The sequence below is a fragment of the Bartonella bacilliformis KC583 genome (assembly GCF_000015445.1).
Taxonomy (GTDB): Bacteria; Pseudomonadota; Alphaproteobacteria; order Rhizobiales; family Rhizobiaceae; genus Bartonella; species Bartonella bacilliformis.
This window is the reverse complement of sequence record NC_008783.1, coordinates 312,672-774,044: the sequence shown is the minus strand read 5'-3', so window position 1 is coordinate 774,044 and position 461,373 is coordinate 312,672. Positions and strand designations below refer to the sequence as shown.

Genomic DNA, 461,373 nt, shown 5'->3' with positions numbered 1-461,373 from the left:
CAATTGTACTGGAGAAGGAGATCATAGAAGAGGCACTAGAGGACTTCCAAGAACCTCTCTCATTAATCAATGTGGTAGTGGTAGGTGTGCAATTCAATGAAAATTGTAAATAATGAAAGAAGTTTAGTAAAGAAACATTGAGCCACCAATGTTACTAAACTTTTTCAATGAACATAATACATAGCCTTTTAAATTCTTTGCAAACCATTGCTTAATGAGTGCAAGCCCTTCCTTGGATATTTTTGCATATGTCTTCTCCCCATAAAAAATCCTATCATTTATCCTGAACGCTATAAAACCTTGTCCTTCAGGAAAAGGAAAATGTCAATCTGAACGCCACAAAATATTGCTCTTCAGAGTGATGAAGATGTAAAAATACACATGGCATGCATTCATTGCGATACATTGATATTTCTGTTATTCCAACGCTAACGATCAACAAAATTGATGGACAAATGGAATACAGCCATTTAAAATGTAAGTAAGCGTTCAGTTATGATACAAAAAACAGTTCCAGAATATATTATTCAGGTTGCAAAAGAAATTGCTGGTCGACCAGGCCATACTGATTTTCCCTTTTTTCTTTTTGATGCCGACAATGCTTTGGCAAAAGCAAAAACATTAATTTCAGCCAGCAAAAAGTATTTTACTGATAGCAACATTGCTGTTGCTATTAAATCTTGTTCACTTGGAATCTTTTGCAAATTATTGGCGGAGGAAGGACTAAACGCGAAAGTTTGTTCTGCTGATGAATTCCAGATCGCTTTATTCGCAGGATTTCCTAATGATCGCATCATTTTAGGTGGTCCCTTAAAAACCTCTGAAGATTTGTCTTTTGCGTTGGAAAAAGACGCTCTCATCTACGTGGATAGCGTTAGCGAACTTCGTAAGCTCAATACATTGGCCGTTAATAAAAACAGACGCTATGGTGTAGGCATCAGACTCTCTCATTTTTATCGTAATGGTAAATACTCCCGATTTGGAATAACAAAAGAAGAGTATATCAATGATATTTTACCTATATTGTCGAACACTGATCATCTTTATCTGCAGGGCTTCCATCTTTATGTTGGCTCTAATCCAGAAAATTATCCCAAAATCACAGATACCTTACATCACTGGCTTCCCTTTCTTGTTGAACATATGCCATCATCAGGGCACCTTGATATAAGCACCGATTTTCTCACTAACCCAGAACCTGAAAATTATGATCCAGAAACTATTTTCCGGAGCATTCATGATGTATTGAACAGCTATGATCCAAATCTATCTAAAAGATGGAAGCTGATTTTTGAACTGGATCACTACTTGAACAAAGATAGTAGCTATGTAATAGGAAAAGCACTGGGTTATAAGAATCATTATGATGCCAAAATTATACAAACTAATCTAAGCATCAACTGGATCACGTCCATACATAATTGGCATCATTCCCTAACACTTTTAAACGATGGGGATAAAGATTCAACTCAAGATAAACAGATTTTGGCTGGCTTTAATTGTTTTGAAGATGATTCCCTGTCTCCACAAGGCTATTATGGTTTGACAGAAGGTCAACATTTTTTAATAAGAAGCTGCAGTAATTATAATATGCAAGCTTCTAACGAATGGACACGTAAAAAACCACCAGTGTACATTTGGCTAAGAGGCAGTGTGCTAATTGCAAAGATATCATCCTCTTTCACTTCCAGAGATTTATTTCATAAGGAAGAACGTATATGTTTGGATGAAAATATACGGTTAGAAGCACCTTCAAGAAAATTTTCCTCTGCGCTATATAAAGTCATTCAGTTCAACAAAGAATATTTCAGTATGTTTATGGCATGGCCGCCTTCTGTTAATCATGAGTGTGATACAGCCGATTATCTTGACTCTTGTTTTCTTGCACATCAACATGACAAGGAAAAAACACATATTATTTTATTTAATGAAAATCCGGTTGGTTTAGTTTCTCTCCACACTATCGATCACGTGAATAAAAGCGGATATATTGGATATTGGCTTGACAAAAGAGTTCAAGGTAATGGTATCATTACGCGAGCAGTGAACGCTCTTGTTAAGCATTATTCTTCACGTCGTTTTCTTCATCGCTTTGTCATCAGATGCACTACTGTTAACCAAAGAAGCAATGCAGTTGCAAAGCGTTGCGGTTTTGTACACGAAGCAACATTTAGAGAAGCTGAATACTTAAATGGAGTTTTTCACGACCAAAATATTTATAGCTGGATCCCCTCTGATGCTCGATGCAATTCTTAGTTCACACTTCACCCTCTTGGTTTTTACCCAATGACCAAATTAAAAATGAAATAACTCGTCTTGTCTATTGAAGATTTATCCCCAAAAAGCTCTTAAAAACACTAGAAAAAACAAAAAGAGCACGCTAAATTTTCTTATGTGCTTAAACCTCATTAATCCTCTTTTATCCTCTATTCGTACTTTACCTGGAATTACCCCCAAGATATGTGCCTTATTGGCTAAGGTTTTAAACATTGATCTTGCACAACGTGAACCCCAACTTATTGATTTGCTTCAGTTGATGCCCCATTCGGTTATAGACCGTAGAATGCAACCCAGCATTGCTTGTGCACAAGAAGGTCAAATTGTTACCCTAAAAATCACTATCGACCAGCATCAACCCCCACCAACCAACCTCAAATCATTACCTTATCGTGTCATTGGTCACGACGAAACAGGTCAAATAAATTTGGTATTTTTTCATGCCCGAAGCTCTTGGCTGAAAACACAGCTCCCAGAGGGAAAAACAGTCATTGTATCAGGTAAAATTGAACGGTTTAATAAACAGCTTTCAATGGTTCATCCCGATCATATAGCATTTAGTGAGGAATTTAATCAGATACCATTAATCGAACCTATTTATCCCTCTACCGCTGGACTATCAGCAAAAACATTACGACGTGTCGTGCAAAATGCTCTTGAGCATGTTCCTTTTTTACCAGAATGGATAGATGAAAGTGTAAAAAAACAACAAAATTTTTCTTCTTTTTCTGTTGCTCTACGTTGTATCCATGATCCTATAGATCCCTGTCATTTATCCTTGGAAAGTACCGCACGTAAACGTCTTGCCTATGATGAATTGCTTGCTTGTCAATTAGCTCTTGGTCTTGTGCGATTACAAACTAAATCTCTTACAGGAGTCTCTCGTTTATCAACAGGAACCTATACTGAAAAACTGCTTAAATCCTTACCCTTCCAACTAACCAATGGACAAAAAAAAACGATAAAGGAAATTGCGAATGACTTAGCTTCACCTGAACCCATGTTAAGGCTTCTTCAAGGCGATGTGGGAACAGGAAAAACCGTCGTTGCACTAATGGCAATAGCGCAAATTGCTGAAAATTTAGGACAATCAGCCTTAATGGCACCAACAGAAGTTTTGGCCCGACAGCATTTTTCTACAATTGCTCCTCTTGCTGAAAAAATTGGTTTACAAACAACTCTCTTAACTGGACGAGAAAAAGGAAAAACGCGCACAAATATCCTAAATGACATTTCATCAGGACACGCCTCTATTATCATCGGCACTCACGCTTTGATACAAGAAAACGTTACTTACCATAATCTTTCTTTAGCCATTATTGATGAGCAGCACCGCTTTGGTGTACACCAACGCCTTGCTCTTACGGCAAAAGGACATAAGCCCGACATGCTGGTTATGACTGCAACTCCTATACCACGTACTCTGGTATTAACAACTTTTGGTGACATGGATGTATCAAAAATTACAGAAAAGCCAATTGGGCGCCAACCAATCACAACGGCAACGCTTCCCTTAGAACGGATCAATGAACTGATAGAGCGCATTGCATCAGCATTAGAAAAAGGAGAAAAACTTTATTGGATCTGTCCTTTGGTAGAGGAATCTACAACCCTTCAACTGACCTCGATTGAAAACCGTTTTGCTACTCTATATGAACAATTCGGAGACTGTGTAGGTATGATACATGGGAAAATGTCTACGAATGAAAAAGATGCGGCAATGGCTTCCTTTAAATGCGGAAAAACACGTATCTTGGTTGCAACCACAGTCATTGAAGTAGGAGTGGATATTCCTGATGCTTCGATTATCGTTATCGAACATGCAGAACATTTTGGTCTTTCACAGTTGCACCAATTACGCGGACGCGTTGGAAGAGGAGAAAAAAAATCATCTTGTATTCTGCTATATAAAGGTCCACTAACAAAAACAGCGGCAGCACGTCTTAATATCATGCGCAGTACAGAAGATGGTTTTATAATTGCTGAAGAAGACCTGCGTTTGCGGGGTGAAGGCGAGCTCTTGGGAACCCGACAATCCGGTATGCCTGAGTTTCATATAGCAAATCTTGCAGTGCATAGCGATCTTTTATCGATGGCAAGAAAAGATGCACGTTTATTCTTACAACGTGATGCTACTCTTTCCTCAGAACGAGGAAAGGCCCTACGTTTACTCCTTTATCTTTTTAAAAGAGATTATGCTATTCAACTCTTACGTGCAGGCTAATAAAAAAAAGAATTTTTTTTGAAAATAATCAGATAGGCTTTGACTATTCTAAAATAGAATGCACTATCATGAGTGATTTTTCTTTCTGCTAAACATGCAAAATACACTCAACTGTTACTGGCGACATGTTTTAAATAGCCTAAGTAAAATAAATAAAGAGCTTTATCTTCATTGATAAAGACCTCCTTCATCTTTTAATAATCTCCAAAGATGAAAATGATTTTTACTCAACAGTTACTGATTTTGCCAAATTACGCGGCTGATCCACATCTGTTCCTAATAAAACAGCCGTATGATAAGCAATTAACTGAATAGGTAAAGCATAAACAATCGGAGCAATAAATTCTGGAACGTCTGGCAAAATAACTGTCGACACAGAATCAAGACATGCCGCCGCTGCTCCTTTTTCATCCGTTATTAAAATAATACGGCCATTACGTGCCACGACTTCTTGCATATTAGAAAAAGTTTTTTCAAACCATTTATCATAAGGTGCAACAACAATAACTGGCATTTTATCATCAACTAACGCAATCGGACCGTGTTTCAACTCACCCGCTGCATAACCTTCAGCATGAATATAAGATAATTCCTTTAGCTTAAGTGCACCCTCCAAAGCAATTGGATAAGAAGTACCACGCCCAAGATAAAGAACGCTTTTTACATTTACTAAATCATGACAAAGTTTCTTAATTTTATCATCTAACTTTAAAACTTTATTTAAAATATGTGGCACTTCTGCCAACTGCCGAACTAGCTGTTGCTCTGTAGTTTCTGAAAGATGTCCACGCTGCTTAGCTGCACTAAGTGCCATAGAAGCAAGTGTTGATAATTGGCAAATAAAAGCTTTTGTTGAAGCAACACCAATTTCTGTACCTGCGAATATTGGCATAACAAAATCAGCTTCCCTTGCCATTGTCGATGGCTCAACATTAACAACTGCTGCTGTTTTTACACCACGATCTCGACAATAACGCAAGGATGCCAGTGTGTCCGCTGTTTCACCAGACTGAGAAACAAACACTGATAAGACATCAGTTGCTAGAGGAGGCTCCCGATAACGAAATTCAGAAGCCACATCATTATCAACACTCAAAGAAGCAAAATTTTCAAACCAATAGCGTGCAACTAAAGTTGAATAATACGCAGTTCCACAACTTGAAAATGATAATCGGTTAATATTTCTCCAATCAATAAAATTTTCAAGTGGGCGAACTGTATAACTTCCAAAATCAAAATAACGCGCTAAATTATGGGAAATAATTTCAGGTTGTTCAAATATTTCCTTACGCATAAAATGAGGGTAATTACCTTTAGAGACTGATAAATCTCCATCCAATAACGCTGTAATAGGGCGTTCTACCAGTTGATTATCTGCATCGTAAATTGTCACTCCCTCACGCGTAAGAACAGCTAAATCACCATCTTCCATATAGCTTATGTGATTTACAAATGAAGATAAAGCAATTGCATCTGATGCTACAAAAAATTCACCTTTGTTATAGCCAATTGCTAAAGGTGGACCGGAGCGAACAGCAATCATAAGATTGTCTTCACCTTTAAAAATAAGAGCAATAGAAAAAGAACCTCGTAGTCTTTTCCAGCTTGCGCGTGTCGCTTCCTGCGGAGAAAGACCGTTTTTTAATTCATGCGTAATTAAATGAGCAATAACCTCAGTATCAGTTTCTGTTTCAAAAATATAACCCTTTTCAATAAGTTCTCTTTTTAATTCTAAAAAATTTTCAATAATACCATTATGAACAATCGCAAGCCGTTCTGTCATATGAGGATGAGCATTCCGCTCTACAGCAACTCCATGCGTAGCCCAACGCGTGTGCCCAATCCCTACATTCCCTTTCAAAGACGTTATTTTCAGTTTTTCTTCTAAATTAACTAACTTACCTTCGGCTCGAATGCAGTGAAGATTACTATTATGCACTGTTGCTAAACCGGATGAATCATACCCCCTATATTCAAGACGCTTTAAACCATTAATGAGGTAGGAGGCAACAGGCCTATTTCCAAAAATTCCGATAATTCCGCACATTAAAAGGCTCCAATCCACATACCAGATTTATGGTGGTAATCTCGTAACATAATAAACTAACTTCATTCAAGATTTGAAATTACTATATAAACTGAACATAGTATGGTAAATCTAAGAATAAATCTCCGCACAATTATTATTAAATTAGTGTGAAGCTCCCAAATAGACTAAAAACAATTACTTATTTCGTTTATTTTTTGACAAATGTGCACGTAATTTTATTGCACGATCCTCTTTTATTACCTGCCGTGCTCGCCCAAAAACCATACTATTTATAGGAACATCTTCAGTAATAACGCTTCCTGAAGCAATATAGGATCCCTTCCCTATACTTAATGGAGCCACAAGCACCGAGTTAGAACCGATGAAAACATCATCATCAATCACAGTCTTATGTTTATTGAAACCATCATAATTACACGTAATTGCACCAGCCCCAATATTGGTATTTGTACCAATTTCTGTATCACCAATATAACTCAAGTGGTTGATTTTAGAAAATTCTCCTACTTTTGCTTGCTTAATTTCACAAAAATTCCCAACTTTAACCGACCGTTCTAACTCCGTTCCAAAACGTAAACGTGCATAAGGACCAATTTGCGCATCTCTGCCAACAACAGCCCCTTCTAAATAACTAAATGCACGAATGACTGCACCCGATTGTATTTTTACTCCTGGCCCAAAATAAACATTTGGCTCAATCAAAACACCTGGTTCAATTTCTGTATCATAAGAAAAATAAACACTTTCTGGTTTTAATATTGTAACACCAGATAACATAAGATCGCGCGCTTTACGCTTTTGCCACAAAGCATCAGCTTCAAAAAGCTCAAAACAATTATTAATACCGATAACATTATCAAAAGGAATTTCAACAACTTGAATGTTTAAATTTTGGCGCGATGCAATAGAAACAACATCTGTTAAATAATATTCCTGCTGCATGTTATTATTATCAATCTTATTTAAAAGAGAAAGTGCATATTTCCCATTAAGAGCCATTATTCCACCATTACAAAGGGAAACTTTCTTCTCTTCATCACTTGCATCTTTTTCTTCTACAATGGTAATAAGCTTACCATTTTTCTTAATAAGACGACCATAACCTGTTGGATCAGAAGCATAAAAACCAGCTACAACAACATCCGCTCCATCAGCAAGAAATGCACGAATACGTACCAATGAACTATGTTCTATTAAGGGAGTATCACCAAAAACAATGAGAATATCATCAACTTCTTCTTGCAAAGCTAACCGAGCAGATAAAACAGCGTGCGCCGTACCTAAACGCTCTTTTTGTTCAAAAATCATTGCATTTTTTGTAAATGATTGAACAACTTTAGTGATATCTTCAGCACCGGATCCTACAACTACAGCCAATTGTAAAGAACCTGCTAATTCTATTTGTTTTATTACGTGACATACAAGTGGTAGCCCAGCTATTTTGTGAAGAACCTTGGGAAGAGGCGACTTCATACGCGTCCCTTCACCTGCTGCAAGAACAATAGAAAGACAATTCCTAACCATAAAAACACACAAAATTAATAAAAAAAATCAGATATATTCGTAGCATCATGTCAACTGATAGCCTCAACATCACTTAACAAAGGAAAATTTGTTAAAAGCCAAAATGAAAAATCATGGATAGATCCTGTCAAAAACAAAATACCCGTAATGATGAGAAAAATGCCAATAGCCTTTTCAATTTTTCCTAAATGAATACGAAAAGATTCTAAAAATCTCATAAAAATTCCTGAAAAGAAAGCTGCTAACACGAAAGGCACTGCAAGACCTAAAGAATAGATTCCTAAAAGCATAGCACCTTCCCCTACAGTTTCTTTTGTTCCTGCAAGCGTTATAACAGGCCCCAAAATTGGGCCAATACAGGGCGTCCAACCAAATGCAAAAGCTAAACCAATAATATAAGACCCTAAAGGTCCAGTAGGTATTTTGCGCATTTGAATACGTACTTCACGAGATAAAAAATTAATCTTTAAAATACCCAAAAAATTCAAACCAAAAATGATAATGATAATTCCAGAAAAAATAACTAACCAATCACGATAATAGCCTATAAATTTGCCAATTGTGCTCGCACTTGCACCCAATGCGACAAAAACAGTCGTAAAACCAAATATAAAAGCAATAGAAGAAAATAAAAGTGCTAAACGTACAGATACTTTTTCACTTCGGTTTTCTGAACGAAAATCGTCAATACTAACACCTGCCATATAGCATAAATAAGGTGGTACTAATGGCAAAACACACGGTGATAAAAATGACAATGCACCAGCAAAAAACACACTAAATATTGAAAAGCCTGTTAGCAAAATTCTGTGCTCACCTTTAATAATTATGATTTACATTCACAAATGATGATCAATCTTCTGTTTCATTGAATTTTTGCATAATGTCTGTGTCTGCTATCACACTCACATCCTTGTCGTAACCAGAGATGACTGAAAAAACCTTTTGATAAATTTGATCTTTATTTTTAGCAATCGCAATATAATCTCCTTCGACTAACACAAGTGGAACATAAGCACCAACTGTTTCATAAATAATATCACCAGAATCATTGGTAATAGACCAACTCGTATCTGCTAGCGCCTCTCCTCCTTCTTGACGCACCAACTTTAGTAAGATTTGAGCGGCTTGATGCTCGAGGCTTACTTCAGTAATTTTACCTTCATCTACTTGGATATCAGCACTTATAATAGCGTTAATTGAACCATAATAAGAAACAACGTGATAATAACCAGCTTTTAAACGTACAAGTGACTGAGGTTTTACATTTGACAGAATGACACCAGTATCATCAGTCTCCTTTGCATCTTCATATATAGTGAAATTCAATTCTTTTTCATTGATTATACCATTAAGCACTGTGCTGTTTAAAATAACACCACCAGCTTCAAGATTAAAATTTTTGACAAGCTGTTGTCCTTTTTCTAAGCTGACACGATGCACTGCGCTTGCATGGCCAAACGAAACATGCACAAGATAGCTCCCCGCTTCTAGGTCAAAATGTGCGCTACCACCTTCAAAAGTTGCAATCAACGGCAATTTATCCCCCATTAAGACAGGGGCATAAATTCGCCACACCAATCCTTTCGTGATATTTTCGCTGTTGTTCATTAATCGAGCGTGCACTATTAGTGTAGCCTGAGATAAAGTTTCTTCTTCATTATTTTGAGAATGTATAATGGAATCTGTTAACCGTTCTTGTTGCAGATTTTTAACTCTTTCCTCCTTAGAAAAGGCACTATAACTCCCAACTGACAAGATAAATATTGCGACTAGCCAAAAAATCTGATGTAATATTTTTGTTAAGGCATTCATTTTTATATTGTTGACTAAAGTGACAATGTTTTCAAGCAACAATATTACAAAATAAAAATTCTAAATTGAAAAACTAACACCGCAACCACATGACGAAACAGCATTGGGATTATGAATTTGAAACGATTGCTCCATAAGATCGTCTACAAAGTCAATTTGAGCTCCTTTCATAAAAGAAAGAGAGATTGAATCAATGAATATAACCGCCCCACCTTTTTGAATAACGAAATCATCCTCTTTACGTGTAGAAACTAAATCATATTTATAAGAAAAACCTGAGCATCCACCACCCTCAACAGAAATACGTAATGCTATCTTATTAGGTTCGTTTGATAGTATTTTTGCAATCCGTTCAGCAGCAAAATCTGATACACTCACAGTCATTTTTATATATCCTTGCATTAAGCTAGTGAGAGAGAATATCCTAAACAGGTAAAAGCTGTTAATAATAAGCTAACACTAAGTTTAAAATGAGAATAAATAATTTGCAATGAATATCAGCAATATCCATTATCAATCTCGAGCGATATACAGCACAAACCCACAAACAAGCCGTGGAAGACTATTTTGTGAAACTCTAAGCACAACACGCACTCCTTTTCAAAGGGATCGGGATCGCATTATTCATTCTAATGCATTTCGACGGCTTAAACATAAAACCCAGGTATTCATTGCTGATGAAAGCGACCATTATCGTACCCGTCTTACCCATTCAATTGAAGTGTCTCAAATTGCACGTACATTAGCCCGTGCGCTACATCTTGATGAAGATCTGGCTGAAGCCATCGCTCTTGTTCATGATTTTGGACACCCCCCTTTCGGCCATGCCGGAGAAGAAGCCCTTGATGAATCAATGGCTCCCTATGGTGGCTTTGATCATAACGCACAAACATTACGCATTGTTACGAAACTTGAACAGCGTTACGCAAATTTTGACGGACTTAACCTCACGTGGGAAACACTAGAAGGACTTGTAAAACATAACGGTCCTCTTGCAGGTCCTCATTCTAGTAATAAAAATATTCCAATTGATATTCTGCAATATAATGAGCAACAAGATCTTGAGCTTGATCGCTTTGCAGGATTAGAAGCACAGTGTGCTGCTATTGCTGATGATATTGCTTATAATGCTCATGATGTTGATGATGGTTTGCGTTCGTATTATTTAACATTAAGTCAGTTCGAAAAAATTCCTCTTACAGCTTCACTGTTAAATGACATTGAACAAACATATCCACAGCTTGATCAAGCTCGACGTGGTTATGAATTAGTGCGAAGACAAATAACAATCATGGTCGAAGATGTTATTCAACAATCAGAAAAAAACTTAGCACTCATCAAACCCCAAAATACAAATGATGTTCACCAAGCGGGACAGATGATTGTTACCTTTTCTCCTGCAATGGCCATGCAAGAAAAACAGCTAAAAGATTTTCTTTTCAAAAATCTCTACTACCATGATCAAGTCATCAAGCGTCGAAATACAGCACAGTATATCATACAAAAATTATTTAATTGTTATAGTAACAATCCAAATCTTATGCCTGAAAATTGGTACAATAAAACAACTCACTTAACAGACCAAGAATTAGCACGTGTCATTTCTGACTTCCTATCAGGCATGACTGATCACTATGCCTTACGTGAATACCAACGATTGTTTGACCAAAAAGTCGATTTTGTTTAACTGGTTTTAAATACAATATGGAATTTGAATATGAACGTCTTTAAAAATTTCGAGCAAAAAATTAAAAAATCGCTCAAAGAATCTGATATAAAAGGAAAAAATGGAGAAAATTTGGATTTATCAAAAATCACTGTTGATCCTCCACGAGATTCCTTACATGGTGATTTATCAACCAATGCTTCTATGGTTCTTGCAAAATCCGTTGGACTTAATCCGCGTACACTCGCAGAAAAAATTATAGCACTTCTAAAAGATGATCCATCCATTGATCATCTTGAGGTTGCTGGATCTGGATTTATAAATATCAAGCTTACCAAATCATTTTGGCACGATGTACTGAAATTAATGATTACATCGGGGACAGATTATGGCCGTACTCAAATAGGACAAGGAAAACAGGTCAATGTTGAATACGTATCCGCAAATCCAACAGGTCCAATGCATGTTGGACATTGTCGAGGTGCTGTTGTTGGAGATGTTCTTGCTAATTTGCTTCAGTTCGCTGGCTATAACGTTACTAAAGAATACTACATTAATGATGCTGGTAAACAAATTGAAATTCTTGCTGCTTCTGTATTGTTGCGCTACCGTGAAGCACTTGGAGAAACAATTAATAAAATTCCAGAAGGACTTTACCCTGGTGAATACCTAATACCATTGGGACAATCACTTGTTCAAGAGTTTGGTGACAAATTACTCACTATGGATAATGAGAAGGCCTTATCTATAGTAAAAGAGCGCTCAATCGATGCAATGATGACCATGATTCGCCAAGATCTGGCGACTTTGAATATTCATCATGATGTCTTTTTTTCAGAACGAATGCTTTATATGAATAATGCGCAAGCTATTCGGAATACAATTAATGACCTTACTTTAAATGGGTATGTCTATAAAGGTAAGTTATCACCACCTAAAGGGCAAACTTTAGAAGATTGGGAACCACACGAGCAAACATTATTCCGCTCAACCGATGTTGGTGATGATCAGGATCGTGTTTTAATTAAATCTGATGGCTCTTATACTTATTTTGCTGCTGATGTTGCTTATTTTCGTGATAAGTTTCACCGTCATTTTGATGAAATGATCTATGTTCTAGGAGCAGATCATGCTGGCTATGTGAAACGACTTGAAGCAGTAGCAAAAGCAATTTCTGGAAACAAAGCCAAATTAACAGCCTTCTTGTGTCAATTGGTTAAGCTTTTTCGTAATGGTCATCCCGTACGCATGTCTAAAAGAGAGGGATCATTTATCACCCTTCGTGATGTTGTAAAAGAAGTCGGCCGTGATCCAGTGCGCTTTATGATGCTTTATCGTAAATGTGAAGCACCTCTTGATTTTGACTTAGAAAAAGTAACAGAACAATCAAAAGACAACCCTATTTTCTATGTACAATATGCACATGCGCGTTGTCATTCTGTGTTTCGTCAAGCGCAAGAGAATCTTCAGATTGAGAATCCTTCAAACGACTTAATGATTGCCCATCTTGATCAATTAACAAATGACAGTGAAATATCATTGATACACAAACTTGCCCAATATCCACGCATTATTGAACAAGCCATAGTGTATAAAGAGCCACATCGCTTAGCATTTTATCTCTATGATCTTGCCTCAAATTTCCACGGACATTGGAATAAAGGGAATGATAATCCTGAGTTACGTTTTATTAAGCCTAACAATAAAAAATTATCATTAGCTAGATTAGGATTGGTTCAAGCATTTATTAATGTTCTGTCATCAGGACTTAAAATTGTAGAAGTAAAAGCACCTACAGAAATGCGTTGAAAAAATTGTATAAATATATAAGATTTATAATTTGCTAAATATATTTTGATGTTCTTTTTTTGAAAAAGCTGATATTTTAAAATAGTATTTAGAATTAATAATGCATTCAGTGCAGATCATTATGTGAGAAAATTTATGAGGGAAAAGGATCACAAATATCAGCAAGAAGAGAAGCAAGATCATGAGCATTATGATCCTTTAGAGAGATTCACGCAATTTTTAAACCGTAAAAATGAAAATCAAGGCTCTCAGCATACTCAAGCTTCATCACAATCTGATCATTTAATCCCTCAATCTCCTAAAACTCATTTCCAAAATGATGATTTTGATCTGCCTTTCTTGGATGAGGAATTTGCAAATAATTTAACTGATCAATTTTCATTTGACGAGAAAGATAAACCAGCAGATTTGCCATTTCACGTCAATAACCAAGAAACAGTAAACACTCCTTCTTCAACTGTTTCCTCTGTTTCTCCTGAAGAAAATGATTTTTTATCTGAGATAATGCACTCTTCTTCCCTTAACAATGCTGAAGAGAAAATTTTAAACACACTATCCCCATTACCCATTCAAAAAAATCAAATACTACGAAACAAACAAACAGCAACACATATTGATCCTTTTTTCGCAGAGGATCATTTTAATGAAAAATTAGAGGATTTTCCTCTTAATGCAGATATAAATGATAGAACTTCAACTACTAAAACAGCACATAAAAACGCTGTACCTTTTTCACAAACTAAAGCAAATCATTCAGATATTATTGGCACACAATCAGCCCCCTATAATAGTGAAAACTCCTATTATAAACCGTCAAACTCTTCACATGGGATGCCTACTGATCAACAAACTTTAGAAAAAGACCAGTATAGCGGTATACAAAGATCTTCCTCTTCTTCATCTCTTAAGACGACGCAGAATAGAGATAACGCTTCAATGAGTAACATAACAAGTGCTGTCTCATCTTTTTTAAATTCGCCACAAACCAATAAACCGCTTGATTTAGAAGATCTCTCACAAGAAGAGCATATTATTGATTATCCCAAATCTCACAAAAGAGAGCCCTTACAACAGGAAGTTGATATAAAAAAAGCTCAATATAATCAGGATAACTTAAATTATATGAGCTTAAAGACTACACAAAAAGGCAATTCTTTTGCACATAACTCCACTCACCACGACAATCCTCCTCCAGATGTTGATACTTACAAATTTATAGAGGAAATTGTAGAAAAAACTGAACCAGTCATGGTTTCAGAAATTCCGTATGAAAAACCTAAAGAAGATAGGCCTACTGATGGACTTAAAAAAGAGTTTTCTGACGTATTTAATGTGGGAAATATTTCAGAAAACGATTTTTCGCAAAAACAAAGTAAATTTTTTAACGAACTTTTTCATACCCCTGAGAAAAACCCAAAGGCGGATTTACACATAAATACTCAGCAAAAAAATGCCAATTATCATCTCTTTGAAAAAAAAGGATATTCTTCCTCTTTTCCAGAGAATTTACAATATAGATTCACAAATGAAAAATCAGCACATAAATTAACAACGCCTATTTGGAAAAATTTTATTATTAGTAAGGGTCTTATCGGAAGTGCTGTTTTTTTAATCGCGATAGTCATTGCTTTTATAAACTATCTTCACTTTTTTATGTCATCAAATGAAAGCGAAAATTCACCTATAATTCATTCTGATAATGTACCTTTTAAAGTTAAACCGGAAACAACTGACACTGAAAATAACATTATACATAATTTAAATATTTATAATCAAATAACTGAGAGAGATGAAAAGAAAGAAAATACGCAAAAATTTCTTATTGACGCTTCTGAACAGCCTGAACTTTTAACAGAACTAAATGAATTAGCGTCTGCAAACACCGCATCATCTTCTCCTGAAATGTACGACAATGTTGAAGATACAATCACAGAAGCTCTGAATCATACTATGCCAACACAGGAAGTTCAGACTGTTATTGTAAAGCCAGATGGCACAAGAGCTTTGACTTCAATAAATAATGAAAATGTAGAAGATCCTAATCATGCTACTCCAACACAAGAAGTTCAAACAGTTATCGTGAGACCAGATGGTACAAGATCATTAACTTCAAATCGCTATGTACAAAAAACCACCGTATATCAGCCTGAAGTCGTTGAAAAATCTCAAGTTACATCTGAAATATCTTCACACTCCTCTGATATCAGCGAACAGGAAAGTTATTCTAAAGAAAATATTGATACAATCATTGCAGGAAATACTTCTACCCATAATATCATGGGAAAAAGTGATGCTTTATTTATACCGGTACCTTCATTGACTAAGCCAAGTTTACATGCACAAACGCAGGTCGTTTCCCGCTCAAATCCATCAACACAAACAACGGCGCAAAATTTAGGAAATTACTATGTTCAACTTGCATCCCAACCAACACTAAAGTTAGCTGAAGATTCTTTGAGAAATCTAAAATCTAAATTTAGATCTCTTATTGGTACTCATGTGTTAAATATTTACCCCACAAGCATACCAGAAAAAGGGCTTTACTATCGTGTTCGTATTCAAACTCAAAATCGTGATGAAGCTATAAGCCTTTGTGAAGATATTAAAAGTTCTGGAGGAAGTTGTTTCATTACAGCTAAATAAGCTACTAAAACTACCGCTATATTATATTGAGTTTATTACTGCTCAAATTGTTAATTATTCTTAGGAAGTCTTATCTTAGATATTATTATATCAGTTGTTGTAAATTTTCTTCCTCAGTTATATTTTATTAAATTTATTCATTTAAAGAATTTTATTTATAAATGATGGAAGGTATTACGATTTTGAGCCTATTAAAAAACGCCGTGTTAAAATCTCTTCTTGAACATATTACTACCTGGTGACTTCTTAAAAGCCTTAACATTACAAATACTTACTTTCAAATAAAATCAATCAGTTATAAGGAATTACAAATAATTTGATAACGATTTAAAGTATAATCAAAAGAATAGCTGCAAAATGGCTAGTTCAATTTAAATTCTGAAATAGTGTATTGATATAAAGAATTTCTTATCACAATAACTGATATTGAAGAACTTCTTATCATAATGCCATACTGAAAATATTTCAGTATTTTCTCAGTAAAAAAATATACAAAAATAAAACATTCTCTAAGAAAGTTTAGTTCATGGATTCTCTCTTATCATCACTTCCATTTAAAATAGAAAGACATCCATCACCTTTATCCGATGAAAAACGTGAAAAAATTTTAAAAAATCCTGGTTTTGGTCAGTTTTTTACAGACCATATGGGCGTTATTCAATGGACTGAAAAAAAAGGGTGGCATAATGCTACTATTTCTCAATACAAACCTTTAGAAATTAATCCAGCAAGTACTATATTACATTATGCACAAGGAGTTTTTGAAGGTTTAAAAGCATACCGTGCAAAAGATGGACGTATTTTATTATTCCGTCCTGATGTCAATGCTCAGCGTTTTGTGGAATCAGCAAAACGGTTAGCGATGCCTGAATTACCCCAAAACATCTTTTTAGATACAATTAATCGACTAGTAAAAATTGATCAAAAATGGGTTTCCGATCATCCAAATGCTAGCCTTTATTTACGTCCATTTATGTTTGGAAATGAAGGCTTTTTAGGAATTCGTCCTTCTCGAGAATATATTTTCTGTATCATAGCATCTCCAGTTGAGTTGTACTTCACAGGAAAAGAAAAACCGATCTGTGTATGGATTGAAACAGACTATAGTCGCACTGGTCCAGGCGGTACAGGAACTTCTAAATGTGGAGGCAACTATGCAGCAAGTTTACTCGCACAAAAAAATGCAATCCAAAATAATTGTAATCAAGTGCTCTTCCTTGATACAACTGAACGTCAATGGATTGAAGAACTCGGAGGTATGAATATTTGCTTTGTTATGGCAGATAATACTCTTGTTACACCTGCTCTTAATGGTAATATTCTTGCAGGGATAACCCGTAATTCAATTTTGAAGTTAGCACAACAAATGGGTTTAACAGTACAAGAGCGCCCTTATGCTTTTGAAGCTCTTAAAAAAGATGTACAAAACAATCAGCTCAAAGAAGCTTTTGCCTGTGGTACTGCTGCTGCTATCACATCGATTGGTCGTTTCAAATATAAAGGTGGAGAATTTATAATTGGTAATGAAATGATTGGTGAAACCACAGCAAAGCTCCGCACACAACTGATTGATATCCAAAAAGGAAATATAGAAGATAGAAACGGCTGGGTGCACTCCATTCAATTACTGTAATTAACGAAGCAACATTTTAATTCATCTTGAAACTTTATAGCAGTATAATTTCGTTAAACATACGTATCATCGTTTAAAGCGATAACCAGAAAAGCGCATCAGCTAAATTTTGATCGATCTTTATGCTGTGCCTTAATATTACGAATTGTACCAGTATGTGAACGCATCACGATTGTTTCTGTCTGGATATAATCACGAGTAAATTTAACACCAGAAAGCATATTACCATCTGTTACCCCTGTTGCAGCAAACAAAATATCTCCCTTTGCCATCTCTTCTATTGTATAAACTTTATTAGGATCAGTAATTCCCATTTTAGAAGCACGCGTAATTTTTTCTTGTGTATCAAGCTGTAAACGCGCTTGTATCTGCCCACCAATACAGCGTAAAGCTGCTGCAGCTAATACACCTTCTGGCGCACCACCAATACCTATATACATATCAATGCCCGTTTCATCTGGATCAGTTGTGTGAATAACACCAGCAATATCCCCATCACCAATCAAACGGATTGATGCACCCGTTGCACGCACTTCACTGATCAGTTCTGCATGGCGAGGCCGGTCCATAATACAAACAGTAATCTGATTAACAGCTACCCCTTTGGCCTTGGCAAGAGCAAAAATATTGTCCTCAGGCTTAGCATCTATATCAACCAACCCTTCAGGATAACCGGGACCAATTGCAATTTTTTGCATATAAACATCAGGAGCGTAGAGTAAATTACCTTTTTCAGCAATCGCAATCACTGAAAGCGAATTGGCAAGATTTTTAGCACAAATTGTAGTTCCCTCAAGCGGATCAAGCGCAATATCAACGGCCAGTCCATTCCTTAACCCTACCTTTTCTCCAATATAAAGCATAGGAGCTTCATCACGTTCACCTTCACCAATTACTACTGTACCATCAATAGGTAAACGATTAAGCTCCTGACGCATTGCATCTACAGCAGCCTGATCAGCTGCTTTTTCATTACCATGCCCCCGCAAACTTGCAGCCGCAACAGCTGCACGTTCAGTCACACGTACCAATTCAAGCGTTAGAATACGATCAAGTCCATTCGAGACATTCTGAATTGCTTTGGGCATATAATAAAATCCTATTAAAATTAGTGTTAGTAAAAAATGTTGGCGTTTATTACCAAATACTGATTAATTTTTTTTGCAAAGATGAAAGCTTTCTACAATAGAAAAAAAACAGACTTCTACATAACTTCATGTTATTTATACGTCTTATAAAAACAAATTAAGATTTTTCAATGAGATGATCATCTTCTAATAAATACGTCCTTCACCATAACGTATTTGTTTTTCAATAAATAGCTCTAAAAAATTTTCAATGGTAAAAACCATTTATTTTCTATTTTCATTTTTTTCCTAAAATTGAAAACAATATCGTCGATTATTATCATACTCACATTTCAAATTTTTTATTAACCTTTATCACTTTAATTTATATATTACCTTTTCTAGATTCTCCCCCAAAAGCTATCTGCATTGTATCAACATGCATAAACACCCAAAAATTATTCAATAAAATGCGTTTTTTTTTAAAAAATCACTTATAGGACTTGCGAAGTAAAAAGATCCTCTCTATAAAGCCTCATCACTGGTTTGCGCCCATCGTCTAGCGGTTAGGACATCGCCCTTTCACGGCGGAAACAGGGGTTCGATTCCCCTTGGGCGTACCAGTTTTCTATAACAGGCGCATTAGTGCCTAATCACGTTATTAAACTAGAGTCGGCTTTTTTATTATTTGTTCCTAAAAATCATTAGCATTGTTACAAATATATACAGCTCATAATTTGTAATCTGTATAACAAGTTAATGGTCACTTTATTCCATGAAAAAATTAAAAAGACCAACTCAGTACCAGCAAACCCCAATTGATATTAAAGTCCACCTTATGTTCTCTACGATAAATATTATGCAAATTCTTCTGAAGATTTGGGAATAGAATCTTATTCATCAATTCATGTACAGGGTGCAATCTTTCAAAGATCTGGTCATCAAATTTAATTTTTTATAAAATTTATCAAATGATTAAAGAAAATATTTAATAAATAATAGAAAATCGAATAGATCCTATAGCTCCAGTAAATATCTGCTTACTTTCTTGCTGAAACTGTTGAATTGATTCCTCATCAATCATACGACGATCCCATATCGCGCTAGATATATTGCTTTGTTTCCAACTAGTCAACTTTTTAGCGAAATTTTCTACATCTGATTGATTATATACTTTAGCAGAATCATTTTCTGTAATGTCCAATAAAACTTGTGTTCCGTTAGACAATTTCTCTTCTTTATCTAAGGAATTCAGAAAAATCTTCAATTGATCATCATTTACTGTTACGGGAACATAAATCTGAAAATATTTCTTTGGAGTACCATCGTAATCTTGAAATGGTGAAACACCATCATCAGCTAGCTCTCCTAACCAATCAACAAAATTAGCAACACTGTGCAAATGAGAAGAAGAGTCTGTAACTCGCGCTTTATTATTAGAAGATTCTTGAATATACAGCAATGCGTCATACACAGTTGAACGAAAAACATCTCTAGTATTAATATACACAAGTGAGGCTTGAAGAGTATCTTGAACTATTTCATTAAAACCCTGTCTCACATGTGAACTATTATTCTTCTGATATTCCTCAGTCCTTATATGTGACCGAAATGAATTGATAAAAACCATTATCCCCCCTCCATTCAAGATAACGTAAACGATATCTGAAACGGAATTATGTAACACAATAAATAAAACTCAAAAATAAAAAAGAAAAAATAAATAATAAAAATTAAATTTTATTTATAAATATTTTTATATTTTTCAAAATATAATACAGTAGCTTATTGTTATATTATTCTATTTCTTTATAAAATTGAATTTTTTCTATTGTGCTTGTTTTTACTTTTCATCATAGAACTGAAAATGCTATAGTAATTTATATTGCTGACAAGAAAAAGGGACCTTTAATGGAAAAGATCAAAGTGGACAATCCCGTTGTCGAAATCGACGGAGATGAAATGACGCGTGTTATCTGGAAATATATTAAAGACAAATTGATCCATCCCTATCTCAATATTGATCTTAAATATTATGATCTCTCCATTACCAATCGAGATGCCACTAACGATCAAGTAACGATTGATTCTGCTCATGCTATCAAACAATATGGAGTTGGCATAAAATGTGCAACTATCACTCCTGATGAATTACGTGTTAAAGAATTTAACTTGAAAAAAATGTGGAAGTCACCCAATGGCACAATCCGCAATATTTTGGGAGGAGTCATTTTTCGTGAACCTATTATCTGCAAAAATGTTCCACGTCTTGTTCCCAATTGGACAAAACCAATTATTATTGGGCGTCATGCTTTTGGTGATCAGTATAAAGCAACTGATTTTAAATTCCCTGGCAAAGGAAAATTAAGCATCAAATTTGTTGGTGATGACGGTCAAGTTATTGAGCATGATGTCTTTGATGCCCCGAGTGCAGGTGTTTCCATGGCTATGTATAACCTTGATGAGTCAATCCGTGATTTTGCACGCGCATCTTTCAATTATGGCCTACAACGGAATGTTCCTGTTTATCTTTCGACAAAAAATACCATTCTGAAAGCTTATGACGGCCGTTTTAAAGATATTTTTCAAGAAATATTTGATACGGAATTTAAAGATGAATTTGAAAACCGTGAACTAAATTACGAACACCGTCTAATTGATGACATGGTTGCTTCTGCACTCAAATGGTCAGGTGGTTACGTTTGGGCGTGTAAAAATTATGATGGTGATGTTCAATCAGATATCGTGGCTCAAGGTTTTGGTTCACTTGGTCTCATGACCTCTGTTCTCATGACTCCGGACGGAAAAGTTGTTGAAGCAGAAGCTGCACATGGTACAGTCACGCGCCATTACCGTCAGCATCAAAAGAATGAAGAAACATCAACAAATTCTATTGCTTCTATTTTTGCATGGACACGCGGATTAGCGCATCGTGCTAAACTTGATAACAATGAGAAATTAAAAAACTTTGCTGCTATATTGGAAATGGTCTGCATTAATACTGTTGAAGAAGGTTTCATGACAAAAGATCTTGCGATTTTGATTGGTCCTAAACAATCATGGCTCTCCACGGTGGGTTTCCTTGATAAGATTGACCAAAATCTTAAAAAAGCAATGGCTAATTGAGACATTATTGAAAACTTCAAAATTTTACGAGAGGAAGGCTTTGAACCCTTTCTAGAAAAATCAGAAAACTGAACTATAATTTAACTTGGGGAAAAAAAGATTATTTTTAATATATAAATGGTTAAAGAACACAGTTGGTCTGAACTCTTATCTGGTAAAAACGGTCTTTACTCTCTAACCCTTTCGGGTGGAGTTATTCTGCACGCCGTCAATGTTTACATCGTTATTACTATTTTGCCTTCCATTGTAAATGATATTGGTGGTGAACAATATTATTCTTGGGCATCCGCTATTTTTGTTATAGCTTCACTGATTGGAGCTTCGCTTGTAACAAAAATGCTAGGAAAAATGGGGCCCCATAAAATCTATGCTATTTCTGCGCTCATTTTTGCAACGGGTACCTTTATCTGCAGCATTGCTAGCAATATGCCATTATTTTTAATAGGACGCCTTATCCAAGGTTTTGGTGGTGGTTTTTTGTTATCTTTATCCTATTCTGTGGTACGCATTATTTTTAGTCCTCATTTATGGTCATACGCATTAAGCATTATCTCTGGAATGTGGGGCGTCTCAACATTGCTAGGACCAGCCATTGGTGGTATTTTTGCACAATATAACTTATGGAGAGCATCCTTCTGGATTGTTGGGTTTTTAGCAATAATTTTCTCACTCATAGCATATAAGTTTTTGCCAAAAGAAAATAAAACTCATATTCCAACACTCCCTTTTCCTCTTGTCCAACTCCTTACCCTCACCTTATTAATTTTTATTATCTCTATTGGCAGTGTTATCGATACAACAATTGCAACAGCTTGTGGTTTAACGATTGGGATTGGCCTTCTTTTCGTTTTAGCAAAGTTTGAATCATCAACTCCTCATCCTATGCTGCCACATAAAACCTTCTCTTTTTCATCTGAATTTTTTCCTATTTATTCGCTGATACTCATCATGAGTACAGTAGCTTACGGTATGGAACTTTATCTACCACTTTTTCTTCAAGAACTTCATGGTAAAGATCCACTGACTACAGGTTATATGACTGCATTAATCAGCCTTGGTTGGACGTGTGGTTCTTTATTAACTGCTAGTGCATCAACAAAAAAAATTCGCCGCATCATAGTATATTCTCCTATATTAACACTTTTAAATATGGGGATACTTTTATGGCTTATTCCAACAGAAGTAACTATTTTTGAATATATTTTCATTATTGGCTTAGCATTATTTGCTATCGGAATTAGTAACGGTATAGCATGGCCACATCTGTTAACACGAATATTACAATGTGCTAGTGATGAAGATGCTCTGCGTGCAAGTGAATCCCTCACGTCAGTACAATTATTCCCAATAGCGTTAAGTGCAGCATTAGCAGGAACAATTACTAAGCTCGCTGGTCTATTTAATCCTGGAGGAATAGAGGGAATGATTTTTGCAGCAAAAGCTCTTTTTACAACATTTATCGGTATTTTATTCTTTCTTGGTATTCCATTTGCATTACGCGTTTCGTACAGAATATTTAAAAATCCAACCGGACAAAATTGACCCATTAAATGAGAAATGCGTGAGTCATCATTTTTATCAATACTCAAGAATAAAAAGTTGATCACTGAATAATAAAAATCACTCAGAATAATTTATGATATCTTTCCATCACTGTCTGGAGCAATTTAACAAGCTCTATCTCATAAGCTCTGCAAAACTTACCAATAAAAATTCAAGTGCATCAATAATTTAGATTTTTTAAAACCAGTTAATTATAAAAATCATAATTTTTTTCTATTGATCATAATTTATATGAAACCAGAAATTTTTTATAAAGGAAATGCTGCAATAATCATTACCAAATGAATATTTTATTATTCATTTGGTAATGATATCAAAATACGTTGCTATATCATGAAAATCTCTAGAATAATCTTTTACGTTTTACAAAGTTAAAATAGACATCATCATACTACATTGAGCTATTTTCTTTTAAACTGCGTATCACATACAGTTGGTATGGTGCTTTTATCTAAATTTTTATAATTAATTCTTACAAAATTTGATAGAAAACGCAATTTTTACACTTATTTAAGAAATCACTAACCTGTAATTAACATTATTGATCTAAACAGTTTTTTCCGGATCATGTATTGCGTATCGGAGAACAGTTGTCTCTACCGGATATTTTATATATCATAGAGAAAACATCTATCAATAAAACTGCGCTATTCTAGAAATGGATGCGCAGTTTTATCTTTTTTAAGAGAAATACTCCAGCAGTTTATAGTGTTAAGGAAAACAAAAAAATCTTTCTATAAAACAATGAATTCAATAATATGAGCAATACTCAAAAAATCAGACACTAATTTTCCAATATCTTATCACCTTGCATCCATGCAGAAGTTGTTTCAGCACAAAAGTCTGCATAACATCCTGCTTCAATAGCATCACGAATACCCTGCATAAGTTGTTGATAATAAGAAAGATTATTCCAAGTTAACAACATACCACCAAGAGATTCACCCGATTTTATTAAATGATGCAAATAAGCACAGCTATAATCACGTGCAGCAGGACATGGTGATTGTGGATCCAGAGGACACGAATCTTCTGCATAACGCGCATTACGTAAATTAATCCTGCCAAAACGAGTAAAAGCTAAACCATGACGCCCTGCACGGGTTGGCATCACACAATCAAACATATCAATACCTCGAGCAACACTTTTTAAAATATCATCCGGCGTCCCGACCCCCATGAGATAACGTGGCTTATCCTCTGGCAAAAGCGGACAAGTGGCATCTAATACAGTTATCATAACATCCTGGGGTTCTCCAACTGCGAGCCCTCCGATCGCATAGCCTTTCAAATCCATCTCTTTCAATGCTAAAGCAGAGCGTTCACGTAATTTCATATTATCCCCACCCTGAACAATACCAAACATAGCTTTCTCAGGTTGATGACCAAACGCTGTTTTACAACGCTGTGCCCAACGTAATGAAAGTTCCATAGCCGCTTCTATTTCTCTCTCCTTCGCAGGCAATGCAATACATTGATCAAGCTGCATTTGAATATCGGAATCAAGTAGCCCTTGGATTTCGATAGAACGCTCTGGGCTCATTTCATATTGCGCTCCATTAAGATAAGAGCGAAAAATTACGCTTTGCTCTGTAACTTTACAAATTCCTGCGAGCGACATAACCTGAAAACCACCTGAATCCGTTAAAATAGGCTCAGGCCAACGTGCAAATTCATGTAAGCCGCCCAAACGCGCAACACGTTCAGCTCCTGGACGCAACATCAAATGATACGTATTACCCAAAATGATATCCGTACCAAGATCACGTAGCTGATCCATATACATAGCCTTAACGGTTGCTGCTGTCCCAACTGGCATGAATGCAGGTGTACGAATACGCCCTCGGCCTGTTATAATCTCGCCCCGGCGTGCACACCCATCTTGAGCAATTTTTCTATAGTGAAATGTCTTTATCATCATTCTTGCTTTTTCAATTTAATATATTCTATCGCCTATATTTCTGTAAGCGATAACTCTTTCTAATTGAATGATCATAAAGGTTACAAACATTATGATGATTTTTAATCATCTCAACACTGAAGCGACGTAAAAAATACAATGAGACGAAGAAAATATAAATTACTATAGCAAATAAATAACTTCAGTAGAGCTATTTACTGAAAATGAAAAAAGTTAATTGCATAGCAAAAATAGCTCACTCAAAATCTAATGAAATTCACAATAAATCATAATAATAGCTATATACAACATTCCTGATTATTTTGTAATTTCAGCAATCGTAGCCTTGATAATAGCATCAGGATCCATAGCAGGCTCACCACGCTTAATCTTATCAACATTCTCTATACCTTCAATAACCTGTCCCCACACAGAATATTGACGATCAAGCCAAGGAGCATCTGCAAAACAAATGAAAAATTGCGAATTACCAGAATTTGGATTCTGGCTGCGTGCCATAGAAACCGTACCACGTTTATGAGCAATATTTGAAAACTCCGCAGTCAAATCAGGCTTATTTGACCCTCCTATACCTGCACGTGACAAATCAAATGTTGTGCTATCTTTTTTTCCAAACTGTACATCACCAGTTTGTGCCATAAAACCATCGATAACACGATGGAAAACAACATTATCATAGGCTCCTTCATTCACTAGCTCTTTGATACGTGCAACATGACCAGGCGCTAAATCGGCGAATAGTTCAATAACCACTTTTCCTTTTGTTGTTTCAAGAATTAAGATATTTTCTGGATCTTTAATATCAACCATGGGATTCCCCTTTCACTTATTTACTAGCTTGCAAATGAACAGACTTAATAACATCAGGATCTTTTACAGATCCATTATTGGCTATAGTGCCTTTTTTAATTCTATCGACAACATCCATGCCTTCTATAACTTCTCCAACAGCAGTATATTGGGCATTTAAAAAAGTAGCATCATCAAAACAAATAAAGAATTGAGAATTTGCCGAATTAGGATCCTGTGAACGCGCCATACCAACGGTACCACGCTTAAATGGCTGCTTTGAAAACTCTGCAGGAAGATCAGGATAACTTGAACCACCCATTCCAACGCGTTTAAGATCAAAATCAGCGCTACCCTTTTTTCCAAATTTCACATCGCCAGTCTGAGCCATAAAACCAGGAATAACGCGGTGAAACACTACATGATCATATGCTCCTTCTTTTGCTAACTTTTTGATTTGGGTAACATGCTTTGGTGCAAGATCAGAACGAAGGCGTATAATTACATCACCATTTTTCAGAGATAAAACAAGGATATTATGATCATCTGCTGCTGCACTAAATGAAAAAAGGCAAAAAATGCACACCAAAATAGAAAAAAATCTAGAATACACACTCTTTCCCCTTTTTAAAACTTAAACTTTAAGCGCAAAGCTTGTGCGACATTTTGAGGAACAAAATGTGTAACATCTCCTCCCATAGCAGCAATTTGATGGACCAATGTAGAAGTTATCACACGACCAGAAATACTTGCTGGCAAAAACACAGTTTGCAACTCAGGAGCCATTATCCCATTCATCCCTGCCATTTGCATTTCATAATCAAAATCTGTACCATCACGCAGCCCACGAACAAGAAATGACGCACCAATTTCACGTGCTGTATCAATCAAAAGATTGTTAAATGAAATAACCTGCAATCGATCAGGACCTACATTCAATAAATCCCTTCCCACTTGCGTAATTAAATCAACACGCTCTTCAAAACTAAAGAGAGACTGTTTTTGAGCCTGCACACCTATAGCTACAACAACTTTATCAGCCAGCAGTAAACTGCCTCGCAAAACATCAAGATGACCGTTTGTAATAGGATCAAAGGAGCCTGCATAAAAAGCAATTGTCATAGCTAATTCCGACATTTTCAGAGTTTTTTCTCTTCACTCATGCTAACTGTTCCGGAATGTTCCTCACTTTCAATATCTAACTGATTAGTATCATTTTCAGATTCAGAAATACGCTCAACCGATACAACTTTTTCACCTTTTGCTGTATTAAAGACTGTGACCCCTTTAGTTGAACGACCCGCTATACGAATACAGTTGACGGGAACACGAATAAGCTGTCCTCCATCCGAAACTAACATAATTTGATCTCGTTCTCCTACTGGAAAGGCTGCTACTAACTTACCAATTTCAGCCGCCTTTGATAGATCAGTTGCGCGTATCCCTTTTCCACCGCGTCCTGAAATACGGAAATCATAAGAAGAAGAGCGTTTTCCATAACCAAATTCACTAACTGTTAAAAGCATTTGCTCATGAGCGCTAAGTTCTGCATAACGTTCATCTGTTAATTCAACCTCAGTTTCCTCTCCATCTTCATCAACAGTTAAAATATCTTCATCATCTGAACCTGCAACACGACGCTCATTGATTGCACGTTTAATATAAGCAGAACGTTCGACTGATGTCGCTTCAACATGCTCTAAAATAGTCATTGAAATGACCTTATCACCCTCAACCATATTGATACCGCGTACCCCCATCGAATTACGACCAGAAAATACACGAATATCAGTAACTGGAAAACGAATACACTGCCCGTTTGCTGTAATAAGAACAACGTCATCATGTTCTGTACAGGTCTCTACAGAAAGGATCTCATCTCCCTCTTCATCAAGTTTCATTGCTATTTTACCATTGCGATTAACTTGAATAAAGTCTGATAATTTATTACGGCGCACAGTTCCACGCGTTGTTGCAAACATAATATCCAGTTTACCCCAACTTGCCTCATCCTCCGGCAATGGCATAATTGTTGTAATGCGCTCGCCTTGTTGCAAAGGCAACATATTAATTAAAGCTCTACCGCGTGATTGCGGCGTACCAACAGGTAAACGCCAAACCTTCTCTTTATAAACAATCCCACGTGATGAAAAGAAAAGAACTGGTGTATGTGTATTGGCCACGAATAAGCGAGTAACAAAATCCTGATCCTTTGTTGCCATACCAGAACGTCCCTTACCACCACGACGCTGCGCACGGTATGTATTTAGAGGCACACGCTTAATATAGCCACTATGGCTCACTGTCACCACCATATCTTCTGGAACAATCAGATCTTCGCAGTCCATCTCGGCACTACCAAAACCAAATACAGTACGCCGTGGTGTTGCAAATGTTTCACGCAAAGCGCTGAGCTCACTTTTAACAATGTCCATGATCCGTGAGCGTGATGCTAAAATACCAAGATAGTCAGCAATATCTTCTCCAATTGCATTGAGTTCATCAGCAATTTCATTACGACCAAGCGCTGTTAATCTTTGCAAACGCAATTCTAAAATAGCACGCGCTTGTTCTTCAGACAAATTGTACGTATTATCCTCATGAATAATATGACGAGGATCATCTATAAGCTTAATCAAAGCTGCTACCTCAGAAGCCGGCCAACGCCGTTCCATTAACTGTGTACGCGCTGTCTGTGGATCATGAGCTTTGCGAATTAATTCTATAATCTCATCAATATTAGCAACAGCGATAGCAAGACCAACTAAAACATGCGCACGCTCACGTGCTTTACGCAAAAGATATTTTGTGCGCCGGCTTACCACTTCTTCGCGGAAGGAAACAAATGCACGAAGCATGTCAAGCAACGTCATTTGTTCAGGCTTTCCTCCATTCAACGCAACCATATTGCAACCAAATGAGGCTTGCAACGGTGTATAACGATAAAGCTGATTCAAAACAACGTCTGCAACAGCTTCTCTTTTTAGCTCAATGACAACTCGATACCCATCACGATCAGATTCATCACGCAAATCGGAGATTCCTTCGATACGTTTATCACGCACCAATTCGGCCATCTTCTCAACCATTGTTGCTTTATTAACTTGATAAGGTATTTCGCTTACGATAATTGCCTGCCGCTGATTGCGAATTTCCTCGATCTCAACCTTAGCACGCATAATAATTGAACCACGCCCTGTTTCATAAGCAGAACGGACACCAGAATGGCCAAGAATAATACCACCTGTAGGAAAATCAGGCCCCGGAATAATTGCTAACATCTCATCTATAGTTATGTTAGGATTATCGATCAAAGCAACACATCCATCAATAACCTCACCTAGATTATGTGGAGGAATATTGGTTGCCATACCTACAGCAATACCACCCGATCCATTTACTAACAGGTTAGGGAAACGTGCAGGCAAAACTATAGGTTCATGCTCACGCCCATCATAATTATCTTGAAAATCAACAGTATCTTTATCAATATCAGCTAAAAGTTCTTCTGCAACTTTTTCTAAACGACATTCCGTGTAACGCATCGCTGCGGGTGGATCACCGTCAACAGAGCCAAAATTTCCCTGTCCATCAATCAGAGGATTTCGTAAAGAAAAATCCTGTGCCATACGCACCAAGGCATCATAAATTGAAGCATCACCATGAGGATGAAACTTTCCCATCACTTCACCAACAACACCCGCTGACTTACGATAAGGCTTATTGAACAAAAGTCCCATTTCATTCATCGCATGAAGAATGCGCCGATGGACAGGCTTAAGCCCATCACGGACATCAGGCAGTGCGCGCGACACAATTACGCTCATCGCATAATCTAGATAAGAGCACTGCATTTCTTCAATGATACTGACTGGTTCAATACCGGTCGACACATCATGTTCTGGTAGTCGAGTAAGATCGGTCACAGTTCCAATACTTTCAAAAAAGAATCATCATTGATATTTTATATCGAAAAATACCTTAAAATGCTAATTTTCCTCTCGGCAATGAAGGAGGAATTTAACAAAAATTTGAAACATTGCATTTCTTTATATCAAAAATTATGTATGAAATAAACAATCGTAAAAACGCACTAGTTATTCCTTCCAGTGCTACTTAAGTGATAATCTGAATGAAAATTCATTAAGACTTTCAGGGAAATAATTGCTCCCTCTCTCCAAATAGTAAAAATGACTTATAATCCATTATATTTTTATAATGTTAGTGCACCTAATGAACTAGGCTTTGAGTATACTACACCGAGTCCTGTCAAACCTTTATATATACTCCACCTTATTTTTTGATCATGAAATTTTTAAATTACCTCTATCACTTCTAGTATCCAAACTAAAAACTCCCCTTTTCTTTTCTAAGATGAAAGCAATCATTACAGCATCTGCTATAGATCATTAAAAAGGCACATCGTCATCTAATTGGTGTGAAAAACTTCCTCCTGATTGGTTATTATTTTGGCCAAAACTGTCTTTCTTATTTGAACTCCTGTTACCAAAAGAATCACCTTTATAACCAGCATTACTATAGTCCTCACCTGACTGACTTGCGTCTTGTATTTCCTCCCTACTATCTGCTCCACGGCTGTTAAGCATTTGTAATTCACCACGGTATTTCTGTAGAACGATCTCTGTTGTAAAATGGTCATTATTATTTTGATCTTGCCATTTACGTGTTTGCAATTGACCTTCAATATAAATTTTGCTGCCTTTTCTTAAATATTGCTCCGCAACTTTGATAAGGTTTTCATTAAAAATAACAACACTGTGCCACTCAGTACGCTCTTTACGTTCATTCGTATTCCGATCACGCCAACTTTCTGAGGTAGCAATACGCAAATTTGCCACTTGATCACCAGAATTCAAACGGCGAATTTCAGGATCTGCACCAAGATTACCAATCAAAATAACTTTATTAAGGCTTCCAGCCATCGCATACACTCCGAAATTTAAAATCTCATTATAACAAAAATAACAACAATGTGTAGTTTACTAAGCTATATTAAAGTAAAAAGATTCTCTTTTTGCCCCTCTTTCCACGTTGAAGTAATTGAATAGATTGTAATTTCAAAAAAACAACTTTATTCACACTCAATATAAATTTTTTTCACATATGCGAAGGATAAATTCATGCCTCATCAAAAATATATCTCCATTCGCGGTGCATGTGAACACAACCTTAAAAATGTTGATCTTGACCTTCCCCGCGACAAATTGATCGTCATAACAGGACCTTCTGGCTCAGGTAAATCATCCTTAGCTTTTGATACAATTTATGCCGAAGGTCAACGCCGTTATGTTGAAAGCCTCTCTGCTTACGCGCGTCAATTCTTGGAAATGATGCGAAAACCAAATGTAGACCGAATAGACGGCCTTTCTCCTGCTATATCAATTGAGCAAAAAACTACCAGCCGTAATCCCCGTTCAACAGTTGGTACTATAACTGAAATTTATGATTATATGCGCCTCCTTTTTGCTCGTATCGGTATTCCTCACTCACCTGTTACGGGCCTTCCCATCGAAAGCCAGACAGTCAGCCAAATGGTTGACCAAATTATGGCTTTACCAGAAGGGACACGCATTTTTATTATGGCACCTTTAGTGCGAGGGAGAAAAGGTGAATACAAAAAAGAGCTAACAGAACTTCTAAAAAAGGGGTTTCAACGCGCCAAAATTGATGGTCATTTCTATGAAATCCATGATATTCCCCCTCTTAATAAAAAATATAAACATGATATAGATGTCGTGGTAGATCGTATTGTTATACGCAATGACATTGCCTCTCGCGTGACGGATAGTATAGAAACATGCCTACAGCTAGCCAATGGACTTGCGATTGCTGAAATAGCAAATCAACCTTTGACAACAAAAGAATCTGCCCATAAATCAAAAAATGAAACCCACAAACGACTTATTTTTTCAGAAAAGTTTGCTTGCCCTATATCTGGTTTCTCAATTCCTGAAATTGAACCACGCCTTTTTTCATTTAATAATCCTTTTGGTGCTTGTCCTACTTGTGATGGGCTTGGAACTCAAAAAGCAATCGACCCAAAAAGAATTGTGCCCAATGAAAATCTTACTTTAAAAGCTGGAGCCATTGCCCCTTGGTCAAAATCCTCTTCACTTTATTATACCCAAATTTTAGAGGCATTAGGAAATGTCTATGAATTTAAACTCACCAATAAATGGTGCACACTTTCAGATGAAGCACAAAAAGCTATTTTATATGGTACAAAAACAAAAGAAATCTCCTTTATTTATAAGAATGGTGAGCGCTTTTATGACACCCCTCAATGCTTTGAAGGTATCATCCCCAATATGGAACGGCAATGGAAACAAGCTGATTCAACTTGGTCACGTGAAGAAATTGAACGTTACATGTCCTCTTCTCCCTGCCCAACATGTCATGGTTATCGTTTAAAATTTGAAGCCCTTTCTGTCAAAATCCATGGAATGCATATTGGACAGATATCAGAACTTTCTATTTTAAAAGCAAATGATTGGTTCACTAAGATTGATCAATATTTAAACGAAAAACAACGGAATATCGCAGCACGTATTTTAAAAGAAATTCGTAATCGCTTAACATTTTTAAATCACGTAGGACTTGAATATCTCACCTTATCTCGCAATTCAGGAACACTTTCAGGAGGAGAAAGTCAACGTATTCGATTAGCGTCGCAGATTGGCTCTGGCCTGACAGGAGTTCTTTATGTTTTAGATGAACCCTCTATCGGCTTACATCAACGTGATAATGAACGCCTTCTAGAAATGTTGCGCCATTTACGTGATCTCGGCAATACGGTTATTGTTGTTGAGCACGATGAAGATGCTATCCTCACTGCAGATCATGTTGTTGATATTGGCCCTGCCGCAGGTGTTCATGGTGGAGAAATCATAGCTCAAGGCACACCACAGGAAATTATGAGTAGCCCATCTTCACTCACAGGCCAGTATCTCTCAGGAAAAATGGCAATTACCACTCCTCCCCAGCGCCGTAAAATATCACAATCAAACACACTGAAAGTGATTGGTGCTCAAGGAAATAATCTTAAAAATATTAATGTCGATATTCCTCTTGGAACCTTTGTTTGCATAACGGGTGTTTCAGGTGGAGGAAAATCAACATTCCTTATTGAAACCCTCTTTAAAGCTGCATCACACCACATCATGAAAAGCCATCAAAACCCAGCAAATTATGATAAAATAGAAGGACTAGAGCTTATTGATAAGGTTATCGATATTAACCAATTGCCCATTGGACGCACTCCACGCTCCAATCCAGCAACCTACACTGGCGCTTTTACACCAATTCGCGATTGGTTTGCTGAACTTCCAGAATCAAAAGTCAGAGGGTACAAAGCAGGACGCTTTTCATTCAATGTGAAAGGAGGGCGTTGTGAAGCATGTCAAGGAGACGGTGTTATCAAAATTGAAATGCACTTTTTGCCTGATGTCTATGTTACTTGCGATGTATGTCAAGGCAAGCGCTACAATCGAGAAACACTGGAAGTAAAATTTAAAGGAAAATCCATCGCAGATATTCTTGATATGACTGTCGAAAAAGCAGAAGAATTTTTCCAAGCTGTTCCTGCAATCCACCATAAAATGAAAACTCTTGTACGAACAGGCCTTGGCTACATCAAAGTCGGACAGCAAGCCACAACGCTTTCTGGTGGAGAAGCTCAACGTGTAAAACTCGCTAAAGAACTTTCACGCAAAACAACAGGTCGCACGCTTTACATTTTAGATGAGCCAACAACTGGGCTACATTTTCACGATATTTCTAAACTTCTTGAAGTTTTGCATGAACTCGTCGATCAAGGCAACACAGTTGCAGTTATTGAACATAATCTCGAAGTCATTAAAACAGCTGATTGGATTATCGATTTAGGGCCAGAAGGTGGAGATGGTGGTGGTAAAATTGTTGCAGTCGGTCGCCCTGAGGACATTATTAATGTTCCGGCCTCCTACACTGGAAAATTTCTCAAAGAAGTTTTATTGCGCCGTCCCTTTACACAGTAAAGACTCTTAAAAAGGCAAGGAAATAATTAAACGCACAATAAAAAATCGTGAAATCATTTTTATTTTATCTTTTATAAAATTTTATTGCCTTCTACCCCTATTAAGTAGCACTTTATTTTATTTCATTATAGATTTTTTCTGAAGAATATAACATATGCATTGTCTTTTTCATGAAAAAAGTATTTGTCGACATATCTCATCGTTGTCCATATAATACGTAATAGACTGAAATAATAAAATGATGTTGGAGATGATTTCGGTATGAAAACAACTGAAGCCATTATAAAGTCTTTCAAGTTTGATGAAATAAAAAAAACGCTTCAAAAAATTGTTTTATATAAAATCACTGTAACAAGAGCAAAAGATTTTGGTCGTCAAAAAAAGCATACGGAACTTTACAGTATTAGATATATTGTTGATTTTTTGTTAAAAATAAAAATTAACGCTTTTGTTGCTCATAAAAATCTAAAGAAAACTATTGAGGTAATACTTAAAGCAGCTCAAATAAAACATATCCGCGATGGAAGAATATCTATTTCATCCATTGATGATGTTATTCATGTAAGGTACCAGTGAATCTAGTATCGATGCTCTTTAACATTCAAAAAATTTTTCATCTTTTTTTCTATTCACCTCAGCCCAATAAGGAAATTGAATATGCTAACAGCATCAGATATTCTTAAACAGATTGTAGACGATAATATACGTTTCGTCGATTTGCGCTTTACCGACCTGCGAGGCAAATTACACCACGTCACAATGGATATTGCCGAAATCAAAGAAAATACATTCACTGATGGCATTATGTTTGATGGATCTTCAATTGCCGGATGGAAAGCAATTAATGAATCCGACATGTTATTGATGCCAGACCCAGAAACAGCCCATGTTGATCCCTTTTTTGCTCAATCTACTTTGGTAATACTTTGTGATGTTCTTGATCCTATTTCAAGAGAAATGTACAATAGAGATCCGCGTTCTATCGCCAAAAGAGCTGAAGCTTATATAAAAGCTTTAGGGATTGGTGATGTAGTCAATATAGGTCCGGAAGCTGAATTTTTTATTTTTGATGACGTGCGCTATAAAACTGATCCTTACAATACAGGGTTTAAGCTTAATTCAAGTGAATTACCATCAAATGATGACACTGAATATGAAATGGGCAACCTTGGTCATCGCCCACGTACGAAAGGCGGTTATTTTCCGGTTCCTCCCGTAGATTCTTGCCAAGATATGCGCTCTGAAATGCTTGCTGCCTTGACAGATATGGGCGTACGCGTTGAAAAACACCATCATGAAGTCGCAGCAGCTCAACATGAACTAGGTATTCGATTTGATACATTGGTTCGAGAAGCTGATAAAATGCAGATCTTTAAATATGTTGTGCATCAAACTGCTAACAGTTACGGAAAAACAGCAACTTTCATGCCTAAACCAGTTTTTGGTGATAATGGCTCAGGCATGCATGTTCATATATCAATTTGGAAAGATAACAAACCAATCTTCGCAGGAGATCAATATGCCGGCCTATCGGAAACTTGCTTATTTTTCATTGGTGGTATCATTAAACATGCAAAAGCAATTAATGCCTTCACAAATCCATCCACCAATTCCTATAAGCGTTTAGTTCCTGGTTATGAAGCCCCTGTCTTGCTTGCTTATTCTGCACGAAACCGTTCTGCATCTTGCCGTATTCCTTTTGGCTCCTCACCTCATTCAAAACGTGTAGAAGTTCGTTTTCCAGATCTAACAGCAAACCCGTATCTAGCATTCTCAGCGATTTTAATGGCAGGCCTTGATGGGATAAAAAACAAAATTCATCCTGGAGAAGCTATGGACAAAGATCTTTATAGCCTGTCTCAAAAAGAACTTGAAGGAATCCCCACAGTTTCAAGAAGTTTACGTGAAGCACTTGAATCTCTTAATAAAGATCGCGACTTCTTGAAAACTGGAGGTGTTTTTGATGATGACCAGATTAATTCTTTTATTGAATTAAAAATGCAAGAAGTTTTGCGCTATGAAATGACTCCACATCCTGTCGAATTTGATATGTATTATTCTGTTTAAAAAATAATCATTTTATTCAAAATAAAAATGGAGATGAAAATTTCCGTTTTTATACTTTATTCTTATACTTAAAAATATACCTACATTTTTTTTGGTATGTTTTTCTTTTATAAATATAACTGATCTTGTTCGAATCAATTATTAAGGTTTTTAATGCTGCGAATTTGCCGATTTTTACCTATTTTTTTGGGCTTTATCCTTATTATATCAACAATACCAGGATATACACTAACTAATGAAGCAACAATAAACTTAGAAACAGCTCTCTCTGCTTACAGTAAAGCACTTCAAGAATCTGATACAGATACTATTTTAAATGCTATCCCTCCTCAAATTATTGACAGCTTAGCTACTAAAAGAAATCTCAATAAATTGCAATTTCAACGAGTTATGAAAAGTCAAATAGAACATTTGGCCAGCAATTATAAAATTGAAAGCATCAATATTAACCAAACTGAGAGACGGGCAGGAAAACTTAACGATAACATCCCTTATTTTATCATCCCAATGCACTTTACAATTACAAAGATTAATGGAAAAAAGTGCCATATTCAAACTGAGATTATTGCTTTATTCGAAAATAATCAGTGGTATTTCATTCGTGGTAGCGATAAAGCAACCCTTCATATGGTCAATAAAGCATTTCCTGGATTTGAAACAATAAAAATCAATCCAACAAAAATTACAAAAATACCATAGTCAACAGTTGAACACTTATGCGTAAATAACTAGCTATGTGCAGCGGTCATCATTGTGACTGCAGCATCAAATTCAACTTTTTTATAGGCTCGACGGATCATTGCTTCTTCATCAACCTTCCACTGTTCTATTGTCCAGTCTTCATCCAAATGTGCAATAGACCAAGCATGATCCAGATCGATTTTTTTCTCAGCGACAGCAAAAGCAATAAGAGCTGATCCCGTTAGTGTTGTCATTGTATGGAGTGCAGCCAGCACATAAGGGGACTCTATTTTGCGTAAATAATTGCTCACTGCGTGAATAGACTCCCACGGTTGTTCAATATGCATAACTCCTTCAGCTATATTAAAACGCGCACCAATCTTCTCTTCTGCCCAATCAAGTAAAAAATCCCAATGCTCACATTGTCGTTTTGCTAACTCTTTCGGCGTCTGTGCACGATAAAAAATCATATCACATGCAACAAAACGTAATAAATCTTCAAAAATAACCTGCATATTGTCCGCTATACCATCAATAACAGTATTAATAAGACGCGTAATTGGCATTTTTGCTGGATCAATAACCTTTTCCTGGATTTTAAATTCTTGAGCCACTAATGCAGCAAGTGCTTCTGTTGGCACGAAGATATGACGTTTGGCAGGTGTTGTAATTGGACGTCCATCCAATAATATAGAAACCCCTCTTTCTTCACGCACAATACTCACATCTTTATAAAATCGTTTCATCAATAACTGATGTGAGAGTTTTAAAACCTTAGAAGTATGGTTATCTTCATTTAATGATTGATCAAAATGATCTAAAATTTCACGCATATCATTCTGTCTCTTATTTTCAACAAATCTACCGAATTTTTTTATAATAGAATCTACACTTACTTTTTGCATAATGAACACATTATGACAGCCCTTAAGAGACTATCAATTGCCATTACATTAACTGATTGCGCTACCTATATTAATATATTAAATATTCATTATTTCAATAAGATAAAACATTCTTTTAAACTTTTATATTAAAATTTACATTATATTTGAACACCATATCAGAAGAAAATTTAGCTATTTATCAAAGATAACTGAAAACTCTTTTTCTCTAAATAAAATTGATTGTTGAAATGTTTTTTCATGCCATGATGATGCCATGATGAAAGACACTATCAATCAATAGTTCTCACCATATAAAATAATTACATAGATCCTATTATTTTGCGTCGCCATCGCTTTCATTAAAAGCTAAAAGATTAAAACTTTGTACCATGTGAGGTGGTAAAGGCGCAGTAATATCTAATATGCCTCCTGAAGGATGAGGAATACGAATACGGCGTGCATGAAGATGAAGACGATTTTGCATTCCGCCTGGTAACTCCCAGTTACTATCAGAAAAAAAATATTTTGAATCGCCAATAATCGGATGCCCTATATGAGAAGCATGAACACGTAATTGGTGTGTCCTGCCAGTATAGGGCTCCATTTCAAGCCAAGAAAGCGCGCGCGCCCGTGTATCTAAAATACGATAATAAGAAACTGCATGATTAGCATCGAGTTCCCCATGTTCACAAACACGCATTTTATCGCCCTGTGCTGTTGTTTCTTTTGCCATCCATGTCGAAATTTTTTCCTGCTTTTTTCTGGGAACTCCTCTTACTAATGCCCAATAAATCTTTTTCATTTCTCGTGTTCTAAAAGCAGCAGTCAAAGCCTGCGCAGCACTTCTTGACCGAGCAACAACAAGTAAACCTGATGTTTCACGATCAAGACGATGAACCAGCCGCGGTTTTTCACCTTTTTTATTGCGCCATGCCTCAAGCATACCGTCAACATGGCGCGTTAAACCAGAACCACCTTGTACAGCTAAACCAGCAGGTTTATTAAAAACAAAAATTTTTGGATCTTCATAGAGAAGCATTTTTTTCAAAAGATCCCCATCATCCTGCTGACTGATAACCTTGCTCGTTATAGAAATATTTCTCTTACTCTCAATAAAAAAAGATGGCACACGAATAGATTGCCCGGTGACAAGACGCATATTAGCTTTAACACGCCCACCGTCAACCCGTACCTGACCAGAACGCAAGATCTTTTGTAGATATCCGAATCCAAGGCCTGGATAATGAACCTTAAACCAGCGATCTAAACGCATACCGTTTTCATCTTCTTCAACATTTTTTATTTTTATGTTCACCATAACGGTTACCGTATTACCAAGATATTTTACTAATAGTTTCGTCTTATTGTCTTTAATAAGTACAAAACTACATTTCTTTAAATAAACATTATCACGTTACATTACAGTCAGTATTCAAAATTGCATTCCCCTACTGCATAAATTCCATTAGCTCAGATATATATTCTGCCCTTGTGCAATTTGGAGACTATTATCCCGTGTCGTTATTTAGAACTTATGTTCGTGTTCTTTCATATCTGAATCAAGAAAAAAATGCATTTCTTCTCATTTGCACCGCTAATATTACATTAGCTATTATTACAATTGCAGAACCTATTTTATTTGGACACGTTATTGATACCATCGCAGATAAATCAGATACTCTTGTGACTCTCGCAGTCTGGATGTGTTTTGGTATTTCTAACATTATTGCTTACGTCCTCGTAGCTCGCGGTGCTGATCGCTTAGCACACAGATGCCGTTTAACTGTTTTAGAAAAGTCTTTTGCACGTATTATCAGTATGCCCCTTATTTGGCATCAACAACGTGGTACATCTCATGCCCTTCACACACTACTGCGCGCTACAGATTCCATGTCTTCTATATGGCTTGAATTTATGCGACAACACCTCTCAACCTTCGTCGCACTCTTTGTTCTCGTTCCAGTAACCTTTAAAATGAACTGGCGTCTTTCAATCGTTTTAATGGTTCTTGCCATCCTCTATATTTTAATTGCACGTTTGGTAATGCAAAAAACAAAAAACGGGCAAGCCGCTGTCGAACACTATCACCATAACCTTTTTAAACATATCACTGATTCAATCTCTAATGTTTCCATTGTACAAAGTTATAACCGAATAACCGAAGAAACTTCAGCACTTCATCAGCATACCAACAACCTTCTTAGTGCACAAACCCCTGTCTTAAATTGGTGGGCACTTGCAAGTGGTTTAAACCGAATGGCTTCAACTATTTCAATAGTTTGTGTACTTCTTCTTGGTGCTTTTTTCGTGATAAAAGGCCAATTAAGTGTAGGAGAAGTTGTTACTTTTGTTGGATTTTCTCAATTAATGATTGGTCGTCTTGATCAAATTAGTGGTTTCATCAATTTAGCTGTATCTTCGCAAGCAAAGCTACAAGAATTTTTTGATATGGAGGATTCAACTTTTCAAACCAATGAACCTGCAAATCTTCCTTCTCTCCCAAACGTTAAAGGCGCGATCCAATTTCATCATGTTACCTATGAATTTCCAAATTCTTCCCAAGGTGTCTTTGATATTTCATTTGAGGTTAAAGCAGGACAAACTGTTGCTATTGTAGGACCAACAGGTGCTGGAAAAACAACATTAATTAATTTATTACAACGTGTATATGACCCTACTGTTGGATATATCAGCATTGATGGAATAAATATAAATTCTATCAATCGGGAATCGTTACGCAAAGCTTTAGCAACAGTATTTCAAGATGCAGGTCTTTTTGACCGTACTATTCGCGATAATATTTCTATAGGAAAAACAGGGGCAACAGATGAAGAACTTTATGAGGCTACAAAAACGGCTTCTGCTCATGACTTTATTCTAAAAAAGAGCAAGAATTATGATACATTGGTTGGTGAACGAGGTTCGCAATTATCAGGCGGAGAAAGGCAACGATTAGCAATTGCACGCGCTATTTTGAAAAATGCTCCTATTCTCATTTTGGATGAAGCAACCAGTGCTCTTGATGTTGAAACAGAAATCCGTGTTAAAAATGCGATCGATTGCATAAGCCAGAATCGTACCACATTTATTATAGCCCATCGCCTTTCAACAATCCGTAATGCTGATCTTGTACTCTTTTTAGATCAGGGTCGCTTAATTGAAAAAGGTAGCTTTCAAGAATTAATCAATAAAGATGGCCACTTCTATAAATTGCTGAAAGCTGGCGGTTTAACAATCAATCAACCCGCAACAAAAGAAAAAGATGACAATATAATTCCATTGCGCAAAGCAATGGCATTATAAATCAATTTTGCTTGCATATTGAAATAAAAATTAAAACTGAATTACAGTTTTTTCCCTGAGAAACTGAAACGTAACCGTATAGATCAAACAGTTGCAATTATCCTTTAAGAGAATCTTTTAATGCTACAAGAGCTTCATCAGCCTTGCCCCCCTCAGAACCACCAGCCTGCGCCATATCACGACGCCCACCACCACCTTGCCCCCCAAGAGTGACTGAAATAATTCGCACTAAATCAACAGCATTCAGCGTATCAGTCAAATCATCGGTAACACCAACAACAGCACTTCCTTTGCCATCCTCAGAAACACTGATGAAAGCAACAACACCAGATCCAATCTTCTTCTTTCCAGAATCTACTAATGCCTTAAGATCCTTTGGTAGAATATTACTAACAACACCCCCCATAAAAGAAATTCCATTGATCGTTTGAATATCTCCCTGGCTATTAACAGATCCACCATTAAGAGCAATTTTCTTGCGTGAATCGTTCAACTCTTTTTCAAGCTTGCGACGCTCATCAAGCAAAGTTTGAACACGTTCTTGTACATCAGCAGGAGAAGTCTTTAAAAGACCAGCAATTTCATAAACCCGTCTATCTTGACCATGAAGGTAAAGGCGCGCTGCTGTAGCTGTTAACGCTTCAATACGACGAACGCCAGCTGCTACAGAAGTTTCAGAAATGATATGGATCAAACCAATATCACCTGTCCTTTGAACATGTGTGCCTCCACAAAGTTCAATAGACCACCATTTTTTTGATCCTGTCTGTTCAAGATTATTCCCCATAGAAATAACACGAACTTCATCACCGTACTTTTCACCAAACAGTGCCATAGCTCCTTCAGCAATTGCATCATCTATTGCCATAAGACGTGTTGTTACCTTGCTATTTTGCAAGACTATATCATTCGCCAAATCTTCTATTTTCTTTAGTTCCTCTGATGAAATCGATTTTGGATGGGAAAAATCGAAACGCAACCGATCAGGTGATACAAAAGAACCTTTCTGAACAACATGAGATCCCAATGTTTGACGCAAAGATTCATGTAATAAATGAGTAGCAGAATGGTTTGCACGAATTTTTCGACGACGAGCAGAATCAACAATTAATTCGACGCAATCATGTTTTTTTGCCTGACCAGTTTTAATTTCACCAATATGAATGAAGACATTATCGCCTTTTTTTTGTGTATCATGCACTTCAAAAATAAAATTTGCGCCAGAAATTATACCACTATCTCCAACCTGCCCTCCAGATTCTCCATAAAAAGGTGTTTGATTAACTACAATCATAGCCTTTTGGCCTAAATCAATATGGTCAACAACCTCACCATCACGTATAAGCGCTGTAATAATACCTTCAGCTTTTTCTGTTTCATAACCCAAAAATTCTGTAGCCCCAACTTGATCACGAATAGAAAACCAGACTGTTTCTGTTACACAATCACCAGAACCCGACCAATTGGCACGCGCTTCTGCTTTTTGACGTTTCATGGCCTTGTCAAACGCATCAACATCAACAGATATTCCACGACGCCGAAGAGCATCTTGCGTCAAATCAAGTGGAAATCCATATGTGTCATAAAGTTTAAAAGCAACTTCACCATTAAAATAATCACCCTCTTCAAGATGAGTGCTTGCTTCATTCAACAAACCAAGGCCTCGCTCAAGAGTTTTACGAAAACGAGTTTCCTCCAATTTTAAAATTTCTGAAATCAAAGATTCAGCACGCACTAATTCAGGATAAGCTTGTCCCATTTCGCTTATCAAAACAGGCACAAGACGCCACATCAACAAATCTTTTGAACCTAATAAATGAGCGTGACGCATAGCACGACGCATAATACGGCGTAAAACATATCCACGACCTTCATTAGAAGGCATAATACCATCAGCAATTAAAAATGCAGATGAACGCAAATGGTCAGCAATAACGCGATGACTAGCGAAAAAATCACCAGTTGCCTTAACCCCTATAATCTCTTGTGAAGCATGAATTAACGTGCGAAAAAGATCAATATCATAATTATCATGAACACCTTGTAAAACAGCAGCAATACGCTCTAATCCCATCCCCGTATCAATGGAAGGTTGAGGCAATTCAATCCGCTTCTCTTTACTCAACTGCTCATATTGCATAAAGACAAGGTTCCAAATTTCAATGAAACGATCACCATCTTCATCAGCACTTCCAGGAGGACCACCCCAAATTTTATCGCCATGATCATAAAAAATCTCTGAACAAGGACCACAAGGTCCTGTGTCACCCATCATCCAAAAATTATCATTTGTTGCAATGCGGATAATTTTCTCTTCTGAAAGACCTGAAATCTTACGCCATAACCCCGCTGCTACATCATCATCATGATAAACTGTAACTAACAATTTATCTTTAGAAAGACAAAATTCCTTTGTTAAAAGGTTCCATGCATAAAAAATTGCTTCTTCTTTGAAATAATTACTAAAAGAAAAATTACCAAGCATTTCAAAAAAAGTATGATGACGCGCCGTATAACCGACATTATCAAGATCATTATGCTTTCCACCTGCACGAACACATTTTTGTGCAGTTGTAGCCCGATTATAAGAATGTTTTTCAAGTCCAGTAAAAACATTTTTAAACTGTACCATTCCTGCGTTTGTAAACATTAATGTGGGATCATTGCGAGGCACAAGTGGACTAGAAGAAAGAACTTCATGCCCATTACGATGAAAATAATCCAGAAAAGTAGATCGGATATTATTAACGCTATTCATATTGACACCTGCAAAGAACAGTACAAAATCGAAAAGATAAGATCTATTTTTAATGTAATAGTCTTTTTACCAATTTAAAAATAAATCATTACAATAGAAATATTTTCTCAGAAAAAATTAAAATAAAAGATTTTATATTTAAAAATCCTGGTAAATAAAAAAGAAAAAACTATATTGAAATCAATATTTCATTAAATTTCTTCATCATTTTCTATATTGTCTGCTCCTACATTCTCCAATAATTCAATTGCGAGCAAACCAGCATTTTGGCGCAGAGCCGTTTCGATTTCTGCTGCTATTTCTGCATGTTCACGCAAAAACTGCTTTGCATTTTCGCGCCCCTGCCCTAAACGCTGAGAATTATAAGAGAACCACGCACCAGATTTCTCAACAATGCCAACTTTGACACCCAGATCAATCAATTCCCCTAACTTGGAAATTCCCTCACCATAAATAATATCAAACTCAACCTGTTTAAATGGAGGCGCCAATTTATTTTTAACTACTTTAACGCGAGTCTGATTACCAACCACCAGCTCCTTATCCTTAATAGATCCAATGCGACGAATATCCAAACGAACAGAAGCATAAAACTTTAATGCATTCCCACCCGTTGTCGTTTCAGGAGAACCAAACATCACTCCAATTTTCATACGAATTTGATTGATAAAGATAACCATACAGTTAGAGCGAAAAATTGATGCTGTTAATTTCCGCAATGCTTTACTCATCAACCGAGCCTGTAATCCAGGCAGAGAATCGCTCATTTCACCATCAATTTCTGCACGTGGTGTTAAAGCTGCTACTGAATCAACCACAAGCACATCAACTGCACCAGAACGAACAAGTGTTTCTGTAATCTCTAAAGCTTGTTCACCAGTATCTGGTTGAGAAACAAATAAATTTTCTAAATCAACGCCAAGTTTACGCGCATAAATAGGATCAAGAGCATGCTCTGCATCAACAAAAGCGCAAACACCACCATTTTTTTGTGCTTCAGCAATAGCATGAAGAGCTAATGTCGTTTTACCTGAGCTTTCTGGCCCATAAATCTCAATAATACGCCCTTTTGGTAACCCGCCGACACCTAAGGCAATATCCAAAGATAATGACCCGGTTGAGATTGTTTCAATTTCAACAACCCCTTCCTTCTGCCCGAGACGCATAATTGAGCCTTTACCGAAAGAACGTTCAATTTGTGATAGAGCAGCATCTAGCGCTTTTTTTTTATCCACAATCGTATCCTTAGCAAATCATAGAAATTCCTATGTAATATACACTGTCCTATTACCTGAATTAAAGTCTCGAGTCTAGATTCTTACAATCTATTTCCTCTCTACTCTCGCATTGTATTGATAATGTTCAATTTAAAAAATCATATTATTTTCATCAACACAAAACATATCGCAAAGACAGCTATCAATACGAAAGAAAATAACTTACACACTGAATATTTATATTTTCGATATACCTTCTTTAAAGAGAAGAAAGCTAAATTTCAACACTGTGTTTGTGCATATCTTTCTAAATTGATACAATTAAGAATTCAGGATAATGCCCAGTCTATTACAGAACTCCCCAACATCATTTCAGAACAAGATCTTATGTATAGTGCTACGTACAATTTAAGCTATCAAGTTGCACTCGCAAAGCACATTAATAAAATTCTCAAAATTCCGTTTGAAAAAATCTTATTTACTGTGGTTTCGCTTTTGTCGTAATTTTTTCCACCACTCAAGACGCTTTGCGATCTCACGTTCAAAACCACGTTCTTGTGGCTGATAATAAATCTGACGTCCAAGTTTTTCAGGAAAATATTCCTGTCCTGAAAAGGCATCTGGTTCATCATGGTCATAACGATAACCATCCCCATAGCCCTCTTCTTTCATGAATTTTGTAGGTGCATTAAGAATATGTTTAGGAGGAGGTAAAGAACCATTTTTACGTGCACAATGCATCGCCGTCTTATAAGCAAGATAAGTTGCATTCGACTTTGGCGCAGTTGCAAGATAAAGACATGCTTGAGCTAAAGCTAATTCTCCCTCAGGAGATCCTAAATAATCGTAAGCGTCCTTTGCTGCATTACAAATAACGAGAGCTTGCGGATCTGCTAAACCAATATCTTCAACGGCGATACGTACCAATCTTCTCCCTATATACAGAGGATCTTCACCCGCATCAAACATACGTGCAAGATAATAAAGAGCCGCATCAGGATCAGATCCACGAACTGATTTATGCAATGCTGAAATGAGATTATAGTGGCTATCCCGCCCTTTATCATAAATCGGTGCTCGACGCTGAACAACTTCTTGTAAAGCTTCAGCATTCAATATCTCTCCTGATCGCGTAATACACCAGATTTCCTCAACCAACGTTAACATGGCTCGTGCATCACCATCAGATATTCTTATTAAAACATCTTTAGCATGATCATCCAAAGGAAGAGTCTTTCTTTCTAACTCCTCAGCACGTTTTAACAGCCTACGCAAACTTTCGTCATCATGTGTATGAAATGTCAAAACACGTGCACGCGAAAGAAGAGCAGCATTAAGTGCAAATGAAGGATTTTCAGTTGTTGCACCCACAAGAACAACTGTGCCATCTTCCATAAAAGGAAGAAAAATATCCTGCTGAGCGCGATTAAATCGATGAATTTCATCAACAAACAAAAGCGTTTTAGCTCCAGACATAAAACGGGCTCGAGCCACCTCAAAAACCTTTTTTAGCTCTGTAATGCCAGTAAAAATAGCAGAAACTTGTTCAAAAGCGAAATTAGTCTCAAGCGCTAATAGACGTGCGACTGTTGTTTTTCCTGTCCCTGGAGCTCCCCAGAAAATCATCGAACCTAATGAACCAGCTGCTACCATGCGGGAAAGAAAACCCTCTGCTCCAATCAAATGGCTCTGTCCTACCACTTCACTAAGAGAGCAAGGACGCATCTTTTCTGCAAGAGGACGACTTTGATTAGCACAAAGATCAAAAGGTATTGTAAAAAAATCTTTATTCAAAAAAAACCTTTAGCGAACAAATTGGCGAATACGGATACCATTACGCTCATATTCTAGCTGCCAAATACGTGGACGAATTTGCATAAGAATCTTTTTTAACTGATCTACAGTTTCAATTTTATGACCATTAACAGAGCGCAAAATATCTCCTGAATGAAAAATCCCTGCAGCATTGCTCATTTTATCAACATTGGTAATAATAACACCCTTTGCAGTCATAGGAGGACGAAAAGTTTGACTATTTTGTGGTGTTAAATCTAACACTTCAGCACCAGAGAGAGGACTTTCATCAATAATTTTTTCAGATTGTACAAATGTAGAAATAGGTGTTGATGATATAGTTATTTCTGTTTCAAAAATTTTTCCATCCCGTAAATATTTTAAAATGAGTTTTTGCCCAATATCCGCTGTCATCAAACGATACCCAAGGCTATCTGGGCTATCAATTTGTACATCTTGTAAATTTAAAATAACATCTCCTACCTTCAAACCAGCTTTCGCAGTGGGACTACCTTCAATAACCTCAACAATAAGAGCTCCATAAGGGCGCTTTAAACCCAAACTAACTGCAACATCAGGCGTAACACTTTGAAAGGATGCTCCAATATAAGGTGGTATAAAAAAATTTTCGCCACGTTTAACTGCATCAAGCATTACTTTAACAAGATTTGCTGGAATCGCAAAACCAATGCCTACAGAACCACCTGAACGCGAATAAATAGCCGTATTAATTCCAATTAATTGCCCTTTCATATTAATCAAAGCCCCACCAGAATTGCCTGGATTGATAGCCGCATCTGTTTGAATGAAAAAATCAAAATCAGAAATACCAACACGCGTACGCGCTTGAGCTGAAATAATACCACTTGTAACGGTTTGACCAACACCAAAAGGATTACCAATTGCAAGAACAAGATCACCAACTTCAACAGCATCAGAATCCCCAAAAGAAAGAATAGGAAATTGAGCTCCCTTTGAATTAATTTCAAGAACTGCAATATCAGTTGCTTCATCCTTTAAAACGATTTTACTTTCAAATTCCTGTCCATCAGAAAGAGAAACTTTAATTTCATTAGCGTCCTTAATGACATGGTAATTAGTAACGACTAAACCACGTTCATCAACAATAACTCCAGATCCTAATGATGACTGAGTACGTAAAGGTTGATTACCTCTATAACGACTAAAAAATTGCTCAAAAAACGGATCACCCTCAAAAGGTGAACGCACTCTAACTTGTCGGGCTGCATAAATATTCACAACAGATGGAATCGTCTTTTTAACTAAAGGAGAAAATGACACTATAATTTCTGATTGTGTCTGAGGAACTTGAGCATTCACAGAATGAAACGATGCCATTACCATCATCACAAAAAAAAGCCTTACTAAAATAGAACGCTTCATGCTCATTCCTTCATAAAACAAAAATCAACTTATCTGCACAATAAGTAATACATAAACTCAATAATTCGTATATTGTTATTCCTTTTCATTACTATTATAGAACGATAACTTATTCTAAAGTATCAACAAAAAAACCGCCTTTAAAAGACGGTTTCCTTCAATTCAATGAAAAATTTTCTATCAAGAATCTTCTTTTTCGGTTACCTTTGCCACCTTGCGCTCATGATCAGTAGCACCCTTCGCATTAACATCACGATCAACAAATTCCACGACAGCCATGGGTGCATTGTCTCCAGTACGAAAACCTGCTTTCATAATACGTAAATAACCACCATGGCGCGATTCATAACGCGGTGCAAGTGCACTAAATAACTTTGCAACTTTTTCAGTATCACGAATAGCCGCTATTGCTTGCCGACGTGCATGCAAATCTCCACGTTTACCAAGTGTAACTAACTTTTCAACAATAGGGCGAATTTCCTTAGCTTTTGGAAGCGTTGTCACAATCTGTTCATGCTCAATAAGCGAAGCTGCCATATTAGCAAACATTGCTTTACGATGACTAGTAGTTCGATTTAGCTTACGGCCTGATTTACCATGGCGCATGAGCTCTCTCCTTAAATCTTAATTTTAATACTGATCTTCATAATGCTTAGCAAGATCATCAATGTTTTCGGGTGGCCATGCAGAAATTTCCATACCAAGATGGAGTCCCATACATGCAAGAACTTCTTTAATCTCATTTAATGACTTTCGTCCAAAATTTGGTGTCCGAAGCATTTCAGATTCCGTTTTTTGAATCAGATCGCCAATATAGACAATATTATCATTTTTCAGACAATTTGCTGAACGAACTGAAAGCTCTAACTCATCCACTTTTTTAAGCAATGCAGGATTAAAAGAAAGCTCAGAAGTTTGTTCTTCAACAAGTTCTTTTTGTGGTTCTTTGAAATTAACAAATACTGACAGCTGATCCTGAAGAATACGCGCCGCAAAAGCAACAGCATCCTTACCATTAACAGCACCATTCGTTTCAATTGTTAAAGTCAACTTATCATAATCAAGAACCTGCCCTTCACGTGTATTTTCCACTTTGTAAGACACTTTATTAATTGGCGAATAAAGGCTATCGATTGGAATCAGACCAATTGGAGCATCGTCAAAACAGTTACGATCTGATGGAACATAACCCTTCCCTGTATTAACAATAAACTCCATGCGGATTTCAGCACCTTCATCAAGTGTACAAATAACATGTTCTGGATTAAGGATTTCCATATCTCCGACAGTGCGTATATCCCCAGCTTTTACAATACCAGGACCCTCTTTACATACAACGATACGCTTAGGACCCTCTTCTTCCATACGGATCGCAATTTCTTTGATATTTAAAATAATATCTGCAACATCTTCACGAACACCTGGAATGGATGAGAATTCATGTAACACCCCTTCAACTTGTACTGCAGTAATAGCAGCTCCACGAAGTGACGATAATAGTATACGACGAAGTGCATTGCCTAATGTTAAACCAAAACCACGCTCAAGCGGCTCGGCAACTACACTCAAAACATTCGGATTACTATGTGCATGAAACTCAATTTTATTGGGTTTAATTAATTCCTGCCAGTTTTTCTGGATCATATTTTTACTCCTGCCCTTTAGTTCCGCTACCATTCAACCGCAACGGCCAATGTGAACACCGGAGACCCCCCGACGATGAAACACCCCCCATCAAACACGCCGCCTTTTTCGTGGACGACATCCATTATGAGGGATCGGTGTTACATCACGAATGGAAGTTATTATAAACCCCGCAGACTGCAATGCACGCAAAGCAGATTCACGACCCGATCCAGGACCACACACTTCGACTTCCAATGAGCGCACCCCATGCTCTTCTGCCTTTTTAGCACAATCCGCTGCTGCAACCTGTGCAGCAAAAGGCGTAGACTTACGGGAGCCCTTAAATCCCTGAGCTCCAGCAGATGACCATGCTATCGTATCTCCTTGAGAATCAGTAATAGTAATCATCGTATTATTAAATGTCGAATTGATATGCACGACACTTGACGAAATATTTTTACGTTCGCTACGACGAACACGCTTGGCTTCCTTGGCCATAACTTTCCTTTCAACGACCTCTTCACTGCCGTAGTAATAGCAGCTCCACCTTATTTGCCCTTATTAATAATTTTAATAAAAAACAGAATGTTAAAATAAAATCTTTAAAACAAAAGATATTATTATTTTTTCTTACCGGCAATTGCTCTAGCTGGCCCTTTACGCGTTCGCGCATTTGTATGTGTACGCTGCCCACGAACGGGTAAAGAACGACGATGACGCAATCCACGATAACAACCGAGATCCATCAAACGCTTAACACTCATAGCAACTTCACGACGAAGGTCCCCTTCAACTTGATAATCCCGATCTATCGTTTCACGGATCTGCAAAATCTCTGAATCTGAAAGCTCATGAACACGACGCTCTGCTGGAATCCCAACCTTTTCGATAATTTTGTGAGCAAACTTCTCCCCAATCCCATGTATATATTGAAGCGCTATAACCAAGCGCTTATTTGTCGGGATATTGACGCCAGCAATACGAGCCACGCCTACTCTCCTTTATTACGTTAAAAAACAAAATATAAAGCACTTAAAGCACCTTATACAAACAAAAAGCGGATCGGGTTTACATACACCCCGAATCCTATTATTTTCTCTAAAGCAAATCAAAGGATATTTCTGATAGATTTTACCGCAAAAGTCAACTCTTTTCATTTACTTCTAAAAAATTCCTTATTCAAGGATAGCATTAATTGCACGCGATACATCAGCAATGTCGGCCATCCCATCAACTGTCTTTAACAACCCTATATTTGAATAAAATTTTGATAAAGGAACTGTCTTTTCACGATATTCTAACAATCGCTTTGCAAAAGAATCAGGATTATCATCTGAACGAATTTTCCCACCAACGGCTACTACTTCTTCAACACGTTTTTTTATTCGTTCAATTAGCGCATCTTCATCAACAATCAGCTCAATGACAGCATTAAGTTGCATATTTTTCGATTGCAAAATACGTTGTAATGCTTCTGCTTGACCTACAGTGCGCGGATATCCATCCAATATAAAACCGCTCACACAATCACCCTCACCAATACGATCTGATACAATTTGATTAACGACGAAATCAGGTACCAAAGCACCTGACTCTATAAAAATCTTAGCTTGTTTACCAATTTCTGTTTCTTTTTCGATAGCCTCACGGAGCATATCCCCTGTTGAAAGTTGAGAAATATTATACCTCTCCATCAACATCCTTGCCTGTGTTCCTTTACCAGCTCCAGGAGGTCCCAAAAGAATAATTCTCATCGATTCATTCTACCTTTACGGAGTTTTGATTTTTTAATTAATCCCTCATATTGATGAGCAACGAGATGCCCTTGAATTTGAGCAACTGTATCAAGTGTAACATTAACAACAATGAGTAACGATGTACCACCAAGATAAAATGGAACATGCAGCGCTGAAATCATAAACTCAGGCAACAAACAAACCAAAATAATATAGATCGCTCCAATAACAGTAATACGCGTCAAAACATAATCAATATATTCAGCTGTACGTTTGCCTGGGCGAATCCCAGGAATAAAGCCAGAATGCTTTTTTAACTGATCAGCTGTGTCATTCGGATTAAAAACAATAGCTGTATAAAAAAAGCAAAAAAATGCTATTAAAGCCGCATAAATAATCATATAAAGTGGTTGTCCATGACTAAGAGAAAAAGAAACAGACTGAATCCATTCTGGCATTTGATCAGAAAAATTATTAATAGTTGCAGGTAACAATAACAAAGATGAAGCAAAAATGGGTGGAATAACACCAGCAGTATTCAGCTTTAAAGGAAGATGCGACACATCGCCTTGGAACATTTGATTACCAACTTGACGCTTTGGATATTGAATAAGAATTCGCCGCTGTGCACGCTCTACAAAAACAATAATACCAACAACAGAAACGGCAATAATAATAATCCCTATTAATAAAAAAGTTGATAAATCAGCTTGACTATGAGCCGTCAAAAGCTGGGCAAAAGTAGAAGGAAAATTAGCTACAATACCTGTAAAAATAATAAGAGAAATCCCGTTACCAACACCACGTGATGTAATCTGTTCACCAAGCCACATCAAAAACATTGTTCCGCCAACAAGCGTAATAACAGCAGAAAAACGAAACATAAGACCCGGCTCTACAACAATTTGAAGCCCTGTTCCTATACCAGTTTCAAGAGCAACCGCAACACCAAAAGCTTGTACAAGCGCTAATATCACTGTAACATAACGTGTATACTGATTGATGATCTTACGACCTAACTCACCTTCTTTTTTAAGAGATTCCAATGAGGGAACAATCGAAGTTAATAACTGCACAATAATCGACGCTGATATATATGGCATAATACCCAGAGCAAAAATTGCCATACGACCAACAGCTCCTCCAGCAAACATATTGACTAATCCAAGCATACCAGAGGCATGATGTTCAAACGTTTGCCGTAAAGTATCAATATTAACACCAGGAATAGAAATATAAGTACCAAAACGATAAACAAGAAGCGCAGCTAGAGTAAACCAAATGCGTTTCTTTAATTCAGTCGCACGTGAAAAAGTACTGAAATTTATGTTGGAAGCAAGTTGCTCTGCAGCTGATGCCATAGAATTTCTCCAGTTTATACCCCAATTCCCTACCTATATGAGCATAACCCTAAAATTCGCACTGTCATAAACGAACCAATGCAAAACACACCCTTTAGACTAAAATCCATAACAGCATTTAAAAATTATCAAATAGATTCAGGAACATTAATCTGACCACCTACCTTTTCAATCTTAGTACGAGCAACCTTAGAAGCACCAGAAATATTAAATACAATTTTGGACTTTAATTCACCATCGGAGAGAAGACGAACGCCATTTTTAAAACGGCGAATAATACCTGCATCTTTTAGCGCAGCAACATCAACTGATTTTTCAATATTCAATTTTCCTGCATCAACCGCCAATTGAATACGACCTAATGAAACTTCATTATAAGTCTTAGCAAATAAATTTTTAAATCCACGCTTTGGCAAACGACGATAAATAGGCATTTGCCCACCTTCAAACCCATTCAGAGATACACCTGAACGCGATTTTTGCCCTTTAACACCACAACCGCCAGTTTTACCAGTACCTGAACCAATGCCACGTCCAATACGCTTGCGATTTTTTGTTGCCCCTTCATGATCACGCAGTTCATTGAGCTTCATATCCTACACTCCTGCAATCTTTAATTTTTAATTTTCACTTACAACATGAACAAGATGCCGAACTTTAGCAATCATACCCCGTACACAAAGCGTATCCTCTAAAACACGACGATGATGCATTTTATTCAACCCAAGCCCCTTCAACGCTAAACGCTGAATCTTCGGTTTCCGAATTGGACTTCCAATCTGTTCTACCGTTATAATTTTGCTAACTTGAGACTTTTTTTGAACCATTTTTCAATTCCTCTTCTAATCAGCCTCAAAAATTACTCTTCCATACCAACTATATACTGACGACGTGCTTGCAAAGTAGAATATTTAATACCACGCTGTGCGGCAATATCCCTAGGATGCATCTGACGCTTCAATGCATCAAAAGTCGCACGCACCATATTATAAGGATTCGATGATCCTAATGATTTTGCAACAACATCTTGCATACCAAGAGTTTCAAAAATAGCACGCATTGAACCACCTGCAATAATACCCGTACCTGCAGAAGCTGAACGCAATAAGACACGACCAGCTCCATGACGACCTTCAACATCATGATGCAATGTACGCCCAGACCGAAGTGGAACATAAATCATTTCACGCTTTGCAGATTCTGTAGCTTTACGAATTGCCTCAGGAACTTCACGGGCTTTACCATGACCAAAGCCAACACGCCCTTTTTGGTCTCCAACAACAACAAGAGCAGCAAAACCAAAACGTCGACCACCTTTCACAACCTTGGCAACACGATTAATGTGAACAAGCTTATCAATAAATTCACCGCCGCTTTCATTTCGACGTTCATCGCTATCATTGTGATCACTGCGTTCTTTCTGTGCCATTCCTCATTCCTTCTTTTTTTCCGGAAGCACGCCAACAAAGTTCCAATAAAAACTAGAGGAACTCACACGAAATACCCCAAATATCTCCTTACCTAGAGCTCTAAGAATACCCTAAAAACTCAAACCGCCTTCACGAGCAGCTTCAGCCAAAGCTTTCACCCTACCATGGTAAACATAAGCCCCACGGTCGAAAACAACTTCATTAATACCAGATTTTTTTGCGCGCTCAGCAATTAATTTACCAACAGCGAAAGCAGCCTTTTTATCAGAACCACTTCTTAAAGATTTTTTCATTCCCTCTTCAAGAGTACATGCAGAAGCAAGTGTACACCCACGCACATCGTCAATAATTTGAGCATAAATATTCTGATTCGAACGGTAAACACTAAGCCGCGGACGACCATTAGCAGCGGCTTTAATTTGACGACGAACGCGCTTTGCACGATGCTGAATAATCTCTTTAGATGAAACCATAATGCGAAATCCCTATTTCTTTTTACCTTCTTTACGGACTAAACTCTCATCCACATATTTAATACCTTTTCCTTTATAAGGCTCAGGCCCGCGATATCCACGAATTTCCGCTGCAATTTGCCCAACTTTCTGCTTATCAATTCCAGAAACGACAATTTCTGTTGGTTTAGGAACTGCCACAGACACATCAGACGGTACTTTATAAACAACATCGTGAGAGAAACCTAGAGACAACTGAATATTCTTACCCTGCAAAGCAGCACGATAACCAACACCGCTTATTTCAAGCTTCTTTTCAAATCCATCTTTCACACCACAAAAAATATTTCTAATCATTGAGTGTGACATACCCCATTTAGAACGAGCATCTTTTGATTGATCACGCGGTGTAACCGATACAATATTATCCTCAAGTTTAACCAAAACCTCATCATTCACGATGTAGCTCAGTTCACCTTTGGGACCTTTTGCCTTAATGAGCTGACCCTCAATAGAAGCAGTGACTCCAGAAGGAACCGGAATGGGCTTTTTTCCAATACGAGACATTGTTTTAACCTGCTTTTCTTCTGTTTTTTTACAATCGATCAGAAAACACGACAGAGAAGCTCTCCACCAACATTCTGCTCACGCGCTTCATGATCCGTCATCACTCCTTTAGGAGTCGACAAAATCGAAATACCAAGACCATTTGCTACTTGAAGAATAGACTTAGTAGAGACATATACACGACGACCAGGCTTCGAAATACGTGAAATTGTACGAATAACAGAAGAATTTTCAAAATATTTTAACTCAATTTCAAATTCAAATTTTCCGTTACCAGAATCAATCTGATTATAGCCGCAGATGTAACCTTCTAACTTAAGAACATCAAGAACCCGAGCACGAAGCTTAGAAGCAGGAGTAACCACCTTGCTCTTTTTTCGACTAATAGCATTACGAATACGTGTTAACATATCACCAAGAGGATCTGACATAGACATTTTGTAACTTCCTCTTACCAACTAGACTTAACAACACCGGGAATATGCCCCAGAGAACCAAGTTCACGCAATGCAATACGTGACATTTGTAATTTACGATAATAAGCCCGTGGACGACCAGTAACCTCACAACGATTACGAACACGAACCCTTGCAGAATTACGTGGCAATTCCGCCAATTGAATAGAAGCTTTAAATCGCTCTTCAAGCGAAACCTTCTGATCCATCACAATCGCTTTCAAACGCGCACGACGCGCAGCATAACGCTTCGCCATCATTTCGCGACGCTTATTCTTCTCAACGGCACTTACTTTAGCCATAACTTTACCTCGCTACATTTGCCGTTACGAACGAAACGGAAAATTAAATGCACGCAATAATTCACGCGCCTCATCATCCGTCTTTGCTGTCGTACAAACGATAATATCCATGCCCCAAATTTGATCAACTTTATCATAGTTAATCTCTGGAAATACAATGTGCTCTTTAATACCCATAGCAAAATTGCCACGACCATCAAAGCTTTTTGGATTTAGACCACGAAAATCACGAACCCGTGGAAGTGCAATCGTGACAAGACGATCCAAAAACTCAAACATACGATCCTTACGTAAGGTAACTTTAGCTCCAAGTGGCATTCCTTCACGAACTTTAAAGCCTGCAATAGAGCTACTTGCATAAGTCACAACAGCCTTTTGACCTGTTATTAATGACAAATCTCCAGCTGCAATAGATGGTTTTTTGGAATCGGAAGTTGCCTCACCAATTCCCATGTTGATCACAATTTTATCAACGCGCGGAATCTGCATTTCATTTTTATAATGAAATTTCTCCTGAAGTATTTTACGAATGACTCCAACATAATGCACTTTCATGCGCGGCTTTTGTTTTTCTTCAGCCATCAATCAATTCTCCTGAACGCTTGGCAAAACGAACCTTACCACCATCTGCATTCATACGAAAGCCCACACGTGTAGGCTTACCATCTTTAGGATCAGCAATCGCCAAATTAGATAAATGAATAGGAGCTTCTTTAGAAATAATTCCAGCTTCTTGCTTTTGTGTTTGGCGCTGATGACGTTTAACCATATTAATTCCACGAACAAGAGCTTTACTCTCTCCTGGATTCACTTTTATAACCTCACCGCTACGCCCTTTATCATTACCAGATAAAATAACAACTCTATCACCTTTTCGAATCTTCTTCATGATATTCGCCTCCTATAATACTTCAGGAGCGAGTGAAACGATCTTCATATGGTTTTTACCACGGAGTTCGCGAGGAACTGGTCCAAAGATACGTGTACCGATCGGCTCTTTTTTGTTATCAACTAGAACAGCAGCATTCCTATCAAAACGAATCACACTACCATCTGCGCGACGAATATCTTTAGCGGTACGAACCACCACAGCCTTCATCACGTCACCCTTTTTTACGCGGCCACGAGGAATAACATCTTTAACCGAAACGACAATAATGTCGCCGACCGAAGCATATTTCCGCTTTGAACCGCCTAGCACCTTGATGCACATGACACGACGCGCACCAGAATTATCTGCAACGTCGAGGTTTGTTTGCATCTGAATCATAACTGGCCACCTCTTCTTAATATCCACATCCAGTCATGCTGTTAACATACCTGGATTTGCCCGCCAAATGACAGCGTAGTTATTGCTAGAAAAATTTACCAATAGAAATAAAATCAATGATAAATTTTAAACCAATTAAACAGTTTATTTAACACACTACACTGTCTTTAACAACAATCCAACGCTTATCTTTCGAAATTGGCCTAGATTCCTGAATAGAAACCTGATCTCCAATTTTGAATTGATTGTTCTCATCATGCGCCTTGTACTTCTTAGACTGCCGAACTGTCTTCTGAAGGAGCGGATGAGAATAACGGCGCTCCACCTTAACAATAATAGTCTTATCACTTTTGTCGCTAACGACAACGCCTTGCAAAATGCGTTTAGGCATCTCTTATTTCCTTAAGCTTTGCTTTCATCCATCTTTTGACGAAAAAAAGTTTTAATACGTGCAATATCACGGCGAACTTGCTTAACACGTGCAGTTTTTTCTAACTGCCCTGTTGCCTTTTGAAATCGCAGATTAAACTGCTCTTTCTTTAAGCTAGCCAATCCATCCTTTATTTGATCGAGCGTTTGTGCTCGTAATTCTTTGGCTTTCATCGTTTAACCTCTTTACTCAACAATACGCTGAATGAAACGAGTCTTAATAGGTAGCTTTGCAGCACCCAACCTAAGAGCTTCACGCGCAACATCTTCAGGAACACCATCAAGCTCAAACATAATACGCCCAGGCGCAACACGTGCTGCCCAATAGTCAACACTTCCCTTACCTTTACCCATACGAACTTCAGTTGGTTTAGATGTAACGGGAAGATCTGGGAAAACACGTATCCATACACGACCAGAACGCTTCATGTAACGTGTAATTGCACGACGAGCTGCTTCAATTTGACGCGCAGTAATACGCTCTGGCTCGACAACCTTCAGGCCGTAAGCACCAAAATTCAAATCCGTACCACCTTTCGAAGCACCGTGAATACGACCTTTGAATTGCTTACGGAACTTTGTGCGCTTTGGCTGCAACATTGCTCTTTACTCCAAATCCTTTTTTAATCATAAAAATTAAACACTTTCACGGCGGCGGTTCAATGAAGAACTTGAATTATCATTCCTCGTAGCACGATGCTCCGAAGCCATTGGATCATGCTCAAGGATTTCACCCTTAAAGACCCAAACTTTAACACCACAAACACCATAAGCAGTCCTAGCCTCTGCTGTGCTGTAATCAACATCAGCACGCAAAGTATGAAGTGGTACACGACCTTCGCGGTACCATTCCATACGAGCAATTTCAGCACCACCAAGACGACCAGAACAGTTAATACGAATACCTTCGGCTCCAAGACGCATAGCTGATTGAACAGCACGCTTCATAGCACGTCGGAAAGCAACACGGCGTTCAAGCTGCTGAGCAACTGATTGCGCAATGATTGTCGCATCAATTTCTGGTTTACGAATTTCAACGATATTGAGCGAAGTTTCAGCATTTGTCATTTCCGAAAGCTGATGACGGAGCTTCTCAATATCAGCACCCTTTTTACCAATGATAAGACCAGGACGCGCAGAATGAATAGTTACACGACACTTCTTATGAGGGCGTTCAATAATAACCTTAGAAATAGCTGCCTGTTTCAATTCTTCCATTACGTATGAACGAATTTTTAAATCTTCATGCAAGAGACGCCCATATTCACCACTATCGGCATACCAGCGTGAACTCCAAGTCTGATTAACTCCGAGACGAAGCCCTATTGGATTAATTTTCTGACCCATTATGCAGCCTCCCCTTTTTCAATAACTTCACGAACAATAACAGTAAGATGCGAGAATGGACGTTCAATTCGACTAGCACGCCCACGACCACGAACATGAAAACGCTTCATCACAATTGATTTACCAACATGTGCTTCTGAAACGATTAACGAATCAATATCGAGATCATGATTATTTTCTGCATTTGCAATCGCTGACTCAAGAGTTTTCTTGACTGTTTGTGCAATACGCTTACGCGAAAACATCAAATCAGCTAGCGCTACATCAACTTTCTTACCACGAATCATTGCAGCGACCAAATTGAGCTTTTGCGGACTAACACGAATCATCCGAGTAACAGCTTTCGCTTCATTATCTTTAAGCTGGCGCAGAACCTTAGCTTTACCCATTATTACTTCCTCTTCGCCTTTTTATCTGCACCATGTCCATAATAGGTCCGAGTAGGAGCAAACTCACCAAATTTATGCCCAACCATTTCTTCAGAAACAAAAACAGGAATATGCTTATTGCCGTTGTGGACGCCAAAAGTCAAACCAACAAATTGCGGCAAAATAGTAGAGCGACGACTCCAAATTTTAATAACTTCGTTACGCCCACTTGCACGGACCTTCTCTGCTTTTCCAAGAAGATAGCCGTCAACAAACGGACCTTTCCAAACTGAGCGAACCACTTTAGACTACCTCTCTTATTTTTTGCGCTGATGACGCGAGCGCATAATAAACTTATCAGTGGCTTTATTGGAGCGTGTACGCTTACCTTTCGTAGGCTTACCCCAAGGAGACACTGGATGACGACCACCCGACGTACGACCTTCACCACCACCATGTGGATGATCAACCGGGTTCATAGCAACACCACGAACATGTGGACGCTTCCCACGCCAACGTGAACGACCAGCCTTGCCATCATTAATATTTCCATGATCAGGATTTGAAACAGCACCAACAGTCGCAAAACAATTACTAGAAACTAAACGCTGTTCTCCAGAATTGAGCCGAAGAATAGCCATTCCTTGATCTCGTCCAACTAATTGTGCATAAGCCCCTGCTGAACGCGCAATCTGACCACCTTTTCCAGGTTTCATTTCAACATTGTGAACTATTGCACCTACCGGCATATTACCAAGAGGCATCGCATTACCAGGCTTAACATCAACACTTAAACCAGCAACAACAGTATCACCAACATCAAGACGTTGCGGCGCGAGAATATAACTCAATTGTCCATCTTCATAACGAATTAATGCAATGAACGCTGTACGATTTGGATCATATTCCAAACGCTCAACCTTTGCAGATACATCAAGTTTGAGACGCTTAAAATCAATAAATCGATAACTACGCTTATGTCTCCCCCCTTGAAAACGAGCAGTAATTTTACCGGAATTATTACGCCCACCTTTTGATAACAAACCTTCTGTCAGCGTTTTTACAGGTTTACCCTTATAGAGACCAGAGCGATCCACAATTACAAGTTGTCGCTGCCCAGACGTAGTTGGATTAAAGTGCTTAAGTGCCATGTTTCCGAGTCTCCCTAAAGACCTGTAGAAAGATCAATTAATTGACCTTTAACTAGCGTCACAATCGCCTTTTTTATATTACTTTGCCGACCAACAATGCCTTTAAAGCGCTTCATTTTACCTTTACGAGTTATCGTATTAACCGCTTTGACTTTAACACCAAAAAGCGCTTCAATAGCAGCCTTAATCTGCGGTTTTGTCGCTTTTAATGCAACATTAAAGACAACCTGATCATATTCAGAAATCATAGTTGATTTTTCACTGATAACTGGACTGACAATTACATCATAATGGCGAAGATTCGTCATTTGAAACGCTCCTCAAGGGCTTCAACAGCTTTTTTTGATAAAACAAGCTTGCTGCGACGTAGAATATCATAAACATTAATTCCTTGAATAGGCAAAACATCAATATTAGGAATATTAGATGCTGCGCGAAAGAAATTCACATCAATCTCTTTGCCACCAATCAATAAGGCATTATTAAAACCAAGTTTAGAAAAATTCGTAGCAAGTACTTTTGTTTTAGGATCTTGGAGATTAAACTCATCAATTACAATTAAGTCATTTGCCTTAAACTTCGCTGACAGAGCTAAACGTAACCCAAGTGCACGACTTTTTTTAGGAAGGCCATGAGCATGACTACGTATTACTGGACCATGTGCCTTACCACCACCTCGAAACTGTGGAGCACGAGCAGATGAATGCCGAGCACGCCCTGTTCCTTTTTGCTTATACATTTTTGCCCCAGTTCGGGATATATCAGAACGCCCCTGTACCTTATGCGTTCCCTTTTGACGACGTGCAAGCTGCCAACGAACAACACGCTGCAAAATATCTTCTCGCGGAACAAGACCGAAAACATGCTCGGAAACACTTAGTTCACCAGTTTTTTTACCATCAAGAGTTTTAATTATAAGATCCATTATTCGACTCCCTCAGCTACAGAGACTTCTGCTATTGGAGTCGCCGGCTTCACTTTCACATTAGCAGGACTGCGAACACCAGCAGGTCTTGGAGCATTATCAGGAAGACGCTTTTTTACGGCATCCCGAACTAAAACCCAAGCCCCCTTAGAACCAGAAACAGCACCACGCACCAAAATTAAACCGCGATCAACATCTATAGAAACAACTTCAACATTTTGTGTTGTTACACGCACCTGCCCCATATGGCCAGCCATTTTTTTACCTTTAAACACCTTACCTGGATCCTGACACTGACCTGTCGAACCATGAGCACGATGTGTAATTGAATTACCATGTGAAGCACGATGCCCACCAAAATTATGCCGTTTCATAACGCCGGCAAAACCCTTACCTATACTCGTTCCTGTTACATCGACTCTTTGCCCAGGAACAAAATGCTCTACCGTAATCTCAGTACCGACATCAAGAAGATTATCGGAACTAACACGGAATTCCACTATTTTAGCCTTAGGTTCAACTAAAGCCTTAGAAAAGTGCCCACGAAGAGCTTTTGAGGTTTTTTCAAATTTTGCAAGCCCTACACCTAATTGAACAGCAGTATAACCATTCTTTTCAACTGTACGCTGAGCAATAACCTGACAATTCTCTAAACGAAGCACTGTTACGGGCACTCTTTCACCAGTGTCATTATAGATACTGGTCATGCCCAACTTCTGTGTTATTACACCTGAACGCATCGGGTTTGTTCCTTCTGTTCTCAAACCTCAGAGCTTGATTTCAACATTTACACCAGCAGAAAGATCGAGCTTCATTAGTGCATCTACCGTTTGCGGCGTTGGATCAATGATATCAAGAAGACGCTTATGAGTGCGCATCTCAAATTGCTCACGACTCTTCTTATCAATATGTGGCCCACGATTGACCGTAAACTTCTCAATCCGCGTTGGAAGCGGAATAGGACCACGGACATTGGCGCCAGTACGCTTGGCGGTCGACACAATCTCTTGTGTTGACACGTCAAGAATCCGATGATCAAACGCTTCTAAGCGAATGCGGATATTCTGACCATTCATGCTCTTCATTTCCCTGTTATGCGAAATGCCTTAAAAAAAATAAAGGCGCTCCTAAACAATTATTCTAATTACTCGATGATTTTAGAAACGATACCAGCCCCAACAGTACGCCCCCCTTCACGGATCGCAAAACGAAGCTTCTCTTCCATGGCAATAGGAACAATCAAAGATACATCCATCGCAACATTATCACCAGGCATAACCATTTCTGTTCCTTCAGGAAGCGTAACAATCCCTGTCACATCTGTCGTACGAAAATAAAACTGAGGACGATAATTCGTAAAAAACGGCGTATGACGTCCCCCTTCGTCTTTCGTCAAAATATAAGCTTCCGCTTTAAATTTGGTATGCGGAGTCACGGAACCAGGTTTCGCTAAAACCTGACCACGCTCAATCCCCTCACGGTCAATACCACGAAGCAATGCACCAATATTATCACCGGCTTGACCTTGATCCAAAAGCTTGCGAAACATCTCAACACCAGTAACCGTCGTCTTAGACGTTGGACGTATCCCTACAATCTCAATTTCTTCACCAACTTTAACAACTCCACGCTCAACACGACCGGTTACAACCGTTCCACGCCCTGAAATCGAAAACACATCCTCTATCGGCATCAAAAATGATTGATCAACTGGACGCTCAGGGGTCGGTATATATCTATCAACCTCACTCATTAAAAGACGAACAGCATCCTCTCCTATGCTTTTATCCGAATCTTCAAGAGCAGCTAATGCTGACCCCTTAACAATCGGTATATCATCCCCTGGAAAATCATATTTTGAAAGAAGCTCCCGAACCTCAAGCTCAACAAGTTCCAAAAGCTCAGCATCATCAACCTGATCAACTTTATTCAAAAAAACAACAATCGCAGGAACACCAACCTGACGCGCTAACAAAATATGCTCACGGGTCTGAGGCATTGGACCATCTGCCGCAGAAACCACCAGAATAGCACCATCCATTTGCGCTGCCCCTGTGATCATATTCTTCACATAGTCTGCATGCCCAGGACAATCAACATGCGCATAGTGACGCTGATCTGTTTCATATTCAACATGTGCAGTAGAAATGGTAATCCCACGCGCCCGCTCTTCAGGGGCCGCATCAATTTGGTCATAGGCTTTAAATTCACCAAAATACTTCGTAATCGCTGCTGTCAATGACGTCTTACCATGGTCAACGTGACCAATCGTGCCAATATTAACATGCGGCTTCGTACGTTCAAATTTGCTCTTTGCCATTTGAGCTCTCCATATTTTTATCCCAACCAAGGACTAAGTTTAAAGTTAATGCGCAACCCAAAAATCACGCGTATTTCTTTTGAATCTCCTGAGCTACAACCGAAGGAACAGGTTCATAGTGACTAAACTGCATTGTATATTGAGCACGCCCCTGACTCATTGAGCGAAGCGTATTTACATAACCGAACATATTTGCCAAAGGAACCATTGCATTCACTACTGTAGCAATACCACGAGCTTCAGTACCAGAAATCTGTCCCCGACGAGAGTTCAAATCACCAATCACATCACCAACATAATCTTCAGGCGTAACAACCTCTACCTTCATAATTGGCTCAAGAAGCTGTGCACCAGCTTTTTTTGCTCCTTCTCGAAATGCTGCACGTGCAGCAATTTCAAAAGCCAAAACAGAAGAATCAACATCATGATAGCCACCATCAATAAGAGTAGCTTTTACACCAAGCATAGGGAAGCCTGCAAGAGGACCTGATCCCATAACGCTTTCAATTCCCTTTTGAACACCTGGAATATACTCTTTAGGAACAGCACCACCAACAATCTTTGACTCAAACACAAAATCATCACCATCATGAGGTTCAAAAACAATCTTCACACGAGCAAACTGTCCAGAACCACCAGATTGCTTTTTGTGAGTATAGTCAATTTCAGCAACTTTCGTAATCGATTCACGATAAGCAACTTGAGGCTGCCCCACATTAGCTTCAACTTTAAATTCACGCCGCATACGATCGACAATAATATCAAGATGAAGCTCACCCATTCCAGCAATGATCGTTTGACCAGATTCTTCATCTGACTTAACACGAAATGAGGGATCTTCTGCCGCCAACCGATTAAGCGCAATACCCATTTTTTCTTGGTCTGCCTTTGTTTTTGGCTCAATTGCAATTTCTATAACAGGTTCCGGAAACTCCATTCGTTCTAAAATAACAGGTTTCAACGGATCACAAAGAGTGTCACCTGTTGTCGTTTCCTTAAGCCCAGCAAGAGCAACAATGTCACCTGCAAACGCTTCTTCAATATCTTCACGAGAATTTGAATGCATTTGAAGCATACGCCCCAAACGCTCTCTTTTTCCTTTTACAGTATTTTCAAGAGAAATACCTTTTTGAACTTTACCAGAATAAATGCGACAAAAAGTCAACGAACCAACAAATGGATCATTCATAATTTTGAAAGCAAGCATAGAAAGTGGAGCATTATCCGAAGATTCACGCACTGTCTCAGCTTCAGTCTTAACATCAATACCACCAATAGCTGGAATATCAACTGGTGAAGGAAGATAAGAAACAACAGCATCCAAAAGTGGCTGAACCCCTTTGTTTTTAAAAGCCGTACCACAAAGAACTGGATGAAATTGAACTTCTATCGTTCCCTTACGAATAAGAGCCTCAAGCTGCTCATTGGTTGGCATAATACCTTCTAAATAAGCCTCTGTCGCAGCCTCATCAACTTCAACCGCCATCTCAATCAGCTTTTCACGATATTCTTCTGCTTTTTCTTTTAATTCAGCTGGAATTTCAGATACTATTGCCGATGCACCAATGGAGCCATCCCAGGTTAACGCCTTCATTTCAACAAGATCAATAACACCCTGAAAATCATTTTCGGAACCAATCGGCAACTGCACAACAAGCGCCTTAGCACCCAATCGCGAACCAACCATTTCTACACTACGATAGAAATCAGCTCCAATTTTATCCATCTTATTAACAAAAACCATGCGCGGCACATGATATTTTTCAGCCTGCCGCCAAACAGTTTCCGTTTGAGGTTCCACACCAGCGTTAGCATCTAACAACGCTATTGCACCATCAAGAACACGCAAAGAACGCTCAACCTCAATTGTAAAATCAACGTGCCCAGGCGTATCAATAATATTAAAACGCCGCTTTCGACCATCACGCCCCTTCCAAAAGGTTGTCGTTGCAGCAGATGTAATCGTGATACCACGCTCCTGCTCTTGCTCCATCCAATCCATCGTAGAAGCACCATCATGCGTCTCACCGATTTTATGATTTTTACCCGTATAGAACAAAATGCGCTCAGTCATTGTGGTTTTACCAGCATCAATATGCGCCATAATACCAAAATTACGGTAGTCTTCGATTTTATATTCGCGAGCCATTCTATCTGCCTTAGATCTTTAAAATACACCTACCAACGATAATGCGAAAATGCACGATTAGCTTCAGCCATACGGTGAACATCTTCACGCTTCTTCACTGCAGTACCACGATTATTCGCTGCATCCACCAATTCACCAGAAAGACGATCAATCATCGCCGTCTCATTGCGCCCACGCGCTGCTTTAATTAACCAACGGATAGCAAGTGCCTGACGACGATCCGGACGAACATCTACCGGAACCTGATAAGTAGCACCACCAACACGACGTGAACGAACCTCAATATGAGGAGCAACATTTTCTAACGCCTGATGAAACAACGCTACTGGATCCGTTTTCACTTTCCCTTCCACCACATCAAGTGCACCGTAAACAATACGTTCAGCAACCGACTTTTTACCATCAAACATAATGGCATTCATAAATTTTGTAATAACCACATCACCAAATTTAGGATCCGGATTAATTTCACGCTTTTCTGCTCTATGACGACGGGACATTGGTTCTATCTCTCAGGCTCTATCTCTCAATTTATTTCGGACGCTTTGCGCCATACTTCGAACGGCGCTGTTTACGATTTTTAACACCTTGCGTATCAAGCAAACCACGAATAATGTGATAACGGACCCCTGGCAAATCCTTCACACGACCACCACGAATCACCACAACAGAGTGCTCTTGAAGGTTATGTCCCTCACCAGGAATATAACCAATCACCTCAAATCCGTTTGTTAAACGAACTTTAGCAACTTTACGAAGGGCAGAATTCGGCTTCTTCGGTGTTGTCGTATATACACGGGTGCAAACACCACGTTTCTGTGGATTTGCCTGAAGGGCAGGAACCTTATTACGCTTAACCGGAACTACACGCGGTTTGCGAATTAACTGGTTTACGGTAGGCATACAACCTTCCTTTTTACAATCTTCATTCGTCTCGCCCAACTTGGGCCTCTTCACGTCCAATTCACCCCAGCACAACTGGAATAAATGCTTAACCGATGCAAAAAATCGGGTAGGACTGATTAACAGCTCACCCGATCACAGGCAGAGGAGGCAAAAGCCTCTTACACTAGCATTTTTCTAAACTTTCATAAACCTCATCTGAGGCGAATTTAAAACTAATGCTTAAACATTAGTGACTCTCACATCGGTTATGACGGTTTCTAATAGCGAGAACATATACATCCGTCAAGTGCCAAACAATAGAAAGTTTATTAAAATAAAAATAAAGTGATATTGCAACATATATAAATTTAGCTTTTAAGCCGCTACCATCGGCTGTAATAATTCTGTATACGAAGAACAGCTACAATATGTTGGGAGTGATTGTATCACTTCTACATAATACTTGCCAATTGCACACATGACGCTTAAAGCTAATATTATGAGAATTGCAACATGGAATATTGCTGGAATAAAAGCACGACATGAAACACTTTGTAAGTGGCTACAGCAAAATCAACCCGATATAGTCTGCTTACAAGAAACTAAAACGATTGATGAAAATTTTCCACGCGATACAATTGAAAGCCTTGGTTATCACATAGAAACACACGGTCAAAAAAAATTCAATGGCGTCGCAATTCTTTCTAAAAAAAGACCTGATGAAATTATCACTCATTTGCCAGGCAATAATAATGATGAACAAGCGCGTTATATTGAAGCTGTTTACTCAACAAACAAAGGAGCTATCCGTATAGCTTCTGTTTATCTTCCAAATGGAAACCCCATCAATAGTGAAAAATATCTTTATAAAATGGAATGGATGGAAAGACTATATACACATGCAAAATCATTACTTACATACGAAGAGCCTCTCATTTTAGCAGGTGATTATAACGTTATTCCAACTTTATCAGACGCAAAAAATCCTCAAGAATGGAAACATGATGCTTTATTTCTTCTTCAAACAAGACAAGCATTTCAACGCATCATTCATTTAGGTTTTTATGATGCTTTACGCAGTGTTACAGAGGATCCCTCTTTCAGTTTCTGGAATTTTCAAGCTGGTGCATGGTTTAAAAATAATGGCATTCGTATTGATCACTTCTTATTATCATCAGAAGCTATTGATCAGCTTATCTGCGCTTACAGCCAAACAGAGGTGAGAGGCTATAAAAACCCCTCAGATCACACGCCTGTTTGGATCGAACTCGATTATAACTTACAGATGTAATGTTTGTTTCACGGGAATAAGTAAAAAAATATCCCACCTCAAATAAAAACATGCTACATAGCGTGCGAAAGAATATCATAAAGGCAATAGCAAAAAATAAAATAACCGGAGGAAGTAATGAGGAGATCACTATCAGTATTGATTACAACAGCCATCATTGGGTTGATAGTGAGTGTCGCGCACGCTCAAAATGATACACTTGAGAGAATTAAACAAACAGGAAGAATCACTTTAGGTGTTCGCGAATCTTCCGGTTTAGCTTATGCACTTGGTAATGGTAGATATACAGGATTTCATACAGAAATGGCAGAAAACATTATTAATGACATTTCAAAAAAAATTGGAAAACCAATCAGAATTCGTTATCTTCCTATCACATCACAAAATCGAATTCCTCTGTTGCAAAATAATACTTATGATTTTGAGTGTGGTTCTACAACAAACGATACTGCCCGTGGGAGATCTGTAGCATTTGCTTATACAACTTATGTTGAAGAAGTTCGAATTGCTGTTAAAAAAGACTCTGGCATTAAATCTATCCAAGATTTAAATGGAAAAACAATCGCTACGACCACCGGAACAACAGCTGTTCAGCTTATTCGTCAAAATGGACGTGCAAAAAACATTAACTTCAGAGTCATTAATGGCAGAGATCATGCAGATAGCTTTTTGTTATTAGAATCCGGCCGTGCTGACGCGTTTATTATGGACTCTTCAATTCTTGCTGGAAGTATCTCTAGATCAAGAAATCCATCTGATTATATGATTCTTGATGCTGTACTTTCAGTTGAACCTATTGCTTGTATGCTCCGATTAGAGGATAAAAATTTTGAACAAGCAATCAATGATAGTATCGTAAGCCAAATTAAAGACGGTTCACTTGAAAAGTTATACAACAAATGGTTTATGGAACCAATCCCTCCTACAAATACTGTTGTAGGTCTTCCTTTATCAGAATCAATAAGACATGCTTGGGAAAATCCCAACAATAAACCTAAAGAAGATTATACAGAAAACAGCCTATAAAATTTAAAAGAACAACCACATTCTCTGAGATTTAAGTGTGGTTGTTTCTGCGTTAATTTTTCAACACGTTTAGCATATGTAAATATGATTAATTTTTTCATCCTAATTCAAGCGATGACTGACTAACTTTAGGAAATATCGATTAATGGACTTTTCTTTCCTTTGCTTAGATGATCTTACTCAAATGCCAGTAGCTGGATGTCTTGGGACATCTGGTATAAGTCATACCTATTTGGATACACTTCTTGATGGCTTCAAAAATACAGCTGTACTCTCTATTTCTTCATTAATATTAGCTGTATTTGTCGGTGTTGTTATAGGAACAGTGCGTACTCTGCCTAATACTTCCGTAATCAATAACACATTTCGCGCTATAGGCGGAATCTGGGTAGAAATTATGCGTAACATTCCTTTGCTGGTACAAGTATTTTTATGGTACTTTGTCGTCCCTAAAATTTATCCACCAGCAATGAATTTTTCACCAATTATATTAATAACCTGTGCTTTAGGTTTTTTTACATCCGCACGTATCGCAGAACAGGTTCGCTCAGGAATTGAATCTATCCCTTCTGGACAACGTTATGCAGCCATGGCAATAGGATTTACTACTTATCAAAGTTATCGCTATATTATGATACCGCGTGCTATTCGTACTATCTTGCCACCCCTTACCTCAGAAGCAATGGGTATAGTAAAAAATTCATCTATAGCATTCGCCGTTTCTATTCATGAACTAATGCAATTTCAATATCAAACGATTGAGGAAGTAAGTCATGTTTATGAAAATTACATGTTAGTTACAATTCTCTATATTATCATATCATTGTTCATATTTGTTATGATGGCAATAATGGAGAAAATGCTTAAAATTCCTAATTTAAAGACACAGGAGCGTTGATATGATAGATTTCATGAGCTCTAATTTTTGGTCTTATTTTCCTTTTGAGTTTTCAAGCTTTGATTTTTCATTTTTTACTTTTGAAATATTCCGTTCTTATATTCTTTCAGGTCTGCTTTTTAGTGTTTTTCTAACATTTGTAGCAACAATATTTGGACTTATCTTCGGCGTATTATTGGCAATGATGCGACTTTCTTCTATTAAACCTTTCTCCTGGTTTGCTGCAATTTACATAACTGCCATGCGCTCAATACCTCTTGTCATGGTTATTTTATGGTTTTTTGTGCTTTTGCCTTTCTTGATCGGCACATCAATCGGTGCCAATAATTCAGCAATCATTACCTTTACTGCATTTGAAGCTGCTTATTTTGCAGAAATTATGCGCGCCGGCATACACTCAATTTCGCAAGGGCAAAAACAAGCAGGACACGCACTTGGAATGACATATTGGCAAAATATGTATATTGTGATTCTTCCCCAAGCTTTTAGAAATATGCTTCCAGTCTTTTTAACACAGGTTATTATCCTTTTTCAGGATACAACTCTTGTCTATGCAATCAGTGGTAATAGTCTCTTAAATGGCTTTGATCTTGTTTCTAACAATTTTGGTGTGAAACCAGAAGCCTATATTTTAGCAGCCGTTTTTTACTTCGGCATTTGCTTTACATTATCGCAGATAGTTTTGTATCTACAGAAAAAAATATCCATTATCCGCTAACAGGAAAAAAAATGTCTACTCATATGATCCAAATTAAAAATGTTTCCAACTGGTACGGCGAAGTTAATATTCTTAAAAACTGCACCACCAATATCGATAAGGGAGAGGTTGTAGTTGTTTGCGGACCATCGGGATCAGGTAAATCAACCTTTATTAAAACTATTAACGCTCTGGTACCTTTTCAAAAAGGTGAAATCTGGATTAATGGAATACCAGTGCACTCAAAAGAAACAAATTTACCTAAACTACGTAGTCATGTAGGGATGGTTTTTCAACATTTTGAACTTTTTCCACATTTATCCGTCACAGAAAATTTAACAATTGCACAAATTAAGGTTTTAAAGCGTAGCAAAAAAGAAGCACTTGAGCGCGGCTTGTTATATCTTGAACGTGTTGGGCTTATTGAACATAAAGATAAATACCCTGGTCAACTTTCTGGAGGTCAACAACAGCGCGTTGCTATTGCTCGTGCTTTAACCATGGATCCGCTTGTTATGCTTTTTGATGAGCCAACTTCTGCTTTAGATCCTGAAATGGTAAGTGAAGTATTAGACGTCATGACGGGCTTAGCAGAGGAAGGCATGACAATGATTTGTGTAACTCATGAAATGAGTTTTGCACAGAAAGTATCGAAGCGAATAATTTTTATGGATCAAGGGGCGATTCTCGAAGATTGTTCATCTGAAGAGTTTTTCTCTAACCCACAGAATAGAACTCCGCGTGCGCAAGAGTTTTTATCAAAAATTCTCAGTCATTAAATTGCGATGTTGTGTTTGGGCTATCTCTATATTACAGACCCTATAAATAAAAGGCTAAATTTCTACGCCCAAATACACAACTAACAAGCTGCTTTCTTATAATCAGTTATCCAACAACTTTTGCCACGCATTCTATTTTAAGTTTGCCATCAATAGCAAAAATTTACCTTTCATAGATAGAATGAAACTAATTTTTGTCTCCTGTACTGGCTTTATTGTAAATTGAAATTAATTTTCTGAACAACGAGCTATTTTTTTAGTACCATATTTCCAGGCATAGTCTGAGCAAGAAATTTTTTTTCTTGGTTGCAGGCGAATATCACTGCATTACCTGCTCAAGATTTTTTTCATCCCCTTCCTTTAAAACATTTTTTAAGAAAAACCCTCACAGCTATTGTTCACTTATAGCATCCATTATTTTTATTATCAAAATACCTGACTTCATCTCACTGTCACGTGCTAATCATGAATTTTTGCATACACATTTGAAATGTTTTCCAACGATAAAAATAAAGCATTAAAAATCTCAAATTTGTTACGATAATATAATAATGAATCAGAAAATAACTAAGCCAGCCGCTCTAAAGCAACAGAAGCCTTTTCTCTTGCAGCATGCAATTCTAGGATTCTTTTACGTTCACTTTCAACAATTTCTAGTTTTGCATTTTCTACAAATTTTGGATTGTTTAATTTAATTGATATTTTTTCAATATCTTGCTCGATTTTACTGATATCTTTTATCAAGCGTGCACGTTCAGCATCTAAATCAATCAACTGCCCCAACAATAAACAAAAAGTTTCCTTTCCTAGAATAATTTGGGCTGATACTTCTGGAATTTTATTAGAAAAACAAATTGTCTCAACGCGTGCTAGCCTCTTAAGAATAGCCTCATAACGTTGTACACGTTCCTGTATTTCCTCCCCGCCTTCTGTGATGATAACAAGAGGCGCAAGTGCAGCTGCTGGAATATTCATCTCAGAGCGAATAGAGCGAATACCACTAATAACATCAATAAGCCAATTAACATCAGCTGCAGCTTCTTCATCTGAAAAGATTATCTGTGGCCACTGTGTTAATGCCAACATATCTTCACGCTTCGTACCTGGCATTGCTGTAAGCGACCACAACTCTTCTGTTATATGGGGCATGAAAGGATGGAGAAGCTTATAAACCTCATCTAGCACCCAAGCAGTACATGCTTGTGCTTCTTTCTTAGAATCTTCATCTCCTCCCTGAAATATAGGTTTAAGAAATTCAAGATACCAATCACATAATGCATTCCAAATAAATCGGTAAAGTGCGCTAGCAGCTTCATTAAATTTATAATTTTCAATACTAGAAGTTACTATCGAAACCGTTTTAGATAATTCTGTTAAAATCCAACGGTTAAATGCAAGTTTTGTTTGTTCTGGCTTAAACGCTAAATCATGCTTAACGTTATTAATTTCTGCAAATCGAGCCGCATTCCACAATTTTGTAGCAAAATTGCGGTAACCCGCAATACGGGAAGGATCAAGTTTTACATCACGACCTTGCGCTGCCATAATCGCTAAGGTAAAACGCAACGCATCTGCACTATATTGATCAATGAGCTCTAATGGATCAACAATGTTTCCTTTAGACTTTGACATCTTCGCGCCATGCGCATCCCGTACAAGAGCGTGAACATAAACGATTGGAAAAGGCACCTCACCCATAAAGTGAATACCCATCATCATCATACGAGCAACCCAGAAAAAAATAATATCAAATCCGGTAACCGATAAAGATGTTGGGTAAAATGTCGTTAATTCATTAGTTTTATGAGGCCAACCTAAAGTCGAAAAAGGCCAAAGAGCTGATGAGAACCAAGTATCCAAAACATCCTGATCACGAGTTAATTTAACTTCTGTGCCATAATAAGACAAAGCTGAAGCTAATGCCTCTTCTTCATTTTTTTCAACAAAAATCGTACCATCAGGACCATACCAAGCAGGAATCTGATGTCCCCACCATAATTGGCGAGAAATACACCACGGTTGAATATTTTCCATCCAATTGAAATAGGTCTTTTTCCAACTATCTGGAACAAAATGCATCTTTCCCTGATGAACAGCCTCTATCGCTGGCTTCGCTAATTCCGCAGCATTGACATACCATTGATCTGTTAGAAGCGGTTCAATGGGAACCCCACTTCGATCACCATGAGGAACAGTATGCAAATGATCATCAACTGTTACCAAATACCCTCCTTCTTCCATAAGAGAAACAATTCTATCTCGCGCAACAAAACGATCAGATTGATCTACATTCTTTACCAACTCTTTTAATTGATCCGACACAACCAAACCATCAAAGAATGCTTCATTATCACGCAAAAAGATTTTAGCTCTCTGCGTAAAAATATTGATCAAAGGTAAATTATTCTTTTTCCCAATTTCAAAATCATTAAAATCGTGTGCCGGCGTGATTTTTACAGCACCGCTTCCCTCTTCAGGGTCAGCATAATCATCACCAACAATCAACAATTTACGACCCACAAATGGTAAAATAGCATTTTTACCTATGAGATCTTTATAACGATGATCTCTAGGATTAACTGCGATTCCTGTATCACCAAGCATTGTTTCAGGACGTGTTGTTGCAATTGTTATAAAAGTTGTAGGATCATCTTGATCAAAAATTTTACCTTCAAGCGGATACCTAAAATGCCATAAATGACCTTGAATTTCTTTTGACTCAACTTCAAGATCCGAGATAGCTGTTAATAATTTTGGATCCCAATTAACCAGACGCTTGTCCTTATATATTAACCCTTGCTTATAAAGCCTAACAAAAACCTCACGAACAGCCTCTGACAAACCTTCATCCATTGTAAAGCGCTCACGCGACCAATCACACGAAACACCAAGACGCCGCAGTTGACTAGAAATGACATTACCAGCCTCATGGCGCCATTTCCAAACACGCTCAATAAATTTTTCTCGCCCCATTTCTTGACGAGTTGGTTCCTGACGCTCTGCAAGTTGACGCTCAACCACCATTTGCGTTGCAATCCCTGCGTGATCCATGCCAGGCTGCCATAACACATTTTTGCCATGCATCCGCTGAAAACGCACCATAATATCTTGAATTGTTGCATTTAATGCATGCCCCATATGCAATGAGCCCGTTACATTTGGTGGCGGAAGCATAACACAGAAAGCTTCTGTGCATGATTTTGAACCTGCTCCTGCTTTAAAAGCACCACGCGTTTCCCACTGCTTCGCAATACGTGACTCTACAGCAGCAGCGTTATAGGTTTTTTCTAGCATTTTTCTATCCACCTGTTACAGCGCGCCCCAAAAGTACAACTTATAACTGAATACTTAATCACATGATTTATAAGTTACCTACTTAAAACAGCTTGCAAAACTGAAAAATCGCTTTTCATGGTAAATAAAATTCAGACCGCTAAAAATAATAACTACCTAGCATTTAAGGTAATTTTTTAATTATCTTAACGATCTCTTCACGCAAAATTCTCTCAAGAACAACGGGTAATTCACGCTGTAACCATTCCGCTATAGCTGGACGTAATATATCTTCCGCAATCTTCTCCGCAGAAGAAACAAAACGCGCAGACGATCCTACATAATCAGAAATCGTATCCCCTTGCTGAGATCCACGGGTATCGTCCTGTCCTGTTTTATGAACAGACATCTGTTCTTCAGAGGAAAATTTCATCTTTTGCATATCCAAACCAACTGTACCATATTTTGTATTATTTTCTACTTCCGCATTATTTTTCATATGCGCAAAAGATAAATCCTCATCATCAGAGGAAATACCAATACGATCCGCTAAAGTTTTTATTGCATCATCAACAGATAAAGCTGCCTCATCAAGCCCTTCTAGTGGTACTGTTGAGCTCTTTTCAGAAGAAGAATTGGTCACAACGACTTTATTTGAAATCTGATCAGCCTGAATTGCATTTTCTTCGATTATTTCACGAATAGATGTTAAAATTTCATCCATACTTGGCTCACGCAATGCACTCGAACTTTGTACCATATCTAAACACCTCTCAAAAATGCAAAAACAAAAACCATTATATCAGTTTAACAAAATAATTACACAATTAACACATCTCTTCATACTGAAGATAAACCACACACAACTTTTATTTACCTCGATAACAGAAAATAGCATTCCAAGATTACTTAAACACAAAAAAACGCTTCTTTCTTATGTTTTTAGTGAGTATCTTGAGTAGCCTTCAATCCTAAATAACTTGCCGTTAGTCTACCAATAGAAGATTGAACAGTATAACTCGCAATAATAGCATTTCGTTCTGCAGTTACTAGTGAAATCTGAGCATTAATCAACTCAGTGCGGGACTTTAAAACATCCAACGTCGTTGCCTGCCCTAAACGGTTCTCTTGCATACGACCTTTGAGAGCAATTTCTGCAGCACGTACACTCTCGCGATAAGCTACAACAGATGCGCGCGTGCCCTCCAATTGAAACCAGGCAGAAGCGAGTGCCTGTTTTACATCACTTTGAGCCAAATCAAACTGAAGACGAGCCTGTTCAAATTGTTCCCTCGATTGGCGAACCTGTGCAGAAGTGCGCCCACCCTCAAAAATCGGAACACTTAATGAAAGCCCTACTGATTGAGAAACACTATCTCCTCCAGGAATACCATAAGCCCGATTATAGGACATGGATGCAGAGAGATCAAGCTTAGGAAACATTGCTCCCTCTTTTGCTTTTACATTGTATGAACTAGCATCAACCAAATATTTTGCGTAAAGAATTGCTGGATGCGTAACAACAGCAATTTGATAACCAATATCAAGACTCTCCGGCAATTCTTTTGCCCCTGAAGGAGACTCCAACTTTGCGGGATAATCTCCTACAACTTGCTGATAAATTGCTTCCGCTGATTTTGCTTCAGAACGTGCAAGACTATACTCAGAGACAGCGAAAGAGCGCGCTGCTTGTGCCTGAGCAAATAAATTTTCTCGACGAAGCTCAGCAATACGACGCGTTTGATATACGTTAGCATACGCTTTTATAACATCTAGAAACAAATTTTGTTCAGCATTACGAAAAGATTCACGCTGTGCTTGCATTTTAACTTGAGCTGATAAAAACACATTTTGTGTAACAAAATCAAACAATCTTTGATTTATTCTTAGTTCTATGGAACCAGAATTCTTATAAGAACCTGTAGCATTATTTCGATTATAGTTCCCAATCCCATCAATTTGCGGTAGAAAACCAGCACGCGCAATCGTTACATCATCATTTGCTATACGCGTAGCTGCGCGCTCGTAGTTTAATTTAGCATTATATACATAAGCTTTAGCTAAAGCATTTTCTAATGTATCGGCGTAAGCTGATCCTGAGACAAAAGTTCCTAATGTAAGTAACAAACATACCTGAAATTTCTTGCTTATTTTAAACACGATATAAATCCCAAATTAATCATCTATTTTCTATTCACTAGGTGCTGCAAATACTAAAACACAAAGTCAGGTATTCTTAAAAATTCGGAAAGCGGCTTTACAGAAAGGTTAAAACCACGACGAGCCGAAATACTCCCCTCTTCCTTTATATAGATTTGCGCAATACCAGCATTACCATGCCCTTCAACCACAAGAAGGCGCCCCCCTTCTTTCATTTGATCAAAGATACCATCAGGAATAAAATCAACAGCACCTTCAATAAAAATTAAATCATAGGGCCCCTTAACAGCACACCCCTTCTCCAATAATCCATGCACAACAACCACATTATCACACTGATAGCGTTCTAAAAGTTCAGCAGCTTGTTTCGAAAGCGCCTTATTGCTTTCCAACGCAATAATAGATTTAGCAAGCTTTGAAAGCAAGGCTGCACAATAACCACTATTTGCACCAATGTCTAATACACTATCCGATGGTTTTACGGCTGCAAGCTGTAACAGCTTTGCTAAAGACGCAGGTTTCATCAAATAACTCGCAGGGATATCACCTTGTGGTGGAAAAATAAGAATATCAGTATCAAGGTAACTTAAATCTTTAACATCTTCTGGTACAAAATCTTCACGTGGCACCGTTAAAAATGCTTCAAGAATCGATAAATTCGTTACATCCACAGTACGAATCTGATTATCAACCATTTTGCGGCGAAGCTCTGTGAAATTTGCAACCATAACTAGCTCTTCCCTCCTACCTACACCTACCTACGACAAGCACCACAACAAATTGGAATAGCTAAGACACAAATTATCTCTTACTTTGAGTGTGACAAAAAAGCATGCTCCCGTCAATAACAAGACTCCAATTGCAACAAAATTCCGGTTAGGTCTAATTCACAGAAAAGTGTTCTTATTGAAAAAAAGAAAACCGTTTATTTGAAAGCACTAATCAAATAGATCAAAATAAATTGGAGGCCTCGCCCGGAATCGAACCGGGATACAAGGATTTGCAGTCCTCTGCGTAACCATTCCGCCACAAGGCCTCATCAATAAATGTGAAAATTTTCAATAAGGGAAGAGAACATATTCGTCAAGTGACAGACAGCTTCTTCAACCTTTTTTCCTCTTTCTATGGAATTTCTGATATTTTTTTTAAAAAAGAAATTTTTTTCTTTGCAAATCAATACTGCTTCGCTATAGTCTCGTTCATTATTAGAAACTGAGTATTGTTCCTCGGTAGCTCAGCGGTAGAGCAACCGGCTGTTAACCGGTTGGTCGCTGGTTCGAATCCGGCCCGGGGAGCCATTTTTTATTTTTTATGTAACATTTCACTTTGGTTCTTTAAGAATAAGAAGTAATATAGCAAGGTGATAGAATAGAATTTTCCAGCTTTTCTCATAGCTTTCTTTTTTGTCTTTTAATTTTCTAAAATTATTTCTTCAAATGTATGCAGACAATATTGTGTATTATTTTTAAAGCACTCAAAATCAGAAATTAACAGGCTTTGTTCCATTGCGTTAAGCAAGACATCATTTCACCCTATAGTAGGAGGATTTACTATCTTCTGAAAAAGTTTTTCTCCGATTTTTCTTGTGATCTTAATCAAGATTCTACCTCAATTAACGTGAACGCAATATTTTCAACTTTAGATATCTTCATTAATCAAATTTTATAAACTATATTCTTTTAACTTTCAGAACAAAGCATATACCAGTTATATAAATCGGCTAAGGTTTAACATGTCTGACAAATTTTATGGATAGCTCTTTAATCCTAATTGTAGCTCTTAGTGAGAATAGGATCACTAACATAAGAAAATGTGTCAACTATTACATAATCAGTGCTCTGCTGTTGATTTATTGATATCTAAGTATGTTTGTCACGAAAGCAAACAATATAAATCATCATAAAATTTAATAAGCACACTATAAACTGTTCTTTGAGGAAGGTCTAAAGCATAACTTTCTAATTAACTTACCAGCATCATAGTGGGAGGGAGGTCACAAAGGAAACAAAAAAATGAAACTGAAACCGTTTTTATTTTTCTTTAGCCTGTTAATGACTATTCATACCTCTTCTGCAGCTCCTGTGCCACAAAAAAAACCTGACGATCCTCATGATAAATCTATTCACGTTAAGGTCCATACAGGAGGAGAATATTGCTATGCCCCAGCATTTGTGAATGGGGAAAGTTATGTTTACATCACCTATTGCTCTTCTGCCAGCGTTAAATTTGCTCGATATGACCTCTTTAAAAGAGTCGCTTGGAATGTCAATAATGTTTGGTTATGCATGACTGCTCCTAGCTCCGTTACAGGGATTGGTGGACAATCTACAGAGGATTGGGATTATCTCCTATTAAGACCTTGTGTGATCAATGATCCCAACCAACAATGGATCATTGAAGGCAATGCATTTTATACAGCTGATAAAAAATTTCGCGTTAAAGACTATAAATGGTACGCTTACATCTCAAAAAACAAAAATGATTACTATGATCATACCCTGAGTATGATGGATTCATGGGCAAAGATTATTGCTACTCCGGTCAATAGTAATATCAAAACTTTCATCGGATGGAAATTTGTAAGCGGCTCTAGCTTCTCTACCTACTATATTACAGACTATGGATCTAGATCAGATGTTTTTGATCTATATTACAATCCAGACAATGGCCATATTTTCAGATATTTTCCTTCCACGGGAGTACTATCTTGCATGACTTCCCAACAATCCACTTCAGATAATTGGAATTGGGTAGGATGGAAATTTTGTGATGATACTGTTTCTCAAACCAAAGACATTGGTTTCTGGGATATTTCTCAATTATACGGACGCGAAGGGCCACTCCTAGATCATCAGGGTAATTTTTTACGCGTTACCCAATATGGTATTAGTTGGGGGTCTCCTTACACAGTTAAACCTGATTACCTGAAACAAGATACTCAAAATTCTCCTAAATCTGAGTTTCTTTTTGCTTATGATTTTGATCGTTGGGGTCGCTATGTCAATGGAAATTTAGGGGATACACTTGTCTATTGCCCTGCTCCGGGAAAAAAGGAAAATGTCGTACAGACTTCTACTTCAAAGACACGAAGTAAACGGTCTTTACCTCCTGATTTTACTCTCACTGATGCATGGATACAAAGACTATATGACATTGCTAGAAGTTCTACTGTTGCAGGTCAAGAACATATTGCTTTTTGTGGCCCTTGTATGCTGCATACTCTGCAAATGCTTGCTGAATTGCAGGAAGATAATATAGGTGGACCTCGTCAAAGTGGAGGATACTTCTTTGATACGCATCCAGATAGGGATCCATTTATCTCCTTTCGTCAAAGATTTCCTGAACTTGCAGAAAGACTGCAAACTACAGAAAATTACGTTAATTTACCTTGGCATGTAGGTGAAGATAGTTATACACGAACGAGCAGAGTAACTCGCTCAGCCGCATTAATGTTGTTACCTCAGTATAATTGGCGGCCTTCAACTATGGCAAGAACAGAGGAAGAAATGAGGAGTAGACTTCAAGACCTGTTAACTGCTCCTCCTGGAACAGCTTGGTATGTTTCAATTGTCAGATCAGATAGAGGTGGTTCAAACATAATAGGTCATGTCCAACCTATTTTAAGAACAAACCAAGGGCTTGTATTAATCCCTACAAACATACTACACATTTTGACTTTGGACCAATTTAGATTGGCGCTTACCCCAACGACAAATATAGACGCATTAATACATTATCTTTCAATTGGGAGGACTCAAATACTTCACTCACTCATAACTTATCAAATGGCCCAACTTGATGAAATTCCTCTAAGTGTTTACATATCTCAAAGAAATTGCACTGGAGAAGGAGAAAATAGAAGAGGCAATAGGCAATTGCCAAGAACTTCTCTTCTTAATCAGTGTGATAGTGGCAGATGTGCGGTTCAATGAAAATTAAAGAGTACTGCAACAATGAAAGAACTTGGTAAAAACAATAAAAATCCAGTGAATATAAATTGTTTTAAACAAATAAAAAGTACCAAATTCTTTCAATTTCAATGAAGATTAAAACCCATTTAAATGATATTTATCCTATGAGCCTTTCTTCTATTAGGAAAACTACTATTCGCCTTGCCCTCAAAAATAACCCTGTTAGAAAAAGTTTGATAATTAGTCGAATAGTTTTTGTGCTTTAAATACTTAATTAGTAAAGTATTTTATTTTTTATTTTAACTTTGATCTCTTTTTCAAAGAGATGTGGGTTTTCAACAGAAAGTTGTTCTCGTGCTTTTTGTAATCGTTTGATAATTTCATCAATTTTGGACTGAGAACAAGAAGATTTTTGATCATAGAGAAAACGCTGCTTTTCTTCACCTTTACAAGAGCATTGTGTCTGAAATTGAAGCGTTCTAATTTCTTGTAGCAAAAGATGACCAGTTTCTTTAAAATCGTTATTAAGTAAAAAAAGTTGATCAGAAATTGACACTAAAATCTGTTTTAAAAAACGTTCATTTTCTTGATGCTGACGATATTCCATGATAAGAACACGCCCCATCTCACCTAATTGCTTCTCGGTTGCATCAATTCGGCGCAATAAATCCGGGGACCTATCCTTGTTATTCTTTTTGATCTTCAACAGTATAGTATGAATATCGGATAATCTAGCTGCATAATGAGACAAATAATCAACTAATGTAGATGTATTAGTATAGTGTTTTTGCATAACCATCACAAACTCACTTAATGACTGGTTTTATATTACCCCACTATCTATTTTACTCTACAAAACTATTCTAAAGAAATTGCTAAAATTAGCTTTAATTCATTTATATTTATTTTTTTATCTGCTTCCTATATACTTTTAAGGATCAAAATCAACCACAGAGAACAAATGAATAGGCGCATAAAAAGTAAAGTTTGTTGTTTCTTTTAAGACATTGCTACTGTCAGCAAGCATTGCTTGACTAGATGAAAATTCTGTACCTTGCATAATTGTCGAGGATAAAGAACCTTCTCGAGACAGAGTCATTAATGTTGGTGAAGAGGCAAATACATTATGGGCTCCACCATCAACGTTAGAGACATCAAGTACAGCTATTCCATTTTTCCGTAACATTTCAATACTTAAACCATCTCCTAAACGAGAATGTCCCCCTGTAAGACGCCCTGAAACAGCAAGAGCTTTATCCTTACGAGATACCAAAACAGCTGTTGGATTCGGTAGCTTTTTAATATCATTCAATTGACGCTCAAACACATCAATATCAATATCTGGTGCAGCCATTAAAAAACTTGTAATACGGCGAATTGGCTTATACTTTCTTTGCAAAGCTAAAGTTCTGAATGCTTCCATTATAACAAAATTGCCCATTGAATGTGCGATAACAGAAATTTGATCAGCATTCGTTTCACTTTGGATTTAGACCACGAAAATCACGAACCCGTGGAAGTGCAATCGTGACAAGACGATCCAAAAACTCAAACATACGATCCTTACGTAAGGTAACTTTAGCTCCAAGTGGCATTCCTTCACGAACTTTAAAGCCTGCAATAGAGCTACTTGCATAAGTCACAACAGCCTTTTGACCTGTTATTAATGACAAATCTCCAGCTGCAATAGATGGTTTTTTGGAATCGGAAGTTGCCTCACCAATTCCCATGTTGATCACAATTTTATCAACGCGCGGAATCTGCATTTCATTTTTATAATGAAATTTCTCCTGAAGTATTTTACGAATGACTCCAACATAATGCACTTTCATGCGCGGCTTTTGTTTTTCTTCAGCCATCAATCAATTCTCCTGAACGCTTGGCAAAACGAACCTTACCACCATCTGCATTCATACGAAAGCCCACACGTGTAGGCTTACCATCTTTAGGATCAGCAATCGCCAAATTAGATAAATGAATAGGAGCTTCTTTAGAAATAATTCCAGCTTCTTGCTTTTGTGTTTGGCGCTGATGACGTTTAACCATATTAATTCCACGAACAAGAGCTTTACTCTCTCCTGGATTCACTTTTATAACCTCACCGCTACGCCCTTTATCATTACCAGATAAAATAACAACTCTATCACCTTTTCGAATCTTCTTCATGATATTCGCCTCCTATAATACTTCAGGAGCGAGTGAAACGATCTTCATATGGTTTTTACCACGGAGTTCGCGAGGAACTGGTCCAAAGATACGTGTACCGATCGGCTCTTTTTTGTTATCAACTAGAACAGCAGCATTCCTATCAAAACGAATCACACTACCATCTGCGCGACGAATATCTTTAGCGGTACGAACCACCACAGCCTTCATCACGTCACCCTTTTTTACGCGGCCACGAGGAATAACATCTTTAACCGAAACGACAATAATGTCGCCGACCGAAGCATATTTCCGCTTTGAACCGCCTAGCACCTTGATGCACATGACACGACGCGCACCAGAATTATCTGCAACGTCGAGGTTTGTTTGCATCTGAATCATAACTGGCCACCTCTTCTTAATATCCACATCCAGTCATGCTGTTAACATACCTGGATTTGCCCGCCAAATGACAGCGTAGTTATTGCTAGAAAAATTTACCAATAGAAATAAAATCAATGATAAATTTTAAACCAATTAAACAGTTTATTTAACACACTACACTGTCTTTAACAACAATCCAACGCTTATCTTTCGAAATTGGCCTAGATTCCTGAATAGAAACCTGATCTCCAATTTTGAATTGATTGTTCTCATCATGCGCCTTGTACTTCTTAGACTGCCGAACTGTCTTCTGAAGGAGCGGATGAGAATAACGGCGCTCCACCTTAACAATAATAGTCTTATCACTTTTGTCGCTAACGACAACGCCTTGCAAAATGCGTTTAGGCATCTCTTATTTCCTTAAGCTTTGCTTTCATCCATCTTTTGACGAAAAAAAGTTTTAATACGTGCAATATCACGGCGAACTTGCTTAACACGTGCAGTTTTTTCTAACTGCCCTGTTGCCTTTTGAAATCGCAGATTAAACTGCTCTTTCTTTAAGCTAGCCAATCCATCCTTTATTTGATCGAGCGTTTGTGCTCGTAATTCTTTGGCTTTCATCGTTTAACCTCTTTACTCAACAATACGCTGAATGAAACGAGTCTTAATAGGTAGCTTTGCAGCACCCAACCTAAGAGCTTCACGCGCAACATCTTCAGGAACACCATCAAGCTCAAACATAATACGCCCAGGCGCAACACGTGCTGCCCAATAGTCAACACTTCCCTTACCTTTACCCATACGAACTTCAGTTGGTTTAGATGTAACGGGAAGATCTGGGAAAACACGTATCCATACACGACCAGAACGCTTCATGTAACGTGTAATTGCACGACGAGCTGCTTCAATTTGACGCGCAGTAATACGCTCTGGCTCGACAACCTTCAGGCCGTAAGCACCAAAATTCAAATCCGTACCACCTTTCGAAGCACCGTGAATACGACCTTTGAATTGCTTACGGAACTTTGTGCGCTTTGGCTGCAACATTGCTCTTTACTCCAAATCCTTTTTTAATCATAAAAATTAAACACTTTCACGGCGGCGGTTCAATGAAGAACTTGAATTATCATTCCTCGTAGCACGATGCTCCGAAGCCATTGGATCATGCTCAAGGATTTCACCCTTAAAGACCCAAACTTTAACACCACAAACACCATAAGCAGTCCTAGCCTCTGCTGTGCTGTAATCAACATCAGCACGCAAAGTATGAAGTGGTACACGACCTTCGCGGTACCATTCCATACGAGCAATTTCAGCACCACCAAGACGACCAGAACAGTTAATACGAATACCTTCGGCTCCAAGACGCATAGCTGATTGAACAGCACGCTTCATAGCACGTCGGAAAGCAACACGGCGTTCAAGCTGCTGAGCAACTGATTGCGCAATGATTGTCGCATCAATTTCTGGTTTACGAATTTCAACGATATTGAGCGAAGTTTCAGCATTTGTCATTTCCGAAAGCTGATGACGGAGCTTCTCAATATCAGCACCCTTTTTACCAATGATAAGACCAGGACGCGCAGAATGAATAGTTACACGACACTTCTTATGAGGGCGTTCAATAATAACCTTAGAAATAGCTGCCTGTTTCAATTCTTCCATTACGTATGAACGAATTTTTAAATCTTCATGCAAGAGACGCCCATATTCACCACTATCGGCATACCAGCGTGAACTCCAAGTCTGATTAACTCCGAGACGAAGCCCTATTGGATTAATTTTCTGACCCATTATGCAGCCTCCCCTTTTTCAATAACTTCACGAACAATAACAGTAAGATGCGAGAATGGACGTTCAATTCGACTAGCACGCCCACGACCACGAACATGAAAACGCTTCATCACAATTGATTTACCAACATGTGCTTCTGAAACGATTAACGAATCAATATCGAGATCATGATTATTTTCTGCATTTGCAATCGCTGACTCAAGAGTTTTCTTGACTGTTTGTGCAATACGCTTACGCGAAAACATCAAATCAGCTAGCGCTACATCAACTTTCTTACCACGAATCATTGCAGCGACCAAATTGAGCTTTTGCGGACTAACACGAATCATCCGAGTAACAGCTTTCGCTTCATTATCTTTAAGCTGGCGCAGAACCTTAGCTTTACCCATTATTACTTCCTCTTCGCCTTTTTATCTGCACCATGTCCATAATAGGTCCGAGTAGGAGCAAACTCACCAAATTTATGCCCAACCATTTCTTCAGAAACAAAAACAGGAATATGCTTATTGCCGTTGTGGACGCCAAAAGTCAAACCAACAAATTGCGGCAAAATAGTAGAGCGACGACTCCAAATTTTAATAACTTCGTTACGCCCACTTGCACGGACCTTCTCTGCTTTTCCAAGAAGATAGCCGTCAACAAACGGACCTTTCCAAACTGAGCGAACCACTTTAGACTACCTCTCTTATTTTTTGCGCTGATGACGCGAGCGCATAATAAACTTATCAGTGGCTTTATTGGAGCGTGTACGCTTACCTTTCGTAGGCTTACCCCAAGGAGACACTGGATGACGACCACCCGACGTACGACCTTCACCACCACCATGTGGATGATCAACCGGGTTCATAGCAACACCACGAACATGTGGACGCTTCCCACGCCAACGTGAACGACCAGCCTTGCCATCATTAATATTTCCATGATCAGGATTTGAAACAGCACCAACAGTCGCAAAACAATTACTAGAAACTAAACGCTGTTCTCCAGAATTGAGCCGAAGAATAGCCATTCCTTGATCTCGTCCAACTAATTGTGCATAAGCCCCTGCTGAACGCGCAATCTGACCACCTTTTCCAGGTTTCATTTCAACATTGTGAACTATTGCACCTACCGGCATATTACCAAGAGGCATCGCATTACCAGGCTTAACATCAACACTTAAACCAGCAACAACAGTATCACCAACATCAAGACGTTGCGGCGCGAGAATATAACTCAATTGTCCATCTTCATAACGAATTAATGCAATGAACGCTGTACGATTTGGATCATATTCCAAACGCTCAACCTTTGCAGATACATCAAGTTTGAGACGCTTAAAATCAATAAATCGATAACTACGCTTATGTCTCCCCCCTTGAAAACGAGCAGTAATTTTACCGGAATTATTACGCCCACCTTTTGATAACAAACCTTCTGTCAGCGTTTTTACAGGTTTACCCTTATAGAGACCAGAGCGATCCACAATTACAAGTTGTCGCTGCCCAGACGTAGTTGGATTAAAGTGCTTAAGTGCCATGTTTCCGAGTCTCCCTAAAGACCTGTAGAAAGATCAATTAATTGACCTTTAACTAGCGTCACAATCGCCTTTTTTATATTACTTTGCCGACCAACAATGCCTTTAAAGCGCTTCATTTTACCTTTACGAGTTATCGTATTAACCGCTTTGACTTTAACACCAAAAAGCGCTTCAATAGCAGCCTTAATCTGCGGTTTTGTCGCTTTTAATGCAACATTAAAGACAACCTGATCATATTCAGAAATCATAGTTGATTTTTCACTGATAACTGGACTGACAATTACATCATAATGGCGAAGATTCGTCATTTGAAACGCTCCTCAAGGGCTTCAACAGCTTTTTTTGATAAAACAAGCTTGCTGCGACGTAGAATATCATAAACATTAATTCCTTGAATAGGCAAAACATCAATATTAGGAATATTAGATGCTGCGCGAAAGAAATTCACATCAATCTCTTTGCCACCAATCAATAAGGCATTATTAAAACCAAGTTTAGAAAAATTCGTAGCAAGTACTTTTGTTTTAGGATCTTGGAGATTAAACTCATCAATTACAATTAAGTCATTTGCCTTAAACTTCGCTGACAGAGCTAAACGTAACCCAAGTGCACGACTTTTTTTAGGAAGGCCATGAGCATGACTACGTATTACTGGACCATGTGCCTTACCACCACCTCGAAACTGTGGAGCACGAGCAGATGAATGCCGAGCACGCCCTGTTCCTTTTTGCTTATACATTTTTGCCCCAGTTCGGGATATATCAGAACGCCCCTGTACCTTATGCGTTCCCTTTTGACGACGTGCAAGCTGCCAACGAACAACACGCTGCAAAATATCTTCTCGCGGAACAAGACCGAAAACATGCTCGGAAACACTTAGTTCACCAGTTTTTTTACCATCAAGAGTTTTAATTATAAGATCCATTATTCGACTCCCTCAGCTACAGAGACTTCTGCTATTGGAGTCGCCGGCTTCACTTTCACATTAGCAGGACTGCGAACACCAGCAGGTCTTGGAGCATTATCAGGAAGACGCTTTTTTACGGCATCCCGAACTAAAACCCAAGCCCCCTTAGAACCAGAAACAGCACCACGCACCAAAATTAAACCGCGATCAACATCTATAGAAACAACTTCAACATTTTGTGTTGTTACACGCACCTGCCCCATATGGCCAGCCATTTTTTTACCTTTAAACACCTTACCTGGATCCTGACACTGACCTGTCGAACCATGAGCACGATGTGTAATTGAATTACCATGTGAAGCACGATGCCCACCAAAATTATGCCGTTTCATAACGCCGGCAAAACCCTTACCTATACTCGTTCCTGTTACATCGACTCTTTGCCCAGGAACAAAATGCTCTACCGTAATCTCAGTACCGACATCAAGAAGATTATCGGAACTAACACGGAATTCCACTATTTTAGCCTTAGGTTCAACTAAAGCCTTAGAAAAGTGCCCACGAAGAGCTTTTGAGGTTTTTTCAAATTTTGCAAGCCCTACACCTAATTGAACAGCAGTATAACCATTCTTTTCAACTGTACGCTGAGCAATAACCTGACAATTCTCTAAACGAAGCACTGTTACGGGCACTCTTTCACCAGTGTCATTATAGATACTGGTCATGCCCAACTTCTGTGTTATTACACCTGAACGCATCGGGTTTGTTCCTTCTGTTCTCAAACCTCAGAGCTTGATTTCAACATTTACACCAGCAGAAAGATCGAGCTTCATTAGTGCATCTACCGTTTGCGGCGTTGGATCAATGATATCAAGAAGACGCTTATGAGTGCGCATCTCAAATTGCTCACGACTCTTCTTATCAATATGTGGCCCACGATTGACCGTAAACTTCTCAATCCGCGTTGGAAGCGGAATAGGACCACGGACATTGGCGCCAGTACGCTTGGCGGTCGACACAATCTCTTGTGTTGACACGTCAAGAATCCGATGATCAAACGCTTCTAAGCGAATGCGGATATTCTGACCATTCATGCTCTTCATTTCCCTGTTATGCGAAATGCCTTAAAAAAAATAAAGGCGCTCCTAAACAATTATTCTAATTACTCGATGATTTTAGAAACGATACCAGCCCCAACAGTACGCCCCCCTTCACGGATCGCAAAACGAAGCTTCTCTTCCATGGCAATAGGAACAATCAAAGATACATCCATCGCAACATTATCACCAGGCATAACCATTTCTGTTCCTTCAGGAAGCGTAACAATCCCTGTCACATCTGTCGTACGAAAATAAAACTGAGGACGATAATTCGTAAAAAACGGCGTATGACGTCCCCCTTCGTCTTTCGTCAAAATATAAGCTTCCGCTTTAAATTTGGTATGCGGAGTCACGGAACCAGGTTTCGCTAAAACCTGACCACGCTCAATCCCCTCACGGTCAATACCACGAAGCAATGCACCAATATTATCACCGGCTTGACCTTGATCCAAAAGCTTGCGAAACATCTCAACACCAGTAACCGTCGTCTTAGACGTTGGACGTATCCCTACAATCTCAATTTCTTCACCAACTTTAACAACTCCACGCTCAACACGACCGGTTACAACCGTTCCACGCCCTGAAATCGAAAACACATCCTCTATCGGCATCAAAAATGATTGATCAACTGGACGCTCAGGGGTCGGTATATATCTATCAACCTCACTCATTAAAAGACGAACAGCATCCTCTCCTATGCTTTTATCCGAATCTTCAAGAGCAGCTAATGCTGACCCCTTAACAATCGGTATATCATCCCCTGGAAAATCATATTTTGAAAGAAGCTCCCGAACCTCAAGCTCAACAAGTTCCAAAAGCTCAGCATCATCAACCTGATCAACTTTATTCAAAAAAACAACAATCGCAGGAACACCAACCTGACGCGCTAACAAAATATGCTCACGGGTCTGAGGCATTGGACCATCTGCCGCAGAAACCACCAGAATAGCACCATCCATTTGCGCTGCCCCTGTGATCATATTCTTCACATAGTCTGCATGCCCAGGACAATCAACATGCGCATAGTGACGCTGATCTGTTTCATATTCAACATGTGCAGTAGAAATGGTAATCCCACGCGCCCGCTCTTCAGGGGCCGCATCAATTTGGTCATAGGCTTTAAATTCACCAAAATACTTCGTAATCGCTGCTGTCAATGACGTCTTACCATGGTCAACGTGACCAATCGTGCCAATATTAACATGCGGCTTCGTACGTTCAAATTTGCTCTTTGCCATTTGAGCTCTCCATATTTTTATCCCAACCAAGGACTAAGTTTAAAGTTAATGCGCAACCCAAAAATCACGCGTATTTCTTTTGAATCTCCTGAGCTACAACCGAAGGAACAGGTTCATAGTGACTAAACTGCATTGTATATTGAGCACGCCCCTGACTCATTGAGCGAAGCGTATTTACATAACCGAACATATTTGCCAAAGGAACCATTGCATTCACTACTGTAGCAATACCACGAGCTTCAGTACCAGAAATCTGTCCCCGACGAGAGTTCAAATCACCAATCACATCACCAACATAATCTTCAGGCGTAACAACCTCTACCTTCATAATTGGCTCAAGAAGCTGTGCACCAGCTTTTTTTGCTCCTTCTCGAAATGCTGCACGTGCAGCAATTTCAAAAGCCAAAACAGAAGAATCAACATCATGATAGCCACCATCAATAAGAGTAGCTTTTACACCAAGCATAGGGAAGCCTGCAAGAGGACCTGATCCCATAACGCTTTCAATTCCCTTTTGAACACCTGGAATATACTCTTTAGGAACAGCACCACCAACAATCTTTGACTCAAACACAAAATCATCACCATCATGAGGTTCAAAAACAATCTTCACACGAGCAAACTGTCCAGAACCACCAGATTGCTTTTTGTGAGTATAGTCAATTTCAGCAACTTTCGTAATCGATTCACGATAAGCAACTTGAGGCTGCCCCACATTAGCTTCAACTTTAAATTCACGCCGCATACGATCGACAATAATATCAAGATGAAGCTCACCCATTCCAGCAATGATCGTTTGACCAGATTCTTCATCTGACTTAACACGAAATGAGGGATCTTCTGCCGCCAACCGATTAAGCGCAATACCCATTTTTTCTTGGTCTGCCTTTGTTTTTGGCTCAATTGCAATTTCTATAACAGGTTCCGGAAACTCCATTCGTTCTAAAATAACAGGTTTCAACGGATCACAAAGAGTGTCACCTGTTGTCGTTTCCTTAAGCCCAGCAAGAGCAACAATGTCACCTGCAAACGCTTCTTCAATATCTTCACGAGAATTTGAATGCATTTGAAGCATACGCCCCAAACGCTCTCTTTTTCCTTTTACAGTATTTTCAAGAGAAATACCTTTTTGAACTTTACCAGAATAAATGCGACAAAAAGTCAACGAACCAACAAATGGATCATTCATAATTTTGAAAGCAAGCATAGAAAGTGGAGCATTATCCGAAGATTCACGCACTGTCTCAGCTTCAGTCTTAACATCAATACCACCAATAGCTGGAATATCAACTGGTGAAGGAAGATAAGAAACAACAGCATCCAAAAGTGGCTGAACCCCTTTGTTTTTAAAAGCCGTACCACAAAGAACTGGATGAAATTGAACTTCTATCGTTCCCTTACGAATAAGAGCCTCAAGCTGCTCATTGGTTGGCATAATACCTTCTAAATAAGCCTCTGTCGCAGCCTCATCAACTTCAACCGCCATCTCAATCAGCTTTTCACGATATTCTTCTGCTTTTTCTTTTAATTCAGCTGGAATTTCAGATACTATTGCCGATGCACCAATGGAGCCATCCCAGGTTAACGCCTTCATTTCAACAAGATCAATAACACCCTGAAAATCATTTTCGGAACCAATCGGCAACTGCACAACAAGCGCCTTAGCACCCAATCGCGAACCAACCATTTCTACACTACGATAGAAATCAGCTCCAATTTTATCCATCTTATTAACAAAAACCATGCGCGGCACATGATATTTTTCAGCCTGCCGCCAAACAGTTTCCGTTTGAGGTTCCACACCAGCGTTAGCATCTAACAACGCTATTGCACCATCAAGAACACGCAAAGAACGCTCAACCTCAATTGTAAAATCAACGTGCCCAGGCGTATCAATAATATTAAAACGCCGCTTTCGACCATCACGCCCCTTCCAAAAGGTTGTCGTTGCAGCAGATGTAATCGTGATACCACGCTCCTGCTCTTGCTCCATCCAATCCATCGTAGAAGCACCATCATGCGTCTCACCGATTTTATGATTTTTACCCGTATAGAACAAAATGCGCTCAGTCATTGTGGTTTTACCAGCATCAATATGCGCCATAATACCAAAATTACGGTAGTCTTCGATTTTATATTCGCGAGCCATTCTATCTGCCTTAGATCTTTAAAATACACCTACCAACGATAATGCGAAAATGCACGATTAGCTTCAGCCATACGGTGAACATCTTCACGCTTCTTCACTGCAGTACCACGATTATTCGCTGCATCCACCAATTCACCAGAAAGACGATCAATCATCGCCGTCTCATTGCGCCCACGCGCTGCTTTAATTAACCAACGGATAGCAAGTGCCTGACGACGATCCGGACGAACATCTACCGGAACCTGATAAGTAGCACCACCAACACGACGTGAACGAACCTCAATATGAGGAGCAACATTTTCTAACGCCTGATGAAACAACGCTACTGGATCCGTTTTCACTTTCCCTTCCACCACATCAAGTGCACCGTAAACAATACGTTCAGCAACCGACTTTTTACCATCAAACATAATGGCATTCATAAATTTTGTAATAACCACATCACCAAATTTAGGATCCGGATTAATTTCACGCTTTTCTGCTCTATGACGACGGGACATTGGTTCTATCTCTCAGGCTCTATCTCTCAATTTATTTCGGACGCTTTGCGCCATACTTCGAACGGCGCTGTTTACGATTTTTAACACCTTGCGTATCAAGCAAACCACGAATAATGTGATAACGGACCCCTGGCAAATCCTTCACACGACCACCACGAATCACCACAACAGAGTGCTCTTGAAGGTTATGTCCCTCACCAGGAATATAACCAATCACCTCAAATCCGTTTGTTAAACGAACTTTAGCAACTTTACGAAGGGCAGAATTCGGCTTCTTCGGTGTTGTCGTATATACACGGGTGCAAACACCACGTTTCTGTGGATTTGCCTGAAGGGCAGGAACCTTATTACGCTTAACCGGAACTACACGCGGTTTGCGAATTAACTGGTTTACGGTAGGCATACAACCTTCCTTTTTACAATCTTCATTCGTCTCGCCCAACTTGGGCCTCTTCACGTCCAATTCACCCCAGCACAACTGGAATAAATGCTTAACCGATGCAAAAAATCGGGTAGGACTGATTAACAGCTCACCCGATCACAGGCAGAGGAGGCAAAAGCCTCTTACACTAGCATTTTTCTAAACTTTCATAAACCTCATCTGAGGCGAATTTAAAACTAATGCTTAAACATTAGTGACTCTCACATCGGTTATGACGGTTTCTAATAGCGAGAACATATACATCCGTCAAGTGCCAAACAATAGAAAGTTTATTAAAATAAAAATAAAGTGATATTGCAACATATATAAATTTAGCTTTTAAGCCGCTACCATCGGCTGTAATAATTCTGTATACGAAGAACAGCTACAATATGTTGGGAGTGATTGTATCACTTCTACATAATACTTGCCAATTGCACACATGACGCTTAAAGCTAATATTATGAGAATTGCAACATGGAATATTGCTGGAATAAAAGCACGACATGAAACACTTTGTAAGTGGCTACAGCAAAATCAACCCGATATAGTCTGCTTACAAGAAACTAAAACGATTGATGAAAATTTTCCACGCGATACAATTGAAAGCCTTGGTTATCACATAGAAACACACGGTCAAAAAAAATTCAATGGCGTCGCAATTCTTTCTAAAAAAAGACCTGATGAAATTATCACTCATTTGCCAGGCAATAATAATGATGAACAAGCGCGTTATATTGAAGCTGTTTACTCAACAAACAAAGGAGCTATCCGTATAGCTTCTGTTTATCTTCCAAATGGAAACCCCATCAATAGTGAAAAATATCTTTATAAAATGGAATGGATGGAAAGACTATATACACATGCAAAATCATTACTTACATACGAAGAGCCTCTCATTTTAGCAGGTGATTATAACGTTATTCCAACTTTATCAGACGCAAAAAATCCTCAAGAATGGAAACATGATGCTTTATTTCTTCTTCAAACAAGACAAGCATTTCAACGCATCATTCATTTAGGTTTTTATGATGCTTTACGCAGTGTTACAGAGGATCCCTCTTTCAGTTTCTGGAATTTTCAAGCTGGTGCATGGTTTAAAAATAATGGCATTCGTATTGATCACTTCTTATTATCATCAGAAGCTATTGATCAGCTTATCTGCGCTTACAGCCAAACAGAGGTGAGAGGCTATAAAAACCCCTCAGATCACACGCCTGTTTGGATCGAACTCGATTATAACTTACAGATGTAATGTTTGTTTCACGGGAATAAGTAAAAAAATATCCCACCTCAAATAAAAACATGCTACATAGCGTGCGAAAGAATATCATAAAGGCAATAGCAAAAAATAAAATAACCGGAGGAAGTAATGAGGAGATCACTATCAGTATTGATTACAACAGCCATCATTGGGTTGATAGTGAGTGTCGCGCACGCTCAAAATGATACACTTGAGAGAATTAAACAAACAGGAAGAATCACTTTAGGTGTTCGCGAATCTTCCGGTTTAGCTTATGCACTTGGTAATGGTAGATATACAGGATTTCATACAGAAATGGCAGAAAACATTATTAATGACATTTCAAAAAAAATTGGAAAACCAATCAGAATTCGTTATCTTCCTATCACATCACAAAATCGAATTCCTCTGTTGCAAAATAATACTTATGATTTTGAGTGTGGTTCTACAACAAACGATACTGCCCGTGGGAGATCTGTAGCATTTGCTTATACAACTTATGTTGAAGAAGTTCGAATTGCTGTTAAAAAAGACTCTGGCATTAAATCTATCCAAGATTTAAATGGAAAAACAATCGCTACGACCACCGGAACAACAGCTGTTCAGCTTATTCGTCAAAATGGACGTGCAAAAAACATTAACTTCAGAGTCATTAATGGCAGAGATCATGCAGATAGCTTTTTGTTATTAGAATCCGGCCGTGCTGACGCGTTTATTATGGACTCTTCAATTCTTGCTGGAAGTATCTCTAGATCAAGAAATCCATCTGATTATATGATTCTTGATGCTGTACTTTCAGTTGAACCTATTGCTTGTATGCTCCGATTAGAGGATAAAAATTTTGAACAAGCAATCAATGATAGTATCGTAAGCCAAATTAAAGACGGTTCACTTGAAAAGTTATACAACAAATGGTTTATGGAACCAATCCCTCCTACAAATACTGTTGTAGGTCTTCCTTTATCAGAATCAATAAGACATGCTTGGGAAAATCCCAACAATAAACCTAAAGAAGATTATACAGAAAACAGCCTATAAAATTTAAAAGAACAACCACATTCTCTGAGATTTAAGTGTGGTTGTTTCTGCGTTAATTTTTCAACACGTTTAGCATATGTAAATATGATTAATTTTTTCATCCTAATTCAAGCGATGACTGACTAACTTTAGGAAATATCGATTAATGGACTTTTCTTTCCTTTGCTTAGATGATCTTACTCAAATGCCAGTAGCTGGATGTCTTGGGACATCTGGTATAAGTCATACCTATTTGGATACACTTCTTGATGGCTTCAAAAATACAGCTGTACTCTCTATTTCTTCATTAATATTAGCTGTATTTGTCGGTGTTGTTATAGGAACAGTGCGTACTCTGCCTAATACTTCCGTAATCAATAACACATTTCGCGCTATAGGCGGAATCTGGGTAGAAATTATGCGTAACATTCCTTTGCTGGTACAAGTATTTTTATGGTACTTTGTCGTCCCTAAAATTTATCCACCAGCAATGAATTTTTCACCAATTATATTAATAACCTGTGCTTTAGGTTTTTTTACATCCGCACGTATCGCAGAACAGGTTCGCTCAGGAATTGAATCTATCCCTTCTGGACAACGTTATGCAGCCATGGCAATAGGATTTACTACTTATCAAAGTTATCGCTATATTATGATACCGCGTGCTATTCGTACTATCTTGCCACCCCTTACGAGTGTCGCGCACGCTCAAAATGATACACTTGAGAGAATTAAACAAACAGGAAGAATCACTTTAGGTGTTCGCGAATCTTCCGGTTTAGCTTATGCACTTGGTAATGGTAGATATACAGGATTTCATACAGAAATGGCAGAAAACATTATTAATGACATTTCAAAAAAAATTGGAAAACCAATCAGAATTCGTTATCTTCCTATCACATCACAAAATCGAATTCCTCTGTTGCAAAATAATACTTATGATTTTGAGTGTGGTTCTACAACAAACGATACTGCCCGTGGGAGATCTGTAGCATTTGCTTATACAACTTATGTTGAAGAAGTTCGAATTGCTGTTAAAAAAGACTCTGGCATTAAATCTATCCAAGATTTAAATGGAAAAACAATCGCTACGACCACCGGAACAACAGCTGTTCAGCTTATTCGTCAAAATGGACGTGCAAAAAACATTAACTTCAGAGTCATTAATGGCAGAGATCATGCAGATAGCTTTTTGTTATTAGAATCCGGCCGTGCTGACGCGTTTATTATGGACTCTTCAATTCTTGCTGGAAGTATCTCTAGATCAAGAAATCCATCTGATTATATGATTCTTGATGCTGTACTTTCAGTTGAACCTATTGCTTGTATGCTCCGATTAGAGGATAAAAATTTTGAACAAGCAATCAATGATAGTATCGTAAGCCAAATTAAAGACGGTTCACTTGAAAAGTTATACAACAAATGGTTTATGGAACCAATCCCTCCTACAAATACTGTTGTAGGTCTTCCTTTATCAGAATCAATAAGACATGCTTGGGAAAATCCCAACAATAAACCTAAAGAAGATTATACAGAAAACAGCCTATAAAATTTAAAAGAACAACCACATTCTCTGAGATTTAAGTGTGGTTGTTTCTGCGTTAATTTTTCAACACGTTTAGCATATGTAAATATGATTAATTTTTTCATCCTAATTCAAGCGATGACTGACTAACTTTAGGAAATATCGATTAATGGACTTTTCTTTCCTTTGCTTAGATGATCTTACTCAAATGCCAGTAGCTGGATGTCTTGGGACATCTGGTATAAGTCATACCTATTTGGATACACTTCTTGATGGCTTCAAAAATACAGCTGTACTCTCTATTTCTTCATTAATATTAGCTGTATTTGTCGGTGTTGTTATAGGAACAGTGCGTACTCTGCCTAATACTTCCGTAATCAATAACACATTTCGCGCTATAGGCGGAATCTGGGTAGAAATTATGCGTAACATTCCTTTGCTGGTACAAGTATTTTTATGGTACTTTGTCGTCCCTAAAATTTATCCACCAGCAATGAATTTTTCACCAATTATATTAATAACCTGTGCTTTAGGTTTTTTTACATCCGCACGTATCGCAGAACAGGTTCGCTCAGGAATTGAATCTATCCCTTCTGGACAACGTTATGCAGCCATGGCAATAGGATTTACTACTTATCAAAGTTATCGCTATATTATGATACCGCGTGCTATTCGTACTATCTTGCCACCCCTTACCTCAGAAGCAATGGGTATAGTAAAAAATTCATCTATAGCATTCGCCGTTTCTATTCATGAACTAATGCAATTTCAATATCAAACGATTGAGGAAGTAAGTCATGTTTATGAAAATTACATGTTAGTTACAATTCTCTATATTATCATATCATTGTTCATATTTGTTATGATGGCAATAATGGAGAAAATGCTTAAAATTCCTAATTTAAAGACACAGGAGCGTTGATATGATAGATTTCATGAGCTCTAATTTTTGGTCTTATTTTCCTTTTGAGTTTTCAAGCTTTGATTTTTCATTTTTTACTTTTGAAATATTCCGTTCTTATATTCTTTCAGGTCTGCTTTTTAGTGTTTTTCTAACATTTGTAGCAACAATATTTGGACTTATCTTCGGCGTATTATTGGCAATGATGCGACTTTCTTCTATTAAACCTTTCTCCTGGTTTGCTGCAATTTACATAACTGCCATGCGCTCAATACCTCTTGTCATGGTTATTTTATGGTTTTTTGTGCTTTTGCCTTTCTTGATCGGCACATCAATCGGTGCCAATAATTCAGCAATCATTACCTTTACTGCATTTGAAGCTGCTTATTTTGCAGAAATTATGCGCGCCGGCATACACTCAATTTCGCAAGGGCAAAAACAAGCAGGACACGCACTTGGAATGACATATTGGCAAAATATGTATATTGTGATTCTTCCCCAAGCTTTTAGAAATATGCTTCCAGTCTTTTTAACACAGGTTATTATCCTTTTTCAGGATACAACTCTTGTCTATGCAATCAGTGGTAATAGTCTCTTAAATGGCTTTGATCTTGTTTCTAACAATTTTGGTGTGAAACCAGAAGCCTATATTTTAGCAGCCGTTTTTTACTTCGGCATTTGCTTTACATTATCGCAGATAGTTTTGTATCTACAGAAAAAAATATCCATTATCCGCTAACAGGAAAAAAAATGTCTACTCATATGATCCAAATTAAAAATGTTTCCAACTGGTACGGCGAAGTTAATATTCTTAAAAACTGCACCACCAATATCGATAAGGGAGAGGTTGTAGTTGTTTGCGGACCATCGGGATCAGGTAAATCAACCTTTATTAAAACTATTAACGCTCTGGTACCTTTTCAAAAAGGTGAAATCTGGATTAATGGAATACCAGTGCACTCAAAAGAAACAAATTTACCTAAACTACGTAGTCATGTAGGGATGGTTTTTCAACATTTTGAACTTTTTCCACATTTATCCGTCACAGAAAATTTAACAATTGCACAAATTAAGGTTTTAAAGCGTAGCAAAAAAGAAGCACTTGAGCGCGGCTTGTTATATCTTGAACGTGTTGGGCTTATTGAACATAAAGATAAATACCCTGGTCAACTTTCTGGAGGTCAACAACAGCGCGTTGCTATTGCTCGTGCTTTAACCATGGATCCGCTTGTTATGCTTTTTGATGAGCCAACTTCTGCTTTAGATCCTGAAATGGTAAGTGAAGTATTAGACGTCATGACGGGCTTAGCAGAGGAAGGCATGACAATGATTTGTGTAACTCATGAAATGAGTTTTGCACAGAAAGTATCGAAGCGAATAATTTTTATGGATCAAGGGGCGATTCTCGAAGATTGTTCATCTGAAGAGTTTTTCTCTAACCCACAGAATAGAACTCCGCGTGCGCAAGAGTTTTTATCAAAAATTCTCAGTCATTAAATTGCGATGTTGTGTTTGGGCTATCTCTATATTACAGACCCTATAAATAAAAGGCTAAATTTCTACGCCCAAATACACAACTAACAAGCTGCTTTCTTATAATCAGTTATCCAACAACTTTTGCCACGCATTCTATTTTAAGTTTGCCATCAATAGCAAAAATTTACCTTTCATAGATAGAATGAAACTAATTTTTGTCTCCTGTACTGGCTTTATTGTAAATTGAAATTAATTTTCTGAACAACGAGCTATTTTTTTAGTACCATATTTCCAGGCATAGTCTGAGCAAGAAATTTTTTTTCTTGGTTGCAGGCGAATATCACTGCATTACCTGCTCAAGATTTTTTTCATCCCCTTCCTTTAAAACATTTTTTAAGAAAAACCCTCACAGCTATTGTTCACTTATAGCATCCATTATTTTTATTATCAAAATACCTGACTTCATCTCACTGTCACGTGCTAATCATGAATTTTTGCATACACATTTGAAATGTTTTCCAACGATAAAAATAAAGCATTAAAAATCTCAAATTTGTTACGATAATATAATAATGAATCAGAAAATAACTAAGCCAGCCGCTCTAAAGCAACAGAAGCCTTTTCTCTTGCAGCATGCAATTCTAGGATTCTTTTACGTTCACTTTCAACAATTTCTAGTTTTGCATTTTCTACAAATTTTGGATTGTTTAATTTAATTGATATTTTTTCAATATCTTGCTCGATTTTACTGATATCTTTTATCAAGCGTGCACGTTCAGCATCTAAATCAATCAACTGCCCCAACAATAAACAAAAAGTTTCCTTTCCTAGAATAATTTGGGCTGATACTTCTGGAATTTTATTAGAAAAACAAATTGTCTCAACGCGTGCTAGCCTCTTAAGAATAGCCTCATAACGTTGTACACGTTCCTGTATTTCCTCCCCGCCTTCTGTGATGATAACAAGAGGCGCAAGTGCAGCTGCTGGAATATTCATCTCAGAGCGAATAGAGCGAATACCACTAATAACATCAATAAGCCAATTAACATCAGCTGCAGCTTCTTCATCTGAAAAGATTATCTGTGGCCACTGTGTTAATGCCAACATATCTTCACGCTTCGTACCTGGCATTGCTGTAAGCGACCACAACTCTTCTGTTATATGGGGCATGAAAGGATGGAGAAGCTTATAAACCTCATCTAGCACCCAAGCAGTACATGCTTGTGCTTCTTTCTTAGAATCTTCATCTCCTCCCTGAAATATAGGTTTAAGAAATTCAAGATACCAATCACATAATGCATTCCAAATAAATCGGTAAAGTGCGCTAGCAGCTTCATTAAATTTATAATTTTCAATACTAGAAGTTACTATCGAAACCGTTTTAGATAATTCTGTTAAAATCCAACGGTTAAATGCAAGTTTTGTTTGTTCTGGCTTAAACGCTAAATCATGCTTAACGTTATTAATTTCTGCAAATCGAGCCGCATTCCACAATTTTGTAGCAAAATTGCGGTAACCCGCAATACGGGAAGGATCAAGTTTTACATCACGACCTTGCGCTGCCATAATCGCTAAGGTAAAACGCAACGCATCTGCACTATATTGATCAATGAGCTCTAATGGATCAACAATGTTTCCTTTAGACTTTGACATCTTCGCGCCATGCGCATCCCGTACAAGAGCGTGAACATAAACGATTGGAAAAGGCACCTCACCCATAAAGTGAATACCCATCATCATCATACGAGCAACCCAGAAAAAAATAATATCAAATCCGGTAACCGATAAAGATGTTGGGTAAAATGTCGTTAATTCATTAGTTTTATGAGGCCAACCTAAAGTCGAAAAAGGCCAAAGAGCTGATGAGAACCAAGTATCCAAAACATCCTGATCACGAGTTAATTTAACTTCTGTGCCATAATAAGACAAAGCTGAAGCTAATGCCTCTTCTTCATTTTTTTCAACAAAAATCGTACCATCAGGACCATACCAAGCAGGAATCTGATGTCCCCACCATAATTGGCGAGAAATACACCACGGTTGAATATTTTCCATCCAATTGAAATAGGTCTTTTTCCAACTATCTGGAACAAAATGCATCTTTCCCTGATGAACAGCCTCTATCGCTGGCTTCGCTAATTCCGCAGCATTGACATACCATTGATCTGTTAGAAGCGGTTCAATGGGAACCCCACTTCGATCACCATGAGGAACAGTATGCAAATGATCATCAACTGTTACCAAATACCCTCCTTCTTCCATAAGAGAAACAATTCTATCTCGCGCAACAAAACGATCAGATTGATCTACATTCTTTACCAACTCTTTTAATTGATCCGACACAACCAAACCATCAAAGAATGCTTCATTATCACGCAAAAAGATTTTAGCTCTCTGCGTAAAAATATTGATCAAAGGTAAATTATTCTTTTTCCCAATTTCAAAATCATTAAAATCGTGTGCCGGCGTGATTTTTACAGCACCGCTTCCCTCTTCAGGGTCAGCATAATCATCACCAACAATCAACAATTTACGACCCACAAATGGTAAAATAGCATTTTTACCTATGAGATCTTTATAACGATGATCTCTAGGATTAACTGCGATTCCTGTATCACCAAGCATTGTTTCAGGACGTGTTGTTGCAATTGTTATAAAAGTTGTAGGATCATCTTGATCAAAAATTTTACCTTCAAGCGGATACCTAAAATGCCATAAATGACCTTGAATTTCTTTTGACTCAACTTCAAGATCCGAGATAGCTGTTAATAATTTTGGATCCCAATTAACCAGACGCTTGTCCTTATATATTAACCCTTGCTTATAAAGCCTAACAAAAACCTCACGAACAGCCTCTGACAAACCTTCATCCATTGTAAAGCGCTCACGCGACCAATCACACGAAACACCAAGACGCCGCAGTTGACTAGAAATGACATTACCAGCCTCATGGCGCCATTTCCAAACACGCTCAATAAATTTTTCTCGCCCCATTTCTTGACGAGTTGGTTCCTGACGCTCTGCAAGTTGACGCTCAACCACCATTTGCGTTGCAATCCCTGCGTGATCCATGCCAGGCTGCCATAACACATTTTTGCCATGCATCCGCTGAAAACGCACCATAATATCTTGAATTGTTGCATTTAATGCATGCCCCATATGCAATGAGCCCGTTACATTTGGTGGCGGAAGCATAACACAGAAAGCTTCTGTGCATGATTTTGAACCTGCTCCTGCTTTAAAAGCACCACGCGTTTCCCACTGCTTCGCAATACGTGACTCTACAGCAGCAGCGTTATAGGTTTTTTCTAGCATTTTTCTATCCACCTGTTACAGCGCGCCCCAAAAGTACAACTTATAACTGAATACTTAATCACATGATTTATAAGTTACCTACTTAAAACAGCTTGCAAAACTGAAAAATCGCTTTTCATGGTAAATAAAATTCAGACCGCTAAAAATAATAACTACCTAGCATTTAAGGTAATTTTTTAATTATCTTAACGATCTCTTCACGCAAAATTCTCTCAAGAACAACGGGTAATTCACGCTGTAACCATTCCGCTATAGCTGGACGTAATATATCTTCCGCAATCTTCTCCGCAGAAGAAACAAAACGCGCAGACGATCCTACATAATCAGAAATCGTATCCCCTTGCTGAGATCCACGGGTATCGTCCTGTCCTGTTTTATGAACAGACATCTGTTCTTCAGAGGAAAATTTCATCTTTTGCATATCCAAACCAACTGTACCATATTTTGTATTATTTTCTACTTCCGCATTATTTTTCATATGCGCAAAAGATAAATCCTCATCATCAGAGGAAATACCAATACGATCCGCTAAAGTTTTTATTGCATCATCAACAGATAAAGCTGCCTCATCAAGCCCTTCTAGTGGTACTGTTGAGCTCTTTTCAGAAGAAGAATTGGTCACAACGACTTTATTTGAAATCTGATCAGCCTGAATTGCATTTTCTTCGATTATTTCACGAATAGATGTTAAAATTTCATCCATACTTGGCTCACGCAATGCACTCGAACTTTGTACCATATCTAAACACCTCTCAAAAATGCAAAAACAAAAACCATTATATCAGTTTAACAAAATAATTACACAATTAACACATCTCTTCATACTGAAGATAAACCACACACAACTTTTATTTACCTCGATAACAGAAAATAGCATTCCAAGATTACTTAAACACAAAAAAACGCTTCTTTCTTATGTTTTTAGTGAGTATCTTGAGTAGCCTTCAATCCTAAATAACTTGCCGTTAGTCTACCAATAGAAGATTGAACAGTATAACTCGCAATAATAGCATTTCGTTCTGCAGTTACTAGTGAAATCTGAGCATTAATCAACTCAGTGCGGGACTTTAAAACATCCAACGTCGTTGCCTGCCCTAAACGGTTCTCTTGCATACGACCTTTGAGAGCAATTTCTGCAGCACGTACACTCTCGCGATAAGCTACAACAGATGCGCGCGTGCCCTCCAATTGAAACCAGGCAGAAGCGAGTGCCTGTTTTACATCACTTTGAGCCAAATCAAACTGAAGACGAGCCTGTTCAAATTGTTCCCTCGATTGGCGAACCTGTGCAGAAGTGCGCCCACCCTCAAAAATCGGAACACTTAATGAAAGCCCTACTGATTGAGAAACACTATCTCCTCCAGGAATACCATAAGCCCGATTATAGGACATGGATGCAGAGAGATCAAGCTTAGGAAACATTGCTCCCTCTTTTGCTTTTACATTGTATGAACTAGCATCAACCAAATATTTTGCGTAAAGAATTGCTGGATGCGTAACAACAGCAATTTGATAACCAATATCAAGACTCTCCGGCAATTCTTTTGCCCCTGAAGGAGACTCCAACTTTGCGGGATAATCTCCTACAACTTGCTGATAAATTGCTTCCGCTGATTTTGCTTCAGAACGTGCAAGACTATACTCAGAGACAGCGAAAGAGCGCGCTGCTTGTGCCTGAGCAAAATCAACTTGAGCTACTTCCCCTACATCAAGCTTTGCTTGATTTGAACGAACTAATTCTTCAAGAGCCGCTAAATTTTCTCGACGAAGCTCAGCAATACGACGCGTTTGATATACGTTAGCATACGCTTTTATAACATCTAGAAACAAATTTTGTTCAGCATTACGAAAAGATTCACGCTGTGCTTGCATTTTAACTTGAGCTGATAAAAACACATTTTGTGTAACAAAATCAAACAATCTTTGATTTATTCTTAGTTCTATGGAACCAGAATTCTTATAAGAACCTGTAGCATTATTTCGATTATAGTTCCCAATCCCATCAATTTGCGGTAGAAAACCAGCACGCGCAATCGTTACATCATCATTTGCTATACGCGTAGCTGCGCGCTCGTAGTTTAATTTAGCATTATATACATAAGCTTTAGCTAAAGCATTTTCTAATGTATCGGCGTAAGCTGATCCTGAGACAAAAGTTCCTAATGTAAGTAACAAACATACCTGAAATTTCTTGCTTATTTTAAACACGATATAAATCCCAAATTAATCATCTATTTTCTATTCACTAGGTGCTGCAAATACTAAAACACAAAGTCAGGTATTCTTAAAAATTCGGAAAGCGGCTTTACAGAAAGGTTAAAACCACGACGAGCCGAAATACTCCCCTCTTCCTTTATATAGATTTGCGCAATACCAGCATTACCATGCCCTTCAACCACAAGAAGGCGCCCCCCTTCTTTCATTTGATCAAAGATACCATCAGGAATAAAATCAACAGCACCTTCAATAAAAATTAAATCATAGGGCCCCTTAACAGCACACCCCTTCTCCAATAATCCATGCACAACAACCACATTATCACACTGATAGCGTTCTAAAAGTTCAGCAGCTTGTTTCGAAAGCGCCTTATTGCTTTCCAACGCAATAATAGATTTAGCAAGCTTTGAAAGCAAGGCTGCACAATAACCACTATTTGCACCAATGTCTAATACACTATCCGATGGTTTTACGGCTGCAAGCTGTAACAGCTTTGCTAAAGACGCAGGTTTCATCAAATAACTCGCAGGGATATCACCTTGTGGTGGAAAAATAAGAATATCAGTATCAAGGTAACTTAAATCTTTAACATCTTCTGGTACAAAATCTTCACGTGGCACCGTTAAAAATGCTTCAAGAATCGATAAATTCGTTACATCCACAGTACGAATCTGATTATCAACCATTTTGCGGCGAAGCTCTGTGAAATTTGCAACCATAACTAGCTCTTCCCTCCTACCTACACCTACCTACGACAAGCACCACAACAAATTGGAATAGCTAAGACACAAATTATCTCTTACTTTGAGTGTGACAAAAAAGCATGCTCCCGTCAATAACAAGACTCCAATTGCAACAAAATTCCGGTTAGGTCTAATTCACAGAAAAGTGTTCTTATTGAAAAAAAGAAAACCGTTTATTTGAAAGCACTAATCAAATAGATCAAAATAAATTGGAGGCCTCGCCCGGAATCGAACCGGGATACAAGGATTTGCAGTCCTCTGCGTAACCATTCCGCCACAAGGCCTCATCAATAAATGTGAAAATTTTCAATAAGGGAAGAGAACATATTCGTCAAGTGACAGACAGCTTCTTCAACCTTTTTTCCTCTTTCTATGGAATTTCTGATATTTTTTTTAAAAAAGAAATTTTTTTCTTTGCAAATCAATACTGCTTCGCTATAGTCTCGTTCATTATTAGAAACTGAGTATTGTTCCTCGGTAGCTCAGCGGTAGAGCAACCGGCTGTTAACCGGTTGGTCGCTGGTTCGAATCCGGCCCGGGGAGCCATTTTTTATTTTTTATGTAACATTTCACTTTGGTTCTTTAAGAATAAGAAGTAATATAGCAAGGTGATAGAATAGAATTTTCCAGCTTTTCTCATAGCTTTCTTTTTTGTCTTTTAATTTTCTAAAATTATTTCTTCAAATGTATGCAGACAATATTGTGTATTATTTTTAAAGCACTCAAAATCAGAAATTAACAGGCTTTGTTCCATTGCGTTAAGCAAGACATCATTTCACCCTATAGTAGGAGGATTTACTATCTTCTGAAAAAGTTTTTCTCCGATTTTTCTTGTGATCTTAATCAAGATTCTACCTCAATTAACGTGAACGCAATATTTTCAACTTTAGATATCTTCATTAATCAAATTTTATAAACTATATTCTTTTAACTTTCAGAACAAAGCATATACCAGTTATATAAATCGGCTAAGGTTTAACATGTCTGACAAATTTTATGGATAGCTCTTTAATCCTAATTGTAGCTCTTAGTGAGAATAGGATCACTAACATAAGAAAATGTGTCAACTATTACATAATCAGTGCTCTGCTGTTGATTTATTGATATCTAAGTATGTTTGTCACGAAAGCAAACAATATAAATCATCATAAAATTTAATAAGCACACTATAAACTGTTCTTTGAGGAAGGTCTAAAGCATAACTTTCTAATTAACTTACCAGCATCATAGTGGGAGGGAGGTCACAAAGGAAACAAAAAAATGAAACTGAAACCGTTTTTATTTTTCTTTAGCCTGTTAATGACTATTCATACCTCTTCTGCAGCTCCTGTGCCACAAAAAAAACCTGACGATCCTCATGATAAATCTATTCACGTTAAGGTCCATACAGGAGGAGAATATTGCTATGCCCCAGCATTTGTGAATGGGGAAAGTTATGTTTACATCACCTATTGCTCTTCTGCCAGCGTTAAATTTACTCGATATGACCTCTTTAAAAGAGTCGCTTGGAATGTCAATAATGTTTGGTTATGCATGACTGCTCCTAGCTCCGTTACAGGGATTGGTGGACAATCTACAGAGGATTGGGATTATCTCCTATTAAGACCTTGTGTGATCAATGATCCCAACCAACAATGGATCATTGAAGGCAATGCATTTTATACAGCTGATAAAAAATTTCGCGTTAAAGACTATAAATGGTACGCTTACATCTCAAAAAACAAAAATGATTACTATGATCATACCCTGAGTATGATGGATTCATGGGCAAAGATTATTGCTACTCCGGTCAATAGTAATATCAAAACTTTCATCGGATGGAAATTTGTAAGCGGCTCTAGCTTCTCTACCTACTATATTACAGACTATGGATCTAGATCAGATGTTTTTGATCTATATTACAATCCAGACAATGGCCATATTTTCAGATATTTTCCTTCCACGGGAGTACTATCTTGCATGACTTCCCAACAATCCACTTCAGATAATTGGAATTGGGTAGGATGGAAATTTTGTGATGATACTGTTTCTCAAACCAAAGACATTGGTTTCTGGGATATTTCTCAATTATACGGACGCGAAGGGCCACTCCTAGATCATCAGGGTAATTTTTTACGCGTTACCCAATATGGTATTAGTTGGGGGTCTCCTTACACAGTTAAACCTGATTACCTGAAACAAGATACTCAAAATTCTCCTAAATCTGAGTTTCTTTTTGCTTATGATTTTGATCGTTGGGGTCGCTATGTCAATGGAAATTTAGGGGATACACTTGTCTATTGCCCTGCTCCGGGAAAAAAGGAAAATGTCGTACAGACTTCTACTTCAAAGACACGAAGTAAACGGTCTTTACCTCCTGATTTTACTCTCACTGATGCATGGATACAAAGACTATATGACATTGCTAGAAGTTCTACTGTTGCAGGTCAAGAACATATTGCTTTTTGTGGCCCTTGTATGCTGCATACTCTGCAAATGCTTGCTGAATTGCAGGAAGATAATATAGGTGGACCTCGTCAAAGTGGAGGATACTTCTTTGATACGCATCCAGATAGGGATCCATTTATCTCCTTTCGTCAAAGATTTCCTGAACTTGCAGAAAGACTGCAAACTACAGAAAATTACGTTAATTTACCTTGGCATGTAGGTGAAGATAGTTATACACGAACGAGCAGAGTAACTCGCTCAGCCGCATTAATGTTGTTACCTCAGTATAATTGGCGGCCTTCAACTATGGCAAGAACAGAGGAAGAAATGAGGAGTAGACTTCAAGACCTGTTAACTGCTCCTCCTGGAACAGCTTGGTATGTTTCAATTGTCAGATCAGATAGAGGTGGTTCAAACATAATAGGTCATGTCCAACCTATTTTAAGAACAAACCAAGGGCTTGTATTAATCCCTACAAACATACTACACATTTTGACTTTGGACCAATTTAGATTGGCGCTTACCCCAACGACAAATATAGACGCATTAATACATTATCTTTCAATTGGGAGGACTCAAATACTTCACTCACTCATAACTTATCAAATGGCCCAACTTGATGAAATTCCTCTAAGTGTTTACATATCTCAAAGAAATTGCACTGGAGAAGGAGAAAATAGAAGAGGCAATAGGCAATTGCCAAGAACTTCTCTTCTTAATCAGTGTGATAGTGGCAGATGTGCGGTTCAATGAAAATTAAAGAGTACTGCAACAATGAAAGAACTTGGTAAAAACAATAAAAATCCAGTGAATATAAATTGTTTTAAACAAATAAAAAGTACCAAATTCTTTCAATTTCAATGAAGATTAAAACCCATTTAAATGATATTTATCCTATGAGCCTTTCTTCTATTAGGAAAACTACTATTCGCCTTGCCCTCAAAAATAACCCTGTTAGAAAAAGTTTGATAATTAGTCGAATAGTTTTTGTGCTTTAAATACTTAATTAGTAAAGTATTTTATTTTTTATTTTAACTTTGATCTCTTTTTCAAAGAGATGTGGGTTTTCAACAGAAAGTTGTTCTCGTGCTTTTTGTAATCGTTTGATAATTTCATCAATTTTGGACTGAGAACAAGAAGATTTTTGATCATAGAGAAAACGCTGCTTTTCTTCACCTTTACAAGAGCATTGTGTCTGAAATTGAAGCGTTCTAATTTCTTGTAGCAAAAGATGACCAGTTTCTTTAAAATCGTTATTAAGTAAAAAAAGTTGATCAGAAATTGACACTAAAATCTGTTTTAAAAAACGTTCATTTTCTTGATGCTGACGATATTCCATGATAAGAACACGCCCCATCTCACCTAATTGCTTCTCGGTTGCATCAATTCGGCGCAATAAATCCGGGGACCTATCCTTGTTATTCTTTTTGATCTTCAACAGTATAGTATGAATATCGGATAATCTAGCTGCATAATGAGACAAATAATCAACTAATGTAGATGTATTAGTATAGTGTTTTTGCATAACCATCACAAACTCACTTAATGACTGGTTTTATATTACCCCACTATCTATTTTACTCTACAAAACTATTCTAAAGAAATTGCTAAAATTAGCTTTAATTCATTTATATTTATTTTTTTATCTGCTTCCTATATACTTTTAAGGATCAAAATCAACCACAGAGAACAAATGAATAGGCGCATAAAAAGTAAAGTTTGTTGTTTCTTTTAAGACATTGCTACTGTCAGCAAGCATTGCTTGACTAGATGAAAATTCTGTACCTTGCATAATTGTCGAGGATAAAGAACCTTCTCGAGACAGAGTCATTAATGTTGGTGAAGAGGCAAATACATTATGGGCTCCACCATCAACGTTAGAGACATCAAGTACAGCTATTCCATTTTTCCGTAACATTTCAATACTTAAACCATCTCCTAAACGAGAATGTCCCCCTGTAAGACGCCCTGAAACAGCAAGAGCTTTATCCTTACGAGATACCAAAACAGCTGTTGGATTCGGTAGCTTTTTAATATCATTCAATTGACGCTCAAACACATCAATATCAATATCTGGTGCAGCCATTAAAAAACTTGTAATACGGCGAATTGGCTTATACTTTCTTTGCAAAGCTAAAGTTCTGAATGCTTCCATTATAACAAAATTGCCCATTGAATGTGCGATAACAGAAATTTGATCAGCATTCGTTTCACTAATAACTGTTAAAAGCTCTATTAGTCCATCACGTGCAAAATTAGCACTATCACGATCATATACATAAAGAGGTATCGCCCCAGCGGAAGGCCATGAATAATGCACAGTCACCACATCTAAAGAATAATCATACGCAAATTGAGCTGCACGAAATGTACCATCAGCAAAATTATTATTATAACCGTGAATGAAAAGGAAAATTTCTCTTTTTCCTTTTTTCTTTTTCGCTAACTCAGCATTTAATTTCTGCTTAAAATGTTTCTTGTCAATATACTTCTGTAAAGCGGCAGCCGCAAAATATTTATCATGAGTGGGTTTATATGTGTTTGTTTCAACCTTACCTTTCACATGTTGTTGCGGAATTCCTACATCAACACGATTATAGTACACTTGATTTGACCGCTCTGATCCATAAGGTTGAGAATAATTATTTTGCATCTTACGACTTGTTGCAACATACACTGGAACAATAGCTTTTGGAAGAACTGGCCCGCCTTCAACTTCTCTTTGCACCGCAATCATAGAGGGTGTTGCATTTATTCCATGCCAAAGAACAGCACGTTTATTACCACATGCTGCAAGCAGAGCAATACAAATAAAAAATACGGAATATTTTAAAAATGTTATATATTTCACCGTAACACCATCAAATCTTACCATAATAAAAATTCGTGTTTTGAAATTATACTAAAAGGATAATTCCTAATGATTTGAAACAGAATTACTACCAAAAATAAATTATGATAATAAAAAATTTTATGCTCATTTAAAATTGTAGACTTATCTACATTTGTTAAGCGATAATGGAGAGTGTAAATGGTGCGGTCGAGAAGACTCGAACTTCCACGAGTTGCCCCACAGCGACCTCAACGCTGCGCGTCTACCAATTCCGCCACGACCGCACACAGCAAAAAGCTAAAATATATAACTTTTTGGCATTTAACAAATCATACAGCAAGGTACAAGTCTATTCTTAGGTTTTTATGATTTATTTTAATTTAATCACTGAAATACCCTTTCAATAAATTACTGAATTGTATACTTTAACGTATCCCACGGGTTATTGTCATGAAATTGGCCTGTGCAACTTGATCTTTTTTATAATAACCATGAAAGCTTGTTGTTATTGTTGCTGCTCCTTGCTTTTGTACACCTCTCATAGCCATGCACATATGTTCAGCCTCAATCAACACCGCAAGACCGCGAGGTTTTAGATATTTTTTCAAACTATTAGCCACTTGAGCTGTCATAGTTTCTTGTGTTTGCAAACGATGAGCAAAAACATCTACGACGCGCGCAATTTTTGAAAGACCAACAATTTTTTTATCAGGAAGATATGCTACATGAGCTTTACCAATTATCGGAATCATATGATGCTCACAATGTGAATAAAAGAAGATATCTTTTACGATTACCGGCTCATCATATCCTGCAACTTCTTCAAAAACTACGCCTAAAATTTCATCAACGGATTCACCATAACCAGAAAATAATTCCTTATAGACTTTAGCAATACGCTTTGGAGTCTCTAAAAGTCCTTCTCGATCTGGGTTCTCCCCTACCCATAACAATAGTGTGCGAATCGCCTTTTCTACTTCTTCCAAGCTAAGATTCTCCCTAGATAAAGACAGGTCTTCAGCCACTTTTTCCACAGCACTATGCATTTAAAAACTCCAGATTCTTCTGTACAAAACATTATGTACATACTCATTTTATACTCTATAGTAATCCTTATGTAGGTAAATGAAAAGCTTGAACAATGAAAACTTTTAAAATTTTAGACAAAAGCCCATGATTGACAATATTTATAGTTATACAATCCTCAAACATGCTGCCTGTATAAGCAAAATTGGGCGTCTTAATAACCCTGATGCAACGTCAAAAAAACATGCCCATCTTTGTGGCTCAACGGTTCTTGTAGATCTCAAAATAGATAATAATATTGTTACAGATTTTTCTCATGAAGTGAATGCATGCGTGCTCGGACAAGCCTCATCTTCGATTTTGGCTCATCATATCATTGGTAAAAAAACACAAGATATCAAAATGTTACATAAAATTATCCAATATATGTTAATAAAAGATGGACCTCCCCCTTCCGCTCCATTTGAAGCATTTTCTTGTTTACAACCTATTAAAGATTATAAAGAACGCCACGCATCAACAATGCTCACCTTTAACGCAGTTATAGATTGTATTGAACAAATTGAAGAAAAAACAAATGATTGAACAACATCCAAAACAAGGAAAAATACAAACCAGAAATTATGCAGGTCCCTGGCGCAAAACACCTGGGCGATTACTTGGCACAGGGTTAATACGCCTTTATCAAATAACACTTTCCAATTTTATAGGAAATCAGTGCCGCTATATGCCAACATGTTCAGAATATACCTATGAAGCGATCGCGCGCCATGGTTTGTGGGCTGGTGCCTGGATGGGTCTTTTTCGTATCGTATGTTGTAATCCTTTTGGAACACATGGCTTTGATCCAGTGCCTACCTCCCTTGGTTCTTCTTATTATTTTTATAAACCTTGGTGCTATCGGAAAATTTCTACCAAACACAATAAATAATTTCTTTTCTTTTTGTTCTTTTATGCATATTGTCACGGAACTAATTTGTTATCTTTACTTAATCACTAAGTTTTCACTAAACCATCCGCAATCGTTGGCGGAACTGGATTAAAGGGGTGCTATAATGTCTTTCTCTATTTCTCTTTCTTTTCCTGACGGCTCACAACGTGACTTTCCTGCTGAAATAACAGGTTTAGAGTTAGCCGAGTCTATTTCTAAATCACTCGCAAAAAAAGCAATTGCTTATAGCCTTAACGGTGTCATTAGAGATCTTTTAGATCCATTAGAGCAATCTGGTCAGGTAGAAATTATCACCCGTGATGATCCACGTGCACTTCAATTGATACGCCATAGTTGCGCACATGTTCTTGCCGAAGCAGTACAGGAACTGTTTCCAGAAACGCAAGTTACAATCGGGCCAGTTATTGAAAATGGTTTTTATTATGACTTTGCACGTCAACAACCTTTTACGCTAGAAGATCTTAACACCATTGAAAAGAAAATGCGTGAAATTATTCAACGCAATAAATTTTTTAAGAAGGAAATTTGGTCTCGTGAAAAAGCAAAAAAGATTTTTTCTGACAAAGGTGAGCTTTATAAAGTTGAACTTATTGATGCCATCCCTGAAGATCAAGATCTGAAAATCTATTATCAAGGTGATTGGTTTGATCTTTGTCGTGGTCCGCATGTGCCATCTACTGGTCAAATTGGCAATGCTTTTAAATTGATGAAAGTCGCAGGTGCTTATTGGCGTGGTGATGCGAATAACCCTATGTTGACAAGAATCTATGGTACAGCATTTTCCAACGAAAATGCTTTAAAAGCCTATCTTAATATGCTGGAAGAAGCTGAAAAACGTGATCACCGTCGTTTAGGACGCGAAATGGATCTATTTCATTTTCAAGAAGAAGGCCCGGGCATGATCTTCTGGCATCCAAAGGGTTGGAAAATGTTTCAAAATTTGGTTAGCTATATGCGTAGACGCCTTGATGAACACAAGTACGACGAAGTTAATGCACCTCAAGTTCTTGATAAATCACTTTGGGAAACATCTGGTCATTGGGGGTGGTACCAAGAGAATATGTTTAAAACAATCCCTGCTACTAATGATTGGAATGATGAACATGTTTACGCCCTTAAACCAATGAACTGCCCTGGTCATGTGCAAATTTTTAAACATGGTTTAAAATCTTATCGTGATTTGCCCATAAGACTTGCTGAATTCGGTCTCCTTCACCGTTACGAACCCTCAGGTTCTTTGCACGGTCTCATGCGTGTACGCAGTTTTACACAAGATGATGCGCATGTTTTTTGTACAGATGAGCAATTAGCTGATGAATGCCTCAAGATTAATGACCTTATTTTGTCAACTTATGCTGATTTTGGTTTTGAAGAAATTATTCTCAAACTCTCAACGCGCCCAGAAAAACGCGTCGGTTCTGATGAATTATGGGATCACGCCGAAAATATTATGATGTCTGTTCTCAAAACCATTGAAAAAGAAGCAAAAGGACGCATAAAAACAAGCATTCTTCAAGGAGAAGGTGCTTTTTATGGACCAAAATTTGAATATACATTAAAAGATGCTATCGGCCGTGAATGGCAATGCGGAACAACACAAGTAGATTTTAATCTGCCTGAACGCTTTGAAGTATTCTATATCAATAGAGATTCAGAAAAATGCCAGCCTGTGATGATCCATCGAGCTATTTTTGGATCAATGGAACGATTTTTAGGTATATTAATCGAGAACTTTGCCGGACATATGCCACTTTGGCTTGCTCCCCAACAAATCGTTGTTACAACAATTACATCTGAAGCAAATGAATATGCCGAAAAAATAACGGCAAAACTCAAAGCTTCTGGCCTTTCAGCCGTGTCAGACCTTCGTAGTGAGAAAATTAACTACAAAATACGTGAACACTCTTTACAAAAAGTCCCTGTAATCCTCGTATGCGGTAAACGCGAATCTGAAACAAACAGTGTAAATATGCGCCGTTTAGGAAGCATGAATCAAATTTCTTTGCCGATAGACCAGGCAATTAAACAACTTACAAATGAAGCAATTCCACCAGATCTACGCCGGTTTATGAATAGCTAATGAAGTTATGTAATCCAAACAATTTCATCACTATTGTATTCTGTCAAGTACACGCTTACATTCAATTAATTCAAAGAGTGCTTCCTGCAATAACGCCTTATCAGTTTTGTTTTGGTGACTATTAACAGCACCGACAGGTTCTTCTTCCTCACCCTTCATAAACTCAAAAAGTCCAAATGCTGACTTCTTTTTTGATTGAGTTTGGATAGACTCAGGGAATTTCTCTGCATGTTTTTTTTCTATCAAAACATTCATGGCATCAAGATCACCACTGCCTATTGCAATAACAAAAGCAGTACCATTTTCTTTCAAAAGACGCTGAACTCCCTTTATAGTGTAACCCTGACCATAAAGTAACTGTTTAATACCATTGAGAAAATCTATATCAACAGGGCGATAATAGCGCCTTCCACCTCCACGCTTTAGTGGCTTGATTTGAGGAAAGCGTGTTTCCCAAAATCTCAATACATGCTGTGGCAATCCTAATAATTCAGCTACTTCGCTAATTGTACGAAAAGCATCAGGACTCTTGTCCATTTCATAATACCTTACCTAAAATTATATCAAATGATTTTATAATAATTAACCAAATTCAATTTTTTTTACCAAGTTTAGCTAAAAATAAGAGCCGCACTTCAATAAAAATCCTTCAACAAAAGCAAATCCATCTGATAAAGTTCTTAATAAGCTCAGGCAATCCAATACTATGATTTATGTAAAATTATTTTTGTTTCGCGCAATGCACATCTAAAATTCTTTGCTTAAGTATATTTGCAGCTTTAAATGTTACAACACGCCGTGGTGGAATCGGCGCTTCAATACCAGTTTTTGGATTACGCCCAATCCGTCTACTTTTACTGCGAACTTGAAAAGTCGCAAAACAAGATAATTTAACCATTTCACCTTTCACAAGTGAATCGCTAATTTCACTTAAAATCAACTCAACCAACGCAGCTGATTCAGTGTATGATAGGCCTACTTTTCTGCAAACCGCACTCGCTAAATCTGCACGCGTCACCGTCCTACCTGTCATCATATTCACCTATCAACTGTTTCAAATTATAAAGTAATTTATAAGTCTTATTCAATTCTAGTCAAGTTACTAAATTTTACCAACGAATAAGAACTGCTCCCCATGTAAATCCACCTCCCATGGCTTCCAACAGGACTAAATCTCCTTCTTTAATTCTTCCATCTTGCACAGCAGTTGCTAAAGCTAGCGGTACAGATGCTGCAGACGTATTACCATGTTGATCAACAGTAATTACAACCTTATCTGTTTTGATTCCTAGCTTTTTAGCTGATGCTTCAATAATGCGCTTATTGGCTTGATGGGGTACAAACCAATCTAATTGAGAGGGATTCATACCGACAGCAGCAAAACAATCATCAATCACATCGGTTACTATACCAACTGCATGCTTAAAAACTTCTTGCCCTTTCATGCGTAAATAGCCTATTGTTTGCGTTGTTGAAGGACCACCATCAGCATACAACTTATCTATATGCGCACCATTAGAGCGCAATTTTGTAGACAATATTCCGCGATCGATAGCAACATTACCTTCAACTTCTCGTGCTTCTAAAATAGCTGCCCCTGCACCATCACCAAACAAAACACACGTTGTACGGTCTTTCCAATCTAAAATTCGAGAAAATGTTTCAGATCCAATAACTAGAACTCTTTTGGCTTCTCCACTACGTAAATAAACATCTCCTATTGTCAACGCAAAAATAAAGCCGGAACAAACAGCTTGAACATCAAAAGAAAAACCGTGGCTCATTCCCAAAGCGTGTTGAATTTCAACAGCAGAAGAAGGAAAAGTACGGTTAGGTGTTGAAGTCGCCAAAATAATACAATCAATATCTTTGATTGTCATTCCAGCATTGGTAAGTGCCACCTGTGCAGCTTCTATGCCTAAAGAAACGGTTGTTTCATTTTCACTAGCAATGTAACGCTGATGAATACCTGTACGCTGAACAATCCATGAATCAGATGTTTCAACAAACTTCGCAATCTCATCATTCGACAATTTTTTTTTAGGTAAGGCGCTTCCTACACCACACATAACCGATCGAATCATTCGGCCCTAACTCTCTTTCTGATTTTTTTATCTGCACTAGAAATGCTAATCATATGGTTTCCTTATCAATCACAGATTCACCTTTATTATTCAAAAATATCGCTTTTTTTTCATGAAAGCATTGCAAATCTGTAATTATCTTTTTCAAAAGCTCGTTGTTGACCATCTCATAACCGATACGAATAGCAGAAGAAAAATCACTAGCACTGGCACTACCATGACTTTTTACAACAATACCATTCAAACCTAGAAGCACGCCACCATTAACTCGATCAAGATCTATCTTTTGTTTTAGTTTACGAAAGGCACTTTGCGACAATAAATAACCAAAGCGTGAAAAAATAGAACTACGCATAGCACTCTTTAAAAGCTCGGAGATTTGTTGCGCAGTTCCTTCTGCAACTTTTAAAGCAATATTACCAGAAAAACCTTCAGTTACAACAACGTCAACCATCCCTTTTCCAATATCATTACCTTCAATAAACCCTTTATACTCTAATCCTTCAAATTGCACCTTACTTAATATTATTCCAGCTTTTTTGATTTCATCAAGACCTTTAACTTCTTCAACACCTACATTTAAAAGTCCAATAGTTGTTTTCTCTACATTATACAAAGAACGAAACATACTAGCGCCCATAACCGCAAAATCAACTAATTGATTAGCCGATGCACCAATCGTTGCTCCAATATCTAAAACAATACTATCATTACGAAGAGTTGGCCAAATACCAGCAATCCCAGGACGCTCAGTTTCCGCTATCATTTTTAAACAAAAATAGGACATTGCCATAAGCGCACCAGTATTACCAGCAGAAACACAGGAATCAGCTTCACCATTCTTCACAGCCTCAATCGCATGCCACATCGATGATTTACCGCGTCCAACGCGAAGCGCTTGACTTGGTTTCTCATCCATGCGTGTATAGCTCTCTGTAGCGTAAAAATGAGATACTGAAAGCAAATCAGGGTATTTCTTTAAAACTGGCTCAACAGCTTCATCTATCCCATAAAACAAAAAATGAACCTTTGGCAAATGTTTCTGCGCAATTGCTGCTCCTGCAATTGTAACTTCTGGGCCATAATCACCACCCATGACATCCACAGAAATTCTAATCACGCTTGTCATCTCCTATCTCTTAAACTTTACCTTACAATTTTTTGCCATTTATAATATAATCACTATTGTTACAATCACTTTGCAGAAATACTGTTTTTATACCAATAGCATACGATAGTAGAATAGGTAATTTTAAGTATTTACAATTATCTCCATTCTTTTAAAATAGAAAATGGTGATGATTTTTCTTCAATATCTTCTGAATTTTCAAGAATATTCATAGATATATTTTCTTTGCGTGGATAACGATCAATGGATAATTCAAAAAATTCTTCCACAATTGCACCAATATCAATCTTATCACCATAAAAAATTTCTGGTGCATCTGGCCCTTCTGCATCTAAAAACAATTCACCTGTATCCTCTAACATTTCAGGTTTTAATAAATTTGATCCTTCAGGAACAAATACAACTTCAATATTTTCATGGATATTATTTTCCAAAGGTTCCAACGTAACAACACATGATTGTATTATGTTCGCTCTTAATAAACCTTTTATGTAAACTCCACGTTTTTTCCATGGTAGAATCTGAAATTCCCCTTCACAAAATTTTACTTCAAGTAAATCATGATTCTTAGCTAAATGAGCACATTCTTGCTGATTTGCACAAATATGAACTTTTATACCTTTAACAGGTAATGAGCTTACTGAAACTGGATAAGAAAAAACAAACGTCATCTGAGAAACATTTTGAATATTCATTCACAACTCCACACTATGAAAGACTGTAATACACTAACTTTCGTTTAGCTAGATTATATTTTATGAACTATTTTCTTTATATTTAAGTAAAATAATTTATTCTGTAATAGAAAAGCCCTGTGGTTCAACTATTGCGGATTATATTAAATTAAGTTAGAGGTAGGAAACGACTTAAAATCACCTTCTTACTTGTATATTTTAAATGTAAAATAGAGATGTCATTATTTCAGACGCCCAATATAGCAGCTAAATGTAAATTATTGATTGCTCCACTCATAGCAAGCCTAGTAGTACTTTCTGGTTGTAGTTATTCAAATTCCCTGAACTTGAGCCAAGTTTATAAGGAAGGTTATATTCTTGATCAAAGTGCTCTTGATTCCATCTCTATTGGATCAAGTCAGGAGCAGGTTCTTCTATCTCTAGGATCTCCCTCCTTAAAAGCAAAATATGATAATGAGGTTTTTTATTATATTTCACAAATTCGATACCGTAGAATGCAATTCATGAAAACTAAAATCGTTGATCGTAAGGTTTTGGCTATTTACTTTGATAACAATAATCAAGTTGAAAGAATAGCTAATTATGGCTTACAAGACGGTCGGGTATTTGATTTCATCACACAAACAACGCCAACCAGTAGTAAAGATCAGTCTTTTTTGATGCAATTTATCAGAGGTTTTTAAAATACACCGGTTAACTAATGATCTGTTTTTAATTGATTCTATAAGTCTTAGTTATATCGCGATCGTGTTACGTTTTTTATGCACGACTGTTTTTTGCTGTATTGTCAAGAACTGCATTCACAAGTTTTGGTTCACCATCTTCAAAAAATGCTTTTGCTATATCAACATATTCATTTATGATAACTGCAACAGGGACCTCTTTACGGTTTATCAACTCCCACAAGCCTGCACGCAAAATTGCTCGTAATATTGAATCCAATCGTGAAAGTGACCACTCTTCAGAAAGCTGTTGATGAAGCATAGGATCAAGTTTCTTTTGATCTCGTACAACACCAGCAATAATAGCTCGAAACCATTGAAAATCAGCATCAAGATACTGATCACCATCAATCTCTTTTCCTAAACGATAAGCTTCATACTCAGCTGCTGTTTCCATAACACCAGTGCCAACTATATCCATTTGATAAAGAGCCTGCACCGCAGCAAGCCTTGCTGCTCCACGTTTATTAACCAAACATGGAGAATATTTTATATTAGTCATAACTTAACGATTATCTCCAAATCGCTTCTTTAAAGCGATCATACATAAAGCGGCCTCTGCAGCAAAGTCACCTTTATTTTTTTCACCTTGTTTTGCACGTGCCCATGCTTGTTTTTCATTCTCGACGGTTAAAATACCATTTCCAATAGCCAATTGTTGATGAACAGTTAAATCCATCAAGGCGCGACAAGAGTTATCCGCAACAATTTCAAAATGATATGTTTCACCTCTAATAACACAACCAAGTGCTACATAACCATCATAAAATACTGTCTTATCTTTTTCAGCAAAAGCTATTGCAGCAGGAATTTCTAATGCTCCTGGAACTGTTATAATATCATAACTTACTCCAGATTTTTGCAAAACACTCACTGCACCGGCAAGAAGCTCATCAGAAATCTCATTATAAAAGCGTGCTTCAACAATCAACAAGTGCGGATTTATATGTAATTTTTGAGTCATAAAAAACTTTCATGAAAAAAAATGAATAAAAAATATTTGAAATGACGCAATATCAAATCCAAAACAGTATGATAATTTTTGAGATCACTCATCTTTTATTTTAAAATTAAAAAGTCTAGCAGCATAACGAGCAAACTGATCAACTTCTAAATTCACTTGATCTCCAACTTTAGCTTGCCCCCACGTCGTCATTTCAAGTGTATGACGAATAATAAGAACATCAAAAACATTATCTTCAACATAATTAATGGTCAAAGATGTACCGTTAAGTGCAACAGAACCTTTTTGTGCAATAAAAGGCGCTAACTGTTCTGGAACTTGTAAACGAAAATAAACCATATCCCTTTCATTTTTCTGATCAATGATCTCGGCTAAACCATCCACATGACCAGAAACCAGATGCCCACCCATTTCATCACCAAGCCGTAATGAACGTTCTAGATTAACAAAAGTCCCCTTTTTCCACTGTGAAAGATTTGTCAAACGCAATGTTTCTTCCCAGGCTTCTACAGCAAACCAATGAGAATTCTTTTGTGTTGATGCACATTCAACAACTGTCAAACAAATACCTGAACATGCAACTGATGCACCAACTTTTAAATTTTCTAGGTCATAATGAGTCGAAATATTTAAACGCACTCCTTGTGCCAAAGGTTGAATTTCTTCAACACAACCGATATCCGTTACAATCCCTGTGAACATAATATCTTACGCCTCCATCTACGCAAACGGTCGTTTTCTAACATTTTCGTCTCAATTTCATTAAATTCCGAAAGGTAAGTTTCAAAATAAGGAGCCTTAATACGATTTTCACCTAAAATAACTGACGCATAAAAACATATTAAATGATCTACACAACCAGCATTTAAAAATTTTTCTCCTGTCTCTGCTCCTCCTTCAAGCAAAACGCTATTAATTCCAAGCTGACAAAGAAGTTGTAAAATAGCAAGAGGTTGCATAAAATTATTGCTTATTTCTATCGAATGCACACATACACCATATTGCTCTAATTTCATTTTTTTGCTTTGATTTGAAAGAGTGGCATCACAAATAACCCACGTAGGAACTTGTGTTGCTGTCTGAATAACTTTTGCATCCATTGGAATACGTAAATCTTTGTCTAAAATAACACGTATAGGCGAACGCATTTCAAGCCCTTGCAAACGGCAAGTTAATTGCGGATCATCTGCTAATATAGTGCGAATACCAACCATTATAGCATTATGTTGAGCACGCAAAATATGTGTATATGTATGAGAAGTCGCTCCACTAATTTTTACCCCTCCCTGCCCTTTTTTTCCTACACCATTATCTGCAGAGATTGCCATCTTTAAAGTTACTTCACAACGTTTCAACTTCTTGGTACATAAATAAGCACTTAACATTTCAGAGGATTCTTTTTCTAAAACCCCTTTAACAACTTCAATATCAGCAGCTTGTAAAAGAGCAATACTACGACCACAAACTCGCTCATCTGGGTCAATTAGAGCAATAACAACCCGTGCAATACCTGCATCAATAAGTGAATCAACACATGGTGAAGTTTTTCCATAATGCACGCAAGGCTCTAGGGTAATATAAGCAGTAGCCCCTTTAGACAATGGCCCCGCCATCTGCAAAGCCTGCACTTCAGCATGGGGTCTTCCACGAAGAGCTGTTACGCCATAGCCAACAATAAATGGTCCTGTACTATCATTTCGCACAATTAAAGCACCAACAGAAGGATTTTCGTTAGTAAGGCCGACATGACGCTCTGCCAAACGAATAGCTGCGGCCATAAATCGACAGTCTTGTGCTTTTTTATTCATCAAAACAAGATTCTATATCCGCTACATCTTTTGACAATTCATCGATAATGTCATGAAAATCACTTGCATTACGAAAATCGCGATATACCGAAGCAAAGCGAATATAAGCAATATCATCGATTCTCTTTAAAGATTCCATAACAAGATACCCAATTTTCTCTGAAGCTATCTCAGGTTCTCCGAGACTTTCAAGGCGGCGCACAATACCAGAAATCGCTCGTTCAATACGATCAGGATCAATATTGCGTTTACGCATTGCTAAATCAACCGATTTCATTAATTTATCACGATTAAACAGCTCACGTCGACCACTCTTCTTCAAAACCAAAAGCTCACGTAATTGAACACGCTCAAAAGTCGTAAAACGACCACCACAAACAGAACACACACGCCGACGACGAATTACCGCTCCTTCTTCTGCAGGGCGTGAATCCTTAACCTGTGTATCCTCACATTGACAGTAAGGGCAACGCATCTTTTATGCCTCAATAAGTACAAAGTTAAGAGTAAAAAGGGAAATTATCTGTTATATTTTTTACCTTTTTCTTAACAGCTGCTTCAACTAAAAAATTTTCATCATCATTTTTTGCTATTGTTAGGCCATCAAGAACTTCTGAAATTAAATCACTAATTTGAATAAATTCATTTTCTGCAAAACCACGTGTTGTCGCAGCAGGTGTACCCAAACGAATACCTGAAGTTATAGATGGTAACTGAGGATCAAAAGGAATATTATTTTTGTTGCAGATAATACTAGCACGCTCCAAAGCTAACTCTGCGTGTTTTCCTGTTAGGCTTTTGTTACGTAAATCAACTAACAATAAATGATTATCTGTACCACCAGAAACAATCGTAAAACCATTATTTTGTAGGTTCTCTGCTAAAATTTTAGCATTAGCAACAACTTTGGCAGCATAGTCTTTGAAAGCAGGTTGTAAAGCTTCCCCTAATGCAACAGCCTTAGCAGCAATCACATGCATTAAAGGACCACCTTGAAGACCAGGAAAAACTGCTGAATTAATTTTCTTGGCTAAAACTTCATCATTCGTCAATATCATACCACCACGAGGACCACGGAGTGATTTATGCGTTGTAGTGGTAACAATATGTGCATGTGGTATAGGTGATGGGTGAACACCACCAGCAACTAAACCTGCAATATGAGCCATATCAACGACTAAATAAGCCCCAACTTCATCTGAAATTTCCCGGAAGCGTTTCCAATCCCATATACGTGAATAAGCTGTGCCACCTGCAAAAATAAGTTTTGGCTTATGCTCTTTTGCAAGACGCTCAACGGACTCTATATCAAGTAATTGATCCTCTTGACGCAAACCATAAGCAATACGATTAAACCACTTTCCTGACATATTAACGGGTGAGCCATGGGTAAGATGACCACCAGAACTCAAATCTAACCCCATAAATGTATCACCAGGCTGAAGAAGAGCTAAAAACACAGCCTGATTCATCTGGCTCCCAGAATTAGGCTGAACATTAGCAAACGCAGCACCAAAAAGATTCTTTGCTCTTTCAATAGCTAGCTCTTCAATGCGATCAACAAAATGACAGCCACCATAATAACGCTTTCCTGGATAACCCTCCGCGTATTTATTGGTCAAAACAGATCCTTGTGCTTCAAGCACTGCTCTTGAAACAATATTTCCTGATGCAATCAACTCAATTTCATCACATTGACGTCGAAGCTCACCACTAACTGCATCAAAAACTGCAGCATCAACGGTCTGCAAGGTATCATTAAAAAAGCACTGTTGTAGGTCATTTTCTCTCTTAATCATAAACATATCCTAACACTAAAGAAATAGAGTAATTGGACAGTAACACAGCACACTACACAAGCCAAATATCTTGAGTCACATTTTCACTCCCAAATTATAAACACAGCAAGATGGTTGTCTTATGTCATGTAAATGCTAATTTCAGCGTAACAAAAATAAATGATGCAAAACAATTGCTGAATCTTTGTTGCAACATTTTTTATGCAAACGAAGTAAATTCATAGTATTCAAATCTTTAATCATGTAAATTAAATGCAGTGCTGTAAGCTAAATTTGATAGCGAAGAGATTGATTCAAGGCAGATGTAATGGCAACAAAAATTTTTATTGATGGTGAGCATGGAACAACCGGGCTTCAAATACAAAAGAGACTAGCAGCGCGTTCTGATTTAGAATTACTCTCAATTCCTCATGTAGATCGGCATAACATTGATCTGCGATATGATTATTTTAATCAAGCAGATATTGCTATCTTATGTCTTCCAGATGATGCTGCACGCGAAACAATAAAATTGCTTAAAAATAATAAAAAAATTAGAATTATTGACAGTTCAACAGCACACCGTACTGCAACAGATTGGGTTTATGGTTTTCCTGAAATGACAGCAGAACAAAAAAAATGTATTCAAGCAGCCCGTTATGTTGCCAATCCTGGGTGTTACGCTACTGGTGCAATCAGCTTGCTTCGACCATTACGCGAAGCAGGTCTTCTAGACGCTCACTACCCAATATCCATTAATGCTGTCTCTGGCTACACGGGTGGCGGTAAACTATTGATTGCACAAATAGAAAACCAATCTCAACAAGATTCTCTGCAAAGCAATTATTTTGTTTATGGCCTTAATCTCAAACATAAACACCTGTCAGAAATTAAAATCCATGGGTGGATCAATAAAACACCTATTTTTGTGCCAAGTGTCGGTCGTTTCCCGCAAGGAATGATTGTAAATCTTCCCCTACATCGTCATTTATTTACAAAATCAGCTAACTGCTCTAATTTGCGTGAAATTTTCAAGGCTCATTATGAGGGGCAAAATATCGTATCAATTGCATCACAAGAAGAAACTGAAACATTAACTAGATTAGACCCAGAATGCTTAGCTCATAAAGACAATATGAAAATTTTTGTTTTCGGTGATGAACGTGAAGGGATTTTCAATCTGTGTGCTGTGTTAGATAATCTAGGAAAAGGCGCATCTGCAGCAGCTGTTCAAAATCTTAACTTAATGCTTTTAGATAGCTGAATTTTTCTTAAGACAAATTCCTATTCAACAACACGGTAAGCTCCTTTTGTTGCCCGCCAATGCATCACAGAGAAGCACAAGACAACTAATGCACCCCCCTGATGAATAAGCCCCAAACTGATTGGCACTTCATGTAATAATGTTATGATGCCTAAAAATGCTTGCATAACAATCATTATGCATAAAAAAATTGCACGATGAGCATGAGCTGAATGCGGTACACTTTTCTGTACATATAGAGCATGAATAACCGCTGTAATAAATAAAAAATAAGAAAAACAACGATGAACAAATTGAACAGTTAAAGGATTTTCAAAAAAATTTAGCCAAACTGGATCATAATTCAATAATCCATCTGGTAAAATTTGTCCATCCATCAATGGCCATGTATTATAGACCTTACCCGCGTGAAGACCTGCTACTAGAGCACCAAAATAGATTTCAACTAAAATAAGAAATACAAGCCAACCTGCAAAATGTTGAACCCCTTGATTTGCTGGTTTTTCTGAATATTCTGCTAAACCTCGGGATAAATATGTGACAAAAATAATCACAAGACATGCAGCTATAAGATGAATGGCTAAACGGTACTGACTAACGCTTGTCAGATTGCTTTGACCAAGGCCTGATGCAACCATCCACCAACCGATAATACCTTGCATGGCAATTAGAATTGGCACAGTAAGAAGCTGAAGAAAAATATTTTTCTCAATACGCTTGGTAACCCAAAACAAAACTAAGCCTAATAAAGCTACAAGACCAACAAAACGTCCAAGAACACGATGTCCCCACTCCCACCAAAAAATGACCTTAAACGCATTTAAGGTCATATCACGATTAAGCACCTTATATTGGGCTATTTGTTGATACTTTAAAAATTCTTCCTGCCATTGATTGATACTAATTGGCGGGATCACACCATGAATCGGCTTCCATTCAGTAATTGATAACCCAGAACCCGTTAAACGCGTAGCGCCTCCTACTAAAACGATTGCGAAGCAAAGCAATAAAATAGTATAGAGCCACACCTGAATCTTTTTCCTATTTTGTTTTTGTAGTGGCGTTAAAGTGATATTATTTAATTTCTTTATTGCCATTTGTTATTGCCTCCAATTTATCCCCTACTGGCAAATACTTTTCAGCTCTAAATACTAAATTTTAACTTTTTCAATAATGTGAACGATCCTTCGTGAAAAATCAAATATCTTTGCTATAATATATAATCATCATTTTCATTGTGTAATATTTAAGATGGAATTACGCGATAAATATTCCCTGGAAATCTAGATGCCATCTGTATCATCCAGTCATATTCATTAAGAGCAACACCACAAATATAATACTCTGTTGACCGCGCAATTTGCTCAAAGCCATATTTAGGTTCGTTACCTATTTCCAAAATGATCAATCGTAATCTTTTTAAAATCCTTCAAGTATGCTACTAAGAATTTCATGCGAAAAATCTTGCGCACGGATAGCACTTGCTAGCCCCCGTGGAAGTATATCAACCTCTGCATCGTAATCACGATAAATAACGTCTTGCAATTGCGTATTACCTATTAAAATATCGCTTAATCCCCTGTGTGGTTCAATTACTTTCTCTATTTTCTGACCTGAGATATCTACCAACAAAACTGTTTTTCTATCTTCTATAAGATGAAGAGATAATTTTGCTGCTATTCGCGCAGCTTCTGGTTCAATTATTGAAATAACCGCTGAAGAGTGAGATTTTAAAAATAATACAATCACATCAAAAATATAAATAACCCTGCTGATAAGAGAATAACTAAAATATTCCGTGGTACTATACATACCAACAATCCCTTATCGCACTTAAGATTCATCTTTATTGTAACCGAAAAAATACTTCATATTTCTTTATTAAAAGAAAGAAGTAATCATCCTCTTAATTTAAAGTTGTATTATTTTCTTGATTAGAAAAAATCTAAAAATTACAACGATCTCATTTAATAAGACTTCAGATGAGATTTTGACGTATAATTTCTTTTGATACGATCAAACCGTTTTTTTGCTTCACAGGTTAAAACTGCTTTAATAGTAATAGAGCCATCATCATGGCTTTCCTGTTCTATTTTTCCAGAATTTTTATAAAACCAATCAATCAATGACATTGACTCAGGTCTTAAAACAAACTCAATATTTTGCATCTCTCCGGAAATCAATTTTTCAATAGTTATTAATAATTGCTTTAATCCTTCTCCTGTAAGAGCAGACACCATTAATGCAGGATTTAACAATGTTTTTGTATTCATTTGCAAAGCATTCAATACATGCTGATCCAATATATCAATTTTATTCCAAACTTCTATAATACGCCCCTTATCGTTAATATCTATACCAAGACTCGAAAGTATTTCTAAGACATCCTGAGCATGAAATTGATGATCAGGATCTGATATATCTCTTACATGAATAATTAAATCAGCTTCAATTACTTCTTCAAGAGTTGCTCTAAAAGCTGCAATCAGATGAGTTGGTAAATTAGAAATAAAACCTACAGTATCAGATAAGAGAACAGTTTTTCCATAAGGAAGAGTGATTTTGCGTAAAGTTGGATCAAGTGTTGCAAATAGCATATCTTTTGTTAATATATTTGCACCACTTAAACGATTAAAAAGCGTTGATTTTCCTGCATTGGTATATCCTACCAAAGCTATAACAGGATGACACGTTTTTTTTCTATTCGCTCTATGAAGAGCACGCGTTTTAATAACTGTTTTTAATTCGCGGCGAACACGAACAATTTTATCTTGTAAAATACGCCTATCCGCTTCAATCTGCGTTTCACCAGGACCACCCAAAAAACCATGACCACCACGCTGCCTTTCCAAATGTGTCCAACTACGAACAAGCCTGCCTTTTTGATAAGATAAATACGCTAATTCAACTTGCAGCACTCCCTCTTTCGTCTGTGCACGATCGCCAAAAATTTCAAGAATAAGAGCGGTTCTGTCAATAACTTTACAGTTCCACAATTTTTCTAAATTACACTGCTGGACTGGTGTCAGAGAATAGTCCACGATTAAAACAGCAATACGAGGCTCGTTAAAATGCGATAATACTTGTTTAAATTCCTCTACCTTACCTGATCCAAATAAAGTCGAAGGATGTGGTGTGGTGATATTAACAATTTCATGATGAACAACATCAAGCCCTATAGCGCGTGCTAATCCTAATGCCTCTTTTACTCGGGAAGATACTGAACGCTCATTTGCAATTTTTTCATTTTTGTTTCCATGATAAACTGGTACAAAAATAACAGTGCGCCCTCGTTTTAAGACCTGTGAAATAAATCTTCCACATCCCTCATTTACATCCATCATGATAGCTGAAATAGTAATTTTAAAAAGAATGAAAAATCTATAAAAACAGGCTGTTTATTCACACCCCTCACCTTCAAATATTTTTATAGGCTGACCCGGCATAATTGTAGAAATAGCGTGCTTATAAACCAATTGCGCATGTCCATCACGACGCAAAAGAATACAAAAATTATCAAATGACGTTACAATACCCGTTAATTTAACGCCATTCACGAGAAAAATTGTAAGAGAAATTTCTTGCTTGCGAACAGTCTTTAAAAATACATCCTGAAGGTGTTGTGATCGTTCTACCATTGCCCTTACACCCTTATTGCGAATTGCATAAAAACATTCGTTAAATGCATATCGACTGAAAAATCTTCAATTGTCAATCTATTAGCGTAAAAAAAATCTAACAAAATCCTACTTATCATAAGGAAATATGTGTAATTTATGTACACTAAACATCATGGTCAGGAAAATATCAAAAAATTCTAAAGGCTTTCTTCTTACAAAATGTTGAATCTAAATGATTTTTTTTGTAAAATAGATATATTAATGAGCTCATTAATTAATTATTTAAAATTTTCTCCACTATTTCCTGTTTAAAGCAAAATAAAATTTATAAGGTACATAGGATAAATTAACCTTCCCCCGTGTGCTAAGAATATGCACCCTATTCTGAAACCAAGGTATTCATTTTACAAATTCTGTTTAACTATGTAAGAATGAGTGTATTATTCTTACCATAATTGAAATATCTGGATAAAGTGCTCAAAAAATCCTTTTATTTAGCGACCACTTCTTCCTCTCCCCAATTCCATTTTTAATCCCTATGTTTAAAAATAGAATTAAGAAGCCATAAATTTCTTCATTTTAAAATTATGTTTATTCTATTATTTAAGTTCATAATAATAATTATGAAACAAAATCTCTGCATCAAACCAGTATCCTCTTTTAAGTTATGAACACTATTTTACCATAATTATGATTGCATATTACACTGTATTAATGAACTGTACGGCTATTTTAAAATGAGAAATGAGAACGATATTAACTTTATCTTCATAAACTTTAAAACTTTGCTTTGAATATATTTCTTTCTGCAGAATAAACAGTTAATATATTATAAAATGTGTCTGGAAGATGTATCTCTTTTCAATCTGTAGAGTATGAGGCAAATATGACAAGCAGAACTAAGCTGCAAACATTTGAAGTTAAGGTTGAAGAAGCTCTCGAAAAAGCAATGAACTATGACTTTGATGGTGTAGAAATTGAGAAAATGTCACCAGATGACTCCACAGATCCTACCAGGATAGACGATTTAATTGAGAGAATAGCGACAGCAGAAGAAGAAATTATTACCGAAAACGGTACCTCAATTCTTGCTTCGAATATTCATGATAGCGCCGTTATTGATGGATCTGTTGTTGAACAGCTTTTTGGCCCAAAACCTACAGATGGGCTCTCGGGTGGAACTGTGCACAATACGTTATTATCTTCGCACCCCCTTCCCGCTAATGATGATATAACAACACCTTTAAATTCTATATCACTAAAGAATAATTCTACCTCTCGTATCTATTGGAATACTACAGCACTCAGTGCCTTATGGGCAACAGGAGGTGCTTTTATCGCTCAGCATTTAGCCCCTGAGGGACTAAATTCTTTAGAAAATATTATCACCTTTATTACATCACCTACTGGACTTGCTGTAGCAGCAGGAACCGCAATTCCTATCTTTATGTCTTGGGGCTTTGCCCAATTGACAAAACGCTCAAACGAATTGCGTAATATTGCTATTCTTATCACAAATGCTGCACAGCATCTTAATAATGACTCTCAGAATTTATCTGAGAAGCAGGCCATTGTTATAGGACAAACGATTCGCAAAGAAGTGGCTGCAATGAACGAGGAAATTGAGCATATTCTCGGGCGTGCAATTGAATTTGAAGCTATTATACAAGGTGAAGTTCGTAGTCTTGAACATGCTTACTCTGAAAATGAATCGCGTATTCACACGTTGATTAAAGAATTGAGTAACGAACGTACAGCAATTTTGAATCATGCTAATCGTGTACAATCAACAATTAAAGGAACACAAGAACAACTCAGTGATGAATTTAGTTTGGTGACATCCCAAATTGCAACCAATGTTGAAAGTCTTGCGCGAACCCTTTCTCAAACTTTGCAACAACAGGGAGAAGACTTGATTGCAAAACTTTCACATATAGGTAATGGTGTAACAAGTCAGCTTGTTGAAAAATTTAACGCAACAACTGAACAAATGCAGCAGAGAAATGAAGATTTTTTTCATGCATTAGGAAGAAACCTTGATAGTTTTTCAGAGCATTTTAATGATAATGAAAAGCAATTAGAAAAAACATTTAATGAAACAGCCGTTAGAGCTGAAATGCATATTGCTGAAATTGCAACGCATATACAAACTGCAACAGATCAAACTTTATCTAGAATCGACGATAAATTTAAAATATTAGATCAAGCAATTATTGATCGCCATAACGAGTCATTGCAGGATTTTGATGAAAAAATCATACAGCTTGACAAACAGGCTAATAAAATTTCTTCTCAATTTGATAATATAACTTCAGAGGCAATTGAAGCCTTTGAAAACCGTTTAGCAAAAGTTGATTTATCTCTTAGAGAACACAGTAATTCTATTATCGACGCTTTCATTTGCCGCAGTCAAGCCATAGAAGATAATGCTGAAAAGCTTGAGTTATTTTTGGAAGCTCATACTTCGCAAATTAATGCAAATCTTGAAGAAACAACAGCTAACATTGCAAGTACATTTACACGCGGACATGATGATATTCTTCTTGCTGTTGATGAAAGTAAAAAGCTGCTAAGAGAAGAAATCGCACATATTGATAATATGATTGTTGATGTTATAAAAGAGCGTTCGCAGGAATTCAAAGTACAATTTGCTGACCAAAGAGATATGATGTCTGAAATGCTCAGCAGTGAAAAAGATAAAATCGCTAATACATTGCAAGATAAGATTGAGACATTAACACAGAGTGTTTCAAATATTGAAAAGACTTTAATTGATAATGTTCAAACTATTGATCTTCATGCTGAAAATCATGTAACAAATGTAATCCATTGCATAGATAAACTACAAGAAACTATTACGCAAAGTTGCGAGACTACTAAAGATGCTTTAGAAACCCACACCAGAAATATTGATATACGTGCTGATGCTTTGCGTGACTCTTTAGCTATTAATAGCTTTTCTCTTAACGAAATTCTTGCAGATCAAGTAAATGCGCTTGAAGAACGTATGGAAGGGCTCCATAATATCATCGCCAAAAGTGATATACATGTTAATGTCGCTTTAAAGCAGCAAATGGATTTAGTTGAAAGCGCAATTGTTGATAATAATAAGGCTATTACTGAAACTGTTCAAAATCACATCAAAAACCTTGAGGATCATACCGAAATTCTAAGAGATACTCTCTCTCATTCGAACGGAGTTCTCTTTGAATCTCTTGAAATGCGTATGGGATCATTCGATGAAGATTTAGAAAATCGTGCACGTCAAATTTTTGAACATGCAAGTATGTTAGAAGAAACATTATCCCAAAAATTGAGCCAAGTATGTGAGACTATTCAGTTACAAACATCTGTGCTTGAAGAGAACTCTGATAGCTTAAAAACATCTATCATGCTCAATAATGAGTACCAAAAAGACGTCCAAAATGCATTAGACGCTAGCGTCGATCATATGCGTGTTACGTTAGAAAATTCCGTTAATACGGTCACAGACAGCTTACAAGATAAGATTATACAAGCATCTGATATTATTTCTTCTACGGGTGAACAAATGCTTTCATCACTACATGATGAAACAGATAAAGTACAAGAAAAGCTTTCCAATTTTTCTCATGAGTTAGCATCAATCATAGCTGATCAGGTAGAAAAATCAGAAAACTCTATCCTTTCTACTGGACATAAATTTATTTCATCTGTTTCTGATGTTGCTGAAAAAGCAGAAAATATGATCTTAGAATCTGGTAATCGTGTTGTATTAAATATTGAACAAACAATTCAGGATACTAGCCAAAATGCACAAACATTGTTTAGTGAAGTTGTAAACACTTCAACAACAGCAATTGAACAATTATTGGCTGAACGTTCCGGCATTCTTTATAATTCTATACAGGAACTTGAAAATAATTTAGAGTATCGACTTACTAATATTAGCAACAGTTTAGAAGCAACAAACAACCAAACAGCTGCTCAAATTTCAGGACATGTTGAGCAATTGGCAGAGTTAACAGATCATTTAAATCAGGTTGTGCAACATACAGCTGAATCACTCAATAATTTAACACAGCACGTTGGTGAACAACTTTCCCTCTCAGCAGAAGAGTCTGAAAAGAGAATTTTTGCGCAAAATCAATCTTTAGTGAACATTATAACGGAGACAGGCTCTGAAACTATTCAGACCATGACTGCTGTGAAAGAAGACCTTATTAATAATATTTCATCGATCCTTAAACAATTAAATCTATCGATTTGCAATATTCACGAAAATAGTGATGTTTTAATATCAACAGTTCAAAATATTGATGGTCAATTTAATGAAACTGCAAATAATTTCTTTCAGAATACCAACCAAGTAGCTGAATATTTGTCAGATGCAAATCAAGAACTCAGCAATAATATGGAAATTCTGCAAAAGTTTGTACGCAACACATTTGAAAAAATTAGTGATGTAACAAATAACTTTGGTGAACATGCTAAGACACTTTCTGAAGTCATTAACAATCTCGAAAAATCAGAAAATATGCTCGATGGAACACTTACAAAAAGACAAAATGCGCTATCTACATTAAGCAATAGCCTTATTGCAAAATCTGATGAAGTTAATCAGCTGATTGAGCATTATGAAAATGTTCTTAACCTGGCATTTGAGCGAACTGATGAAAATACGCGCAATTCTACACAATTATTACAACAAACGTTAAATCAGATCATTAATGAGGCTACGACGTGTTTCTCAGGAGCTGCAGAAGATATACGCCGCTCAGCCAATGAAATTCGATTAGAACTTTCTAAAGTCAATAATGATGTAAATGAAACTATTCAAAAGCTTCCGGAAAAAGTCAAAGGAACAACAAATACAATCCGCTATGCTCTAGATGAAGAAGTTACAAAGTTAAAGGATTTAGCAAATGTTGTACAAAGTGATAATAAAAAGAAAAAAGAAAATCGATTAACGCCAAAACCTCTTACATCGTTGACGTCTAATAAAGATAATGGTACCTCCTCTAACCTTATAAAGAAAATAGTACCATCAACGTCTAATTTACAAAAAGACCAAAATAAAATAAACAAAAATAAGTGGGTGTCAAATCTCCTAGCAAGAGCTTCGTCTGCAGAAACATCACGCGAAGAAATGGATGATAACTCGACTCTTTCACAAGTGAAGACAGAAGCTCGTTTAATGAATAAGTCTCTTCATTCATTAGCGGCTAGTGTTATAAAATCTATTAATCACGATGCTATCGTCGAGTTGTGGAATCATTATAAGCGTGGACAAAATAACATTGTGACAGAACGCCTTTACACTAAAAGTGGGCAAATTATATTTGAAAAAATTAAGCAAAAATATATGAATGATCCTCATTTTAAATATGCAGTCAATCAATATATTATCGACTTTGAAAAATTATTACGCGATGTATCTCGGGATACTAAGGATATGAACTCAGCTCGGCACTATCTGGTATCAGATAGTGGAAAGGTCTACACTATACTTGCCCATGCAAGCGGACGCATTAAATGAGAAAAGAAGAAGAGCAATCCCTTTTGCTCTCTTTAATTTATACGTAAATCACAAATCTTTTGTAAAAGATTTTTTTACGCTAAATTGAAAGACAGAGAAATATTTGTAACTGTTTCCAAAAAATCTTTGACGTAGAAGAATCAAAATAATTTTAATAATTGAGCAAGCAATCATATCAGACTATTTACACAATAATTTTTTATTTTTAATACCCACTTTAGAAGACTTAACTGATATTTTCTAATAAAGTCCCTTATTTTGAATAATACTCATTAAGAGTTGTTAACATATTCACTATCTTTTCACTAAGTATTTGATTTTATGTTTTTAAACACATTTTACAAAATTTAATACAGCCTTAACTATAAGGCAATTATTTTCACTTTGATCAATCAAAAACGAGCAAATCGCCTTTATCACTCAAGTTGCTTGCTCTCCATTTTAAATATACTAGTAATAAAAAGAGTGTAAATATATGTTTACCCTTATACTAGCATCGCTTATATAAAAGTACATTAATTTGGATATAATAAAATGTCTAAAAAACAAAATAGTAACGGCAGCTTACAAGAAGATGAATTCAACAGCGCAGCGCTTTTTTATCACCAATATCCAGAACCTGGAAAATTAAAAATACAAGCGACAAAACCTCTTGGTAATCAACGTGATTTGGCACTTGCTTATTCTCCGGGTGTTGCCGCGCCATGTCTTGCAATTCATAATGATCCAAAACTTGCAGCTCAGTATACTTCTCGTTCCAATTTAGTAGCCGTTATATCAAATGGAACCGCTGTTCTTGGATTAGGAAATATTGGTCCGCTTGCTTCTAAGCCAGTTATGGAAGGAAAAGCTGTTTTATTCAAAAAATTTGCAAATATTGATGTTTTTGATATTGAACTCGATGCGCCAAATATTGAACAAATGGTAGAAATCGTATCCTCATTGGAACCAACATTTGGTGGTATTAATCTCGAAGATATCAAAGCGCCTGAATGTTTTGAAATTGAAGAAAAACTTCGCGCTAAAATGAATATCCCTGTTTTCCATGATGACCAACACGGAACTGCCATTATTGTTTCTGCTGCTGTACTTAATGGACTAAATTTTTCTGGGAAAAAAATTGAAGATGCAAAAATAGTTACCTCAGGTGCAGGTGCTGCAGCCTTGGCTTGTCTTAATCTTTTAGTTCACCTAGGAGCAAAAGTTGAAAATATTTGGCTTAGCGACTTGGAGGGTGTTGTTTATGAAGGCCGTAAAACACTTATGGATCGCTGGAAAGTCAAGTATGCGCAAAAAACTGATGCACGAACCTTATCCGAAATCATTGAAAATGCGGACATTTTTTTAGGTCTTTCTGCAGGCCACGTTTTAAAACCTGAATATCTGAAAAAAATGGCTTCGAATCCTTTAATTCTAGCACTTGCCAATCCAACGCCAGAAATCATGCCAGAGGAAGCACGTGCGGTTCGACCAGATGCAATGATCTGCACAGGACGTTCTGATTACCCAAATCAGGTCAATAATGTCCTCTGTTTTCCTTATATCTTCCGTGGTGCACTAGATGTCGGTGCTATCGCAATTAATGAAGAAATGAAAGTAGCAGCAGTTCATGCTATTGCTAACCTTGCCCGCGAAGAATCCTCAGATGTTGTAGCACGTGCTTATTCAAAAGAAGCGCCCAGTTTTGGCCCAGATTATCTTATCCCTTCACCTTTTGATCCACGTTTAATATTGCGCATTGCTCCTGCTGTTGCTGAAGCAGCAATAAAAACGAATGTAGCTGTTCGACCAATTAAAGATATTTCTGCTTATCACGACACCCTTAAACGTTTTGTTTTTCGTTCCGGTCTCACGATGAAGCCTGTTTTTGCAGCAGCAAAAGCAGCAAAACGCAAACGCGTAATCTATGCTGATGGTGAGGATGAACGCGTACTTCGTGCAGCACAGATTGTTCTTGAAGAACAAACCGCTATTCCTCTTCTCATTGGCCGCCCACATGTGATAGAAGCGAGATTAAAACGTTTTGGTTTAAAAATTCTTCCTGGCATAGATTTTGAGCTCATAAATCCAGAAAATGATCCACGTTTCCGTGATTATGTCAATTTATTCCTTCAGTATACCGCTAGATGTGGCGTTTCACCTGAAGTTGCAAAAACAATTGTAAGGACATCAACAACAGCTATTGCAGCTATTGCAGTTATGCGCGAAGAAGCTGATGCCATGATCTGCGGTTTAGAAGGACATTTTGAACGTAATTTTCAGTTAATCGAACAAATTATTGGACTTGATTCAAATATCAGTCATTTTTCTTCTGTTAGTCTGCTTATTTCTCCAGACAGAGTTCTTTTTCTAACAGATACTTATGTTAACGAAAATCCTTCTGCAGAGGAAATAGCAGAAATGACTGTGTTAGCAGCACAAGAAGTTGAAGCGTTTGGTATAACACCAAAAGCAGCATTATTATCGCATTCAAATTTTGGCTCTAAAGATACAGAAAGTGCACGTAAAATGCGTCGTGCTACCGAAATTCTTGCTAAATTGTACCCAGATTTGGAAGCAGATGGAGAAATGCAAGGCGATGCGGCACTATCGAAAATTTTTCGTGATCGCATTTTCCCTGATTCACGCCTCAAAAGCGAGGCTAATCTTCTCGTTTTCCCAACACTTGATGCAGCTAATATCACGCTCAATATTGTTAAACATCTAACCGATTCACTTCATGTGGGTCCTATTTTAATTGGTGCAGCACGTCCTGTCCACATACTAACACCTTCAGTAACCTCACGAGGAGTCGTCAATATGACAGCACTTGCAGTGCTTGCTGCAAATAGAAAAAAATTTCATAATAAAATAAATAAAGATAAGTGATCCTTATTAAAGTAAAATTTAAGAATTTTTTTTTAGACATTTTAGCTACAATAGCCTATTCACTGAAAGCCTACCTTCAATCAAAAAGACAATTGTATTTCTGATTAAGTCTTTTTTTCAAAAAAACAGAAGCTAGATAACGTAGTATCGAAGTTTTTCTGTAAAATTATAAACCATAATAAGGAATTGCATATTGTCTTCTACTTTTAACAAAGTTGCTGATATTATTTCAGAAATCAGTGAAATTGATCGTAGTGTTATCACACCTAAAAGTCATACAATCGATGATTTAGGAATTGATAGCCTCGATTTCCTTGATATTGTTTTTGCTATTGATAAAGCTTTTGGAATTAAAGTTCCTCTCGAACAATGGACTCAGGAAGTTAATGAAGGTTCCGTTGCAACCGAAAAATACTTTGTTCTTAAGAACCTTTGCGAAAAAATTGATGAACTCGTTATTTTAAAGCGGGCTAATTAATTTTTTTATTATGCAAAATCAAGCTGTATTTATTACTGGTATAGGATTGATAAGCTCTTTGGGTGAAGGAGTTGATCATCATTGGAATAAATTGAATGATCCTACGGTTACACCAAATCTCGATTGTATAAATTTTTCACCTTACACTGTTCATAAGTTAACCAGCGTTGATTGGAATCAGCAAATTCCAAAACGAAGCGATCAACGACAAACGGATCAAACAAACAGAAAAAAGAAACCACTCAAAGATACAATTTCTAAAATGCTAAAAATGATGAAGGCTCAATCTTCTTTTGCAATTTCAGCTGCTTCAGGATTTAATGAAATTACAAAAATAGAACAAAATATACTCGATGATGCCAATATATCTTACCGTGGTGTTACAACATTGTTTGGTTATCTACGGGAAGCGCAATTTCCTCTAGCACTTGCATTGGCTGCTATTGCTGTCAAAAAAAAGAGTAGCTTTCCAACACTAAGCACTCATGAAAAGTCATTTTTAAAAGAAGTTCATGAAGTATTTGTCACAACAATTGGTATAAAAAGAGCTGAAGGTATGGCACGCCTCACCGCTGTTTAAAGAGAGAGTATCTCTATGATGAAGTATAACGACCATCTCGGACGCCCACTGGTAGCAATAACCGGAGCGGGAGTTATAACATCGCTAGGGCAAGGAAAGCAGGAAAATTGGCAAAAATTAATCAATGGCGTTAGCGGTATCCATAAAATAACGCGTTTTCCTGTTGAAGGATTAAATACACATATTGCAGGCACAATTGATTTTCTTAAAGAAAGTACAATTGGTGCTGCAGCTCTCTCTGAAAAATTAGCTTATCTTTCAGCAGAAGAGGCTTTAGAACAATCAGGTCTCGACAAGAAAAATTTTGATGGACCATTGTTTTTAGCTGCACCTCCTGTTGAACTTGAATGGAAAGCACGTTTCGCTCTTGACCAATTAGAAACCTTTAACATTGAACCTTCCTATGCGCATCTTCTTGAAATTTGTAGTCGTAATCCCCAGAAAGAACTTTTTGAAACTACTCAATTTGGAGCAATTGCAGAAAATCTTCAAGAAAAATTTGGCACAAAAAAACTCCCCATTACACTCTCAACTGCCTGTGCATCTGGAGCAACAGCAATTCAATTAGGTGTTGAAGCTATTCGACGGGGCGAAACAGATCGTGCACTAACAATTGCTACAGATGGTTCAGTTTCAGCAGAATCCCTTATTCGCTTTTCTTTATTATCAGCTCTTTCAACCCACAATGATCCCCCAGAAAAAGCCGCAAAACCTTTTAGCCATGATCGAAATGGCTTTGTCATGGCAGAAGGATCAGGTACTCTTGTTCTTGAATCTCTAGAAAGTGCTTTAAATCGTAAAGCAAAAATTTTAGGCATTTTAGCTGGCTGTGGAGAAACAGCAGATGATTTTCACCGTACTCGTTCAAAACCTGATGCATCACCAGCAACTGAAGCAGTGCGAAAAGCCTTAGCTGACGCAAAAATGACCATCAATGAAATTGATTACATCAACGCACATGGCACCTCAACACCCGAGAATGAAAAAATGGAATATCTGGCATTATCAGCAATATTTGGTGATATTTTAAAACATATTCCTGTCTCTTCGAATAAATCAATGATTGGGCACACATTAACTGCTGCAGGCGCTATAGAAGCTGTCTTTTCGCTTTTAACCATCCAATCAGGAATTCTCCCTCCTACAATCAATTACGATGATCCTGATCCTGCTATCCCTTTAGATGTTGTTCCCAACTACAGCCGTAACACTCGTGTGAATGCGATTTTGTCCAATTCATTTGGTTTTGGTGGTCAAAATAGTAGTCTTGTCATCACCGCCTATAAAGAAAAATTTTTTCATAAAAAAAATTAATTTTTTATCATATAAAAGGGGATGATAATGCGTGCACTGCAATTATTTAATGAGCGCCAAGTTGGAATAACCCATATCGCCTTACCACCCCCTCCTAGCCCTGGTGAAGTAACAGTGCGTATAAAAGCTGTTGCTCTTAACCATATCGATGTGTGGGGATGGCGTGGTATGGCCTTTGCTAAAAGGAAAATGCCTCTCACTATAGGTGCAGAAGCTTCAGGTGAAATTATTCAGCTGGGAAATGGTGTTGATAATTTGCAACTTGGACAGCTCGTCTCAATTTATGGTGCTCACACCTGTGGTCTGTGTCAAGCTTGTCATAAAGGGCATGACAATCTCTGCAGTCATGTAAAAGGTGTACATGGTTTTCACCTAGATGGATTTGCCTGTGAACTCATTAATCTTCCAGCACGTCTGCTCGTGCCAGCACCTTCAGAATGTGATGAAATACAAGCAGCTGTTGCTCCAGTTACCTTTGGTACCGTAGAACATATGCTTTTTGACAATGCAAAATTACAAATTGGAGAAACAATTCTTATACATGCTGGTGGTTCTGGTATTGGCTCAGCTGCTATTCAGATCGCAAAATCTATGAAATGTACAATTATTACAACTGTGGGCTCCGATAACAAGATTGCAAAAGCACAATCCCTTGGAGCAAATTATGTTATTAATTACCGTAAAGACCGCTTTGAAGGTGTAGTCCGTAAATTAACTCAAAAAAAAGGTGTTGACGTTGTTTTTGAACATGTCGGTGCTGATACATGGGCAGGTTCTATGTTGTGCATGAAACAAGGAGCACGTTTGGTGACTTGTGGTTCTACTTCTGGTGTTTCCGCTCCTATGAATTTAATGCAACTGTTTCAGCAACAACTTAAAATATTTGGTTCATTTGGCTGTCGTATGGAAAATATGGCAAATGCTATGCAAAAAATGGCACAAGGAATTATACATCCTATTATTGATACAATTGTTCATTTTGATGACATTGATGTTGCTTTAAAAAGAATGGAAAAGCGTGATGTTTTTGGTAAAATTATTCTCAAAATCGATTAAATTATGATAAAGTTTTATATTAAACTTTTTATGTATCATATTAAAATAATTATAAAAAAATCTTTTGATTTATTATGGTCATACCTACTAATCGGTTTTTTAGCGGTTCTACGATATCTTCCTGCAAAAGTTGGGTTATCTTTTTTTTCTTGGTTAGCAACAATACTCGGTCCTCTTGTTTCTCGTCATCAAATTGCACTTGCAAACCTTAAAGCTGCATACCCAGAAAAAACAGAACAAGAACTCCATAAAATAGCTATAGAAATGTGGAAAAATATGGGGAGGCTTCTAGCTGAATATGTTTTTCTTGATAAAATTTTTGATTTTGATCCCAAAGCCGACCAACTAAGTGTAGTTGAAGTCGTTGGCGCTGAGATATTCCAACGATTAAAAGATGAAAAAAAACCACATATTTTCTTCACAGCTCATACTGGAAATTTTGAACTTCTTCCTGTATGTGCACAGAGTTTCGATCTTAATATCACAGTATTATTTAGACCACCTAATAACCCCTATATTGCAAAACGAGTTCTTAAAGCTCGACAAACTTCCATGGGGCATCTTGTACCATCCCAAGCCGGTGCAGCTTTGGCATTAGCAGAACAATTAGCACAAGAAAAAAATGTTGGTATGCTTATTGATCAAAAATTCCGTCGAGGTATTTCTGGAACATTTTTTGATCGCCCTGTTAAAACCAATCCTCTAATTATAAAACTTGCTCGGCAATATGAATGTGACATTTATCCTGCACGTTGTATTCGCTTAGCTGGAGGACGCTATCGTTTAGAATTATATGAACGTATAGAACTTCCACTTAATGAGAAAAACGAAGTTGATATAAATGCTTCTGTGCAAAAACTAAATGATATCGTCGAATCTTGGGTGTGTGAATACCCTGAACAATGGATGTGGTTTCATAAACGTTGGGACGAATAACTTACGCTTAGCAATTACAGAAAAAGCAAAATATTGATACCAAAAAATATTTTGCAAAAGCGAAGCTTCTCTCAAACTTAATGAGCTTCATTTAACTGTTTTGTGAAATAGGACGAATTTCTACTGATTCACCACACCCGCATGCTGAAATTTGATTAGGATTATTAAATATAAAGCCAGAACGCAACGCTGTCTCTTCATAATCAAGCTGCGTTCCTAATAAAAATAATACCGCATCGCGTGCGATAAAAACGCGAGCACCATTAATTTCAACAATATCCGCACTCGTATCACGTACCTCTTCTTTTACAAGGGTAATTGTATATTCCATCCCTGCGCACCCCCCCTTTTTAACACCGATAAGAATACCATGAGCATCTTTTGTCTCCATAATATTTTTGACTCGATTTATTGCGGCTTCTGTCAAACTTATTACTAAACAACGGCTCATCATTCCTCTTCTCTTGCAAAATAAACATTCTCAATGAATTTGTAACGAGATTCCATTCATTCTCTACATTAAAAATAAAATAACAAGTATAAATCGAATATTTTTATTTTTCCTTTTATAAAACACGAATATATTGGATTATAGAAATGCATTAATTACAGATTTTTACAGCATATTCTCATCACTATATTGACAATACAAGTCTATTCTTTAAAAAATCATCGATAAATGAATAAAAATATTTTATTTTTCTTTATGTTATCAATATAATAGTAAAATTAATTAATCTAAAATTACAAAATTTAAATAATTAATAAAAATATAAAATTTATGCAATTAACAATCGCTTGAGATTAAAATTTGACTAACTTACCTTAATTCAATCAAAAAAGACTAAAATACAAATCCTTTTTTGTTTTTCAAAAATAGAAAAGAAAATATTTTAGCGATTTTATTCGATTTATTTTTCTCTTGCCTTTAAAGAAACAGTCGTTTAGTCGTTCTGAACTATTCGGAGCGTAGCGCAGCCTGGTAGCGCACTTGACTGGGGGTCAAGGGGTCGTGGGTTCGAATCCCGCCGTTCCGACCATTTTTCTTAAATTATTACATCAAACTATAGAAAATAAACCGATCGTTAAATATTTTATTATTTTCAGGCTATCCTCTCCTGATTACCACAAAACAGTTTATAGCTATTTTTTACGTAAATAATTTTCTTTCAATGAGAAATATTAAAAAACGCGAGACTTTTGCCCCGCGTATTAAAAATCTTAGAAAGAGACAATTATTCAGTAATTCCAATTTTTAAACTGTTTTATCTAAACTGTTTTTAGCAATAGAGGATGATGCCTGTATAGCGATCTTCTTTGGTTTTAATTCAGCTGGCATTTCTCTTTTGAGTTGAATATGCAAAAGCCCATCGCTTAATTCCGCTCCAATGACTTTAACATGATCAGCCAAATGAAAACGCCGTTCAAAAGCACGTGAAGCAATGCCTCGATAAAGAAATTCTCGTCCATCATCTTCATTTTCAAGCATTTTTTCACCTTTAATGGTTAGCTGATTACAATGTATTTCAATATCTATTTCATTTAAAGAAAAACCAGCAACAGCCATAGAAATCCGATATGAATCCTCACTTAAACGCTCAATATTATACGGTGGATAAGAAGAAACATCATTTGGCTGTACTCTGGAATCAAACCAATTAAAAAGATGATCAAATCCTACAGTTGAACGATAAAAGGGTGAAAAATCTACTTGGCGCATAATATTGCCCTCCTTTAGAGCAGCTATAATCTATAATCGATCTACGCAGCCTCCGAATGGCAGGCCTGCTTAGAAAACTAACGGTCCCATCATGGCAACCGTAGTATTTATCTGGTAATTAATCTTTCCTATTTCAACTCTTTTTTGTATTTTAATATATAAGAAAATATAAAATAAGAGGTTTGTTTCCTAATCCTTGATCACTTTTATGATGAATATAAGTTCTTTTTTGAGATTGAACTAACTTGTAAAATATACGTCAGAGATATTAATTATAGATATCTCTTCACTCTAAAGACGAAATTCTTCTCTTCTAAATGTTCATAGCAGCGAATTTTAATAGCCACCAATCACAAAATTCCTTTTGCGATGATACATCTTTATTGAAAATAATTTTTAGACTGCATTTAATTATTCATAGTCAAATAATATAAAATCTTTTAACAAATCCACAATTTAATCACATGATAAAAACTTAAAACTTTTTCAAATTTGGAATGACAAAAAAGCTCAAAATATTCAATTCTGATCCCTATTTTCAAAGCATTACGCACATCTTTATTGAACTCAATTACGAAAATAATATTCGTATATTTGCATAGATGTGAGAATTAACCATTTTTCTACTCATTTTCATTATAAGTATTTTATAATTTTTTTTTATAAATACATCTATGATGTATAACGTTAATATATAAAAAAACTCTGATATACGGAGCAATTGGATATAGTCATGAAACGAATTTTGCTAGCGGAAGATGATAACGATATGCGCCGCTTTCTAGTAAAAGCGTTGGAACGTGCAGGCTATGAAGTTGTTGATTTCGATAATGGTGCTAGTGCATATGAATGTTTACAAGAAAAGCCATTTTCTCTTTTGCTGACTGATATTGTAATGCCAGAAATGGATGGAATTGAGCTTGCACGACGTGCTACCGAAATTGACCCTGATTTGCGTGTTATGTTTATTACAGGCTTTGCAGCAGTTGCATTAAATTCAAATAATGATACTCTTCCTGATGCTAAAGTGCTTTCTAAACCATTTCATTTACGCGAATTAGTTAATGAAATTGGGAAAATACTTATAGCTGCTTAAAGTGAGCCTATTAAATTATCCATACTTGATCAAATAAAAAATGAAATCAGGCATTGACCTTTAGAATTCTATATGCTGTATGCACATCATTGATGGGCGTGTAGCTCAGCGGGAGAGCACTACGTTGACATCGTAGAGGTCACAGGTTCAATCCCTGTCACGCCCACCATTCGATTTTTGTAATACTTGATATTTTTTGATCTTTCTTAAGATAAAGAGCAGCATGATCAAGGAAAAGGATATAATTTTCTAACTTGACCTTCGCGAGTTTTTTAAGATTTATTTGAAATATGTTCGCTCTTTACCTGAATCCTCCCAGTTTATTACTCATATCTCGTAAGGCAGTTTATTAAAATCTTCTTCGAGCAACCATAGAAACTTTTCGTCTTTTTAAATATCTTAATAAAGGAGCTAAAATACTAAGAGAACGCCATAGACAAAGTGATTCTTTAAAATGTTAAAGACCTGAATTATTGCTGATTTTTTTTTACAAAAGGTAAAAATAGTTCTCTAAATATCGTCTATATAAAAATAAATTGAAAATTTGGTGCACCCGACAGAATTCGAATCTGTGACCTCTGCCTTCGGAGGGCAGCGCTCTATCCAGCTGAGCTACGGGTGCTTAAAATTATGATTAAATCAGCTTTAGACTTTTTATTAACTGATCATGCTCCCAGCTTCAATGATGAATTGTCATTCTGACCAAAAATTGTAAAAGGAATACTTGTTCATACAATTATGAACTCTTTTTAACCAAAATACTTTTTCTTTAAACAGATTAATTTATAAAATTCTTCTTTTTGAAAAAATAGCCCTTATATAAAGCTTTTAAATTTTTAAAATAGGTCGTGAATATCAGGATAATTTTTAATGACTCCATTACCCAGTCGCTTTCATTTCATTTCTTCTGAAACTGAAGAGGCTATCAAAGCCACTAATAAATTAATTTCTATCTATGGTCACTCTTCTCTTGAAGAAACTGATATAATTGTTGCAATTGGTGGCGATGGAACAATGTTACAAACAGTGAGAAATGTTATGAATACCCAAAAACCTATTTATGGTATGAATCGAGGTTCAGTAGGGTTTCTTATGAATAAGTTTCATGAAAAAAAATTGCCAAATCGTATTGCTGCAGCACATAAAAAAAACATTCATCCCCTACGCATGATTGCAAAATCAGAATGTAAAGAGCATATTGAAGCACTTGCAATTAACGAAGTATCCTTATTCCGTCAGTCCTATCAAGCTGCTAAAATTCGTATCAGTGTTGATGATAAAGTACGCATTGAACAATTAAGTTGTGATGGCATCCTTGTTGCTACACCAGCAGGATCCACTGCATACAATTTATCAGTACAAGGTCCTATTTTACCTCTCATGGCTCCTCTTATGGCGCTTACCCCTGTCAGCCCTTTTCGTCCACGATACTGGCGTGGCGCATTACTCCCTGATACAGCGACAGTACGCTTTGATATGCTCGAATTTGATAAACGCCCTGTGAATGCTGCTGCTGACAATGTTGAAGTCAAATCTGTTCACTCAGTTACTATTTCATCTGCTACAGACATAACAGTCTCTATACTTTTTGATCCTAACCATTCATGGGATGAGCGCATTTTATCAGAACAATTTCGCTATTAATTATTTTTATCATTCTATCTATATATAGATAAAACAGTTATAGTTGACTTTTTTATCAATCCACCTTACCCCATCCTCGATGATATGAAATGGTTGAGCTTTGTTGTATTAGCTAATGAAACTAAAATTCAGAAGAGTAATCGATAGAAGAAATGACACCACCTTTAAACAATTTTGACAATTTAGGCCTCTCTGCAAAGGTTATTAAAGCTGTTCAATTAGCAGGATATACGGCTCCAACCCCTATTCAGAGCGAGACGATTCCTCATGTGCTTCAACACAAAGACGTTTTAGGAATTGCTCAAACAGGTACTGGTAAAACCGCTTCATTTGTTCTTCCTATGCTTACATTACTTGAAAAAGGCCGTGCAAAAGCTAGAATGCCCCGTACTCTCATACTAGAACCAACACGAGAGCTTGCGGCTCAAGTTAAGGAAAATTTTGATAAATACGGCATAAATCACCGTTTAAATGTCGCTCTTTTAATTGGTGGTGTTTCTTTTGACCATCAAGACCGCAAACTTGAACGAGGCGCTGATGTTCTTATCGCTACACCAGGGCGGCTTCTTGACCATTTTGAGCGTGGCACATTACTCTTAATGGGTGTTGAAATTCTTGTTATCGACGAAGCTGATCGTATGTTGGATATGGGCTTTATCCCTGATATTGAACGTATCTGTAAATTGACGCCCTTTACGCGCCAGACATTGTTCTTCTCAGCAACAATGGCACCAGAAATTATAAAATTAACAGAGCAATTTTTACATTCACCTGTATGTGTTGAAATTACCAAAGAATCCTCAACTGCTAGAACAATTACGCAGCGGCTTGTTAAATCAGGAAGTAAAGCGTGGCATAAGAGAGCTGTTTTACGAAAACTTATCCACGATGAAAACAAAGAGCTTAAAAATGCTATTGTTTTTTGCAACCGGAAAAAAGATATTTCTGAACTTTTCAGGTCACTCGTCAAATATAATTTTAGTGTAGGTGTACTTCATGGTGATATGGATCAACATTCACGTATGAATACACTGGCTGATTTTAAAGAAAATAAACTCACGCTTCTAGTTGCTTCTGATGTTGCCGCCCGCGGGCTTGATATTCCGGATGTAAGCCATGTCTTCAATTATGACGTCCCTACACATGCTGAAGACTATATTCACCGAATTGGTCGCACAGGACGTGCAAAACGTAGTGGCAAAGCTTTTACAATTGTTACAAAAAATGACCAGAAATATATTAGTGCTATTGAAAAAATAAGCAAAGAAAACATTGAATGGCTTGATGGAGATCTATCTACTTTGATCAATGATGAAGTAAATGACATCAGCTTAAAAACCAAGTCAACAAAATCACCAAAGAAAAATATTCAAAAAAATGCTATCAAAATGCCAAAAGACAATGCAGAAATTTGCGTGAAAAAGACTAACAATAAAGCGACTTCTTCTGATAAACACCATTCTCAAAAAGAAAAAACTTCTCCTATTCTTGCATTTGGCGCTGATATTCCAGCATTTATGCTCGTAAAAACTCGTTCTTGAACAAAAGAGCCATTTGAAATAAAAAAAATCAACAAAATACTTTGTTGTGTTGATGGATTTTAAAGTTTTTTCGCATCAAATGGTCAATCTATTGATTATCTTTTCGCGCCCTAAGAGCGGTAAAAGCTTTCCCATTTCAGGACCATGTTGCCTTCCAGTTAAGGCCAAACGCAATGACATAAACAAAGCCTTTCCCTTACGATCTGTTTTTTCTTTTAATGCCGTTGTCCAAATTTTCCAGCTTTCATCATTTAAACTCCCCTCAGGTAACAGATCAACAGACTGTTGTAAAAATGCGCGATCTTCAAATGAAACAGCATCAAAGCTCTGATCACTATGAATAATTTCCCACCATAAAGCTGCGTCATTTACCTTATCAATATTATCTCTTATCGTATTCCAAAAATATTCTGCCTTTTCTCCACAAATAGAAAGTTTTTCAAGTCTTGTTTTCACTTCCTCATAGGTCAATTCATGAACAAAATGACTATTCAAAGAAATTAGATCAGTGATATCAAATTTTGCAGCTGATTTTGACGTATTCTGAAGACTAAAATGCTCTAAAAGTGCTTTTTGATCACGGTGAGCTTCTATATTCTTCGATGTTCCAGTTAAAACAGAAAGACACCGAACAGCCATAGATTCAAATCCTTCTTCCCTTAAAGAGCAAATAGAAAGATCACTGTTACGTTTTGAAAGCCCTTGCCCTGAAACCGTAGTTAATAAATTAATGTGGCCAAAGGCTGGTAATTTTGCATTCAGAGCTTCAAAAATAGTAATTTGTGCACCTGTGTTAGTAATGTGGTCCTCGCCACGAATGATATGTGTAATGGCCATATCTATATCATCAATCACAGAAGGTAGCGTATAAAGGTAGCTTCCATCTTCACGAATTAAAACAGGATCCGAAATAGAAGCCAGATCTATTGTTTGCTTTCCTTTTACAATATCATCCCAAGAAATTTCTGTTCTCTTAATTTGAAATGGATTACTTTCAAAATTAGGTAAAAGAAAACGCCAATGAGGTTTACGGCCTTGAGATTCCAATAATCTCTTATCTTCTTTTGTTAATTTTAGCGCCCTACGGTCATATACAGGAGGTAATTTGCGTGAAAGTTGAATCTTGCGGTGTCTACCTAATTCTTCTACCGTTTCATAACAAGGATAAAGAAGACCACGTTCCTTTAGTGTTTCCGCAACCTTATCATATCGACTAAACCGTTTAGATTGATGATGAATTTCATCCGGTTTAATATCAAGCCACTCAAGATCGGTCATAATACCGTCGATATATTCTTGTTTGGAGCGTTCAAGATCTGTATCATCATAGCGCAAAATAAATGTCCCATTATTTGCCTGTGCATAAAGCCAATTAAATAATGCAATACGAGTATTCCCAATATGAATATAACCTGTTGGAGATGGGGCAAAACGAACTTTTATCATAGAATAATGCTCAACTTTTATCACGAAAATAATTTGTAATAGGGTAACGACGGTCGCGTCCGAAATTTTTAGAACTGATTTTGATACCAGGTGCAGACTGTCGCCTTTTATGCTCAGCTACATAAAGAAGGTGTTCTACTTTCTCAACAGTTTCTCGTAAATGACCACATTTAACGATCTCATCAACACTCATGTCATTTTCTACGAGAGACTGCAAAATATCATCTAAAATAGGATAAGGGGGAAGAGAATCTTCATCCTTTTGATTTTCTCGCAACTCTGCAGAAGGCGCTTTCTTTATAATATTTGGAGGGATAACAACCCCTTCTGCTCCTAAAAAATTTAGCAAGTGATTTTTATTGCGCCACTCAGCTAATGCATAAACTTGCATTTTATAAATATCTTTAATGGGATTAAAACCACCATTCATATCGCCATAAAGTGTTGCATATCCAACTGCCATTTCTGACTTATTTCCTGTTGTAATAACCATTGAACCGAATTTATTTGAAAGAGCCATTAAAATAGTGCCACGTACACGACTTTGCAGATTTTCTTCTGTAACATCAGAAGGCAGCCCTGAAAAAATAGGTGCGATTATACTTAAAAAATTTTCGACAGGTTGAACAATTGGTATTATTTCATAATGACAATTTAAAAAATGTGCACAATCTTTAGCATCTTTCAGTGACTCCTCTGATGTATAATGGTAAGGCATCATTATAGCGCGAACCCTTTCCGCTCCAAGAGCATCTGTTGCTATTGCTGCACAAAGCGCTGAATCAATTCCTCCTGAAAGACCAAGAATTACATCTTTAAAACCGTTCTTATTGACGTAATCTCTTAAACCTAAAACACAAGCATGGTAATCGGCAGCTAACCCACCTAAAAGTTTTTCATTTGGACCAGAAACACATTGCCATCCAATCGATTTTCTTTGCCAATGACTTACAGCGATATGGCTTTCAAAATGTTTCATTTGAAATGCCACCGTGCCTTGCTCATTCAGTGCAAAAGAACCTCCATCAAAAATTAATTCATCCTGACCGCCAACTTGATTAGCATAAATAACCGGCACACCAGCTTGAATAGCTCGCGCACGAACAATACTCATACGTTTTAATATTTTATTATGACAGTAAGGAGACCCGTTAGAAACGAGAATGAATTCAGCTCCTTTATTACGAAACTCCGTACAAATCGAGGAATCGTTCCAAATATCCTCACAAACAACAATTCCCAATGTTATCCCACGATAAACAATAGGCTCAGGACTCGGACCAGGAGAAAATACTCTTTTTTCATCAAATTCAAGATAATTAGGCAAATCAAACTTTAAGTATTCAGCAATGACCTGCCCATTATCGAGCAGTACAACACCATTATAAATAGCATCACCACGCTTTATCGGAGCACCAATAATAATACCTGGTCCTTCCTTTGTAACCTTTGCTAATTTCTTAATTGCATTTTCACAGGCTTTTGTGAAAGCAGGCTTAAGTACAAGATCTTCTGGCGGATAAGCGCTTATAAAAAGCTCAGTCAATAAAACAAGATCAGCACCCTGTTGTTGAGCTTTCTGATGTGCCATTTTAGCAAGAACAAAATTCCCCTCAATATCACCTACAATGGGATTTAATTGAGCAACTGCAATCCGAAAGTCATCTTTTATCAACTCTTTTGCCATCATCATCAACTTAGCGTAGTCGTAAGCTCAATTTCAATCATTTCTTTTCTTTAAAAGCACTTAATCCTATAAATACCTAAAATAGATAATGTTGTATGATTTTTCTTAAAATATTTGCTATATCAATTGATTAGTATCACGATTTTTTTTGATAAGTTCAGCAACAAGAAAAGATAATTCTAATGCCTGATTGGCGTTTAATCGTGGATCACAATAAGTCTGATAACGATCAAAAAGATCGTCTATTGAAATGGCCTGTGCACCACCTATACACTCAGTTACATGACGACCTGTCATCTCGATATGAATACCTCCTGGATACGTTCCTTCTTCCCAATGTATTGAAAAAAAATTCTCAATTTCCTTGAAAATATGATCAAAAAAACGAGTTTTATAACCATTGGCAATGATTGTATTGCCATGCATTGGATCACAAGACCATACAACTTTACGCTTTTCACGCTCAACAATACGAATCAATTGAGGAAGATAGGTTTCTACTTTATCATGCCCTAAACGAATGATGAGAGTAAGCCGACCTGATTCATTCTCAGGATTAAGAATATCAATTAATTTCAAAAGCTCATCAGGATTAAGTGAAGGACCACACTTCAATCCAACAGGATTTTTAATACCACGACAATATTCAACATGCGCATGATCAAGTTGGCGTGTACGATCACCAATCCACAACATATGACCAGATGTCGCGTACCAATCCCCAGAAGTGGGATCAATCCGAGTTAAAGCCTCTTCATAACCAAGTAAAAGTGCTTCATGACTTGTATAAAGAGGTGTTTGGCATAACGCATCATTCATTTTTTCTGAAATATTTATTGAATGCATAAAATCGATTGATTCAAAAACACGTTTTGCCAATAATTCATAACGCTCACTTTGTAGATTATTAGCAATAAAATTCACGATCCATTTATGAATATTTTCTAAATTAGCATAGCCATTTTGTACAAAAGCTCGTAACAAATTAAGCGTTACCATCGACTGATGGTAGACGATAGACATTCGTCGGGGATCAGGCGTACGAGAAGATTTACTAAATTCAATATCATTAATAATATCACCCTGATAAGCAGGAAGCTCATCGTTTTCCTTTTTTTCCATATCAGAGGAGCGTGGTTTTGCAAATTGACCAGCAATACGACCAGTTTTAATAACTCGCTTAGAACTTCCAAAAGTTAAAACTAAAGCCATCTGCAAAAATACACGAAAAAAATCACGAATACGACCAGCTTCATGCTCCGCAAAGCTCTCTGCACAATCCCCCCCTTGCAATAAAAAAGCTTTTCCTTCTGCAACAGCTGCTAATTCATTTTTTAAATCACGGACTTCATTCACAAAAACCAAAGGGGGATATCCACATAGCTTTTTTTCAATATTCGCTAATAAAAACTTATCTGGATAAGTTGGAACTTGCTTAATTGGCTTTGTTCTCCAAGACTCAGGTGTCCATTTCTCTCTCATGGTATTCTCTCTAAAGCTTACCCATGCAATTTATATAGCATGAAAGCCTTATTATTCACTACAAGCACCTTCCTCTAATTTTCCAATTTTTTTCCGTTTTCGTATACATAGCTTGGTTCATACATTGTTACCAATTCTTCTGCTGCGGTTGGATGCAATGCCATAGTCTCATCGAATACATCTTTTGTCAGTTTTCCTTTGAGAGATATTCCTATAAGCTGTATCATTTCACTAGCACCTGCTCCCAAAATATGCGCACCAACAACAATACGACTTTCACCATCAACAACAAGTTTCATAAACATCTTTTCCGAATTACCGGAAAGAATATTACGCATAGGACGAAACAATGTGCGATAAATTTCAACACGCTTATAACAGCGTATTGCATTTTCTTCTGAAAGGCCAACTGTTCCAATCTCTGGCTGTGAAAAAACAGCTACCGAAATTAAATCATAATCAGGCACAGTTGGAGTATTCTTAAATGTAGTATTAATGAAACACATTGCTTCATGAATAGCAACAGGCGTTAATTGCAGATGGCCTGTTACATCGCCAATAGCCCAGATATGAGGGACATTTGTCATCATTTTTTCATCAACAATAACCGCACCAGCACTATTAAGCTTAACCCCTGCTTGTTCAAGTCCTAAACCTTTTGTATTAGGCACACGCCCTGTAGCCCACATAACCTGATCAGCAGTGATCGTTTGTCCATTCGCCAAAGTAACATTATAGGATTTAGATTCAACTTTAACCTGAGAAACTGCCGCACCATAGACAACAGAAATCCCCTTTTGAATCATTGCATCACTTAACAAATGCCGTAAATCATAATCAAAGCCACTTAGAATTAAATCACCACGATGAAGCAATGTTGTTTGCACTCCTAATTCATGAAAAATATTGGAAAATTCCACACCAATATAACCACCGCCAATGATTATTATTGATTTAGGTAATTTTTTAAGATCAAAAATCTCATTAGAAGTAAGACATAAATCGCTACCTACAACTGTATTTGGCGCAACTTTTGCTCCTGTTGCAATTAAGATCTTTTTTGCTCTTATCCGCTCACCTGTTGCAGTAAGCTCTAACGTGTGTTCGTCAATAAAGACAACGCGACTTTCATAAATATGAACATTATTATTTTTTAATATCTTGCGATAAAGTTCTTCTAACCTTGATATTTCTTTATCTTTGGCTGCAACCAACTTTTGCCAGTCAAAAATTGGATCTGCACATTTCCAGCCAAAACCAGCACTGTCACTAAATTCTTGTGCATATTGTGATGCATAAACGAATAGTTTTTTGGGAACACAACCGCGAATAACACAAGTTCCCCCTATGCGATATTCTTCTGCTATAGCAACGCGCTTACCTAGTGCTCCCGCAAGACGGGCAGCACGCACCCCACCAGACCCGCCTCCAATAACGAATAAATCAAAATCAAAAGACATCACAAATTATCCCTCTCCTGTGCGTCTAGATTGTTAAACTATCGACTATTTATCAGCAAATAAAATTCCTTATTTTTTTCGCATAAACAGCTTAAATACTCAAAAATGTCTGTTCCATTAAAACGATAATTTTACTACCGTTTATTTAATGAAAGAAGACTTTTACTAAAAATAAAATTGATGAACCTACTTAGTACCTACCTAAAGAGGTAATTTCATAGGAGTAGCAGACTTATCTAAATTAAGTGTTTTAGACATTTCACCTTCAACATTTTTCATAAGATCTTTTACGATAGAGGAACGCCACATATCGAACACAGCATAAGAATCACGCGCAATACTCGGAACTTCCTTTAAAAATTTTTTACCAGCATCAGAATTATAAAATATTGTGATCTTATCAAGTTCTTCTTGACTAAAATGCTTTACATAGACATGAGCAATTTCTTTCTCTAAATCAGCGCGCCGTTTAGCTAAAGCAAGTGCCTGCTTATCAACAATATCAGAAATAGTTGTTGCTAAATGTGGATCATTTCCTATCAATTCATTTTTGAGATCACGTGCAGCAATTGGTAAAAAACTATCAAACTGATCAGTTGCATGAACGGCTTTAATCATTTTTTTAGCGGCATCTAAGTGCTGATCACTGACATCTCGTGCATGAACCAGCCCAATATTGACAACCAAGATAGCAATTGCACCAAACGATGTGACAAAGTGCTGGAGAGAAAATATATTTTTCATTCAATGATTACTCCATAATTATTAATTATTGTAACTCATATTTGTTACTTTATTAAAATTCTCAACATTTTTTCTCTAAAATTTTTATTTGACCATCTGCCATCGCTATAATTGAACGCGACGCTAATCCCACAAAAAGTCCGTGTTCAATAACACCAGGGATCTCAAATAGTGCATTTGATAAAAGTTTTGGTTGAACAATATGCCCCCAAGATGCATCAAAAATAAAATGGCCATCATCCGTCTTAAAAGGATTATCCCCATTCATTCTTAACGTCACTTTTCCTGAAAGACCTAAACCTTTAGCCATTTTTTCGATAGCACTGCGTGTAACACTCAGACCAAACTGATTGACTGCAATTGGTAGTGCAAAAGCACCAAGTGTTTTGACTACTTTTGTTTCGTCAGCAATAATAAGCATTTCATGAGATGCTGCAGCAACAATTTTTTCACGTAGCAACGCCCCACCACCCCCTTTAATTAAGGTCATATTAGGACCAATCTCATCTGCCCCATCAATATCAAGATCAAGCTCAGGAATTTGTTCTAAAGTAGTGACAGGTACCCCAACTTGACGACATAATTGTTCGGAATAATGTGAAGTAGCAACGCCGATAACATGCAAACCATTTGCAACACGTTCACCAAGAAGGCGAATAAATTCATTAGCTGTAGAACCCGACCCTATACCGAGACGCATACCATCTTGAACAAACTCAAGTGCTTTAGCAGCCGCCACCTTTTTCAATTCTTGGGCATTCATGAATCATTCTTTCTTTTATAAATCATCCATATTCGTTACGAATTGATAATAAAAAAATCTATTACCTTATTAATTTTTCATAAACTTATTTAACCCTCTGGCTCAAAAATATTAGCTACCATAGAAATATATTAATAATAAAATGCAGTATTTTTGAACCTGTTTGCGTTTACACAATTTGATAGACAGTTTAAATTTAGATCTTATTTTCGAAATTTATCATTTTATTGTAGGGTCATGATTTTTGTAAATTTATAAACCAGTTATCAAAAATATTGCAATTAATTATCTGTAATCTTTAGTAAATTTCATAAATTAAGTGAAAAAATTATAGCTATATTAGCTTGATACAATCAATTTATAGATTTTGTAATTTTTGTCTATGGACATTCCATGGTCGATGAAAAGCTGTATAATACCAGATAATATCTTTGTTTTTCATCATCATAACACTACCTCGTGATAAAAGTTGCTGAGGCGTAAATACTATTCCTGCAACATCATTGCATGTTTTATCGTGCATTATAGATGTCTGAATTATAACATCTGATTTGATACATTGATCCGTTTCTTTATATAACACAACAACTTTTAATCCATTTTCTAATAAGGCTGTACAAATATTATCATCACAAACAAATTGTCCGTTCAGCGCAGGACCAATTTTTGTTGGTTTAATGGTTTCGTTTATATAGAATGATTTTTCCCATACAGATTTCGTAAATTTGGAAACACGTGAACGATCAGCATACAATATTTTCTCATTTATAATACCAACAAGGTTCATATTATCTGCTATGATTAATTGCACAGGTGAACGCATTACGTAAACCCAAATACCTATAAAAATAAAAATAATAAAAAAGAATCTCAGAGATGTTTTGAAAAAAGTCAGTCCAACTAAACCTAAACTTAATAAAATCAACGTAGATAATGGTATAAATCCAGGATTAATAACTGGAGAAATAGCTGTGATAGAATAAGCAATTTTTGTTACAAGACTGATACCAAAACCCATAATTTGTAATGGCAACCATTCAAATTCCAAAAGCATCGCAAATGCTGCTATCAATCCAAAAGGCATCACCAAAATTGATACAATAGGTAGAGCCAAAGCATTACTTATAATACTGAAAGGTGCTACATTTGTAAAATGATAAGCAGCATAAATTCCACTAGCAAGCCCTGCTATAAGAGAAGATGAACAAGTTGAAGAAAATGATAAGAAAGCAAAACGAACTATCTTTCCTCCAACATGAGATGGTGTTATTTTTCTCCTGTCAGAAGAGTGCCTTTTGCTCCACCACTCAAAAGCAGCAATTAAAGCTATAGTTGCTGAAAATGACATCTGAAAACTGGGGCCTAATATTTCATGCGGAACAACAACCACAATGGCCAAACCAGCAATAGCAAAATTACGCATTGTCACACCAGAACGGTTGCATAATACAGCAATCAACATCACTGCAACCATCACAAAACTTCTTTGTGCTGCGACAGCTGCGCCAGACAAAATCAAATAAAAAGCTGTAATTATTAACGCAACGATAACAGAAAATTTCTTAGTCGAATAATAGGATGAAAAGACTGGAAATAACGCAAAAAAACTACGAATAACAATAATAACCATGCCGCTAAGTAGAGCCATATGTAAACCTGATATTGACAAGATATGGGCTAATCCAGACATACGCAATGCTTCATTAGTATCACTCGAAATAGCCCCCCGTTGTCCTGTTATTAAAGCAGCAGCAACACTACCTTCTTCTCCACTAATTTTTGTACGAATTCTTTGCGTCATCTTCATTCGCAGATTTTCAATTTTCTGTGATGCCATACCCAATATAGTATCAGGTTGAGAAACTGATATTTTGATCGGTTTCCCGAAATAAGTTCCTTGAGCACCAATTCTATTAAAATAATTATGAAAACTAAAATCATAACTTCCTGGACGTACAGGTCCGGATAAAGCACGAAGTCTTACTTTACCGTACAAGCCATCACCGGGAACTGATCCATCAGGCAAATGTCTTGCAACTAAACGAACACGATCAGGCCCATAATGTAAAGTTGGATTTTTTGTTTTTAAAACATCTACAATTAAACGAAATTCCCCTTTTTCCATCGTTTCAATAGAAACAATGCGCCCAGTTAATGTAGTGGAAACATTATTGCTCAACATTGGCGTAGACATACGCCATGTTTCTATTTTTGCCGCTAAAGCACCTAATAAAACACAAAATAAAAACCCAACGACAAGCCATATTCCCCTATAACAACGTAAAATATATAATATTCCAAGAAATGAAATGATCAATACAACGAATTGCTCCCAATTTGGCTCTTGGTCTAAACTGAAATAAAAGATAACACCTGTAGTAGAGAACACTAAAATCAATAAAAAGAGCAGACCAAAAGAAATTTCTTTTTTTATGCACTCTATCAGCCACTGCCAAACAAGAATTATGAAGTCTCTTAAAATATTGAATAAAGAAAGTTTTTTCTCGTTATAAGTAGCATTATTGGAACCATCAATAATAGAAGGATAACCTCGTTGCGATAGGATAAAATTTCCCTTTTTTGAGAAATTTCCTATTGATAGATCATCATTAATTTTATTTGGATCGAGCATTCGCAAATCCCCACCTTAACCTGCAATGCTACTATTGCACATCTTATCAGCTATGCTAACATAATTCCCTGATACAAGTTCTATAAATAACAATCTTAGTGTAGAGGATAATATCCGTGTCTGTCATTACCCGTTTTGCACCATCACCCACAGGCTTTCTTCATATTGGTGGAGCCCGCACTGCTCTCTTTAATTGGCTTTATGCAAAACATCATGGTGGAAAAATGCTTTTACGCATTGAAGATACAGACCGAGAACGCTCGACAGATGCCGCTGTTAAAGCAATCATAAATGGCTTGCATTGGATAGGACTTAGCTATGATGGAGATCCTATTTCGCAATTTGAGCGAACAGAACGTCATCGTGAAGTTGCAGAACAATTAGTCAAAGATGGTAAAGCTTATTATTGTTATGCATCACCTGAAGAATTAGCTGAAATGCGAGAAAGTGCACGTGCAGAAGGTCGCCCACCACATTATGATGGACATTGGCGTGATCGTGATATTTCTGAAGCTCCTAAAGGTATAAAACCTGTCATTCGCATCAAAGCACCCAAAGAGGGAGCAACAATTGTGCGCGATCGCGTTCAAGGTGATGTTCTTTTTCCGAATAAAGACTTAGATGATTTTATTATTTTACGTTCCGATGGTACTCCAACCTACATGCTTGCTGTTGTTGTTGACGATCATGATATGGGAATCACGCATATCATTCGTGGTGATGATCATCTCACAAATGCAGCACGCCAAACAATTATCTTTAATGCAATGGGGTGGAAAATCCCTGTTATGGCACATATTCCACTTATCCATGGTGAAGATGGTGCAAAATTGTCAAAGCGACATGGAGCACTAGGTGTCGATGCTTACCGAGCAATGGGATATCTTCCTGCTGCTTTGCGCAATTATCTTGTTCGCTTAGGTTGGAGCCATGGTAATGATGAAATCATCTCAACCGAAGATATGATTTCTTGGTTTGATATTGATGATATTAATAAAGGTGCTGCTCGTCTTGATTTCAAAAAATTGAATGCCATCAATGGACACTATATACGTATGAGCACTGATCAGGATCTTTTTGATTCCACTTTGAGCATTTTACCAGAAATTGAAAGCGGTTTAGAAATAATAGACAAGCTTGATAAAAAACACCGTGCCCAATTTCTAGCCGCAATACCCCATATAAAAGAACGTTCTAAAACACTTCTTGAACTTATTGACGGTGCATCCTTTATCTTTACAAAACAACCGTTATTACTTGATGAAAAAGCAAAAATGCTCTTAAATGAAGATGGTCAAGCCATCCTAAAAAGCATCTACCCTATTCTTGAATCTTGCTCATATTGGGATACAAATACACTCGATGAAGCTTTACGACATTATGCGCAAAAACAAGAACTTAAATTCGGAACCATTGCTCAACCTCTTCGAGCAGCGCTTACAGGACGCGCAACATCACCAGGTGTTTTTGACGTTCTTGTTTTGTTAGGACGAAATGAATCTCTCAACCGTATTAATCAGCAAATCAATACAACCAAGTGCTCATAAACTGCGCAGCGAATTATAAATTACAGATACCTAAAAGTAAATCAAGATTTGTTTTTGTCTTTAAAAAAACTAAAGATATTTTTTGTAAAACTGAAAAAATACCTTTAAATTACATAAACTAACTTTTATGGTTGATTTAATCTAAACATAATTAAGAAAAGCTTCAACTATACACCTCCCTATCTGATAAACCCGATATCTTAATAATTTAAAAGATAAAGGATAAAGGATCTGAAAGGAACATCTCATGCCTGAGAATAAAGCATATATTATCATCAATGATAAAAAAATAGAATTGCCAGTACGTAAAGGAACTATTGGTCCTGATGTCATTGAGATTGCTTCTCTCTATAAAGAAACTGACACTTTCACTTATGATCCTGGCTTTACTTCAACAGCTTCTTGTGAATCGAAAATTACTTATATCGATGGAGATGAAGGCGTACTGCTTTACCACGGCTATTCTATTGATCAGCTAGCTGAAAACGGAGATTTTCTTGAAACATGCTATCTTTTGCTTTATGGTGAGCTCCCAAACAAACAACAAAAAATAGATTTTGATCGCTGTATTATGCAGCATACAATGGTGCATGAACAATTTGCACGCTTCTTCCACGGATTTCGTCGCGATTCTCATCCTATGGCTGTTATGGTCGCTTGTCTTGGTGCTATGTCTGCATTCTATCATGACTCTATTAATATTACAGATCCTCAACAGAGAATGATTGCCTCCATTCGTCTTATCTCAAAGGTTCCAACTCTTGCTGCTATGGCATATAAATACAGTATTGGGCAACCTTTTGTTTATCCACGTAATGACCTTAATTACGCTACAAATTTCCTTCATATGTGCTTCTCTGTTCCTTGTGAAGAATACAAAATTAGCCCTGTTATTGCTCGAGCTATGGATCGAATTTTTACTCTTCATGCAGATCATGAACAAAATGCATCTACATCAACAGTACGCCTTGCAGGTTCATCAGGAGCTAATCCGTTTGCATGTATTGCAGCAGGTGTTGCATGCCTTTGGGGGCCAGCTCATGGTGGAGCTAATGAAGCATGTCTAAAAATGCTACAAGAGATAGGCTCTGTTAAAAAAATTCCTCAATTTATTGCGCGTGCAAAAGATAAAAATGATCCTTTTCGTCTTATGGGCTTCGGCCACAGAGTCTACAAAAATTATGATCCACGTGCAAAGATTATGCAGAAAACCTGCCATGAAGTTTTAAAAGAGCTCAACATTCAAGATAACCCACTTTTTGATATAGCGATGGAGCTTGAGCACATCGCTCTGAATGATGAATATTTCATTAACAAAAAGCTCTATCCTAATGTCGACTTCTATTCTGGTATTACATTAAAAGCTTTAGGATTCCCTACGGAAATGTTTACTGTTCTCTTCGCATTAGCACGCAGTGTTGGTTGGGTTGCACAATGGAAAGAAATGATTGAAGATCCAGAGCAAAAAATTGGCCGACCACGCCAACTTTACACAGGTCCTACTGCACGTGAATATATCTCTATAGATAATCGCCTATAAAGTAACAAACAATAAAGCCCCAATTTATTATGACTTTATTTCTTGTTATTGGGGCTTTATTGTTTGAATATTTTAAAATTGGTCGAATAGCATGAACATAAAAATATTTCAAAAAGCTTTGATTCAAGAAATTTTCTTACAAAAACAATATTTTCATGAATAAATTTTTGTAAAAAATAGTAGACATTAATATCTTTAATAAATTATTTACATTATAATAATCAGTAATATATTTATCCATAACTTGTTTTATCATGCTTAATACTGATGGAAACGATGGAAGATTTTGTGTTTTTTCACTGCTCTTAACAAATCTTCTAAATTATAAGGACATTCGGATATTTTTCTGTATATCCTGTAGGAGAATATAATGAAATCATTGGTAATAGCTCTCATAGCAAGTGTAGCGTTGTTTACCCAATGGGCTAATGCCGAGACACTGAAAATTGCCAGCGAAGGCTCTTACCCTCCTTTTAGTTATATTGACTCAAACAATAAACTCCATGGTTTTGATATTGATATATCTTATGCACTTTGCGAGAAAATGAAAGTTGAATGCGTTATTATCGCCCAGGACTTTGATGGAATTATTCCTGGTCTCCTTGCTAAAAAATATGACGCTATCATAGCATCATTGAATCCTACACAAGAGCGGCTAAAAAAAATAGATTTCACAAATGCTTATTATAGTACGGAATTAGCAGTCATTGTTACTAAAGATTCAAACATCGAAAAAATTTCAACAGAGGCATTTAAAGGAAAAAACCTTGGTGTACAGTCAAATACTGTACAAGCTATATATGCAGAAGATAATTATGCTTCTAAAGGAGCGAACATTAAACTCTATCCCACAGCAATAGAAGTCAATCGCGATCTTATAAGTCATCGCCTTGATGTAAGTATTACTGATAAGTTACAAATATTAAACTGGCTTAAAAATGAAGGAGAAGAATGCTGTAAATTTTTAGGAGTCATTGAGAATACAAAACTCCCTGTTGCAATTGCTATACGAAAAAAAAATGAAAATCTTAAAAATAAGTTTAATCAAGCTATAGAAGAAATTCATGCAGATGGAACATATGAAAAAATTATAAAAAAATATTTTAAATCAGATAGTTATAATATTGACATGAATTGAAAAATGAAAAAATCATATTTTCAGCGAGTAATTATTAAATCTTTATATGAGTTTGCAGATGATTGAAAATTTAGCATTGCTATCCTTTAGCAATGGGGGATGGGGTGTAGTTATACTATTAAGTGCAGGAATGACATTATCATTGGCTGTGTGTTGTGTTCTTTTAGGGCTTCCTTTAGGACTTCTCAATGCCATGATGACTCAATCTAATATTAGGATAGCAAAAATTATAGCGACTTCATTTTCAGCAATATTCCGTGGTCTTCCAGAACTTTTAATCCTATTTCTTGTTTATCATGGCTTGCAAAGCCTTATTCAAACTGTACTTGATTATTTAAAGATTGAAATGACATTCAGTATTAATGCTTTTATTGCCAGTGTTCTTGCATTGAGTATGGTTTTCGCAGCTTTTTCTTGTGAAATATGGATTAGTGCACTTAAAGTCTTTAATAAAGGCCAATATGAAGCAGCTAAGGCTCTAGGCTTTTCAAGCTCTACAACATTTTTTAGAATTGTCTTTCCTCAATTGATCCGTAATGCTTTACCAGGACTTTCTAATAATTGGCTCACATTACTCAAAGATACATCTCTTGTTTCAACAATTTCACTTGTTGATCTTATGCGACAAACAAATTTAGCAGTTTCTGCAACCGGTAAACCTATGCTGTTTTATCTTGTAGCGTGCTTACTTTATCTATTATTTTCAGCATTTTCTTCTTTAATTTTACGCTATTTAGAAATATATACTCAAGAAAATTGTCAAAAGGTATCTTCCCTATGATTCCTGAATGGCTTTATTTTCTTTTCAATCCTGAACTTTTAGATAGTTATGGCCTAAAATTTCTTGATGGCCTTATTGTCACTCTTGAACTCGTTTCTATTTCTTTTTTCATTGGCTTTTTGCTAAGCATACCCATTACGCTTGGCCATTTATCAAAAAATGAGCTTTTAAAATATTCAGCACAGACTTACACTTATTTTTTCCGTAGCTCTCCCCTATTAGCGCAACTATTTCTCTTTTACTATGGCCTCGGGTCAATAAGAGATTTTTGGGAAAAAATTGGATTATGGTGGTTTTTTCAAAATGCGTGGTATTGCTGTATTTTTATTTTTGCACTTAATTCTGCAGCCTATCAAACTATAATCTTTATAGGAAGTTTTTCATCGGTAAAAATTGGACAACATGAAGCATCAAAGGCTTTAGGGCTACATAGTTCTACAAAATTTTTTAAAGTTATTCTTCCGCAAGCGATGATTTTAGCATTACGCCCTTTAGGCAATGAGTTTACTTTAATTATGAAATCTAGTGCTATTGCTTCACTCATAACTATCTATGATTTAATGGGCATTGCTAAACTACTTTATGCGCGCACGCTTGATTTTCAAGTTTATATTTGGGCAGCTATTATTTACCTTATTATCGTTGAGCTCATTCATCGTTTCATTATTCTTATTGAACGTCGCCTAACGCGATATTTACAATAAATAAGAATAATCACAAAAACTTTTCACTAAGCTAAAGCACTAAATTAATAACTAAATCCCTCAATGAGAAAACGAAAAAATGAATCCGGAAAATAAAAATAATAACTCCTTCGATATAGATAAAAGTCCGGTTATTTCTATTCGAAATCTTAATAAATGGTATGGAAATTTTCAGGTATTGCATAGTATCAATTTAGACATAAAAGCTGGTGAGCGGATAGTCATTTGTGGCCCTTCTGGATCAGGAAAATCAACTTTAATTCGTTGCATTAATCAATTAGAACAGGCACAAACAGGATCAATCTACATCTACGATGTAGATATTGCTGCAGCCTCCATACAACAGCAAAAAAATGTTCTACGCAAAGTAGGAATGGTTTTTCAAAACTTTAATTTATTCCCTCATATGACTGTTATGCAAAATTGCATTTTAGCACCCATGACAGTCCACGGACTTTCTAAAGAACAAGCAAAAAAACAAGCAATCTATTATCTTACGCATGTTGGTATTGAAAAATATTGTGAACAATATCCTTCACAACTCTCTGGTGGACAACAGCAACGTGTTGCTATCGCACGTGCACTTTGCATGGAGCCTGAAGTATTGCTTTTTGATGAACCAACATCAGCTCTTGATCCAGAAAATGTTAGGGAAATTTTAGAGGTTATGGCTCAGCTGACCAATACAGGAATAACTATGCTTTGCGTTACCCACGAAATGAATTTTGCTCGTGAAATCTCAGAAAGAATACTTTTTTTAGAAAGTGGAAAAATTATTGAAGATACGACATCTGATATATTTTTTACTAATCCTAAAACCCAGCGTGCTCGTGATTTTCTTGCTAAAATTAAGTACTAACTATAAACACTTCTATATCTCCATAATCAATTTATAATCCCAAGTGTCTTGACTTGTTTTTAAGAATATTTATCACTGTCTGAGAAGCAATGACACCTGACGACAACTCAGTCTGCATTTTCTTTTTCATCACATCAAAAGCATCCAATTGCACCTGTCGCAATGAATGATTATGTAAAAGTTGTTCAACCTGTCTTGCTAACATACCAGGACGCAAAAATTCATTAAAATACTCTGGAATAGCAGGTTTATCAGCAATAATGTTTGGAAGAGCGGCACTCCATAATGTTGTCTTTGGAAAAAGAAAAAATTTAAATAAACAATCCAGTTTATAACAAAGGACCATTGGAATTTTTGCTAATGCTAATTCAAGTGATACCGTCCCAAGTGCTGCAAGAGCAACGTCAGCATCTGTAAAGGCATGCCATTTTGCATCTTCACCAACAACAATCTCGACCTCATTTTTCCAGTTTTGTGCAAAATAACGAACTTCATCTATTAAATGTGGTAGAGTTGGTAAAATAACGCGTAAGTTAGGAATACGTTGTTTAGCTATTGCTACCGTTTCTCCGAAAACTGGCATCAGATAACGAACTTCCAAACTACGTGATCCTGGCAAAACAACCATCGTGAATGTTTCTCGCTGAGTATCCAAGCATTCTTTTTGGGATTGAATCTTTAACAGTGGAGGATACGCTAAAAGACGATGTCCGACGTAAGTAAGAGGCGGTCCTCCTAAATTCTTCATAATTTTTTCTTCAAAAGGGAAAACCGCTAAAATGTGATCAACAAATTTGCGCATAGCCTTAGCACGCTCTGGCCGCCATGCCCAAACAGTTGGTGCAACATACTTAATGATTGGAATAGAAGGTTCTAAAATTCGCACTTTTTTTGCAACACGGTGCGTAAAATCAGGACTATCGATAATGATCAAACAATCAGGTTTTTCTCGTGCAATAAATCTAGATACATTACGAATATGCATTAACAACAGTAGCAGTTTTTTTAATACCGCCCATAAACCTATTAAAGAAATATCATCAGAATTAAAAATACTTTTTAAACCCAATGCTTCTAAATGCTTACCGCCGACACCAATTAAATGAATCTTGCATCCTGTCTGATGGGACAAAGAAGAAATCAAATCTGCTCCAAGTAAATCACCAGATTCTTCACCCGCAATAACAGCAATTTTCAAAGAACAATTATCTGTCATCAGATGTCCTAAATGTTTCCACAAACAACGAATGTTTATTGGCCTCTTCTATTGTTCGTTTACAAGATAATATTAAACTTTTACCTGCCTCTACCGCAACACCAACCAATCCACTTTTTGCAGCATTAACGATTGTTGTCGGCCCAATTGATGGTAAATCTGCCCGATGATCTTGCTGTGGTTTTGCACATTTTACCAGAACACCCCCTTTAGATGGTATTTGCTTTTTTTTCCGCATCTCCTGGACCCGCTTCAGCATATCATCAGTCCCTTCTGCTCCTTCTACTGCAACCACCCGGTTATTAATAACCACAACGGCTTGACCAATATCTAAGTGACCTAACAACTTTGCAGCCTTAGCTGCTAATAGAATACTATTTTTTTCCTTTTGACTAGCACGCCGCGATGTTAAACTAAAATCCATGGGAGCTAATAAATCTGGTACCACTTCATGAGCACCAACAACACAAAAGCCACGTGCTTCAATAAGCTGTATAAAGCTTTTTAATAGTATATCATCTCCACTCCCCAATATCTTAAGTAACTTAGGTAAAGCTAACAAAGTTGTCCAATCAAAATGTAACTTGAAAAAATCAGGCCGCTTTCTTATCCCCCCCGCTAAAATGATATTGCAAATCTCTTTTTCTTTCAAAATTTTAAATAGTCGCGCTAATTCTACAATTGATAATTCACAATGCTCATAGTTATAAAGTGCAGACTCTGCTTCACCATGCAAAAGGATAAGAAAAGGCTTTTGCCCACATTCTTCAAGAGCTTGAGCAACAGCAATAGGTAAAACACCATTTCCTGCTATAATAGCAGTCCGGCTGGAAAGAAAACTTCTAACATTTGAGGAAGACATTTTTAATCCTTATTTGAGCACATTGTGTCATTTTCAAATCTAGGCGTACAATAAAAACGTTTTCCTTTTTCTTGAATAAAATTAACAATATCAACCACAGATTGAGAAGTAGAATAGAAAGAAAAGACATCGTATACACGTTCTCTCAGCGGCTTGCTGTGATCAAAAAGCATACTCACTGCGTGACGTAATGAACGAATTTCTTTCCGCTCAAGACCAGCACGTTTCATACCAATAATATTTAATCCCGCAAGTTTTGCTTGTACACCAACAGCCATTCCATAGGGAATTAAATCGCCAACTAATGCAGATACCCCCCCAATAAACGCATGATGCCCAATACGAACGAACTGATGAACAGCGGAACCACCACCAATAATAACATAATCACCAACTGTAACGTGACCACCAATCATAGCATTATTGGCAAATGTTACATGATGCCCCACATGGCAATCATGCGCAACATGTGCATAAGAAAAGAATTGACAATTATCACCAATAACCGTCTTCCCTGCACATGTATCAGACCCTCTATGCATTGTAACACCTTCGCGAATTATACAATTTTTACCAATAAAGAGACTTGTATGACCTCCCTTATGTTTATTATTCTGTGGATCTCCACCTAAAATTGCATGGGGAAATATCTTGCTATTAGCACCTAATATTGTATTCCCCATAATCACAACATGACTCATCAAACAACATCCATCACCAATTACAGCTTGTGGGCCAATATGACAAAATGGCCCAATAGATACATTTTCACCAAGCTGTGCTCCCTCCTCCACAAAGGCAGTTGGATGAATTTTCGTCCCAGACATTTCTAAATTCCTATTTTATTATTTGCTATGATTTGACAACCATCGCAGAAATTTCTGCTTCAGAAACGCGGGTGCCCTCTACTTCTGCAATACACAAGAAACGTCTAACCTCAGACCGTTTCTTTAATAATTGAACATGGATCCTCATCTGATCACCAGGAACAACAGGTTTACGAAATTTTGCATTATCAATAGTCATAAGATAGACTAAATCCTCTTTTCCTCTACCTAATGCTAAAAGTGAAATAGCTCCTGCTGTTTGCGCCATTGCCTCTAAAATTAAAACGCCAGGCATAACTGGATTTTCAGGGAAATGTCCTACAAAATGTGGTTCATTAACCGTTACATTTTTAATACCGATAGCCTTCCGATCACCATCAATTTCAATAATACGATCAATTAATAAAAATGGATAACGATGCGGTAACACAGATAGTAATTTAACAATATCTATAGCCTCTAGATTTTTAATTTCTCCTGTATTAACCATATTAGCGTTTCTCCCTTTTAACCTGGCCGATATTGCGCAATGCCACCATTTCACGAAACCATTTTTTAAATGGCTGAGCTGGACTTCCACCCCATTTTTCGCCGTCGGGAATATCACTCATAACACCACTACCAGCAGCAATCTGAACTCCTTCACCTATTGTAACATGGTCTACAACCCCAACGCTCCCACCAAGTCGAGACATATCACCTATAGATGTACTTCCAGCAATGCCACATTGAGCAGCAATAAGGCAATAACGACCTATCTTCACATTATGAGCGATCTGTACTAAATTATCGATTTTGCTACCCTCACCAATAATTGTATCTTCAAATGTTCCACGATCAACTGTTGTATTTGCGCCAATTTCCACACCATCCTGGATGATAACACGACCAAGTTGTGGAATTTTTTCAATGCCAAAAGCACCACTAACATAGCCAAAACCATCCTGTCCAATACAAACACCAGGATGAAGTCGAACTTTATCACCTATCAAAGAATACTGGATCGTTACCCTGGGAGCAATATAACATTCACGCCCAATACGACAATTTTCACCAATAACAGCAGTTGATGAAACAAGAGTTCCTGCACCAATTTCAACATTTTTACCAATAATCGCCCCTGCTTCAATACAGACATCATGCTCAATTTTGGCACTTGGGTGGATATGCGCATGTGGTGAAATTTCCTTTTGGCCAAACCAAGGCATTGGCTTAACGGAATCAGGAAATAAAATGCGCCCAATTTGAGCAAAGTCGCGTTGTGGCGTTTGTGTTACTAAAGCTGCGATCGATTCAGGAATTTTAACAACGACATCACTCCTACAGAAAACTGCGGCTGCAAAACTGCCTAATAAAGAATCTGAAAATTTCTGATTTTCTAAAAACACAAGAGAACCCTCTCGAGCGTTTTCAACAGAAGAAAGAGTTTTTATAACTATATTGGAAAATTTTGGATCACGAAGCTTTGCACCCGTCAGCTCAACAATATCAGCAACCGTCAATCGCCGAGACGGCATAAAAAAAAATGTATCTGCCATCAAAACAATTTCTCTCCTAGCCTAATTCATTTCCTTTAGAAGCCTCCTCCTCCCCAGAGAAAATCTAAATTAAAACTTAGTAGAAATACCAAAATTCAAATTCTGCACTTGGTCACCGTTTTGCTTAGTTATTGGCCAAGCATAATCAACACGAAGTGGACCAAACGGTGACTCCCACATTAAACTAACACCTGCAGATGTACGCCATGCACTGCCACGATCTGTAACTGGCTTTTCATTTTGTAAAACAGGTTTATAATTATTACCATAAAGTGTTGCAGCATCTGCAAATACAGCACCACGAAAACCTAAACTATCAGGAATAAGAGGAATAGGAAACTGTGCTTCAGCAGTTGCATTCATATATGTTGTACCCCCTAAGAAAGACACCTCACCCGTATTAGAAATCTGACGCGGGCCTATTCCATTATATCTAAATCCTCGAATTATATCAGTATTGCTTTTAAACATATCAAAGATACGAACACCATCTTTGCCTATTTCATGCATATAGCCAGCACCAATAGAAAGCAAACCAACGAGATCCATTTCATCAGACAATGTTTTATACATTATCGCTTTACCTGTCGTTTTTAAGAATTTTGCGTTTCCACCAAGTCCTGCATATTCTTGCAAAGCATGAATATACAAACCGTCATGCGGATTTCTCATATTATCAACAGAGTTATAAGTCAGACCAAAAATGACTGACGAGCGCCTCCAAGGACTATTCTTTGCAGCCTGAACAATCGCACCAGAATATTTATCATATAGCTCTTCTATAACTGCATCATCGGTTAAATCATAATTGCTACCAAAATTATATTCTTCCTGCACATAAGAATAAGCTAAACTTGCAGAAATTTCCTCATTAATTGATACCCCAAATCGAAGAGAACCACCTGTTTGCTGCGAATCATATGCTTTATCAACACGAGAGGTACTACGGAAAATATCAACACCTGAAGACAAACGATAACCTAAGAAATAAGGCTCAACAAATGAGAAATTGTAATTACGAGAATTTCCCTGACCAGCACCTAAACCTAAACGGGCATACTGACCATAGCCTCCAAGATTGCGTTCAGTCACAGATGCTTCAAGCGACATACCTGGACTATTACCACCTGTGGTATAACCACCAGAGAAAGAAAAATCTCCTGTTGGCGTTTCTACTACATCTATAACTAAGGTAACCTGATCAGACTCACTAGTCGGTACCATCGAAATATTAACTGCTTTGAAAAAACCCAAACTTTCTAATCGACGTTGTGCTCGTCGCACTAATGTTTGATTATATGCATCACCCTCGTTCAAATCAATTTCACGACGGATAACATTATCACGAGTTTTTTCATTACCACGTATATCAATCCTTTGAATATAAACCCGTGGCCCTTGCTCGATATTATAAAGAATAGAAATTGTGTGATTTTGAAAATCACGATTTCCCCGGGGATCAACTTTGGCGAAAGCATATCCAGAATCAGCAACTTTATCATTGATAATCGCAACAGACCGCTCAATACGCTCTGCACTATAAACATCACCCGGACGGGTTTTAAGCATATTTGTCATGGATTTAGTATCAATTCCATCAATATCGCTTTCAACGCCTACATTACCAATTTTATAGCGCGCTCCTTCATCAAGAACGAAGTAAATCTCATAGCTATTACTAATTTCATCAAACAATGCTTTAGATGAAACAACACGGAAATCGGCATAACCACGATTATAATAAAAAAGACGCAGCGCTTGCTCATCTGCAGCCAAACGTTCTTCAGTATAAACATCACCCCTCATCAATAAAGAGAAGATCCCCGAAGATTTTGTTGAAATAACATCATGTAAACGACGATTTCCAAACGCCTTATTCCCTTCAAATACGATATTCTTAATCTTTGTTCTCTGACCTTCAACAATCGTGAAAATAACATTCACACGCCCTTTTCCTAAATTAATAGTTTGGGCTGAAACAGAAATATTACTACGACCAACAGTGCGATAAGCATCTTTAATCGTCTTTATATCAGCTGATAGCTTAGCAGCACTAAAAGTCGTATTCGGTTTCAAAGTAATGAACCGTTTAAGATCAGGTTCTTTGAGTGCTCTGTTTCCCTGAAACAATACTTGATTGATGATCTCATATTCTTTAACTGTCACAATCAGTTTATTATCTACCTGATTTATTTTAACATCATAAAATAAACCTAATCCAAAAAGCTGCTTCACGGCAGCGTTAATATCACTACTTTCAAAAGTCTTCCCAGCTTTGATACTTATATTATCCTGAATCGTCTTAGCATCTACAAGACTATTACCATGAATTTCAATAGACTGAACAACAGATGCCTGCGCATTTCCAATAATCGAAACTGGTATAGCAGCGATTATTGGAACAGCTGTAACCTTAGCTAATACCAACATAGATGCTGCGTTAAAAAATTTTGAATTCGTGGCCATTGGCTTCTTCACCTTATATTTTATTCCCTGAACATACATTACAAAAAGCTCTTCTGGTATCTTATCTACTTAATTTCTAATATAGTTATGATACGTAACACTTTGCGAATACAGCAAACAGCTCTTACCCCCTACTTCCTTAATTTTTAACACTAACTAATTTGCAAAATATTTTCTATAACTTAATAGCTAAACCAACAAAAATAATCGTTAAAGAGCGCAAAAATCATAAATGCGCAAACAATAAACAGACCTATATGGAAAATAATTTCCTGAATTTTGCTGGTACTGGCTTTCCAACGATAACTTCAATAATATAAGGTAATAAGTGTTCGCCATCAAGCAGTGGAATCAGAAAAAGGTTAATGAGACCAATACTAACCGAAATAAAAGCTGCAAAATTCAGAAAAGAAACAAAACCTTCTTCACTAATTTGCCAAACAATTTTAATAGTCTTTGAAGGACCACTTAATTGACAAAGATCGCCTTGTCCTTTTATTAAACCGCTAATAAAAAACGTTTCCGTGACAATCAGTGTCGTACGCTCTAATGCTTCTTCCATTGTTTCTAAGAAATTATAGTGAATATATTTCTTATAAGTTTGATCTAAATGCGTGGAATTACCTGGATAAACAGGTGCGCCTACACCAATCATGCCAACCCGAACTTGATTGCCAAACCCATCATCCCTTTCTGTTACTATCGGTGTAATCACCGTACTAAACACTCTTCCCATGCGCTCCATTTTAAATTTTATGTGATCTCCACTATGAAAAGTTACATACGCCACTAAATCTTCAAAACTTTCAACTCTTTTACCATTCATTTCAACAAAACGATCGCCTAATATTAAACCTGCTCGAACAGCGGGAGAATCTTTTTCCAAAGAACCAATTACAGGCTCAATGGCTAAACGCCCATCAGAAAAGAAAAAAACGTTAAAATAACAATACTAAAAAAGGACCAGCAAAAACGGTAGCTGCTCTTTTCCAAGCACGAGCACCAGAAAATAAACCCTGCATCACAACGACGATGATTCTGATGACAGCATACTGGTCCCATCTTTATCACCGATAAATTTTACATATCCTCCCAAAAAAATTAATCCTACACATCACCGTGTGCCATGTTTGTCTACATAATTCAGTATAGATGGTCCGAATCCAAATGAGAAAACCGATGTTTTAATACCGCACCATCGTCCAACAAGATAACGCCCCATCTCGTGAACAAAGATAATAACCATAATGATAAAGACAATACCAAAGCCTCTCCAAAATGCCTCAACTCCATTAAGGATATGATTAAAAAAATTCCAAAATATTGCCCCCACTAAATCATATAAAAAAAATTAAAAGGTGTATTCAGATTAGACATAAAGGAACTGATTAAATAAAGTACAAAAGCAGCGCCAACTAACCCATCCATACGATCCATGAACCCACCATGTCCAGGTAACAAATAACCAGAATCTTTAACAGAAAATCGCCTCTTTAACCATGATTGGCCTAAATCACTGATTTGCGAAATAATTGATATAATTAAAGCAAGTAATGGTACGACAATAGTTATTTGGCCCATGTTAAAAACAAAAAAAGCAACAAATACACCACTAGAAACTCCAACTAGGGTGCCACCTATAGCTCCGGACCATGTTTTATTAGGAGAAAATTTTGGTGCTAATTTAGGGCCACCAAACGCGCGACCAATAAAATACGCGGCAATATCTGTTCCCCATACTATTACAAATAAAAAAATAACCATCCGAAGCCCTAATATCTCATAACCTCTCAGAAAAGACAGAGATACAACAGGAAAAGATGCGTAAAGAAAACCACACAAAACCCAACCAATATTTTTGAAGAGTCCAACACTACCCAAAAATACTGCTAACGCTATCAAAATACCAAAAATTAATGGAGAAGATGTTCCTAATAATAAGAATATACAAAAAATAAAATAGAAAACACCTGCTAATATTCTTTGTAAAAGGCTCCATTTATCTTTAGTGATTGTAATCCATTCATATAGGATAAAACCTCCAATTCCCCATATAAATAAGAAAAATAAAGCTCCTCCAAACCATGTTAAGCATAAAGTAATAGTGCCAAAAACAAGAGCTGTAAGAATGCGCAAAAAAAGGTTAGACAAGATTATCTCCAAACATAACCAAAAAAGCAAAAACTAATTGCAAGCACAAAATCTGGTATACACTGTTTTTACAGTTATACCTCTGTAACTTTATTTAGACTTGTCATAACAATCCAATAATTAATTATTGTTACTCCAAAGATTTACTTAATCAAAATGTAACTCAAAACAGTATGAAATATAATAATCAGACTATGCAGCTTACTATAAAAGTAAGCCCAAAATGCTATTTACCATTTATATTAACAATGCAATCAAGATTTAGCATTTTTATATCTAAATATCTTTTGTTACCTAAACCTACCCGCAATTATTCAGAAGATAAAAAATCATTACACGAAGCAAAAGCTACTCAACTGGTAATTATACCCTCTATAATTAAATAAAATGATAAGTTAAAGTGCCATTACAATGTATCATATCCCTACATCCACTAACGCTGCTGAAATAGCTTCGGAATACCTGATTGAGCCAATAGAATAAATATGAATTTTCTTACTGTATAGCTTTAACAAGAAACTTTAAAAATCTTTTTAGTTAACTAAATTTCACTAAATATTTTTTTTAAAGGAAAAAGTAAAGGTTACTGATCAATCCAAATTAGTCTTTCCCGTATGATACACAGTATAATGCAAAACACTTAATATACCTTATATTAATAAAGAAACCATACACCAAATGGCACGGTCCTAATTCATAATCAGATGAGACAACACAGATACAACATCTTTTTTAAGGATAAAAAATCTTAAACCTGCATAATTTCAGTTTCTTTCATAATCAGAATTTTATCAATGTCAGCAATGGCGTCATCTGTGAGTTTTTGAACTTTTTCAGATAAACTACGAGCCTCATCTTGGCTAATTTCGCCTTCTTTTTCTAATTTTTTTAAATTATCCATACCATCACGACGAACATGGCGGATGGCAACACGAGCCTGTTCTGCATATTGATGCGCGATTTTTACCAATTCTTTACGGCGTTCTTCATTCAATTCAGGCAAAGGAATACGTAAATTCATACCATCAACAATGGGATTCAAACCAAAACCACAATCACGAATAGCGCGCTCCACCGCTCCTACCATCGTTTTATCCCATACAGAAACTGAAAGCATCCGTGGCTCTAGAACAGAAATATTTGCAACCTGTTTTATAGGAACAACAGAACCATAAGCCTCAACAGTCAATGGCTCTAACAAGCTCGCCGATGCTCGCCCAGTCCGCAAACCACTTAACTCGTGTTTAAAAGCTGAAATAGCACCATCCATCCGACGTTTCAGATCATCCATAATTGATGTAACACTCATAGTACTGCCTCCTTTAATTATGTTCTGAAATTATTTTCATTCCGATACTACTGTAAACCGCCCTGTCCCATTTAACACCTTAGTCAGACCACCTTTTTCATGAATAGAATATACAATAATCGGTATGTTATTTTCACGTGCTAAAGTTACTGCTGTCGTATCCATAATAGACAATCCTAATCGTAAAATTTCAACATGCGTTAGCTGATCAAAACGTTTAGCGGTAGAATTTATCTTTGGATCAGCAGAATAAATACCGTCTACTTGTGTTCCTTTCAATAAAACATCTGCACCAATTTCTGCTGCTCGTAAAGTAGCAGCAGAATCAGTAGTAAAAAATGGATTACCTGTACCACCTGCAAAAATAACAACTTTTCCTTGATTCATATAGCTCATTGCCTTACGCTGAGAAAAACTTTCGCATATTTGTGGCATGGTAATTGCAGAGAGTACAACCGTTTCAACACCTAGCTTCGTCAATGATGTTCGCAACGCCAGAGAATTGATAGCTGTTGCAAGCATTCCCATATGATCACCAGTTACACGGTCACCACCATGCGAAGCAACAGCAACCCCACGAAAAATATTACCACCACCTATTACAATAGCGACTTCCACACCCATTTTTCGCACTTCAGCAATATCAGAAGCAATACGGTCCGCAACTGAAACATCAATTCCAAAACTTTGTTCTCCCATAAGTGCTTCACCAGATACTTTTAACAAAACACGTTTATATCGAAGAGCTAATGTCATATATAATCTCCAAAAGAGCACATTACTTTTTGTTTTCGATACACTAAGGGCACCACATTGTCACGTGATGCCCTTCAGATAATTATATTTTTTATTTAGAATGCAGTTTTAAATTTCTGCTAAATGATCGAAAAAACTATTAACCCTTTGCGGCAGCTGCAACTTCTGCAGCAAAATCAACCTCTTCCTTTTCTACGCCTTCACCCAACGCAAAGCGAACAAAACCTGTAATTTTTGCTGGAGCTCCAATCATTTTTTCTGCATCCTTCAAAGAAGCTTCAACAGTGACATCAGGATTCATAACAAAAGCCTGAGAAAGCAGAACAACCTCTTCGTAGAATTTACGTATGCGCCCTTCTACCATCTTCTCAATAATATTTTCAGGCTTTCCTGACTGACGCGCCTGATCTGAAAAAATTGCTTTTTCACGCTCGACAATACTGGCATCAACATCTGCTACTGTTAAAGCTAATGGATTAGTTGCAGCAATATGCATCGCAACTTTGCGAGCAAAATCAACCGCAACTTCCTTATCTCCTGTCGTTTCAATACCAACTAAAACTCCAAGCTTTCCAAGACCATCAGCAACACTATTATGAATATAAGTAGCAACAGCACCATTTTGAACAGATAACTTAGCTGAGCGACGAAATGCCATATTCTCGCCAATTGTACCAATTGCATCCTTAATTGCTTCTTCTACTGTTTTCTCAGAACCTGGATAAATAGATGCAGAAACAGATTCAACGCTACCTTCTGTATCTAAAGCAGCGGTTGCCACATTTCGTACAATTGTTTGAAATGCATCGTTGCGCGCAACAAAATCTGTTTCAGAATTAACTTCAACCACAACAGCACTTAAACCTTTAGATGCAATACCGATTAATCCCTCAGCTGCTGTACGTCCAGCCTTTTTATCTGCCTTGGCCATGCCTTTTTTGCGAAGCCAGTCAACCGCAGTCTCTATATCACCATTGGTTTCCATTAGAGCTGCTTTGCAATCCATCATACCAGCGCCCGATAATTCTCGAAGTTCTTTTACTTGTGCAGCAGTAATGCTCATATTTTCCTCTTTAATCCTATAACAGAGAAAACGTGCATAGAAAAACTCTTATGCACATTCACATTTTTTCTTTAGAAAATTATGCCTCAAAAGGCACTTTTAAATTATTTATAAATTACTTAGTTAGAAACTGGAGTCGTATCTTCTGAAATAAGATCCGCAGCAGATGTATCAACTGCAACATCTTCCAAAACGGGTTCTATAGGAGCATAAGCCTGAGCGCCTAAATCAACTCCCATTGCACCTTGCTGACGCGCAATACCATCAAGAGCTGCACGTGCAAAAAGATCACAATAAAGAGAAATCGCGCGCGAAGCATCGTCATTACCCGGGATCGGATAATCAATACCATCAGGATCACAATTAGTATCAATAATAGCTACGACTGGAATACCTAGGCGTTTTGCTTCTTGGATAGCAATATTCTCTTTATTTGTATCAATAACAAACATAAGATCTGGAATAGATCCCATATCTTTAATACCACCAAGTGCACGATTCAATTTTTCGCGATCACGCTCAAGATTTAAGCGCTCTTTTTTGGTAAAACCCCGTGCTTCAGCAGCAAGAATTTTATCAAGTTTACGTAAACGGTGTATCGAATTAGAAATTGTTTTCCAATTCGTTAGCATACCACCCAACCAACGTGCATTAACGTGATATTGTGCTGAACGGCTAGCTGCGTCAGCAATAATATCAGATGCCTGTCGCTTAGTACCAACAAATAGAACACGGCCACCACGCACAACTGTATCTGAAACAAGTTTAAGCGCTTGATACAAAAGTGGAACAGTTTGAGAAAGATCAATAATATGAACGTTGTTGCGCTGGCCATAAATATAACGCGCCATCTTCGGATTCCAGCGCTGTGTCTGATGGCCAAAATGTACACCTGCCTCTAAAAGCTGGCGCATAGTAAAATCTGGTAATGCCACTATCTTATCCTTTCCGGTTTAACCTCCGCGAAAAAAGTAAGAAACCCTACTACCGGCGGATATTACCTAATATTGCAGTAAGTACCCAAATTTCGCGTGCGAGATTAAAGTACTGTACTAATATTTGATTTTTTTTCAAGTCATTTTCTACGTATCACTCAATGTTTGCAACTCTCCGAATCTTTTTCATCATCGAGCAACTCAAAACTTACCAAATCTGCATGCATTGAAAATTCTCCATAATTTATAGATAAATCGCGCATGATACCAGTTTCACTTAAAAGAAAGCTCATATGATAGGTAGGTAAACCACCTTTATTTTTTTCATCATCATAATACGAAATCTGCACAGGCCAATGGTCTTCTTGATCTAATTTTTCCATCTTAGAATCAGATGGCAGCACCTGCTTTTCTCCAATAATCACGCTTCTTTCTATGATTTTATTTGCATTACCTGTTCCATCAAATACAGTTGCTTGATATAGGTGGTGGTTTGCTTTTGCTTGCCGAATAATGTTTTTGAGATACATGGTTGGAAAATCAGCTAATGGAAGCTTATAAACATCTTCTTTTGGTTTTTTCAGTTTAACCACGATTCCGTCATCAGTACGCTCAGCTACCCCTTGAATATTATGTTTAACCTCTTGTCCTACGTTATCATTAACCTCAAAATGAAACTTACGACCATCACTTGTTTCATAGCTAACTATTTGCTGATCTGTTATACGTTCTTGCACATTTTCAGTATGTGTACGACTTATGAATCGAGAACTTACCTTATAACCCTTACATTCTGAACCTATTAATTCATGAACTAACCTCCCAGACATCCCCAATGCTTTCATTTCACTGGGAGTATCACCAAGTTTGAAATCATAAATAACTCGGTGAGGTGTCAAAGCAACAGCCTCTTCAGCTCTCGCAGAAAATAAAAAAGCAACATGTAAACCTAGAATAAATAACAATCTAACCATTTTAAACTCCAGCTGTTTTATCGTGTGTAATCGTATAAAAAGATAAAAATGCATATCCTGGAATAACGACACATTTCCTTAAATCAGAAAATAGATTATGAAAAAGTGCATCATAGAATAACTATGGAGTTAAAATATGACGAACTCATCAATTGAGAGCCGTCTAAAAAAATTCGGCATCATCATTCCTGAAGCAATGTCATCCATTGCAAATTACACAACAGTATCACAGAGTGGTAAACAGCTTTTTGTCTCTGGCCAGCTACCACTTATCAACGGGAAGCCTATAGCGATTGGAAAAGTTGGCGCAACTGTTAGTGTTGAACAAGCAAAAAAATCAGCTGAAGTATGCGCTCTTAATATCCTCGCACAAATAAAATTATTCCTTGGTGACTTAAATAAAATAGAACATATAGTGAAAATTACCGTTTTTGTTGCCGTAGATCATAATTTTACTGACGTTCCTCTTGTTGCTAATGGGGCTTCTGATTTATTAATTAAAGTCCTTGGTGAAGCTGGTAAACATGCACGTTCTGCTATTGGTGTTACTTCTCTTCCTATGGGAGCTCCAGTAGAAGTAGAAGCCATTATAGAGATATAATTTTTCATAAAAACACCTACATAACGCGAATACTGAATGTTAAAAGTATCGTTTTGAAAAAGTACTGTTTAGAAGGAGCGGTTCTATGAAACAAGTTTATGACAACAACAATATCTTCGCTAAATTAATTCGCAATGAAATCCCTTCTGTTCGTGTCTATGAAGATGATGACGCTATTGCATTTATGGATATCATGCCTCAAGCACCAGGCCACACGCTGGTGATTCCTAGAAAAGGCTCCAGGAATTTATTAGATGCAGACACTGAAGCATTATCCTCCGTTATTAAAGTCGTTCAAAAAGTCGCCAACGCTGTCAAAAAAGCCTTTCAAGCAGATGGCGTAACGATTATGCAATATAATGAAGCGGCTAGTCAACAAACCGTCTATCATCTCCATTTCCATGTTATACCACGTATGGAAGGAGTAGAGCTCAAATCCCATAATAACGTTATAACTCCTACGGAAATACTCGAAGAGCAAGCACAAAAAATCCGAACAGCTTTTTAGGATATTTTATATTGCAGAGCTTTTTTGCTTATACGTTGTTTTATAGCCCCTAATGAAGTTTTAATGGCTTTGCGACTTTTTTTTGAGCATATAGAAGGTAAAATTTCTAGCTGCAGTGTCTCTCTCCCTTCATTTATCTTGTTTGTGAATATACGAACCATGCCACCATTGCGCAATTTTCCGAATAAAATTTCATCAGCTAATGGCTTCTTAATATGCTCTTGTATGACACGACTCAATGGACGTGCGCCCATTTGAGCGTTGTACCCTTTATTAGCAAGCCACATCATCGCAGAAGTACTGAGTTCAAAGGTAACCCCTCGATCAACCAATTGCGCCTCAAGTTGAAAAATAAACTTCTGCACAATTTGATTAATGACTAACTGAGATAGAGGTGTAAACGGAATAACTGCGTCCAACCGATTACGAAATTCTGGCGTAAATAATCGATTAATAGCCTCTATATCATCACCATCGCGATGCACCGAACCAAACCCAATCGCTGATTTTTCCATATCCGCAGCGCCAGCATTGGTTGTCATAATCAAAATGATATTGCGAAAATCAATTTTTTTTCCGTTATTGTCTGTTAATTTTCCGTAATCCATCACTTGCAATAAAATACTAAATAACTCTGGATGAGCTTTTTCAATTTCATCTAACAACACAACGGCATGAGGCTTTTGATCAACCGCATCTGTAAGAAGACCACCTTGATCAAATCCTACATAACCTGGAGGAGCTCCTATCAAACGTGCAACCGTATGCCTCTCCATATATTCTGACATATCAAAACGTAAAAGTTCAATACCTAAAGAAGATGCGAGTTGCTTTGCAACTTCAGTTTTTCCAACACCTGTTGGACCTGAAAATAAGTAATTCCCTATTGGCTTTTCTGGTTCACGCAATCCTGCTCGTGCTAATTTAATTGATGATACTAATGCTGTAATTGCTTGATCCTGTCCATAAATGACATGTTTCAGCTCTTTTTCAAGATTACTAAGCAATTTCCTCTCATCTCTAGAAACTGTTTTTGATGGAACTCTTGCTATAGCCGCAATGATAGATTCAATTTCTTTGACGCCTATACTCTTTTTTCTCTGCTTCTTCGGTAAAAGCATCTGTGCCGCACCACTTTCATCGACAACATCAATCGCTTTATCTGGTAACCGACGATCCGCTATATAACGTGAGGATAATTCTACGGATGCCCTCATCGCCTCATCAGTATATTTAATTTGATGAAAATCCTCAAAATAAGGTTTCAATCCTTGCAAAATCTTAATTGCATCAGCAACAGATGGCTCATTAACATCAATTTTCTGAAAACGACGTTCCAAAGCTCGATCTTGTTCAAAAATTTTACGATATTCCCTATAAGTCGTTGATCCAATACACCGAATATTACCTGAAGATAACCCAGGTTTTAAAAGATTTGCTGCATCCATATTGCCCCCTGATGTAGCCCCTGCTCCAATCAATGTATGAATTTCATCAATAAATAAAACAGCGTCTGGATATTGTTCAAGCTCTCGAACAACTTGCTTCAACCGCTCTTCAAAATCACCACGATAGCGTGTTCCAGAAAGCAACCCTCCTATATCAAGAGAAAATATTGTTGCATTTGACAAAACTTCAGGAACTTGTCCATCAACAATACGTTTAGCCAGCCCTTCAACGATAGCCGTTTTTCCAACACCAGGGTCACCAACCAAAAGCGGATTATTTTTTGATCTCCGACACAAAATTTGAATCATTCGTGAAACTTCTGTGTCACGGCCAATTAATGAGTCAATGTTCCCACTGCGTGCTTTGCAATTCAAATTTACGCAATAAGTAGAAAGTACGCTTGGTACTTTTTCGTTATTTTCTAAATCCTGTTGGTCTAGATGTTCTTCAAGATCTTCAAGCAGAAGAGACAACCCATCATCACGAACAATACCATGTGAAATAAAACGTACAGCATCATAACGTGTCATGCCTATCTCTTGAAGAAAATACGCTGCATGACTTTCACGTTCAGAAAAAATTGCAACAAGAACATTTGCTCCTGAAACTTCATCTTTTCCTGCTGATTGCGCATGAATCACTGCACGTTGAATAACACGCTGAAAAAACACCGTTGGTTTTGTATCCTGGTCTGCTCTAATTTGTGCATCTAATTCTGACTGAATATAACTGATCAAGCGCTCCCGTAATTCTTCTACATTTACCTGACAAGCGCAAATAACTGAACTTGCATCAGCATCATCCAACAAAGCAAGTAGAAGATGTTCTAATGTAGCATATTCATGCTGCGCTTGAGTAGCAATCGTTAATGCACGATGTAAAACCTCTTCAAGACTGGGTGTAAAAGACGGCATAACCCCTCACTTTGCTTCTATTACACATTGTAATGGGTGCTCATTTTGACGTGCACACTCCATAACTTGCACAATTTTCATTTCAGCCACTTCATAGGTATAAGTACCACATTCACCTATTCCATTGTGATGAATATTTAACATAATACGTGTTGCCTCTTCGAAATTTTTTTTAAAAAAATTCTTTAAAATAAACACAACAAAATCCATGGGGGTGTAATCATCGTCCAGCAATAAAACGCGATATAATTTAGGCTTTTGAAGTTTTTGTCTAACTTGAGGCATAATAATGAAGCCCTGCTTCCCCTTGTTCCTACTTTTGTTTTTTCATGATGCATTGGCATAGGGCATAAAATTCACAGTTAATATCATCATGATTTTCCGTAGAGTATAACCTGACTCATTAATTTTAAATCCTTTTATAACCATTATAATAGCTGATTTGTATAATAGGATGAAAAATTTTTCCTTATGGGACATATTAATTCTAATGTAGCAACTAAAGAATATTCTTATAAACAAATAAACAAATTAGTAACCCCATTCATCTAAGATGCATCCCAATAAGCTGTCATAAGAAAAATCTTAATAAAAATTTTGAGGCGAGTAACGTGTATATAAACAATAAAAAAATTGCGCAATTCTATAAAAAAACAGCAATTTTTCTTGTTATTTTTGTGGCTTCTTACTCTTGGGTAGAAGCTGCTCCTAAAGGCGTTCACGCCGATAAATATGCAGCTATCGTTATAGATGCAAATACAGGGAAAACCTTGTTTCAAGCCAATGCAACTATGAGAAGATATCCGGCTTCCCTAACAAAAATGATGACATTGTACATGCTCTTTGAAGCCATGCAAGTACGCCGCGTAGCACCAAACACGCCTATCCCTATATCAGCTTATGCATCAACACGACCACCAACAAAAATTGGCTTAAAAACGGGCCAAACAATTCCTGTAGAAGCAGCTGCTAAAGCCCTTATTACAAAATCAGCTAATGATGTCGCAGCAGCTATTGGTGAATATCTTGGAGGAAGCGAACAAAAATTCGCTCAAATGATGACAGTTAAAGCTCGCCAATTAGGCATGATAAACACTAATTTTGCAAATGCTTCAGGCCTCCCGGATACGCGTAACTACTCCACAGCTCAGGATTTAGCTATTTTATCATTAGCTTTGCGCGAACATTTTCCGCAACAATATAAACTTTTTAAAATAAAAAGTTTCGTTTTTCACGGAAAAATAATTAATAGCCATAATAAATTAGTCCAAACAATGAAAGGTGTTGATGGCATTAAAACAGGATATACACAAATGTCAGGTTCTAATTTAGCAACATCGATGCGCTTAGGAGGACGTTCCATCGTTGCCGTCGTGATGGGAGGGAAATCATCCGTCGAACGTGATATCCATATGGCTAACTTATTAAATAAATACCTACCAAAAGCGAGTCCTGTAAAAACTGACAAACGCTTGGTAGCGGCTGCTACATACCATAACTTACCGACTGGTGCAAAAGCTCCTATACCTGTTGCGAAAGCGAATTCAAGAAATTTGGAAGACGATATTTCTTCTCTTTTGACAGCGCTTGCAGCAGAGCCTAATCACTTCAATACAGCGATAACTGCTGTTAATCAAGCAATTATACCAACCCCAAATCCTCACAAAGACACATCTATTAAAAAAGTCATAACAGCTTCTTTATCAACAAACAGTGGATGGGCTATTCAAATTGGTGCTCTTCCTAGTAAAGAACAAGCAAACTCTATGCTTATAAAAGCGAAAAATGCCACTCCTGAAAATTTACGAAATGCATCCTCACATATGCAATTATTTGAAAAAAATGGAAAGCGTTATTATCGTGCACGATTTGTTGGTTTTCAATCAAAAAAAGCTGCACTTGATACTTGTTCTGCTTTAAAGAGAGAAAAATTTAATTGTTATACCGTAGCATATTAAAAATTCTAAAATCCACGTGAGGGGACAACACTATGAAATATAATACTCACTCTATATCTTTAAAAAAAGAAAAACTGTTAAAGCAATCGTCACTCCTTTCTTTACACCTTCTTCGTGATGCTGCAACTAAACTTGCGCATTTAAAATACACCCCAACTATGCTTAGTACATATTCTCTTGTTAACCTTCTGATTTGTCAAATAAATCGGAACTATCGCTCAGCTATCCCTCCCGTACGTATCCATTTACGAGTTGCAAGCCGAACAGGTAATGTACCTGTTAAACTTCGTTTAGGAGCAACAAATAGCTGATCCTCAGCATAAGAAAGCATTCTATTCATAAAATATCTGCTTATTCCCCATTATTTTAAAGAAACTTTAATACGTAAATAAATTTTCTCATCTTAAATCTGCAAGGATTACTTTATCATAGGTTCGTTCAACAGATACCGTTAACATTTCAATCTTACTATTCTTAAGGGATATCTAAGAAATATTGAATATCTCTTTGAAATTTTAGACTATCTGTTGAAAGCTTTTTTGCCATTACTGTTAATGCTTAAAAAGCCTCTTGCCTTCGTATAATTTGCCATCCCATTGAACAGCCACACTGCATAATATAGTCTATATGTTGTATCATGTTGTTGTTGGACACCTTCATTAAGCCTATGCTTCTCAAGCGTACAAATAATTCCCCTTATCTAGGAGCTAAATATACAATCTTCAGGTTAAATGTTTACTATCATATAACTCAACAAGAAATAGCGTTGAGTGCAAGACCACTCTGGCTTGTTTCTTTATAGCGCTCACTCATATCACGCCCCGTTTGACGCATCGTCTCAACACAAACATCAAGAAAAACAAAATGAGCCCCATGACCATGCAAAGCGAGCGATGAAGCCGTTACAGCCCTAACAGCTCCCATAGCGTTCGATCAACACAAGGGACCTGTACAAGACCTGCAACGGGATCACATGTCATTCCCAAATGATGCTCAAGAGCAATCTCAGCAGCATTTTCAATTTGATCTGGTGTTCTCCCTAATGCTGCAATCAATCCTGCGGCTGCCATTGAAGACGCTGCCCCAACTTCATCTTGACGACCAACTTCCGCACCAAAGATAGAAGCGTTATGTTTAATGATGCCACCAATAGCCGCTGCCGTTAGTAAAAAATATATATCCCTTCTCGATCTGAATTATCATTAAATTGCAAGTAAAGTAATAACGTAAAACAGCAGGAATAACACCAGCTGTACCATTTGTTGGCGCAGTTACAATACGACCACTCGCAGCATTTTCTTCATTAACCGCCAAGCATATACAGAAAGCCAATCATTTGTCCAAAATGGATAGTGGTGATTTTTTTTCTGATCCTCTAAAAGCTTATCGTGCAGCTTTTTAGCGCGTCTTGGAATATGTAATTCACCTGGTAACTCACCTTCTCGTGAAAGCCCTCTATCAATACAATCCGTCATAGCTGAAAAATCTTATCAAGTGCAGTATTAAAAGCAACACGATCCATTTTAGTCTCTTCATTTATACGCTTCATTGCAGCAATTGAAAGACCTGAATTTTCTGCCATCAATAACATTTGACTTGCTGAATCAAAAGGATATAGCACCTTAGATGTTTCAAGTTTTGTATTACAACTTAGATCACCCAATTCATCTTCAGCTATAACAAAATCACCACCAATAGAATAATAACCCCGCCTAAGAGAACATTGTTATCAACATCAAGCCCTTCAAAGGCAATGCCATTAGTATGCCCAGGTAAAACTGTTTTTTGTTCAAAAATAAGATCATTTTGCCAATCAAAGTGATAAGAAGGATGACCTTCTGGCTGCACTTTTTTCATATTTAACTTTTTTTATCATCAAATCTATATGAACAAGATCAACTGTTGAAGCTTCCTCTCCTAACAGCCCTGGTACAATAGCTCTATCTGTAGAATGACCGATTCCTGTGAAAGCTAGAACCATGAAGATAAACACGCATACGAGAAATTTTAACATGCAATGGCCAAGAAGACACTACAGAAGTGATTTCCTGCAAAAACATGTTTGTAGCCTTGGCCCCATTGTATGTGAGCTGGAAAAACCAACACCAACTTTAAAAAGATCAAAAACAGACAAAAAGATCAGCTCCCCCTACCTCCAAGTCAAAGATGGATCCTAAGCAATTTTATTATTTTTGTTCTACTTAAAATCAAATTGTAAGATAAACTAAAAAAATAACAGCAACAAATACCAGTGTTGCACGCCTTGCTACTACCCAACAGTTTTTCTCTATAGTATCTTCCATGCTCAATTGAGAAACCAACTCATTGCTTAAAATAATTACTATCTCGATATGATAAATTTAGTAAAATAAGTGTTAACATGCAACATCAAAATAAAATGAACACAATAAACTCTCACACTGAAATATTCTTACAATTCTCAAGCTTTTAAAAGCTATGCTTTAATGCGCTCAAATGCTCTATTAGCATGATTGAACAAAACGAGCAAAATTCTCAATTGGCTCACGTTCAGTTTCGAAATTGTTTTCTGGAGCACTCGTATCACGATAACCAAGTGCCATACCACAGATAATCTGGCGTTCAGGAGGCACAGATAAAATCATATGAATTTTCTGATGGTAATCAGCAAAAGAGGCCTGAGGACATGTATCCAATCCAAATCCTCGTGCTGCTAACATAACTGTCTGCATAAACATACCCAGATCAAGCCAGCTCCCCATTTCCATATCTCGATCCATAGTAAACAAAAGCCCAACAGGTGCACCAAAAAATGAAAAATTCCGCGCTTGTTGACGAAGCATTTTTTCATTTTCATTTTTTTGGATTCCGAGACTCTTATAAAGATCTAAACCAATCTTCCTACGTCGAGAAAGATAAGGTTCTCGCCACTGACGTGGATAATAATGATATTCACGCTCTCCTTTTACACCTGATAGTGCAAGTTGTGAAAGCTCTTGTCCTAACTGTTGCAATGCCTCTCCTACCACAACAATTACTTGCCAAGGCTGAAGATTCGTTCCTGATGGTGCTCGTGCTGCAAGTTTTAAAATTTTCTCAACTATTTCCTGTTCAACAGGTCGATCAGTAAAAGCTCGAATTGACTTTCGTGACAAGATAGATTGGAAAATATCAGTGGTACAATTCATCATTTTTTGCTGTCTCCTTACAAAACAATAAACTTCAATGCTATTTACTCGAGTAAAGAAAATTTGCTGTAATCAATAATTGTAAGAGAGAACCCAATATAACTATTAAAACAAACTACCCTCAATCCAAAAATTTTATCTTGTACGTATTATGTAGCTCCAATCAATTTTGGATATCTACCATTTCGATAAACCTCATGAATATAATCAACAACAAGAATTCTTTTAAATTATAATCACCTTATAATTTTTATAATCATATTTATTTATGAAAAAACTTCTATTTATTCCCGCATTCTAAAGCATAAAAAACGCCTGAATTTCATTCAGGCGTTTTCACATTTTTTCTAACATCTATTAAAATTATTCAGCGGCCGCATTTGCTGTCATATCTGTTAACATAGCTTTAGATATTCCATCATTGCTAGATTTGCGCTGTTCATCTACAATCAAATCATCACGAACAGTAGCAATACGACGAATTTGAGCGATTGTACCACCCGTACCTGCAGGAATAAGCCTACCGACGATGACATTTTCCTTAAGCCCTTGTAAAGTATCAATTTTGCCAGAAACCGCTGCTTCAGTAAGAACCCGAGTTGTCTCCTGAAATGATGCTGCCGAAATGAAGGACGGTGTCTGAAGAGATGCTTTCGTAATTCCAAGAAGTATAGGAGTACCAGAAGCAGGTTTTTTACCTTCTGCAATCAAATGATCATTAATTTCGTCTAATTCAATGCGGTCAACATTGTCACCTGGAATATAATCAGAATCTCCTGATTCAGTAATTTCAACCTTTTGCAACATCTGACGAACAATGACTTCAATATGTTTATCATTAATCAAAACACCCTGCAAACGATAAACTTCCTGAATTTCATTAACCAGATAAGATGCCAAAGCTTCAACACCTTTAATCGCCAAAATATCATGAGGTGCTGGATTACCATCTAAGATATAATCACCTTTTTCAATTTTATCACCCTCTTGCAGATGGAACAACTTACCCTTTGGGATCAAATATTCTACTGGTTCAAGTGTCTCATCATTAGGCTCAATAATAATACGACGCTTATTCTTGTAACCACGACCAAACCGAACCGTACCACTAATTTCAGCAATGATAGCATGATCCTTTGGACGCCGTGCTTCAAAAAGCTCAGCTACACGCGGCAAACCACCTGTAATATCTTTTGTCTTGGCGCTTTCCATTGGTAAGCGTGCGATAACATCGCCTGCCTTAACATGCGAACCAGGTTCAACAGAAAGAATAGTTTCCACTGACATCACATAACGGGCTTCTCCTCCTTTGTGCAATTTAGCAATATTCTTACCTTGTTTATCTGAGTGAATAATCATTGCTGGTTTTAGATCAGCACCACGTGGGTTAACACGCCAATCAATCACCTGACGTTTTGTAATTCCTGTCGATTCATCAGTTGTTTCAGTAACTGATAAACCATCAACCATATCTTCAAACCCCACATAACCATCAACTTCAGTTAGAATCGGACGAGTGTAAGGATCCCACTCAGCTATACGCTGACCACGTTTAATAATATCACCATCATCAACAAAGAGACGCGCACCATAGCTAATACGATGAACAGCACGCTCTTTACCGTTTTCATCTTTGATAAGAACAGCCATATTGCGTCCCATCACAACCAAATGCCCTTCAGAATTGCGAACAACATTGCGATTACGAAGTTCTACTATACCTTCATAAGAGGATTCAAAATAAGATGAGTCAACAACCTGCGCTGTTCCACCTAAGTGGAAAGTACGCATAGTAAGCTGTGTTCCTGGTTCACCAATCGATTGAGCTGCAATAACACCAACCGCTTCACCCTGATTAACCGGTGTTCCACGTGCCAAATCACGACCATAGCATTTAGCGCAAACACCAAGACGCGTCTCACATGTCAAAGCAGAACGGATCTGAACTGATTGAATTCTAGCCTCTTCAATTTTAAGAACATCAGCTTCCTCAATCATTGTCCCTCCCTCAATAATGACTTCACCAGAAACTGGATGCAAAATATCAAGAAGTGCTGTACGACCAAGAATTCTTTGACCAAGTGATGCAACAATTTGTCCTGCATCAATAATTGGCTGCATGGTAAGCCCCTTAATAGTACCACAATCAACTGCTGAAATAATAGCATCCTGGGCAACGTCAACAAGACGCCGTGTTAAATAACCTGAGTTAGCAGTTTTCAACGCAGTGTCAGCAAGCCCCTTACGCGCACCATGCGTTGAGTTAAAATACTCATTAACAGTCAGACCTTCCTTAAAATTGGAAATGATTGGTGTTTCAATAATTTCACCTGATGGCTTTGCCATCAATCCACGCATACCAGCTAACTGTCTCATCTGATTAGCAGAACCACGTGCACCAGAATGCGACATCATATAAATCGAATTCATTCTCTGCTGACGACCTGTTTTAGGATCAAATTTAACAGCTTGAATCCCCTTCATCATTTCATCTGCAATACGATCAGTGCACTTACCCCACGCATCAACAACCTTATTATACTTTTCACCTTGTGTAATTAAACCGTCATCATATTGCTGTTCATATTCTTTAACCAAAGCTTCCGTTTCTGCAACCAGACGTGACTTACTCTCAGGAATAACCATATCGTCTTTACCAAATGAAATCCCAGCACGACATGCATGAGAAAAACCAAGTTGCATAATACGATCACAGAAAACAACTGTCTCTTTTTGCCCACAATGCCGATAAACTTGATCAATCATCTTAGAAAGATTCTTTTTGGTCATTTCCTGATTGACGATATCAAACGAAATATTTGGATTTTTTGGCAACAATTCACCAATAATTAAACGACCAGGCGTCGTATCGTAGAGTTGAGCAACTTCTTTTCCATCTTTATCAATATTTTTAAAACGACCTTTAATTTTCGTATGAAGAGTTACGACTTTATTCTCCAAAGCGTGATGTAGCTCACCCATATCAGCGAAAGCCATCCCCTCTCCTGGTTCTTTTTCAGAAACAATCGAAAGATAGTAAAGACCAAGAACCATGTCTTGCGATGGAACAATAATTGGCGCACCATTGGCTGGATGAAGAATATTATTAGTCGACATCATCAAAACACGAGCTTCCAGCTGTGCTTCAAGCGAAAGCGGAACGTGAACCGCCATCTGATCACCATCAAAATCTGCATTAAAAGCAGTACAAACGAGTGGATGAAGTTGTATTGCTTTCCCCTCAATCAACACGGGCTCAAAGGCCTGAATCCCCAAACGGTGAAGTGTCGGCGCACGATTAAGCAAAACAGGATGTTCACGAATAACTTCATCCAAAATATCCCAAACTTCTGGATGTTCTTTTTCAACAAGCTTCTTTGCCTGCTTCACAGTGGATGAATAGCCCTTTGCATCAAGCCGCGCATAAATAAATGGCTTGAACAACTCAAGAGCCATCTTTTTCGGAAGACCGCATTGATGCAACTTCAATTCAGGTCCCGTCACGATAACAGAACGACCTGAATAATCAACACGCTTCCCAAGTAAATTTTGACGGAAACGTCCCTGTTTACCCTTCAGCATATCTGAAAGTGACTTTAATGGACGCTTATTTGCCCCTGTAATCACACGGCCACGGCGGCCATTATCAAATAACGCATCAACAGCTTCCTGCACCATACGTTTTTCATTACGCACAATAATTCCAGGAGCACGCAATTCAATAAGCCGCTTCAAACGATTATTACGATTTATAACACGCCGGTAGAGATCATTTAAATCCGATGTTGCAAAACGTCCACCATCAAGCGGAACCAGCGGACGTAAATCCGGTGGAATAACCGGAATTGTTTTCATAATCATCCATTCTGGTTTATTACCAGATTCAAGAAAATTTTCAACAATTTTAAGCCGCTTAATGAGCTTTTTTTGCTTTAACTCTGAAGTCGTTTCTGCTAATTCAGCATGCAAATCGTTCGCAATTTTATCTAACTCCATCCCAGCGAGAAGATCATAAATAGCCTCAGCACCAATCATCGCCGTGAATTGATCTTCTCCAAACTTATCAATAGCAAGCATATATTCTTCTTCAGAAAGAAGCTGGTGTAGCTTAAGAGATGTTAACCCGGGTTCTGTTACAATATAACTTTCAAAATACAGAATCCTTTCAATATCCTTCAAAGTTAAATCTAAAAGAGTAGATATGCGGCCTGGTAGTGATTTAAGAAACCAAATATGAGCAACTGGCGCTGCAAGCTCAATATGCCCCATGCGCTCACGGCGTACTCGCGAAAGGGTAACTTCTACACCACATTTTTCACAAATAATGCCTTTGTATTTCATACGTTTATATTTGCCACAAAGACATTCATAGTCTTTAATAGGGCCAAATATACGCGCACAAAAAAGACCATCGCGCTCTGGTTTAAACGTACGGTAATTAATAGTTTCTGGCTTTTTGATCTCACCGTACGACCAGGATAGAATATTTTCAGGACTCGCAATCGATATACGAATAGAGTCAAATATCTGTGCTAGCGCTTGAGGATTGAAAAGATTCATAACCTCGTGGTTCATTCCGTTCTCCTTTGAAGATTCTTAAGCTCTTCCTTCTATCACAGCTTTACTAGAAATTCATTTCTACTGCAAAAATCGTCTGTATTATTATCTTTTAAAAACTTCTTTATTAGAGTTTTTAAGGAAAATCAGAGCGCACAATTCTCAGTGCGCTCTTACAACTAATTTTCTACCACTTCAGGTAATGCTTGCTGCGCCATAAATTCACGTGCATCGCCAAGCTTTACATTCAAACCAAGTGAACGCATTTCTTTGATCAGAACGTTAAAGCTTTCAGGTATACTTGCTTCAAAAGTATCATCACCACGAACAATTGCTTCATAAACTTTTGTACGACCCGCTACGTCATCTGATTTAACTGTCAGCATCTCTTGCAAAGTATACGCAGCACCGTAAGCCTCAAGAGCCCAAACTTCCATTTCACCAAAACGCTGACCACCAAATTGCGCTTTACCACCTAATGGCTGTTGTGTAACAAGTGAATAAGGTCCTATTGAACGAGCATGAATCTTATCATCAACAAGATGATGCAATTTAAGCATATAGATATAACCTACTGTCACCTGACGATCAAAAGGCTCTCCAGTACGACCATCATAAAGTGTAACCTGTCCAGAACTATCTAAACCTGCATCTTCTAGCATCGCATTAATATCAGCTTCATGCGCTCCATCAAAAACAGGCGTTGCAATTGAAACACCCTTTCTCATCTGATGCGCCAATTTAACAAGACTTTCATCATCATACTGACGTACTGGCTCATTACGATCATTATCAGGAATGAGATTTTCAATACGCTGACGCAGAGGAAGTATATCTCCAGTTTCTTGATAAAAGTCTACCAAATCTCCAATCTTTTTTCCCATACCTGCGCATGCCCAACCAAGATGTGTTTCAAGAATTTGACCAACATTCATACGGCTAGGAACACCTAATGGATTCAATACAATATCAGCATGGGTTCCATCTTCAAGAAATGGCATATCTTCCACCGGAAGAATACGCGATACAACTCCCTTATTACCGTGACGTCCTGCCATTTTATCACCAGGTTGAATTTTGCGCTTCACAGCCACAAAAACTTTTACCATTTTCATGACGCCAGGAGGCATCTCATCGCCCCGTTGAACTTTTTCGACCTTATCCATAAAGCGACGTTGTAACGCCTCTTTCGACTCATCATATTGATTGCACAAAGCTTCAATTTTATTTTGAACCTTTTCATCATCAACAGCAAATTGCCACCATTGTGACCGTGGATAATTATTCAGTACTGTGCTATCAATTTTCTGGCCTTTTTCAAACCCTTTTGGACCTCTTATTGCACTCTTGTCTTTTAACATACCTGCAAGACGCGCATAAACATTCCTATCAAGAATCGACTGTTCATCATCTCTATCTTTAGCTAAACGCTCAATTTCTTCACGCTCAATCTCCATTGCGCGTTCATCTTTTTCTACACCATGACGGTTAAAAACACGAACCTCTACAACAGTCCCAAAAGTTCCTGGAGGCATTCGCATAGAAGTATCACGAACATCTGAGGCCTTTTCACCAAAAATTGCACGCAAAAGCTTTTCTTCTGGTGTCATTGGGCTTTCGCCTTTTGGGGTAATTTTACCAACCAAAATATCACCAGGTTGAACTTCAGCACCAATATAGACAATACCAGCTTCATCAAGATTCCTTAATGCCTCTTCTGCAACATTAGGAATATCACGAGTAATCTCTTCCGGCCCAAGTTTCATATCACGTGCAGCAACTTCAAATTCTTCAATATGAATCGAAGTAAATACATCATCAGCAACGATACGCTCAGAAAGCAAAATAGAGTCTTCGTAATTGTACCCATTCCAAGGCATAAATGCTACAAGAACATTCCGCCCAAGAGCTAAATCACCAAGATCAGTTGATGGACCATCAGCAATGATATCACCCTTTTCTATCCGGTCACCAACATGTACAAGAGGACGCTGATTAATACATGTAGATTGATTGGAACGCTGAAATTTTTGCAAGCGATAAATATCAACACCAGATTTTGAAGGATCTAAATCTTCTGTTGCACGAATAACAATACGTGTTGCATCAACTTGATCAACAATACCACCACGTTTTGCACTAATAGCAGCACCTGAATCACGAGCCACTATTGCCTCCATACCTGTACCAACAAATGGTGCTTCAGAACGGATCAATGGAACTGCTTGACGTTGCATGTTTGATCCCATTAACGCACGATTCGCATCATCATTTTCCAAAAATGGAATAAGAGAAGCAGCTACAGAAACCAACTGTTTTGGTGAAACATCCATTAAATCTATGTGATCACGTGGCACCATCAAAACTTCACCTGCATGACGACAAACTACAAACTCTTCTGTGAAACGTCCTTCTGAATCTAGTGAAGAATTGGCTTGAGCTACATAATGTTTTGCTTCTTCCATAGCAGAAAGATAAACAACCTCAGTCGTCACTTTACCATCGGTAATTTTGCGATATGGACTCTCAATGAAACCATATTTATTAACTCGCGCAAAAGTCGCTAAAGAATTAATCAATCCAATATTTGGACCTTCAGGCGTTTCAATCGGACAAATACGACCATAATGCGTAGGATGCACATCGCGCACTTCAAAACCTGCACGCTCACGAGTTAAACCACCTGGCCCAAGAGCAGAAAGACGACGTTTATGAGTAATTTCTGATAATGGATTAGTTTGATCCATAAACTGCGATAATTGCGAAGACCCAAAAAACTCGCGAACAGCTGCCGCAGCTGGTTTCGCATTAATCAAATCTTGTGGCATAACAGTATCAATTTCAACTGAAGACATGCGTTCCTTTATCGCACGCTCCATACGAAGCAAACCAACCCGATATTGATTTTCCATCAATTCCCCAACTGATCGAACACGACGATTACCAAGATTGTCGATATCATCAATTTCACCACGGCCATCGCGCAATTCAACCAGCATCTTAACAACACCAATAATATCTTCTTGACGCAAAACACGAACCGTATCAGGGCAATCAAGCCCCATACGCAAATTCATCTTAACACGACCAACAGCCGAAAGATCATAACGCTCAGAATCAAAAAACAACGAGTGGAACATAGCTTCCGCTGTATCTATTGTTGGTGGTTCTCCTGGACGCATCACCCGATAAATATCAAATAACGCATCTTGCCGACTTTCATTTTTATCTACTTTTAAAGTATTGCGGATATATGCTCCAACACTCATGTGATCAATATCAAGAATATTGATTTGATTAGCACCAACATCAAATAAAACTTTTAATACTTTTTCATCAATTTCATCACCAGCTTCAAGATAAATCTCACCTGTTTCATAATTAACGATATCATCCGCTAAATAAGACCCTAATAATTCATCTTCACTGACTCTAATCGCCTTTAGACCCTTTTCTACTAAAAGCTTTGCAGTGCGAGCTGTTAGCTTTTTACCAGCCTCAGCAACAACCTCTCCACTCTCTGCATCAACAAGATCAGAAACCAATTTTACTCCCTTAAAGCGATCCACTGAATAAGGAATACGCCACCCACTTTCAACCCGCTCATAAGTAACTTTATTATAAAAGGTTGACAAAATATCCGATGCATCCATACCCAATGCCATCAGAAAGCTAGTAACCGGAATCTTTCGTCTCCGATCAATGCGAGCATAAACGATATCTTTCGCATCAAATTCAATATCTAACCAAGAACCACGATAGGGAATTACACGGGCTGCAAAAAGAACCTTTCCTGACGAATGAGATTTTCCTTTATCATGATCAAAAAACACACCGGGAGAACGATGCATCTGCGAAACAATAACACGCTCTGTACCGTTAATGATAAAAGTACCATTACTCGTCATTAAAGGCATATCGCCCATATAGACACCCTGCTCTTTGATATCCTTAATATCTTTAGAACCGGTATCTTCATCAATATCAAATACGATTAAGCGTAATATCACCTTTAATGGTGCTGCATAAGTTAGATCGCGCTGACGACATTCTTCAACATCAAACTTTGGTGCATCAAATTCGTAACGCACAAATTCGAGCATAGCTGTACCGGAAAAATCCGAAATAGGAAATACCGATTTAAAAACAGCTTGCAGACCTTCATCTGGACGCCCACCTTTCGGCTCTTTAATCATGAGAAATTGATCATATGACGCTTTCTGAACCTCAATAAGATTCGGCATCTCTGCGACTTCAGGAATCTTACCAAAAAATTTGCGCACGCGCTTACGACCATTGAATTGAGACATCATTGCTAGAGTCTGAGCCATCGTCGCTCCTCGATTTTCACTATTCAAAGTAGACTAAACCTTGAAAGCTTTACGTCATTAGTCTGCACATACAGACCCGTTTATTTAATACCCTGTCAAATAGGCACTATTTTTATTCTATACACCTTAACCAATTTTAACTTGGTTTAATTGTTAAATTCTCACAAATACAACTCACTTCCCTACAGCTATAAACTGTTAGGAAATGGCTGAAACAATTAAACTCCTTTAACGAAAAGGAGAAATCAGCAGACATAAGAAATACATGTCTGCTGATAAAAAATTATTTAAGTTCAATTTTAGCACCAGCCGCTTCAAGTTGAGCTTTAATTTTTTCTGCTTCATCTTTAGAAACACCCTCTTTAATCGGCTTAGGTGCTCCTTCAACTAAGTCTTTTGCTTCTTTAAGACCAAGACCAGTAAGAGCTCGAACTTCTTTAATGACATTTATCTTCTGAGCACCGCCATCAACAAGAACGACATCAAACTCTGTCTTTTCTTCAGCAGCTGGAGCAGCAGCACTACCAACAGCAGCAACTGCTACAGGAGCAGCAGCAGATACTCCCCATTTTTCTTCAAGTAATTTTGAAAGCTCAGCAGCTTCCAAAACGGTAAGGTTAGAAAGGTCTTCTACGATCTTTGCTAGATCAGCCATGTTTTAAATTCCTTAAATTAAAAGATTTGAATTATTATTTAAACTTATCCAAAAAAACAGAAAAGTCCCAAAGCCATTTCGTAAAATAAATTACGAACACAGGCTTCAAGCAGCCTCCCCCTTTTGAGCATAGGCACCAATTACACGTGCAACCTGACCAGCGGGTGCTTTGATAACTTGAGCAACACGGGTCGCAGGTGTAGAAATCATACCCACAAGCTTTGCCCGCAATTCGTTCAGTGAAGGCAATGAAGCCAAAGACTTCACAGCATCAACACTCAAACTTACTGCTCCCATCGAACCACCGAGGATAACCAATTTATCATTGGCTTTTGCAAAATCAACAGCAACCTTCGGTGCTACAATTGGATCTTCTGAATAAGCAATAAGTGTTTGCCCGGTGAATAAATTTGCCATCGACTCAGATTTCGTACCCTGAAGAGCAATTTTAGCAAGAGTGTTTTTGGCAACTTTAACAGCACCACCAGCTTCACCTATTTTTGAACGAAGATCACTCATCTGTGAAACTGTCAAACCAGAATAATGCGCAACAACGACAGAACCAGACTCTTGAAAAATCTTGTTAAGCCATGTGACAAATTCACGTTTTTCCGCTCTATTCACTGTCTTTCTCCATTTAACAAGTTTACTTAAAAAAAAACCTGTTCATTACCTTTAATAGCATAAAGTTTTATGCCATCGACGAGAATCCTGTCCCCTTCTTCACGCACAAACGATCAAAGGTAACCTTAACTCAAATCCCTTTAGTTTCTTAACCCTAAAGTTCTTATCTCAATCTCATGTAGGCTTTCTTTCGATTAAGATACCCAAAGTATCACCTACAATCTCGGACAGGACATTCCGAAATTTCTTTCGGCATGACCCGAGCTTAATAAAGCTCAGATAAGTGGATGTCAGAAAAACCAACACCCCAAATACAATTTAAATATAATCCGAAATAAGATCATATTTTTTAAAATTCACTCTGAACGAATCGTTACAAGATCAACTTTAATCCCAATACCCATCGTTGAAGAAACTGCAACCCGCTTAATATATTCACTTTTTGCACCTTGTGGCTTAGCCTTAATAACCGCACTAACAAAAGTTTTAATATTCTCTATGAGCTGCTCAGCTCCAAAAGAAGCCTTACCAACACCAGCGTGCACAATTCCAGCCTTCTCAACACGAAATTCAACAGCCCCTCCTTTAGAGGCTTTAACAGCACCAGCAATATCCGTTGTCACAGTTCCAACTTTCGGATTTGGCATTAAACTTCTTGGACCAAGAACCTTACCGAGACGACCAACAAGAGGCATCATATCTGGTGTTGCAATACAACGATCAAAATTTATCGTCCCACCGTTAACTGTCTCAAACAAATCTTCGGCACCAACAATATCAGCACCAGCAGCTTTAGCCTCTTCAGCTTTATCACCACGCGCGAAAACAGCAACACGAATATTTTTTCCTGTCCCATTAGGAAGATGAGCAACACCACGCACCATTTGATCTGCATGACGAGGATCGACACCCAAATTCATCGAAATCTCTATTGTTTCGTCAAACTTAGCCACTGCACGCTCTTTAACCATCGAAACAGCATCTGTTAAAGTATAAAGTTCATTAAAATTAATGCCTTCACGAATTTTCTTTATTCTTTTCACTATTTTTACCATAACATTAGCCTACCACTTCTAAACCCATAGAGCGAGCAGAACCTTCAATCATGCGCATCGCTGCTTCAATGTTATTTGCGTTAAGATCTTTCATTTTCGCTTCTGCGATTGAACAAATCTTGTCACGAGAGATAGTCCCTACAAACACCTTACCAGGCTCTTTTGAACCAGATTTCAAATTTGCTTCCTTTTTCAAAAAAAAGGACACAGGAGGCGTCTTTAAAGAAAATGTGAAAGACTTATCTTGATAATAAGTAATAACTACTGGAATTGGTGCTCCCTTTTCCATCTCTTGCGTAGCTGCATTAAACGCCTTACAAAACTCCATGATATTAATACCACGCTGCCCAAGAGCAGGACCTATTGGCGGAGAAGGGGTAGCTGCCCCTGCTGGAACTTGCAATTTTAGCTGACCTGCATTTTTTTTTGCCATAATAATCTGCCTTTACTTAACATCGATAAACTGGCACTTCATTATGCCAAATACCCACTGCAGTTGGGTGGTCCGGATCATTAAGCTGGCAAAAACCATAAATTCACCTTCCACCTATCATTTAAAGTGATCAAAAATCACTTCAATTTCAATCAAAGTTTTTCAACTTGACCAAATTCTAAATCAACAGGCGTAGGACGCCCAAAAATTAGTACCTCAACTTTAAGACGAGAACGATCCTCTTCAACTTCCTGAACAACACCATTAAATGAAATAAAAGGCCCATCAGCTACTCGTACCTGCTCACCAACTTCAAATGTAACAGAGGATTTCGGAGACTCAACGCCTTCCTGAACCTGTTGCAGAATTTGCTCAGCCTCTCTATCAGAAATAGGAACAGGTCGTGCATCTGAACCCAAAAAACCAGTTACTTTAGGAGTATTCTTAATAAGGTGATAAACATCATCCGTCAATTCAGCACAAACAAGAACATAACCAGGAAAAAATTTGCGCTCAGAATCAACTTTACGCCCCCGACGAACTTCAACAACGCGCTCTATTGGAACAAAGATCTTTTTAAACAAATGATCAAGCCCTTTTTGCTTTGCCTCTTTACTAATGGCCTCTGCCACTTTTTTTTCAAAGTTCGAATATGCTTGAACAATATACCAACGAGCAACCACTGCCACACTTCCTTATAGGATCAACCAAAAATATACTTTAAGAGATCAATACCCTGCCACACACTAAAATTTATAACCTGGTCTACAATAAAAAAGAAAGCTGAAGCAACTGCCGTCACTACCAGCACCATAACAGTAGAAATAACCGTCTCACGACGTGTAGGCCACTTTATTTTCGTGATTTCTGCACGAACCTGTTTTAAGAAGGCAATTGGATTGGTCATGATATCATCAGTTACACTATATTCTTCCCAATTTTATTACAAATCATGCAATAAATAAATGATATAAAAATAAAAAAAATCTCTCCTCCTTTTTATGAGATCTTTTCATTTTCTATTCAATACCGATTCATATACAAAAAAACAAGTCTTATACAAAAAAAGTAAAAAAAGAAGTTAACCTTCTTCTTTCTTTTCACTCAGCAATACAACTAAAACAGCAATTAACACGGCAGGGGCAGCAGGATTTGAACCCGCGACCTACGGTTTTGGAGACCGCCGCTCTACCAACTGAGCTATACCCCTAACTCTTAGAAGGAAAACACCCCCAATATATCCCTAAACAATTATTCTAATTACTCGATGATTTTAGAAACGATACCAGCCCCAACAGTACGCCCCCCTTCACGGATCGCAAAACGAAGCTTCTCTTCCATGGCAATAGGAACAATCAAAGATACATCCATCGCAACATTATCACCAGGCATAACCATTTCTGTTCCTTCAGGAAGCGTAACAATCCCTGTCACATCTGTCGTACGAAAATAAAACTGAGGACGATAATTCGTAAAAAACGGCGTATGACGTCCCCCTTCGTCTTTCGTCAAAATATAAGCTTCCGCTTTAAATTTGGTATGCGGAGTCACGGAACCAGGTTTCGCTAAAACCTGACCACGCTCAATCCCCTCACGGTCAATACCACGAAGCAATGCACCAATATTATCACCGGCTTGACCTTGATCCAAAAGCTTGCGAAACATCTCAACACCAGTAACCGTCGTCTTAGACGTTGGACGTATCCCTACAATCTCAATTTCTTCACCAACTTTAACAACTCCACGCTCAACACGACCGGTTACAACCGTTCCACGCCCTGAAATCGAAAACACATCCTCTATCGGCATCAAAAATGATTGATCAACTGGACGCTCAGGGGTCGGTATATATCTATCAACCTCACTCATTAAAAGACGAACAGCATCCTCTCCTATGCTTTTATCCGAATCTTCAAGAGCAGCTAATGCTGACCCCTTAACAATCGGTATATCATCCCCTGGAAAATCATATTTTGAAAGAAGCTCCCGAACCTCAAGCTCAACAAGTTCCAAAAGCTCAGCATCATCAACCTGATCAACTTTATTCAAAAAAACAACAATCGCAGGAACACCAACCTGACGCGCTAACAAAATATGCTCACGGGTCTGAGGCATTGGACCATCTGCCGCAGAAACCACCAGAATAGCACCATCCATTTGCGCTGCCCCTGTGATCATATTCTTCACATAGTCTGCATGCCCAGGACAATCAACATGCGCATAGTGACGCTGATCTGTTTCATATTCAACATGTGCAGTAGAAATGGTAATCCCACGCGCCCGCTCTTCAGGGGCCGCATCAATTTGGTCATAGGCTTTAAATTCACCAAAATACTTCGTAATCGCTGCTGTCAATGACGTCTTACCATGGTCAACGTGACCAATCGTGCCAATATTAACATGCAGCTTCGTACGTTCAAATTTGCTCTTTGCCATCGTTGTCGATCTCTTGTCTCTTAGCACCTGTGAAACAGGCCTTCAGAACCAAACTCTACCGGGCTGATTACCAGTCCGACTATTACACCAAAAGACGAAAAAAGTCCGCCTCATTCACGATAGAAAAAAATTCTACCACGATTTTGCTTAATCCCCAAATATCTGGAGCGGGTAGCGGGAATCGAACCCGCATATTCAGCTTGGAAGGCTGCTGCTCTACCATTGAGCTATACCCGCATCCTAACTCGCTATCTGATAAATGGTGGAGGGGGTTGGATTCGAACCAACGTAGCATACGCAACGGATTTACAGTCCGCCCCCTTTAACCACTCGGGCACCCCTCCATTAAATCAGTAGAGTTTTGCGAAAACCATCACCATTTAATAACAATTTTTCTAAAATTCAACCGGTCGCGGAGCGGTTATGACGATTAGTCTTGTATCTGTCAACAAAATAAATACAGTTTTATACAAATTTCCTGATAATAATCTTTAAATTTATCTTTTTTTTATCGATATTTTCGATTAACGGATTATAAGAAAAATATGATAGAAAAAGCACGTAGAAATTCTTATTTTGCAAGCCTTCGTCGCCAATATCGTGACACAAAAGGTTTTATTTCCTCACCTTCAGCACGTTTCAAATACGGCCCTTCTCCATTAACAGCAGAAAAAATCCGTCTTTACGGTATCCATGCGGTTAATGCAGCTCTTCAAAATCCTAATAGGGTCTTAGAATGTCTCTATGCCACACCAAACGCCTTAAAACGGCTGAATATAGTCGAATCAAATCCACCTTGTCTTCTAGAATTGTGCTCGCCTAAAAAATTGGATACCCTTATTGGAAGTGACGCAGTGCATCAAGGTGTTGTCTTAGAAACTAAACCTCTCAAATCACGCCATTTATCCGAACTTACTCATACTGATCTTGTTGTTGTAATGGATCAAATTACCGACCCCCATAATGTTGGTGCCATTATGCGTTCTGCAGTTGCATTTAAAGCTGGAGCACTCATTACCACTCATCGCCACTCACCGCAAGAAAGCGGTGTACTTGCCAAAGCAGCTTCTGGAGCTTTGGAAATGATCGATTATATTACTGTACGCAACCTCGCTGAAGCACTTAAAGAACTCCATAAAGCTGATTTTATCAGCTTCGGACTTGATTCAGAGGGCGGAAAACCACTAGAGATCGCATTAACAGGTCAAAAAATTGCCCTAATCTTAGGAGCAGAAGGAAAAGGTTTGCGCAAAAAAACACGCGAAACTGTTTGTGCATTGGCACGCCTTGATATGCCTGGAAATATTAAATCATTAAATGTTTCAAATGCAGCAACAATTGCTCTTTACGCAACTCATAAATATCTTAGACCGTAATTTTTGATTTTCTCCATGGAATGTTAAAAAAACTAATCAATAAAAATCCTGAAATCAGACCACCAACATGAGCTTCCCATGCTATTGAAACATTATCTTCTTCGCTAAAATGTGGAAATATGCCTGTGATAAAATTAATCATAAACCACACACCAATATAAATAAGCACAGTCCTTGAATGGAGAGATTCCCTGATCGACAATATAGGTCCCTCAAATTTTCCATCTCTTGTACTAGAATTAGAACAAGTAGAAAAAAAGTAACGTGCAGCAGCGCCCATCATTCCAGAAATCGCGCCTGATGCTCCAATAAGCGGTATCTCACTGTTTTGATGAAAAATAAAATAAGTTAATACAGATGCAACCGCTGTTAAGACCCAAAAAATTAAAAAACGTAAATTGCCTAAATGCCTTACCAAAGGAGACCCAAAAACCAAAAGCCAAATCATATTAAGCGCAATATGTCCTAAACTACCGTGCATAAATGAATAACTAACAACAGTATGAGAAAAGCCTACAGGATCAGCCTTAAAAAAAGCCGGTATAAATGCAAACAACACAAGAATTCTAGCATGAAGCTGATCAGAAACAAAATAAATGAAAAAACAAAATGCTATCAAAAAAATTATAATAAAAGGAACATTCAATAACGGTTCTTTAGGTCGATTTGGCGACAATAAAGCATCATCATATTGAGAATGAGTAATTTTCATTTTACATACAATCTCCACTATAAAAAATCTCAGTATACCAACTGCAATAATAATGAAAAAATCGTCAATTCTAGATTTTTCTAGTGTGCACTTCTCAATATCGGATATCACTTGCGTGGTAAAACTTGCATCTTATACAAAACACGCCGAAAAGCACGTGCATCAAGAAAACCATCTACAGAATTACCACGTCCTATCAATTGAAATTTAAAGCCCGTACGTGCATATGTATGAAATTCATCTTCAGGGATAAATAAGCGTCCCTTTTCAGACACTGTACAACCAATAACACACATAATTACTAATTTCTCGCCTGGAATATAACGATAATTGCGATTTTGAGACCATGCTAAAGTTAAATTAAGATCACCTGAATTAGTCGAAGTTGTTGTTATGTCAAGAACATAACCTTGATTACTAACCCACTTCGCTTGCATCTCAAGCAAAATTAAAGGATTATGGGTGTAATAAAAATTTCCTGAGCTTACTTCTGTGACCTGTATGTCATAACTATGCTTTATAGTTGGTTCATTTGACAATTGGCACCCTACTAGGGTTATCATAAGTGCAGCAGCCAACAATTTTTTTGTTAAATGTAACGGTGCGCACATCATTGATGCCTATCAAGTTTAAAAAGCGACCATTACAGTTTAAAAAACTATCCTTGTGTCAAGCTTACATAAAAGCAATAACACTCTAAAAAAATTAAAAATTTTTCCTTGCATGCAGTTTTATTCTAGGAATGACTACTTTGAAAATCATTCAGCGGGAAAACTAACGATATTTTATTTGCAATCTTTTAACCATACATCATAAATAGGATGCTCGACTGCATTCAAACCAGGACTATCTGCAAATATCCATCCCGTAAAAATACGCTGCGTTTTTTTATCCAATGTTACTTCATTGACTTCAATAAAACTAGCTGGACGAGCGGGCTCATCCTCAGAACTTGTATAACATATTCGTGGCGTTACTTGCAAAGCACCAAATTGATAAACTCTATCAATAGGAACCTCAAAACGAGTAGTTCGACCAGTAATCTTATCGAGGCCAGAAAAAACAGCAATCGTATTGCTAACACGTTTTGCTTGCATATTCCCTACCCACAACAAGACTCCCACCATTCCCATTAAAAAAACGCAAGAAAAATGCCTGAATTTTGATACTAAACAAAACTTCATAAACACCACATCAATTAATTTAAATAATAACTTCGACTCTAAATATGGCCAGTTAAGGAAACAAAATAACACATCAATTAAAACACTCTATTTTTTAGGAAACCATGCATCATAATCTTTACGCGCAGAAAGATGCTCAGCACTATAAGCGATAGACCCTTTTGGTCGATAAGCTTCTTTTGTTCCTGTCATGTTTTCACTATGAGGTTTTTCCCACTCATGTGCTTTATAATTCTCTTCTGTAGGTGGCATATCACAACGATGATGAATCCAGCCATGCCAACCTGGAGGAATAGTGGAAGCCTCAGAAAAATCTTTATAAATTACCCAACGGCGCGGATAACCATCTTTATGATGACCGCCTTCATAATAAATATTGCCAAACTGATCTTCTCCTATACGCCTCCCTTTACGCCACGTAAAAAAGCGCGTATTAATGGTATTACCATTCCACCACGTAAAAGTTTGTTTTAAAAAACCGGCCATTTTCTCTATCTCACTTCTCTAGTGTATACATGAGCTTAATCATCGAAGTAAACTCATATCACTCTTAAAATCACCAAAGGCAAGAAAACTCTTATGAAATACCATCAAAAACTCTTTCGAACAACAAATTTTCAATTTTTATTGTTCTCACTCTGAGAAAATATCATATTAGAAATATTTTCTACTTTACGAGATTAATCTATTTCAAGTTTCATTTTAACTAGTTTATTAACAGTTTGAGGATTAGCTTTGCCTCCTGTTTCCTTCATAACTTGCCCAACAAACCAACCAACTAAAGCAGGTTTTTCTTTTGCCTGAGAAACTTTATCCGGGTTATTAGCCATAATTTCATCAACAGCGCTTTGAATAGCCCCTGTATCTGTCACCTGCTTCATACCACGTTCTTCCACAATTTGACGTAGATCCCCCCCTTCATGCCAAATAATCTCAAATAAATCCTTGGCAATTTTTCCAGAAATAATCCCTTCTTCTATCAGATCAATAATTGCTCCTAATTGGTCTGGTTTAACTGGCGTATCTTCAATTTTACAATTATTTTTGTTCAAAGCGCCTAAAAGATCATTGATCACCCAATTAGCAACCATTTTTCCATCACGCCCACGTGCTACTTTTTGAAAATAATCAGCAATTTCTTTTTCTGTTATGAGAATAGAAGCATCATAAACAGTCAATCCCATGTCATTGATAAAACGCGCTTTTATATCATCCGGAAGCTCCGGCAATTCTGAAGCTAAAGCATCAACAAACGCTTGATCAAATTCCAACGGCAACAGATCAGGATCAGGAAAATAACGATAGTCATGAGCCTCTTCCTTTAAACGTATAGACCGCGTTTCACATTTAGCTGCATCAAAGAGCCGAGTCTCTGGATCTATTACACCGCCATCTTCTAGCACTGCAATCTGACGACGTGCTTCATACTCTATCGCTTGACCAATAAAACGAATAGAATTAACATTCTTAATTTCACAACGAGTTCCCAAAGGCTCCCCAGGACGGCGAACTGATACGTTGACATCTGCACGTATAGAGCCTTCATCCATATTGCCATCACAAGTACCCAAATAGCGAAGAATCATCCGCAATTTTGTTATATAAGCTTTAGCTTCTTCTGATGAACGCATATCAGGCTTGGAAACAATTTCCATTAAGGCTACACCAGAACGATTAAGATCTACAAAAGACATTGTTGGATGCTGATCATGTATTGATTTTCCAGCATCTTGCTCAAGATGAAGCCTCTCAATTCCAATTTCAACATCCTCAAATTGACCATTTGAATCTGGCCCGATTGATATAGTGACTTTTCCTTCACCGACAATCGGATAATGAAACTGTGAAATCTGATATCCCTGTGGTAAATCTGGATAAAAATAATTCTTACGATCAAAAACAGACTTCAAATTAATTTGAGCCTTTAGCCCTAAACCAGTTCGAATAGCTTGGCGAATACATTCTTGATTAACAACAGGCAACATACCAGGCATAGCTGCATCAATAAGCGACACATGATTATTTGGTTCAGCACCAAATTTGGTCGATGCACCCGAAAAAAGTTTCGAATCCGACACAATCTGTGCATGAACCTCCATGCCAATAACAACCTCCCAATCACCTGTAGATCCAGAAATAAAATGCCTAGGATCAGGTGGACGAATATCAATCATTTGCATTGGTTAATCCACTATCAATATTTTAAACACATCCAATGGCTAATCTAGAATGGCCATTAGTGCAAACCTAGCATAAAAAACTAATAAAAGGCTCAGTTTTATTAGATTCATTCATCAGTTCACAAATTACACTTTTAAGTGTTTTCTTTTTGGCTACACTTTCCTATTCTTTTACACTTTTTTCATTGTAGATTTTTTCTTAATTTCGTTAGATTTTTTGTTATCTGAAGCAGTTTTTTTCTTAACTAAGCTTTTCTCGATTGCATCTGATTCATCAAATTCTTTCATCAATTCTTCAACTGTCACTTTTTTATCTTTAATTTTTATATGTGTCAGTAAATAATCAATAACTTTTTCTTCAAAAATAGGTGCACGTAAATTCGCGATAGCTTCTGGCGTGCGACGAAAAAAATTCATAATCTCTTTTTCTTGCCCAGGATATTGGCGAACCTGCTCAAAAATTGCTGTTTGTAACTCACTTTCACTGACTTGAATATTAGCTTTCATCCCAATTTCAGAAAGCACTAAACCAAGACGAACACGACGCTGCGCAAGCATATGATATTCTTCCCGCGCTTTCTCCTCTGTAGTGTTTTCATCTTCAAAGCTTCTACCCGATTTTTGTAGATCGCTATTAACTTGAGCCCATATATTATTAAATTCAATTTCTACAAGACGCTCAGGAATCTCGAAATTATAATCAGCATCTAATGAATCAAGAATTTGACGTTTAATTTTTTGACGCGTCATTAAGCCATATTGATTTTCAATCTGCCCTTGAACAACTTCACGCAGACGGTCGAGAGATTCTAAACCAAGCTTTTTAGCTGCTTCATCATCAATTTTTAGTTCATCTGGTTTGGATACAGTCTTAACAGTGATGTTAAAAACTGCATCTTTACCAGCTAAATGCGCGACACCATAATTATCAGGGAACTTAACAGAAATCGCTTTTGTATCACCAGCCTTTACACCAACTAACTGTTCCTCAAAGCCAGGAATAAATTGGTTCGAGCCAAGAACCAATTGCACATCATGACCTGTTCCACCATCAAATGGGACATCATCAATTTTTCCGAGATAATCGATTGTAACGCGATCACCCTCTTCAGAAGGAGCATCCCCTTCCGAATAACTACGCGTAGAAGAAAGAATTTTTTTTACTTCCTCATCAATTTCCTGTTCAGAAACATCAGCAATTTCACGAGTGATTTCTATATCTTTAAAATCTTTAATTTCAAATTCTGGCAAAACTTCATATTTTAAATTGAAAATAAAATCAGCCTCGCCATCTAGAACTTTTTGATCTTCATTGATGTCAATTTGTGGTTGCACTGCTGAACGCTCATTACGATCAACCAAAATAGAACGAGGAGCATCATTAATGATTTCATTCAGAACTTCAGCCATAAAAGATTTACCGTACATTTTTCGTAAATAACTAGAAGGCACTTTACCAGGGCGAAAACCATTCAACTTGATTTTCCCTTTAGTATCATCCAATCGTTCGTTTAACTTCGCTTCCAAATCTTTCATTGGAACCATGACTTGAATTTCGCGTTTCAGTCCTTCATTAAGTGTCTCGGTAACCTGCATCGAACAACCTTCATTTCTTTGAGGAGGCGTATAACCTCACTCCGGGAACAACGATATCCAACACTATGTGCCAGACCAACATGCTAACACTTGAATGTCCAGTTTACATGAAATGGATTTTCAAAATATTCAGAAATCCGTAGCATTCAAAGCAATCGCCTTGGTGCGGGTGGAGGGACTCGAACCCCCACGGTCTCCCGCCAGAACCTAAATCTGATGCGTCTACCAATTTCGCCACACCCGCTTAAACCTGTAAACCAATAATCTCATACAAGCGGTGTCTCTATACCATTCAATTTCAACCAATTAAAGAAAAAAAGCTAGAAAATATATTTTAATACTCTAACAAATGTTGTTTTCACAAATTTATAGATAAAAAATCTATGCTTTTCAGACAACATTGCTTTTGCTAAAGTTAAATCATGTTAAATAAATTAAATCTCCCAATCCATATCATCGGCGGTGGTTTAGCAGGAAGTGAAGCAAGTTGGCAAATTGCTCAATTAGGAATCCCCGTTATTTTGCACGAAATGCGGCCACAAAGACTATCTGAAGCTCACAAAACCGATAAACTTGCAGAACTCGTCTGTTCAAATTCATTCCGTTCGGATGATTCATTGACAAATGCTGTAGGACTTTTACATGCTGAAATGCGATTAGCTAAATCCCTAATTATGAAAGCCGCAGATGCCAATAAAGTGCCAGCTGGAAGCGCACTTGCTGTTGATCGTGATGGATTTTCTCAAACCGTTACAGAATCACTTGAAAATCATCCTCTTATAACCATAAAACGTGAAGAAATCCATGATATCCCTGAAAACTGGCACAATGTTATTATTGCAACCGGTCCTCTCACTTCACCTGCACTTGCTTATGCAATACAAGCAGTAACAGGAACAGAAGCTCTTTCTTTTTTTGATGCCATTGCACCCATCATTTATACCGATAGCATTAATATGAATATTTGTTGGTATCAATCTCGTTATGACAAAATTGGTCCTGGAGGAACTGGAAAAGATTATATTAACTGCCCTCTCGATAAAGAACAATATGAAGCATTTATTCAAGCATTAAAAGACGGAGAAAAAATAGAATTTCGTGAATTTGAAAATGTACCTTATTTTGATGGATGCTTACCAATCGAAGTTATGGCCGAACGTGGTGTTGAAACCTTAAGGCATGGTCCCATGAAACCTATGGGATTAACTAATACTCATACCCCTAAAGTTAAAGCCTATGCCATTGTACAATTGCGGCAAGATAATATGCTTGGCACTCTCTATAATATGGTTGGCTTTCAAACAAAACTGAAATATAGTGAACAAGTTCGTATCTTTAGAACAATCCCTGGTCTTGAAAAAGCAGAATTTGCACGTCTTGGTGGTCTTCACCGCAATACCTACCTCGATTCACCAACCATTCTAGATGAAACTCTTCGTTTAAAGAAGAAACCTCAATTGCGTTTTGCTGGACAAATTACAGGTTGCGAAGGTTATGTAGAATCATCTGCAATAGGACTTCTTGCTGGACGCTTCGCTGCTGCTGAATATAATAATACTTATCCATCTTTGCCACCAAAAACCACAGCATTCGGAGCCCTTTTAAATCACATTACCAGCGGGTATATTGTAACTCAAGAAACAGAGAAACACTCCTTCCAACCAATGAATATCAATTTTGGTCTTTTTCCACCTATTGATTCTACAAATCATCAAAGAAAAACTATGCAATACAAAGAAAAAAAATTAGCGAAGAGGCAAGCTATCGTTGAACGAGCCTTAAATGACTGCACACAGTGGTTAAATGGATTAAAATAACTTTAAAATAAATTTTTGTACTTGATCTTAATGAAACACCTATTGATTCACCTTTGATCTGTTTAAGAACTTTTAATCAGTACAGCACAAAAAAACCTATCGCTCTTTCCAGTTTTGGAAAAGAATGCCTGGAGAAATATTAACACTCCAACCAGTGGGCTTTAACGTCTAAAAAATTTCCCTCTATTTTTAATAGCCTGTTGTATTAATGATCTATACCTGGTAGATTAATTATTTTTGGCTATCTATATCAATAAATACCACCTCCAGTTTAACATTTGTTGAATAGTTTAAGAGAAAAAATATTTTAAGTTTCTTACTCTAATGAAAGTTCATCATAAAATAGACTAGAATTATATCTTTCTTCCCCTTGAAAAAAATCGCTAATAACATTTTCTAAAATAATCAGCGATAATCAACAACACTCTAGGTAGCGCAAATACCCCAGTTATCATGGTAAATTCAGCTATATAGATCAATCAGTATATTAATCGAAAATCTAAGAGCTACTATTTACACCCGAAATCAGTGCTCATAAGCTGGCATATCTTATCCGAAAGGATAAACGCCACGCATCCCCCCTGCTAACAAATCTTTATAAAACATCTATCTTTGAAAAAGACTAAAAAGCTCTCTTCAAAAAAAACCCGCTTACTAAATAAACCGGGTTTTTAAAACGAAATTCAAATTACCGTTTATTAACAGCTTCTTTAAGATTTTTTCCTGCAGAAAACTTAGGGACAGAACGCGCTGGAATATTAATTTCTGCACCTGTCGAAGGGTTACGTCCCTTTGTAGCAGCACGCCGAGAAACTTCAAAAGAACCAAAACCTGGAAGACGCACATCACCCCCTTCTCCTAAAGCTTCTGTTACAGAAGCAATAAAGGCATCTAAAACAGAACCAGCTTGTGCTTTTGAGACACCTGCTTTTGCAGCAATGGAGTTAACCAATTCACTTTTATTCATTGAATATTTCCTTTCCTGTATCACCGGATATAACTTAACCGATTATGAGCAAGTTTATTGAAAACTATAGTAAACTGAAGAATTATTTTGTCCTAGTATATTGTTTTTTAGCAATAACCACAGTTATTTACGTTTTTTTTATTTTTTTTCAAAAAAATAGAATCCTTTCCCCCTAAAATGGCTTTTCATTGCTTTGAAAAATACAACGCTAAATTCAAAAAATGAATCAATGTGCAACCGGTATGCTTTCATCATCGCTCCCTGTTCTAACAGTTGTAGACACTTTTTTAGAAGGATCTGTCCATTCAATAGCTTCAGGAAAGCAAACTAACGCATGCTTAAGCACTTCACTGACATGACTCACAGGAACAATTTCTATATTGTTTTTGACATCATCAGGAATATCAACCAAATTCTTTGCATTTTCTTCAGGAATGAGCACTTTTTTAATTCCTCCCCGAAGAGCTGCAAGCAATTTTTCTTTCAATCCACCAATCGGTAAAACACGTCCACGCAAAGTAATTTCACCAGTCATTGCAATATCTTTATGAACAGCTATTTCCGTTAGGACTGAAACAATTGCTATCACCATTGCAATACCAGCTGATGGACCATCTTTTGGTGTTGCTCCCTCTGGAACATGAACATGAATATCGCGCTCTTCAAACAGCGTTGGTTTAATGCCAAAATCAACAGCACGAAAACGTACATAAGATGCCGCCGCAGAAATTGATTCTTTCATGATATCACGTAAATTTCCAGTCACAGTCATTTTGCCTTTACCAGGCATCATAACTCCCTCAATGGTCAACAATTCTCCACCAACTTCAGTCCATGCAAGCCCAGTAACAACACCAATCTGATTTTCCCCTTCAACTTGGCCAAAGCGATAACGCTTTACCCCTAGAAAATCGTCAATATTATCTTCTGTAATTGCTATAGATTTCTGATTATTTTTAAGAATTTTCGTAACTGATTTGCGAGCTAATTTCATTACCTCACGCTCAAGATTACGGACCCCAGCTTCACGTGTGTAGAATTGAATAATCGACCTTACTGCATCATCAGAAACACTGAACTCTTTTTTAGATAGAGAATGATCCTTTAATACTTTTGGTAAAAGATGCCGTTTAGCAATCTCCATCTTTTCACATCCAGTATAACCTGCAATACGAATAATTTCCATTCGATCCATTAATGGCCCTGGAATGTTAAGTGTATTCGCAGTTGCAACAAACATCACATCAGAAAGATCATACTCTACTTCCAAATAGTGATCAATGAATGTACCATTTTGTTCAGGATCAAGCACTTCCAGCAAAGCTGATGAAGGATCTCCACGAAAATCCTGACCCATTTTATCAATTTCATCAAGCAAGAAAAGAGGATTGGTTTTCTTAGATTTTCTCATGGATTGAATAATTTTTCCAGGCATAGAACCAATATAAGTCCGACGATGTCCACGAATCTCCGATTCATCCCGGACCCCTCCTAATGAAATGCGAACATACTCACGACCTGTCGCCTTTGCTATAGAACGTGCAAGTGATGTTTTTCCAACACCTGGAGGACCTAAGAGACAAATAATAGGACCTTTTATTTTCGATGATCGGCTTTGTACTGCTAAATATTCAATGATTCGTTCTTTAATTTTCTCAAGGCCAAAATGTTCATTGTCCATGACTTTTTCAGAAAAATCCAAATCATTCTTAATTTTTGATTTTTTTCCCCAAGGTACAGCTAAAAGCCAATCAAGATAATTACGTACAACTGTTGCCTCTGCAGACATAGGAGACATATTACGTAATTTTCTAAGCTCTGCACTAGCCTTTGCACGTGCCTCCTTTGAAAGTTTTGTTCTGTTAATGCGTTCTTCTAACTCAGATAGCTCATCGCGACTATCGTCACTTGCTCCTAACTCTCTCTGAATAGCCTTTAATTGCTCATTTAGATAATATTCTCGTTGAGTTTTTTCCATCTGCCGTTTAACATGTGAACGAATACGCTTTTCAACCTGTAAAACGGAAATTTCTCCTTCCATAAAGGAAAGCACGCGCTCAAGACGATCACGTATAGGCAGCAAAGCCAAAATTTCCTGCTTGTCCGAAAGCTTAATGACTAAATGGGAAGCAATAGTATCAGCGAGCTTAGAAGGATCATAAACCTGGCTAACCGCACTTACAACTTCAGGAGAAATTTTCTTATTAAGTTTTACATAATTTTCAAAATAAACCATCACCGATCGAGAAAGAGCTTCAATCTCAACTTCATCTTCCTCAAATTCCTCTGTAATAGCTGCATAAGCTTGATAATAATCTTCATTAGTGATGAATTGGCTAATTTTTGCACGCGCTGTACCTTCAACCAAAACTTTCACAGTTCCATCAGGAAGCTTTAAAAGCTGAAGAATATTAGCAACCGTACCAATATCATAAATATCTTCTGCTTTTGGATCATCATCAGCAGCATTTTTTTGCGTAGCCAATAATATTGGCTTATCTTCTGTTATTATTTTTTCAAGAGCATGAATTGACTTTTCTCTGCCAACAAAAAGCGGAACAATCATATGTGGAAATACAACAATGTCACGGAGCGGTAAAACAGCATAAAGCTCCTCCATCACCTTAGTCTCTTCATTAATATACTGCATATCTTACCTTCCTGGAACCGACGATCCCCCCACTCTACAAACTATCTCTAGAAAAACTAGCCACCTATAATAAATGAAGATGGTAACGATAGATAAATAAATCAAGAATCACATCATAATGCCCAGAGATATATATCCCAAATAGCGTCCATTATCGTTTATACAATAACCTTACATCACGCAGATACGTTTTCTTTATCCTCTACACGCTCTGAATAAATATAAAGAGGGCGCGCCTTTCCTTCAACAACATCACTTGAAATCACCACCTTTTGAACACCTTCAAGAGCTGGTAATTCAAACATAGTATCAAGAAGAATCTTCTCCATAATCGAACGTAAACCACGAGCACCCGTTTTACGCTCAATCGCCTTATTAGCAATAGCGCGTAAAGCATCTTCATGAAATGTTAATTCGACATTTTCCATCTCAAAAAGATGTTGATACTGCTTAACTAAAGCATTTTTTGGCTGTGACAAAATTCGAACAAGTGCATCAATATCTAAATCTTCCAAGGTAGCTATAATGGGAAGACGACCAATAAATTCTGGTATTAAACCAAACTTCACAAGGTCTTCAGGCTCTAAATCGTGAAAAATTTCACCAACGCGACGCTCATCTGGCGCTTTAATAGTAGCAGAAAAACCAATTGAAGTTTTTTCACCACGCCCCGAAATAATACGTTCCAAGCCAGCAAAAGCGCCCCCACAAATGAACAAAATATTTGTTGTATCAACTTGAAGAAATTCTTGCTGTGGATGCTTACGCCCACCTTGCGGAGGAACAGAGGCTATCGTCCCTTCCATAATTTTTAGCAACGCCTGCTGAACCCCCTCACCCGAAACGTCCCTTGTAATCGATGGATTATCAGCTTTACGAGAGATTTTATCAACTTCATCAATATACACAATACCACGCTGTGCACGTTCAACATTATAATCAGCGGATTGAAGAAGTTTCAAAATAATATTTTCAACATCTTCACCCACATAGCCCGCTTCAGTCAGAGTCGTGGCATCTGCCATAGTAAAAGGTACATCAATGATGCGTGCCAATGTTTGTGCTAAATAAGTTTTGCCACATCCTGTTGGCCCAACAAGAAGAATATTTGATTTTGCTAACTCAATAGCGTTATTTTTAGACTGATGTGCAAGACGCTTATAGTGATTATGAACAGCAACAGAAAGAACGCGCTTTGCATATCGCTGCCCAATAACATAATCATCAAGAACCTCTATAATTTCTTGTGGTGTAGGAACACCATCACGCGTCTTAATACCTGAAGACTTATTTTCTTCACGAATAATATCCATACATAGCTCTACGCATTCATCACAGATAAATACAGTAGGTCCTGCAATGAGCTTACGCACTTCATGCTGACTTTTGCCGCAGAATGAGCAATAGAGAGTATTTTTTGGTTCGCTCCCACTATTGCTAACTTTGCTCATTTTACTTTCCTTTCACTCCAACACACAAAACAGCTCGTCTCTATTAAAGAAGTTTTTCATAACCACAGATATAAAGACTATAAAAAATTAAGAATGCTACAACATCTTTAAATATTTACTATCTTTGTAGGGTTTTATATTTAAAAATAGTTATTTTAAAGGCAACCCTTACATGTTTAATAAATGCTATTTTCTGTAAAAAATTCCCTAATCTTTCTCTTCTTTTTTAGTTTCTGCACGATATTGTATAACATCGTCAATCAAACCAAACATCTTTGCTTCTTCTGCTGTCATAAAATGATCACGATCAAGCGTGTTTTCAATAATTTCGTAATCCTGCCCTGTATGTTGGACATAAATTTCATTCAAATGCCGTTTCATCCTTATAATATCTTGTGCATGCCGTTCAATATCAGAAGCTTGACCCTGGAAACCACCAGATGGTTGATGTACCATGATACGTGCATTCGGCAATGAAAAACGATGCCCCTTTGCTCCCGCTGTTAAAAGTAGTGATCCCATAGATGCAGCTTGCCCCATACATAGTGTAGAAATAGGAGGACGAATAAACTGCATAGTATCATAAATCGCCATACCAGATGTTACTACACCACCGGGCGAATTGATATAAAGGCTAATTTCTTTTTTAGGATTTTCTGCTTCCAAAAAAAGTAACTGTGCACACACAAGCATCGCCATACTATCTTCAACAGGACCATTAATGAAAATGATCCGTTCTTTTAAGAGACGGGAAAAAATATCATAGGCTCTTTCTCCACGATTAGTCTGCTCGACAACCATAGGAACTAAACTTAAAGCTGTTTTTACCAGATCACTCATGTTTTTTATTTCCACCAATATAAAAATGTTACTTTACGCATTAATCACATTACTCATAGGCTAATAATACTCTCTTACGCAAGCTACAATCAATTATGTTTCAAGTAGATTAAAATTTTAGTAATGTAAAAATAACAACAATAAACTTACTCAAACCAATCCTGCGCATCAGGGTACGTGACACTGCCCAATGATAAAAGCTCCCTTCTTGAGGTCTTTGAGTTGTCTTAGCTTTTCTGTGAATATGAAAACCTATAAAGCGTGGATATTCTAACATTTTAATACCAAAAACTGGATCAAAAATCCGTTCAGCTTTTCATCCTGTCCAATAATAAAATGTTTCTTTTTCTTTTGCTTCATAGAAAAAATTATATTGTTTAGCTAATCGCGAAATACCATCATTACCAAATATCGTAACTCCAACCATTCTTGGTAAAATGGTTATTCCTCTTCGTCTTTAACCAAAATGGTCTCCAAATACGGCGTTTAAAACCCAACCAATTAGGAACAATTTCTGTCCCCGCCAAATAATCTTCAAATGTTTTTATAATCGGACTATCAGGCGGTAAATACAGTGTGCAGAAACCCCAACTCTTAAAGCATTTTCTCTAGCTAACCAATTTTCACCTACTTCTGGATAAAACTGTTGAACAAGATAAACATCTGTATCTAACCAAACACCTTGTTTATATTTCATTAACATAACGGAGAAAATATCTGAAAACTGAACAATTGTATGATTATGTTGATGATCAAAAAAATTGGGATCAAGTCGATAAAATATTGAACGGAGCAAAATTGATTCAGCTTCTGTAACTCAACACCAACAGGTACATTTTGTACTCTTTCATAGCTGAAAAGCTTAACGCGTTGACCAGTTTTAACCATTGATGCTAGGCAAAGCCTATCAACTAACCTTAATTGTTTACCATACCCAAAAGTGCAAATATCAATAATATTAAAAATATTCCAAACTTACTCGGAAAAATTGCTCAACATCACGAACACAATCAGCAAGAGCAAAAATCACTATCCGATCACCAGGTAAAATTCGTGTATCTGATGAAAGCTGGATTATTGTCTTATTACGATAAATCGCACCAATCCGTAAGCCTTCTGATAAATTGAGCTCTGATAATGTTTTACCAATCAATGAGGACGTTTGCATTGCCTCTGCTTCAATAATTTCTGCAGCACCATTAAAAACCGAATGAACAGCACGAATCCGCCCGCGGCGCATTTGTTGCAAAATTCTTGACACCGTAACACTACGAGGATTGAGATGCGTATCCACACCAACTGCACGACTAAACTCTTGATAAGCAACATTATTAATTAATACCATATTCGATTTGCATCCTAATCTCTTCGCTATAATAGCACTTAAGAGATTAACCTGATCTTGATTAGTCAATGTAATCATTAAATCAGCCTGATCAATCCCAGCTTCTTGAAGAATGAGTGGATCTAACACATTACCATGTAAAACTGTTGTTTTTTCAAGTTGATCAGCAATTGTCAGCGCTCTTTCTCTATGCGCCTCTATAATTTTCAATTTTAATTTATGTAGGCGCTTTTCAATAGCTTGCGCAACATAAAGACCAATGTGACCACCCCCTGCAATAATTATGCGATGTGCTTCCTGTTCTTTATAGCCAAACAGTCCAAGAGCACGACGCACCTGATCGCGAGCTGCAACAAGATACGTAATATCACCAACACGCAATTGTGTCTCTGAATGCACTACCAATAATTCTGAACCACGCTTAATAGCAGCAACCGTTGTCTGAAGATCAGGAAAAAGCTCCGTTAACTGACGCAAGGGCGTATTAATGATCGGACAATCTTCCATACATTTCAAAGCTAACACAACAATTTCATCATCACAAAAATAAAGGACATCTATCGCTCCCGGTAGCGCGATACGACGCAGAACCATTTCCCCAACTTCAATTTCCGGCGAAATAACTACATCAACAGGAATATTTTCCCTTGCAAAAAGGGTTTTATAACATGGTTTCAAATATGATTGTGAACGAATACGTGCTATTTTAGTGGGCACATTGAATAATGAATGCGCTACTTGGCAGGCGACCATATTGACTTCATCAAATAAAGTTACTGCAATTAACATATCAGCTTGATCGGCACCCGCAGCTAAAAGAACTTCAGGATGTGTACCATGACCAACGAAGCTTCTAACATCCAACGTATCACGAATTTTTTCAACCAGCTTCGTTTCAGTATCAATAACAGTAACATCATGATTCTCAAAAGAAAGACGCTCTGCTATACCATAACCGACTTGCCCTGCTCCGCAAATAATAACACGCATAGTCTATGAAACTCCAAGCGCTTTAAGCTTACGGTGTAGAGCTGAACGTTCCATACCTATAAACTCAGCAGTACGTGATATATTGCCACCTAAACGCCCAATCTGAGCTGTTAAATATCTTTTTTCAAATAACTCACGTGCTTCACGTAACGGTAAATCCATTATACTCTCATCTGTTTCCATTTGCATATGCGGAAAAGAATCATTCACTTCAACAGGAAGCAATTCCGGTGTTATTGGTCTATCATCATCACGTGCAAGAATAAGAAGACGTTCAATGTTATTACGTAACTGCCGTACATTGCCTGGCCAAGTATGTGATTGCAAAACAGCTATAGCATCATCACTGATATCACGTGGCTTGATACCAATCTGCCGCGATATAGTTTTAACAAAATAATGAACAAGTTCAGGAATATCTTCACGGCGTGCAGAAAGCGGTGGAACAGAAATGGGCACAACGGAAAGACGATGAAATAGATCCTCTCTAAATCGCCCATCAGAAATTAAATTTTCAAGATTTTGCACCGTTGAAGAAATTACACGAACATCTACTTTAACGCGCTTTGTACCGCCAACCCTCTCGAACGTCTGACTCGTTAAAACTTGAAGAATCTTACTTTGAGTTCCACGTGGCATATCGGCAATTTCGTCAAGATATAATGTTCCACCATGAGCTTCCTCTAACGCACCAACTTTACGTTCCCCACTCTCCATTTCATTGCCAAATAATTCTATTTCCATTCTTTCTGGAGTAATCATCGCAGCATTTATTGTAACGAATGGCCCATTGTAACGCGTTGAAAGTGCATGAATAGCGCGTGCTGCCATTTCTTTTCCTGCACCTGAAGGACCAGTAATCATAACACGACTATTAGTCGGCGCCACCTTTTCTATAACCTGGCGCAAATGTTTCATAGCTGTTGATGTTCCAAGAAATGCTGGTGCTTCATTTGATCGCTTTCGTAATTCAAAAAGCTCACGTTTTAATTTTGAATTCTCAAGAGCTCGTTCGGCAACCAATACTAATCGATCAGCTTTAAAAGGTTTTTCAATGAAATCATACGCACCTCGTTTTATAGCAGAGACAGCCATTTCAATATTACCATGACCAGAAATCATAACCACTGGAAGAGCTGGATATCGAATTTTTATTTTATCAAGTAGCGCTAAACCATCAACACGGCTCCCTTGTAACCAAATATCCAAAAAAATTAACTTTGGAATACGCCCATTAATTTCTGCTAATGCTTCATCAGAATTACATGCAACACGTGTTTCATAACCTTCATCATTCAAAATACCAGCAACAAGTTCACGAATATCTACTTCATCATCAACAATTAAGATATCTGATACCATTTCAGTCCCTTATCATACGATTTATGGTTAACATAAGTCTACTTTGTCTGCTGGAAACACCATACGAATCATCGCACCACAACCTCCATAAAAACTGCTCGGTGCATCATATAATTCCATGTAACCACCATGATCTTCAATAATTTTGCGCACAATAGCTAACCCAAGCCCTGTGCCTTTTTTCCGCGTTGTTATATATGGCTCTAATAATTTTTGTCTTTGCTCTTTTGGAAGCCCCTTACCGTTATCAATAATATCTACAACCAAATTCTCCTCTTGGCGATAAGAACGTACTAAAATATGACCACAAACACCCTCTGCTCGTATTACTGAATCAATGGCTTCACTTGCATTTTTTATAACATTACTGAAAGCCTGAACAATAAGACGATTATCAAATTCACCTATAAGCGGTATACTTCCTAAATCTTTCTCAAAATGGATATCATATCGAACAACTTCTATCAAAAAACATGCCTCACGCAATAACCCACGTATATCTGAAGTATGCATTTGTGGTTCAGGCATACGTGCGAAAGAAGAAAATTCATCAACCATACGCCCAATATCCCCAACTTGTCGAACAATCGTATCTATACACCGATCAAAAACTTCTCGATCCTGTGCAACCATTTTATCGTAGCGTCTACGAATACGTTCAGCTGATAATTGAATAGGTGTTAGTGGATTTTTCATCTCGTGTGCAATACGACGTGCAACATCTGCCCATGCTGACGAACGTTGTGCTTCTACGAGATCCGTAATATCATCAATCGTCAAGACCCAAGATTTCCCCTGCCCATCCTCTTCTTCCATTGTAATTTGCACGTTACAAACGCGCTCTTGTCCTGCGACGCTTAAAGTTACTTGCTCACGATGATTTTTACGACTTGATGCACGAACAAGTTCAAAGACCTGCCAAATTTCAGCGCTCAGCGATAAAAGACTATGTCCGATAACTTGTTGAGAATCAATAGAAAACATTGTTTCAATAGATCGATTAATAATTGTAATATCACCGTTATCATCGATTCCAGCGACACCTGCTGTTACACCAGATAAAACAGCTTCAGAAAAACGCCGTCGCTCATCAATTTGATCACGAACTGCAATGAGCTCATTACGTCGGCTTTTAAGCTCACTGACCATGTAATTGAAAGTTTTTGATAATTGCCCAATATCACCATCCTTTGCACGCACTGGTACAAAGACTTCCATATTCCCAGAAGCTACATCATCAGCTGCACCAATAAGAAGCCGAATAGGACGCACTAAACGATCAGCAACAGCAATACCTGCCCAGATAGCTGATAAAAGCAAACTTAAAAAAAGGCATAAATAAAGTATACCAAATGCAATTTGCGTTGGAAGACGATTTTCGTTTAAATCACGATAACGCTCTGTATTTACTTCAGTCAAACGCAAAGCAGATAAAACAGTTTTATCAACATCACGCACTAAATACAAAAATGTATTTGGGATATTGGTAAACTTCAAAATAATGCCAAAATAATCGTGAATTCCTGGCTGAAAAGAAAAAGGCCTCGTATTTGTCGCTCGTATGATAAGATTAGACGGTGGAATAGGCAATTTATCCTCATCACCAAGATCACTTGATGCAAAAATGGTTCCTCCAGCGCTCAATAAAAATGCACCACGGATATTGCGACCTGCAGCATGACGTGTTAACTGCAACCGATACTCAGCTAAATTGTGCAGAAGGAGCGATTTGTTATCTAGTGCAAATGCCATAGCGTAGGATAAATTTTTCAAATTTTGCAGCATTTCATCTGCATAAGCATTCGCCAAATCGATAGAAGATCCTACAATTTGCCGAGTTGTCGTATCAAACCATCGATCAAGCCCTAAATTAAGAGCAGGCCCTGATACAAGAGCTACAGCAACAGCAGGTAATGTCGCAACAAGCGCAAATAAGGAAATAAGACGCACATGAAGACGCGAAGCAGCACGCCTCGAACGCCATGCATGCATAATGGGAATCATCTCGTAAAAAACGATGACGACTAATCCAAAAATCCAAACACTGTTAACTCCTATGAGGATCAATGTCACAACTCTACTAGGAACAACAGGGGTAAACCCAATAAGAATAATAAATGAAATAGAAGCCGTCAGTAAAGCCAATACGATAATTGTGATACCTAAAAATGTATATACCTTACTCAAATGATGTGACCTATCATTATAAGTATCTTGATTTATACCTTGGAGATGTACTTCAGATGTTGTGCTCATAATTATCTTACGTTACCTATCTCACTCCCCTTGCACAACCCCTTGTGGTAAAAATTGACAAACGATATTGAGAATATCTAATTGATTAGAAAATAAAAAAAGAGCTATATTTTTTGAAAAAAAATGCATACGAAAATGCTTCAAAGCAAGCAAAATGCGATTATTTCTCCAATTATCCCTTTTAAATACTTAATTTATATAATCAGCATTTAGTTAGAGTGCTCTAAGTTATATTTTCAATATTGTTAAAAACATGCTACTCTGAGAATTTGCTCTATTTAAAATCCTTGAACCAATTGTAGAAACATATTTTTTGCAGATAACACAAAGACGTATTGATGATATAAAATTCTTTCAACCATTGTAGAGATTTTCAGTAATTAATGTTGTGAAAATAACAAAAGATAATCTCTCCAGAACAGAATGTTTTGACAACATGGTCATTAAATTATTCTTTGATAAATTTCTGTAACTTAAATACTATTATTACATTATTAAATACATTAACTATCTAACGCAAAGATGAATTGGCTACATCTTGTTTAGCGCATTATTCTTTCACAATGTATGTTTCTAATTTGCAATGACCATTTCAACGTCAGTTAAAAATTGATAAGAGCAAAAAATAATGAAATAAAAAATGAAATTTCAAAAGGAGATTAAATATTTCTATTGCAGCGATCATATTAGCCGCCGGACGCGGAAGCAGAGCAGGATCTCTCCAAAATGGTCCAAAACAATACCGATTTTTAGGACGAGAGCCGGTTATTTGTCATACTATACGTTGTTTTTTGCAACATCCAGCTATCACAAATATCATTTTAGTCATCCACCCAGATGACTACCAAATATGTGCAAATGCTATAGCCGATCTTAAAGATCACCTCACAATTATTGAAGGAGGTGAGACACGCCAAATATCTACTTTACAAGGACTTCGTGCACTCAAAAATGTTAAGCCAAACTATGTCCATATTCATGATGGTGCACGCCCCTTTATCGGAAATGAACTTCTTGAACAAATCCATACCTCCATCAACCACAAAGAAGGTATTCTCCCAGTTCTCTCTGTTTCTGATACCCTTAAATATGTCAGCAACACACATCACGTTTTAGAAACAATCCCACGCACTAATCTCTATAGAGCACAGACCCCTCAGTGCTTTCCATTTGAACTTATCTTAGCTGCCCATGAAAAAGCGATGCAATCTCATAAACAAGACTTTACTGATGATTCAGCAATCGCTGAATGGTTTGGTATCCCTATACGCACCATCCCTGGAGATCCAAACAATATAAAAATTACATGGCCAGCAGATCTTGAGACCGCACGCTCATACCTCCTCAAAGGCATGCAAATATTTCCTGATATTCGTACTGGAAATGGTTATGATGTTCATTCTTTTGAAGACGGCCATTATATCACATTATGTGGTATCAAAATCCCTTTTGAAAAGAAATTAAACGGACATTCAGATGCTGATGTTGCGCTTCATGCCCTAACGGACGCTCTTCTCGCTACCCAAGGTGCAGGAGATATCGGCACTCATTTTCCTCCTTCTGATCCGCAATGGAAAAATGCATCATCAGAAATTTTCCTGCACCACGCTATTGAAATTATTAAAAAAGCAGAAGGTCGTATTGCCAATGTAGATATCACACTCATTGCTGAAAAACCCAAAATTGGTCCCTATCGTCACATAATGACAGAAAATCTTATGAAGATACTTAAAATTTCAACTGATCGTATTTCCATTAAAGCAACAACCAACGAAAAATTGGGATTTATTGGTCGTGAGGAAGGTATTGCTGCTCTTGCAACTGCTACTGTTATTTATCCAGGAGAAATTCCAAAATAATATATTTTACTATGGGCAGGCTTTAAACTTATCTCAAGCACAAATCCTTCATATCATCTATCATGTAACAAAGTGAGTTAAGTAAATTATTTATTTCCCTGGAAAACCATAAATCTGATGCGAACGTTTTTCAAAAGCATCAGTAAATTTATTAAAAGCAATATCAAACATTGATCCCATCAACATTCCAAGTACTTTGCTTTTAAACTCATAATCAATAAAAAACTCTATGTTACATGCATTCATATCCTGAATTTGGTGAAATGCCCAACGATTCTCAAGATATTTAAATGGACCATCAATATATTTAACCTCAATGAGATTTTCTTTTGGTTTAAGAAGAACTTGAGTCGTAAAAGTTTCCTGAATCATTTTATAGCCAACTGTCATATCAGCAAGAAGTAATGTTTTGTCTCCGTACTCTTCTCGAGAGCGTACAATTAAAGCCTCACACATTGGTAAAAATTCAGGATAACATTCAATATCCGCGACCAAGTCAAACATTTCATGAGCAGTATGAGCAACTTGCCGATGTGTTGTAAAAGTCGACATAACTATCCTTATCAAGAAAATTTTTGAGCACGTGCTTTTTTCAAAATTTCGAAATCATCTCCTGCATGATGAGAAGAACGTGTAAGAGGACTAGAAGCCATATGCAAAAAGCCCTTTGCTTTACCAATTTTGGCAAAAGATTCAAATTCATCAGGAGGGAGAAAACGGATAACAGGGTGATGTTTGCGCGTGGGCTGTAAATATTGCCCTATTGTCATAAAATCTACATCAGCAGAGCGCAAATCATCCATCAATTGAAGAATTTCATTCCGTTCTTCCCCAAAACCAACCATGATTCCTGATTTTGTGAAGATCATTGGATCAATTTCTTTAACACGTTGCAATAACCGAATTGAATGAAAATAGCGTGCTCCAGGTCGAACTTTTAAATATTTTGATGGAACCGTTTCTAAATTATGATTAAAAACATCAGGCTTAGCAGCAACTACAATTTCTAAAGCGTGATCCTTATGACGAAAATCAGGGGTAAGAACTTCAATCGTTGTCCCAAGAGATTTTCGACGAATAGCATAAATAACTTTTGCAAAATGCTGCGCACCACCATCAGCAAGATCATCACGATCAACAGAAGTAATCACAACATGTTTTAATCCCATCTGAGCAACGGCATCTGCTACACGCTCTGGTTCATCGTCATCAACAGCAAGCGGAATACCTGTTGCAACATTGCAAAAAGCGCAAGCTCGCGTACAAATTTCACCTAAAATCATGAAACTAGCATGCCGCTGACTCCAACATTCGCCAACATTCGGGCACCCTGCTTCTTCACAAACAGTAACCAATTTATTGGCACGAACAATACCATGCGTTTCTTTATATACCTGTGACGTTGGTGCCTTTACACGAATCCAATCTGGTTTTTTCTGAATACTTGTATCTGGACGATGTGCCTTTTCAGGATGACGTACACGCATACTCGTAACTTTATCAACCACCGTAACCATTTAGGACCTCTGCCTTTTAAATATGGAAGGTTAATGAAAAATCATAAAGAGAAAGATTTTTCATACAATCCAGATATCAAGCATTTAAAACCTGACCATAAGCATCCAATACACTTTCTTTCATCATTTCTGATAACGTCGGATGCGGAAAAACAGTATGCATCAATTCCTCTTCGGTTGTTTCAAGGTTCATAGCAATAACAAAACCTTGAATGAGCTCTGTTACCTCTGCTCCTACCATATGTGCACCTAGAAGCTGTCCCGTTTTTTTATCAAAAATGGTTTTAACTAATCCCTGATCTTCACCCAAAGCAATCGCCTTACCATTAGCAGAGAAAGAATAACGACCAACGCGTATATCATAGCCTGCCTCTTTTGCCTTCGCCTCTGAAAGGCCTACAGAAGCAACTTGCGGCGTGCAATATGTACATCCTGGAATTTTCCTTTTATCAAGTGGATGAGCACTTTTCAAACCTGCAATATGTTCAATACATGTTACACCTTCTTCTTCTGCCTTATGGGCCAACATAGGAGGACCAGCAACATCCCCAATCGCATAAATACCCTCCACGCCTGTCCAGCTCCACTCATTCGTTATGATGCTCCCACGATCAGTTTTAACACCCAAAGCTTCTAAACCAAGATTTTCAATATTCCCTTGCACTCCAACAGCTGAAATTAAGCGATCAACAATCATTGTTTGTGTCTTACCCTTAACATCAATATGCGCTGTAACAGAATCAGAGGCTTTTTCAACTTTCGTTACTTTTGCTTCAGTTATAATGCGGATGCCTCTTTTTTCTAACTGTTTACGCGCAAATATCGAAATTTCAATATCCTCAACAGGCATAATATTAGGCATCATTTCAACAACAGTCACTTCAGCTCCCATATCGTGATAAAAGGAAGCAAATTCAATGCCGATCGCTCCAGATCCCATAACCAAAAGTTTCTTCGGTATCGCTTGTGGTATCATAGCCTCAAAATAAGTCCAAATCAGCTTTCCATCTGGTTCAATACCAGGAATAGCACGTGGACGCGCACCCGTTGCAATAATCACATGCTTTGCTTGATATACACCTTCACCTAATGTCCCTTTAGGTACTGGATTTTGCGGTTGCATAATTTTTTTGGATAATGGAGAAACCAAAATCTCTGCAAGCTGGTTACCCTTGACTCCCTTAGTTAACTTTGCTTCACCCCAAATAATATCGACTTTATTTTTTTTCATTAAAAAGCCGACACCAGCATTTAAACGAGCAGAAACTCTACGTGAACGTGTGACAACATCTTTAACATTTGCTTCAATTGAACCATTAAGCTTGAGCCCATAATCTTTGGCATGTTCAGCAAAATGCTTAATTTCTGCTGACCGCAAAAGCGCTTTTGCTGGAATACAACCCCAATTTAAGCAAATTCCGCCCAAATGTTCACGCTCAACGATCGCAGTCTTAAAACCACATTGTGCTGCACGAATTGCTGTCACGTAACCACCTGGCCCTGAACCAACTACAATTACATCGTAAAGATTTGCCACAATAATCCCTCCGTGAATATATAAAACGAATGCTAGCTACCCAAGCCTAAGACCAAAATGAACATGATGAATTTTCTCATGTATTCAGTTCTAAACAATCTGGTTAAATCAAAAAAAGTCGCAAAGCCACCACTAAAATTAAAATCTATACTTCCCCTGCATCATAACTACTGCCTTGCCATCACATACAGTGATGTAAAGCACACCAACAAAATCTAAACTAATATTGATAGAGGATTTTCAATCAGCTTCTTAAAAGTCTGAACAAGCTCTGCTGCTAATGCACCATCAACAGCACGATGATCAACTGAAAGTGTGACCGACATCACTGTTGCTATCGCTAATGCACCATTCTTAACAACTGCACGTTGCTCACCTGCACCAATCGCGAAAATCGTTGCATGCGGAGGATTAATAATAGCAGAAAAATCTTTTACGCCATACATCCCCATATTTGATATGGCTGTTGTTCCCCCTTGATATTCCTCTGGTTTTAACTTATTTGCACGTGCACGCGTTGCAAAATCTTTCATCTCATTAGAAATAACTGGCAACGACTTTTCTTCTGCATGGCGAATAATTGGTGTAATTAACCCATTGGGAATAGAAACAGCAACACCAACATCACAGTGTTTATGATAAAGCATCCCACCTTCAAGCCATGATACATTAGCATCAGGTAACGCCCTTAAAGAAAGAGCAACAGCTTTAATAACCATATCATTGACTGACAGCTTATAAGCAGGATTCATATTTTCTTGCGTTGTAACCATTGGAGCAATGGCATTAAGCTCTGCACGCAGTTTTAATAACGCATCAAGTTCACAGTCTACAGTTACGTAAAAATGCGGTATCGTACTTTTTGATTCAACTAAACGTTTAGCGATTGTTTTGCGCATACTGTTATGAGATGCAAATGTATATTCACTCTCTTTAAATAACTTCATTACTTGTTCATCAGAAGCACCTGTAACTATTGGCCGATTGACCGATGATGAACGAGAATCTCTTAAAGCACCACCACTCAGAGCTTTCTCTACATCACGCTTTATAATCCGCCCATGAGGACCAGTTCCAGAAATAACCGATAAATCAAAACCTGATTCAGCTGCTAATCGCCGCGCCAAGGGAGAGGCAAAAAGACGTGTATTGTCTCCATCTCTTTGTATAAATTGCTGAGCTAGTGATGCATCAGCAACCAATTCTTCTTTTGCTTCTACCTGTTTTGTAACTTTTGATTTTTTCCCTGAAAGAGCGACATCTTCTTCTGCAGCCTTTACTGCCTCAGCTAAATCTTCACCTTCCTCTGCTAATATAACAATCAAAGCATTGACTTTAACCCCTTGTGTTCCAGCAGGAACAACGATTTTAGCGACTGTTCCTTCATCAATGGCTTCTACTTCCATTGTCGCTTTATCTGTTTCAATCTCAGCGATAACATCACCAGAAGAAACTTTATCACCCTCTTTGATATTCCATTTTGATAAATTTCCTTCTTCCATTGTAGGAGAAAGCGCAGGCATTGTGATCTTAATGGGCATAGTGTCTTCCTCCGTTATGTTTTATAAGTTACAGCTTTAACGGCTTCAACAATTTCAGCAATATTTGGCAAAGCTAATTTTTCAAGATTTGCTGCATAAGGCATTGGAACATCTTTTCCAGCAATTGTAGCAACTGGTGCATCAAGATAATCAAAAGCCTGTTGCATAACACGCGTTGCTATTTCAGTACCAACAGACGACTGAGGATACCCCTCTTCAATCGTTACCAACCGGCCAGTTTTTTTAACTGATGTAAGAATTGTTGGCAGATCCATTGGACGAACAGTACGCAAATCTATCAATTCAACGTCAATACCAAGTTTTTCAATCTCTGGTAGCGCCTGAATTGCATAATGCATCCCAATTCCACAAGCCACAATTGTTACATCTTTACCAGATTTGTGAATACGTGCTTTACCAATAGGCAAAACAAAGTCGTCTATCTTGGGAACTTCAAACTGATGGCCGTAGATAATCTCGTTTTCAAGAAAAATAACAGGATTATCATCACGGATAGCAGCCTTCAACAAACCTTTTGCATCTGCAGCACTGTAAGGCATAACCACCTTAAGACCTGGTACATGACTATACCATGCAGCATAACACTGTGAATGCTGAGCGCCAACACGCGCAGCAGCACCATTAGGACCACGGAAAACAATAGGGACAGACATCTGTCCACCAGACATATAACGCGTTTTTGCTGCTGAATTAATAATTTGGTCTATTGCCTGCATAGCAAAATTGAACGTCATAAACTCAATAATGGGACGCAAACCAGCAAATGCAGCACCGACACCCAATCCTGCAAAACCATGCTCTGTTATTGGTGTATCAATAACTCGGCGCCCACCAAATTCTTCCAATAAACCTTGGCTTACTTTATAAGCGCCTTGATATTCTGCAACTTCTTCCCCCATTAAGAAAACCAAGTCATCCCGCCGCATTTCTTCAGCCATAGCCTGATTAAGTGCTTCACGCACTGTCATCATAACCATTTCAGTACCCACAGGAATATCGGGGTCATTAGCTATATCCAAAACAGGAGACGCAGGAACCAATGAAGAAAGAGAAGAAAAATCCTTCTGTGGCTTTTTAAAAGACGTCACCACTTGCGAAATATTTTCAGCAGTTTCTCCTTCTTCTAATAAAACTGCAATGGGAGTGTTAACTTTCACTCCTTCAGTTCCCTCAGAAATCAAAATTTTGCCAAGAACACCTTCATCAACAGCTTCCACTTCCATTATTGCTTTATCGGTTTCAATTTCAGCAATTGCATCACCGGAGTTGACTTGATCACCCTCTTTCTTAAGCCATTTAGACAATTTACCTTCTTCCATCGTTGGTGAAAGTGCTGGCATTAAAATATCAATGGACATACCTTATCCCCTCGTTTTAAACAAGAATGTCAGTATAGAGCTCAAAAGCATCTGGCTCTTGATCATTTTGCGCAAAATCTGCTGCATCAGCAACAACTGCACGCACCTCTTTATCAATAGATTTCAAATCGTCTTCACTTGCCCAACCTTGTTTAATAATTCGATTTTTTACTTGCTCAATTGGATCATGCTCTGTTTTGACTTTTTCTACTTCATCCTTAGACCGATATTTTGCTGGATCAGACATGGAGTGACCACGATAACGGTAAGTCTGTATGTCAAGAATAATCGGCCCTTTACCTGAACGAGCCCAACTGATTGCTTCATCAGCGGCTCCTTTTACCGCACAAACATCCATACCATCAACAGCAATACCTGGAATTTCAAAAGAAAGGCCACGACGAGAAAAATCTGCTCCTGCTGCTGAACGCACAACAGAAGTCCCCATAGCATACTGATTATTCTCAATAACATAGACGACAGGAAGCTTCCAAAGTGAGGCCATGTTAAAACTTTCATAGACCTGCCCTTGATTTGCAGCACCATCACCAAAATAAACTAATGCCACATTGTCTTTTTTAAGATATTGATTCGAAAAGGCTAGACCTGTGCCAAGTGAAACCTGTGCACCAACGATACCATGCCCGCCGTAAAAATCTTTTTCTTTAGAAAACATATGCATCGATCCCCCTTTCCCTTTGGAAAAACCGCCTCGACGCCCTGTTAACTCTGCCATAACACCACGCGGACTCATACCAGCCGCTAACATATGGCCATGGTCACGATAAGATGTAATGATCTGATCACCTTCTTTTGCTGCCTTTAATGTGCCTGTAACAACAGCTTCCTGTCCAATATAAAGATGGCAAAACCCACCAATAAGGCCCATACCATACAATTGGCCTGCTTTTTCCTCGAAACGGCGAATCAAAAGCATTTCACGATAAGCATTGATTTCCTCTTCTTTCGTAAAATGGGCTATTTGCGCTGTCCTACATACCGTCTTAGCAGTATTTAATAATGCAGCATTCTCAACCGATGCAGAATTTTTTTTGATCCGTTCTGCCATATTCAACTCCCTTCGATGACGACCCGTAAATAACCCCTACGAACAAAAGTTACAAGCATTATAAATCAGCTCAAACGATACTATCAGGAGACTTATTATAAAATATTTTTTTAGTTTAATCGATTTCTAATTAATTTTTACTCTCCTTAGGAGAAACTAAAATTGTTAATTCATTCGGTCTAGAAAAATTTAAATTTTCTCGCACATATTCATCAAGCATATCCTTTTCAATATGCCCCTCACGCAAAAGAGAAATACGATTTTCGATAGACGTTCGCTCAACTTCTATTTGATGAAGTTCCTCTTTCAATTCGAAAATATGTTGATTAATTTCACCGCGTGCGCGCAATCCATATTCACCATGATAAATATGATAGCTGAAATAGCTTACAACCCAAACCGTCATAACGGGCAATATAAAGTGCGTTTTGATTGATCTACGTTTTTGCTTCGTCCACATATTGATAGCCGATTTTGTAAAATATTTTACATCTAACTATATATCACTTTGATTAATACCTCATTACCAAAATAATAACCAAACGTGATCGGTAATTAGTCTTTTTTTTACAGTTTAAGCTTCACCTACAAAAACAGAACAAAGAATTGAAAATTCCATTTTTATGTAAAAATTGAAATAGTCAATAATTCTTAACTGATTTGTATCACTTTTTTCATTTTTACTTGCTATAAAAAGATTTCTAAAAACTTATTGATTAAGTCATTGATAAAGAAAAAAAGTTTGAAAATCTAGCAAAGTAATTGCAAAATATAATATTTTTTCTAACCGCTATCGACGATGCCAATTACCTTCATAACGAGCCTGTGTCCCTAGCATTTCCTCAATACGAATAAGCTGATTATATTTTGCTAATCTATCTGAACGTGCAAGTGAACCAGTCTTAATTTGCCCACAATTCGTCGCAACAGTAAGATCTGCAATAAAAGAATCTTCTGTTTCGCCTGAACGATGAGATATAATGGCGCGATAACCCGCCTTATGAGCTGTTTCTATAGCATCAAGCGTTTCACTTAACGTGCCAATCTGATTGACTTTAATAAGAATAGAATTAGCAGCACCCATTTTGATACCATCACGTAAACGGGCTGAATTTGTTACAAATAAATCATCACCAACAAGTTGACATTTGTTGCCGATCGCCTGAGTAAGCTGCTTCCAACCTGCCCAATCATCCTCAGCCATTCCATCTTCAATTGTAATAATAGGATAAGAATCAACAAGATGAGCTAAATATTCTACTTGTTCTTTTACATCACGACATTTGCCTTCACCTTCATAAGCATATAAACTATTTTTATAAAATTCTGTTGACGCACAATCCAAGCCAATAGCAATTTGTTCACCTGGTTTATATCCACATGAAGTTATTGATTCCATAATCAAATTAATTGCTTGCTCAGCACTTTTAAGATTAGGTGCAAATCCACCTTCATCACCAACATTGGTATTGTAACCTGCATCCTGCAAATATCTTTTTAGTGTATGAAAAATTTCAGCACCGTAGCGAACTGCCTCTTTAAAAGTAGGTGCTCCCACTGGAATAATCATAAATTCTTGAAAATCGATTGGGTTATCAGCGTGAGCACCACCATTAATAATGTTCATCATAGGTGTCGGAAGAAGATGCGCTTGTGTACCACCAATATAACGATACAAAGGCAGACCAAATGATTTTGCTGCTGCCTTTGCAACAGACAATGAAACACCCAAAATAGCATTGGCACCAAGGCGTTCTTTGTTAGACGTTCCATCCAAAGCAATCATCGCTTGATCAATAGCTAATTGATTCCTTGCATCTCTTCCACCAAGTTCTTTAAAAATTTCACCATTAATTGCAGCAACCGCTTTCTCAACGCCTTTGCCTTGATAGCGCTTACCACCATCGCGAAGTTCTACAGCTTCATGCGCACCTGTTGATGCTCCTGAAGGAACAGCAGAACGACCAAAAACCCCGTTTTCTAGATAAACATCAACCTCTACAGTTGGATTGCCACGGCTATCAAGTACTTCACGCCCAACTATATCCACAATTCTCGTCATGCAAATCCCATTAACTTTGTTAATCATGTAAGCCCCGTCATCTAGCAGAGGTCTTGATTAATCTTAAAACACCATAACATAGGACACCTCCTATGCATGTATATTTAATTCATTTTTCGTCAAACGATCAAAATTCATCAAAATCTCAATCAATCTCTGTAAATTATCAATCTCGATCATATTAGCACCATCAGACGGTGCATTATCAGGATCTTGATGTGTTTCAAGAAAAATACCTGCAACACCAACAGCAACAGCTGCACGTGCTAATATTTCAACAAACTGACGTTGCCCACCAGATGAGTCCCCTTTACCACCTGGCTCCTGAACAGAATGTGTTGCATCAAAAATAACAGGTGCACCAAACGAGCTCATAATTGGTAATGAACGCATATCAGAAACAAGACGATTATAGCCAAATGAAGTGCCACGCTCACAAAGCATAACATCAGGGTTACCGCTTTGTGTTACTTTTTTTAAGACATTCTCCATATCCCAAGGAGCTAAAAATTGGCCTTTTTTAATATTGATAACACACCCCGTTTTAGCTGCTGCTACGAGAAGATCTGTTTGACGGCATAAAAAAGCTGGTATTTGTAATACATCCACAACTGAAGAAACGGCTCTGCATTGTTCTTCAGTATGTACATCAGTCAATATTGGAAATCCAAATTCCTTCTTAAGATCAGCAAAAATAGCTATTGCTTTTTCAAGGCCAATACCACGTGCTGCACTTAGAGATGTTCTATTAGCTTTATCGTAACTGGATTTATAAACGAAACCGATACCTGCTTGATCAGCGATGGCTTTAATTCGACCTGCCATTTCAAAAGCATGATCCCGACTTTCTATCTGACAAGGTCCCACAATTAAAGATAGAGGTGCTTTATTAGAAAAAACAACATTTCCAACCTTAACAGAGACATTTGGTTGAGACATTTTATTCCTCAAAAACTAAGATAATAAATTTATACACTAAAACAACCTACTTTGTTCCACTGTAGCTGCAATGAAAGAAGAAAAAAGCGGATGCGGATCAAATGGACGTGACTTCAATTCTGGATGATACTGAACACCAATAAACCATGGATGATTGTTATATTCTATTGCCTCAGGCAGAACACCATCTGGAGACATACCAGAAAAAACAAATCCAAATCGTTCCAATATATCTTTATAATGAATATTCACTTCATAACGATGACGATGCCGCTCACAAATACTGGTTGTCCCATAAATTTTGGAGATATGACTATCTTTTTTTAATTGAGCTATAAAAGCACCAAGACGCATTGTCCCCCCCAAATTTCCAGATGCTGTGCGTTTTTCAAAAACATCTCCTTTAAGCCATTCAGTCATCAAACCAACAACAGAATCTTTTGTTTCGCAAAACTCACTTGATGAAGCATTCTCAATCCCTGCAAGATTACGCACTGCCTCGATACAAGCCAATTGCATTCCAAAACAAATACCCAAAAAAGGTATTTTATGATTCCGAGCAAACTGAATTGCTCGAATTTTACCTTCTGAGCCACGCACTCCAAAAGCTCCAGGCACTAAAATCCCATGAACTTTTTGTAAAAAAAGTGCAGGATCTTCTTTTTCAAAAATCTCCGCTTCAATCCATTCAATATTCACTTTTACTTTATTGGCTAAACCACCGTGTGCAACTGCCTCAATAAGTGATTTATAAGCATCTTTTAAACCTGTGTATTTTCCAACAATAGCAATCGTGACCTCTCCTTCAGGATGGTGAATCCGATATGCAATATCTTCCCAACGGTCCATTTTCGGTTCAGGCGCTGAATCAATTCCAAAAGCAGAGAGAATTTCTGAATCCAAACCTTCTTTATGATAGGCAATAGGAACATCGTAAATTGTTGAAACATCTAATGCCTGAATGACTGCACTGGGACGAACATTACAAAAAAGCGATAACTTGCACCGCTCTGATTCTGGAATAGGTCGATCCGCACGCACTAACAAAATATCCGGAGCAATACCAACTGATTGTAATTCTTTAACAGAGTGTTGTGTTGGTTTCGTTTTTAATTCTCCTGCAGAGGAAATATAAGGCATCAACGTAAGATGCATATAAACAACGCTTTGCCTTGGCAATTCATTATGAAGCTGACGAATCGCTTCAAGAAAAGGCATTGCTTCAATATCACCAACTGTTCCACCTATTTCGCATAAAACAAAATCGGATTCTTCATTTCCTGTGGTAATAAAATTCTTAATTTCATCAGTAACATGAGGGATAACCTGAACTGTTGCTCCTAAATAATCACCTCGTCGTTCTCTCTCAATAATATTACGATAAATACGCCCTGTTGTAATATTATCGTGGCGATTAGCAGAACGTCCAGTAAAACGCTCATAATGACCAAGATCAAGATCTGTTTCTGAACCATCATCAGTCACAAATACCTCACCGTGCTGATAAGGTGACATCGTACCTGGATCAACATTTAAATAGGGATCAAGCTTGCGGATTCGCACACGATATCCGCGAGCCTGTAATAACGCAGCTAAAGCCGCCGCTGCAATTCCTTTTCCTAGAGAAGAAACCACACCACCAGTAATAAAAACATAACGTGCCATGGGATTGTGATGATAAGCAATTTATGAAAATTTTTCCAGCAAAAAATGCATAAAAATTACTTTTAAAAAATAAAAATCGCTTTCATGTTGGAAAAAATGAAAGCGATTCTTAAACTATTACTCACTATCAGAATTTAGACTTTTAACCGGCGGTGGAACTGGATTGTCAGTCGCTGAACCAGCTGAACCTTTTTGTTCTTGAGAAGAAGTTGAAGCACCACCTAATTGTTCAAGAATGGAAGGCTGAGTTCCATTACCAGGTGAAGGGACACCTTCTGATGCATTTTTATTTATTGAATTCTGTTCTGAATTAACCGGAATACGATTGAGAATATCCAAATTAGAGTTCGATATACTGCCAACGACGATAAGAGCAATAGAGGTTACAAAAAAACAAATTGCTAAGATAGCCGTTAAACGTGTCAACGTATTTCTAGTCCCACGAGTGCTCATAAATCCTGAACCACCGCCAACACCCAGTCCACCACCCTCTGAAGGTTGAATCAACACAACCCCTACTAAAACAATAACGATTAAAAAATGAATAACAATTAGAACTGTTTGCATAAGCTCCGCTCTTTATAACCACACACTGTTGTTTACAATACAAATTACTTACACATAAATTACACATAATCCAAGAGGTAACATAACATAATTCTTCTTTATAATTTACGATAAATGTTGCAAATAGTTAAAAAATCAGTTGCTTTTAAGCTTGCTCCACCAATCAGAGCACCATTAACGTGACTCGTCTCCAAAAGCTCAGATGCATTGGATGGTTTGACTGATCCACCATAAAGCAAGCGTATTTTGTGCCCCTCATCACCAAAACGATGGCTGACCTCTTTACGAATGAAACCATGCACTTGTGCAATATCTTCTGAAGTAGGTGTCTTTCCTGTACCTATAGCCCATCTCGGTTCATAAGCAATAACGGTATTGTGATCCATTGCTCCCGCTGGCACGGATCCTTTAAGTTGCTGTGCAAGCACATCCAACACTGTGTTATTTTCACGCTCTTCTAATGTTTCACCAATACAAATAAGAGCCACAAGACCTGCCCGCCACGCAGCTTTCACTTTAGCACAGACAATTGCATCACTTTCACGATAATCTGTACGGCGCTCTGAATGTCCAAGAATGACATGACTTGCTCCTGCTTCTTTAAGCATACATGCCGAAATATCTCCAGTATGAGGACCACTATCATTAAAATGGCAATCTTGCCCCCCTAAAAAAATATTTTCATCACTTAATATATCAGAAGCACGTGATAAAAGTGTTGCTGGAACACAAACAAGCGCTTCAAAGCAACGATCTCGGTCAGAATCAATACCAGAAGCAATAGCCCGTAATTCTCTAAGAGATTCGCTAGTCCCATTCATTTTCCAATTTCCGGCAAGCAAAGGCCGAATACTAGAAGTCATATTTTTACCTCAAAAATTATCCTAACAAGATTTACTGCTTTTAAGTAACAAATTATAGAATGAAAGCAAGTATTTAAGCTTGCATCTTATGCATCTTTATTGCAAATTTTGTTATTATTTTAGATTCTGTTATGTTTTGGATTCTATCATGACTTTGACAACAACTGTGCTAAAGATGGAATTAAACAATGCTTGACTCCATAAGGAACACTACAAATTCTTGGGTTACTAAGATTTTTTTCGCTATTTTGCTTTTATGCTTTGTCTTTTTGTGGGGTATACCGCAATTAAACATAAAGAATGAGAGCAATCTTCTTACTTCTGGAAAATCTGTCATAACTGTTGATGATTACCGTCTTGCACTTGCTGATTATAGCTTACGTCTCGCACTTGCTTCTCAGCTAGGGCGAATGCTTTCACCAGATGAAATTCAGCAATATGGAATTCCTGCTTTTGTTTTCTATCAATTACAGCAGGATATCCTATTTGATGAACAAGCGCGTAAAATGAAAATTAGTCTTTCACAAGATGCGCTAGCTCACATTATTAGTTCTGATAGTATTTTTCAAACAAATGGAAATTTCAACCGAAACTTATTTCTTAACTATCTTCAGCAATTAAATATTAGCCAAAGTCATTTTCTCGATTATTACACTCAAAGAGAAAAACGTAATCAGCTCATTTTAGCATCATTATCCGGAGCAAAGATACCCAATCTCTTTTATGAAGCGTTTGCCCTTCATCGTGAAGAAAAACGTACCGCCGATTATCTTGTCGTTAATTTAGAAAAAGAGAAAAAAATTTCTACCCCCAATAAAGAGACATTACAAAAATGGTTTGATACTCATAGAAATATGTTTCGTGCTCCGGAATATCGCACCGTCTCTTTATTATCGATCACCCCAAATGATTTTGTAAAATTGGAAAACATCTCAGCAAATGAAGCTATGACTTATTACAATCAAAATGCTTCGCGTTTTACAGTGCCTGAAAAACGTATCATTGAAGAATTACGCTTCCCCACACGAGAAGCCGCTGATAAAGCAGCCCAAAAAATAGCCAATGGCATGAGTTTTGATCAACTCGTTCAATCTGAAAAAAAGACTCTTAAAGATATAAAAAAGGGCCCTTTAGCAGAAAGTGAGCTTCCTAATTATTTGGCATCTGACATTTTTGAGCTTAAACAAGGGCAAATTAGTGCCGTTATCAACGACTTGCAAGGCCCTATAATCGTTCGTGTTATGCAGATTATACCTTCAGGCCCTATCCCTTTTGAAGATATAGAACAAGACATTCGCCAAACACTTGCCCAAAATCGCGCCGTAACCGATTTACGCAGTAAATATACAGAAATTGAAAATGCTCGTTTTGAAGGTGCTTCTCTTAAAGAACTTGCTGATCAATATAATTTATCTCTTCGTCAAATCACAATTGATAAAGAAGGCAAAACAATTGAGGGCGTAATGCTCACAGATTTACCTCAAAAAGAGATTGTTTTGAGTGCTATTTATCAGGCAACAGAAGGCTCTGAACTTGATCCACTCTCCCTTCAAGAAGGAGGTTATCTCTGGTATCAAGTGGATGCAATCACTCCTGCTCGTGATAAAGCTCTTGAAGAGGTTGAAAAAGAGGCTGTTGCTGAATGGAAAAATGCAAAAATTCAACAACTCCTTGATGAAAAAGCTAACAATATTCTCAAACAGCTTACTGAAGGGAAAAGCCTTGATTCTCTTGCTGCTAAACTCAGCGTTAAAAAGAAAACAACACCAGCCTTACGGCGTCAAGACTCATCAGATATTCTTGGCATTGAAGGAGTTAAAGCATTATTTTCTGGCCCGAAAGGTCATTATGGCATCATAAAAGGTGCGGTTGCAACGAACCGTATCATTTATAAAATAACAGAATCATCTATACCTAAAAATGTAACGGCTCAAACTATTCCGTCTGATATACGTGAAGATATGGATATGACGCTGAAAGAGGATTTAAAGCTTGGCATGCTACAAATTGCAAATGAAGAACACCCTATAGAAATTAATGGATCTAACTACAATCAACTCTTCAGTACATCTCAGTAAAAATCTTACCCCGCTTTAAATATTAAGGACAAATAATTTGCCTTTAATAAAGAGAGCGGGATTATTTTCTCTCCTGAAAAATCTCAGATAAATTATATCTCTATATAGCGTTAGCTGCTTTGTAAATTTTGAGGGTTACGAAAAAACAATAAATGGATTTCTGAAATATTTTTTGATGCACAAAGAATGTTAGATCTAACTAATTTAGGATATTCTCATATGATCAGGGTAAGTGATCTGTTATCAAAGCTCTATGATAATTTTGGAAAATTACCACAAATAGCTGTTTTTGTTATTAACCAATAACGATGAAGTAATGAAGAATTTATGCTATTTTGAAAAACTTCAGCTTCCAATTTTAATGCCTTTTGAAGAGACACTGGTGTAATGGCTAACGGGAGAAATGCGGGTTTGAGTGTTTCAGGTAAAATAATAGAATATTCATAAAACTTAAGATAATGATCTCGCGATAAAGCTACCATAGCTTCAATCATCTGACATTTTTGTTTATCGGTGATACGATTAGACTCTAAATCTTCTCTGTCTATTCCCAGAGCTCTCAGCATGTCAGAAGGAAAATAACATTGATATCGTGATTGCATTAACGACAAAAGACGTAATATACCGCTTAATGCTTGAGAAACTCCACCATGCTCACAGGCATCGGTGAAATTTTTTGCTGAATCAAAATCCAATATCTGACATGCAAGCTGCAAAATTTTACTTGCTGTTTTATAACAATAACTCTCAAGATCGTGAATGGTTATTATCGAGTTATTGTAAAGATCAAAAATCCGTGCATCACAATACTGTAAAAAAGCTTCTTTAGGTAAATTAAATAGAATAATTGTTTCCAGCAACTCATTCAAAATCGGATTATTTTCACCATTTGGTACTGTGCTATTAGCAATGGAATCGTACCACCAACGTAATCGCATTTCACCAATAAGCGGATCACTTACACTTTCGCGAATACGAGCAATTTCTGCATTAAAAGCATAAAGAGCAGCTAATGCTCTGCGTTTTCTTTTAGGTGCAAATAACACCGATATATAGCGATCACGATCTGTAGCACGTAAAACACTGAGACAATGAGGAAGAAAATGTGTCATTCTACTGCAAACAACAACGCAGCAACTGCACGATTTTCAGACAAAAGAACATTAAATGTGCGCACTGCTGCTCCTGTACTCATTGTATCTGTTGAAATACGCTTTTCCCATAAAACTACTCGTAACTCTTCAGGTAAACGTAATAACTCAATCCCTGTGCCTATCAAAAAAATCTCAATCTCATCCGCTTCTTGTAAAATGCGAGAGATATCGTCCCGACTCGGCATAGGCCCCACCATATCAATACCATAAACGCCTGATGGTACACATATAATAGAACCTTGATGCGACATATCGGCGAAACGAAAACCACCATTTCCATAAGCATCAATAGGCGCTCGCCCTGGGAAATGCGCTTCGCGCACTTGAATTGCATGAGACATAATAAGTATTCCTTTTTTGCTCCCTTATTGCGCTTTTTCACTTAAAAAAAACAGCAACAAACATTGATGCATTATAGGTTCTGATAATAACGCCTATAGCAATATCAATACAAAATTTTTCCTATCCAACAGTGCTTAAAGTAATGAACACACAAAAATGTTGCCAATAATGTAAAAAGAAATTCCGATAAAGCACACTCAATGCCTTATGCCCATTAAAAATGAGAAATTTACACTATCTCTCTTTCTTCAAAAGAAACAACTTCAATTATGCACAACACTTAACATTATGGCTAAAACAGCTCACATTTCTGAAACACCCATGAATAAAACGCTCTTCACAGATCTAAAACATCTCTGTTTTTTTACAGAGATGTTATAAATCACGATTACGCTTTTGGTTTCTCTTCCTCTGATGGAGATTTTGCTTTTTTAGCAACAGCCACGCTGTCTTTTGTTGTGGTTTTATTTCCAGACTTTTTAGGTGTTTTTACCTTAGCACTAGGTGTTGCTTTCTCTTCTGAAACTGGCTCACCTTTAACCCGCACATCAGCTAATGTTGAACGCAGAATGCGGATATGCATATCCTCACCAATTTCAACCTCTAATTCACCAATTTCATCATGAACCTTTATAACCTTACCAATGATACCGCCACCTGTTACAATTACATCTCCACGACGTACAGCATTAAGCATTTCTTGCCGCTTTTTCATTTGCACACGCTGCGGGCGAATAATTAAAAAATACATAATCACAAAAATTAAAATAAAAGGAATAAAGGTAACGAACGACGTTCCGCCAGCAGCACCACCTGCAGCCTGAGCCTGAGCCTGAGCATTGGTAATCAACATTTTTATCTCCTACAGATTAAACTTTAAGTATTTTTCACTCTAATCAAAACAAGCTCTTGATTCAGAGAAAAAATCACTTAGGTACTATTAACTCTAACAACCACATCATGCAGTTATAATTTTTCTAAAGGAAATAGAGCCTTAAGAGCTAAAAGGCAACGAGAAAAAATATATAAAAAACAGATTTATATCACTTTTTGTATATGAATAAAGACTATCTTTCTCATTCATTGGAAAAACAGAAAGCAAAAAATAGGCTTCCCTACCTTAAAATTAGATTAATAATTATTCATGTATGCCATTTTATTTAAATGAAATTCAACCTTAGTGATTAGGCTGATCATCCTGTTTAGAAACCTTAAAAAATTATACCCAAAGCCGTTAACCGCGTTAATTGTATTGCCATCAATCTCAATCATTGCATCAACAATGCGTAAAAATTGCATATTACGCGATTACAAGAACTGTACCAATGAGTTTTCATCTATCTATACTACAGAACGTACAATTAGATCAAAACATCCCTAATCAAATTACTCATCATAGATATCAAAAATATTCTCGATTGATGCTAATGTTCACCATTATAGCCTATAAAACAACCCTAAAATTACTGTGATGCTTTATTAAAGCACAACACAGAAAATTCTGATAAGCTTACACAGTTTTATACAGGAACTTGAAAAACACCTACGTTAAATAAACTGATATCATAGCGTTTAATATAAATGAATTTTTAAAATTGGAGAAACCGAGTCAGTTCTCTAAATACTGAGCAGGATTGACGGGTACAGAATTTTGACGTATTTCAAAATAAACACGCGGTGTTGTAGCATCTCCTGAAACACCCGATTTAGCAATTTCATCACCACGTTTTACTCTTTGCCCTCTACTTACAGTAAGTTTGCTATTATGACCATAAATAGTGATAATGTTATCCTCATGTCGAATCATGACAACATTTCCAAGTTCTTTTAATCCATCACTTGCATAGATAACAACACCGTTTTCAGCTGCCTTTACTGATGAACCTTCAGGTACATTAATGTCTATCCCTCTGTTGGTTATTGTCCCCTTTTTTTGCCCGAAGTGACTTAACAAGCGCCCTCGTACCGGCCAACGCATCTTGGAAACTCCTGTTGCTTGGGGAACAGTAATATTATCTGAATCCTTAACCGTCTTCGAAGAATTACTTGCAGATTTTGAAGTCGTCATCTGCTTAGAAACATTCTTTTTAACATCTGGCGTATTAATTATTGCAGCAGGTGCAGTGTTTACAGAGCGTGATGCAGCAGATATCTCCTCTTTTTTAACAAAGGACATACCTTTAGATTGAGTTGAAGATGTAGTTGTCGATGAACCTACAGCATTATTTTGAGCATTCGAAGTTACAACTGTCTGTTTATCTGGAATAACGAGTTTTTGACCGATATAAATAGCATTGTCCCCCATACCGTTTGCTACTTTTAATGACTCGACACTGATTCCCTTTTGCTGTGCGATACTAAATAGTGTATCTCCACTCTGCACGATATAGGATCCCTTTTGAAAAATGGAAGGATTATTCACATTTGAACGAGAAAGCGTTCCAAGATTTTGCGGCGGTGAACCCATAATCCGTCCATCAGGAGAAACCCTGTTTTCGCGAAAAGACGACCCTGCCTCTTGTCTTGAAAAATTATATGAAGCATGATTATGATCCCCTGAAGAATGAAGCGGTTCCACAGGTGGCAATTCATCACTTTGTATTACACTGCTTTGCGATATTATTCGTCTATCAGCAGACATAGCTGTATTTTCAGTTAACTGAGTAGACGCTTCTCCCTCATAAAAACCATCAAAAAAACGCTGTGTGCCAGAACTACAACCTGTAATTATTGTTGCTATTGCTAAAAGAGCAATCTTCTGAAAATTATACCGAAAAATGTCATTCAAAGTTTTCAAATACATGAATCTTCTCATTAGCCAATGCTCAACTGACTCTATTAAATATTGCTAATATTACCTAAAAGTTAAAATTAAACATTTTATCCATGAACATCCTGATAAAAAGATCAAATTGAACTCATCATCAGGTAAACGAATGGAATATTTTGCGATTCTTAATCGCAAAATTAGAGAACTGCCGCAACATTTTTAATAAAAGGTTGATAGCGCGCTTGAAACATTTCTAAGCGCTTAAATCGGCTACCATTTTTTATATAACGTGTAACCATCTGCACTCCTTCATCTGGTCCAATAGCTTGAATAAGAATACCATTTCCAGTTAAAAGCTCTAAAAACTCTTCTGGTTCATCAGAGCGTGATGGCCAAATAAGAATACGGTCAAATAGCCCAAAACCTGTAACACCTCGACTACCATCAATTTGATGCACAACAATATTTTCAATTCCTAAAGTTTGAAATTTTTGTCGTGCTAGATCAACAAGTGTTTTATAACGATCAACTGTTACTACACGATCACTTAAATATGCGATAAGAGCAGAACAAAAACCAGAGCCTGTACCAATTTCTAAAACACGGTGCTTTTTTCTCAATGACAACGCAAAGAGAATCAGAAGCTGCTCCTCCAAACGCTCAATATATTCACCGCATTCAATTGGAATAACTTTATTATCATAAGCACTATTAAGCCAAGGGGAAGAAACAAAATATTGACGTGGAATTTTCTCAAATGCTGCAAAAAAATTTACATCATCAATTCCCTTACTACGCATTTTCAGCACAAGGCTTGCTAATTTCTCACGAAATTGTAAAATATCCTTCTGCTCCATAATGCCATTCAATCTCCAATGCGGTGGCTATTTTCATGCATGAGTGATCTCCTTACAGAATTATCACTCACTGTACAGATCAATTATCATTCATCAGCAATAAACCTACCTATACCAACTTCACTTTGCCCTATTTAGGCAGTGATACGACTTATGCCTTTCATATAAGGTTGCAAAGCACCTGGAATAATAATCGATCCATCAGCCTGCTGATAATTTTCAAGAATAGCGATAAGACAACGACCGATAGCGGTACCTGAACCATTCAAACTATGCACAAAATGCAATGTTTTATCTCCGTCTTTACGATATCGAGCATTCATACGTCGTCCTTGAAAATCACCACAAACTGAACAACTTGAAATTTCACGGTAACACCCTTGACCCGGGAGCCAAACCTCAATGTCATAAGTTTTACATGAAGCAAACCCCATATCCCCAGTAGAAAGAACCACAGTACGAAAAGGCAACTCAAGCCGCTTCAATACATCTTCTGCACACTCTGTCATACGTTCCAGCTCAATTAAGGACTGTTCCTCAGTGGTAATCGATACCATCTCCACCTTCCAAAACTGGTGTTGACGTAGCATACCACGTGTATCACGACCGGCTGCTCCTGCTTCTGAACGAAAACAAGGGGTGAGAGAGGAAAATCGCAATGGTAAATCTGATTCATGAAGAACCTCACCATTTACCAAATTGACTAATGGCACTTCTGCCGTAGAAATGAGCCACCGCCCATCTGTAGTCCGAAAAAGATCATCAGAAAATTTCGGCAGTTGCGCTGCTCCATAAACAATCTCATCACGCACAAGAAGAGGAAGAGAAATTTCTTCATAACCATGCTCATTAACATGCACATCAAGCATAAATTGACCTAATGCACGTTCAAGCCGAGCTAACGCCCCTGAAAGTACAGTAAAACGTGCACCCGACAAACGACTTGCTCGCTCGAAATTCATCTGCTTAAGATTTTGACCAAGATCAAAATGTTCTTTTGGTATAAAATTAAATGTCGGGGGCGTACCAAAATGTCGAATGACAATATTGGCCTCTTCATTTTCACCCTTTGGAACAGAATCTAACGGAATATTTGGTATAGCTGATAGTATTTTTTCAAGACTCTCGGTTAATCGCTTTTCTTTTATTGCGGCAGAAGAAAGAAAAGTTTTAATCTCCTCAACCTCAGCTTTAATACGCTCAACAGTTTTTTGATCACCTGCAGCCAAAGCTTGTCTTATTTCTTTAGAAGCTGAATTGCGGCGCTCTTGTGCACATTGAACTTCGACAACATGCGACCGACGTTCAAGATCAAGTGCTATTAAGCGTTCAGCATGTGGTTCAATGCCTCTACTTGCTAGTGCTTCATCTAATTTTTCAGGATTTTCACGTATCCATTTAATGTCAAGCATAAAAATTCCTCATTTGTACCGTTTCCATAAACCTCGTATCATATAAAATATAAACTTTCATTAAGAGGATTTCTCTCTCTTTTTTATCCAGTGAACTATTAAAATCGATACCTCATAGAGAACTGCGGTTGGTAGCGTTACTGGCAAACATAGTAAAAATCTGATGGCGTCACCATAGCCGCAATAATAAAGGAAATCAGAATAGCTCACTTTCAAATGGATATTAACATATGAGATGTTAACAATCCAACCTTCGTTAAGAGACTAGTAATAAGAGGTAATTGGAAAATCAAACCAAAAATCAAGATCAACGATGCTATAAAACTCAGATAATCTGAAATACAGGCTATACACTCTATCCTTAATGAAGATCCAGAAAAATTGTTGAGAAAGACTAGACCAAAGCATTATCGACGCTAACAGACCATAAACAAATGCTCCTCAAACTAAAAATAAAATCGGTGCACCCATGAGAAATGGTAAAAAAGCCATACGCTCATTTTTATAAAGCCTTGGTGCTATAAAGCTATATAGGGAAACGATAAAACAACAGCACCAAAAGCAGCAGGCCTCGTTTTTGTTAAAAACAGTTTCCTATACTTGCTTTGATTGAAGACGAACATTTTCAGGATCACCACCTGATATTTTCATCGCCCATTGATAAGGCTATATCAAAAAATTTAAAATATAATCTTTGAAAAAAGCATATAATAAAAGCTATAAAAATGGATAAGAAATCTTCATGAATAAGTTTCTTTTGGATACTAGATAAACCAAACTGGTCTTCTGCAAAATGGTTTTGTTATCAAAAATCCGCACGCAACCTTTTGAATCTTTTGTTCATGAAAACTTTATTGATGTAAAGAATAACACAATTATATCAACCGACAATCTTAAAAAACATTCGTTTTTGTAAGATATATTGTTTTTAATAGCGCTTTACTGATGTAAGAATTATTATCATACATTTAGAAACTTGATCAACAATCGTATACAGTAGAGTCTATTTTATGAATTATCGGCATATCTATCATGCTGGCAATTTTGCTGATGTTTTTAAACATGTCATTGTCACACGCATCGTAGAATATCTCAAGCGAAAAGAGAAAGCTTTTCGTGTTATAGACACGCATGCTGGGATCGGATTGTATGATCTCTCTTCCCTAGAAGCGCAAAAAACAGGAGAATGGCGTGAGGGTATTGGACGAATTTTATCCAACCCTATTCCCGAAGATTTACAAACACTCCTTGATCCATGGCTTGATGTGATTTATGCATTTAATCAAGAAAATAATAGAGAAATCACATTCTATCCTGGATCACCTATTCTCATTCGCAAATTGTTACGTAAACAAGATCGACTCACTGCCATTGAATTGCATGATGAAGATTACCAAACTTTAGCCAATAATTTTTCCGGTGATTACCAAACAAAAGTGCTGCATCTGAATGGTTGGCTATCTTTAAATGCTCACCTACCTCCAAAAGAAAAACGCGGCTTCATCCTTGTTGATCCCCCTTTTGAAAATCCTGGTGAATTTTCCCGTCTTATTGAAGGATTAGTGAAAGCATATCGGCGTTTTCCAGGTGGCATTTACGCCTTATGGTATCCTGTTAAGTACGATAAAGACATTGAAAATTTTCTTCATGCACTTCATAAAACAGATATTCCCAAAATTCTACAACTCGAAATGCGTATCCGAGAAAATTCAATCTTGCCCACGATGAATGGAAGCGGTTTGATTCTTATTAATCCTCCTTATCTTCTTGAAGAAGAAATGAGAAAAATTAGCCCTTTTCTTATCACTTGTCTCAGACAAGATAAAAGTGCGCACATTACTTATCAATGGATAAATGATGAAGGCTTAGTTGCATAAAAGTCTTTCAAATTTTAATAAATATCAAAAATATAAATATTATAAAAAATACATTTCAGTACATCACTTTATACTGTTTTAAAAATTCTCAGATAATCATCAACCAGCAATGCATAAAATCACAACCAAAATCACAAACTTAATTTTTAAACAAAACCATCTAAAAATCTGTGATTAATAAAAATTACCATTTCAATCAAATTGGTCGTAGGTTGACAGTTGCATAAAATTGCTTTGTCAAATTATCTTTGTAGTATTTGATTAAAATAATGCGACTAAAATATCATGCTATATGCATTATTTATGGAACAAAAAACTATAAATATACACATGATAGCGTTTAATGGAAAAAACATCTCATGTGAGAAATAAAAATATTGCTGGAAAAGCTAGATGACCCGAAAAAGCAATACACCTTCTTGTCCAAATGAAGAAAAAAATCTACCTTTTCTATCTGATATTATATGGGATAGTGCCAATCGAAACAATGAGAGTAATAATGGACCCAAAGGATCTGCGCTCATACAAGAATTTGTCAAACATCTTCCCCATAAACCAGGGGTTTATCGGATGTTTAATGAATATGGCGATGTTCTTTATGTTGGCAAAGCACGTAATCTAAAAAAACGAGTTTCAAACTATACCCATGAACACGGCCATAATAACCGTATTATCCGTATGATTCGTGCAACATCTCATATGGAGTTTGTTGTTACCCATACAGAAATAGAAGCTTTATTATTAGAAGCTAATCTCATCAAAAGATTACAACCACGTTTTAATATATTATTGCGCGATGATAAAAGCTTTCCTTATATCATTATTACCGATGATCATCGGATCCCTGCACTTTACAAGCATCGTGGTGCTCGAACGCGAAAAGCTCATTATTTTGGACCGTTTGCCTCTGCTAGTGCGGTTACACAAACAATTAATGTTCTACAACGTGCCTTTTTATTACGAACCTGTACGGATTCAGTTCTTGAAAATCGTACACGACCTTGCTTACTTTACCAAATAAAGCGATGCTCAGCCCCTTGTACGAATGAAATTAACAATAGTGACTATATAAAGCTCGTAAAAGAAGCAAGAGCTTTCCTTTCTGGAAAAAGCCAATCAATTAAACAAGACATGGTGCAAGCCATGCATAAAGCCGCAGAAAATCTTGATTTTGAACGAGCTGCAAACTATCGTGACCGTTTATCGGCCCTTTCTCACGTACAAAGCCACCAAGGCATTAACCCTCGCACGATAGAAGAAGCGGATGTATTTGCTATTGCACAACAGGGCGGCATAACCTGTATTCAAGTATTCTTTTTTCGTATGGGACAAAATTGGGGAAATCAAGCTTATTTTCCAAAAGCAGATCCATCTTTTTCTAGTGCTGAGATTTTAGCAAGTTTTATCGCCCAATTTTATGATAATAAGCCAATTCCAAAACTCATCCTTTTATCTGAAGAGATTGAAGAAGCAGTGCTTCTTACAGAGGCATTAAGTTTAAAAGCACACTGCAAAATATCCTTATCTTTACCACGAAACGGTGAACGAAAAACCCTGATTAACCATGCTTATACGAATGCTCATGAAGCACTCGGGCGAAAACTTTCTGAAACGTCAACATATACAAAACTCTTTCAGAATCTTGCTGAAATATTCCAACTGCCTCGCACTCCAAACCGTTTAGAAGTTTATGATAATTCACATATCATGGGTACAAATGCAGTCGGTATCATGATTGTTGCTAACCAAACAGGATTTATCAAAAATCAATATCGCAAATTCAATATTCGCTCGACTGATATCACACCTGGAGATGATTTAGGCATGATGAAGGAGGTCATTGAACGAAGATTTTCGCGCCTCATCAAAACATATGGTTTGCCCACCCAAAATAAAGATATAGAGGATGAAAATTCTTTTCCTATGTGGCCTGACCTCATCTTAATTGATGGTGGTGAAGGACAAACAAATATTGTCCGTACAATATTATCTAAATTGGGAGTGGATGATCTTGTCACAGTAGTAGGCATAGCGAAAGGCACTGATCGTGAAGCAGGCCGCGAACGATTCTTTATACAAGGAAAACCTTCCTTTACACTTTCCCCACGTGATCCGATTCTTTATTTTTTGCAACGTCTACGTGATGAAGCACACCGTTTTGCAATTGGGACTCATAGAACAAAAAGAAAAAAGGAAACATTTAAAAATCCACTTGATGAAATCAACAATATAGGTCCGACAAGAAAACGTGCTTTGCTGAACTATTTTGGAAGCACCAAAGCCATCGCCAATGCATCTGTAGAAGACTTAACAAAAGTTTCAGGAATTTCTATTACGATAGCGCAAAACATTCATAACCATTTTAATTAAAAATAAAGCTTGTCTCATAATCTTTGCCTTGTTACTTAGATTTATAACATATACTAAATTTATAAAGGATGGAAAACGGCTCTATGAAGAAGGATCATACCTTTTCTTTCCCAAATATTTTGACTTATGCACGTATTGTCGCAGTTCCACTCGTTGTGGCGTGCTTTTTTTTAGAAGGGCAGCTACAATCAAGCGATATCGCACGTTGGACTGCTGTTTCCATTTTTATTATTGCGTCCATTACTGACTTTCTTGATGGCTATCTTGCTCGTATTTGGGAGCAAACATCTAATATTGGTCGCATGTTGGATCCAATTGCGGATAAGCTTCTTGTATCTGCCTGCTTATTATTGCTTGCTGCGGATAGTACTATCGCGGGATGGACTCTTTGGGCAGCAATTATCATTCTATGCCGAGAAATTCTCGTATCAGGATTACGTGAATATTTAGCTGAACTGAAAGTTAGTGTTCCTGTTTCTCGTCTTGCGAAATGGAAAACCTTTGTCCAAATGATAGCCATCATCCTTCTTTTAGCAGGCCCAGCTGGTAATAAAATTATCCCTTATACAATAGAATTTGGCATAGCCATGTTGTGGATTTCAGCTCTTCTTACATTATGGACAGGATGGGATTACTTCCGTGCAGGCTTAAAACATGTCATCACGTAAAATACAAATATCGAAATTGTGCTTTTTATACAACCAGCGACTAAAAAGAATCTGACACCTTCTACACAGGATCTGTATTACTTTGAATATCAATGACGAAATTTAAAAATTCATGATGCGTCATTATCATTATATTGTCTTTTAGCCAACTAAACTAAGCTAGCATCATGCTGAACATATCTACACTGAATACACTTTCACTTAGATATTATTAGCATAAATTTACAAGAGGAGCTGTTAAATAATGAATAACAGCTTTAAATGAGTTGTGCCCATTGCTTTATCTTTATTAAGAATTAGAGAAAAAGGACCATCACATAATCTGATGACATTAGAACAGGAATCACTCAAGCAGAAAAGATTGTGATCTTCACACACATTTTTAGTTTAGAAAAATTAGTAACCTTGTAAAAAACTCCCAAGATATTATTGGGAGTTTCTGTATCTTACAGATAACTTAAATTTAATCATTAACCAACAATTTCAGTATCAGAAAACCAATAAGCTATTTCTGTCTTTGCAGTTTCAGGACTATCTGAACCGTGAACAGAATTTTCTCCAATCGACAGAGCGTGTACCTTACGAATCGTCCCCATCTCTGCATCTGCAGGATTCGTAGCTCCCATAACTTCACGGTTTTTCATGATTGCATTTTCACCTTCTAAAACCTGCACAACAGTTGGACCAGAAGACATAAATTCTACAAGCTCCTCAAAGAATGGACGCTCTCTGTGAACAGCATAAAATCCTTCAGCTTCACGCCGACTCATCCACACACGTTTAGAGGCGATAACACGTAAACCTGTATCTTCAAGCATTTTTGTAATTGCTCCGGTTAAATTACGACGTGTTGCATCTGGTTTAATCATCGAAAATGTACGTTCTATAGCCATTTAACTACCTTTATTTCACTTGTGTAACTCTCTCTATTCTATAGCGAGCAAAGAAGATTTTGCCAAGTGATCGCCACTTAATCTGCATTAATTTTCTAAACAATAATTTTAATAGAATGTACTTCAATAAATTAAAGGTAGTCGTGATTATTAATCTCTTATTTTAAATACTAAATGATATCTGGCTGATACAAAATCACAAGAATTATATTCACGCTAATGATACTAGAATATCAAGGAATTTTATTGACGCATACTGCGTTGTATTGAAAACTATTCGTTACTGAGCCAGATCTCTTACTTATCGATAATGAATATAACTTGTTGATATTGGAAAGCTTTAGCTCATCAAATATATAGCCCATATAACCTTTACAATTATTCATTATCCACCATGATCAAAATTTTAATTAAGATCATTTACATCTCAATTATATTAAAACAACAACCTTACTTTTTGATGTGTTAGATGATCAATTTAAAAAACAAAGCACAACGAGGCTCTCATAGAATAAAATTACACTAACCACATCGAAAAAAATAAACCCCTCATCGCTAAAAAGACAAAACCGTAATACACAAAAGAATCTATGATCTTATATTATGATATAAACTACAATTTACTTCCCTTTCACCAACCTGCTGATCAATAAATCTTTAATAAAAATTATATCTTTACAATGATCAAAAAGACTTATGCAGTTAATATTTCAAATAATACCTCTAAAAACTATAACGCAAACCAATTAAACTATTAACTGAGCCTTTCCTCTTACTCCCTTTAAGATAATTTACTTCCGCATAAAGCGTTAAATTATCACTTACTGAACCTTTTAAACCAAGTCCAAATTTTCCGGTATTCCCTGATAAATCAGTTATAAATTTATATTTTTTGTTGATCGTTGTATGATTATCATCAATATACTCACGCCGCCAAGAAGCTGTAAGATAACTTACAAAAGCGCTATCACCCACATTAAAGTCACGCCCTAATAAAACCCCTACTTCTGTTCGGAACGATGTGGAGGCATCTATATCACCCCTCATACCATTCGAAAGTTCAATTTCTTTACCTGCAACACGTACCCATGAAAATTGGCTATAAGGTTGCACCCAACTATTGTACCCTGTCTCAAAACGATAACCGGTTTCAAAAGATGTTCCTAAAGCTGATTGTCGATAATTCCCTTGTATCGCTAAACCATTTGTAGAAACAGCCTTAAGGTCACTTTGGTAACTATTATATTTTACAATACCATCCAAATACCATCCGTTATGATCAAAATAGGTTGCATAAATCCCTAAACTGTAAGTGTTTACACCACTCACACCACCAGCTTTATGCGTAATACGTGCTTGATCATAGCTACTAAAACCACCAATAAACAGATTTCCACTTATCAGTTCTTTCAACAAATCAGCACCCAACACAATACCTGTTTGACCAAGATCAAAATGTGTATGACCTGTAGAGAGGCGTTCTTTGTCTTTAAAAAGAGCGGTCCATAGAGCAGTATTTTTCTTAGTTCTGTCTATAATGCCCCTTCCAGTACGCAGAGCATCTAATTCATTATAGAAGATAAGCTCAGAAGCGACAGCCATAGACAATATGGCATCAGTTGATGGAGTGGTTGAAAAATTAGCAGTCTGCATACTCTCTAAAGATGAAGGAAGGGAGATCTCATTAGCCGTATATCCACCATACCCTGAACCATCATCTTCATAATCTAGATCAATAACCCGACGTTTCCGACTTTTACGCAAAGAAGTGAAATTTTTACTATTTTCAGTATCTAAAGCCAAATACCAAGTTCTTTTATCTTTCTCATCATCAGTCTCTTGACTCTTTTCATCGTATCCTAGCTTATACTTATAAGCTCCCAAATCGACATTTTCAATTCCATTGCCAGAGAGATTCGCCAAAGCAAACTGAGCTCCTCCAACAGCATCAGAAATTAAATTCAACTTACTCGTTAATGTGGAAGAGTTTGCATATTCAACACCTGTATCGACAATGCTTACTTTGTGATTACCACTACTATTCTCTTTAATGCGGATAAAAGAATTACCGTAATACCCTCCGCCAAGATTTATAATAAAATGTAAATCTCCTGATAAATTATCAACGTTCAACTGAGGATAACGCCCACTATAATCACTAGTAGGTAAATGAATTTTTCCATGACCACTTAAATCTGTTATGTGAATCGATGAAGCGCCTGTTCCCCTCTGTACATTAACAGAAAATAATTCCATAGCCCCTTCCTGATCTAACTTAAATCTTTCCCCTATAATACGAGCTTTATTATCACTACCATAAACATAAAGATGCCCTCCGCTTTTAACATCTATTTTCCCTCCTAACTTTGCACCAATCTCTACCCACGATCGCGCTCCATTACCGATTGTTAATAAATCACTCAACTCTCCACCAGTATACACTACTTGCTTAGCACCATTGTGTAACGTAACACTTCCAACCTTACCTTTTGCTAAGACACGCTGCTCTCCACCATCAAAAACCTGAGTACCTGATGCAAAACCACTATTAAAAACACTTTGCATACCTCCCTTTTTTACCTGCGTATTCCAAGCCTCCCCACCACCATATACATTCTGCTCTCCCCATTTTCCATTTTCACCGGAAACTGTAGCATCATAAGCACTAGCTTTCCTCTCCCCTATAACAACAGCACTTATATCTCGAGGAGGCCTTCCACTCCTTGAATTTTCTCCCTTTGGCCTGACCACTTGTGGCCGCCTCTCTGAAGAACCGAAACCTTCTCTTTCAAAAACAAACTGCTTACCACTTTCAATCTTAGTATTATGCGCATACCCTCTTGAGGTAACTACTTGTATTCCCCCCTCCTTTACAGTAGCACTCATTGAAGTTCCGCCATCTTTAACAACCTCAATCTGACCGTTTCCAATTACGGTCCCCTGCATCAAAGAAGCTCCCAAATGCTTAGGTAAAACTTTTTCAAGATTATTGCCTTTTCGAATAGGGACTTCATACCCATTAAAAAAAACTCTCCCCCCTTGCTTTTTTTCCTCTGCATTTGCATTTTGTGTAAGAAAGCTACTAACTACCAGCGACCAAAAAACCAATCTATATTCATTTTTCACAACCCAGACTCCCAAGCTAACAATTATTATACATTGATATCCCCTTGTTCATTTTTCTCATTAATATCATAATGTATTTAATATTGCAAATTAATATCATAATGTATTTTAAGAGCCGTACATAAATGGTTTTCAAAAAGCAAAACAAGATTAAATAATTACTTACAGTAAAGAAATCGAACTGAACTCATTAAAATATACATATTACGTCTTCATTTAAATAAAATACAAAATGAAGTTATTTATATAAGCTAAGCAGAAGTATCTCACTGACACAACAGTGTATGATCTTACCCAACGCTATGTGATTATCAAGAGAATCCTCTCAAGAATTTATAATAAAAAAACCCTCTGATCACTGAAATATCAAGCTTAAAAACAGCAACATTTCTAATCGTGATCAAAGGATATTTATATTTTCAATTTTTACGCACTTCTAAAAATTATAGCGCACACCTAATAAACCAGAAACCGATTGTTTCCTCTTACTCCCTTTAAGATAATTTGCTTCTGCATAAAGCGTTAAATTATCACTTACTGAACCTTTCAAACCAAGTCCAAATTTCCCAGTATTCCCTGATAAATCAGTTATAAACTTATTCTGTTTATTAATCGTCACATAATTATTATCAATATACTCACGTAACCAAGATGCTGCAATATAAGTTGTTACTTGAGTGTTTTCCTTAATAGTAAAGTCACGCCCTATAAATAGACCCAAAGCACTTTGCAATGATGTAGCAGAGCCTATATCGCCGATCATACCATTCGAAAGCCTGATATTCTTGTTTTCAACCTGCAACCATGTTAACTGACCATAAGGTTGTACCCAACTATTATGCTCTATCTGAAAACGATAACCCGCTTCAAAGGATGTTCCGAATGCTGACTGTTGATAGTCTCCCTCTATTTTTTCAGAATTTGTAGAAAAAGCTCTAAGATTATTCTGGTAGTAATTATATTTCAAAATGCTATCCACATACCATCCTTCTTGATCAAAATAGGTTGCATATATTCCTGCGCCATAAACATCTACATTACTGACGCCCTTGCGTGCATGTGCAATATGCGCGTGATCATAACTACCAAAACCACCAATAAACAAATCTCCACTTGTCAGCTCTCTCAATACATCAGTACCCAACACAACACCTGTTTGATCAAGATCAAAATGCGTATGACCTGTAGCAAGGCGTTCTTTACCCCTTAGAACATAACTCCACAGAGCAGTATTCTTCTTAGTTCTGTCTAAAATGCCTCTATCAGCACGCAAAGTTTGTAATTCAGTATGAAAAATAAGCTGCGGTGTGACTCCTATAGACAATAGTGCATCTGTCGATGGAGTCGTTAAAGGATCTGGACTTGGCTGAGGACTTGGCTCTGGTTCTGGCTTAAATTTTGCAGCCAAATACCAAATCTTTGCATTTTCATGCTCTCTCTTTTGCAGGCCGTATACATAAGTTCCACCATCAACAGCATTAATCTTTGCACCAGATAAATTTACCAACGTAAAATCAGCTCCTCCACTTTTATCAGTAATTAAATCATGCGTTTGTGATTGAGGTTGTGTAATTTCAACACCTGAATCAAAAACACTGACTGTATGCTTTCCTTGACCATTTTCAACAACGAGATAATCACCACGACTAGTTGCAATGGTGGTATTGAACATAAAATTTAAATTACCTAAGAGATTCTTAACATGAAGCTGAGAATAATGTTTATCATTATCCCCAGAGAGGATAAACTGAACAATTCCAGTGCCACTCAAATTCTCAATCTGAGTAAAATCGTTATCCTCCTTTGTACCAACAGAGAATAATGTTGCATTTCTTCCATTTAAAATAACATTTTCTACCTTGGTGTGATGCTCGTCATTCCCCGCATATAGGTAGATAGATCCATTGTGATTAATTTCTACTCTCCCTGCTAATGTTGCACCACCATATACCCATGAGCTTGCTTCATTATTGATCGTTAGATCTTTCACAAATCCACCGGAATATATCGCCTGCATAGCGGTTTCATTTAAAGTTACACTCTCAGCAGATCCCCCTGCTGACACATACTGCTTACCACCACCAAAAACTTCGGTATTTTGAACAAAACCACCTTTTATTTCTTTCGGACCTACTTTAGCAACCTCTTGAACTCCACCGTTCATAATTTTCGTATTCTGAGCTATCCCCCCATCATATACCTTCTGCTCCCCTAATGTTTCCCCATCACTATAAATCACTGTATCATAAGCACTACTGCTCGTGTCTTTATCACCAACAAGGCCTTCACCCAAAATAACCTGTTTACCACCATAAATTTGAGCTCCTTCTGATTTCCCTCCCTGATCAATTATTTGCCACCCGTCTTTTTTAACAGTAGCATTCTTAGAAACACCTTGCAGACCACCGGTAGCTTCAACAAGCTCACTCCCACCACGATCAATCACTGTATTCTTACTCATACCACCTTTATTAACGTAAAGTTTTCCTTCATCTTTAACTATAACATTAACAGATTTTCCTGGGGAATTTTTCTCATTATTAGGTATATCAGATTCTTCATGAGAAATATTAGCTACATTCCCACCGGCTAATATAGAATCTTTCAAAATTTTTCCGTCATCGATAATAATTAATGCATTATCAACACCATAATAACCACCAAAATAGGTTAATTTATCATAGGGTTTGATTATAATCATACCTTCTTCAGTTTCTTGAACATGTATAAGTTCTCCTGTTTTTTTTACCTTACAGTCATATTGACGATATCTAACATCACTTTCAGGAGGCACGACATCACACCAATCTGACGCACTTGTAGGTTGTACAAGACAACTACTGACCATCAATACCCAATAACTTAATTTCCACTTATACTGCATAGCTTTACCCTACTCTTAGTTGCTCACACAAACATCAAATGTAGGTAGTTCTACGCAATTAAATTTCAACTAATAATTGCAATTAATTTTAATAAACTTATTGGTTTTTTAAAAATATCTTTTTATTTCATAAAGTATTTTTTGCTTAATAACGAATATACAATAACACTTATATTATTTGAACAATAAATGCTTTCAAAAACTCTTCATCACATAGGAAATTAAATACAATATGTAACAAAATTGATAGTCTATTATGACAAAATATACTTTTGTCTTCTCAAAAAGAATTTTCCAATCACTGAAATGTCATACTTGAAAACAGGCACCCTCTTTATGAAAATCAAAGAGCCAATATACTCTCATCCCTTAATATGCCTCTAAAAACAGCATATACTGATAACCATAAATCAATTTTTTTACTACCTTTGAAGATAATTCAACACACAGATGCACCTGTAACCCTTGAATTTATTTAAGATCGTAAGCTCATCCGCTATACCTTGCATTGCAAAACACCTGGTGCAACATTTCAATATTGCTCACGTTGGTTTTAAAAATGAAGAAATATCTAATTAGAAATTATGAAAAACAACAAAATTAATGTTGGCGGTAAAGATACTGCCAATTTCATTTTTAAAGATATAGGTTGCGGCACACTCCACCACAATAACCAAGCAAAAAACACACAAAGAAAAAAGAATAAAATATCAACAACCATACCAATGTAAGTCACAGAGAATATTCGTGATAAAATATGCGTTGTGCCTAACCATGAAACACAAAAAAAAGCTAACGCTACTGCCCAAATACTCAGAAAAATTTGATCAATCACTATTGTTATTCCGTTCGAACATTTTGGTTATAGGCCATATTTTTGTTGCCCCCAGAAGAAAAATTACAATAAAAACCCAACGACCTCCTCCTGATCCCTCCATAATAAAGAGCTCTGGCTTCATCATCCCTATAATACCGATAAAAATCAAAATAAAAGATGTTATATGCATCACGCTTTCTTTTTCCAAGAGCGATCTTCTGTCTGCTGCCAATAAGTTACATTATGGTTTTGTGCTTTATAATTTTTCCATTGCGCACGAGCAGTATTTAACTGTGTCTCATCACGACTATCAAACATAACCACTAACCGTTGATAACTATGAATATCAGAACAAACCGCTCCCTCTATAAGAAAGCGTATTGTAGAATTATTCGGATTTTCATTCCCTGTGGTAAGAAATACAGGTTGTAAATCTGGATATTCATCACATTCAGTTCCGTGTCCAATAAACGCACCATCAGCATAAACCCATAAATGCTTATCCATAGCATCGCGTCTTTCTTCGTTGATACACTGTATTGTTACTCTATCAAAGTTATTCAGTGCACGTTCTACAAGCACCGGCAAAACATTTTCCGGCGTTGACTGTGTTAAATGATAAAAAAGAATATCGACCATCTTAATTTTCACCACTCTTCATCTCATCAAAAAAGCCAACATCCTTTAAAATATTTTCATATTTCTCACATGAGACGAGATAACTTAAAATACAATGCTTTTTTCCTTTATCGTAGATATTGTTTTTCGTTCAATATGTTAAAATGACAAAAAAAAAGAAGCATAATTTTTAAAATTAACAAAAAATATTCTATCTTTTTAACTTTCTTGTGCACCACACTTAAATATTATAATCAAGATCAATTAAGGTTCCTCCTGGTTCATAAGAGGAAACACTCACGCATAAAGACTGTTCTAAATTGTCATTATACATCTTGACCTAACATGTTTTAGTGTATCTATTTTAAAGTTAAAAATTGAGGGTGTCGTCCAACCTATGCGTATTCTTGAGTTATACATCCTAAAGCGTATTTTTATTTTATTTAGCGCTGTTATAACTGCAACAGTTTGCATTATTTGGACAGTACAAATCCTTGCACGCATTAATTTTCTCACAACAAGTGGACAAACATTCTTAACAGCTTTATACTTCTCGTCTTTATTAATTCCTTCTGTCATTTCTCTTGTCATCCCATTTGCGTTAATGATTGCCATTATCACCACCCTTTCAAGAATGAATCAAGATTCAGAATTAACGATTATTAGCGCCTCTGGTATTCCCAAAACTACTATTTGGAAACCAATTCTTTTTCTTGCTATTCTTGCTTCATGCGCATCTTTTTTTATCACTAATTTTGTTGCACCCCAAGCGCGTCTTCATATGCGAGAAATGTTAGCAAGTGCTCATTCTGATCTCATTAATCTGTTTATTCATGAAGGAAGCTTTCAAAAATTAACGAATAATCTTTATATAGGAATAGGTGAACGGTATCCAGATGGAACCATTGGGCGCCTTTTCATTGCAGACCAGCGTGACCCTAAAATTGACCTTCTTTATTATGCAACCAAAGGAGCAATTGTTAGCAATAAAAGTGGGAATATTTTAGTTCTTAATAATGGTGAAATAAAGCGGCTCAATCATCAAAATGATAGCGTTTCGATTATTAAATTCAGCTCCTACACCTTTAATCTTAGCGAATTTATCCCGAATGATAGAATCCCCACAATTTATCCTAAAGACAGACCTCTTTCTTACTTATATCGCCCTGATCCAGATGATCCTAACTATCAGCGTCAACCACTCCAATATAAAGCCGAGTTTCATCGACGACTCACAGAGTGGTTATATCCTATTGTTTTCGCATTAATTGCAGTGGCTGCAGCAGGAGATGCGCGCTCATATCGGCAAGCACGCATATCTACAACTTTTTTTGCGATTATTTTTTCCTTGCTCATTTACTTAGTAAGATATTTTTTCGTCGAAAAAACAGAAAATAACCTTGCTTACATCCCACTACTCTATATAACGCCACTAGGAACAAGTATACTCATCTTTTTCAGATTATTGATAAACCGTAAAATGGATTTTTTTGCAAAATTTAATGATACCATTCGAACCATTTTTCAGAAAATAATAGGAATATTTGGACATCGAAAATCTCAATATTCCTCGGATAAATTGTTATGATTAGATGGATTCTTGGACGATATTTTTTCATACAATACCTCAGAATAACCTGCTATTTTTTGCTAGGTGCTTTTATACTTGCCTTTTTAATTGATTTTATAGAAAATTCTAGTCGACTAACCTCTCTGCCCCATTACACAACAAAGGGTGCACTTCTCATCTCATTTCTGCGCATTCCTCTTATCATGCAACAACTCTTTCCCTTCATTGCATTATTTTCTGCAATAACAATGCTCATCTCTCTGAACCGAAAATTTGAGCTTGTTATCGCTCGTTCAATAGGTGTTTCCGCATGGCAGTTTCTCATGCCTGCATGCTTTGGAGCTTTTTTCCTCGGATTAGTCGCGATTTTTCTCTTTAATCCATTTGCTGCATGGGGATATTCCCAAGCAGAAAAAATAATAGCTGAATGGCACAGTAATAATGTTCAAACTTCTCTCAATAATCATCGTATTCCATGGTTTACGCAACATACAGATTTAGGAACAACAACTATTGGTGCTAAATCAATCACAGATGAAGGCCTTTCTCTCATCAATGCAATCTTTGTACAATATAACGAGGATGCAACAATTAAGAACTGGATCCATGCTCAAAAAGCGACATTAACAAATAGTGCTTGGTTTTTAACTCATGGAACAATCTACAAAACAGGTCATATTCCAGAGAAATTTGCTGAATTTTGGATCGAAACGAATCTAAAACCAGAATTCTTGACTGAATATTTAGCTGATCCTGCAACAACTTCATTCTATAAATTACCAAAAAAGATTGCAGTTGCACGATCCTTTGGTTATTCTGCTAATAAATTTGATATGTATTTACAATCATTGATTGCGTTACCAGCATTACTTGTGGCGATGACCCTTATTGCAGCAACGGTATCATTAAAATTTACACGTCTTGAACAATCTGGAAAATTAATCCTTAGTGGCGTCATTGCTGGCTTCGTACTCTATGTAATTTCTGTACTCGTTCGAGCTTTTGGCAATGCCGGATACATCCCACCAATTATCGCAGCGTGGGTACCAGTTATCATTGCATTATTTTTAGGAATCTCTTTTTTGCTGCATAAAGAGGATGGCTAAGTGAAACTGCTAATGAGTCAAAAAATAATTTTAAAAAAATTAAGTATATTAGCTTTAAAAAGCGTTATCAGCTTTATTTTAATTTTAAGCTTGGCTTTATCTTGTTCTGTAAGAGCGCAAAATCCTGCTCCATTTTTTCACAATAACACCGAAAACTCAAAAAATCCTCTTTTACTCTCCGCTGATGAACTTATTTACAACCATGATATAAATACTGTTTCCGCACAAGGAAATGTCCAAATCGAATATGATGGCAACAAAGTTACCGCACAAAGCGTCACTTATAATCAAAAAACAGGACGTATTATAGCCCAAGGAAATGTTGAAATTATTCAAAAAAATGGCAATAAAATCTACTCCAATCAGATTGATATGACCGAAGACTTTGGTGAAGGTTTTATCAATTCTTTACGTATTGAAACAGCTAACAATATACATTTCGCAGCTGCCAATGCTCAACGTAGTCTCCCTCAAATAACAATCTTCAACAATGCTACCTATACAGCTTGTCAACCTTGCTACGATAAGCCAAATAGAGAAACCTTGTGGAAAATCAAGGCAAAAAAAATCATATGGAATAATGTCATCAAAACAATTCGGTTTGAAGATGCTCATTTTGAAATTTTTGGTATACCGGTTATAAAATTTCCAGTTTTTGAGCTACCGGACCCAGCTGAAAAACGTGTCAGTGGTTTACTCACACCTCACTTTTTTTACGCTAATCATCTTGGCTTTGGCATAAAAAACTCTTATTTCTGGAATTTGTCCCCTCATTATGATTTTACACTGTCTGGAACTTTTTATACGAAACAAGGGCTTTTAACCGAAGGTGAATGGCGTCAACATTTTAAAACGGGTATTTATAGTATCCGCTTCGCTCATATATACCAAACTAATCCTCATAACTTCGAAAATAACACTGTTGATGCACAAAATACCAATCGTTATATGATGGCAACAAAAGGTGATTTTCGTATTAATTCACGCTGGACCTACGGCTGGGATATCTTCGCACAGTCAGACCCACATTTTAGCCGTGCATACAAAATTGAAACCTATAGTAACCCTGTACAAACTTCTCAGCTTTATTTGAACGGTCTTACAGGTAAAAATTACTTTGATACACGTTTTTACCATTTTCAAATCCAAGACTCAATGTTTAATAATCCCTTTCATGAAAACCATTCTCAACAAGCATGGGTTCTCCCTCGCATTGATTATTTCTTGACACCAGAGGAACCAGTTTATGCTGGGGAACTTACCTTTAACAGTAATATGCAATCAATTTATCGTAGCCATGCTGCTGGCTTTAATGATACTGATTGGCAAAATTCCCCACTTAATATCACTCAACTTTCCGGAATTGCTGGAAAAAGTTTTCGTTTAACAGGTGAACTAGAATGGAAAAAGCGTTTTAACACGCAAAATGGGTTCATAATAATCCCTACTCTTGCCTTACGCGCCGATACAATCGCAATCAATGCTCATGAAAACTATAATGCTCATACATTAAATAGCTCTTCAACAAAGTTTAATGTTGCCTCATCAGCTGCTATCCGTAGCATGGCAACAATAGGTTTAGAATTACGTTATCCCTTTCTTATAACTTCTGAAATTTCTACACATATCTTAGAACCAACAGTACAAGTTTTTATACGCAATAACGAACACCATGTTGGACAATTCCCTAATGAAGATGCACAAAGTTTTGTGTTTGACTCAACCACTTTATTTCAACGCGATAAATTTTCTGGATATGATCGTGTAGAGGGAGGAACAAGAGCCAATATAGGTTTGAGATATTCTGGAAATCTTAGCAAGAATTGGTCATTTTATAGCCTTGTCGGACAATCTTTCCATCTCGCAGGAAAGAATTCTTTTGCAGAACGAGACCCTATTAACACAGGTTTTTATTCTGGCATTGAAACAGCACGTTCAGACTATGTCGCCATGTTTGGTGTAAACCACGACAATGGTTTTTCTGTAGAATCTCGCGGACGTTTTAATAAAATAACAGGTAAAATTCGCCGTAATGAAATAGAAGCATCACAAAAATGGTCAAATCTTTGGATAGCAACACAATATACTTATATCCAAAATCAACCAGATTACGAATATACACAAGACCGCCAAGAAATTTCTTTTCAAACTGGTGTTAAATTATCTAACAATTGGTCTATCAATAACAATGTTAGCTATGATTTAGTCTCCAGAAAATTTGTAAAACAAGGAATAAATTTAAGCTACATAGATGAATGCTTTGGAATAACATTCGGTTATCAACAAATAACAAATCCTGGTGAAAAAGCACCTTTGAAAAATTTTAATTTTTCTCTTTCCTTGCGCACAATTGCAGATTTCGGTCAAAAAATAAAACTCAATTTATAAGAAAAGAATACATAAATTTATAAGAAAAGAATACATAAATGTCTTAACTTATCATTGTTTTTATGTAAAAAAACATGTAGCTTAGGGGATCGATGAAAGTTAGTATAATGCGAAAATTTACTGCCGTGAAAAAAAATAAAAATCATTTTCTTACCTTATTTTTTACTGCCTTTTTAGGTGTAAGTAGTCTATTTATAAACGTATTGTCTATATCACCAGTCTTTGCACAACAAACCAAAGTGGCTCTTACAGTTAATGGTAATGCTATTACAAATTATGATATTCAAAGGCGTATTGCTTTTCTCAAATTACAACAGAAGAAGGAAAACCTCTCTGTACAGGCAAAAAATGAGCTAATTGATGAAATGCTCAAAAAGATTGAAATAAAGCAGCGTAATATTGATGTCAGCGATAGTGAAGTTGATGCTGCTTTTGAAAATTTTGCAGTACAAAATCATATGACCATTAATCAGCTTAGCGAAATGCTGACTCAAACAAATGTCACAGTGAAGCACTTTAAAGACTATATACGCGGTCAAATAGGATGGGGACGCCTTGTTAATGCGCGTTATCAAGCTGAAGGTGGCCTTCTTACTGAACAAGAAGTTGCACATAAAATATTAAAAAATGGTGGCCAAAAACCTTCAACGGACGAATATACATTACAGCGAATTATTTTTGTCATTCCTGCACATCGCCGTTCAGAAATTTTACAAAAACGTACGCAAGAAGCAAATAGTTTCCGTGAACATTTCAATGGATGTAATAATACGAGAGCACAAGTGAAAGGCATACTGGATGTTACTATTCGCAGTTCAGTAAAAATTTTAGAACCCCAACTTCCTCAGGATTGGAAAAAATTTATTCTTGAAACGCCTGCTGGAAAAATGACCCAGGTACAAGAAACCCCAAATGGCATTGAAGCATTTGCTGTTTGTCAAATAAAAAGAGTTTCTGATGATCGTGTTGCTCAACTTTTATTTTCTATTCAACATAGTCAAGAAGATATTCCTCAAGAACTTGAAACTCTAAGCGAAAAATATTTAAAAGAGTTGCAACAAGCTGCACATATTAAAGATTCATAATGGCTCCATTAATTATTAGCGGCGGTGATCCAGCTGGGATAGGTCCCGAAATAGTTATCAAAGCTTGGAGTATGCGTAATATACGTGATATTACGCCTTTTGTTCTTGTTGCTGATCCTGATGTTATTCGTTCACGCGCTCGTTTTTTTCAACTTAAGATTGATGTAGAATCTGTTTCTATAGATAATCCTGTTAGAAACTTCCAAACGGCTCTTCCTGTAATACCATTAAAAAACCAGCAAAGCGATCAACTAGGAGTGCCTTCACCAGACAATGCTGCTGGAACAATTGAAGCCATCAAACACTGTGTTCAATTGATTCACAGTGGCCATGCGCGCGCAATGGTCACCTGTCCTATTGCAAAAAAAAACCTTTATGATATCGGATTTGAATTTGCAGGTCATACTGAATTCTTAGCTCACCTTGCTCAAAAACATTTTGGTCAGCCCTATCATCCGATTATGATGTTATCTGGGCCTCAATTAAAAACAGTGCCTATTACTGTTCATATTCCACTTAATGAAGTTCCCTTACACCTCACCTCTGACCTAATCATTCGAACTTCTTTAAGTGTTGAAAGTGCTTTAAAGACGCAATTTGCGATAACTTCACCCCGTTTGGCTATCGCCGGTCTCAATCCCCACGCTGGAGAAAATGGCACAATAGGGAAGGAGGATATTGAAATTATCACTCCTGCCATTGACTATCTTAAGAAACAAGGTCTTCATATCATAGGCCCTCTGTCTTCAGATACAATGTTCCATAAAAATGCGAGACAAACGTATGATGTTGCTCTTTGCATGTACCATGATCAAGCCCTCATACCCATTAAAACATTGGACTTTGACACCACTGTTAATATCACCTTAGGGTTACCTTTTATACGAACATCTCCGGATCACGGGACTGCTTTTGATATTGCTCATAAAGGCATTGCCTCTCCTGAAAGCTTTATTGCTGCTCTTCAAACAGCAAACCAACTCGCAAACAATCATTTAATATGCCAATAGACAACCTTCCTCCTCTCCGTGAGGTCATCAATGCATATGGACTGCAAGCTAATAAATCTTTGGGCCAAAATTTTCTTTTTGACCTTAACTTAACATCTAAAATCGCTCGTCAAGCAGGCAATATAGAGGGAAAGCCTGTTATTGAAATTGGCCCTGGTCCTGGTGGTTTAACCCGCGCCTTGCTTGCAAAAGGCGCCATTGTAACAGTGATAGAACGTGATAAACGCTGCCTACCAGCGCTCTTAGAGATAGAAAAGCACTATCCAAAAAAATTAAATCTTATTTTTGATGATGCATTGAAACAAGACCTCTCAAAACTCTCTGAAACATATCCGGAAAAACCGCGTATTATCGCAAATCTTCCCTATAACATTGGAACACAGCTCCTATTAAACTGGCTTTTGACGACATCATGGCCTCCCTTTTATGAATCGATGACTCTGATGTTTCAGCGTGAAGTCGCCAAACGTATCACTGCAACTCCTCAATCACCTCACTATAGCCGCCTTAGCGTATTAGCCGGATGGCGTACCATTGCAAAAATTGCCTTTGATGTTCCTCCACAAGCTTTTATACCAGCTCCTAAAGTAACATCTTCTGTTATTAATATTATTCCACGCCCGCAACCTCTGGCGTGTTCAGTACAAAAATTGAGTTTAGTTACAAAAGTTGCTTTTGGAGAAAAGAGGAAAATGCTTCGACAAAGTCTTAAAACTATTGGAGGGAAAGAATTATTAGAAAAAGCTGGAATCGATGAAACACGTCGGGCCGAAACACTCTTAATTCCCGAATTTATAACTCTAGCAAATTTAATGACTTAAAACACTCACGCTTTGGTTAACTTTAAAAGTCTCTTCAATAATAAATCGTCTTAATCAATCTTTTCAACACTCAATTTATTAACAAAAGATTCAAGAAAACAACAACGATCACGTTTCATTGTCTCTGCTCGATAAATTGATTTAACAAGCAATAAAGATTGATCTAAATCCTCATTAATAATTACATAATCATAAGAACGCCACTGCTGTATCTCTGTCCGTGCATTATTCAATCGTAGATTGATGATATCCTGACTATCTTCTGCTCGACGATGTAAACGAGCGACAAGCTCTTTCATTGTTGGAGGAAGGATAAAAACAGAGACTGTATCTCCTGGCATTTTTTTTTGAAGTTGTTCGGTGCCTTGATAATCAATATCGAATAACATATCCTGACCAGTACTCAAAGCATCTTCAACATTTTTACGCAAAGTTCCATAATAATTTCCGTGAACTTCTGCCCATTCGATAAACTCACCCTCATCACGCTTATATTCAAACTCTTGTTTTGAAATAAAGTAATAATGAAGAGCATCGATCTCACTAGGACGCCTTGGTCGTGTTGTCACACTTATAGACAGCTCTAACCTTTCATCTTTTAGCATTAAATGAGAGAGAGTTGATTTGCCAGCACCTGAAGGTGAAGAAAGAATGAATAGAAAACCACGACGTTGACCGGTTTTTTGAGAACTCAATTCATTGTTAAATAATGTCATAATACTATTTCTTTTTTCTCAAAGCTTTCTTCTAAAACTATAATATTAACGTCGGTAATGAATTCTCAAATTCCCCCAAATTTAACGTGTTTTCTTTAATGCACGCCATTTACGAACATTTATGTTATGCTCATCCAAAGTTTTAGAAAAAACATGCCCGCCAGAACCATCAGCAACAAAATAAAGCGCATCACTTTTTGGTGCATTTGCCACTGCTTTCAAAGAAGCCTTACCTGGATTCGCAATAGCAGTTGGTGGCAATCCATAGATTTTATAAGTATTGTATGGTGTTTCCTTTTCAAGATCTGAACGGTAAATAGGACGACCTGAAGGATTTCCCTTCCCACCAAAGATACCATAAATAACTGTTGGATCAGATTGAAGACGCATACGCTTAACGAGACGATTATAAAATACTGCAGCAATTTGCGGTCTCTCCGTTGCAATCCCTGTTTCTTTTTCAACAATGGAGGCCAATATAACAAATTCGTCAATAGACTTGATTGGTAAATCAGGTGAACGGCTATCCCATATTTCCTGGATGAGTTTTTTTTGTCCTTCAATCAGTCTCTTTATAATCTCCGCGCGTGTTGTCCCACGAATAAAGTGGACAGTATCCGTCATTAAACTGCCTTCTGGAGGCAAAGTTTCTGGAAGATCACCAACCAGTACTTCATGCGCTGCTAAACGATCAAAAACCTGCTGAACTGTCAAACCCTCCGGCACGGTCAATACGTGTTCAATAGATTTTCCTTGTACAAAAATATCCATAATGCCTTTCATTGAAGCATAAGCTGGAATTAAATATTCTCCAGCTTTAAGATGTTTCGCTTGCCGATAATAACTAACTCCATACACAAAAATATCTGATGATCGAATGAGGTTACGCTTTTTAAGAAGTGATGCAATTTCCCGAATCCCTGTTCCAGGATGGATAAACACAACTTGTTCTTTTTCAGCTGGTCCTTTTCCCTCAAATATATTTTTTCCAATATAAATAGGAACACTTACAGCCAAAATTACAAAGATAATCACCATCAGAAGGAAATGACTGAAGATAACAAACGGATTGCGCACAACATGAGATTTTTTTTGCTTTTTACAAGCTAACACATCGTCATTATTCAGCAAATGATTCGGTGAAGAACCATCTATATCTTGTGATAATATTTCGTTTTTCGAATCAGACATGATTATCAGCTTCAATAACCTTGAAACACTACGCTACTCTTTTGTTCTGAAGCCTTATCATCAAGAAAAAAATTAAAAAAACAATCATGATAAACAAATGTACTCTCTTCATCCTGTAAAGCGTCGCATGACCAATGATGCATTTGTTCCACCAAAACCAAACGAATTAGAGAGAATTGTATCAATTTTCCGTTCACGTGGTTTGTGAGGCACCAGATCAATCTTCGTCTCAATCGATAGATTATCAAGATTGAGTGTTGCAGGAGCTATATTATCCCGTATCGCTAAAATACAAAAAATAGCCTCAGCAGCACCAGCAGCCCCCAATAAATGCCCAATAGATGACTTGGTAGACGACATTAACACCTGCGATGCATGATGACCTAAAACACGCTCAACAGCTGCCAACTCTATAACATCAGCCATCGTTGATGTACCGTGAGCATTAATGTAATCAATATCACACACATTCACTCGTGCATTTTTGAGGGCAGCTATCATACTGCGCTGCGCACCTTCACCACTTTCTGGAGGAGCTGTAATATGATACGCATCACCAGACAAACCGTAGCCAATAATCTCAGCATAAATGCGAGCACCCCGTTTTTTTGCATGTTCAAGTTCTTCTAAAACGATAACAGCAGATCCTTCACCCATGACAAAACCATCGCGGTCAACATCATAAGGACGTGATGCACGTTCAGGATCATCATTACGCCCCGTAGAAAGAGCTTTACAAGCAGCAAAACCAGCAATAGATATCCGGTTAATTGGAGATTCAGCTCCCCCTGCTACCATAACATCTGCATCGCCAAACGCAATCAAACGAGCTGCATCACCAATTGCATGTGCCCCTGTTGAACAAGCTGTTACAACCGCATGATTAGGACCACGCAAACCATACTTAATAGAGACATGACCTGAGGCAAGGTTAATCAAACGTCCTGGAATAAAAAAAGGAGAAACCCGACCAGGCCCCTTATCACGAAGAGTATAACCTGCTTCAACAATGCCTTCAATGCCACCAATACCAGAACCAATCATAACACCCGTGCGGATCTGGTCTTCATCATTTTTTGGACACCATTCAGCATCTGCAAGTGCTTGATCGGCAGCAGCTACCGCATATACGATAAATGGGTCAACTTTGCGTTGTTGCTTAGGCTCCATGTGTAAATCAGCATTATAGGTCCCATTTGTCCCATCTCCTACAGGAACACGTGCGGCAATTTGACATGGTAAATCAACTACATCAAATTCAGTAATACGCCGAACACCGCTTTTCCCTTCAAGAAGACGTCTCCAACTACACTCAACATCACCAGCTAGCGGAGATACCAATCCTAAACCAGTAACAACAACACGTCTCATATACTTTTAACCCTGAAACAAAGCACTCATCTCTCTATGCTATATCCTCAAATAGCTCTAACTTGAAAGAATAAGGGCAAAAGTACAGTGCTTTTGCCCATCAACAAAGTTATGAAGAGGCTTTATCAATAAATTTTACTGCATCATTAACTGTGAAAATCGTTTCAGCAGCATCGTCTGGGATTTCTATACCGAATTCTTCCTCAAAAGCCATAACGAGCTCGACCGTATCAAGGCTATCTGCTCCTAGATCATCGATAAAGCTTGCATTTTGTACTACCTTATCTGCGTCAACTCCAAGATGCTCTACGATAATCTTCTTAACGCGCTCTTCTGTATCACTCATATTGAAATCCTTAAATTTATATTGTTTTCCTATAGTTAATTAGCGACATGGTTTCATATCATCAAATGATAGATCTATCACTTCAGAATTCTAACAATAATTTAGAACATTTTGTGGATATCTCCTATAAATGAACCAATTAAGTATCCGATAAGTGAGCAATCACCATATCCGAGAAATAAACATACCGTTCGTTTATCTCACTTATGTTATCTAAAATAATACAACTTATAAATCAACGTAGAATCAAGCAAATACTCAGATCATTGCCATACCACCATTAATATGCATCGTTTGACCAGTTACATAAGCTGCTTCATCACTTGCCAAATAAACAGCTGCAGAAGCTATTTCTTCACACATTCCCATACGTTTCATTGGAATCGCAGCCATAATCGCTTCTTTTTGCTTTTCATTAAGTTTATCGGTCATCGCAGATTTAATAAACCCTGGAGCAATACAATTAACAGTTACATTTCTTGATGCAATTTCTTGCGCCAATGATTTAGAGAATCCTATCAAACCAGCCTTCGCAGCGCAATAATTCGTTTGCCCAGGATTACCAACAAAACCAACAATAGATGTGATATTAATAATACGACCATAACGCTGTCGCATCATAGCGTGTACTAATTCACGTGTCAAAGTAAAGGCTGCTGTTAAATTGACAGCCAGCACATCATCCCAGTCTTTATCTTGCATACGGACAAAAAGACCATCGCGCGTGATGCCAGCATTGTTAACAAGGATGTCAACACCACCCATCTTTTCTTCTGCTGTTTCAGCTAATTTTTTAATGGCTTCACGCTCAGAAAAATGAGCTGGAAAAACAAAAATATTATCTCCAAGATCTGCAGCAATTTCTTTAAGTTTTTCTTCACGTGTTCCATGAAGTCCAACAATTGCTCCTTGCGCATGAAAAATACGCGCTATTGCTTCTCCAATTCCACCTGATGCCCCCGTTACAAGAGCTCTTCTATTTGTTAGTTCAAACATTTTTCAAACCTTCTAAAATTAAACACCCAAAATCTTCAGGGCTTCTTCAATTTCCTCAGCTGTGCCAATTGTTAGACCCTTAATGTCCTTATTAATACGGCGAGCCAAACCTGTTAGCACTTTTCCAGAACCAATTTCAAAAAGCATATCAACTCCATGAGCTCCAAACCACTCAATCGTTTCACGCCACCTTACTTGCCCAGTGACTTGATGAACAAGAAGCGTAAGAATCCGCTCCGGATCATTTTCTGGCGCAACAGAAACATTTGCAATCAATGGAATAACAGGAGCTGCTAAATTAACAATTCTAAGTGCATCCTTCATTGCATCAGCAGCAGGCTGCATCAAAGATGAATGAAAAGGTGCTGAAACTGGAAGAAGAATCGCACGTTTAGCACCTTTTTCTGAAGCAATCTTCACTGCTGCCTGAACTGCTTTTGCTTCACCTGAAATAACAATTTGTCCACCACCATTGTCATTAGCGATCTGGCATATACCTTCTTTCACAACAGCTTTACAAATTTCTTCAACCTCTTGTTCATTCAAACCAATAAGTGCAGCCATCAACCCTTCACCAACAGCAACAGCTTCCTGCATAGCATTTCCACGAATCCGCAAAAGCCTTGCTGTATCAGCTAAACTAAATGTATTAGCTGCACAGAGTGCTGAATATTCCCCTAAAGAGTGACCTGCAACAAATTTTACTTTTGATTCTATATTAAGCCCCAATTTTTCCATCACGCGAATGATTGCTAAGGATACAGCCATTAAGGCTGGTTGCGCATTTGCTGTGAGTGTCAGTAAATCCTCTGGCCCTTCAAAAATGATGTGCGACAATTTCTCGCCTAAAGCATCATCAACCTCTTCAAAGACCATACGCGCTTCAACAAATTGTTCTGTAAGCATTTTGCCCATACCAACAACTTGGCTTCCTTGTCCTGGAAAAGTGAATGCTGCAACCATTAAATGACTCCTCAATGAAAAAATTAAGTTATCTATTATCAACTAAATTCATAAAAACAAAGCAACTTACTTAGAATAAATATCTGCACTAAAATTATATTTCAAAGGTGGAATTTTATACAAAAACCCTGGGAAATAAGGGGAAACAAAGCGAATAATACTCCAACCAACAAAACTGCCCAAAACAGCGCCAACCAAAACATCAAAAGGATAGTGTACACCAGTAAAAACACGTCCCCAACAAATTAAGAATAGAAACATTAACGCAAATTTAGAAATTATTTTGTACTGAGAGAAATAAAGACAAGCTGCATAACACCCAATAACCAACGCATGATGACTAGGGAAAGAAGCAGTTGCCTTATGATGAATCAGTGGTTGAGTTAAATTTGCTACGAAGGGGCGCGGACGAAAATACATTAGAGAAATGAAATAGCTCAAAAAAAATACAAAACAAATGCTGGTGCAAATACTGAGCACCACACGGCGCTCCCTATACCCACCACAAAACCATAAAATAAAAATATGTAGAGGAATAATATAAATCAAAAATTTTGCACAAATAATACCAAACCAAACTAAAACAGACCATGTCTGATGATTGCCCGAAAGCATTTCAAAAAGCGCTCCATCAATCTGGTAAAAAAGGTCCATTTTTTCTCTCATTTCTCAAAGTTTACTCTATCAATCGCTCATTACAAATGAGCAAATATATAAAAATACATCTAGACTCAATAAATCCATATTTTTCATACACATTAACTTGCTATTTTTTGAGATAAATTGTAAATGGTTATTGTTCGTTACCAGTGTTTTGGCTGGAGGTTGAACGGAGGACTGGTAAATCAAATCAACCGGCAGGAAGCATAATAATTCCGACCTCCCGTATCTCCGCTCTCGAATGTCTCGAATTTGCAAACGCGTCCTTTCTTCTTTGGAATTTCCAAAAAGACAAGTCGCAGAGGCTTTGCGCCAAAACCAGTGAAGTTTAATTGAAGAAAGGTACAATCATGGCTCTTTATGAACACGTGTTCCTTGCTCGACAGGATATTGCACCGCAGCAAGTTGATGAACTTTTAAAAACCTACAAAAATGTCATTGAATCACACGGTGGAAAAGTTGAACGTACTGAAAACTGGGGACTTCGTTCCCTTGCTTATCGCATCCGTAAAAATCGCAAAGCTCATTATGTATTGATCAATATTGATGCTCCAGCTGCAGCAATTGCTGAAATGGAGCGTCAAATGCGTATCAATGAAGATATTTTGCGTTACATAACTATCCGCGTAGAAAAGCATGAAAAAGAGCAATCTGCTATGCTTTCACGTCCTGACCGTGATGATTTCCCCGGCAAAGATGAAGAGCGGCCTCGTCCTTCACGTCGCCAATACGAAGATGTTGTAGAAGGAGGAGTAGAATAATGTCCGACATTAATCAAAACTTGGCACGTCGTCCCTTTAATCGCCGCCGCAAAACATGTCCTTTTTCAGGGACAAACGTTGCGAAAATTGATTATAAGGATATTAAATTATTACAACGTTATATTTCAGAGCGTGGAAAAATTGTTCCTTCACGCATTACAGCTGTCAGTCAAAAAAAGCAGCGCGAATTAGCTAATGCTATCAAGCGTGCTCGTTTTCTTGGATTGCTTCCATATGTTGTAAAATAAACTATCAATACACTGGCAGTTAGAAAAATTTAGCTGCCTTTTCTATATGTGTCTATGGTATCCCCATATTAGTTGTAAGCACATGCGAAAATATATAGAATATTCAAAGTTGGAGTGTTGCGATTCTCCTAACTGCAAAAGCAGGACAGCGGTAAATGAAAAATTTTCGTTTTTATGAAATAACAGTTGGTATTTTAGCTGGGTTATTTGCTGCTATTATAGGGATAGTCATCACAAGTATTGCAAATATCGCACCTTACCTTTCCTTTTTTCTTGGTTGTTTTATTTCACTTCCAATCTTTGTTTCTGCATTCAGTTTAGGAACATTATCTAGTCTTGCTGCCTTAATAAGTGCTACGGCTATTCTCGTTACAACCAATAGTGTTTATATTGGTTTTAGCTTTATGTTGTTGTTTTTTTTGCCTGCTGTCTATGCTTCTTGGCTTCTTGGACTCGCAAAACCAACGCAAGAAAAAAATTCGCTGATATGGTACCCATTATCATCAGTTATTTTTCTCTTAACTAACTTTATTGCTCTCATCTCGACTTTTATTGGATTTTATATCCAAAATCATCCAAACACTCCCATAATTGCACAAGAAATTGCTGAAAATGTAGTACAGGCTATGCGGCAATCAAAATCCATAGATGAAAATGATATTCTAGCTTTTTCTGACTTGATAACAACACATATAGCGACTTTAACAGCTATTGCACTAGTTATTTATAGTTTGATTTTTCTGATTGGTAATCTCTATTTTTCAATAATCATAGCACAACGTATGCAGTGGCTAGCAAGACCTCGTGATGATTGGAGACAAACCTTCCGACTTCCAATTTCTGGACTGGCTATTTTTATCATCATTTGCATAACATCGGTAATTGAATTCGGCTCTATTTTTGATTTAAGCATACGTGTCTTTACCACTGCATATACTATAATCATATCAATCAGTGGTCTGGCGTATCTCCATAATATTACACAAGGAATAAACAGCCGGATCATTATATTATCTCTTGTCTATATTGCAATTTTAACTGTTGTTTTTGCTCCACCCATCTTTTTCGTCATTCTTTTGATGGGTATTTGGGCAACTATCCAATATAACAACCAATCACTCGATAGATTATATTAATTGACCTATTTGAAAGGAAAAAACTATGGATATTATTTTGCTTGAACGCATTAATCGTCTCGGTCAGATAGGCGATATTGTTTCAGTTAAAGATGGTTATGCACGTAATTTTTTATTGCCCAAAGGCAAGGCCCTACGCGCCAATGAGGCTAATAAGAAGTTTTTTGAGACACAGCGCATAAAACTTGAAGCTCGTAATCTTGAATGCAAAAATGAAGCCCAAAAAATTGCTGAAAGACTTAATGGTAAATCATTTATTGTTGTTCGTTCAGCTGGTGAAACAGGGCAACTTTATGGTTCTGTATCAACGCGTGATATTACAGATATTATAACAATGGATGGTTTTTCCATTGAACGCAATCAAATTGAACTTAATCATCCAATAAAAACTATCGGTCTTCATCCGGTTACCCTCAACCTACATCCTGAAGTTCAAATTTCTGTAACAATTCACGTTGCACGTTCAGCCAACGAAGCACAACTTCAAGAAGAAGCTAAAATTCTCACTTCTGTGGAAGCAACGGAAATTGTTCAAGAACAGCCATTAGAAGAAAATATTGGATGATAGTGATAAAAATGGCTTTTAAAGAAAATCTGAATTAACATTTTTCTTTTTTGTCTTTTTATTTTTTAAAATATCCGCATGTTATAAAAATACTCAGTTTAAAGAAATCTGAGTATTTTCATTAAATTATTGTAGTTGCATAACAAGTTTTTCAGCGTATTATTTATCTCACGAGAGATTTCAAATTGTGGGTTATTATGGGGGAGGTGTTTCCGCTCGTATTTACTTCGTTGTGTAAAAATAGCATGAAAACCACTTCAAATATTGTGATCTAAATGGCTAGATCATAAAACATAAGATATAGAAACTATAGTATACGCATTGTTTTTGTTAAAGAAAGTATTATTAATTTCAAAATGCTATTTTTACTAAAATCAGAGATTTGCAATCCTATCCCTTTAATATACAGCACTCTTAATAATCAAACTTAAAGTCTGAGTGGAAAAAGTCGTTATGGAAGAAACAAGTATCTTGAATTCTAGCCCTTCGCACAAAGAAAAAACTTCTTCTTTTCGACAACTGCCGTATAATATTGAGGCTGAACAAGCGTTACTTGGTGCAATTCTCATTAATAATAATGCAATTGATCGCGTTTCAGATTTTTTAAAACCAGAGCATTTTTTCGAAATATTACATCAAAAAATCTTTGACATTTTATCGCAAATTATCAAAAAAGGAAAACTTGCTAACCCCGTTACTATCAAACCCTTTATTCCAGCTGAAGAAAAAATCGGAGACATCACTGTCTTCAACTACGTTATTCGTTTAGCTAAGGAAGCAATTACAATTATCAATGCAGAAGATTATGGGCGCATTATCTATGATCTTTTTATCCGGCGATCCTTGATTAATATTGGTAACCAAATTGTGAACACAGCTTTTGATGCACCTGTTGAGCTTACGCCAGCGCAACAAATTGAAATGGTTGAACGCAATTTGTTTCAATTAGCAGAAACAGGCAAATATGGTGGAGGTTTTGAAAGTTTCGATGATGCTATCAAAAAAGCTATCGACATGGCAGGAGCTGCCAAAAAGCGCTCTTCAAAATTATCAGGTATAGCCACTCATATTAACAAACTTGATGAGCAGATGGGAGGATTGCAGCCATCTGACCTTATTATTTTAGCTGGACGCCCTGGTATGGGGAAAACCTCACTCGCCACCAATATTGCCTTTAATATTGCAAATGCTTATAATCGTAATGCTAAAATAAAAGATCCATCAAAAGAAAATGAAGGAGGTATTGTTGGCTTCTTCTCTCTTGAGATGTCATCAGAGCAACTTGCCACACGTATCATTTCTGAACAAACGGAAGTCTCTTCTTCTGAAATTCGGCGTGGAAATATTTCAGAAGAGCAATTCGCAAAATTACTACGCACAGTAAATCGTCTACAAAAAGCGCCACTCTATATTGACCAGACTGGTGGTATATCGATCACTCAATTAGCTGCGCGCGCGCGTCGTTTAAAACGACAACACGGATTAGATGTATTGATTATTGACTATATACAGTTAATGACAAGCAATTCGAAACGTTCATCAGAAAATCGTGTTCAAGAAATTACAGAAATTACTACAGGACTAAAAGCTTTAGCGAAAGAATTGAATGTGCCGATTATCGCCCTTTCACAGCTTTCGCGCCAAGTTGAAAACCGAACAGATAAACGCCCACAATTATCAGATTTACGCGAATCTGGTTCAATTGAACAAGATGCGGATATTGTTCTTTTTGTGTATCGTGAAGAATATTACCTCAAAAACGAAGAACCTAAAGCGGGTAGCCCTGAACATTTGAAATGGCAAACTGATATGGATGCAGTTTTTGAGAAAGCAGACATTATTGTTGCAAAACAACGCCATGGGCCAACAGGAACAGTTCGGCTTGCCTTTCAATCAGAATACACACGTTTTAGCGATCTGGCAGATAACGATTATCTTCCAGAACAATTTGGTTAAAAATCATCTCACATGGCACGCAATCGTATTAAATTTATCTGCCAAAATTGTGGCACTATTTATTCACGCTGGGCTGGAAAATGCACTTCTTGCGGAGAATGGAATTCTCTTATTGAAGAAGATATGAATAGCGGCATTGGCAGTGGCCCTATGAAAAATGTTCGTAAAGGGCGTGTCATAGCACTCACTTCCCTTTCTGGAGATATTAAAGATGCTCCACGCATTCATTCTGGAATTGCTGAACTTGATCGTGTTACCGGTGGTGGTTTTGTTCGTGGATCTGCATTACTTGTCGGCGGCGATCCAGGTATTGGCAAATCAACACTGCTTACACAAACAGCAGCTGCATTATCGCAAAAAGGACATCACGTTATTTATGTTTCAGGTGAAGAAGCTGTTGAACAAATCCGCTTACGCGCACAAAGGCTTGGTGCTGCAGATACAGCAGTCCAACTTGCTGCAGAAACTAATGTTGAGGATATTCTTGCAACCTTAAATGAGCATAAAAAACTTGATATGGTCATTATTGATTCAATTCAAACCCTATGGTCAGATGCGACTGAATCAGCTCCTGGAACTGTAACGCAAGTGCGCATCAGTGCTCAAGAAATAATTCGTTTTGCAAAAAAAACAGGCGCTGCCGTTATTCTCGTTGGTCACGTTACTAAAGATGGACAAATCGCAGGCCCCCGCGTTGTAGAACACATGGTGGATGGTGTTCTCTATTTTGAGGGTGAAGGCAGCCATCATTATCGAATCTTAAGAACCGTAAAAAATCGTTTCGGGCCAACTAATGAAATTGGCGTTTTTGAAATGTCCGATAAAGGATTACAGGAAGTTACCAATCCATCTGAACTTTTTTTAGGGGAACGGAATGAAAAAGCACCAGGAGCTGCTGTTTTTGCAGGAATGGAAGGAACACGCCCTATATTAGTAGAAATTCAAGCACTTGTTGCTCCCTCTTCTCTTGGAACACCACGACGCACTGTTGTAGGATGGGATGGAGGTCGTCTTTCGATGATTTTAGCTGTTTTAGAATCTCATTGTGGTGTTCGCTTTGGGCAACATGATGTCTATCTTAATGTTGCAGGTGGCTACAAAATATCAGAACCCGCAGCTGATTTAGCTGTTGCGGCTGCTTTGGTGTCCTCTCTTGCAAACATTCCTCTCCCTGCTCATTATGTATATTTTGGTGAAATCAGTCTTTCAGGAACAATTCGCACTGTTTCTCATTCAGTACAACGCATCAAAGAAGCAGAAAAACTTGGCTTTCAAGGTTCTATTCAACCTTCCGCAACAATTGAAATGAAATCACCAATCTTTCAACAAAGAACATTTTCTGACCTTTCTGAATTAGTTGCCATTATTGTTGCCAATAAAAAATAACCTACATCATACACGAAACGAAACGCTATAAAATGCAAAAGAACCTTTGATATATGATAGAAACTGACATAACTAAGAGCGCATTTTTATACCGATTAAAACAGATATAACTTTTTGATGTAGAATATAAATTTAATATACAAGGAGCAAAAAAATGGACATGACCATCCTTGATGGCGTTGCCATAGTAATTATTTTGTGTTCTTCTCTTTTAGCAATGCTCCGAGGTTTCTCACGTGAAGTGTTGTCTTTAACTTCTTGGATAGTAGCCGCTTTCATTACGCTTTTTTTGTGTAAGCCTATATTGCCTTTCACTAACCAATATATCTCGCATGCAATGATTACATTAATTGCACTAATTGCCTTACTAATCATAATTTTTATTATTGTTTTGAGCATTATATCTATCATCACAATGAAGATCGCCAATTTTATCATTAACAGTCGAATTGGTATAATTGACCGCACCGTTGGCTTTATTTTTGGAGCAGTTCGTGGTGCATTAATCATACTCATTAGTATGCTGCTTGTTGATATATTGCTCAAATTAGAACAAAAATCTGATATGTATATTTTGGTGAAATCAACCTCTCAAGAACAATATGCACCATTACGCATTTAAAACAACATATTAAAAAAGAAGAAAAACTTAGCTTTAAAAAGAGCTACTTAATCTTCTATAAAAATTAAGATAAAATCACTAATCTGTTAATTAAATAATATTTTCTGATTTTTTTTGAATGAATTGTTACTAACAAAACAACCTACATCATACACGTAATAAAACACTATAAAATGCAAAAGAACCTTGATATATGATAGAAACTGACATAACCAAGAGCGCATTTTTATACCGATTAAAATAAATATAATTTTTTGATGTAGAATATAAATTTAATATACAAGGAGCGAATAAATGGCCATAACTATCCTTGATGGCATTGTTATAATAGTTATCCTATTTTCCTCTTTTTTAGCTATGCTCCGAGGTTTTTCGCGTGAACTTTTGTCTTTAATTTCTTGGATAGTAGCAACTGTTATCACACTTTTTTTATTTAAGCCTGCATTGCCCTTCGTTGAACAATATCTTTCGAATAAAATGATTGCACTAATTGTTACATTAGTCATCATTTTCGTTATTGTTCTCAGCATTATATCTATCGTTACAATGAAGATTGCTGATCTTATTATTGATAGTCAAATTGGTATGCTTGACCGCACTATTGGTTTTATCTTTGGAGCACTTCGCGGTTTATTAATCGTGGTTATCAGCATGATGCTTGTTAATACACTTATCAAACCCGAACAACAAGCAAACTGGTTGAAAAATGCAAAAACAAAGCCTATCTTGGATTCACTTGGCCTAGAAATTTGGGATGTATTACCCAAAAATCTCAGCTATGCTCTAGAAAAAATAGAAACATTCTTTAAGAAAGATGATGTAATTACAGATATTGAAAATTCACCTCTATCAAATTGAAAAGTTATTTCTTTATAAAAGAAATAACTCAAAATATATGGTGTATATAATATCCGTCGTTCTTAACATCATTCCTGAAGGAATATAATGACAAAAATCAATGTCTCTTGCCAAGAATTTTCCCTTAATGATGATACCCTTCATGAAGAGTGTGGAGTATTTGGTATCCTCGGACACGAAGATGCGGCAACATTAACGGCTCTTGGGCTACACGCACTGCAACATCGTGGACAAGAAGCTGCTGGAATTGTTTCTTATCACAACCAAGTGTTTTACCAAGAAAAACATCTGGGTCTTGTTGGTGATCACTACACAAATCCTGCAACACTTGCACGTCTATCAGGAGATCGTGCTATTGGACACACCCGCTATTCAACAACAGGGGAAACAGCATTACGTAATGTCCAACCCCTGTTTGCTGAATTGAACGCTGGAGGTATTGCGATTGCACACAATGGAAACCTAACCAATGGCCTTACATTACGTCACGAATTAATTTCTTCTGGAGCAATCTGTCAATCAACATCAGATTCAGAAGTCTTTCTCCACCTTATCGCACGCTCACGACATGAGTCATCATCTGATCGTTTTGTAGATGCCATTCGGCAAGTGGAGGGTGGATATGCTATGTTAGCATTAACACGCACTAAGCTAATTGCCGCGCGTGATCCAGTAGGAATTCGCCCACTTGTAATGGGTGAACTTGATGGGAAACCAATCTTTTGTTCAGAAACCTGTGCTCTTGATATCATTGGAGCAAAATATATTCGCGACGTTAAAAACGGTGAAATCATCATATGCGAAATACAAAAAAATGGTGAAATCACGATAACAGTTATTGAACCAGAAATAGAAAAACCTGAAAAATTATGCATTTTTGAATATGTCTATTTTGCTCGTCCTGATTCAATCGTTGGAGGACGTAGCGTTTATACAGTTCGTAAAAATATGGGTATTCGTTTGGCACAAGAAGCGCCATGTGATGCCGATGTTGTCATTCCCGTTCCTGATGGAGGAACGCCTGCGGCAATTGGTTATGCACAAGAAATCGGAATTCCCTTTGAACTTGGCATTATTCGTAATCATTATGTCGGCCGTACATTTATCGAACCTACTCAACAAATTCGTGCTTTTGGTGTGAAATTAAAGCATTCTGCAAATCGCTCTGTTATCAGAGGAAAACGCGTCATTTTGATCGATGACTCTATCGTACGGGGAACAACATCCGTCAAAATTGTGCAAATGCTGCGTGATGCAGGTGCAAAAGAAGTCCATATGCGCATTTCTAGCCCTATGATTTTTTATCCTGATTTTTATGGTATTGATACACCTAAAATTGAAAACCTTTTGGCTAACCAATATCCAGATTTAAAATCTATGTGTAATTTTATCGGAGCGGATTCATTAGAATTTCTCTCAATTGATGGCATATATCTTGCCGTTACAGGGAAAAAACGAAACAACTCTAACCCGCAATTCACTGATCATTATTTCACTGGTGATTATCCTACACATCTCACGGATCAAAAAAATACTGAAAAAGTGCATAAATTATCCGTCCTGAAAACAAGAAATTAATCATGGAGAAATCTGATTTTAACCTTTCAGGACGTGTTGCATTAATCACAGGTGCTTCTAGAGGAATTGGTTATCATTTAGCTATAGAATTAGCAGCACGTGGTGCACACATTATTGCTATTGCTCGCACACTCAATAGCTTAACCGAACTTGAGAAAAAAATCCAAAACATAGGTTCTTCTGCAACGTTAGTACCACTGAATTTACAAAATTTAGAAGCTATTGATGATTTAAGTATTTTAATTGCTGAACGTTGGAAAAAACTTGATATTATGGTTGTAAATGCTAGCATCCTCGGGACATTGTCATCAATTTCTCATGTTGAAAATGTGGTATTTGAAGAGGTTATTCAAGTAAATCTTATCAGCTCATGGCGCTTAATGAAAACTGTTGAACCCTTATTACGTCAATCTGATGCTGGGCGAGCTATCCTGTTATCATCAAGCGTTGCTCATTCTGCACGCGCTTCTTGGGGACCTTATGCAGCTTCTAAAGCTGGTTTGGAAATTATTGCTCGCTGTTGGGCAGAAGAACTCAAACAAACGCATATCAAAGTCAACTGTGTTAACCCAGGTGCAACACGCACAAAAATGCGCGCGCAAGCTTTCCCTGATGAAGATCCTCAAACTTTACCTTCTCCACAAGAAGTTGCTAAGAAAATAGCTCATCTCTCCTTACCCGATTTAAAAGAAACAGGTAAGCTTTTTGATGTTCGTAAAAATCGATTCATGAATTATTGTGTGCCTGATTGATAATTGCTCCGCACGTAAAATTGTACCAGGGCACTGGCACTCCACACTCTACTATTTTTTTCTAAAAAGCAAATATAAAATTTTATGAATCTTGGTCAACTGTAATGTTTATCTCTTTTTCTTCTAAAGCAGCCCGTTTACTATAACAAAAAGCACTATAAGGTAGAAAAATCATATAGCCAACAGCTGTTATTAGTAAAGTATACCATGTGTAAGTTGCAAGAAAACCAACATAAATAACCATAACCAACATGCACGGTATTACAATATCGCGCCTCAATTTCTGACCAACTGTTTTCGCATTCCACACTGGCAAGCGGCTTACTAATAAAAAAGCAATAACCACAGTATAAAGACTGAAAAATAAAGACCAACTCCAACTTGGTACTAAACCAAGGGCTCCTAAATAAACAGGTAATAAAAGCAATAATGCCCCTGCTGGTGCTGGTACACCAACAAAATAATCTTTCTGCCATCCTGGAATATCAGTATTGTCTAGCATTACATTGAAACGAGCTAAGCGCAAACAACAAGCAACACAATATACAAGAGCAGCAACCCAACCTACTTGATGAGCCTGAGTAAGGATAAAAGAATAAACTACAAGAGCAGGCGTAACACCAAAATTCACGACATCGGCAAGAGAATCCATATGCGCCCCAAAAGATGAGCTCCCATCCATCAAACGAGCAATGCGGCCGTCCGCCCCATCTAAAACCGCTGCTAAAAGTATCATAAAAATAGCTGACTCATAACGATTCTCAAAAGCCAAACGAATACCACTCATCCCTGCACAAATCGCCAAAATAGTGATAATATTAGGAATAACATAGCGCATCGGCATAGGTAAACGCCGCCGATGAGCAATATCATCACGTTGTCCTTCAGGATCAAATGAAGAAAATGGCAAAGAATTTTTCATGACTTACTCTAATTAAGCCTAAAATCAGTCGTAGTAATGTCACTATCAAAAGAACCTAAAACTGTTTCTCCAGCAATTGACGTCTGGCCAACTGCAACACGTAATTTTATTTCAGCTGGCATATAAACATCAAGACGAGATCCAAAACGGATCATCCCAAAACGCTGTCCAGCGGCAACAGAATCGTCTTCTTTTGACCAACAAATGATTCGACGAGCAACCAGTCCGGCTATCTGTACTACGCCGATTTTTCCATGTTTACTATCAATCACAACTCCATTACGCTCGTTAAATTCACTGGCCTTATCAAGATCAGCATTAACAAATTTACCCGGGCTATAAACAATAGACTCTATTGTACCACTCACAGGAGCACGGTTGATATGACATGAAAAAACATCCATGAATACAGAAACACGCATCATTTCATTTTTTCCTAAATCCAATTCTTCAGGTGGAACACATAACCCGACGAATGAAATACGCCCATCAGCAGGGGAAACAACCCAATCTGCATTCATAGGCGTTACACGCTCTGGATCACGGAAGAAATATATACACCATACTGTCAGAACAAGGCCAAACCAAAATAATGGGTCCCATATCCAACCAAGAATGAGTGAGGCAACAAAAAACGCTACAATGAAAGGGTAGCCTTCCTTATGAATTGGAACAACACCATCACGGATAGATCGAAAAACACTCATGATAATTCCCTATTTGTAGATGATCTAACAACCAATAATTTTTTTTATTTTTTTGCTTTTCGTATATCTATTTAATCGCTTCATATAACTCCAAGCATAATCTCATATAGCTTATTTTTTAGGATTAACAACGCCCATCTCATCTTCTTCACGCATTTTACGCAATTTCTCTTCAGCCCGTGAAGCTTCAAGCTGCTTATTCCACATCGACGCATATAAACCTTTCTTAGCTAAGAGATCAGTATGTGTTCCCTTCTCAACGATACAGCCATCTTTAAGCACCAAAATTTCATCAGCCCCAATCACGGTGGAAAGACGATGAGCGATAATTAAGGTCGTACGACCGCGGCTTACAATATCCAATGCCTGCTGAATATCTTGTTCTGTTGTTGTATCAAGAGCTGAAGTTGCTTCATCTAAAATGAGAAGCGGAGGTGCTTTTAAAAGTGTTCGCGCAATAGCTACACGTTGTTTTTCACCACCTGATAATTTAAGACCGCGCTCCCCTACTATAGATTGGAAGCCTTCTGGCAACATTTCAATAAATTTTGATATCTGAGCCATCTCAGCAGCTTTGCACATCTCTTCATCTGTAGCACTTGGACGCCCATAACGAATATTATATGCAACAGTATCATTAAATAGAACTGTATCTTGTGGCACTATACCGATGACTTCACGCAAACTTTCTTGAGTCACATCACGGATATCTTGCCCATCAATCGTTATCGCCCCTGATTCAATGTCATAAAAACGAAAAAGTAATCGAGAAATTGTTGATTTACCAGAACCTGATGGCCCAACAATTGCAACTGTCTTCCCTCCAGGAACTTCAAAATCAATATCTTTGAGAATTGGGCGACAAGAATCATACGAAAATTTCACCTGATGAAACCGAATGGTTCCATCACGCACGACCAACGGCTTAGCATCTGGTTTATCAACGATTTCTTGTTGAACATCCAAAAGATCGAACATAGCCTCAATATCAGCTAAACCCTGCCGAATCTCACGATAAATCGAACCAATAAAATTCAATGGAATAGAAAGCTGTATTAAAAGTGCATTGATAAAAATAAAATCTCCTATCGTTTGCGTTGCGTAAAAAATTTCATACGCTGACATCAACATAAGAACAGTCATGCCAATGCCCAAAATAAAAGCTTGACCAAAGTTCAGCCAGCTCAATGATGTCCAAATCTTTATTGCAGCTTTTTCATAACCTGCCATGGAAGCATCAAATCGACGCGCTTCTAAAGTTTCATTACAAAAATATTTAACTGTTTCAAAATTCAAGAGAGAATCAACTGCACGCGTATTCGCTTCTGTATCAGCTTCATTCATTTCGTGCCTAATACCAATACGCCAATTACTTGCCTTGATTGTAAACCACGTATACAAACCAACTGTTGCCAAAACTACGAGAAAATAATTCCACCCATAACTTATGTAAAATACGAGCGCTGTTAGAGCAAATTCCAAAATGGTTGGCACTGTATTTAAAATTGAAAACCGAACAATAGCTTCAATTCCTTTCGTACCACGCTCAATAACTCGAAAAAGCCCGCCAGTCCGCCGTTCCAAATGGAAGCGTAAAGATAACTCATGAATATGGACAAAGGTTTTATAGGCTAATCGACGAATAGCATGTTGACCTACAGTAGCAAAAAGAGAATCACGTAATTGATTTAATCCAGCCTGAACAATACGCGCAATATTATACGCTAAAACAAGCATTATAGGGATCAACCAGGTGGATGAAAGCCATACAGGTGGTTCAAAACTTGTGTCGAATGCATCCGTAGCATATTTTAAAAAATATGGCACAGATATGAGAACAAATTTCGCTAAAATAAGATATAATACTGCCCATACAACACGCATCTTTAAATCAGATCGACCTGATGGCCACATATAAGGCCACAAATTATAAAGTGTGCGTAAAGTCTGGCCTGAATCTGCTGATACTGTCTTTACCTTTTTATTCTGTTTCATAAAGCCTTTATTTCTCTATTATTTACTATGTATGTGAGAATTATTGCTAAACTTCCCCCTTTACAGACCAATGTTATTTTCCCCTTGGCTTCTTATAAATCTTATACTTCTAAAATATTTAGAATTAAATCGTTTTCATGAAAAGAACAAAAATAATTCGCTGCAGAATTTATAATTTTTACTATATTTTCATACCATTCTACTGCAAATATACTCTTAGATTTTAAATATTTTTTCAATTGTGAATTAAACTAAGTTGTTGATTGAGTAATTTCTTTAAGCCTTCTTCAAGAATTTCACTATTTTGTATTAAAATTGCAGATTTATTGCTTTCTTCTTTTTAATGCAGAAAATCACTATTCATTTTCTCTTCTTTTACGAAGGCAGCTTAAATTGCGAAAATTATAATCATTTCACTTCCCATGTGGTTATACGCTCACCAGTCTGTGAATCCTTTTCATCTTTTAAAGCAATCCCCTTTTTCGCAAGCTCATTACGAATTTCATCAGCAGCTGCCCATTCTTTATTTTGAATAAAAAGCAGCCTTTCAGCAATGCGCTGGTCAATAAATTTTGAATCCAAATCTATCCCTTTAACAAAAAGTGGACATTCTATTTCTCTAACCCACTCTTGTCGCAATAGCCCAAAAAGATCCATCCCCTGTACAAGAGCTACAGCATTCTCTTCTTTGTAAAATTTACGTAAAAGAGTAAATGAATTTGGAGTATTAAGATCATCACTCAATGTGCTTATTAGAGAAGCATCAATCACTCCACCGTTATCCAAACAACTTCTTTCACAACGAAGCAATTCATACCAACGATATAACTCACTACTAGATTGCGCTAAACGCTGAGCTGTCCAATTTAATGGTTCACGATAATGCGTTTGCAACATTGAAAAACGTGCAGACAAACCAGCCCAACTCTGTTTCAGATCATCAGTCATAGCATTACTGAATTCAACAAAATTGCTCTCTAATATAGAACGAATAGTGATGAAATTGCCAAAGCTTTTAGACATTTTTCTGCCTTCAACCTGCAAAAAGCCGTTATGCATCCAAAAATTAGCCATTCGCTCAGTTCCAAAAACTGAACAACTTTGTGCAATTTCATTTTCATGATGAGGAAAAATCAAATCAATTCCACCACCATGAATGTCAAAAACATTCACGCTCAAATCATCACATGCTAAACCACCACCATAAGGCGTTAACAACTTTGCCATCGACATGGCTGAACATTCTATATGCCAACCTGGACGACCTAAAACAGAAATGCCTGCTGGTGATTTCCAACCTGGCTCTTGTTGCGTAGAGGGTTTCCATAAAACAAAATCCATGTCATCCCTTTTATAAGGAGCAACATCAACGCGCGCACCTGCTTTCATTTCATTCAACGATCGTTTTGCAAATACACCGTAAAGAGGATTATTTTTTATACTATTGACAGAAAATAATACATGATTTTCTGCTATATAGGCGTGACCTTTTTCAAGAAGCCTCTCAATCAAAGATCGCATTTCTTCCAAATGATCGGTTGCACGTGGCTGATAGGTCGGCAATAAACAACCAAGCGCCTCTGTATCTTGTTGAAATTGGTCATATGTACGTTCAGTTAGCTGGTGAATAGCATCATTAAGCGTTAACTTTGGATACTCACGAATAGCTCGCGCATTAATTTTATCATCTACGTCCGTGACATTACGAGCATATATAACGTGATCCTTACCATAAACATGACGTAATAAACGAAATAAAATATCAAAAACAATTACAGGACGTGCATTACCGATATGAGCATAATCATAAACCGTTGGGCCACAAACATAAAGACGGACCTTAGAAGAATCTATCGGTATAAAATCTTCTTTTTTACGTGTCAGCGTGTTATAAAATCGCAAATTTCCCATAATCACACTCCGTTAGCAATACTGCTTGCTGTACTTTTAGGTAAAGCTCACTCACACTACCAAGCTATTCACACTTTTTTGAAAAAATACTGCCTTGTTGGATTTTTTATTTTCAACATCAAACCAATTTACACATATAAGATAAAAGATATCAATAAACGATAGTGAACAAGCACACTATGCGTACAAAAATAAAATAAAACAAATCAAGCTGTTTGTTGTTTTTTATATTAATCAACACAGCATTTTATCTGTCAAAAATAAGAATTTTGCAAAATATCTGGCAACATATCAACACTATCTATCTTTGAACATAAAAGGTCATTATGGATGCCTTTTGCAACTACATAATCATTCAATAGCGCCTAAAATTCTGAGATAATACACCATATTTATGTTCACAATGCTTCTGTAAGCTCATAGGGCTTCTATAAATTTCACAGGCTCACCTTGTGAAGGCATAACAATTTCACCTTCCCACATAACTCGCATACCACGAATAATGGTCCCTACTGGCCAACCTTTAACTTTGTTACCATTATAGGGTGTCCATCCCGCACGTGAACCAATCATTGCATTCGTAATCATCTCTTCCCGTTTAAGATCAATAACCGTCAAATCAGCATCATATCCAACAGCAATACGCCCTTTACGACTTATACCAAAAACGCGATGAGGGCCATGGGACGTGAGATCAACAAAACGTTCAAGGGACATCTTTCCTGTATTCACATGAGTCAACATGATTGCTACTGTCGTTTGTACACCTGTCATACCTGAAGGCGAAGAGGGATAAGGCTTTTGTTTTTCTTCAAGTGTGTGGGGAGCATGATCAGAGCCTAAAACATCAATAATACCTTGCTGAACACCATACCAAAGGCCCTCTCTGTGGCGGCTTTCACGAATAGGTGGATTCATCTGGATTAATGCGCCAAACTGTTTATAATCATTAGCTGTCAAAGTTAAATGATGCTGGGTTACCTCAAGTGTTGCGATATCTTTATGATTTTTTAAAAAATCAATCTCTTCTGCTGTAGAAATGTGTAATACATGAATGCGAGCCCCTGTCTCACGGGCAATTTTGACCAAACGCTGTGTACATTTTAAAGCAGCAACTTCATCACGCCACACTGAATGTGATGACACATCTCCCTCAACACGTAACATTTTACGTTCATTGAGACGCTCTTCATCTTCAGAATGAAAAGCTGTACGACGACGTGTATTTTGCAAAATACGACGTACACCTTCATCATCATCTACCAACAGATTACCCGTAGAAGACCCCATAAACACTTTAATTCCAGCAGCACCAGGAAGTCTCTCTAACTCAGCCATTTCATGTGCATTTTCACGTGTGCCTCCAATCCAAAATGCAAAATCACAATGCATCCGATGGAAGCCGCGTTTAACCTTATCAGCCAACGCCTCTTCTGAGGTCGTCATTGGGTTCGTATTAGGCATTTCAAATACAGCTGTAACCCCCCCTAAAACCGCTGAACGAGAACCACTTTCTAAATCTTCTTTATGCTCATTACCTGGTTCACGGAAATGAACCTGACTATCAATAATACCAGGCACAATATGAAGCCCTGTACAATCGATAACCTCACCAGCAGACGCACATGTAAGATCACCAATTTCAGCAATACGACCATTTGTTACAGCAATATCGCGCTTACCGCTCCCATCATGATTAACAAGCGTTGAGCCTTTAAAAATTGTATCGAATGTTTTAGACATAAACATACCTTTGAGTGTTATCTCTTTACCGATTATGTAAATCTGAGCAGAAAGGCAAGAACCATGATCGAAAAACAAAATGCTATAAGCTTAAAAAACAGAAAAATTATTAACGTAATAGGTGAAGAAGCAACTCATTTTTTACAAATGCTCATTACCACAGATGTGACAAAAATTGGTCCACAAGAACTTTTTCCTGGTGCACTTCTATCCCCACAAGGAAAGGTTATCGCTGATTTTCTCATTGGAAAAATAGATCAGGGCTATATGATTGACATTGCAGAGTCTTTAGCCGATACTTTTCAAAAGCGCCTTCTTCTTTATAAACTACACAAAAAAATAGAGGTTACACAACCATTACAAACCATTACAACAATTTTTTTAGAAAATGAAATAAATACTTCAAAATTTACCTTAAGTTTTATTGATAAGCGATTTCCAGAAAATGAAAAAATCATTCGAACATACGGTGAAACACCCTTTTTAGCTCCAAAAGATAATGACAATTGGCACCGAATGCGTATCCGTTATGCAATTACAGAAAGCGGTCAAGATTACGAAATAGGAACAGTGTTTCCTCATGATATTAATTATGACCAAATCGGTGGACTATCATTCAATAAAGGCTGCTATGTAGGACAGGAAGTTGTTTCACGAATGCATCATCGCAAAATAGCTCGTCGTCGCTTTTTGATAGTTACAGGTCAACACTATTTAACACCAGGATCTACCATTGAAGCAAGTAATAAAACACTAGGTAAATTAGGAACATGTATCGCTAATGAAGCTTTAGCGTTAATGCGTATTGATCATGTAAAAGATGCTATGGATAAAGATAGTCAGTTTACAGTAAACAATCTTCCTGTAACAATAAGCATTGCTGAAAATATGAATTTTACCTTCCCTGAAAGCACCGTGGATTAATCAATGGCTAAAGTTGAATTATCATCAAATGGAGAAGCGCGCGCTTGGCAAAGAATGCTTTCTGGTCGGAGACTGATTTATTGAACCCTTCTCCTTTTGATATTGAAATCAAAGATATTGCTCATGGTCTTGCCCGCGTTGCACGTTGGAACGGTCAAACGCAAGGTGAATACGCTTATTCTGTCGCACAACATTCACTCTTAGTAGAAGAAATATTTCAGGAACTCTTTCCTCAATCCAATCTAACGAATGCCTCCTTTCTCTTCTCCATGATGCAGCAGAATACGTCATCGGTGACATAATTTCACCTTTTAAAGCAGTTATAGGAAAACAATATAAAATTGTTGAAAAACATGTACAAAATGCCGTTCATATACGATTTTCTTTACCAATGTCCCTACCCCAAAAGCTATCAAAAAGATCAAACAAGCTGACCATATTGCTGCTTTTTATGAAGCCACCACTTTTGCTGGCTTTAGTAAAGAAGAAACTCTTCGCTATTTTGGCCACCCTCATGATATTTTACCTAGTGAACTCAATTTACAACTATGTTCTACACAACAGATTGAAAATGCGTTTTTAACCCGCTTCAATAACATTGAAATTCAAAGATCCCAATAAATATTCTCTGGTCATTTATTTTCTGTTGTAACTTGAAAAAATTATCCGTGCAGTGCCCCGATCTTATGATCTTTTCCCTTGGATAAAGGTAAAAACTTCTCTTTCATGATGATTTATAATTTTGTGGGTATCTATAACTTTAGCGACAGGTATCTATAAATTTTAACAAAACACCACTTTATCACTTCTCATGAGATTCAAATCTGCACTTTATAGCTCGTTAAGCCAATGATCATACAGCAATTGCATCAACTACATTAAAACTCATCATGTGATTAACACATTGATGAAAGAAATATATTGAAAAGATTGACTATAAGGAAATTCAGAAATGAACATCATTATAGCTTTTTCACTTTTTTATTTAAGCTTATAAATTTCTGAATCTGATGGAAAAGCGCGTGATTTAACGTCTTCTGCATAATTTCTGATTGCTGTATCCATTGCTTGTTCAAGAGTACCATAACGACGCACGAATTTAGGCGCCCAAGCACCATAACCCAACATATCTTCCATCACTAGAATTTGCCCATCACACTGATTAGATGCACCAATCCCAATAGTGGGAATAGAGAGCTTTTCTGTGAGCTTTACTGCTAAAGGCTCCACTACCGCTTCCACCACGACTGCAAAAGCACCAGCATCTTCAATTGCTGCTGCATCAGCTTCAATTTTTTCCCAATCGCTTTTATCACGCCCTTGTGTTTTAAAACCGCCAAAATGATTTACTGCCTGCGGTGTAAGACCAATATGGCTCATAACCGGAATGCCACGTTTGCATAAAAAATCAATTGTTTTTGCCATATGAATGCCACCTTCAAGCTTGACAGCACCACATCCTGTATCTGCAAGAATACGTGACGCGTTGGAAAAAGCTTGTTCTGGACTTTTTTCATAAGAACCAAAAGGCATATCAACCACAACAAGCGCCCGCTGAGACCCACGCATAACCGCTTTCCCATGCAAAATCATCATATCCACATCAACAGGAAGCGTCGTATCAAACCCATGCACAATCATACCCACACTATCACCAACCAAAAGAAAGTCGCAATGTGGATCAGCAATCCGTGCACTATAAGCCTGATAAGCCGTTAGAGAAACAATCGGTTCTTGTTTCTTTTTCGCTTGTATTTCAGAAGCAGTGATACGCTTTATACTTTTATGTACACTCATTGTTCTGCCCTTTATTGTAATATATATTGATCAATAAGCCTAACGTCACCAAAACGAACGGTTAGCAACAAAACTGCAGGCGCATCTAGCGTCCCCTTTATAGCAGACAAAGTTTCCATATTCCGTAAATCTACTGATTCAACAATAGCACGCAGCTCTTGTTGTAAAATATCACGAACAGCTTTGCACAATTTATCAACGGATCGTTCACCTTGGCGATAAAGCTTTTCAGCAGCTTTACCACTTTCAGGGATAATTTTTGCAGCTTTGCGATCTTCTGGTGTTAACAGCTGATTACGTGAAGAACTAGCAACACCATCTGAATCACGTAAAATCGGAACACCAATAACTTCAATAGGAAAAGCTAAATCTTTAACCATGCGACGAATAATCAGAAGCTGTTGAAAATCCTTTTCTCCAAAAAAAACTTTATCCGGTTGAACAATATTAAAAAGTTTAGCAACAACACTCGTTACACCGCAAAAATGCCCTGGACGTAGTTCCCCCATTAAAATACGTGATAATCCTTCCACCTCAACGATTGTATCATTTCCCAGCGGCCACATTTCTTCTACAGAAGGTGCAAAAACATATTCAACCGCTTCTTTATTCAGCAAAGTACAATCACTTAAAAGATCTCTCGGATAGACTTCAAAATCCTCGTGAGAACCAAATTGTTTCGGATTAACAAAAATAGAAACCAATACTCGATCACACATCTCTCTTGCTTTCTGGACTAAAGCAAGATGGCCATGATGCAACGCACCCATAGTCGGCACAAAGCCAATCGATAATCCCAAACGCCGTTCTTCTGTAAGATGCTGGCGTACTTCAGCAATTGTTTTCAAAACGCGCATATTCACATTTGATCCATTTTCACAAAATCACTCAATTTACGCTTTCGTATGAAATCTTCGCTCAAATAATTGTATCAAAATCGCACGAACGGATGGTTGTTTTATACCCCGTGGTTCCCAAACATGGCGTGTTAAAAAAAAATCTGTTAGAGTGAACCCATTTCTTATGTCATCAAAATCAACAGGACGGTTCGTTCTCTCTATAAGAAATTTCGGTAAAAGTAAAAGCTTATTTTTCCAAGGAAGTCCTACTTCCTCACATACAGCACGTCCTGATTTCGGAGACACATAATAAAGTTTTTCTTGACGACCTGTTACAGCACAATGAGACAAATCAAGGCCAAAGCCAAGTTCTTCAAGGAGACGCATCTCAAAACGTACGAGCAACTCAGCATTTACAAACTGCTCATCAAAATTCTGCATAAAAAGATGCAGAATATCATACAAAATAGGATGAGGATCACGCTCAGGGAGCAACCGAAAATGAGAGGCCATCAACTGCAAACCATAGAGTGCTTCTGGTAAAAACATCAATCGTGAAGCGCATAAATCAAGAGCTTCAAGCTTAAAAAGTCCCAAATGTTCATCTAAACGAGCCCACCACTCAGCCTCAACAAAATTGCCAGGTTGAAGAAGAGCAGCCATTCTACGAGAACGCCCCCCTTTTACGACTCCCATATAACGGCCATGTTGACGTGTTACAACTTCAAGAATAACGCTTGTTTCACCATATTGGCGTGCACCAAGAATAATAGCTTGCTCTTTCCATTTCATTTTTACTTTGAAAAATCTAGCACCATTGCGCGATAGCGTTCTGGATCAGTATCCCAATTGTCACGCACTTTCACAAACAAAAAAAGAGAAACCCTCTGTTCCAGAATTTCTGTCAATTCCTTACGGGCCGCCTGACCAATTGCTTTAATTGTATGACCTTTTGTCCCTAAAAGAATTTTTTTTTGGCTCTCACGCTCTACATAAATGACTTGATTAATTTTAACTGAACCGTCTGGACGCTCTTCCCAATTTTCTGTTTCAACCGTTGAAGCATAGGGGAGCTCTTCATGGAGACGAAAAAAAAGCTTTTCGCGTGTAATCTCAGCAGCCAGTTGACGCATAGGCATATCTGAAATTTGATCCTCTGGATAACACCATGGTCCCGGCTGCATCATTGTACTTAAATAATCAAGCAAATCCTTACAACCAGAACCATTTAAAGCCGAAATCATAAATGTGCGCAAAAAATTCACTCGTTCATTAATTTTTGCAGTTAACGCCAAAAGAGATGATTTAGCAACGGTATCAATTTTATTCAGAACAAGAATTTTATCCTGTTTGATATTTGCTAAATTATCCAACATTGCATTCACTTCATCTGAAAGACCATTTTGAACGTCAATCAAAACCAAAAGAGCATCAGCATCTCTAATTCCACTCCAGGCAGCAGAGACCATAGCTCGCTCTAATCGCTTACGGGGACGAAAAATACCCGGTGTATCAACTAACACAATTTGCGTCTTCTCATGAATAACAATACCACGCACTAAAGCTCGTGTTGTTTGCACCTTATGGGTTACAATTGAAACCTTTGTTCCAACTAGCTGATTAACCAATGTCGATTTACCAGCATTAGGCACCCCCACAAGAGAAACAAAACCAAAACGTGTTTTGGTGATTTCATCCATGATCATCTTTCTCTATTGATCCCCACATACCTTCACGTCGCAAAATTTTTTCAGCTGCAGCTCTCTCAGCATGTCTTTTGGAACCACCTTCGCCAACCTCAGATACAAAACCAGGAACACTCACTTCTACCACAAAAACAGGATCATGATCCAGCCCACAGCGCTTAATAACCCGATATTGCGGCTGTACACCATTTTGTGTATGAGCCCATTCCTGCAATTCTGTTTTAGCATCACGTCGGCTAGCATCAATTTTCTTTGCTCGATCTTGCCAATATCTCTGAATGAAGGGGCGAACACTTTTCAATCCTCCATCAAGATAAATCACCGCAATTAAAGCTTCAACAACATCCGCATGCATATTAGCTAACCGGCGCCCTTCTAAGTTTTTCATCTCACAACCAACATGGACCATATCAGGCAAACCTATTTCTCTTGCTATATCAGCACATGTTTGTGCATTCACTAAACCGTTCAAACGCACTGATAATTCACCTTCACTGGCCTGTGGAAAAAACTGATACAACATCTCTGCAACCAAGAGTCCAAGAACACGGTCACCCAAAAATTCTAACCGCTCATAATTACCCTGTTCTGAACGTTGAACACTGGAATGTGTCAATGCTTTTTTTAATAGATCTTCATTTTTAAAGCTATGCCCAGTTAGCTTTTTAAGTTGATCAATGGTCTGATGCTTCATCCCTATATTCCTACTTATTAAGCGGGAAATCATGGATAGTGTTAACAGAAGAAAACAAACGAGCCCAGCGCACATCAAATGGCCAACGCCAAAACTGCCAAGCACGTGAATTATTGCTGACAGAGAAAAAAATTAAATTTGCTCGACCTATAAGATTTTCCTCAGGAACATAGCCTACATTTAAACGACTATCATCTGAATTATGACGATTATCACCCATTACAAAATAATGCCCTGAAGGAACTTCAAAAACTTTTGTATCATCCACTTGTGAAAAATACCCAAAGCTAAGAGTATCGTAACTTACACCGTTAGACATTTTCTCGCGATAAACATCAACAGGATTATTGATTGCCGTTATATCTGGATCATCAACTTGCCCCATAAATTGGCGCGAAATAGCTTGATCATTAATGTAAAGAACACCTTGACGAACCTGAATACGATCACCCGGTAATCCAACAACACGTTTAATATAGTCAATACTCGGATCACTAGGTAAACGAAAAACCAAAACATCTCCGCGTTCAGGCTGAGATGCCCAAATACGCCCTGAAAAAATAGGAAGAGATAAAGGAAAAGAGAAACGAGAATATCCATATGCATATTTGGAAACAAACAAATAATCTCCTACCAATAAAGTAGGACGCATCGAACCAGAAGGAATAGTAAAAGGTTGGAACAAAAACGTGCGGATAAGCATAGCCCAAATAAAAGCCTGAACAAAAACAGAAATGAACTCAAGGAGTCCACCTTTTTCCTTTTTATTTTTCGTTGTTTCTTTTTGGCTCATTACCGGCTACCTCCCGTTGCAAATATATATATTTTCAAATAACAGAAACACAAATCTCTCACAATATTTATCCACGTGGAAGTGCTTCTATAATCACAAATGCCTGTGCCCAAGGAAAATCATCTGTCATACTAAGATGAATAAAAGCATCATGATTAGACGGTAATAACTTTTCTAACTGTATTTGTGCATGATTTGTTAGCTTTATAGTTGGTTTTCCAGATGGTGAATTAACTATCCCTATATCTCTCCAATTAACACCATAAGCAATTCCTGTTCCTAAAGCTTTAGCGCAAGCCTCTTTAGCAGCAAATCTCTTAGCATAAGCATAAGAACGTTTTGGAAAATTTTCAGATTTATTTTGTTCAATATCTGTAAAAATGCGTTGAATAAAACGACTACTATGACGAATTAATATTTTTTCAATTCGTCTTATGTCTATCATATCATTACCAAGACCAATGATCATGAAACACTTTTTTGATTTTCTTGGTGTAAATTCACCTTTTCCATTATCTTTCGGTATCTCTTTTTTTGAAAACGAACCGTTCCACTGTAAACACCTATATAAAACAAACCACCAAGAATAGACCCTAAAAAAACACCGCCTAAAATCATTGGTATCATCACCAAATCCCATGTCTCCCAGAAAACTAACCATATTTGTGAAAATGTCAAACCATCAAACATCGTACGAATTTGCACAAGAGATATTTTATCTACATGCTCAAAAAACGACAAAAATAGGTAACCTACCTTATAATCAACCACGATGATGGGAAAAAATGTAACTGGATTGGAAAAAATAGTTCCAATAATCGCTGCAGTAAAGTTTCCACGTAAAATCCAAGAAAAAAATACTGCTAAAATGATATGTAAACCGAAAAAAGGCGAACACGCTGAAAAAATTCCAATAGCAAACCCTAACGCTACCTTATGCGGAGTCGCTGATATACGTAAAATACGTTTACATATGTAATGAAACGAACGAGCAAATGAACGACGCGGCCAAACTAAAAGCCGAATACGCTCTCTCAAATTTATTGGTTTTTGATGACGAAAAAGCATACAGTTTTACATATCCCCCAAATGAGATAATTCCTAATTATTTACGTTAATCTAATCAAAATTCTATACAAAAACAAAATTATAAAAAGACAATCAAATATCCCTGCTTCCTGGCTTAACTGCTGGAATTTTAGAGAGTTCATGAGGTAGTGTATCACGAGTATAAGATACTATCTCATATTCAGCCAACGCAATCAATGGGACACCGACATCAACTTTACCACCAGAACGATCAATGATACATGCACTCGCTACTACATCTGCTTCTACTGCAACAAGAGCCTCAATTGTTTCACGAATAGAAAGACCAGTTGTGACAATATCTTCAACAATAACAACCCGAGCACCTTTTTCAACTTCGAAACGCCGCAACCGAAATACACCATTCTCACGCTCTACCCAAATAGAAGGAACACCAAGATGACGTGATGTCTCGTAAGAGGGAATAAGGCCACCAATCGCTGGTCCAACCACATAGTCAATTTTTCCTTCAACATGTCTTTTAATTTCTTGAGCTAAACCTCGACATAGCTTTTCCGTTAGATCAGCATGCATAAATACCTTTGCCTTCTGCAAAAAAGTAGCACTATGGCGACCTGATGTTAAAATAAAATGTCCTTCTAGAATAGCATCTGCCTGTTTAAAAATATTAATCACATCTTGTGTATTCATCAAAAAATCTTTTATTTATCCATAAACTCGACGCGCTACATTAACCGAATTTAACCCTTTTAACTGAGAAAGAATACGATTCAAGTATTTTAAATCCCAAACTTCCAAATCAATCACAATTTCTGTGAAATCTGGCGCTGTATGGATCAAAGATAAATTTTTGATATTGGCATCATTGGCAAAAATAACCTGAGTAACTTCCGCCAAAGAGCCAGGATTATTAGCAGCTAAAATATTGATCAACGCAGGAAAACGTTCATTCATTTCGCCATCAATATCCCAGCGTATATCAATCCAACGTTCCGGTTTATCATCATAAGCTATCAAAGCCGAAGATTGAATAGGGTAAATAACAATACCTGCACCCGGTTTCATAATGCCAACAATTCGATCTCCTGGTACAGCACCCTCAGGAGAAAACAGCATGGGAATATCTCTACGTGTTCCTCGAATAGGTAACGCTTTACGCTGATATCCTTCTTCTGAAGTTTTATCTTGTTCGTTTTCAGGTATCGTAGAGATCACACTTTGACTATTTTCAACATTCAGTCGACCTTCTTCTCCAAAGTTAAGATATGACTTCTGCATTAAACGATAATTCTGATAATCAGGATAAACAGCTTTAATTACATCAACAGATGTTAATTCACCGCTCCCAACAGCCTCTAATATATCTTCTACATCTCTACGCGCCAAATGTAGCACAACTTGTTGAAGCATGTCTTTTGAAAATTGTTTTTCTACGCATCCAAACGCATGTTCAAGAATACGATAACCCAGACCAGAATATTGCTTACGAACTGCTGCGCGTGTTGCGCGGCGAATTGCTGAACGCGCTTTCCCTGTTACAACAAGAAATTCCCACACTGCTGGTGGAATTTGAGCTTGTGAACATATAATATCAACCTCATCACCATTTTTCAATTTGGTCATCAATGGCATGATACGGCCATTGATTTTCACTCCCACACAGGAATTACCAATATCAGTGTGGACAGCATAAGCAAAATCAATAGGTATAGCACCTTGTGGCAAAGCAATTAATTGCCCTTTCGGTGTAAAACAGAAAACCTGATCTTGGAAAAGTTCAAGCTTTGTATGTTCTAAAAATTCTTCTGGATTATCCCCATCTGACAAAGATTGAATCGTTTGGCATAACCATGCATAGGCTTTTGTTTCACTTGATAATTTCGAAACTGAATAACTAGAACCATGATCTTTATAAATGGAATGTGCTGCAACACCATATTCAGCAATTTCATCCATAACACCAGTTCTAATTTGTAGCTCAACACGTTGCCTTGAAGGACCAACAATTGTCGTATGAATTGAGCGATAATCATTTTGTTTTGGTATAGAAATATAATCCTTAAAACGACCAGGAATCATTGGCCATGTGGTATGGATAATACCGAGAGCACCATAACAATCATGAACAGTCTTAACAATTACACGAAATCCAAAAATATCAGACAATTGTTCGAAACATAGTGCTCTACTCTCCATTTTACGAAAAACGGAATAAGGCTTTTTTTGACGACTTTTAACATCAGCTGTAATACCATACTCAGAAAAAAGCTTCGTTAATTCGTTTTCGATTGTAGAAAGCACATCACAATTACGCCGAGATAATTCAGAAAGCTTCTCAACAATAGCACGGTAACTTTCTGGATTTAAATAAAAAAAAGCAAGATTTTCTAATTCTTCGCGCATATCCTGCATCCCCATACGGCCAGCAAGAGGTGCATAAATATCCATCGTTTCTTCAGCGATCCATCTACGCTTATCATCACACATAACACCAAGAGTGCGCATGTTATGGAGACGATCCGCAAGTTTAACTAAAAAAACACGAAAATCATCAGAGATAGCAATAAGAAGCTTACGCAGATTTTCTGCTTGCACTGCCTTTTTTGATACAAAATCAAGCTTATTAAGCTTCGTAAGTCCTTCAACCAACTTACCAATTTCAGCTCCAAAGAGCTGATCAATCTCTTCCCTCGTAGCGCTCGTATCTTCAATCGTATCATGTAACAGGGCAACAGCAATCGTTGCTTCATCCAAACGCATATCTGTCAAGATAGCAGCAACTTCTACAGGATGAGAAAAATAAGGATCCCCTGAAGCACGCCTCTGATGAGCATGCTTCTGCATTGCATAAGCATAAGCTTTATTCAATAAAGCTTCATTGACATCCCGCTTGTAACGCCGCACACGTTCAACAAGCTCACACTGATGCATCATATTAATATCCCCCCAATCTTACAACACCCCAAATATTATTACGCCCAGCCAATAATAATAAATGACAAAAATAAGAAAAAGGAAACCGCATGATAGCGTGCAAAAATTACCCAATGAAGAGGACTAATTAATAATCGTCGCTTTTCTCTGGTACAACCAACCCTTCAATACCCGCCAAAAGATCTTCTTCTGACATATAGTCAAATGAGCAATTTTCTTCTTCCCTTGAAGTATCTAAAACACTTTCAGTCTCACTTGAATGGGAAATAAACTCTGTCACCGCTTCTGGTTCATCAACCTCCACATGTTTCTGCAGTGAATGAATGAGATCCTCTTTCAAATCAGCAGGTGATAAAGTTTCATCTGCTATTTCACGCAAAGCAACAACCGGATTCTTATCATTATCACGACTAACAGTGATCTGTGCACCCTGCGAAATTTGACGTGCCCGATGCCCCGCCAAAAGTACCAATTCAAAACGGTTATCAACTTTATCAATGCAATCTTCTACTGTTACGCGGGCCATTTATGCCCCTTTCTAAAAAATTTAAATGCTTAACGAATAATACGTAAATATATATAATAATTAAAGAAAAAACAAGAAAAACAAAACAAGCCTTTTCTAAAAAATTCCTATTATGCGAGGAAATTTTATATCAACAATTTAGGTTTTCATCCTCCCTTGGAAACAACAATAAATTATATGTCGCTTAAATTAGTCATACGAATTTTTAAGAGCTTTAAGCCCTTTTTGACATCTTCTCATTTAACATTCTTTTTTATCGCATAAAGTGCGAGGATAATATCGCTCTGTTGAGAAACAGATTTGTGTTAAATTATGTTGTAAAACAGATTTAATTGCATTCTTTGTATACAAAGGTAAAATTTATTCATAATACAATAATTCAAAAAGGCTTTTATAAAGTGATTGACCCCGGCAACCATAATGATAGATTGGCACAATTTTGTCCAGAACCACCGAAAAATTGTAACTTATGTCCTCGTTTACACGACTTTATCACCGACTGGCGTATAAAGGAGCCTCTTTGGCATAATGCACCTGTAAGTCCATTTTTCCCTTATAAAGGCCCTGCAACAACACGCCTTCTCATTGTAGGTCTTGCTCCTGGATTGCGCGGAGCCAATCGAACTGGACGCCCTTTTACTGGTGATTATGCTGGACAACTGCTTTATTCTACTTTAAAAAAATTCGGTTTTGCTCAAGGTGTTTTTGAAGAAAGACCTGATGATAGTCTCAAACTCATTGATGCAGCAATCGTTAACTCTGTCCGTTGTGTCCCGCCGCAGAATAAACCTTCTAGTATTGAGATCAATACTTGCCGATATTTTTTTGCACCTCTCTTAAAAAATCTCCCTAAGCTTAAAGCCGTCATTACCCTTGGAAGCATTGCCCATCTTTCAACCATACGTGCTCTCAACGCAAACGCCTCAGCACATCCTTTTGGTCATGGAAAAATTAACAATATCGGTAAATTACGCATCTTCTCAAGCTACCATTGTTCACGATACAATACAAATACTGGTCGTTTGACAGATGCTATGTTCCATCAAGTCTTTCAAAAAGCAAAAACATATTTAGATCAATGTTGAGATTTCTTAAAAAAAGGACGCAGAGTTTGCACCATTACCCATATCGTCTTAAAAGTCTTGCCTTTTCACGTCCCCAATCGCGTTTTTTCTCTGTTTCGCGTTTATCGTGGATCTTTTTACCACGTGCCAAAGCAATCTCTAATTTAACGCATCCTCGTTCATTAAAATAAAGTTTAAGCGGAACAATCGTCATTCCTTCACGAGAAACTGCATTAAAAAAACGCCCTATTTCACGTTTTGAAACTAATAATTTACGCAAACGACGCGGCTCATGATTAAAACGATTAGCCTGCGTGTATTCAGGAATATGGGCATTAACCAACCACAATTCTTCATTTTCAAAGCTAGCATAACTTTCAGCAATATTAGCATGATTGGAACGCAAAGATTTAACCTCCGTTCCATTTAATACAATACCAGCTTCAAGATGCTCGAGCAGTTCAAAATTAAAACGAGCTTTACGATTCTCAGCAATAATTTTTCGTATTAGCACATTCTTTTTTTTTCTCATGATTACTGCAATATCATTTTATTCTTTAATAAGACCAGCATGTTGCAGCGCTGCATCAATAATTTCCTTTGTTGTATCCTTTAATGGAACAAGCGGCAAACGTACAGTATCACGACAAAACCCCAATTTTGCAACGGCATATTTAATACCTGAAGGACTTGGTTCAATAAATATACTACGATTTAAAGGCATCAGACGGTCATTTAGTTCCAACGCTGTTTTATAATCACCACTGCGACAAGCAGCATAAAGCTCTGCACACAATTTTGGAGCTACATTGGACGCAACAGAGACACACCCTACACCCCCGTGTGCATTAAAACCTAAAGCTGTCTGATCATCCCCAGAGAGTTGTACAAAATCTTTACCACACTTTTCCCGTTGTTCACTCACTCGCTCAATATTTCCTGTTGAATCCTTGACACCAATAATATTTTTAAAATTCTGACAAAGATCTTTCATGGTTTCCACTGCCATATCGACAACAGAACGCCCAGGAATATTATAAATTACTATTGGAATAGAAACAGCCTTCGCAATGGTAGCAAAATGAGAATAAATCCCTTCTTGATTAGGTTTATTATAATAAGGTGTGACAACCAAAACCGCATCTGCACCTGCCTTTTTTGCATGTTGCGCAAGTTCTACAGCCTCATCTGTACTATTTGACCCGGCTCCCGCAACAACAGGAACACGTTTAGCAACTTTCTCAACACATAATTCTATAACTTTCTTATGTTCTTCATGACTTAAAGTTGGCGACTCTCCTGTTGTTCCAGCAGGAATCAAACCGTCAATACCCTGTGTAATCTGCCATTCAATAAAGTTGCAAAATGTTTCTTCATCTACAGAACCATTTTCATTAAAGGGTGTAATAAGTGCAGTCAGTGCTCCCTTGAGCATGATAAACTCCCTTATATTTAACAATCGCTTTTTTAATTTACTAACAGCAGAGCATAATCTTGCTGCTCCGTTGAAACAAGATAAATTTCACACATACTTTACTAGCATGTAGCTTTTTTCAATTCCGAATATAAAACATCATATTATACGTTAATAGGTCCTTTATGCTTCTGTTTTAGAAATTACTTTGTAAAGTATTTTAAAAAGCAAGATTAAGGTTTGTTCTTAATGCGTTCATTGTCTATCAAATCTTTTACACGCACTGTTATTACACCGGTGTTGATAGCAATAATTTTACCCTCAAATGCATTTGCGCAAATAACCTTTTCACCCCAGAAAATACCAATCCCCTTGGCTCGCCCCCACTCTTCTGTCATGACACAACAATCCAAGAACCCACCTGTACCACCCCACCATATAATAATCCCTCACCTAAATATCAACGATATCATTGCTATAGATCAACTTAAATTAGGTTTAGATTCTCTTTCAAAAAACAATATCACACAAGCCATAGCTCTTCGTAACATGATGGCAAAAAATAGTCTTAACCGCTATATTTTAACTTGGGCAATCGGCACATCAAACCAAAAAGATATACCAAGTTCTGAATTATTCAATGCACTTAATGAATTAAAAGAATGGCCAGGCATAGCTCTCATACAGCGCAATGCTGAACATGCTTTTGTCAACGAAACCAATTCAGCGCAAAAAATCATTCAGAAATTTTCTAATCGTCTTCCTATTACAGCACAAGGTATGGCTGCATTTACTGAAGCACTTATTACAACTGGACAAATCACCCATGCACGACAAATTATTGCACCGTGGTGGCATAAAACGAAACTTAATGCAGAAGAAGAGGAACTTATCCTTAAAAAAGCGCATGCTGCTTTAAAGCCTATTGATCATCTGAAACGTATGCGGACCATGCTTTATGTTCAACGCATTAGCTCAGCTGAACGTATTGCAACATTAGCCAAGGCCCAATCTCTTTTTAAAGCCGTTGCTGCAGTTGAAAAAAATGATCCTCAAGCTGCACAAAAATTACAAGCTGTTGACCCATCATGGAAAAAAGATCCTCTCTTACAATTTGCGCAAATTCGCCATCTTCGACGAACTGGACAATACAGCGCTGCAGCAACACTCATGATGAAAGCACCACGAGATAAAGCAAGCCTTGTCAACCCTGATGCATGGTGGATAGAGCGACGTGCTATTTCCCGTGAAATGCTTGATTTAAACCAATATCAAATTGCCTATCAACTCGTTGCAACCCACATTGGTGTAACCCCTATATGGGCAATCGATGCTGAATTTCATGCAGGATGGTATGCATTACGATTTCTTCATAATCCTCAATTGGCAATGAATCATTTTAGACGTATTCCTCAAATTTCTTCAGGTCCTGTCTCAACATCCCGCGGTTATTATTGGATGGGACGAGCAAAAGAAATTTTAGGTGAACATCAAAATGCTCTACATTATTTTCGTCGTGCTGCTCATTTTAGTACAACTTATTATGGTCAATTAGCAAATTCACGACTTAACCAAACAAAACTCACAATACTCTTTCCTAAACCAACACCAACTGATCGGCAAAACTTTAATACTCGAAAAATTGTTCAAGTGATTCAACAGCTTGAAGAAGTTGGCTATGATCATCTTGCCAAAATACTTTATAAAGAACTCGGCCAACAAATAGAAAGCCCTGGTGAATTAGCCCTTTTGGCTGTTATGGCAGAAAAAAAAGGGGACTACCACACCAGTCTCAAAATCGGTAAAACTGCTGTTGTTCAAGGTAAAAATGTCGGTGCGCTTTCTCACCCCCTTGGTGCTATTCCTGCATCCGCTAATATTTCTGCAACAAAAAAAGCTCTCGTCTATGCCATTGCGCGCCAAGAAAGTGAATTTAATCCAATAGCTCTATCAATAGCAGGCGCCCAAGGCATATTACAATTGCTTCCCAAAACAGCAAAAGAACTTGCAAAAAAGCATTCAATTATATGGTCACCGCAAAAGTTGAGCAGTGATGCTGGTTATAATGCAACATTAAGTGCCCATTTTCTAAATGAGCAATTAGAACGTTTTAATGGATCCTATATATTGGCTCTTATCAGTTATAATGCGGGTCCACGCCGAGCAAATGAATGGATAGAGCGTTATGGTGATCCTAGAGAACAAACTCTTGATAAAGTTATTGATTGGATAGAGCGCATCCCTTACGCAGAAACACGTAATTATGTGATGCGTGTCATGGAAAATTATGGAGTTTACAAAGCTCGACTTACTGGAATAACAGATATTAAAACTGATCTTATGTCTGGCCATCAACAATAATAAACTTAACTCTTTATTTAAACAGGCTTTTTCATATTCTCATTCATAAACCATAGTACCATAAAAATTATAAAAACAATGTGAAAAGCAACTTTACCATCCCCCATATGGGAACCAATTTATTCATGAAATAATCAATAATAATGTCAGCCAAATTTGCTTTGTAAAAAAGACGCTATTTGAATAAATATACAAAATTAATTAAATATCAAAAACACTCTAATAGTCTCGTTCATTTTTGAAAGCGGAGGAGGAGGAACAACAACACGTCGAAGTGCTGCCATAGCTAATCGATCAAGTTCTTGATCACCAGAAGAAAGTGCAATGCGGCTAGCAAAAATATTCCCCTGCTCATGCACTTTAAATTCTAACCGTACAACCCCTTTTACACGACGAATACGCTGCCTCATAATATATTTTTTTTGTCTTTCTAATTGTGCTTGTACCTCTGCTAACCACTTTTTTGATAAAGCATCATCAAGTGCCTCTGCATTGTTTTACTTACTAGAAGTGAACGAATCTATTGTTTTTTCATCACTTTTCCTTATTTTAGCCTTCAAAACTGATGACGATTTTTGAATAATATTTTCCTGCTCCCTTTCCAAAGGAGAAGATTTTTTTAAAGGTTTTGGCACCATAAAATCATTTTTTTCTGTGATAGATTGCAACTCTTCTGTAGATTGAAATTTTTCTGAAGAGAGAGTCTCTTCTAAAGGAGAAAATTCTTCTGGTTGGGTCTCATGTAACACTGGCTCTAACATGTCGTGATCTAATTTTACAAAATCATCCTGCAACACTTCCAAATCCGTATCAATACTAAGATCAGGATGTATAATTTCTTGTTCAAAGGCCAACATAATTGGCGGTGAAACAATATAATTATGTGCACCAACATTTTGAAAATAGAATTGCACCCCTAATGCTACATGTAAGGAAAGAGCAACGATAAACGCACCAACCCAAAGAGTTGATAACCGCTCAGTAATTGCATCATTCATAAATTCTATCCACCGCCATTTTGAACTCAATTTTGTGCTTAATTTTATTAAAACAGGCTATTTTCAAATTACAACTTTTTTCTTGACGATTTTTATCATGTTCAATATGGTATTATTGTGATTGTATATTAACCTCATCACTGTTTAGCTAATTAAGGTTTATGATCAGTAAGTTAAATATTTTAATGTGTATGAAATTTCTTAAATTAGAGGAAGCACTTTAAATAGGGACTAGTGATGTATTAAATAGGGACTAGTGATGTATTATGCAAATAAAGTGGAAAAATATCTATAAAAGTTGTGTCGCTTTAAGCGCGTTATCGATTTGGGCACCTTCATTTGTTTTTGCACAAAATAATGATGAGGGTAGTGTAACTGATCTTAAATCAATTGTGATTGAAGGGAAACAAGATTTAGATCCTTCAAGCACAGTAACAATTTTAACTGACCGCCAAACAGCCCAAAACATTGAACAAAAACAAGTAAGTGATGTTCATGACGTCAACCGTCTTAATTCATCCATAAGTTACAATTCAAGTAATGATAGTTTTATCGTTCGTGGTTTAGATGCCAATCGTGTTCTAACAACAATAGACGGTATCCCTCTTCCATGGCTTAATGATGAAGCACGCAGTGTTAAAGGCGGCAATTCAACATTTGATTTCAATACACTTTCCACATTTGATCTTATTCAAGGATCAGACTCCAGTATTTATGGCTCTGGTGCACTCGGTGGTATTATTGCTTTGCGTACTCTTAATCCTGAAGATCTCCTCACAGAGGAAAAAAATTGGGGAAGTCTTACAAAAGGTAGTTATAATTCTGTTGATAACAGTTGGCAGGTGGATCAAGCCTATGCAGTACGTGCCAATCAAACTTTTGTGCTTTTCCAAGGATCTCTTGTAGGAGGTCATGAACGCAAAAATATGGGCAGCATAGGTGACTACGGAACAAAGCGTACACTTGCAAACCCTGCTGATTTTGATCAAAATAATCTTCTCTTTAAGGTTCATCAATACTTCGATCACAATCATAGATTAAGTTTTACAGCAGAACGTTTTCATTATAATAAAGACACTCATGTGATGAATGCACCTGCAATATATTTTCCTGAGTCTGTTCATGAGGAAAATAAAAAAAGTCGTGAGCGTTTCTCTCTTTCTTACGATTATGAAGGTAGTCAAGATACTCTTCTCGATGCTTTTCATGGGCAAATTTATTGGCAAAATCAATTAAATAATCATATCTTGAGTGGGAACAGAGTTGTATCGCCAAAAGGAAACTATCTAAGAGATAATCAAATACGTAATACTACTTATGGTTTAAACACAAATAGTATTAAAAAAGTTGATATCGGCACGACAACTAATACATTGCAGCTTGCAATTAATATTTTTGAATCTAAATTTCATCAATATGCATCCGGTAAAGATAATTGCCATCTGCCAGAGAATGCGCGTGGATGTGCTTTCTTGCACACAAACCAGTCAGATGCACCTGATACGAATAGCCGTGGTTTTGGTTTGGCTTTTGAAAATGAAATCGATTTTTATCGTTATCACGTTCGCATTACGCCTGGCATCCGCTATGATTGGTATACACATAACCCTCAAGAGACTGCTTCTTATGGAAAAGTGCCTATTTCTCAAAAATTACCTTCAAAAAGCAGTAGCTCACATTTTTCTCCTAAATTGCGTTTAGAGTGGGATATTCATAATCAGGTAGCACTTTATGCTCAATGGGCGCAAGCTTTCCGTGCACCAAGCGTTTCAGAGCTTTATCTTAATTATATCAATCCTTCCTTTTACTATAGAGCTGGGAATCCTGATTTAAAGCCTGAGACCAGTAATGGATATGATCTCGGTGTAAAATATGGAAATATGAATTTTGGGGGCTCTTTTGGTGCCTTTATTAACGACTATAAAAACTTTATTGATCTTGTCGATAAAGGACCATCAAGAGAATTTAGACTTTCGCGTGAACATTATGTAAACCGTGCACATGTACGTATCTTCGGTGTTGAAACAAAAGCGCATTGGAATCTTGATAATGGTCTCCATAGCGATTTTTCTCTTTCTTATGCTCACGGAAAAGATCTTGATAAAAAAGAATATCTTAGTTCCATTCCGGCTTTGAAAACAATTTTTGGGCTAGGATATGCAAAAGAATTCTGGGGATTAGATTTTGTGCTTACTTTAGCAGCCAAAAACGATAAGGTAGCAAAAAAATCTAGCTATAGAGAAGTTCCAGGTTATAGCCTTGTCGATGTGCTGAGTTGGTGGAAACCTTTTGGTAAAGACGGTCTTACTATAAGAGCTGGTGTTTATAATATTTTCAATACAAAATATTGGAATGCAAGTGATCTTCCTTCTGTTTCTCCTAGAGGTGAGTCCCCTCTTCCTAAAGATTATTTTAGCCAGCCTGGCCGGAGCTTTAAGGTGTCATTCGTACAAAAATTTTAGCCACTTCTATTAAACTTTCAGTCAAATAAAAAATTATAAGGATAAATTATTGCATTTTAATTTTCGTTTTCTTTGAATTTAAAATTAAAATAAAAGCTTTAAATAATTCTAATTTACTAATTTTCAGTTGTTCTGTTATTGGCAGTAAAAGGGCTTGATTGGTGATAGGCTGAGCCATTATTTAAAATGGTTCAGCTTATCGTTTTAAAATTAAAAATTGATATTAATAATAATATTAAGGAAAGCCTATGTCTTATACAGCTGAAATGATTATTCGCCTGCGTGAAGAAAAAAAAGAGGTGCGTAATCGTGATTTTGCCACTTCAATTGGTATATCTGAAGCAGAGCTAGTTGCTGCTTATTGCACAGTCGGAAAAGCAAAAAGATTACAAGCTGATGTTACTACTTTTCTTGAACATGTTCCTAAAATTGGAATAGTCATGGCGTTAACACGTAATGACAATGCTGTTCATGAAATAACAGGGTGCTTTGAAAAAATTGTTCAAGGTGAACATGTTCTTCTAACGCTTGGTGAGATTGACTTGCGTATTTTCCCCAAAAAATGGAAATTTTGTTTTGAATATGAAATGGTTATTTCCGGGAACCCTAGGAAAAGCCTACAATTTTTTGATCAACACGGTATCGCTATTTTCAAATCATATTGCAAAGATGCAACAAATATGGAGGAATGGAGTTTACTTGTTGAAAAATTGCTCCATACAGACCAATCCCCCACCCTTGATGTTCTTCCTGCTCCTACGCCAATCCAAAATGACATAACAGAGCTGGATGTTGAAAAATTTCGTAATCGTTGGCAAAAAATGACTGATGTTCATCAGCTTCATGCTATTCTTTCTGAATTTAAAATAAGTAGACATGATGCTGTAAAACACGCTGGGGATGAATTTGTTGATGAATTAAATATAGAATCCGTTGAAATCATGCTGAACGAAGCAGCACAACAAGAGTTACCAATTATGTGTTTTGTTGGCAATGAAGGATGTATTCAAATTTTCACTGGAAAAGTGAAAAATATTAAAAAAATGGGGCCTTGGCTCAATATTCTCGATCAAAACTTCCAAATGCATCTACTTACCTCAGAAATCGATAAAGTATGGCATGTTCGCAAACCCACTAAAGATGGTTACGTCAGTTCACTTGAAGTTTTTGATAAAAATGGTGAGATGGTTATTCAATTTTTTGGCTTACGAAAAGAAGGCCAAAAAGAACGTGAAGATTGGCGCTTTTTATTGAATAATCTGCCTAAGTACCAAGAAATGGCAGCTACTTAACTAAGGTAAGGTAAGACATGTGCACACCTTTTTTGCGTAGACTATCAAGCCTTTTTCTTATTTGCATGCTATGCTCTTTTATCTGTCTTACTAAGAAAGTGATCGCTGACCCCACAACCAATTTTCCTAAAAATGCGCACATTATTTCTATTGGTGGTGCCCTTACAGAAACCATCTATGCATTAGGAGCCCAAAATCAGCTTATTGCCCGCGACAGCACAAGCACATATCCAAAAGAAGCACTAACACTTCCTGAGCTTGGATACATGCGAGCTCTTTCACCTGAAGGTCTTTTATCACTTGACCCAGAAGGTATATTACTCGTCGAAGGAAGTGGCCCTCCTTCAACAATTGATATTCTCAAAAAAACATCAATACCTATACTGATTGTACCAGAAAATTTCTCTCGTGAAAGTATAATAGAAAAAATTCGTCTTGTTGGGAAAGCTCTTCATCGAGAAACGCAAGCAGCTGCATTGATTGAAAAAATAAATCACAAATTTATGGAAAATGATGCACTTTTGGCAAAAGTGACTAAACCAAAACGTGTTCTTTTCATTTTCTCAATACAAAATGGGCGTGCCATGGTCTCTGGAACACATACAGCTGCTGACGCTATGATAAAACTTTCAGGGGCTATAAATGCCGTCTCTGATTATAGAGGATATAAGCTTTTAAACAATGAAGAATTATTAAAATCAAATCCTGACTTTATTTTGCTCACAAACCATACTGAGAATTTAATTAAAATTGATAAAATTTTATCAATGCCAGCAATTAAAGCAACACCCGCTGCACAAAATCATGCTATCAAACAAGTAGACACTATGTATTTTTTAGGTTTTGGTCCGCGTACTGCAGACGCATCAAAAGAACTCATTGATATGCTTTATAGCACAGATAACCCAGCAAAAGCTGATAAAAAATGACAAATAATATCTCTATGACTCGTGCATCTGAAATAAAACAAAACAGAAAAGAAACACGTGTGAATCGAGGTAAAATTGCATTATTCAGTTTAATGCTGTTCCTTTTTTTTAGCATTTTTTTGGGGCTATTAAGTGGCGCATCAAATGTCTCTTTTATTAATCTCATTCATGTACTTTTTACAGAAGATTTTTCCGTAAGCAGTAAAACCCGTGATTATCTTGTGTTTATTGATATCAGATTACCCCGTATTATCCTAGGATTATTAGTTGGTGCGGCTTTAGCCGTTTCAGGTGTTCTCATGCAAGGGCTTTTCCGTAACCCTCTTGCAGATCCTGGAATTGTAGGCGTATCAGCAGGAGCAAGTCTTGGCGCTGTTTTAGCCATTGTTGTCAATATTTCTTTTCCTCCTTTATTAGCACCTTTTTTAGAATCTTATCAAATCATCATAGGTGCTTTTCTTGGTGGGTTATTATCAACAATCATTCTCTATATAATCGCAACGCATCATAGTTGTACTTCTATTGCAACGATGCTTCTTGCAGGTATTGCTCTTAGCTCTCTAAATGGTGCTGTTGTTGGAACTTTAATTTTTATCGCAAATGACCAACAATTGCGTGATATTACCTTTTGGAATCTTGGTTCTCTCGTAGGTGGAACATGGCTGAAAGTTGGATTGATCTTACCTTTCGTTTGGATTGGCCTTATTTTTTCTCCCTTTTTATCGCGCGCACTTAATGCTCTTGCTCTTGGTGAATCTGTTGCTAACCATATTGGTTTCAATACTCAAAAAATAAAAAATATCGCTATTTTACTTGTTGCACTTATGTGTGGTGGAGCAGTTGCCGTCAGTGGTGGCATTGGTTTTATCGGCATTGTTGTTCCACATATTTTGCGTTTACTGATTGGTCCTGATCATCGCTATCTTATTCCTTGCTCTGCTATTTTAGGAGCAGCATTACTTATTTTTGCTGATACCTTTGCGCGCTTTATTGTTGCCCCTGCAGAATTACCAATCGGTATCGTTACAGCGCTCTTTGGTGCACCTTTTTTTCTTTGGATCCTTATATACCAACGGAGAATAAATTTTCATGATTGAAGCAACCAATATATGCGTTCAACGAGGAAAAACACACATTATCAACCATATTACTCTCCAAGCAAAAAGCGGAGCTCTCACTGTTATAATTGGTCCCAACGGATCCGGGAAAAGTACTTTTATCAAAGCACTTAGTGGAGAAATTTCCTATAGCGGAAAAATAACATTAAATGGTTACGACGTTACCCAAACAAAAGCTTGTAAAATGGCAACGATGCGTGCAATTTTACCACAATCAACGGCATTAGCATTTCCATTCTTAGTTCATGAAGTGGTAAGACTTGGTCTTTCTATAAGTCAACCTGGTGTCACAAAAACAGAATTTCAAAATCTTCCTCAACAAGCTTTAGAACAAGTTGGCCTAGCCGACTATGGCGATCGATACTATCACCAATTATCAGGTGGTGAACAAGCCAGAGTACAATTTGCTCGTGTACTTTGCCAAATATGGAACCCCATTTATAATCAAATCCCTCGTTGGCTAATATTAGATGAACCCATTGCCAACCTTGATGTTCAACATCAGCTTATTGTCATGAATATAGCCAAAAACTTTGCCTATCGTGGTGGGGGTGTTTTGGCTATTCTGCATGATCTCAATCTTGCTGCCCATTATGCAGATAAAATAATATTGTTTAAGCAAGGAAAAATTTATTGTGAAGGAAGCGTTTTTCATGTTTTAACAACAAAAAATTTGCGCGACGTTTATCATTGCCCACTAAGTGTTTCTAAACTGCCAAAGGCAGATATTCCCTTTGTGTTACCACAAACAGCATCACACTGGTGACAGCAATTTATCTTTATAAAACAGAGGATTTTTCAACTCATATTTATAAAATGTGCAAAAATTTCCTTCAAATCAATTCATTTTATCAAAAAGAATATTTTTCTATTACGCAAAACGCGACTAGTAATATTTTACCAAATACAGGAAAACCACCACAATATGCAATATCGTGGTGGTTCACATTTTTATGAAAAGAAATTAACTCCTATCTTGGAAAATATTTATCTAGCAACGCATATAGGATTGCTAATGTTTCAATATCCAATACCCCATCGTAATTTTTTTGGCGAAAATGAAGCTGAAATGCTCGGATCAAATTCTTGAAGCCCTTATCACTATCCGCAGCCGAAGTATCATACCCATATCGCTTAAGTCGAGTAATAACCTCTTCTTTACTGGGCAGCTTTATCTCCCTAAGGAAGTGATGATAATATTTATTTTTCACTTCCTCATCATACCATGCCCCTATACCGGCTTCATAAAGCTCTTTCCATGGAAAAGCCGCACCTGGATCACTTTTTCTTCCAATAGAAATATCACTATGACCGACAACATTGGTTGGCGTAATATCTGGATAACGTTGCAGAATATTTAATGAAAGTTTTTTAATTGCATCAATTTGATTTAAATTATAAGGTGGGAATGTAAATACCCCATCTTTTTCGGTAGCTAAACTGACTGTTTCAATCCCAATAGCAGTGTCATTTAAGTTTGCACGCCCAGCCCATGAACTAACACCAGCATGCCATGAACGTTTGTCTTCATCAACTAAATTAAAAATATGTACACCTTTAAAACCAGATGCGATATACGTTTCCTCCATAGGATCAGGAACAAGATAATGGGCACTAACATCAGCTCCCGTAAGAGATGCGATCGACTTCTCAAAGTTAACTGCAGTGTAATGCATAACTAAAAAACGAACGCGATTGTTAAAACCTTTTACAGAACGATACTTATTATAATCAATTGTATACATAAACCCTCCCCTTGAGACTTATTAAATACAAAATAAATATATTAATAACCTCTATTAAAATTAAATTTGTATCATTTTAGAACATTTTAAAACTTGTTTCAATACTAATATATCAGGTTAATAAACTTTTCTCTTTCATAAGATGATTTTTACTTGCAACACATTTTTGTTTAAAGAATAGACTTCAATCATTTTTTGTTAGCGATTCTTCATTGCTTATTTTTAAAATATAACTGTTAATATGATTATTTCGTATTGTTATCAATCATATACACGAAAATTATTTTATTTTCATAATATAAGGGAAATAATCTATTCACTAAAAAAATTAAGCTAGTTTAAGTATTATTCTTCTAATCTTCTTTCTACTAGCCACGAGATTTATCAAAAACTCTGGATGTCAATAAGAGTACCAGCATAGATTATGACTATTTTACTAAAATTACACAGTAAGCACTCTGTTTCTGAGGCTCAATGCATGATGTTCAAGCACATGTATGAAGAAAACAACCATAAATAAATCACAAACACAACATCAATAAACCACGAATTTATTGTTTTATCCAAAATCCCATCCCCCCTGTTCTTTATTCAGAATGTGGCGATCAAGCACATTTTCCAACGCACACATCAATATCATAGCGAAAACGATGTAAAGGAAGCACACAATGAAATTGAGGCTGTTGTTGTTCTTGTTTAGCCTCTTATTGTCTCTTCATACTTCTTTTTCCGCACCTATTCCTGCTCAAGTCCTGCAAACCCCTACGGACCATCCTAATGATAAGATTATCGGCGTTAAGCTCCATAATGGGGAACAGTACTGTTATGCTCCTATCTTTACAGAAGGGGACGGCTACGTTTATATCGATAAATGCAATTCTCCTTACGTTAAAAAAGCTCGCCATGACCTGTTTCAAAGAGTGTCTTGGAATATTGATGGTGTTTGGCTGTGCATGACCGCCCCTAATTCCGTTACAGGTCTTGAAGGAAAATCCACAGCTGACTGGGGATACCTTTTATTAAGACCCTGTGTGATCAATAATCCCAATCAACGCTGGATCATTAAAGACAGAAGCTTCCACACAGCCGATGGAAGATTTCGTGTTAAAGACCATAAATGGTATGCCTATATTTCAAAGAACGAGAAAGACTATTATGACCATCATTTAACTTTTGAAATGATGGCATGGACGCAAACGATTTCTCCTCCTGGAAATCTCAGTTCTAAGACATTTGTAGGATGGGCATATGTCACTCAATACCCTCCTGCGTTTCGTTTCTATTATCTTCGTAACAATGTATCTATAGAATCTGAAACTCCAGCTCTTCTTTATTACAATCCAGAAAATGGCCATATCGCGCAATATTACACCGCCTTTGGGGGTTTTTATTGTATGGTGTCACAACAATCGGCCGGAGAGGATTGGAATTGGGTTACATGGCAACCTTGCACGGATACTGTTCCTTCAAGTAAGAACTCTGCTTACTGGGATCTTTCTCAGTTAAACGGAACTGAAGGTATCATTTTGGATTATAAAGGCAATGTGTTAAGAGTTGCTCGCTATGGTTCTCATTGGGGAGTGCCTTACACAGTGAGTAAGAGTTATATTGAGAAAGATACCACCCACTCACCCCTATCGAGTTTTACCTTATCTAGGGATATTGAAAGATGGAACCGTTATGTGAATGGGAATTTAGGAGAGACACTGACTTATTGCCCTGCCCCTGGAAAAAAGAAAAACGCTACACAGGTTTCTACCGCTAAAACACGAACAAAACGGTCTTTACCTTCTGACTTTCAGCTTACTGAACAATGGATGAAAAGACTCTGGGATATTGCGAGAAGCAATATTCCTGGTTCCTCACCCAAAATTTCCTTTTGCGGAGTCTGTATGCTGCATACTATGCAAATGCTTGCTGAATTACAGGAAGATCATATAAGTGGACCTCGTCAAACTGGAGGATATTTCTTTAATACGCGTCCAGGTGTGGATCCATTTATCTCATTTCGCAATAGATTTCCTGTGCTTACAGAAAGACTTGAAGCAACAATTTCCTATAATACAGTACCTTGGCGTGCAAACGAAAATGTTTTTACAAGAACAAGTAGAGTAAGTCGTGCAATAGCATTAATACTGTTACCCAGATACGACTGGAGGCCTTCAAATCTTGCAACAACAGAAGATGAAATAAGAAGTGAACTTCGCAAGCTGTTGCGTTTTCCTCCTGGAACACTTTGGTATGTCGTAATTATCAGATCTAATAGAGATCGTACAAGTACAGTTGGTCATGTCCAACCTATTTTAAGGACAGAGGAAGGGCTCGTAATAATCCCTACAAATGCAGCTAATATAAGTTGGGACGAATTCAGGAGAGCTGTTACTGCAACAAGAGATGTAGATCCATTGATATCTGAACTCTCACTCGGGGGCACGCGAACACTTTATTCACTTGTGACATATCAAATAGCTTGGAGAGACGAAATTTCTCTGAATTTTTACATATCCCAGAGAAATTGCACCGGAGAAGGAGATCATAGAAGAGGCAATGGACAATTGCCAAGAGCTTCTCTCCTTAATCAGTGTGGTAGTGGTAGATGTGCTATCCAATGAAGAATATGATAGCATAGCCTTTCATGTTTTTGAGAGCTCCATTTCTTTAAATGCATGAAAATCGTGTTAAGTGCATTAATCAAAACTCTCAAAATCAAAAATGAACAAAAATATAATCATTACCATCCATTACATAAAGTGAGACATCATTTTTGCACCCTTGTAAATATTCATCACCTCTTGTAGAATCTTTTCTGATTTCTGTGAGCTCTACATTCTTGTTACCTTGTTTTCTTGCCACGTTGCCAACCACATAAACGTTCACCTTGCGTATTGTGCTTTAAGATGTCTCTCGCCAAATTTGTGCTGATCACATCCAAATCTTGGCGCTCTAAATAAATTGGTAACCAACCAACACAGGAAAAACGTTCATTTATCGCGCAACCACCGAGAGAGATCAGCACGTACATCAGCATCACTTTTCTGATTAATATCATTTTCTACCTCAAGCCGCGTTACCGCCATCTTTAATTCATGCTTTGTTCGCTTATGCTGTTCAGCTTTTTTACTAGCGCAAAAGGCTTTCACTAAAGCCACAAAAAAAGCAGATAAAGCTCTTAGAATAATCACAAGATATTTTTTCAACAAAACCATAAGCACTCTTCCTGGAAGCATTTTGCAATGAAAAAATCCTTATACAAACCACCAAAATTATAGTCAATATTTAGAACCTATTGCACAAAGCCACAGACCTTTTCTTGAAAAAAGCCCTGTAAAACTTGATAAGGCTCCAATGATAAGTCTAGAATTTCTTGCTTTAAAAGCCAAAATTTCCGCTTTATTTAAATAGAGTATGTCGACTATTTTGTTTCGACTCTTTGACAATTTTAAAAAAATATAAACTCCTCTGCCCCACAGACCTGTTTCTGCTGCACAGAGATTAGTGAAAACCTTGCAATTTTTTTTCACCTGCTCTGATTCATTTCTGCAATTCAATTGGTACTGCTTTATAATAGCCTTTGTTCAGATTTTGCAAAAATGTAGAGGTGCAAAAAGCTTCTTCCCTGACATTATAAAATAAGTGCAGAAAATGTGAAATCAGCAAAGTCCTTCAATGGAGATGATTTTACGTTTTACTCCGTAGTTTAAAAGAGAACATAAAAATATTATCGTCAGTAACCCCATAGCATTCATGAACGCGCATGAATTGATGTGCTGCTTTATACAGGTTTGCGACGCGGGATGCAGTTCGTATTGGTTGAAAAGATGTTACAGACAATATCATTCATTTAAAAACAGAAAAGAGTCAGTTTCAAACGGATGTCTTGCCTTCTATTTTTCCTAAATTAGCCGCTACACTTGCAGCTAGCCTGATTGATATAAAAATAAAACGTCTATTTGTAGTAAAAGGTAGCAAAAATTAATCAAAGAAAGCTTTGACAAATATATTTCGTAAAGCCTGTAAGTAAACAGACATTAAAAAATCAGCACATAAATTAGGAAAATTAGCTGCAACGGGAGCAGAAAGCGTGCGAATTACAGAGTTTTACAATTAAAAAACATTTTAGATAGATCGGGGATAGCATGTCATCTTTTTATACTGAAGACAGTTGAGAGAAAACGGTTAGCTATCGAATCAATAAAAAAGTTACAAAAAAGTGCGGGATAGGCTCTAAAAAAGTCAATAAAATCAAAGTGCTTCAAATTCCCTAATCTTAATCTAAGTTATTGACTTTATTGACAAATGGCGGAGAGGAAGAGATTCGAACTCTCGAGAGCCTTTTGAGCCCTACTCCCTTAGCAGGGGAGCGCCTTCGACCACTCGGCCACCTCTCCAAAGGTGACGCATAAACGGTCTTAGCAAAAAGTTCAAGATATTTTCTATTTTTTTCAAAAAATCTGAAATTTTCCTTTTGGATTTCCAAATTAGATAAATATTAATTTTTAGTATTAAAATTGCAGTATTTAAAGAGCAAATATGTTGTTTTTTTACAACAGAGTTTTAAAATAGCACATGAACAACATAAAAAAAGATCATTTTATATTTTATATTTCACAAAGATCATTATTGGTTATCTCTTTAGGAATTTGAAGGTATCATGTTGTTGTTTTAGTAAGCGCAACAGATAACCTTATGGCTTTATTACAATAAACTGCTGGGAGATCAGTTATGAATATTAAAACCTTGCTTTTATGCTCTACAGTGGCTTTTATAGGAATTTCTGGAGCACACGCGGCCCCAGATATTGTTGAAAAGCCAAAATCTATAAAATATCTTCGTGCTTGCGATGCATATGGTGCAGGGTATTTTTATATCCCTGGAACAGAAACATGTATGAAATTATCGGGTTATGTTCGCGCCTCTTTTAAAGGAGGGCATGATGTTGATGCAAAGACTAATGCCGATTTAGATCAACATAAAAAAACTTACGATGTAAGCTCACGTTTAGCTCTTATTTTTCAAGCTGCTTCTGAAACTGAATTAGGGACACTTCGTTCTTATGCAAGACTTACCTCAGATTGGGTAAATGGAAAAAGCGGAGCTGGTGGAAGACTTAATGCTGCCTATATTAGACTTGGTGGTTTTAGTGTAGGTCTTGATGATACAATTTTTAGTACGTGGACCAGTTACGGTGAAGTCATAAATGACGATCTTATAGCACCAGCAGGCAATGTACGCACCAATTTTGTTTCTTACACTTTTGCCAGCAACACAGGGTTTGCTGCTATTATCGGAGCTGAATTGGGCAATGCCTCAGATCCTATAGGCCCTGATAAAAAATACTATTATATTGATAAAAGTGACCAAGTTTCTATTGTCGCTGATAATGACCTTCTAAGTAAACAAACGAAAGACTATATTCCACATATCCTTTTAGGTGCACAATTTGTTCAAGGGTGGGGTGGTGTTTCAACGATAACTGTTTACGATTCCCATTATAAAAAATGGGCTAATAAAACGCGTTTAGATTTTAAAGTTAATGATGACATAAACGTATGGGTAACAGGGGGTTATAAAACTAATGTTGATTACTATACAGCAGATGAGCAAAATGTATTATCACGAGAAAATACAACAATTTACGCAGGCTGGGGTGGAAAATGGGCTGCATGGACTGGAGTAACCTACCAAATTACTCCAGAGGCGAAGCTCAATACTCAAATTTCTTACAGCGCTGTAAAAACTTTTTCAGCATCTGCCAATATTGTATACACATTAGTTCCAGGTTTCACTATTACACCTGAAGTGAGCTATATCGCGTGGAAAGATGACCGTACTTTCAAAGGTCAGCAAGACAGTGCACAGCGAAACTCTACCCCAAATTATACTCATGCTTTGAATGGAAAAAACGCTCTACAAACTATGATACGCCTTCAGCGTTCATTTTAATACTTTAAGAAAAGGCTTCTCTTTTAAAAACTGGCAATGTAAATTGCCAGTTTTTTTATTTGAAAATATATGTAATGATTAGAGTAATATTTCACAAACTTGCATCACTGATTTTTATTTGTCAGTAATGAATCTTGCACTGTAAAAATATTCTCATAAACTTAGAACGGTTGTGAAAATACTTCACAAACCCTATCAACATAATTTATCAGAAAATACAGCTTCTGACTGTCAAGATAATCTCTTCTATATTTTAGGAACTTACATTTATAAGATAGTATTGTATATCTTCTAAGATTAGAAAATACTCACCTATATTGCTTGGCAATACACATGTCTTGCTAGCTATACGTCTTAAACTAATTTGTAGCCTTATGATGAATCGCATAAATGCAGCGTTGATTATCCATCTCTTACCTTCTTACATCAGATATCATCGTTCATATGACATCTTTCCTCTCATATTTTAAGCCTGTAAGAGAATTTTTTAAATATGTAATTCATGATTTATAATAATTTTTATCTTCATTCTAAAAAATATTCCAAAATCGTTAAGAACACATCTTTGTGATTGACAATATAAGAATTTAAGCTGATGATAGCCGTGTAAGTGGAATATTCTGATCGGGGTTGGGGTATGTACGACAAACATTATTAAAGATATTTCATTAATTTTCTCAAAGAGAAATTTTCTAAATTTTCCGAATATGTGTTGATATGAAAGTGACATTGTACCGGGCAATTTAAAATTGAGTACAATCAATAAGTTAAATATATTCTGATTAACCTTGTAACTTTCCATTGAATTACAAATTTATAGAGAGAAAGTTTGTGCAAAAACATACTCCATCAGTTAGTTGTAGCCCTTTTCCTTCTTCGCACAAATTTTATCAACAAAGCCTTCTCTTTCCTAACGTGCGCGTGCCATTACGTAAAATTTTATTGACAGATGGCAGCGGCGAGAGTCCTTTCAACGTCTATGACACTTCAGGTCCTTACACCGATGAAAATGTGATCATTGATATCACGAAAGGATTGCCTGCAATCAGGATACCTTGGCTATCTGAGCGTGCTGATACTGAATCTTACCCTGCTCGATTAGTTAAACCTGAAGATAATGGCTTTACCCATGGTAAAGACCTGACACCAGTCTTTGAAAAAAAACGACCTATTTTGCGTTCAAAAAATGGTAAATCCATTACACAGATGACCTATGCACGGGCAGGTATTATCACTGCAGAAATGGAATATGTTGCAATACGTGAAAATGAAGGTCTGATAGAAAAAAACAAACAGCACACGACATCAAGTAAAGCATTTGATGCATCAATACCGGAAGTCTATACAGCAGAATTTGTTCGCAATGAAATTGCCTGCGGGCGAGCCATTATCCCGCAGAATATCAATCATCCAGAATGCGAACCCATGATTATTGGGCGTAACTTTCGTGTTAAAATTAATGCTAATATTGGAAATTCAGCAGTCACTTCATCCATGGCAGAAGAAGTAGAAAAAATGGTTTGGGCTATTCGCTGGGGAGCCGATACCGTTATGGATCTTTCAACGGGCCGTAATATTCATAATATTCGTGAGTGGATTATTCGAAACTCTCCAGTTCCTATAGGAACTGTTCCAATTTATCAAGCACTTGAAAAAGTACATGGTATTGCTGAAAACCTAACATGGGATATCTTTCGCGATACTCTTATTGAACAAGCAGAACAGGGCGTCGATTATTTCACTATTCATGCAGGATTAAAATTAGCTTTCATTCCTCTAACTATTGATCGCACAACAGGTATTGTTTCGCGAGGTGGTTCAATTATAGCCAAATGGTGCTTGCATCACCACAAAGAGAATTTTCTCTATGAGCATTTTGATGAAATTTGTGATATTGCACACACATATGATGTATCTCTTTCATTAGGTGATGGATTGCGTCCTGGATCTATTGCTGATGCAAATGATGAAGCTCAATTTGCGGAGCTCAAAACTTTAGGTGAACTAACCCAAATTGCATGGGAAAAAAATGTACAGACCATGATTGAAGGACCTGGTCATGTTCCAATGCATAAAATTAAAGAAAATATGGATCAACAATTAGCTCTCTGTAATGAGGCACCCTTCTATACTTTAGGCCCCCTTACAACTGATATTGCACCTGGATATGACCATATCACATCAGCCATTGGTGCGGCCATGATTGGTTGGTTTGGAACAGCAATGCTCTGTTATGTAACACCTAAAGAACACTTAGGTCTACCAGACAAAAATGATGTCAAAACTGGTGTCATCACTTATAAAATTGCTGCCCACGCTGCTGACCTTGCCAAAGGCCTACCCAGAGCACAATTGCGCGATAACACTCTTTCACGCGCACGATTTGATTTTCGATGGCATGATCAATTCAACCTTTCTCTTGATCCAGATACAGCCCGCGCCTTTCATGATGAGACAATGCCTAAAGAAGCTCATAAATTAGCGCATTTTTGTTCTATGTGTGGGCCTAAATTTTGCTCAATGCGTATTTCCCACGATATCCGTGATGCAGTGGCAATAAAAAAAACAAGAGACGAAGGCATGGCTGCTATGGCCGAAAAGTATCAACAAAATGGTGATCTCTATATGAAAGTCATGCCTTCTATAAAAGAAACAGTAGACGATTGAAAAACATTCTTATCAAAGGCGCTGGTATAGGCGGTTTAACAGTTGCCTTTATGTTACAACAACAGGGTGCTGCTATCACCTTGTCTGCTCCACCTCATTTTCCTATAGGATCTGCAAGCTGGTATGCAGGAGGCATGCTAGCACCTTATTGTGAAAAAGAGAGTTCTGAACAAATTGTTGAAGATCTCGGTATACGAGCCATACAATGGTGGAGTAAAATCTTCCCTGAAATTGTAAAACAAAGGGGTACTTTAGTTGTTGCACCAACACGAGACATAGCAGAGCTCGAACGATTTTCATTGCGCACCAACAATCACAAAACCATCAACAGTACGAAAATAGCTCACCTTGAACCTGACCTCAACGGGCGTTTTCATCACGCACTCTTTTATGCGACTGAAGCGCATATTGATCCCCGCAAGGCACTTCTGACTTTAAAAAATATTCTTATAAAAAATGGTGCATATATTGTTGATGTAGGAATTTCTGAAAAAAAATTCGATATTATTATTGATGCAACAGGAATAGCACGCTTAGGAAAAGATAAAGATATACGAGGAGTACGTGGAGAAATGCTTCTCTTACGCAGTGCGGATATCAAAATTTCTCGTCCAATTCGCCTTCTTCATCCACGGTTTCCACTCTATGTTGTTCCCCGACAAGATAATATTTTTATGATCGGGGCAACAATGATTGAAAGCGATTTTAATAGCGCAATTTCAGCAAGATCAATGATGGAATTGCTCAATGCTGCCTATACTTTGCATCCTGCTTTTGCTGAAGCAGAAATTATTGAATCTGGCGTCGGAATACGCCCATGTTACCCCGATAATCTCCCTCATGTTAGCAAAAAAAACAACCATATCTCCATAAATGGCTTTTATAGACATGGTTTTCTTTTATCTCCAGAAATTGCAAAACAAGCAGTAAAATTAGCATTGGAATGAAGTATGAAAATATTTGTCAATGATGAAATAATCCAAACAGACGTCACCTATTTAAATTTACTACTTGAAGAATTAGGTTATAAGGGAAATTGGCTAGCAACTGCTGTCAATTCTGAAGTTGTCTCTTCAGATGCACGCGGTCAATATGCTTTGCATGAAGGAGATAGAATTGAAATTCTAAGCCCAATGCAAGGAGGTTGAAGCTATGTTGAATTTTTATGGCCATGAATTCTCATCTCGCCTTTTATTAGGTACAGCTCAATATCCATCACCAGAAATCCTGCGTAAAGTTATTGATAAATCTGGCACAGAAATTGTAACAGTTTCATTACGTCGAGAAACTGCAGGGGGAAAACATAGCGGACAATTTTGGCAATTTCTTAAGGAACTTAACGTCACAATACTACCCAATACCGCTGGTTGTTACACAATTAAAGAAGCTGTTACGACAGCGCAATTAGCACGCGATCTATTTAAAACACCTTGGATTAAACTCGAAGTTATTGGTAACCCGGATACATTACAACCAAATATTTTTGCCTTAGTTGAAGCAGCACAAATTTTAAATAATGAGGGATTCCAAATTTTTGCCTACACAACAGATGATCTCATCGTTGCCGAAAAACTCCTTGAAGTTGGTTGTCGAGTTATTATGCCTTGGTGTGCTCCTATTGGGTCTGCCAAAGGCCCTCGTGATACAGATGGATTACGCTCTATCCGAGCTTATCTTCCTGATCTTACTCTTGTTATTGATGCAGGCATTGGGCGCCCATCACATGCTACCATTGCTATGGAGCTTGGTTATGATGCAATTTTACTCAACACCGCTGTCGCTAAATCAGGTGATCCTGTCTTGATGGCTGAAGCATTTTCTAAAGCTGTTAACGCGGGATATATGGCCTATAAAGCAGGTATACTAGAAGCACGCGATGTAGCTGTGCCTTCAACACCCATCATTGGGAAAGCAGTATTTTCATGAAACTCGATCCATTTTACCTCATTGTTGACAATGCTGACTGGATCGAACGTTGTGTCCCCCTTGGGATAAAGCTTGTGCAATTACGTATAAAAAATAAAGATACAGAACTCATAAGACACCATATAAAACGAGCAAAAAATATATGTGATCAATTTGGAGCACAATTCATCGTTAATGATTATTGGGAAATAGCCATTGATGAAAAATGCGATTTTATTCATCTCGGACAGGAAGACTTAAACAATGCTGACATTCCTGCAATCCGTAAAAATGGTATAAAATTTGGTCTTAGCACCCACGATGAATATGAATTGGATATCGCTCTATCTTTTTGCCCTGAATATATTGCGCTTGGCCCTATTTACCCAACAATTTTGAAAAAAATGAAGTGGCCCCCACAAGGACTAGAAAAAATCAAACAATGGAAAAAACTGATTGGCCCTTTACCTCTCGTTGGCATTGGTGGTTTAACACCAGAACGAGCAATCAATGTTTTGCAAGTAGGGGCTAATAGTGCCGCTGCTATCACTGATATTATTTTACATAAAAAACCTAAAGAACGTGTCCAACAGTGGATAAAAGTAACCCAAAAATGGCGTTGATACCCTCTATTCTTGTTGTTGCAGGTACCGACCCAACAGGTGGTGCTGGTATTGTTCGTGATATAGAAACGACTGCACACTTTCAAATAAAAGCAAGTTTAGCGATTACCTCTGTTAATGTGCAAAATAACAACCACGTTGCTGAAATTGCTCCCATGAGCGGAAAATTCGTTGCCGCACAAATGCAGGTAGCCTTAGAAGCTAACCCAATAAGTGCAATCAAAATTGGTATGACAGGCACTCAGGAAATTATAGCAGAGATCTGTAATATACTAAAAAATTACAACCATATTCCTGTTGTTCTTGACCCTGTTTTTGTCGCCTCATCAGGAGGAAGACTCACAACAGAAAAAATTATAGAAATTATGAATAATAAACTACTTCCTCATATTGACATTTTAACACCAAATATGAAAGAATTAGCTCTTCTTAGCCAAAGTCCATTGGCCTCTAATCATCAAGAGGCAATGCAACAAGCAAAAAAACTCCTTTCACTTGGTCCACGTTATATATTGGTTAAAGGTGGGCATGCTGATGGTCCATTTGCAACAGATAGCTTAATTAGCCAAACTGAAGTTATCAATATTTCCGCTCCACGTTTAAAAGGAACAATGCGGGGTACAGGTTGCATTCTTTCAAGCGCTATTGCTACGCGTTTAGCACTTAATGAAACTATGACTGACGCTGTCAAAAATGCAAAAGCGTATATTCACACACTTCTTTTAACCCATTGCCAAAAAGATCATTAAAATCTTAATAGCTCTTATTGTCTCATAAGATTCCTCGCTATATTTCTCGCAATCTACTTCCCGTTATAGTGCAATAGAAATCACTTATTTTAATCTTACGATCAGCTCAATATTCTAAATCTTTACAAACAATAAGCTCATCATAAAGCTTGAAGAATAATTCTGCTTGGTTTATTCATTAATCAGTTAACTATGAAATAAAAAAGTGAAATGTCACAACAAACGCAATGTCCAATCTCGTATGAAGAATTGCTAAGCTTTTATAAAGAAAGTGGTGCAGATGCCGCGCTTGCGGATGAACCCATTAACCGCTTTAATCAATCTCCTTCTTCAGAGCAGAAATTAAAACAGACATGTGATATCCCTTCCCATCAACAAACACCACCAACTATAAAACTCAATGCCCCTCCACTTAATCATCCCGATACAACGCAACACGCGCTCTCAGCCATCGAAATGGCAAAAAATGCCAAAACTCTCGACGAATTAAAATCTGCTCTTTTGGCTTTTGACGGTTGTTCATTAAAAATGACAGCTAAAAATACCTGTTTTTCAGATGGGACAGCAGGAAGCCCACTCATGCTTATAGGAGAAGCACCAGGACGAGAAGAGGATATACAAGGGATTCCATTCGTAGGAAAGGCAGGCATATTACTTAACAAAATACTGGCATCTATTGGTCTAACAAGAGAAAATGTTTACATAGCTAATACTGTTCCTTGGCGTCCACCGGGCAATCGCACACCAACAGCAAGAGAAATGGCATTATGCCGCCCCTTTATTGAACGTCAAATTCAACTCGCTAACCCTCGTATCCTGGTAGCTCTGGGAGGGACTGCTGTACAATTTTTTACTGGAACTCAAAGCGGAATTGTCCGCATAAGGGGGAAATGGCTTACCTATGAAACAGAAGATAAAGTTAAAATACCGGTCATGCCAACCTTTCATCCTGCCTATCTTTTACGAACACCTAGTCAAAAAAAGCTCACATGGATAGACTTTCTAGAAGTTAAAAATCGTTTAAATAACCTTTCGTAATTCCTAGATCTTTCTTTTTTCAAAACATCAACACTGTTTCAATCTTTGCTATCTCAAAATATCACCAGGAAAAAATCTATGAAACAACCAGTAACGCCCATTTATCGTTTAGAAGATTACCAACCAACACCCTACGCTATACCCAAAATACAGCTTAACTTCTGTCTGGAACCCACAAAAACGTGTGTTACAGCAACATTATTCATTGAACCTCGTAACGATACAAAAGAATTCACGCCTCTTATACTTTCTGGTGATGAACTTACTCTAATTTCCATTTTTCTCAATGGTAAAAAATTAGCTGAAAATGCTTATAAGAGCACCCCATCATATCTAGAAATTACACGCCCACCAGCGGCCCCTTTTACATTGGAATTGATAACGGAAATTAATCCTGCACAAAACAGTCAACTCATGGGACTTTATCTTTCCAATGGGGTCTACTGCACACAATGCGAAGCAGAAGGTTTTCGTCGCATCACTTATTTTTATGATCGCCCAGATGTTCTTTCTACTTACACAGTAAAAATTGAAGCAGATTCTCAGACAACTCCTATCTTGCTCTCTAATGGCAATCTTGTTGAAACAGGAACTTTGGATAATAACCGCCACTTTGCTGTTTGGACAGATCCTTATCCAAAACCGTCTTATCTCTTTGCTTTAGTTGGTGGAAATCTTGACCAGTTAAAAGATTATTTCACTACCGCATCTGGACGACGTGTCAAACTTGGGATCTATGTAGAAAAAGGAAAAGCTGAATACGCAATGTATGCAATGGATGCACTCAAACGTTCTATGCGTTGGGATGAGGAGTGTTTTGGGCGCGAATATGATCTTGATGTTTTCAATATTGTTGCCGTTTCAGACTTCAATATGGGAGCAATGGAAAATAAAGGCCTGAATATTTTTAACGATAAATACATTCTTGCAGATCCTGAAACAGCAACTGATCGCGATTATAAAAATATTGAACGCATCATCGCACACGAATATTTCCACAATTGGACTGGCAATCGTATAACCTGTCGGGATTGGTTTCAACTTTGTTTAAAAGAAGGATTAACGGTTTACCGGGATCAGGAATTTTCTTCCGATCAAAATGTACGCAGCTTACAACGAATTGAAAATATAAAAATGTTGAAAGCTACTCAATTTCCTGAGGATTCTGGCCCACTAGCTCATCCCGTCCGCCCCCGCCAATATAGTGAAATCAACAATTTTTATACTACGACCGTCTATGAAAAAGGGGCAGAAGTAGTCCGCATGGTGCACACTATCTTAGGCTCAACTCTTTTCCGTAAAGGTATGGATCTTTATTTTCAACGACATGATGGACAAGCTTGTACTATTGAGGATTTTATCTCCTGTTTTGCTGAAGTCTCTGGCCAAGATTTTTCACAATTTATGCTGTGGTATGAACAAGCGGGAACACCCAATGTAGAAATTGATAGCCATTATAATGAGGGTATTTTAACAATTCATGCGAAACAATATATTCCAAAAACACCGCAACAAAACAAAAAAAGCCCCATGCTTATCCCTATTGCTTTTGGCTTATTGGGACATAATGGGGAGCCACTAACCTATGAGGCTGATAAAAATATTCAATCAGATGTTATGATGCTCTCTCAGGAAAGTCAGACTTTCACATTCAGAGGACTAAGTGAAAAACCTATTTTATCACTGCTTCGGAATTTTTCTGCTCCTATTACTTTACATATACCATTCGATGAAAGTGAACTCATTTTTCTTGCTCAAAACGATAGTAATCAAATCAATCGCTGGCAATCACTTAATTATCTAATGACTCAAACTCTTATTCAAGCAATTAAGGATAAAACGCTTGAAAAGATAGCCATGCCCTCCAAGCTGCTTACATTGATCGCAACCATTGTCAAAGATGAAAATCTTGAACCTGAGTTTCGTGCATTGTGCTTAAGTTTACCGAGTGAAATTGAACTTGCGCACACACTCACTAACAATATCGATCCAGATCGCATTTATGATGTGCGTAATCAATTTTTAGCTTCAATCGCACACACTCATCAAGAACTCTTCGCAACAATTTATGCACAAATGCAAATAAAAGAGCCTTATTCACCAAACACTGTGCAAACCGGAAAACGAGCACTACGCAACATTATATTAGATTATCTTTCTCTCGCAGAAAACAAACCGGATCACGCTATCACACAATACGAAATGTCTGATAATATGACTGATCGCATAGCGAGCCTAAATATTTTAGTACAGCGCTTTAACAAGAGCAAACAAACACAAAATGCTTTAAGTGATTTTGAAACTCGATATAAGAACAACCCCTTAGTCATGGATAAGTGGTTCTCTATCCAAGCGATAGTTGCAGGAAAATCAACACTTGATCATGTTCAAAAACTCATGAAGCATCCACTATTTTCACAGGACAATCCCAATCGAGTTCGTGCTTTAATTGGTGCCTTTGCTACTGAAAATCCAACAAGTTTTCATAGAATAGACGGTGCATCTTATCATTTCCTGTGCCAACTTATTCTAGAAATTGACAAAAAAAATCCACAACTTGCTTCTCGTTTGTTAACAATTATGCGCTCTTGGCAACAGTGGGAACCCATTCGGCAGAAAAAACTTGAAATGGCATTAAAAACAATTGCAGCAGCACCTAAATTATCAAGCGATGTAGCGGATATTATCAATCGCATACTCACTTAAAAAACATTTATAATCAATATATTATAATTTTATTACAAAAAAAGAGCTATCTAATAATAAAAATCCTATAAACAGATCTTTTTTATCTGTTTATAGGCTGTATTTAAGCGTTTTATAAGAGCTCGTAATTTATAATCATAAGAGAAAAATTTCTTTTTTTAAATTTTCTAAAAAAAGACTAGACAGAAGACTCCTGTTTTGATTCACTGTGCTTATTGGGTTGTTATGAGTACCGCAATGGTTATTCAATCATATTGTTCATGATCAAAGGAACCAGAAATGGCGAAATTGGACGTGTATAACGCGCCCACGGAAACACACTCTGATGCAAAATCGAGTGCTCAAAGTTGTAAGACGCGAACAGCACATATTAATCATCTTTCTGATTCAAATTATAAAAGACTGTTATTTATTGAGCCTTGGCTGCGACGTTTTATTCCGTTCATTATTATCACGTTTTTGATTGTATTAGCAGCAATCCGCTTCGTGTTAATTTATGATTGGCATAATGCCATTGATAAAGATACGCGCTCTAAAATTACTCTTTTAACCACTCATATCATCAATATAATTAATCGTGATTTACTCTCTGCTACGAAGAAAGAAAGAAAGGCTATTCTTTCTCATAATCATTTGCAAAATATTTTGATAAATTTTCAAAATGAAGGCCTCACCAATACCAACACTATGATCACCATTATAGACCAGAATAGAAACGTTTTAGCCTCATCAAATCCAGATATAACTTTAGGAAAACCTTTACAAGATTTTATCCCTCAAAGCACTGCTTTATGGACTCTTGGAAAATATACTGGTGCAATGCAAATTATGATAGGGGAAGAACCTGCTTTGGCGTCATTTCATGAAACAGAAAATGGCCAATATGGCGTATTCATCAGTGAAAAAACGCACCATATCTACATGGAATGGCATAAAGTCTTTTCATTAAACCTAATTCTATTCATAGGAACTGCCAGTATTATTCTAGCGCTTCTCTATGCTTACTATACTCAAGTTACACGAGCACGCAATACAGATTTGATTTCAGAAAAAATTCAAAACCGCATTGATATGGCAATGATGCGTGGACGCTGTGGACTGTGGGATTGGAACATGGCAAGCGGACGTATTTATTGGTCTCGTGCAATGTATGAAATGCTGGGTTATGTGCCTCAAGATGCCCTGCTATCAATTTCTCAAATCACTGCCATTATCAATTCAACTGATATTAATTTTTTTGATCTTGCTCAAGAATTAATGAGTGGTGAAAAAAAACATATCGATATCAACGTCCCTATGCGTCATGCTGATGGTCATCATGTATGGATGCGTATTCGTGCTGAAGTTACTGAAGAGGAAGAGCCTCACTTAGTCGGTATTTCCTTCGATATTAGCGAACAACATCAATTTGTTGAACAAACAGCACAAGCCGACCTTCGTATCCGTGATGCTATTGAAAATATTTCAGAATCTTTTGTCCTGTGGGATTCAGAGGGGCGTCTGGTTATGTCTAATAGTAAATTTTGCGAATATGCAGCTATTCCTAAACAAATGCTACAATCAGGTATTCAACGTGCAACTGTTACAGCCATGGCTCGCCCTGCTATTAGTGAATATTTTCTCAAAGAAGATGATGGTACTGGTAATTTGACCAGTATTCGACAAACAGCAGATGGTTTCTGGCTTAAAATTAATGAACGACGCACTCAAGATGGAGGGCTTGTGTGCATTGGGACGGATATTTCCGAGCTTAAACAACAACAAGAAAAATTTGAAGATAGCGAAAGACGACTTTTTTCTTTTATTCAAGAACTTAAACGTGCACGAGGAAATGCCCAGCAACGTGCAACAGAAGTTGAAAAACTCAATAAAAGCCTGCAAGCGGAAAAAGAGCGAGCCGAAAGTGCTAACAAAGCCAAATCAGAATTTTTAGCTAATATATCCCATGAATTGCGCACTCCACTTAATGCTATTCTTGGTTTTTCAGATATTATGTTACAATCCACTTTTGGTCCTCTTGGCTCACAACGCTATGAAGAATATATGCGTGATATTCACAATTCGGGAACTCATCTTCTAACACTCATTAATGATATTCTTGATATGTCAAAAATCGAAGCAGGAAGATTTACCCTTGATTGTAAAAATGTTGATCTTGAACCCATCATTAGTGAAGCAATCCGTACACTGACGCCACAAGCACAAGAAAAAAAGATTTCCATTACAGCCAATATTGCACCAAAACTCCACGCAGAACTTGATTGCCGTGCAATGAGACAAATTTTCCTTAATCTCATCTCTAATGCAGTTAAATTCACACCCTCTGGCGGTAGTATTGATATCTGCGCTTTCCAGAAAAAAAATAACCTTATTTTTAAAATTAAAGATACAGGAGTTGGTATTCCTCAATCAGCCATTAAAAAACTTGGAAAACCGTTTGAACAAGTTGAAAATCAATTTACTAAAACCCATACTGGCTCAGGCCTTGGCTTAGCTATCTCCCGTTCTTTACTAGAATTACACAAAGGAAAACTTGAAATCGCCTCTGAGGAAGAGAACGGCACAACTGTAACCATCACAATACCGATTAAACAAAATTAGATATTAAAAACATTCTCGTCATGATTCACTACAGGAAAATCTGTTTCCATTTAGCACCTCAACGATAACCTATAATATCACTTCCCATATACACAGTGAAACAACTAAGAAATTAACAATTTCTAAATTTTCTTTTTCACTTTTTTCTTTAATATTTTGCAGTCATTGATCACCACTTTCATCAAGTGAATACAAAAAAGAGACACATTTTTTAAACGCTTATGTATCTTTTTGAAAAAATATTTCAATTTTCCATGCTATTTAAAATATAAAAACACAGCAAACACACTAAAGAAGCGTGGTTATGAGCCTGTATTAAGGAAATGATAGAATAGCTCTAAGCCCTGGATTTGCATTTTCTAAAATAAGTTCGCCCCCATGAAGCTTCATAACAGCTTTTGCCATACTTAAACCAATACCAAAACCTGGCTGTGTGCGGCTTTCTTCAAGACGAACAAATCGTTCTGTCACTTTTTCAAGCTTATCTACTGCAATTCCTGGACCATTATCACTAACCACAACACGTAAACGTTCACCAAAGCATTCCATAGACAAAGAAATCTCTGTCTTCTTCTCACCTTCAGACGCATATTTAATCGCATTATCAATGAGATTAAATATTGATTGTGCAATAAGCTCACGATTTAGCTTAAGATTTTTGTCAAATGTATGCCCTAGCTGAAGTAAAATACCTTCTTCTTCGGCAAAAGGTTCATAAAGCTCAACCGCATCTTCAAGAATCTGCTTCATATTCATGATCTCAAAATTCTCAATCGAATTGGTAGCTTCAATGCGTGAAATCATTAAAATTGCATTAAAAGTACGAATAAGTTGATCTGATTCAGCAATGACATCATCCAGCGCTTGTCGATATTCGAGCTCTGTTTTTTTCCCTGAAAGAGCTTCTTCAGCACGATTCCTAAGACGCATCAGGGGTGTCTTAAGATCATGAGCAATATTATCTGATACCTGACGCAAACCAATATTTAATTCTTCAATGCGATCTAACATAACATTAAGGTTAGCTGACAGTCGATCAAATTCATCACCAGCCCCAGATACAGGTAAACGCTCACTAAAATTACCATCCATTAAGCGCTGTGATGCATCTGTTACACGATCAATCCTCTGCAATGCACGCCTACCAACAAAAAACCATATTAATAAAGCACCTCCAACCATCGCTACCAGAGCAATGACCATGGCTTTACGAATGATGATTGCAAAACGCTCTGGTTCATCCAAATCTCGTCCAATAAGAAGTTTCATAGCATTGGGTAAATCAACAATGATTGCTAAAGCACGATGTTTACTTGTTTGACCATGCTCGCCAAAACGTGAATACAAAAAGGAACTCGGAAGAAAACCATTATGGTTAAGAAGACCGGGTTCAATATATGCAACATTCCCTGCTAAAATACGCCCCATAGGATCCGTGACAAGATAAAGAAATGCTCCTGGTTGCCGTGAACGATGATCAATCGTGCGCACCAATAAAGCAAGCCCACCATAATTATAAGCGCTTTCAATATTCCCTAATTCTTCACGTAACGCCTGTTCAGTTTGATCTGTCAACAATGAAATAGAAAACGCCATCATATAAATAGAAAGTGCTGCTGCAACCAATCCAAATAATAAAATATAGAGTGCAGAAAGTCTTAGCGCAGTTGTGCGCATCATATTGATTAAATAGTTCATGTTTTTTTGTCTGGAGCTTTCAGCATATATCCAGCCCCACGTACCGTATGCAAAAGCGGAATATCAAAATCTTTCTCTATTTTTGCTCTTAAACGGGAAATATGAACATCAATAACATTTGTTTGAGGATCAAAATGATAATCCCAAACATTTTCCAAAAGCATCGTGCGTGTCACAACCTGACCAGCATGACGCATTAAATATTCAAGCAAACGAAATTCTCGTGGTTGCAATGTGATATTCATTTCACCACGTTTCACAGTGTGTGATAACCGATCAAGCTCAAGATCGCCAACACAATAAACAGTTTCTGCCTCTTTAGGATTTTTTCGCCGTTGTAATACTTCCACGCGTGCAAGTAATTCCGAAAAAGCATAAGGTTTTGTCAGATAATCATCGCCTCCTGCACGCAACCCCATCACACGGTCATCAACTTGCCCTAAAGCAGAAAGAATAAGGACAGGAGTTTCATTCCCTTTTGCACGTAACTCAGAAATGATAGAAAGACCATCACGATGCGGCAACATCCTATCAATAATCATAACATCATAACGTTCTGTCTCGGCCAAAGCATAACCTGTATCCCCATCACAAGCAATATCAGCTGCATGCCCCGCTTCTAAAAATGCTTTTTCGAGATAACGCCCTGTTTCACGATCATCTTCAATGATGAGTATTTTCATACAATGCATCCCATTATTTCAATCGATAATTATTGGGACAAAAATTTATAAAACCTCTGTCCCAATGCCAACAACATCACTTTTTAATAATTGGAAGAGCAACAAAACGATTCTGATCTTTTGTCCGCACTTGTAGTAATATCGCACTGCGCCCTAACTCTTGTGCATACTTGATTGCATCGGCAACATCAGATGCCTTTTTGACAGGTTTATTGTTGACTGTCACGATGACATCACCGGGACGAATTCCCCTCTCTGCTGCATCTGAATCCAAATCCACATCCGTAACAATCAACCCTGAATCATCATCAGAAGTGGTTACAATTAAACCATAATCCTCCAGTGTTTCAGAACCACCTTTCTTGCTTGAAGATTTTGAACCTTCTCCCTTATTTTCGCTTTCAGGCATTGAATCGATCTTCACCTTAACGCTATCCTCTTTACCAGATCTCCAAACACCTAAAGTCGCTGTTTCTCCTGGTCTAATATTTGCAATACGCCTTGCAAGATCACGCGCATCAGTGACTTTTTTATCATTTACTGAAATGATCACATCACCTGCCTTAATACCTGCCTTTTGTGCAGGCCCCTTTAACGGATCAGTAACCAAAGCACCTTTCACTTCTTTTAAACCAACTGAATCAGAAATCTCTTTCGTAACTGCTTGAATCTGAACACCAATCCAACCGCGCTGAACCGAACCCTTTTCAATGATCTGTTTCACAACCTGTTGTGCCGTTATTGCAGGAATAGCAAAGGCAATACCAACATTTCCACCATTTCCACCGGAAGGAGAGAAAAATGCTGTATTAACCCCAACAACCTGCCCATTTAGATTAAAAGTTGGACCACCAGAATTACCTCGATTAACAGCGGCGTCAATCTGAATAAAATCATCATAAACACCAGCACCGATATCACGCCCACGCGCTGAAACAATCCCTGCTGTCACAGTTCCACCAAGACCAAATGGATTGCCAACAGCAACAACCCAATCACCAATACGAACTTTCGTATCATCTGCAAAATCAACATATGTGAATGTTCGCTTATCATCCACTTTCAATACGGCAAGATCAGTTCGAGGATCCGTTCCAATTAGCCTTGCCTCGAGTTCTGTGCTATCATCAAGAACAATAGAATAGCTTGTTCCACCAGAAATTACGTGATTATTCGTCACAATATAACCATCCGATGAAATAAAAAATCCAGACCCGAATGCAACAGAACGGGGTTTACGTGAACGATTTGAATATTTGTCGTTAGGCCAAGCATACTCATGAAATTCTTCGAAAAACTTTTTCAAAGGATGTTGATCTGGTAATTGATCCATCCCTGGACTTCCAAAAAAACCACCAAAAAATCGATCTTTTTTTGTTTCTTTTTTATCGCTCTTTACCTGTACAGCAACAACAGCAGGTTTTACTTGAGAAACAATATCTGCAAACCCTTGCTGTTGACCTGACGTAACGAACACAGGTTTCGCATAAGCAGCGCTCCTCCATAAGTTTGATCCACTAAAAAACATTGTGCTTGCTAATGCTGTCGAAAAACCTATAGCTCTTAATGTCCTATATAAAGTGGGATTAACCATTTTATGTGCTCCTATCCACTAATATTTCATTTCTATCCTAATTCATCATAAAATAGCAGACCTTACCGTTTTCTGTCTAAATTGTTAAAGTTCTGTAAGATTAAATAAAAAATCGTTGATTATAAATAAAGCTTCATCATTCATGTAAGCTCGCCAGAATTCTTTTCTAGATATAATGTTTATTTACTTTCAACGATATTATTAACTTTTCTCTTCATCAGCATTTAAAGCAATTAATTCTTTATATTTACAGTATTTTATCTGGAAAAATATAAAACTGATACCAATAATCAAAATTATCAGGGGCGATAACCATAAAAACCATGTGGCTTTATTAAATGGCGGTTTCAACAAGATAAATGCACCATATCGCTCAACAAGAAAATCGATAACTTGCTGATCACTATCACCTGCTTTTAAGCGTTCACGCACCAAAATGCGTAAATCACGTGCCAATGAAGCGTTGGAATCATCAATTGATTGATTTTGACAAACCGGACAACGTAAATGTAATGAAATATCACGAGCTCGTAATTCAAGGACAGGATCGTCTAACATCTCATCTAACTCTACGGCCATTCCCAACCGCATAGAAAAAATAACAACATAGAATAATATAACAGCTCTATAAAAAAGCTTTTTCATATTCATCCCTTCTCAGTGCGTTTGAAGCCAATACCCCTCCGTTGACGTATATTTATCCGAGACCAATAATTTAAAAGAGAAAAACACCCACCTATTGCCATCATAAAGGCACCGAACCAAATACAAATCACATAAGGTTTCCACCATATATGCAAAGCAAGACCTTGGTCATCAATACGACCTGGCACAATATAAAATTGAGAAAAACCATAACTTTGAATACCAACTTTCGTTGTTGATATATTTTGACTAGAATAAAATCGTTTTGATGCTGTCATAGTGTGTATTGAGTTTTGATTTTCATATATTTTAAAATCAAACTGCATTGCAGAATAGTTTGATCCAGCGACATTCCGCACTTCATCAAAACGTATTACTTTATCAGCCATCGTAATACTATCGCCTATTTTCATGACTAAGATACGTTCTTGTCCAAAAAGTGAAGAATAAACAATACCAAACAGTGTGATACCTAATCCCATATGTGCTAACGCGGCACCAAAAACGGACCATGGTAATCCTAAAAACCTCTTAATCCGTACAAAAAAAGGTGTCTTTCTATGGCCACTTTTTACCCAAAGATCAGCCAAACCACCCAAAAAAACGAAAACTGAAAGCCCCACTCCTAAAGCGCAAAAAATATCACGCCAAGATGCTGCATAAAATGTTATAAAGCAGGCTATACAGGATAGTAAAAACACAAACCATAATCGTTCAAAAACCGCTAGTAAATCACCACGCTTCCACGCTATAATCGGTCCAAATGGAACAAAAAATAATAGCGGCACCATTAAAGGCCCAAATGTAAGGTTAAAAAAAGCAGCACCTACAGAAATTTTTTGCCCAGTTAACGTCTCAAAAAAATAGGGATATAGCGTACCAATCAATATTGTTGCTGTTGCTGTTGTGAGAAATAAATTATTTAAAACAATAAATCCCTCTCGCGAAATTGGCAAAAAAAATCCATCTGTTTTCAAAATAGGTGCCCGCAAAGCAAAAAGCAAAAAAGCGCTCCCTGTGAAAAAAAACAAAATAGAAAGAAGTGCCCATCCACGTGCTGGATCAACAGCAAAGCTATGAACAGATATTAAAATACCTGAACGAACAAGAAAAGTTCCCATAAGAGAAAGTGAAAAAGTAAGAATAGCTAAAAATAAAGTCCAGTTTTTCAGCGCACCCCGCTTTTCAAGAACAAGAATAGAGTGCAAAAGAGCTGTTCCAGCAAGCCATGGCATGAATGAAACATTCTCAACAGGATCCCAAAACCAATAACCACCCCAACCCAACTCATAGTAAGCCCAATATGACCCAACCATAATACCAAGTGTCAAAAAAATCCATGCGAGAAGAACCCACGGCCGTACCCAACGTGCCCAAACCCTATCGACATATCCTGTAATCAATGCAGCTACCGAAAAAGAAAAACAAACCGAGAAACCAACATAGCCTAAATAAAGAAGCGGCGGATGAATGGCTAAAGCAATATCTTGTAAAACAGGATTAAGATCACTTCCTTGCAACGCTGGTGGATTAATCCGTAAAAATGGATTGGATAAAAAAAGAATAAATAAAAGAAAAGCACTTGTTATCAAACTTTGGCAACCTAAGACTGATGCCTTAAATTGCACTGGTAATTTTTGTCCAAACAAAGCAACCAATAAACTAAAAAAAGCTAAGATTAAAACCCATAATAACATTGATCCTTCATGATTACCCCAAACCCCAACAATCTTATAAAGCATTGGTTTTTCTGAATGAGAATTCCTAACAACATTCAAAACAGAAAAGTCAGATATTACATAAGCGTGAACAATAATCAAAAAGGACAAAAGCAATAATATGAAGAGAATATAAGTCAGTGATACCACTGCCTGCATCAATGAATATTCTTCTCTCACAACACCAAAAATGGATAAAAATACCTGCAGTAAACTCACTGCAAATACTGTGGCTAAAAAAATATGACCCAATTCAATGAGCACGCTGCAATTGCCTCTTTATTTTATGTCGTGATGTTTCTTCAAGCGATCAGCTGTCTCCTTAGACATATAAGTCTCATCATGTTTTGCCAAAACGCGCTTTCCTATAAAAAGCCCCTGTTTATCAAAATAACCTTCTACGATAACACTTTGACCTTCACGGAACAGATCTGGTAGTAAACCATTGAAAACTACTTTTTCGTGTTTTAAATGATCAATTACGAAAAAAGTAACTTGCATCTCTCCATTGTGTTCAACAGTTCCTTTTTCAACAATACCACCTAAACGCAAAACACGACCTGTTAGAATATCTTCTTTAGTAATTTCAGATGGTGTGCGGAAAAAATTTGCTGTATTCCGCATTGCATACACTATAAGACCTGTTGTAATTGCCATGATAAAAAGACATAATAAGACCATTAAAAGTCGCTCTTTCCTTCTCTTTTTAGAAATAAACTTAAGTGAAGGAAAATTCTTGAAAGACTGACTATTCATAGCTCACTTACAAAAAATATTTTTACGAACATGTTGTATGTATAAATATCATTTTACCATTTATAAATCTTAACATTTGGATATGCTTTGCATATCCTTTATATTAACGCAACTTCTTATCAAGTATTTATGATATCAGTTCAATGAACTTATATCTCTTAATACTCGTAAACTGATCTAAGTAAATGATCTAACAATCTAGTCAGACGCACGACGCAACTGAGCTATCATGGCCTCAACACGTGACCGTCCTGCGATATCTTTAGGCATTTTATGGAGAAAATTTTCTAAAAATTGAATCGCCTGTGCAAACTTACCTGCCTGACGAAGCGCATTAGCTAAGAGTAGACGAGGATAAAAATCATTTGGTGCTAAATCTGCAGCTTTTTGAAAAACATCTTGTGCTTCCTGCGTAATTACCCCACCTTCATACCCAACTAATGCTAAACCATACCCCACTAACCTTGGAGCCGATTCTCCATTCAAGCGAAGCGCATCCAAATAAATATTCACTGCATCCTGAAAGAGGTTTTCTTCAAGATAGCTTATCGCTAATTCATCTGCAATTTTACCATCATCAGGCTTGCGGGAAAAAAGCGTTTGCAAACGTACAATCCTTTCATGCTTACTGAGCATCTTTGGATCTTTATCCATTAGTTCGCTAAACAAATAACTTTTAATTTCTGGATCACCCGTCACATAGTAAATGCCCCCTGTCACAAAAAGAACAAATATAATCCCTGTAATTTTAAGAACACAAATGTTCTTAGGATACTCGCAAAGCTTTTGTACAAAACCCTTCTGTATTTCAAAAGAAATGTTAGAATAGCAGGATGAGAAATGCTCTTTTTGTGATTTTTTAACGTCTGTGCAGTCACATTCACAATTAGATTCAGTCTTATAGATCTGACGTTGGTTGATATTTATAGCTGAAAATTTCCCTCTTTTTTTTAACTCGTAATCAAAACGTAGCGAAAAAAAAAGTGCGATTGTCAGAAAAATAAGAAAAATTACAGCAAAAACTAACAAGGGCATATCGCTATGGTACCAATACAAAAATCAAAAAAACTACAACCAACTTCCTCTATCCCCCCTTACTTAAAAAGATAATTTTCTGATATTGTATTATTTTAAAATGATAAATTATTCTACCGTCTGGGTAAAAAAACTTTCGTACGTAAACCACCTAACCCAGAACGTGACAGGGAAAGATTGCCGCCATATTCATTGACCATATCTGAAACGATTGCTAACCCTAAACCTGTTCCTGGCTTACTTTCATCAAGTCGTCGACCTCTTTTTAAAGCTTCATCAATTTGTTCTTCTGTTAAACCAGGACCGTCATCTTCTATAATGATACTAAAGAATGCTGTATCTTCAACATTTTCTTCTAAGCAGCAACAAATTAAGACCTTGGTACGAGACCATTGAGCAGCATTTTCAACTAAATTCCCTACAATTTCTTCTAGATCTTCCCTTGCACCAGAAAAAAAAATGTCATCATTTTCCATGATAAATTGGATATGTTTATCAGGGTTGAGTTTTTCCATAACTCGTACCAAACGATTAAGCGTTTTGCGAACAGACGTATGATACACAACACTGTTGCATTGCGCTGCAACCCTAGAACGCTGCAAATAATGATTAATTTGATCTTGCATTATTTTAGCTTGTTCTCTCAATAAAATGGCCTGTTCGCCAACCATTTTATCCGCTTCATTAATTTCATTAATAATAACTGACAAAGGCGTTTTCAATGAGTGAGCAAGATTACCAACTTGCATTCGAAACCGTTCAATAATGCGCCTATTATTATTAATGAGAGCATTCATTTCTTGTGCTAGTGGCATAACTTCACTCAATAAATCCGTATTCACATAATCAGCTTTACCCTCGCGGATATCATTTAATGTTTGTCGGATTCGCTTCAATGGCTGAAAACTAAGAAAGATAATAGCAATATTGATCAGGACACTGCCTATACCAAAACTCCAAAGAAAAATTTGCAAAGTTTGCTTAAATTCTTGTACTTGTGCATGGGCTTCATCAATATTTCCGATGAGACGAAAACGTGCAACACGGTTCTGATTATCAAGAATAACATCGCTTTCAGTAACTTGCAGCCTGCGACCATTCTCTTCCTTTATCCGATAAGAGCGAAAAAATTGACTATCAAAAGGGACCTCAACATCGCTTAGTGAAGCAATTATTTTACTCCCTAATGATGGAGATGTCAGCCTTCCACGCAAATTAGGTGATACAGCCATCACCTCCCAATACCATCCTGATGTTGGATCTGAATAGCGAATATCACTAAATCCGGGAATTGCTCTCAAATGCCCCTCAGGTGTTACAGTCACCGTAGAAATAAGGCCGTAAAGTTGAGCGGAAAGAATACGCTCTAGGCTTTGTTCACTTGCCCGTTGATAAAATAGAATACTGATTGCAGAGATAGACGAAAGTGAAACAGCAACCCACAATGTCGATAAAATCATAACACGAACAGTGAGAGATTTACCGATGAAAAAAAATAACCGCTTAAGCCGGCTATTATTCTTCACAATTGTCATTTGCCACCTAACGTTACCCGATAACCCATTCCACGAATTGTCTCAATGAAATCCACCCCTAGCTTTTTACGCAACCGTCTTACAAAAACTTCAATCGTATTTGAATCTCTGTCAAAATCCTGATCATAAAGATGTTCGATAAGCTCTGTCCTTGAGACTACTTTATCACAATGATGCATTAGATAAGAGAGAAGCCGAAATTCATGTGATGTTAATTTAATTAATTGACCATCGACAAAAACACGAGAAGTTTTAGTATCTAACAAAACTGCACCACAAGATAATGCACTTGTCGCGTGGCCAGAAGCTCGGCGGATTAAAGCCCGTAACCGTGCCATTACTTCTTCCAAATAAAATGGTTTAACAACATAATCATCTGCCCCTGCGTCAATGCCGAGCACCTTATCAGACCAACGATCGCGCGCTGTTAATATCAAAATAGGCATTAAATGACCGTCTTGGCGCCATTTTTCAACAACACGGATCCCATCCATACGTGGCAAACCAATATCAAGAATTACAGCATCATATGACTCTGTACTTCCTAAAAAATAGGCTTCTTCACCATCAAAAGCACTATCAGAAACATATCCTGCATTTCTCACGGTTTCTGCTAATTGATGATTGAGATCTCGATCATCTTCAACAATCAAAATACGCATCACTCTCCCTACAAAAATTAATCAGCAGGGACGATAACCTCAACACGTCGTGGCTTTTGACCATTATGAGCAGGCACAACAATCACAACTACACACATATTTTTGCCATCTTGAACAATTGGCATCAAACGAGTTAACATCCCGCCTTGTTGATTAGCGACCCTTTTACCTACCCCAGTACAATCAGCAGCCAAAACGGAATCCAGTCTTATTAGGCATAATAGCATTGCAAATAAGAAAATTTTTTCCATCATAGACTTCTCATAATCTATTCTATATGAACGTAAAATGAATAATGGAATTTTTTATCAAAAGTTACGTATCAAAAATAACATAATCTCCATTGTCATAAACAATGTTCATAATAACCCTGGATTACAGCAATTTCAAACGAAAATCTTCCTGAAGAGAAATCATCTTTAACTTAACAAACCAACTTCGCGCATTTTTATTAAAACTGTGTTATCAATCTTACCCGTTATAGGAAGATGAAATATTTTCTGAAACTGTTTTACAGCATCCACAGTCTTTTGATCTTCTATACCTGTAATTGTCACCTCTTGATTACCAAAAGCACGCAAAGCTTCCTGCACTTGCATAATATCTGCAATAACAGGCTTTAAACTAGCTTCCTCTGACTGAGTTACAACACCCTTCGTTGCTGTGTCATTTGCCATCTCCATTTCGCTACGCTCAATTAATAAAGCGATCTCATCCGCCGACTGTTTTGGTACAATATCACCTTGAGTTGGTACAGTTTTATTAGTAGCTTTTTGTTCCCATTGTGTTGCAGCATGATGTATTTTTGAATTATCCAAAGAGCCATCATACAACCCAAATTTTGCTGATTTTTTATGCATCTTCGATAAATTTTCTGACAAAGAATTTTGTAAAGAATATAAAGATGAATCTTGACGTAAATTATTTACAATAGGCATAGAAACATCATCAGCTTGAGCTTGGGATATCGCTTGTTCCTGAAGCAAAATAGAATTCTTTGCTATAACTGAAATTGGGGCTAATTTCATTTGAATAAAAACATCATTTTTTATTTTTTTCTGTAAAAACAAAGCATTAAATAAAATAAACCCAAAGCTCACAACAAAAAAGAATAAACCTATAACTAACAAAGCATTTATACGTGTATAATGATATAATCGTTTTGCTACCCAAAAAAGAAAACGACCATTGAGCAAAAAAAATGCTAAAATAATACTACGCCGTTTTACAACTTTCGTTTTGCGCATCTTGCGTTTTTTTGTCATTATTCTAATTTTAATTTTTTGGTGTTTTACATAAGATTGAAAATTTTTTACTTTTAGTGGTAGAATGATATATTCACTACTGTTTTTATATCCTTTAAATGATTAAAATAAATATAATTTTATGCTAACGTGTAAATTCACAATCAGCAAAATCTATCACCTTTACAAGTGGATATATGTATGAATCAATTGAGAAAGGACAAAAATAAATCCAATCATTGACGTACATCGAATTTATTCAAATGCTCTAATTACCCTTGAGCTTCCTTTAAAATGAAAAATATGTAATTTACAGTACCTAAATGTCAGCTTTATCGTAGCTTCAAGTGTTATCATCATCTGTTACTCTATCTTTTCAGTAAAATAATATCCATTATATTTAGTGAAAATAAAAGAATTCTTATTGTGTTAATATTATTGTTTACAATGCAAGCTTGACATGCAATTTTTAGTGAAAAAACATTAAATGCTAAATTTTATAAAATGTTGATATTATAAATCTTGCAGTAAAAAATAGTATAAATTGCTACTTTCTATTTATTTCTAAGATATGTTGGATTTCTATGATACGTTTTTTCATCAAATCAGTATTTTTTTTATTGTTTGTTTTTGTCATCATTTCATTTTTTGTAAAAAAACCAAATAATGACAATTCTTCAAGCCAAATAGCTACGAATATAACAACGAGTGATGCAGCTACTGCTCTTAAAGAAGCTATAAACGATTTAAGAAAATTCTGTGAGCGTAATATACAAACCTGCGAAACTGGAAAATCCTTTTTAGGTTCAATCGGTGAACGTGCACGTAATGGTGCAAAAACAGCCTATGAATACCTTGATCGCACATTTGGTGATAATGATACGATACAATCCAAAAATATTGATCCCAAAGAGAACTCTCTTTCTACTATAAAAGAGATGAACTAGGATAACATGAAATTACCTTAAAATAAAAACTCTCAGAGTGAATCACTATCCTAATTGTATAACTCTCTTATCTGTTACTTCCAACGTATCACATACCCACCAAAATAAAATAAGGATTAAGGTTATGGCAGACACGATCAAAAATATTATAGAAAATTTTTCTCTCCTCGATAACTGGGAAGATCGTTATCGTTATGTGATTGAACTGGGCCATGAATTACCACCTTTTCCAGAAAGCTCTCGAAACGATACCAACAAAGTGCCTGGTTGCGTCAGCCAAGTGTGGCTTTTATCTTCACGTGATAACTTAGAAAATCCAATATTGACATTTCAAGGTGATTCTGATTCTCACATTGTGCGTGGCCTTATTTATATTATTCTCGCCTTTTACTCAGGTAAAACAGCTTCTGAAATCCGTACCGCTAATGCTGAAGAACTTATTGAAACACTTGGTTTAAATGAAAATTTAACACCACAACGATCAAATGGCCTAAAATCTATGATTCAACGCATTCGTACCCAGAGCTATTAATAATCACCCGAACACTCGCTTCAATAAATCATCTCCTCTTCCACAAATTAAGACATGCTCCCTAAAGCATTCATTTTCATTGAATTTAGAGACTATTTTGGAAGAGTATAATTTTACTTATTTTTTTTCTTTTGGCGGTTGTGTCCAAGGCCCATCTCCTTAGCCAAAGCTGAACGCGCTTTTGTATAATTAGGCGCAACCATAGGATAAGAACTCTCTAATTGCCATTTTTCGCGATACTCTTCAGGCGACATTTGATAATGTGTCATAAGATGGCGCTTCAGAGACTTAAACTTCTTTCCATCTTCAAGACAAATAAGGTAATCAGGAAAGATTGAACGTCTTGGATTAACAGCAGGCCTTTGCTTTTCAACCTCCACTGACGCTGTATTTCCTGCTTTAAGAAAAGCAGCATGAACATCAGCAATCAAACTTGGCACTTCTGCCGGCTGAATTGAATTATTACTCACATAAGCAGCAACCACATCGGCAACCAATGTAATAATTAAACTGCTTTCAGCCTCTAGGACTGGGTGATGCTCCATCCTTGTTTCCCTTTAATCTTAAAATTCAGACATTATTTGTTTTGTGAAACGCTATTTGTATCTACATTGACTTGGCATTCATATTCATGACACAAAAACTTTACGCACGTAAACTTCATATTGTACAAAAATTTTTTTTGTCAATTGAATTATTCCAATTAATCACTTTTAACGTGAAAAAAACAAATAAAAATCTGATTTTTGACATATTATATAATAGAAAATAGCTATTTCCTTGCTTCAGAATAATGTTGTTTATTAAATTTTGTCTAAAAAACTAAAATACTGCAATAATCAGCCACTCTATATCAAATTTAATCATTAAAATTTTAAATTCATAGCTACAATTATTAAAGATCATATGTTTTTTTGTTTTAAATACTGATTATATTACAGATTTATATTGCGTTAAAAAACCTTATTTCAATATAAAAAGTAGTTTTTTCAATACACAAAAAACACAAAAAAGTGAACATTAAAAACAATATAAAATCAGACCTCTCTACATTACTATTTAAGGTTTTTTGTGTAAGCTTTACACCTTCTCTTTAACATATACCTGTTGTATCGATTGCAATAATCAGCTCTGCCGTTTAAAATAAAATACAATTCGGTATATTCCTATCTTCCTATAACCATCAATAAAGATTTTCCTGCACGGAAACAAGATAGCAACTGTAGTATAAGACACAAAACGATATGTTAAAATTAGGTATTTCTGTCATGTTTTTACAGACAGAACAGCACTCATAGTCTACACAAATGTATGATGATGTTTTCTTAATACACAAACAAAATTTCTAATATCTTTTCAGATAGGATTATGTATGACTTTCTCATCTATACTTCCCCCTAAAGCATCTAAAATTATTCATAAAGAGATGCATCATGGTATTTTCCGCAATGATCCATACCACTGGTTGCGTGCTTCTAATTGGCCAGATATTTTAAAAAATCCTCACTGTCTTGACAAACATATTCGACACCATCTTGAGCAAGAAAACGCCTATCAAGCAGCTCAAATGGCTGATACGAAACAGCTACAAAATTTACTTTTTACAGAGATGAAAAGCCGTATTAAAGAAAATGACAGTTCTGTCCCTGTAAAATACGGTCCTTTCGCCTATGGCTTTTCTTATGTTACGGAAGGTCAACAACCGCATTATTTCCGAACACCAAGAAATGGAGGAGAAAAAAATGTTTACCTTAATGGTGATACTTTAGCTGAAGGTAAAGATTATTTTCATCTTGGTTCAGTGCAAATATCTCCTGATCACACACATGCTGCATGGGCTTACGATGATAAAGGATCTGAACTTTATATAATTAAAATTCGCAATTTTAAAACATTATCTGACTACGACGATACCATTTTTGATACATCCGGACAGATTGTATGGGATGCTAAGTCTGAGGGTTTTTTCTATACTAAAATGGATGAAAACCACCGCCCCTCAAAACTCTATTATCATCAATTACACACTGACCAATCTCAAGATAAACTTATTTTTTGTGAAAATGATCCAGGATTTTTTTTACATGTAAACGGTTCCAAGCTTAACGATGTTATCTATATTAATATTCATGATCATGAAACATCAGAAACCTGGCTTATTCCTGCGAAAGAGCCCCTTTCTCCTCCCCAATGTGTAAAAAAGCGACAAAAAGGTATTGAGTATTCGCTCACTGAAGGCGGAGATGTCTTTTATATTCTTACTAATCAAGATAATGCAAAAGACTTTAAAATTATGGTAGCGCCATATACATCACCGCAATCAGAAAATTGGTCTGAACTTATTCCCCATCGCCTCGGACATCTCATCCTATCTCATGATGCTTATCAAGATTTTTTTATCTGGCTTGAATTATTTGAAGGACTGCCTCGTATACAATTAATGGAACAGTCTACCAAAGAAATTCATTCTATTTCCTTTACAGAAGAAGCTTATTCTTTAGCTTTGCAAGGCGCTGCAGAATATAATAGCTCAGTCATTCGTTTTTCCTATTCCTCCATGACAACACCTAATCAAATTTTTGATTATGATATAAAAAATAGAACCAGACTGCTTTTAAAAACGCAAGAAATTCCCTCTGGGCATAATAGAGATGACTACATCACCCGACGTATTACAGCAACTGCGGAGGATGGTGAAACAATTCCTATTTCTCTTTTTTATCATAAAAAAACCAAACTGAACGGAACTGCACCTTGTTTACTTTACGGTTATGGTGCCTATGGAATTTCTATTCCTGCAAATTTCAACAGCAATATACTTTCATTGGTTGATAGAGGTTTTATTTACGCCATTGCTCACATTCGTGGTGGAAAAGATAAAGGTGTTGAATGGTATGAAAAAGGAAAACATCTCTTTAAGCATAACACATTTACAGATTTTATTGCTTGTGGACGTCATCTTGTCAATAATCAATTCACTACTCATGACCGTCTCGTCGCCCAAGGTGGCTCAGCAGGGGGAATGTTGATGGGAGCCGTTGCTAATATAGCTCCACAGGACTTTGCTGGCATCGTAGCAAATGTCCCTTTTGTTGATGTTCTAACAACTATGCTTGATGCTTCACTCCCCCTAACGCCGCCAGAATGGCCGGAATGGGGGAACCCTCTTGAATCAAAAGAAGATTATGATCTTATTGCTTCTTATTCCCCTTATGATAATGTTAAACCCCAAAAATACCCTCCTATCCTCGCTATTGCAGGATTAACTGATCCACGTGTAACCTATTGGGAACCCGCAAAATGGGTGGCAAAGTTGCGCGACCTTAAAACAGATGATAATGAAATTTTATTGCGTACCAATATGGATTCAGGACACGCAGGCACAACTGGACGCTTCTCAAAACTGGAAGAGATTGCCTATATATACGCATACATCTTAAAGATAGTGGGAAAAGATCGTTAGTGAATTAAACTCTTACTATTTGAAAAAAGCTCCATAATTCAATGAATTATGGAGCTTTGAATATGACTATAAAATAATACAAGCTGTTTCAATCAGCACTTTTCATAAAGCGCTAAAACGTAATCCCAATCAATTAAATTATCCACAAAGGCTTCAAGATATTTAGGCCGTGCATTGCGATAATCAATGTAATAAGAATGCTCCCATACATCAACACCTAAAATAGGCTGAGCACCATAAACTAAAGGATTTTCACCGTTGAGCGTTTTCATAATTTCAAGCTTACCATCCTTAACAGCAATCCACGCCCAACCAGAACCAAATTGAGCAGTACCAGCAGCAATAAAATCTGCACGAAATTTATCATAGCCACCAAGATCACGTTCAATAGCATTGTTTAATTTTTCAGGAAGTTTTCGGCCGCTACCGCCTTTTTTCATCCACTTCCAAAAATGAGTGTGGTTATAATATTGCGCTGCATTATTAAATAAACCAGGATTAGTTCCAAAGCTTTCTATAACAATATTTTCAATAGTTTTATCTTCTAAGCTCAAATCTTTTACAAAATTGTTAGTATTGGTAAGATAAGCCAAATAATGCTTATCATGATGGTATTCAAGCGTCTCAGCTGACATATAAGGCTCAAGAGCATCATACGTATATGGTAAATCAACTAATGTAAAAGCCATTTCAAAAATCTCCTCGATTCTAATTGTTAAGCTTACTCTCCAAATTTAATTTGGCATCTACAGTACAAAAGAAAATAGCGACTACTCATATCAATTTAGTTTTTATCATCATCTTTAATGAATATTTAGAACAGGTAAAAAGTACTAAATACCATTCCAAAGCGCAAAAACTAAACCCTACTTAAGATCAAATCTTAAAACAAATGCAAACACCAACCTAGAAATAGAATGAAAAAAAGCAATGCAATATTTTGCAATAAGTTTATTCATAAATTATTGCTAACTTCAAAATAGGCTAAAGCCTACAATAAACCTTCCTAAAAATCTGGCTGGGGTACCTGGATTCGAACCAGGGAATGCCGGTACCAAAAACCGGTGCCTTACCGCTTGGCTATACCCCAAAGAAAAAATACTTGCATTAACGCCCGCATTTTATAACGATTCTTGCAATTCTAAGCAATATTTGAAAACAAAAGTTTTATCTTTTCCCGCTATATAAAATCCGCTAATATCACAATGATGCAAATAAATACACTCTTTAATATTGAAAGAGCTCCACCAGAAGATACCTATCTACTTATTTTGTTAAGCAAATACTTCACTTCTCGTAAAGAATTGCAGTTGCTTTATCACAAAATATTTTCGTTTAACAGAGCCAAATCCATAAGCGAATAGATTTACAAGCATAAATACCTATTTATTTTAGAAGAGAATCCAAACATTAACTATTACTGACCTTGTACAACCCATTAGGGTTTAATGTATCTCTTCTATAATTCATCAATCAGCCTACTAATGATAATAAGTTATATGTTTATAATACGCTGCTATAGAAACCACTGACTCACAAAGAGTTAAAAAAATAATCAACCTATCTATTTTAATAGCCCAACTATGAAATGGTAAACATGCTACTCTATAATAACGGTATGCCTATTAAGCATCTTCATTTATGACCTTAAAAGAGGGATAAAATACTTCATATTAAGTACTATACAAAGCAGCATGCCTATCAAAACCGCTATGATTAAAATACGCTACCATCAATTTTGTATTTTTTAGCAATTGCTGATTGTGCTGCTGCTAAGCGTGCAATAGGTACCCGAAAAGGAGAACACGAAACATAGTCTAAATCATTTTCTTCATATAAAGCGATAGAATTAGGATCACCTCCATGCTCACCGCAAACACCTAATTTAATTTTTTCACACCGAGAACGTCCACGCTTTGCAGCAATAGCAATAAGCTCCCCAACCCCATCACGATCAATCGATACAAACGGATCTTGTTTTAAAAGTCCTTTTTGAAAATACGTCGTTAAAAAAGGAGCTGCATCATCACGCGAAATACCAAAAGTAGTTTGTGTCAAATCGTTTGTTCCAAACGAAAAAAATTCTGCAGTTTCTGCAAGTTCATCTGCTCGAAGAGCTGCTCTTGGTAGCTCGATCATGGTGCCAACCATATATTGAATTTTGGTTCCCTTTTCTTTCATCACACTGCTAGCTACATGATCAATCCGAACTTTAATGAAATCCAATTCAGATTTAAGTGCAACAAGCGGTACCATAATTTCAAGCATCACAGAAGATTCAGATTTTTGAGCTACTTCTGCTGCTGCTTCAAAAATTGCTCGCGCCTGCATTTCTGCAATTTCGGGATAAGTAATAATGAGACGACATCCCCGTAACCCAAGCATAGGATTAAATTCATGCAGTTGCTGAGCACGTTCGGAAAGTATTTCAGCGGGAACACCCATAGCCATTGCTACATCAAGAATTTCTGCATCCGTTTTTGGCAAAAATTCATGCAAAGGTGGATCCAAAAGACGAATAGTAACAGGAAAATCAGACATAATTTCAAATAATTCTATAAAATCTGATCGCTGCATTGGCAAAAGCTTATCCAGCGCTTTACGACGTCCATCTTCATCAGTACTTAAAATCATTTCACGCATAGCAATAATACGCTCACCCGCAAAAAACATATGCTCGGTACGGCAAAGACCAATACCTTCTGCTCCAAAAGAACGTCCCATACGCGCATCAGATGGAGTGTCAGCATTAACACGCACTTTCATACGCCGCATTTCATCAGCCCATTCCATCAATTTCACAAAATCTTCACAAAGCTCAGGCTGCAACATTGCAACCTTCCCTTTGAAAACTTCTCCACTACTGCCATCAATGGTGATTATATCACCTTTCTGGAAACTTTGACCCGCAACAACCATAGTATTTGTGCTATAATCAATCCGTATATTCCTTGCACCAGAGATACAGGGTTTTCCCATACCACGAGCTACAACAGCAGCGTGACTTGTCATACCACCACGTGTTGTCAAAATTCCTTCTGCAGCATGCATACCATGAATATCTTCTGGACTGGTCTCTACACGTATCAAAACAACTTTTCGGCCTTCTTTTGCAGCTATTTCTGCCTCTTCCGAAGTAAAAACAATTTCACCTATTGCTGCTCCTGGAGAACCAGGCAAACCACGCGTGACAACAAAACCTTTTGCCTTAGGGTCAAGCGTCGGATGCAAAAGTTGATCAAGCGATTTTGGCTCAATTCGCATTACCGCTTCTTCACGGCTTATCAATCCTTCCTCAACCATTTCAATTGCCATTTTTAACGCCGCACGCACTGTCCTCTTGCCTGAACGAGTTTGCAAAATCCACAATTTACCTCTTTCGATTGTAAATTCGAGGTCTTGCATATCCCGATAATGCTGTTCAAGCTTATGTGCAATCTGACAAAATTCTTCAAAAGCCTCTGGCATAATTTTTTCTAACGAGGGTTTATTTGAATCAGCTATAAGCCTTGCTGCTTCCGTAATATTTTGAGGCGTACGAATACCTGCCACAACATCCTCACCCTGAGCATTAATTAAAAACTCACCGTAAAGCTCTTTTTTCCCTGTTGACGGGTTGCGTGTAAATGCAACACCTGTCGCCGAATCTTCACCCATATTGCCAAATACCATGGCTTGCACATTAACCGCTGTTCCCCAACTTTCAGGAATATTATGCAAACGACGATAAGTGATTGCACGTGCAGTCATCCAACTTGAAAAAACCGCCCCAATCGCACCCCATAATTGTTCTTCAGGATCTTGTGGAAAAAGCCTGCTTAATTTTTCTTCAATATACGCTTTATAGGAAACAACAACATTTTTCCAATCAGCCGCTGTCATTTCTGTATCGGCATTATAGCCTTTGCGTGCTTTTGCTTCATCAAGGATTTCTTCAAAACACGAATGTTCTAAACCTAAAACAACACTGGAATACATTTGGATAAAACGACGATAACTATCATAAGCAAAGCGTTCATCACCAACCTGCGCAGCAATTGCCTCCACAGTTTCATCATTCATACCAAGATTAAGGACTGTATCCATCATGCCCGGCATAGAAGTTCGAGCCCCCGAACGAACAGAAAGCAAAAGCGGTGCTGTTTTACTACCAAACTCGCGTCCTGTTTGTTGACCAACACGTTTTAGCGCCAAAGTAATAGATTGCTGCAACTCTTCCGGATATGTCTTGCTATTGGCGTAATAAAAATTACAAACTTCCGTTGTGATAGTAAACCCAGGAGGAACAGGTAGACCAAGATTGCTCATTTCTGCCAAATTAGCTCCTTTGCCACCGAGGAGATTGCGCTCACTTGCGCTTCCTTCTGCATTACCATCACCAAAACTATAAACCCATTTTGTCATGGTACAAATCCTCACCATCAATATCACAACACCATATGATCCAGATTAATCATCACAAGAAATTCTTCGATTCAAAACCGATTTAATTAAACACAAGGTTGCTTTATAAACATATGAAATCAATCCTTTAATATAAAGAAAACAAGCAACCGTCTTCGCCAATACTTATCTTCTGAATAATTTTTTAAAGAAAACTATCAATTATTGAAAAGAAATTTTCTGTTGGCATCCCACCATTATATTGATGACCATTAATAAAAAAAGTAGGTGTCGCTGTAACACCAAGCTCTTTCCCACGCTCAGTCGATGCATTAACTTCATCTAAAATGGACTGATTTTGTAAGCAAGAATCAAAACTCTCATTTGTAAAACCTGCCATAGCACCAATTTTTCTTAAAGGTGTTAAAGCATCTTGTACCCACGCCCAATCCTTCTGTTTTTCAAACAAAACTTCTATTAAAGGGAAATAGCGATCCTCTGGTGCACACCGCGCTAACATAAAACCTGCTGTTGCTCGAGGATCATAAGCAAAATCCCGGAAAATAAGTTTTACTTTTCCTGTTTTTATGTATTTTTTGCGAATTTTAGGAAGTACAGTATTGTAGAAATCAGCACAATGAGCACATGTCAGAGAAGCATATTCAATGATAGTCACAGGTGCATTAATGTCACCCTCAAATCTGTCTTTAACTTTGCCTGATTGAAGAAGCTTAGCCATATCAACAATTGCAACTGGTTTCACTTCACCAGAGAAGGCCACAGTTGCATTAATCTGCGTAGTTATAGCCAAGATACAAATGATCACTAAAGATAAAAGAGAATGACGATTGAACATAAATAATACTTCTTTATTGTTAATTAGATGAACACAAATTCAAAACTCTCTTTAATGCCTTAAAAGAAATATAAAAAGCGCTTTACCCCATTTATTATTTTTTTTCCGAAAAAATGCAACATCCAAGTTCATAGAGTGACTGACGCAAATTTTTATTTTCAACACCATCAAGCATTTTTTCTATGCGTTTTTTATCTTTTTCATTCAAAGCTGATTTTACTCTCAACTGATCAACACGAATATCTACCTGCTTTTGCTCTATCTTGATGCGATTAATTGCAACATACCCAAAAAAACTATTAATTCTCTGAATTAATTCACCTGTTTCGTGCATCAATTTTAACGCAGAAAATCCTTCACAAGCAACGACAAGTGTTGCAGGTTGGAAAATTTCATCTTGACTAGAGCGATATCCCCAAATAATTTTGAGTGGCATTGTATATTCAGCGACATCAAAGCCTGCAATCTGTGGCCAATGTTCTACAAGCGCCATATTAAGCCCCGTCCGTTTGCGTAAAATTGGGTCAAGTATGCCAGCTACCGTCTCAGAAAGAGAATAAAAATGGTGTTTGTGATATTTTTTATTCATTCCACTCTAGATCATTGTAAACCATAATAGTTTTTTTCCGTATATTTTTCTTCCGTATAAAAGCTACTGCTCTACGAAAGCAAACGTAAAATATGAATAAAGAAGCCAATCTGAACCCAATTAAATTTTACCCATTCGTGTGCTACACACAAACTGTAAATTGCAAAATAAAAGCTTTTTCTTTGCATTTTATACACCTTCCTATGGTTGATTGAAAATCATGATGCATGAAATTTCTTCACGCCTCCTTTCTTGGTATGACAAAAATCACCGGCACTTGCCATGGCGTATTACCCCAAAGGAACAAATGAAAGGAATCCATCCAGATCCTTACCAAGTTTGGCTGTCTGAAATCATGCTCCAACAAACAACCGTTGAAACGGTTAAACCTTATTTTAAAAAATTTCTAAAGCTTTGGCCTGATCTCTTATCTCTATCGCAAGCATCACAAGATGATATCATGAAAGCATGGGCTGGCCTTGGCTATTATTCCCGTGCACGCAACCTTAAAAATTGTGCTGATCAGCTTATGAGAGATTATGGGGGTAAATTTCCACAATCTATGAAAATACTACGCTCTTTACCTGGTATTGGAGACTATACTGCAGCAGCCATCGCAGCCATTGCTTTTAGCCAACCTGTTTCTGTTGTTGATGGGAATATTGAACGCATTATAACCCGCTTATTTGCTATAACCGCAATGTTACCTAAAGCGAAATCTGAAATCAAAGAAAAAATACAAGAAATTATTGCGATAAATCGCCCTGGCGATTTTGCGCAAGCCATGATGGATCTAGGAGCCATTATTTGTAAACCACGTAATCCGTCTTGTTTACTATGCCCTCTCCAAAATTTGTGCGAAGCAACAAAAATGCAAACAGTAGAAAATTTTCCAGTGAAGCCTCCTAAAAAAGAACGCCTTTTAAAAACTGGAGCTGCTTTCGTAGTAATTAATAAAGATAAGCAAATTTATCTGGAAAAACGGGAAACTCAAACACTTCTCAATGGGATGACACAAATCCCTAACACCATCGGGTTAAAAAACGAAAATGCACTTCTCCATGCACCTTTTGCTGCCGACTGGCAATTTAAAGGACAAATAACACATGTTTTTACCCATTTTTCTCTGAAATTTGATGTCTATTATATCGATAATATTTGCGAAATAAACCTTAAAAATGGCTGGTGGTGTAACATTCAGCACCTTACCAAGGAAGCTCTTCCTACTGTTATGAAAAAGGCTATTTCTGTAGCGATCCCCAATCTTTTTTAGATTTAAATAACCTTATCCCTCCTAAAAGCTCAGCATTCCAAATCAAGATAAATTCATGAGAAATTTAAAAAGCCAATTTAACTTATGACTTATAAAACTCCAGTTTTCAAAATCTGTGAACGTATTACCATTCTTAAATCATCAATTGATTTCAGTTTACCATTGTCTTCATAATACCAAAATGTCCAGCCATTACAGCTCTGTGAGACCTGAACCTTTCGTCCTATTGCATGAATAGAACCTGCTTCGTTGTCACACATAATCGTACCATCCGCTCTGACAATAGCCGATACTCGTTTCTTCTTATCATAAAGCACACTACCAGGACATAATAAGCCTGCCTCAAGCAAATTGATGAACGCTACACGTGGTTCCGCTTTTTTTCCTTTAATAATTTCTAATTCTGATTTTGCTAAAGGTTTGACCGCTGCAATTCTTTCATGTGCTGCATCAATGTAGCGTTGCTCGCGCTCAATACCAACAAAATTACGCCCTAGAAGTTTAGCAACAGCACCTGTTGTCCCTGAACCAAAAAATGGATCGAGGATAACATCGCCTGACTTGCTAGCAGCCATAATAATACGCGCTAATAATGCTTGTGGCTTTTGTGTTGGATGTAACTTATCTCCGGCTTCATCTTTTAGACGTTCAGCACCTGTACAAAGAGGAAAAAGCCAATCTGAACGCATCTGTACATCGTCATTTGCTGCTTTTAAAGAATCATAATTAAATGTATACTTTTTGTCCTTTTGATCCCGAACAGCCCAAATAAGTGTTTCATGAGCATTTTGAAAGCGGCGTCCACGAAAATTAGGCATAGGATTATTTTTACGCCAAATGATATCATTAAGCACCCAAAAGCCTAAATCCTGTAATGTCGTGCCAACTCGGAAGATATTGTGGTAGGATCCAATAACCCAAAGTGTTCCATTCGGTTTTAATACACGACGACAAGCAAGCAACCACGCACGCGTAAAAGCATCATAAGCAGCAAAACTTTCAAATTGATCCCACGCGTCATCAACTGCATCAACCAGCGAATGATCTGGACGATACAATACCCCTTCCAACTGTAAATTATAAGGAGGATCTGCAAAAATCATATCGACTGAATGTTTAGGAAGCTTTTCTAATACTGCTACACAATCTCCCTTGAATATTTGATTACACCACGGTATCTGTGAAGGAGAATTAACTGGATCTTTTTGAAGCTGAACGACTGTCATAAAAACACTCAACAATAACGAAAAAAATTACCCTATAATCAAAATGATTTACGGACCTGTATTGTCGTTATATTTACAAAATAGAGTAAATGGATCGTTAATCCATTTTAAAACGAATATCTATTTCAAACTAAATAAAATAATTTCATACTTATAAGTCTCTATTTTTCTGTTATTTATCATAATTATTTACGTAATATAAAATTTATGGAAACAATCCTGAAAATATACATACCTTGATATGAAAAAAAATCTTATAATCCTAATTTTGCGTACTCTTAAATCATAATAACGTATAAAGGAATTTCTTATGCCTCAGATTGACCTCATTATTTTTGATTGCGATGGAGTTCTGGTAGACTCCGAATATCTCTTAGCAAAAATTGGATCACAATTACTCAAAGAAATAGGATATGAAATTTCACCCGAAAAATTAAGCGAACGTTTTGCAGGACTTATTTTCTCTGATATTCTTAAAAAGATCGAACAAGAAATAGGAAGGCCAATTTCTGCTCATTTTATAGATCGAATGTCAGATCTTTTTCGCACACAAATGAAAACTGATCTACGCCCTATTAATGGTGTAAAAAGGGCCATAGAAAATGTAAAATCTCGTTATCCCTATTGTATTTGCTCCAACGCAATGAAAACAGATATAGAGCAGATGCTTATAACCGTTAATCTTTTTGATTTTTTTGAAAATAAAATATTTTCTGCACCTGAAGTTGGAACTAAAAAACCAAAACCTGCACCCGATGTTTTCCTTTTTGCTGCGCATGAATTAGGTATAAAACCTCAAAATACTATTGTTATAGAAGATTCTATTCATGGTGTACGTTCTGCAAAAGCAGCAGGCATGCGTATTATTGGTTTTACTGGGGGTTCCCACAGTTACCTGAATCACTCAAATGATCTCATAGATTTTGGTGCAGAAACAGTAATTAATAAATATGCTCATTTACCAGAAGTCTTAGAAGCTATGACAATATGGCAAGATTCATAATAAAAAGACATTTGAACATATACTCGCTTATATAAGCTCTTAGTAAAGCGTTTTTGAATGAGAACACGCCTACCAGAACGCGAAGTGTATTAAGCAAAGAGCAATAAATCCATAATCCAACAATTATTCTTGCGCTACTTATCCTGCTAAATCCTTGATACTTACATAAGTATTAATGTCCAACAAATTAAATTATCTAGATAGGTTGATACAACTGAAGATTACTTTACAAATCTTGCTAATGATGAAAAAATGGTGAGAATTGTATTTCTCAAAGTCGTGTACACCTCATTAAGGTTAGCTGCATAAATTCAAATCAAAAATATTCCAGTACTCTTCATTAATTGAGCATCTGGACTATTAAATGGAGTCATAGACATATGAGTGTAGACATCAGCCGCCTGAGTAATGGTTTAACTATCGCCACACATACAATGCAACACATTGACAGTGTAGCACTTGGGATATGGGTCAAAGTTGGCTCACGCAATGAAAAATCTACCCAACATGGTATTGCTCATCTTCTTGAACATATGGCTTTCAAGGGAACAGAAAACCGCACAGCCTTTAAAATTGCATCTGAGATCGAAGATGTTGGAGGTGAAATCAATGCTACAACTAGTATTGAAACTACCGCCTATTTTGCACGTGTTCTTAAAAATGATATTTCCCTCGCCATTGATATTCTATCCGACATCATGACATGTTCAAAATTTGATGAAGAGGAGTTAGAGCGGGAAAAACAAGTGGTTTTTCAAGAAATTGGTGCCACCTGTGATGTTCCCGATGACATTATTTTTGACCATTTTACTGAAACGGCCTTTCGTGATCAATCTCTTGGTCGCTCTATTTTAGGAACCCCTAAAACAATCCAGTCTTTGACATCTGATGATCTCCGCAGTTTCATGAATGAACAATATAGTGCAGATCGTATGATTGTCGTTGCTGCAGGAGCTGTGCAACACGAAAGTTTTCTACGTGAAGTTGAAAGTCGTCTTAGCATTTTTCGTCCCTATTCAAAAACCCCTTTAGCTAACTTTGCTCATTATACTGGCGGGAAATTCCATGAACATCGGGATTTAATGGATACACAAATTGTTCTTGGCTTTGAAGGTTATCCCTATCACACACAGGATTTCTATACTGCTCAAATTCTTTCAATTATTCTTGGAGGAGGAATGTCATCACGATTATTCCAAGAAATTAGAGAAAAACGTGGATTATGTTATTCTATTTACGCTTTCCACTGGGGATTTTCAGATACTGGGCTTTTTGGTATTCATACAGCCACCGGACAGAGAGAATTAGAGACACTTTTTCCTGTTATTCTTGATGAACTCTCTAAAGTAGGCCAAAATATTCATATCAGCGAACTTCAACGAGCACAGGCTCAATATCGTGCAAATCTTATAATGTCACAAGAAAATCCATCCAGTCAGGCACATCTTATTGCCCGCCAAATTCTTCTTTATGGTCGACCCATTCCAATATCTGAAACAACTGGACACTTAGATCTTGTTACCCCACAACGACTTACAAACCTAGCAAACAATTTGATTACTAACTCCAAACCAACATTAGCAACCGTTGGCCCAGCTAGATCCCTCATAAATTTTGATGATTTAAAATCAATTTTTCATCCAAAATAAATCACTGTCTCTACCCCCCCCTTTCGCTACCAGTACTTGAATTTGTATTTTCTGTATGAACAAAATCATTTAAAAAACGAATGAGCTAACAGTACACCCTTTGTAGAATGAAAATCACTTAAAAATTTTTCAAATAAATTTAGGGAATATCTATCAAAATAGTATGACAAAACTATCCAATTAAAAATCCATGTGATAAAGAATTGAATAATAAGGGTATATGTGCGAAATCTGAAAAATGATGGCTTATTTTTTTGTTAAAATAGAACTCTATCAATTTCAATATACGTCAGAACAAACAGATATCTTATTTACTTTTGTGTAGAACTGCGTAACTTTTTCAAAAAAATGACAACCACGTTTCACAAAAAACTTGAAAAGGTGAGTGTATTTTTTAAAAAATAACTTAAGATCAAACGGTTTAAATACTGAAAGTGAAACACTGTGAAGAGTTTGCGTAAAATAGTTAGTGTTATTTTTTTTGCAATAAATCTATTTATCCATCTCTCCCTGGCACAAGCCATTGAACCAGTTAAAATTTCCTCTCAAGATGCAGCTATTGATCTCTCAAAGGCGGTTCAAATTCATCGAACAAACAGTTCTATTTTTCAAACAAGTACAGTACCAGGGCCAGATGGTGTTATATGGCGCATTGAAGTACAGGCCAGCCATGAAAATTTTTCTGGAAACTGGGCAGTATTTTCCTTGGCAAATCCAACAAATGAGCAAATTGATCGTCTCATTGTTGCACCTCATTACCGCATAGCTAACTCAGGCTTTCTCTGGCCAGACCTTGGATCAGCGCGCATTCAATCTATTACTCCTAGCGAAGGATTTTCCCTGGATCGTCAGGCTAGTACAAATTCAGATGTCTTTCGGATTACACTCAACCCTGGTGCTGTTATTACATTTGTTGCAGAATTAAGCTCTGAAAATCTACCGCAAATCTATTTATGGAAACCTGAAGCTTATAAAGATACCCTTAACTCTTATACGCTTTATCATGGTATCTTACTTGGTATATCAGGTCTCTTGGCACTTTTATTAACTGTTCTATTTGTTGTCCGCGGAACAGGTCTCTTCCCTGCAACAGCTGCTGTTGCTTGGGCCGTTCTCTTTTATATTGGTATTGACTTTAACTTCTTAAATAAACTCTTTGCAATTACACCAATAACAGAACCAATTTGGCGTGCTGCTACAGAAGTTTCGCTTGCTGCAACACTGTTTATCTTCCTTTTCACGTATCTATGCCTTAACCGCTGGCATTATCACTTTAGCTATGGTGCCATTGCATGGATTATCGCTCTTTGCGGTCTTGGAGCATTTGCTATTTATGACCCAACGAGAGCGGCTGGTATCGCTCGCTTATCATTTGGATTAACGACTATACTAGGCACTATTTTAATCAGCTATTTCTCGATCCGAAATTATGACCGAGCCATCATGCTCATTCCGACATGGTTGTTAATTATCTTCTGGTCTTTTGGGGCTTATATCTGCATAGCAGGAAATTTAAACAATGATATTATTCCATCAGCTCTAGCAGGAGGACTGGTCCTTATCGTTCTTCTCATCAGTTTTACTATTATGCAACAAACTTTTTCTAATGAACCTTTCCATGAGGGAATTTTTTCTGACCTTGAACGGCAAGCACTTGCTGCAAGAGGAGCTGGAAGTATTATCTGGGACTGGAATGTTGAACGTGACCATATCGCTATTCATCCAGATATGACAGCTATCTTTGGTAAAAATATCCCTCAACTCAATGGCACTATGCATAACTGGATTTCAGCCTTGCATCATGATGATCGTGAACACTTTCAAGCCACATTAGATATCATCCTGAAAAATAAAAATGGACGTATTAATCAAATTTTTCGCTTATCTTCCGGTGATGGCTATTACCATTGGCTTTCACTTCGCGCACGCCCTGCCATCCAAAAAGATGGCAAGGTGACCCGGGTTATTGGAACAATTATTAATATTACCAATCATAAAAAAGCTGAAGAACGTCTATTGTATGATGCAATCCATGACAACTTAACAGGCCTTCCTAATCAACAAATTTTCTTTGATCGACTACAGAGTTACACAACTTTAGCTAAAGAAAATATAAAAATTAGGCCAACCGTTCTCATGATTGATTTCGATAATTTCCGTCAAATTAATCGCAAATTAGGCATAGCCATTGGAGATACAGTACTTTTGATAATCGCGCGTCGTTTAAACCGTCTCATTAATGTCCAAGATACTCTATCACGCCTTTCTGCAGACCGTTTTGCAATTATCTTGCTCAGTGAAACTGACCCAAAGAAAATTGCTGCATTTGCCAATCATCTGCGTAAGATAATCTCAGCACCTATTGATATCGTAGAAAAAAAAATAACGCTTTCGACATCAATTGGACTTGTTACATGGAATGAAAGCAGACCAACTGCTAAAAATATCCTCAACGACTGTGAACTAGCGATGATACATGCAAAACAAAAAGGCGGTAATCATATTGAACCTTTCCGCCCTAATTTGCGTAATTTGGATCTTGGATACCGCAATATAGAACAAGACATTCATTATGCCATAAAGCGTAATGAAATGAAAATCCTCTACCACCCTATTTTTAATCTATCGGATGGACAAATTATTGGCTTTGAAGCAGTCTTAGAGTGGCATCATCCAAATTATGGACATTTAAATGTCTCTGATTTTATCAAAGTCGCAGAAAATGAACAAATCGTTCTGAATTTAGCACAGTTTATCATTGATGAAGCTGTTACTAGCCTTATCAATATACAAGAAAAATGTTTTCAACAATCTTTCTTCATTTCAATTAACTTACCAAGCGCAGACATGATTAACCCTGATCTTATAAATCAACTGCGCTCAACTCTTCTTTGTCATCCACTTAATGAAGGGAGCTTAATGATCGAAATATCTGAGTTTGTTTTGAGAAAAAATCCGGAACAATCAGCTCACTTTCTTGAAAAAATTAAAGCATTAGGAATTAATCTCGCACTCGATAATTTTGGAACAGGCTATTCATCGCTGACTTATCTTGTCCGTTATCCATTCAACATGATTAAATTAGATCGCTCACTTGTTTCAATCAATTCACCTGAGAAACAACTCGTTCTTAGGTCAATTATCAACATAGCTACTGATCTTAACTTGCAGATCATTGCAGAGGGTGTAGAAAATGAAAAAGAAGCTATCTTTCTAAAGAAAGAAGGCTGTCAATATATCCAAAGTACAATTATTACAAAACCAGTTACTGTCGAAGCACTTATTTCTTTGGTTCAAAATCGCTTTTCTTATAAAAATTAAGACATATCCGATAGAAAATTATAAAATAAAAAAAATCAAAGCATTATATGTGTGTGCATTTATGCATGACCTATTTCAGAAATGAGATAAGTTGGGTTGATCCCCATACGCGTGAAACTTTCATCATATTTACCGTTTATATTACTTTCAAAAAGGAAATTTTAGACGTAGAGCCAGTTAACCAACCATTAGAGAAAATTTCTGTTTCAACTGTCCTGCTTTTCATCCAGCATACCCTAATGCTATCAGTATATTTTGAGAACCTTTATCACAGCTGATCGCTTTTAATATGTCAATAGTTGCAGTAAGGCAGATATCATCTGTAATAGGAACAATCTTTTCACACGTGTAATCATCTGAATGAAGAAGAAAACCCCAACAAGAATCAACAGAACCACCATAACATACTGGAATTTCTTATTGATTCTGATAGATTATCTTTTTGAACTTGTTTGACCGCTCCAAGCTAAAATAGAAGCTTAGAAAAATTAATACTGTGTACTTGATTAAGAATAATATAATCCCCATAGCATAAGCATCGGAATGAACACTAGATAACAGAACGAATAAAGCGTTTATCAGTCATCTAGGGCATTACCTATGAGCAATTGTTCATTTAAAACCTTTAAAACCCATCACGCTATTTCATTAATTTTAATTATCCATAACCTAATAATGATAAAATCCAATTAAGTCAGTATAGAAAAAAATAAAGATCCCATGAGAAAAATTCAAATATTTCTAAATTTACAAAAAATGTTAATGATTTCTCATAAAAAGCTTTCAGTAATTTTTAGCCTAACATTTATGGTTTTAGGATTGATCAATCCTACTTTTAGCACTCAAACAGAACAGGAAACGCATCTTATCTCAACACCTTGGCATGAATCAAGTGGTGGTCGTATCAGATTAGCTATAACAAAAGTCTCTCTTCATGGAATGAGAGACGGCATTATTGAAGTTGTACTGAAACCAGAATGGAAAACCTACTGGCGTAATCCAGGAAATTCTGGCATGGCACCCTTTTTTAATTTTGATCAACAAGTTGCTTACGAAATTTTTTATCCTACACCACAGCTTTATGAGAAAGAAAATGATTGGTCATTAGGATATAAAAATAAAGTTGTCTTGCCTTTTCGTATTTTTGGTTCACATAAACATCTAAGTGGATCGTTAACCATTGGAATCTGTAATAAAATCTGTATGCCTTTTACCGTTGATTTTAATTTTTCTCCATTTTTTCCAAAAAATGAACATCTTTCTTCATCCTTATTATTAAAAAATGCCCAAGCTTCCCTACCACGTATAAAACATAATGCATTGACAATAAGCGCTGAAAAAAAAGAAAATGCCCTCTTAATAACAATACACAAAAATAGAAAAATCACACCTGAATCTCTCTTTTTAGATGGAGGAGATATGCAAATTGGCCCTGCAAAGAAGATAAGTGATCATCAAGACTATACATTTTTTAGTGCTCCTATATATTTCATACCAGATGAGCCAAACCAAACAGTCTTTTATATAATTTCTGCTAAAGATCACGCCTTGAGTGGAACATTCACAATAAATAAGCAAGACTATAGTGATATTTCAATAGATCAAGAAAGACTCTCTATCCCTTAAAATATCCATTTTGACGATATTCAGTAATTGCTTTACGCGCAAGAGCGTCCGCACGCTCATTGTCTGGATGGCCAGCATGTCCTTTTACCCAATGCCATCTGACATTATGGCGAGCACAAGCACCATCAAGCGCTTGCCATAGCTCCATATTTTTAACAGGACTTTTTGATGCAGTGCGCCAATTATTCTTTTTCCAATTTTCAAGCCATAAAGATATTCCATTGCGGACATAAACTGAATCCGTATAAAGATCAATTGAACAAGATTCTTTAAGTGCATTCAGCGCACAAATCGCCGCCATCAGTTCCATTTGATTGTTAGTTGTATATTCTTTTCCACCATAAAGCTCACGTTCATGGCTATTCCAACGCAAAATTGCCCCCCATCCTCCAAGCCCAGGATTTCCTGAGCATGCACCATCTGTATAAATCTCAATGACTTTAGTTTCACTCAACATAAAACTTAAAAACCCAATCCAATCAATGAATCCACATTGCTAGAAACACAGTCTGTACTGATATTTCAATAGATCCCTCTTAATAACAAAAATATTAGGTAGCATTAAACAAATCATAAAATATGTGAGTAAAAAATTCACTGCAATTTGCACCACAGCTTCTAATCTATAAAAAAGAATATCTTTACAGCTAAGTATAAAATCCCATCTTAACTAAGTTAAATGACTGCAATATAACTACACAAAAAAACAAATGATTTTTTGAGATAAATTTTTCATAAAGCGTTAAAAAATTTTCTTCTATTCCATGAACCATAAAATACGAGTCTCCATATTTCTCTGCTATCCCTTGGTAAAATAGAAAAACCTATTGAGTAATGCGTTTAAAACTTCTCCAACTGTTTTGATGAATATCCTTAAAATTCTTATTATTTTTCTTCTATTTTTAACATTTGCGTATCATCATTTCTTCCTGTCTTAACACCGCCACTAACAAATGCCATATCTTGAGGGGTTAAAATAACATCACGCAACTCACGATTAACTAAAAATTGTTGTGTTTCTACTGCGGTTTCAGCCAGTTCTATTTTAACATTATAACGTTTACGAAAAGCTGTAATAATTTCATCAACAATAATTTCAGGCGCAGATGCTCCTGCTGAAAGACTTATAACTGAAAGAGTTCCTAAACGATCAAAATCGATATCATCAGCACGTTGAACTAAGATAGATTGTCGTGCACCAAACCTCTCAGCTACCTCTACCAAACGTCGCGCATTAGATGAGTTTGATGAACCAACAATTAAGAATAAATCACTCCCTAAGGCTGCTGCCTTAACAGCCTCTTGTCGATTGGTCGTGGCATAACAAATTGACTCTGTTGCCGGAGATTCTAAAGCAGGAAAACGTTTCTGTAATACATCTAAAATCCCTGCTGTATCTTCAACAGAAAGTGTTGTTTGTGTTACAAATCCCAATTTATTCGGATTTTCCGGTTGATAATATAAAGCATCTTCTACCGTTTCAATTAACGTAACAGCTCCTTTTTCAAGCTGTCCCATCGTTCCTATTACCTCAGGATGACCAGAGTGACCAATTAAGATAACATGACGGCCATGACGTTGATGTCTTATTGCTTGTTTATGAACCTTAGAAACCAAAGGACATGTCGCATCAAGATAAAATAAATTATAAAGAGACGCTTTTTCTGATACAGATTTTGGCACACCATGGGCAGAAAACACAACAGGTTGACCGCGATGTTTTTCTGGAATTTCATCAAGTTCTTCAACAAAAACAGCTCCACGTTGTTGTAATCCTTCAACAACATAGCGGTTGTGCACAATCTCATGACGCACATACACTGGAGCACCATATTTTTTCAATGCAAGGATAACAATCTGAATAGCACGGTCAACCCCAGCACAGAACCCCCGCGGACTACAAAGGCGAATTGTTAAAGGGGGAAGTAAAGACATAATACATTCCGTAATTTCTATCATATATCAAAAGAGAAGTGCTATTTCTAAGCTATATACTCTCTTGTGCCAAAAGAAAAACTGGAAATATTCTCTTTTAATATGTCAAATACTTTACCCGTAATAAGTTATTCATGACTATTTATTAATTAATAATTTTAAATGTTTTCCCCTTAATTTTATAAAACTAACGAATGATAAAATGCCAAATAAGAAATTCAATTAAGAGAATTCCAAATATAGCTCCTAAATAAAACAACGAGAAAAAAAACGTTTTTTTTGCTATAGGCACAGTTTCATCATGCGTATCAGTTTTCCATAAACGATAAGCAAAATAAACGAACATACCACCTAAAATTGTTGACGAAATACCATAAATGATCCCTGCATAGCCTGTTATATAAGGCCCAATGGCACATACTGCTGTTATAATTGCATATACCAAGATCTGATTTTTTGTTGAACGCTCACCACGTACATTAGGCATCATAGGAATACCTGCGGCTTCGTAATCACTAGATGAAAACAAGCAAAGGGACCAAAAATGCGGTGGAGTCCACATGAAAATGATTAAAAATAACAGGAAGCTGTCAAGACTTATTGTTCCTGTTGCAGCTGCCCATCCAATCATCGGCGGGAAAGCCCCAGCAGCACCACCAATAACAATATTTTGTGGTGTTATACGCTTCAACCAGATTGTATAAATGACAATATAAAAGAAAATTGTGAAGGCAAGAAAAAGCGCTGAAAACCAATTAATGAGAACCCCCATTAAAAAAACTGAAAGAACAGAGAGGATAGAGCTAAAAATAAGCGCTTTTCCACGACTGATCTTGCCACTAGGAATAGGGCGTTTTTGAGTACGTTTCATCAGCGCATCAATATCAGCTTCATACCACATATTAAGCGCTCCTGCACCACCGCCCCCTATAGCAATACATAAGATTGCTACAAAGCCATATAATGGATCGACAACAACAGGTGATACCACCAATCCAACCAAAGCTGTAAACACAACGAGTGACATGACCCGTGGCTTCAACAATGCAATATAATCATAAACAGTAGCTACTGGCGAAATCAACTGATTATCTTCAGTTAATAATTTTCCTGAAATAGACATTCCACTAAAGAGCCCTTTTATCTGTATAATCCCCCAAGCAAAGACTATAAACTTATGAAAATGAAAAATTAATATTTGCTGTATTTTTGAAAACATATACGGCATACATATTTTCAGTTATAAATCCCCTCTCACAATTGAGAGAAATATTGACACAAAAATACATTTTTCCATAATGCTCTCCCCCCTGTATGTAAAAAGGTACCACAAAAACAAAATATACCCTACAAAATGGAGCTAAAAATCTTACTTCTGCACAAGTAACTCTCTTTTCACTTTTCATTCCTAATTTTGTACATGTAAATTTGCTGATTTTTTGTTATATCCTAATATAAAGATTTATTTTTCATAAGAGCTTATACACAGAATATAGTGGTGGTTTTAGGTAGAATTTTCTATGAGCCTTTATCAATTCGTTCAAAAAACTTTCTTTGTTAGTTCTGTTATCTTCGCACTTTGCAATATTTCTTCTAATCACGTTATTGCACAAACATCCAACACACAAAATATCCCAGCTCCAAAAACCTACGGTGCATGGACAAAGGTTTGCTCTCTGCCACCAGGTACACCGAATATGCAATGTGAAATTATTCAAGATGTGCGCGCACAAGAACGTCGTGATATCACTTTTCGTATTACATTTTATAAATTGCCTAAAAATCAAGGAACGTTGATGCGTGTCTTTGTTCCTATTAGGGTTGACTTACGCCCTGGTGTTAGTATTAAAATAGACAACAAAGACATTGGTAGAATAGAATATCATCGTTGTCTAGGTGATAATTGTATTGCGGAAGCTCTTCTCCAAGACAATGTACTAAAACACTTCTTAGATGGTAAAATGGCAACCTATGTTATCTTTACAACCCCAGAGCAAGGAATTGGAGGCCTTATTGATCTTCATGGTCTTGCTGATGCTTACGCAGCTTTGCCAAAATAATACAAAACGATTTGAAGATAATAACTGGTCAACGCGTCCGATAACTTTTTTGCAGCATTTTTTAAAAAATTAAAAACACCTAAGCATCAATGAAAATAGAGCAACAACTATGAAATCCCTAATTGATAATTTTGATATCCCTTCCTCTAAAGTGCAGTCACTCGTACAAGAAACACTTCATAATGCTGATGATGGTGAACTTTATGTCGAATATACAGAACGTGAAGCACTCTTATTTGATAATGGCCAGCTTAAAAATAGCTCATTTCATCAAGATATAGGATTTGGTTTGCGCGTTGTTTCTGGAGAGGCAACTGGCTATGCCCATTCTGGAGAACTATCAGCTGCCGCACTCAACCGCGCTAGTGAGGCTGCGAAAGCTGTAATTTATCATAATCAAGCAGGACCTTATAACGCAGCTCCCCCACGAACAAACCGTAAACTCTATGAACAAATCAATCCTCTTGATGCTCCATCATTTGAAGAAAAGAGTAAGCTTTTACAAAAAATTGATGCATACTTACGGGAAAAAAATGACAAAGTGCATCAGGTTACAGTATCTCTCTCTGGCTCACTCCAACATGTTGAAATTTTGCGTTCTAATGGACATCTTGTTCGTGACATCCGTCCTCTTGTGCGACTTTCTATTTCTATCATAGCAACCAATGGTAATCGGCACGAAAGCGGCTTTTACGGATGTGGTGGACGACAAGCATTTAACCAATTTATTAGTGAAGAAAATTGGAAAATGGCTGCTGATGAAGCTTTACGTATGGCTTTAGTGAATCTAGAAGCAGAAGCTGCACCAGCAGGAACATGTGATGTCGTTTTAGCTAATGGATGGCCTGGTGTTATGCTGCACGAAGCTGTCGGCCATGGTTTAGAAGGTGATTTCAACCGTAAAAAAACATCTGCTTTTTCTGAACTATTAGGTCAACAAGTCGCAGCAAAAGATGTAACGATCGTTGATGATGGCACTATTCCTGAATGCCGTGGTTCACTCACCGTCGATGATGAAGGAACACCTTCAGGCTGTAATGTTCTTATTGAAAATGGAAAACTCGTTGGCTTCATGCAAGATAGATTAAATGCTCGCCTTATGGGAGTTAATTCAACTGGAAATGGACGACGTGAATCCTATGCACACGCACCAATGCCGCGAATGACGAATACGATCATGCTAGGAGGTGACAAAACACCTGAAGAAATTCTATCTTCACTCAAAAGCGGTATTTATGCTGTTTCATTTGGTGGAGGGCAAGTTGATATTACTTCTGGAAAATTCGTATTTGAATGTACCGAGGCTTATCGGGTAGAAAATGGTAAAATTGTAGCACCAATCAAAGGTGCAACCCTTATCGGTAATGGACCAGAGGCCATGAAACGTATCACGATGATTGGTAATGATAGCAAACTAGATAACGGTATAGGTATGTGTGGAAAAGCAGGGCAAAATGTTCCTGTTGGTGTTGGACAACCGCACTTACGAATTAATGATATGACAATAGGCGGAACAGAAACTTCATAAAATAAATGAAATGAATTAAAAGTTGCTTACATCCTTCACAAAAGCTTTTTCTATTTGATCTAAAGCTTCCAACCGGCCTTTGCTTTTCGTTTGTTTAAAATAGCAACAATTTCAACATGGGGTGACCATAAAAACTGATCAATCGGTATGATTTTCTCTATTATATAACCACCTGAAACAAGAATAGATAGATCACGAGCAAATGTAACAGGATTACATGAAACAGCGACCACACGCGGTATTGCTGTCTTTGCCAATTCACTAACTTGTTCTTCTGCACCAGCGCGTGGCGGATCAAAAACAACACTATCGAAGCGTTCCAATTCTTCTGTAGAAAGTGGACGACGCAATAAATCACGTTTTTCACAAATCACTGTTTTTAAACCTTTAGCAAAACGTGCTGCCCGGTCTAAATTAGTTAATGCTGCTCCATTATTCTCCACCGCATGAACATTCATTTTTTTTGCCATACGCAAAGCGAAAGTTCCTACTCCTGAAAATAAATCAGCAGCATTTTTTGCTTTTTCAAAATGAGTTAAAATAATATCACTGATGATATTTTCTGCTTTAACAGTTGCTTGCAGAAAACCACCAGAGGGAAATTCAACACATACATCACCAAAGTGTATCATTGGTTTTTCCCGTTCAACCAAGATCTCACCGTCAACTGACAAACGCATAATTCCATATGAAAGAGCTGCACGAACCATCTTCTGACGCGTCAATTCATCCTGTACGATACAACCACTCAAAGCAACATCTAAACCATTGTCAACAGATGTTATCGTAATATGAAATCGCTTCGCATGATGACCTAAAAGCGCGCATATTCCCCTGATATCATCAAGTTTAGATATAATTTCTGAACACGTGATTGGGCATTCCTCAATAGCCACAATATTATGAGAGAGATAGCGGTTAAAACCGATATTGCAGCCTTGTTTATCTACACAAGCTGTCAAAGTAATCCGCCGACGGGTATGAAGCCCACATTCAACTAAAGGAGAAACAACAACATCAAACCCACGCCCTTTAAGTGTGTCAACAACCAATTGTCGTTTCCAAGCATGATAAGCATCAAGATGCCAATGCTGCAGTACACATCCGCCACATTCCTCAAAATGCTGACAAAGTGCATGAAGACGCTCTAATGATTTTTCTTTTAACTTAAGAGGTGTAGCGTATTTTCCATGGTGAACAACTTTAACAACCTCTCCTGGTAAAGTAAAAGGTACATAAACCGAACCATGCGATGTTTTAGTAACACCATAACCGCTCGCTCCAATATGGTCGATGATAACATCATTGCTCAATTCTTTTTTCTCCGAATAACAAATATTCTAAATTACCATCACTGCCCGTAATGGGAGAGGGAATCAAGCCTTTTGCTTTCCATCCCTTTTGAGTATTCAACCAATCAAAAAGTTCTTCAGCAGTTTTTTTTGCTATTGATGGATTTTTTAACACCCCACCTTTACCAATACCTTCTCTACCAACTTCAAATTGAGGTTTTACAAGCAAAACAGCTTGAGCTTTTTTCTTAATGAGAGCAAAAACAGATGGTAAGACAAGCTTCAGAGAAATGAAACTTACATCTGACACAATGAGATCAATTTCACGACCACCTAAATGTTCCTGTCTTAAATCTCTAACATTCAAGCCTTCTAATAGGGTTACCGCACTGTTGTTAGATAAACAAGCATCAAATTGATTATGACCAACGTCAACAGCGATAACATGAGAGGCTCCACGCTCTAAAAGAACCTGAGTAAAACCACCTGTCGACGCACCAATATCAAGAGCAATGACTTGAGTTGTTACAACTGGAAACGCATCGAGTGCACCAATCAGTTTTAATGCTGCGCGCGAAACATAGTTTTGTGCAGGATCACACACGATAATTTCTGCATCATCAGAAATCATTTTTCCGGCTTTAGAAACTATTTGTCCATCAACCTTAACTGTTTGCCGCACAACTGCATCACGTGCCCGTGAACGCGTTGTAAAAAAGTTTTTTTCAACTAAAAGGACATCAAGTCTTTTCATCACTGCCATATTAATCTTAAATTTGCAGCGTTTTCCGCGTCTCATATCCTAAAGAAGTAAAAACAGCATTGATGATACCCTTTGCATCAAGTCCGACACGCGAAAGAATTTTCTCTGGCGAACCATGATTTAAATACTCGTCAGGAAGTCTTAATGTGCGGACTTTTAAACCGTGTTCTAATAATGCTTCTTGTGCTAAAAATTGTAATACATGCGCACCAAACCCCCCTATTGCTCCTTCTTCAATTGTTATGAACACTTCATGCTCACGTGCCAAACGACGCATTAAATCCTTATCTAAAGGTTTTGCAAACCTTGCATCAGCAACAGTTGTAGAGATCCCCTCTGCTGCCAATTCATCAGCTGCAACCAATACTTCAGACAACTGCGTTCCAAAACAAACCAGAGCGACTCTGCTCCCTTCACGCAAAACGCGCCCTTTACCAATTTCAAGCACCTCACCTCTTTGCGGCAAATCCATCCCTATACCTTCACCACGTGGATAGCGAAAAGAAATAGGCCCTTGATCATAGACTGCTGCCGTGCGCACCATATGCATAAGCTCAACTTCATCAGAAGGAGCCATCACGACAAATTCAGGTAGTGTTGCTAGAAAAACAATATCAAAACTCCCAGCATGCGTTGCACCATCTGCACCAACAAAACCTGCTCGGTCAATTGCAAAACGCACTGGTAATTTCTGAATCGACACATCATGAATAATCTGATCATAAGCACGCTGTAAAAAAGTAGAATAAATCGCAACAAAGGGTTTATACCCTTCACACGCAATACCTGCAGCGAAAGTCACAGCATGCTGCTCAGCAATCCCAACGTCAAACATTCTATCAGAAAATTTTTCAGCAAAAGAATCAAGACCCGTTCCTGTTGGCATTGCTGCCGTTATAGCAACAATTTTATGATCATGAGTAGCTTCTTCTATTAAAGCTTTAGAAAACACTTTTGTATAAGAAAGACGAGTGCTTTGTGCTTTAACCTGTTTTCCTGTGACAACATCAAAACGATTAACGCCATGATATTTATCAGCTGATTCCTCTGCAGGGGCATACCCCTTCCCCTTATGTGTTACCACATGGACCAAAACAGGGCCATTAGGATATGCACGAACATTTTTCAAAACAGGAAGCAAATGCTCAAAGTTATGACCATCTATCGGTCCAACATAATAAAAGCCAAGCTCATCAAATAAAGTGCCCCCAACTAAAAAACCACGTGCAAATTCTTCTGAACGACTTGCTTGCTCTGAAAAGAATTTTGGAAATTTCTTGCTAAATAGCTTTATCCGTTCGCGCAAATGACGATAAGATGGACGAGAAACTAGCCGTGCAAGATGAGCACTCATCGCACCAGTGGGAGGAGCAATAGACATATCATTATCATTAAGGATAACAATTAAGCGTGCATCCAAAGCCCCTGCATTGTTCATTGCTTCATAAGCCATCCCCGCAGACATAGCACCATCACCAATGACAGCAATAACGTTACGTCTCTCTTCTGCTTTCAACGCGCTAGCCATTGCCATACCAAGACCAGCTGAAATAGAAGTAGAAGAATGACCTGCACCAAATGGATCATATATGCTCTCTGAGCGCTTAGTAAAACCTGATAATCCTCCCTCTTGGCGTAGTGTGCGAATTTTATCTCTGCGGCCAGTCAAAATTTTGTGAGGATAAGCTTGATGACCAACATCCCAGATAATTCTATCATCAGGTGTATTAAAAATATAATGCAACGCAATAGTGAGCTCGACAACACCTAGTCCCGCACCAAGATGACCACCTGTTACAGAAACCACATCAATCATTTCGGCCCGTAGCTCATCAGCTAATCGCGCTAAATCAGACGCAGGCAATGCCCGCAAATCTAATGGTGAAAGAACACAATCAAGCAATGGCGTTAATGGCCGAGACAAAAAAAAACCTTCTATTATCACTATAGTTTAGATGATAAACACACATCTTTCATGTGTTTCATAGAAATGTAACGTATTCTCTACTAAAATACTTTATCTATTTGAAATTATCTACAAATTTTCCTACTTCTCTTGTTCAAAATAAATAAAATTGTAGTATCTTTTATTTTTCAATAAGAGCACCAAATTCCTTCATATCACTCAGGATCGAGCGGTTTTACACCTTCCGGAGTTCCATTATTTGACAATTGAATTTTTTCAATTTTAGCTTCAGCTACTTTTAATAATTTATCACAATGATTTTTAAGAGCTTCACCACGCTCATAAATATCAATTGATTGTTCTAAAGGAACATCCCCACGTTCTAAATTTTCGACAATCACTTCAAGCTGCTTAAGCGCTTCCTCAAAACTCAACCCAGAAATATCATCCTTTTTTATCTCTTGTTTCATATAACCCTCACAAGATATCTGTTCTGGATATATGAATTCCAAAACTTTCTAAATCAGCATAATAACTCTCTTTAAACTTATAAACAATAACAGAACTGATTCTTAAATGTTTTAAAATTTGTGCTCCTAGACCAATTTGGTGCCATTCTTCTTCACGTTTAATGGCTTCATCGTGATTTTCTAAACTTTTCATTACTACGTCTTGATCAAAAATAACCGATTGAGAACCAATACCAACAGATCCCTCACGCAAATAAACAAAAACGCCACGTTTCTCTTTTTCCATCATGTGCTGCATAATAACCTTTATATCGGGCGATAAACCAAAAACATCATTCAAAATATTTTCGTGATGAAGGTGCACAGGAATATCTTTACCATCACGAATATCACCAAAAACAACCGCAATATGTTGAATTATTTTCCAAGGAACTTGATAACTGTGAACGACAGCAGAACCTACAGACGTTTCAATTTGCATAGTCCCAACATGTTTAATAAGGATTTCTTCACGCTGACGATAAGCAATAAGATCAGCAACCGTTATGGTATGCAACCGATTATCTTGTGCAAATTTTGTAATCTCATCTCCATGTTTAACGCTGCCATCATCATTAACCAACTCACCTATAACGCCAACAGGTGGCAAACCGGTTATTTTACATAAATCAACAGCTGCTTCAGTATGGCCTGAACGCATAAGAACCCCACCTTCATGCGCGATTAAAGGGAAAACATGCCCTGGACGTACAAAATCATTGGCATTAGCATTTGGATTAGCAAGATTACGAACAGCCAATGTGCGGTCGTGCGCTGAAATACCTGTCGTTATTCCATGTTTAAAATCAACAGTAACAGTAAATTTTGTATGCTGCGGTGAATTATTCACTAACACCATAGGAGCAAGATCAAACCTTTGTGCTTCCTCTTTCGGCATAGGTGCACAAACAATACCCGATGTATGGCGAATGATAAATGCCATCTTTTCTTCTGTACAATGAACAGCAGCAACTATCAAATCACCTTCATTTTCACGGCCATCATCATCCGTAACGACAACAATTTCACCACGTCCAAAAGCCTGAATAGCAGAAACAACTTTTTTCTGGTTATAAGTCATCATTTACCCCTTAAATACAACCAACTTGACCGCGATGCCTCAAATAATGATCAGCAATAGCACAAGCAACCATCGCTTCACCAACAGGGACAGCACGAATCCCAACACATGGATCATGGCGCCCCTTTGTCATAACATTCACATCATTACCCTCAATATCAATGGAACGACTAGGAGTTAAAATTGACGAAGTAGGTTTAACAGCAAAACGTGCAACAATCGGCTGTCCATTTGATATCCCACCTAAAATTCCTCCAGCATGATTGGACAAAAAAACTGGTTTTCCATCACTTCCCATCCGCATTTCATCAGCATTTTCTTCGCCTGTTAGGTGAGCTGCAGCAAAACCATCACCAATTTCAATACCCTTAACAGCATTAATGGACATTAAGAATGATGCAATATCTTGATCAAGTTTTGCATAAACTGGTGCACCCAAACCAGCTGGAACATTTTCCGCAACAATTTCAACAATAGCCCCCACTGATGAACCGGTTTTACATAACTGACTTATATAATTAGCAAAAACGCACGCTGCTTGTGCATCAGGTGAAAAAAAAGGATTCTTATCGACTTCTGACCAATCCCATCGGTCACGATCAATATTATGAGGACCAATCGCCGTCACAGCTCCCCGTACAATTAAACCAGGAACAATTTTGCGCGCAAGAGCACCTGCTGCAACACGTACCACTGTCTCACGTGCCGAAGCACGTCCCCCACCACGATGATCACGAATACCATACTTAACATCATAAGTATAATCTGCATGCCCTGGACGATACTTATGCATGATTGCGTTATAATCTTCAGAGTGATGATCCACATTTCTAATGAACATCGAAATCGGCGTACCCGTTGTTACTAATGCTTTTCCATCATTCTGAGAAACAACTCCTGAGAGAATTTCTACTTGATCTAATTCTCGTCGCTGTGTTGTATACTCTGAATGCCCTGGCCTACGTTTATTAAGATATGCTTGAATTTCTGTAAGAGTAAAAGCAATACCTGGAGGACAGCCATCAATGACACAACCAAGAGCAGCCCCATGACTTTCTCCCCATGTTGTAACACGAAACAAATGACCAAATGTATTATGCGACATGGAAAAAGATCCGTTTCTTCTTCAAATGCACGGTAAGTTGCGCGCAATACACTCTCATCGCAAAGTGCCTAATTGTTTCAACTTTAATCAAATTGGCGTTAACAGATAAAATCTTATGAACCAAGGCCCTATTCTTTGATAACAGAAATATCTGGTGCATCAACAGCCTTCATACCGATGACATTATACCCCGAATCGACATGATGAATCTCACCTGTAACAGAACGAGATAAATCTGAAAGAAAGTAAAGAGCAGAATCACCTACCTCTTCGATTGTTACAGTACGGCGTAAAGGAGCATTATATTCATTCCATTTTAGAATATAACGGAAATCACCAATACCTGAAGCCGCTAATGTTTTTATGGGCCCCGCAGATACAGCGTTAACACGAATATTTTTCGGACCTAAGTCAACAGCTAAATATTTTACGCTCGCTTCAAGAGCAGCTTTCGCAATACCCATGACATTATAATGAGGAACAACCTTTTCTGCACCGTAATAGGTTAGCGTTAAAATGGAACCACCATCAAACATCAGTTTCTCTGCGCGCTGCGTAAGAGCCGTCAACGAATAAACGGAAATATTCATCGTCATCATAAAATTAGATTCACTAATATCAACGTAACGGCCGTTTAGCTCATCTTTGTCAGAAAAACCGATAGCATGAACTAAAAAGTCAAGCTTACCCCATTTTTTCTCTATTTCACTAAAAACTGCATCAATCGATGCGCTGTCGGAAACATCGCAATGACCGCAAACAAAGCCCCCCAGTTCTGCAGCCAAAGGCTCAACACGCCTTTTCATTGCCTCCCCCTGATAGGTAAAAGCAAGCTCTGCTCCTGCTGCACTCGCTGCCCTAGCTATCCCCCAAGCGATAGAGCGATTATTGGCTAGCCCCAGAATTAAGCCACGCTTTCCACACAATAAACCATTACTATTCACCATTAGCACTGCCTCATTGCTACTTGAAATCAATATCATTTATCTGCCTATGGCACAGGTTCACTTTTTCTTCAAGCAATTGCTTCAAAATCAGATTGAAACTGTACCTTTACAAAATCAAAATAATGACTCCAAAAAAATTAATCTTTCTGCATTTGAAAAAACTGTTCCAATGCAGCATCTCCACCTTCTGGTAACATTATACGAACATGCACATAAAGATCATCTCTTTCCCCATTTTTTAAACGAAGCCCCCTGCCCTTAAGCCGTAAAACACGATCAGAACTTGACCATGGAGGAATTGTCAAAACAACGCGCCCTTCCAAAGTCTCAACTTCTTCTTTTGCCCCTAAAACAGCATGCTTAAGAGGAATCGGTAAATCTAGATGCAGTGCCCGTCCTTCAACCCGTAAACGAGGATGTTTCTGAACACGAATGCTCACCAAAGCATCTCCCGCTTGCCCATACGCAACCTCTTCTCCTTGACCTTTTAAACGAATAGTTTGTCCATCTTCAACATAGGCTGGTAATTTAATTTTCAACTTTTTCCCATTAGGAAAAACCGCTTCTACTTTATCTGAACTAACCATCTGTTCCAATGTTATTGAAAGACTGGTACGAACGTGGGCTCCTTGTTGAGGCTGACTATATGCAGAATCTGAAAAGCTTGTTGCTTTTCCAAATAAATCGCGAAAAACATCGCTTGCATCAAAACCTGCATTTCCTGAAAAGCTAAAATCAAACCCCCTCGCTCCTCCTGCAAAAGGATTTTGCTTATTTCTAAAATTTCCTCCAGCACTATAAGCTTGATGAAGCGGTTTGCCTTCTGCATCAATTTCACCACGATCAAATTGTGCTTTTTTAACTGTATCACCTATAATTTCATAAGCTTGATTAATTTCAGAAAATTTTTCTTTAGCTTTTACATCATCCATATTATGATCTGGATGATACCTTTTTGCTAATTTTCTAAATGCAGATTTAATCTCTTGCGGCTTTGCAGTACGCTCTACACCCAAAACCGTATAGGGATTACGCATATTGCCCTCTTTTCACTTTTAAAATATCAGCTCAATAATTTACTAAACAGCTTCCATAACTTCATCAAACTATTCAATAGAATAATTTTCTCTTTATATATGTCTAATATATGTCTATAAAAAAGCAAAAATACCAGATGAAATAGATATTTTATACTCAGTAACAGTTATTGTATCCTATATTAAAGATAAACATGACTAAAAAAATCTTATAAAAGAGCATGACGTCTTTGATTTTTTGAAATAAAAAATAATAATCTTATTTTACAGAAAAATTAAAATCTTCTTCACTCATGTTAGCTAAATTTGAATCTATGATGAGCAATAAAGTACAAACAGACGATGATTTTACGCAAACGCAGAATCCTTTTACACTTTTTGCAAGTTGGCTTGAAGAAGCAACAATAAGTGAAATTAATGATCCCAATGCTATGGCACTTGCAACAGTCGACGAAACAGGCTTACCTAATGTGCGTATAGTGCTCCTTAAAAATTTTAATTCTACAGGCTTTGTCTTCTATACCAATTATGAAAGTTGTAAAGGACAAGAAATTTTGAAATCAATGAAAGCATCTTTAGTTTTTCATTGGAAATCACTGCGTCGTCAAATCAGAATTAGAGGCCTTGTTGAACAAGTCAGCCCTGAAGAAGCTGACGCATACTTCCAATCGCGACCATATGGCAGCCAAATCGGAGCGTGGGCATCTAAACAATCTCAGCTATTGGAAGACCGTTTTGTTCTCGAAAAAGAAGTTTCTCGATATACTGCAGACTATGCAATAGGTAATGTCCCACGCCCACCCTATTGGTCTGGCTTCCGTATTAAACCTCTTTTCATCGAATTTTGGCGCGATCGCCCATCTCGCTTGCATGATCGCTTGCTCTTCACACGGGATTTTCTTGAACAAAATAATTGGAAAAAGCAAAGACTCTATCCATAATCTTGTAATTCTTTTCAATCTTTACCTTTATCTGCTCTAGTACTGAGCAATATAACACCTTATTTCTTTCTGTAATTTTTCTAAATAGCGGGGTAAAGTATCATCCAAGCACCGCCGCATATCAAACCAGCAAAGATGAAAAAGCCAACAAACGAATTAGATTTAAAAAGCTTTAAGCATTGCTCACTATTATCTATATCAATGGCTTTAATTTGAATAAACATATGGACACCCGCGCAAAATAACCCCAAAAAGCTTATAATGGGGACCTTTGCTAAATAAAATGCCAAGCTAACCAGTATTAAAAAACCACTATACAAAAGTATCAGCGCACGTTTAGTGCTTTTTTCAAAGAGGCGCGCTGTAGAACGTACACCAACAATCGCATCATCTTTTCTATCTTGATGAGCATAAATTGTATCATATCCAATCGTCCATAAGATGGATCCTGCGTAAAGTGCGATTGGTGCCCAACTCAACCGCCCGTAAACAACAGCCCATCCCATTAATGCACCCCAATTAAATGCAATACCTAAAAAAAATTGTGGCCAATCTGTTATACGTTTCATAAAAGGATAAAATGCAACCGCTACTAATGATGAAATCCCTAAATAAAAACTAAACATATTAAACTGCAATAAAACGCCTAAACCCACGAAACACTGCACCAATATAAAAACTTTTGCCTGAAACCGACTTATTTGACCAGCTGGCAGAGGCCGAGAGCGCGTTCGTTCTATCTGAGAATCAATTTCATGGTCGACAAGATCATTCCAAGTACAGCCTGCTCCTCTCATAGCTATGGAACCTAAAAAGAAAAGAAAAAGGTACCAAATCCAATGAATCATTACCGATAAAAGAGGCTGTTGAGATATTTCATAGGAAAGAAGAGCCATAGTTGTTGACCAAAAACAAGGCCACATTAACAATTTCCATCCAATAGGCCTATCCCAACGAGCTAATTGGGCATAAAGCCACAGAGAAGAAGGAAGGAAAGAGTAGACCCATTGTTTAGAGGATGCATCCATAACTCTTCCCTGATTTTCACAAGATTGAATTTGTGTAATATTTTTATTTTTTTTCATCAAATGGTCGTACCTTTGATCTTGTGATAAAAGCATTTTATTCTTATGACAAGAAAACTCAATTTAATTACCTTCTATGATAGGAGCACACAATGAACGTTCTTCTTATTGGATCAGGCGGACGAGAACATGCTTTAGCATGGAAAATAGCAGCATCACCTCTGCTTACAAAGTTATATTGCGCTCCTGGAAATCCTGCAACAATAGAATTTGGTGAAAATATTGTATTAGACATTGATGATCACCTCCTTGTTATTGATTTCTGTAAAACACATTCTATTGATCTTGTCATTATTGGACCTGAAGCACCATTAATTTCTGGCATAACCGATGCTCTTAATGCAGCTGATATCTATGTATTTGGACCCAATCAAAAAGCTGCTCAATTGGAAGGATCAAAAAGTTTCACAAAAGATCTATGCCAAAGAAATAACATCCCGACAAGTATCTATCAATGCTTTGATGATGCTTCAAAAGCTAAATCCTACATTCGTCAACAAGGTGTTCCTATTGTTATTAAAGTTGATGGCTTAGCTGCTGGAAAAGGTGTTGTTATCGCTACGACAATTGAAGAAGCTTTCAATGCTGTTGATTCTTGCTTTGAAGGTGCATTCGGTGATGCAGGGAAAAAAATTGTTATCGAAGCCTTTCTTGAAGGTGAAGAAGCCAGCTTTTTCTGTCTTTGTGATGGAAAAACCGCCATTCCCTTTGGATCAGCACAAGATCATAAACGTGTTGGCGATGGCGATATAGGAGAAAATACCGGTGGCATGGGGGCCTATTCACCAGCTCCCGTCATGACCGAGGAAATGGTTAACCGTACCCTTAAGGAAATTATTGAACCAGCTCTACGCGGTATGGCTGAAATGGAAGCTCTTTTCAAAGGCATTCTCTTTGCGGGGCTGATGATAACCTCAGAAGGTCCTAAATTGATTGAGTTTAATGTACGATTCGGTGACCCTGAATGCCAAGTTTTAATGATGCGTCTTGAAGAGGACATTCTGCCACTGCTTCTTGCAGCTGCTCAAGGAAATCTTGAAAACAGGCCTATTCTGTGGTCTGAAAAAACTGCTTTAACCGTTGTTATGGCTGCGAATGGTTACCCAAATGCTCCCCAAAAAGGAAGTGTCATCCGCAATGTTGACAAAGTCAATACTCTCTCTGATGTGCAAGTTTTTCACTCTGGTACAGCTTTACATAATGGAGAGTTAATTGCCAACGGTGGACGCGTTTTAAATATAACTGCAGTAGGAAAAACGGTTTCAAAAGCGCAAAAACGCGCTTATGAAGCTGTCGACTGTATTGATTGGCCACAAGGTTTTGTCCGTCGTGATATTGGATGGCGTGCCATTGCACGAGAAAGCTGAACTTTCTATTTTCAAAGCTAGTCGTTTTCCATGATAACGATATACTCAATCTTTTAGGGCTGTCTTCTATTCACGATTGCTCTAAAAGCAATTTATGACCAAAATAATAAGCGTTCAAACGACACAAACAATTGCAGCATACGAAGAACACAGACGAGTGCTACCCGAACAAACACAGTATCTCCACACCTAAAAATGCTCAACACCTTGAGAGCAAATATATCTTCCTACATATTATGAATTATGAAAAATTTCATGCCCATAACAGCTTACTGCAGCACACTTCGATTAGCAATGATCAAACGTAAACCTAACAAACCATGACTATTGAGTAAAAAACCTTTTCGGCTATAATGAGGTGATGTTACACGAAAAGAAGAATAATCTTTAACAAAAACAATGCCATCATCTTCATTAATCATAAGCATAGGGAGACCGTAAAGATCTGCCCATAATCGCCAATGTAGAAGAACATGGTTCAAATCTCTTGATATTAAAAGTGGAATACAAACTTCTTCATCTGAGTGAAATAACTCTAATGTAACGGCTCTCTTTCCTGAAAGCGTTTCTATTATGCGCGCTGCAATTCCCTTAAAATAAGTAGCCGGCATAAAACGTGATAAGCTTGAAGTCGCATCAATTTTCATAAAAACACTTTTCTCATTTAGTGAACAAATTATTTGATTGCCATTTTTAGGTGAAAGATATGTTATCGTTTGTGGCAAATGACAAGGATTTAAACGAAATTCAAGCCCCTTTTTTTTCTGATCAAAACATTGATTAGCCATATGAATCTATCCCCATTTATTTCAATAATGCACACACTTTATAACAGCCTTTCCTGATCAGATTATTAAAAGGTTAGATAAAAAACTTAGCTTCTTATTTGGTTACGAAAACCTAAATCAAGAACACATGAAAAATATTTTCATTGTTGAATTATAATATTTTTCCAGGATTCATAATCCCTAAAGGATCAAATATTTTCTTAATCTCCTGCATAATCTCTAGAGAAACAGGTGATTTAAAAGTACGCAATTCTTTTCGCTTAAGCTGACCAACTCCATGCTCAGCAGAAAATGTACCCTGATAGCGCATAACCAAACAATGAATATGATCATTCATTTGTGACCATAATTGTAAAAAATCTTTAGGTTCAGCTCCTATAGGCTGCGTAACATTATAATGAAGATTACCATCGCCCATATGGCCAAAACAAACTACTTGTGCACCCGGAGCAACATTCTCAACAATCAGTGCAGCTTCAGCAATAAAATCAGGAATGGAAGAAATGGGCACCGCAATGTCATGTTTAATAGATCCTCCTGCTAACTTTTGTGCAGGTGACATATTTTCACGCAATTGCCAAAAAAAATCCTGTTGTTTTAACGATCGTGTAATCACTGCATCTTGTATAATAGAATCTTTTAAAGCGACCTCTAAAAAATCACTCAATACTGATAAGGCATCGTTATCGCTACGGGCTGATGAAATATCAATTAATACATACCATTCATACTCACGATCAAGAGGAGAGCGAGTACACATTTTATAATTTAAAGCCATTTGCAAACTGAGTTTGTTCATAAGCTCAAAACCAGTTAATGATGATCCTCCATAGCTTTGAGCAAGAGATAAAAACTCCAAAGCCTTAGCCGGACTGTGTAACCCTACAAAAGCAACTGCTTTTCCTTTCGGCTTTGGAAACATCTTTAAAACTGCTGCAGTGATAACCCCCAAAGTCCCTTCTGCACCGATAAAAAGATCTTTCAAATCATAACCGCTATTGTCTTTCTTAACAAAGCGCAAATCATCCAAAATACGTCCATCAGGCAAAACAACTTCTAAACCAAGACAAAGATCTCGCATACTACCATAAGCTAAAACAGCTGTTCCTCCGGCATTAGACGAAAGATTTCCTCCTATTTGACACGATCCTTCCGAACCCAAAGAAAGGGGAAATAAACGCTCCACTTCATTCGCTTTTCTTTGTAAAGTCTGTAAAATAACACCAGCCTCCACTACAGCGTAATTTCCTTCAAGATTAAGAGAGCGAATCTTATTCAAACGCTCCATAGACAAAATAACGCTGCATCCACTATCATCTGGCTGTTGAGCACCTACAAGACCTGTATTCCCTCCCTGAGGTACGATTGGTGTGCGTGTTTGACTGGCCAAATGCATAATAGATGAAACCTCTTTTGTAGAAGATGGCCGTAAAAGCAATGGTGTTTTTCCATGAAAAAGACCACGATATTCTCTCAAATGCGGTGCAATCAATGCTTGATCTGTGATAGCGTGCATAGGACCGACAATGTTTCTAAAACGCTCAATCAAATTCTGCTCCATTCTTATTCCCCCTTTGGAGCTGCAGCACGTATTAAACGGTCATTAATAGCCTCACCTAATCCGTAAAATGGAATAGGCTCCACTGCAATACACCTCGCCTTAAATAAATCTAGCTGTTTCATATATTGAAAAAAATTAAACGCAGCCTCTTCCAATTGACCACTTTCGCTAAGGTTTAAAACATAAATAGCATTTTCAACACCAGCAATACGCTGAGTCCCAAAGGCTAAAAGAGCTTCACCATTTTCTACTGTCTGTGCATTCAAACGCACTAAACTATTGGGTGCGTAATGCGATTTTAACATGCCTGGTGCTTCAATGGCAGCACACTGATCCATCCGTTTCAAAGATTTTTCTACGACTTTTTCAATATCCTCAGCAATTATCCCCCCTGGACGCAAGAGATAAATATTTCCATCACAAACCTTAACAATCGTTGACTCAAGCCCTATTTTTGCTGGCCCATTATCAATAATCAAAGAAACTTTTTCCCCTAAAGAATCGAACACAGATGCAGCTGAGGTGGGACTAAGATACCCTGATTGATTTGCACTAGGCGCCGCTAAAGGTCGACCAAAACATTGAACAATTTCTGCAAAACCACCATCAGGGAAACGAACAGCAAGTGTATTTAAGCCAGCTGTTGTTAAAGGATGAATATTATGATGAGGTTTTAGGGGTAAAACTAATGTCAAGGGCCCTGGCCAAAATGCTTCCATCAATCGCCGTGAAAGACAATCAATTTCTACGTAACATTCCGCCATCTTTATGCTACTTACGTGAGCAATAAGGGGATTAAATTGCGGCCGTCCCTTTATAGCAAAAATAGAAGCTACGGCTTTCCCATTCGTTGCATCACCAGCTAATCCATAAACAGTTTCTGTAGGCAAAACAACTAATTGACCTTTTTTTAGAATCTCAACAGCTTCTTTTATTGAATGACTATTGAGAGGCAGAATCGTCATGAAATGTCTTCCTTATAGCGTTTGATAAGTGCAAAACTATAACGATGCAGTCCTATAACAGGCCCATATTCAGCAATAGCTGCACGATGAGCTACTGTTGCATAACCAACATGCTTTTCTAAACCATAGCCTTGATAAACTTGCCCAGCATGTTCCATCATCCGATCACGCGTCACTTTAGCAACGATGGAAGCCGCTGCAATAGAAACTGAACGCTGATCACCTTTAACTAAAGCCTTCGCTGGACATGGCAAATGAGGAGGAATATCACGCCCATCAATTAATGCATAATGAGCAGGAACTGCAAGCCCCATAACACAACGTCGCATTGCCTCTAAAGTTGCTTTTCTAATATCAGACTGGTCAATCGCACGGGCACAAATACTAGCGATCGAAATTGCCAACGCACTCTGTAAAATCTCACAGTAAAGTCGATTACGCTTCTGAACAGACAGTTTCTTTGAATCATTCAACCCATCAAGACTATGATCTTTACTCAAAATAACTGCTGCCGTTACCACCGGCCCTGCTAAAGGCCCGCGTCCAACTTCATCAACACCTGCTATATGAAAAAAGCCCTGATTCTGCAAATCCAATTCATACGAAAAATTGGGTTGAGGGGGTAAATCAGACATATTTAGTACGTTACGAATATTACGAGACATACATCTATTTTTGCATTACTCTCCATTTTCTGCAAGCACCACAGAATAAATTGCAACTCTCAATATCTTTAATAATTCTTGAACAAACGATTATGATATAAAAAAATAATCATGAATTTCTTCTAGACGATTAGAAGATTGATCAACAATCCTAATCGCTTTTTTAAAAATTACTAAAGCAATCCGTTTCTTTTTTACTCCATATTTGACATGTATAAAATTAAAATATCAGACAGCAGAGGTAAAATTTATCAATCATAACTATAAACAAAAAGCCCTTACGACATCTCACTGTGAAGATCTTCCTAAAGTAATGATAGATTTAACAAACCAATTGGGATGCATCGATTTAATAAAAGCAGCTGCCTTCTGTGCTGCTTGCTGATCTTTAAAAATGCCAAAACAGGTTGCCCCCGACCCAGACATACGGGAAAAAAGAGACCCACTTTCATCAAGTGTAGACAAAACTTCAGCCAATTGAGGAGCAATTTTCAATGCAGGAATAAAAAGGTCATTACGTGTTTCTTGTAAAACTTCAACTAATGAAGAGACCGTCTTTAAAGCCACCGGGTTAATTTTTAAAGGGGGATGATTGCGCTTTTCCAAAGCATTAAAAATAGTCTCTGTTGCAATTTTTTGACCATGATTAACGAGTACCATTGCAATAGAACAAGCCTCTTCTAGCCGTGTTACGTCATTGCCAATTCCTTTAACAAAAAGCGGCTGCTGATATTCCAACGCAAAAAGACACATTGGCACATCAGCACCAAGCGCTAAACTCATTTCCGCTAATTCTTCACAAGAACAATCTAACTTCCATTTCTGACGCAATATGTTTAAAATGCTAGCAGCATCACCAGATCCACCACCAATACCCGAAGCGACAGGCAACGTTTTCATGAGCTGAAAAGAAGAAGGTTTAGCACTTCTAGGAAATGTCTTGTGCATAAAATCACGTGCACGCACAGCCAGATTAATGGAATTACAAGAAAGCCCTTTAGCAAAAGGGCCTGTCAAAATAAAGCGATCTCTCTCACAAGGTGCATAGCTCAAACAATCACCGCTGAGACTAAAATAGACCAAACTTTCTAATAAATGATAACCATCAGTACGTTGCCCTACAATATGCAAAGCCAAATTCAACTTGATGGGTGTCAATACATGAAAATGCCCTTCAAGTGAATCTTGCACTGTTGATATCATTGGACATAATATTCACCTGTATAGGGATCGTGCACTAATGTTCCTTTTGTTTTTTTGATATCTGTATATGAATGAACTTTCGTAGAATCAGCACGCTGCAATATTCGCCGTGATTTATGCTTAAATAAATAGCGCACGTAAAAAACAGCAATACAAATCAAACTAAACAAAATAAGCCGTATCACTTAAATTTCTTTCCAAATTGCAAAAATTCTTAATAAAATTATAAACCAATCAATAATATATCCTGGATGACATTCCAATCATAAACCATAACGCTGCCAAAGCGCCCGCTCTTCAGCTACCGTTAGTAAACTATCAACCGCCATATTGACTACATCAGCAGAAATCCCTGAAGGGGTTTTAGGTCCCAAAAGACTTTTGGAAGGAGAAATTAACCGAAGTTTCGTTTTATCACCAAATCTCTCTTTAACAACAGAGCGTACATCACCCAATCCATCAATTAAACCAAGTCCAATGCCTCTTTTCCCAGTCCAAAACATTCCTGTAAAAATATCTGGATCATCTGATAACTTTGATTCACGCCGCTCTTTGACCAAATCAATAAAAGTCTGGTGAACTTCAAGTTGCAAAGATTTTAGGTGATCAATACCCGTCTTCTTCTCTGGCTGAAATGGATCTAATATAACTTTGTTTTTTCCTGCTGTATAAATACGGCGCTCTACTCCAATTTTCTTCAAAAGCTCAGGAAAGCCAAAAGAAGCTGAAACAACCCCAATTGAACCAACAATAGAAGTAGCGTCAGCAAAAATTTCATCCCCGGCACAAGCAATCATATAGCCACCCGATGCAGCTACATCTTCAACAAATACAAGAACCTGCTTCTTCTTTTCATCTGCCAAATCGCGAATACGTTGAAATATAAGACGCGATTGTACAGGAGAACCACCAGGAGAATTAATAACGAGAGCAACAGCCGGCGCTCTCTTATCAGAAAAAGCCTTATCTAAAAGATCTGCACACCTACTAAGTGAAAGCGTACGCGCCATTAATGAAGTTGAATCCATAATAGCTCCATGAAGACGTACGACAGGAATATTAAATGCACTAGAACGAAGATAGCGCGGAATAAAGCATTTGGTACAACCAATCAAAATAAAATATCCTTATAACAAATTGATAATAAAGAAAAAATTAATTTAAAAAAACATAAAAAACAGTCTGAGTTTAATAAATAAATCAAAAATTACAAGATATCATTTAAAAATTTCCCATAAACTTATATGCCCATTATTAATAGCATCAACCTGCGGTGAAAAAGCGTGGCTATTTCCTTCATGCATAATCAATGCAGGTAATACAGATAAAGCTGTTTTACTTCCCCGTTTCGCATAAAACAATATACGAATTGCAGCTGTTTCAGCACGAGAATGAACGGGAATGATACGTATATCACCAAAACGCCTCTTTAAAGCATGTAATATATCAGTAAGTGATTGTGGACGTGCAATTAACCCTAAATATCCACCTGGTTTCACAATTGCAGCAGCACTGCGTAACCAATTTTCAAACATCGCCTCAGGCATTACGTGCGCCTCAGATTTTTGTCTATCGGGTGTTTTACGATCTGCAGAATTATTAAAAGGCGGATTCATGATCGCAAAATCAAAACTGTTATTGATCAGCCCCGCCTCTATGCGTTCTTTACCTCTTAAAGTAACATCTGCTCCTAATAGGAAAATTCGGCTAGATAATTCTTTATTTTCTTTCAGTAAAAGCGTTTTCTGCGCATAAGATAACATAAAAGCTGACCGTTCGACTAATGTAACATGGGTTTCAAAACACCGCGAAGCTACTGCCAATCCCGCAGCACCAGCTCCAGCACCTAAATCAACAATTTTTCCTTTAAAGAGACTTGGAACCAAACCGGCTAACAACATAGCATCTACGCCAGAACGGTGACCATGTTCACGAGGTTGAACTAAGTAAAACTTCCCGCGGTGAAATTTATCAATTGTTTCATCACTATGATTCGTTGCTCTATCCATCTACAGACCTAAAATTGCTTCCCATTATCTGTACTGCATTATCTATCTATACTGCTTACAAAACCGTTCTTCTTACTGCCTTGCTTAACAGATTTATAATAATTTATCCCTAAACGCAGAAAAATATTCTTTGTAAATACTATAAAAACTTCTACTTCAAGGCAGTATCAAAGACTTGAGTCAAAGCCAATCCCCCTTTATGTTACAAATAAAGAATAGAATTTATATATGTTTATTTGCAATAGTTTAGGAGCGAATACTTTGGATGCCATTACAAAACAGGATTATAAAAAAAACAATCAAGTTTCTCTCCAACCCCTCATTAATCTCACAAAAGATGATATGGAACGTGCAAACCAGCTCATCATTTCTATGATTAAATCAAATATCGAAATGATTCCTGAAATTTGCAATCACCTTATTTCATCAGGTGGAAAGCGGTTGCGCCCAATGATCACATTAGCTGCTGCTCATATGTTTGGATATCAGGGTGATGAGCATATAAAACTAGCAACAGCAGTTGAATTTATGCACACAGCAACCTTATTACACGATGATGTGGTTGATGAAAGTAATCTACGACGCGGAAAATCCACCGCACGGATGATTTGGGGAAATCAAGCAAGCGTACTTGTTGGTGATTTTCTATTAGGGCAAGCCTTTAAAATTATGGTAGACGCTCGTTCAATGGAAGCACTCGCTATCTTATCAAATGCTGCAGCCGTTATCGCTGAAGGAGAAGTGATGCAACTCGCCGCTGCAAACAATATAGAAAATGATATTTCAAATTATCTCAAAATTATTAATGCAAAAACAGCTGCACTTTTTTCAGCTGCCGCGGAAGTCGGACCAATCATTGCTGGTTATGGATGCGAAGAACGTTCTGCATTACGCAAATATGGTACATCATTGGGATTAGCCTTCCAATTGATTGACGATGCACTGGATTATAGTGGAGACGCCCAACATTTAGGAAAAAATATAGGAGATGATTTTCGAGAAAAAAAAATTACCATGCCTGTTATTTTCTCATACATGAGGGGGAATGCCGTAGAAAAAGAATTTTGGAAACAAACCTTTAAAGAGAGCAATCATAGTGATGAAGCTTTCATACATGCACAGTATTTAATGGAAAAATATGGCTGCATAACCGACACAATAAAGCATGCACGCATTTATGGACAACATGCAATCGATGCCCTCTCTTCAATAAAGGACAGTCCTGCCAAAAGTGCACTGATTGAAGTCATCGATTTTTGTATCGCGCGTGTAAACTGACTCTATAAGAATCGTAATATTGCTTAACAAAATAATGAGATGAGGTATGATTTAAAATTATACCTTCAAATTTTAAGAGGATTAGCTTCATGCGCTGTACAACAGCATCCCGCTTTTTTACTTTCTTTATGGCAGGAATTATGCTGATGCCATTACCCGCTTACAGCAACATTGGTGCAACTCTTAACATAAACTCATTTTCAGGTGCCTATTTAGCAGGGCGCGCTGCACGCTATGAAAACAAAATAGATCTTGCTATTAGCTATTTAAAACAAGCACTCGCCTACAACCCTGATGATATAGGAGTGCAAAAAGAAATTTTTGAAGCGATGCTATCCGTAGGTACGTTTCAAGATGCTGTAAAACAAGCAAAAAAACTGAAAGCTCAAGATGTTACCAATCCCTTTATTTTTTTAACATTATCGATAGATAATTTCATCAAAAAAAATTATACGGATGCCAAACTACTCCTGCAAACAAAAACATCTCCTCATATTAATAATCCAGCTTTTGACATAATAAGTACGTGGGTTACCTTCGAGTCTGGAAATCACTCTCAAGCAATCGCTGATCTTGAAAAACTTCTAGGACCTCCCTGGTACAATCTTTTTATACATTACCATCTCGCACTGATGAGTGATCTCGCAAAGCGTACTAAAGATGCAAAAAAATATTTCATTCAAGCATTAAACAACCAACAAGGAGCTATTGCAGCCCCTGATACCTACGAACGTATAATCATAGCCTACGCATCATTCTTATTGCGTCATAAAATGACTAACAAAGCTATTGAGACTATACAAAATGGTGAAAAAATATTGTTAGGTCGAGAAGCACTCAAAAACATTAGGAAAAAAATTGAAAAAGGCGCTAATCTAGAAAATCCAGTTAAAACTCCTCAACAAGGAGCGGGTGAAGTTTTATATGACTTTGGAACAGCCATCAATCGAAAAGACTCAGAACATATTGCACGTATTTTCATACAATTATCTTTAGCTTTATACCCTCAAAATGAAGTGGCAGTGTTCCAATTAGCAGATATCTCTGCCAAGATGAATGATACCAACCAAGCTATTAAATTGTATCATGCCTTACCACCTCTCTCCCCTTACTATCGAGATAGCCAGATTCAGTTGGCGTTACTTCTCGCCAACAACAACAACCACAATGAAGCCATTAAATTACTAACATCATTAGAAAAAAAAATCCCCAATGATCGTTATATTTTTATGGCGCTATCTGCTATTCATATGCAAGCAAACAACTTTGCTGAAACTATCAAAGTTATCAATCGTGCTATGACAGGCATAACAGATTTTCAAAAAGATGATTGGCAACTCTTTTATCAGCGTGCTATTGCTTTTGAACATTTAAAACAATGGCCAAAAGCAGAAAATGACTTGCGAAAAGCCCTTGAATTATTCCCTGATCAACCACAAGTTCTTAATTATCTAGGATATATGCTTATTGAGCGTGATCAGGAACTCGAAGAATCTCTTCGTATGCTGCAAAAAGCCTCTAAATTACAATCACAAAATAGTTATATCCTCGATTCTTTAGGATGGGCCTACTATAAACTTAAACAATATGATCAAGCTGTTGAAATATTAGAAACCGCCGTTAAATTGCAACCTCAAGACCCAGTATTAAATGACCATTTAGGCAATGCCTATTGGCAAATTGGACGCAAACGTGAAGCAATATTTCAATGGAATCACGCAATTGATGGACAGCCAGAGAATTTAGAGAAAATCAAAGAAAAATTGAAATTTGGTTTGCAAAAAACAACAACGCTTGACCATAACCATACGAAATTATAGACAAGGATTAAGAGTAAAATTATTTTAGTATCCGTCAGCACATTCAATATTTAAGAGTACAAAGCGTGAACTTGTCTGAACATCTCAATCCTACACATTCTTTTCAGGGACTTATTTTAACCTTGCAGAGTTACTGGGCTCACTATGGATGTGCAATTTTGCAACCTTATGACATGGAAGTAGGTGCTGGAACTTTTCATCCAGCAACAACATTACGTTCATTAGGACCACGCCCCTGGAAAGCAGCTTATGTACAACCTTCCCGGCGTCCAACAGACGGACGATATGGTAAAAACCCAAATCGTTTACAGCATTATTATCAATTTCAAGTCATTATCAAACCCTCTCCACCAAATCTACAAGAGCTTTACATCAATTCACTAAAAGCCATTGGTCTTGATACCAATCTTCATGATATTCGCTTTGTTGAAGATGATTGGGAAAGTCCAACACTTGGAGCTTGGGGGCTCGGATGGGAGTGTTGGTGTGATGGAATGGAAATCTCTCAATTTACTTATTTCCAAAAAGTTTGTGGTATCGAATGCGCTCCCGTTTCAGGGGAAATTACGTATGGACTTGAACGCCTGGCAATGTATATCCAAGGTGTCGATAACGTCTATGATCTTAACTTTAACGGCTTGGAGGGTGAAGACCGCATAAGTTATGGTGATATTTTTTTACAAGCAGAGCAAGAATATTCACACTATAATTTTGAGTTTGCGAATACCGAATTTCTGCATCAGCATTTTATTGACGCAGAACGCGAATGTATTACACTTCTTGAAGCTGGAAAACCCAATAAAGAGGGTGATTTTCATCTATGTGTCTTACCAGCTTATGATCAATGTATTAAAGCAAGCCATATCTTTAATCTTTTGCAAGCACGTGGTGTTATTTCTGTAACTGAGCGACAAAATTACATTCTCCGTGTCCGCGATCTTGCACGCCGTTGCGGTGAAGCCTTTTTATTAACTGAAGCTGGTACAATAAATGTTAAGGGAAAATCTAATGTCTGATCTTCTTTTAGAACTTTTCAGCGAAGAAATCCCTGCTCGTATGCAGCGTAAGGCAGCAGCAGATCTTAAAAAATGCGTTACCAATAAGCTTGTGGACGCCGGTTTAACCTATAAAGCCGCGTGTGAATATTGGACACCACGCCGACTTACATTAGATATACGTGGTCTTTCTACAAAATCGCAAGATATCTACGAAGAACGGAAAGGTCCTAGTACGCAATCACCCCAGCAGGTCATTGATGGCTTTTTGCGTGCTACAGGCCTCAATAATATTTCTGAAGCACACATTGCGCATGATAACAAAAAAGGTGATTTTTATATCGCTAAAATTATTAAAAAAGGCCGTATAGCAGAAGACATTATTGCTGAAATTTTGCCTGACATTCTTCGTAACTTTCCATGGCCAAAATCAATGCGTTGGGGTGAAGATTCGGCCAAAAGTGGAGCGTTAAGGTGGATCCGATCTTTACAAAATATCCTTTGCGTTTTCGGACCTCAATGCGGTGAAACACACATTATTCCATTTACAATAGGTTCCCTAAAAAGCAATAATTTAACCTATGGCCACCGCTTTTTAAGTGATGGAAAACCTATCCCAATACGCCGCTTTGACGACTATATTGCCCAGCTTGAAGCGCATAAAGTCATTCTGGACGCAGAAAGACGGAAAAATATTATTTTAGTAGATGCCAAAAATCTCTGCTTTGCAAATGGTTTAGAACTAGTTGAAGATGACCCTCTCATAGAAGAGGTCGCAGGACTTGTTGAATGGCCTGTTGTCCTCATGGGAAATTTTGATAAAGCTTTTCTTGATATTCCTCCAGAAATTATTCGTTTAACCATTCGAGCTAATCAAAAGTGCTTTGTAACCCGTAAACAAGGTGAAAAAACCAAACTCTCTAGCCATTTTGTTCTTGTCTCTAATATTCTCGCAAGCGATGAAGGTAAAGAAATTATCAAGGGTAATAGTAAAGTTGTACATGCTCGTCTTTCTGATGCATTGTATTTTTGGCAAAAAGATCAGTGTGATTTGTTTAACATCGCAGACTTAAAATCCTCTGCTGAAAAATTTGATCTTGATTTAAACAAACCTCTCGATCAACGAATTGCGAATCTTGACCGTTTAAATGTCACTTTTCATGCTAAATTAGGCACACAAGGTGAAAAAGTAGAACGGATCTCTGCTTTGGTACAAAAAATTGCACCTATAGTGCAAGCAGATTCCACGTTAGCTAAACGAGCAGCGGTACTTGCCAAAGCCGATTTACAAACAGAGATTGTCAACGAATTTCCTGAATTGCAAGGTTTTATGGGGAAAACATATGCGCTCCTTCAAGGAGAAGACCCTCGTGTGGCTGAAGCAATCGAAGATCACTATAGACCTCTAGGACCGACAGATCGCATTCCACAAGAGCCCGTTACTATAGCTGTCGCATTGGCTGATAAAATTGACACGCTAGTGGGTTTTTGGCTCATCAATGAAAAACCGACCAGTTCAAAAGATCCGTATGCATTAAGACGAGCTGCGTTAGGAGTCATAAAGCTCGTTCTTTCACATAACTGTAAAATTAATCTTACATCATTGTTTCACCAAGCTATTAATATTTTTCTACAACAGAAAACTGAATATGCAGCATATCTAAAAGAATCTAAACAAACGCAAGATACACTTGTAAAAGAAATAGATGATATTTTATCAGATCTATTGTCCTTTTTACATGAACGCTTGAAAATTCATCTAAAAGATGAAGGAGTTCGCCATGACATTATTGAGGCAGTTTTAACCAAAAATGCTGACGACTTTTCATTAATTGTGCACCGCATTGAAGTACTCACTTCTTTCATCAATACAAATAACGGTAACAATCTCTTAGCCGCTATAAAACGTGCTGTAAACATTCTAGAGAATGAGAGCAAAAAAGGAAATGAATTTGCAAGCACAATTAACCTAGAGCTTTTTATTGAAAACGAAGAAAAACAATTATATCAAGCAATTATTGCAGCAGAAAAAAAAGTTAACGATCATATCAATACAACAGATTGGTTATCTGCACTTAATGCCTTAGCATCCCTCAAAGAACCCATTGATAAATTTTTCGAAAAAGTATTGGTGAATGATAAAAATGCTGCTATTCGTGCTAACCGCCTTGCTCTTCTTGAATTCATTCATACAATTACACAAGACATCGCAGATTTTTCAAAAATCATAATCTAAAGACTAAAATATTACAAATTTTAAATTGATAAACAACAATCTCTGTTACTGATTTAGTGTTCTTTACATTAAATGCTAAACAAAACATGAAAGAACAACTTTTCAGTCAAACCCCAAACAATTTTTATCACACCATATCATGATAACATAAATCATGTTTAATAAACTGATCAAAAATTAACAAATAACCACAATATACGTAAATGTGAGACAGACAAAAGTTAGAAATTTCTTATCATCTTAAGAAAGTAAAAACTAGTTATACGATGATAGATAATTTTCGATTTACAAACGTAATCGATTATATTTTTAGATTTTTTTTAGGATCATCTACAAAAAACTCTAAAGAAATGTGGATTACAAATAGTAAACCTTTGGACCCCATCAAGCCGTATCAATGAAGATTTGTCTTCACTTTAATAATAGACTCTTTAATTAGATCATTGGCTTTCTTAGCACCTAATTCATTATTAATAATTTTACTTGCAGAAGAAATGGCCAAATTGACAGCAGATGAAGAAATTTCTTGAATCGCATCAGATTCTGCTTGAGCAATTTTTTGCTCTACTAATTTATTGCGATTTTTCACATATTCTTCCGTTTTTACGCGAGCTTCAGCAACAATAATCTCAGCTTCATGCTTAGCAGCAGTAATAATTTCTTGCACGTCTTGCTCTATTCCTGCACATTTTTGCTGATATTCAGCTAATATCCCCTGTGCTTCCTCACGAAGACGAAGAGCTTCATCAAGCTCACCCGCAATACGCTTTGCCCGCTCATCAAGACTACGTAGTGCCATAGCTGGAACTTTGAAATAGAATAAAAGTGCTAAAAACAGGATTAATCCAATAAAAGCCCAAAATGTATCAGTCATCCTTATGATCCTTAATTATCTGCAGCTTTAACAGCTAAGCTAACAGATTCTTTACTGACTTCAACACCAATCAATTTTTTAACAATTTCAGGCACCACTTCTTCCGCAATTGAACCAATATTCTGCACAGCCTTATTTCGAATTTTAGCTATTTGACCTTCAGCATCTGCCAACTTTTTGTCTAAACTTGTTTCAATTTCTTTTCGTTCCAGCTTAGTCTTTTCTTTAATTTCATTACTTGTTTTCTGAGCTATAGCATATGCCTGTAAACGAGCTTCCGCTAATTTACGCTCATAAATTTCAACAACAGTATCCGCTTCCTGTTTCAGGCGCATTGCTCGATCTAAATCAGACGCAATACGATCCCGACGAATTTCAATAGTACAACCAATACGTGGCACAATCACACGAGCTATGAAGAAATAAAAGAAACCAAAAGAAATCACCAACCAAAAAAAGTGTGAACAAAAATGCGAAAAATCAAAAGGTGGAAACACACGATCCGCGTGCTCTAACGCATTTTCAACCCGCTCTCTCAGCGCTTCAGAAGTTTGTGCATACACATTGGAAACAAGCATCCTACTTTATCCTTCAAACAACTCTCAAGGCTTTAAACCCTGTGACACGGTGACTAATTTTCTTTCTACTGAAAGCAAAGTATGTCTGCTCTTTTTCGAAGAACAGACATACCCTTTTGCAAATGATTAAACTGCGAAAAGAAGCAAAAGAGCTATAAGTAACGAAAAAATACCCAAAGCTTCCGTTACAGCAAAACCAAAAACCAAACGGCCAAATTGGCTATCTGCTGCTGACGGATTACGTAGCGCACCAGAAAGATAGCTACCAAAAATATTACCAAGACCCAATGCTGTTCCAGCCATACCAAAACAGGCAAGACCAGCTCCAAGATATTTTGCTGCAAGTGCTAATTCCATATTATTCTCCTTTGAAGCGAAATTGCATTGTTTGACGGAGATCCGCCAATTTTATTAATGTCCTGGATGTACTGCATCATTGAGATACATACAGGTCAAAACCGTAAAGACGTAAGCCTGAAGAAACGCTACTAAAAATTCGAGGGCAGTAATTGCTACAGTCATAATGAGCGGAAGAATTGAACCACCAACACCTATAAATCCTAACCCAACCATTGAAACAATAAAGCCAGAAAATACTTTGAGCGTGATGTGACCAGCAAGCATATTAGCAAAAAGACGAAGCGAAAGACTAATAGGACGGGAGAAGAAGGAAATAACCTCTATCACCGTAACTAAAGGCAAAATCATAACAGGCACACCACTTGGCACAAACAATTTTAAAAAACCAATCCCGTGTTTATAAAAACCACAACCAATTACTGTCAAGATCACCAACATCGCCAGCGAAAAAGTAATCATAATCTGAGAGGTAATCGTATAAAAATAAGGGAAAAGACCTATAAAATTAGCAACCAAAATAAAAACAAACAACGAAAAAACTAAAGGGAAAAACTTCATGCCCTGCACACCAGCAGATTCACGCAAAGTTGATGCCACAAACTCATATGCCATTTCAGAAATAGACTGCATCCGTGTTGGAACTAACCGACGACTTGACGATGAAATAAATAAAAATACTGAAGATAAAACAACTGTAGCAATTATAAAAAATGATACATTTGTAAACGAAAAATCCACATTCCCTATGGAAACATTAATTAGCCGTGAAATCTCAAATTGATGAATAGGATCTGGAGCGTGTGATGTCACTTCAACCTCGTATATCGGACTTACTGATTTTTTTATTTTGGCATAATATGCCGTGCTCTAATTGACTGGGAGTCATATACCCCACAAACCGAAGAATATTCAATACACCAGCAGCAAACCCAAGGAAAAGGAAAAATACTAATCCCCAGGGCAACGAACCTACTAATTTATCAAACATTAACCCCAACACAACACCTACAATAACACTGGCCAAAAACTCACTCGACAAATTAATAGCGCGTGCCACCCCATTCTGCGATCCTTTGCTATCGCTCTCAGCTTCTTGTTTTTTGAACACTCCCTTGCGTATTAAAGATAACTCCAAATTGCGACTACGACATTCCAAATTGTCTGCCAAATTCTCTAAATGAAAAAAATCCTCTTGTTTTCGTTCTTCAGTCTCTCTTTGTGGCATAACAGGTTTATTGCCCTGTGCCATGATCAGCTCCCTAATAACAAAGTAAAGTCAAACAAACCCTATAAAGCTTTGCGCAGCATATTGTTACTGTATTTATTCGTCAAGTCAGCAAAAAGAGTCTACCCCAAAGATTTTTTCAACATCAAGCTTAATTTTATACGAGTACGTTCTGCGAATTGAAGTAACACAAGAAAACATCTCTTTGCACAAAAATATGATTAATCCTTATAGGTAATTCAAAAAACATTATCCACCAAACAATTAAGTCGATTTCTAAATCAGTTATTAAGTGTAAATTCTGTTAATTTAAAAAAACAAAAATTACTCGAAAAAATGTCACTTTTTTGCGCTTCCTACAAAAGGATTATCAGATGTCCGCAACGATAATCGAATTGGGACACCTGGCATGTCAAATGCATCGCGCAAGCCATTAGAAAGATAGCGCAAATATGATTGAGGCATAACCTCTGGTCGTGAACAAGAGATCATAAATCCAGGAGGGCGTGTCTTAATCTGCGTTATATATTTAACCTTAAGTCTACGCCCAGAAATCGCCGGCGGCGGATGACGTGTTACAACTGTTTCGAGCCAACGGTTGAGTTTTCCTGTAGAAATACGACGATTCCATATACGGTGAATCATCGTGATATTTTCCATGAGCTTATCAATCCCTTGACCATATTGACCCGATAAAGGGACAGCTCTCAAACCACGAACTTGAGGAAGAAGACAAGCACATTTTTCATGCAAATCAGCCAATATTTCCTGGCAATTTTCAATAAGATCCCATTTATTGAAAGCAATAATAGGAACGCGTCCCTCACGAATCACAAGATCAACAATTTGTAAGTCTTGCTTTTCAAAAGGTGCAGTTGAATCAAAAACAATCACCACAACTTCTGCAAAACGGATCGCACGTAAGGTATCTGTAACAGAGAGTTTCTCTAACTTTTCTTGAATTTTTGATTTTCGACGCAAACCTGCCGTATCAAAGAGTTTTATATGACGGCTACGCCATTCCCAATCTATAGAAATAGAATCACGCGTAACGCCTGCCTCTGGCCCTGTCAACAAACGATCCTGCCCCAACATACTATTAATGAGTGTTGATTTTCCTGTATTCGGACGACCGGCAATTGCTATTCGAATAGGTGCACTTTCATCGTAAATACACCCCTCTTCTTCTAGATCATCACCATTATCACCAACAGACGCAGATTGTATAATTGTATCTTCTTCTTTTTTATTATCAAAAGCTTTATCTTTACCAACAGCATCTACAATTGCATCACGAAGATCTGAAAGACCTAAACCATGCTCAGCAGATATTGCACAAGGCTCCCCCAATCCCAATGACCATGCTTCGTATTTTCCTTCTGTCGCTGCTTTTGATTCAGATTTGTTAGCAACAAGCACAATTGGTTTTTCTGATTTACGCACCAAAGAAGCAAAATTTAAATCACTTGATGTTATCCCACTCTTTGCATCAAGCACAAACAAAATGAGATCTGCTTCATCAATAGCAACCTTTGTCTGAGAGCGCATACGACCTTCAAGTGTATGATCATCAGCTTCTTCCAAACCAGCTGTGTCAATTACGTCAAAATACAGATCCTGGAACCTTGCAGCATGGATACGCCGATCACGTGTAACACCGGGCTTATCATCAACCAGAGCTAATTTTTTCCCAACCAGACGATTAAATAAGGTTGACTTTCCAACATTAGGGCGACCCACTATAGCAATGGTAAGGCTCATCAAGTTATTCCTTATTCACCTTGCCTTCAGCTTGAATGAGCTCAAGCATAATTTTCGCTCGCTCAACTATTTTTATCCCTAAATTACCTTCTTCAGAAATTTTTTGAAAATAATAAACAGCTTCATCCATCTTATCAGCTTTGTAAGCAGCAAGACCCAAAGCCTCCCTTGCAGATATGCGCATAGGATCAATATCATTTGCTATATCCTGAACACGTTTTTTAACATCATCCAATGTGCCTATATCAACCAAAATATAAGCGGCCTGAATTTTTGCTACTTTCTGCAAAATCTGCGGTGCCTTTTCATCAAATGCAACCGTATCAAACATTTCTACTGCTCGAACAGCATCACCTTGTTCACTTAATAAAGAAGCTTCACGCAAACGAGCAAGAAAAGGATAACCTGCAAAATTAGATGCTTTAACAAGCTCTAACTGATTCATCGCTTGATCAAAATCATGTGAGTCTGCTAAACTGAGACTTTTTATAAATATATCACCAATATTCCTAGCCTCATTCATTTTCTTATGGCTGTAAACTTGATAACCAACTATCGCTAATATAAAAATGATAGCTGCAACAATAACCAAAAAGCCGTGACGTTTCAAAAAAGCGTAGACCTTCTCCTGACGAAACTCTTCATTGACTTCATGAATAAAACTATCGTACGACATATATCTTACCTTGGAAAAAAGTTTAATTTCTGTGCTTTACGCATAAATAGATTAAATTGGTATCCTTAATAAACTAAAAATCCTAAAATTAGTAGATTAACTCAAAATCAACATATATCCTCATATACGGACTTTTTACAACAACGCTCATTTAAAACCTTTACACAATCTCTCAATAAATATGCACTTTTTAAGTATCTTACTCCATAAAAAGATACTCAACCCTCTGTCAATCATTTAAGATATGATAGCTCTTTAGAAATGAGTTTACATAGCAAAATAATTAAGATCATGGTTGGTGTAATTTTTCCTGTTATCATATCTTTTTTGTACATACAGAAACTAGAAAAAATTGGTAACAATCGATAAAAATTTATTGCAAAAAAAAATGTAATTACTCTACCTGCAAAAGGAGATATAGACAAATATCCCATTTGCGTGCCATATCTGAGCCTCTATCGTTTTTTTAAGAAACTTATCTTACTCTAACATGTAGTTATAACATCGAAAGAAAAATAATGGTCAATTTTCATGATAAATATCAATATAACTATAAATACTGGCTGACCTGTATTGTTGGATTTGTTACGATTTTTGCCATCATAGTTGTCGGTGGTTTTTATATGGCAAAACCTCACCTCGATAGCTTTGTAAAAAGTGAGATCGCTCGCCGCTCCATCAATGCAGAAAAATCCGAAGTCAGTATTATAGGAAAAGTCAATCTGACCAATGTCACTTTGCCAACCCCAGAAAACGTATCTCTTAAAATTGGTGCTATTTCAGGTCGCCCTCCTATCGCTTTTATCCCTGGCACTTTTACACTTTATGATGTTGATTTAAAATACAATGATATTCATCTACAAATCCCCCAAATTGCTATTGGCAACATATCCCTGAAAGACAAAGATGTCACAATTACATCCCGCTTTTTGCAATCGCTTATGCGTGTCAATATCTCATCTATTAACGCTCCGGACATACTGATTTTTACTGAAAATACGAACAAACCAACTGAAAAATTCAACATAAAGAATTTTCAGCTTTCTGGTTTCAAAAATGGTCACATTCGCTCCATAAGTATCAAAAATGTAGTTGATCATCTAGAATTTGCACCGGCTGCTTTTGATAGTACAAAACAGATACGTCTGAACGCCCAAAGCAATAAAATGCAAGCCTATGATATCGATGTTAGTTATCTCTACTCGATTATCTCCGGTAAAAATAATCCTGATGATCAAAGCAAAACCGTTATTGGTTCTATTGCACTCAAAGATATAATGGTCGATATCTTTAAAGGAAAAGAAAAAAATGCTTCTTTTTCTCTTGGCGAACTCAAAATGTCTGACCTAAAAATAAAACCTCTTGAAGAAACACCTGAGAAACTTATCAAAGCCTACCTGAACGCGAAAAAAATGAAAGATCAGGCAGCTCAAAAAGAAGCACAAAACACCATTCTCAGAACAAGTATTTCAGCTATTACTTCAATCAATGTTCAAATGAATAAAGTAGATATTGACCTACCGCAGCTAACAACAACACTTAAATCGTTCCAAATAAAGTCAAGCCAATGGCAACAACCTATACCAGAAAGCTTTCTGCTCTCTCTTAATGATCTCTCAATCTCACCTAAAAAACCAGAACAAAAAAACTTAAATTTCCTCCAATATATGGGTTTTGAACACCTTGATATTTCAGGAAAAATCAATTTTTTTTATGATGAAAAAAATCATGCGCTTCTTTTAAATGGAATATCCTTTAACATCAAAGACATTGGTTCTGGAGAAATATCAGCTAAAATTGTTGATGTAGATAAAACGCTTTTTTCCGGTGAAAAAGAAAAAATCATTGCTGCTTCTCAAAATCTTGGTATCACCGAAATTGATATGCGTTATACAGATTTTGGATTCATTGATAAGCTTTTTTCTTACCTTGCGCAAAATCTTGACGACGGCAAATATGATCTCAAAGAAGAGCTTTATGATGATTTCTATCTCATCATAACCCAAAGCCCCAAGATATTATTGAAAAATCATTGTGACGTAGAAAATATTGCACAATCCCTTGGTGATTTTGCAAAAAATCCGCAAACATTAAAAATTCAAATAACAGCAAAAGATAACAAAGGACTTACAGCAGATGATCTTCAAGTTGCCTTACAAAATAATTTACCAGCTGTTCTTAGCAAAGTGAATCTAACTATAAAAAATGAACCGTCTCATTAAAAAATATAATTGATTTTAAAATTGATAGCTCTCTTTTACAAATTTAAAAAAGCTACCATTTTTCAAAAGAGTATTTACAACAAAAATTATATTTAATTAGTCGATATTTGGAGTTATCTTATGCTTGATTTATCCTCAAATCGCTTACCTAATCGTGCTTCCCTTATTACGAATCGTGCATTTTCTGCTATTGAACGCTTTCTCCATATTGAAGCTATGAGTGGAGTTGTTCTTTTATTGGCTGCAGCTACTGCACTCATACTTGCTAACTCTCAATATACTTCTTTGTATGAAGCCTTCTGGCATACACCTCTTGGCTTTAATTTTGGCCATTTCAACTTATCATGGGATTTACATTTTTGGGTCAATGACGTTCTTATGACCATCTTCTTCCTTGTCGCAGGGATGGAAATTCGGCGCGAAATTCATGAAGGTGCTCTTGCCAGCGTCAAACAAGCCATTTTGCCAATTGTTGCTGCAATAGGCGGAGTTTGTATTCCTGCTATTATTTACCTTAGCTTCAATTTCAATGGCGGACACATCTACGGTTGGGCTGTACCTACAGCTACTGATATCGCTTTTGCTTTAGGTATTCTTGCTCTTCTTGGCAAAGCTATTCCTTCCAATCTCCATATCATTCTCTTATCATTAGCAATTATTGACGATATCATGGCCGTTCTTATTATTGCTTTTTTCTATTCAACCAATCTGGATCCTAGTGGTTTAGCCATTGCAGCAGCAGGCATTGCTTTGGTATTCTTCTTTCAATGGATCAGCTTTGCATCAGCATGGCTCTATGTTTTACCCGGTGCCATTATTTGGTGGGGGCTTATGGTAACAGGCATTCATCCATCACTTGCTGGTGTAATTTTAGGTATGATGACTCCAGTTTTCCCTACCCGTAATCTTGTATCTCCCCTTACAACACTAAGTAATGCAATTCAAACTCTTCAAGAAAAAAATACCAACACAGATCTACACCATATCTCAACCACACTGAAAAAAATGCGTAAAGGACAACGCGATATAGTTGCACCTGTAATACGCATCCAAAAAGAGCTACATCCATGGGTAGCATATGGTGTGATGCCAATTTTTGCCTTTGCTAATGCAGGAGTTAGCTTTGCAAATTTTGACCTTGCTTCTCAAAAATCATTCTTGATTGTGCTCGGTATTATTATTGGTCTATGTATTGGTAAACCGCTTGGTATCCTTGCAGCCAGCTATCTAGCAGTAAAATCAGGTCTATGCCGCCTTCCTCCCCATGTAACATGGACAGGCATATTATTGATTGGATTTTTAGCAGGTATTGGCTTTACAATGTCTATCTTTGTTTCAATGCTTGCTTTCCAGGATATTGCGCAACTAAATTCCGCAAAAATCGGTGTCCTATGTGGGTCAGGTCTTTCTGCTCTTGCTGGTCTTGGATATGGACTTATTTATATCAAGAACAATAAAAAAACGCATAATAAACCTTGATCTCGATATACTATCTTCTTCGCTAAATCTTTGAAAGGCTGTCTGGTTTCTTCAGACGGCTTTTTTCTTCATTCCTATACCAAACACAAAATACTCTCTAACAGAATAGATAATTTCATTTCTTCAAAGAATAATCCGAGAACCCACTGAGGATGAATATCAAGCCAGCACGAAAAATATCAAAGGGAGTCAATTTTTGTCATCATATCGTTTGTTATTTAGCAAGCAATCCAATCAAAAAAACTTCATAATTGAAAATATATATTTCATGCAGCTTTTTAGAGAACGCGTTACCACACATATTCTCTCCTGCTGCTCCTCTCAGACAGTCATTTTATCCATTGTAATATGTCAAATTATCTATTGTAATATGTCAAAGACATCGAGATATTCTAAAAAGTATTTGAAATAAAAAACGCTTACCCTTTATCAAGATCATAAACGGCATGCAGCGTTCTTACAGCAAGTTCAGTATAAGCACTATCAATCAAAACAGAAATCTTAATTTCTGAAGTCGTGATTGCTTTAATATTAATCCCTTTTTCAGCCAAAGCTTTAAATGCTGTGGCCGCAACACCTGCATGGCTGCGCATTCCGATACCAACGACAGAAACTTTTGCAAGATCGCTTGCAAACTGAATAACATCAAATCCAATCTCTTTATGATTTTTCTTAAGAAGAGCAACCGCCCTCTCTACATCCGCTGATGGAACAGTAAAAGTCATATCAGTTTTTGAACCATCTTCAGAAATATTCTGCACAATCATATCAACATTGATACGTGCTTCAGCTAAAGGACCAAAAATTGCTGCAGAAATACCTGGACGATCTGAAAATCGACGAAGCGAAATTTGAGCTTCATCTTTAGCAAAAGCAATACCAGTCACATTCTGTTGTTCCACGATCTCATCCTCATTGCAAATAAGTGTTCCAGAAGAGTTAATTGGATCACACATGCCTGGAGCATCAGGATGCTCAAAACTTGAGCGCACAAAAGTACGAACTTTGTGAACCATAGCGAGTTCAACAGAGCGAACTTGCAAAACTTTTGCTCCAAGAGAAGCCAGTTCAAGCATTTCTTCAAAAGAGACTTTTGATAAGCGGCGTGTTTTAGGCTCAACTCTTGGATCAGTTGTATAAACACCATCAACATCTGTATAAATATCACAGCGATCAGCCTGCAAAATTGCTGCCACTGCAACAGCGCTCGTATCTGACCCACCGCGTCCCAAAGTGGAGATGCGATTATCTGAAGAAATTCCTTGAAAGCCAGCAATAACCGCTACCTGATTTTCCTGAAAACCCTGTATCAAAAAAGATTTATCAATATCTATAATCCTTGCACTACCGTGTGCACTATCCGTTCGAATCGGGATTTGCCAACCAAGCCACGAGCGAGCATTCACTCCTATTTCTTGGAGCGCTAGAGCCAATAAACCCGCCGTCACCTGTTCACCAGAGGAAACGATTGTATCATATTCACGAACATCATATATCGGTGAAATATCACGCGTCCATTGAACAAGCTCATTAGTTTTTCCAGCCATTGCTGATACAACCACTGCAACTTCATTGCCCGCATTGACTTCTCTTTTGACATGTCGTGCAACATTTTGAATACGTTCAACATTTGCTACAGATGTCCCACCAAATTTCATGACAATACGCGCCATTTACAACACTCTTACGTTTCTTATTTAAACGACAGTCAGAATAAGGCTTATACCGTATCAAACCACTTTTGTGACATAACCAATATCTATAACTTTCACAAGTCCAGGACACTCACACTAATTTTTTCTTGACTTTAGAAACAATCCACCTGACTTAATTATTAAAAATAAAAGGAGAGCGATATGATAAATAAAACTCGCACTACAGTTGATCAGAGTGAAATTGATCATTTTTCGCGCATTGCTGCTGAATGGTGGAATCCACAAGGGAAATTTCGACCACTTCATAAATTCAATCCAACACGCCTTGCTTACATTAAAGAAAAAATTTGTCTAGCGTTTGATCGAGATCCTTTTTCACTTGCACCCTTTGCTGGTCTAAAAATTCTTGATATTGGCTGTGGAGGCGGCCTATTATGTGAACCTATGGTGCGTCTTGGAGCTACCGTCATAGGAGCCGATGCTGCACAAAACAATATTGAAGTAGCAAAAATCCACGCTACTCAAAGCGGCCTTTCAATTGATTATCGTGCTACTACCGCAGAAAAACTGGCAGATAAAGGAGAAAAGTTTGACATCATCCTCAATATGGAAATTGTTGAACATGTTGCTGATGTTGATCTTTTCATATCAGCAACGGCTAAAATGCTTAAACCACAAGGACTTATGTTTATTGCAACACTCAACCGTACATGGAAATCTTGGGGATTAGCCATTGTAGGTGCTGAATACATCTTACGTTGGCTTCCCAAAGGAACGCATGATTATAAAAAATTTTTGAAGCCTCAAGAACTTAAAAAGTTACTCTTAACAAATTCCCTGAAGGTTATTGACGAACTTGGCATCACTTATAATCCACTCAATGATAGTTGGAATCGTTCAAAAGATATGGATGTCAATTACATGCTTCTCGTAAAACGACTTCAATAGACGATTGTAACAAATAATTATTGAGCGTTGTTTAGTAAAGAATCAAGTTTTCCTTCAGCATCTAAAGAATGAAGATCATCATAGCCCCCAACATGGTAATCACCTATAAAAATTTGCGGAAATGTATTGCGTCCATTTGCCCGCTTTACCATTTCTTGACGAAGCGAAGTTGATGCATCAATATCTGTATATTTAATGCCTTTTTTATCAAGCAATATACGTGCTTTTGTGCAATAAGGACAATTAGGACGCGTATAAAGTGTTACTTCTTTCATAATGTTCTCCATTTTATATAATCAGTTCTTTATCAGCTCTTAAGAATGAGGTAAAATAGAAATATCTTTTAACACGCGTGAAAATGTTAATACGTCAACCTGTCGCGCACCTGCACGTTTTAATGTTGCAGCAGCAATGGTCACTGTGACACCCGTTGTTAAAACATCATCAACCAGCAAGATAGAACATCCCTGCATACGTTTTTTGATTTTACGAGGCACTGAAAAAGCATTCTGAACGTTAAATTTTCGTTCTCTCGCAGATAAACCAACCTGTGGACGTGTATGCCGACAACGAACGAGCCAACCAGGTTTAAATTTTTTTTTCTGTTTTGCTGCAATATAACGAGCAAGCTCTGCAGATTGATTATAACGCCGCCAGAAAAAACGACGAAAATGCAATGGAATCGGAATAATGATATCACAATCATCAATAATTTCACGCCCTGCAAACACCATCCAATTAGCCATAAACTGTGCTAGTTCCACGCGATCACCATATTTTAATCTTATTGTTAAAGTTCGTGCTAACCCTTTATGAGCAATAGCTGAACGCACGCGCGAAAAAGGATAAGAAGTTTGAAGAGCTTCACCACTTAAAAAGCCATCTCCCATATCACAAGCAAAAGGAATCCCCATAATAGGGCAATAGGGCTTTGTGATAAATTGAAGATCTTTCCAACAATCAGCACAGATCGTTCCGTGAGCAGAAACAATTACCTTGCAGCCAGGACACGTCGGTGGATACACAACAGCCATCAAGCGCTTAATAAATTTACCCAATACCCCCCTCATAATTTAAAGAAACTCTCCCCATTCACATCATTAATTTATTCTTCTACAGCGCCTGACACAAGATAATTTATTCGGTGCTTTTAAAGCTAAATTTTACTTCTTGATGAGCTTTGAATCTTCTGTAAAGCCATTTTCTTTTCCTTTTACATCATAAACTTGATATAGCATGTATAAGAAATGACCCCATCTAAAATAGATGATTTTATATAAACAGAAAATGCTAAACAATATGTCGTATCCTTTAATTTTTGATTATATGCGTATTGAACAATTCCGCAAACGTGCCTTCAAAAAAGCACAAAAAGGGAGCGATTTTTTACTGTCTTATGTCGTTGAAGATCTCTATAAACGTTTGAGTACTGTTGATCGCCAATTTACACTAGCCTTAGATTTACATAGCCATACGGGCCTCGCTGTAGAAGCTTTAAACAAATCTGGTAAAATCCACTCTATAGAACGGGTTGAAACTGATATACTCTACCAGAGTCACAATAAAAAATTTCATTTGCGTCAACGAGAATTTCTTGACTTTCCTAAACATTATTGTGATCTTATAATTTCACTTCTCTCACTACAGCTAACCAATGATACCCCTGGTGTTCTTAATCAAATAAAAAATATCCTTAAACCAGATGGCTTATTTCTTGCTGTTATGGCTGGAGCTGGAACATTAGAAGAATTACGCAAAAGTCTTTTTCAAACTGAAATGGAAATGTATGGCGGGGTTAGCCCAAGAATCTACCCCTTTGCTGATATTCGTGATGTGGGAGCTATTCTACAACGTGCTGGTTTTGCCATGCCTGTTGTAGATGTCGAAGACATCACTGTACGTTATAATACAATGTTTGATCTTATGCATGACCTTAAAGCTATGGGAATGCAAAATGCCCTTATTAATCGTTCGCGACGCCCTGTATCCAAGCGTTTTTTTCTTCACGCTGCTGAAATCTACGCGCAAAAATTTAGCGATCCTGACGGCCGTATTCGCGCACATTTCTCCTTTATCTGGTTATCTGGTTGGGCTCCTGATCCCAATCAACAAAAACCCATGCGACCTGGCTCAGCTCAAATATCTCTTGCAGATGTCTTTAAAAAACAGACAAAATAAAAATTAAGTTTTAAGACGCAAATTATTTTTCAAAAATGCTTTTATCCGTTGCCCGTAATATCTGGCTTGTCATACTTCCGGCTAACATTGAACCATTAACGTTAAGAGCTGTACGCCCCATATCAATTAAAGGCTCGATAGACATAACAACAGCGACTAAAGCAACAGGAAGCCCCATAATTGGCAAGACAATCAATGCAGCAAAAACAGCACCACCACCAACACCAGCAACACCGATGGAGCTCAATGTTACAACACCTACAAGAGTGATAATCCACATGGGATCAAGTGGATCAATACCAACAGATGGTGCTATCATCGTGGCAAGCATCGCTGGATAAAGGCCTGCACAACCATTTTGCCCAATTGTTGCCCCCAGAGATGCTGCAAAACCTGCAATCGACTGAGGAACACCTAACCACTGTGTTTGCGCTTCAATATTTAAAGGAATACTCGCCGTGCTTGAACGACTACTAAAAGCAAATGTCAAAACAGGAAAAACTTTCTTGAAAAAACTCAACGGATTAATGCCCGATATACTAAGCAAAATAGCGTGTACTCCAAACATAAGGACAATAGCAACGTAAGAAGCAATAGAAAAAATCAATAATTTTAGAATATCTGCAACATTTGAGGTTGCTCCCACCTTAGTCATAAGAGCAAAAATACCATAAGGTGTTAAATGAATCACAATACGCACTAACCGTGTAACCCAAGATTGCATAATCTGAATTAATGAAAGAGCTTGCTCCCCTTTATCTAGATCATCCTTCTTTAAAATAATAGCTGCAGCACCTAAAAAAGCTGAAAAAATGACTACACTAATGATTGATGTAGGCCTAGCTCCTGCTAACTCAGCAAATGGATTTTTAGGAATAAACGATAAAATCAGCTTTGGCACACTCATATCCCCAAATTGAGCAATATGCCGCCCAAGAATAGCCGATACATCTTCCCCTCCATCCACTAAACCATCTGCTGTTAATCCAAAAACGTTAACAACTAAGATGCCAACCAATGCTGAAAGACTAGTCGTAAAGAGCAATATTGAAATTGTCATTATACTAATTTTGCTAGCACCATAAGAAGAATGCAAATGTGCTACTGCTGAAATGATAGAGATGGAAATCAGTGGCATAACAATCATTTGCAATAACAATATATAGCCATCTCCAACAATATTAAACCATTCAACAGATTTTAATAGAATGAATTCACTCTCTCCATAAACAAACTGTAAAATGCTACCAAAAATCAAGCCAATAACAAGGCCCATCATAACACGCAGTGCAAAGCTTAATTTTGTTTTCTTACTTTGAAAAAGTAAAAACAAAAGCATAGTAAATAAAAATAAATTAATAAAAACATTCAATATCATTTTTATTCCTAATATTATTAAGCTTTATTTTAATAAATAATTTATTAACCAAAATTAATTCGTAATATATATTTAAAATATTTTTAATAAATAATTATTTTATTAATTTTATAGAATAAAAATGATTTTTTATATATTAAAATTCAATTAAAGAAAATAAAATTACATTTTAATGTAAAAAATACTGAGTCAATTATAGTAAAAAATAAAAATTTACTTAAATTCTTTGATCAAAATCATACCGTTCCTTTTTAAACAAAGATCTATCTTAAGATTTCTTTATAGAAAAGATTGAATGCAGCAAGTACATATCAATACTTTTCTTTTGCAATACAGACATTTAAAGAAGAAAATTTTTCAACACTTCAACTAACGGCTTATCCGCATCAGGCATAGAATATTGACCAAAGTCGCTTATGAAAACCCATTGTAAATTTTGCCCCTCTCGTCCTTGAGGAATACCCTCATAACGGCGGCAAATATAAAATGGCATTAATAAATGAAACGTTTCATAACTATAACTTGCAAATGTCAAAGGATGTAGATCATTTTGTTGAACGTAAATGCCAAGCTCTTCCTCTAATTCACGAATCAATGATGCTTCAGGCGTTTCACCCTGCTCAATTTTTCCACCAGGAAACTCCCATAAACCAGCCAGTGATTTTCCCTGAGGTCGTTCAGCGAGCAATACCCGATTATCTTGATCCAACAATGCACACGCAACAACAAGAAGAAGCGAGCTTTTTGTACACATACTAATCTCCAACAATCCTAACTTCTTCTATATCCTCCCACTTGAAGCAAAAAATCTAAACATTCAATATTTCAAAAGAACATACAGAAACTCAATATTTAAAAATTTATGCTTCCATTAATTAACTTCTGTAATCGCCGTTAATTTCGACATACTCTTTCGTCAAATCACAAGACCAAACCGTCGCCTTACTGCTTCCCAGACCAATATCAACACGAATTGTAATATGTTGACCTTTCATGTAAGCACCAACCGTCTCTTCACTATAATCAGGATCACGTTCTCCATTCACGGCTACACGATGTTCACCAAACCAAATTGTCAATAAATCACGGTCTGCTTCAACACCTGCCTTACCAACTGCCATCACCACCCGACCCCAATTAGCATCTTCACCAGCAATGGCCGTTTTGACAAGTGGTGAATTTGCAATTGATAAAGCAATGGTCTTAGCAGCGCTATCCGTTGTAGCACCCGTTACATTAACCTCAATTAAATGGCGAGCACCTTCACCATCACAGATAACTTGTAATGCAAGCTCTCTCAAAAGATCATTTAATTGCTTTGCAAAGACCTCATAACGCGGATCAGATCGGCTTGTCAGACAAGGAAAACTCCCTTTTGCTTTCCCTGTTGCAAACATCATCAACGTATCTGATGTTGACGTATCGCTATCAACAGTAATTGAATTAAAAGAGCCCTGAACTCCCTCTGACAACATGGATTGCAGTATATCTGAAGAAATTGCTGCATCACTCACCACAAAAGAAAGCATTGTCGCCATATCTGGAGCGATCATACCAGCGCCTTTCGCGATCCCATTGATGATAACAGGCTCTCCCCCAAAATCAAATTTACGTGTTGCAAATTTGGGAAATGTATCTGTCGTCATAATAGCTTTTGCAGCTTTTAGCCAATTTCCCTCTTCCGCCATAGCTGCCATATTCGGCAACAAATTCAAAAAACAAGACTCATCCATTGGCTCACCAATCACACCAGTAGAAGCCAAAAAAATCTCATTTTCTTTAACTTTCAAAATGTCTGCTGCAGCCTTGACGATTGCTTTTGTTGTTGTTTTTCCTTTATATCCTGTAAAAGCATTTGCATTCCCAGAATTTACAACAATCCCTCTAGCAACTCCGTGAGAAAGGGAGGCACGACAATGATCCACAGAAGCAGATGGACATTTTGAACGCGTAAAAACACCTGCCACATTTGCTGGTTCATCAAAAATGATAAAGAGGAGATCTATACGATTTTTATATTTAATCCCGGCTTCAGCCGTCGCTATCCGAACACCAGATAATGGTGGAAGATCCTGTATCGTTTCTGGATACAAAGATAATCCCTTTATAGCCATTACATGCTCTCCCATCCAAATCAACAAGGATTAATGTAATCTACGTCATCGCTGAGTTTTTTGAAAAAACAAATAAACTAAGCAGTTTAGCTTAAAATACATTATTCTTCTTCATCAGGAAAAGAACCTGGTAGAGATTCACCATTTTCATTAAAAGATTGCATAAGTTCTGCAACCCTAGAATCAGGATATTTTACATCTATCTTACTGCGCAAATCAGCGATCAGCTGCTGATAACGATCTTTTATAATCTGTGCACGCAATACTTCCTTAGCATCATCAAATTCAGGAGGTTGCTTCAGACGACGATCTTCTACCTTAATGATATGCCAACCAAATGGGCTTTCAACGGGATTTTTAGTGTATTCACCAACTTTCAGACTAAATGCAGCATCCTCAAAGGGTTTAACCATTTGGCCGTAACTAAAATAACCAAGATCACCACCAACAGCAGCGGAACCATCTGTTGAATCTTTTTTGGCAATCTCTTCAAAATTTTCACCTTTTTTCAAACGCTTAATAATCGCTTGTGCTTCTTTCTTCGTTTTAACTAAAATATGACGCGCCTTCACTTCATCTTCTTTTGGCAGAGCTGCAACTTCCTTATCATACAGAATTTTTAAATCACCATCTGTAATCTTATCAACAACCATCTGTTTAAAATAAAGCTGCTGAAGAATATTATCGCGCATAACAGCCATACGTTTATCATAAGCTTCTGTTTTATGAATATTTTCTTGAATAGCAGCTTTAGCAAGCACTTGCATATCCAAATAGGCCCTTAATACTGTTATACGGCGTTGTTCATCAGGAATGCGTACTAAATTAGGATTAATTTCAAGCGCCAATTCATCTAACTGCCCTGCTGTAATATTTTTTCCATCAATAGTTGCCATAACATGAGAGGGATCAACAGGTTTCTCAGAGGCTTCTTCCAAGCTATTCAAATCACTCTGTGCAACCTTCACATGATCCTGAGCAATAGCCCACAAACTCGTACTCATCAATAAAGCTGATGTCAAAAAAAACTTAGTAAATTTGAATTGCATAAATACACTCCTTAAATAGGCGCAGGATCTCAAGTTTCTTTACCATAGCACTTTAAGCTTTAAAATGATAGAATTAACACCTTTATTCAAAAGATAGAAAATTTGTCCTTCTATCTTATTCATATAAATCATATAGATAATGCCCAACATAGTAACTTAGAAGATGCTATTATTATACCCTAAATTATTCCATACTCTAATCAACCAGAAAGAATTACTAAAGTTGACACGATGCACTTAGCCCTTTATTTCTAACTAAAAATCAAAGTAAAAAGGCAACACACCGGAAAAGATGATGATATCGCTTCTAATCGTACAAAATACCTTAGAAAGCACAGAATATAGTTTAGCCTATGAAGCAACTAATAGCAGTGATAATAAATAAAAGAAAGGACCAGAGATGGTTAGTTTAAGCATCATTGCACGTAAACTCTTTGGATCAGCTCGTGAGAGTCGTATCAAAAGACTTCGCCAAAAAGCTTTACAAATTAGTGCTTTGGAAGAACACTTCCAAAAGTTAAGCGATGGAGAACTTTGTCAAAAAACCGATGAGTTTCGCCAGCGATTAACTGATGGAGAAACGATTGATTCGCTCTTACCAGAAGCCTTTGCAACTGTTCGTGAAGCAGCAAAGCGTGTTTATAACATGCGTCCTTTCGATGTACAGCTCATTGGTGGAATGGTTTTGCATAACAGAGGCATTGCTGAAATGCGTACTGGTGAAGGCAAAACATTAATGGCAACCCTACCAGTTTATCTCAATGCATTAGAAGGAAAAGGTGTTCATGTTGTTACAGTGAATGATTATCTCGCTAATCGTGATGCTGAAACAATGGGAAAGATCTACAGTTTTCTAGGTTTAACAACGGGTGTAATTTTGCATGATCTTGATACTAATGCCCGTCGAGCAGCTTACGCATGCGACATCACTTATGCGACCAATAATGAATTAGGTTTTGATTATCTGCGTGATAATATGACCTTTGACCGTAGTCAAATGGTCCAACGCGGACATCATTATGCAATTATCGATGAAGTTGATTCAATTCTCATCGATGAAGCCCGCACTCCGCTTATTATTTCCGGTCCTTTGGAGGATCGCACGGATTTCTATAATCTCGTTAATACATTTATTCCTAACCTCACACCAGAGGATTACGAAATAGATGAAAAACAAAAAACAACAACCTTTACCGAAATCGGTACCGAGAAAATTGAAAAAATGCTCGAACAAGCTGGGCATCTTAAAAATGATAGTCTCTACGATATCGAAAATGTTGCTATTGTTCACCACGTTAACAATGCCTTAAAAGCCCATAAGCTATTTGTCCGTGATAAAGATTACATTGTTCGCAATGGCGAAATCGTTATTATTGATGAATTTACAGGCCGTATGATGCCAGGACGGCGTTATTCTGAAGGTTTACACCAAGCGTTGGAAGCTAAAGAGCATGTCGCTATTCAACCAGAAAATCAAACATTAGCTTCTATCACTTTCCAAAATTATTTCCGTATGTATGAAAAGCTATCTGGTATGACCGGAACTGCTACAACAGAAGCGGAAGAATTTAGCAATATCTATGGTCTTGAAGTTGTTGAAATCCCTACAAATCTCCCAGTACAACGTCTTGATGAAGACGATGAAATTTATCGAACAACAGAAGAGAAATACCGTGCGATTGTGCGTGACATTCGTCAAGCACATGAAAAAGGACAGCCTATTCTTGTTGGCACAACTTCTATTGAAAAATCAGAGCAATTGGCAGAACGCTTGCGAAAAGAGGGTATTACTGATTTTAAAGTTTTAAATGCTCGCTACCACGAACAAGAAGCGTATATTGTTGCACAAGCTGGCGTGCCTGGAGCATTAACTATCGCAACGAACATGGCAGGCCGTGGAACCGACATACAGCTCGGTGGGAATATCGAGATGCGAATCCGACAAGAATTACAGGATATTCCTGAAGGATCAGAACGAACTGCTAAGATTGAAAAAATTAAGCAAGACGTTCAGAAACTTAAAGAAAAATCGTTAGCAGCTGGTGGTCTTTATGTCCTTGCTACTGAACGCCATGAAAGCCGTCGCATTGATAATCAGCTCCGTGGCCGCTCTGGCCGCCAAGGTGATCCTGGTCGCTCAAAATTCTTTCTCTCTCTTCAAGATGATCTTATGCGTATCTTCGGTTCTGACCGTATGGATAGTATATTGCAAAAACTTGGATTGAAAGAAAATGAAGCTATTATCCACCCATGGATCAATAAAGCGCTTGAAAAAGCCCAAAAAAAGGTCGAAGCACGAAATTTCGAAATTCGCAAAAATCTTTTAAAATATGACGATGTGATGAATGATCAGCGCAAAGTTATTTTTGAGCAGCGTATGGAAATCATGAATGCAGAAAATCTGACTGACATGATGATTGAAATGCGCAATGACGTCATCGAAGATCTGATAGAAACTCATATCCCGTCTGGAACATATTCTGAAAAATGGAATGCAAAAGCTCTACAAAGTGAACTGTCTCAATGCTTTAATCTTGAACTTCCGATAGAAGAGTGGGTTAAAGAAGATGGAATTGCTGAACAGCAAATCCTTGAGCGTATATTAGACGCTGTTACCAAATTTGAAAATGAACGCACTGAGCACTACAGTCCAGAAATGATGGTTTATTTCCATAAAGCTATATTACTCAAAACAATTGATATGCTGTGGCGTGAGCATCTAATTAATTTGGACCATTTACGCTCTGTCATTGGCTTTCGTGGTTATGCACAACGAGATCCACTTAATGAATACAAAACAGAAGCATTTGAACTCTTTCAAACTATGCTCAAAAATTTACGTAGAGATGTCGTTTCTAAACTGATGTCTTTCGAGATTGTTCAGCACCCTCTAGAATCAACAATGCCTCAAGAAATGTATGCTGAACATTCTACATCTCGTAATATAGACAAAAAAGATGGTATTTTATGGGCACAAATGCAGAACAACACTGAGGTCTCTGATCCGATAAAACGTGATCCTGGTGATTCGTCCACATGGGAAAAAGTGGGACGTAACGAGCTTTGTCCCTGCGGCTCAAGCAAAAAATACAAGCATTGCCATGGATCTTTCATCCCCAAAATGGACGGTTAAGTAGACAGTTAAAATGGATAAAAAGCAAAGTTATGAACAAACATTGCAGACTTCAGGCCTAAGAATAACGCGTCAAAGGCGCATTATCCTTGATATTTTGGCCTATACAGATGATCATCCCAATGCGTTTGAAATTTTTCAGCGCGCTAATAAAATAGATTCAAGTATTTCGCTATCCACTGTTTATCGCACAATGAAAATATTAGAATTAAATGGAACCATTCATCGCCATGCTTTTAATGGCGGTCCATCTCGTTTCGAGCAAGCAGATGGCGAGCACCATGATCATCTTATTGACATAGATACAGGACAAATTATTGAATTCCAGTCTGATATTATTGAAAATATACAAAAAGAGATTGCTCATTCTCTCGGCTATGACGTGATCCATCATCGTCTTGAACTTTATGGGAAAAAACGGAATTCCTAAATCGATGATTTTATATACATAACCAGGAAATTGCTCAATAAAAATTAAACCTTATGCAAATTCAACCTAAAAACTTTATAAGTTTTTATTGGCAAGAGCGTTTTTCTGCTTTATCAAGCTTCTATCATACAATGATATGACATTGTCGACTGCTCTATAATAATAGAATTAAATTAATATTGCCATGGTTTCTTTATCGCAAGACCGTATGAAGCAGATTGAAAAACGCTTCGAAATCATTGAAAGCCAAATGGCTCAAAATCCCAATGCTGAAACTTATGTAAAATTAGCTTCTGAATATGCAGAACTACAACAGATTGTCACTCCTATCCGAACATTAAACGCTCTTTATAAAGAAGTAACAGAGCTCGAGGCTATGGCCAACACAACACAAATAGATGCAGATATGTATGCCCTTGCTCAGGAAGAGCTCGTATTATTACGTCAAAAAATTGAACAGCTCGAGCAAGAAATCCAAATTCTTCTTTTACCCAAAGATATCGCTGATGAAAAAAGCGCTATCATTGAAATTCGAGCAGGAACTGGTGGATCAGAAGCTGCACTTTTTGCTGGTGATCTTTTTCGCATGTATGAACGCTATGCCAATGCTCATAAATGGAAAGTTGAAGTTGTTTCATTAAGTGATAGTGAAGTTGGTGGATATAAGGAAATTATTGCAACTATTTCAGGAAAAGGCGTATTTTCTAAACTTAAATTTGAATCAGGTGTTCACCGTGTACAACGCGTTCCTGAAACAGAAACAAGCGGACGTATCCATACATCAGCTGCTACCGTTGCAGTCCTGCCAGAAGCTGAAGAAATCGATATCGAAATTCGCCCAGAAGATATTCGCATCGACACAATGCGTGCCTCTGGTGCGGGTGGACAGCACGTCAATACAACAGATTCAGCTGTTCGTATTACTCATATTCCAACAGGAATTATGGTTGTACAAGCAGAAAAGTCACAACACCAAAACCGAGCACGTGCACTCCAAATTTTACGCTCACGCTTATTCGATATTGAACGACAAAAAGCAGAAAGTGAACGCTCAGCGTCCCGTAAAACTCAAGTTGGCTCCGGTGATCGGTCAGAACGTATTCGTACCTATAATTTTCCGCAAGGACGTGTCACTGACCATCGAATTAATCTTACTTTATATAAACTCGATCGTATCATGGAAGGAGATCTTGACGAGCTTATTAACCCGCTTATTTCTAATCACCAAACAGCCCTTCTGACTGAAATAAATGATAACGCATGAGCAATCATTCTCTTAATCATGCTATTCGGAAAACACGAGAAAAATTACAAAATCAAGGAATTTCTGAAGCTAATCTTGACACAAAACTTCTTGTTGAATGGGTAACAAGCACAAGCACTATTGATAGAATTCTCCAACCGGACATGTGCCTATCTTCTCAACAGATTGCACAATTAGAAGAAGCTATAAAACGGCGTATTTCTGGTGAACCTACTCATCGTATTATTGGAACACGAGAATTTTATGGCATATCATTCGCTTTATCTAAAGAAACTCTAGAACCGCGCCCTGATACAGAAATACTCATTGATCTTGTTTTGCCAATTCTCAAGAAAAAAGTAAAAAAATCAGGAAAAGCGACATTACTGGATATGGGAACAGGAACTGGTGCCATTGCTATTGCAATTCTTAAACAAGTGGTTCAAACTTGTGCCGTAGCGGTTGACATTGCAGAAGATGCTTTAAAAACAGCAACACAAAATGCAAAGAATGCAGATGTTTTACATCGCTTTACTCCCTTGCTTAGCAACTGGTTTAATACTGTTACAGGTCAATTTGATCTGATTATTTCTAATCCCCCCTATATTCCAGAAAAAGATATCCCAAACCTTGCAAAAGAAGTGCGCCAATATGACCCATTGCGCGCACTCATTGGCGGAAAAGATGGCCTTGATTTCTACCGAAAACTTGCTGATGAATCAGCAACTTATCTAAAAGAAGAAGGCTATATAGCTGTCGAAATTGGCTATTCTCAAAAAAAAGAAGTCTGCAATTTGTTTGAAAAAAATGGATTTAAATGTTTGAAAATACGCGATGATCTTAGCGGTATACCCCGCGCAATTCTCTTTTCATTAAATACTTAAAATTCCCAATCTTCATCTGTGGTTGCAACTGCTTTTCCAATAACATAAGAAGAGCCTGAACCTGAAAAAAAGTCGTGATTTTCATCAGAGTTAGGCGATAAAGCTGCCAAAATGGCAGGATTAACTCGACAAACTTCAGATGGGAAAAGGGACTCAAAACCCAAATTCATTAATGCCTTATTCGCATTATAATGAAGAAAGACCTTAACATCTTCTGTCAATCCAAGAGAATCATAGAGATCTTCTGTATACTTACATTCAATATTGTAAAGATCAAACAACATATTGAAGGTAAAATCCTTCATCTCTTGTTTTTGGGCTTCATTAAGTTTCGCAAATCCTAATTGAAATTTATAGCCAATATAATAACCATGTATGGCTTCATCACGAATAATAAGCCGAATTAAATCAGCTGTATTGGTTAGCTTAGCGCGACTTGACCAATACATAGGTAAATAAAAACCAGAATAGAATAAAAAGCTCTCCAGAAAGGTCGAGGCGATCTTTTTCTTTAGCGGATCATTCGCTTCATAATGCTCAAGAACTAACTTTGCCTTTTTCTGCAAATAAACATTCTCTTCTGACCATCTAAAAGCATCATCAACATCTACTGTCAAACATAAAGTCGAAAAAATCGAAGAATAAGAACGTGCATGCACTGCTTCCATGAAAGCAATATTTGTCAAAACAGCTTCCTCATGCTCCGTTACAGCATCAGCCATAAGCGAAACAGCTCCCACAGTATTTTGAACTGTATCAAGCAAAGTTAACCCTGTAAAAACACGGATCGTTAGCTTTTTTTCTTCCTCTGTTAGGCTTTCCCATGAAGGAATATCATTAGAAAGAGGAACTTTCTCAGGTAACCAAAAATTTCCCGTTAAACGATTCCAAACTTCAAGATCTTTTTCATCATGCAACCTATTCCAATTGACCGCGCGAACAACAGAATTTTTCGTTGTAATTTGTGTCATTATGGTCATCTCCTATAAGCTGCACGAAACACAGCCTTCAACTTCTGTTCCACTTAACGCCTTTTGCCGCAGCCGTATATAATAAATACTCTTTATGCCCTTTTTCCATGCATAAATTTGTGCACGATTAATATCACGCGTCGTCGCCGTATCAGGAAAAAACAAAGTTAATGAAAGACCTTGATCAACATGCTGTGTAGCTGCTGCATAAGTATCGATAATTTTTTCAGGACCAATCTCATAAGCATCCTGGTAAAAATTTAAATTTGTATTATCCATATAAGGAGCAGGATAATAAACACGTCCAATTTTACCCTCTTTGCGAATTTCAATTTTTGAGGCAATGGGATGGATAGAAGAAGTTGCGTGATTGATATAGGAAATCGACCCTGTAGGCGGTACAGCCTGAAGATTGCGATTATAAAGCCCATATTTGGCAATCAATTCCTTAAGTTTCTTCCAATCCCCTTGAGTTGGAATAAGTATATTATTACGCGCAAAAATCTCTTGTACAAGCAAAAATTGTGGCTTCCACTCTCTCTTAATATATTTTTCAAAAAAACAGCCATCTGCGTAAGCTGACTTTTCAAATCCTGCAAACTTTTCCTGACGTTCGCGTGCAATCAAATTAGAAGCGCGCAATGCATGATATGTTACTGTATAAAAATAGATATTGGTGAAATCAATCGCCTCTGGCGAGCCATAATAGATCTTTTCACGCGCTAAAAAACCATGCAAATTCATTTGCCCCAAGCCAATCGCATGACTTTCAGCATTCCCTTTTGCAATAGAAGGCACACAAGCAATATTACTCATATCAGAAACAGCCGTAAGAGCACGAACAGCTGTTTCCACAGTGCGACCAAAATCACTACTATCCATTGCTTTTGCAATATTCATTGACCCAAGATTACAGGAAATATCGCTTCCAACAGTACGATAACCCAAATCTGTTTCTAATTCACTTGCTTCATTTATTTGCAAAATTTCTGAACATAAATTGCTCATATTAATGCGTCCTGCTACAGGATTAGCGCGATTAGCTGTATCTTCAAACAAAATATACGGATAACCTGATTCAAATTGAATTTCTGCTAATGTCTGGAAAAAGACACGAGCACTTATTTTCTTTTTACGGATTTTTGGATTATCAACAAAAGACCGATAATGCTCTGTCAAAGAAATATCGCTAAAAGGTTTTCCTACAACACGCTCGATATCATAAGGTGAAAATAGATACATATCCTCATTATTACGTGCAAGTTCAAAAGTAATATCAGGAATAACGACACCAAGCGAAAGAGTTTTGATTCTTACTTTTTCATCAGCATTTTCACGCTTTGTATCCAAAAATTTCATAATATCTAAATGATGAGCATGCAGATAAACAGCACCAGCCCCCTGCCGTGCACCAAGCTGATTAGCATAAGAAAATGAATCTTCTAACAATTTCATTACGGGTAAAACACCCGATGACTGATTTTCTATTTGTTTGATTGGCGCCCCTGCTTCCCGCAAATTAGTTAGACAAAGTGCTACTCCCCCTCCACGCTTTGAAAGTTGCAAAGCTGAATTAACTGAACGACCAATCGATTCCATATTGTCTTCAACCCGCAATAAAAAACATGACACCAATTCGCCTCGTTGCTTTTTTCCTGCATTTAAAAATGTTGGTGTTGCAGGTTGAAACCGTCCTGTCATAATTTCATCTACGCAGCTCTCGGCAAAATCTTTATTTCCTTGTGCTAAGTATAAAGCGACAAGACAAACACGATCCTCATAACGCTCAAGATAGCGAGTTCCATCAAAAGTCTTTAGCGTGTAACTTGTATAATATTTAAATGCACCTAAAAAAGTAGGAAAACGAAACTTAAATGCGTAAGCGCGTTTAAAAAGCCTTTTGATAAAAGAAAAATCATAAAGCTCAAATAACGCCTTCTCATAATACCCTTCCTCTATCAGGTAATTTATTTTCTCCTTTAGATTATGGAAAAAAACCGTATTTTGATTAACATGCTGGAGAAAATACTGCCGTGCAGCACGTCGATCCATATCAAATTGAATATGACCATTTTCATCATAAAGATTAAGCATCGCATTCAGCGCATGATAGTCTGTGATTTGATCTGGCCTTTGCAGCCCTTTCGTACTTACTGTTTCCAAAACTTTTCTAATCCCTTTTTAACGCAAATAACATCTTCGTCAGTTCCACGCAGCTCAAAATTATAGAGACAGGGCACAGAACATTTTTCAGCGATGATTTTGCTTGCTAAACTATAATTACGACCGAAATTACGGTTCCCACCACCAATAACACCACGCATCAATTTGCGATTTTCAACCTCATTAAGGAAATGAATAACTGGCTTTGGAACAGCCTTCCTCCCCTCGCCATCTGCATAAGTAGGGACAACCAAAACATAAGGCTCATAAACTAGTGCAGATGATATCTTCTTATCAATTTTGAAAAACCGTTGACCAAGCTGAGAAACAAAATGTTCAGTATTACCCGTTGCACTCGAATAATAAACAATCAGCCCCATTAACCACAAAGACCATCAATCATATCTGGTCTAAAACCTGACCAATGATTCTCACCACACACGACTACAGGAACCTGACGATACCCCAAAGATTGCACAAAATTATAGGCTTGTTCATCACAAGAAATATCAACGATACGATAATCAACACCCTTAGCATCAAAGGCACGATAAGTAGCATTGCACTGAACACAAGACGGCTTGCTATAAATAGTAACAGGCATTCTCTTCAACTTTCATATTCTAAAAAATAACCAAAAAAAGAATTAACTCTTATGATTACAAAAATACTTAAGATCTAATCGATTACAGACACTTAAAAATGATAAAGATAAAAATCGTATGTAAAAATACGCGCAGTCACGCTTCGGTTAACAATAATACACAAACCTCTGAATACAACCTCAATCACTATCCCCCTCACGCAAATAATCAAAAATCATTGACACAAAATGAGCACATACCGGCATTTGACTCTCTTTTTATCGTTTTTTCAAAAACAAAACCCGATGAAAAAATACACTATCTTCACGGCTTCTCTTTAGTCCTTTGTTTTGATTTTTTGCATTCAAAACAGGCTTTAACTCACAAACAACGAACAAAACCCTCCAAAATAAACATTTTAGTAGAATTTTTATCCCGTATACCTACTCATACACTTTTCTGTTTGCTGTTATATCGTAGAAGCAATTTGGATCTCAAATAAGACACACTACACTCTTCAATGACTTGCATTTATTTGGAATCACAAATCATTCTGACACTATATATGGTATACATACATGATATAGCATGCAAGAAAAATTCAAATGCTATTTTTAATTTTCCACTATCTTACCATTGCCACACACAACTCCCTAAAAATACGAAAGGTAGAACACTTTATTGACAAATGTAACTATATAACATAACCTTTTATACATAATAACAAGATGGTATCCATGATGGACTTGCATTTCGACAATGTAACACTAAGCTATGCAAATAAAATAATAATTAAAGAGTTTTCAACAAAGATAGCTGCGCATTCATTAATTGCAATAACGGGTGATAACGGTTCTGGAAAATCTACACTCCTGAAAGCCATTGCTGGATTAATTAAACCGATCAGTGGAAAAATTGTAAAACCAACACAAAACCGTATTGCCTACCTTGCTCAGCAATGCGATATCGATCGAACGTTTCCAATTAATGTGGAAGCACTTATCAAAACAGGGTTATGGTCTTTTTGTGGATTATTAAAAAACCAACGTCCTTATCAATACAAAGTTCAAAATGCATTAGAAATGGTTGGCCTTACAGCGTTGGCTCACCGTTCACTTGATGAATTATCAAATGGACAATTACAACGGGCCCTTTTTGCGCGCATTATTGTGCAGGATTCTGATATTATATTACTCGATGAACCCTTTAACGGCGTAGATCTTAATACTCAAAAAGACCTCCTTGCACTCATTGCTCATTGGCACCAACAAGGCCGAACAATCCTCGTAGCACTGCATGATTCCTGCATGGTTCAAAAACATTTTCCTCAAATGATTCAGATTAATAAACAATGTGCTTGTTATGGAGAAACTATACAGTTCTTCAAAACCAACAATCATGATATCATGCAGCCCTTCTATACCCAGCTTTTTTCTTATCGTTCTACAGAATCTTACTATCAATGACTGTAATGAAATTGGATCATCATAAATGTATAGCCTTTTCTTTTCTCCTTTTATTGATTTCCAATTTATGCAAAATGCTTTAATAGCTTCAATTTTATTGACAATCAGCGCTTGCCCTATTGGTGTACTTTTAGTGCTGCGTGGTATGAGTTTAACGGGCGATGCCATATCTCACGCCATTCTTCCTGGTGTTGCTACCGCTTTTCTTTTTTTTGGACTCTCTCTCATACCCATGACGATCGGTGGTATCTTAGCTGGCCTCCTTGTTGCACTAGCAACTGCTTTGATTTCACGAAATAGTTTGCAAAAAGAAGATGCATCTATGGCAGTCTTCTATCTTATTGCGCTAGCAGCAGGCATCATTATTATTTCACTCAAAGGATCAATGATTGATCTGCTCCATCTTTTGTTTGGTTCAATATTAGCAATCGATGCACAAACTCTTTGGCTCATTGCCGCTATAACAATAATAACGGTGAGCAGTCTATGCATTTTCTGGCGCGCTTTTGTTATAGAAAGCCTTGATCCTTTGTTTTTTAGATCATTTTCTCCATTAGGAAAATATATACACATATTATTGCTTAAACTTATGGTGTTTAATTTGGTTGGTGGTTTCCAATCACTTGGAACATTATTGTCTATTGGGATTATGATGATCCCAGCTATCACAGCCCGTTTTTGGCTTTCACATCTAGGCCCTATTTGTGTACTTTCTGTTATTTTGGGAATAATTTCTAGCATATTTGGTCTATTAGTTTCTTTTCATATGTCACTTCCCTCTGGTCCTGCTATCATTATGGTTGCAGGATTTATGTATCTTCTTTCTTGCCTCATAAGCCCACGCGGCCTCATTGTAACGTGGTTCCCTCGCTTATTTTATTCTTCTCCTTTATTATAAGGCAATCATCATGAGAAAATTTGTTAAACCATTCATTCTGCTAGGTCTTCTTTCACTTTTTTCCTTATTCACATTTTCTGCTATTGCGCACGACAAGATAAAAGTTGTTGTAAGTTTTTCTATTCTCGCAGATTTAGTCAAAAATGTAGGAGGTGATCGTATTGTCATGACAACTCTTGTTGGTCGTAATGCCAATATTCACATGTATGAACCAACCCCTCGTGATGCAAAGGCTTTAAAAGACGCTCATATTATTTTTATCAATGGACTATATCTAGAAAATTTTATTCATCGACTAATCGCAGCAAATAGCACAAAAGCACCTCTGATTGTAGCCAGCGCTAACATTTTTCCTCTTCAGATCGAAAATCACACACATGATACAGAACACCATATGCATGATACAGGACATAATCATATGCACAGCGATGTTGATCCACATGCTTGGCAAACTATCCCTAACGTTAAAATTTATGTCAAAAATATTGCAACTGCCTTCTGTGAAATCGATCAACGATCATGTGACAGCTACAATAAGAATGCTAGCGCCTATATCCACAAACTGAATGCCGTACAAACAACCATCACAACACAAATTGCTGCCATTCCAGAAGATAAGCGTACGATTATTACATCTCATGATGCCTTTGGCTATTTTGCTCATGAATACGGTTTCACCATATTGGCTCCTGAAAGTGTTTCAACAGAGGTCGAAGTCACCGCAGCAGATGTCGCTAAATTAATCAAACAAATTAAAGCCAACAAAGCGTCTGCAATATTTATTGAAAATATCTCTAATCCCCGTTTAATAAAGCAAATTTCAAAAGAAACAGGCATTAAAATTGGTGGTACTCTCTATTCCGATGCATTATCAGAAAAAAATGGCCCCGCTGCTACTTATCTTGATATGATACAATACAATGTAAATACGATTATCAACTCAATAACAAAAGATTAAAACATGTATTATGATACGATTGGAATACCAATAATATCCTTAAAAGCAACATTTAAAATACATATCACAGAGGCCAAATAGAACCTAACTGAAGACAATAAACCCTACCACTACTACATTTAATCTAAATAAGGATACTATTATTTATCCTCTTGCTCATCCCTTATAACTCTTCTTTTCGTATTATTAGTGTGTAATTACATTTGTTGACATACGACCGCCATAACAATAGTAAAATTGATAGGTGCACACAAATTCGTTTGACCTTTTCATGGTTCATGTTTAAATGGGTCACATACTTTGGAAATAGAGCTATCATGATTACTCATCGATAACACTATAAATCTTGGCAGAACAGTGTTCTATCAATCCATAAGGGGTGAATTATGAACCGTTTTTATCTTTTCGCGGCGGCATTTATAATTTCTATGACTGCATCAGCAACGGCTTTTGCAAAAACAACAATCAGTTTTTGGCACTCTATGAGTGGTGATCTAGGAAAACAAACTGAAGATTTGATTCATGCTTTTAATGAAAGCCAATCGGATTATACTGTTGTTTCTTCATTTCGCGGCGAATATGAGGAAACTATGGTCTCACTTATTGCTGCCTTTCGCGGAAAACAACAACCAGTTCTTGCCCAAATTTATGAAATCGGTACATCTACTATGATGGCTGCAAAAGGTGCCATTTATCCAATTTATCAGCTTAGTGCTGACACGGGGCAAGAATTTGATTTTTCAGATTATTTGCCCGCTATCAGCAACTATTACTCTGATGTTCAGGGACGAATGTTCTCTATGCCATTCAATGCTTCAACACCTATTCTTTTTTATAATAAAGATATTTTTAAAAACGCTGGACTTGATCCAGAACAACCACCAAAAACATGGAAAGATATCGAAAAATTTTCAAAAAAAATTATTGATAGCAAAGCAGCAAGATGTGGTTTTACAATGGCTTATGCTGCTCAATGGATTGGCCTAGAAAATTTTTCAGCATTTCACAATATTCCCTTCGGAACGAAAAACAATGGCTTAGGTGGACTTGATGCGGAATTGACGATCAATGGACCTTTGCAAATACGTATGTGGACTGATCTAAAAAAATGGTCAGATCAAGGTATTTTCTATTATGGTGGCTCAGCTGGAGCACTAGATTCGGGACCAATGTTTATGGCACAAAATTGTGCAATCTTTATACAATCTTCAGGATCACTTGGTGGCATTGTTTCAGAAGCTCAATTTGATGTAGGTTTTGGCATGTTGCCTTACTATTCTGATGTAGAAAATACACCACAAAATTCTATTGTTGGTGGTGCTTCTATTTGGGTTTTAAGAGGTCATACAGCTAAGGAATACGCAGGCGCAGCAGCTTTCCTTAAATTCCTTTCAAGAGCAGATAATCAAGTAAAATGGCATCAGACAACAGGCTACCTTCCAATTACAAAAACAGCTTATGAACTGAGTAAACAACAAAATTTCTATGATAAAAATTTAGGTGCAGATATTGCCATTCGACAAATCAATTTAAACCCACCAACAGCTAACTCAAAGGGAATAAGATTTGGTAACTTACCGCAAATTCGTTCTATTCTTGATCAAGAATTAGAAGCTGTTCTCAGTGGCTTTAAAACACCCAAAAATGGATTGAATACAGCGGTTAAACGTGGAAATAGACTCTTACGTGAATTTGAAAAGACCAACCATTAATTTCATAATTATCGTTAAATATGAAAAACTTGACAAAAAACAAGTTTTTCAATCCTTTTGTACATACTTTAACGCCTCTTATTAAAGAGCATTGAAAATGCAAGAAAAATCTGCATATTTTAAAAATAGTTTACTCCCTTATTGGCTACTTTTTCCTCAGCTTTTTATTATTTTCCTGTTTTTTATCTGGCCTGCAGTGCAAGCAATAAAATCTTCTTTTGAACGTGAAGACCCTTTTGGTTTTACAACAACTTTCATTGGCTTTGAAAATTACGTAACAGTTTTATCTGATCCTTCTTATATAAAGTCACTTCTCACAACTATAATATTTTCTACCTCCGTTACTTTTGTTGCAATGTCGATATCGCTTCTTTTAGCTGTCTCCGTTGATCGTGTGATCCGCGCAAAAAAAGCTTATACTATCCTTTTACTTTGGCCCTATGCAGTTGCTCCGGTATTAGCAGGAATATTATGGTTATTTATTTTTCATCCAACTATTGGAATTTTCCCTATTATCCTTGAAAAAATAGGAATTATATGGAACCATCGTGTTAATGGAACACATGCAATGATCCTTATTGTGATTGCTGCAAGTTGGCAACAAATCTCTTACAATTTTCTCTTTTTTCTTGCTGGACTTCAATCCATTCCGCGTTCTCAAATAGAAGCAGCAGCAATTGATGGAGCTACCCCCTTTAAGCGGTTTTGGACTGTAATCTTCCCACAAATTTCACCGACAACCTTCTTCCTTCTTGTTATCAATATCAATCATGTTATGTTCGATACATTTGGGATTATTGATAACATAACCTCTGGAGGGCCTGCACGTGCAACAAATACACTTGTCTATAAAATCTATGACGACGGTTTCAGAAATCATATAATTGGTGCGTCAGCAGCACAATCAACACTATTAATGCTGATGGTTATTATCTTAACATTTATCCAGTTTCGCTGGATTGAACGTCGCGTACAATATTAAGAGAAAAATCATGGTTGAAAATCGTCCTTTTTTGACATTTCTGACTCATCTCATCCTCATTCTCGGTATTATCATTATTTTTTTTCCAGTTTATGTTGCGATAATCGCCTCAACCCATAATTCAATTGCATTTAGTACTGGCATACTTCCTCTTCTCCCAGGACAATATGGTTTCGAAAATTACAAAACTATCTTTGGTGATGGCCTTGTACAACTCGGCCTTCCTCGCCTTTGGCCACTTTTAATGAACTCATTTATTATGGCTATTAGTATTAGTATTGGAAAAATTATTATTTCTCTTTTCTCTGCTTATGCAATCGTCTATATGCGCTTCCCTTTCCGCAAAACTGCATTTGCTCTCATTTTCATTACATTGATGCTCCCCATCGAAGTGCGCATTATTCCAACATACACAGTGGTCGCACAGCTAGGAATGATCAATACTTATGGTGGAATTATTATTCCATTAATTGCATCAGCAACCGCTACATTCCTGTTCCGTCAATTTTTTCTGACTGTTCCTAACGAACTTTTAGAAGCTGCGCGTATGGATGGTGCAGGACCGTTCAAATTTTTCAAAGATATTCTCTTGCCTCTTAGCAAAAGTAATATTGCCTCTTTATTTATCATTATGTTCATTTATGGATGGATACAGTATCTCTGGCCTCTTATTGTAACAACAGATCAAAATCATCAAACTATTCTTATTATTCTGAAACAGCTCGTGGTAGAGTCACTTCAACATAATCCTCAATGGAATATCCTTATGGCAGTATCAGTTGTTGCTATGATACCACCTGTTTTAATCGTCATTTGTATGCATCGGCTTTTTGTTAAAGGCCTCATCGAAACGGAGAAATAACGGTGGCTACAATCCAGTTATTGAATATAAAAAAGCAATATGACAATGACATTTTTGTTATTAATGATCTAAACTTAACTGTTGCCGATGGCGAATTTCTTGTCATTGTTGGCCCTTCAGGATGTGGAAAATCAACCTTATTACGCATCATTGCTGGACTTGAAAAAGTCACCTCAGGTGAACTCTATATTGATAATGAGCTTATCAATAATCGTGAACCAGCAGACCGTGATATTGCTATGGTCTTTCAAAATTATGCACTTTATCCACATATGACAGTACGTGGAAACCTGGAATATGGTCTCAAAAATCGTAAAACGCCCAAAGAAGACATTAATAAGCGTATTGCACATGTTGCAAAACTTTTGGAAATAGAGCCATTTCTTGACCGTAAACCACAACAATTATCAGGAGGACAACGCCAACGTGTTGCAATGGGACGAGTTATTGTTCGCAAGCCACGCGTTTTTCTCTTTGATGAACCACTGTCAAATCTTGATGCAAAATTGCGTGCTCACATGTGTATTGAGATTAAAAAACTACAGCGTTCATTAAAAACGACCAGCCTTTACGTTACTCATGACCAACTAGAAGCTATGACATTAGCCGATAAAATGGTTGTTATGAATAAGGGGACTATCGAACAAATTGGAACCCCAATGGAAATTTATGATTGCCCTAAAACAATTTTTGTTGCGGATTTTATTGGCTCCCCTCCTATTAATTTTCTTGATCGTCAAGCTCTAGAAAAACACTTAGGCAATTTATTTTCTTGTAGCAAAGATACTGATATTTTAGCATTTAGACCAGAAGCAATCTTGTTAGGAGAATATCCAGATAAAGGTCCTGTCTTTCATACGCAAATTGAATTCATTAGGCCTATAGGTACAGGCTGTCATGTTTTAACACGCTGGAATGATATCCTCTTTACCGTTGATATAAAGGAACGCTTAACGAGTGATTATGGACAAAAATTAAACTTCACTGTCACTCATCAAAATTTTCATACTTTTAACAAAAAAACTGGGAACCGCACATAATCAAAAAAAAGTTAAAATTGGGATCTAATAACTTTATCAATGACTAACTTTGCCTGTCTATTCTTTTTTTGTGATTAAAATAGTCATTACATCTCAACAAAATGATAGACTGATTCTCACCTCTGTGAACGCAATTGTAAAGCAAGATCAGGTTGGTCTGTTGTGATGTAATGCACAGGCATATCAAGCCAATGCGATAAACGCGCTGGCCCATTTATTGTCCATACACCAACAGTAAAACCAGCATCCAGTGCAGATTCAATAAAATCTTGCGATACAATTGAGCCATCTAAACTCAGATCAGAATACCCTAATTTTTTCCATTTAGAAAAACAGTGTAACATATCACCTTCAAAGCAATCAATACATGGTCCTGACGATATTCCTGCTTCTATAAAAGGGCGTAAACTAACAGCATCAAAACTAATGGCTGAAACACGGTCTACTAAACCTCGGCCCTTAATTAATTCCAGTGCTTTTTGAGACAAAATATATTCACGATCAACGTTACCACATGTTTTGATTTCAAGATGAAGAGCAACATTCGTTGGCATTAAAAGGTCAAGTAATTCTTCTAATAAAGGGGGAGATTCAGTACTTCCCTTCACACGGATTTGTTTGCGCATTTCATTATCCATGTCGTCAATATACCCTGTTTGCCCGACCAATTGTTCAAGATGAAAATCATGAAATACAACCACTTCACCACTTTTCAGGAGATGAACATCACATTCAATTTCATCAACTCCCAATGCGATTGCGTGGCGAAAAGCCGAAAGTGTATTTTCAGAATAGAGATGAGCTCCACCACGATGCGCAACAATTTTCGGCTTAAGCATATATATAATTCCATACCTTCAGAATCTTAAATTCTATCAATTAAAATAGAATAAGGCTGTGATTTGAATAACCACCATCAAATCCCACAACAATCTTTTTCAAACAATTGTTCTTTTTCTATCAACTAATTTAAATGCAAAATTCTAGATAATTCCGCATTCTTGAACGCTTACACTTCATCATTCCCACTCAATGGTGCCAGGAGGCTTTGAAGTTATATCATAGACAACACGATTGATGCCCCGAACTTCATTAATAATACGGGCTGCTGTCCTGCTTAAAAAATCCATATCGTGCGGATAAAAATCAGCAGTCATACCATCTACAGATGTCACGGCACGAAGAGCACAAACAAACTCATAAGTGCGTCCATCCCCCATAACACCAACAGTTTGAACAGGAAGAAGAATAGCAAAGGCTTGCCAAATTTTATCATAAAGCCCAGCTTTACGGATTTCATCAAGATAAATAGCATCTGCTTCACGCAAAATTTCTATTTTTTCACGCGTAACCGCACCTGGACACCGAATTGCTAAACCAGGTCCTGGGAAAGGATGGCGTTTAATAAACTCTTCAGGCAAACCTAATTCCCTCCCTAAGGAGCGGACATCATCCTTAAATAGCTCACGTAACGGCTCCACAAGTTTCATATTCATCCGTTCCGGCAATCCCCCCACATTATGATGACTTTTAATTGTTATTGCTTCACCAATAGCCGAAACACTTTCAATAACATCTGGATAAAGCGTTCCTTGTGCTAAAAACTTTGCACCACCTATTTTTTTAGTTTCTTCTTCAAAAACCTCAATAAAAAGACGACCAATTGTTTTGCGTTTTTTCTCTGGATCTGTTTCACCTTCCAACGCATTGATAAACATATCAGCAGCATTAACGTGAATAAGCTCTATATTATAATTATCACGGAATAATTTGAGAACTTCTTCTGCTTCATTTTTACGTATTAACCCATGATCTACAAAAATGCACGTCAGTTGATCTCCTATTGCTTCATGAAGCAATACAGCTGTAACGGATGAATCAACACCACCGGAAAGACCGCAAATCACGCGATTTTTGCCAACTTTCTCACGTATTGCAGCAATCGCCTGATCACGATAAGCAGCCATTGACCAATTATTTTTAATCCCAGATATTTTACAGACAAAATTTTGCAAAAGTTTTTCACCATCTGGTGTATGAACAACTTCAGGATGAAACTGCACTGCATAAAAATTTCTCTTTTCATCAGAAATGGCAGCATAAGGAGCACCCTTTGATGTTCCGATAACACAAAAACCTTCCGGCAAAGCCGTCACGCGATCGCCATGACTCATCCAAACTTGTTGAGATGATCCTTTTTCCCACACACCATCAAAAAGCGCACTCTCTTCTTTTATCTCTAAAAAAGCACGCCCAAATTCACGCTCATGTCCAGCCTCCACCTTTCCGCCAAGCTGAACACACATAACTTGTTGACCATAACAAATACCAAGAACTGGAATGCCAGCTTCAAAAACTTCTATCGGAGCACGTGGTGAACCATTATCAAGTGTTGAATAAGGGCTACCCGATAAAATAACAGCTTTAGGCTTTATTCGATTGATTCCCCCTAAAGCCGATTGAAAAGGAACAATTTCGGAATAAACACCCATTGCACGTACCCGCCTCGCTATCAGCTGTGTAACTTGTGAACCAAAATCAATAATAAGAACAGTGTCTGAATGTGATGTATCCATAAAAATGACTAACCAATAACTGCAAAAAATGGCAAATGAGATTTATTATTCAATCCTTCTCTTTTCAACAAGCCTATTAGCACGAGAAAAATACTCTTTTAATAAAATTTACAATGAAAGGAATAAAAATAGAGATTAATGCTCCTTTTGCAAAATAGATAAAAAGAAACCATCTGTCTTCGTTGTTGCCGGTGATAAAGTGAGCCCATAGTCTGAAAATATCGGTTGCATAGTTGAAAAACTAAAATGCCGCTGCCAAAGCTCTCGCATATTTATTGGATGAAAATTCGAATGCTGTTTCAGAAACCTGGAAATTTGCTCTTCATTTTCATCAAAAAAAAGAGAACATGTAATGTAAACTAAACGTCCACCTGGTTTAAGATAATTGAGACCCTGATTCAAAATAGCACATTGCTCTGCTTGGCGTTTCTGGACTTGCTTGAGCGTTAAACGCCATTTAAAATCTGGACGACGACGCCATGTCCCTGTGCCACTACAGGGTGCATCTAATAAAACTATATCCATCATCCCGATTAAGGGCTTTAACTCTTCTATATTCCCCCGTATTTGTACATTACGAACACCTGCACGCCGAAGGCGATCAAAAATAGGAGATAAACGAATTTTGTCTGAATCATAAGCATAAATCTGCCCTCGATTGCCCATATGAGAAGACAAAGCTAAAGTTTTTCCACCAGCGCCTGCACAATAATCCAATAACTGCATGCTTGCTTTTGCTTCTACAAGATGCGTGACAATTTGAGATCCCAAATCCTGTATCTCGAAGTGACCTCTTTGAAAAGAGGGCTCAACCTGGACATTAGGATGACGATTAAACTGTTCAGTTGGCGCGATTCTTAACGCTTGTTGAAACCATGAAAAAGAATGCACTTGTGTTTTTGCTAATTCCTTAAGCACTCTCTTTGGTGTTGCTTTCAAACTGTTTACACGTAAATCTAAAGAAGGACGTGTTGCCAAAGCAGCCGCTTCAACAACCCAATTGTCAGAGAATACAGGATACAGATGAGTTTGACACCATTGGGGAACATTGCTACGAATATAGTCTGGTGCATCCTCTAATTGGCGTGTCTGCCATGACTGACGCTGTTTAAGGCCTAATAATTGGGGTGCAAATCGATCGCCTGCTAAAACGCTATCAACTTGTTCAATCGTCATCCCACCAAAATCTAATAAAGTACCAAAAGCTAAGTCTCGAATATCGTCACTATCCATACGCCATTGCAACGAATAACGTCGTCTTAAAGCATCGTAAACAATTGTACCAATTGCTGCACGATCACTTGCTCCAGCAAAACGATGAGAAAGCCCCCAATCTCTCAAAGCGTCACCTGCAGGACGATGCCTTACCTCTATCTCGTGTAAAACCTCTATCGCTGCCTGTAAACGCCCACCTAATCGCATTCATTTCTCCTATTCTATCTTTGCAAGTCAATCATTCTACCAATAACACTGATCTGCTTCATCAACTATTGCTAATAGTAACTTTAAGACCACCCAAAATCTACATGGCAAATTGAATACTCATAATACGAAACTCTAAAATATTTTACGCTTAAGGAAAATGGAACTATTACTCCTTAATATGCAGCTGTTAACGAAAATTATGAGCGATTCTGTAAAATAAAAACATTAAGGGGGAACACAATGACAAAACCTATCCTTGCTCTCATTGATTCTTCAATTTATGCAAAACCTGTATGTGACCTAGCGTTATGGGCTGCAAAATCTATGCAAACAACAATTCGGTTATTGTATGTTTTGGATAAAGCAGAAGAGGAAATTAGCTTACCAGAAACCCAACAAACTAGTGATAATATACAAAATACACTGATATCAGAACAACAGGATATCGGCCTTGCTAAAGCGCTCTTTACCCAAAAAATCGGGCAAGAAGCTTTGGAAAAAGCCAAAAATTACCTCAATTCTCATAGTCAAATTGAAATTGAAACACGTCTGCGCCATGGAAATCTTTCTGATGCATTAAATATTTATGGTGATCAATCATCATTTATTGTCATGGGGAAACGTGGTGAACAAACAGAATCTGATACAAAGCAATTAGGTCGCAATTTTGAAAATGTTGTTCGCTCCTCTAGACTTCCAATCCTTGTTGCTTCAAGCCAATTTCGTCCTATTCAAAGAATTTTCATAGCTTTTGACGGTGGCCCATTGATTATGAATGCCATTGACTTTATTTGTAAACGAGAATTTTTCAAAGATGTAACCTTTATATTAGGTATGGCAGAAGACCAAATACAAGCCGTACAAGACAGTTTCAACGAAACATTAACACGATTACAATCTGCTCAATTTACCGTCGAATCACTCAAAACAGAAGATAATTTTGAACAAATGATCCTTCATAGCGTCCAGACACTTAATCTTGATATGCTGCTGATGGGCGCTTTCCATCATTCCAAAATACATAATTTTTTCTTTGGCTCTAAAACCCAAAACATCATCCCTAAAACACCTATTCCCATCATGATCATGCGAGAATTATGAAAAATTCTTCATGTTATACAAAAAACAAATGTCTAACAGCCTAATCAGGTAAGATGGTACTAAAATCAAACGTTCAAAAATGCTGTCTTTCCAAAAAGACAGCGTAAATAATACTCTCAAAAAATGAAAATAGTACGGAAACCAAACCTCTTTATTTAATATATCTGCTAAAAGAAATTTAATCATATACCTATCAGAAGAAATTTAATTGCCGGTCAATTCATTCACACCTTTCGCATAGCCGAGATAATGATGACAAGAGACCAAAAAACTCTTTTACAACCGTTAATCTGAGAGATTTTTTTTGTACTGCTATGATGATGCAGGAGATCTTAATTACACAGGACCACGATAATTTGGGCTCTCACGCGTAATAGAAACATCATGTGTGTGGCTTTCATAAAGGCCAGCGTTGGTAATACGAACAAATGTCGCCTTTTCATGGAACTCCGCTAAATTTTTCGCTCCAACATACCCCATTGAAGCACGCAACCCTCCAGCTAGCTGATGCAAAACAGATGCTATAGGGCCCTTATACGCGACTTGTCCCTCAACACCCTCAGGAACCAATTTGAGCTCATCACGAACTTCAGCCTGAAAATAACGATCTGCAGATCCCCTTGCCATAGCTCCAACCGACCCCATACCACGATACGCTTTAAAAGATCGACCTTGATAGAGATAAACTTCACCAGGACTTTCTTCAGTACCTGCTAACAAAGAACCGATCATAGCAGCACAAGCTCCACCTGCTAAAGCTTTAGCAAAATCACCCGAAGATTTTATACCACCATCGGCAATAACCGGAATACCTGCCTTATTAGCAACTTCTGCAGCATCCATAATAGCTGAAAGCTGAGGCACACCAACACCTGAAACAATTCGTGTTGTACAAATCGAACCAGGACCAATACCCACTTTTACTGCATCCGCACCACGATCAATCAATGCCTGCGTTGCTTGTGACGTCGCCACATTACCAGCAATAACAGAAACAGAGAGCGCCATCTTTTTAATACGCTCAACCGTTTCTAATACGCGTTGAGAATGCCCATGAGCTGTATCAATCACCAACACATCAACACCAGCATCAATTAATCGTTCAGCTCTCTCAATTCCATCATCCCCTACAGTAGTTGCAGCTGCAACGCGTAAACGCCCCTGAGAATCTTTAGTCGCATTTGGATGCAATTGTGCCTTTTCAATATCTTTGACTGTCACCAAACCAACACAACGATTTTGTTCATCAACAACCAATAATTTTTCAATACGGTGATGATGTAGAAGGTATTTTGCTTCATCTAATTGAACATTCTCACGCACTGTAATCAAATTTTCATGCGTCATTAATTCATGGATTTTTTGTCTAGGATCTGATGCAAAGCGCACATCTCTATTCGTCAAAATACCAACAAGTCGGCCAACAACTCCACCTTTAGCACCATTTTCAACAACTGGAATACCGGAAATACCATGAAAATGCATTAAATCCTTTGCTTCTTCAAGTGTAGCATCTGGCCCAATTGTTACCGGATTAACAACCATACCAGACTCAAACTTTTTCACCTGACGTACCGCTTCAGCTTGCTCTTCAGAAAGCATATTACGATGAATAACACCAAGGCCACCCGCTTGAGCCATAGCAATAGCTAAACGCGATTCTGTCACTGTATCCATAGCAGCAGAAAGCAACGGTAAATTAAGCTCAATATCGGCTACAATACGTGTTTTTAGGTCCACTTGGCTAGGCATAACGACAGAATAACCGGGCTGCAAAAGCACATCATCAAAGGTAAGTGCCAACATACCGGTTTTTGTTTCAATAATTTTTGCCATGACCAAATTCCCTTGATAACAGAACACTAAAACAGCTTGAAGATGTAATTGTGTTTCTCATAAATTTTGGATTGGCGACAGATTATGCCATCCTATACATAAAATGGAAAGAAAAATATTCCTATGGCATAATAGTTTATAACTGTGATTCAATAGGTAACCAACTTATTATTTTTGCAAAAACACGACGCCAAAATTACTTTCTGGCTCATAATCAATAGTGTATTGCTTCTCGTTTTTGATAAAATTCCAATAAATGCGATTATCATCACCAAGATGCAAATGATAACTCATTTCACCTGTCGTTTCCTCAGAAAACAGAAAATCTAACCTCATTGTAATTGGTGCACATTCAAACAAAACACCCATTTCTGTATTTAAAGACGCTGACCGAGGATCAAAATTTAAAGACCCAATGAAAGCAGTTTTATGATCAATTAAAAAAGCCTTTGTATGTAAACTTGCCTTATTCGATCTAAATAACCGCAATCGGTGAGTCCCTCCATCTGGCTTTAACTCATAGAGTTTAACACCGCTTTTCAATAATGCTTTACGATAAGATGCATAACCGCCATGCACGGCTGCTACATCTGTAGCTGCTAAAGAATTAGTCAGAATTTTAACATCAACGCCTTTTGATACCAAATTACTAAAATTCTGTGTTCCTGCCTTACCAGGGACAAAATAAGGCGATGTAATCTGAAGCGTCTTTTGAGCCTCCCCAATAACTTGTGAAAGTACCTCCATCAACCAATTTCCTGCTTTTTTGCGTAATGCTTTTTCTGGAGGATCAGAGAGCACATTAACTTTGTCTGCTGAAAATAATTTTTTGCCTACTTGAAGAAAATATTCAAAATTCACATGCTCATTAACATAATCGAGATAAATTTTTGCAGCTTTGGAATTGCGGAACTTCCGTAATTTAGCTCTCCAATTGTCAAGATCGCTCGCACTTTTTGGAATAACCAAAGTATGAATGGGTAAAACCACAGAATTATTCCAAAAAGAATCAAAGATAGTTTCGACTGTACGGACTGATGGACCAATTAACATCAGATCTAAATCACGAAAACTTGACCCTTTACTTGCATCAAAATAAGAGTCTGCGATATTCCGTCCTCCTATGAAAGCCATCCGCCCATCCACAATAAAAGCTTTATTGTGCATTCTGCGTGTCACAGTAATTGCCCGTAATATAATCTCCAAGCCACGACGGAAAAAACCATTACGTGATCGCCCTGGATTAAACATTCTCACTTCAATATTTGGATGTTTATCAAGGGCAATATAAGCTGGATCACGTGCCTGAGCATTGATATCATCCAAAAGAAGACGTACCCGCACACCACGATCTGCTGCTTCTACGACTTCACTAAGTAATAAACGCCCTGTTAAATCATCATCCCAAATATAATACATCAGATCAAGACTGCGTTCAGCCTGCTCTACTCCCACTACACGAGCACCAAATGCCTCCAAATTGCTGACAATGAGTGAAAGAGCATCTTTATCAACCCCTAATCCATTCGTCTCCTTGGCCAATTGACTCACTATACGATCAAGCTTGGTTTCATCTTCCTTAACATCAAATGCATAGGAACATTTTCCCTTGGCATTTCTGACAAAACGGCCATAAGTGTAAATCGCTAATATATAAGCAATAATAAAAAATATGATAGAACTGATAACAATATGTAGCAGTGTCAAAGGAATAAACTTTCTATTTTAAAGCTATTCTACAGCCATGAGTATGTATGACAATACTAAAGCTGAATACTACTTTTTGCTGCAAAAATATAAAAACAACATTGATGATTCCAAGCTAGCTTTAGCGCTCAAAAACGTGAAAATAGCTCCGATCATTTGCAAAAACAGCTTTATCTGAAACAATAAAAACTTTAAGCTATAGAATAACATTAACAATGATATCATCAAATAAAATTGCATATGGCTGAAATTGTAAACAACTTAAACCAAAAAAATAAGTAAATTTTACAATAAATAATGCTTTTTTAAAATTAGAAATTCTCCATTTTTTCATCAAAAGAAATTATGTTTTTCCAAAATTAATTTCTATAATTGAAAATCTGTTATAGATCTTACTCCGTTGTTAATTGCTTATTGCCTTCATATTCATCCATCTTACGATAAAGTGTAGAACGCCCTACATTAAGATGGCGAGCAACTTCACTCATACGTCTCTTATAATGCTTAACAGCCTTTTCAATAATATCGCGCTCCATCTCAGCGAAAGTACGAACATGTCCATTAATATTGAAAAATTTTATGAATTTTTCTTCATAATGCTCTTGAACAGTGCTATCAATAACTTTTGAGGTGCTCACTAATGGATTTCCCATTAATTGTGGAAAATCCTTAATCGTTAATAACGGCCCCTCACTGAGTAAAACAGCACGAAATAGCAAATTCTCAAGTTCGTTATGATTACCAGGCCAATCATATTGCATAAGCAATGAAATAGCTGATCCCGCTAAACCATGTATATGCGATCGCCCTGTTTCCACAATAATGCGATCGATCAAGCGTTGGGAAATTTCTGGAAGAGCATCCCTTAATTCTCTTAAAGAAGGAACCCTGATATGCAATTGGGAAAATTGTTCAAACAAGTTACGTAAAAAAAAGTCTTCCTTAATCAAATCCATAAGCCGTGATGTTGAAGTAGCAATAACACGCAAAAATGGGGTTCGTTTTTTTGTAACCTCTACTCTCTCTTTAAAGTAATTTGCAAAACGCCTTTGCTGTATAGGCTCAAGTCGATCCACATCACAAAGGCAAAGTGTTCCCTTTTCAGAGGAAGAAACTAATGGCAAAAATTCTTCAAACCATACACGGTTTTCTTCTTGCGGATCAGTGATAGGTAAACATTGAAAACGGATAAAATGTCCCTCTGAAAACAAACTTTCATGATGAATAACACGAGCTAAAGTTTCACGGTCAGTTCCTACTTCACCTTCTATTAAAAGATTCTGTGAGGAATTAGCAGCTCTTTTTGCTTGTTCTAAAAGTTCTTGGATTACATCACTTTTTATATGAAGATCAGAAAACCGTAAATGATTTTTATTTTTTTTCTGAGTATAGTGAACTTCGCGCTTCAAAGCAGAAATCAATGAAAGATTATTCAAGGTGATTCTCAACCGCAATGGCGTTACTGGATAAATCCAATAATCCATAGCTCCAGCGCTTAAAGCTCTCTGAAGTGATTCTTCATCATCTTGTTTTGCAATAACAACAATAGGAACAAATACTCCAGCAGCTCTAACCATTGTAATCACATCACTCGCGCTTAAATCACTCATCACAACATCAAGCAACGCAAGCACAATATTTTTACGTCTGTGTAAAAGATCAATCGTACGTAAACTATTTTCTGCTTCAATAACACGGTGACCAAAACCTCGGAGCGTAGCAGAAAGCTTTATACGTTTTCCATGGTCTTCACTCGCAATAAGAATGGGACCAATCATGACTTTAATAATCTCCTCTGAGATTATTAAGCATACTAATATTAGAGTCGTCGCAAACCATAAGAATATATTTTCACCTCTTGTGTCCCGCGTGTTCACTCTATTAAGCTCTTCACTAAATACAACATTAAGGTATTTTTTGCCAACTTTTTGCTTTTTCATTGATTTTCATCAAAAGTCTCATATTGACTAAGAATAACTTAACGACAATTGTCGTGATTTGACACAAAAATTAAAAACAAATAGAGTGCAACAAATGAAACATATCTACAGTATTTCATGTCTTACAATCACTGCCTTGCTACTAGCGGCTTGTAGTTTTTCGCAGTATTATGGGCAATACCCATTTGTAAGAAATATACCAAATGGAATTGATGGGGAGTGGATTGATACAAACGGTATCGTTTCTTCTTTCCATAATGGCATTTTTGAAACACGGGCAGCAGATACAGAAGAGAAATTGTCAGAAGGCATTTACAACTATGTCAATACTCAACATGTAGAAATTGAAATACACTCAATTCTCCGTGGAACCATATCGCGAGCAGATTGCACAATATCAAACAATGCGATGCAACTTTTCTGCACATCAAGTAATGGCTTACAATTTTCTCTTAACCGCAAAATTTAAATAAAAACCAAGATATCTTATCAAGCGTTTATCAAGAGGATGGATGTATCTTCCCCTTTGAAAAAAAGAGAAGATATATCAATCTACATGACTATTCTCCAAAAAGGCTGCAAAATGTTAATATGGAGAAAATAGTCTTTAATTAGAGATCCTTCAATAAAGATAATCTCCATTCACGATGTTGATTCTATCCCGCTATCAGATGGTAAGAACTTTACTTGATAGCAACAGTTTTCAATTTAAGCAGCACCAACACGCAAAAGATCATGAAAATGAACGATCCCGACGGGTTTTTTATTTTCAACTACAAAAAATGCACCAATATGATGATCATGAATAAAAGCTATAGCAGTACCAACCAGTGCATCTGGACTCAAAATTTTTGGATCCTTTGTCATCATCTCATCAACATTAAATTGTGACAAATCACGATGAATATTGCGTGCAAGATCACCATCCGTCACAATTCCAATCAATTCACCTTGTTGATTCACAACACCAACACAACCAAAACGTTTTTCAACCAAAACACTCATTGCTTCAGTCATGAGCGTGCCCTGTATAACTAAAGGAATATTATCACCCTGATGCATAATATCACGCACATATTTAAGACGTGCACCAAGAGAACCTCCAGGGTGATAAATCTTAAAATCTATCGCGGTAAAGCCACGCATTTCCAAAAGAGCAACAGCCAATGCATCCCCCATCGCTAATTGCATAATTGTTGAAGTTGTCGGAGCGAGCCCATGGGGACAAGCCTCTTCTACCTTTGGTAACAATAATACAATGTCAGCCTGTCTCCCTAATGTAGAGTTTTCACCCGATGTTATTGCAATAAGCGGCGTACGAAAACGCTTAGCGTAATTTATAATACCACTTAATTCAGTAGTTTCACCTGACCACGATACAGCAAGAATAACATCACTAAAACTAATCATACCAAGATCACCATGATTAGCTTCTGCAGCGTGTACAAAAAAAGCAGGTGTCCCAGTTGAAGCTAACGTTGCAGCAATTTTTGCTCCTATATGACCACTTTTACCAAGCCCAGTGATCACTACACGACCCTTAGCATCCCTAATAGTTTGAACAGCTTCTCTAAAAGAGTGAGAAAGATTCTTAAGAAGAGCTTTTTCAAGAACAGCAAGTCCCTGTTTTTCACTAGAAATCGTTTTAAGCGCTGATGTAACCGCGCATTGTAAAGCTAACATATCAACAGACTGTGTCATCGTAACCAAATTTGATAACCGAAATTAAAAATACCATATCTAAACTTTTACCGTCTCCAATAAATTTTTTAATGAAGAAGAAACTTGTTGACACAAATCTGTACGTGCTAAAGCAAATGCAACATTGGCTTCAATAAAACCAGTTTTAGAACCACAATCAAAAGTTTTCCCATCTAACTGAAAACCAAAAAAAGCCTGCTTATCTGAAAGCCGCACCATAGCATCTGTCAACTGAATTTCATTTCCTGCTCCTCGTTCTTGACTAGAGAGAATATCAAATATTTCTGGTTGCAAAATATAACGTCCATTAATGTATAAATTAGACGGAGCTGTTCCTTTTTCTGGTTTCTCTACCATCTGTGTAATTTCAAAACCATTCGCAATTTGTTCTCCTTTGCCGACAATACCATATTTATGAACATCTTCAGCATGACACTCCTGAACAGCAACGATATTTCCTCCTTGCGTTTTTTCATAAAGATGTATCATTTCAGAAAGGCATCCTTTTTTAGCTTGCATCAACATGTCTGGTAACAATAAGGCAAAAGGTTCCTTGCCAACCAACTCACGTGCGCACCAAAGAGCATGCCCAAGCCCTAAAGGTTGCTGTTGTCGAGTGAAAGATGTCATCCCTGGTTGCGGCTGTAAATCTTGTAAATGCTGCAGTTCTTCTTTTTTGCTACGCTCAGCAAGTGTTGCATAAAGCTCAACTTGAGCATCAAAATAATCTTCTATCACTGCTTTATTGCGCCCAGTGACAAAAATAAGATGCTCAATACCAGCCTCAAGAGCTTCATCTACTACATATTGAATAACAGGCTTATCAACAATGGTCAGCATTTCTTTAGGAATTGTTTTTGTTGCTGGAAGAAAACGAGTACCAAGACCCGCTACGGGAAAGACTGCTTTACGAATCTTTTGCACACTGACTCTCCTGATTGTAGACATGATGTTTCACGGTATAATTTTTTGACTCAATGTTGTCATCATATCTTAACGAAAATATTAAGATATATTTTACTATCTCAATTGCAATTATAAAGGACACGGATAGAAAAATTGGATTAGAGTATTTTCAATGTAAATGGTTTATTTTAAAATTTCTGTTTAACTTGACAACATACTCTATAAACTCAAATACGAAAATGAAATGACCTCAATCAAAATAATTTAACATTGACGGAAATAAAAAATGCAAAAAGCAGAGCCTAGTACATTCGCTTTTTCAGGGCGATTAATAAATTGGAGACCTCTTATCATTGGTTTCGCTTTTGTAGTTTTTACTTCTTTAATGCTTTTTTCCTCGCATACACATGCTGACAGTGGCTTTAAGATTTGGATTCAAGAATTTAAAAAAACAGCTTTAGCTAACAATATTTCGTCAGCCACATTCGATATGGCATTTGAAACAGTTCAGGCAATTGATCCAGAAGTGTTGGAGCGAGCAGCCTATCAACCAGAGTTTGTTGATTCTTCTTGGAACTACTTTGATAATCGTATTCATGATATCGCGATTGTAGGAGGACGGAATCATGCAAAAAAATGGAAAACATGGCTCGATAAAATTGAAAAACGTTTTGGCGTTAACAGTCATATCATCCTTGCCATTTGGTCAATGGAAAGTAACTATGGAAAAGCCTTAGAAAACAAGAGGATGATGCGTGATGCTATTCGTTCCCTTGCAACTTTAGCCTATGCTGATAAAAAACGTGAAAAATACGCACGGACGCAACTTATCGCTGCCATGAAAATTCTCCAAAGTGGTGCAATTCATCGCTCTCAACTTACCGGATCTTGGGCTGGTGCATTAGGGCATACACAATTTATCCCAAGCAGTTATCTTGCTTATGCTGTTGACATGGACGGAAATGGACATTGCGATATCTGGACATCAATTCCAGATGCGCTTGCTACGGCTGCTAATCTTCTCCACATGAACGGTTGGCAACCTGGCCTTCATTGGGGATTTGAAGTCAAGTTACCGCATGGTAAACAATTGCCTGATGATAAGCTTTCCTTTGCACAATGGACAAAACTCGGTGTTCAAAATGCGAATGGAAAACCCTTTCCTTCTCCTTCTGAATATGCAACACTGAAATTACCTGATGGCCCTGAGGGACCTGCATTTTTGGTAACAAAAAATTTCTTTGTTTTGAAACGTTATAATAATGCGGATCGCTATGCTTTCGCTGTTTCTCTCCTTGCTAACCGTATTGCTGGACACTCCGGATTAGTACAAGATTGGAAACGGCCATTTAAGCCTATTAATTTCCAGGAGCGCATGGAATTACAATCTCACTTAGCTAAGCTTGGTCATTATAAAGGGGAAATTGACGGTAAAATTGGTACAGCTTCCAAAAAAGCAATCAAAGATTTTCAGCTTCTCCATGGCTTAGAAGTCAACGGATACCCAAATTATGAAGTTCTTTTACTGCTTAGGAAACAATAATTTTGAGTAAAATTCTCATTCCTTTTCTGTTGGGTACAGTCGATTTGTCTGCTTTTCTATAGCGTATCCCTTGAGAGCCATAAAAAAACTCTAAACAAAGCCAGCATAATAGCCTATTTCATGAGGAAATACGATATCTTCATAACCTAAAGTAAAGACTCATATGGCTCACACCATATTGGTTATATTTTTTACAAGCCACGTTTTTCAATCATCGCCTCTGGTGAAGGCAATTGCCCCCGAAAAGCTACATAAAGCTCCTCTGGATCACAACTGCCTCCTGCAGAATAGATAAAGCGCTTTAGTCGCTCAGCAAGCTCTGGATGAAAAACATCGCCTGTTTCTTCAAAAGCTTGGAAAGCATCAGCATCAAGTACTTCTGACCACATATAAGAATAATAACCCGCAGCATAACCATCCCCTGAAAATATATGCGTAAAATGCGGAGGACGATGACGCATAACAATTGTATCAGGCATTTTCAGTTTTTCTAATTCCTTATGCTCAAATAATGCCGGATCATCTACTATTTCTCCCCTATGAAAGGCCATATCAACTAAAGCTGATGAAATAAATTCAACTGCACAAAAACCGGCATTAAATTTATGTGCTAATGCAATTTTATTTAATAAATCTTGTGGCATAGGCAGACCTGTTTTCACATGCGTAGCGTAAGATTTTAATACCTCTGGCACAGTCAACCAATGTTCGTAAAGTTGAGAGGGTAACTCAACAAAATCACGAGAAACAGATGTCCCTGCTACAGATGGCCATGTTACATCAGAAAGCAAACCATGCAACGCATGCCCAAATTCATGAAAAAGTGTACGCGCATCATCCAGCGATAAAAGAGCAACCTCCCCTTTAGGCGGCTTAGCAAAATTACAAACATTATAAATGATAGGCTTTTGTCCACTACCCAATTTATGCTGCGATTGCAGCCTGCTCATCCATGCACCAGACCTTTTCGAAGAACGTGCAAAATAATCGCCGATAAAGTGCCCAAGCACCCCCCCATCAGATTTTTTCACTTCCCAAAAACGCACATCAGGGTGCCAAAGCACTGTAGATGTTTTTTCTTCAAATGAAATTCCAAAAAGTTTTCCTGCTACTGAAAACGCTGCTTCAATCATGCGGTCCAACTGAAAATAATGTTTAATTTCAGCTTCATCGAGAGAAAATTTTTCAGCACGTAATTTTTCAGCATAATAACGCCAATCCCAAGCAGCTAAAAATTCATTATTTCCTTGATTTTCTGAAAAACTTTGTAATTCAGCCTGCTCAGCAGCAGCTTTAGCTCTTGCTCGCTCCCACACAGGCATGAGCAAATTCATAACTGAATCCACGCTCTTGGCCATAGTATTATCGAGTTTTAAATCCGCGAAGGATTTATATCCCAGCAATTTAGCTTTTTCATCTCGAAGCTTGATAATTTCTACAATAATCTCTCGATTATCATTATCATTGCTATTTTCACCACGTTTAGACCAAGCTTGAAACGCTATTTTACGTAAATCACGATGATGCGAGAATTTCAAAAAAGGTTCAACAATCGAGCGTGTCAATGTCAGCGCATAAACTCCATCACGCCCCTTTTCACATGCAATTTCTTTCATTGAAGAAACCAGATCATCAGGTAAACCAGATAAATCTGTTTTTTCTAAAAATAAAACCCATTCAGCTTCATCTTTTAACACATGTTGACCAAAAGTAGCGTTTAGGAGAGCAAGCTTTTCATTGATTTCAGCAAGGTGTTTCTTACCTTTTTCATCAAGTTTTGCACCATTATATATAAACTGTTTCCACCCTTGCTCAATCACGCGCTTCGTTTCACCATCATACGCATTCTGCTGTGCTTGTTTATAAAGCACATCCATTTTCATAAAGATGCGGGTATCCATCATAATTTTTGACGAATAACGAGAAAGCTTTACAATAAATTCTTTTTCTAACTGCCGAATCAATGCATTGCTATGTGCACCTGAACGCATAAAAAATATTGAACACATGCGATCAAGTGCCCTTCCAGAAAGCTCAAAAGGTTGCAAAAAATTCTCAAGTGTTGGTGATTCTGCTATAGATGCAATTTTTTCTATTTCTTCTTCAGCTTCTTTAAGCGCTTGCTCAAAAGCAGGCTTAAAATCATCATCACTTATTAAAGAAAAATCTGGAAGCCCTGAAAATCCTGTCCAATCCAATATTGCCTCTTTCGTCATGATATTCCATGCCTCCTATAAAATTTGTAAAATAACAACTTTCACAATATGTATTGATCACACTATCAAATTATTCAATGCGCTTCAAAACAGTCTTTTAAACTCATATTTTTAATACAAAAAAATAAAAAACAACTTTCTTATAAAAGATAGATAAAAATAAAAGCGCCATCTATTGCGAAGATGAAACTGTTTATAGCCTGTGATCTATCCTTGACTTTAGTTGAAATATTAACAATTGAGGAAGAAATGGAGTGGGACTTTCTTTTAATTTTCTTATAATTTTAATTTATTCCTATCCATATATCCAGATCCGTAATTTTCTAACTTTTGGAAGGTGCTTGAGCATGACTAAAATTGAAACAACCTTCGACTTCAAAAATCTTTCTCCGGAGGCGATCGCCGAAGAATTTAAAAATCGTCATTTTGCTGACTCGATTGATATAATCAACGATCTTGATATTATGGAACGTGTAACTATTCTCAGTCTTTTACCGCTCGATTATACGATTGAACTTTTTGATAAACCAGAGCTCGAACAACCAGCTGCTATTCTTGAACTTCTGCCTATTAATCGTTCTGTCGAAATTCTTGATGGCATGTCAGCAGATGCTGCTGCAGACGTTTTCCAAGAAATTAATGGAGAAACACGTACACAGCTTTATGCTTTACTAAAACCATTAACACGGACTGAACTTAAAAAACTTACCAGTTATCCTGACCATACGGCTGGTGCCTTAATGACAACAGAGTTTATAACAATTCCAGCAAACTGGACCGTACAAAGAACTCTAGATCACATTCGTGATGTTGAACAAACGCGTGAAACAGTTTATACAAGCTATGTTATTGATCCCAAAACAGGTGAGCTTCTAAAAGCTGTTTCGTTGCGTAGTCTTATTCTTGCTTCACCTGATGATCAAATTCTCAATGTTTCTGCACATGACACGCCGATTACAATATCACCTTTTACAGATCATGAAGATGTTGCTCGCCTTTTTCAACGCCACGATCTTCTCTCTGTACCAGTTATCGATGACAATAATCACGTCATTGGTATTGTAACGGTCGATGATGTGCTTGATACTATAGTCGATGAAATGAGTGAAGATACCTATAAATTTGGAGGTATGGAAGCTCTTGACAAACCCTATATGCAGATAAATTTTCTTGGCATGATGAAAAAACGCGGCGGCTGGCTTGCTCTACTCTTTATGGGTGAAATGTTAACAGCAAGTGCCATGCAACATTTTGAAGATGAGCTTGAAAAAGCTCTTGTTCTTACGCTGTTTATTCCTCTCATTATGAGCTCAGGAGGAAACTCCGGATCACAGGCAACATCCATTATCATTCGCGCATTAGCCTTACGTGAACTCTCACTCAAAAATTGGTGGAGAGTTATCATGCGTGAAATTCCAGCAGGAGTAGCTCTGGGTCTTCTACTCGGAGGTATCGGAATTATGCGCATTATACTTTGGCAACAACTCGGTATCTATAATTATGGTGAACACTGGATTCTTGTTGCTATGACAGTAGGTGCTGCATTGGTTGGAGTTGTGACATTTGGTTCTTTGTCTGGCTCTATGCTTCCTTTTATTCTTAAATCTTTTAAATTTGATCCAGCAAGTGCTTCAGCTCCTTTTGTTGCAACTTTAGTAGATGTTATGGGAATTGTGATTTATTTCTCTATTGCTTCTATCATCTTATCTGGAACTTTGCTCTAACTCGAATATATAAAAAATACATTCAATGCAGCTTAATACCATATAAGGAGATTAGGTTGCATTGAATGCGCACTCTATATGAAATAGAGGTTCTATCAAAGGGGTTCTCAAAACTTACAAAAACTGCAAAATATACAAAAAATCTTCATAAATACTTCCTTAGAAAAGCAGTTCTTCCTCTTCCAAAATTATAAAAAAAACTGTACAAGACTTCAAACTGCAAAGTAAAAAATACAAAAACTTTGCCTCAAATGAAATTTCATTAAACGAAAAGAAGAAAATTTATGCAATTGCGTAATATCGCCATCATTGCCCACGTTGACCATGGTAAAACAACACTTGTAGATGGGCTTCTCAGACAATCAGGAAATATCCGTGATAACCAGCGTACCGGTGAGCGCATGATGGATTCAAATGACATCGAAAAAGAACGCGGTATTACAATTTTAGCAAAAGCAACATCTGTCGTTTGGAAAGATACCCGAATTAACATTGTTGACACTCCTGGCCATGCTGATTTCGGAGGAGAAGTTGAACGTATTCTCAATATGGTGGATGGAGCGATTGTACTTGTTGATGCCGCTGAAGGACCTATGCCACAAACGAAATTTGTTGTTGGAAAAGCATTGAAAGTAGGTCTACGTCCTATTGTTGTCATTAATAAAATTGATCGACCTGATGCACGTGCTGATGAAGTCATTAACGAAGTTTTTGATCTGTTTGCATCTCTTGATGCAACCGATGAACAGCTTGATTTTCCTATTCTTTATGGATCAGGTCGTGATGGATGGATGGCTGAATCCCCTGAAGGACCAAAAGATCAGGGATTAAGCCCTTTATTTGATCTTGTAATTCGCCATGTACCTGCACCAACTGTAGCGGAGGGGCCATTCCGCATGATCGGTACTATTCTTGAAGCAGATCCATTTTTGGGCCGCCTCATTACAGGACGAATTCATTCAGGCTCTATTAAGCCCAATCAAAACGTTAAAATTCTTGGACAAGATGGAACAGTTTTAGAAACTGGGCGTATTTCAAAAATTTTAGCATTTCGTGGGTTAGAAAGACAACCAATTGAAGAAAGCGTTGCCGGTGATATTGTAGCTATTGCAGGTCTAAAGAAAGGCACAGTTGCCGATACTTTCTGTGACCCCGAAATTCACGAACCCCTTACTGCTCAACCCATTGATCCTCCCACTGTTACCATGAGTTTTCTGGTAAATGATAGCCCCCTTGCTGGAACTGAGGGAGATAAAGTGACAAGCCGTATCATTCGTGATCGCTTATTAAAAGAAGCAGAAGGTAATGTAGCTCTTAAAATTGAAGAGTCTGCTGATAAAGATTCTTTCTATGTTTCAGGGCGAGGAGAATTACAACTAGCAGTCCTCATTGAAAATATGCGTCGAGAAGGATTTGAGCTAAGTGTTTCATGCCCACGTGTCGTCATGCAAAAAGATGAAAACGGAACAACTTTAGAACCAATCGAAGAAGTTGTGATCGATGTTGACGAAGAATATTCTGGAACCGTTGTGCAAAAAATGTCAGAACGTAAAGGAGAAATGGTTGAATTACGTCCCTCTGGTGGCAACCGTGTACGCCTTGTCTTTTACGCACCAACTCGGGGACTTATTGGTTACCAATCTGAATTGTTAACCGATACACGTGGTACAGCAATCATGAATCGCCTTTTTCGTGCTTACGAACCTTATAAAGGAGAGATTGGTGGCCGTATCAACGGTGTTATGATTTCAAATGACAATGGTGAAGCTGTCGCCTATGCGCTTTTTAACCTTGAAGATCGTGGAGCCATGGTCATTGATGCAGGTGTTAAAGTTTATCAAGGCATGATTGTTGGCATACATTCACGCGATAACGATTTAGAAGTGAATGTATTAAAAGGAAAAAAGCTAACCAATATGCGTGCTGCTGGTAAAGATGAAGCGATCAAATTAACACCGCCAGTCAAAATGACATTAGAACGTGCACTATCATGGATACAAGATGATGAACTTGTAGAAGTAACCCCTAAAAATATTCGTTTGCGCAAACTTTATCTAGATCCTAATGAACGCAAACGCTTTGAAAAAACACGTTCATCAATTTTAACCTGATTATATTAGAGCTTAATTCTCGTTACATTTGGCTCGACTTTATTTGCAAGAGGATATTTACATGAATATTAAAGAAATACCTATTGGTAATAATCCACCAGAGGATGTTAATGTTATTATCGAAGTACCTGTTGATAGCCAACCAGTGAAATATGAGATGGATAAAAAATCTGGCTCATTATTTGTCGACCGCTTTATTTCCACATCAATGGTCTATCCTGGTAATTATGGCTTCATCCCACATACACTTTCAGAAGATAGTGATCCGATTGACGTTCTTGTCTGTAATACCCGCCCGCTCATTCCTGGTTGTGTTATCAATGTTCGCCCAATTGGGGCGTTAATTATGGAAGATGATGGTGGCAAGGATGAAAAAATTATTGCTGTTCCCACTCCCAAATTAACACAACAATATATCGGCATTCATGATTATACAGATCTTACCGAAAACATATTAAAGAAAATTGAGCATTTCTTCAAACATTATAAAGATCTTGAGGCTGGAAAATGGGCTAAAATTGAAGGTTGGCGTGATAAAAATTTTGCACGTGAGCTCATTCAACAAGCCATTGAACGAGCTAAAGCAATACAATAAATGATTTTAACAAAGCAAAGCCTGTTAAAAACAGGCTTGTATTTTTCATTCATGTTCGTGCAGGAGTATAATTACCCAAAGAGTGCAATATTTTCTCTATTTTCTCTACTCCCCCTGAAAAACGCAACTGCTTGTAACGTGATATTGCACCATTTTCAAGAGAGATACAAGAAGATGGAATTTTCCATTGCTTCGCTAAAAACTTAATTAATGCTTTATTTGCCTTGCCATCTTCAGGAACAGCACAAAGACGTATAATTAAATATTGTTTGCCATCATCTCTGCTTTCAACCCCTACAATATTATTCATTGAAGCTTTTGGTGTTAAACGTACAAACAGGATCAAGCTATCAACATCAACTCGATAAAACATCTTCATTCGCCTAACATGACATTTTCACTTTTATAAAAATAGACCTGAATAAGCACGCCACATAAAGATGCGAATAAAATAAATAATCATGAACACAACAATGGGTGAAATATCAATTGTTCCTAAATTTGGTAAAAAATACCGAACACGACTTAGAACTGGTTCTGTAATACGATATAAAAAATCTCCTATTACAGTGACAAGAGGATTGTATTTATTCACGATATTAAATGCATAAAGCCAAGAGAAAACAGCACTCGCTATCAAAAAAGCAATATAAATACTGAAAACAAGATCAATCACCTGAAGCAATGCATAAATCATCCCTTATCCCTTATTCGCCAACATAATAAAAGGTTATATATAAAAAATTTACGAAAATAAACCTATCGAAACATCGCTCTACACTTATAGAGCCATATTTCTTTAATAGATAACGGAAGAAAATAACTACTCTAGCTTTTAAGCATACTACTTCATGATAAAGGCTGAGCAATAAATACAAAAATAAGACAACATCTCATAGAATTAGGATAAGTACTGAACGGAAAAGGCACCTCCAAAATCGGATCCCCTCCTTTTAGAAAATCCGACCATAATACTTATCTTCTAAAAAGCACTCAAAAGACAGCTTTTTTCTTCACTAATATTATTTTTGCAAAGAAGTTAAACGCTTAAGAGCGTTGCTGAAACCATCCAATTGCACAAATAAATTATCCAAGGTTGGTTCACCTGGAGCAGCAACTGTCATAGATAATTTCAACTGCTTGCCAGCGCGTAAAGACCCTACAAAATTTTTGTCAAAAACTATTGGAACCACACAACCTGCTGGCACACAAGTGCGAACATTGCTTTCAATAACAGATTTCGAATCATCTACATGCAAACGAATAGGCTTAGAAACCAATATACCAAAAGGAATCGTCAAATTGCCAGATACAGTACCTTCCCCATCAAGAGAAACACTCATAGACAATAGAACACGATCTTGCTCATTAACTTCCTGACGAAGCATAATACAAATTTTGTTCCCATCCTGTATACCACAGTTAACGCTCCACAAACCGTAAGTCTCAGTTAATGAAGAAGCACCATTCGGCAGTGTAGCAACAGAAGGCTTCGTTGCAGCTGGTTTTACATTTTGAGCAAACGCTGCAGAGGAAATACTCAAGAAAGCAGAAATTACAAATAAATTTAATATTTTTTTCATTTTACATCCAGTTCCTTAAATAAAATAGAATCACTCCTATTATTCTCGATAGTAATTCATAATACTAAAATATCTCATAAAAAACAGCTTTTTACAGTCACAATTTTTACAAATATTTAAATAATGTTGCGAAATTCATGAACAACCTTCATATAAACATGTCGCTTAAAAGAAACGACAATTGAAGGAAGTACTTCCAAGTTAATCCATTTCCATTGGTCAAATTCCGCTTTATTACTATTTTCTGGTGAATTGATTACGATTTCAGAAGTCTCTCCTATAAACTGAAAAGCAAACCATTTTTGCATTTGTCCACGATACTGATTATTTAGTACGTGTCCAATAAGCTCTTGTGGAAAATCGTAACAAAACCAATCTTGCACTTCCTTAATCAAATTCACAGATCGCATACCTGTTTCTTCATAAAGTTCACGCCGTGCTGCATCTAATGGTTCTTCTCCTTCATCAATCCCTCCCTGAGGGAATTGCCAAAGTTTGGATACCTCAGCATAAGTATGAGAAGATGTTATTAAACGGCGTCCAATCCAAACTTGCCCTTCACGATTAAATACAACTATTCCAACGCCTTTTCGATAAGGCAGAGTTTTGAAATCAACCATTGTATCCATCGAAATGCTTCTCCCAAAAGTATGTCTGATGTTGAAAACATCAGACATACAAGTTAACTTTTACTTTTTTAAAACACCTTATTGGGGTCAGGTGGAAATGCTGCATGAGTGATTTCACCTCGCAAAAGCTTATAAGCCTCATTCAATTGAACATCATCCTTGGGATCTCTTGGAACAAAAGCAGCTGAACCGGATCCTTTATCGCTCTCCTGCTTCCCCTTGATATGACCCCTTAATTCAGATTCACCAAGCGTTACATCATACCCTTTATATTTTTCAGGCAACGGTTGCTCTACAACAATATCCGGCGTGATCCCAATCCCTTGAATTGATGTACCAGATGGCGTGTAATAAAGTGCTGTAGTCAAGCGTAAGGCACCATTTTCACCTAAAGGGATAATCGTCTGAACAGACCCCTTACCAAAAGATTGCGTTCCTATAATTGTAGCACGACGGTGATCTTGTAAGGCACCTGCAACAATTTCAGAAGCACTCGCTGAACCACCATTAATAAGCACAATAATAGGCTTTTCATCAGTCAAATCCCCTAGCTTAGCATCAAATCTCATCACATCATTTTGCTTGCGGCCACGAGTTGAAACAATTTCACCTTTATTAAGAAAAGCATCTGTAACACTAATAGCCTGATCTAAAAGACCACCAGGATTAAGCCGCAAATCAAGAACATATCCTTTTAATTTATCTGTGGGGATTTTAGACTGAATATCTTTAATCGCAGCTTGAAGGTCAGAAAAAGTCTTTTCCGTAAACTGGATAAGTCTTAAATAACCAATATCACCTTCAACACGATACTTAACTGCTTTTACTTTTATGATATCACGAACAATCTTGATATCGAGTGGCTTATCAACACCAAAGCGATTAATTGTCAGCGTAATCGGTGTTCCAGCAGGCCCCCGCATTTGGTCGACAGCCTCATTCAAAGTTTGACCACTGATCTGTTTCCCATCAATTTTTGAAATGAAATCTCCTGCTAAAACACCTGCTTTTGCAGCAGGGGTGTCATCTATCGGAGAAACAACTTTAATTAAATTATTCTCCATAGTTACTTCAATCCCAAGACCTCCAAATTCTCCTTTTGTAGAATCCCGCATATCTTTCGCTTTTTCAGCATCCATATAAGATGAATGTGGATCGAGAGACAACAGCATACCATTAATAGCATTTTCAATAAGTTTTTGATCATCCGGAATTGTTACATATTGCGTGCGCACCCGCTCAAAAATATCACCAAATCTAGCCAATTGTTTATAAGTATTTTGTTCATTATTCGTAGTAATAGACTGCGCCATGACTATCAAACTGGCGCTGAGAAAAACCCCAGCGACAAAAAAAATAACTTTACGAATCATCTTTATTCCTTTTCGATTTTTCAGTCCGCCACCAAGGGGTTGAATTCACAGGCTTTCCATCCTTTCTAAACTCAATGTAAAGCATTGGAGCATTTTTCCCTACATCCAACGCAACAGTGCTCGCAATAAATTGCGTACTCATCATACCAAGAGGCTCACCTGAAAGAACAAACTGCCCTTGAGTTACGTTTATTCTCGCCATCCCAACAAGAACTATATGATAACCACGTCCAACATCAAGAATAACTAACTGTCCATAAGAACGAAATGATCCAGCAAAAACAACCAGCGCATCAACAGGCGACAAAACCACAGCCGCTGTTTCTGTTTCAATGATTTCACCAAAACGCGTAACGTACGAACTATTATTAAATTGTTGGATTTTTTTTCCTGCAACAGGTAAAAGCAACATACCTTTCTGATTTTCAAAATTGAGCTCTTCTAGCAATTGTAAACTTTTCTGCATTGATAGATTAGAGCTGAATTGTGACTGACGATTAATCTCTAAAATCAATTCTTCCAAAGATTGACTTTTTTCAGAAAGAGCAACATTTTTTCGTTGCTGCTCTATAAGTTCTTGTTCTGACATTTTTTGTAATTTCGCTTTTTCATTAAGTAAAAGTTCTAACTGTTTTCGCTGCTCAACTTGATTTTGTATTTCAACTTTTAGAATCGCATATTCTGTATTAACTGAACGGGCTAAATCAGTTAATTCTCTCAAATTCACTGTCAAATCTTGTATTTTTTTTCGCATTTCAGGAATAATAGCTCCTAATAAAACAGAGCTACGTACTGAAGCCAATACATCCTCAGGTCGCGCCATAATAGCAGGAGGGAGATTCATTCCCACCCGTTCTAAAACAGTGAGCACTTTTGCAAATTCATCTCGATGATTTTTTAAATTTTGCTGTGATTTTTTCTGTTGATATGTAAGTTTTTCAAGCTTTTTCTCCGTTTCATTAATACTATTTACCGTATCGCGTTCTGCCTTAGCTACCTTTATGATTTCTCTGGTCAAAGTATGTTGATCTTTTTTTAAGCGATTAACTTGATCGGAAAGTTGAGCAATACGCTCACGTGATAAAGAGATATTTTGGCGCGTTTCAACTAAAATTTTATGCGCTATTTCACGACTATGTATATCTTCTGCATACGATATAGACGAAAAAAAAACCATGCCTAATGCCAACATCATAGACATTACACACACTTTAGATAAGTATTGCATCTTTTCATAAAGAAAAAACTTCATTTGCCTAACTGCTAAACCTAATTACATAAAAAACAACTTAAGTAATGTCACCTAAAACAATATTAATAAGCGCTGTAATAAATATAAAAATCACATCAAAGATTAAAAACGATGATAAGGATGATTATTAGCAATTGTGACAGTCCGATAAAGCTGTTCTGTAAGCAATATGCGTGCAATTTGATGTGGCCATGTCATCAAGCCAAAAGATAAAAGGAAGTCAGCGCGATCTCTAACCTGCTCACTATGTCCATCAGGCCCTCCTAGGGCAATTACTAAATCACGAACGCCTTCATCACGATAAAATGCGAGCTTTTCGGCAAAAGCAATTGATGAAACTGATTTTCCACGCTCATCACATACAATCAACCGACTTGGCTCAGGCAAAGCTTCAAAAAGTCTCTTACCTTCTTCTTCCATACGCTGACATGCTGTCTGAGCACGACTTTCTGATACTTCCTGCATTTTTCTAAAATGCAAACCCACTGCTCCAGCACTTTTAGAAAAACGATCTAAATAACGATGAACTAATTCCTGCTCAGCTCCTACTTTCATACGACCAACAGCAAAAATAGAAATTTGCATTCAATGATCTCCAATGAGAACCATCTGCATAGTGCCTAAATCTGGAGTAAGCAACGTTTTTTCTAGATTATAAAAGGCACGAATTTCAGGACGAAAAAGATGAACAATGATATCTCCCGTATCAATCAATACCCAATCACCTCCCAAAAGCCCTTCCACTTTTGCTGTACCGTATCCACTCTCTTTCCAGGTCCATAATAAATGGTTAGCAACAGATGACACATGACGATGCGAACGAGCTGAAGCAATAACTATATAATCAGCCAAAGATGATTTTCCTTGAATATCAATGGAAATAATATCTTCTGCTTTTGTATTTTCTAAACTATTGAGGACAACCTTAAGACCATCCGCTACTGAAAAGATTTTTTTTTCTAACGAAGGAGAAACCATATGGCTACATTGTTGCGAAACGTTTTTCAGATCAATATCCTTTCTTACTCAATATAAAGCTCCTCTTAAGAAAGGAGCAAAATCTTATAAAATGTTCAAGAAAAATTATTTTCCTTCTAAACGAAGTTTTGTTGAAGACTGAAAAGACAAAGGTCCGTGTAAATAAGTCCAAGCTGGAGGTCTCATAAAAGGCAAGAGTGGACTTTTCCTTTCATCTAAACGAAAATAACGATAAGTTCGCGCCATAGGGGAAGAAAGCGCTGCCATACGCACTGAGGGACGATCAATAATTACAATCGGGAGCATAGATACAATATCACGCCACCGATGCCAGTAATGAATTGTTGCTAAAATATCTGCACCCATGACCCATACAAAATTCACCTCGCTATGGCGTGTAAGAATATGAGAAACCGTTTCTGCTGATAATTTGCTTCCCATCACACCCTCAAAACCTGTTACACGAATTTTTGGATGATTAGTGAGTTCAGAACTTAACCGTATTCTTTCATGTAAAGATGGTAATTGTGTACAATCTTTAAGAGGGTTCCCTGGTGTTACCATCCACCACAATTGATTAAGATACAAACGACGAACTGCAGTCTTTGCAACAAGAAGATGCCCGGCATGGGGCGGATTGAACGAGCCACCGAAAAGGCCAACAATATTTGACCTTTCCACATATGGCATACGGTTTTCCCATGGAAAAAACGACTGCTTCAAGGCCTCACTTGTCCATTTCCTCTAATTTGATATTGAAATGATGTCAGCTGTTCGACGCCTATTGGCCCACGCGCATGCATTTTTCCTGTTGCAATACCAATTTCTGCTCCAAAACCGAATTCACCTCCATCTGCAAACTGTGTAGATGCATTATGAAGTAAAATAGCTGAATCTAAACGATTAAAAAATATTTCCACAACCCCTACATCTTCAGCAATAATCGATTCAGTATGTCCTGATGAATAACGCACAATATGCTCAATCGCTCCCTCAACACCCTCAACTGTTTTGACAGAAAGAATAGCATCAAGATATTCTTGAGACCAATCTTCTTCACAAGCCAACGCAAATGTCGGGACTAATGAGACAATATCCTCTGTTGCACGAATTTCGCATCCCTTCTCCTGTAAAGCAATAAGAACAGGAAGAAACTTTTCTAACGCCTGACGATCAATTAAAACTGTTTCAACAGCGCCGCATATACCTGTACGTCGCAATTTCGCATTGAGCACAATATCACGTGCCATTTCTACATTTGCCGATTGATCAATATAAATATGGCAAAGTCCTGCTAAATGCGCAAAAACTGGAACACGTGCATCAGACTGAACACGCTTCACAAGGCTTTGTCCACCACGAGGAATAATAACATCAATCGTACCATCTAACCCCTTGAGCATTTCTCCAACAGCATCGCGATCTGTAGTTTCAACCATTTGAATAGCATCTGTTGGCAAACCTGCTTTTTCTAACCCCATAGCTAAAGCTGAGTGCAAAGCATATGCAGAATGAAAACTATCTGAACCACCCCGCAAAATTGCAGCATTTCCAGATTTTAAGCATAAACAACTTGCATCAATTGTCACATTTGGCCGACTTTCATAAATGATACCAATGACACCAAGAGGCGTTCTTACACAGCTAATATG

At 37.3% G+C, this 461,373-nt stretch carries 398 protein-coding genes, 15 tRNA genes and 15 pseudogenes (2 of these 428 running past the window's edge); 138 read left to right on the top strand and 290 right to left on the bottom strand.

What is annotated here, in order from left to right:
* From BARBAKC583_RS03690 to recG, 3 genes are all read left to right on the top strand, one after another.
* Positions 1-100, top strand: partial view of a DUF1561 family protein gene (locus tag BARBAKC583_RS03690; protein WP_005767040.1) — the end only. It extends 1,823 nt beyond the left edge of the window; the window shows 100 of its 1,923 coding nt (coding positions 1,824-1,923); the start codon falls outside the window, past its left edge; the stop codon is at positions 98-100.
* A gap of 395 nt (positions 101-495) precedes the next feature.
* A complete protein-coding gene (locus BARBAKC583_RS03685) occupies positions 496-2,256 on the top strand; it encodes a GNAT family N-acetyltransferase (RefSeq protein ID WP_005767039.1) in 1,761 nt (586 codons plus the stop codon).
* A 136-nt stretch (positions 2,257-2,392) separates the two neighbouring features.
* Positions 2,393-4,501, top strand: a complete 2,109-nt coding sequence (recG, locus tag BARBAKC583_RS03680; RefSeq protein WP_005767038.1) for an ATP-dependent DNA helicase RecG — start codon at positions 2,393-2,395, stop codon at positions 4,499-4,501.
* Between the two features lie 223 nt (positions 4,502-4,724).
* Here the strand turns inward: recG and glmS are convergent, their stop codons facing one another.
* From glmS to BARBAKC583_RS03655, 5 genes are all read right to left on the bottom strand, one after another.
* Positions 4,725-6,548: a glutamine--fructose-6-phosphate transaminase (isomerizing) gene (gene glmS, locus BARBAKC583_RS03675; protein WP_005767036.1), complete on the bottom strand. Its 1,824-nt coding sequence runs from the start codon at positions 6,546-6,548 to the stop codon at positions 4,725-4,727.
* Positions 6,549-6,725: 177 nt separating this feature from the next.
* On the bottom strand, positions 6,726-8,075 hold the full coding sequence (glmU, locus tag BARBAKC583_RS03670) for a bifunctional UDP-N-acetylglucosamine diphosphorylase/glucosamine-1-phosphate N-acetyltransferase GlmU (protein WP_005767034.1): 1,350 nt from the start codon (positions 8,073-8,075) through the stop codon (positions 6,726-6,728).
* Positions 8,076-8,125: 50 nt separating this feature from the next.
* The gene (locus BARBAKC583_RS03665; RefSeq protein ID WP_005767032.1) at positions 8,126-8,878 is read right to left on the bottom strand and encodes a cytochrome c biogenesis CcdA family protein; all 753 of its coding nucleotides are present in this window, start codon (positions 8,876-8,878) and stop codon (positions 8,126-8,128) included.
* Positions 8,879-8,927: 49 nt separating this feature from the next.
* A complete protein-coding gene (locus BARBAKC583_RS03660) occupies positions 8,928-9,890 on the bottom strand; it encodes a hypothetical protein (protein WP_005767030.1) in 963 nt (320 codons plus the stop codon).
* A 60-nt stretch (positions 9,891-9,950) separates the two neighbouring features.
* A complete protein-coding gene (locus BARBAKC583_RS03655) occupies positions 9,951-10,274 on the bottom strand; it encodes a HesB/IscA family protein (protein ID WP_005767028.1) in 324 nt (107 codons plus the stop codon).
* A 106-nt stretch (positions 10,275-10,380) separates the two neighbouring features.
* Here BARBAKC583_RS03655 and BARBAKC583_RS03650 point away from each other — a divergent pair, with 106 nt between their 5' ends.
* The 4 genes from BARBAKC583_RS03650 (at position 10,381) to BARBAKC583_RS03635 (ending at position 17,641) form a co-directional block, all read left to right on the top strand.
* Complete coding sequence (locus BARBAKC583_RS03650; protein ID WP_005767026.1) at positions 10,381-11,577, top strand: deoxyguanosinetriphosphate triphosphohydrolase; 1,197 nt, start codon at positions 10,381-10,383, stop codon at positions 11,575-11,577.
* Positions 11,578-11,607: 30 nt separating this feature from the next.
* On the top strand, positions 11,608-13,365 hold the full coding sequence (gene argS / locus BARBAKC583_RS03645) for an arginine--tRNA ligase (protein ID WP_005767024.1): 1,758 nt from the start codon (positions 11,608-11,610) through the stop codon (positions 13,363-13,365).
* A 135-nt stretch (positions 13,366-13,500) separates the two neighbouring features.
* The gene (locus tag BARBAKC583_RS03640; RefSeq protein ID WP_005767022.1) at positions 13,501-16,008 is read left to right on the top strand and encodes an SPOR domain-containing protein; all 2,508 of its coding nucleotides are present in this window, start codon (positions 13,501-13,503) and stop codon (positions 16,006-16,008) included.
* Positions 16,009-16,534: 526 nt separating this feature from the next.
* On the top strand, positions 16,535-17,641 hold the full coding sequence (locus BARBAKC583_RS03635) for a branched-chain amino acid aminotransferase (RefSeq protein WP_005767020.1): 1,107 nt from the start codon (positions 16,535-16,537) through the stop codon (positions 17,639-17,641).
* A gap of 98 nt (positions 17,642-17,739) precedes the next feature.
* Here BARBAKC583_RS03635 and glpX read toward each other — a convergent pair whose 3' ends face one another.
* Positions 17,740-18,729, bottom strand: a complete 990-nt coding sequence (glpX, locus tag BARBAKC583_RS03630; protein ID WP_005767019.1) for a class II fructose-bisphosphatase — start codon at positions 18,727-18,729, stop codon at positions 17,740-17,742.
* Positions 18,730-19,256: 527 nt separating this feature from the next.
* On the opposite strand from glpX, the gene BARBAKC583_RS03625 reads away from it, so the two are divergent.
* Positions 19,257-19,331: transfer RNA gene (locus BARBAKC583_RS03625), tRNA-Glu, on the top strand.
* A 365-nt stretch (positions 19,332-19,696) separates the two neighbouring features.
* Here BARBAKC583_RS03625 and BARBAKC583_RS03620 read toward each other — a convergent pair.
* On the bottom strand, positions 19,697-20,338 hold the full coding sequence (locus BARBAKC583_RS03620) for a hypothetical protein (RefSeq protein WP_005767018.1): 642 nt from the start codon (positions 20,336-20,338) through the stop codon (positions 19,697-19,699).
* 281 nt (positions 20,339-20,619) lie between these two features.
* Between BARBAKC583_RS03620 and BARBAKC583_RS03615 the strand changes: the two genes are divergently transcribed.
* A complete protein-coding gene (locus tag BARBAKC583_RS03615; RefSeq protein WP_005767014.1) occupies positions 20,620-21,834 on the top strand; it encodes an NADP-dependent isocitrate dehydrogenase in 1,215 nt (404 codons plus the stop codon).
* A 117-nt stretch (positions 21,835-21,951) separates the two neighbouring features.
* Positions 21,952-23,376: an MFS transporter gene (locus tag BARBAKC583_RS03610; RefSeq protein WP_005767012.1), complete on the top strand. Its 1,425-nt coding sequence runs from the start codon at positions 21,952-21,954 to the stop codon at positions 23,374-23,376.
* Between the two features lie 805 nt (positions 23,377-24,181).
* On the opposite strand, the gene tgt is transcribed toward BARBAKC583_RS03610, so the two are convergent.
* The 6 genes from tgt to ssb all read right to left on the bottom strand — a co-directional run bounded on the left by tgt (position 24,182) and on the right by ssb (position 31,050).
* Positions 24,182-25,315: a tRNA guanosine(34) transglycosylase Tgt gene (tgt, locus tag BARBAKC583_RS03605; protein WP_005767004.1), complete on the bottom strand. Its 1,134-nt coding sequence runs from the start codon at positions 25,313-25,315 to the stop codon at positions 24,182-24,184.
* 300 nt (positions 25,316-25,615) lie between these two features.
* The gene (locus BARBAKC583_RS03600; RefSeq protein ID WP_005767002.1) at positions 25,616-26,128 is read right to left on the bottom strand and encodes a peptidylprolyl isomerase; all 513 of its coding nucleotides are present in this window, start codon (positions 26,126-26,128) and stop codon (positions 25,616-25,618) included.
* A 16-nt stretch (positions 26,129-26,144) separates the two neighbouring features.
* On the bottom strand, positions 26,145-26,720 hold the full coding sequence (locus BARBAKC583_RS03595) for a peptidylprolyl isomerase (protein ID WP_005767001.1): 576 nt from the start codon (positions 26,718-26,720) through the stop codon (positions 26,145-26,147).
* A gap of 14 nt (positions 26,721-26,734) precedes the next feature.
* Complete coding sequence (coaD, locus tag BARBAKC583_RS03590; protein WP_005766998.1) at positions 26,735-27,229, bottom strand: pantetheine-phosphate adenylyltransferase; 495 nt, start codon at positions 27,227-27,229, stop codon at positions 26,735-26,737.
* 17 nt (positions 27,230-27,246) lie between these two features.
* The gene (gene gyrA, locus BARBAKC583_RS03585) at positions 27,247-30,033 is read right to left on the bottom strand and encodes a DNA gyrase subunit A (protein ID WP_005766997.1); all 2,787 of its coding nucleotides are present in this window, start codon (positions 30,031-30,033) and stop codon (positions 27,247-27,249) included.
* A gap of 483 nt (positions 30,034-30,516) precedes the next feature.
* Positions 30,517-31,050: a single-stranded DNA-binding protein gene (gene ssb / locus BARBAKC583_RS03575; protein ID WP_005766996.1), complete on the bottom strand. Its 534-nt coding sequence runs from the start codon at positions 31,048-31,050 to the stop codon at positions 30,517-30,519.
* A 198-nt stretch (positions 31,051-31,248) separates the two neighbouring features.
* Between ssb and uvrA the strand changes: the two genes are divergently transcribed.
* From uvrA to BARBAKC583_RS03555, 4 genes and pseudogenes are all read left to right on the top strand, one after another.
* Positions 31,249-34,143, top strand: a complete 2,895-nt coding sequence (gene uvrA / locus BARBAKC583_RS03570; protein WP_005766993.1) for an excinuclease ABC subunit UvrA — start codon at positions 31,249-31,251, stop codon at positions 34,141-34,143.
* 261 nt (positions 34,144-34,404) lie between these two features.
* Positions 34,405-34,741: pseudogene (locus BARBAKC583_RS03565) on the top strand (P-II family nitrogen regulator).
* Positions 34,742-34,800: 59 nt separating this feature from the next.
* The gene (glnA, locus tag BARBAKC583_RS03560; RefSeq protein ID WP_005766991.1) at positions 34,801-36,210 is read left to right on the top strand and encodes a type I glutamate--ammonia ligase; all 1,410 of its coding nucleotides are present in this window, start codon (positions 34,801-34,803) and stop codon (positions 36,208-36,210) included.
* Positions 36,211-36,363: 153 nt separating this feature from the next.
* The gene (locus BARBAKC583_RS03555; RefSeq protein ID WP_005766985.1) at positions 36,364-36,909 is read left to right on the top strand and encodes a hypothetical protein; all 546 of its coding nucleotides are present in this window, start codon (positions 36,364-36,366) and stop codon (positions 36,907-36,909) included.
* Between the two features lie 29 nt (positions 36,910-36,938).
* On the opposite strand, the gene BARBAKC583_RS03550 is transcribed toward BARBAKC583_RS03555, so the two are convergent.
* Both BARBAKC583_RS03550 and BARBAKC583_RS03545 read right to left on the bottom strand, forming a co-directional pair.
* Positions 36,939-37,724, bottom strand: coding sequence for an ATP12 family chaperone protein (locus BARBAKC583_RS03550; RefSeq protein WP_005766984.1), 786 nt, complete (start codon positions 37,722-37,724; stop codon positions 36,939-36,941).
* Between the two features lie 388 nt (positions 37,725-38,112).
* Entirely contained in the window at positions 38,113-39,096 is a 984-nt protein-coding gene (locus BARBAKC583_RS03545) for an RluA family pseudouridine synthase (protein WP_005766983.1), read from the bottom strand.
* Between the two features lie 197 nt (positions 39,097-39,293).
* Between BARBAKC583_RS03545 and BARBAKC583_RS03540 the strand changes: the two genes are divergently transcribed.
* Positions 39,294-41,081, top strand: a complete 1,788-nt coding sequence (locus BARBAKC583_RS03540) for a glucan ABC transporter ATP-binding protein/ permease (RefSeq protein WP_005766978.1) — start codon at positions 39,294-39,296, stop codon at positions 41,079-41,081.
* A 97-nt stretch (positions 41,082-41,178) separates the two neighbouring features.
* Here the strand turns inward: BARBAKC583_RS03540 and alaS are convergent, their stop codons facing one another.
* The 35 genes from alaS to rpsL (BARBAKC583_RS03360) form a co-directional block, all read right to left on the bottom strand.
* On the bottom strand, positions 41,179-43,839 hold the full coding sequence (gene alaS / locus BARBAKC583_RS03535) for an alanine--tRNA ligase (protein WP_005766976.1): 2,661 nt from the start codon (positions 43,837-43,839) through the stop codon (positions 41,179-41,181).
* 191 nt (positions 43,840-44,030) lie between these two features.
* Positions 44,031-45,074: a recombinase RecA gene (recA, locus tag BARBAKC583_RS03530; protein WP_005766971.1), complete on the bottom strand. Its 1,044-nt coding sequence runs from the start codon at positions 45,072-45,074 to the stop codon at positions 44,031-44,033.
* 456 nt (positions 45,075-45,530) lie between these two features.
* Complete coding sequence (locus tag BARBAKC583_RS03525) at positions 45,531-46,850, bottom strand: replication-associated recombination protein A (protein WP_005766967.1); 1,320 nt, start codon at positions 46,848-46,850, stop codon at positions 45,531-45,533.
* A 9-nt stretch (positions 46,851-46,859) separates the two neighbouring features.
* A complete protein-coding gene (locus BARBAKC583_RS03520) occupies positions 46,860-48,254 on the bottom strand; it encodes a DegQ family serine endoprotease (RefSeq protein WP_005766965.1) in 1,395 nt (464 codons plus the stop codon).
* A gap of 180 nt (positions 48,255-48,434) precedes the next feature.
* Entirely contained in the window at positions 48,435-48,860 is a 426-nt protein-coding gene (gene rplQ, locus BARBAKC583_RS03515; RefSeq protein ID WP_005766962.1) for a 50S ribosomal protein L17, read from the bottom strand.
* A gap of 24 nt (positions 48,861-48,884) precedes the next feature.
* The gene (locus BARBAKC583_RS03510; RefSeq protein ID WP_005766961.1) at positions 48,885-49,898 is read right to left on the bottom strand and encodes a DNA-directed RNA polymerase subunit alpha; all 1,014 of its coding nucleotides are present in this window, start codon (positions 49,896-49,898) and stop codon (positions 48,885-48,887) included.
* 90 nt (positions 49,899-49,988) lie between these two features.
* On the bottom strand, positions 49,989-50,378 hold the full coding sequence (gene rpsK / locus BARBAKC583_RS03505) for a 30S ribosomal protein S11 (protein WP_005766960.1): 390 nt from the start codon (positions 50,376-50,378) through the stop codon (positions 49,989-49,991).
* 122 nt (positions 50,379-50,500) lie between these two features.
* On the bottom strand, positions 50,501-50,869 hold the full coding sequence (gene rpsM / locus BARBAKC583_RS03500) for a 30S ribosomal protein S13 (protein WP_005766959.1): 369 nt from the start codon (positions 50,867-50,869) through the stop codon (positions 50,501-50,503).
* Positions 50,870-51,055: 186 nt separating this feature from the next.
* Entirely contained in the window at positions 51,056-51,634 is a 579-nt protein-coding gene (locus BARBAKC583_RS03495) for an adenylate kinase (RefSeq protein ID WP_005766958.1), read from the bottom strand.
* Positions 51,631-52,977, bottom strand: coding sequence for a preprotein translocase subunit SecY (secY, locus tag BARBAKC583_RS03490; protein WP_005766957.1), 1,347 nt, complete (start codon positions 52,975-52,977; stop codon positions 51,631-51,633). Before secY ends, BARBAKC583_RS03495 begins: the two co-directional genes overlap by 4 nt.
* 128 nt (positions 52,978-53,105) lie before the next feature.
* Positions 53,106-53,570 (bottom strand): 50S ribosomal protein L15, encoded by a 465-nt coding sequence (gene rplO, locus BARBAKC583_RS03485; RefSeq protein ID WP_005766951.1) that lies wholly within the window; start codon positions 53,568-53,570, stop codon positions 53,106-53,108.
* Positions 53,571-53,597: 27 nt separating this feature from the next.
* Entirely contained in the window at positions 53,598-53,804 is a 207-nt protein-coding gene (gene rpmD, locus BARBAKC583_RS03480; RefSeq protein ID WP_005766949.1) for a 50S ribosomal protein L30, read from the bottom strand.
* A gap of 32 nt (positions 53,805-53,836) precedes the next feature.
* On the bottom strand, positions 53,837-54,406 hold the full coding sequence (gene rpsE / locus BARBAKC583_RS03475; RefSeq protein WP_005766947.1) for a 30S ribosomal protein S5: 570 nt from the start codon (positions 54,404-54,406) through the stop codon (positions 53,837-53,839).
* 111 nt (positions 54,407-54,517) lie between these two features.
* On the bottom strand, positions 54,518-54,880 hold the full coding sequence (gene rplR, locus BARBAKC583_RS03470) for a 50S ribosomal protein L18 (RefSeq protein WP_005766945.1): 363 nt from the start codon (positions 54,878-54,880) through the stop codon (positions 54,518-54,520).
* A gap of 12 nt (positions 54,881-54,892) precedes the next feature.
* Positions 54,893-55,426 carry a 50S ribosomal protein L6 gene (rplF, locus tag BARBAKC583_RS03465; RefSeq protein ID WP_005766942.1) on the bottom strand — a complete coding sequence of 178 codons (534 nt, stop codon included), beginning with the start codon at positions 55,424-55,426 and terminating at the stop codon, positions 54,893-54,895.
* Positions 55,427-55,464: 38 nt separating this feature from the next.
* Positions 55,465-55,863 carry a 30S ribosomal protein S8 gene (rpsH, locus tag BARBAKC583_RS03460; RefSeq protein ID WP_005766940.1) on the bottom strand — a complete coding sequence of 133 codons (399 nt, stop codon included), beginning with the start codon at positions 55,861-55,863 and terminating at the stop codon, positions 55,465-55,467.
* A gap of 14 nt (positions 55,864-55,877) precedes the next feature.
* Complete coding sequence (gene rpsN, locus BARBAKC583_RS03455; RefSeq protein ID WP_005766938.1) at positions 55,878-56,183, bottom strand: 30S ribosomal protein S14; 306 nt, start codon at positions 56,181-56,183, stop codon at positions 55,878-55,880.
* Positions 56,184-56,207: 24 nt separating this feature from the next.
* Positions 56,208-56,765, bottom strand: a complete 558-nt coding sequence (gene rplE / locus BARBAKC583_RS03450) for a 50S ribosomal protein L5 (RefSeq protein ID WP_005766936.1) — start codon at positions 56,763-56,765, stop codon at positions 56,208-56,210.
* On the bottom strand, positions 56,758-57,072 hold the full coding sequence (gene rplX / locus BARBAKC583_RS03445; protein WP_005766919.1) for a 50S ribosomal protein L24: 315 nt from the start codon (positions 57,070-57,072) through the stop codon (positions 56,758-56,760). Before rplX (BARBAKC583_RS03445) ends, rplE begins: the two co-directional genes overlap by 8 nt.
* A 12-nt stretch (positions 57,073-57,084) precedes the next feature.
* Entirely contained in the window at positions 57,085-57,453 is a 369-nt protein-coding gene (rplN, locus tag BARBAKC583_RS03440; RefSeq protein WP_005766917.1) for a 50S ribosomal protein L14, read from the bottom strand.
* A 148-nt stretch (positions 57,454-57,601) separates the two neighbouring features.
* On the bottom strand, positions 57,602-57,844 hold the full coding sequence (rpsQ, locus tag BARBAKC583_RS03435) for a 30S ribosomal protein S17 (protein ID WP_005766915.1): 243 nt from the start codon (positions 57,842-57,844) through the stop codon (positions 57,602-57,604).
* A gap of 11 nt (positions 57,845-57,855) precedes the next feature.
* Positions 57,856-58,056 carry a 50S ribosomal protein L29 gene (gene rpmC / locus BARBAKC583_RS03430; RefSeq protein WP_005766913.1) on the bottom strand — a complete coding sequence of 67 codons (201 nt, stop codon included), beginning with the start codon at positions 58,054-58,056 and terminating at the stop codon, positions 57,856-57,858.
* A 12-nt stretch (positions 58,057-58,068) separates the two neighbouring features.
* Positions 58,069-58,482, bottom strand: a complete 414-nt coding sequence (gene rplP / locus BARBAKC583_RS03425) for a 50S ribosomal protein L16 (protein ID WP_005766912.1) — start codon at positions 58,480-58,482, stop codon at positions 58,069-58,071.
* 36 nt (positions 58,483-58,518) lie between these two features.
* Positions 58,519-59,229, bottom strand: a complete 711-nt coding sequence (rpsC, locus tag BARBAKC583_RS03420) for a 30S ribosomal protein S3 (protein ID WP_005766909.1) — start codon at positions 59,227-59,229, stop codon at positions 58,519-58,521.
* On the bottom strand, positions 59,229-59,618 hold the full coding sequence (rplV, locus tag BARBAKC583_RS03415) for a 50S ribosomal protein L22 (protein ID WP_005766907.1): 390 nt from the start codon (positions 59,616-59,618) through the stop codon (positions 59,229-59,231). The genes rpsC (BARBAKC583_RS03420) and rplV (BARBAKC583_RS03415) overlap by 1 nt, the downstream gene beginning before the upstream one ends.
* Positions 59,619-59,620: 2 nt before the next feature.
* Entirely contained in the window at positions 59,621-59,899 is a 279-nt protein-coding gene (gene rpsS, locus BARBAKC583_RS03410) for a 30S ribosomal protein S19 (protein ID WP_005766905.1), read from the bottom strand.
* Between the two features lie 15 nt (positions 59,900-59,914).
* Positions 59,915-60,748, bottom strand: coding sequence for a 50S ribosomal protein L2 (gene rplB / locus BARBAKC583_RS03405; protein ID WP_005766902.1), 834 nt, complete (start codon positions 60,746-60,748; stop codon positions 59,915-59,917).
* Between the two features lie 14 nt (positions 60,749-60,762).
* The gene (locus tag BARBAKC583_RS03400; RefSeq protein WP_005766900.1) at positions 60,763-61,056 is read right to left on the bottom strand and encodes a 50S ribosomal protein L23; all 294 of its coding nucleotides are present in this window, start codon (positions 61,054-61,056) and stop codon (positions 60,763-60,765) included.
* Positions 61,053-61,673, bottom strand: coding sequence for a 50S ribosomal protein L4 (gene rplD, locus BARBAKC583_RS03390; protein WP_005766898.1), 621 nt, complete (start codon positions 61,671-61,673; stop codon positions 61,053-61,055). The genes BARBAKC583_RS03400 and rplD (BARBAKC583_RS03390) overlap by 4 nt, the downstream gene beginning before the upstream one ends.
* Positions 61,673-62,413 (bottom strand): 50S ribosomal protein L3, encoded by a 741-nt coding sequence (rplC, locus tag BARBAKC583_RS03385; RefSeq protein WP_005766896.1) that lies wholly within the window; start codon positions 62,411-62,413, stop codon positions 61,673-61,675. The genes rplD (BARBAKC583_RS03390) and rplC (BARBAKC583_RS03385) overlap by 1 nt, the downstream gene beginning before the upstream one ends.
* 27 nt (positions 62,414-62,440) lie before the next feature.
* Complete coding sequence (gene rpsJ / locus BARBAKC583_RS03380) at positions 62,441-62,749, bottom strand: 30S ribosomal protein S10 (RefSeq protein ID WP_005766894.1); 309 nt, start codon at positions 62,747-62,749, stop codon at positions 62,441-62,443.
* A 68-nt stretch (positions 62,750-62,817) separates the two neighbouring features.
* The gene (gene tuf / locus BARBAKC583_RS03375; RefSeq protein WP_005766892.1) at positions 62,818-63,993 is read right to left on the bottom strand and encodes an elongation factor Tu; all 1,176 of its coding nucleotides are present in this window, start codon (positions 63,991-63,993) and stop codon (positions 62,818-62,820) included.
* 64 nt (positions 63,994-64,057) lie between these two features.
* Positions 64,058-66,142 carry an elongation factor G gene (gene fusA / locus BARBAKC583_RS03370; protein ID WP_005766888.1) on the bottom strand — a complete coding sequence of 695 codons (2,085 nt, stop codon included), beginning with the start codon at positions 66,140-66,142 and terminating at the stop codon, positions 64,058-64,060.
* 29 nt (positions 66,143-66,171) lie between these two features.
* Positions 66,172-66,642 (bottom strand): 30S ribosomal protein S7, encoded by a 471-nt coding sequence (gene rpsG / locus BARBAKC583_RS03365; RefSeq protein WP_005766885.1) that lies wholly within the window; start codon positions 66,640-66,642, stop codon positions 66,172-66,174.
* 31 nt (positions 66,643-66,673) lie between these two features.
* Positions 66,674-67,045 carry a 30S ribosomal protein S12 gene (gene rpsL, locus BARBAKC583_RS03360; RefSeq protein ID WP_005766884.1) on the bottom strand — a complete coding sequence of 124 codons (372 nt, stop codon included), beginning with the start codon at positions 67,043-67,045 and terminating at the stop codon, positions 66,674-66,676.
* 481 nt (positions 67,046-67,526) lie between these two features.
* On the opposite strand from rpsL (BARBAKC583_RS03360), the gene xth (BARBAKC583_RS03355) reads away from it, so the two are divergent.
* From xth (BARBAKC583_RS03355) to BARBAKC583_RS03335, 5 genes are all read left to right on the top strand, one after another.
* The gene (gene xth / locus BARBAKC583_RS03355; RefSeq protein ID WP_005766882.1) at positions 67,527-68,318 is read left to right on the top strand and encodes an exodeoxyribonuclease III; all 792 of its coding nucleotides are present in this window, start codon (positions 67,527-67,529) and stop codon (positions 68,316-68,318) included.
* Between the two features lie 117 nt (positions 68,319-68,435).
* Positions 68,436-69,344, top strand: coding sequence for a transporter substrate-binding domain-containing protein (locus BARBAKC583_RS03350; protein ID WP_011807349.1), 909 nt, complete (start codon positions 68,436-68,438; stop codon positions 69,342-69,344).
* A 145-nt stretch (positions 69,345-69,489) separates the two neighbouring features.
* Positions 69,490-70,242 carry an amino acid ABC transporter permease gene (locus BARBAKC583_RS03345; RefSeq protein ID WP_005766877.1) on the top strand — a complete coding sequence of 251 codons (753 nt, stop codon included), beginning with the start codon at positions 69,490-69,492 and terminating at the stop codon, positions 70,240-70,242.
* Position 70,243: 1 nt separating this feature from the next.
* Positions 70,244-70,960 (top strand): amino acid ABC transporter permease, encoded by a 717-nt coding sequence (locus BARBAKC583_RS03340; protein ID WP_005766875.1) that lies wholly within the window; start codon positions 70,244-70,246, stop codon positions 70,958-70,960.
* A gap of 11 nt (positions 70,961-70,971) precedes the next feature.
* Positions 70,972-71,718, top strand: a complete 747-nt coding sequence (locus BARBAKC583_RS03335; protein ID WP_035453066.1) for an amino acid ABC transporter ATP-binding protein — start codon at positions 70,972-70,974, stop codon at positions 71,716-71,718.
* A 567-nt stretch (positions 71,719-72,285) separates the two neighbouring features.
* Here the strand turns inward: BARBAKC583_RS03335 and BARBAKC583_RS03330 are convergent.
* The 5 genes from BARBAKC583_RS03330 to BARBAKC583_RS03310 form a co-directional block, all read right to left on the bottom strand.
* Positions 72,286-75,012 (bottom strand): valine--tRNA ligase, encoded by a 2,727-nt coding sequence (locus tag BARBAKC583_RS03330; RefSeq protein ID WP_005766872.1) that lies wholly within the window; start codon positions 75,010-75,012, stop codon positions 72,286-72,288.
* 163 nt (positions 75,013-75,175) lie between these two features.
* Positions 75,176-75,751 carry a DUF2497 domain-containing protein gene (locus tag BARBAKC583_RS03325; protein WP_005766870.1) on the bottom strand — a complete coding sequence of 192 codons (576 nt, stop codon included), beginning with the start codon at positions 75,749-75,751 and terminating at the stop codon, positions 75,176-75,178.
* Between the two features lie 182 nt (positions 75,752-75,933).
* On the bottom strand, positions 75,934-77,151 hold the full coding sequence (locus BARBAKC583_RS03320; RefSeq protein WP_011807351.1) for a TolC family protein: 1,218 nt from the start codon (positions 77,149-77,151) through the stop codon (positions 75,934-75,936).
* 53 nt (positions 77,152-77,204) lie between these two features.
* A complete protein-coding gene (locus BARBAKC583_RS03315) occupies positions 77,205-77,879 on the bottom strand; it encodes a protein-L-isoaspartate O-methyltransferase family protein (protein WP_005766867.1) in 675 nt (224 codons plus the stop codon).
* Between the two features lie 234 nt (positions 77,880-78,113).
* A tRNA-Cys gene (locus tag BARBAKC583_RS03310) sits at positions 78,114-78,187 on the bottom strand.
* A gap of 187 nt (positions 78,188-78,374) precedes the next feature.
* On the opposite strand from BARBAKC583_RS03310, the gene BARBAKC583_RS03305 reads away from it, so the two are divergent.
* Positions 78,375-78,449: transfer RNA gene (locus BARBAKC583_RS03305), tRNA-Asn, on the top strand.
* A gap of 714 nt (positions 78,450-79,163) precedes the next feature.
* Positions 79,164-81,083, top strand: coding sequence for a DUF1561 family protein (locus tag BARBAKC583_RS03300; RefSeq protein ID WP_005766926.1), 1,920 nt, complete (start codon positions 79,164-79,166; stop codon positions 81,081-81,083).
* 253 nt (positions 81,084-81,336) lie between these two features.
* Here the strand turns inward: BARBAKC583_RS03300 and BARBAKC583_RS03295 are convergent, their stop codons facing one another.
* The 20 genes and pseudogenes from BARBAKC583_RS03295 to rpsL (BARBAKC583_RS03200) form a co-directional block, all read right to left on the bottom strand.
* Positions 81,337-81,861: a hypothetical protein gene (locus BARBAKC583_RS03295; protein ID WP_011807347.1), complete on the bottom strand. Its 525-nt coding sequence runs from the start codon at positions 81,859-81,861 to the stop codon at positions 81,337-81,339.
* 132 nt (positions 81,862-81,993) lie between these two features.
* Positions 81,994-82,545: pseudogene (locus tag BARBAKC583_RS03290) on the bottom strand (alpha/beta hydrolase); the annotation flags it as partial.
* A pseudogene (gene rpl5, locus BARBAKC583_RS03285) lies at positions 82,544-82,921 on the bottom strand (large ribosomal subunit protein uL5); the annotation flags it as partial. The pseudogenes BARBAKC583_RS03290 and rpl5, both read right to left, overlap by 2 nt.
* Positions 82,914-83,228, bottom strand: coding sequence for a 50S ribosomal protein L24 (rplX, locus tag BARBAKC583_RS03280; RefSeq protein ID WP_005766919.1), 315 nt, complete (start codon positions 83,226-83,228; stop codon positions 82,914-82,916). The gene rplX (BARBAKC583_RS03280) and the pseudogene rpl5, both read right to left, overlap by 8 nt.
* Positions 83,229-83,240: 12 nt before the next feature.
* Positions 83,241-83,609 carry a 50S ribosomal protein L14 gene (rplN, locus tag BARBAKC583_RS03275; RefSeq protein WP_005766917.1) on the bottom strand — a complete coding sequence of 123 codons (369 nt, stop codon included), beginning with the start codon at positions 83,607-83,609 and terminating at the stop codon, positions 83,241-83,243.
* A 148-nt stretch (positions 83,610-83,757) separates the two neighbouring features.
* Entirely contained in the window at positions 83,758-84,000 is a 243-nt protein-coding gene (gene rpsQ, locus BARBAKC583_RS03270; RefSeq protein ID WP_005766915.1) for a 30S ribosomal protein S17, read from the bottom strand.
* Between the two features lie 11 nt (positions 84,001-84,011).
* On the bottom strand, positions 84,012-84,212 hold the full coding sequence (gene rpmC / locus BARBAKC583_RS03265; protein ID WP_005766913.1) for a 50S ribosomal protein L29: 201 nt from the start codon (positions 84,210-84,212) through the stop codon (positions 84,012-84,014).
* A gap of 12 nt (positions 84,213-84,224) precedes the next feature.
* Positions 84,225-84,638, bottom strand: a complete 414-nt coding sequence (rplP, locus tag BARBAKC583_RS03260) for a 50S ribosomal protein L16 (protein ID WP_005766912.1) — start codon at positions 84,636-84,638, stop codon at positions 84,225-84,227.
* Between the two features lie 36 nt (positions 84,639-84,674).
* Positions 84,675-85,385 carry a 30S ribosomal protein S3 gene (gene rpsC, locus BARBAKC583_RS03255; protein WP_005766909.1) on the bottom strand — a complete coding sequence of 237 codons (711 nt, stop codon included), beginning with the start codon at positions 85,383-85,385 and terminating at the stop codon, positions 84,675-84,677.
* Positions 85,385-85,774 (bottom strand): 50S ribosomal protein L22, encoded by a 390-nt coding sequence (gene rplV / locus BARBAKC583_RS03250; RefSeq protein WP_005766907.1) that lies wholly within the window; start codon positions 85,772-85,774, stop codon positions 85,385-85,387. Before rplV (BARBAKC583_RS03250) ends, rpsC (BARBAKC583_RS03255) begins: the two co-directional genes overlap by 1 nt.
* Positions 85,775-85,776: 2 nt before the next feature.
* Positions 85,777-86,055, bottom strand: a complete 279-nt coding sequence (gene rpsS / locus BARBAKC583_RS03245) for a 30S ribosomal protein S19 (protein ID WP_005766905.1) — start codon at positions 86,053-86,055, stop codon at positions 85,777-85,779.
* A 15-nt stretch (positions 86,056-86,070) separates the two neighbouring features.
* The gene (gene rplB, locus BARBAKC583_RS03240; protein WP_005766902.1) at positions 86,071-86,904 is read right to left on the bottom strand and encodes a 50S ribosomal protein L2; all 834 of its coding nucleotides are present in this window, start codon (positions 86,902-86,904) and stop codon (positions 86,071-86,073) included.
* A 14-nt stretch (positions 86,905-86,918) separates the two neighbouring features.
* Positions 86,919-87,212 carry a 50S ribosomal protein L23 gene (locus BARBAKC583_RS03235; protein WP_005766900.1) on the bottom strand — a complete coding sequence of 98 codons (294 nt, stop codon included), beginning with the start codon at positions 87,210-87,212 and terminating at the stop codon, positions 86,919-86,921.
* Positions 87,209-87,829: a 50S ribosomal protein L4 gene (gene rplD, locus BARBAKC583_RS03230; RefSeq protein ID WP_005766898.1), complete on the bottom strand. Its 621-nt coding sequence runs from the start codon at positions 87,827-87,829 to the stop codon at positions 87,209-87,211. Before rplD (BARBAKC583_RS03230) ends, BARBAKC583_RS03235 begins: the two co-directional genes overlap by 4 nt.
* Entirely contained in the window at positions 87,829-88,569 is a 741-nt protein-coding gene (gene rplC / locus BARBAKC583_RS03225) for a 50S ribosomal protein L3 (RefSeq protein WP_005766896.1), read from the bottom strand. The genes rplD (BARBAKC583_RS03230) and rplC (BARBAKC583_RS03225) overlap by 1 nt, the downstream gene beginning before the upstream one ends.
* 27 nt (positions 88,570-88,596) lie before the next feature.
* Positions 88,597-88,905 (bottom strand): 30S ribosomal protein S10, encoded by a 309-nt coding sequence (rpsJ, locus tag BARBAKC583_RS03220; RefSeq protein ID WP_005766894.1) that lies wholly within the window; start codon positions 88,903-88,905, stop codon positions 88,597-88,599.
* A gap of 68 nt (positions 88,906-88,973) precedes the next feature.
* Positions 88,974-90,149 (bottom strand): elongation factor Tu, encoded by a 1,176-nt coding sequence (gene tuf / locus BARBAKC583_RS03215; RefSeq protein ID WP_005766892.1) that lies wholly within the window; start codon positions 90,147-90,149, stop codon positions 88,974-88,976.
* Between the two features lie 64 nt (positions 90,150-90,213).
* On the bottom strand, positions 90,214-92,298 hold the full coding sequence (gene fusA / locus BARBAKC583_RS03210; protein WP_005766888.1) for an elongation factor G: 2,085 nt from the start codon (positions 92,296-92,298) through the stop codon (positions 90,214-90,216).
* 29 nt (positions 92,299-92,327) lie between these two features.
* Positions 92,328-92,798 (bottom strand): 30S ribosomal protein S7, encoded by a 471-nt coding sequence (gene rpsG / locus BARBAKC583_RS03205; protein ID WP_005766885.1) that lies wholly within the window; start codon positions 92,796-92,798, stop codon positions 92,328-92,330.
* 31 nt (positions 92,799-92,829) lie between these two features.
* Positions 92,830-93,201 (bottom strand): 30S ribosomal protein S12, encoded by a 372-nt coding sequence (rpsL, locus tag BARBAKC583_RS03200; protein ID WP_005766884.1) that lies wholly within the window; start codon positions 93,199-93,201, stop codon positions 92,830-92,832.
* A gap of 481 nt (positions 93,202-93,682) precedes the next feature.
* Between rpsL (BARBAKC583_RS03200) and xth (BARBAKC583_RS03195) the strand changes: the two genes are divergently transcribed.
* The 7 genes and pseudogenes from xth (BARBAKC583_RS03195) to BARBAKC583_RS03170 all read left to right on the top strand — a co-directional run bounded on the left by xth (BARBAKC583_RS03195) (position 93,683) and on the right by BARBAKC583_RS03170 (position 99,402).
* Positions 93,683-94,474, top strand: a complete 792-nt coding sequence (gene xth, locus BARBAKC583_RS03195; protein ID WP_005766882.1) for an exodeoxyribonuclease III — start codon at positions 93,683-93,685, stop codon at positions 94,472-94,474.
* A 117-nt stretch (positions 94,475-94,591) separates the two neighbouring features.
* On the top strand, positions 94,592-95,500 hold the full coding sequence (locus BARBAKC583_RS03190) for a transporter substrate-binding domain-containing protein (protein WP_011807349.1): 909 nt from the start codon (positions 94,592-94,594) through the stop codon (positions 95,498-95,500).
* Positions 95,501-95,645: 145 nt separating this feature from the next.
* Positions 95,646-96,182, top strand: a pseudogene (locus BARBAKC583_RS07080) (amino acid ABC transporter permease); the annotation flags it as partial.
* The gene (locus BARBAKC583_RS06955) at positions 96,159-97,028 is read left to right on the top strand and encodes a transporter substrate-binding domain-containing protein (RefSeq protein WP_244426311.1); all 870 of its coding nucleotides are present in this window, start codon (positions 96,159-96,161) and stop codon (positions 97,026-97,028) included. The pseudogene BARBAKC583_RS07080 and the gene BARBAKC583_RS06955, both read left to right, overlap by 24 nt.
* A 145-nt stretch (positions 97,029-97,173) precedes the next feature.
* Entirely contained in the window at positions 97,174-97,926 is a 753-nt protein-coding gene (locus tag BARBAKC583_RS03180) for an amino acid ABC transporter permease (protein ID WP_005766877.1), read from the top strand.
* Between the two features lies 1 nt (position 97,927).
* Positions 97,928-98,644, top strand: a complete 717-nt coding sequence (locus BARBAKC583_RS03175) for an amino acid ABC transporter permease (protein ID WP_005766875.1) — start codon at positions 97,928-97,930, stop codon at positions 98,642-98,644.
* Positions 98,645-98,655: 11 nt separating this feature from the next.
* Entirely contained in the window at positions 98,656-99,402 is a 747-nt protein-coding gene (locus tag BARBAKC583_RS03170; protein ID WP_035453066.1) for an amino acid ABC transporter ATP-binding protein, read from the top strand.
* A 567-nt stretch (positions 99,403-99,969) separates the two neighbouring features.
* Here the strand turns inward: BARBAKC583_RS03170 and BARBAKC583_RS03165 are convergent.
* The 5 genes from BARBAKC583_RS03165 to BARBAKC583_RS03145 all read right to left on the bottom strand — a co-directional run bounded on the left by BARBAKC583_RS03165 (position 99,970) and on the right by BARBAKC583_RS03145 (position 105,940).
* Positions 99,970-102,696: a valine--tRNA ligase gene (locus BARBAKC583_RS03165; RefSeq protein WP_005766872.1), complete on the bottom strand. Its 2,727-nt coding sequence runs from the start codon at positions 102,694-102,696 to the stop codon at positions 99,970-99,972.
* 163 nt (positions 102,697-102,859) lie between these two features.
* Positions 102,860-103,435 (bottom strand): DUF2497 domain-containing protein, encoded by a 576-nt coding sequence (locus tag BARBAKC583_RS03160; protein WP_005766870.1) that lies wholly within the window; start codon positions 103,433-103,435, stop codon positions 102,860-102,862.
* Between the two features lie 182 nt (positions 103,436-103,617).
* Positions 103,618-104,904 (bottom strand): TolC family outer membrane protein, encoded by a 1,287-nt coding sequence (locus tag BARBAKC583_RS03155; RefSeq protein WP_011807348.1) that lies wholly within the window; start codon positions 104,902-104,904, stop codon positions 103,618-103,620.
* A gap of 53 nt (positions 104,905-104,957) precedes the next feature.
* Entirely contained in the window at positions 104,958-105,632 is a 675-nt protein-coding gene (locus BARBAKC583_RS03150; RefSeq protein ID WP_005766867.1) for a protein-L-isoaspartate O-methyltransferase family protein, read from the bottom strand.
* Between the two features lie 234 nt (positions 105,633-105,866).
* Positions 105,867-105,940 (bottom strand) — tRNA-Cys (locus BARBAKC583_RS03145).
* A gap of 187 nt (positions 105,941-106,127) precedes the next feature.
* Here BARBAKC583_RS03145 and BARBAKC583_RS03140 point away from each other — a divergent pair.
* Together BARBAKC583_RS03140 and BARBAKC583_RS03135 are read left to right on the top strand one after the other, a co-directional pair.
* A tRNA-Asn gene (locus BARBAKC583_RS03140) sits at positions 106,128-106,202 on the top strand.
* A gap of 714 nt (positions 106,203-106,916) precedes the next feature.
* Positions 106,917-108,836, top strand: a complete 1,920-nt coding sequence (locus BARBAKC583_RS03135) for a DUF1561 family protein (protein ID WP_005766865.1) — start codon at positions 106,917-106,919, stop codon at positions 108,834-108,836.
* Between the two features lie 253 nt (positions 108,837-109,089).
* Here the strand turns inward: BARBAKC583_RS03135 and BARBAKC583_RS03130 are convergent, their stop codons facing one another.
* The 4 genes from BARBAKC583_RS03130 to folE form a co-directional block, all read right to left on the bottom strand.
* Positions 109,090-109,614, bottom strand: coding sequence for a hypothetical protein (locus tag BARBAKC583_RS03130; RefSeq protein ID WP_011807347.1), 525 nt, complete (start codon positions 109,612-109,614; stop codon positions 109,090-109,092).
* 132 nt (positions 109,615-109,746) lie between these two features.
* The gene (locus tag BARBAKC583_RS03125; protein ID WP_005766862.1) at positions 109,747-110,958 is read right to left on the bottom strand and encodes an alpha/beta hydrolase; all 1,212 of its coding nucleotides are present in this window, start codon (positions 110,956-110,958) and stop codon (positions 109,747-109,749) included.
* 157 nt (positions 110,959-111,115) lie between these two features.
* Positions 111,116-111,200 (bottom strand) — tRNA-Leu (locus BARBAKC583_RS03120).
* Between the two features lie 141 nt (positions 111,201-111,341).
* Positions 111,342-111,962: a GTP cyclohydrolase I FolE gene (gene folE, locus BARBAKC583_RS03115; RefSeq protein WP_005766860.1), complete on the bottom strand. Its 621-nt coding sequence runs from the start codon at positions 111,960-111,962 to the stop codon at positions 111,342-111,344.
* A 127-nt stretch (positions 111,963-112,089) separates the two neighbouring features.
* Between folE and BARBAKC583_RS03110 the strand changes: the two genes are divergently transcribed.
* The 3 genes from BARBAKC583_RS03110 to thrS all read left to right on the top strand — a co-directional run bounded on the left by BARBAKC583_RS03110 (position 112,090) and on the right by thrS (position 114,974).
* Positions 112,090-112,527, top strand: a complete 438-nt coding sequence (locus tag BARBAKC583_RS03110; protein WP_005766859.1) for an iron-sulfur cluster assembly scaffold protein — start codon at positions 112,090-112,092, stop codon at positions 112,525-112,527.
* Positions 112,520-112,873 carry a membrane protein insertion efficiency factor YidD gene (gene yidD, locus BARBAKC583_RS03105; RefSeq protein WP_005766857.1) on the top strand — a complete coding sequence of 118 codons (354 nt, stop codon included), beginning with the start codon at positions 112,520-112,522 and terminating at the stop codon, positions 112,871-112,873. The genes BARBAKC583_RS03110 and yidD overlap by 8 nt, the downstream gene beginning before the upstream one ends.
* 124 nt (positions 112,874-112,997) lie before the next feature.
* A complete protein-coding gene (gene thrS, locus BARBAKC583_RS03100) occupies positions 112,998-114,974 on the top strand; it encodes a threonine--tRNA ligase (protein WP_005766855.1) in 1,977 nt (658 codons plus the stop codon).
* Between the two features lie 30 nt (positions 114,975-115,004).
* On the opposite strand, the gene BARBAKC583_RS03095 is transcribed toward thrS, so the two are convergent.
* The 5 genes from BARBAKC583_RS03095 to BARBAKC583_RS03075 form a co-directional block, all read right to left on the bottom strand.
* The gene (locus BARBAKC583_RS03095; RefSeq protein ID WP_005766853.1) at positions 115,005-115,511 is read right to left on the bottom strand and encodes a MerR family transcriptional regulator; all 507 of its coding nucleotides are present in this window, start codon (positions 115,509-115,511) and stop codon (positions 115,005-115,007) included.
* Positions 115,512-115,695: 184 nt separating this feature from the next.
* Positions 115,696-116,007 carry an integration host factor subunit alpha gene (locus BARBAKC583_RS03090; protein WP_005766852.1) on the bottom strand — a complete coding sequence of 104 codons (312 nt, stop codon included), beginning with the start codon at positions 116,005-116,007 and terminating at the stop codon, positions 115,696-115,698.
* 76 nt (positions 116,008-116,083) lie between these two features.
* Positions 116,084-117,058 (bottom strand): beta-ketoacyl-ACP synthase III, encoded by a 975-nt coding sequence (locus BARBAKC583_RS03085; RefSeq protein WP_005766851.1) that lies wholly within the window; start codon positions 117,056-117,058, stop codon positions 116,084-116,086.
* A gap of 49 nt (positions 117,059-117,107) precedes the next feature.
* Positions 117,108-118,178, bottom strand: coding sequence for a phosphate acyltransferase PlsX (plsX, locus tag BARBAKC583_RS03080; protein ID WP_005766849.1), 1,071 nt, complete (start codon positions 118,176-118,178; stop codon positions 117,108-117,110).
* Between the two features lie 146 nt (positions 118,179-118,324).
* Positions 118,325-118,882, bottom strand: a complete 558-nt coding sequence (locus BARBAKC583_RS03075) for a YceD family protein (RefSeq protein ID WP_005766847.1) — start codon at positions 118,880-118,882, stop codon at positions 118,325-118,327.
* Between the two features lie 215 nt (positions 118,883-119,097).
* Here BARBAKC583_RS03075 and BARBAKC583_RS03070 point away from each other — a divergent pair, with 215 nt between their 5' ends.
* Entirely contained in the window at positions 119,098-119,565 is a 468-nt protein-coding gene (locus BARBAKC583_RS03070; RefSeq protein WP_005766845.1) for an outer membrane protein assembly factor BamE, read from the top strand.
* A gap of 76 nt (positions 119,566-119,641) precedes the next feature.
* On the opposite strand, the gene nusB is transcribed toward BARBAKC583_RS03070, so the two are convergent.
* The 6 genes from nusB to glyA form a co-directional block, all read right to left on the bottom strand.
* A complete protein-coding gene (nusB, locus tag BARBAKC583_RS03065; RefSeq protein ID WP_005766844.1) occupies positions 119,642-120,106 on the bottom strand; it encodes a transcription antitermination factor NusB in 465 nt (154 codons plus the stop codon).
* A gap of 3 nt (positions 120,107-120,109) precedes the next feature.
* Positions 120,110-120,568 carry a 6,7-dimethyl-8-ribityllumazine synthase gene (locus BARBAKC583_RS03060; RefSeq protein WP_005766842.1) on the bottom strand — a complete coding sequence of 153 codons (459 nt, stop codon included), beginning with the start codon at positions 120,566-120,568 and terminating at the stop codon, positions 120,110-120,112.
* A gap of 84 nt (positions 120,569-120,652) precedes the next feature.
* Positions 120,653-121,270 (bottom strand): riboflavin synthase, encoded by a 618-nt coding sequence (locus tag BARBAKC583_RS03055; protein ID WP_005766840.1) that lies wholly within the window; start codon positions 121,268-121,270, stop codon positions 120,653-120,655.
* Positions 121,252-122,376 (bottom strand): bifunctional diaminohydroxyphosphoribosylaminopyrimidine deaminase/5-amino-6-(5-phosphoribosylamino)uracil reductase RibD, encoded by a 1,125-nt coding sequence (gene ribD, locus BARBAKC583_RS03050; protein ID WP_005766837.1) that lies wholly within the window; start codon positions 122,374-122,376, stop codon positions 121,252-121,254. Before ribD ends, BARBAKC583_RS03055 begins: the two co-directional genes overlap by 19 nt.
* Positions 122,369-122,851, bottom strand: coding sequence for a transcriptional regulator NrdR (gene nrdR, locus BARBAKC583_RS03045; RefSeq protein ID WP_005766835.1), 483 nt, complete (start codon positions 122,849-122,851; stop codon positions 122,369-122,371). The genes ribD and nrdR overlap by 8 nt, the downstream gene beginning before the upstream one ends.
* A 25-nt stretch (positions 122,852-122,876) precedes the next feature.
* A complete protein-coding gene (glyA, locus tag BARBAKC583_RS03040) occupies positions 122,877-124,175 on the bottom strand; it encodes a serine hydroxymethyltransferase (protein WP_005766834.1) in 1,299 nt (432 codons plus the stop codon).
* A 307-nt stretch (positions 124,176-124,482) separates the two neighbouring features.
* On the opposite strand from glyA, the gene argC reads away from it, so the two are divergent.
* Positions 124,483-125,418, top strand: a complete 936-nt coding sequence (gene argC / locus BARBAKC583_RS03035; protein ID WP_005766832.1) for an N-acetyl-gamma-glutamyl-phosphate reductase — start codon at positions 124,483-124,485, stop codon at positions 125,416-125,418.
* Between the two features lie 20 nt (positions 125,419-125,438).
* Here the strand turns inward: argC and BARBAKC583_RS03030 are convergent, their stop codons facing one another.
* The 4 genes and pseudogenes from BARBAKC583_RS03030 to hfq all read right to left on the bottom strand — a co-directional run bounded on the left by BARBAKC583_RS03030 (position 125,439) and on the right by hfq (position 129,056).
* Positions 125,439-126,515 (bottom strand): COX15/CtaA family protein, encoded by a 1,077-nt coding sequence (locus tag BARBAKC583_RS03030; protein ID WP_005766830.1) that lies wholly within the window; start codon positions 126,513-126,515, stop codon positions 125,439-125,441.
* A 149-nt stretch (positions 126,516-126,664) separates the two neighbouring features.
* Positions 126,665-127,155, bottom strand: a pseudogene (locus BARBAKC583_RS07075) (P-loop NTPase family protein); the annotation flags it as partial.
* A 230-nt stretch (positions 127,156-127,385) separates the two neighbouring features.
* Positions 127,386-128,762, bottom strand: a complete 1,377-nt coding sequence (gene hflX, locus BARBAKC583_RS03015) for a GTPase HflX (protein ID WP_005766826.1) — start codon at positions 128,760-128,762, stop codon at positions 127,386-127,388.
* A gap of 54 nt (positions 128,763-128,816) precedes the next feature.
* Positions 128,817-129,056 (bottom strand): RNA chaperone Hfq, encoded by a 240-nt coding sequence (gene hfq / locus BARBAKC583_RS03010; protein WP_005766825.1) that lies wholly within the window; start codon positions 129,054-129,056, stop codon positions 128,817-128,819.
* 868 nt (positions 129,057-129,924) lie between these two features.
* On the opposite strand from hfq, the gene BARBAKC583_RS03005 reads away from it, so the two are divergent.
* From BARBAKC583_RS03005 to BARBAKC583_RS02975, 7 genes are all read left to right on the top strand, one after another.
* Positions 129,925-134,556 carry a coiled-coil domain-containing protein gene (locus BARBAKC583_RS03005; protein WP_005766824.1) on the top strand — a complete coding sequence of 1,544 codons (4,632 nt, stop codon included), beginning with the start codon at positions 129,925-129,927 and terminating at the stop codon, positions 134,554-134,556.
* 534 nt (positions 134,557-135,090) lie between these two features.
* A complete protein-coding gene (locus BARBAKC583_RS03000; RefSeq protein WP_005766823.1) occupies positions 135,091-137,424 on the top strand; it encodes an NADP-dependent malic enzyme in 2,334 nt (777 codons plus the stop codon).
* A 193-nt stretch (positions 137,425-137,617) separates the two neighbouring features.
* The gene (locus BARBAKC583_RS02995; protein WP_005766822.1) at positions 137,618-137,902 is read left to right on the top strand and encodes an acyl carrier protein; all 285 of its coding nucleotides are present in this window, start codon (positions 137,618-137,620) and stop codon (positions 137,900-137,902) included.
* A 10-nt stretch (positions 137,903-137,912) separates the two neighbouring features.
* A complete protein-coding gene (locus BARBAKC583_RS02990) occupies positions 137,913-138,482 on the top strand; it encodes a hypothetical protein (protein WP_005766821.1) in 570 nt (189 codons plus the stop codon).
* A gap of 18 nt (positions 138,483-138,500) precedes the next feature.
* Complete coding sequence (locus BARBAKC583_RS02985; protein WP_035453156.1) at positions 138,501-139,796, top strand: beta-ketoacyl-ACP synthase; 1,296 nt, start codon at positions 138,501-138,503, stop codon at positions 139,794-139,796.
* 27 nt (positions 139,797-139,823) lie between these two features.
* Positions 139,824-140,852: a zinc-binding dehydrogenase gene (locus tag BARBAKC583_RS02980; protein ID WP_005766818.1), complete on the top strand. Its 1,029-nt coding sequence runs from the start codon at positions 139,824-139,826 to the stop codon at positions 140,850-140,852.
* Positions 140,853-140,855: 3 nt separating this feature from the next.
* Entirely contained in the window at positions 140,856-141,788 is a 933-nt protein-coding gene (locus BARBAKC583_RS02975; RefSeq protein WP_280641459.1) for a lipid A biosynthesis lauroyl acyltransferase, read from the top strand.
* 91 nt (positions 141,789-141,879) lie between these two features.
* Here BARBAKC583_RS02975 and BARBAKC583_RS02970 read toward each other — a convergent pair whose 3' ends face one another.
* Complete coding sequence (locus tag BARBAKC583_RS02970) at positions 141,880-142,239, bottom strand: iron-sulfur cluster assembly accessory protein (protein ID WP_005766814.1); 360 nt, start codon at positions 142,237-142,239, stop codon at positions 141,880-141,882.
* 512 nt (positions 142,240-142,751) lie between these two features.
* Here BARBAKC583_RS02970 and BARBAKC583_RS02965 point away from each other — a divergent pair.
* Positions 142,752-142,828: transfer RNA gene (locus tag BARBAKC583_RS02965), tRNA-Pro, on the top strand.
* Between the two features lie 215 nt (positions 142,829-143,043).
* Here the strand turns inward: BARBAKC583_RS02965 and BARBAKC583_RS02960 are convergent.
* Positions 143,044-143,508 (bottom strand): Hsp20 family protein, encoded by a 465-nt coding sequence (locus BARBAKC583_RS02960; protein ID WP_005766800.1) that lies wholly within the window; start codon positions 143,506-143,508, stop codon positions 143,044-143,046.
* 733 nt (positions 143,509-144,241) lie between these two features.
* Between BARBAKC583_RS02960 and cpdR the strand changes: the two genes are divergently transcribed.
* Together cpdR and BARBAKC583_RS02950 are read left to right on the top strand one after the other, a co-directional pair.
* Positions 144,242-144,604, top strand: a complete 363-nt coding sequence (cpdR, locus tag BARBAKC583_RS02955) for a cell cycle two-component system response regulator CpdR (RefSeq protein WP_005766798.1) — start codon at positions 144,242-144,244, stop codon at positions 144,602-144,604.
* A gap of 94 nt (positions 144,605-144,698) precedes the next feature.
* A tRNA-Val gene (locus BARBAKC583_RS02950) sits at positions 144,699-144,773 on the top strand.
* 376 nt (positions 144,774-145,149) lie between these two features.
* On the opposite strand, the gene BARBAKC583_RS02945 is transcribed toward BARBAKC583_RS02950, so the two are convergent.
* Positions 145,150-145,226, bottom strand: a tRNA-Arg gene (locus BARBAKC583_RS02945).
* A gap of 248 nt (positions 145,227-145,474) precedes the next feature.
* On the opposite strand from BARBAKC583_RS02945, the gene BARBAKC583_RS02940 reads away from it, so the two are divergent.
* Both BARBAKC583_RS02940 and BARBAKC583_RS02935 read left to right on the top strand, forming a co-directional pair.
* Positions 145,475-146,248 carry an NAD kinase gene (locus tag BARBAKC583_RS02940; protein WP_005766794.1) on the top strand — a complete coding sequence of 258 codons (774 nt, stop codon included), beginning with the start codon at positions 145,475-145,477 and terminating at the stop codon, positions 146,246-146,248.
* 152 nt (positions 146,249-146,400) lie between these two features.
* On the top strand, positions 146,401-147,789 hold the full coding sequence (locus BARBAKC583_RS02935) for a DEAD/DEAH box helicase (protein WP_005766791.1): 1,389 nt from the start codon (positions 146,401-146,403) through the stop codon (positions 147,787-147,789).
* A gap of 75 nt (positions 147,790-147,864) precedes the next feature.
* Here the strand turns inward: BARBAKC583_RS02935 and gltX (BARBAKC583_RS02930) are convergent, their stop codons facing one another.
* From gltX (BARBAKC583_RS02930) to BARBAKC583_RS02895, 7 genes are all read right to left on the bottom strand, one after another.
* Complete coding sequence (gltX, locus tag BARBAKC583_RS02930; RefSeq protein WP_005766789.1) at positions 147,865-149,235, bottom strand: glutamate--tRNA ligase; 1,371 nt, start codon at positions 149,233-149,235, stop codon at positions 147,865-147,867.
* A 10-nt stretch (positions 149,236-149,245) separates the two neighbouring features.
* Positions 149,246-150,922 (bottom strand): NAD+ synthase, encoded by a 1,677-nt coding sequence (locus BARBAKC583_RS02925; protein WP_005766787.1) that lies wholly within the window; start codon positions 150,920-150,922, stop codon positions 149,246-149,248.
* Positions 150,923-151,039: 117 nt separating this feature from the next.
* Positions 151,040-152,404, bottom strand: a complete 1,365-nt coding sequence (locus BARBAKC583_RS02920; RefSeq protein WP_005766785.1) for a class II 3-deoxy-7-phosphoheptulonate synthase — start codon at positions 152,402-152,404, stop codon at positions 151,040-151,042.
* Positions 152,405-152,478: 74 nt separating this feature from the next.
* The gene (gene gor / locus BARBAKC583_RS02915) at positions 152,479-153,867 is read right to left on the bottom strand and encodes a glutathione-disulfide reductase (RefSeq protein ID WP_035453077.1); all 1,389 of its coding nucleotides are present in this window, start codon (positions 153,865-153,867) and stop codon (positions 152,479-152,481) included.
* 198 nt (positions 153,868-154,065) lie between these two features.
* Positions 154,066-154,608 carry a DUF2059 domain-containing protein gene (locus BARBAKC583_RS02910; protein ID WP_005766781.1) on the bottom strand — a complete coding sequence of 181 codons (543 nt, stop codon included), beginning with the start codon at positions 154,606-154,608 and terminating at the stop codon, positions 154,066-154,068.
* A gap of 61 nt (positions 154,609-154,669) precedes the next feature.
* Positions 154,670-155,371: a ribose-5-phosphate isomerase RpiA gene (rpiA, locus tag BARBAKC583_RS02900; RefSeq protein ID WP_005766779.1), complete on the bottom strand. Its 702-nt coding sequence runs from the start codon at positions 155,369-155,371 to the stop codon at positions 154,670-154,672.
* Between the two features lie 358 nt (positions 155,372-155,729).
* On the bottom strand, positions 155,730-158,003 hold the full coding sequence (locus tag BARBAKC583_RS02895) for a ComEC/Rec2 family competence protein (RefSeq protein ID WP_005766778.1): 2,274 nt from the start codon (positions 158,001-158,003) through the stop codon (positions 155,730-155,732).
* A 116-nt stretch (positions 158,004-158,119) separates the two neighbouring features.
* Between BARBAKC583_RS02895 and gltX (BARBAKC583_RS02890) the strand changes: the two genes are divergently transcribed.
* The 6 genes from gltX (BARBAKC583_RS02890) (at position 158,120) to BARBAKC583_RS02865 (ending at position 164,572) form a co-directional block, all read left to right on the top strand.
* Positions 158,120-159,550 carry a glutamate--tRNA ligase gene (gene gltX / locus BARBAKC583_RS02890; protein WP_005766777.1) on the top strand — a complete coding sequence of 477 codons (1,431 nt, stop codon included), beginning with the start codon at positions 158,120-158,122 and terminating at the stop codon, positions 159,548-159,550.
* A gap of 247 nt (positions 159,551-159,797) precedes the next feature.
* Complete coding sequence (gene gltA / locus BARBAKC583_RS02885; RefSeq protein WP_005766775.1) at positions 159,798-161,090, top strand: citrate synthase; 1,293 nt, start codon at positions 159,798-159,800, stop codon at positions 161,088-161,090.
* A 370-nt stretch (positions 161,091-161,460) separates the two neighbouring features.
* Positions 161,461-162,228, top strand: coding sequence for a transporter substrate-binding domain-containing protein (locus BARBAKC583_RS02880; protein WP_005766773.1), 768 nt, complete (start codon positions 161,461-161,463; stop codon positions 162,226-162,228).
* A gap of 58 nt (positions 162,229-162,286) precedes the next feature.
* Positions 162,287-163,009, top strand: a complete 723-nt coding sequence (locus BARBAKC583_RS02875; RefSeq protein WP_005766771.1) for an ABC transporter permease — start codon at positions 162,287-162,289, stop codon at positions 163,007-163,009.
* Positions 163,006-163,713, top strand: coding sequence for an ABC transporter permease (locus BARBAKC583_RS02870; protein ID WP_005766770.1), 708 nt, complete (start codon positions 163,006-163,008; stop codon positions 163,711-163,713). Before BARBAKC583_RS02875 ends, BARBAKC583_RS02870 begins: the two co-directional genes overlap by 4 nt.
* A gap of 79 nt (positions 163,714-163,792) precedes the next feature.
* Positions 163,793-164,572, top strand: coding sequence for an amino acid ABC transporter ATP-binding protein (locus BARBAKC583_RS02865; RefSeq protein WP_005766768.1), 780 nt, complete (start codon positions 163,793-163,795; stop codon positions 164,570-164,572).
* 31 nt (positions 164,573-164,603) lie between these two features.
* On the opposite strand, the gene lpxB is transcribed toward BARBAKC583_RS02865, so the two are convergent.
* The 13 genes and pseudogenes from lpxB to BARBAKC583_RS02795 all read right to left on the bottom strand — a co-directional run bounded on the left by lpxB (position 164,604) and on the right by BARBAKC583_RS02795 (position 178,669).
* Positions 164,604-165,788 (bottom strand): lipid-A-disaccharide synthase, encoded by a 1,185-nt coding sequence (gene lpxB, locus BARBAKC583_RS02855; protein WP_005766766.1) that lies wholly within the window; start codon positions 165,786-165,788, stop codon positions 164,604-164,606.
* Positions 165,778-166,650 (bottom strand): LpxI family protein, encoded by an 873-nt coding sequence (locus tag BARBAKC583_RS02850; RefSeq protein ID WP_005766764.1) that lies wholly within the window; start codon positions 166,648-166,650, stop codon positions 165,778-165,780. The genes lpxB and BARBAKC583_RS02850 overlap by 11 nt, the downstream gene beginning before the upstream one ends.
* 2 nt (positions 166,651-166,652) lie before the next feature.
* A complete protein-coding gene (gene lpxA / locus BARBAKC583_RS02845; RefSeq protein ID WP_005766762.1) occupies positions 166,653-167,477 on the bottom strand; it encodes an acyl-ACP--UDP-N-acetylglucosamine O-acyltransferase in 825 nt (274 codons plus the stop codon).
* A 25-nt stretch (positions 167,478-167,502) separates the two neighbouring features.
* The gene (gene fabZ, locus BARBAKC583_RS02840; protein ID WP_005766761.1) at positions 167,503-167,967 is read right to left on the bottom strand and encodes a 3-hydroxyacyl-ACP dehydratase FabZ; all 465 of its coding nucleotides are present in this window, start codon (positions 167,965-167,967) and stop codon (positions 167,503-167,505) included.
* 1 nt (position 167,968) lies between these two features.
* Entirely contained in the window at positions 167,969-169,015 is a 1,047-nt protein-coding gene (gene lpxD / locus BARBAKC583_RS02835) for a UDP-3-O-(3-hydroxymyristoyl)glucosamine N-acyltransferase (RefSeq protein WP_005766759.1), read from the bottom strand.
* 69 nt (positions 169,016-169,084) lie between these two features.
* The gene (gene bamA, locus BARBAKC583_RS02830) at positions 169,085-171,481 is read right to left on the bottom strand and encodes an outer membrane protein assembly factor BamA (RefSeq protein ID WP_005766757.1); all 2,397 of its coding nucleotides are present in this window, start codon (positions 171,479-171,481) and stop codon (positions 169,085-169,087) included.
* A gap of 182 nt (positions 171,482-171,663) precedes the next feature.
* Positions 171,664-172,727: pseudogene (gene rseP, locus BARBAKC583_RS02825) on the bottom strand (RIP metalloprotease RseP).
* A gap of 86 nt (positions 172,728-172,813) precedes the next feature.
* Positions 172,814-173,632, bottom strand: coding sequence for a phosphatidate cytidylyltransferase (locus tag BARBAKC583_RS02820; protein ID WP_005766755.1), 819 nt, complete (start codon positions 173,630-173,632; stop codon positions 172,814-172,816).
* Positions 173,633-174,380: 748 nt separating this feature from the next.
* Positions 174,381-174,941, bottom strand: coding sequence for a ribosome recycling factor (frr, locus tag BARBAKC583_RS02815; protein ID WP_005766753.1), 561 nt, complete (start codon positions 174,939-174,941; stop codon positions 174,381-174,383).
* Positions 174,942-174,977: 36 nt separating this feature from the next.
* Positions 174,978-175,697 (bottom strand): UMP kinase, encoded by a 720-nt coding sequence (gene pyrH, locus BARBAKC583_RS02810; protein WP_005766751.1) that lies wholly within the window; start codon positions 175,695-175,697, stop codon positions 174,978-174,980.
* Positions 175,698-175,836: 139 nt separating this feature from the next.
* On the bottom strand, positions 175,837-176,760 hold the full coding sequence (gene tsf, locus BARBAKC583_RS02805; protein WP_005766749.1) for a translation elongation factor Ts: 924 nt from the start codon (positions 176,758-176,760) through the stop codon (positions 175,837-175,839).
* Positions 176,761-176,879: 119 nt separating this feature from the next.
* On the bottom strand, positions 176,880-177,695 hold the full coding sequence (rpsB, locus tag BARBAKC583_RS02800; protein ID WP_005766748.1) for a 30S ribosomal protein S2: 816 nt from the start codon (positions 177,693-177,695) through the stop codon (positions 176,880-176,882).
* 158 nt (positions 177,696-177,853) lie between these two features.
* Entirely contained in the window at positions 177,854-178,669 is an 816-nt protein-coding gene (locus BARBAKC583_RS02795) for an EipB family protein (protein ID WP_005766745.1), read from the bottom strand.
* 136 nt (positions 178,670-178,805) lie between these two features.
* Here BARBAKC583_RS02795 and BARBAKC583_RS02790 point away from each other — a divergent pair, with 136 nt between their 5' ends.
* Together BARBAKC583_RS02790 and BARBAKC583_RS02785 are read left to right on the top strand one after the other, a co-directional pair.
* Positions 178,806-179,270: a RidA family protein gene (locus BARBAKC583_RS02790; RefSeq protein WP_005766743.1), complete on the top strand. Its 465-nt coding sequence runs from the start codon at positions 178,806-178,808 to the stop codon at positions 179,268-179,270.
* Positions 179,271-179,355: 85 nt separating this feature from the next.
* On the top strand, positions 179,356-179,778 hold the full coding sequence (locus tag BARBAKC583_RS02785) for an HIT family protein (protein WP_005766741.1): 423 nt from the start codon (positions 179,356-179,358) through the stop codon (positions 179,776-179,778).
* On the opposite strand, the gene clpA is transcribed toward BARBAKC583_RS02785, so the two are convergent.
* Both clpA and clpS read right to left on the bottom strand, forming a co-directional pair.
* Positions 179,775-182,141: an ATP-dependent Clp protease ATP-binding subunit ClpA gene (clpA, locus tag BARBAKC583_RS02780; RefSeq protein ID WP_005766739.1), complete on the bottom strand. Its 2,367-nt coding sequence runs from the start codon at positions 182,139-182,141 to the stop codon at positions 179,775-179,777. The two genes, BARBAKC583_RS02785 and clpA, sit on opposite strands and share 4 nt — an antisense overlap.
* A 6-nt stretch (positions 182,142-182,147) precedes the next feature.
* A pseudogene (gene clpS / locus BARBAKC583_RS02775) lies at positions 182,148-182,432 on the bottom strand (ATP-dependent Clp protease adapter ClpS); the annotation flags it as partial.
* 320 nt (positions 182,433-182,752) lie between these two features.
* Here clpS and BARBAKC583_RS02770 point away from each other — a divergent pair.
* Positions 182,753-184,099, top strand: coding sequence for a D-alanyl-D-alanine carboxypeptidase (locus BARBAKC583_RS02770; protein ID WP_005766734.1), 1,347 nt, complete (start codon positions 182,753-182,755; stop codon positions 184,097-184,099).
* Positions 184,100-184,131: 32 nt separating this feature from the next.
* Positions 184,132-184,410, top strand: a complete 279-nt coding sequence (locus tag BARBAKC583_RS07070) for a hypothetical protein (protein WP_225866733.1) — start codon at positions 184,132-184,134, stop codon at positions 184,408-184,410.
* 439 nt (positions 184,411-184,849) lie between these two features.
* On the opposite strand, the pseudogene BARBAKC583_RS07065 reads toward BARBAKC583_RS07070, so the two are convergent.
* From BARBAKC583_RS07065 to BARBAKC583_RS02700, 19 genes and pseudogenes are all read right to left on the bottom strand, one after another.
* Positions 184,850-185,220, bottom strand: a pseudogene (locus tag BARBAKC583_RS07065) (L-serine ammonia-lyase, iron-sulfur-dependent, subunit alpha).
* Positions 185,221-185,233: 13 nt separating this feature from the next.
* The gene (locus BARBAKC583_RS07150) at positions 185,234-185,413 is read right to left on the bottom strand and encodes an L-serine ammonia-lyase, iron-sulfur-dependent, subunit alpha (RefSeq protein WP_250645096.1); all 180 of its coding nucleotides are present in this window, start codon (positions 185,411-185,413) and stop codon (positions 185,234-185,236) included.
* The gene (locus BARBAKC583_RS07060) at positions 185,371-185,574 is read right to left on the bottom strand and encodes a hypothetical protein (RefSeq protein WP_236822976.1); all 204 of its coding nucleotides are present in this window, start codon (positions 185,572-185,574) and stop codon (positions 185,371-185,373) included. The genes BARBAKC583_RS07150 and BARBAKC583_RS07060 overlap by 43 nt, the downstream gene beginning before the upstream one ends.
* Complete coding sequence (locus BARBAKC583_RS07055) at positions 185,571-185,762, bottom strand: hypothetical protein (RefSeq protein ID WP_236822973.1); 192 nt, start codon at positions 185,760-185,762, stop codon at positions 185,571-185,573. The genes BARBAKC583_RS07060 and BARBAKC583_RS07055 overlap by 4 nt, the downstream gene beginning before the upstream one ends.
* Before the next feature lie 11 nt (positions 185,763-185,773).
* Positions 185,774-185,956, bottom strand: a complete 183-nt coding sequence (locus tag BARBAKC583_RS07185) for a hypothetical protein (RefSeq protein ID WP_335617968.1) — start codon at positions 185,954-185,956, stop codon at positions 185,774-185,776.
* Positions 185,913-186,179: pseudogene (locus BARBAKC583_RS07180) on the bottom strand (serine dehydratase beta chain). The gene BARBAKC583_RS07185 and the pseudogene BARBAKC583_RS07180 overlap by 44 nt, the downstream one beginning before the upstream one ends.
* Before the next feature lie 403 nt (positions 186,180-186,582).
* The gene (locus tag BARBAKC583_RS02760; protein WP_005766723.1) at positions 186,583-187,269 is read right to left on the bottom strand and encodes a nitroreductase; all 687 of its coding nucleotides are present in this window, start codon (positions 187,267-187,269) and stop codon (positions 186,583-186,585) included.
* Between the two features lie 360 nt (positions 187,270-187,629).
* The gene (gene rpoC / locus BARBAKC583_RS02755) at positions 187,630-191,841 is read right to left on the bottom strand and encodes a DNA-directed RNA polymerase subunit beta' (RefSeq protein ID WP_005766721.1); all 4,212 of its coding nucleotides are present in this window, start codon (positions 191,839-191,841) and stop codon (positions 187,630-187,632) included.
* Positions 191,842-192,002: 161 nt separating this feature from the next.
* The gene (gene rpoB / locus BARBAKC583_RS02750) at positions 192,003-196,154 is read right to left on the bottom strand and encodes a DNA-directed RNA polymerase subunit beta (protein WP_005766719.1); all 4,152 of its coding nucleotides are present in this window, start codon (positions 196,152-196,154) and stop codon (positions 192,003-192,005) included.
* 283 nt (positions 196,155-196,437) lie between these two features.
* Positions 196,438-196,809, bottom strand: coding sequence for a 50S ribosomal protein L7/L12 (gene rplL / locus BARBAKC583_RS02745; RefSeq protein ID WP_005766718.1), 372 nt, complete (start codon positions 196,807-196,809; stop codon positions 196,438-196,440).
* Between the two features lie 105 nt (positions 196,810-196,914).
* On the bottom strand, positions 196,915-197,433 hold the full coding sequence (gene rplJ / locus BARBAKC583_RS02740; protein WP_005766717.1) for a 50S ribosomal protein L10: 519 nt from the start codon (positions 197,431-197,433) through the stop codon (positions 196,915-196,917).
* 356 nt (positions 197,434-197,789) lie between these two features.
* Complete coding sequence (rplA, locus tag BARBAKC583_RS02735; RefSeq protein WP_005766715.1) at positions 197,790-198,488, bottom strand: 50S ribosomal protein L1; 699 nt, start codon at positions 198,486-198,488, stop codon at positions 197,790-197,792.
* Between the two features lie 4 nt (positions 198,489-198,492).
* Positions 198,493-198,921, bottom strand: coding sequence for a 50S ribosomal protein L11 (gene rplK / locus BARBAKC583_RS02730; RefSeq protein WP_005766713.1), 429 nt, complete (start codon positions 198,919-198,921; stop codon positions 198,493-198,495).
* 152 nt (positions 198,922-199,073) lie between these two features.
* Positions 199,074-199,604 carry a transcription termination/antitermination protein NusG gene (gene nusG, locus BARBAKC583_RS02725; protein WP_005766712.1) on the bottom strand — a complete coding sequence of 177 codons (531 nt, stop codon included), beginning with the start codon at positions 199,602-199,604 and terminating at the stop codon, positions 199,074-199,076.
* Positions 199,605-199,624: 20 nt separating this feature from the next.
* Positions 199,625-199,828, bottom strand: a complete 204-nt coding sequence (secE, locus tag BARBAKC583_RS02720) for a preprotein translocase subunit SecE (RefSeq protein WP_005766710.1) — start codon at positions 199,826-199,828, stop codon at positions 199,625-199,627.
* 230 nt (positions 199,829-200,058) lie between these two features.
* Positions 200,059-200,131, bottom strand: a tRNA-Trp gene (locus BARBAKC583_RS02715).
* Positions 200,132-200,181: 50 nt separating this feature from the next.
* Complete coding sequence (gene tuf, locus BARBAKC583_RS02710) at positions 200,182-201,357, bottom strand: elongation factor Tu (protein WP_005766708.1); 1,176 nt, start codon at positions 201,355-201,357, stop codon at positions 200,182-200,184.
* A gap of 163 nt (positions 201,358-201,520) precedes the next feature.
* Positions 201,521-201,594: transfer RNA gene (locus BARBAKC583_RS02705), tRNA-Gly, on the bottom strand.
* 23 nt (positions 201,595-201,617) lie between these two features.
* A tRNA-Tyr gene (locus tag BARBAKC583_RS02700) sits at positions 201,618-201,701 on the bottom strand.
* A 201-nt stretch (positions 201,702-201,902) separates the two neighbouring features.
* Here BARBAKC583_RS02700 and BARBAKC583_RS02695 point away from each other — a divergent pair.
* On the top strand, positions 201,903-202,733 hold the full coding sequence (locus tag BARBAKC583_RS02695; RefSeq protein ID WP_005766706.1) for a TrmH family RNA methyltransferase: 831 nt from the start codon (positions 201,903-201,905) through the stop codon (positions 202,731-202,733).
* Here BARBAKC583_RS02695 and BARBAKC583_RS02690 read toward each other — a convergent pair.
* The 7 genes from BARBAKC583_RS02690 to BARBAKC583_RS02655 all read right to left on the bottom strand — a co-directional run bounded on the left by BARBAKC583_RS02690 (position 202,723) and on the right by BARBAKC583_RS02655 (position 208,649).
* Positions 202,723-203,445 (bottom strand): rhomboid family intramembrane serine protease, encoded by a 723-nt coding sequence (locus BARBAKC583_RS02690; RefSeq protein WP_005766704.1) that lies wholly within the window; start codon positions 203,443-203,445, stop codon positions 202,723-202,725. The genes BARBAKC583_RS02695 and BARBAKC583_RS02690 overlap by 11 nt on opposite strands.
* Positions 203,446-203,552: 107 nt before the next feature.
* A complete protein-coding gene (locus tag BARBAKC583_RS02685) occupies positions 203,553-204,059 on the bottom strand; it encodes a hypothetical protein (protein WP_225866732.1) in 507 nt (168 codons plus the stop codon).
* A 171-nt stretch (positions 204,060-204,230) separates the two neighbouring features.
* Positions 204,231-204,629, bottom strand: coding sequence for a DUF2155 domain-containing protein (locus BARBAKC583_RS02680; RefSeq protein ID WP_011807338.1), 399 nt, complete (start codon positions 204,627-204,629; stop codon positions 204,231-204,233).
* A gap of 87 nt (positions 204,630-204,716) precedes the next feature.
* Positions 204,717-205,115 carry an NADH:ubiquinone oxidoreductase subunit NDUFA12 gene (locus BARBAKC583_RS02670; protein WP_005766698.1) on the bottom strand — a complete coding sequence of 133 codons (399 nt, stop codon included), beginning with the start codon at positions 205,113-205,115 and terminating at the stop codon, positions 204,717-204,719.
* A 194-nt stretch (positions 205,116-205,309) separates the two neighbouring features.
* Positions 205,310-206,809, bottom strand: a complete 1,500-nt coding sequence (gene gatB, locus BARBAKC583_RS02665; protein WP_005766696.1) for an Asp-tRNA(Asn)/Glu-tRNA(Gln) amidotransferase subunit GatB — start codon at positions 206,807-206,809, stop codon at positions 205,310-205,312.
* Between the two features lie 171 nt (positions 206,810-206,980).
* Positions 206,981-208,405 carry a trigger factor gene (gene tig, locus BARBAKC583_RS02660; protein WP_005766695.1) on the bottom strand — a complete coding sequence of 475 codons (1,425 nt, stop codon included), beginning with the start codon at positions 208,403-208,405 and terminating at the stop codon, positions 206,981-206,983.
* Positions 208,406-208,566: 161 nt separating this feature from the next.
* Positions 208,567-208,649: transfer RNA gene (locus tag BARBAKC583_RS02655), tRNA-Leu, on the bottom strand.
* Between the two features lie 178 nt (positions 208,650-208,827).
* Between BARBAKC583_RS02655 and trmFO the strand changes: the two genes are divergently transcribed.
* Positions 208,828-210,222, top strand: a complete 1,395-nt coding sequence (trmFO, locus tag BARBAKC583_RS02650; protein ID WP_005766693.1) for a methylenetetrahydrofolate--tRNA-(uracil(54)-C(5))-methyltransferase (FADH(2)-oxidizing) TrmFO — start codon at positions 208,828-208,830, stop codon at positions 210,220-210,222.
* 688 nt (positions 210,223-210,910) lie between these two features.
* Here trmFO and BARBAKC583_RS02645 read toward each other — a convergent pair.
* From BARBAKC583_RS02645 to BARBAKC583_RS02605, 8 genes and pseudogenes are all read right to left on the bottom strand, one after another.
* Positions 210,911-211,213, bottom strand: a complete 303-nt coding sequence (locus BARBAKC583_RS02645; RefSeq protein ID WP_172952859.1) for an HU family DNA-binding protein — start codon at positions 211,211-211,213, stop codon at positions 210,911-210,913.
* Positions 211,214-211,415: 202 nt separating this feature from the next.
* On the bottom strand, positions 211,416-213,839 hold the full coding sequence (gene lon, locus BARBAKC583_RS02640) for an endopeptidase La (protein WP_005766689.1): 2,424 nt from the start codon (positions 213,837-213,839) through the stop codon (positions 211,416-211,418).
* Positions 213,840-214,015: 176 nt separating this feature from the next.
* Positions 214,016-215,290: an ATP-dependent Clp protease ATP-binding subunit ClpX gene (gene clpX / locus BARBAKC583_RS02635; protein ID WP_005766687.1), complete on the bottom strand. Its 1,275-nt coding sequence runs from the start codon at positions 215,288-215,290 to the stop codon at positions 214,016-214,018.
* Positions 215,291-215,497: 207 nt separating this feature from the next.
* On the bottom strand, positions 215,498-216,130 hold the full coding sequence (clpP, locus tag BARBAKC583_RS02630; protein ID WP_005766685.1) for an ATP-dependent Clp endopeptidase proteolytic subunit ClpP: 633 nt from the start codon (positions 216,128-216,130) through the stop codon (positions 215,498-215,500).
* A 146-nt stretch (positions 216,131-216,276) separates the two neighbouring features.
* Positions 216,277-217,084, bottom strand: a pseudogene (locus BARBAKC583_RS02625) (hypothetical protein).
* 4 nt (positions 217,085-217,088) lie between these two features.
* Positions 217,089-218,465: a Trk system potassium transporter TrkA gene (gene trkA, locus BARBAKC583_RS02620; protein WP_005766683.1), complete on the bottom strand. Its 1,377-nt coding sequence runs from the start codon at positions 218,463-218,465 to the stop codon at positions 217,089-217,091.
* Between the two features lie 3 nt (positions 218,466-218,468).
* Positions 218,469-219,827: a nitrogen assimilation response regulator NtrX gene (gene ntrX, locus BARBAKC583_RS02610; protein WP_005766681.1), complete on the bottom strand. Its 1,359-nt coding sequence runs from the start codon at positions 219,825-219,827 to the stop codon at positions 218,469-218,471.
* Positions 219,828-219,854: 27 nt separating this feature from the next.
* Entirely contained in the window at positions 219,855-222,083 is a 2,229-nt protein-coding gene (locus tag BARBAKC583_RS02605) for a sensor histidine kinase NtrY-like (RefSeq protein WP_005766680.1), read from the bottom strand.
* Between the two features lie 665 nt (positions 222,084-222,748).
* On the opposite strand from BARBAKC583_RS02605, the gene BARBAKC583_RS02600 reads away from it, so the two are divergent.
* On the top strand, positions 222,749-223,942 hold the full coding sequence (locus tag BARBAKC583_RS02600) for a bifunctional 2-C-methyl-D-erythritol 4-phosphate cytidylyltransferase/2-C-methyl-D-erythritol 2,4-cyclodiphosphate synthase (protein ID WP_011807336.1): 1,194 nt from the start codon (positions 222,749-222,751) through the stop codon (positions 223,940-223,942).
* Positions 223,943-224,032: 90 nt separating this feature from the next.
* Here the strand turns inward: BARBAKC583_RS02600 and BARBAKC583_RS02595 are convergent, their stop codons facing one another.
* From BARBAKC583_RS02595 to tpiA, 12 genes are all read right to left on the bottom strand, one after another.
* Positions 224,033-224,494, bottom strand: coding sequence for a type II toxin-antitoxin system RatA family toxin (locus BARBAKC583_RS02595; RefSeq protein ID WP_005766674.1), 462 nt, complete (start codon positions 224,492-224,494; stop codon positions 224,033-224,035).
* Between the two features lie 11 nt (positions 224,495-224,505).
* A complete protein-coding gene (lipA, locus tag BARBAKC583_RS02590) occupies positions 224,506-225,459 on the bottom strand; it encodes a lipoyl synthase (RefSeq protein ID WP_005766672.1) in 954 nt (317 codons plus the stop codon).
* A 76-nt stretch (positions 225,460-225,535) separates the two neighbouring features.
* Positions 225,536-226,996 carry a dihydrolipoyl dehydrogenase gene (gene lpdA, locus BARBAKC583_RS02585; RefSeq protein WP_005766670.1) on the bottom strand — a complete coding sequence of 487 codons (1,461 nt, stop codon included), beginning with the start codon at positions 226,994-226,996 and terminating at the stop codon, positions 225,536-225,538.
* Positions 226,997-227,211: 215 nt separating this feature from the next.
* Positions 227,212-228,537 (bottom strand): pyruvate dehydrogenase complex dihydrolipoamide acetyltransferase, encoded by a 1,326-nt coding sequence (locus BARBAKC583_RS02580; RefSeq protein WP_005766668.1) that lies wholly within the window; start codon positions 228,535-228,537, stop codon positions 227,212-227,214.
* 14 nt (positions 228,538-228,551) lie between these two features.
* The gene (locus BARBAKC583_RS02575; RefSeq protein ID WP_005766667.1) at positions 228,552-229,916 is read right to left on the bottom strand and encodes a pyruvate dehydrogenase complex E1 component subunit beta; all 1,365 of its coding nucleotides are present in this window, start codon (positions 229,914-229,916) and stop codon (positions 228,552-228,554) included.
* A 16-nt stretch (positions 229,917-229,932) separates the two neighbouring features.
* Positions 229,933-230,985, bottom strand: a complete 1,053-nt coding sequence (gene pdhA, locus BARBAKC583_RS02570; RefSeq protein ID WP_005766664.1) for a pyruvate dehydrogenase (acetyl-transferring) E1 component subunit alpha — start codon at positions 230,983-230,985, stop codon at positions 229,933-229,935.
* A 130-nt stretch (positions 230,986-231,115) separates the two neighbouring features.
* Positions 231,116-231,445 carry an FtsB family cell division protein gene (locus BARBAKC583_RS02565; protein ID WP_005766662.1) on the bottom strand — a complete coding sequence of 110 codons (330 nt, stop codon included), beginning with the start codon at positions 231,443-231,445 and terminating at the stop codon, positions 231,116-231,118.
* Between the two features lie 330 nt (positions 231,446-231,775).
* Positions 231,776-233,047, bottom strand: a complete 1,272-nt coding sequence (gene eno, locus BARBAKC583_RS02560; RefSeq protein WP_005766659.1) for a phosphopyruvate hydratase — start codon at positions 233,045-233,047, stop codon at positions 231,776-231,778.
* A gap of 90 nt (positions 233,048-233,137) precedes the next feature.
* Positions 233,138-233,986: a 3-deoxy-8-phosphooctulonate synthase gene (gene kdsA, locus BARBAKC583_RS02555; RefSeq protein WP_005766656.1), complete on the bottom strand. Its 849-nt coding sequence runs from the start codon at positions 233,984-233,986 to the stop codon at positions 233,138-233,140.
* Positions 233,987-234,022: 36 nt separating this feature from the next.
* Complete coding sequence (locus BARBAKC583_RS02550; RefSeq protein WP_005766653.1) at positions 234,023-235,651, bottom strand: CTP synthase; 1,629 nt, start codon at positions 235,649-235,651, stop codon at positions 234,023-234,025.
* 117 nt (positions 235,652-235,768) lie between these two features.
* The gene (gene secG, locus BARBAKC583_RS02545) at positions 235,769-236,218 is read right to left on the bottom strand and encodes a preprotein translocase subunit SecG (protein WP_005766651.1); all 450 of its coding nucleotides are present in this window, start codon (positions 236,216-236,218) and stop codon (positions 235,769-235,771) included.
* Positions 236,219-236,316: 98 nt separating this feature from the next.
* A complete protein-coding gene (tpiA, locus tag BARBAKC583_RS02540) occupies positions 236,317-237,081 on the bottom strand; it encodes a triose-phosphate isomerase (protein WP_005766648.1) in 765 nt (254 codons plus the stop codon).
* Positions 237,082-237,269: 188 nt separating this feature from the next.
* On the opposite strand from tpiA, the gene BARBAKC583_RS02535 reads away from it, so the two are divergent.
* Entirely contained in the window at positions 237,270-239,159 is a 1,890-nt protein-coding gene (locus BARBAKC583_RS02535; RefSeq protein WP_005766646.1) for a peptidyl-prolyl cis-trans isomerase, read from the top strand.
* Between the two features lie 251 nt (positions 239,160-239,410).
* Here the strand turns inward: BARBAKC583_RS02535 and BARBAKC583_RS02530 are convergent, their stop codons facing one another.
* The 7 genes and pseudogenes from BARBAKC583_RS02530 to tatC form a co-directional block, all read right to left on the bottom strand.
* Positions 239,411-240,271 (bottom strand): phytoene/squalene synthase family protein, encoded by an 861-nt coding sequence (locus BARBAKC583_RS02530; protein ID WP_005766643.1) that lies wholly within the window; start codon positions 240,269-240,271, stop codon positions 239,411-239,413.
* Positions 240,268-240,654: an Mth938-like domain-containing protein gene (locus BARBAKC583_RS02525; RefSeq protein ID WP_005766641.1), complete on the bottom strand. Its 387-nt coding sequence runs from the start codon at positions 240,652-240,654 to the stop codon at positions 240,268-240,270. Before BARBAKC583_RS02525 ends, BARBAKC583_RS02530 begins: the two co-directional genes overlap by 4 nt.
* Positions 240,655-241,043: 389 nt before the next feature.
* A complete protein-coding gene (yajC, locus tag BARBAKC583_RS02520) occupies positions 241,044-241,508 on the bottom strand; it encodes a preprotein translocase subunit YajC (protein WP_005766639.1) in 465 nt (154 codons plus the stop codon).
* A gap of 756 nt (positions 241,509-242,264) precedes the next feature.
* Positions 242,265-243,458, bottom strand: coding sequence for a peptidoglycan DD-metalloendopeptidase family protein (locus BARBAKC583_RS02515; protein ID WP_005766636.1), 1,194 nt, complete (start codon positions 243,456-243,458; stop codon positions 242,265-242,267).
* Between the two features lie 164 nt (positions 243,459-243,622).
* Complete coding sequence (locus BARBAKC583_RS02510) at positions 243,623-244,282, bottom strand: protein-L-isoaspartate(D-aspartate) O-methyltransferase (RefSeq protein ID WP_005766634.1); 660 nt, start codon at positions 244,280-244,282, stop codon at positions 243,623-243,625.
* Positions 244,283-244,416: 134 nt separating this feature from the next.
* A complete protein-coding gene (serS, locus tag BARBAKC583_RS02505) occupies positions 244,417-245,694 on the bottom strand; it encodes a serine--tRNA ligase (RefSeq protein ID WP_005766632.1) in 1,278 nt (425 codons plus the stop codon).
* 60 nt (positions 245,695-245,754) lie between these two features.
* Positions 245,755-246,427, bottom strand: a pseudogene (gene tatC / locus BARBAKC583_RS06800) (twin-arginine translocase subunit TatC); the annotation flags it as partial.
* 277 nt (positions 246,428-246,704) lie between these two features.
* Here tatC and BARBAKC583_RS02500 point away from each other — a divergent pair.
* The 3 genes from BARBAKC583_RS02500 to pgsA all read left to right on the top strand — a co-directional run bounded on the left by BARBAKC583_RS02500 (position 246,705) and on the right by pgsA (position 250,609).
* Positions 246,705-247,571: a 23S rRNA (adenine(2030)-N(6))-methyltransferase RlmJ gene (locus tag BARBAKC583_RS02500; RefSeq protein ID WP_005766630.1), complete on the top strand. Its 867-nt coding sequence runs from the start codon at positions 246,705-246,707 to the stop codon at positions 247,569-247,571.
* A gap of 393 nt (positions 247,572-247,964) precedes the next feature.
* Positions 247,965-249,941, top strand: coding sequence for an excinuclease ABC subunit UvrC (uvrC, locus tag BARBAKC583_RS02495; RefSeq protein WP_005766628.1), 1,977 nt, complete (start codon positions 247,965-247,967; stop codon positions 249,939-249,941).
* 83 nt (positions 249,942-250,024) lie between these two features.
* Entirely contained in the window at positions 250,025-250,609 is a 585-nt protein-coding gene (pgsA, locus tag BARBAKC583_RS02490; RefSeq protein WP_005766626.1) for a CDP-diacylglycerol--glycerol-3-phosphate 3-phosphatidyltransferase, read from the top strand.
* A gap of 470 nt (positions 250,610-251,079) precedes the next feature.
* Here pgsA and ndk read toward each other — a convergent pair whose 3' ends face one another.
* The 6 genes from ndk to BARBAKC583_RS02455 all read right to left on the bottom strand — a co-directional run bounded on the left by ndk (position 251,080) and on the right by BARBAKC583_RS02455 (position 258,968).
* The gene (gene ndk / locus BARBAKC583_RS02485) at positions 251,080-251,502 is read right to left on the bottom strand and encodes a nucleoside-diphosphate kinase (protein ID WP_005766624.1); all 423 of its coding nucleotides are present in this window, start codon (positions 251,500-251,502) and stop codon (positions 251,080-251,082) included.
* Between the two features lie 723 nt (positions 251,503-252,225).
* On the bottom strand, positions 252,226-254,628 hold the full coding sequence (gene bafA / locus BARBAKC583_RS02475) for a BafA family autotransporter (protein ID WP_005766622.1): 2,403 nt from the start codon (positions 254,626-254,628) through the stop codon (positions 252,226-252,228).
* Positions 254,629-255,064: 436 nt separating this feature from the next.
* A complete protein-coding gene (locus tag BARBAKC583_RS02470; protein ID WP_011807332.1) occupies positions 255,065-257,512 on the bottom strand; it encodes an autotransporter outer membrane beta-barrel domain-containing protein in 2,448 nt (815 codons plus the stop codon).
* A gap of 571 nt (positions 257,513-258,083) precedes the next feature.
* Positions 258,084-258,347: a hypothetical protein gene (locus BARBAKC583_RS02465; protein ID WP_005766610.1), complete on the bottom strand. Its 264-nt coding sequence runs from the start codon at positions 258,345-258,347 to the stop codon at positions 258,084-258,086.
* Entirely contained in the window at positions 258,340-258,519 is a 180-nt protein-coding gene (locus BARBAKC583_RS02460) for a hypothetical protein (protein WP_005766609.1), read from the bottom strand. The genes BARBAKC583_RS02465 and BARBAKC583_RS02460 overlap by 8 nt, the downstream gene beginning before the upstream one ends.
* Entirely contained in the window at positions 258,519-258,968 is a 450-nt protein-coding gene (locus BARBAKC583_RS02455; RefSeq protein ID WP_005766608.1) for a DNA polymerase III subunit chi, read from the bottom strand. Before BARBAKC583_RS02455 ends, BARBAKC583_RS02460 begins: the two co-directional genes overlap by 1 nt.
* A 376-nt stretch (positions 258,969-259,344) precedes the next feature.
* Here BARBAKC583_RS02455 and lptF point away from each other — a divergent pair, with 376 nt between their 5' ends.
* The 6 genes from lptF (at position 259,345) to rsmA (ending at position 266,927) form a co-directional block, all read left to right on the top strand.
* Complete coding sequence (gene lptF, locus BARBAKC583_RS02450; RefSeq protein ID WP_005766607.1) at positions 259,345-260,535, top strand: LPS export ABC transporter permease LptF; 1,191 nt, start codon at positions 259,345-259,347, stop codon at positions 260,533-260,535.
* Positions 260,532-261,623: an LPS export ABC transporter permease LptG gene (lptG, locus tag BARBAKC583_RS02445; protein WP_011807331.1), complete on the top strand. Its 1,092-nt coding sequence runs from the start codon at positions 260,532-260,534 to the stop codon at positions 261,621-261,623. The genes lptF and lptG overlap by 4 nt, the downstream gene beginning before the upstream one ends.
* 12 nt (positions 261,624-261,635) lie before the next feature.
* Positions 261,636-264,011 (top strand): LPS-assembly protein LptD, encoded by a 2,376-nt coding sequence (locus BARBAKC583_RS02440; RefSeq protein ID WP_005766604.1) that lies wholly within the window; start codon positions 261,636-261,638, stop codon positions 264,009-264,011.
* A 107-nt stretch (positions 264,012-264,118) separates the two neighbouring features.
* Positions 264,119-265,096 (top strand): SurA N-terminal domain-containing protein, encoded by a 978-nt coding sequence (locus tag BARBAKC583_RS02435; protein WP_005766603.1) that lies wholly within the window; start codon positions 264,119-264,121, stop codon positions 265,094-265,096.
* Complete coding sequence (gene pdxA / locus BARBAKC583_RS02430) at positions 265,096-266,106, top strand: 4-hydroxythreonine-4-phosphate dehydrogenase PdxA (RefSeq protein WP_005766601.1); 1,011 nt, start codon at positions 265,096-265,098, stop codon at positions 266,104-266,106. The genes BARBAKC583_RS02435 and pdxA overlap by 1 nt, the downstream gene beginning before the upstream one ends.
* The gene (gene rsmA, locus BARBAKC583_RS02425) at positions 266,097-266,927 is read left to right on the top strand and encodes a 16S rRNA (adenine(1518)-N(6)/adenine(1519)-N(6))-dimethyltransferase RsmA (RefSeq protein WP_005766599.1); all 831 of its coding nucleotides are present in this window, start codon (positions 266,097-266,099) and stop codon (positions 266,925-266,927) included. Before pdxA ends, rsmA begins: the two co-directional genes overlap by 10 nt.
* Positions 266,928-266,977: 50 nt before the next feature.
* On the opposite strand, the gene gmk is transcribed toward rsmA, so the two are convergent.
* From gmk to BARBAKC583_RS02390, 7 genes are all read right to left on the bottom strand, one after another.
* Positions 266,978-267,643, bottom strand: a complete 666-nt coding sequence (gene gmk, locus BARBAKC583_RS02420; RefSeq protein ID WP_005766597.1) for a guanylate kinase — start codon at positions 267,641-267,643, stop codon at positions 266,978-266,980.
* A gap of 81 nt (positions 267,644-267,724) precedes the next feature.
* Positions 267,725-268,834 (bottom strand): endolytic transglycosylase MltG, encoded by a 1,110-nt coding sequence (gene mltG, locus BARBAKC583_RS02415; RefSeq protein ID WP_005766596.1) that lies wholly within the window; start codon positions 268,832-268,834, stop codon positions 267,725-267,727.
* A 108-nt stretch (positions 268,835-268,942) separates the two neighbouring features.
* Positions 268,943-270,205, bottom strand: a complete 1,263-nt coding sequence (gene fabF / locus BARBAKC583_RS02410) for a beta-ketoacyl-ACP synthase II (protein WP_005766594.1) — start codon at positions 270,203-270,205, stop codon at positions 268,943-268,945.
* Between the two features lie 109 nt (positions 270,206-270,314).
* The gene (locus BARBAKC583_RS02405; RefSeq protein ID WP_005766592.1) at positions 270,315-270,551 is read right to left on the bottom strand and encodes an acyl carrier protein; all 237 of its coding nucleotides are present in this window, start codon (positions 270,549-270,551) and stop codon (positions 270,315-270,317) included.
* A 258-nt stretch (positions 270,552-270,809) separates the two neighbouring features.
* Positions 270,810-271,547: a 3-oxoacyl-[acyl-carrier-protein] reductase gene (gene fabG, locus BARBAKC583_RS02400; RefSeq protein ID WP_005766591.1), complete on the bottom strand. Its 738-nt coding sequence runs from the start codon at positions 271,545-271,547 to the stop codon at positions 270,810-270,812.
* 18 nt (positions 271,548-271,565) lie between these two features.
* Positions 271,566-272,510 carry an ACP S-malonyltransferase gene (fabD, locus tag BARBAKC583_RS02395; protein WP_005766589.1) on the bottom strand — a complete coding sequence of 315 codons (945 nt, stop codon included), beginning with the start codon at positions 272,508-272,510 and terminating at the stop codon, positions 271,566-271,568.
* A 66-nt stretch (positions 272,511-272,576) separates the two neighbouring features.
* Positions 272,577-273,164: an undecaprenyl-diphosphatase gene (locus BARBAKC583_RS02390; protein ID WP_005766587.1), complete on the bottom strand. Its 588-nt coding sequence runs from the start codon at positions 273,162-273,164 to the stop codon at positions 272,577-272,579.
* Positions 273,165-273,520: 356 nt separating this feature from the next.
* Between BARBAKC583_RS02390 and rpsF the strand changes: the two genes are divergently transcribed.
* The 10 genes from rpsF to BARBAKC583_RS02340 all read left to right on the top strand — a co-directional run bounded on the left by rpsF (position 273,521) and on the right by BARBAKC583_RS02340 (position 283,032).
* Complete coding sequence (gene rpsF / locus BARBAKC583_RS02385; RefSeq protein WP_005766585.1) at positions 273,521-273,931, top strand: 30S ribosomal protein S6; 411 nt, start codon at positions 273,521-273,523, stop codon at positions 273,929-273,931.
* Positions 273,931-274,179, top strand: coding sequence for a 30S ribosomal protein S18 (gene rpsR, locus BARBAKC583_RS02380; protein WP_005766584.1), 249 nt, complete (start codon positions 273,931-273,933; stop codon positions 274,177-274,179). The genes rpsF and rpsR overlap by 1 nt, the downstream gene beginning before the upstream one ends.
* Before the next feature lie 155 nt (positions 274,180-274,334).
* Complete coding sequence (locus BARBAKC583_RS02375; RefSeq protein ID WP_005766582.1) at positions 274,335-275,315, top strand: hypothetical protein; 981 nt, start codon at positions 274,335-274,337, stop codon at positions 275,313-275,315.
* Between the two features lie 25 nt (positions 275,316-275,340).
* A complete protein-coding gene (gene rplI / locus BARBAKC583_RS02370) occupies positions 275,341-275,880 on the top strand; it encodes a 50S ribosomal protein L9 (protein WP_005766580.1) in 540 nt (179 codons plus the stop codon).
* A 453-nt stretch (positions 275,881-276,333) separates the two neighbouring features.
* The gene (locus BARBAKC583_RS02365) at positions 276,334-277,836 is read left to right on the top strand and encodes a replicative DNA helicase (RefSeq protein ID WP_005766578.1); all 1,503 of its coding nucleotides are present in this window, start codon (positions 276,334-276,336) and stop codon (positions 277,834-277,836) included.
* A 12-nt stretch (positions 277,837-277,848) separates the two neighbouring features.
* Positions 277,849-279,222 carry a DNA repair protein RadA gene (gene radA / locus BARBAKC583_RS02360; RefSeq protein ID WP_005766577.1) on the top strand — a complete coding sequence of 458 codons (1,374 nt, stop codon included), beginning with the start codon at positions 277,849-277,851 and terminating at the stop codon, positions 279,220-279,222.
* Between the two features lie 154 nt (positions 279,223-279,376).
* The gene (locus BARBAKC583_RS02355) at positions 279,377-279,844 is read left to right on the top strand and encodes a CvpA family protein (RefSeq protein WP_005766575.1); all 468 of its coding nucleotides are present in this window, start codon (positions 279,377-279,379) and stop codon (positions 279,842-279,844) included.
* 294 nt (positions 279,845-280,138) lie between these two features.
* A complete protein-coding gene (locus BARBAKC583_RS02350) occupies positions 280,139-280,702 on the top strand; it encodes a CvpA family protein (RefSeq protein WP_005766573.1) in 564 nt (187 codons plus the stop codon).
* A gap of 87 nt (positions 280,703-280,789) precedes the next feature.
* Positions 280,790-282,280 (top strand): amidophosphoribosyltransferase, encoded by a 1,491-nt coding sequence (purF, locus tag BARBAKC583_RS02345; protein WP_005766571.1) that lies wholly within the window; start codon positions 280,790-280,792, stop codon positions 282,278-282,280.
* A 2-nt stretch (positions 282,281-282,282) separates the two neighbouring features.
* A complete protein-coding gene (locus BARBAKC583_RS02340; protein WP_005766569.1) occupies positions 282,283-283,032 on the top strand; it encodes an SDR family NAD(P)-dependent oxidoreductase in 750 nt (249 codons plus the stop codon).
* Between the two features lie 82 nt (positions 283,033-283,114).
* Here the strand turns inward: BARBAKC583_RS02340 and pssA are convergent, their stop codons facing one another.
* From pssA to BARBAKC583_RS02315, 5 genes are all read right to left on the bottom strand, one after another.
* Positions 283,115-283,954 carry a CDP-diacylglycerol--serine O-phosphatidyltransferase gene (gene pssA, locus BARBAKC583_RS02335; protein WP_005766567.1) on the bottom strand — a complete coding sequence of 280 codons (840 nt, stop codon included), beginning with the start codon at positions 283,952-283,954 and terminating at the stop codon, positions 283,115-283,117.
* A gap of 8 nt (positions 283,955-283,962) precedes the next feature.
* Positions 283,963-284,661, bottom strand: coding sequence for a phosphatidylserine decarboxylase (locus tag BARBAKC583_RS02330; protein WP_005766565.1), 699 nt, complete (start codon positions 284,659-284,661; stop codon positions 283,963-283,965).
* A gap of 111 nt (positions 284,662-284,772) precedes the next feature.
* Positions 284,773-286,656, bottom strand: a complete 1,884-nt coding sequence (locus BARBAKC583_RS02325; RefSeq protein WP_005766563.1) for an ABCB family ABC transporter ATP-binding protein/permease — start codon at positions 286,654-286,656, stop codon at positions 284,773-284,775.
* Positions 286,657-287,064: 408 nt separating this feature from the next.
* Positions 287,065-288,567 carry a cysteine--tRNA ligase gene (cysS, locus tag BARBAKC583_RS02320; protein ID WP_005766561.1) on the bottom strand — a complete coding sequence of 501 codons (1,503 nt, stop codon included), beginning with the start codon at positions 288,565-288,567 and terminating at the stop codon, positions 287,065-287,067.
* 417 nt (positions 288,568-288,984) lie between these two features.
* The gene (locus BARBAKC583_RS02315) at positions 288,985-290,310 is read right to left on the bottom strand and encodes a dihydroorotase (RefSeq protein WP_005766559.1); all 1,326 of its coding nucleotides are present in this window, start codon (positions 290,308-290,310) and stop codon (positions 288,985-288,987) included.
* 63 nt (positions 290,311-290,373) lie between these two features.
* On the opposite strand from BARBAKC583_RS02315, the gene ygfZ reads away from it, so the two are divergent.
* Both ygfZ and BARBAKC583_RS02305 read left to right on the top strand, forming a co-directional pair.
* Complete coding sequence (ygfZ, locus tag BARBAKC583_RS02310) at positions 290,374-291,234, top strand: CAF17-like 4Fe-4S cluster assembly/insertion protein YgfZ (protein ID WP_005766558.1); 861 nt, start codon at positions 290,374-290,376, stop codon at positions 291,232-291,234.
* Between the two features lie 3 nt (positions 291,235-291,237).
* A pseudogene (locus BARBAKC583_RS02305) lies at positions 291,238-291,855 on the top strand (HD domain-containing protein).
* Positions 291,856-292,215: 360 nt separating this feature from the next.
* Here the strand turns inward: BARBAKC583_RS02305 and panB are convergent.
* From panB to rpoZ, 11 genes are all read right to left on the bottom strand, one after another.
* Positions 292,216-293,031 (bottom strand): 3-methyl-2-oxobutanoate hydroxymethyltransferase, encoded by an 816-nt coding sequence (panB, locus tag BARBAKC583_RS02300; RefSeq protein ID WP_005766554.1) that lies wholly within the window; start codon positions 293,029-293,031, stop codon positions 292,216-292,218.
* 11 nt (positions 293,032-293,042) lie between these two features.
* A complete protein-coding gene (gene panC, locus BARBAKC583_RS02295; protein ID WP_005766551.1) occupies positions 293,043-293,888 on the bottom strand; it encodes a pantoate--beta-alanine ligase in 846 nt (281 codons plus the stop codon).
* A gap of 36 nt (positions 293,889-293,924) precedes the next feature.
* Positions 293,925-294,662: a DNA repair protein RecO gene (recO, locus tag BARBAKC583_RS02290; protein WP_005766549.1), complete on the bottom strand. Its 738-nt coding sequence runs from the start codon at positions 294,660-294,662 to the stop codon at positions 293,925-293,927.
* A gap of 2 nt (positions 294,663-294,664) precedes the next feature.
* Positions 294,665-295,570: a GTPase Era gene (gene era / locus BARBAKC583_RS02285; protein WP_005766547.1), complete on the bottom strand. Its 906-nt coding sequence runs from the start codon at positions 295,568-295,570 to the stop codon at positions 294,665-294,667.
* The gene (gene rnc / locus BARBAKC583_RS02280) at positions 295,563-296,270 is read right to left on the bottom strand and encodes a ribonuclease III (RefSeq protein WP_005766546.1); all 708 of its coding nucleotides are present in this window, start codon (positions 296,268-296,270) and stop codon (positions 295,563-295,565) included. The genes era and rnc overlap by 8 nt, the downstream gene beginning before the upstream one ends.
* 10 nt (positions 296,271-296,280) lie before the next feature.
* The gene (gene lepB / locus BARBAKC583_RS02275; RefSeq protein WP_005766544.1) at positions 296,281-297,063 is read right to left on the bottom strand and encodes a signal peptidase I; all 783 of its coding nucleotides are present in this window, start codon (positions 297,061-297,063) and stop codon (positions 296,281-296,283) included.
* Between the two features lie 67 nt (positions 297,064-297,130).
* The gene (gene acpS, locus BARBAKC583_RS02270; RefSeq protein ID WP_005766541.1) at positions 297,131-297,532 is read right to left on the bottom strand and encodes a holo-ACP synthase; all 402 of its coding nucleotides are present in this window, start codon (positions 297,530-297,532) and stop codon (positions 297,131-297,133) included.
* The gene (locus tag BARBAKC583_RS02265) at positions 297,529-298,131 is read right to left on the bottom strand and encodes a DUF2062 domain-containing protein (RefSeq protein ID WP_005766540.1); all 603 of its coding nucleotides are present in this window, start codon (positions 298,129-298,131) and stop codon (positions 297,529-297,531) included. The genes acpS and BARBAKC583_RS02265 overlap by 4 nt, the downstream gene beginning before the upstream one ends.
* 93 nt (positions 298,132-298,224) lie before the next feature.
* Positions 298,225-298,803 (bottom strand): orotate phosphoribosyltransferase, encoded by a 579-nt coding sequence (gene pyrE / locus BARBAKC583_RS02260; protein ID WP_005766538.1) that lies wholly within the window; start codon positions 298,801-298,803, stop codon positions 298,225-298,227.
* 15 nt (positions 298,804-298,818) lie between these two features.
* On the bottom strand, positions 298,819-301,047 hold the full coding sequence (locus BARBAKC583_RS02255) for a RelA/SpoT family protein (RefSeq protein WP_005766536.1): 2,229 nt from the start codon (positions 301,045-301,047) through the stop codon (positions 298,819-298,821).
* A 127-nt stretch (positions 301,048-301,174) separates the two neighbouring features.
* Entirely contained in the window at positions 301,175-301,573 is a 399-nt protein-coding gene (rpoZ, locus tag BARBAKC583_RS02250; protein ID WP_005766532.1) for a DNA-directed RNA polymerase subunit omega, read from the bottom strand.
* 428 nt (positions 301,574-302,001) lie between these two features.
* Here rpoZ and BARBAKC583_RS02245 point away from each other — a divergent pair, with 428 nt between their 5' ends.
* Positions 302,002-302,658: a uracil-DNA glycosylase gene (locus BARBAKC583_RS02245; RefSeq protein WP_035453167.1), complete on the top strand. Its 657-nt coding sequence runs from the start codon at positions 302,002-302,004 to the stop codon at positions 302,656-302,658.
* Between the two features lie 34 nt (positions 302,659-302,692).
* Here BARBAKC583_RS02245 and smpB read toward each other — a convergent pair whose 3' ends face one another.
* The 3 genes from smpB to BARBAKC583_RS07045 all read right to left on the bottom strand — a co-directional run bounded on the left by smpB (position 302,693) and on the right by BARBAKC583_RS07045 (position 304,449).
* The gene (gene smpB / locus BARBAKC583_RS02240) at positions 302,693-303,169 is read right to left on the bottom strand and encodes an SsrA-binding protein SmpB (protein ID WP_005766527.1); all 477 of its coding nucleotides are present in this window, start codon (positions 303,167-303,169) and stop codon (positions 302,693-302,695) included.
* 18 nt (positions 303,170-303,187) lie between these two features.
* Positions 303,188-304,072: a 4-hydroxy-tetrahydrodipicolinate synthase gene (gene dapA, locus BARBAKC583_RS02235; RefSeq protein ID WP_005766524.1), complete on the bottom strand. Its 885-nt coding sequence runs from the start codon at positions 304,070-304,072 to the stop codon at positions 303,188-303,190.
* 212 nt (positions 304,073-304,284) lie between these two features.
* A complete protein-coding gene (locus BARBAKC583_RS07045) occupies positions 304,285-304,449 on the bottom strand; it encodes a hypothetical protein (RefSeq protein ID WP_011807328.1) in 165 nt (54 codons plus the stop codon).
* On the opposite strand from BARBAKC583_RS07045, the gene BARBAKC583_RS02230 reads away from it, so the two are divergent.
* Positions 304,448-306,412 carry a lytic transglycosylase domain-containing protein gene (locus BARBAKC583_RS02230; RefSeq protein ID WP_011807327.1) on the top strand — a complete coding sequence of 655 codons (1,965 nt, stop codon included), beginning with the start codon at positions 304,448-304,450 and terminating at the stop codon, positions 306,410-306,412. The two genes, BARBAKC583_RS07045 and BARBAKC583_RS02230, sit on opposite strands and share 2 nt — an antisense overlap.
* Before the next feature lie 197 nt (positions 306,413-306,609).
* On the opposite strand, the pseudogene BARBAKC583_RS07040 reads toward BARBAKC583_RS02230, so the two are convergent.
* Positions 306,610-306,864, bottom strand: a pseudogene (locus tag BARBAKC583_RS07040) (energy transducer TonB family protein); the annotation flags it as partial.
* Between the two features lie 45 nt (positions 306,865-306,909).
* Entirely contained in the window at positions 306,910-307,410 is a 501-nt protein-coding gene (locus BARBAKC583_RS07035; RefSeq protein WP_225866730.1) for a hypothetical protein, read from the bottom strand.
* A gap of 266 nt (positions 307,411-307,676) precedes the next feature.
* Here BARBAKC583_RS07035 and BARBAKC583_RS02220 point away from each other — a divergent pair, with 266 nt between their 5' ends.
* From BARBAKC583_RS02220 to BARBAKC583_RS02200, 5 genes are all read left to right on the top strand, one after another.
* Positions 307,677-309,872 carry a TonB-dependent hemoglobin/transferrin/lactoferrin family receptor gene (locus tag BARBAKC583_RS02220; RefSeq protein WP_005766517.1) on the top strand — a complete coding sequence of 732 codons (2,196 nt, stop codon included), beginning with the start codon at positions 307,677-307,679 and terminating at the stop codon, positions 309,870-309,872.
* A gap of 248 nt (positions 309,873-310,120) precedes the next feature.
* Positions 310,121-311,164, top strand: a complete 1,044-nt coding sequence (locus tag BARBAKC583_RS02215) for a hemin-degrading factor (RefSeq protein WP_005766513.1) — start codon at positions 310,121-310,123, stop codon at positions 311,162-311,164.
* A gap of 17 nt (positions 311,165-311,181) precedes the next feature.
* Positions 311,182-312,093 carry a heme/hemin ABC transporter substrate-binding protein gene (locus BARBAKC583_RS02210; RefSeq protein ID WP_005766511.1) on the top strand — a complete coding sequence of 304 codons (912 nt, stop codon included), beginning with the start codon at positions 311,182-311,184 and terminating at the stop codon, positions 312,091-312,093.
* Entirely contained in the window at positions 312,090-313,190 is a 1,101-nt protein-coding gene (locus BARBAKC583_RS02205) for a FecCD family ABC transporter permease (RefSeq protein ID WP_005766509.1), read from the top strand. Before BARBAKC583_RS02210 ends, BARBAKC583_RS02205 begins: the two co-directional genes overlap by 4 nt.
* Positions 313,183-313,977, top strand: coding sequence for a heme ABC transporter ATP-binding protein (locus BARBAKC583_RS02200; RefSeq protein WP_005766507.1), 795 nt, complete (start codon positions 313,183-313,185; stop codon positions 313,975-313,977). The genes BARBAKC583_RS02205 and BARBAKC583_RS02200 overlap by 8 nt, the downstream gene beginning before the upstream one ends.
* A gap of 205 nt (positions 313,978-314,182) precedes the next feature.
* Here BARBAKC583_RS02200 and BARBAKC583_RS02190 read toward each other — a convergent pair whose 3' ends face one another.
* Positions 314,183-314,956 (bottom strand): N-acetylmuramoyl-L-alanine amidase, encoded by a 774-nt coding sequence (locus BARBAKC583_RS02190; protein ID WP_005766504.1) that lies wholly within the window; start codon positions 314,954-314,956, stop codon positions 314,183-314,185.
* Positions 314,957-315,624: 668 nt separating this feature from the next.
* Here BARBAKC583_RS02190 and BARBAKC583_RS02185 point away from each other — a divergent pair.
* Positions 315,625-317,568, top strand: a complete 1,944-nt coding sequence (locus BARBAKC583_RS02185; RefSeq protein WP_005766502.1) for a DUF1561 family protein — start codon at positions 315,625-315,627, stop codon at positions 317,566-317,568.
* Between the two features lie 369 nt (positions 317,569-317,937).
* Here BARBAKC583_RS02185 and BARBAKC583_RS02175 read toward each other — a convergent pair whose 3' ends face one another.
* Both BARBAKC583_RS02175 and BARBAKC583_RS02160 read right to left on the bottom strand, forming a co-directional pair.
* The gene (locus BARBAKC583_RS02175) at positions 317,938-318,162 is read right to left on the bottom strand and encodes a hypothetical protein (RefSeq protein WP_011807326.1); all 225 of its coding nucleotides are present in this window, start codon (positions 318,160-318,162) and stop codon (positions 317,938-317,940) included.
* Positions 318,163-319,253: 1,091 nt separating this feature from the next.
* Positions 319,254-319,344: transfer RNA gene (locus tag BARBAKC583_RS02160), tRNA-Ser, on the bottom strand.
* A 334-nt stretch (positions 319,345-319,678) separates the two neighbouring features.
* Here BARBAKC583_RS02160 and BARBAKC583_RS02155 point away from each other — a divergent pair.
* The 10 genes from BARBAKC583_RS02155 to BARBAKC583_RS02110 all read left to right on the top strand — a co-directional run bounded on the left by BARBAKC583_RS02155 (position 319,679) and on the right by BARBAKC583_RS02110 (position 333,188).
* Positions 319,679-320,899, top strand: a complete 1,221-nt coding sequence (locus BARBAKC583_RS02155) for a porin (RefSeq protein ID WP_005766494.1) — start codon at positions 319,679-319,681, stop codon at positions 320,897-320,899.
* 831 nt (positions 320,900-321,730) lie between these two features.
* A complete protein-coding gene (gene thiC / locus BARBAKC583_RS02150; protein ID WP_005766492.1) occupies positions 321,731-323,566 on the top strand; it encodes a phosphomethylpyrimidine synthase ThiC in 1,836 nt (611 codons plus the stop codon).
* Positions 323,563-324,513, top strand: a complete 951-nt coding sequence (locus BARBAKC583_RS02145; RefSeq protein WP_005766490.1) for an FAD-dependent oxidoreductase — start codon at positions 323,563-323,565, stop codon at positions 324,511-324,513. Before thiC ends, BARBAKC583_RS02145 begins: the two co-directional genes overlap by 4 nt.
* A gap of 3 nt (positions 324,514-324,516) precedes the next feature.
* Positions 324,517-324,714, top strand: coding sequence for a sulfur carrier protein ThiS (thiS, locus tag BARBAKC583_RS02140; RefSeq protein ID WP_005766489.1), 198 nt, complete (start codon positions 324,517-324,519; stop codon positions 324,712-324,714).
* A 4-nt stretch (positions 324,715-324,718) separates the two neighbouring features.
* Complete coding sequence (locus tag BARBAKC583_RS02135; RefSeq protein WP_005766487.1) at positions 324,719-325,492, top strand: thiazole synthase; 774 nt, start codon at positions 324,719-324,721, stop codon at positions 325,490-325,492.
* Positions 325,489-326,094 (top strand): thiamine phosphate synthase, encoded by a 606-nt coding sequence (locus BARBAKC583_RS02130; protein ID WP_005766485.1) that lies wholly within the window; start codon positions 325,489-325,491, stop codon positions 326,092-326,094. Before BARBAKC583_RS02135 ends, BARBAKC583_RS02130 begins: the two co-directional genes overlap by 4 nt.
* A complete protein-coding gene (locus tag BARBAKC583_RS02125; RefSeq protein WP_005766483.1) occupies positions 326,085-326,843 on the top strand; it encodes a hydroxymethylpyrimidine/phosphomethylpyrimidine kinase in 759 nt (252 codons plus the stop codon). The genes BARBAKC583_RS02130 and BARBAKC583_RS02125 overlap by 10 nt, the downstream gene beginning before the upstream one ends.
* Positions 326,844-327,053: 210 nt before the next feature.
* Positions 327,054-327,881, top strand: a complete 828-nt coding sequence (locus tag BARBAKC583_RS02120) for a uracil-DNA glycosylase (protein WP_011807325.1) — start codon at positions 327,054-327,056, stop codon at positions 327,879-327,881.
* Positions 327,882-327,959: 78 nt separating this feature from the next.
* Positions 327,960-330,587 carry an aminopeptidase N gene (gene pepN / locus BARBAKC583_RS02115; protein ID WP_005766480.1) on the top strand — a complete coding sequence of 876 codons (2,628 nt, stop codon included), beginning with the start codon at positions 327,960-327,962 and terminating at the stop codon, positions 330,585-330,587.
* Between the two features lie 279 nt (positions 330,588-330,866).
* On the top strand, positions 330,867-333,188 hold the full coding sequence (locus tag BARBAKC583_RS02110; RefSeq protein ID WP_005766478.1) for a sensor histidine kinase: 2,322 nt from the start codon (positions 330,867-330,869) through the stop codon (positions 333,186-333,188).
* Between the two features lie 315 nt (positions 333,189-333,503).
* Here the strand turns inward: BARBAKC583_RS02110 and BARBAKC583_RS02105 are convergent, their stop codons facing one another.
* The 11 genes from BARBAKC583_RS02105 to BARBAKC583_RS02050 form a co-directional block, all read right to left on the bottom strand.
* Positions 333,504-334,886 (bottom strand): sensor histidine kinase, encoded by a 1,383-nt coding sequence (locus BARBAKC583_RS02105; protein WP_005766476.1) that lies wholly within the window; start codon positions 334,884-334,886, stop codon positions 333,504-333,506.
* Complete coding sequence (locus tag BARBAKC583_RS02100; RefSeq protein WP_005766474.1) at positions 334,883-335,569, bottom strand: response regulator transcription factor; 687 nt, start codon at positions 335,567-335,569, stop codon at positions 334,883-334,885. Before BARBAKC583_RS02100 ends, BARBAKC583_RS02105 begins: the two co-directional genes overlap by 4 nt.
* Before the next feature lie 76 nt (positions 335,570-335,645).
* A complete protein-coding gene (locus tag BARBAKC583_RS02095; RefSeq protein WP_005766472.1) occupies positions 335,646-337,163 on the bottom strand; it encodes a Do family serine endopeptidase in 1,518 nt (505 codons plus the stop codon).
* 201 nt (positions 337,164-337,364) lie between these two features.
* A complete protein-coding gene (locus tag BARBAKC583_RS02085; protein WP_011807323.1) occupies positions 337,365-337,808 on the bottom strand; it encodes a cytochrome c-type biogenesis protein in 444 nt (147 codons plus the stop codon).
* A gap of 2 nt (positions 337,809-337,810) precedes the next feature.
* Positions 337,811-339,790, bottom strand: coding sequence for a heme lyase CcmF/NrfE family subunit (locus tag BARBAKC583_RS02080; RefSeq protein WP_005766468.1), 1,980 nt, complete (start codon positions 339,788-339,790; stop codon positions 337,811-337,813).
* A 15-nt stretch (positions 339,791-339,805) separates the two neighbouring features.
* The gene (ccmE, locus tag BARBAKC583_RS02075; RefSeq protein ID WP_011807322.1) at positions 339,806-340,282 is read right to left on the bottom strand and encodes a cytochrome c maturation protein CcmE; all 477 of its coding nucleotides are present in this window, start codon (positions 340,280-340,282) and stop codon (positions 339,806-339,808) included.
* Positions 340,283-340,480: 198 nt separating this feature from the next.
* Complete coding sequence (locus BARBAKC583_RS02070; RefSeq protein ID WP_005766464.1) at positions 340,481-341,317, bottom strand: tetratricopeptide repeat protein; 837 nt, start codon at positions 341,315-341,317, stop codon at positions 340,481-340,483.
* A gap of 113 nt (positions 341,318-341,430) precedes the next feature.
* Positions 341,431-342,852, bottom strand: coding sequence for a sensor histidine kinase (locus tag BARBAKC583_RS02065; protein WP_005766462.1), 1,422 nt, complete (start codon positions 342,850-342,852; stop codon positions 341,431-341,433).
* The gene (locus BARBAKC583_RS02060) at positions 342,849-343,514 is read right to left on the bottom strand and encodes a response regulator transcription factor (RefSeq protein WP_005766461.1); all 666 of its coding nucleotides are present in this window, start codon (positions 343,512-343,514) and stop codon (positions 342,849-342,851) included. Before BARBAKC583_RS02060 ends, BARBAKC583_RS02065 begins: the two co-directional genes overlap by 4 nt.
* A gap of 17 nt (positions 343,515-343,531) precedes the next feature.
* Complete coding sequence (locus BARBAKC583_RS02055; RefSeq protein WP_035453124.1) at positions 343,532-343,768, bottom strand: hypothetical protein; 237 nt, start codon at positions 343,766-343,768, stop codon at positions 343,532-343,534.
* A gap of 165 nt (positions 343,769-343,933) precedes the next feature.
* A complete protein-coding gene (locus BARBAKC583_RS02050; RefSeq protein WP_005766457.1) occupies positions 343,934-344,779 on the bottom strand; it encodes a peptidoglycan-binding domain-containing protein in 846 nt (281 codons plus the stop codon).
* A gap of 563 nt (positions 344,780-345,342) precedes the next feature.
* Between BARBAKC583_RS02050 and BARBAKC583_RS02040 the strand changes: the two genes are divergently transcribed.
* Together BARBAKC583_RS02040 and BARBAKC583_RS02035 are read left to right on the top strand one after the other, a co-directional pair.
* Entirely contained in the window at positions 345,343-345,705 is a 363-nt protein-coding gene (locus tag BARBAKC583_RS02040; RefSeq protein WP_005766455.1) for a DUF5330 domain-containing protein, read from the top strand.
* A 124-nt stretch (positions 345,706-345,829) separates the two neighbouring features.
* Positions 345,830-346,237 carry a SufE family protein gene (locus BARBAKC583_RS02035; RefSeq protein ID WP_005766453.1) on the top strand — a complete coding sequence of 136 codons (408 nt, stop codon included), beginning with the start codon at positions 345,830-345,832 and terminating at the stop codon, positions 346,235-346,237.
* Positions 346,238-346,350: 113 nt separating this feature from the next.
* Here BARBAKC583_RS02035 and BARBAKC583_RS02030 read toward each other — a convergent pair whose 3' ends face one another.
* The gene (locus BARBAKC583_RS02030) at positions 346,351-346,782 is read right to left on the bottom strand and encodes a Ros/MucR family transcriptional regulator (RefSeq protein ID WP_005766451.1); all 432 of its coding nucleotides are present in this window, start codon (positions 346,780-346,782) and stop codon (positions 346,351-346,353) included.
* Between the two features lie 827 nt (positions 346,783-347,609).
* On the opposite strand from BARBAKC583_RS02030, the gene BARBAKC583_RS02025 reads away from it, so the two are divergent.
* Positions 347,610-349,700: a S9 family peptidase gene (locus BARBAKC583_RS02025; protein WP_005766450.1), complete on the top strand. Its 2,091-nt coding sequence runs from the start codon at positions 347,610-347,612 to the stop codon at positions 349,698-349,700.
* Between the two features lie 92 nt (positions 349,701-349,792).
* On the opposite strand, the gene BARBAKC583_RS02020 is transcribed toward BARBAKC583_RS02025, so the two are convergent.
* From BARBAKC583_RS02020 to BARBAKC583_RS02000, 5 genes are all read right to left on the bottom strand, one after another.
* Positions 349,793-350,389, bottom strand: coding sequence for a superoxide dismutase (locus tag BARBAKC583_RS02020; RefSeq protein WP_005766448.1), 597 nt, complete (start codon positions 350,387-350,389; stop codon positions 349,793-349,795).
* 326 nt (positions 350,390-350,715) lie between these two features.
* Positions 350,716-350,790 (bottom strand) — tRNA-Gln (locus BARBAKC583_RS02015).
* A 626-nt stretch (positions 350,791-351,416) separates the two neighbouring features.
* Positions 351,417-354,104 (bottom strand): pyruvate, phosphate dikinase, encoded by a 2,688-nt coding sequence (gene ppdK / locus BARBAKC583_RS02010; RefSeq protein ID WP_005766446.1) that lies wholly within the window; start codon positions 354,102-354,104, stop codon positions 351,417-351,419.
* 184 nt (positions 354,105-354,288) lie between these two features.
* Positions 354,289-354,939, bottom strand: coding sequence for a DsbA family protein (locus BARBAKC583_RS02005; protein WP_005766444.1), 651 nt, complete (start codon positions 354,937-354,939; stop codon positions 354,289-354,291).
* Positions 354,940-355,033: 94 nt separating this feature from the next.
* Positions 355,034-355,528 carry a DUF721 domain-containing protein gene (locus tag BARBAKC583_RS02000; protein WP_005766443.1) on the bottom strand — a complete coding sequence of 165 codons (495 nt, stop codon included), beginning with the start codon at positions 355,526-355,528 and terminating at the stop codon, positions 355,034-355,036.
* A gap of 223 nt (positions 355,529-355,751) precedes the next feature.
* Here BARBAKC583_RS02000 and mutY point away from each other — a divergent pair, with 223 nt between their 5' ends.
* On the top strand, positions 355,752-356,801 hold the full coding sequence (gene mutY / locus BARBAKC583_RS01995) for an A/G-specific adenine glycosylase (RefSeq protein WP_005766441.1): 1,050 nt from the start codon (positions 355,752-355,754) through the stop codon (positions 356,799-356,801).
* Positions 356,802-356,890: 89 nt separating this feature from the next.
* On the opposite strand, the gene BARBAKC583_RS01990 is transcribed toward mutY, so the two are convergent.
* Complete coding sequence (locus BARBAKC583_RS01990) at positions 356,891-358,027, bottom strand: site-specific DNA-methyltransferase (protein ID WP_005766438.1); 1,137 nt, start codon at positions 358,025-358,027, stop codon at positions 356,891-356,893.
* Between the two features lie 310 nt (positions 358,028-358,337).
* On the opposite strand from BARBAKC583_RS01990, the gene BARBAKC583_RS01985 reads away from it, so the two are divergent.
* The 3 genes from BARBAKC583_RS01985 (at position 358,338) to BARBAKC583_RS01975 (ending at position 364,000) form a co-directional block, all read left to right on the top strand.
* Positions 358,338-359,030, top strand: coding sequence for an HAD family hydrolase (locus tag BARBAKC583_RS01985; protein WP_005766436.1), 693 nt, complete (start codon positions 358,338-358,340; stop codon positions 359,028-359,030).
* Positions 359,031-359,410: 380 nt separating this feature from the next.
* The gene (locus tag BARBAKC583_RS01980; protein ID WP_005766433.1) at positions 359,411-360,679 is read left to right on the top strand and encodes a M16 family metallopeptidase; all 1,269 of its coding nucleotides are present in this window, start codon (positions 359,411-359,413) and stop codon (positions 360,677-360,679) included.
* Between the two features lie 444 nt (positions 360,680-361,123).
* Entirely contained in the window at positions 361,124-364,000 is a 2,877-nt protein-coding gene (locus BARBAKC583_RS01975) for an EAL domain-containing protein (RefSeq protein ID WP_005766431.1), read from the top strand.
* 59 nt (positions 364,001-364,059) lie between these two features.
* On the opposite strand, the pseudogene BARBAKC583_RS06785 reads toward BARBAKC583_RS01975, so the two are convergent.
* Positions 364,060-364,586 (bottom strand): annotated as a pseudogene (locus BARBAKC583_RS06785) (YqgE/AlgH family protein).
* A 134-nt stretch (positions 364,587-364,720) separates the two neighbouring features.
* Between BARBAKC583_RS06785 and BARBAKC583_RS01970 the strand changes: the two are divergent.
* The gene (locus tag BARBAKC583_RS01970; protein WP_005766429.1) at positions 364,721-365,626 is read left to right on the top strand and encodes a protein-disulfide reductase DsbD domain-containing protein; all 906 of its coding nucleotides are present in this window, start codon (positions 364,721-364,723) and stop codon (positions 365,624-365,626) included.
* On the opposite strand, the gene rnhA is transcribed toward BARBAKC583_RS01970, so the two are convergent.
* The 3 genes from rnhA to cyoE form a co-directional block, all read right to left on the bottom strand.
* On the bottom strand, positions 365,616-366,083 hold the full coding sequence (gene rnhA, locus BARBAKC583_RS01965) for a ribonuclease HI (RefSeq protein ID WP_005766426.1): 468 nt from the start codon (positions 366,081-366,083) through the stop codon (positions 365,616-365,618). The two genes, BARBAKC583_RS01970 and rnhA, sit on opposite strands and share 11 nt — an antisense overlap.
* A gap of 428 nt (positions 366,084-366,511) precedes the next feature.
* Complete coding sequence (ispH, locus tag BARBAKC583_RS01960) at positions 366,512-367,561, bottom strand: 4-hydroxy-3-methylbut-2-enyl diphosphate reductase (RefSeq protein WP_005766424.1); 1,050 nt, start codon at positions 367,559-367,561, stop codon at positions 366,512-366,514.
* Between the two features lie 187 nt (positions 367,562-367,748).
* A complete protein-coding gene (gene cyoE / locus BARBAKC583_RS01955) occupies positions 367,749-368,684 on the bottom strand; it encodes a heme o synthase (RefSeq protein ID WP_005766421.1) in 936 nt (311 codons plus the stop codon).
* A 397-nt stretch (positions 368,685-369,081) separates the two neighbouring features.
* Here cyoE and BARBAKC583_RS01950 point away from each other — a divergent pair, with 397 nt between their 5' ends.
* Together BARBAKC583_RS01950 and tldD are read left to right on the top strand one after the other, a co-directional pair.
* Complete coding sequence (locus BARBAKC583_RS01950) at positions 369,082-369,621, top strand: invasion associated locus B family protein (protein ID WP_005766417.1); 540 nt, start codon at positions 369,082-369,084, stop codon at positions 369,619-369,621.
* A gap of 109 nt (positions 369,622-369,730) precedes the next feature.
* Positions 369,731-371,149: a metalloprotease TldD gene (gene tldD / locus BARBAKC583_RS01945; RefSeq protein WP_005766414.1), complete on the top strand. Its 1,419-nt coding sequence runs from the start codon at positions 369,731-369,733 to the stop codon at positions 371,147-371,149.
* 59 nt (positions 371,150-371,208) lie between these two features.
* On the opposite strand, the gene BARBAKC583_RS01940 is transcribed toward tldD, so the two are convergent.
* From BARBAKC583_RS01940 to BARBAKC583_RS01900, 8 genes are all read right to left on the bottom strand, one after another.
* A complete protein-coding gene (locus tag BARBAKC583_RS01940; RefSeq protein ID WP_005766412.1) occupies positions 371,209-372,462 on the bottom strand; it encodes a class I SAM-dependent RNA methyltransferase in 1,254 nt (417 codons plus the stop codon).
* The gene (locus BARBAKC583_RS01935) at positions 372,452-373,204 is read right to left on the bottom strand and encodes a TlyA family RNA methyltransferase (RefSeq protein ID WP_005766410.1); all 753 of its coding nucleotides are present in this window, start codon (positions 373,202-373,204) and stop codon (positions 372,452-372,454) included. Before BARBAKC583_RS01935 ends, BARBAKC583_RS01940 begins: the two co-directional genes overlap by 11 nt.
* A 7-nt stretch (positions 373,205-373,211) precedes the next feature.
* The gene (gene dxs, locus BARBAKC583_RS01925) at positions 373,212-375,128 is read right to left on the bottom strand and encodes a 1-deoxy-D-xylulose-5-phosphate synthase (protein WP_005766409.1); all 1,917 of its coding nucleotides are present in this window, start codon (positions 375,126-375,128) and stop codon (positions 373,212-373,214) included.
* 197 nt (positions 375,129-375,325) lie between these two features.
* Positions 375,326-375,580, bottom strand: coding sequence for an exodeoxyribonuclease VII small subunit (locus BARBAKC583_RS01920; RefSeq protein WP_005766408.1), 255 nt, complete (start codon positions 375,578-375,580; stop codon positions 375,326-375,328).
* Between the two features lie 7 nt (positions 375,581-375,587).
* The gene (ribB, locus tag BARBAKC583_RS01915; protein WP_005766407.1) at positions 375,588-376,700 is read right to left on the bottom strand and encodes a 3,4-dihydroxy-2-butanone-4-phosphate synthase; all 1,113 of its coding nucleotides are present in this window, start codon (positions 376,698-376,700) and stop codon (positions 375,588-375,590) included.
* 10 nt (positions 376,701-376,710) lie between these two features.
* Positions 376,711-377,805 carry a chorismate synthase gene (gene aroC / locus BARBAKC583_RS01910; protein WP_005766405.1) on the bottom strand — a complete coding sequence of 365 codons (1,095 nt, stop codon included), beginning with the start codon at positions 377,803-377,805 and terminating at the stop codon, positions 376,711-376,713.
* Positions 377,806-377,933: 128 nt separating this feature from the next.
* Positions 377,934-378,752 carry an enoyl-ACP reductase FabI gene (fabI, locus tag BARBAKC583_RS01905; RefSeq protein WP_005766404.1) on the bottom strand — a complete coding sequence of 273 codons (819 nt, stop codon included), beginning with the start codon at positions 378,750-378,752 and terminating at the stop codon, positions 377,934-377,936.
* 137 nt (positions 378,753-378,889) lie between these two features.
* Entirely contained in the window at positions 378,890-379,789 is a 900-nt protein-coding gene (locus BARBAKC583_RS01900; RefSeq protein ID WP_005766402.1) for a DnaJ C-terminal domain-containing protein, read from the bottom strand.
* A 317-nt stretch (positions 379,790-380,106) separates the two neighbouring features.
* Here BARBAKC583_RS01900 and pdxH point away from each other — a divergent pair, with 317 nt between their 5' ends.
* Complete coding sequence (gene pdxH / locus BARBAKC583_RS01895) at positions 380,107-380,730, top strand: pyridoxamine 5'-phosphate oxidase (protein WP_005766401.1); 624 nt, start codon at positions 380,107-380,109, stop codon at positions 380,728-380,730.
* An 80-nt stretch (positions 380,731-380,810) separates the two neighbouring features.
* On the opposite strand, the gene ubiA is transcribed toward pdxH, so the two are convergent.
* Positions 380,811-381,815 carry a 4-hydroxybenzoate octaprenyltransferase gene (gene ubiA, locus BARBAKC583_RS01890; RefSeq protein WP_005766398.1) on the bottom strand — a complete coding sequence of 335 codons (1,005 nt, stop codon included), beginning with the start codon at positions 381,813-381,815 and terminating at the stop codon, positions 380,811-380,813.
* A 92-nt stretch (positions 381,816-381,907) separates the two neighbouring features.
* Between ubiA and purD the strand changes: the two genes are divergently transcribed.
* Positions 381,908-383,182, top strand: a complete 1,275-nt coding sequence (purD, locus tag BARBAKC583_RS01885) for a phosphoribosylamine--glycine ligase (protein WP_005766396.1) — start codon at positions 381,908-381,910, stop codon at positions 383,180-383,182.
* Positions 383,183-383,451: 269 nt separating this feature from the next.
* Here the strand turns inward: purD and BARBAKC583_RS01880 are convergent, their stop codons facing one another.
* The 8 genes from BARBAKC583_RS01880 to BARBAKC583_RS01845 form a co-directional block, all read right to left on the bottom strand.
* Complete coding sequence (locus tag BARBAKC583_RS01880; protein ID WP_005766393.1) at positions 383,452-383,970, bottom strand: DUF6101 family protein; 519 nt, start codon at positions 383,968-383,970, stop codon at positions 383,452-383,454.
* A gap of 151 nt (positions 383,971-384,121) precedes the next feature.
* On the bottom strand, positions 384,122-385,531 hold the full coding sequence (locus tag BARBAKC583_RS01875) for an FAD-binding oxidoreductase (RefSeq protein WP_005766389.1): 1,410 nt from the start codon (positions 385,529-385,531) through the stop codon (positions 384,122-384,124).
* Between the two features lie 2 nt (positions 385,532-385,533).
* Positions 385,534-386,496 (bottom strand): L-threonylcarbamoyladenylate synthase, encoded by a 963-nt coding sequence (locus BARBAKC583_RS01870; protein WP_005766387.1) that lies wholly within the window; start codon positions 386,494-386,496, stop codon positions 385,534-385,536.
* Positions 386,493-387,161 carry a ribonuclease HII gene (locus BARBAKC583_RS01865; RefSeq protein ID WP_005766386.1) on the bottom strand — a complete coding sequence of 223 codons (669 nt, stop codon included), beginning with the start codon at positions 387,159-387,161 and terminating at the stop codon, positions 386,493-386,495. Before BARBAKC583_RS01865 ends, BARBAKC583_RS01870 begins: the two co-directional genes overlap by 4 nt.
* Positions 387,162-387,449: 288 nt before the next feature.
* The gene (locus BARBAKC583_RS01860) at positions 387,450-388,364 is read right to left on the bottom strand and encodes a 4-(cytidine 5'-diphospho)-2-C-methyl-D-erythritol kinase (protein WP_005766384.1); all 915 of its coding nucleotides are present in this window, start codon (positions 388,362-388,364) and stop codon (positions 387,450-387,452) included.
* Positions 388,361-388,549: a hypothetical protein gene (locus BARBAKC583_RS01855; protein WP_005766382.1), complete on the bottom strand. Its 189-nt coding sequence runs from the start codon at positions 388,547-388,549 to the stop codon at positions 388,361-388,363. The genes BARBAKC583_RS01860 and BARBAKC583_RS01855 overlap by 4 nt, the downstream gene beginning before the upstream one ends.
* Positions 388,550-388,627: 78 nt before the next feature.
* Entirely contained in the window at positions 388,628-389,479 is an 852-nt protein-coding gene (locus BARBAKC583_RS01850; RefSeq protein ID WP_005766380.1) for a S49 family peptidase, read from the bottom strand.
* 102 nt (positions 389,480-389,581) lie between these two features.
* The gene (locus BARBAKC583_RS01845) at positions 389,582-390,373 is read right to left on the bottom strand and encodes a tRNA1(Val) (adenine(37)-N6)-methyltransferase (protein ID WP_005766378.1); all 792 of its coding nucleotides are present in this window, start codon (positions 390,371-390,373) and stop codon (positions 389,582-389,584) included.
* 228 nt (positions 390,374-390,601) lie between these two features.
* On the opposite strand from BARBAKC583_RS01845, the gene BARBAKC583_RS01840 reads away from it, so the two are divergent.
* The 4 genes from BARBAKC583_RS01840 to glyS all read left to right on the top strand — a co-directional run bounded on the left by BARBAKC583_RS01840 (position 390,602) and on the right by glyS (position 396,702).
* Entirely contained in the window at positions 390,602-391,651 is a 1,050-nt protein-coding gene (locus BARBAKC583_RS01840; protein WP_005766376.1) for a polyprenyl synthetase family protein, read from the top strand.
* An 89-nt stretch (positions 391,652-391,740) separates the two neighbouring features.
* Positions 391,741-393,471 (top strand): tetratricopeptide repeat protein, encoded by a 1,731-nt coding sequence (locus tag BARBAKC583_RS01835; RefSeq protein WP_005766374.1) that lies wholly within the window; start codon positions 391,741-391,743, stop codon positions 393,469-393,471.
* 65 nt (positions 393,472-393,536) lie between these two features.
* Positions 393,537-394,487 (top strand): glycine--tRNA ligase subunit alpha, encoded by a 951-nt coding sequence (locus BARBAKC583_RS01830; protein ID WP_005766373.1) that lies wholly within the window; start codon positions 393,537-393,539, stop codon positions 394,485-394,487.
* Positions 394,480-396,702 (top strand): glycine--tRNA ligase subunit beta, encoded by a 2,223-nt coding sequence (glyS, locus tag BARBAKC583_RS01825; protein ID WP_005766371.1) that lies wholly within the window; start codon positions 394,480-394,482, stop codon positions 396,700-396,702. The genes BARBAKC583_RS01830 and glyS overlap by 8 nt, the downstream gene beginning before the upstream one ends.
* A gap of 394 nt (positions 396,703-397,096) precedes the next feature.
* Here the strand turns inward: glyS and BARBAKC583_RS01820 are convergent, their stop codons facing one another.
* The 7 genes from BARBAKC583_RS01820 to BARBAKC583_RS01790 all read right to left on the bottom strand — a co-directional run bounded on the left by BARBAKC583_RS01820 (position 397,097) and on the right by BARBAKC583_RS01790 (position 402,176).
* On the bottom strand, positions 397,097-397,576 hold the full coding sequence (locus BARBAKC583_RS01820; protein WP_005766369.1) for a F0F1 ATP synthase subunit B: 480 nt from the start codon (positions 397,574-397,576) through the stop codon (positions 397,097-397,099).
* Positions 397,577-397,587: 11 nt separating this feature from the next.
* Positions 397,588-398,154: a F0F1 ATP synthase subunit B gene (locus BARBAKC583_RS01815; protein ID WP_005766367.1), complete on the bottom strand. Its 567-nt coding sequence runs from the start codon at positions 398,152-398,154 to the stop codon at positions 397,588-397,590.
* A gap of 126 nt (positions 398,155-398,280) precedes the next feature.
* The gene (locus BARBAKC583_RS01810) at positions 398,281-398,511 is read right to left on the bottom strand and encodes a F0F1 ATP synthase subunit C (protein WP_005766366.1); all 231 of its coding nucleotides are present in this window, start codon (positions 398,509-398,511) and stop codon (positions 398,281-398,283) included.
* A gap of 54 nt (positions 398,512-398,565) precedes the next feature.
* Positions 398,566-399,324, bottom strand: a complete 759-nt coding sequence (locus tag BARBAKC583_RS01805; RefSeq protein WP_005766363.1) for a F0F1 ATP synthase subunit A — start codon at positions 399,322-399,324, stop codon at positions 398,566-398,568.
* 1 nt (position 399,325) lies between these two features.
* Positions 399,326-399,763 carry an AtpZ/AtpI family protein gene (locus BARBAKC583_RS01800; RefSeq protein ID WP_005766361.1) on the bottom strand — a complete coding sequence of 146 codons (438 nt, stop codon included), beginning with the start codon at positions 399,761-399,763 and terminating at the stop codon, positions 399,326-399,328.
* A 315-nt stretch (positions 399,764-400,078) separates the two neighbouring features.
* Entirely contained in the window at positions 400,079-401,500 is a 1,422-nt protein-coding gene (der, locus tag BARBAKC583_RS01795; protein WP_005766360.1) for a ribosome biogenesis GTPase Der, read from the bottom strand.
* Positions 401,501-401,504: 4 nt separating this feature from the next.
* The gene (locus BARBAKC583_RS01790; protein ID WP_005766358.1) at positions 401,505-402,176 is read right to left on the bottom strand and encodes a DUF2659 family protein; all 672 of its coding nucleotides are present in this window, start codon (positions 402,174-402,176) and stop codon (positions 401,505-401,507) included.
* Between the two features lie 518 nt (positions 402,177-402,694).
* Here BARBAKC583_RS01790 and BARBAKC583_RS01785 point away from each other — a divergent pair.
* On the top strand, positions 402,695-404,398 hold the full coding sequence (locus tag BARBAKC583_RS01785; RefSeq protein WP_005766357.1) for a hypothetical protein: 1,704 nt from the start codon (positions 402,695-402,697) through the stop codon (positions 404,396-404,398).
* A 120-nt stretch (positions 404,399-404,518) separates the two neighbouring features.
* Complete coding sequence (gene nhaA, locus BARBAKC583_RS01780) at positions 404,519-405,877, top strand: Na+/H+ antiporter NhaA (RefSeq protein WP_005766355.1); 1,359 nt, start codon at positions 404,519-404,521, stop codon at positions 405,875-405,877.
* Between the two features lie 419 nt (positions 405,878-406,296).
* Here the strand turns inward: nhaA and BARBAKC583_RS01775 are convergent, their stop codons facing one another.
* A complete protein-coding gene (locus tag BARBAKC583_RS01775) occupies positions 406,297-407,550 on the bottom strand; it encodes an aspartate kinase (RefSeq protein WP_005766353.1) in 1,254 nt (417 codons plus the stop codon).
* Between the two features lie 183 nt (positions 407,551-407,733).
* Between BARBAKC583_RS01775 and ubiG the strand changes: the two genes are divergently transcribed.
* Complete coding sequence (ubiG, locus tag BARBAKC583_RS01770) at positions 407,734-408,480, top strand: bifunctional 2-polyprenyl-6-hydroxyphenol methylase/3-demethylubiquinol 3-O-methyltransferase UbiG (RefSeq protein ID WP_005766349.1); 747 nt, start codon at positions 407,734-407,736, stop codon at positions 408,478-408,480.
* Between the two features lie 17 nt (positions 408,481-408,497).
* Here ubiG and grxC read toward each other — a convergent pair whose 3' ends face one another.
* Positions 408,498-408,755: a glutaredoxin 3 gene (grxC, locus tag BARBAKC583_RS01765; RefSeq protein WP_005766346.1), complete on the bottom strand. Its 258-nt coding sequence runs from the start codon at positions 408,753-408,755 to the stop codon at positions 408,498-408,500.
* Between the two features lie 39 nt (positions 408,756-408,794).
* The gene (locus BARBAKC583_RS01760) at positions 408,795-409,550 is read right to left on the bottom strand and encodes a ComF family protein (protein WP_005766344.1); all 756 of its coding nucleotides are present in this window, start codon (positions 409,548-409,550) and stop codon (positions 408,795-408,797) included.
* Between the two features lie 229 nt (positions 409,551-409,779).
* On the opposite strand from BARBAKC583_RS01760, the gene BARBAKC583_RS01755 reads away from it, so the two are divergent.
* A complete protein-coding gene (locus BARBAKC583_RS01755; protein WP_035453132.1) occupies positions 409,780-410,658 on the top strand; it encodes a methyltransferase domain-containing protein in 879 nt (292 codons plus the stop codon).
* Positions 410,659-410,680: 22 nt separating this feature from the next.
* Here the strand turns inward: BARBAKC583_RS01755 and BARBAKC583_RS01750 are convergent, their stop codons facing one another.
* From BARBAKC583_RS01750 to BARBAKC583_RS01735, 4 genes are all read right to left on the bottom strand, one after another.
* Positions 410,681-412,036 carry an L-cystine transporter gene (locus BARBAKC583_RS01750; protein ID WP_005766340.1) on the bottom strand — a complete coding sequence of 452 codons (1,356 nt, stop codon included), beginning with the start codon at positions 412,034-412,036 and terminating at the stop codon, positions 410,681-410,683.
* Between the two features lie 340 nt (positions 412,037-412,376).
* Complete coding sequence (gene mutT, locus BARBAKC583_RS01745) at positions 412,377-412,790, bottom strand: 8-oxo-dGTP diphosphatase MutT (protein WP_005766328.1); 414 nt, start codon at positions 412,788-412,790, stop codon at positions 412,377-412,379.
* A gap of 121 nt (positions 412,791-412,911) precedes the next feature.
* A complete protein-coding gene (argJ, locus tag BARBAKC583_RS01740) occupies positions 412,912-414,150 on the bottom strand; it encodes a bifunctional glutamate N-acetyltransferase/amino-acid acetyltransferase ArgJ (protein WP_005766326.1) in 1,239 nt (412 codons plus the stop codon).
* Positions 414,151-414,251: 101 nt separating this feature from the next.
* Positions 414,252-415,199: a peptidylprolyl isomerase gene (locus tag BARBAKC583_RS01735; protein WP_005766325.1), complete on the bottom strand. Its 948-nt coding sequence runs from the start codon at positions 415,197-415,199 to the stop codon at positions 414,252-414,254.
* 400 nt (positions 415,200-415,599) lie between these two features.
* Here BARBAKC583_RS01735 and secA point away from each other — a divergent pair, with 400 nt between their 5' ends.
* From secA to prmC, 4 genes are all read left to right on the top strand, one after another.
* Positions 415,600-418,332 carry a preprotein translocase subunit SecA gene (gene secA / locus BARBAKC583_RS01730; RefSeq protein WP_005766323.1) on the top strand — a complete coding sequence of 911 codons (2,733 nt, stop codon included), beginning with the start codon at positions 415,600-415,602 and terminating at the stop codon, positions 418,330-418,332.
* A 13-nt stretch (positions 418,333-418,345) separates the two neighbouring features.
* Positions 418,346-418,762 (top strand): Fur family transcriptional regulator, encoded by a 417-nt coding sequence (locus tag BARBAKC583_RS01725; protein WP_005766321.1) that lies wholly within the window; start codon positions 418,346-418,348, stop codon positions 418,760-418,762.
* Between the two features lie 184 nt (positions 418,763-418,946).
* Positions 418,947-420,026 (top strand): peptide chain release factor 1, encoded by a 1,080-nt coding sequence (prfA, locus tag BARBAKC583_RS01720; protein ID WP_005766317.1) that lies wholly within the window; start codon positions 418,947-418,949, stop codon positions 420,024-420,026.
* On the top strand, positions 420,023-420,889 hold the full coding sequence (gene prmC / locus BARBAKC583_RS01715) for a peptide chain release factor N(5)-glutamine methyltransferase (protein ID WP_005766315.1): 867 nt from the start codon (positions 420,023-420,025) through the stop codon (positions 420,887-420,889). The genes prfA and prmC overlap by 4 nt, the downstream gene beginning before the upstream one ends.
* Here prmC and nrdF read toward each other — a convergent pair.
* The 4 genes from nrdF to nrdH are packed head-to-tail and all read right to left on the bottom strand — an operon-like array spanning position 420,886 to position 424,627.
* Positions 420,886-421,860, bottom strand: a complete 975-nt coding sequence (gene nrdF / locus BARBAKC583_RS01710; protein ID WP_005766313.1) for a class 1b ribonucleoside-diphosphate reductase subunit beta — start codon at positions 421,858-421,860, stop codon at positions 420,886-420,888. The two genes, prmC and nrdF, sit on opposite strands and share 4 nt — an antisense overlap.
* Positions 421,861-421,872: 12 nt before the next feature.
* Positions 421,873-424,023 carry a class 1b ribonucleoside-diphosphate reductase subunit alpha gene (nrdE, locus tag BARBAKC583_RS01705; protein ID WP_011807312.1) on the bottom strand — a complete coding sequence of 717 codons (2,151 nt, stop codon included), beginning with the start codon at positions 424,021-424,023 and terminating at the stop codon, positions 421,873-421,875.
* Positions 424,011-424,403: a class Ib ribonucleoside-diphosphate reductase assembly flavoprotein NrdI gene (gene nrdI / locus BARBAKC583_RS01700; RefSeq protein ID WP_005766309.1), complete on the bottom strand. Its 393-nt coding sequence runs from the start codon at positions 424,401-424,403 to the stop codon at positions 424,011-424,013. Before nrdI ends, nrdE begins: the two co-directional genes overlap by 13 nt.
* Positions 424,403-424,627 (bottom strand): glutaredoxin-like protein NrdH, encoded by a 225-nt coding sequence (gene nrdH, locus BARBAKC583_RS01695; RefSeq protein ID WP_005766307.1) that lies wholly within the window; start codon positions 424,625-424,627, stop codon positions 424,403-424,405. Before nrdH ends, nrdI begins: the two co-directional genes overlap by 1 nt.
* 720 nt (positions 424,628-425,347) lie before the next feature.
* Here nrdH and BARBAKC583_RS01690 point away from each other — a divergent pair.
* The 7 genes from BARBAKC583_RS01690 to BARBAKC583_RS01660 all read left to right on the top strand — a co-directional run bounded on the left by BARBAKC583_RS01690 (position 425,348) and on the right by BARBAKC583_RS01660 (position 432,525).
* Entirely contained in the window at positions 425,348-426,073 is a 726-nt protein-coding gene (locus tag BARBAKC583_RS01690; RefSeq protein WP_005766305.1) for an ABC transporter ATP-binding protein, read from the top strand.
* Positions 426,074-426,098: 25 nt separating this feature from the next.
* Entirely contained in the window at positions 426,099-426,971 is an 873-nt protein-coding gene (locus BARBAKC583_RS01685) for a metal ABC transporter permease (RefSeq protein WP_005766303.1), read from the top strand.
* A 10-nt stretch (positions 426,972-426,981) separates the two neighbouring features.
* Positions 426,982-427,929 carry a metal ABC transporter solute-binding protein, Zn/Mn family gene (locus BARBAKC583_RS01680; protein ID WP_005766301.1) on the top strand — a complete coding sequence of 316 codons (948 nt, stop codon included), beginning with the start codon at positions 426,982-426,984 and terminating at the stop codon, positions 427,927-427,929.
* A 386-nt stretch (positions 427,930-428,315) separates the two neighbouring features.
* Positions 428,316-429,641: a sn-glycerol-3-phosphate ABC transporter substrate-binding protein UgpB gene (gene ugpB, locus BARBAKC583_RS01675; protein ID WP_005766299.1), complete on the top strand. Its 1,326-nt coding sequence runs from the start codon at positions 428,316-428,318 to the stop codon at positions 429,639-429,641.
* A 97-nt stretch (positions 429,642-429,738) separates the two neighbouring features.
* Complete coding sequence (gene ugpA, locus BARBAKC583_RS01670; protein ID WP_005766297.1) at positions 429,739-430,623, top strand: sn-glycerol-3-phosphate ABC transporter permease UgpA; 885 nt, start codon at positions 429,739-429,741, stop codon at positions 430,621-430,623.
* A 10-nt stretch (positions 430,624-430,633) separates the two neighbouring features.
* Entirely contained in the window at positions 430,634-431,485 is an 852-nt protein-coding gene (gene ugpE, locus BARBAKC583_RS01665; protein WP_005766295.1) for a sn-glycerol-3-phosphate ABC transporter permease UgpE, read from the top strand.
* A gap of 2 nt (positions 431,486-431,487) precedes the next feature.
* Complete coding sequence (locus tag BARBAKC583_RS01660; protein ID WP_005766292.1) at positions 431,488-432,525, top strand: sn-glycerol-3-phosphate import ATP-binding protein UgpC; 1,038 nt, start codon at positions 431,488-431,490, stop codon at positions 432,523-432,525.
* Positions 432,526-432,641: 116 nt separating this feature from the next.
* On the opposite strand, the gene BARBAKC583_RS01655 is transcribed toward BARBAKC583_RS01660, so the two are convergent.
* The 3 genes from BARBAKC583_RS01655 to BARBAKC583_RS01645 all read right to left on the bottom strand — a co-directional run bounded on the left by BARBAKC583_RS01655 (position 432,642) and on the right by BARBAKC583_RS01645 (position 436,523).
* Positions 432,642-433,364: a glycerophosphodiester phosphodiesterase gene (locus BARBAKC583_RS01655; RefSeq protein ID WP_005766289.1), complete on the bottom strand. Its 723-nt coding sequence runs from the start codon at positions 433,362-433,364 to the stop codon at positions 432,642-432,644.
* Positions 433,365-433,544: 180 nt separating this feature from the next.
* A complete protein-coding gene (gene guaA / locus BARBAKC583_RS01650; protein ID WP_005766286.1) occupies positions 433,545-435,101 on the bottom strand; it encodes a glutamine-hydrolyzing GMP synthase in 1,557 nt (518 codons plus the stop codon).
* A gap of 135 nt (positions 435,102-435,236) precedes the next feature.
* Positions 435,237-436,523: an RsmB/NOP family class I SAM-dependent RNA methyltransferase gene (locus BARBAKC583_RS01645; protein ID WP_005766284.1), complete on the bottom strand. Its 1,287-nt coding sequence runs from the start codon at positions 436,521-436,523 to the stop codon at positions 435,237-435,239.
* A 243-nt stretch (positions 436,524-436,766) separates the two neighbouring features.
* On the opposite strand from BARBAKC583_RS01645, the gene BARBAKC583_RS01640 reads away from it, so the two are divergent.
* Positions 436,767-437,627, top strand: coding sequence for a universal stress protein (locus BARBAKC583_RS01640; protein WP_005766282.1), 861 nt, complete (start codon positions 436,767-436,769; stop codon positions 437,625-437,627).
* A gap of 336 nt (positions 437,628-437,963) precedes the next feature.
* Here the strand turns inward: BARBAKC583_RS01640 and guaB are convergent, their stop codons facing one another.
* The 3 genes and pseudogenes from guaB to BARBAKC583_RS01625 form a co-directional block, all read right to left on the bottom strand.
* On the bottom strand, positions 437,964-439,463 hold the full coding sequence (gene guaB, locus BARBAKC583_RS01635) for an IMP dehydrogenase (RefSeq protein WP_005766280.1): 1,500 nt from the start codon (positions 439,461-439,463) through the stop codon (positions 437,964-437,966).
* A 136-nt stretch (positions 439,464-439,599) separates the two neighbouring features.
* A pseudogene (locus tag BARBAKC583_RS01630) lies at positions 439,600-441,170 on the bottom strand (phospholipase D-like domain-containing protein).
* Positions 441,171-441,562: 392 nt separating this feature from the next.
* Complete coding sequence (locus BARBAKC583_RS01625) at positions 441,563-442,948, bottom strand: sigma-54-dependent transcriptional regulator (RefSeq protein ID WP_005766275.1); 1,386 nt, start codon at positions 442,946-442,948, stop codon at positions 441,563-441,565.
* A 256-nt stretch (positions 442,949-443,204) separates the two neighbouring features.
* On the opposite strand from BARBAKC583_RS01625, the gene omp10 reads away from it, so the two are divergent.
* The gene (omp10, locus tag BARBAKC583_RS01620) at positions 443,205-443,579 is read left to right on the top strand and encodes an outer membrane lipoprotein Omp10 (RefSeq protein ID WP_005766273.1); all 375 of its coding nucleotides are present in this window, start codon (positions 443,205-443,207) and stop codon (positions 443,577-443,579) included.
* A 239-nt stretch (positions 443,580-443,818) separates the two neighbouring features.
* Here omp10 and BARBAKC583_RS01615 read toward each other — a convergent pair whose 3' ends face one another.
* Both BARBAKC583_RS01615 and galU read right to left on the bottom strand, forming a co-directional pair.
* Positions 443,819-444,811 carry a KpsF/GutQ family sugar-phosphate isomerase gene (locus BARBAKC583_RS01615; protein ID WP_005766272.1) on the bottom strand — a complete coding sequence of 331 codons (993 nt, stop codon included), beginning with the start codon at positions 444,809-444,811 and terminating at the stop codon, positions 443,819-443,821.
* Between the two features lie 39 nt (positions 444,812-444,850).
* Positions 444,851-445,735: a UTP--glucose-1-phosphate uridylyltransferase GalU gene (gene galU, locus BARBAKC583_RS01610; protein WP_005766269.1), complete on the bottom strand. Its 885-nt coding sequence runs from the start codon at positions 445,733-445,735 to the stop codon at positions 444,851-444,853.
* Between the two features lie 268 nt (positions 445,736-446,003).
* Here galU and BARBAKC583_RS01605 point away from each other — a divergent pair, with 268 nt between their 5' ends.
* Positions 446,004-447,260 (top strand): lytic murein transglycosylase, encoded by a 1,257-nt coding sequence (locus BARBAKC583_RS01605; protein WP_005766267.1) that lies wholly within the window; start codon positions 446,004-446,006, stop codon positions 447,258-447,260.
* A 191-nt stretch (positions 447,261-447,451) separates the two neighbouring features.
* Here the strand turns inward: BARBAKC583_RS01605 and BARBAKC583_RS01600 are convergent, their stop codons facing one another.
* A complete protein-coding gene (locus tag BARBAKC583_RS01600; RefSeq protein ID WP_005766266.1) occupies positions 447,452-449,476 on the bottom strand; it encodes a M3 family metallopeptidase in 2,025 nt (674 codons plus the stop codon).
* Between the two features lie 347 nt (positions 449,477-449,823).
* Here BARBAKC583_RS01600 and mgtE point away from each other — a divergent pair, with 347 nt between their 5' ends.
* From mgtE to ppa, 3 genes are all read left to right on the top strand, one after another.
* Complete coding sequence (mgtE, locus tag BARBAKC583_RS01595) at positions 449,824-451,200, top strand: magnesium transporter (RefSeq protein WP_005766264.1); 1,377 nt, start codon at positions 449,824-449,826, stop codon at positions 451,198-451,200.
* Positions 451,201-451,484: 284 nt separating this feature from the next.
* Entirely contained in the window at positions 451,485-453,311 is a 1,827-nt protein-coding gene (typA, locus tag BARBAKC583_RS01590) for a translational GTPase TypA (protein WP_005766262.1), read from the top strand.
* 61 nt (positions 453,312-453,372) lie between these two features.
* A complete protein-coding gene (gene ppa, locus BARBAKC583_RS01585; protein WP_005766260.1) occupies positions 453,373-453,906 on the top strand; it encodes an inorganic diphosphatase in 534 nt (177 codons plus the stop codon).
* Positions 453,907-453,955: 49 nt separating this feature from the next.
* On the opposite strand, the gene BARBAKC583_RS01580 is transcribed toward ppa, so the two are convergent.
* From BARBAKC583_RS01580 to BARBAKC583_RS01535, 10 genes are all read right to left on the bottom strand, one after another.
* On the bottom strand, positions 453,956-454,279 hold the full coding sequence (locus BARBAKC583_RS01580; protein WP_005766258.1) for a DUF167 domain-containing protein: 324 nt from the start codon (positions 454,277-454,279) through the stop codon (positions 453,956-453,958).
* A 30-nt stretch (positions 454,280-454,309) separates the two neighbouring features.
* Positions 454,310-454,603: a YggT family protein gene (locus tag BARBAKC583_RS01575; RefSeq protein ID WP_005766255.1), complete on the bottom strand. Its 294-nt coding sequence runs from the start codon at positions 454,601-454,603 to the stop codon at positions 454,310-454,312.
* Positions 454,604-454,928: 325 nt separating this feature from the next.
* Entirely contained in the window at positions 454,929-455,489 is a 561-nt protein-coding gene (locus BARBAKC583_RS01570; protein WP_005766252.1) for an invasion associated locus B family protein, read from the bottom strand.
* Positions 455,490-455,605: 116 nt separating this feature from the next.
* Positions 455,606-456,118: an RNA pyrophosphohydrolase gene (locus BARBAKC583_RS01565; RefSeq protein WP_005766249.1), complete on the bottom strand. Its 513-nt coding sequence runs from the start codon at positions 456,116-456,118 to the stop codon at positions 455,606-455,608.
* A gap of 68 nt (positions 456,119-456,186) precedes the next feature.
* Positions 456,187-457,491, bottom strand: a complete 1,305-nt coding sequence (locus BARBAKC583_RS01560; protein ID WP_005766244.1) for a S41 family peptidase — start codon at positions 457,489-457,491, stop codon at positions 456,187-456,189.
* Positions 457,481-458,692, bottom strand: coding sequence for a murein hydrolase activator EnvC family protein (locus BARBAKC583_RS01555; RefSeq protein ID WP_005766242.1), 1,212 nt, complete (start codon positions 458,690-458,692; stop codon positions 457,481-457,483). Before BARBAKC583_RS01555 ends, BARBAKC583_RS01560 begins: the two co-directional genes overlap by 11 nt.
* A 153-nt stretch (positions 458,693-458,845) precedes the next feature.
* Complete coding sequence (gene rlmH, locus BARBAKC583_RS01550) at positions 458,846-459,328, bottom strand: 23S rRNA (pseudouridine(1915)-N(3))-methyltransferase RlmH (protein WP_005766240.1); 483 nt, start codon at positions 459,326-459,328, stop codon at positions 458,846-458,848.
* Positions 459,329-459,721 (bottom strand): ribosome silencing factor, encoded by a 393-nt coding sequence (gene rsfS, locus BARBAKC583_RS01545; protein WP_005766238.1) that lies wholly within the window; start codon positions 459,719-459,721, stop codon positions 459,329-459,331.
* A gap of 105 nt (positions 459,722-459,826) precedes the next feature.
* Positions 459,827-460,411, bottom strand: a complete 585-nt coding sequence (locus tag BARBAKC583_RS01540) for a nicotinate-nucleotide adenylyltransferase (RefSeq protein ID WP_005766235.1) — start codon at positions 460,409-460,411, stop codon at positions 459,827-459,829.
* Positions 460,412-460,440: 29 nt separating this feature from the next.
* Positions 460,441-461,373 carry the 3' portion of a glutamate-5-semialdehyde dehydrogenase gene (locus BARBAKC583_RS01535; RefSeq protein WP_005766233.1) on the bottom strand. The gene runs 306 nt beyond the window's last position, so the window shows 933 of its 1,239 coding nt (coding positions 307-1,239); its start codon lies beyond the right edge, outside the window; its stop codon occupies positions 460,441-460,443.

Bases quoted from the DNA above. Each gene is read 5' to 3' on its own strand.
- pdxH (WP_005766401.1), top strand. From the start codon at position 380,107: ATGAGCAATAAAGTACAAACAGACGATGATTTTACGCAAACGCAGAAT.
- ugpA (WP_005766297.1), top strand. From the start codon at position 429,739: ATGCAAGAAAAATCTGCATATTTTAAAAATAGTTTACTCCCTTATTGG.
- rpsC (WP_005766909.1), bottom strand. From the start codon at position 59,229: ATGGGTCAGAAAATTAATCCAATAGGGCTTCGTCTCGGAGTTAATCAG.
- BARBAKC583_RS02515 (WP_005766636.1), bottom strand. From the start codon at position 243,458: ATGTATTTGAAAACTTTGAATGACATTTTTCGGTATAATTTTCAGAAG.
- panB (WP_005766554.1), bottom strand. From the start codon at position 293,031: ATGAGTGTACATAAAAGTATAAAGCGTATCACTGCTTCTGAAATACAA.
- BARBAKC583_RS01870 (WP_005766387.1), bottom strand. From the start codon at position 386,496: ATGACGATTCTGCCTCTCAATAGTCATTCAATAAAAGAAGCTGTTGAG.
- BARBAKC583_RS03095 (WP_005766853.1), bottom strand. From the start codon at position 115,511: ATGGACAAGAGTCCTGATGCTTTTCGTACAATTAGCGAAGTAGCTGAA.
- bamA (WP_005766757.1), bottom strand. From the start codon at position 171,481: ATGGCCACGAATTCAAAATTTTTTAACGCAGCATCTATGTTGGTATTA.
- cyoE (WP_005766421.1), bottom strand. From the start codon at position 368,684: ATGTCTATTTCAGGAAAATTATTAACTGAAGATAATCAGTTGATTTCG.
- rplD (WP_005766898.1), bottom strand. From the start codon at position 61,673: ATGGATCTTATAATTAAAACTCTTGATGGTAAAAAAACTGGTGAACTA.
- BARBAKC583_RS03635 (WP_005767020.1), top strand. From the start codon at position 16,535: ATGGATTCTCTCTTATCATCACTTCCATTTAAAATAGAAAGACATCCA.
- BARBAKC583_RS01935 (WP_005766410.1), bottom strand. From the start codon at position 373,204: ATGGCAGTGATGAAAAGACTTGATGTCCTTTTAGTTGAAAAAAACTTT.
- BARBAKC583_RS02005 (WP_005766444.1), bottom strand. From the start codon at position 354,939: ATGTTCAATCGTCATTCTCTTTTATCTTTAGTGATCATTTGTATCTTG.
- secE (WP_005766710.1), bottom strand. From the start codon at position 199,828: ATGACCAATCCAATTGCCTTCTTAAAACAGGTTCGTGCAGAAATCACG.
- BARBAKC583_RS02690 (WP_005766704.1), bottom strand. From the start codon at position 203,445: ATGAAAATTACTCATTCTCAATATGATGATGCTTTATTGTCGCCAAAT.
- BARBAKC583_RS03400 (WP_005766900.1), bottom strand. From the start codon at position 61,056: ATGACGAATCTTCGCCATTATGATGTAATTGTCAGTCCAGTTATCAGT.
- BARBAKC583_RS01625 (WP_005766275.1), bottom strand. From the start codon at position 442,948: ATGATTGGTCCCATTCTTATTGCGAGTGAAGACCATGGAAAACGTATA.
- BARBAKC583_RS02125 (WP_005766483.1), top strand. From the start codon at position 326,085: ATGGCGTTGATACCCTCTATTCTTGTTGTTGCAGGTACCGACCCAACA.
- rpsL (WP_005766884.1), bottom strand. From the start codon at position 67,045: ATGCCTACCGTAAACCAGTTAATTCGCAAACCGCGTGTAGTTCCGGTT.
- thiS (WP_005766489.1), top strand. From the start codon at position 324,517: ATGAAAATATTTGTCAATGATGAAATAATCCAAACAGACGTCACCTAT.
- BARBAKC583_RS03125 (WP_005766862.1), bottom strand. From the start codon at position 110,958: ATGGTAAGATTTGATGGTGTTACGGTGAAATATATAACATTTTTAAAA.
- BARBAKC583_RS02210 (WP_005766511.1), top strand. From the start codon at position 311,182: ATGTGCACACCTTTTTTGCGTAGACTATCAAGCCTTTTTCTTATTTGC.
- BARBAKC583_RS03555 (WP_005766985.1), top strand. From the start codon at position 36,364: ATGCTGCGAATTTGCCGATTTTTACCTATTTTTTTGGGCTTTATCCTT.
- rplB (WP_005766902.1), bottom strand. From the start codon at position 60,748: ATGGCACTTAAGCACTTTAATCCAACTACGTCTGGGCAGCGACAACTT.
- guaA (WP_005766286.1), bottom strand. From the start codon at position 435,101: ATGGATACATCACATTCAGACACTGTTCTTATTATTGATTTTGGTTCA.
- clpP (WP_005766685.1), bottom strand. From the start codon at position 216,130: ATGAGTGATCTGGTAAAAACAGCTTTAAGTTTAGTTCCTATGGTTGTC.
- pepN (WP_005766480.1), top strand. From the start codon at position 327,960: ATGAAACAACCAGTAACGCCCATTTATCGTTTAGAAGATTACCAACCA.
- rpsF (WP_005766585.1), top strand. From the start codon at position 273,521: ATGGCTCTTTATGAACACGTGTTCCTTGCTCGACAGGATATTGCACCG.
- frr (WP_005766753.1), bottom strand. From the start codon at position 174,941: ATGAGTGTTACATCAATTATGGATGATCTGAAACGTCGGATGGATGGT.
- pdhA (WP_005766664.1), bottom strand. From the start codon at position 230,985: ATGGCAGAACGGATCAAAAAAAATTCTGCATCGGTTGAGAATGCTGCA.
- pdxA (WP_005766601.1), top strand. From the start codon at position 265,096: ATGGCTCCATTAATTATTAGCGGCGGTGATCCAGCTGGGATAGGTCCC.
- BARBAKC583_RS01865 (WP_005766386.1), bottom strand. From the start codon at position 387,161: ATGTCTCGTAATATTCGTAACGTACTAAATATGTCTGATTTACCCCCT.
- BARBAKC583_RS01680 (WP_005766301.1), top strand. From the start codon at position 426,982: ATGAGAAAATTTGTTAAACCATTCATTCTGCTAGGTCTTCTTTCACTT.
- BARBAKC583_RS03175 (WP_005766875.1), top strand. From the start codon at position 97,928: ATGATAGATTTCATGAGCTCTAATTTTTGGTCTTATTTTCCTTTTGAG.
- BARBAKC583_RS01735 (WP_005766325.1), bottom strand. From the start codon at position 415,199: ATGCAATTCAAATTTACTAAGTTTTTTTTGACATCAGCTTTATTGATG.
- rplF (WP_005766942.1), bottom strand. From the start codon at position 55,426: ATGTCTCGTATTGGAAAAAAGCCCATTCCGGTTCCTTCTGGAGTCACT.
- ccmE (WP_011807322.1), bottom strand. From the start codon at position 340,282: ATGAATAGTCAGTCTTTCAAGAATTTTCCTTCACTTAAGTTTATTTCT.
- BARBAKC583_RS01790 (WP_005766358.1), bottom strand. From the start codon at position 402,176: ATGTCGTACGATAGTTTTATTCATGAAGTCAATGAAGAGTTTCGTCAG.
- rplI (WP_005766580.1), top strand. From the start codon at position 275,341: ATGGATATTATTTTGCTTGAACGCATTAATCGTCTCGGTCAGATAGGC.
- BARBAKC583_RS02565 (WP_005766662.1), bottom strand. From the start codon at position 231,445: ATGTGGACGAAGCAAAAACGTAGATCAATCAAAACGCACTTTATATTG.
- BARBAKC583_RS02205 (WP_005766509.1), top strand. From the start codon at position 312,090: ATGACAAATAATATCTCTATGACTCGTGCATCTGAAATAAAACAAAAC.
- BARBAKC583_RS03510 (WP_005766961.1), bottom strand. From the start codon at position 49,898: ATGATCCAGAAAAACTGGCAGGAATTAATTAAACCCAATAAAATTGAG.
- lptF (WP_005766607.1), top strand. From the start codon at position 259,345: ATGCGTATTCTTGAGTTATACATCCTAAAGCGTATTTTTATTTTATTT.
- BARBAKC583_RS02100 (WP_005766474.1), bottom strand. From the start codon at position 335,569: ATGAAAATACTCATCATTGAAGATGATCGTGAAACAGGGCGTTATCTC.
- BARBAKC583_RS02990 (WP_005766821.1), top strand. From the start codon at position 137,913: ATGCAAAATCAAGCTGTATTTATTACTGGTATAGGATTGATAAGCTCT.
- serS (WP_005766632.1), bottom strand. From the start codon at position 245,694: ATGCTTGACATTAAATGGATACGTGAAAATCCTGAAAAATTAGATGAA.
- BARBAKC583_RS02325 (WP_005766563.1), bottom strand. From the start codon at position 286,656: ATGAAACAGAATAAAAAGGTAAAGACAGTATCAGCAGATTCAGGCCAG.
- BARBAKC583_RS02895 (WP_005766778.1), bottom strand. From the start codon at position 158,003: ATGCTCGATCCAAATAAAATTAATGATGATCTATCAATAGGAAATTTC.
- rpsN (WP_005766938.1), bottom strand. From the start codon at position 56,183: ATGGCTAAAGTAAGTGCCGTTGAGAAGAATAAGCGTCGCGAAATGATG.
- rplQ (WP_005766962.1), bottom strand. From the start codon at position 48,860: ATGCGCCATGGTAAATCAGGCCGTAAGCTAAATCGAACTACTAGTCAT.
- BARBAKC583_RS01755 (WP_035453132.1), top strand. From the start codon at position 409,780: ATGTCGTATCCTTTAATTTTTGATTATATGCGTATTGAACAATTCCGC.
- hflX (WP_005766826.1), bottom strand. From the start codon at position 128,762: ATGATGGATGTAAATGAGGGATGTGGAAGATTTATTTCACAGGTCTTA.
- era (WP_005766547.1), bottom strand. From the start codon at position 295,570: ATGGATGAAATCACCAAAACACGTTTTGGTTTTGTTTCTCTTGTGGGG.
- eno (WP_005766659.1), bottom strand. From the start codon at position 233,047: ATGACGAGAATTGTGGATATAGTTGGGCGTGAAGTACTTGATAGCCGT.
- BARBAKC583_RS03110 (WP_005766859.1), top strand. From the start codon at position 112,090: ATGATTGACAATATTTATAGTTATACAATCCTCAAACATGCTGCCTGT.
- BARBAKC583_RS03325 (WP_005766870.1), bottom strand. From the start codon at position 75,751: ATGGTACAAAGTTCGAGTGCATTGCGTGAGCCAAGTATGGATGAAATT.
- rpsG (WP_005766885.1), bottom strand. From the start codon at position 92,798: ATGTCCCGTCGTCATAGAGCAGAAAAGCGTGAAATTAATCCGGATCCT.
- BARBAKC583_RS07185 (WP_335617968.1), bottom strand. From the start codon at position 185,956: ATGAAAAAAGTGCAGCCAGAAGGTCATCCTTCTTATCACTTTGATTGG.
- BARBAKC583_RS02255 (WP_005766536.1), bottom strand. From the start codon at position 301,047: ATGATGCATCAGTGTGAGCTTGTTGAACGTGTGCGGCGTTACAAGCGG.
- fusA (WP_005766888.1), bottom strand. From the start codon at position 66,142: ATGGCTCGCGAATATAAAATCGAAGACTACCGTAATTTTGGTATTATG.
- BARBAKC583_RS07045 (WP_011807328.1), bottom strand. From the start codon at position 304,449: ATGACAGAAGAGTGGGGGCGAGCCAAGGGGATTGGTATTTTCTGGGGT.
- grxC (WP_005766346.1), bottom strand. From the start codon at position 408,755: ATGAAAGAAGTAACACTTTATACGCGTCCTAATTGTCCTTATTGCACA.
- BARBAKC583_RS03085 (WP_005766851.1), bottom strand. From the start codon at position 117,058: ATGATTCGATCGGTTATGTGTGGTGTAGGAAGCGCCTTACCTAAAAAA.
- tldD (WP_005766414.1), top strand. From the start codon at position 369,731: ATGAAATCCCTAATTGATAATTTTGATATCCCTTCCTCTAAAGTGCAG.
- BARBAKC583_RS03090 (WP_005766852.1), bottom strand. From the start codon at position 116,007: ATGACAGGTAGGACGGTGACGCGTGCAGATTTAGCGAGTGCGGTTTGC.
- BARBAKC583_RS02535 (WP_005766646.1), top strand. From the start codon at position 237,270: ATGCTTGACTCCATAAGGAACACTACAAATTCTTGGGTTACTAAGATT.
- BARBAKC583_RS02350 (WP_005766573.1), top strand. From the start codon at position 280,139: ATGGCCATAACTATCCTTGATGGCATTGTTATAATAGTTATCCTATTT.
- BARBAKC583_RS02605 (WP_005766680.1), bottom strand. From the start codon at position 222,083: ATGAGCACAACATCTGAAGTACATCTCCAAGGTATAAATCAAGATACT.
- glnA (WP_005766991.1), top strand. From the start codon at position 34,801: ATGCTAACAGCATCAGATATTCTTAAACAGATTGTAGACGATAATATA.
- BARBAKC583_RS02340 (WP_005766569.1), top strand. From the start codon at position 282,283: ATGGAGAAATCTGATTTTAACCTTTCAGGACGTGTTGCATTAATCACA.
- pyrE (WP_005766538.1), bottom strand. From the start codon at position 298,803: ATGAATACACAAGATGTGATTAATATTTTTAAACAGGCAGATGCTATT.
- BARBAKC583_RS02175 (WP_011807326.1), bottom strand. From the start codon at position 318,162: ATGGTTTTGTTGAAAAAATATCTTGTGATTATTCTAAGAGCTTTATCT.
- rpsJ (WP_005766894.1), bottom strand. From the start codon at position 88,905: ATGAATGGTCAGAATATCCGCATTCGCTTAGAAGCGTTTGATCATCGG.
- BARBAKC583_RS02940 (WP_005766794.1), top strand. From the start codon at position 145,475: ATGACTCCATTACCCAGTCGCTTTCATTTCATTTCTTCTGAAACTGAA.
- tuf (WP_005766708.1), bottom strand. From the start codon at position 201,357: ATGGCAAAGAGCAAATTTGAACGTACGAAGCTGCATGTTAATATTGGC.
- BARBAKC583_RS02085 (WP_011807323.1), bottom strand. From the start codon at position 337,808: ATGAAAAAGCTTTTTTATAGAGCTGTTATATTATTCTATGTTGTTATT.
- BARBAKC583_RS03300 (WP_005766926.1), top strand. From the start codon at position 79,164: ATGAAACTGAAACCGTTTTTATTTTTCTTTAGCCTGTTAATGACTATT.
- glyS (WP_005766371.1), top strand. From the start codon at position 394,480: ATGTCTGATCTTCTTTTAGAACTTTTCAGCGAAGAAATCCCTGCTCGT.
- BARBAKC583_RS03000 (WP_005766823.1), top strand. From the start codon at position 135,091: ATGTCTAAAAAACAAAATAGTAACGGCAGCTTACAAGAAGATGAATTC.
- BARBAKC583_RS01560 (WP_005766244.1), bottom strand. From the start codon at position 457,491: ATGATTCGTAAAGTTATTTTTTTTGTCGCTGGGGTTTTTCTCAGCGCC.
- tuf (WP_005766892.1), bottom strand. From the start codon at position 90,149: ATGGCAAAGAGCAAATTTGAACGTACGAAGCCGCATGTTAATATTGGC.
- BARBAKC583_RS01760 (WP_005766344.1), bottom strand. From the start codon at position 409,550: ATGAGGGGGGTATTGGGTAAATTTATTAAGCGCTTGATGGCTGTTGTG.
- rplC (WP_005766896.1), bottom strand. From the start codon at position 62,413: ATGCGTTCAGGTGTAATAACACAGAAGTTGGGCATGACCAGTATCTAT.
- rplP (WP_005766912.1), bottom strand. From the start codon at position 84,638: ATGTTGCAGCCAAAGCGCACAAAGTTCCGTAAGCAATTCAAAGGTCGT.
- BARBAKC583_RS02055 (WP_035453124.1), bottom strand. From the start codon at position 343,768: ATGATGGAAAAAATTTTCTTATTTGCAATGCTATTATGCCTAATAAGA.
- rpsK (WP_005766960.1), bottom strand. From the start codon at position 50,378: ATGGCCAAGGAAGCCAAGCGTGTTCGTCGTAGCGAACGTAAAAATATT.
- BARBAKC583_RS01875 (WP_005766389.1), bottom strand. From the start codon at position 385,531: ATGGAGCAGAATTTGATTGAGCGTTTTAGAAACATTGTCGGTCCTATG.
- BARBAKC583_RS07070 (WP_225866733.1), top strand. From the start codon at position 184,132: ATGAAATATAATACTCACTCTATATCTTTAAAAAAAGAAAAACTGTTA.
- pssA (WP_005766567.1), bottom strand. From the start codon at position 283,954: ATGAAAAATTCTTTGCCATTTTCTTCATTTGATCCTGAAGGACAACGT.
- BARBAKC583_RS02200 (WP_005766507.1), top strand. From the start codon at position 313,183: ATGATTGAAGCAACCAATATATGCGTTCAACGAGGAAAAACACACATT.
- rplO (WP_005766951.1), bottom strand. From the start codon at position 53,570: ATGAAGCTCAATGAACTGCGTGATCATGAAGGGGCAACAAAAAATCGC.
- cpdR (WP_005766798.1), top strand. From the start codon at position 144,242: ATGAAACGAATTTTGCTAGCGGAAGATGATAACGATATGCGCCGCTTT.
- glmU (WP_005767034.1), bottom strand. From the start codon at position 8,075: ATGGTTAGGAATTGTCTTTCTATTGTTCTTGCAGCAGGTGAAGGGACG.
- trkA (WP_005766683.1), bottom strand. From the start codon at position 218,465: ATGCGTGTTATTATTTGCGGAGCAGGGCAAGTCGGTTATGGTATAGCA.
- BARBAKC583_RS02850 (WP_005766764.1), bottom strand. From the start codon at position 166,650: ATGTCTTCCTCAAATGTTAGAAGTTTTCTTTCCAGCCGGACTGCTATT.
- secY (WP_005766957.1), bottom strand. From the start codon at position 52,977: ATGGCATCAGCTGCAGAGCAACTTGCTTCCAACATAAATTTCAGTACT.
- ugpE (WP_005766295.1), top strand. From the start codon at position 430,634: ATGGTTGAAAATCGTCCTTTTTTGACATTTCTGACTCATCTCATCCTC.
- aroC (WP_005766405.1), bottom strand. From the start codon at position 377,805: ATGTCGCATAATACATTTGGTCATTTGTTTCGTGTTACAACATGGGGA.
- BARBAKC583_RS02460 (WP_005766609.1), bottom strand. From the start codon at position 258,519: ATGCATATAACATCTTTTATTTTGATTTTTATCGGTATTATAGGGATG.
- rplB (WP_005766902.1), bottom strand. From the start codon at position 86,904: ATGGCACTTAAGCACTTTAATCCAACTACGTCTGGGCAGCGACAACTT.
- rpsH (WP_005766940.1), bottom strand. From the start codon at position 55,863: ATGTCTATGTCAGATCCTCTTGGTGATATGTTAACACGTATTCGTAAT.
- BARBAKC583_RS02970 (WP_005766814.1), bottom strand. From the start codon at position 142,239: ATGAGCCGTTGTTTAGTAATAAGTTTGACAGAAGCCGCAATAAATCGA.
- rpoC (WP_005766721.1), bottom strand. From the start codon at position 191,841: ATGAACCACGAGGTTATGAATCTTTTCAATCCTCAAGCGCTAGCACAG.
- BARBAKC583_RS03550 (WP_005766984.1), bottom strand. From the start codon at position 37,724: ATGCGTGAAATTTTAGATCATTTTGATCAATCATTAAATGAAGATAAC.
- BARBAKC583_RS02105 (WP_005766476.1), bottom strand. From the start codon at position 334,886: ATGAACTATTTAATCAATATGATGCGCACAACTGCGCTAAGACTTTCT.
- BARBAKC583_RS02390 (WP_005766587.1), bottom strand. From the start codon at position 273,164: ATGGACCTTTTTTACCAGATTGATGGAGCGCTTTTTGAAATGCTTTCG.
- BARBAKC583_RS03005 (WP_005766824.1), top strand. From the start codon at position 129,925: ATGACAAGCAGAACTAAGCTGCAAACATTTGAAGTTAAGGTTGAAGAA.
- glyA (WP_005766834.1), bottom strand. From the start codon at position 124,175: ATGATTAAGAGAGAAAATGACCTACAACAGTGCTTTTTTAATGATACC.
- BARBAKC583_RS03055 (WP_005766840.1), bottom strand. From the start codon at position 121,270: ATGTTCACAGGGATTGTAACGGATATCGGTTGTGTTGAAGAAATTCAA.
- BARBAKC583_RS03520 (WP_005766965.1), bottom strand. From the start codon at position 48,254: ATGAAGCGTTCTATTTTAGTAAGGCTTTTTTTTGTGATGATGGTAATG.
- rplE (WP_005766936.1), bottom strand. From the start codon at position 56,765: ATGGCTGAAGAAAAACAAAAGCCGCGCATGAAAGTGCATTATGTTGGA.
- tsf (WP_005766749.1), bottom strand. From the start codon at position 176,760: ATGAGCATTACTGCTGCACAAGTAAAAGAACTTCGAGAATTATCGGGC.
- lipA (WP_005766672.1), bottom strand. From the start codon at position 225,459: ATGGTTACGGTGGTTGATAAAGTTACGAGTATGCGTGTACGTCATCCT.
- glmS (WP_005767036.1), bottom strand. From the start codon at position 6,548: ATGTGCGGAATTATCGGAATTTTTGGAAATAGGCCTGTTGCCTCCTAC.
- BARBAKC583_RS01615 (WP_005766272.1), bottom strand. From the start codon at position 444,811: ATGACACAGTCTGTTGATATGTTAGCTTTACAATGCGCGGTTACATCA.
- BARBAKC583_RS02185 (WP_005766502.1), top strand. From the start codon at position 315,625: ATGAAATTGAGGCTGTTGTTGTTCTTGTTTAGCCTCTTATTGTCTCTT.
- rplC (WP_005766896.1), bottom strand. From the start codon at position 88,569: ATGCGTTCAGGTGTAATAACACAGAAGTTGGGCATGACCAGTATCTAT.
- BARBAKC583_RS02405 (WP_005766592.1), bottom strand. From the start codon at position 270,551: ATGAGTGATACAGAAGAGCGCGTTAAGAAGATTATCGTAGAGCATCTT.
- cysS (WP_005766561.1), bottom strand. From the start codon at position 288,567: ATGGGAAATTTGCGATTTTATAACACGCTGACACGTAAAAAAGAAGAT.
- nrdR (WP_005766835.1), bottom strand. From the start codon at position 122,851: ATGCGTTGCCCTTACTGTCAATGTGAGGATACACAGGTTAAGGATTCA.
- BARBAKC583_RS01785 (WP_005766357.1), top strand. From the start codon at position 402,695: ATGGTCAATTTTCATGATAAATATCAATATAACTATAAATACTGGCTG.
- BARBAKC583_RS02030 (WP_005766451.1), bottom strand. From the start codon at position 346,782: ATGGAGCATCACCCAGTCCTAGAGGCTGAAAGCAGTTTAATTATTACA.
- BARBAKC583_RS02550 (WP_005766653.1), bottom strand. From the start codon at position 235,651: ATGGCACGTTATGTTTTTATTACTGGTGGTGTGGTTTCTTCTCTAGGA.
- rpoZ (WP_005766532.1), bottom strand. From the start codon at position 301,573: ATGGCCCGCGTAACAGTAGAAGATTGCATTGATAAAGTTGATAACCGT.
- mutY (WP_005766441.1), top strand. From the start codon at position 355,752: ATGCATGAAATTTCTTCACGCCTCCTTTCTTGGTATGACAAAAATCAC.
- BARBAKC583_RS07035 (WP_225866730.1), bottom strand. From the start codon at position 307,410: ATGAATGATGCAATTACTGAGCGGTTATCAACTCTTTGGGTTGGTGCG.
- BARBAKC583_RS02960 (WP_005766800.1), bottom strand. From the start codon at position 143,508: ATGCGCCAAGTAGATTTTTCACCCTTTTATCGTTCAACTGTAGGATTT.
- BARBAKC583_RS02510 (WP_005766634.1), bottom strand. From the start codon at position 244,282: ATGGAGCAGAAGGATATTTTACAATTTCGTGAGAAATTAGCAAGCCTT.
- BARBAKC583_RS02980 (WP_005766818.1), top strand. From the start codon at position 139,824: ATGCGTGCACTGCAATTATTTAATGAGCGCCAAGTTGGAATAACCCAT.
- ppdK (WP_005766446.1), bottom strand. From the start codon at position 354,104: ATGACAAAATGGGTTTATAGTTTTGGTGATGGTAATGCAGAAGGAAGC.
- rplX (WP_005766919.1), bottom strand. From the start codon at position 83,228: ATGAAGAAGATTCGAAAAGGTGATAGAGTTGTTATTTTATCTGGTAAT.
- BARBAKC583_RS03660 (WP_005767030.1), bottom strand. From the start codon at position 9,890: ATGAATGCCTTAACAAAAATATTACATCAGATTTTTTGGCTAGTCGCA.
- BARBAKC583_RS03345 (WP_005766877.1), top strand. From the start codon at position 69,490: ATGGACTTTTCTTTCCTTTGCTTAGATGATCTTACTCAAATGCCAGTA.
- BARBAKC583_RS01570 (WP_005766252.1), bottom strand. From the start codon at position 455,489: ATGAAAAAAATATTAAATTTATTTGTAATTTCTGCTTTCTTGAGTATT.
- BARBAKC583_RS01810 (WP_005766366.1), bottom strand. From the start codon at position 398,511: ATGGAATTAGCACTTGCAGCAAAATATCTTGGAGCTGGTCTTGCCTGT.
- BARBAKC583_RS01540 (WP_005766235.1), bottom strand. From the start codon at position 460,411: ATGCCATATGTGGAAAGGTCAAATATTGTTGGCCTTTTCGGTGGCTCG.
- BARBAKC583_RS02530 (WP_005766643.1), bottom strand. From the start codon at position 240,271: ATGACACATTTTCTTCCTCATTGTCTCAGTGTTTTACGTGCTACAGAT.
- BARBAKC583_RS02050 (WP_005766457.1), bottom strand. From the start codon at position 344,779: ATGACAAAAAAACGCAAGATGCGCAAAACGAAAGTTGTAAAACGGCGT.
- panC (WP_005766551.1), bottom strand. From the start codon at position 293,888: ATGCGCGTTTTGAAAACAATTGCTGAAGTACGCCAGCATCTTACAGAA.
- BARBAKC583_RS02455 (WP_005766608.1), bottom strand. From the start codon at position 258,968: ATGGTCGATATTCTTTTTTATCATTTAACACAGTCAACGCCGGAAAAT.
- BARBAKC583_RS03070 (WP_005766845.1), top strand. From the start codon at position 119,098: ATGTCATTATTTCAGACGCCCAATATAGCAGCTAAATGTAAATTATTG.
- fabF (WP_005766594.1), bottom strand. From the start codon at position 270,205: ATGAGACGTGTTGTTGTTACTGGTTTAGGATTGGTATCTCCGCTAGCT.
- BARBAKC583_RS02790 (WP_005766743.1), top strand. From the start codon at position 178,806: ATGACGAACTCATCAATTGAGAGCCGTCTAAAAAAATTCGGCATCATC.
- BARBAKC583_RS01645 (WP_005766284.1), bottom strand. From the start codon at position 436,523: ATGCGATTAGGTGGGCGTTTACAGGCAGCGATAGAGGTTTTACACGAG.
- rpsJ (WP_005766894.1), bottom strand. From the start codon at position 62,749: ATGAATGGTCAGAATATCCGCATTCGCTTAGAAGCGTTTGATCATCGG.
- coaD (WP_005766998.1), bottom strand. From the start codon at position 27,229: ATGACAATTGCTTTTTATGCAGGCTCCTTTGATCCTATTACAAACGGT.
- BARBAKC583_RS01690 (WP_005766305.1), top strand. From the start codon at position 425,348: ATGGACTTGCATTTCGACAATGTAACACTAAGCTATGCAAATAAAATA.
- BARBAKC583_RS03340 (WP_005766875.1), top strand. From the start codon at position 70,244: ATGATAGATTTCATGAGCTCTAATTTTTGGTCTTATTTTCCTTTTGAG.
- ndk (WP_005766624.1), bottom strand. From the start codon at position 251,502: ATGGCTATAGAACGTACATTTTCGATGATTAAACCAGATGCAACACGT.
- lepB (WP_005766544.1), bottom strand. From the start codon at position 297,063: ATGAGCCAAAAAGAAACAACGAAAAATAAAAAGGAAAAAGGTGGACTC.
- BARBAKC583_RS02230 (WP_011807327.1), top strand. From the start codon at position 304,448: ATGACACAACAATCCAAGAACCCACCTGTACCACCCCACCATATAATA.
- BARBAKC583_RS02130 (WP_005766485.1), top strand. From the start codon at position 325,489: ATGAAACTCGATCCATTTTACCTCATTGTTGACAATGCTGACTGGATC.
- BARBAKC583_RS02470 (WP_011807332.1), bottom strand. From the start codon at position 257,512: ATGCAGTATAAGTGGAAATTAAGTTATTGGGTATTGATGGTCAGTAGT.
- trmFO (WP_005766693.1), top strand. From the start codon at position 208,828: ATGTTAAATAAATTAAATCTCCCAATCCATATCATCGGCGGTGGTTTA.
- BARBAKC583_RS03330 (WP_005766872.1), bottom strand. From the start codon at position 75,012: ATGCTAGAAAAAACCTATAACGCTGCTGCTGTAGAGTCACGTATTGCG.
- rsfS (WP_005766238.1), bottom strand. From the start codon at position 459,721: ATGGTTTCTCCTTCGTTAGAAAAAAAAATCTTTTCAGTAGCGGATGGT.
- BARBAKC583_RS02120 (WP_011807325.1), top strand. From the start codon at position 327,054: ATGTCACAACAAACGCAATGTCCAATCTCGTATGAAGAATTGCTAAGC.
- BARBAKC583_RS03350 (WP_011807349.1), top strand. From the start codon at position 68,436: ATGAGGAGATCACTATCAGTATTGATTACAACAGCCATCATTGGGTTG.
- BARBAKC583_RS02795 (WP_005766745.1), bottom strand. From the start codon at position 178,669: ATGGTTAGATTGTTATTTATTCTAGGTTTACATGTTGCTTTTTTATTT.
- nrdI (WP_005766309.1), bottom strand. From the start codon at position 424,403: ATGGGGCTGATTGTTTATTATTCGAGTGCAACGGGTAATACTGAACAT.
- BARBAKC583_RS03135 (WP_005766865.1), top strand. From the start codon at position 106,917: ATGAAACTGAAACCGTTTTTATTTTTCTTTAGCCTGTTAATGACTATT.
- rplV (WP_005766907.1), bottom strand. From the start codon at position 59,618: ATGGGTAAAGCTAAGGTTCTGCGCCAGCTTAAAGATAATGAAGCGAAA.
- alaS (WP_005766976.1), bottom strand. From the start codon at position 43,839: ATGAATAGCGTTAATAATATCCGATCTACTTTTCTGGATTATTTTCAT.
- rplL (WP_005766718.1), bottom strand. From the start codon at position 196,809: ATGGCTGATCTAGCAAAGATCGTAGAAGACCTTTCTAACCTTACCGTT.
- der (WP_005766360.1), bottom strand. From the start codon at position 401,500: ATGAGCCTTACCATTGCTATAGTGGGTCGCCCTAATGTTGGAAAGTCA.
- yidD (WP_005766857.1), top strand. From the start codon at position 112,520: ATGATTGAACAACATCCAAAACAAGGAAAAATACAAACCAGAAATTAT.
- mgtE (WP_005766264.1), top strand. From the start codon at position 449,824: ATGACTAAAATTGAAACAACCTTCGACTTCAAAAATCTTTCTCCGGAG.
- BARBAKC583_RS03060 (WP_005766842.1), bottom strand. From the start codon at position 120,568: ATGACTCAAAAATTACATATAAATCCGCACTTGTTGATTGTTGAAGCA.
- BARBAKC583_RS03610 (WP_005767012.1), top strand. From the start codon at position 21,952: ATGGTTAAAGAACACAGTTGGTCTGAACTCTTATCTGGTAAAAACGGT.
- rplN (WP_005766917.1), bottom strand. From the start codon at position 83,609: ATGATTCAGATGCAAACAAACCTCGACGTTGCAGATAATTCTGGTGCG.
- fabD (WP_005766589.1), bottom strand. From the start codon at position 272,510: ATGGTTGCAGCATTCACTTTTCCAGGACAAGGAAGCCAAGTTGTTGGT.
- clpX (WP_005766687.1), bottom strand. From the start codon at position 215,290: ATGAGCAAAGTTAGCAATAGTGGGAGCGAACCAAAAAATACTCTCTAT.
- secA (WP_005766323.1), top strand. From the start codon at position 415,600: ATGGTTAGTTTAAGCATCATTGCACGTAAACTCTTTGGATCAGCTCGT.
- BARBAKC583_RS01985 (WP_005766436.1), top strand. From the start codon at position 358,338: ATGCCTCAGATTGACCTCATTATTTTTGATTGCGATGGAGTTCTGGTA.
- prmC (WP_005766315.1), top strand. From the start codon at position 420,023: ATGAGCAATCATTCTCTTAATCATGCTATTCGGAAAACACGAGAAAAA.
- radA (WP_005766577.1), top strand. From the start codon at position 277,849: ATGGCACGCAATCGTATTAAATTTATCTGCCAAAATTGTGGCACTATT.
- BARBAKC583_RS03315 (WP_005766867.1), bottom strand. From the start codon at position 77,879: ATGGTTGCAAATTTCACAGAGCTTCGCCGCAAAATGGTTGATAATCAG.
- BARBAKC583_RS02525 (WP_005766641.1), bottom strand. From the start codon at position 240,654: ATGTCTCATGCAATTCAAGTGCGCGAAGCGCATTTCCCAGGGCGAGCG.
- rpiA (WP_005766779.1), bottom strand. From the start codon at position 155,371: ATGAATGCCCAAGAATTGAAAAAGGTGGCGGCTGCTAAAGCACTTGAG.
- tuf (WP_005766892.1), bottom strand. From the start codon at position 63,993: ATGGCAAAGAGCAAATTTGAACGTACGAAGCCGCATGTTAATATTGGC.
- rpmD (WP_005766949.1), bottom strand. From the start codon at position 53,804: ATGGTTCAAAAAAAGTCTCAAGTTAGCAAAATTATAACGGTAGAACAG.
- recG (WP_005767038.1), top strand. From the start codon at position 2,393: ATGTGCTTAAACCTCATTAATCCTCTTTTATCCTCTATTCGTACTTTA.
- rpsQ (WP_005766915.1), bottom strand. From the start codon at position 84,000: ATGCCTAAACGCATTTTGCAAGGCGTTGTCGTTAGCGACAAAAGTGAT.
- lptG (WP_011807331.1), top strand. From the start codon at position 260,532: ATGATTAGATGGATTCTTGGACGATATTTTTTCATACAATACCTCAGA.
- secG (WP_005766651.1), bottom strand. From the start codon at position 236,218: ATGCAAACAGTTCTAATTGTTATTCATTTTTTAATCGTTATTGTTTTA.
- BARBAKC583_RS02365 (WP_005766578.1), top strand. From the start codon at position 276,334: ATGGAAGAAACAAGTATCTTGAATTCTAGCCCTTCGCACAAAGAAAAA.
- BARBAKC583_RS01655 (WP_005766289.1), bottom strand. From the start codon at position 433,364: ATGCTTAAGCCGAAAATTGTTGCGCATCGTGGTGGAGCTCATCTCTAT.
- argC (WP_005766832.1), top strand. From the start codon at position 124,483: ATGGCAACAAAAATTTTTATTGATGGTGAGCATGGAACAACCGGGCTT.
- recO (WP_005766549.1), bottom strand. From the start codon at position 294,662: ATGAAATGGAAAGAGCAAGCTATTATTCTTGGTGCACGCCAATATGGT.
- mltG (WP_005766596.1), bottom strand. From the start codon at position 268,834: ATGTCTGATTCGAAAAACGAAATATTATCACAAGATATAGATGGTTCT.
- lon (WP_005766689.1), bottom strand. From the start codon at position 213,839: ATGCAGTATATTAATGAAGAGACTAAGGTGATGGAGGAGCTTTATGCT.
- BARBAKC583_RS03295 (WP_011807347.1), bottom strand. From the start codon at position 81,861: ATGGTTATGCAAAAACACTATACTAATACATCTACATTAGTTGATTAT.
- ubiG (WP_005766349.1), top strand. From the start codon at position 407,734: ATGATAAATAAAACTCGCACTACAGTTGATCAGAGTGAAATTGATCAT.
- yajC (WP_005766639.1), bottom strand. From the start codon at position 241,508: ATGTTGATTACCAATGCTCAGGCTCAGGCTCAGGCTGCAGGTGGTGCT.
- BARBAKC583_RS02695 (WP_005766706.1), top strand. From the start codon at position 201,903: ATGATAGAAAAAGCACGTAGAAATTCTTATTTTGCAAGCCTTCGTCGC.
- BARBAKC583_RS02000 (WP_005766443.1), bottom strand. From the start codon at position 355,528: ATGAATAAAAAATATCACAAACACCATTTTTATTCTCTTTCTGAGACG.
- rplD (WP_005766898.1), bottom strand. From the start codon at position 87,829: ATGGATCTTATAATTAAAACTCTTGATGGTAAAAAAACTGGTGAACTA.
- acpS (WP_005766541.1), bottom strand. From the start codon at position 297,532: ATGATCATTGGTCTTGGTAATGATATGATAGACATAAGACGAATTGAA.
- rpsL (WP_005766884.1), bottom strand. From the start codon at position 93,201: ATGCCTACCGTAAACCAGTTAATTCGCAAACCGCGTGTAGTTCCGGTT.
- BARBAKC583_RS03655 (WP_005767028.1), bottom strand. From the start codon at position 10,274: ATGACTGTGAGTGTATCAGATTTTGCTGCTGAACGGATTGCAAAAATA.
- xth (WP_005766882.1), top strand. From the start codon at position 67,527: ATGAGAATTGCAACATGGAATATTGCTGGAATAAAAGCACGACATGAA.
- BARBAKC583_RS02220 (WP_005766517.1), top strand. From the start codon at position 307,677: ATGCAAATAAAGTGGAAAAATATCTATAAAAGTTGTGTCGCTTTAAGC.
- ssb (WP_005766996.1), bottom strand. From the start codon at position 31,050: ATGGCTGGAAGCCTTAATAAAGTTATTTTGATTGGTAATCTTGGTGCA.
- BARBAKC583_RS02095 (WP_005766472.1), bottom strand. From the start codon at position 337,163: ATGGTTAATCCCACTTTATATAGGACATTAAGAGCTATAGGTTTTTCG.
- BARBAKC583_RS01920 (WP_005766408.1), bottom strand. From the start codon at position 375,580: ATGAAACAAGAGATAAAAAAGGATGATATTTCTGGGTTGAGTTTTGAG.
- argS (WP_005767024.1), top strand. From the start codon at position 11,608: ATGAACGTCTTTAAAAATTTCGAGCAAAAAATTAAAAAATCGCTCAAA.
- BARBAKC583_RS01750 (WP_005766340.1), bottom strand. From the start codon at position 412,036: ATGATATTGAATGTTTTTATTAATTTATTTTTATTTACTATGCTTTTG.
- BARBAKC583_RS02985 (WP_035453156.1), top strand. From the start codon at position 138,501: ATGAAGTATAACGACCATCTCGGACGCCCACTGGTAGCAATAACCGGA.
- gltX (WP_005766789.1), bottom strand. From the start codon at position 149,235: ATGATAAAAGTTCGTTTTGCCCCATCTCCAACAGGTTATATTCATATT.
- rpsG (WP_005766885.1), bottom strand. From the start codon at position 66,642: ATGTCCCGTCGTCATAGAGCAGAAAAGCGTGAAATTAATCCGGATCCT.
- BARBAKC583_RS01815 (WP_005766367.1), bottom strand. From the start codon at position 398,154: ATGCTTGTTTCCAATGTGTATGCACAAACTTCTGAAGCGCTGAGAGAG.
- clpA (WP_005766739.1), bottom strand. From the start codon at position 182,141: ATGCCGTCTTTTACACCCAGTCTTGAAGAGGTTTTACATCGTGCATTA.
- BARBAKC583_RS03650 (WP_005767026.1), top strand. From the start codon at position 10,381: ATGAATATCAGCAATATCCATTATCAATCTCGAGCGATATACAGCACA.
- BARBAKC583_RS02575 (WP_005766667.1), bottom strand. From the start codon at position 229,916: ATGTCCATTGATATTTTAATGCCAGCACTTTCACCAACGATGGAAGAA.
- ppa (WP_005766260.1), top strand. From the start codon at position 453,373: ATGAATATTAAAGAAATACCTATTGGTAATAATCCACCAGAGGATGTT.
- BARBAKC583_RS02135 (WP_005766487.1), top strand. From the start codon at position 324,719: ATGTTGAATTTTTATGGCCATGAATTCTCATCTCGCCTTTTATTAGGT.
- thrS (WP_005766855.1), top strand. From the start codon at position 112,998: ATGTCTTTCTCTATTTCTCTTTCTTTTCCTGACGGCTCACAACGTGAC.
- BARBAKC583_RS02875 (WP_005766771.1), top strand. From the start codon at position 162,287: ATGATTGAAAATTTAGCATTGCTATCCTTTAGCAATGGGGGATGGGGT.
- BARBAKC583_RS03130 (WP_011807347.1), bottom strand. From the start codon at position 109,614: ATGGTTATGCAAAAACACTATACTAATACATCTACATTAGTTGATTAT.
- smpB (WP_005766527.1), bottom strand. From the start codon at position 303,169: ATGAGAAAAAAAAAGAATGTGCTAATACGAAAAATTATTGCTGAGAAT.
- tgt (WP_005767004.1), bottom strand. From the start codon at position 25,315: ATGATAAAGACATTTCACTATAGAAAAATTGCTCAAGATGGGTGTGCA.
- BARBAKC583_RS03640 (WP_005767022.1), top strand. From the start codon at position 13,501: ATGAGGGAAAAGGATCACAAATATCAGCAAGAAGAGAAGCAAGATCAT.
- rplP (WP_005766912.1), bottom strand. From the start codon at position 58,482: ATGTTGCAGCCAAAGCGCACAAAGTTCCGTAAGCAATTCAAAGGTCGT.
- BARBAKC583_RS02065 (WP_005766462.1), bottom strand. From the start codon at position 342,852: ATGACAATTGTGAAGAATAATAGCCGGCTTAAGCGGTTATTTTTTTTC.
- ubiA (WP_005766398.1), bottom strand. From the start codon at position 381,815: ATGAAAAAAAATAAAAATATTACACAAATTCAATCTTGTGAAAATCAG.
- uvrC (WP_005766628.1), top strand. From the start codon at position 247,965: ATGACCCGAAAAAGCAATACACCTTCTTGTCCAAATGAAGAAAAAAAT.
- BARBAKC583_RS03685 (WP_005767039.1), top strand. From the start codon at position 496: ATGATACAAAAAACAGTTCCAGAATATATTATTCAGGTTGCAAAAGAA.
- BARBAKC583_RS03160 (WP_005766870.1), bottom strand. From the start codon at position 103,435: ATGGTACAAAGTTCGAGTGCATTGCGTGAGCCAAGTATGGATGAAATT.
- BARBAKC583_RS01900 (WP_005766402.1), bottom strand. From the start codon at position 379,789: ATGCGTAATCCCTATACGGTTTTGGGTGTAGAGCGTACTGCAAAGCCG.
- BARBAKC583_RS01800 (WP_005766361.1), bottom strand. From the start codon at position 399,763: ATGGCACAGGGCAATAAACCTGTTATGCCACAAAGAGAGACTGAAGAA.
- glpX (WP_005767019.1), bottom strand. From the start codon at position 18,729: ATGCCCAAAGCAATTCAGAATGTCTCGAATGGACTTGATCGTATTCTA.
- rplX (WP_005766919.1), bottom strand. From the start codon at position 57,072: ATGAAGAAGATTCGAAAAGGTGATAGAGTTGTTATTTTATCTGGTAAT.
- omp10 (WP_005766273.1), top strand. From the start codon at position 443,205: ATGAAACATATCTACAGTATTTCATGTCTTACAATCACTGCCTTGCTA.
- purF (WP_005766571.1), top strand. From the start codon at position 280,790: ATGACAAAAATCAATGTCTCTTGCCAAGAATTTTCCCTTAATGATGAT.
- ntrX (WP_005766681.1), bottom strand. From the start codon at position 219,827: ATGGTATCAGATATCTTAATTGTTGATGATGAAGTAGATATTCGTGAA.
- BARBAKC583_RS03600 (WP_005767002.1), bottom strand. From the start codon at position 26,128: ATGGTTGATATTAAAGATCCAGAAAATATCTTAATTCTTGAAACAACA.
- BARBAKC583_RS02785 (WP_005766741.1), top strand. From the start codon at position 179,356: ATGAAACAAGTTTATGACAACAACAATATCTTCGCTAAATTAATTCGC.
- rpmC (WP_005766913.1), bottom strand. From the start codon at position 58,056: ATGAAAGCCAAAGAATTACGAGCACAAACGCTCGATCAAATAAAGGAT.
- fabZ (WP_005766761.1), bottom strand. From the start codon at position 167,967: ATGGTTAATACAGGAGAAATTAAAAATCTAGAGGCTATAGATATTGTT.
- BARBAKC583_RS02925 (WP_005766787.1), bottom strand. From the start codon at position 150,922: ATGGCAAAAGAGTTGATAAAAGATGACTTTCGGATTGCAGTTGCTCAA.
- BARBAKC583_RS02865 (WP_005766768.1), top strand. From the start codon at position 163,793: ATGAATCCGGAAAATAAAAATAATAACTCCTTCGATATAGATAAAAGT.
- BARBAKC583_RS02910 (WP_005766781.1), bottom strand. From the start codon at position 154,608: ATGAAAAATATATTTTCTCTCCAGCACTTTGTCACATCGTTTGGTGCA.
- BARBAKC583_RS03075 (WP_005766847.1), bottom strand. From the start codon at position 118,882: ATGAATATTCAAAATGTTTCTCAGATGACGTTTGTTTTTTCTTATCCA.
- BARBAKC583_RS02025 (WP_005766450.1), top strand. From the start codon at position 347,610: ATGACTTTCTCATCTATACTTCCCCCTAAAGCATCTAAAATTATTCAT.
- BARBAKC583_RS02870 (WP_005766770.1), top strand. From the start codon at position 163,006: ATGATTCCTGAATGGCTTTATTTTCTTTTCAATCCTGAACTTTTAGAT.
- purD (WP_005766396.1), top strand. From the start codon at position 381,908: ATGAACGTTCTTCTTATTGGATCAGGCGGACGAGAACATGCTTTAGCA.
- BARBAKC583_RS01640 (WP_005766282.1), top strand. From the start codon at position 436,767: ATGACAAAACCTATCCTTGCTCTCATTGATTCTTCAATTTATGCAAAA.
- BARBAKC583_RS03030 (WP_005766830.1), bottom strand. From the start codon at position 126,515: ATGGCAATAAAGAAATTAAATAATATCACTTTAACGCCACTACAAAAA.
- rplN (WP_005766917.1), bottom strand. From the start codon at position 57,453: ATGATTCAGATGCAAACAAACCTCGACGTTGCAGATAATTCTGGTGCG.
- BARBAKC583_RS03615 (WP_005767014.1), top strand. From the start codon at position 20,620: ATGGAAAAGATCAAAGTGGACAATCCCGTTGTCGAAATCGACGGAGAT.
- BARBAKC583_RS02070 (WP_005766464.1), bottom strand. From the start codon at position 341,317: ATGCCCTTGTTAGTTTTTGCTGTAATTTTTCTTATTTTTCTGACAATC.
- BARBAKC583_RS02060 (WP_005766461.1), bottom strand. From the start codon at position 343,514: ATGCGTATTTTGATTGTTGAAGATGATCGAGATCTCAATCATCAATTA.
- guaB (WP_005766280.1), bottom strand. From the start codon at position 439,463: ATGGCAAAAATTATTGAAACAAAAACCGGTATGTTGGCACTTACCTTT.
- BARBAKC583_RS02375 (WP_005766582.1), top strand. From the start codon at position 274,335: ATGAAAAATTTTCGTTTTTATGAAATAACAGTTGGTATTTTAGCTGGG.
- argJ (WP_005766326.1), bottom strand. From the start codon at position 414,150: ATGGCTATAAAGGGATTATCTTTGTATCCAGAAACGATACAGGATCTT.
- BARBAKC583_RS02440 (WP_005766604.1), top strand. From the start codon at position 261,636: ATGAGTCAAAAAATAATTTTAAAAAAATTAAGTATATTAGCTTTAAAA.
- rnhA (WP_005766426.1), bottom strand. From the start codon at position 366,083: ATGTTGAGTGAAACTAAAGTCATTGAGATTTATACAGATGGTGCATGC.
- kdsA (WP_005766656.1), bottom strand. From the start codon at position 233,986: ATGTCTCAACCAAATGTCTCTGTTAAGGTTGGAAATGTTGTTTTTTCT.
- ugpB (WP_005766299.1), top strand. From the start codon at position 428,316: ATGAACCGTTTTTATCTTTTCGCGGCGGCATTTATAATTTCTATGACT.
- BARBAKC583_RS01600 (WP_005766266.1), bottom strand. From the start codon at position 449,476: ATGACGAAAGAGGCAATATTGGATTGGACAGGATTTTCAGGGCTTCCA.
- BARBAKC583_RS03545 (WP_005766983.1), bottom strand. From the start codon at position 39,096: ATGGTGAACATAAAAATAAAAAATGTTGAAGAAGATGAAAACGGTATG.
- dapA (WP_005766524.1), bottom strand. From the start codon at position 304,072: ATGCTCAAGGGAGCACTGACTGCACTTATTACACCCTTTAATGAAAAT.
- BARBAKC583_RS02685 (WP_225866732.1), bottom strand. From the start codon at position 204,059: ATGATGTGCGCACCGTTACATTTAACAAAAAAATTGTTGGCTGCTGCA.
- xth (WP_005766882.1), top strand. From the start codon at position 93,683: ATGAGAATTGCAACATGGAATATTGCTGGAATAAAAGCACGACATGAA.
- BARBAKC583_RS01990 (WP_005766438.1), bottom strand. From the start codon at position 358,027: ATGACAGTCGTTCAGCTTCAAAAAGATCCAGTTAATTCTCCTTCACAG.
- nusB (WP_005766844.1), bottom strand. From the start codon at position 120,106: ATGACTAATATAAAATATTCTCCATGTTTGGTTAATAAACGTGGAGCA.
- tig (WP_005766695.1), bottom strand. From the start codon at position 208,405: ATGCAGGTTACCGAGACACTTAATGAAGGACTGAAACGCGAAATTCAA.
- rplK (WP_005766713.1), bottom strand. From the start codon at position 198,921: ATGGCAAAAAAAAATGCAGGTCAGCTAAAATTGCAAGTTCCAGCAGGG.
- BARBAKC583_RS02935 (WP_005766791.1), top strand. From the start codon at position 146,401: ATGACACCACCTTTAAACAATTTTGACAATTTAGGCCTCTCTGCAAAG.
- lpxD (WP_005766759.1), bottom strand. From the start codon at position 169,015: ATGGCAGATACATTTTTTTTTATGCCGTCTCGGCGATTGACGGTTGCT.
- BARBAKC583_RS02040 (WP_005766455.1), top strand. From the start codon at position 345,343: ATGATACGTTTTTTCATCAAATCAGTATTTTTTTTATTGTTTGTTTTT.
- BARBAKC583_RS03335 (WP_035453066.1), top strand. From the start codon at position 70,972: ATGTCTACTCATATGATCCAAATTAAAAATGTTTCCAACTGGTACGGC.
- BARBAKC583_RS02330 (WP_005766565.1), bottom strand. From the start codon at position 284,661: ATGAGTGTTTTTCGATCTATCCGTGATGGTGTTGTTCCAATTCATAAG.
- nhaA (WP_005766355.1), top strand. From the start codon at position 404,519: ATGCTTGATTTATCCTCAAATCGCTTACCTAATCGTGCTTCCCTTATT.
- rlmH (WP_005766240.1), bottom strand. From the start codon at position 459,328: ATGCAAATTTCTATTTTTGCTGTTGGTCGTATGAAAGTAGGAGCTGAG.
- nrdF (WP_005766313.1), bottom strand. From the start codon at position 421,860: ATGACACAAATTACAACGAAAAATTCTGTTGTTCGCGCGGTCAATTGG.
- BARBAKC583_RS01685 (WP_005766303.1), top strand. From the start codon at position 426,099: ATGTATAGCCTTTTCTTTTCTCCTTTTATTGATTTCCAATTTATGCAA.
- tpiA (WP_005766648.1), bottom strand. From the start codon at position 237,081: ATGACTTCTAGTATTCGGCCTTTGCTTGCCGGAAATTGGAAAATGAAT.
- rplA (WP_005766715.1), bottom strand. From the start codon at position 198,488: ATGGTAAAAATAGTGAAAAGAATAAAGAAAATTCGTGAAGGCATTAAT.
- BARBAKC583_RS02355 (WP_005766575.1), top strand. From the start codon at position 279,377: ATGGACATGACCATCCTTGATGGCGTTGCCATAGTAATTATTTTGTGT.
- rpsR (WP_005766584.1), top strand. From the start codon at position 273,931: ATGTCCGACATTAATCAAAACTTGGCACGTCGTCCCTTTAATCGCCGC.
- BARBAKC583_RS02190 (WP_005766504.1), bottom strand. From the start codon at position 314,956: ATGTATACAATTGATTATAATAAGTATCGTTCTGTAAAAGGTTTTAAC.
- BARBAKC583_RS07060 (WP_236822976.1), bottom strand. From the start codon at position 185,574: ATGACGGATTGTATTGATAGAGGGCTTTCACGAGAAGGTGAGTTACCA.
- folE (WP_005766860.1), bottom strand. From the start codon at position 111,962: ATGCATAGTGCTGTGGAAAAAGTGGCTGAAGACCTGTCTTTATCTAGG.
- hfq (WP_005766825.1), bottom strand. From the start codon at position 129,056: ATGGTAGAACGATCACAACACCTTCAGGATGTATTTTTAAAGACTGTT.
- BARBAKC583_RS03150 (WP_005766867.1), bottom strand. From the start codon at position 105,632: ATGGTTGCAAATTTCACAGAGCTTCGCCGCAAAATGGTTGATAATCAG.
- ispH (WP_005766424.1), bottom strand. From the start codon at position 367,561: ATGTCTTTACTTCCCCCTTTAACAATTCGCCTTTGTAGTCCGCGGGGG.
- BARBAKC583_RS02920 (WP_005766785.1), bottom strand. From the start codon at position 152,404: ATGAGAGAGAAATGGACACCTGAGTCTTGGAGAACAAAGCCAATTAAG.
- pyrH (WP_005766751.1), bottom strand. From the start codon at position 175,697: ATGACATTAGCTCTTCGATATAAACGTGTTTTGTTAAAAGTATCTGGT.
- BARBAKC583_RS01605 (WP_005766267.1), top strand. From the start codon at position 446,004: ATGCAAAAAGCAGAGCCTAGTACATTCGCTTTTTCAGGGCGATTAATA.
- gatB (WP_005766696.1), bottom strand. From the start codon at position 206,809: ATGCAAATGATTGATATTCGTCCACCTGATCCTAGGCATTTTATTTCT.
- BARBAKC583_RS03235 (WP_005766900.1), bottom strand. From the start codon at position 87,212: ATGACGAATCTTCGCCATTATGATGTAATTGTCAGTCCAGTTATCAGT.
- rnc (WP_005766546.1), bottom strand. From the start codon at position 296,270: ATGAAGCATCAGACCATTGATCAACTTAAAAAGCTAACTGGGCATAGC.
- BARBAKC583_RS03495 (WP_005766958.1), bottom strand. From the start codon at position 51,634: ATGAGAATTATTCTTTTGGGACCTCCTGGAGCTGGTAAAGGAACACAG.
- rpsQ (WP_005766915.1), bottom strand. From the start codon at position 57,844: ATGCCTAAACGCATTTTGCAAGGCGTTGTCGTTAGCGACAAAAGTGAT.
- BARBAKC583_RS01580 (WP_005766258.1), bottom strand. From the start codon at position 454,279: ATGTTTTATCGAGTTGATGTTGATAGCTTGATCCTGTTTGTACGTTTA.
- BARBAKC583_RS01565 (WP_005766249.1), bottom strand. From the start codon at position 456,118: ATGGATACAATGGTTGATTTCAAAACTCTGCCTTATCGAAAAGGCGTT.
- BARBAKC583_RS02670 (WP_005766698.1), bottom strand. From the start codon at position 205,115: ATGGCCGGTTTTTTAAAACAAACTTTTACGTGGTGGAATGGTAATACC.
- BARBAKC583_RS01845 (WP_005766378.1), bottom strand. From the start codon at position 390,373: ATGGATAGAGCAACGAATCATAGTGATGAAACAATTGATAAATTTCAC.
- rsmA (WP_005766599.1), top strand. From the start codon at position 266,097: ATGCCAATAGACAACCTTCCTCCTCTCCGTGAGGTCATCAATGCATAT.
- BARBAKC583_RS03180 (WP_005766877.1), top strand. From the start codon at position 97,174: ATGGACTTTTCTTTCCTTTGCTTAGATGATCTTACTCAAATGCCAGTA.
- BARBAKC583_RS03190 (WP_011807349.1), top strand. From the start codon at position 94,592: ATGAGGAGATCACTATCAGTATTGATTACAACAGCCATCATTGGGTTG.
- BARBAKC583_RS02435 (WP_005766603.1), top strand. From the start codon at position 264,119: ATGCGAAAATTTACTGCCGTGAAAAAAAATAAAAATCATTTTCTTACC.
- BARBAKC583_RS01725 (WP_005766321.1), top strand. From the start codon at position 418,346: ATGGATAAAAAGCAAAGTTATGAACAAACATTGCAGACTTCAGGCCTA.
- rplR (WP_005766945.1), bottom strand. From the start codon at position 54,880: ATGGTTTCATCTAAAGAGATTATTCAGCATCGTGCAAAGCGCGTTCGT.
- pgsA (WP_005766626.1), top strand. From the start codon at position 250,025: ATGAAGAAGGATCATACCTTTTCTTTCCCAAATATTTTGACTTATGCA.
- fabI (WP_005766404.1), bottom strand. From the start codon at position 378,752: ATGGTGAATAGTAATGGTTTATTGTGTGGAAAGCGTGGCTTAATTCTG.
- rpmC (WP_005766913.1), bottom strand. From the start codon at position 84,212: ATGAAAGCCAAAGAATTACGAGCACAAACGCTCGATCAAATAAAGGAT.
- lpxB (WP_005766766.1), bottom strand. From the start codon at position 165,788: ATGACAGATAATTGTTCTTTGAAAATTGCTGTTATTGCGGGTGAAGAA.
- ribD (WP_005766837.1), bottom strand. From the start codon at position 122,376: ATGAATAAAAAAGCACAAGACTGTCGATTTATGGCCGCAGCTATTCGT.
- BARBAKC583_RS02155 (WP_005766494.1), top strand. From the start codon at position 319,679: ATGAATATTAAAACCTTGCTTTTATGCTCTACAGTGGCTTTTATAGGA.
- BARBAKC583_RS01820 (WP_005766369.1), bottom strand. From the start codon at position 397,576: ATGACTGATACATTTTGGGCTTTTATTGGATTAATCCTGTTTTTAGCA.
- rplV (WP_005766907.1), bottom strand. From the start codon at position 85,774: ATGGGTAAAGCTAAGGTTCTGCGCCAGCTTAAAGATAATGAAGCGAAA.
- BARBAKC583_RS02595 (WP_005766674.1), bottom strand. From the start codon at position 224,494: ATGTCGACTTTTACAACACATCGGCAAGTTGCTCATACTGCTCATGAA.
- BARBAKC583_RS02975 (WP_280641459.1), top strand. From the start codon at position 140,856: ATGATAAAGTTTTATATTAAACTTTTTATGTATCATATTAAAATAATT.
- BARBAKC583_RS02580 (WP_005766668.1), bottom strand. From the start codon at position 228,537: ATGCCCATTAAGATCACAATGCCTGCGCTTTCTCCTACAATGGAAGAA.
- ribB (WP_005766407.1), bottom strand. From the start codon at position 376,700: ATGACTTATAACCAGAAAAAAGTTGTTTCTGCTATTCAGGCTTTTGGA.
- BARBAKC583_RS02680 (WP_011807338.1), bottom strand. From the start codon at position 204,629: ATGAAGTTTTGTTTAGTATCAAAATTCAGGCATTTTTCTTGCGTTTTT.
- gmk (WP_005766597.1), bottom strand. From the start codon at position 267,643: ATGACATTATTTAACAATGAATTGAGTTCTCAAAAAACCGGTCAACGT.
- BARBAKC583_RS01950 (WP_005766417.1), top strand. From the start codon at position 369,082: ATGAGCCTTTATCAATTCGTTCAAAAAACTTTCTTTGTTAGTTCTGTT.
- BARBAKC583_RS03620 (WP_005767018.1), bottom strand. From the start codon at position 20,338: ATGGTTTTTATCAATTCATTTCGGTCACATATAAGGACTGAGGAATAT.
- BARBAKC583_RS03165 (WP_005766872.1), bottom strand. From the start codon at position 102,696: ATGCTAGAAAAAACCTATAACGCTGCTGCTGTAGAGTCACGTATTGCG.
- rpoB (WP_005766719.1), bottom strand. From the start codon at position 196,154: ATGGCTCAGACTCTAGCAATGATGTCTCAATTCAATGGTCGTAAGCGC.
- mutT (WP_005766328.1), bottom strand. From the start codon at position 412,790: ATGTGTACAAAAAGCTCGCTTCTTCTTGTTGTTGCGTGTGCATTGTTG.
- gltA (WP_005766775.1), top strand. From the start codon at position 159,798: ATGCCTGAGAATAAAGCATATATTATCATCAATGATAAAAAAATAGAA.
- BARBAKC583_RS02265 (WP_005766540.1), bottom strand. From the start codon at position 298,131: ATGCTTTTTCGTCATCAAAAACCAATAAATTTGAGAGAGCGTATTCGG.
- uvrA (WP_005766993.1), top strand. From the start codon at position 31,249: ATGCCTCATCAAAAATATATCTCCATTCGCGGTGCATGTGAACACAAC.
- BARBAKC583_RS02500 (WP_005766630.1), top strand. From the start codon at position 246,705: ATGAATTATCGGCATATCTATCATGCTGGCAATTTTGCTGATGTTTTT.
- fusA (WP_005766888.1), bottom strand. From the start codon at position 92,298: ATGGCTCGCGAATATAAAATCGAAGACTACCGTAATTTTGGTATTATG.
- BARBAKC583_RS01555 (WP_005766242.1), bottom strand. From the start codon at position 458,692: ATGTCTATGATGTTGGCATTAGGCATGGTTTTTTTTTCGTCTATATCG.
- BARBAKC583_RS01880 (WP_005766393.1), bottom strand. From the start codon at position 383,970: ATGGCTAATCAATGTTTTGATCAGAAAAAAAAGGGGCTTGAATTTCGT.
- rpsC (WP_005766909.1), bottom strand. From the start codon at position 85,385: ATGGGTCAGAAAATTAATCCAATAGGGCTTCGTCTCGGAGTTAATCAG.
- BARBAKC583_RS02315 (WP_005766559.1), bottom strand. From the start codon at position 290,310: ATGTCTAAAACATTCGATACAATTTTTAAAGGCTCAACGCTTGTTAAT.
- fabG (WP_005766591.1), bottom strand. From the start codon at position 271,547: ATGTTTGAACTAACAAATAGAAGAGCTCTTGTAACGGGGGCATCAGGT.
- BARBAKC583_RS02215 (WP_005766513.1), top strand. From the start codon at position 310,121: ATGTCTTATACAGCTGAAATGATTATTCGCCTGCGTGAAGAAAAAAAA.
- BARBAKC583_RS01835 (WP_005766374.1), top strand. From the start codon at position 391,741: ATGCGCTGTACAACAGCATCCCGCTTTTTTACTTTCTTTATGGCAGGA.
- BARBAKC583_RS03170 (WP_035453066.1), top strand. From the start codon at position 98,656: ATGTCTACTCATATGATCCAAATTAAAAATGTTTCCAACTGGTACGGC.
- ygfZ (WP_005766558.1), top strand. From the start codon at position 290,374: ATGATCGAAAAACAAAATGCTATAAGCTTAAAAAACAGAAAAATTATT.
- BARBAKC583_RS01970 (WP_005766429.1), top strand. From the start codon at position 364,721: ATGAGAAAAATTCAAATATTTCTAAATTTACAAAAAATGTTAATGATT.
- BARBAKC583_RS02760 (WP_005766723.1), bottom strand. From the start codon at position 187,269: ATGATGAATTGTACCACTGATATTTTCCAATCTATCTTGTCACGAAAG.
- BARBAKC583_RS02035 (WP_005766453.1), top strand. From the start codon at position 345,830: ATGGCAGACACGATCAAAAATATTATAGAAAATTTTTCTCTCCTCGAT.
- BARBAKC583_RS02880 (WP_005766773.1), top strand. From the start codon at position 161,461: ATGAAATCATTGGTAATAGCTCTCATAGCAAGTGTAGCGTTGTTTACC.
- BARBAKC583_RS02020 (WP_005766448.1), bottom strand. From the start codon at position 350,389: ATGGCTTTTACATTAGTTGATTTACCATATACGTATGATGCTCTTGAG.
- BARBAKC583_RS01775 (WP_005766353.1), bottom strand. From the start codon at position 407,550: ATGGCGCGTATTGTCATGAAATTTGGTGGGACATCTGTAGCAAATGTT.
- BARBAKC583_RS01860 (WP_005766384.1), bottom strand. From the start codon at position 388,364: ATGATATCAACAGTGCAAGATTCACTTGAAGGGCATTTTCATGTATTG.
- BARBAKC583_RS01840 (WP_005766376.1), top strand. From the start codon at position 390,602: ATGTTTATTTGCAATAGTTTAGGAGCGAATACTTTGGATGCCATTACA.
- lpxA (WP_005766762.1), bottom strand. From the start codon at position 167,477: ATGTCTGGGACGAAAATTCATCCAACTGCCTTTGTGGAGGAGGGAGCA.
- prfA (WP_005766317.1), top strand. From the start codon at position 418,947: ATGGTTTCTTTATCGCAAGACCGTATGAAGCAGATTGAAAAACGCTTC.
- BARBAKC583_RS02110 (WP_005766478.1), top strand. From the start codon at position 330,867: ATGGCGAAATTGGACGTGTATAACGCGCCCACGGAAACACACTCTGAT.
- BARBAKC583_RS01575 (WP_005766255.1), bottom strand. From the start codon at position 454,603: ATGATTTATGCATTGCTTCAGGTGATTGATCTTGTTTTCAGTATTTAT.
- BARBAKC583_RS01980 (WP_005766433.1), top strand. From the start codon at position 359,411: ATGAGTGTAGACATCAGCCGCCTGAGTAATGGTTTAACTATCGCCACA.
- nrdH (WP_005766307.1), bottom strand. From the start codon at position 424,627: ATGCCTGTTACTATTTATAGCAAGCCGTCTTGTGTTCAGTGCAATGCT.
- typA (WP_005766262.1), top strand. From the start codon at position 451,485: ATGCAATTGCGTAATATCGCCATCATTGCCCACGTTGACCATGGTAAA.
- rpsE (WP_005766947.1), bottom strand. From the start codon at position 54,406: ATGGCACAGAAAGAACGCAGTGATCACAATGATAGCGATGAACGTCGA.